This is a genomic window from Pseudomonas sp. S2_E01, from assembly GCF_054668365.1.
This window is the reverse complement of record NZ_CP162762.1, coordinates 4,057,694-4,510,023: the sequence shown is the minus strand read 5'-3', so window position 1 is coordinate 4,510,023 and position 452,330 is coordinate 4,057,694. Positions and strand designations below refer to the sequence as shown.

At 60.4% G+C, this 452,330-nt stretch carries 420 protein-coding genes, 4 tRNA genes, 6 pseudogenes and 1 riboswitch (2 of these 431 running past the window's edge); of the genes and pseudogenes, 245 read left to right on the top strand and 185 right to left on the bottom strand.

Annotated features, from left to right (window positions below):
- Window positions 1-302, top strand: partial view of a CS1 type fimbrial major subunit gene (locus tag AB4O36_RS20975; protein WP_460140163.1) — the 3' portion only. The gene continues 187 nt to the left of window position 1, outside the view; only the last 302 of its 489 coding nucleotides appear in the window; its start codon lies beyond the left edge, outside the window; it ends in the stop codon at window positions 300-302.
- A gap of 347 nt (window positions 303-649) precedes the next feature.
- Window positions 650-1,600 (top strand): hypothetical protein, encoded by a 951-nt coding sequence (locus tag AB4O36_RS20970; protein WP_460140162.1) that lies wholly within the window; start codon window positions 650-652, stop codon window positions 1,598-1,600.
- Window positions 1,601-1,603: 3 nt separating this feature from the next.
- Here the strand turns inward: AB4O36_RS20970 and AB4O36_RS20965 are convergent, their stop codons facing one another.
- Together AB4O36_RS20965 and AB4O36_RS20960 are read right to left on the bottom strand one after the other, a co-directional pair.
- On the bottom strand, window positions 1,604-4,720 hold the full coding sequence (locus AB4O36_RS20965; protein ID WP_460126811.1) for a transglycosylase domain-containing protein: 3,117 nt from the start codon (window positions 4,718-4,720) through the stop codon (window positions 1,604-1,606).
- A 154-nt stretch (window positions 4,721-4,874) separates the two neighbouring features.
- Window positions 4,875-6,500 (bottom strand): glucan biosynthesis protein D, encoded by a 1,626-nt coding sequence (locus tag AB4O36_RS20960; RefSeq protein WP_460117672.1) that lies wholly within the window; start codon window positions 6,498-6,500, stop codon window positions 4,875-4,877.
- 415 nt (window positions 6,501-6,915) lie between these two features.
- On the opposite strand from AB4O36_RS20960, the gene AB4O36_RS20955 reads away from it, so the two are divergent.
- Window positions 6,916-7,101, top strand: coding sequence for a hypothetical protein (locus AB4O36_RS20955; RefSeq protein WP_460140161.1), 186 nt, complete (start codon window positions 6,916-6,918; stop codon window positions 7,099-7,101).
- Between the two features lie 67 nt (window positions 7,102-7,168).
- Here the strand turns inward: AB4O36_RS20955 and AB4O36_RS20950 are convergent, their stop codons facing one another.
- From AB4O36_RS20950 to AB4O36_RS20915, 8 genes are all read right to left on the bottom strand, one after another.
- Window positions 7,169-8,650 carry an APC family permease gene (locus AB4O36_RS20950; RefSeq protein ID WP_460117668.1) on the bottom strand — a complete coding sequence of 494 codons (1,482 nt, stop codon included), beginning with the start codon at window positions 8,648-8,650 and terminating at the stop codon, window positions 7,169-7,171.
- Window positions 8,651-8,926: 276 nt separating this feature from the next.
- Window positions 8,927-10,351 carry a gamma-aminobutyraldehyde dehydrogenase gene (locus tag AB4O36_RS20945; protein ID WP_460140160.1) on the bottom strand — a complete coding sequence of 475 codons (1,425 nt, stop codon included), beginning with the start codon at window positions 10,349-10,351 and terminating at the stop codon, window positions 8,927-8,929.
- Window positions 10,352-10,434: 83 nt separating this feature from the next.
- Window positions 10,435-11,244 carry an ABC transporter permease gene (locus AB4O36_RS20940; protein ID WP_460140159.1) on the bottom strand — a complete coding sequence of 270 codons (810 nt, stop codon included), beginning with the start codon at window positions 11,242-11,244 and terminating at the stop codon, window positions 10,435-10,437.
- A complete protein-coding gene (locus AB4O36_RS20935; protein WP_460117663.1) occupies window positions 11,234-12,181 on the bottom strand; it encodes an ABC transporter permease in 948 nt (315 codons plus the stop codon). Before AB4O36_RS20935 ends, AB4O36_RS20940 begins: the two co-directional genes overlap by 11 nt.
- Before the next feature lies 1 nt (window position 12,182).
- Window positions 12,183-13,217 carry an ABC transporter ATP-binding protein gene (locus tag AB4O36_RS20930; RefSeq protein WP_460117661.1) on the bottom strand — a complete coding sequence of 345 codons (1,035 nt, stop codon included), beginning with the start codon at window positions 13,215-13,217 and terminating at the stop codon, window positions 12,183-12,185.
- A gap of 249 nt (window positions 13,218-13,466) precedes the next feature.
- Window positions 13,467-14,618, bottom strand: a complete 1,152-nt coding sequence (gene ydcS / locus AB4O36_RS20925) for a putative ABC transporter substrate-binding protein YdcS (RefSeq protein WP_460140158.1) — start codon at window positions 14,616-14,618, stop codon at window positions 13,467-13,469.
- Window positions 14,619-14,728: 110 nt separating this feature from the next.
- A complete protein-coding gene (locus AB4O36_RS20920; RefSeq protein WP_460140157.1) occupies window positions 14,729-16,216 on the bottom strand; it encodes a gamma-aminobutyraldehyde dehydrogenase in 1,488 nt (495 codons plus the stop codon).
- A gap of 100 nt (window positions 16,217-16,316) precedes the next feature.
- Complete coding sequence (locus tag AB4O36_RS20915) at window positions 16,317-17,231, bottom strand: LysR family transcriptional regulator (RefSeq protein ID WP_460117656.1); 915 nt, start codon at window positions 17,229-17,231, stop codon at window positions 16,317-16,319.
- Between the two features lie 236 nt (window positions 17,232-17,467).
- Between AB4O36_RS20915 and AB4O36_RS20910 the strand changes: the two genes are divergently transcribed.
- From AB4O36_RS20910 to AB4O36_RS20835, 16 genes are all read left to right on the top strand, one after another.
- Window positions 17,468-18,151: a tellurite resistance TerB family protein gene (locus AB4O36_RS20910; RefSeq protein ID WP_460140156.1), complete on the top strand. Its 684-nt coding sequence runs from the start codon at window positions 17,468-17,470 to the stop codon at window positions 18,149-18,151.
- 113 nt (window positions 18,152-18,264) lie between these two features.
- Window positions 18,265-19,887 (top strand): methyl-accepting chemotaxis protein, encoded by a 1,623-nt coding sequence (locus AB4O36_RS20905; RefSeq protein ID WP_460140155.1) that lies wholly within the window; start codon window positions 18,265-18,267, stop codon window positions 19,885-19,887.
- Window positions 19,887-20,417 (top strand): chemotaxis protein CheW, encoded by a 531-nt coding sequence (locus AB4O36_RS20900; RefSeq protein WP_460140154.1) that lies wholly within the window; start codon window positions 19,887-19,889, stop codon window positions 20,415-20,417. The genes AB4O36_RS20905 and AB4O36_RS20900 overlap by 1 nt, the downstream gene beginning before the upstream one ends.
- Window positions 20,414-21,673, top strand: coding sequence for a CheR family methyltransferase (locus AB4O36_RS20895; protein ID WP_460140153.1), 1,260 nt, complete (start codon window positions 20,414-20,416; stop codon window positions 21,671-21,673). The genes AB4O36_RS20900 and AB4O36_RS20895 overlap by 4 nt, the downstream gene beginning before the upstream one ends.
- Window positions 21,670-22,353, top strand: coding sequence for a chemotaxis protein CheW (locus tag AB4O36_RS20890; RefSeq protein ID WP_460117647.1), 684 nt, complete (start codon window positions 21,670-21,672; stop codon window positions 22,351-22,353). Before AB4O36_RS20895 ends, AB4O36_RS20890 begins: the two co-directional genes overlap by 4 nt.
- A complete protein-coding gene (locus tag AB4O36_RS20885; protein WP_460117645.1) occupies window positions 22,350-24,617 on the top strand; it encodes a response regulator in 2,268 nt (755 codons plus the stop codon). The genes AB4O36_RS20890 and AB4O36_RS20885 overlap by 4 nt, the downstream gene beginning before the upstream one ends.
- On the top strand, window positions 24,614-25,624 hold the full coding sequence (cheB, locus tag AB4O36_RS20880) for a chemotaxis-specific protein-glutamate methyltransferase CheB (RefSeq protein WP_460140152.1): 1,011 nt from the start codon (window positions 24,614-24,616) through the stop codon (window positions 25,622-25,624). The genes AB4O36_RS20885 and cheB overlap by 4 nt, the downstream gene beginning before the upstream one ends.
- Window positions 25,625-25,669: 45 nt before the next feature.
- Window positions 25,670-26,674, top strand: coding sequence for a diguanylate cyclase domain-containing protein (locus AB4O36_RS20875; RefSeq protein WP_460140151.1), 1,005 nt, complete (start codon window positions 25,670-25,672; stop codon window positions 26,672-26,674).
- A 131-nt stretch (window positions 26,675-26,805) separates the two neighbouring features.
- A protein-coding gene (prfB, locus tag AB4O36_RS20870; RefSeq protein WP_099093329.1) for a peptide chain release factor 2 occupies window positions 26,806-27,901 on the top strand; the annotation gives its coding sequence in 2 pieces (ribosomal slippage) (window positions 26,806-26,877 and window positions 26,879-27,901; 1,095 coding nt in all).
- Between the two features lie 112 nt (window positions 27,902-28,013).
- The gene (gene lysS / locus AB4O36_RS20865) at window positions 28,014-29,516 is read left to right on the top strand and encodes a lysine--tRNA ligase (protein WP_460140150.1); all 1,503 of its coding nucleotides are present in this window, start codon (window positions 28,014-28,016) and stop codon (window positions 29,514-29,516) included.
- A gap of 124 nt (window positions 29,517-29,640) precedes the next feature.
- Window positions 29,641-30,342 carry a TetR/AcrR family transcriptional regulator gene (locus tag AB4O36_RS20860; RefSeq protein ID WP_460117637.1) on the top strand — a complete coding sequence of 234 codons (702 nt, stop codon included), beginning with the start codon at window positions 29,641-29,643 and terminating at the stop codon, window positions 30,340-30,342.
- A 22-nt stretch (window positions 30,343-30,364) separates the two neighbouring features.
- Window positions 30,365-30,499 (top strand): hypothetical protein, encoded by a 135-nt coding sequence (locus tag AB4O36_RS20855; RefSeq protein ID WP_460140149.1) that lies wholly within the window; start codon window positions 30,365-30,367, stop codon window positions 30,497-30,499.
- Window positions 30,496-31,050 carry a hypothetical protein gene (locus AB4O36_RS20850; RefSeq protein WP_460140148.1) on the top strand — a complete coding sequence of 185 codons (555 nt, stop codon included), beginning with the start codon at window positions 30,496-30,498 and terminating at the stop codon, window positions 31,048-31,050. The genes AB4O36_RS20855 and AB4O36_RS20850 overlap by 4 nt, the downstream gene beginning before the upstream one ends.
- Window positions 31,051-31,083: 33 nt before the next feature.
- Window positions 31,084-32,361 carry a flavohemoglobin expression-modulating QEGLA motif protein gene (locus AB4O36_RS20845; protein WP_460117631.1) on the top strand — a complete coding sequence of 426 codons (1,278 nt, stop codon included), beginning with the start codon at window positions 31,084-31,086 and terminating at the stop codon, window positions 32,359-32,361.
- Between the two features lie 143 nt (window positions 32,362-32,504).
- Window positions 32,505-33,419 (top strand): alpha/beta hydrolase, encoded by a 915-nt coding sequence (locus AB4O36_RS20840; protein ID WP_460140147.1) that lies wholly within the window; start codon window positions 32,505-32,507, stop codon window positions 33,417-33,419.
- Window positions 33,416-33,745: a hypothetical protein gene (locus tag AB4O36_RS20835; protein ID WP_460117627.1), complete on the top strand. Its 330-nt coding sequence runs from the start codon at window positions 33,416-33,418 to the stop codon at window positions 33,743-33,745. Before AB4O36_RS20840 ends, AB4O36_RS20835 begins: the two co-directional genes overlap by 4 nt.
- A gap of 55 nt (window positions 33,746-33,800) precedes the next feature.
- On the opposite strand, the gene AB4O36_RS20830 is transcribed toward AB4O36_RS20835, so the two are convergent.
- The 4 genes from AB4O36_RS20830 to AB4O36_RS20815 all read right to left on the bottom strand — a co-directional run bounded on the left by AB4O36_RS20830 (window position 33,801) and on the right by AB4O36_RS20815 (window position 37,369).
- Window positions 33,801-35,222, bottom strand: a complete 1,422-nt coding sequence (locus AB4O36_RS20830; RefSeq protein ID WP_460140146.1) for a metallopeptidase domain-containing protein — start codon at window positions 35,220-35,222, stop codon at window positions 33,801-33,803.
- Between the two features lie 211 nt (window positions 35,223-35,433).
- On the bottom strand, window positions 35,434-36,228 hold the full coding sequence (locus AB4O36_RS20825; protein ID WP_460117624.1) for an OmpA family protein: 795 nt from the start codon (window positions 36,226-36,228) through the stop codon (window positions 35,434-35,436).
- Between the two features lie 45 nt (window positions 36,229-36,273).
- Window positions 36,274-36,684, bottom strand: a complete 411-nt coding sequence (locus AB4O36_RS20820) for a DUF4398 domain-containing protein (protein WP_460117622.1) — start codon at window positions 36,682-36,684, stop codon at window positions 36,274-36,276.
- Between the two features lie 340 nt (window positions 36,685-37,024).
- The gene (locus AB4O36_RS20815) at window positions 37,025-37,369 is read right to left on the bottom strand and encodes a pilin assembly protein (protein WP_460140145.1); all 345 of its coding nucleotides are present in this window, start codon (window positions 37,367-37,369) and stop codon (window positions 37,025-37,027) included.
- 214 nt (window positions 37,370-37,583) lie between these two features.
- Here AB4O36_RS20815 and ppc point away from each other — a divergent pair, with 214 nt between their 5' ends.
- From ppc to tsaB, 3 genes are all read left to right on the top strand, one after another.
- The gene (gene ppc / locus AB4O36_RS20810) at window positions 37,584-40,214 is read left to right on the top strand and encodes a phosphoenolpyruvate carboxylase (RefSeq protein WP_460140144.1); all 2,631 of its coding nucleotides are present in this window, start codon (window positions 37,584-37,586) and stop codon (window positions 40,212-40,214) included.
- Between the two features lie 288 nt (window positions 40,215-40,502).
- Window positions 40,503-41,150: an adenylate kinase gene (adk, locus tag AB4O36_RS20805; protein ID WP_460117616.1), complete on the top strand. Its 648-nt coding sequence runs from the start codon at window positions 40,503-40,505 to the stop codon at window positions 41,148-41,150.
- A gap of 93 nt (window positions 41,151-41,243) precedes the next feature.
- Complete coding sequence (gene tsaB, locus AB4O36_RS20800) at window positions 41,244-41,918, top strand: tRNA (adenosine(37)-N6)-threonylcarbamoyltransferase complex dimerization subunit type 1 TsaB (protein WP_460140143.1); 675 nt, start codon at window positions 41,244-41,246, stop codon at window positions 41,916-41,918.
- Window positions 41,919-41,990: 72 nt separating this feature from the next.
- Here tsaB and AB4O36_RS20795 read toward each other — a convergent pair whose 3' ends face one another.
- Both AB4O36_RS20795 and AB4O36_RS20790 read right to left on the bottom strand, forming a co-directional pair.
- Window positions 41,991-42,815, bottom strand: a complete 825-nt coding sequence (locus tag AB4O36_RS20795) for an IS3 family transposase (protein WP_411985623.1) — start codon at window positions 42,813-42,815, stop codon at window positions 41,991-41,993.
- An 8-nt stretch (window positions 42,816-42,823) separates the two neighbouring features.
- On the bottom strand, window positions 42,824-43,126 hold the full coding sequence (locus AB4O36_RS20790; protein WP_014717988.1) for a transposase: 303 nt from the start codon (window positions 43,124-43,126) through the stop codon (window positions 42,824-42,826).
- 297 nt (window positions 43,127-43,423) lie between these two features.
- Between AB4O36_RS20790 and AB4O36_RS20785 the strand changes: the two genes are divergently transcribed.
- Genes AB4O36_RS20785 through AB4O36_RS20770 form a run of 4 tightly spaced genes read left to right on the top strand, consistent with a single transcriptional unit; the run spans window position 43,424 to window position 46,142 of the window.
- The gene (locus tag AB4O36_RS20785) at window positions 43,424-43,729 is read left to right on the top strand and encodes a hypothetical protein (protein WP_460117612.1); all 306 of its coding nucleotides are present in this window, start codon (window positions 43,424-43,426) and stop codon (window positions 43,727-43,729) included.
- On the top strand, window positions 43,729-44,589 hold the full coding sequence (locus AB4O36_RS20780) for a DUF72 domain-containing protein (RefSeq protein ID WP_460140142.1): 861 nt from the start codon (window positions 43,729-43,731) through the stop codon (window positions 44,587-44,589). Before AB4O36_RS20785 ends, AB4O36_RS20780 begins: the two co-directional genes overlap by 1 nt.
- A gap of 33 nt (window positions 44,590-44,622) precedes the next feature.
- Window positions 44,623-45,444, top strand: coding sequence for an isocitrate lyase/PEP mutase family protein (locus tag AB4O36_RS20775; RefSeq protein WP_460140141.1), 822 nt, complete (start codon window positions 44,623-44,625; stop codon window positions 45,442-45,444).
- 2 nt (window positions 45,445-45,446) lie between these two features.
- Window positions 45,447-46,142: an extensin-like domain-containing protein gene (locus AB4O36_RS20770; RefSeq protein ID WP_460117606.1), complete on the top strand. Its 696-nt coding sequence runs from the start codon at window positions 45,447-45,449 to the stop codon at window positions 46,140-46,142.
- Between the two features lie 3 nt (window positions 46,143-46,145).
- Here AB4O36_RS20770 and AB4O36_RS20765 read toward each other — a convergent pair whose 3' ends face one another.
- Window positions 46,146-46,766 (bottom strand): energy transducer TonB, encoded by a 621-nt coding sequence (locus tag AB4O36_RS20765; RefSeq protein ID WP_460117605.1) that lies wholly within the window; start codon window positions 46,764-46,766, stop codon window positions 46,146-46,148.
- A 93-nt stretch (window positions 46,767-46,859) separates the two neighbouring features.
- Here AB4O36_RS20765 and AB4O36_RS20760 point away from each other — a divergent pair, with 93 nt between their 5' ends.
- Window positions 46,860-47,642, top strand: coding sequence for a class I SAM-dependent methyltransferase (locus tag AB4O36_RS20760; protein ID WP_460117603.1), 783 nt, complete (start codon window positions 46,860-46,862; stop codon window positions 47,640-47,642).
- Window positions 47,643-47,681: 39 nt separating this feature from the next.
- On the opposite strand, the gene AB4O36_RS20755 is transcribed toward AB4O36_RS20760, so the two are convergent.
- Window positions 47,682-48,335 carry a TetR/AcrR family transcriptional regulator gene (locus tag AB4O36_RS20755; protein ID WP_460117602.1) on the bottom strand — a complete coding sequence of 218 codons (654 nt, stop codon included), beginning with the start codon at window positions 48,333-48,335 and terminating at the stop codon, window positions 47,682-47,684.
- 94 nt (window positions 48,336-48,429) lie between these two features.
- Here AB4O36_RS20755 and AB4O36_RS20750 point away from each other — a divergent pair, with 94 nt between their 5' ends.
- From AB4O36_RS20750 to AB4O36_RS20740, 3 genes are all read left to right on the top strand, one after another.
- Entirely contained in the window at window positions 48,430-49,530 is a 1,101-nt protein-coding gene (locus AB4O36_RS20750; protein WP_460117600.1) for an efflux RND transporter periplasmic adaptor subunit, read from the top strand.
- Between the two features lie 6 nt (window positions 49,531-49,536).
- Window positions 49,537-52,602, top strand: a complete 3,066-nt coding sequence (locus AB4O36_RS20745) for an efflux RND transporter permease subunit (RefSeq protein ID WP_460140140.1) — start codon at window positions 49,537-49,539, stop codon at window positions 52,600-52,602.
- A gap of 102 nt (window positions 52,603-52,704) precedes the next feature.
- Complete coding sequence (locus tag AB4O36_RS20740) at window positions 52,705-54,051, top strand: Fic family protein (protein WP_460140139.1); 1,347 nt, start codon at window positions 52,705-52,707, stop codon at window positions 54,049-54,051.
- A gap of 45 nt (window positions 54,052-54,096) precedes the next feature.
- Here AB4O36_RS20740 and AB4O36_RS20735 read toward each other — a convergent pair whose 3' ends face one another.
- From AB4O36_RS20735 to plsB, 3 genes are read right to left on the bottom strand one after another with little or no spacing between them, the layout of a single operon-like run.
- Window positions 54,097-54,786, bottom strand: a complete 690-nt coding sequence (locus AB4O36_RS20735; RefSeq protein WP_460117594.1) for a DUF4197 domain-containing protein — start codon at window positions 54,784-54,786, stop codon at window positions 54,097-54,099.
- Window positions 54,787-54,812: 26 nt separating this feature from the next.
- Window positions 54,813-55,211: a YbaY family lipoprotein gene (locus tag AB4O36_RS20730; protein WP_460117592.1), complete on the bottom strand. Its 399-nt coding sequence runs from the start codon at window positions 55,209-55,211 to the stop codon at window positions 54,813-54,815.
- Between the two features lie 51 nt (window positions 55,212-55,262).
- Window positions 55,263-57,767 carry a glycerol-3-phosphate 1-O-acyltransferase PlsB gene (gene plsB / locus AB4O36_RS20725; protein WP_460140138.1) on the bottom strand — a complete coding sequence of 835 codons (2,505 nt, stop codon included), beginning with the start codon at window positions 57,765-57,767 and terminating at the stop codon, window positions 55,263-55,265.
- A gap of 234 nt (window positions 57,768-58,001) precedes the next feature.
- Here plsB and AB4O36_RS20720 point away from each other — a divergent pair, with 234 nt between their 5' ends.
- Complete coding sequence (locus AB4O36_RS20720) at window positions 58,002-58,211, top strand: cold shock domain-containing protein (protein ID WP_192302536.1); 210 nt, start codon at window positions 58,002-58,004, stop codon at window positions 58,209-58,211.
- A gap of 128 nt (window positions 58,212-58,339) precedes the next feature.
- Here AB4O36_RS20720 and AB4O36_RS20715 read toward each other — a convergent pair whose 3' ends face one another.
- From AB4O36_RS20715 to AB4O36_RS20700, 4 genes are all read right to left on the bottom strand, one after another.
- Entirely contained in the window at window positions 58,340-58,717 is a 378-nt protein-coding gene (locus AB4O36_RS20715; RefSeq protein ID WP_460140137.1) for a hypothetical protein, read from the bottom strand.
- A 75-nt stretch (window positions 58,718-58,792) separates the two neighbouring features.
- Window positions 58,793-59,602, bottom strand: a complete 810-nt coding sequence (locus tag AB4O36_RS20710) for a putative RNA methyltransferase (RefSeq protein WP_460117586.1) — start codon at window positions 59,600-59,602, stop codon at window positions 58,793-58,795.
- The gene (gene dapE, locus AB4O36_RS20705) at window positions 59,602-60,753 is read right to left on the bottom strand and encodes a succinyl-diaminopimelate desuccinylase (RefSeq protein ID WP_460117584.1); all 1,152 of its coding nucleotides are present in this window, start codon (window positions 60,751-60,753) and stop codon (window positions 59,602-59,604) included. The genes AB4O36_RS20710 and dapE overlap by 1 nt, the downstream gene beginning before the upstream one ends.
- A 211-nt stretch (window positions 60,754-60,964) precedes the next feature.
- Window positions 60,965-63,556, bottom strand: a complete 2,592-nt coding sequence (locus tag AB4O36_RS20700) for a glycosyltransferase (protein ID WP_460117582.1) — start codon at window positions 63,554-63,556, stop codon at window positions 60,965-60,967.
- 218 nt (window positions 63,557-63,774) lie between these two features.
- Between AB4O36_RS20700 and tcdA the strand changes: the two genes are divergently transcribed.
- Window positions 63,775-64,584, top strand: coding sequence for a tRNA cyclic N6-threonylcarbamoyladenosine(37) synthase TcdA (tcdA, locus tag AB4O36_RS20695; protein ID WP_460140136.1), 810 nt, complete (start codon window positions 63,775-63,777; stop codon window positions 64,582-64,584).
- A 124-nt stretch (window positions 64,585-64,708) separates the two neighbouring features.
- On the opposite strand, the gene AB4O36_RS20690 is transcribed toward tcdA, so the two are convergent.
- The 4 genes from AB4O36_RS20690 to AB4O36_RS20675 form a co-directional block, all read right to left on the bottom strand.
- Window positions 64,709-65,113, bottom strand: a complete 405-nt coding sequence (locus AB4O36_RS20690; protein ID WP_460117579.1) for a SufE family protein — start codon at window positions 65,111-65,113, stop codon at window positions 64,709-64,711.
- Window positions 65,110-66,315 (bottom strand): aminotransferase class V-fold PLP-dependent enzyme, encoded by a 1,206-nt coding sequence (locus tag AB4O36_RS20685; RefSeq protein ID WP_460140135.1) that lies wholly within the window; start codon window positions 66,313-66,315, stop codon window positions 65,110-65,112. Before AB4O36_RS20685 ends, AB4O36_RS20690 begins: the two co-directional genes overlap by 4 nt.
- Before the next feature lie 156 nt (window positions 66,316-66,471).
- The gene (dapD, locus tag AB4O36_RS20680) at window positions 66,472-67,506 is read right to left on the bottom strand and encodes a 2,3,4,5-tetrahydropyridine-2,6-dicarboxylate N-succinyltransferase (RefSeq protein WP_460140134.1); all 1,035 of its coding nucleotides are present in this window, start codon (window positions 67,504-67,506) and stop codon (window positions 66,472-66,474) included.
- Window positions 67,507-67,538: 32 nt separating this feature from the next.
- Entirely contained in the window at window positions 67,539-67,901 is a 363-nt protein-coding gene (locus AB4O36_RS20675) for an ArsC family reductase (protein ID WP_282316696.1), read from the bottom strand.
- A gap of 171 nt (window positions 67,902-68,072) precedes the next feature.
- Between AB4O36_RS20675 and AB4O36_RS20670 the strand changes: the two genes are divergently transcribed.
- A complete protein-coding gene (locus AB4O36_RS20670; protein ID WP_460140133.1) occupies window positions 68,073-69,704 on the top strand; it encodes a Na+/H+ antiporter in 1,632 nt (543 codons plus the stop codon).
- A gap of 112 nt (window positions 69,705-69,816) precedes the next feature.
- Here AB4O36_RS20670 and dapC read toward each other — a convergent pair whose 3' ends face one another.
- From dapC to map, 3 genes are all read right to left on the bottom strand, one after another.
- The gene (dapC, locus tag AB4O36_RS20665) at window positions 69,817-71,016 is read right to left on the bottom strand and encodes a succinyldiaminopimelate transaminase (protein WP_460140132.1); all 1,200 of its coding nucleotides are present in this window, start codon (window positions 71,014-71,016) and stop codon (window positions 69,817-69,819) included.
- Between the two features lie 144 nt (window positions 71,017-71,160).
- Window positions 71,161-73,863: a [protein-PII] uridylyltransferase gene (locus AB4O36_RS20660; protein WP_460117567.1), complete on the bottom strand. Its 2,703-nt coding sequence runs from the start codon at window positions 73,861-73,863 to the stop codon at window positions 71,161-71,163.
- A 61-nt stretch (window positions 73,864-73,924) separates the two neighbouring features.
- On the bottom strand, window positions 73,925-74,707 hold the full coding sequence (gene map / locus AB4O36_RS20655) for a type I methionyl aminopeptidase (RefSeq protein ID WP_460117566.1): 783 nt from the start codon (window positions 74,705-74,707) through the stop codon (window positions 73,925-73,927).
- A gap of 372 nt (window positions 74,708-75,079) precedes the next feature.
- Between map and rpsB the strand changes: the two genes are divergently transcribed.
- The 23 genes from rpsB (at window position 75,080) to ispD (ending at window position 101,187) form a co-directional block, all read left to right on the top strand.
- The gene (gene rpsB, locus AB4O36_RS20650) at window positions 75,080-75,817 is read left to right on the top strand and encodes a 30S ribosomal protein S2 (protein WP_460117564.1); all 738 of its coding nucleotides are present in this window, start codon (window positions 75,080-75,082) and stop codon (window positions 75,815-75,817) included.
- A 189-nt stretch (window positions 75,818-76,006) separates the two neighbouring features.
- Complete coding sequence (tsf, locus tag AB4O36_RS20645) at window positions 76,007-76,870, top strand: translation elongation factor Ts (protein WP_460117562.1); 864 nt, start codon at window positions 76,007-76,009, stop codon at window positions 76,868-76,870.
- Window positions 76,871-77,079: 209 nt separating this feature from the next.
- The gene (pyrH, locus tag AB4O36_RS20640) at window positions 77,080-77,823 is read left to right on the top strand and encodes a UMP kinase (protein ID WP_024779012.1); all 744 of its coding nucleotides are present in this window, start codon (window positions 77,080-77,082) and stop codon (window positions 77,821-77,823) included.
- Window positions 77,820-78,377 carry a ribosome recycling factor gene (gene frr / locus AB4O36_RS20635; protein ID WP_460117561.1) on the top strand — a complete coding sequence of 186 codons (558 nt, stop codon included), beginning with the start codon at window positions 77,820-77,822 and terminating at the stop codon, window positions 78,375-78,377. Before pyrH ends, frr begins: the two co-directional genes overlap by 4 nt.
- A 13-nt stretch (window positions 78,378-78,390) precedes the next feature.
- The gene (gene uppS / locus AB4O36_RS20630) at window positions 78,391-79,146 is read left to right on the top strand and encodes a polyprenyl diphosphate synthase (RefSeq protein ID WP_460117559.1); all 756 of its coding nucleotides are present in this window, start codon (window positions 78,391-78,393) and stop codon (window positions 79,144-79,146) included.
- Window positions 79,146-79,952 carry a phosphatidate cytidylyltransferase gene (locus tag AB4O36_RS20625; RefSeq protein ID WP_460140131.1) on the top strand — a complete coding sequence of 269 codons (807 nt, stop codon included), beginning with the start codon at window positions 79,146-79,148 and terminating at the stop codon, window positions 79,950-79,952. The genes uppS and AB4O36_RS20625 overlap by 1 nt, the downstream gene beginning before the upstream one ends.
- Window positions 79,949-81,139: a 1-deoxy-D-xylulose-5-phosphate reductoisomerase gene (gene ispC, locus AB4O36_RS20620; RefSeq protein WP_460117556.1), complete on the top strand. Its 1,191-nt coding sequence runs from the start codon at window positions 79,949-79,951 to the stop codon at window positions 81,137-81,139. Before AB4O36_RS20625 ends, ispC begins: the two co-directional genes overlap by 4 nt.
- Window positions 81,140-81,192: 53 nt before the next feature.
- Entirely contained in the window at window positions 81,193-82,545 is a 1,353-nt protein-coding gene (gene rseP / locus AB4O36_RS20615; protein ID WP_460117555.1) for a sigma E protease regulator RseP, read from the top strand.
- 74 nt (window positions 82,546-82,619) lie between these two features.
- On the top strand, window positions 82,620-84,995 hold the full coding sequence (bamA, locus tag AB4O36_RS20610; protein ID WP_460117553.1) for an outer membrane protein assembly factor BamA: 2,376 nt from the start codon (window positions 82,620-82,622) through the stop codon (window positions 84,993-84,995).
- A 44-nt stretch (window positions 84,996-85,039) separates the two neighbouring features.
- Window positions 85,040-85,543, top strand: coding sequence for an OmpH family outer membrane protein (locus AB4O36_RS20605; RefSeq protein WP_368557317.1), 504 nt, complete (start codon window positions 85,040-85,042; stop codon window positions 85,541-85,543).
- A gap of 2 nt (window positions 85,544-85,545) precedes the next feature.
- The gene (gene lpxD, locus AB4O36_RS20600) at window positions 85,546-86,601 is read left to right on the top strand and encodes a UDP-3-O-(3-hydroxymyristoyl)glucosamine N-acyltransferase (protein WP_460117551.1); all 1,056 of its coding nucleotides are present in this window, start codon (window positions 85,546-85,548) and stop codon (window positions 86,599-86,601) included.
- 108 nt (window positions 86,602-86,709) lie between these two features.
- A complete protein-coding gene (fabZ, locus tag AB4O36_RS20595) occupies window positions 86,710-87,150 on the top strand; it encodes a 3-hydroxyacyl-ACP dehydratase FabZ (protein ID WP_110966659.1) in 441 nt (146 codons plus the stop codon).
- Window positions 87,147-87,923: an acyl-ACP--UDP-N-acetylglucosamine O-acyltransferase gene (lpxA, locus tag AB4O36_RS20590; RefSeq protein ID WP_460140130.1), complete on the top strand. Its 777-nt coding sequence runs from the start codon at window positions 87,147-87,149 to the stop codon at window positions 87,921-87,923. The genes fabZ and lpxA overlap by 4 nt, the downstream gene beginning before the upstream one ends.
- A 2-nt stretch (window positions 87,924-87,925) precedes the next feature.
- The gene (lpxB, locus tag AB4O36_RS20585) at window positions 87,926-89,056 is read left to right on the top strand and encodes a lipid-A-disaccharide synthase (protein WP_460117547.1); all 1,131 of its coding nucleotides are present in this window, start codon (window positions 87,926-87,928) and stop codon (window positions 89,054-89,056) included.
- 11 nt (window positions 89,057-89,067) lie between these two features.
- The gene (gene rnhB, locus AB4O36_RS20580) at window positions 89,068-89,694 is read left to right on the top strand and encodes a ribonuclease HII (protein WP_460117546.1); all 627 of its coding nucleotides are present in this window, start codon (window positions 89,068-89,070) and stop codon (window positions 89,692-89,694) included.
- A 77-nt stretch (window positions 89,695-89,771) separates the two neighbouring features.
- A complete protein-coding gene (dnaE, locus tag AB4O36_RS20575) occupies window positions 89,772-93,293 on the top strand; it encodes a DNA polymerase III subunit alpha (RefSeq protein ID WP_460140129.1) in 3,522 nt (1,173 codons plus the stop codon).
- 137 nt (window positions 93,294-93,430) lie between these two features.
- The gene (locus AB4O36_RS20570; RefSeq protein WP_368557323.1) at window positions 93,431-94,378 is read left to right on the top strand and encodes an acetyl-CoA carboxylase carboxyltransferase subunit alpha; all 948 of its coding nucleotides are present in this window, start codon (window positions 93,431-93,433) and stop codon (window positions 94,376-94,378) included.
- Between the two features lie 134 nt (window positions 94,379-94,512).
- Window positions 94,513-95,841: a tRNA lysidine(34) synthetase TilS gene (gene tilS / locus AB4O36_RS20565; protein WP_460140128.1), complete on the top strand. Its 1,329-nt coding sequence runs from the start codon at window positions 94,513-94,515 to the stop codon at window positions 95,839-95,841.
- A 274-nt stretch (window positions 95,842-96,115) separates the two neighbouring features.
- The gene (locus AB4O36_RS20560; protein WP_460117540.1) at window positions 96,116-97,747 is read left to right on the top strand and encodes a CTP synthase; all 1,632 of its coding nucleotides are present in this window, start codon (window positions 96,116-96,118) and stop codon (window positions 97,745-97,747) included.
- Window positions 97,748-97,752: 5 nt separating this feature from the next.
- Window positions 97,753-98,598 carry a 3-deoxy-8-phosphooctulonate synthase gene (gene kdsA, locus AB4O36_RS20555; protein ID WP_460117538.1) on the top strand — a complete coding sequence of 282 codons (846 nt, stop codon included), beginning with the start codon at window positions 97,753-97,755 and terminating at the stop codon, window positions 98,596-98,598.
- A gap of 157 nt (window positions 98,599-98,755) precedes the next feature.
- A complete protein-coding gene (eno, locus tag AB4O36_RS20550; protein ID WP_460117536.1) occupies window positions 98,756-100,045 on the top strand; it encodes a phosphopyruvate hydratase in 1,290 nt (429 codons plus the stop codon).
- A 159-nt stretch (window positions 100,046-100,204) separates the two neighbouring features.
- A complete protein-coding gene (gene ftsB / locus AB4O36_RS20545) occupies window positions 100,205-100,483 on the top strand; it encodes a cell division protein FtsB (protein WP_008028992.1) in 279 nt (92 codons plus the stop codon).
- On the top strand, window positions 100,480-101,187 hold the full coding sequence (gene ispD / locus AB4O36_RS20540) for a 2-C-methyl-D-erythritol 4-phosphate cytidylyltransferase (protein WP_460117534.1): 708 nt from the start codon (window positions 100,480-100,482) through the stop codon (window positions 101,185-101,187). The genes ftsB and ispD overlap by 4 nt, the downstream gene beginning before the upstream one ends.
- Before the next feature lie 162 nt (window positions 101,188-101,349).
- Here the strand turns inward: ispD and AB4O36_RS20535 are convergent, their stop codons facing one another.
- Window positions 101,350-102,249, bottom strand: coding sequence for a LysR family transcriptional regulator (locus AB4O36_RS20535; RefSeq protein WP_460117532.1), 900 nt, complete (start codon window positions 102,247-102,249; stop codon window positions 101,350-101,352).
- Between the two features lie 107 nt (window positions 102,250-102,356).
- On the opposite strand from AB4O36_RS20535, the gene AB4O36_RS20530 reads away from it, so the two are divergent.
- From AB4O36_RS20530 to rpoS, 8 genes are all read left to right on the top strand, one after another.
- Window positions 102,357-103,469 carry an S-(hydroxymethyl)glutathione dehydrogenase/class III alcohol dehydrogenase gene (locus AB4O36_RS20530; RefSeq protein WP_460117530.1) on the top strand — a complete coding sequence of 371 codons (1,113 nt, stop codon included), beginning with the start codon at window positions 102,357-102,359 and terminating at the stop codon, window positions 103,467-103,469.
- Window positions 103,470-103,560: 91 nt separating this feature from the next.
- Entirely contained in the window at window positions 103,561-104,406 is an 846-nt protein-coding gene (gene fghA, locus AB4O36_RS20525; RefSeq protein WP_460117528.1) for an S-formylglutathione hydrolase, read from the top strand.
- A gap of 43 nt (window positions 104,407-104,449) precedes the next feature.
- Window positions 104,450-104,923 (top strand): 2-C-methyl-D-erythritol 2,4-cyclodiphosphate synthase, encoded by a 474-nt coding sequence (ispF, locus tag AB4O36_RS20520; protein ID WP_010462780.1) that lies wholly within the window; start codon window positions 104,450-104,452, stop codon window positions 104,921-104,923.
- Window positions 104,920-105,978 carry a tRNA pseudouridine(13) synthase TruD gene (truD, locus tag AB4O36_RS20515; protein ID WP_460117526.1) on the top strand — a complete coding sequence of 353 codons (1,059 nt, stop codon included), beginning with the start codon at window positions 104,920-104,922 and terminating at the stop codon, window positions 105,976-105,978. Before ispF ends, truD begins: the two co-directional genes overlap by 4 nt.
- Window positions 105,966-106,715: a 5'/3'-nucleotidase SurE gene (surE, locus tag AB4O36_RS20510; RefSeq protein WP_460117525.1), complete on the top strand. Its 750-nt coding sequence runs from the start codon at window positions 105,966-105,968 to the stop codon at window positions 106,713-106,715. Before truD ends, surE begins: the two co-directional genes overlap by 13 nt.
- A 38-nt stretch (window positions 106,716-106,753) precedes the next feature.
- Complete coding sequence (locus AB4O36_RS20505; protein ID WP_371049381.1) at window positions 106,754-107,389, top strand: protein-L-isoaspartate(D-aspartate) O-methyltransferase; 636 nt, start codon at window positions 106,754-106,756, stop codon at window positions 107,387-107,389.
- A gap of 211 nt (window positions 107,390-107,600) precedes the next feature.
- Entirely contained in the window at window positions 107,601-108,458 is an 858-nt protein-coding gene (locus AB4O36_RS20500; protein WP_460117523.1) for a peptidoglycan DD-metalloendopeptidase family protein, read from the top strand.
- Between the two features lie 105 nt (window positions 108,459-108,563).
- A complete protein-coding gene (gene rpoS / locus AB4O36_RS20495; RefSeq protein WP_460117521.1) occupies window positions 108,564-109,571 on the top strand; it encodes an RNA polymerase sigma factor RpoS in 1,008 nt (335 codons plus the stop codon).
- A 225-nt stretch (window positions 109,572-109,796) separates the two neighbouring features.
- Here the strand turns inward: rpoS and AB4O36_RS20490 are convergent, their stop codons facing one another.
- The 3 genes from AB4O36_RS20490 to mutS all read right to left on the bottom strand — a co-directional run bounded on the left by AB4O36_RS20490 (window position 109,797) and on the right by mutS (window position 113,378).
- The gene (locus AB4O36_RS20490) at window positions 109,797-109,934 is read right to left on the bottom strand and encodes a hypothetical protein (RefSeq protein ID WP_460117519.1); all 138 of its coding nucleotides are present in this window, start codon (window positions 109,932-109,934) and stop codon (window positions 109,797-109,799) included.
- Window positions 109,935-110,344: 410 nt separating this feature from the next.
- A complete protein-coding gene (gene fdxA, locus AB4O36_RS20485) occupies window positions 110,345-110,668 on the bottom strand; it encodes a ferredoxin FdxA (protein ID WP_123465120.1) in 324 nt (107 codons plus the stop codon).
- A 142-nt stretch (window positions 110,669-110,810) separates the two neighbouring features.
- A complete protein-coding gene (gene mutS, locus AB4O36_RS20480) occupies window positions 110,811-113,378 on the bottom strand; it encodes a DNA mismatch repair protein MutS (protein WP_460142166.1) in 2,568 nt (855 codons plus the stop codon).
- Window positions 113,379-113,588: 210 nt separating this feature from the next.
- Between mutS and AB4O36_RS20475 the strand changes: the two genes are divergently transcribed.
- The 22 genes and pseudogenes from AB4O36_RS20475 to recX all read left to right on the top strand — a co-directional run bounded on the left by AB4O36_RS20475 (window position 113,589) and on the right by recX (window position 130,350).
- Window positions 113,589-114,323, top strand: coding sequence for a LexA family transcriptional regulator (locus AB4O36_RS20475; protein WP_460142165.1), 735 nt, complete (start codon window positions 113,589-113,591; stop codon window positions 114,321-114,323).
- Between the two features lie 506 nt (window positions 114,324-114,829).
- The gene (locus tag AB4O36_RS20470) at window positions 114,830-115,177 is read left to right on the top strand and encodes a phage holin family protein (protein WP_460140127.1); all 348 of its coding nucleotides are present in this window, start codon (window positions 114,830-114,832) and stop codon (window positions 115,175-115,177) included.
- 20 nt (window positions 115,178-115,197) lie between these two features.
- Window positions 115,198-115,722 (top strand): hypothetical protein, encoded by a 525-nt coding sequence (locus AB4O36_RS20465; RefSeq protein ID WP_460140126.1) that lies wholly within the window; start codon window positions 115,198-115,200, stop codon window positions 115,720-115,722.
- Between the two features lie 3 nt (window positions 115,723-115,725).
- Entirely contained in the window at window positions 115,726-116,337 is a 612-nt protein-coding gene (locus tag AB4O36_RS20460; RefSeq protein ID WP_460140125.1) for a phage baseplate assembly protein V, read from the top strand.
- 10 nt (window positions 116,338-116,347) lie between these two features.
- The gene (locus AB4O36_RS20455; protein ID WP_460140124.1) at window positions 116,348-116,680 is read left to right on the top strand and encodes a phage baseplate protein; all 333 of its coding nucleotides are present in this window, start codon (window positions 116,348-116,350) and stop codon (window positions 116,678-116,680) included.
- Window positions 116,677-117,672, top strand: a complete 996-nt coding sequence (locus AB4O36_RS20450) for a baseplate J/gp47 family protein (protein WP_460140123.1) — start codon at window positions 116,677-116,679, stop codon at window positions 117,670-117,672. Before AB4O36_RS20455 ends, AB4O36_RS20450 begins: the two co-directional genes overlap by 4 nt.
- Window positions 117,669-118,304 carry a phage tail protein I gene (locus AB4O36_RS20445; RefSeq protein WP_460140122.1) on the top strand — a complete coding sequence of 212 codons (636 nt, stop codon included), beginning with the start codon at window positions 117,669-117,671 and terminating at the stop codon, window positions 118,302-118,304. Before AB4O36_RS20450 ends, AB4O36_RS20445 begins: the two co-directional genes overlap by 4 nt.
- A pseudogene (locus tag AB4O36_RS20440) lies at window positions 118,305-119,510 on the top strand (phage tail-collar fiber domain-containing protein); the annotation flags it as partial.
- Between the two features lie 284 nt (window positions 119,511-119,794).
- A complete protein-coding gene (locus AB4O36_RS20435; RefSeq protein WP_460140121.1) occupies window positions 119,795-120,496 on the top strand; it encodes a tail fiber assembly protein in 702 nt (233 codons plus the stop codon).
- Window positions 120,497-120,591: 95 nt separating this feature from the next.
- Window positions 120,592-120,801, top strand: a complete 210-nt coding sequence (locus tag AB4O36_RS20430; RefSeq protein ID WP_460140120.1) for a hypothetical protein — start codon at window positions 120,592-120,594, stop codon at window positions 120,799-120,801.
- 2 nt (window positions 120,802-120,803) lie between these two features.
- A complete protein-coding gene (locus tag AB4O36_RS20425; protein ID WP_460140119.1) occupies window positions 120,804-121,970 on the top strand; it encodes a phage tail sheath protein in 1,167 nt (388 codons plus the stop codon).
- Entirely contained in the window at window positions 121,970-122,476 is a 507-nt protein-coding gene (locus tag AB4O36_RS20420) for a phage major tail tube protein (RefSeq protein WP_460117499.1), read from the top strand. The genes AB4O36_RS20425 and AB4O36_RS20420 overlap by 1 nt, the downstream gene beginning before the upstream one ends.
- A 191-nt stretch (window positions 122,477-122,667) precedes the next feature.
- Window positions 122,668-123,237: a phage tail assembly protein gene (locus tag AB4O36_RS20415; RefSeq protein ID WP_460140118.1), complete on the top strand. Its 570-nt coding sequence runs from the start codon at window positions 122,668-122,670 to the stop codon at window positions 123,235-123,237.
- Between the two features lie 128 nt (window positions 123,238-123,365).
- Window positions 123,366-125,423, top strand: a complete 2,058-nt coding sequence (locus AB4O36_RS20410; RefSeq protein WP_460140117.1) for a phage tail tape measure protein — start codon at window positions 123,366-123,368, stop codon at window positions 125,421-125,423.
- On the top strand, window positions 125,423-125,806 hold the full coding sequence (locus AB4O36_RS20405) for a phage tail protein (protein WP_460117494.1): 384 nt from the start codon (window positions 125,423-125,425) through the stop codon (window positions 125,804-125,806). Before AB4O36_RS20410 ends, AB4O36_RS20405 begins: the two co-directional genes overlap by 1 nt.
- Window positions 125,799-126,011, top strand: coding sequence for a tail protein X (locus tag AB4O36_RS20400; protein WP_460117492.1), 213 nt, complete (start codon window positions 125,799-125,801; stop codon window positions 126,009-126,011). Before AB4O36_RS20405 ends, AB4O36_RS20400 begins: the two co-directional genes overlap by 8 nt.
- A 9-nt stretch (window positions 126,012-126,020) precedes the next feature.
- A complete protein-coding gene (locus AB4O36_RS20395) occupies window positions 126,021-127,073 on the top strand; it encodes a phage late control D family protein (protein ID WP_460140116.1) in 1,053 nt (350 codons plus the stop codon).
- Window positions 127,070-127,633, top strand: a complete 564-nt coding sequence (locus AB4O36_RS20390) for a glycoside hydrolase family 19 protein (protein WP_460140115.1) — start codon at window positions 127,070-127,072, stop codon at window positions 127,631-127,633. Before AB4O36_RS20395 ends, AB4O36_RS20390 begins: the two co-directional genes overlap by 4 nt.
- On the top strand, window positions 127,615-128,151 hold the full coding sequence (locus AB4O36_RS20385; protein ID WP_460140114.1) for a lysis protein: 537 nt from the start codon (window positions 127,615-127,617) through the stop codon (window positions 128,149-128,151). Before AB4O36_RS20390 ends, AB4O36_RS20385 begins: the two co-directional genes overlap by 19 nt.
- A gap of 80 nt (window positions 128,152-128,231) precedes the next feature.
- Complete coding sequence (locus AB4O36_RS20380; protein WP_460117484.1) at window positions 128,232-128,732, top strand: CinA family protein; 501 nt, start codon at window positions 128,232-128,234, stop codon at window positions 128,730-128,732.
- An 83-nt stretch (window positions 128,733-128,815) separates the two neighbouring features.
- Window positions 128,816-129,874, top strand: a complete 1,059-nt coding sequence (gene recA, locus AB4O36_RS20375; protein WP_460117482.1) for a recombinase RecA — start codon at window positions 128,816-128,818, stop codon at window positions 129,872-129,874.
- A gap of 8 nt (window positions 129,875-129,882) precedes the next feature.
- Entirely contained in the window at window positions 129,883-130,350 is a 468-nt protein-coding gene (gene recX / locus AB4O36_RS20370) for a recombination regulator RecX (protein ID WP_460117480.1), read from the top strand.
- Window positions 130,351-130,391: 41 nt separating this feature from the next.
- Here the strand turns inward: recX and AB4O36_RS20365 are convergent, their stop codons facing one another.
- Window positions 130,392-131,510: an LOG family protein gene (locus AB4O36_RS20365; protein ID WP_460117479.1), complete on the bottom strand. Its 1,119-nt coding sequence runs from the start codon at window positions 131,508-131,510 to the stop codon at window positions 130,392-130,394.
- A 336-nt stretch (window positions 131,511-131,846) separates the two neighbouring features.
- Here AB4O36_RS20365 and AB4O36_RS20360 point away from each other — a divergent pair, with 336 nt between their 5' ends.
- Window positions 131,847-132,041: a hypothetical protein gene (locus AB4O36_RS20360; protein ID WP_460117477.1), complete on the top strand. Its 195-nt coding sequence runs from the start codon at window positions 131,847-131,849 to the stop codon at window positions 132,039-132,041.
- A 1-nt stretch (window position 132,042) separates the two neighbouring features.
- On the opposite strand, the gene AB4O36_RS20355 is transcribed toward AB4O36_RS20360, so the two are convergent.
- Window positions 132,043-132,468, bottom strand: coding sequence for a PA3611 family quorum-sensing-regulated virulence factor (locus AB4O36_RS20355; RefSeq protein ID WP_460117475.1), 426 nt, complete (start codon window positions 132,466-132,468; stop codon window positions 132,043-132,045).
- A 186-nt stretch (window positions 132,469-132,654) separates the two neighbouring features.
- On the opposite strand from AB4O36_RS20355, the gene AB4O36_RS20350 reads away from it, so the two are divergent.
- The 3 genes from AB4O36_RS20350 to AB4O36_RS20340 all read left to right on the top strand — a co-directional run bounded on the left by AB4O36_RS20350 (window position 132,655) and on the right by AB4O36_RS20340 (window position 134,685).
- Complete coding sequence (locus AB4O36_RS20350; RefSeq protein ID WP_460117473.1) at window positions 132,655-133,398, top strand: tRNA-uridine aminocarboxypropyltransferase; 744 nt, start codon at window positions 132,655-132,657, stop codon at window positions 133,396-133,398.
- 197 nt (window positions 133,399-133,595) lie between these two features.
- On the top strand, window positions 133,596-134,246 hold the full coding sequence (erdR, locus tag AB4O36_RS20345; protein WP_460117471.1) for a response regulator transcription factor ErdR: 651 nt from the start codon (window positions 133,596-133,598) through the stop codon (window positions 134,244-134,246).
- A 76-nt stretch (window positions 134,247-134,322) separates the two neighbouring features.
- Complete coding sequence (locus AB4O36_RS20340; RefSeq protein WP_460117469.1) at window positions 134,323-134,685, top strand: diacylglycerol kinase; 363 nt, start codon at window positions 134,323-134,325, stop codon at window positions 134,683-134,685.
- On the opposite strand, the gene AB4O36_RS20335 is transcribed toward AB4O36_RS20340, so the two are convergent.
- Complete coding sequence (locus tag AB4O36_RS20335; RefSeq protein ID WP_460117468.1) at window positions 134,682-135,608, bottom strand: LysR family transcriptional regulator; 927 nt, start codon at window positions 135,606-135,608, stop codon at window positions 134,682-134,684. The genes AB4O36_RS20340 and AB4O36_RS20335 overlap by 4 nt on opposite strands.
- A 136-nt stretch (window positions 135,609-135,744) precedes the next feature.
- On the opposite strand from AB4O36_RS20335, the gene fpr reads away from it, so the two are divergent.
- On the top strand, window positions 135,745-136,524 hold the full coding sequence (gene fpr / locus AB4O36_RS20330; protein ID WP_003184787.1) for a ferredoxin-NADP reductase: 780 nt from the start codon (window positions 135,745-135,747) through the stop codon (window positions 136,522-136,524).
- Between the two features lie 176 nt (window positions 136,525-136,700).
- On the opposite strand, the gene tsaA is transcribed toward fpr, so the two are convergent.
- The 6 genes from tsaA to rimO form a co-directional block, all read right to left on the bottom strand.
- The gene (gene tsaA, locus AB4O36_RS20325; RefSeq protein WP_460117465.1) at window positions 136,701-137,396 is read right to left on the bottom strand and encodes a tRNA (N6-threonylcarbamoyladenosine(37)-N6)-methyltransferase TrmO; all 696 of its coding nucleotides are present in this window, start codon (window positions 137,394-137,396) and stop codon (window positions 136,701-136,703) included.
- Window positions 137,397-137,562: 166 nt separating this feature from the next.
- The gene (locus AB4O36_RS20320; protein ID WP_460117463.1) at window positions 137,563-138,333 is read right to left on the bottom strand and encodes an SDR family oxidoreductase; all 771 of its coding nucleotides are present in this window, start codon (window positions 138,331-138,333) and stop codon (window positions 137,563-137,565) included.
- A 179-nt stretch (window positions 138,334-138,512) separates the two neighbouring features.
- Window positions 138,513-138,980: a YehS family protein gene (locus AB4O36_RS20315; protein ID WP_460117462.1), complete on the bottom strand. Its 468-nt coding sequence runs from the start codon at window positions 138,978-138,980 to the stop codon at window positions 138,513-138,515.
- 73 nt (window positions 138,981-139,053) lie between these two features.
- Window positions 139,054-139,764 (bottom strand): rRNA pseudouridine synthase, encoded by a 711-nt coding sequence (locus tag AB4O36_RS20310; RefSeq protein WP_460117460.1) that lies wholly within the window; start codon window positions 139,762-139,764, stop codon window positions 139,054-139,056.
- Between the two features lie 148 nt (window positions 139,765-139,912).
- Window positions 139,913-140,386 carry a GNAT family N-acetyltransferase gene (locus AB4O36_RS20305; RefSeq protein ID WP_460117458.1) on the bottom strand — a complete coding sequence of 158 codons (474 nt, stop codon included), beginning with the start codon at window positions 140,384-140,386 and terminating at the stop codon, window positions 139,913-139,915.
- A 111-nt stretch (window positions 140,387-140,497) separates the two neighbouring features.
- Window positions 140,498-141,835, bottom strand: a complete 1,338-nt coding sequence (gene rimO / locus AB4O36_RS20300) for a 30S ribosomal protein S12 methylthiotransferase RimO (protein WP_460117456.1) — start codon at window positions 141,833-141,835, stop codon at window positions 140,498-140,500.
- 275 nt (window positions 141,836-142,110) lie between these two features.
- On the opposite strand from rimO, the gene AB4O36_RS20295 reads away from it, so the two are divergent.
- The 3 genes from AB4O36_RS20295 to AB4O36_RS20285 all read left to right on the top strand — a co-directional run bounded on the left by AB4O36_RS20295 (window position 142,111) and on the right by AB4O36_RS20285 (window position 145,025).
- The gene (locus tag AB4O36_RS20295; RefSeq protein WP_460117454.1) at window positions 142,111-144,012 is read left to right on the top strand and encodes a potassium transporter Kup; all 1,902 of its coding nucleotides are present in this window, start codon (window positions 142,111-142,113) and stop codon (window positions 144,010-144,012) included.
- A 423-nt stretch (window positions 144,013-144,435) separates the two neighbouring features.
- Complete coding sequence (locus AB4O36_RS20290; RefSeq protein ID WP_460140113.1) at window positions 144,436-144,726, top strand: type II toxin-antitoxin system Phd/YefM family antitoxin; 291 nt, start codon at window positions 144,436-144,438, stop codon at window positions 144,724-144,726.
- A gap of 11 nt (window positions 144,727-144,737) precedes the next feature.
- The gene (locus tag AB4O36_RS20285) at window positions 144,738-145,025 is read left to right on the top strand and encodes a type II toxin-antitoxin system RelE family toxin (RefSeq protein WP_460140112.1); all 288 of its coding nucleotides are present in this window, start codon (window positions 144,738-144,740) and stop codon (window positions 145,023-145,025) included.
- Between the two features lie 26 nt (window positions 145,026-145,051).
- Here AB4O36_RS20285 and AB4O36_RS20280 read toward each other — a convergent pair whose 3' ends face one another.
- The 5 genes from AB4O36_RS20280 to AB4O36_RS20260 form a co-directional block, all read right to left on the bottom strand.
- Window positions 145,052-146,341: a virulence factor family protein gene (locus AB4O36_RS20280; RefSeq protein WP_460117448.1), complete on the bottom strand. Its 1,290-nt coding sequence runs from the start codon at window positions 146,339-146,341 to the stop codon at window positions 145,052-145,054.
- Entirely contained in the window at window positions 146,341-148,983 is a 2,643-nt protein-coding gene (gene mprF / locus AB4O36_RS20275; RefSeq protein WP_460117446.1) for a bifunctional lysylphosphatidylglycerol flippase/synthetase MprF, read from the bottom strand. The genes AB4O36_RS20280 and mprF overlap by 1 nt, the downstream gene beginning before the upstream one ends.
- Complete coding sequence (locus tag AB4O36_RS20270) at window positions 148,964-149,224, bottom strand: hypothetical protein (protein ID WP_460117444.1); 261 nt, start codon at window positions 149,222-149,224, stop codon at window positions 148,964-148,966. The genes mprF and AB4O36_RS20270 overlap by 20 nt, the downstream gene beginning before the upstream one ends.
- A 35-nt stretch (window positions 149,225-149,259) precedes the next feature.
- Window positions 149,260-149,336 (bottom strand) — tRNA-Met (locus tag AB4O36_RS20265).
- A gap of 194 nt (window positions 149,337-149,530) precedes the next feature.
- Window positions 149,531-149,607 (bottom strand) — tRNA-Met (locus AB4O36_RS20260).
- Between the two features lie 301 nt (window positions 149,608-149,908).
- Here AB4O36_RS20260 and dinB point away from each other — a divergent pair.
- A complete protein-coding gene (gene dinB, locus AB4O36_RS20255) occupies window positions 149,909-150,970 on the top strand; it encodes a DNA polymerase IV (protein ID WP_460117442.1) in 1,062 nt (353 codons plus the stop codon).
- Window positions 150,971-151,070: 100 nt separating this feature from the next.
- On the opposite strand, the gene AB4O36_RS20250 is transcribed toward dinB, so the two are convergent.
- The 4 genes from AB4O36_RS20250 to AB4O36_RS20235 all read right to left on the bottom strand — a co-directional run bounded on the left by AB4O36_RS20250 (window position 151,071) and on the right by AB4O36_RS20235 (window position 155,856).
- A complete protein-coding gene (locus AB4O36_RS20250; RefSeq protein WP_460117440.1) occupies window positions 151,071-152,024 on the bottom strand; it encodes a hypothetical protein in 954 nt (317 codons plus the stop codon).
- 17 nt (window positions 152,025-152,041) lie between these two features.
- On the bottom strand, window positions 152,042-153,757 hold the full coding sequence (locus AB4O36_RS20245) for a proline--tRNA ligase (protein WP_460117438.1): 1,716 nt from the start codon (window positions 153,755-153,757) through the stop codon (window positions 152,042-152,044).
- A gap of 143 nt (window positions 153,758-153,900) precedes the next feature.
- The gene (locus AB4O36_RS20240; RefSeq protein WP_460117436.1) at window positions 153,901-155,460 is read right to left on the bottom strand and encodes an AmpG family muropeptide MFS transporter; all 1,560 of its coding nucleotides are present in this window, start codon (window positions 155,458-155,460) and stop codon (window positions 153,901-153,903) included.
- Window positions 155,461-155,502: 42 nt separating this feature from the next.
- Window positions 155,503-155,856: an MGMT family protein gene (locus AB4O36_RS20235; protein WP_460117434.1), complete on the bottom strand. Its 354-nt coding sequence runs from the start codon at window positions 155,854-155,856 to the stop codon at window positions 155,503-155,505.
- Between the two features lie 163 nt (window positions 155,857-156,019).
- Here AB4O36_RS20235 and AB4O36_RS20230 point away from each other — a divergent pair, with 163 nt between their 5' ends.
- Window positions 156,020-157,027, top strand: a complete 1,008-nt coding sequence (locus AB4O36_RS20230) for a DUF481 domain-containing protein (protein WP_460117432.1) — start codon at window positions 156,020-156,022, stop codon at window positions 157,025-157,027.
- A 120-nt stretch (window positions 157,028-157,147) separates the two neighbouring features.
- On the opposite strand, the gene AB4O36_RS20225 is transcribed toward AB4O36_RS20230, so the two are convergent.
- Complete coding sequence (locus tag AB4O36_RS20225; RefSeq protein WP_002554837.1) at window positions 157,148-157,357, bottom strand: cold-shock protein; 210 nt, start codon at window positions 157,355-157,357, stop codon at window positions 157,148-157,150.
- Between the two features lie 352 nt (window positions 157,358-157,709).
- Here AB4O36_RS20225 and dcd point away from each other — a divergent pair, with 352 nt between their 5' ends.
- Window positions 157,710-158,276 (top strand): dCTP deaminase, encoded by a 567-nt coding sequence (dcd, locus tag AB4O36_RS20220; RefSeq protein ID WP_192302454.1) that lies wholly within the window; start codon window positions 157,710-157,712, stop codon window positions 158,274-158,276.
- Window positions 158,277-158,379: 103 nt separating this feature from the next.
- Window positions 158,380-158,589, top strand: a complete 210-nt coding sequence (locus AB4O36_RS20215) for a hypothetical protein (protein WP_017336784.1) — start codon at window positions 158,380-158,382, stop codon at window positions 158,587-158,589.
- Between the two features lie 94 nt (window positions 158,590-158,683).
- On the opposite strand, the gene pdeM is transcribed toward AB4O36_RS20215, so the two are convergent.
- From pdeM to AB4O36_RS20165, 10 genes are all read right to left on the bottom strand, one after another.
- A complete protein-coding gene (gene pdeM / locus AB4O36_RS20210; RefSeq protein ID WP_460140111.1) occupies window positions 158,684-159,349 on the bottom strand; it encodes a ligase-associated DNA damage response endonuclease PdeM in 666 nt (221 codons plus the stop codon).
- On the bottom strand, window positions 159,349-161,835 hold the full coding sequence (locus AB4O36_RS20205) for a ligase-associated DNA damage response DEXH box helicase (RefSeq protein WP_460140110.1): 2,487 nt from the start codon (window positions 161,833-161,835) through the stop codon (window positions 159,349-159,351). The genes pdeM and AB4O36_RS20205 overlap by 1 nt, the downstream gene beginning before the upstream one ends.
- Window positions 161,836-162,040: 205 nt before the next feature.
- Window positions 162,041-162,805, bottom strand: coding sequence for an ABC transporter ATP-binding protein (locus AB4O36_RS20200; RefSeq protein ID WP_368557388.1), 765 nt, complete (start codon window positions 162,803-162,805; stop codon window positions 162,041-162,043).
- A gap of 13 nt (window positions 162,806-162,818) precedes the next feature.
- Window positions 162,819-163,937, bottom strand: coding sequence for a succinylglutamate desuccinylase/aspartoacylase family protein (locus AB4O36_RS20195; RefSeq protein WP_460140109.1), 1,119 nt, complete (start codon window positions 163,935-163,937; stop codon window positions 162,819-162,821).
- A gap of 9 nt (window positions 163,938-163,946) precedes the next feature.
- Window positions 163,947-164,657, bottom strand: a complete 711-nt coding sequence (locus tag AB4O36_RS20190) for an ABC transporter permease (protein WP_460117424.1) — start codon at window positions 164,655-164,657, stop codon at window positions 163,947-163,949.
- Window positions 164,654-165,382 (bottom strand): ABC transporter permease, encoded by a 729-nt coding sequence (locus AB4O36_RS20185; protein ID WP_460117422.1) that lies wholly within the window; start codon window positions 165,380-165,382, stop codon window positions 164,654-164,656. The genes AB4O36_RS20190 and AB4O36_RS20185 overlap by 4 nt, the downstream gene beginning before the upstream one ends.
- A 56-nt stretch (window positions 165,383-165,438) precedes the next feature.
- Complete coding sequence (locus tag AB4O36_RS20180) at window positions 165,439-166,221, bottom strand: transporter substrate-binding domain-containing protein (RefSeq protein WP_460117420.1); 783 nt, start codon at window positions 166,219-166,221, stop codon at window positions 165,439-165,441.
- Window positions 166,222-166,427: 206 nt separating this feature from the next.
- The gene (locus AB4O36_RS20175) at window positions 166,428-168,116 is read right to left on the bottom strand and encodes an ATP-dependent DNA ligase (protein WP_460140108.1); all 1,689 of its coding nucleotides are present in this window, start codon (window positions 168,114-168,116) and stop codon (window positions 166,428-166,430) included.
- Complete coding sequence (locus AB4O36_RS20170; RefSeq protein WP_460140107.1) at window positions 168,113-169,135, bottom strand: ligase-associated DNA damage response exonuclease; 1,023 nt, start codon at window positions 169,133-169,135, stop codon at window positions 168,113-168,115. Before AB4O36_RS20170 ends, AB4O36_RS20175 begins: the two co-directional genes overlap by 4 nt.
- Before the next feature lie 192 nt (window positions 169,136-169,327).
- Window positions 169,328-171,778, bottom strand: coding sequence for a penicillin acylase family protein (locus AB4O36_RS20165; protein WP_460117414.1), 2,451 nt, complete (start codon window positions 171,776-171,778; stop codon window positions 169,328-169,330).
- A 171-nt stretch (window positions 171,779-171,949) separates the two neighbouring features.
- Here AB4O36_RS20165 and AB4O36_RS20160 point away from each other — a divergent pair, with 171 nt between their 5' ends.
- Window positions 171,950-172,507 (top strand): cysteine hydrolase family protein, encoded by a 558-nt coding sequence (locus AB4O36_RS20160; RefSeq protein WP_460117413.1) that lies wholly within the window; start codon window positions 171,950-171,952, stop codon window positions 172,505-172,507.
- Between the two features lie 184 nt (window positions 172,508-172,691).
- Here the strand turns inward: AB4O36_RS20160 and AB4O36_RS20155 are convergent, their stop codons facing one another.
- The 4 genes from AB4O36_RS20155 to AB4O36_RS20140 are packed head-to-tail and all read right to left on the bottom strand — an operon-like array spanning window position 172,692 to window position 174,417.
- Window positions 172,692-172,901: an SEC-C metal-binding domain-containing protein gene (locus AB4O36_RS20155; RefSeq protein ID WP_460140106.1), complete on the bottom strand. Its 210-nt coding sequence runs from the start codon at window positions 172,899-172,901 to the stop codon at window positions 172,692-172,694.
- On the bottom strand, window positions 172,898-173,392 hold the full coding sequence (locus AB4O36_RS20150; RefSeq protein WP_460117411.1) for an LEA/WHy family protein: 495 nt from the start codon (window positions 173,390-173,392) through the stop codon (window positions 172,898-172,900). The genes AB4O36_RS20155 and AB4O36_RS20150 overlap by 4 nt, the downstream gene beginning before the upstream one ends.
- 46 nt (window positions 173,393-173,438) lie before the next feature.
- Window positions 173,439-173,915, bottom strand: coding sequence for a YchJ family protein (locus AB4O36_RS20145; protein ID WP_460117410.1), 477 nt, complete (start codon window positions 173,913-173,915; stop codon window positions 173,439-173,441).
- Between the two features lie 4 nt (window positions 173,916-173,919).
- The gene (locus tag AB4O36_RS20140) at window positions 173,920-174,417 is read right to left on the bottom strand and encodes a DUF6231 family protein (protein WP_460117409.1); all 498 of its coding nucleotides are present in this window, start codon (window positions 174,415-174,417) and stop codon (window positions 173,920-173,922) included.
- A 189-nt stretch (window positions 174,418-174,606) separates the two neighbouring features.
- Here AB4O36_RS20140 and AB4O36_RS20135 point away from each other — a divergent pair, with 189 nt between their 5' ends.
- From AB4O36_RS20135 to AB4O36_RS20120, 4 genes are all read left to right on the top strand, one after another.
- A complete protein-coding gene (locus AB4O36_RS20135) occupies window positions 174,607-175,302 on the top strand; it encodes an OmpA family protein (RefSeq protein WP_460140105.1) in 696 nt (231 codons plus the stop codon).
- Between the two features lie 89 nt (window positions 175,303-175,391).
- Entirely contained in the window at window positions 175,392-176,111 is a 720-nt protein-coding gene (locus AB4O36_RS20130) for an OmpA family protein (protein ID WP_460117407.1), read from the top strand.
- 147 nt (window positions 176,112-176,258) lie between these two features.
- Window positions 176,259-176,537 carry a DUF1145 domain-containing protein gene (locus AB4O36_RS20125; RefSeq protein WP_460117406.1) on the top strand — a complete coding sequence of 93 codons (279 nt, stop codon included), beginning with the start codon at window positions 176,259-176,261 and terminating at the stop codon, window positions 176,535-176,537.
- A complete protein-coding gene (locus tag AB4O36_RS20120) occupies window positions 176,530-177,288 on the top strand; it encodes a collagen-like protein (protein ID WP_460117405.1) in 759 nt (252 codons plus the stop codon). The genes AB4O36_RS20125 and AB4O36_RS20120 overlap by 8 nt, the downstream gene beginning before the upstream one ends.
- Window positions 177,289-177,679: 391 nt before the next feature.
- Here the strand turns inward: AB4O36_RS20120 and AB4O36_RS20115 are convergent, their stop codons facing one another.
- Window positions 177,680-178,144 (bottom strand): CopD family protein, encoded by a 465-nt coding sequence (locus tag AB4O36_RS20115; protein ID WP_460140104.1) that lies wholly within the window; start codon window positions 178,142-178,144, stop codon window positions 177,680-177,682.
- 365 nt (window positions 178,145-178,509) lie between these two features.
- On the opposite strand from AB4O36_RS20115, the gene dinG reads away from it, so the two are divergent.
- From dinG to pdxH, 5 genes are all read left to right on the top strand, one after another.
- On the top strand, window positions 178,510-180,654 hold the full coding sequence (gene dinG, locus AB4O36_RS20110) for an ATP-dependent DNA helicase DinG (RefSeq protein WP_460117403.1): 2,145 nt from the start codon (window positions 178,510-178,512) through the stop codon (window positions 180,652-180,654).
- 95 nt (window positions 180,655-180,749) lie between these two features.
- Window positions 180,750-183,230 carry a beta-agarase gene (locus AB4O36_RS20105; protein ID WP_460140103.1) on the top strand — a complete coding sequence of 827 codons (2,481 nt, stop codon included), beginning with the start codon at window positions 180,750-180,752 and terminating at the stop codon, window positions 183,228-183,230.
- A 152-nt stretch (window positions 183,231-183,382) separates the two neighbouring features.
- Complete coding sequence (locus AB4O36_RS20100) at window positions 183,383-184,528, top strand: serine hydrolase domain-containing protein (RefSeq protein WP_460140102.1); 1,146 nt, start codon at window positions 183,383-183,385, stop codon at window positions 184,526-184,528.
- 113 nt (window positions 184,529-184,641) lie between these two features.
- On the top strand, window positions 184,642-185,745 hold the full coding sequence (locus AB4O36_RS20095) for an OmpA family protein (RefSeq protein WP_460140101.1): 1,104 nt from the start codon (window positions 184,642-184,644) through the stop codon (window positions 185,743-185,745).
- 24 nt (window positions 185,746-185,769) lie between these two features.
- Window positions 185,770-186,417: a pyridoxamine 5'-phosphate oxidase gene (gene pdxH / locus AB4O36_RS20090; RefSeq protein WP_460140100.1), complete on the top strand. Its 648-nt coding sequence runs from the start codon at window positions 185,770-185,772 to the stop codon at window positions 186,415-186,417.
- A gap of 5 nt (window positions 186,418-186,422) precedes the next feature.
- Here the strand turns inward: pdxH and AB4O36_RS20085 are convergent, their stop codons facing one another.
- Entirely contained in the window at window positions 186,423-186,659 is a 237-nt protein-coding gene (locus AB4O36_RS20085) for a hypothetical protein (protein ID WP_460140099.1), read from the bottom strand.
- A 167-nt stretch (window positions 186,660-186,826) separates the two neighbouring features.
- Here AB4O36_RS20085 and AB4O36_RS20080 point away from each other — a divergent pair, with 167 nt between their 5' ends.
- Window positions 186,827-187,291, top strand: a complete 465-nt coding sequence (locus AB4O36_RS20080; protein WP_460117395.1) for an outer membrane lipoprotein — start codon at window positions 186,827-186,829, stop codon at window positions 187,289-187,291.
- A 150-nt stretch (window positions 187,292-187,441) separates the two neighbouring features.
- On the opposite strand, the gene nhaA is transcribed toward AB4O36_RS20080, so the two are convergent.
- On the bottom strand, window positions 187,442-188,632 hold the full coding sequence (nhaA, locus tag AB4O36_RS20075; RefSeq protein ID WP_460140098.1) for a Na+/H+ antiporter NhaA: 1,191 nt from the start codon (window positions 188,630-188,632) through the stop codon (window positions 187,442-187,444).
- 235 nt (window positions 188,633-188,867) lie between these two features.
- Between nhaA and AB4O36_RS20070 the strand changes: the two genes are divergently transcribed.
- Window positions 188,868-189,965: a PLP-dependent cysteine synthase family protein gene (locus AB4O36_RS20070; protein WP_460126804.1), complete on the top strand. Its 1,098-nt coding sequence runs from the start codon at window positions 188,868-188,870 to the stop codon at window positions 189,963-189,965.
- A gap of 116 nt (window positions 189,966-190,081) precedes the next feature.
- Here the strand turns inward: AB4O36_RS20070 and AB4O36_RS20065 are convergent, their stop codons facing one another.
- The 3 genes from AB4O36_RS20065 to AB4O36_RS20055 all read right to left on the bottom strand — a co-directional run bounded on the left by AB4O36_RS20065 (window position 190,082) and on the right by AB4O36_RS20055 (window position 193,115).
- Complete coding sequence (locus AB4O36_RS20065) at window positions 190,082-191,695, bottom strand: NAD(P)/FAD-dependent oxidoreductase (protein WP_460140097.1); 1,614 nt, start codon at window positions 191,693-191,695, stop codon at window positions 190,082-190,084.
- Window positions 191,696-191,790: 95 nt separating this feature from the next.
- Window positions 191,791-192,456, bottom strand: coding sequence for a COG3650 family protein (locus AB4O36_RS20060; protein WP_460117392.1), 666 nt, complete (start codon window positions 192,454-192,456; stop codon window positions 191,791-191,793).
- Between the two features lie 59 nt (window positions 192,457-192,515).
- Window positions 192,516-193,115: a short chain dehydrogenase gene (locus AB4O36_RS20055; protein WP_460117391.1), complete on the bottom strand. Its 600-nt coding sequence runs from the start codon at window positions 193,113-193,115 to the stop codon at window positions 192,516-192,518.
- Between the two features lie 105 nt (window positions 193,116-193,220).
- Here AB4O36_RS20055 and AB4O36_RS20050 point away from each other — a divergent pair, with 105 nt between their 5' ends.
- Window positions 193,221-194,129 (top strand): LysR family transcriptional regulator, encoded by a 909-nt coding sequence (locus AB4O36_RS20050; RefSeq protein WP_460117390.1) that lies wholly within the window; start codon window positions 193,221-193,223, stop codon window positions 194,127-194,129.
- 75 nt (window positions 194,130-194,204) lie between these two features.
- Here the strand turns inward: AB4O36_RS20050 and AB4O36_RS20045 are convergent, their stop codons facing one another.
- The 5 genes from AB4O36_RS20045 to AB4O36_RS20025 form a co-directional block, all read right to left on the bottom strand.
- Window positions 194,205-194,906, bottom strand: a complete 702-nt coding sequence (locus tag AB4O36_RS20045) for an ABC transporter ATP-binding protein (protein ID WP_460117389.1) — start codon at window positions 194,904-194,906, stop codon at window positions 194,205-194,207.
- Window positions 194,907-195,674, bottom strand: coding sequence for a high-affinity branched-chain amino acid ABC transporter ATP-binding protein LivG (gene livG / locus AB4O36_RS20040; protein ID WP_460140096.1), 768 nt, complete (start codon window positions 195,672-195,674; stop codon window positions 194,907-194,909).
- A complete protein-coding gene (locus AB4O36_RS20035; protein WP_460117387.1) occupies window positions 195,671-196,924 on the bottom strand; it encodes a high-affinity branched-chain amino acid ABC transporter permease LivM in 1,254 nt (417 codons plus the stop codon). Before AB4O36_RS20035 ends, livG begins: the two co-directional genes overlap by 4 nt.
- On the bottom strand, window positions 196,921-197,844 hold the full coding sequence (gene livH, locus AB4O36_RS20030; protein WP_060753800.1) for a high-affinity branched-chain amino acid ABC transporter permease LivH: 924 nt from the start codon (window positions 197,842-197,844) through the stop codon (window positions 196,921-196,923). Before livH ends, AB4O36_RS20035 begins: the two co-directional genes overlap by 4 nt.
- 228 nt (window positions 197,845-198,072) lie before the next feature.
- Complete coding sequence (locus AB4O36_RS20025) at window positions 198,073-199,200, bottom strand: branched-chain amino acid ABC transporter substrate-binding protein (protein ID WP_460117386.1); 1,128 nt, start codon at window positions 199,198-199,200, stop codon at window positions 198,073-198,075.
- A gap of 339 nt (window positions 199,201-199,539) precedes the next feature.
- Between AB4O36_RS20025 and AB4O36_RS20020 the strand changes: the two genes are divergently transcribed.
- On the top strand, window positions 199,540-199,845 hold the full coding sequence (locus AB4O36_RS20020) for a DUF2288 domain-containing protein (protein ID WP_460140095.1): 306 nt from the start codon (window positions 199,540-199,542) through the stop codon (window positions 199,843-199,845).
- Between the two features lie 275 nt (window positions 199,846-200,120).
- Here AB4O36_RS20020 and AB4O36_RS20015 read toward each other — a convergent pair whose 3' ends face one another.
- Complete coding sequence (locus AB4O36_RS20015; RefSeq protein ID WP_460117384.1) at window positions 200,121-202,319, bottom strand: hypothetical protein; 2,199 nt, start codon at window positions 202,317-202,319, stop codon at window positions 200,121-200,123.
- Window positions 202,320-202,516: 197 nt separating this feature from the next.
- On the opposite strand from AB4O36_RS20015, the gene AB4O36_RS20010 reads away from it, so the two are divergent.
- A complete protein-coding gene (locus tag AB4O36_RS20010; RefSeq protein WP_460117383.1) occupies window positions 202,517-203,413 on the top strand; it encodes an NAD(P)-dependent oxidoreductase in 897 nt (298 codons plus the stop codon).
- On the opposite strand, the gene AB4O36_RS20005 is transcribed toward AB4O36_RS20010, so the two are convergent.
- Together AB4O36_RS20005 and AB4O36_RS20000 are read right to left on the bottom strand one after the other, a co-directional pair.
- Window positions 203,304-205,580 (bottom strand): putative bifunctional diguanylate cyclase/phosphodiesterase, encoded by a 2,277-nt coding sequence (locus AB4O36_RS20005; RefSeq protein WP_460140094.1) that lies wholly within the window; start codon window positions 205,578-205,580, stop codon window positions 203,304-203,306. The two genes, AB4O36_RS20010 and AB4O36_RS20005, sit on opposite strands and share 110 nt — an antisense overlap.
- 144 nt (window positions 205,581-205,724) lie before the next feature.
- Window positions 205,725-206,090, bottom strand: a complete 366-nt coding sequence (locus AB4O36_RS20000; RefSeq protein WP_460117381.1) for a YkgJ family cysteine cluster protein — start codon at window positions 206,088-206,090, stop codon at window positions 205,725-205,727.
- A gap of 275 nt (window positions 206,091-206,365) precedes the next feature.
- Between AB4O36_RS20000 and AB4O36_RS19995 the strand changes: the two genes are divergently transcribed.
- Window positions 206,366-207,715 carry a spinster family MFS transporter gene (locus AB4O36_RS19995; protein ID WP_460140093.1) on the top strand — a complete coding sequence of 450 codons (1,350 nt, stop codon included), beginning with the start codon at window positions 206,366-206,368 and terminating at the stop codon, window positions 207,713-207,715.
- A 153-nt stretch (window positions 207,716-207,868) separates the two neighbouring features.
- Here the strand turns inward: AB4O36_RS19995 and rapA are convergent, their stop codons facing one another.
- Window positions 207,869-210,715: an RNA polymerase-associated protein RapA gene (gene rapA, locus AB4O36_RS19990; RefSeq protein ID WP_460117379.1), complete on the bottom strand. Its 2,847-nt coding sequence runs from the start codon at window positions 210,713-210,715 to the stop codon at window positions 207,869-207,871.
- A 220-nt stretch (window positions 210,716-210,935) separates the two neighbouring features.
- Between rapA and AB4O36_RS19985 the strand changes: the two genes are divergently transcribed.
- The 3 genes from AB4O36_RS19985 (at window position 210,936) to ccoM (ending at window position 211,819) form a co-directional block, all read left to right on the top strand.
- Window positions 210,936-211,277 (top strand): aspartate-semialdehyde dehydrogenase, encoded by a 342-nt coding sequence (locus tag AB4O36_RS19985; protein ID WP_460140092.1) that lies wholly within the window; start codon window positions 210,936-210,938, stop codon window positions 211,275-211,277.
- Window positions 211,278-211,395: 118 nt separating this feature from the next.
- Window positions 211,396-211,560, top strand: coding sequence for a hypothetical protein (locus tag AB4O36_RS19980; protein WP_460117377.1), 165 nt, complete (start codon window positions 211,396-211,398; stop codon window positions 211,558-211,560).
- Window positions 211,561-211,702: 142 nt separating this feature from the next.
- Window positions 211,703-211,819, top strand: a complete 117-nt coding sequence (gene ccoM, locus AB4O36_RS19975) for a cytochrome c oxidase subunit CcoM (protein ID WP_460117376.1) — start codon at window positions 211,703-211,705, stop codon at window positions 211,817-211,819.
- A 266-nt stretch (window positions 211,820-212,085) separates the two neighbouring features.
- Here the strand turns inward: ccoM and AB4O36_RS19970 are convergent, their stop codons facing one another.
- Entirely contained in the window at window positions 212,086-213,561 is a 1,476-nt protein-coding gene (locus AB4O36_RS19970; protein WP_460117375.1) for an inorganic phosphate transporter, read from the bottom strand.
- 375 nt (window positions 213,562-213,936) lie between these two features.
- A complete protein-coding gene (locus tag AB4O36_RS19965; protein WP_460117374.1) occupies window positions 213,937-214,137 on the bottom strand; it encodes a hypothetical protein in 201 nt (66 codons plus the stop codon).
- 669 nt (window positions 214,138-214,806) lie between these two features.
- Between AB4O36_RS19965 and pcaR the strand changes: the two genes are divergently transcribed.
- The 7 genes and pseudogenes from pcaR to pcaD all read left to right on the top strand — a co-directional run bounded on the left by pcaR (window position 214,807) and on the right by pcaD (window position 221,085).
- The gene (pcaR, locus tag AB4O36_RS19960) at window positions 214,807-215,649 is read left to right on the top strand and encodes a pca regulon transcriptional regulator PcaR (protein ID WP_460140091.1); all 843 of its coding nucleotides are present in this window, start codon (window positions 214,807-214,809) and stop codon (window positions 215,647-215,649) included.
- 218 nt (window positions 215,650-215,867) lie between these two features.
- Window positions 215,868-216,725: a CoA transferase subunit A gene (locus tag AB4O36_RS19955; RefSeq protein ID WP_460140090.1), complete on the top strand. Its 858-nt coding sequence runs from the start codon at window positions 215,868-215,870 to the stop codon at window positions 216,723-216,725.
- Window positions 216,722-217,504: a CoA-transferase subunit beta gene (locus AB4O36_RS19950; RefSeq protein WP_460142164.1), complete on the top strand. Its 783-nt coding sequence runs from the start codon at window positions 216,722-216,724 to the stop codon at window positions 217,502-217,504. The genes AB4O36_RS19955 and AB4O36_RS19950 overlap by 4 nt, the downstream gene beginning before the upstream one ends.
- Window positions 217,501-218,706: a 3-oxoadipyl-CoA thiolase gene (gene pcaF / locus AB4O36_RS19945; protein WP_460142163.1), complete on the top strand. Its 1,206-nt coding sequence runs from the start codon at window positions 217,501-217,503 to the stop codon at window positions 218,704-218,706. The genes AB4O36_RS19950 and pcaF overlap by 4 nt, the downstream gene beginning before the upstream one ends.
- A gap of 115 nt (window positions 218,707-218,821) precedes the next feature.
- Complete coding sequence (locus AB4O36_RS19940) at window positions 218,822-220,126, top strand: MFS family transporter (RefSeq protein ID WP_460117371.1); 1,305 nt, start codon at window positions 218,822-218,824, stop codon at window positions 220,124-220,126.
- Window positions 220,127-220,195: 69 nt separating this feature from the next.
- Window positions 220,196-220,282 (top strand): annotated as a pseudogene (locus tag AB4O36_RS19935) (hypothetical protein); the annotation flags it as partial.
- A gap of 11 nt (window positions 220,283-220,293) precedes the next feature.
- Window positions 220,294-221,085: a 3-oxoadipate enol-lactonase gene (gene pcaD / locus AB4O36_RS19930; protein WP_460140089.1), complete on the top strand. Its 792-nt coding sequence runs from the start codon at window positions 220,294-220,296 to the stop codon at window positions 221,083-221,085.
- Window positions 221,086-221,215: 130 nt separating this feature from the next.
- Here the strand turns inward: pcaD and emhC are convergent, their stop codons facing one another.
- The 3 genes from emhC to emhA are packed head-to-tail and all read right to left on the bottom strand — an operon-like array spanning window position 221,216 to window position 226,998.
- Window positions 221,216-222,676: an efflux RND transporter outer membrane subunit EmhC gene (emhC, locus tag AB4O36_RS19925; RefSeq protein WP_460140088.1), complete on the bottom strand. Its 1,461-nt coding sequence runs from the start codon at window positions 222,674-222,676 to the stop codon at window positions 221,216-221,218.
- The gene (emhB, locus tag AB4O36_RS19920; RefSeq protein ID WP_460117368.1) at window positions 222,673-225,837 is read right to left on the bottom strand and encodes an efflux RND transporter permease subunit EmhB; all 3,165 of its coding nucleotides are present in this window, start codon (window positions 225,835-225,837) and stop codon (window positions 222,673-222,675) included. The genes emhC and emhB overlap by 4 nt, the downstream gene beginning before the upstream one ends.
- Before the next feature lie 3 nt (window positions 225,838-225,840).
- Entirely contained in the window at window positions 225,841-226,998 is a 1,158-nt protein-coding gene (emhA, locus tag AB4O36_RS19915) for an efflux RND transporter periplasmic adaptor subunit EmhA (protein ID WP_460140087.1), read from the bottom strand.
- 265 nt (window positions 226,999-227,263) lie between these two features.
- Here emhA and emhR point away from each other — a divergent pair, with 265 nt between their 5' ends.
- The gene (gene emhR / locus AB4O36_RS19910; RefSeq protein ID WP_460117366.1) at window positions 227,264-227,896 is read left to right on the top strand and encodes an efflux system transcriptional repressor EmhR; all 633 of its coding nucleotides are present in this window, start codon (window positions 227,264-227,266) and stop codon (window positions 227,894-227,896) included.
- Between the two features lie 288 nt (window positions 227,897-228,184).
- Here the strand turns inward: emhR and AB4O36_RS19905 are convergent, their stop codons facing one another.
- Genes AB4O36_RS19905 through AB4O36_RS19895 form a run of 3 tightly spaced genes read right to left on the bottom strand, consistent with a single transcriptional unit; the run spans window position 228,185 to window position 230,746 of the window.
- Entirely contained in the window at window positions 228,185-229,234 is a 1,050-nt protein-coding gene (locus AB4O36_RS19905) for an alkene reductase (protein ID WP_460117365.1), read from the bottom strand.
- Window positions 229,235-229,255: 21 nt separating this feature from the next.
- Window positions 229,256-230,419, bottom strand: a complete 1,164-nt coding sequence (locus AB4O36_RS19900; protein ID WP_460140086.1) for an MFS transporter — start codon at window positions 230,417-230,419, stop codon at window positions 229,256-229,258.
- A gap of 24 nt (window positions 230,420-230,443) precedes the next feature.
- Window positions 230,444-230,746: an ArsR/SmtB family transcription factor gene (locus tag AB4O36_RS19895; protein WP_460117363.1), complete on the bottom strand. Its 303-nt coding sequence runs from the start codon at window positions 230,744-230,746 to the stop codon at window positions 230,444-230,446.
- A gap of 169 nt (window positions 230,747-230,915) precedes the next feature.
- Here AB4O36_RS19895 and AB4O36_RS19890 point away from each other — a divergent pair, with 169 nt between their 5' ends.
- Entirely contained in the window at window positions 230,916-231,494 is a 579-nt protein-coding gene (locus AB4O36_RS19890; RefSeq protein ID WP_460140085.1) for an acyl carrier protein phosphodiesterase, read from the top strand.
- Between the two features lie 117 nt (window positions 231,495-231,611).
- Here AB4O36_RS19890 and AB4O36_RS19885 read toward each other — a convergent pair whose 3' ends face one another.
- Together AB4O36_RS19885 and olsB are read right to left on the bottom strand one after the other, a co-directional pair.
- Entirely contained in the window at window positions 231,612-232,403 is a 792-nt protein-coding gene (locus AB4O36_RS19885; protein ID WP_460140084.1) for a lysophospholipid acyltransferase family protein, read from the bottom strand.
- Window positions 232,403-233,158: an L-ornithine N(alpha)-acyltransferase gene (gene olsB / locus AB4O36_RS19880; protein ID WP_460117360.1), complete on the bottom strand. Its 756-nt coding sequence runs from the start codon at window positions 233,156-233,158 to the stop codon at window positions 232,403-232,405. Before olsB ends, AB4O36_RS19885 begins: the two co-directional genes overlap by 1 nt.
- Window positions 233,159-233,313: 155 nt before the next feature.
- Here olsB and AB4O36_RS19875 point away from each other — a divergent pair, with 155 nt between their 5' ends.
- From AB4O36_RS19875 to AB4O36_RS19855, 5 genes are all read left to right on the top strand, one after another.
- A complete protein-coding gene (locus AB4O36_RS19875; protein WP_460140083.1) occupies window positions 233,314-234,201 on the top strand; it encodes an acyl-CoA dehydrogenase in 888 nt (295 codons plus the stop codon).
- 181 nt (window positions 234,202-234,382) lie between these two features.
- Complete coding sequence (locus AB4O36_RS19870; protein ID WP_460140082.1) at window positions 234,383-235,477, top strand: serine hydrolase domain-containing protein; 1,095 nt, start codon at window positions 234,383-234,385, stop codon at window positions 235,475-235,477.
- A complete protein-coding gene (locus AB4O36_RS19865; protein ID WP_460140081.1) occupies window positions 235,474-235,803 on the top strand; it encodes an amidase in 330 nt (109 codons plus the stop codon). Before AB4O36_RS19870 ends, AB4O36_RS19865 begins: the two co-directional genes overlap by 4 nt.
- 57 nt (window positions 235,804-235,860) lie before the next feature.
- On the top strand, window positions 235,861-236,460 hold the full coding sequence (locus AB4O36_RS19860; RefSeq protein ID WP_460140080.1) for a YceI family protein: 600 nt from the start codon (window positions 235,861-235,863) through the stop codon (window positions 236,458-236,460).
- A 1-nt stretch (window position 236,461) separates the two neighbouring features.
- The gene (locus tag AB4O36_RS19855; RefSeq protein ID WP_460117355.1) at window positions 236,462-237,619 is read left to right on the top strand and encodes a phospholipase D-like domain-containing protein; all 1,158 of its coding nucleotides are present in this window, start codon (window positions 236,462-236,464) and stop codon (window positions 237,617-237,619) included.
- Window positions 237,620-237,791: 172 nt separating this feature from the next.
- Here the strand turns inward: AB4O36_RS19855 and bglX are convergent, their stop codons facing one another.
- Complete coding sequence (bglX, locus tag AB4O36_RS19850; protein WP_460140079.1) at window positions 237,792-240,083, bottom strand: beta-glucosidase BglX; 2,292 nt, start codon at window positions 240,081-240,083, stop codon at window positions 237,792-237,794.
- Between the two features lie 249 nt (window positions 240,084-240,332).
- On the opposite strand from bglX, the gene AB4O36_RS19845 reads away from it, so the two are divergent.
- From AB4O36_RS19845 to AB4O36_RS19830, 4 genes are all read left to right on the top strand, one after another.
- Complete coding sequence (locus AB4O36_RS19845) at window positions 240,333-240,941, top strand: LemA family protein (protein WP_460140078.1); 609 nt, start codon at window positions 240,333-240,335, stop codon at window positions 240,939-240,941.
- 91 nt (window positions 240,942-241,032) lie between these two features.
- Window positions 241,033-241,782: a TPM domain-containing protein gene (locus AB4O36_RS19840; protein ID WP_460117352.1), complete on the top strand. Its 750-nt coding sequence runs from the start codon at window positions 241,033-241,035 to the stop codon at window positions 241,780-241,782.
- A 28-nt stretch (window positions 241,783-241,810) separates the two neighbouring features.
- Entirely contained in the window at window positions 241,811-242,428 is a 618-nt protein-coding gene (locus tag AB4O36_RS19835) for a TPM domain-containing protein (protein ID WP_460117351.1), read from the top strand.
- A 242-nt stretch (window positions 242,429-242,670) separates the two neighbouring features.
- Window positions 242,671-243,891 carry a class I SAM-dependent methyltransferase gene (locus AB4O36_RS19830; RefSeq protein ID WP_460140077.1) on the top strand — a complete coding sequence of 407 codons (1,221 nt, stop codon included), beginning with the start codon at window positions 242,671-242,673 and terminating at the stop codon, window positions 243,889-243,891.
- Window positions 243,892-244,021: 130 nt separating this feature from the next.
- On the opposite strand, the gene AB4O36_RS19825 is transcribed toward AB4O36_RS19830, so the two are convergent.
- Window positions 244,022-244,912 carry a DMT family transporter gene (locus AB4O36_RS19825; RefSeq protein WP_460142162.1) on the bottom strand — a complete coding sequence of 297 codons (891 nt, stop codon included), beginning with the start codon at window positions 244,910-244,912 and terminating at the stop codon, window positions 244,022-244,024.
- A gap of 280 nt (window positions 244,913-245,192) precedes the next feature.
- On the opposite strand from AB4O36_RS19825, the gene AB4O36_RS19820 reads away from it, so the two are divergent.
- The 4 genes from AB4O36_RS19820 (at window position 245,193) to AB4O36_RS19805 (ending at window position 247,332) form a co-directional block, all read left to right on the top strand.
- The gene (locus AB4O36_RS19820) at window positions 245,193-245,774 is read left to right on the top strand and encodes a DJ-1/PfpI family protein (RefSeq protein ID WP_460117349.1); all 582 of its coding nucleotides are present in this window, start codon (window positions 245,193-245,195) and stop codon (window positions 245,772-245,774) included.
- 13 nt (window positions 245,775-245,787) lie between these two features.
- Window positions 245,788-246,093, top strand: coding sequence for a ribbon-helix-helix domain-containing protein (locus AB4O36_RS19815; RefSeq protein ID WP_460140076.1), 306 nt, complete (start codon window positions 245,788-245,790; stop codon window positions 246,091-246,093).
- Window positions 246,094-246,196: 103 nt separating this feature from the next.
- Window positions 246,197-246,499: a transposase gene (locus AB4O36_RS19810; RefSeq protein ID WP_014717988.1), complete on the top strand. Its 303-nt coding sequence runs from the start codon at window positions 246,197-246,199 to the stop codon at window positions 246,497-246,499.
- Window positions 246,496-247,332 carry an IS3 family transposase gene (locus AB4O36_RS19805; RefSeq protein WP_460142121.1) on the top strand — a complete coding sequence of 279 codons (837 nt, stop codon included), beginning with the start codon at window positions 246,496-246,498 and terminating at the stop codon, window positions 247,330-247,332. The genes AB4O36_RS19810 and AB4O36_RS19805 overlap by 4 nt, the downstream gene beginning before the upstream one ends.
- A 190-nt stretch (window positions 247,333-247,522) precedes the next feature.
- Here AB4O36_RS19805 and AB4O36_RS19800 read toward each other — a convergent pair whose 3' ends face one another.
- Window positions 247,523-248,542, bottom strand: coding sequence for a DUF4917 family protein (locus tag AB4O36_RS19800; protein WP_460140075.1), 1,020 nt, complete (start codon window positions 248,540-248,542; stop codon window positions 247,523-247,525).
- Window positions 248,543-248,698: 156 nt separating this feature from the next.
- Here AB4O36_RS19800 and yiaY point away from each other — a divergent pair, with 156 nt between their 5' ends.
- The 9 genes from yiaY (at window position 248,699) to AB4O36_RS19755 (ending at window position 257,616) form a co-directional block, all read left to right on the top strand.
- Window positions 248,699-249,847 carry an L-threonine dehydrogenase gene (gene yiaY / locus AB4O36_RS19795; RefSeq protein WP_460117346.1) on the top strand — a complete coding sequence of 383 codons (1,149 nt, stop codon included), beginning with the start codon at window positions 248,699-248,701 and terminating at the stop codon, window positions 249,845-249,847.
- A gap of 70 nt (window positions 249,848-249,917) precedes the next feature.
- Window positions 249,918-250,826, top strand: a complete 909-nt coding sequence (locus tag AB4O36_RS19790) for a LysR family transcriptional regulator (RefSeq protein ID WP_460140074.1) — start codon at window positions 249,918-249,920, stop codon at window positions 250,824-250,826.
- A gap of 175 nt (window positions 250,827-251,001) precedes the next feature.
- Window positions 251,002-252,195: a CaiB/BaiF CoA transferase family protein gene (locus tag AB4O36_RS19785; RefSeq protein ID WP_460140073.1), complete on the top strand. Its 1,194-nt coding sequence runs from the start codon at window positions 251,002-251,004 to the stop codon at window positions 252,193-252,195.
- A complete protein-coding gene (locus AB4O36_RS19780; RefSeq protein ID WP_460140072.1) occupies window positions 252,192-253,118 on the top strand; it encodes a hydroxymethylglutaryl-CoA lyase in 927 nt (308 codons plus the stop codon). The genes AB4O36_RS19785 and AB4O36_RS19780 overlap by 4 nt, the downstream gene beginning before the upstream one ends.
- A gap of 78 nt (window positions 253,119-253,196) precedes the next feature.
- The gene (locus AB4O36_RS19775; protein WP_460117342.1) at window positions 253,197-254,528 is read left to right on the top strand and encodes an MFS transporter; all 1,332 of its coding nucleotides are present in this window, start codon (window positions 253,197-253,199) and stop codon (window positions 254,526-254,528) included.
- Window positions 254,529-254,770: 242 nt separating this feature from the next.
- Window positions 254,771-255,409: a LysE family translocator gene (locus tag AB4O36_RS19770; RefSeq protein ID WP_460140071.1), complete on the top strand. Its 639-nt coding sequence runs from the start codon at window positions 254,771-254,773 to the stop codon at window positions 255,407-255,409.
- A gap of 3 nt (window positions 255,410-255,412) precedes the next feature.
- Complete coding sequence (locus AB4O36_RS19765; RefSeq protein ID WP_460140070.1) at window positions 255,413-256,762, top strand: sensor domain-containing protein; 1,350 nt, start codon at window positions 255,413-255,415, stop codon at window positions 256,760-256,762.
- Between the two features lie 116 nt (window positions 256,763-256,878).
- Entirely contained in the window at window positions 256,879-257,037 is a 159-nt protein-coding gene (locus AB4O36_RS19760; RefSeq protein WP_460117338.1) for a KGG domain-containing protein, read from the top strand.
- 75 nt (window positions 257,038-257,112) lie between these two features.
- Complete coding sequence (locus AB4O36_RS19755) at window positions 257,113-257,616, top strand: DUF4142 domain-containing protein (protein ID WP_460117337.1); 504 nt, start codon at window positions 257,113-257,115, stop codon at window positions 257,614-257,616.
- A 60-nt stretch (window positions 257,617-257,676) separates the two neighbouring features.
- On the opposite strand, the gene AB4O36_RS19750 is transcribed toward AB4O36_RS19755, so the two are convergent.
- Complete coding sequence (locus AB4O36_RS19750; RefSeq protein ID WP_460117336.1) at window positions 257,677-258,087, bottom strand: low affinity iron permease family protein; 411 nt, start codon at window positions 258,085-258,087, stop codon at window positions 257,677-257,679.
- Window positions 258,088-258,311: 224 nt separating this feature from the next.
- Between AB4O36_RS19750 and AB4O36_RS19745 the strand changes: the two genes are divergently transcribed.
- The gene (locus AB4O36_RS19745; protein ID WP_460140069.1) at window positions 258,312-259,397 is read left to right on the top strand and encodes a type I restriction endonuclease; all 1,086 of its coding nucleotides are present in this window, start codon (window positions 258,312-258,314) and stop codon (window positions 259,395-259,397) included.
- A 113-nt stretch (window positions 259,398-259,510) separates the two neighbouring features.
- Window positions 259,511-260,281 (top strand): trans-aconitate 2-methyltransferase, encoded by a 771-nt coding sequence (gene tam, locus AB4O36_RS19740; RefSeq protein WP_460140068.1) that lies wholly within the window; start codon window positions 259,511-259,513, stop codon window positions 260,279-260,281.
- A gap of 596 nt (window positions 260,282-260,877) precedes the next feature.
- On the opposite strand, the gene AB4O36_RS19735 is transcribed toward tam, so the two are convergent.
- From AB4O36_RS19735 to AB4O36_RS19670, 14 genes are all read right to left on the bottom strand, one after another.
- Entirely contained in the window at window positions 260,878-261,198 is a 321-nt protein-coding gene (locus tag AB4O36_RS19735) for a DUF3077 domain-containing protein (RefSeq protein WP_460140067.1), read from the bottom strand.
- A 574-nt stretch (window positions 261,199-261,772) separates the two neighbouring features.
- On the bottom strand, window positions 261,773-262,780 hold the full coding sequence (locus AB4O36_RS19730; RefSeq protein WP_460140066.1) for a nucleotidyl transferase AbiEii/AbiGii toxin family protein: 1,008 nt from the start codon (window positions 262,778-262,780) through the stop codon (window positions 261,773-261,775).
- Window positions 262,773-263,363, bottom strand: a complete 591-nt coding sequence (locus AB4O36_RS19725) for a DUF6088 family protein (protein ID WP_460140065.1) — start codon at window positions 263,361-263,363, stop codon at window positions 262,773-262,775. The genes AB4O36_RS19730 and AB4O36_RS19725 overlap by 8 nt, the downstream gene beginning before the upstream one ends.
- A gap of 394 nt (window positions 263,364-263,757) precedes the next feature.
- A tRNA-Gly gene (locus AB4O36_RS19720) sits at window positions 263,758-263,831 on the bottom strand.
- A gap of 138 nt (window positions 263,832-263,969) precedes the next feature.
- On the bottom strand, window positions 263,970-264,854 hold the full coding sequence (locus AB4O36_RS19715; protein WP_460117333.1) for an alpha/beta fold hydrolase: 885 nt from the start codon (window positions 264,852-264,854) through the stop codon (window positions 263,970-263,972).
- Between the two features lie 314 nt (window positions 264,855-265,168).
- Entirely contained in the window at window positions 265,169-265,861 is a 693-nt protein-coding gene (locus AB4O36_RS19710; RefSeq protein WP_460140064.1) for a pseudouridine synthase, read from the bottom strand.
- Window positions 265,862-265,917: 56 nt separating this feature from the next.
- A complete protein-coding gene (locus tag AB4O36_RS19705; protein ID WP_460117331.1) occupies window positions 265,918-266,112 on the bottom strand; it encodes a cysteine-rich CWC family protein in 195 nt (64 codons plus the stop codon).
- Window positions 266,113-266,118: 6 nt separating this feature from the next.
- Window positions 266,119-267,606, bottom strand: coding sequence for a sensor domain-containing diguanylate cyclase (locus tag AB4O36_RS19700; RefSeq protein WP_460140063.1), 1,488 nt, complete (start codon window positions 267,604-267,606; stop codon window positions 266,119-266,121).
- 141 nt (window positions 267,607-267,747) lie between these two features.
- Window positions 267,748-271,428, bottom strand: coding sequence for an urea carboxylase (uca, locus tag AB4O36_RS19695; RefSeq protein ID WP_460140062.1), 3,681 nt, complete (start codon window positions 271,426-271,428; stop codon window positions 267,748-267,750).
- Window positions 271,429-271,746: 318 nt separating this feature from the next.
- On the bottom strand, window positions 271,747-272,388 hold the full coding sequence (locus AB4O36_RS19690) for an urea amidolyase associated protein UAAP2 (RefSeq protein ID WP_460117328.1): 642 nt from the start codon (window positions 272,386-272,388) through the stop codon (window positions 271,747-271,749).
- Between the two features lie 11 nt (window positions 272,389-272,399).
- Window positions 272,400-273,125, bottom strand: coding sequence for an urea amidolyase associated protein UAAP1 (locus AB4O36_RS19685; RefSeq protein WP_460117327.1), 726 nt, complete (start codon window positions 273,123-273,125; stop codon window positions 272,400-272,402).
- Between the two features lie 13 nt (window positions 273,126-273,138).
- Window positions 273,139-273,927: an ABC transporter ATP-binding protein gene (locus tag AB4O36_RS19680; RefSeq protein WP_460117326.1), complete on the bottom strand. Its 789-nt coding sequence runs from the start codon at window positions 273,925-273,927 to the stop codon at window positions 273,139-273,141.
- Window positions 273,924-274,739, bottom strand: coding sequence for an ABC transporter permease (locus AB4O36_RS19675; protein ID WP_460117325.1), 816 nt, complete (start codon window positions 274,737-274,739; stop codon window positions 273,924-273,926). Before AB4O36_RS19675 ends, AB4O36_RS19680 begins: the two co-directional genes overlap by 4 nt.
- A gap of 15 nt (window positions 274,740-274,754) precedes the next feature.
- Window positions 274,755-275,822, bottom strand: a complete 1,068-nt coding sequence (locus AB4O36_RS19670) for a putative urea ABC transporter substrate-binding protein (protein ID WP_460117324.1) — start codon at window positions 275,820-275,822, stop codon at window positions 274,755-274,757.
- Window positions 275,823-275,882: 60 nt separating this feature from the next.
- Window positions 275,883-275,983: riboswitch (guanidine-I (ykkC/yxkD leader) on the bottom strand.
- 338 nt (window positions 275,984-276,321) lie between these two features.
- On the opposite strand from AB4O36_RS19670, the gene AB4O36_RS19665 reads away from it, so the two are divergent.
- On the top strand, window positions 276,322-276,771 hold the full coding sequence (locus AB4O36_RS19665; protein WP_460117323.1) for a hypothetical protein: 450 nt from the start codon (window positions 276,322-276,324) through the stop codon (window positions 276,769-276,771).
- Between the two features lie 308 nt (window positions 276,772-277,079).
- Window positions 277,080-277,307, top strand: a complete 228-nt coding sequence (locus AB4O36_RS19660) for a hypothetical protein (protein WP_460140061.1) — start codon at window positions 277,080-277,082, stop codon at window positions 277,305-277,307.
- Between the two features lie 34 nt (window positions 277,308-277,341).
- Here AB4O36_RS19660 and AB4O36_RS19655 read toward each other — a convergent pair whose 3' ends face one another.
- Complete coding sequence (locus tag AB4O36_RS19655) at window positions 277,342-278,454, bottom strand: enoyl-CoA hydratase/isomerase family protein (RefSeq protein WP_460140060.1); 1,113 nt, start codon at window positions 278,452-278,454, stop codon at window positions 277,342-277,344.
- A 132-nt stretch (window positions 278,455-278,586) separates the two neighbouring features.
- Between AB4O36_RS19655 and ung the strand changes: the two genes are divergently transcribed.
- Complete coding sequence (gene ung / locus AB4O36_RS19650; RefSeq protein WP_460117320.1) at window positions 278,587-279,279, top strand: uracil-DNA glycosylase; 693 nt, start codon at window positions 278,587-278,589, stop codon at window positions 279,277-279,279.
- 151 nt (window positions 279,280-279,430) lie between these two features.
- Here ung and AB4O36_RS19645 read toward each other — a convergent pair whose 3' ends face one another.
- Genes AB4O36_RS19645 through AB4O36_RS19630 form a run of 4 tightly spaced genes read right to left on the bottom strand, consistent with a single transcriptional unit; the run spans window position 279,431 to window position 283,474 of the window.
- The gene (locus AB4O36_RS19645; RefSeq protein ID WP_460140059.1) at window positions 279,431-280,471 is read right to left on the bottom strand and encodes an AbrB family transcriptional regulator; all 1,041 of its coding nucleotides are present in this window, start codon (window positions 280,469-280,471) and stop codon (window positions 279,431-279,433) included.
- Window positions 280,464-281,978 carry a tripartite tricarboxylate transporter permease gene (locus tag AB4O36_RS19640; protein ID WP_460117318.1) on the bottom strand — a complete coding sequence of 505 codons (1,515 nt, stop codon included), beginning with the start codon at window positions 281,976-281,978 and terminating at the stop codon, window positions 280,464-280,466. The genes AB4O36_RS19645 and AB4O36_RS19640 overlap by 8 nt, the downstream gene beginning before the upstream one ends.
- 1 nt (window position 281,979) lies before the next feature.
- Complete coding sequence (locus AB4O36_RS19635; protein ID WP_460117317.1) at window positions 281,980-282,438, bottom strand: tripartite tricarboxylate transporter TctB family protein; 459 nt, start codon at window positions 282,436-282,438, stop codon at window positions 281,980-281,982.
- Window positions 282,439-282,496: 58 nt separating this feature from the next.
- Window positions 282,497-283,474, bottom strand: coding sequence for a Bug family tripartite tricarboxylate transporter substrate binding protein (locus AB4O36_RS19630; RefSeq protein ID WP_460117316.1), 978 nt, complete (start codon window positions 283,472-283,474; stop codon window positions 282,497-282,499).
- A gap of 405 nt (window positions 283,475-283,879) precedes the next feature.
- Here AB4O36_RS19630 and AB4O36_RS19625 point away from each other — a divergent pair, with 405 nt between their 5' ends.
- Entirely contained in the window at window positions 283,880-284,551 is a 672-nt protein-coding gene (locus tag AB4O36_RS19625; protein ID WP_460140058.1) for a response regulator, read from the top strand.
- Window positions 284,544-285,929, top strand: coding sequence for a sensor histidine kinase (locus AB4O36_RS19620; protein WP_460117314.1), 1,386 nt, complete (start codon window positions 284,544-284,546; stop codon window positions 285,927-285,929). Before AB4O36_RS19625 ends, AB4O36_RS19620 begins: the two co-directional genes overlap by 8 nt.
- A 12-nt stretch (window positions 285,930-285,941) precedes the next feature.
- Here AB4O36_RS19620 and AB4O36_RS19615 read toward each other — a convergent pair whose 3' ends face one another.
- Together AB4O36_RS19615 and ygfZ are read right to left on the bottom strand one after the other, a co-directional pair.
- Window positions 285,942-286,763 carry an HDOD domain-containing protein gene (locus tag AB4O36_RS19615; protein ID WP_460140057.1) on the bottom strand — a complete coding sequence of 274 codons (822 nt, stop codon included), beginning with the start codon at window positions 286,761-286,763 and terminating at the stop codon, window positions 285,942-285,944.
- A gap of 34 nt (window positions 286,764-286,797) precedes the next feature.
- Complete coding sequence (ygfZ, locus tag AB4O36_RS19610; protein WP_460140056.1) at window positions 286,798-287,739, bottom strand: CAF17-like 4Fe-4S cluster assembly/insertion protein YgfZ; 942 nt, start codon at window positions 287,737-287,739, stop codon at window positions 286,798-286,800.
- A gap of 149 nt (window positions 287,740-287,888) precedes the next feature.
- Here ygfZ and AB4O36_RS19605 point away from each other — a divergent pair, with 149 nt between their 5' ends.
- Entirely contained in the window at window positions 287,889-288,143 is a 255-nt protein-coding gene (locus tag AB4O36_RS19605; RefSeq protein WP_003184348.1) for an FAD assembly factor SdhE, read from the top strand.
- Complete coding sequence (locus AB4O36_RS19600) at window positions 288,127-288,579, top strand: protein YgfX (RefSeq protein ID WP_460140055.1); 453 nt, start codon at window positions 288,127-288,129, stop codon at window positions 288,577-288,579. The genes AB4O36_RS19605 and AB4O36_RS19600 overlap by 17 nt, the downstream gene beginning before the upstream one ends.
- Here the strand turns inward: AB4O36_RS19600 and nadB are convergent.
- Window positions 288,548-290,164: an L-aspartate oxidase gene (gene nadB / locus AB4O36_RS19595; RefSeq protein WP_460117310.1), complete on the bottom strand. Its 1,617-nt coding sequence runs from the start codon at window positions 290,162-290,164 to the stop codon at window positions 288,548-288,550. The two genes, AB4O36_RS19600 and nadB, sit on opposite strands and share 32 nt — an antisense overlap.
- Before the next feature lie 554 nt (window positions 290,165-290,718).
- Here nadB and rpoE point away from each other — a divergent pair.
- The 4 genes from rpoE to AB4O36_RS19575 all read left to right on the top strand — a co-directional run bounded on the left by rpoE (window position 290,719) and on the right by AB4O36_RS19575 (window position 294,484).
- On the top strand, window positions 290,719-291,300 hold the full coding sequence (rpoE, locus tag AB4O36_RS19590; protein ID WP_003172477.1) for an RNA polymerase sigma factor RpoE: 582 nt from the start codon (window positions 290,719-290,721) through the stop codon (window positions 291,298-291,300).
- A 31-nt stretch (window positions 291,301-291,331) separates the two neighbouring features.
- Window positions 291,332-291,919 (top strand): sigma-E factor negative regulatory protein, encoded by a 588-nt coding sequence (locus AB4O36_RS19585; RefSeq protein WP_460117309.1) that lies wholly within the window; start codon window positions 291,332-291,334, stop codon window positions 291,917-291,919.
- An 8-nt stretch (window positions 291,920-291,927) separates the two neighbouring features.
- Window positions 291,928-292,887: a MucB/RseB C-terminal domain-containing protein gene (locus AB4O36_RS19580; RefSeq protein ID WP_460140054.1), complete on the top strand. Its 960-nt coding sequence runs from the start codon at window positions 291,928-291,930 to the stop codon at window positions 292,885-292,887.
- A gap of 172 nt (window positions 292,888-293,059) precedes the next feature.
- Complete coding sequence (locus AB4O36_RS19575; protein WP_460117307.1) at window positions 293,060-294,484, top strand: DegQ family serine endoprotease; 1,425 nt, start codon at window positions 293,060-293,062, stop codon at window positions 294,482-294,484.
- A 164-nt stretch (window positions 294,485-294,648) separates the two neighbouring features.
- On the opposite strand, the gene AB4O36_RS19570 is transcribed toward AB4O36_RS19575, so the two are convergent.
- Entirely contained in the window at window positions 294,649-296,082 is a 1,434-nt protein-coding gene (locus tag AB4O36_RS19570) for a M48 family metalloprotease (RefSeq protein WP_460117306.1), read from the bottom strand.
- Between the two features lie 98 nt (window positions 296,083-296,180).
- Between AB4O36_RS19570 and AB4O36_RS19565 the strand changes: the two genes are divergently transcribed.
- Both AB4O36_RS19565 and AB4O36_RS19560 read left to right on the top strand, forming a co-directional pair.
- Entirely contained in the window at window positions 296,181-296,420 is a 240-nt protein-coding gene (locus AB4O36_RS19565; RefSeq protein ID WP_028621876.1) for a sulfurtransferase TusA family protein, read from the top strand.
- Between the two features lie 31 nt (window positions 296,421-296,451).
- On the top strand, window positions 296,452-297,522 hold the full coding sequence (locus AB4O36_RS19560) for an AI-2E family transporter (RefSeq protein WP_460117305.1): 1,071 nt from the start codon (window positions 296,452-296,454) through the stop codon (window positions 297,520-297,522).
- Between the two features lie 114 nt (window positions 297,523-297,636).
- Here the strand turns inward: AB4O36_RS19560 and AB4O36_RS19555 are convergent, their stop codons facing one another.
- A complete protein-coding gene (locus AB4O36_RS19555) occupies window positions 297,637-298,110 on the bottom strand; it encodes a peroxiredoxin (protein WP_460117304.1) in 474 nt (157 codons plus the stop codon).
- Between the two features lie 10 nt (window positions 298,111-298,120).
- A complete protein-coding gene (locus tag AB4O36_RS19550) occupies window positions 298,121-298,681 on the bottom strand; it encodes a glycine cleavage system transcriptional repressor (RefSeq protein ID WP_460117303.1) in 561 nt (186 codons plus the stop codon).
- Window positions 298,682-299,009: 328 nt separating this feature from the next.
- On the opposite strand from AB4O36_RS19550, the gene dapA reads away from it, so the two are divergent.
- The 5 genes from dapA to AB4O36_RS19525 all read left to right on the top strand — a co-directional run bounded on the left by dapA (window position 299,010) and on the right by AB4O36_RS19525 (window position 302,699).
- Complete coding sequence (gene dapA / locus AB4O36_RS19545) at window positions 299,010-299,888, top strand: 4-hydroxy-tetrahydrodipicolinate synthase (protein ID WP_460117302.1); 879 nt, start codon at window positions 299,010-299,012, stop codon at window positions 299,886-299,888.
- Between the two features lie 17 nt (window positions 299,889-299,905).
- Window positions 299,906-301,021 (top strand): outer membrane protein assembly factor BamC, encoded by a 1,116-nt coding sequence (gene bamC / locus AB4O36_RS19540; protein ID WP_460117301.1) that lies wholly within the window; start codon window positions 299,906-299,908, stop codon window positions 301,019-301,021.
- Between the two features lie 4 nt (window positions 301,022-301,025).
- Window positions 301,026-301,784 (top strand): MBL fold metallo-hydrolase, encoded by a 759-nt coding sequence (locus AB4O36_RS19535; RefSeq protein ID WP_460117300.1) that lies wholly within the window; start codon window positions 301,026-301,028, stop codon window positions 301,782-301,784.
- A 28-nt stretch (window positions 301,785-301,812) separates the two neighbouring features.
- Window positions 301,813-302,526, top strand: a complete 714-nt coding sequence (gene purC, locus AB4O36_RS19530; RefSeq protein WP_460140053.1) for a phosphoribosylaminoimidazolesuccinocarboxamide synthase — start codon at window positions 301,813-301,815, stop codon at window positions 302,524-302,526.
- A gap of 83 nt (window positions 302,527-302,609) precedes the next feature.
- Window positions 302,610-302,699: transfer RNA gene (locus AB4O36_RS19525), tRNA-Ser, on the top strand.
- Window positions 302,700-302,768: 69 nt separating this feature from the next.
- Here the strand turns inward: AB4O36_RS19525 and AB4O36_RS19520 are convergent.
- Window positions 302,769-303,068, bottom strand: coding sequence for a DUF3077 domain-containing protein (locus tag AB4O36_RS19520; RefSeq protein WP_460140052.1), 300 nt, complete (start codon window positions 303,066-303,068; stop codon window positions 302,769-302,771).
- 513 nt (window positions 303,069-303,581) lie between these two features.
- Between AB4O36_RS19520 and AB4O36_RS19515 the strand changes: the two genes are divergently transcribed.
- A complete protein-coding gene (locus AB4O36_RS19515; protein WP_460140051.1) occupies window positions 303,582-303,767 on the top strand; it encodes a hypothetical protein in 186 nt (61 codons plus the stop codon).
- Between the two features lie 103 nt (window positions 303,768-303,870).
- Window positions 303,871-304,578 (top strand): SOS response-associated peptidase family protein, encoded by a 708-nt coding sequence (locus AB4O36_RS19510; protein WP_460140050.1) that lies wholly within the window; start codon window positions 303,871-303,873, stop codon window positions 304,576-304,578.
- A gap of 19 nt (window positions 304,579-304,597) precedes the next feature.
- Here AB4O36_RS19510 and AB4O36_RS19505 read toward each other — a convergent pair.
- Window positions 304,598-304,780: pseudogene (locus AB4O36_RS19505) on the bottom strand (type II toxin-antitoxin system HicB family antitoxin); the annotation flags it as partial.
- A 419-nt stretch (window positions 304,781-305,199) separates the two neighbouring features.
- Here AB4O36_RS19505 and AB4O36_RS19500 point away from each other — a divergent pair.
- From AB4O36_RS19500 to AB4O36_RS19490, 3 genes are all read left to right on the top strand, one after another.
- Entirely contained in the window at window positions 305,200-305,391 is a 192-nt protein-coding gene (locus AB4O36_RS19500) for a YegP family protein (protein WP_368557531.1), read from the top strand.
- A gap of 125 nt (window positions 305,392-305,516) precedes the next feature.
- Window positions 305,517-306,443 carry a LysR substrate-binding domain-containing protein gene (locus AB4O36_RS19495; RefSeq protein WP_460117295.1) on the top strand — a complete coding sequence of 309 codons (927 nt, stop codon included), beginning with the start codon at window positions 305,517-305,519 and terminating at the stop codon, window positions 306,441-306,443.
- Window positions 306,444-306,500: 57 nt separating this feature from the next.
- Window positions 306,501-306,866, top strand: a complete 366-nt coding sequence (locus tag AB4O36_RS19490; protein WP_460117294.1) for a 5-carboxymethyl-2-hydroxymuconate Delta-isomerase — start codon at window positions 306,501-306,503, stop codon at window positions 306,864-306,866.
- Between the two features lie 2 nt (window positions 306,867-306,868).
- Here AB4O36_RS19490 and AB4O36_RS19485 read toward each other — a convergent pair whose 3' ends face one another.
- Window positions 306,869-307,804, bottom strand: coding sequence for a LysR family transcriptional regulator (locus AB4O36_RS19485; protein WP_460140049.1), 936 nt, complete (start codon window positions 307,802-307,804; stop codon window positions 306,869-306,871).
- A gap of 86 nt (window positions 307,805-307,890) precedes the next feature.
- Window positions 307,891-309,075, bottom strand: a complete 1,185-nt coding sequence (locus AB4O36_RS19480) for a cyanate transporter (RefSeq protein WP_460140048.1) — start codon at window positions 309,073-309,075, stop codon at window positions 307,891-307,893.
- A gap of 424 nt (window positions 309,076-309,499) precedes the next feature.
- On the opposite strand from AB4O36_RS19480, the gene AB4O36_RS19475 reads away from it, so the two are divergent.
- From AB4O36_RS19475 to AB4O36_RS19455, 5 genes are all read left to right on the top strand, one after another.
- Window positions 309,500-310,882 carry a glutamine synthetase family protein gene (locus tag AB4O36_RS19475; RefSeq protein ID WP_460140047.1) on the top strand — a complete coding sequence of 461 codons (1,383 nt, stop codon included), beginning with the start codon at window positions 309,500-309,502 and terminating at the stop codon, window positions 310,880-310,882.
- Between the two features lie 169 nt (window positions 310,883-311,051).
- Complete coding sequence (locus AB4O36_RS19470; RefSeq protein WP_460117289.1) at window positions 311,052-312,701, top strand: phosphoethanolamine transferase; 1,650 nt, start codon at window positions 311,052-311,054, stop codon at window positions 312,699-312,701.
- A 143-nt stretch (window positions 312,702-312,844) separates the two neighbouring features.
- Entirely contained in the window at window positions 312,845-313,978 is a 1,134-nt protein-coding gene (gene rnd, locus AB4O36_RS19465) for a ribonuclease D (RefSeq protein WP_460117288.1), read from the top strand.
- Entirely contained in the window at window positions 313,975-314,268 is a 294-nt protein-coding gene (locus tag AB4O36_RS19460) for a YcgL domain-containing protein (protein WP_460140046.1), read from the top strand. The genes rnd and AB4O36_RS19460 overlap by 4 nt, the downstream gene beginning before the upstream one ends.
- A gap of 119 nt (window positions 314,269-314,387) precedes the next feature.
- Complete coding sequence (locus tag AB4O36_RS19455) at window positions 314,388-315,320, top strand: D-2-hydroxyacid dehydrogenase (protein WP_460117286.1); 933 nt, start codon at window positions 314,388-314,390, stop codon at window positions 315,318-315,320.
- A gap of 144 nt (window positions 315,321-315,464) precedes the next feature.
- Here the strand turns inward: AB4O36_RS19455 and AB4O36_RS19450 are convergent, their stop codons facing one another.
- A complete protein-coding gene (locus AB4O36_RS19450; RefSeq protein WP_460140045.1) occupies window positions 315,465-316,058 on the bottom strand; it encodes a nitroreductase family protein in 594 nt (197 codons plus the stop codon).
- A gap of 155 nt (window positions 316,059-316,213) precedes the next feature.
- On the opposite strand from AB4O36_RS19450, the gene AB4O36_RS19445 reads away from it, so the two are divergent.
- Together AB4O36_RS19445 and AB4O36_RS19440 are read left to right on the top strand one after the other, a co-directional pair.
- On the top strand, window positions 316,214-316,663 hold the full coding sequence (locus AB4O36_RS19445; protein WP_460117284.1) for a YcgN family cysteine cluster protein: 450 nt from the start codon (window positions 316,214-316,216) through the stop codon (window positions 316,661-316,663).
- Window positions 316,664-316,681: 18 nt separating this feature from the next.
- Window positions 316,682-317,911: a hypothetical protein gene (locus tag AB4O36_RS19440; protein WP_460140044.1), complete on the top strand. Its 1,230-nt coding sequence runs from the start codon at window positions 316,682-316,684 to the stop codon at window positions 317,909-317,911.
- Between the two features lie 159 nt (window positions 317,912-318,070).
- Here AB4O36_RS19440 and AB4O36_RS19435 read toward each other — a convergent pair whose 3' ends face one another.
- From AB4O36_RS19435 to AB4O36_RS19420, 4 genes are all read right to left on the bottom strand, one after another.
- The gene (locus tag AB4O36_RS19435; RefSeq protein WP_460140043.1) at window positions 318,071-318,448 is read right to left on the bottom strand and encodes a YgaP family membrane protein; all 378 of its coding nucleotides are present in this window, start codon (window positions 318,446-318,448) and stop codon (window positions 318,071-318,073) included.
- An 86-nt stretch (window positions 318,449-318,534) separates the two neighbouring features.
- Window positions 318,535-319,005, bottom strand: coding sequence for an RNA methyltransferase (locus AB4O36_RS19430; RefSeq protein ID WP_095171660.1), 471 nt, complete (start codon window positions 319,003-319,005; stop codon window positions 318,535-318,537).
- A gap of 188 nt (window positions 319,006-319,193) precedes the next feature.
- Window positions 319,194-319,565, bottom strand: coding sequence for a YajD family HNH nuclease (locus AB4O36_RS19425; RefSeq protein WP_458961219.1), 372 nt, complete (start codon window positions 319,563-319,565; stop codon window positions 319,194-319,196).
- A 49-nt stretch (window positions 319,566-319,614) separates the two neighbouring features.
- A complete protein-coding gene (locus tag AB4O36_RS19420) occupies window positions 319,615-320,301 on the bottom strand; it encodes a spermidine synthase (protein WP_460117282.1) in 687 nt (228 codons plus the stop codon).
- Window positions 320,302-320,394: 93 nt separating this feature from the next.
- Between AB4O36_RS19420 and AB4O36_RS19415 the strand changes: the two genes are divergently transcribed.
- Entirely contained in the window at window positions 320,395-320,688 is a 294-nt protein-coding gene (locus AB4O36_RS19415; RefSeq protein ID WP_460117281.1) for a hypothetical protein, read from the top strand.
- On the opposite strand, the gene AB4O36_RS19410 is transcribed toward AB4O36_RS19415, so the two are convergent.
- Both AB4O36_RS19410 and AB4O36_RS19405 read right to left on the bottom strand, forming a co-directional pair.
- Complete coding sequence (locus AB4O36_RS19410) at window positions 320,685-321,158, bottom strand: Crp/Fnr family transcriptional regulator (RefSeq protein ID WP_460117280.1); 474 nt, start codon at window positions 321,156-321,158, stop codon at window positions 320,685-320,687. The two genes, AB4O36_RS19415 and AB4O36_RS19410, sit on opposite strands and share 4 nt — an antisense overlap.
- Window positions 321,159-321,350: 192 nt before the next feature.
- On the bottom strand, window positions 321,351-323,390 hold the full coding sequence (locus AB4O36_RS19405; RefSeq protein ID WP_460140042.1) for a S9 family peptidase: 2,040 nt from the start codon (window positions 323,388-323,390) through the stop codon (window positions 321,351-321,353).
- A gap of 125 nt (window positions 323,391-323,515) precedes the next feature.
- Between AB4O36_RS19405 and AB4O36_RS19400 the strand changes: the two genes are divergently transcribed.
- From AB4O36_RS19400 to AB4O36_RS19390, 3 genes are read left to right on the top strand one after another with little or no spacing between them, the layout of a single operon-like run.
- Window positions 323,516-324,013 carry an MFS transporter gene (locus AB4O36_RS19400; RefSeq protein WP_460117278.1) on the top strand — a complete coding sequence of 166 codons (498 nt, stop codon included), beginning with the start codon at window positions 323,516-323,518 and terminating at the stop codon, window positions 324,011-324,013.
- Window positions 324,014-324,043: 30 nt separating this feature from the next.
- The gene (locus AB4O36_RS19395) at window positions 324,044-324,820 is read left to right on the top strand and encodes a class II glutamine amidotransferase (protein WP_460140041.1); all 777 of its coding nucleotides are present in this window, start codon (window positions 324,044-324,046) and stop codon (window positions 324,818-324,820) included.
- A gap of 11 nt (window positions 324,821-324,831) precedes the next feature.
- Window positions 324,832-325,377, top strand: coding sequence for a DUF2937 family protein (locus AB4O36_RS19390; protein WP_460140040.1), 546 nt, complete (start codon window positions 324,832-324,834; stop codon window positions 325,375-325,377).
- A gap of 111 nt (window positions 325,378-325,488) precedes the next feature.
- Here the strand turns inward: AB4O36_RS19390 and AB4O36_RS19385 are convergent, their stop codons facing one another.
- On the bottom strand, window positions 325,489-326,403 hold the full coding sequence (locus AB4O36_RS19385; protein ID WP_460117275.1) for a LysR family transcriptional regulator: 915 nt from the start codon (window positions 326,401-326,403) through the stop codon (window positions 325,489-325,491).
- Window positions 326,404-326,602: 199 nt separating this feature from the next.
- On the opposite strand from AB4O36_RS19385, the pseudogene AB4O36_RS19380 reads away from it, so the two are divergent.
- The 3 genes and pseudogenes from AB4O36_RS19380 to AB4O36_RS19370 all read left to right on the top strand — a co-directional run.
- Window positions 326,603-327,340, top strand: a pseudogene (locus AB4O36_RS19380) (5-oxoprolinase subunit PxpA); the annotation flags it as partial.
- A 12-nt stretch (window positions 327,341-327,352) separates the two neighbouring features.
- Complete coding sequence (locus tag AB4O36_RS19375; RefSeq protein ID WP_460142161.1) at window positions 327,353-328,057, top strand: 5-oxoprolinase subunit B family protein; 705 nt, start codon at window positions 327,353-327,355, stop codon at window positions 328,055-328,057.
- Window positions 328,054-328,980 (top strand): 5-oxoprolinase subunit C family protein, encoded by a 927-nt coding sequence (locus tag AB4O36_RS19370; RefSeq protein ID WP_460140039.1) that lies wholly within the window; start codon window positions 328,054-328,056, stop codon window positions 328,978-328,980. The genes AB4O36_RS19375 and AB4O36_RS19370 overlap by 4 nt, the downstream gene beginning before the upstream one ends.
- Before the next feature lie 93 nt (window positions 328,981-329,073).
- Here AB4O36_RS19370 and AB4O36_RS19365 read toward each other — a convergent pair whose 3' ends face one another.
- Together AB4O36_RS19365 and AB4O36_RS19360 are read right to left on the bottom strand one after the other, a co-directional pair.
- Window positions 329,074-330,252, bottom strand: a complete 1,179-nt coding sequence (locus AB4O36_RS19365) for a vWA domain-containing protein (protein WP_460117271.1) — start codon at window positions 330,250-330,252, stop codon at window positions 329,074-329,076.
- Window positions 330,253-330,276: 24 nt separating this feature from the next.
- Window positions 330,277-331,122 (bottom strand): AAA family ATPase, encoded by an 846-nt coding sequence (locus AB4O36_RS19360; RefSeq protein WP_260522592.1) that lies wholly within the window; start codon window positions 331,120-331,122, stop codon window positions 330,277-330,279.
- A gap of 200 nt (window positions 331,123-331,322) precedes the next feature.
- Here AB4O36_RS19360 and AB4O36_RS19355 point away from each other — a divergent pair, with 200 nt between their 5' ends.
- Both AB4O36_RS19355 and AB4O36_RS19350 read left to right on the top strand, forming a co-directional pair.
- Window positions 331,323-331,553, top strand: coding sequence for a DUF4160 domain-containing protein (locus AB4O36_RS19355; RefSeq protein ID WP_460140038.1), 231 nt, complete (start codon window positions 331,323-331,325; stop codon window positions 331,551-331,553).
- Complete coding sequence (locus AB4O36_RS19350; RefSeq protein ID WP_460140037.1) at window positions 331,541-332,044, top strand: DUF2442 domain-containing protein; 504 nt, start codon at window positions 331,541-331,543, stop codon at window positions 332,042-332,044. The genes AB4O36_RS19355 and AB4O36_RS19350 overlap by 13 nt, the downstream gene beginning before the upstream one ends.
- On the opposite strand, the gene AB4O36_RS19345 is transcribed toward AB4O36_RS19350, so the two are convergent.
- On the bottom strand, window positions 332,041-333,117 hold the full coding sequence (locus AB4O36_RS19345) for an AsmA family protein (RefSeq protein WP_460140036.1): 1,077 nt from the start codon (window positions 333,115-333,117) through the stop codon (window positions 332,041-332,043). The two genes, AB4O36_RS19350 and AB4O36_RS19345, sit on opposite strands and share 4 nt — an antisense overlap.
- Before the next feature lie 126 nt (window positions 333,118-333,243).
- Here AB4O36_RS19345 and cysK point away from each other — a divergent pair, with 126 nt between their 5' ends.
- Both cysK and AB4O36_RS19335 read left to right on the top strand, forming a co-directional pair.
- Window positions 333,244-334,218, top strand: a complete 975-nt coding sequence (gene cysK / locus AB4O36_RS19340) for a cysteine synthase A (protein ID WP_460117268.1) — start codon at window positions 333,244-333,246, stop codon at window positions 334,216-334,218.
- A 205-nt stretch (window positions 334,219-334,423) separates the two neighbouring features.
- Entirely contained in the window at window positions 334,424-335,362 is a 939-nt protein-coding gene (locus tag AB4O36_RS19335; protein WP_460140035.1) for an aspartyl/asparaginyl beta-hydroxylase domain-containing protein, read from the top strand.
- A gap of 948 nt (window positions 335,363-336,310) precedes the next feature.
- Here the strand turns inward: AB4O36_RS19335 and AB4O36_RS19330 are convergent.
- The 4 genes from AB4O36_RS19330 to AB4O36_RS19315 form a co-directional block, all read right to left on the bottom strand.
- Window positions 336,311-337,252, bottom strand: coding sequence for a LysR family transcriptional regulator (locus tag AB4O36_RS19330; protein WP_460140034.1), 942 nt, complete (start codon window positions 337,250-337,252; stop codon window positions 336,311-336,313).
- 64 nt (window positions 337,253-337,316) lie between these two features.
- Window positions 337,317-338,843 (bottom strand): tripartite tricarboxylate transporter permease, encoded by a 1,527-nt coding sequence (locus AB4O36_RS19325; RefSeq protein WP_460117264.1) that lies wholly within the window; start codon window positions 338,841-338,843, stop codon window positions 337,317-337,319.
- Window positions 338,840-339,373 (bottom strand): tripartite tricarboxylate transporter TctB family protein, encoded by a 534-nt coding sequence (locus tag AB4O36_RS19320; RefSeq protein WP_460117263.1) that lies wholly within the window; start codon window positions 339,371-339,373, stop codon window positions 338,840-338,842. Before AB4O36_RS19320 ends, AB4O36_RS19325 begins: the two co-directional genes overlap by 4 nt.
- A 52-nt stretch (window positions 339,374-339,425) precedes the next feature.
- The gene (locus AB4O36_RS19315) at window positions 339,426-340,442 is read right to left on the bottom strand and encodes a Bug family tripartite tricarboxylate transporter substrate binding protein (protein ID WP_460140033.1); all 1,017 of its coding nucleotides are present in this window, start codon (window positions 340,440-340,442) and stop codon (window positions 339,426-339,428) included.
- A gap of 376 nt (window positions 340,443-340,818) precedes the next feature.
- Between AB4O36_RS19315 and AB4O36_RS19310 the strand changes: the two genes are divergently transcribed.
- The 6 genes from AB4O36_RS19310 to AB4O36_RS19285 all read left to right on the top strand — a co-directional run bounded on the left by AB4O36_RS19310 (window position 340,819) and on the right by AB4O36_RS19285 (window position 348,263).
- Window positions 340,819-342,159 carry an MFS transporter gene (locus AB4O36_RS19310; RefSeq protein ID WP_460140032.1) on the top strand — a complete coding sequence of 447 codons (1,341 nt, stop codon included), beginning with the start codon at window positions 340,819-340,821 and terminating at the stop codon, window positions 342,157-342,159.
- A complete protein-coding gene (locus AB4O36_RS19305; RefSeq protein WP_460117260.1) occupies window positions 342,152-343,108 on the top strand; it encodes an amidohydrolase family protein in 957 nt (318 codons plus the stop codon). Before AB4O36_RS19310 ends, AB4O36_RS19305 begins: the two co-directional genes overlap by 8 nt.
- Complete coding sequence (locus AB4O36_RS19300; protein ID WP_460117259.1) at window positions 343,105-344,109, top strand: 4-hydroxythreonine-4-phosphate dehydrogenase PdxA; 1,005 nt, start codon at window positions 343,105-343,107, stop codon at window positions 344,107-344,109. The genes AB4O36_RS19305 and AB4O36_RS19300 overlap by 4 nt, the downstream gene beginning before the upstream one ends.
- A gap of 326 nt (window positions 344,110-344,435) precedes the next feature.
- Window positions 344,436-345,611, top strand: a complete 1,176-nt coding sequence (locus tag AB4O36_RS19295; protein ID WP_431756532.1) for an L-rhamnonate dehydratase — start codon at window positions 344,436-344,438, stop codon at window positions 345,609-345,611.
- Between the two features lie 52 nt (window positions 345,612-345,663).
- Window positions 345,664-346,659, top strand: coding sequence for an AraD1 family protein (gene araD1, locus AB4O36_RS19290; RefSeq protein WP_460117258.1), 996 nt, complete (start codon window positions 345,664-345,666; stop codon window positions 346,657-346,659).
- Window positions 346,660-346,682: 23 nt separating this feature from the next.
- On the top strand, window positions 346,683-348,263 hold the full coding sequence (locus AB4O36_RS19285; RefSeq protein WP_460117257.1) for an aldehyde dehydrogenase (NADP(+)): 1,581 nt from the start codon (window positions 346,683-346,685) through the stop codon (window positions 348,261-348,263).
- A gap of 129 nt (window positions 348,264-348,392) precedes the next feature.
- Here AB4O36_RS19285 and AB4O36_RS19280 read toward each other — a convergent pair whose 3' ends face one another.
- Together AB4O36_RS19280 and AB4O36_RS19275 are read right to left on the bottom strand one after the other, a co-directional pair.
- Window positions 348,393-349,280 carry a DMT family transporter gene (locus AB4O36_RS19280; RefSeq protein ID WP_460117256.1) on the bottom strand — a complete coding sequence of 296 codons (888 nt, stop codon included), beginning with the start codon at window positions 349,278-349,280 and terminating at the stop codon, window positions 348,393-348,395.
- A 72-nt stretch (window positions 349,281-349,352) separates the two neighbouring features.
- Window positions 349,353-350,978 carry a methyl-accepting chemotaxis protein gene (locus AB4O36_RS19275; protein ID WP_460117255.1) on the bottom strand — a complete coding sequence of 542 codons (1,626 nt, stop codon included), beginning with the start codon at window positions 350,976-350,978 and terminating at the stop codon, window positions 349,353-349,355.
- 412 nt (window positions 350,979-351,390) lie between these two features.
- Between AB4O36_RS19275 and aceK the strand changes: the two genes are divergently transcribed.
- The 3 genes from aceK to AB4O36_RS19260 all read left to right on the top strand — a co-directional run bounded on the left by aceK (window position 351,391) and on the right by AB4O36_RS19260 (window position 358,544).
- On the top strand, window positions 351,391-353,109 hold the full coding sequence (aceK, locus tag AB4O36_RS19270) for a bifunctional isocitrate dehydrogenase kinase/phosphatase (RefSeq protein ID WP_460140031.1): 1,719 nt from the start codon (window positions 351,391-351,393) through the stop codon (window positions 353,107-353,109).
- Window positions 353,110-353,192: 83 nt separating this feature from the next.
- Window positions 353,193-357,089 carry an ATP-dependent RNA helicase HrpA gene (gene hrpA, locus AB4O36_RS19265; RefSeq protein ID WP_460140030.1) on the top strand — a complete coding sequence of 1,299 codons (3,897 nt, stop codon included), beginning with the start codon at window positions 353,193-353,195 and terminating at the stop codon, window positions 357,087-357,089.
- A 333-nt stretch (window positions 357,090-357,422) separates the two neighbouring features.
- Window positions 357,423-358,544 (top strand): beta-ketoacyl-ACP synthase III, encoded by a 1,122-nt coding sequence (locus AB4O36_RS19260; protein ID WP_460117252.1) that lies wholly within the window; start codon window positions 357,423-357,425, stop codon window positions 358,542-358,544.
- Window positions 358,545-358,666: 122 nt separating this feature from the next.
- On the opposite strand, the gene AB4O36_RS19255 is transcribed toward AB4O36_RS19260, so the two are convergent.
- Window positions 358,667-359,983 carry a putative porin gene (locus AB4O36_RS19255; protein WP_460140029.1) on the bottom strand — a complete coding sequence of 439 codons (1,317 nt, stop codon included), beginning with the start codon at window positions 359,981-359,983 and terminating at the stop codon, window positions 358,667-358,669.
- 283 nt (window positions 359,984-360,266) lie between these two features.
- Here AB4O36_RS19255 and AB4O36_RS19250 point away from each other — a divergent pair, with 283 nt between their 5' ends.
- On the top strand, window positions 360,267-361,391 hold the full coding sequence (locus AB4O36_RS19250) for a GNAT family N-acetyltransferase (protein WP_460140028.1): 1,125 nt from the start codon (window positions 360,267-360,269) through the stop codon (window positions 361,389-361,391).
- A 14-nt stretch (window positions 361,392-361,405) separates the two neighbouring features.
- Here the strand turns inward: AB4O36_RS19250 and aqpZ are convergent, their stop codons facing one another.
- The 5 genes and pseudogenes from aqpZ to AB4O36_RS19225 form a co-directional block, all read right to left on the bottom strand.
- Window positions 361,406-362,101 (bottom strand): aquaporin Z, encoded by a 696-nt coding sequence (aqpZ, locus tag AB4O36_RS19245; protein ID WP_460117249.1) that lies wholly within the window; start codon window positions 362,099-362,101, stop codon window positions 361,406-361,408.
- A 302-nt stretch (window positions 362,102-362,403) separates the two neighbouring features.
- Window positions 362,404-364,236 (bottom strand): ABC transporter ATP-binding protein, encoded by a 1,833-nt coding sequence (locus tag AB4O36_RS19240; protein WP_460140027.1) that lies wholly within the window; start codon window positions 364,234-364,236, stop codon window positions 362,404-362,406.
- Window positions 364,237-364,384: 148 nt separating this feature from the next.
- The gene (locus AB4O36_RS19235; protein ID WP_368557584.1) at window positions 364,385-364,942 is read right to left on the bottom strand and encodes a peptidylprolyl isomerase; all 558 of its coding nucleotides are present in this window, start codon (window positions 364,940-364,942) and stop codon (window positions 364,385-364,387) included.
- A 3-nt stretch (window positions 364,943-364,945) separates the two neighbouring features.
- Window positions 364,946-365,751: pseudogene (locus AB4O36_RS19230) on the bottom strand (alpha/beta fold hydrolase).
- Between the two features lie 14 nt (window positions 365,752-365,765).
- Window positions 365,766-366,689, bottom strand: coding sequence for a LysR family transcriptional regulator (locus AB4O36_RS19225; RefSeq protein WP_460117247.1), 924 nt, complete (start codon window positions 366,687-366,689; stop codon window positions 365,766-365,768).
- 50 nt (window positions 366,690-366,739) lie between these two features.
- On the opposite strand from AB4O36_RS19225, the gene AB4O36_RS19220 reads away from it, so the two are divergent.
- The 3 genes from AB4O36_RS19220 (at window position 366,740) to AB4O36_RS19210 (ending at window position 368,998) form a co-directional block, all read left to right on the top strand.
- On the top strand, window positions 366,740-367,054 hold the full coding sequence (locus AB4O36_RS19220; protein WP_460117246.1) for a 3-phosphoglycerate kinase: 315 nt from the start codon (window positions 366,740-366,742) through the stop codon (window positions 367,052-367,054).
- Window positions 367,055-367,216: 162 nt separating this feature from the next.
- Window positions 367,217-367,816, top strand: a complete 600-nt coding sequence (locus AB4O36_RS19215) for an FMN-dependent NADH-azoreductase (protein WP_460117245.1) — start codon at window positions 367,217-367,219, stop codon at window positions 367,814-367,816.
- A 315-nt stretch (window positions 367,817-368,131) separates the two neighbouring features.
- Complete coding sequence (locus AB4O36_RS19210) at window positions 368,132-368,998, top strand: carboxylate/amino acid/amine transporter (RefSeq protein ID WP_460140026.1); 867 nt, start codon at window positions 368,132-368,134, stop codon at window positions 368,996-368,998.
- Window positions 368,999-369,107: 109 nt separating this feature from the next.
- Here the strand turns inward: AB4O36_RS19210 and AB4O36_RS19205 are convergent, their stop codons facing one another.
- Window positions 369,108-370,406: a mechanosensitive ion channel family protein gene (locus tag AB4O36_RS19205; RefSeq protein WP_460117243.1), complete on the bottom strand. Its 1,299-nt coding sequence runs from the start codon at window positions 370,404-370,406 to the stop codon at window positions 369,108-369,110.
- Between the two features lie 192 nt (window positions 370,407-370,598).
- Between AB4O36_RS19205 and AB4O36_RS19200 the strand changes: the two genes are divergently transcribed.
- Entirely contained in the window at window positions 370,599-371,945 is a 1,347-nt protein-coding gene (locus AB4O36_RS19200; protein WP_460140025.1) for a DEAD/DEAH box helicase, read from the top strand.
- Window positions 371,946-371,996: 51 nt separating this feature from the next.
- Here AB4O36_RS19200 and AB4O36_RS19195 read toward each other — a convergent pair whose 3' ends face one another.
- Window positions 371,997-372,272 (bottom strand): hypothetical protein, encoded by a 276-nt coding sequence (locus AB4O36_RS19195; RefSeq protein ID WP_460140024.1) that lies wholly within the window; start codon window positions 372,270-372,272, stop codon window positions 371,997-371,999.
- A 120-nt stretch (window positions 372,273-372,392) separates the two neighbouring features.
- On the opposite strand from AB4O36_RS19195, the gene AB4O36_RS19190 reads away from it, so the two are divergent.
- Both AB4O36_RS19190 and AB4O36_RS19185 read left to right on the top strand, forming a co-directional pair.
- The gene (locus tag AB4O36_RS19190; RefSeq protein WP_460140023.1) at window positions 372,393-372,821 is read left to right on the top strand and encodes an Sbal_3080 family lipoprotein; all 429 of its coding nucleotides are present in this window, start codon (window positions 372,393-372,395) and stop codon (window positions 372,819-372,821) included.
- A complete protein-coding gene (locus tag AB4O36_RS19185; RefSeq protein WP_460117239.1) occupies window positions 372,818-373,234 on the top strand; it encodes a DUF2846 domain-containing protein in 417 nt (138 codons plus the stop codon). The genes AB4O36_RS19190 and AB4O36_RS19185 overlap by 4 nt, the downstream gene beginning before the upstream one ends.
- Before the next feature lie 64 nt (window positions 373,235-373,298).
- Here AB4O36_RS19185 and AB4O36_RS19180 read toward each other — a convergent pair whose 3' ends face one another.
- On the bottom strand, window positions 373,299-374,033 hold the full coding sequence (locus tag AB4O36_RS19180) for a DUF899 domain-containing protein (protein ID WP_460140022.1): 735 nt from the start codon (window positions 374,031-374,033) through the stop codon (window positions 373,299-373,301).
- Window positions 374,034-374,210: 177 nt separating this feature from the next.
- Here AB4O36_RS19180 and AB4O36_RS19175 point away from each other — a divergent pair, with 177 nt between their 5' ends.
- Window positions 374,211-374,600 carry a transcriptional regulator gene (locus AB4O36_RS19175; RefSeq protein WP_460140021.1) on the top strand — a complete coding sequence of 130 codons (390 nt, stop codon included), beginning with the start codon at window positions 374,211-374,213 and terminating at the stop codon, window positions 374,598-374,600.
- 113 nt (window positions 374,601-374,713) lie between these two features.
- Here AB4O36_RS19175 and AB4O36_RS19170 read toward each other — a convergent pair whose 3' ends face one another.
- From AB4O36_RS19170 to AB4O36_RS19160, 3 genes are all read right to left on the bottom strand, one after another.
- Complete coding sequence (locus AB4O36_RS19170) at window positions 374,714-375,583, bottom strand: DUF6279 family lipoprotein (protein ID WP_460117236.1); 870 nt, start codon at window positions 375,581-375,583, stop codon at window positions 374,714-374,716.
- Window positions 375,584-375,648: 65 nt separating this feature from the next.
- Window positions 375,649-376,365, bottom strand: coding sequence for a TorF family putative porin (locus AB4O36_RS19165; protein WP_460140020.1), 717 nt, complete (start codon window positions 376,363-376,365; stop codon window positions 375,649-375,651).
- 196 nt (window positions 376,366-376,561) lie between these two features.
- Complete coding sequence (locus AB4O36_RS19160) at window positions 376,562-376,741, bottom strand: hypothetical protein (RefSeq protein ID WP_460117234.1); 180 nt, start codon at window positions 376,739-376,741, stop codon at window positions 376,562-376,564.
- A 356-nt stretch (window positions 376,742-377,097) separates the two neighbouring features.
- Here AB4O36_RS19160 and AB4O36_RS19155 point away from each other — a divergent pair, with 356 nt between their 5' ends.
- Both AB4O36_RS19155 and AB4O36_RS19150 read left to right on the top strand, forming a co-directional pair.
- A complete protein-coding gene (locus tag AB4O36_RS19155; RefSeq protein ID WP_460117233.1) occupies window positions 377,098-377,934 on the top strand; it encodes a CvfB family protein in 837 nt (278 codons plus the stop codon).
- Window positions 377,935-377,978: 44 nt separating this feature from the next.
- Window positions 377,979-378,368 (top strand): DUF2177 family protein, encoded by a 390-nt coding sequence (locus tag AB4O36_RS19150; protein WP_460140019.1) that lies wholly within the window; start codon window positions 377,979-377,981, stop codon window positions 378,366-378,368.
- A 2-nt stretch (window positions 378,369-378,370) separates the two neighbouring features.
- On the opposite strand, the gene AB4O36_RS19145 is transcribed toward AB4O36_RS19150, so the two are convergent.
- Entirely contained in the window at window positions 378,371-379,552 is a 1,182-nt protein-coding gene (locus AB4O36_RS19145) for an MFS transporter (RefSeq protein ID WP_460140018.1), read from the bottom strand.
- Window positions 379,553-379,656: 104 nt separating this feature from the next.
- On the opposite strand from AB4O36_RS19145, the gene ptrR reads away from it, so the two are divergent.
- Window positions 379,657-380,550 (top strand): putrescine utilization regulator PtrR, encoded by an 894-nt coding sequence (gene ptrR / locus AB4O36_RS19140; RefSeq protein WP_460140017.1) that lies wholly within the window; start codon window positions 379,657-379,659, stop codon window positions 380,548-380,550.
- A gap of 139 nt (window positions 380,551-380,689) precedes the next feature.
- Window positions 380,690-380,818: a PA1414 family protein gene (locus AB4O36_RS19135; protein WP_257737111.1), complete on the top strand. Its 129-nt coding sequence runs from the start codon at window positions 380,690-380,692 to the stop codon at window positions 380,816-380,818.
- A 97-nt stretch (window positions 380,819-380,915) separates the two neighbouring features.
- Here AB4O36_RS19135 and AB4O36_RS19130 read toward each other — a convergent pair whose 3' ends face one another.
- The 6 genes and pseudogenes from AB4O36_RS19130 to speB form a co-directional block, all read right to left on the bottom strand.
- Window positions 380,916-381,167, bottom strand: coding sequence for an acyl carrier protein (locus tag AB4O36_RS19130; protein WP_460140016.1), 252 nt, complete (start codon window positions 381,165-381,167; stop codon window positions 380,916-380,918).
- A gap of 44 nt (window positions 381,168-381,211) precedes the next feature.
- Window positions 381,212-381,937, bottom strand: a complete 726-nt coding sequence (locus tag AB4O36_RS19125) for an MBL fold metallo-hydrolase (protein ID WP_460117228.1) — start codon at window positions 381,935-381,937, stop codon at window positions 381,212-381,214.
- Between the two features lie 85 nt (window positions 381,938-382,022).
- Window positions 382,023-383,402 carry a sodium:solute symporter family protein gene (locus tag AB4O36_RS19120; protein ID WP_460117227.1) on the bottom strand — a complete coding sequence of 460 codons (1,380 nt, stop codon included), beginning with the start codon at window positions 383,400-383,402 and terminating at the stop codon, window positions 382,023-382,025.
- A gap of 77 nt (window positions 383,403-383,479) precedes the next feature.
- The gene (locus AB4O36_RS19115) at window positions 383,480-384,985 is read right to left on the bottom strand and encodes a purine-cytosine permease family protein (RefSeq protein ID WP_460140015.1); all 1,506 of its coding nucleotides are present in this window, start codon (window positions 384,983-384,985) and stop codon (window positions 383,480-383,482) included.
- 54 nt (window positions 384,986-385,039) lie between these two features.
- Window positions 385,040-385,461 (bottom strand): annotated as a pseudogene (locus AB4O36_RS19110) (YybH family protein).
- Between the two features lie 9 nt (window positions 385,462-385,470).
- Complete coding sequence (gene speB / locus AB4O36_RS19105; protein WP_460140014.1) at window positions 385,471-386,421, bottom strand: agmatinase; 951 nt, start codon at window positions 386,419-386,421, stop codon at window positions 385,471-385,473.
- Between the two features lie 221 nt (window positions 386,422-386,642).
- Here speB and AB4O36_RS19100 point away from each other — a divergent pair, with 221 nt between their 5' ends.
- Together AB4O36_RS19100 and AB4O36_RS19095 are read left to right on the top strand one after the other, a co-directional pair.
- A complete protein-coding gene (locus tag AB4O36_RS19100) occupies window positions 386,643-387,539 on the top strand; it encodes a LysR family transcriptional regulator (protein ID WP_460117223.1) in 897 nt (298 codons plus the stop codon).
- A 12-nt stretch (window positions 387,540-387,551) separates the two neighbouring features.
- Window positions 387,552-388,148, top strand: coding sequence for a tRNA-uridine aminocarboxypropyltransferase (locus AB4O36_RS19095; RefSeq protein ID WP_460140013.1), 597 nt, complete (start codon window positions 387,552-387,554; stop codon window positions 388,146-388,148).
- A 47-nt stretch (window positions 388,149-388,195) separates the two neighbouring features.
- On the opposite strand, the gene AB4O36_RS19090 is transcribed toward AB4O36_RS19095, so the two are convergent.
- The 3 genes from AB4O36_RS19090 to AB4O36_RS19080 are packed head-to-tail and all read right to left on the bottom strand — an operon-like array spanning window position 388,196 to window position 393,097.
- The gene (locus AB4O36_RS19090; RefSeq protein WP_460117221.1) at window positions 388,196-389,551 is read right to left on the bottom strand and encodes an HlyD family type I secretion periplasmic adaptor subunit; all 1,356 of its coding nucleotides are present in this window, start codon (window positions 389,549-389,551) and stop codon (window positions 388,196-388,198) included.
- Window positions 389,552-389,560: 9 nt separating this feature from the next.
- A complete protein-coding gene (locus AB4O36_RS19085; RefSeq protein ID WP_460117220.1) occupies window positions 389,561-391,720 on the bottom strand; it encodes a type I secretion system permease/ATPase in 2,160 nt (719 codons plus the stop codon).
- 18 nt (window positions 391,721-391,738) lie between these two features.
- Window positions 391,739-393,097 carry a TolC family outer membrane protein gene (locus AB4O36_RS19080; protein WP_460117219.1) on the bottom strand — a complete coding sequence of 453 codons (1,359 nt, stop codon included), beginning with the start codon at window positions 393,095-393,097 and terminating at the stop codon, window positions 391,739-391,741.
- A gap of 591 nt (window positions 393,098-393,688) precedes the next feature.
- On the opposite strand from AB4O36_RS19080, the gene AB4O36_RS19075 reads away from it, so the two are divergent.
- Window positions 393,689-400,804 (top strand): retention module-containing protein, encoded by a 7,116-nt coding sequence (locus tag AB4O36_RS19075; protein ID WP_460140012.1) that lies wholly within the window; start codon window positions 393,689-393,691, stop codon window positions 400,802-400,804.
- A gap of 70 nt (window positions 400,805-400,874) precedes the next feature.
- On the opposite strand, the gene AB4O36_RS19070 is transcribed toward AB4O36_RS19075, so the two are convergent.
- On the bottom strand, window positions 400,875-401,234 hold the full coding sequence (locus tag AB4O36_RS19070) for a YbaN family protein (protein ID WP_460126794.1): 360 nt from the start codon (window positions 401,232-401,234) through the stop codon (window positions 400,875-400,877).
- A 40-nt stretch (window positions 401,235-401,274) separates the two neighbouring features.
- On the bottom strand, window positions 401,275-401,862 hold the full coding sequence (locus AB4O36_RS19065; RefSeq protein ID WP_192302196.1) for a UPF0149 family protein: 588 nt from the start codon (window positions 401,860-401,862) through the stop codon (window positions 401,275-401,277).
- A 406-nt stretch (window positions 401,863-402,268) separates the two neighbouring features.
- On the opposite strand from AB4O36_RS19065, the gene recQ reads away from it, so the two are divergent.
- From recQ to AB4O36_RS19045, 4 genes are all read left to right on the top strand, one after another.
- Window positions 402,269-404,395 carry a DNA helicase RecQ gene (recQ, locus tag AB4O36_RS19060; RefSeq protein WP_460140011.1) on the top strand — a complete coding sequence of 709 codons (2,127 nt, stop codon included), beginning with the start codon at window positions 402,269-402,271 and terminating at the stop codon, window positions 404,393-404,395.
- Window positions 404,396-404,524: 129 nt separating this feature from the next.
- A complete protein-coding gene (locus tag AB4O36_RS19055) occupies window positions 404,525-404,959 on the top strand; it encodes a MarR family transcriptional regulator (protein ID WP_460117215.1) in 435 nt (144 codons plus the stop codon).
- A gap of 127 nt (window positions 404,960-405,086) precedes the next feature.
- The gene (locus AB4O36_RS19050) at window positions 405,087-406,850 is read left to right on the top strand and encodes a FimV/HubP family polar landmark protein (protein WP_460117214.1); all 1,764 of its coding nucleotides are present in this window, start codon (window positions 405,087-405,089) and stop codon (window positions 406,848-406,850) included.
- 45 nt (window positions 406,851-406,895) lie between these two features.
- Window positions 406,896-407,183: an Rdx family protein gene (locus AB4O36_RS19045; protein ID WP_460117213.1), complete on the top strand. Its 288-nt coding sequence runs from the start codon at window positions 406,896-406,898 to the stop codon at window positions 407,181-407,183.
- Here the strand turns inward: AB4O36_RS19045 and AB4O36_RS19040 are convergent.
- Entirely contained in the window at window positions 407,177-408,070 is an 894-nt protein-coding gene (locus tag AB4O36_RS19040) for a DMT family transporter (RefSeq protein WP_460117212.1), read from the bottom strand. The two genes, AB4O36_RS19045 and AB4O36_RS19040, sit on opposite strands and share 7 nt — an antisense overlap.
- 90 nt (window positions 408,071-408,160) lie before the next feature.
- Window positions 408,161-408,925, bottom strand: coding sequence for a helix-turn-helix transcriptional regulator (locus tag AB4O36_RS19035; protein WP_460117211.1), 765 nt, complete (start codon window positions 408,923-408,925; stop codon window positions 408,161-408,163).
- Window positions 408,926-409,060: 135 nt separating this feature from the next.
- Here AB4O36_RS19035 and AB4O36_RS19030 point away from each other — a divergent pair, with 135 nt between their 5' ends.
- Window positions 409,061-409,876, top strand: a complete 816-nt coding sequence (locus AB4O36_RS19030) for a UDP-2,3-diacylglucosamine diphosphatase (RefSeq protein WP_460117210.1) — start codon at window positions 409,061-409,063, stop codon at window positions 409,874-409,876.
- A gap of 45 nt (window positions 409,877-409,921) precedes the next feature.
- On the opposite strand, the gene AB4O36_RS19025 is transcribed toward AB4O36_RS19030, so the two are convergent.
- The gene (locus AB4O36_RS19025; protein ID WP_460117209.1) at window positions 409,922-410,512 is read right to left on the bottom strand and encodes an HD domain-containing protein; all 591 of its coding nucleotides are present in this window, start codon (window positions 410,510-410,512) and stop codon (window positions 409,922-409,924) included.
- Between the two features lie 41 nt (window positions 410,513-410,553).
- Window positions 410,554-410,865, bottom strand: a complete 312-nt coding sequence (locus AB4O36_RS19020; RefSeq protein WP_460126792.1) for an Mpo1-like protein — start codon at window positions 410,863-410,865, stop codon at window positions 410,554-410,556.
- A gap of 160 nt (window positions 410,866-411,025) precedes the next feature.
- Here AB4O36_RS19020 and AB4O36_RS19015 point away from each other — a divergent pair, with 160 nt between their 5' ends.
- Window positions 411,026-412,087 carry an AraC family transcriptional regulator gene (locus AB4O36_RS19015; RefSeq protein WP_460117208.1) on the top strand — a complete coding sequence of 354 codons (1,062 nt, stop codon included), beginning with the start codon at window positions 411,026-411,028 and terminating at the stop codon, window positions 412,085-412,087.
- Here the strand turns inward: AB4O36_RS19015 and AB4O36_RS19010 are convergent.
- Window positions 412,044-413,498: a TrkH family potassium uptake protein gene (locus AB4O36_RS19010; protein WP_460117207.1), complete on the bottom strand. Its 1,455-nt coding sequence runs from the start codon at window positions 413,496-413,498 to the stop codon at window positions 412,044-412,046. The two genes, AB4O36_RS19015 and AB4O36_RS19010, sit on opposite strands and share 44 nt — an antisense overlap.
- Window positions 413,499-413,619: 121 nt before the next feature.
- Here AB4O36_RS19010 and AB4O36_RS19005 point away from each other — a divergent pair, with 121 nt between their 5' ends.
- The gene (locus tag AB4O36_RS19005; protein WP_460140010.1) at window positions 413,620-414,183 is read left to right on the top strand and encodes an NAD(P)H nitroreductase; all 564 of its coding nucleotides are present in this window, start codon (window positions 413,620-413,622) and stop codon (window positions 414,181-414,183) included.
- Between the two features lie 130 nt (window positions 414,184-414,313).
- Here AB4O36_RS19005 and AB4O36_RS19000 read toward each other — a convergent pair whose 3' ends face one another.
- From AB4O36_RS19000 to AB4O36_RS18975, 6 genes are all read right to left on the bottom strand, one after another.
- Entirely contained in the window at window positions 414,314-415,654 is a 1,341-nt protein-coding gene (locus AB4O36_RS19000; RefSeq protein ID WP_460117205.1) for a sensor histidine kinase, read from the bottom strand.
- 216 nt (window positions 415,655-415,870) lie between these two features.
- The gene (locus AB4O36_RS18995; protein ID WP_460117204.1) at window positions 415,871-416,320 is read right to left on the bottom strand and encodes a Spy/CpxP family protein refolding chaperone; all 450 of its coding nucleotides are present in this window, start codon (window positions 416,318-416,320) and stop codon (window positions 415,871-415,873) included.
- A 159-nt stretch (window positions 416,321-416,479) separates the two neighbouring features.
- Window positions 416,480-417,157 (bottom strand): response regulator transcription factor, encoded by a 678-nt coding sequence (locus AB4O36_RS18990; protein ID WP_460117203.1) that lies wholly within the window; start codon window positions 417,155-417,157, stop codon window positions 416,480-416,482.
- 7 nt (window positions 417,158-417,164) lie between these two features.
- Complete coding sequence (locus AB4O36_RS18985) at window positions 417,165-417,578, bottom strand: translation initiation factor 2 (RefSeq protein WP_460140009.1); 414 nt, start codon at window positions 417,576-417,578, stop codon at window positions 417,165-417,167.
- 110 nt (window positions 417,579-417,688) lie between these two features.
- The gene (locus tag AB4O36_RS18980; protein ID WP_008156126.1) at window positions 417,689-417,988 is read right to left on the bottom strand and encodes a YciI family protein; all 300 of its coding nucleotides are present in this window, start codon (window positions 417,986-417,988) and stop codon (window positions 417,689-417,691) included.
- A gap of 1 nt (window position 417,989) precedes the next feature.
- Window positions 417,990-418,586, bottom strand: coding sequence for a septation protein A (locus AB4O36_RS18975; RefSeq protein WP_460117201.1), 597 nt, complete (start codon window positions 418,584-418,586; stop codon window positions 417,990-417,992).
- 87 nt (window positions 418,587-418,673) lie between these two features.
- On the opposite strand from AB4O36_RS18975, the gene AB4O36_RS18970 reads away from it, so the two are divergent.
- The 7 genes from AB4O36_RS18970 (at window position 418,674) to arfB (ending at window position 425,696) form a co-directional block, all read left to right on the top strand.
- Window positions 418,674-419,537 (top strand): PHP domain-containing protein, encoded by an 864-nt coding sequence (locus AB4O36_RS18970; protein ID WP_460117200.1) that lies wholly within the window; start codon window positions 418,674-418,676, stop codon window positions 419,535-419,537.
- Window positions 419,538-419,550: 13 nt separating this feature from the next.
- Window positions 419,551-420,180 carry an L-threonylcarbamoyladenylate synthase gene (locus tag AB4O36_RS18965; protein WP_460117198.1) on the top strand — a complete coding sequence of 210 codons (630 nt, stop codon included), beginning with the start codon at window positions 419,551-419,553 and terminating at the stop codon, window positions 420,178-420,180.
- Window positions 420,181-421,002 carry a segregation and condensation protein A gene (locus AB4O36_RS18960; protein ID WP_460140008.1) on the top strand — a complete coding sequence of 274 codons (822 nt, stop codon included), beginning with the start codon at window positions 420,181-420,183 and terminating at the stop codon, window positions 421,000-421,002. It begins immediately after the preceding gene.
- A gap of 11 nt (window positions 421,003-421,013) precedes the next feature.
- Window positions 421,014-421,952 (top strand): SMC-Scp complex subunit ScpB, encoded by a 939-nt coding sequence (gene scpB, locus AB4O36_RS18955; RefSeq protein ID WP_460140007.1) that lies wholly within the window; start codon window positions 421,014-421,016, stop codon window positions 421,950-421,952.
- Window positions 421,953-422,237: 285 nt separating this feature from the next.
- Complete coding sequence (gene rluB / locus AB4O36_RS18950) at window positions 422,238-423,413, top strand: 23S rRNA pseudouridine(2605) synthase RluB (RefSeq protein ID WP_460117195.1); 1,176 nt, start codon at window positions 422,238-422,240, stop codon at window positions 423,411-423,413.
- Window positions 423,414-423,787: 374 nt separating this feature from the next.
- A complete protein-coding gene (locus AB4O36_RS18945; protein WP_460140006.1) occupies window positions 423,788-425,200 on the top strand; it encodes an amino acid permease in 1,413 nt (470 codons plus the stop codon).
- Between the two features lie 82 nt (window positions 425,201-425,282).
- Window positions 425,283-425,696: an alternative ribosome rescue aminoacyl-tRNA hydrolase ArfB gene (gene arfB / locus AB4O36_RS18940; protein WP_460117193.1), complete on the top strand. Its 414-nt coding sequence runs from the start codon at window positions 425,283-425,285 to the stop codon at window positions 425,694-425,696.
- Here the strand turns inward: arfB and AB4O36_RS18935 are convergent.
- From AB4O36_RS18935 to phhA, 6 genes are all read right to left on the bottom strand, one after another.
- Window positions 425,693-426,907 carry an MFS transporter gene (locus tag AB4O36_RS18935; RefSeq protein WP_460117192.1) on the bottom strand — a complete coding sequence of 405 codons (1,215 nt, stop codon included), beginning with the start codon at window positions 426,905-426,907 and terminating at the stop codon, window positions 425,693-425,695. The two genes, arfB and AB4O36_RS18935, sit on opposite strands and share 4 nt — an antisense overlap.
- 103 nt (window positions 426,908-427,010) lie before the next feature.
- Window positions 427,011-427,193: a hypothetical protein gene (locus AB4O36_RS18930; protein ID WP_460117191.1), complete on the bottom strand. Its 183-nt coding sequence runs from the start codon at window positions 427,191-427,193 to the stop codon at window positions 427,011-427,013.
- Window positions 427,194-427,268: 75 nt separating this feature from the next.
- Entirely contained in the window at window positions 427,269-427,400 is a 132-nt protein-coding gene (locus AB4O36_RS18925; protein ID WP_368557644.1) for a hypothetical protein, read from the bottom strand.
- A 208-nt stretch (window positions 427,401-427,608) separates the two neighbouring features.
- Complete coding sequence (locus AB4O36_RS18920) at window positions 427,609-428,802, bottom strand: amino acid aminotransferase (protein ID WP_460117190.1); 1,194 nt, start codon at window positions 428,800-428,802, stop codon at window positions 427,609-427,611.
- Window positions 428,802-429,158 carry a 4a-hydroxytetrahydrobiopterin dehydratase gene (locus AB4O36_RS18915; protein ID WP_460117189.1) on the bottom strand — a complete coding sequence of 119 codons (357 nt, stop codon included), beginning with the start codon at window positions 429,156-429,158 and terminating at the stop codon, window positions 428,802-428,804. The genes AB4O36_RS18920 and AB4O36_RS18915 overlap by 1 nt, the downstream gene beginning before the upstream one ends.
- Before the next feature lie 117 nt (window positions 429,159-429,275).
- Window positions 429,276-430,061 carry a phenylalanine 4-monooxygenase gene (gene phhA / locus AB4O36_RS18910; protein WP_460117188.1) on the bottom strand — a complete coding sequence of 262 codons (786 nt, stop codon included), beginning with the start codon at window positions 430,059-430,061 and terminating at the stop codon, window positions 429,276-429,278.
- A gap of 275 nt (window positions 430,062-430,336) precedes the next feature.
- On the opposite strand from phhA, the gene AB4O36_RS18905 reads away from it, so the two are divergent.
- From AB4O36_RS18905 to AB4O36_RS18830, 16 genes are all read left to right on the top strand, one after another.
- Window positions 430,337-431,908: a sigma-54-dependent transcriptional regulator gene (locus tag AB4O36_RS18905; RefSeq protein WP_460117186.1), complete on the top strand. Its 1,572-nt coding sequence runs from the start codon at window positions 430,337-430,339 to the stop codon at window positions 431,906-431,908.
- 136 nt (window positions 431,909-432,044) lie between these two features.
- Window positions 432,045-432,746, top strand: a complete 702-nt coding sequence (locus tag AB4O36_RS18900; protein WP_460140005.1) for a WbqC family protein — start codon at window positions 432,045-432,047, stop codon at window positions 432,744-432,746.
- Between the two features lie 49 nt (window positions 432,747-432,795).
- The gene (locus AB4O36_RS18895) at window positions 432,796-436,341 is read left to right on the top strand and encodes a glycosyltransferase (RefSeq protein WP_460140004.1); all 3,546 of its coding nucleotides are present in this window, start codon (window positions 432,796-432,798) and stop codon (window positions 436,339-436,341) included.
- Window positions 436,342-436,386: 45 nt separating this feature from the next.
- Window positions 436,387-437,115, top strand: a complete 729-nt coding sequence (locus AB4O36_RS18890) for a class I SAM-dependent methyltransferase (RefSeq protein ID WP_460140003.1) — start codon at window positions 436,387-436,389, stop codon at window positions 437,113-437,115.
- On the top strand, window positions 437,112-437,960 hold the full coding sequence (locus AB4O36_RS18885) for an NAD-dependent epimerase/dehydratase family protein (protein ID WP_460140002.1): 849 nt from the start codon (window positions 437,112-437,114) through the stop codon (window positions 437,958-437,960). The genes AB4O36_RS18890 and AB4O36_RS18885 overlap by 4 nt, the downstream gene beginning before the upstream one ends.
- A complete protein-coding gene (locus tag AB4O36_RS18880) occupies window positions 437,957-438,934 on the top strand; it encodes an ATP-grasp domain-containing protein (protein ID WP_460140001.1) in 978 nt (325 codons plus the stop codon). The genes AB4O36_RS18885 and AB4O36_RS18880 overlap by 4 nt, the downstream gene beginning before the upstream one ends.
- Window positions 438,915-439,592: a metallophosphoesterase family protein gene (locus AB4O36_RS18875; protein WP_460140000.1), complete on the top strand. Its 678-nt coding sequence runs from the start codon at window positions 438,915-438,917 to the stop codon at window positions 439,590-439,592. Before AB4O36_RS18880 ends, AB4O36_RS18875 begins: the two co-directional genes overlap by 20 nt.
- A 51-nt stretch (window positions 439,593-439,643) precedes the next feature.
- Window positions 439,644-440,789 carry a dTDP-4-amino-4,6-dideoxygalactose transaminase gene (gene rffA, locus AB4O36_RS18870; RefSeq protein ID WP_460139999.1) on the top strand — a complete coding sequence of 382 codons (1,146 nt, stop codon included), beginning with the start codon at window positions 439,644-439,646 and terminating at the stop codon, window positions 440,787-440,789.
- A 191-nt stretch (window positions 440,790-440,980) separates the two neighbouring features.
- On the top strand, window positions 440,981-441,721 hold the full coding sequence (locus AB4O36_RS18865) for a flagellar basal body rod protein FlgF (RefSeq protein WP_460117176.1): 741 nt from the start codon (window positions 440,981-440,983) through the stop codon (window positions 441,719-441,721).
- Window positions 441,722-441,766: 45 nt separating this feature from the next.
- Window positions 441,767-442,552 (top strand): flagellar basal-body rod protein FlgG, encoded by a 786-nt coding sequence (gene flgG, locus AB4O36_RS18860; protein ID WP_008030483.1) that lies wholly within the window; start codon window positions 441,767-441,769, stop codon window positions 442,550-442,552.
- A 52-nt stretch (window positions 442,553-442,604) separates the two neighbouring features.
- Entirely contained in the window at window positions 442,605-443,300 is a 696-nt protein-coding gene (gene flgH / locus AB4O36_RS18855) for a flagellar basal body L-ring protein FlgH (protein ID WP_460117175.1), read from the top strand.
- 260 nt (window positions 443,301-443,560) lie between these two features.
- Window positions 443,561-444,682, top strand: a complete 1,122-nt coding sequence (locus AB4O36_RS18850; protein WP_460117174.1) for a flagellar basal body P-ring protein FlgI — start codon at window positions 443,561-443,563, stop codon at window positions 444,680-444,682.
- Window positions 444,683-444,693: 11 nt separating this feature from the next.
- Window positions 444,694-445,992, top strand: coding sequence for a flagellar assembly peptidoglycan hydrolase FlgJ (flgJ, locus tag AB4O36_RS18845; RefSeq protein ID WP_460139998.1), 1,299 nt, complete (start codon window positions 444,694-444,696; stop codon window positions 445,990-445,992).
- A 24-nt stretch (window positions 445,993-446,016) separates the two neighbouring features.
- A complete protein-coding gene (flgK, locus tag AB4O36_RS18840) occupies window positions 446,017-448,095 on the top strand; it encodes a flagellar hook-associated protein FlgK (RefSeq protein WP_460117172.1) in 2,079 nt (692 codons plus the stop codon).
- Window positions 448,096-448,108: 13 nt separating this feature from the next.
- Window positions 448,109-449,656 carry a flagellar hook-associated protein 3 gene (locus tag AB4O36_RS18835; RefSeq protein ID WP_460117171.1) on the top strand — a complete coding sequence of 516 codons (1,548 nt, stop codon included), beginning with the start codon at window positions 448,109-448,111 and terminating at the stop codon, window positions 449,654-449,656.
- Between the two features lie 110 nt (window positions 449,657-449,766).
- Window positions 449,767-452,330 carry the 5' portion of a glycosyltransferase gene (locus AB4O36_RS18830; RefSeq protein WP_460142160.1) on the top strand. Its footprint extends 1,009 nt past the window's final position, so 2,564 of the gene's 3,573 nt are visible here — the first part of the coding sequence; it begins with the start codon at window positions 449,767-449,769; its stop codon lies beyond the right edge, outside the window.

Below are 452,330 nucleotides of genomic sequence, written 5' to 3'. Positions count from 1 at the left end.
CTTCCAGCTTCAGCGTCCTGCGCAAACAGTTTGATGTGAAGAACGAAAACGGTGCGATTTCCGCGCGGCTGTCTTTTGAGCCGTATTTGAGTAACGGCCGGGACCGTGACGACATCGCGCTGAATGTCACCTTCAACGACAAGCGACTCACCCTGGATGCGCAGGAGGTCATTACCGAGGCCGATGGTCGTGCCGGCAAACGGGCAGCCCTGGAAATCGCGGCTGCAAAACCCCCGGCGGGTTATCAGCCCGGCAATTACTACGGCAGCGTTCACCTGCTGTTTGAAGCCATCGTCCCTTGATCATTGGGAAAATCGGGTCGCATTGGCGGCTGAATGGAACCTGCATGAACCAGTTCAATAGATGTAAACCACGGATCCACCCCTTCATCAGCGCTTGGCTGCTGGTGTTTTCCGCCAGTGTCAGTGCAATGTCACAGGACATAACCGCCAGGTTCATCCCGGATCCGGCCAACCCCATGAGGAATGAATTTGTTAATACCACGCCCCAGAGTGGTGTATGTGAGTGGCATGGTCCTGCGATCCCTCGGTGCAAGGCCGAAGGTATTTTCTCTATTCGGGTCAATGATTTTTTCGCCGAGAGCAATGGAACGATTCGCGCAAATCATGCAAACCCTCGGGAAGGGGCGATGTGGAAAGTGCCCTCGGAGTGGCGCGACCTGCAGGTTACCCATCGCGAGACCGGCGAAGTCGAGACGGTTCAAGTCCGCATTGCCGGCATCGGCCATCGCTGGAACCTCAATCGCCCCCCTGGGGTAGGCGCCTGGCAGTTGCCAGATGTTCCCTGGTCTCATCAGTGGCAAGCTGCGCCGAGTCCTTGCAAGGGCATCAACTATCTGGCGGCGGCGACAAGCTTCGCCTTGTTCTTCTGGATCGTTCCCGAAAACGCGGGGGTCTGCCATCGGACACCCGGCCTGGACATTCCCAAGCTCTGGTACAGCTCCCTGGAATACGCCTACGCGATCAAGACGCCCAAACCGCTGACCATGTCTACGGGACAGTACACGGGGAGCATCACCTACAGCATGGGACCGATGGGGGACTTTGATTTTGGTGATGTGATGATTCCCAGGGACAAAGAGTTCATCTTCAACTTCATCCTCGATGTGCAGCACTCGCTCGACATCAAGATTCCACCTGGCGGTCATCGGGTGGAACTGGTCCCTCAAGGTGGCTGGCAAGGGTGGTTGAACCAGGGGCGCAAGCCGGTGCGACTGTTTCGTGACCAGACGTTCAATATTTCGTCTTCCAGCCGATTCAAGATGCACCTGGAATGTGGATACTCCACGGGCGGCAAAACCTGTGCCTTGTTGGAGCCCAACTCCGGCCACGCCGTGCCGCTGAATGTCAGTGTCTCCTTGCCTAACGGGCTGGTGGATGCCACGCAGCAGCCGGTCAATCGCCGGCCTCTATTGGTCGATGGCAGTGGCACGCCGCTCATCCAACCGACTTTTTACGTTGATCGAAAGCCGGGCACCTTGCACTTCGAAATCGTCAGGGAGCAAGTCGAGCAAATGCTCACCGGCGAAGAAAAAACCTACTCCGGCAACGTCACCGTCGTCTGGGATTCTGAAGTGTAAGGTTCATCGTTGTGAGACCTGCAACGGGAGGCATTGCGTATGGGCACCCGGCTGCAGGTAAGCGTTAAGGATCGGCGCCATGCCCTTGAGTACCTGGACCGGCAGCGCAGAAGTGAATTTGTAGGTTTCGGCGCTGCGCCCGGGTACGAAAGCCGTCAATGTGCCGAAATGGCTATCTCCAATGTAGAACACGAACGTTGCGGTGCGGTTGACCGACTTCGAACTGATGATCCGCCCCCCTGAACCAAATGATTCGATGCGGTTATCCCCGGTCCCGGTTTTTCCACCCATGGCCAGGGATTTGCCGTCTGGCGTCATGAAGGTGCCAGCCACCCTTTTCGCCGTGCCCGCATCCACCACCTGGGACAACGCCTCGCGCATCGCGGTGGCGACCTCCGATGGCATCACCCGCTTGCCGACGTCCGGGTCATTGATCAGTTTGGTTTCATAAGGGGTGTTCGCTGCAAAGTGCAGGCTATCGATGCGTAGCGTCGGCATGCGTACGCCGTCGTTGAGGATCGTACCGATCAGCTCGGCCAGCGCCGCCGGACGGTCGCCGGAACTGCCGATGGCGGTCGCCAGTGACGGCACCAGGTGATCGAACGGATAGCCGACTTTCTGCCAGCGCTGGTGAATGTCCAGGAACGCTTCGATTTCCAGCATGGTACGGATTCGATTGTCCCGGGCGCCCTTGTGCCGGCTCTTGAACAGCCAACTGTAGACTTCCTGACGTTCGAACTGGCTCGCCTTGACGATCTCGCTCCATTTCGCGTCCGGGTGGTTGAGCAGGTAACCCATCAGCCACAGGTCCAGCGGGTGCACCTTGGCGATGAAACCCTGGTCCGGCAGGTCGTAAATGCCGGGGCTGTAGTTTTCGTACAGACGTTGCAGACGATCGTCGGTGAGTTTTTCGGTGAGCTTGGTGCCGCTGAGGTGCGAGCGTACGAAGCTGTTGAAGCTTTCCTGGCTGGCTTGCGGCAACAGATAGCGATGCACCGCCGCCATGCGGATAGGGGTCGGGCGCATGCCATCAAGGAAGGTTTCCAGGCGTTCCTGGGTGTCCTTGTTCTTGTACTTTTTCCAGAACCGCAGCAGGAACGAGGTGCCTTCGCGGTCGGCGAAGGAGGCCAGGTATTCCTGGCGTCTTGGGTCGCGGTCATCCTTTAACAGCTCTGCGCTGCTGCTGGGTCCAGAGTAAGTGGTGTAACGCACCAGGTCGCGCATCAGGCGAATGAACGGCAGGTTGATCGATTCACGCAGGGCATCGCGCAGGGTCGGGTTGCGTCCGTTGTCCTCCTTGCGAAAGTTGTTGAACACGTGAAGCCCGCCACCGGTGAAAAAGGCTTCGCCGGGGCTGGCGGAGTATTTACGATCCAGTGCGGCACCGAGCATCGCCGGCAGGTTGCGGTCCTTGTTCTGGATCAGGTAGTCGACGGCCCAGCGGCTCAGGCGATCCTGTTCCGGAACTTCGAGTTTCTTCAGGTCCGCAACGCTCATCTGGGCGTATTTGTCATGCAGCTCGGCGATGATTTGCAGGTAGGTGGTGAGCACGCGCATTTTGGCGGTGGAGCCCAGCTCCAGCTTGCTGCCTTCGTTGATGTCGAAGGGCTGGTCTGTACTGTCGGTCTGGATCCGCACTCGCGAGCCATCCGGGGTCAGCTCGAACAGGGTAAAGCTGTAGCGCACTTGCGTGGTGCTGGTGGGGGTGAGGAGGCGTTCGCCCATCAGGCCGATCTGCGTCGCGAATTCAGGGTCCGACAGGTGCTTGAGGTACTCGGTGGTCTGCGCCTGCAAGTCGCCCTGCAAGGTACTGGTGGCCGAGAGGTCGAGACGATCGAGGTCGTACAGCGGGCGATTGAGCAGCCCGCCCAGGCGGCTGCGCGCGACGCTGATGCCTTTGTTGGTTTCGATGGGTTGAATGGTCGGCTGGGTCTGCCAATCGCGGTAAGTCACCTTGCTGGCCAATGCGGCCGCTGCGAACTGCGCATCGATCACGTTGTTCTGCGCCAGCAGGCGAATATGGCTGTCGGTCAGGCTGGCCAGTTCATCCCGGCCTTTGGTCAGGTAATGGGAAGGGCGACGCTGGGCGATCATCAAGGACAGCATTTCGCGCAGGGCCAGGCCTTTCTCCGCCATGGTCTTCGGATCCGTGTCAGCGCTGGCCAGCCGTGCGTTGGCCTCATTGAAGTCAGCGCCATACCAGACGCGCAACCCTTCGGCCATGCCGTGTACCTCGCCGTGGCCTGGTACGGCGGACAGCGGCACGCTATTGAGGTAATCGCGGACCACGTTTTTGCGCGCCTCAAGCGTGTTGGGCCCAGCCTGGTAAGCGCGAACACTGGCGGAAATCATCTGTCGGATTTTTTCCCCGCCCGACACCGTCAGCCCGTCGGGCGAATGACGGTATTTTTCCAGTTGAGTGGCCAGCGTGCTACCGCCGGCGGACTGCCCGGGCATATGCAGCATTTTCGCCACCTGCGACCAAGCGGCCATGCCGAATCGCGGCCAGTCGACGGCGGGGTTGGCCCTGGGCAGATCAGGGTCGAGCAGGAAGCGGTTTTCGATGAACAACAGGCTGTTAACCACCACGGGGGGAATGGCGTCGAAGCTTGCATAGAGTTGTTGTGGGTACTTGTACTGGAACAGGGGGGTTGCCCGGCAATCGGTGATCAACAACCCAGCCTGGATTTTCTCGGGGTAAGGCACGAAAAAGCCTTTGTCGCTGTAATCCATCAAGGCCTGGGAAAACCGGGTCTGGGCAGAAATGACGTAATCGCGCTTGATCAGTCGTGGCAGGAATTCACCCAGCGAGCTGTAGCCCAGGCGCAGGTCGAAAGGCCCGGCGCCTGGGTAGCGGATGGCGTCGGTGGGGCCCGGTTGCAGTTCATAAGTCAGGGTTGCGGCGAGTTTGCTGGCTTCACGGGATTGAAACTTCGACGTGCGCATTTCCCTGATGGCCGCCAGCCCTAGCGCAATCAGGATAATCAGCAGCAGTAAGAAAAACGCCTTCCATCCATGTCGGGTACGACTGCGACGGGGTTTTTCAGGCAAAGGCGCTTCATCCACACGTTCGGTCGGAACCACATTTTTACTCGAATCGGTTTGCCACAACGCGCCCATAGTCGATTGATCCATTCACGCAGATTGATCGGACTTGTCTGAAGCTTAGTCGGTGGTTGGCGATGGTGAAAAAATTGTGGGGACGGGAGATGTTGCTGAAGCTTGTGGGAGCGAAGGTTCTACGCCTCGCTCCCACAGGCTATTGCGGTAATTGTCAGGTGTACTTGCGCTTGTCCGGTGCCGGTGGGAAGTACTGATACAACCAGGTCTCGCTCAGCGTCCGCTCGTTGGTGCGGATGAACAGGCGCAGCTCAACCGGGTCGACGCTGTCGGTGGTCGGGTACCAGTCGAACAGAATCCGGTAACCCTTGATGTCGTCGAGCACCAGCACGCTGAAATCCTTGACCTCGCCGTTGGAGCAGGTGACGACCGGCTCGATCCCGGTGCCGTCCGGCAATCGTTCCAGCCCGCCACCGGTGAAGTCCACGGCAAACCGGCGTGCCCAGACCGGCGGGTAATGCTCGCCCGGTGCCCAGCCCTCGGTGAAACCGCCCATGCCTGAACGGGTCGCGTGCACCCGCGCCAACGGTGTGCCGACAGGCGGCAGCGCGCTCCAGTACAGTTTGTAGCCGTAATTGAGCGAATCACCGGCCGCCACCGGTTTTTTCGGGGTCCAGAAGGCGACGATGTTGTCCATGGTCTCGCCAGTGGTAGGGATCTCCAACAAGTCGATCGAGCCTTCGCCCCAGGCGGTTGTGGGTTCTACCCACAGGCTCGGGCGCCGGCTGTACCAGTCCACCGTGTCCTGATAGCTGGCGAACTCGTGATCGGTTTGTACCAGGCCGAAACCTTTCGGGTCTGTGTCGGAGAAGGCGTTGAACTGCAGGGTCGCCGGGTTGTTGAGCGGGCGGCAGATCCATTCGCCGTTGCCGCGCCACATCGCCAAGCGATCGGAGTCATGGATCTGCGGGTGAATGGTGTCGCACATGCGCCGCTCATGGGTTCCGCAGCTGAACATGCTGGTCATCGGCGCGATACCCAGTTGATCGATGGCGGTACGGGCGTTGATGTGGGCGTCAATTTCCATCACCACGCGCTCGGCCTGGCAGTCGATATCAAAACGATAGGCACCTGTCGCGCTGGGCGAGTCAAGCAGGGCATAGACCACGAACCGCGTGCTATTGGCGTCGGGGGTCTCGAACCAGAACTTGGTGAAGTCGGGAAACTCTTCGCGCTTTTTGGCGTAGGTATCGACCGCCAGCCCGCGCGCCGACAAGCCGTATTGGCCAGTGGCGTCTACCGCGCGGAAATAACTGGCGCCGAGGAACGACACGACATCATGCCGGTCCAGCTCCGGCGCCTTGAACAGCTTGAAGCCGGAAAACCCCAGGTCACCCTTGAGCTGCTGGGTGTCAACCGAAGTGTTTTCATAGTTGAACAGCGAAGGGCGGAAATGCACCTCTCGCGCCTGTCGCGACTTGGGGTCGACGCTGTACATGCGCACCGGCTGCTTGAACCCCATGCCCACGTGGAAAAACTGCACATCCAGCTGACCTTTGAGGTCTTTCCACAGGGAATGATTGGCGTCGTAGCGAATGGCGTTGAAGTTTTGCGGCGTCATGGTTGCCAGGGTCGGTGGCAGCACCTGCTTGGTGTCCTGATACCCCTTGCCAGCCAATTGCTTGGCCTGGGCTTTGAGCCAGTCGAAATCAAAGGTTTGAGCCTCGCCATCTGCCGTGGCATTACTCGCCCAGGCCCGGGCGGCGATTAGGCCAGAGGCAGACAGACCGGTGTAGGCAGCGATGGCCATGGACGCTTTGAGCAAATTCCTGCGGTGCATAAATACAACCTGTCGTGAGCAATCCCGTGCCGTTCCTGGCGCGTATTGGATCAAAAATGGGGTTCGGACATGCCTTCGGCCAAACGCAGCGGACTTAGAACAGATGCCAAATAGCTTAAACGGTTCGCTGGAAGAGCAAAATTGCTTGATGTCAGAGCGATGGCCCTGCAATGAAACAAGACATTTCCGGGTAACGTTTCCCACAGAGACTTCTGAATTACAGGGCATTTCTGCTTTTTTCGACTAATTACTCTAAAAACCACTTTTCAGCGCCCGGATAGTTTCTATTCTATGGACATGACCGGTTTCTGCCCTCAGGCCGGTGGGATTCAGTTGGCACAAGGAGGCGGCTGAAAAAGGGAAGGGCGATGCGGTAAGTGCAGTTTTCTTTGACGTTAAGAGAAGGACATCGTCCATGTCGAAAGTACAAGGCATCACCGAAATCTTGGGAATCTTCCCTTGCCTGGGTATCGGGCGGCGAAGGCGGCGTCTCAATTCCGAGGAATTGAAACTGGTGGAGCGCTATCGCGAGCTGTCGGAGACCGACCGGATTGCCATGCGGTATCTAGTGGACGCGATGAGGAGTATTTCGCGGTTTTGAGCAGGTGAAGCGACAACGGGGCTGACCGTGAGGTCGGCCCCTTTTTGTTTTGGGAATTTATCGATGCTTAGCGACCCACCTTCCACGCATCCCCCGCTGGCGCGGTCCCGTGGTCATATGGCTTGCCAATCCACATGTACAGCAAGCCCAGGCCGATCACGATGGCGGTACTCAGTACCATGGCGTAGTTGATGTACCACTCGGCGTCCGGGGTTCGCGGCCAGGCCATATTGACGATAGCGCCGATGCCATAGACCAGGGCGCCGATGTTGACGAGCCAGCCCCAGGCGCCGAGGGTGAATTTTCCGCTGGGTTTCCAGCCCTTCGCCCGTGCATAAAGGGCCGCAAGGACGATCATCTGGAACGCCAGGTAGATCCCGATGGCGGCGAAGCTGACGATGGTGGCGACAGCGTCCTGCAGGAAGAAACCGAGAATGATGATCAGTGCCGGCAGTACGCCGGAGACGAACAGCGCGGCCACGGGGACCTGGGTGTTGGGCGAGATTTTTTTCAGCACCCCGCTGCCGATGACCATTTCATCGCGGGCGTAGGAGTACAGCAGACGACTCGCCGCCGCTTGCAGGCTGATGACACAGGAGATGAAGGAAATCATCACCACGCCCATGACCATTTTCGAGCCGACCGGGCCGAAAGCGTTGCCAAGGATGGTGCCGACCGGGTCCTTGTCGGTGCCGTCGATCACCGCCCGCATGTCCGGCACGGCGAGGATCAGCGCCAGGCAGGCGAACATCGCGGCGATGCCGCCGATGTAGATGGTCATGCGCATGGCCACTGGGATCTTCTTGCTCGGGTTCGGGGTTTCCTCGGCGACATCACCGCAGGCCTCAAAGCCGTAGTACAGGAACATCCCCGCCAGGGACGCGGTGAGGAATGCTGGCAGGTACGAGCCGTTGATGCTGATGTCGAAGGTGTTGAAGAGCACGCTGATCGGCTGATGGCGCTCGAAGATCAGCAGGTACACACCCACGATCACCGCGCCGATCAGTTCGCAGAGAAAACCGAACATGGCGATGCGCGCCAGTGTCTTGGTGCCGCTGAGATTGACCAGGGTGGCAAACAGCGTCAGCACCAAGGCGATGACGATGTTGGTGTTGTTGCTCGGCTCGAAGCCCATCATCGCAGCGAGGTAAGGGCCGGCGCCGACCGCTACGGCAGCGATGGTCACACACAGAGCGATGGAGTAGATCCAGCCGACCATCCACGCCCAGCGTTTGCCCACCAGACGCCGGGCCCACGGATATACGCCGCCGGAAATCGGAAACTGCGAAACCACCTCACCAAAGATCAGGCACACCAGCAACTGGCCGCAACCGACCAGCAGGTAGGCCCAGAACATCGGTGGCCCGCCGGCCGCCAGGCACAGGCCGAACAGGGTATAAACCCCAACGACCGGAGAGAGGTAGGTAAAGCCCAGGGCGAAGTTTTCCCATAGGCTCATGCTTCGGTTGAAGTTGGAGGTGTAACCCAGTTGGCGAAGTTGCTCGGCATCGCTGTCAGCAGCGCTCGAGAATTCAGGTTGTGCACTCATGGTGTGTTAGCTCCGCAAAATCGGCAGATTTCGGATGGCCGAACCCATGGTGGGGCCCAGAGGGCGCCGCCAGGGTCAGTGGTTATTGTTTTTGTGGCTTTGGAGCCTGGTGGAGCCTAATGCCGGTTTCTGCCCTGAAACCGAGGTGAATTCATCGCTGTAGGAGCGAGCTTGCTCGCGATGAGCCGGAGGACACTGCAGGGTGTCAGGAGCCCCGCGTCATCGTTGACCGTTCATCGTCGGAACGCCGCCCGGAGCAAGCTCGCTCCTACAGGTTTAATGCTTGAACATCACATGCCGAACCACGGTGTAGTCCTCCAGCCCATACATTGACATGTCCTTCCCGTACCCGGACAGTTTCTGACCGCCATGGGGCATTTCGCTGACCAGCATGAAGTGGGTGTTCACCCAGGTGCAGCCGTATTGCAAGCGCGAGGACAGGCGATGGGCGCGGCCGACGTCGGCGGTCCACACCGAGGAAGCGAGGCCGTAATCGGAGTCGTTGGCCCAGGCCAGCACCTGCGCTTCATCGGTGAACTTGGTCACCGACACCACCGGCCCGAACACCTCGCGACGGACGATCTCGTCGTCCTGCTGCGCATCAGCCAATACCGTTGGCTCGAAAAAGAAACCATTGCCTTCCACCGCTTTACCACCAGTGATCAGGCGAATGTGCGACTGTGCTACGGCGCGCTCGACAAACCCGGTCACCCGGTCGCGATGTTGCGCGGTGATCAGCGGCCCGAGTTCGGTCGCGGGATCATCCTGCAAACCGTATTTGATGCTGCTGACCGCCGCCCCGAGCTTCTCGACGAATTTCTCGTAGATGCCAGCCTGCGCGTAGATACGGCACGCGGCAGTGCAGTCCTGGCCGGCGTTGTAGAAACCGAAGGTGCGGATGCCTTCCACGGCGGCGTCGATGTCGGCGTCATCGAAGATGATCACCGGCGCCTTGCCGCCCAATTCCATGTGCATGCGTTTGACACTGTCAGCGGTGCTGGAAATGATGTTCGAACCCGTGGCAATCGAGCCGGTCAGCGACACCATGCGCACTTTGGGGTGAGTGACCAATGGGCTGCCGACCGTTGGCCCACGACCAAACACCAGGTTAAGTACGCCAGCCGGGAAGATATCCGACGCCAGTTGCGCCAGGCGCAGGGCGGTCAGCGGGGTTTGTTCCGACGGCTTGAGCACCACCGTATTACCGGCGGCGAGGGCCGGGGCGATCTTCCACGCGACCATCATCAGTGGGTAGTTCCACGGTGCGATGGAGGCGATCACGCCCACCGGATCACGGCGGATCATTGAGGTGTGTCCAGGCAGGTATTCACCGCCAGCCGAACCGCTCATGCAGCGGCTGGCGCCAGCGAAAAAGCGGAACACATCGGCAATCGCCGGGATCTCATCGTTCAACGCGGCGCTGTAGGGCTTGCCGCAGTTGTCCGATTCCAGCTTGGCCAGCTCTTCGCCGTGAGCTTCGATCGCATCGGCGAGCTTGAGCAACAGCAGCGAACGGTCCTTCGGCGGCGTTTGCGACCAGCTGTCGAACGCCGCATCGGCGGCCCGCACGGCGGCATCGACCTGGGCTTCGCTGGCTTCATTGATCTCCACCAGCACGCGGCCCAGCGCCGGGTTGAACACCGGTTGAGCGGGGCCTTCGCCGTCGAGCAGTTGGCCGTTGATCAGGAGTTGGGTTTGCATGGCATTGTCCTCTTCACAATTTTTGTTTTTCCTGAAGAAACATGGCTCCCACAGTAGATCCAGTTCCTCCAGTTGGAATCGAGTTACTTCCCACCACTCCCCGCCACGCTCTCACCCCCACGAGTCAGGTAGTAGGCGCCGAGAATCGGCAGCATGGTCGCGATCATGACCAGCATCGCCACGACGTTGGTCACCGGCACATCCCGAGGGCGGCTGAGCTGGTTGAGCAGCCACAGCGGCAGGGTGCGTTCATGACCGGCGGTGAAGGTAGTGACGATGATTTCGTCGAAGGACAGTGCGAACGCCAACATGCCGCCCGCCAACAATGCCGAACCGAGATTGGGCAGGATGATGTAGCGGAAGGTCTGCCAGCCATCGGCACCGAGGTCCATCGACGCCTCGATCAGGCTGTGTGAAGTACGACGCAGCCGGGCGATGACGTTGTTGTAGACGATCACCACGCAGAAGGTCGCGTGGCCGACGATGATGGTGAACATGCCGGGCTCGATTCCCAGCGACTTGAAGGTCGCCAGCAACGCGATCCCGGTGATGATCCCTGGTAAGGCGATGGGCAGGATCAGCATCAGGGAGATGCCCTGTTTACCGAAGAAGTCCCGACGGTATAGCGCCGCCGATGCGAGTGTGCCGAGCACCATGGCAATCAAGGTAGCGATGGCGGCGATCTGCAGCGACAGCTTGATCGCTTCCAATACATCAGGACGCGAAAACGCGATGCTGAACCACTTCAGGGTGAAGCCCTTGGGCGGAAAGCTGAACGCGGCGTCCTCGGTGTTGAAGGCGTAGAGGAAGATGATCAGGATCGGGAAATGCAGGAACACCAGCCCTCCCCAGGCAGCTATTTTCAGGCCGATAGACGCTTTTTCAGAGTGCATCGAAGGCCCCCAGTCGTTTGACGATGGTCAGGTAGATGGCGATCAGCACAATCGGCACCAGGGTAAAGGCGGCGGCCATCGGCATGTTGCCGATCGCACCTTGCTGGGCGTACACCATGCTGCCGACGAAGTAGCCGGGCGGGCCCACCAGTTGCGGCACGATGAAATCGCCCAGGGTCAGGGAAAAGGTGAAGATCGAACCGGCTGCGATGCCCGGCACCGACAGCGGCAGGATCACCTGCATGAAGGTCTGGCGCGGCTTGGCGCCGAGGTCGGCGGAGGCTTGCAGCAGCGACGGCGGCAGGCGTTCCAGCGATGCCTGGATCGGCAGAATCATGAACGGCAGCCAGATGTAGACGAACACCATGAAGCGCCCCAGGTGCGAGGTGGACAAGGTGCTGCCGCCCACGCCGGGAATGCCCAGCACGAACTGCAACAGCGGCTCCAGGCCCAGGTGTTGCACGAACCATTGCGCCACGCCGCCCTTGGCCAGCAGCAAGGTCCAGGCATAAGCCTTGACGATGTAGCTGGCCCACATCGGCAACATCACTGCGATGTAGAAAAACGCCTTGGTCTTGCCAGTGGTGTAGCGCGCCATGTAATAGGCGATGGGGAACGCGACGATGGCGCTGGCGATCGACACGACGATGGCCATGCTCAGGGTGCGCAGGATGATGTCGAAATTCGACGGCTGGAACAGTGCTGCCAGATTCGCCAGGGTCAGGTCCGGGGTGACCGCCATGGTGAAGTCATCGAAGGTGTAGAAACCTTGCCACAACAACACCAGCAGCGAGCCCAGGTAGATCGCGCCGAACCACAACAGCGGCGGCACCAGCAGCAGCGACAGGTAGAAATTCGGCCGCCGATACAGCAGGTTGGAGAACCTGCGCAGCGGCGAGCCACTGCCCGGGGTTTGAGTGATTGCCACGCTGTTCATCTCACACCCCGCCCGCGGTGTCGTGCAACGGGATCATCGCTTCACGGGCCCAGCGTGCGCTGATGCGTTGCCCGGTCTGGTGCTGGGCGCTGACGTCCAGCCACTGATTGTTCGCTTGGCTGATGTTGAGGGTCTGGCCGTTTTCCAGCTTCAATTCGTAGCGGGTGGCGCTGCCCTGGTACTGGATGTCGTGGAGCAAACCGCTGACTTCGATTTCATGGCTGGCCAGTGGGCCTTCGGCAAACCGCACGTGCTCGGGACGGATCGAAAACGGCTGTGGATTGCCGCTGAGTTGTGTGGCCAGGTCACCGCGAATCACGTTTGAGGTGCCGACGAATTCTGCGACGAAGGTGGTCGCCGGTTTCATGTAGAGGTTGCGCGGCGTGTCGACCTGCTCGATGCGACCCTTGTTGAACACAGCCACGCGGTCGGACATCGACAGCGCCTCTGTTTGATCGTGGGTAACGAAAATGAAGGTGATACCGAGCTGGCGTTGCAGCTTTTTGAGCTCACTCTGCATTTGCTCGCGCAGCTTCAGGTCGAGGGCACCCAGGGGTTCGTCGAGCAGCAGTACCCGAGGGCGATTGACCAACGCGCGCGCCAGGGCGACACGCTGGCGTTGACCGCCAGAAAGCTGCACAGGTTTGCGCTGACCATAGCCACCCAAGGCAACCATCGCCAGGGCTTCTTCGGCGCGGCTGTTGCGTTCACTTTTGCCAACGCCTTTGACTTTCAAACCGTATGCCACGTTGTCCAGCACATTCATGTGCGGGAACAGTGCGTAGTCCTGAAAGACGGTATTGACGTCGCGTTCATAGGGGGGCAGTCCGGCGGCTTCCTCGCCGTGGATGCGGATGGAGCCGGCGCTGGGTTGTTCGAAACCGGCGATCAGGCGCAAACAGGTGGTTTTGCCCGAGCCGGAGGGGCCCAGCATGGAAAAGAACTCGCCGTCCTGGATGTCGATGGAAACCCGGTCTACGGCTTTCACTTCGCCGAACAGACGGGAAACGTTGGTGAATTGGACTGCAAGCGTCATGGTGCGGTGCTCCAAAAAAGCGGAGGCCGTTGCAACGGCCCTGCCTGGACTTCTGAAAAAACGGTCGTTCGACAATCAGCTTTTGCTTTTTGATAAGCGTCAATCACAGAAAGTCGTTTCGGGAGCGTAGCGAGCGGCGATCAGCCGTGTCCGGCCAGCGCGCAGCCCCCGGAGCGTACTTCAGTACGTGAGGAGGCGAGCACTGCCCGGGCGCGGCTGGTCGTCGCGCAGTAGCTACCGGAATGACTTTTAGCGGCCGCCCATGATTGCGATGTAGTCCTGGGTCCAGCGGCTGTACGGCACGAACTTGCCGCCTTCAGCCTGTGGGGTTTTCCAGAAGGCGATCTTGTCGAACTGGTCGAAGCCGTTGGTCTTGCAGCCCTCGGCGCCAAGCAGTTCGCTCTCCTTGCACGCCGCGGGCACCGCTGGCAGCGAGCCGAACCAGGCGGCTACGTCACCCTGCACTTTGGGTTGCAGCGACCAGTCCATCCACTTGTAGGCGCAGTTTGGATGCTTGGCATCGGTGTGCAGCATGGTGGTGTCGGCCCAACCGGTGGCGCCTTCTTTCGGGATGGTCGAGGCAATCGGCTGCTTCTCGTTGACCAGGCCATTGACCTGATACGGCCAGGCGCCGGAGGCGACCACGCCTTCGTTCTTGAAGTCGCTCATTTGCACGGTGGTGTCGTGCCAGTAGCGGTGGACCAGCGGCTGCTGGGCACGCAACAGGTCGAGCACGGCCTTGTACTGCGCTTCGGTCAGTTCGTAGGGGTTCTGGATGCCCAGTTCCGGCTTGGCTGTCTTGAGGTAGAGCGCCGCGTCGGCGATGTAGATCGGACCGTCGTAGGCCTGCACACGGCCCTTGTTCGGTTTGCCGTCCGGCAGGTTCTCGGCGTTGAACAACACACCCCAGGTGTCAGGCGGGGACTTGAACACATTGGTGTTGTACATCAGCACATTCGGGCCCCACTGGTAAGGGGTGCCGTAGGTCTGTTTGTTGACCACGTACCACGGTGCATCCTTGAGGCGTGGGTCGAGGTTCTTCCAGTTCGGGATCAGCGACGTGTTGATCGGCTGCACACGCTTGCCGACGATCAGGCGCAGCGAGGCATCGCCGGAGGCGGTCACCAGGTCGTAACCGCCCTTGGCCATCAGGCTGACCATTTCATCGGAGGTGGCGGCGGTTTTCACATTGACCTTGCAGCCGGTTTCCTTCTCGAAACCGGTTACCCAGTCGTAGGCCTTGTCGCTTTCGCCACGCTCGATGTAGCCCGGCCACGCCACGATGTCCAACTGGCCCTCGCCAGCACCAACGGCCTTCAATGGTTCGGCCGCCTGGACGCCGACACTGGCCAGCAACGCGGTAGTGATTGCACTCAGCAGTGCGGTCTTGTGCATGAACATGGAATACCCCTGGTTTTTTTAGATTGTTGTTAAGAGTAGCTGTCAGCTTCGAGCCGCAAGCTGCAAGACACAGCGGTCCGCTTTTCAACTTGACGCTTATAGCTTGTAGCTCAAAGCTCCCGTCCATGGCGGGCCATGATGTGCCGCACCACGCTGTAGTCCTGGAGCGAATCGCTGGACAGGTCTTTGCCGTAGCCCGAGCGTTTCAGGCCGCCATGGGGCATCTCGCTGACCAGCATGAAATGGCTGTTGATCCAGGTGCAGCCGTATTGCAACCGGGCCGCGACCTGCATCGCCTTGTCCAGGTTCTGGGTCCAGATCGATGACGCCAGGCCGTATTCGGAATCGTTGGCCCAGTCCACCGCTTGTTCCAGCCCTTCGAAACGGGTGACGGTCACCACCGGCCCGAACACCTCGCGCTGGACGATTTCATCGTTCTGTTTGCAACCGGCCAGCAAGGTCGGCTGATAGTAGAAGCCGGCGCCGGAATGCACGGCGGCACCGGTGACACGCTCGATGTGCGGCTGGCCCAGAGCGCGTTCAACGAAACTGGCCACGCGGTCACGTTGGCGCGTGCTGATCAGTGGACCGATCTCGTTGTCGGCGTCGCGTTTGCCGGCAAAGCGCAGGCTGCTGACCGCCGCGCCAAGTTCGGCCACCAGCCGGTCGTGAATACCGGCCTGCGCATAAATGCGGCACGCGGCTGTGCAGTCCTGGCCGGCATTGTAGTAACCGTAGCTGCGTACACCCTCGACCACCGCTTGAATGTCGGCATCGTTGCACACGATCACCGGCGCCTTGCCGCCAAGTTCCAGGTGCGTGCGCTTGAGGGTTTTCGCGGCGGCCTGGAGGATTTTCTGTCCGGTGACGATATCGCCGGTCAGCGACACCATGCGTATTTTTCCGTGACTCACCAGATGGCTGCCGACTCCGTCGCCGCCACCGCATATGATGTTGATCACGCCAGGCGGCAGAATCTCCGCCAGCGCAGGCGCCAGAGCCAGAATTGACAGTGGCGTATGCTCGGACGGCTTGAACACCAGCGTGTTACCGGCCGCCAGGGCCGGGGCGATTTTCCACGCGGCCATCATGATCGGGTAGTTCCACGGCGCAATGGATGCAACGACACCGATGGGATCGCGACGCACCATGCTGGTGTAGCCGGGCAGGTATTCACCGCTGAGCTGCCCGGTCTGGCAGCGCACGGCACCGGCGAAAAAGCGGAATACGTCGACGGTGGCGGTCAGGTCGTCCTGACGGGCCAGGTGCAATGGCTTGCCACAATTGAGCGATTCGAGACGGGCGAGCAGGTCAGCCTGTTTTTCCACGGCGTTGGCGATGTCCAGCAGCAGGTTGGCGCGTTGCTGCGGCGTGGTCCGTGACCAACTGGCAAAGGCACGATTCGCTGCCAGGATGGCGGCTTCGACTTGTTCGATACTGGCTTCGGCGATGTGGGTCAATACCTCGCCGGTGGCAGGGTTGAGGATGGGCTCGACAAAACCTTGCCCCGCGACCAATTCGCCATCGATCAACAACGCGGTGAACAACGGAGTCTGCGCGCCAGCCATCTTTCGGGTTCTCTTTTCTTGTGTGGCCATGGGACTCCCTGTGACTGGGGCCGGCCGTCTTTATAGATGAATCAAGACTAGTGCCCGGGCCCGAGGTCGACAAATACTAAATACTGAAGGTGGCGTTCGATTAAATAGATGGCTTGCGTCCGCCGTGAGGTTGTTCCCGGGCGACGGTCAGGAACGGGTCCACCAGCGCCGGTCTTGCAGTGCCTCGGCGCCAGGCCAGGCCGACGTCGAGGGTCTGACTGAGGTCGGCGATGGTCCGTGCCTCGATGATGTCCCCCTCCAGCGACCACGGCCTGTAAGTCATGTCCGGCTGAATCGAAACGCCCAGGCCCGCCGCCACCAGGCTTCGCACCGCTTCGGTTGATGCGGTTTTGAGGGTGATGCGCGGTTGCAGCGAGGCCGCCGACCACATGCGCTGGGCGTTGCGGTCCATCTCGTCGACGTTCAGTTGAATCAATGGCTCGCGCGCCACGTCGGCGAGGTTGATGCTGTCGTGCTCCAAAAGCGAATGCTGCGCCGGCAGCCACAGTCGATGGGGTGAGTGAGTCAGCACTTCCGTCTGTAAGGCATGACGGTCTTCGAGGTTGGACAGGATCAACACGCCGACATCGATTTCACCACTGACCAGCAAGTGCTCGATGTAGGGCCGCTCGTCCTCCATGACGCGAATTTCGACGTTGGGGTAGGCTCGCTGGAAGCGGGTGAGCAAGTCGGCGAGGTAGTAGCCGGCGACGAGGCTGGTCACGCCGACGATCAACTGGCCGGCTACCTGGTCGGTGCTTTGTTGCAGGCTGCGCTTGGCGTTATCGACCGTTGCCAGAATCAGGTGCGCCTGGCGCAGGAATTGGTGACCCTGGTGTGTGAGCGTCATGCCCTTGGCGTGACGATTGAACAGACCCACGCCGATTTCCTGCTCCAGTTGCTGGATGGCCAAGGTCAGCGTCGACTGGGAAATGAACGCTGTTTGCGCGGCCGCGGAGATCGAGCCGGTCTCTGCCACGGCAATGAAGTGACGAATTTGACGCAAGGTCATCATGAGGTGTGTACCCGGTGGGCGGTTTTTATCGATTTCCTCGAGTGTATATCGTTTTATTAGATGACATCCCGGTAGGAGCGAGCTTGCTCGCGATGGGGTCAGGCGAGGCACCGGACGCCAGGGGCCAGCAACGCGAGCGGCCCGAGCAACATCCCGAAGCACTCCCATCCACCGTGGGTTCGGTGTTTCGATCTAGTCTGGGAGCCTTCTTGCGTTACTCACTGGAGGCGACAAACATGAATACACGTGGATTGCTCGATCAATTGCTCCGGTCCGGCCAGGATCTGCTGCAGAAAAAGACCTTGGGCGCTCAGGGCAAGGGGTCCGCAGGTGCACTGGGCGGCATGCTGTCGGGCGCGGGCGGCAGTGCGTTGGCGGCGGGTGCCCTCGGGCTGTTGATGGGCAACAAGAAGGTGCGCAAGGTCGGTGGCAAGGTCGCCCTTTATGGAGGGCTTGGGGTGTTGGGGTTGATCGCCTACAAGGCGTTTGGCATCTGGCAGGCAAAGCAGGGCGTTGCTTCGGGTTATCAGCCGCAAACCGTGGACCGCTTGCCGGCGGCCCAGGTGGAACAGCACAGTCAGGCGATTCTCACGGCGCTGGTGGCTGCTGCCAAGGCGGATGGGCATGTCGATGAACGTGAGCGCGAGTTGATCGAAGGCGAATTCACCCGCCTCGACACTGATCGGGAGTTGCAGCACTGGCTGCATGCCGAGCTGCACAAACCCCTGGATCCCGCCGAGGTGGCACGCGCCGCCAGTACGCCGGAAATGGCGGCCGAAATGTACATTGCCAGCGTGATGATGGTGGATGAGGAGAGTTTCATGGAGAAGTCCTACCTGGAGGAGCTCGCTCGCCAGTTGCAACTGGCTCCCGGCCTCAAGGCCGAGCTGGAAAACCAGGTTCGTCAGGTCGCCCTGTAGCGCCCGCAGCCCCTTGGTTCGCCAGGATGAGACGTACTGCGCATCTGTCTTATAAATGACACACCGCCCTCGGCTATACTCCCCAGCATTTGAAGTGGCCCCGAGGACTGACTGTGAAGAACTGGACGTTGCGCCAACGTATCTTGGCGAGTTTTGCGGTAATTATCGCCATCATGTTGCTGATGGTCGTCGTCTCGTATTCGCGGTTGTTGAAGATCGAGGTCAGTGACGCCAGCGTTCGTGACGATGCGCTGCCGGGGGTGTACTACAGCTCGGTCATTCGGGGGGCTTGGGTCGACAGTTATCTGCAGATCCAGGAGATGTTGGGGCTCAAGGAGGCGCAGGGCTTCAGCGCTGAAGACACCGCCTTGTTCAAGGGTTTTGATGCCCGTGTGCAGGAGGCGATGGCCGACTATCGTGCCACCGTCACCACGGATGAGGACAAGCTCGAATTCGCTGTCTTCGAAAAGCTCCATGCCGATTACGGCAAAGCCCTGGAGAGCGTGATCGACTTGCGCAGGCGTAATCAGGAAGCCGACGCGATCAAGTTGTTCAACGAACAACTGACCCCGGCGTGGAAGGCCGGCCGCATGAAACTCAATGACATCCTGCGGCAAAACAAGGTCGTCGCCGATCAAGACATGGCCAACATCGACGACGCCGTGGCCACCGCGAAACTCATCATGGGCATCTCCCTGCTGGTCGCGGTGCTGGCTGCCGCCCTCTGTGGCCTGTTGCTGATGCGCGCGATCATGGCGCCGATGAATCGCATCGTCGAAATCCTCGAGATCATGCGTACCGGCGACCTCAGCGGACGCTTGAACCTGGAGCGCAAGGACGAATTCGGTGCAGTCGAAACCGGCTTCAACGACATGATGGCCGAACTCACGTCGCTGGTCTCCCAAGCCCAGCGCTCATCGGTACAGGTCACTACCTCGGTGACCGAAATTGCCGCCACGTCCAAGCAGCAGCAGGCGACTGCCACTGAAACAGCCGCCACGACGACGGAAATCGGTGCGACCTCGCGGGAAATCGCCGCCACCTCCCGTGACCTGGTGCGCACCATGACCGAAGTCTCCACCGCCGCCGATCAGGCCTCGGTGGCTGCCGGCTCCGGGCAACAAGGCCTGGCGCGGATGGAAGAGACCATGCACTCGGTGATGGGCGCCGCGGACCTGGTGAACGCCAAACTGGCGATCCTCAACGAGAAAGCTGGCAACATCAACCAAGTGGTGGTGACCATCGTCAAGGTCGCCGACCAGACCAACCTGTTGTCGTTGAACGCGGCCATCGAAGCGGAAAAGGCTGGGGAGTACGGCCGTGGTTTTGCCGTGGTTGCCACCGAGGTGCGTCGTCTGGCGGACCAGACCGCCGTGGCCACTTACGACATCGAGCAGATGGTGCGCGAGATCCAGTCGGCGGTCTCGGCCGGGGTCATGGGCATGGACAAATTCTCCGAAGAAGTGCGCCGTGGCATGTACGAGGTGCAGCAGGTTGGCGAGCAACTGTCACAGATCATTCATCAGGTGCAGGCGCTGGCGCCACGGGTGCTGATGGTCAACGAAGGCATGCAGGCCCAGGCCACCGGTGCCGAGCAGATCAACCATGCATTGGTACAACTGGGTGATGCCAGCAGCCAGACGGTCGAATCCCTGCGTCAGGCCAGTTCCGCCATCGATGAACTGAGCCAGGTAGCCGTCGGGCTGCGCAGCGGCGTTTCGCGATTCAAAGTCTGATGAGCGAACTCACGGCCAAACGCTCTGCCGTGAAACCGGCGACATTGTTCCTGGTCTTTCACATCGGCAGTGAACGCTATGCCCTTCAAGCGACCGAGGTCGTTGAAGTGCTGCCGCGCCTGCCGCTCAAGCCAATCGCGCAAGCGCCAGATTGGGTGGCCGGGATGTTTGGCTATCGTGGTGCGGTGGTGCCGGTGATCGATCTCAGCGCGTTGGCCTTCGGCGTGGCAGCCCAGGCGCGCACCAGCACCCGTCTGGTGCTGGTCAACTATTGCCCGCAGGAAAGCGCGCAATCGCACCGGCTCGGGCTGATTCTGGAGCAGGCCACCGATACCCTGCGCTGCAACCCGGCAGATTTTCAGCCCTATGGCTTCGACAACCGCCAGGCGCCCTACCTCGGACCAGTCAGGGAGGATGCCCAGGGATTGTTGCAATGGGTCCGGGTTGCCGACCTGCTGGATATACACGTTCGCGAGCTGCTGTTTCCGTCACCGCCACTGGACCTGGGCCTGCTTGAGGAGCACCCGTGAACAGCGACCAACGTTTTTTTGATTTTCTCAAGGAGCGCATCGGCCTTGATGTGACGTCGGTGGGACCTGCGATCATCGAGCGTGCGGTACGCCAACGCACCACGGCATCGCGCGCTGAGACGGCCGATGAGTATTGGCAGACCCTGCAAGGCTCGCGAGAAGAACAGCAGGCGCTGATCGAAGCGGTGATCGTGCCCGAGACCTGGTTCTTCCGTTACCCGGAGTCCTTTGCGACCCTGGCAAAACTGGCGGTCAAGCGTCTGGGGGAGATCAACAACCTTCGCGCTCTGCGGATTCTCAGCCTGCCTTGTTCCACCGGTGAGGAACCCTATTCCATTGCCATGGCCTTGCTCGATGCGGGGCTCAAGCCCCATCAATTCAAGGTTGAAGGCATGGACGTCAGCCCGCTGTCGGTGGAAAAGGGGCGGCGCGCGCTTTACGGCAAGAACTCCTTTCGCGGCCAGGACCTGGCCTTTCGCGAACGGTACTTCTGCCCAGAAGGCGAGGGTTACGGCCTTGATGAGCGGGTGCAGGAACAGGTGCATCTAAAGGTTGGCAATCTGCTGGATCCAGCATTGCTGGTCAACGAGGCGCCTTATGACTTCGTGTTCTGCCGAAACCTGCTGATCTATTTCGATCAACCGACCCAGCAGCAAGTGTTCGAGGTGCTCAAACGCCTCACTCACGTCGATGGCGTGCTGTTCATCGGCCCGGCGGAAGGCAGCCTGCTCGGGCGGTTCGGCATGCGATCAATCGGTGTTGCGCAGTCCTTTGCGTTCAGGCGTCAGGCTGCACCTGAACCCACTCCCACCTTTGCGCCAACACCACCATTGCCGGTGCGGCAACCGGTGCGCCCTGTGGCGCCGCCTGTTCGCAGCCGTCCTTTCGCGTCGGTGACGCCGCTGCCGGTGAGCAAGGCGGCCAACCCCGATGCTGCGGCGCTGTTGGCCAACATCGCGGCGCTGGCCAACGAAGGCAGGGGCGCCGAGGCCAAGGCTGCCTGCGAGCTGTATCTGCGCAGCCATGAACCGGTGGCTCAGGTGTTTTACTGGATGGGGCTGCTCAGCGATGTCGCCGGCAGTGGTCTGGAGGCTCAGGGTTTTTACCGCAAGGCCCTGTATCTCGACCCGCAGCACCCCGAGGCATTGATGCACCTGGCGGCCTTGCTGCAATCCCAAGGCGATACCGCCGGTGCCCGACGATTGCAGGACCGCGCCGCTCGCAGCGAGCGCGCAGACAGTGAGCGCAAACGATGAGTGCCACCGACGGCTTTAGCCTGACCCACGAAAACGCCCAGGCCATCGACGATTGCTGGAACCGGATTGGCATACACGGCGACAAGTCCTGCCCGTTGCTGGTCGAGCACATCCATTGCCGCAATTGTTCGGTCTATTCGGCGGCGGCCACGCGCCTGCTGGACCGCTATGCGTTGCAGCAGGAAGATCGCGGGCACATCAGCGCCGTGGTCGAGAGCGAGGTCAAGACCCGTTCGCTGCTGATGTTCCGTCTCGGCGAGGAATGGCTGGGACTGGCCACTCGCAGCCTGGTGGAAGTGGCGCCGCTGCAAACGATACATTCGCTGCCCCATCAGCGCTCGCGGGCCTTGCTCGGCGTAGCCAACGTGCGCGGTGCGCTGGTGGCCTGCCTGTCGTTGGTGGAGTTGCTGGGGCTCGACGCTGCGGGCAGTGTGGCGAACGGCGCGCGGGTGATGCCGCGCATGTTGATCGTCGCGGCTCACGGCGGGCCGGTGGTGGTGCCGGTGGATGAGGTGGACGGCATCCATGCCATTGACGAGCGCACGCTCGATGCGGCCTCCCGTTCCGGGGCTCATGCCAATGCCAGGTACACCCGTGGCGTGTTGCAATTCAAAGGTCGCAGCCTGCGCTGGCTGGATGAAGAACAGCTGCTGTCCGCCGTGACCCGGAGCCTGACATGACCCCCGAACAAATGCGCGACGCCTCTTTGCTGGAGCTGTTCGGCCTGGAAGCCGAGGCCCAGACCCAGGTGCTCAGCGCCGGTCTGCTGGCGCTCGAGCGCGATCCGACCCAGGCCGATCACCTCGAGTCGTGCATGCGCGCGGCTCACTCGCTCAAGGGCGCGGCGCGTATCGTGGGCATCGACGCCGGTGTGAGCGTCGCCCATGTGATGGAAGACTGCCTGGTGAGTGGGCAGGAAGGCCGTCTTTACTTGCGTCCCGAACACATCGATGCGCTGTTGCAAGGCACCGATTTGTTGATGCGCATCGCCACGCCCGGCCATGCCCCGACGCCTGTGGAAATCGAGAGCTACGTGGCGCTGATGGCGCGGTTGCTGGATCCGCTGGCCCCCGCCGCACCTATCACTGCGCCAGCTTCTGCGATTATCGCTGAACCCCTGCCGCCCGAGCCCGTCATCGCAATGCCCCCGGAGCCTGTCGCGACGCCACGTAAGACCAAGCGCACCACCGAAAACGGTGAGCGGGTCCTGCGCGTCACGGCCGAGCGCCTGAACAGCCTGCTCGACCTGTCGAGCAAATCCCTGGTGGAAACCCTGCGTCTCAAACCGCACCTGGCCACGATGCAGCGCATGAAACGCATCCAGAACAACGGTCTGCGCGCACTGGAAAACCTCAACGTTCATCTCAAAGACCACGACTTGAGCCTGGAGGCGAGAGAGGCGCTGGAAGATGCCCGCCGCCTGTTGGCGCAATCCCAGCAACTGCTGGTGGAAAAGAACGCCGAGCTGGACGAGTTCGCCTGGCAGGCGAGTCAGCGGGCACAAGTGCTGTACGACACTGCACTGGCCTGTCGTATGCGTCCGTTCGCCGATGTGCTCAGTGGTCAGGTCCGCATGGTCCGCGACTTGGGCCGCAGCCTGGGCAAGCAGGTACGGCTGGAAATCGAGGGCGAGAAAACCCAGGTTGACCGCGACGTGCTGGAGAAACTCGAGGCACCGTTGACGCACCTGTTACGCAATGCTGTCGATCACGGCATCGAGTCGCCAGAACAACGGCTGCTGGCGGGCAAGCCGCAAGAAGGCCTGATTCGGTTGCGAGCGTCCCATCAGGCCGGTTTGCTGGTGTTGGAGCTGAGCGACGATGGCAATGGAGTCGACCTGGAAAAGGTCCGCCGCAGTGTGGTCGAGCGACAATTGTCACCTGCGGAAACCGCTGCCCAGTTGAGCGAAGAAGAACTGCTGACATTCCTGTTTTTGCCGGGGTTCAGCCTGCGGGACAAGGTCACCGAAGTGTCCGGTCGCGGTGTCGGCCTGGATGCCGTCCAGCATATGGTTCGCCAGTTGCGTGGGGCGGTGGTGCTGGAACAGACGGCGGGCGAGGGCAGTCGCTTTCATCTTGAAGTGCCGCTGACACTGTCGGTGGTGCGCAGCCTGGTGGTGGAAGTCGGTGATGAGGCGTACGCGTTCCCGCTGGCACATATCGAGCGCATGTGCGACCTGGAACCCTCGGACATCGTGCAGGTCGAGGGCCGTCAGCACTTCTGGCATGAAGGCCGGCATGTCGGCCTGGTGGCCGCCAGCCAACTGCTCCAGCGCCCGGCCAGCCAGAACGATCAGCAGACCCTCAAGGTCGTGGTGATCCGCGAGCGCGATGCGGTCTACGGCGTGGCAGTCGAGCGGTTTATCGGCGAGCGCACGCTGGTGGTCCTGCCGCTGGACGAGCGGCTGGGCAAGGTGCAGGACATTTCTGCTGGCGCCTTGCTCGATGACGGTTCGGTGGTGCTGATCGTCGACGTCGAGGACATGCTGCGTTCGGTGGACAAGCTGCTCAACACCGGTCGCCTGGAACGGATCGCCCGGCAGGGCAACCAAGCGGTTGAAGTGGCCCGCAAGCGCATTCTTGTGGTCGATGATTCGCTGACGGTGCGCGAGTTGCAGCGCAAGCTGCTGATCAATCGCGGTTACGACGTGGCGGTGGCGGTCGACGGGATGGATGGCTGGAACGCCCTGCGTTCGGAGTCGTTCGATCTACTGATCACCGACATCGACATGCCGCGCATGGATGGCATTGAACTGGTGTCTTTGCTGCGCCGGGACAATCGACTGCAATCGCTGCCGGTCATGGTGGTGTCGTACAAGGACAGGGAAGAGGACCGACGTCGTGGACTGGACGCTGGAGCCGACTATTATCTAGCCAAAGCCAGTTTTCATGACGATGCCCTGCTTGATGCAGTGGTTGAGCTCATCGGAGGAGCGAGGGCATGAGGATCGCAATCGTCAACGATATGCCCCTGGCGGTAGAGGCGCTGCGTCGCGCACTGGCGTTCGACCCCGCCCATGAAGTGGTCTGGGTGGCCGCCAATGGCGCCGAAGCGGTGCAACATAGTGCGCGAAATACCCCGGACCTGATCCTGATGGACCTGATCATGCCGGTCATGGACGGCGTCGAGGCCACTCGGCGGATCATGGCTGAGTCACCGTGCGCCATCGTGATCGTCACCGTCGACCGCCAGCAGAACGTGCATCGGGTGTTCGAGGCCATGGGGCATGGGGCTCTGGATGTGGTAGATACCCCCGCGCTGGGTGCCGGTAACCCTCAGGAGGCTGCCGCACCTCTACTGCGCAAGATCATGAACATCGGCTGGCTGATTGGCGACCGCGTCAATCGCGAACGCCAGACGCCAACCCCATCGCGCGGCAGCCCCTCGCGTCAGCGCCTGATTGCCATCGGCTCCTCCGCGGGCGGGCCGGCGGCGCTGGAAGTGCTGCTCAAGGGCTTGCCGCGGGATTTTTCGGCGGCGATCGTACTGGTGCAACACGTCGACCAGGTGTTTGCTGCCGGTATGGCCGAATGGCTCAGCAGCGCCAGCGGCCTGAATGTGCGCCTGGCCCGCGAAGGTGAGCCGCCCCAGCCTGGTGCCGTACTGCTGGCAGGCACCAATCATCACATTCGCCTGCTGAAAAATGGCACGCTGGCCTATACCGCCGAACCGGTCAACGAAATCTATCGACCCTCGATCGATGTGTTTTTTGAAAGCGTGGCCAGTTACTGGAATGGTGACGCAGTAGGGGTTTTATTGACCGGAATGGGGCGCGATGGCGCCCAGGGGCTTAAACTCCTTCGTCAACAAGGTTACCTGACCATTGCTCAGGACCAACAAAGCAGTGCGGTGTATGGCATGCCGAAGGCGGCCGCGGCCATCGATGCCGCCGTAGAGATTCGCGCCCTGGACAAGATAGCGCCGCGTTTGCTGGAGATTTTCCCTAAATGACTACATTTCGCAGCACTTCTGGTCCAGATGATCAGGTGACCGCATATGAATGATCTACAACTCGACGACTTCAAGACGGGTGACGAAAAAGCAGCGATGGTCCTGCTGGTGGACGATCAGGCCATGATCGGCGAAGCCGTTCGCCGGGGGTTGTCGAGCGAGGAAAACATCGATTTCCACTTTTGTGCCGACCCGCACCAGGCGATTGCCCAGGCGGTCCGCATCAAGCCAACCGTGATCCTTCAGGATCTGGTCATGCCCGGTCTTGATGGCCTGAGCCTTGTGCGCGAGTACCGCAATCATCCGGCCACCAAGGACATTCCCATCATCGTCCTGTCGACCAAGGAAGACCCGCTGATCAAGAGCGCGGCGTTCGCGGCCGGGGCCAACGATTACCTGGTCAAGCTGCCGGACAACATCGAACTGGTCGCCCGTATCCGCTATCACTCGCGCTCCTACCTCACCCTGCTGCAACGGGACGCAGCCTACCGTGCGTTGCGAGTCAGCCAGCAGCAATTGCTCGACACCAATCTCGTGCTGCAACGCCTGATGAATTCTGATGGCCTGACCGGGTTGTCCAACCGCCGTCACTTCGACGAGTATCTGGAACTGGAATGGCGGCGTTCACTGCGTGACCAGAGTCAGTTGTCGCTGCTGATGATCGACGTGGACTACTTCAAGTCCTACAACGACAACTTCGGCCACCTCGAGGGCGACGAAGCCCTGCGCAAGGTCGCCAACGCAATTCGCGACGCCAGCGCCCGCCCGTCTGATCTGCCGGCCCGTTATGGCGGAGAGGAGTTCGCGCTGGTCCTGCCCAACACCTCACCGGGCGGCGCCCGACTCGTGGCGGAAAAACTGCGTCAGACCGTGGCCGGGCTGAAAATTCCGCACATTGCGCCGAGCGAAGGGGCCAGCCTGACCATCAGCATTGGCCTGTCGACCCTGACGCCGCAGCCCGGCGGCGATTGCCGGCAACTGATTTCGGCGGCGGACAAGGGGCTCTACCAAGCCAAGCACAATGGCCGTAACCAGGTCGGCATCGCCTGAACCTCACCTTTCTCCCCCCACACACTCTGAGGGGGAGAGGCGGGCGTTTTCAGCCAAGCGGACTGCCGCTGGCAGTCGTTTGGCGTTATACTCGCCGGCTTTCAAAAGTTCGCCTACGAGTGCTGCCCGCCATGGAAATCAACCCGATCCTGAACACTATCAAGGACTTGTCCGAGCGCTCCGAAACCATTCGGGGGTATCTTTGACTACGATCAAAAGCATGAGCGTCTGACCGAGGTCAATCGCGAGCTTGAAGATCCGAGTGTCTGGAACAAACCTGAATACGCCCAGGAGCTGGGCCGCGAGCGTTCAGCGCTGGCGCAGATCGTTGATACTCTCGACGAATTGAACGCGGGCCTGGCCGATTGCCGTGACCTGCTGGACATGGCTGTCGAGGAAAACGACGAAGGCGCGGTGGGCGATGTCGTCGCCGAGCTGGCCCGCCTTGAAGAAAGCCTCGCCAAGCTCGAATTCCGCCGTATGTTCAGCCACGAAATGGACCCGAACAACGCCTATCTGGACATCCAGGCCGGTTCCGGTGGCACCGAAGCCCAGGATTGGGCGAACATCTTGCTGCGCATGTACCTGCGCTGGGCCGACAAGCGCGGCTTCGACGCAACCATCATGGAACTGTCAGCGGGTGAAGTCGCCGGCATCAAGGGCGCGACCGTTCACATCAAGGGTGAATATGCCTTTGGCTGGCTGCGTACCGAGATCGGCGTGCACCGCCTGGTGCGCAAGAGCCCGTTCGATTCCGGCAACCGTCGCCATACGTCCTTTTCTGCGGTGTTCGTGTCTCCGGAAATCGACGACAAGGTGGAAATCGAGATCAACCCGGCGGACCTGCGCATCGATACCTATCGCTCGTCCGGTGCCGGCGGTCAGCACGTAAACACCACCGACTCGGCCGTACGAATCACCCACGTACCGACCAACACCGTGGTCAGCTGCCAGAACGAACGTTCCCAGCACGCCAACAAGGACACCGCCATGAAAATGCTGCGGGCCAAGTTGTACGAGCAGGAAATGCAGAAACGCAACGCCGCTTCCCAGGCGCTGGAAGACACCAAATCGGATATCGGCTGGGGCCACCAGATCCGTTCCTACGTACTCGATGCTTCGCGGATCAAGGATCTGCGCACTAACATCGAACGCAGTGACTGCGACAAGGTGCTCGACGGCGACATCGACGAATACCTGGAAGCCAGCCTGAAGTCCGGGCTGTAAAGATGAGTAACGCTGGCTGCTGATTCACCGCAGCCCATGTGGGAGCGGGCCTTGCCCGCGATCCCCGGCCGCAGGCTGGGGACAATGAACCTGTGATGGAATTTCTAAAGACATGAGCGACCTTCAACTCGACCCGCAAGCCCTGCAACAGGAAGAAAACTCCCTGATCGCCCTGCGCAAGGAAAAGCTGGCTGCCGAGCGCGCCAAGGGCAACGCCTTCCCGAACGACTTCCGCCGTGACAACTACTGCGAAGATTTGCAGAAACAGTACGCGGACAAGACCAAGGAAGAGCTGGCGGAGGCTGCAATCCCGGTCAAGGTTGCCGGTCGCATCATGCTCAACCGTGGCTCGTTCATGGTGATTCAGGACATGACCGGTCGCATTCAGGTCTACGTCAACCGCAAGACCCTGTCCGAAGAAACCCTGGCCGCGGTGAAAACCTGGGACCTGGGCGACATCATTGCCGCCGAAGGCACCCTGGCGCGTTCCGGCAAGGGTGATCTGTACGTTGAAATGACGAACGTACGTCTGCTGACCAAATCCCTGCGTCCGCTGCCGGACAAGCACCACGGCCTGTCCGACACCGAGCAACGCTACCGCCAGCGTTACGTTGACCTGATCGTCAACGAAGACGTGCGCCAGACGTTCCGCGTGCGTTCCCAGGTTATTGCGCACATCCGCAGCTTCCTGATGAAGCGTGACTTCCTGGAAGTCGAAACGCCGATGCTGCAAACGATTCCTGGCGGCGCGGCGGCCAAGCCGTTCGAAACCCACCACAACGCACTGGACATGGAAATGTTCTTGCGCATCGCGCCTGAGCTGTACCTCAAGCGCCTGGTGGTTGGCGGGTTCGAAAAAGTGTTCGAGATCAATCGCAACTTCCGTAACGAAGGCGTTTCGACTCGTCACAACCCGGAATTCACCATGTTGGAGTTCTATCAGGCGTACGCTGACTACGAAGACAACATGGACCTGACCGAAGAGCTGTTCCGTGAGCTTGCGCAATTGGTTCTGGGCACCACCGACGTGCCGTATGGCGACAAGGTTTTCCACTTCGGCGAGCCGTTCGCGCGTCTGTCGGTGTTCGACTCGATCCTCAAGTACAACCCCGAGCTGACCGCTGACGACCTCAACGACATCGACAAGGCTCGCGCCATCGCCAAGAAAGCCGGCGCCAAGGTGCTGGGCTTCGAAGGCCTGGGCAAGCTGCAGGTCATGATTTTCGAAGAGTTGGTCGAGCACAAGCTGGAGCAGCCGCACTTCATCACCCAGTACCCGTTCGAAGTGTCGCCGCTGGCGCGTCGCAACGACGAAAACCCGAACGTCACCGACCGTTTCGAGCTGTTCATCGGTGGTCGTGAAATCGCCAACGCCTATTCCGAGTTGAACGACGCGGAAGACCAGGCCGAGCGTTTCATGGCGCAGGTGGCCGACAAGGACGCCGGCGACGACGAAGCCATGCACTACGACGCCGACTTCGTTCGCGCGCTCGAGTACGGCATGCCGCCGACCGCGGGTGAAGGCATCGGTATCGACCGTCTGGTGATGCTGCTGACCAACTCCCCGTCGATCCGAGACGTGATCCTCTTCCCGCACATGCGGCCACAAGCGTAAATGGAAGCCGCCTCTGAACCAGGCGGCTTTTTTTTTGCTACGGACAGGCGGCAGCTGCAAGCTTCAAACGCAAAGCTGCAAGCCAGCTCCGTGCGTTTTGAACTTGTAGCTTGGAGCTTGAAACTTGTCGCCTCGTTCTTCCGATATCGCCACTGCGGTCGCCGAAAGTGTTCAGTACCAGGGGCGCAAGGCCAGCCGCCAGGGCAGTGAGCAGCGTCGTCAGGACATTCTGGATGCGGCCATGCGCATTGTTGTGCGCGACGGCGTGCGTGCCGTTCGCCATCGTGCGGTTGCGGCGGAGGCCGCTGTACCGCTCTCGGCCACCACTTACTATTTCAAGGATATCGACGACCTGCTCACCGATACCTTCGCTCAATATGTGGAGCGCAGCGCGGCGTTCATGGCCAAGTTGTGGGTGAACAACGAAGGTTTGCTGCGAGAGATGGTGATCAGCGGCGACGGCAGCCCCGAGTCGCGCTCGCAACTGGCGGACGATATTGCGCGGTTGATGGCCGACTATGTTCATCGTCAACTGATCAACCGACGTGAACATTTGATGGCTGAGCAGGCGTTCCGTCAGGAGGCGCTGTTGAACCCGCGCCTGGCCGAATTGGTGCGCTCCCATCAGCAGATTCTCCTGCAGGGTTCGTGTCAGCTGTTTGAGGTATTGGGTTCGCGGGAGCCACTGCAGGATGCCAAAGTGTTGACGGCGATTATCGGACGGATGGAATATCAGGGTCTGCTCAACGAAGCAGAGCCCGATGCCGAAACCGAAATGCTCGGCATACTCACGCGTTATATGCATTTGGTGCTCGCTTCGGTTTAATCCCTATCCTGTAGGAGCGAGCATGCTCGCGATGGACGTCAACGATTACGCGGGCAGCCTGACACCCAGCGGTGTCCAGTCGTCCATCGCGAGCATGCTCGCTCCTACAGATGGACGGGGGAGAGAGGCATACATTCCACAATGGAGTATCGAATGAAAGCCTGGCGCGTGGTTGTGATTGCCTTGTCGTTCCTGCTGCTCAATGGCTGCCTGGTGACCTTCAAGGAGCCACTGCCTGCGAACGATCCCGCGCCGAAGGGCATGCTTGGGAAATGGACCAGCACCAACGCCTGGGGCGAGCCGCTGAGTCTTGAGCTGACGCGTGTCGGCGATAATCGCTATCAGGCGGTCAGCTACTTCAAGGCGCGGCCCCGGGAACGCGAAGCCTATCCCTTCACCGTTTCGCGGCATGGCAGTCGCTGGTACCTGTCGGCGAAGGTGCCCGCGCAGTTCGGCGGCCACTTCACCATTGCCGGTTTCGAAATCACCGACAAAAATGAACTGGTGGTCTACAACCTCGACCTTGAGCAGATCAAACAGGCCCTGGGGCAGAAAGTCCTAAACGGCGAAGGGTTCCAGACCGACGATGGTGACGGTGTGCTGATCACCACCGGCATGGAGCAGGTCTTCGCCTACCTCGACGACCCGGCCAATTCCGATGTGTTCGTCGAGGCCGTGCGCTACCAGCGTCAAGCCAAAGCCAAATAACCCAGTACGCAACGGTTTCTACAGGAGTTTCGGGTGGACGATTACCAGCAGACGATCCGTGTTTTGTCCGATCGCATCGTTCTGGCGCAGACGCCGATCCGCGTCCTCGATGCGGTGAAGTGGGACGAGAACATCCGCAAGGGTTTCCTCAAGGCCAAGGGCAAGGAAATGCCGGCGGTGGACCGCGACTACTATCTCAATCGGCCGCTGTCCTTCGATTCGAGCAAAGTGAAACTGGAATTCCAGAACATTGAGCGCGACATTACTCGCCAGCTCGGCCAGTTCAACCCGGTCGGGCAGATCATGCGGCGTATGTGCAAGGAATACCGCATGGTGGTGCGCATGCTCGAGGCACGTGGCACCGAGGATTTCGGCCTGATTTCCCAGGAGCTGTACGGCGCGGCGTCCGATGCGTTTCATGCGGGTGACCCGACACTGTCCGACCTGGGCCTGATGCTCTCCGACTACCTCAACAACATCGATGGCCGGGGCGATTTGAAGGACGAACCGAAGGTCCTCACCGCCAAGGACGCCGTGAACCTGTTACAAACCCGTTTGAGCAGAGTGTTTGGCGAGGCCGAGGAAACCATCCGGGTGTTCGAGTCCGACGGCATTGTCGCGGACGCGGCGGCGGGCGCCGACTACATCAAGATCCGCACCGACGCCATGTTCAACGAGCGTGATGTGCGCGCCCTGGAAGTCCACGAAGGGCTGGTGCACGTCGGCACTACGCTCAACGGGCTGAACCAGCCGATCTGCACCTTCCTGTCCAAGGGCCCGCCCTCGTCGACGGTGACCCAGGAAGGCCTGGCGATCCTCATGGAAATCATCACGTTCGCCTCCTACCCGAGTCGCCTGCGCAAGCTGACCAACCGCACCAGGGCCATTCACATGGTGGAGGAGGGTGCGGATTTCCTGCAGGTTTTCGAGTTCTTCCGTGAGCAGGGCTTCGAGATGGCGGAAAGCTACGGCAACGCCAGTCGGGTTTTCCGTGGGTCGGTGCCCAATGGGCTGCCATTCACCAAAGACTTGTCCTACCTCAAGGGCTTCATCATGGTTTACAACTACATTCAGTTGGCCGTGCGTAAAGGTAAGCTGGAGCAAGTGCCGCTGCTGTTCTGCGGCAAAACCACCCTGGAGGATATGCGGACCTTGCGTCAGTTGGTCGACGAAGGTCTGGTGGTCCCGCCCAAGTACCTGCCCGAACAGTTCCGTGACATGAACGCGTTATCAGCGTGGATGTGTTTCTCCAACTTTCTCAACCACCTGAGCCTGGACCGGATCGAGGCGGATTATTCGAACATTTTGTGATTTCTTCACACCCTGTAGGAGCGGGCTTGCCCGCGATGACTGACTAACATTCAGCACGCCACTTGGCTGATACATTGCGATCGCGGGCAAGCTCGCTCCTACAGAGGGCGGTTCCAACCCATTTCATTGCGAGGTTCCAACGGATGAGAATCCTCGGCATCATCTGCCTGCTCCTGACCCTCGGCGGTTGCAGCTCGCTGCTGTTCTACCCCGAACCTGGCCAGTTGTTCACCCCGGAAAAAGCCAGTCTCGAATACCGTGACGTCACGCTGACTACCGCAGACGGCCTCAAGCTGCACGGCTGGTGGCTGCCGGCGAAAGAAGGCGTCGAAGTCAAGGGCACGGTGCTGCACCTTCACGGAAACGGCGGCAATTTGCCGATGCATTTGGGGGGCAGCTACTGGTTGCCGGAGGAGGGTTATCAGGTCCTGCTGGTCGACTATCGCGGTTACGGATTGTCTGAAGGCAAGCCAAGCCTGCCGGCGATTTACCAGGACATCGATGCCGCGTTCAAGTGGCTGGACGAAGCGCCACAGGTTCGAGGAAAACCACTGGTCCTGCTCGGTCAAAGCCTCGGTGGCTCGATGGCCGTGCACTACCTGGTTCAGCACCCCGAACGACAAAAGCAGCTCAAGGCGTTCGTCCTCGACGGCGTGCCCGCCAGTTACCGCAGCGTCGGCCAGTTTGCGCTGAGTCATTCCTGGCTGACCTGGGCCTTCCAGGTGCCGCTATCGTGGTTGGTGCCCGATGGCGACAGCGCGATCAACTCCATGGCGCAACTTGATGGTGTGCCCAAGCTGATCTATCACAGCATCGACGATCCGATCGTGCCTCTTTCCAACGGCATTCGACTGTATCAAGCTGCGCCGCCGCCGCGCGTGCTGCAACTGACCCGAGGCGGGCATGTACAGACTTTCGCCGACCCGGTTTGGCGCAAAGTGATGCTGCGTTATCTCGACGATCCGCAACATTTCAACGGCCTGCGTCGCTTGGGGGAGATCCCCAACTACCCAGCCCCCGAACATTCAAAAGATGAACCACCAGAGAGTCCGCAATGAGTGAAGAACGTAACGCCATCCCGCTGATCATCACCGGCATCTGCACCATCCTCGGCACTGTCGGGGCGCTGTGGTGGTACGGCTACTTGCACTTTGCCAAGCCGGAGGATGCGTTGCTGCTCAGCGACTTCACAATGCTCAAGACCGTGCCGGGTGAAGACTACAAGGTCTCCCTGCAACCGGCCGCGCAAGTGGCGCAGTGCATCGATGGCGTGCTGGTGATGTTCGACACCGAACAGAAAGGCCTGACTGGCGTACTGGTCAATAACAAGAAACAGGCCGTGCGCTGCATGGGCCAGGAAACGCCGCAGAAGCTGGAGCCGTAAGGGCTGCTCTGCCCCTCTTGGGGGACGAAAAGGGGCAGGCGCGGTGGGTCGTTGGTCAGGGCACGACTTCAAAATTGCGGAAAGTGGCGAGCGACGCGCTGCTACCCATTGTTTGCCATGCCTGCGCATTGTATTTCCCGGATATCAACTCGGGCAGTGTGGCGGCCCAGTTGCCGTGGGCATCGGCGCTCACCTTGATGTCTTTCCAGTTGCTGCTCCCTGCCACTCTGTAGGAAAGGTTGATGAGTGCGCCGGGTCGACTTGTGCCTGAAAAAACAACAGGGCTGGACACCGGTGCCGCGCCCGCCGCCGGTACTCGTATGGTGGGCGCACTGAGGGCAGAAGCGCATCGAGTCAGCGTACTGCCCACGGACACTGCAACGACTGCGCCGCTGTTGGTGGCCGAGCAGACTTCAATGGTCGTGCCCGTTTCGTCATCGCGAAAACGCTTGCCGCCGACAAACGTTGGATCTGCCGTCGAGCTTGTTTCCGGTGTGCCATCAACCTGGGTGTTATCCACGCTAGCGGCCATTGTGGTGTATCTGATCCATACGCCGTTGACCCGGTTATCGTCCACCGGGAAATGGTCAAACGGGGTCGGGGCACGGAATTCCATCGCCAGTTGCGCGGGTTTCAGTCCAGGTCGATTGATAAGGTAGAGCTGCGCCCCTGGCGCGCCAAGTTTTGTCAGGCGATAAAGCCCACTCTGCGTAATCACTGCCGTTTGCGCATTGTCCAGCCAAGCCGAATACCAGCGGTTATTGGCGGGGTATAACGTTCCTCCCCCGGAGACAGAGTCGCCCGTGTCACCGTAAGAAATGGGGGTACACCCCGTCGGCGACGTAACGGTGTCTCCTGCTCTCGGGCATTGGGTAAACGTAGTTCCGTGGGAATAACCCAGGCTGTGCCCGAATTCGTGCTTGTACACGTGAGGGCTTCCCGGCTGGCCGTATACGCCAATGAACCTGCCCGGCTTCCACGCAGATGCGTTGCCACCGCATTGGATGACACTGATGACAAAATCGAATGTGTCGGCATCCAATCCGTTCGCCCTGGCGGCCTTGTGGCTTTCCTCGGCGGCAAGATTGATGGGCATGGGCGATCCAGTCTTGCAAATCTCCGGCATGGGCCCCGAGGTGTGCTGGATCACCTGTCCAGTCAGTGTCATTTTGCCGCCCGATGCAGCGTTGACGTAGGACTGCAATGAATCGGGGTCCGGGGATAGGGTGTGTTTTTTAACCAGCTCATAGTTCAGCAGGCTGCCGTCCTGCCAATGCGTAACGGTGACCAGCATGGTTTTCGTGCCGACATTTGGGCGCTGATTGACCTCCGGTTTCGGTAGCGGAACGTCGCTGGGAATGAAGTCCCTTTCGTCGTACGTAAACTCGGTTTCGGGAAGAGGCGGTCTGTCGACGTGTATGCAGCCAGTCAGGATCAACGTCGTATACAGGGTTGATAAAACGATCCGCGCTCGCATGGCTGAGCTCCTGGTTGCATGTCACCGATGGGAGTGTCAGTGATACGTCCAATAACCGGGTTCGCCTACTGTCACAAATGACAGGTGACGACCAGCGGTAGGTTCCTACCTGAATGTCAGCTCACCTCTGCACATAGACTCGTCGAGTGATATCAAACAAAAAGCCCCGCCTGATCAAGTCAGGCGGGGCTTTTTGATTTGCGCCGGTACGTTACTGAGCGTTGGCACTCACTGCCGAGCGCGGCATCACCGGCTGATTGTCGTTGGAGATGGTGACTTCCACGCGACGATTCATTGCACGGCCTGAAACGGTGGAGTTCTCCGCTACCGGATATTCCTTGCCGTAGCCCTGGGCGACGATGCGCGCAGGATCAACGCCCATCTTCACCAGCGCAGTGCGCACGGAAGCCGCGCGACGCTCGGACAGCGACTGGTTGTGCGATGCGGTACCGGTGCTGTCGGTGTAGCCTTCGACAATCACCTTGCGATCAGGGTTTTCCTGAAGGTACTGCGCCAGTTTGTTGATGTTCACCAGACCGCTGGATTTCAGGTCGGCGCGGTCGGTGGCAAACAGCACATCACCAAAGGTCACGAGCGTACCGCGATCGGTCTGCTTGGCGTTGAGGCTGTCCTGCAACTGTTTGATCTGCTGATCGCGCGCATCCAGGCGGGCTTGGGCGCGTTGGGCCGCAGCGTTTTTCAGATTGGCTTCAGCCGTGCGCAGGGCAATGGTCTGCTTGGCAACTTCGACACGCTGGTTGGTCAGGTAGGCCAACTGGTCGACCTTGCTCTCGTCTTCGCGGTCCAGATAAGCCTTGTCGGCCTTGTCCAGGTAGTCGCTGGCTTCCTTGGTTTCAAGCGCCGCCACTTTGCTTGCCTGGGGGTTGGCTTGCAGGCCGCTGTAATTGGTACGGGCCTGTTCAAGGTTGGCGTTCGGCGGGGTGGAGCAAGCGGCCAGTGCAACGCTGGCGGCCAGGAGGGCGGGGATCATCAATTGATTACGCATGGTTTCGTCCTTTTAAGTCGAGAAAGAAGTACGTCGAAGCGGCGCTTACTGCACGGTGCGCTGGCTTTCCTGACGCAGTTCCTGAACCCCTTTCTGAGAGTCCTTCACCGCCTGCTCGGCCTTGACAGCCTGGGCTTTGCGCTCGGCTACACGAGCGTCCCACTCGGCCTGTTCGGCGAGCATGCGAGCCTGGTCGTACTTCTTGTCGTGCATGGCGATTTCAGCTTGCTTGAGCTTGTCCTGCGCGGCCTTCATTTCCACCGCGGCGAACTCGGTGCCGCCGGCGCTGACGGCATTGTTTACCGCCGATTCGGTCACGGCGTATTGCTCGGTTGGCGGGTTACCGGCACAACCGGCCAGGACCAGGCTGCTGCCGATGGCCAGTGCAGCCAGCTTGAAGCTGCGCAGAGGGTTGGATGAGGACTTGGCAGTGATTTTCATGGTCTTCAACTCCATTGGGATAACTCCTGAACAACTGAAAATCCATCCTGGGTGTGGAGCCGCAACCAACATTTCGAGGCGTTTTAAAACGGCCGTCCCAGGCGTGGTTACTGGTTACGACCGAAGGCATTTTTTAAAAGTTCAGAGAAGATGGCCCGTTGCCCAAAAAAAATTTGATCGAATGGACAAGGCTCTAAAACGGGAACTTTGGCGATATGGCGGGGTATTGGGACTCTGTAGGAGCGAGCATGCTCGCGATGGAGGATCAGGCGACGCGGGCAATCTGAGGCCCCGCGTCATCGTTGACGACCATCGCGAGCATGCTCGCTCCTACAGGGAAGGGAGGGGTTAAAAATCAATGCTTCTGCTTGTCCTCTCCCGACGCCAGGTCATGCAGATGGCGGCGTGAAAGGGCAAGAAAACGCGGCGTTGGCCCGACGTCTTCGTACAAAGGATCGCCTTCTTCATCGGTGGCGACCACGGTCGAGCCCTTGACGTACGGGAAGCTTTTTTCCAGCTCCTCAAGAGCGGCGCCGATCAGTTCGCCGAGCAATTCTTCGGGGTGCCGTTTGGGGTACATGTCTACGATTGCCGCCAGTCGCGCGGCGGCTTCCACATCGAGGTGAATCGAGTACCCGGTGTCAGTCAGATGTCCCTTGCCAGTTTCTTCCCAATGTTGGGCCAGCTCGCGGATTTTCATAAATACCTCTATTGCGCGCCTGCTCGCTGCAGGCCAGTAAGTGTCCGGTCGTGACCGGCGAAAGCCGTGATACGGCTTACTCTTCAGACTAGCTGTTGCGCTTAAGGTTTAAAGTCCCTTCGTCGTCTGCTTGTAAGTAGCGCTTTGCGGCGGCACTCTTGGAGCAGAAGGCAGCTCATTGCAAGACCCTGGATCTTTCGCTGGAGAACGGCTGATGACTGATATTGATGCACGCTTGCGCGAAGACGTTCACCTGCTGGGCGAACTGTTGGGCAACACCATTCGTGAACAGTACGGGGATGGTTTTCTCGACAAGATCGAGCAAATTCGTAAAGGCGCCAAGGCCGATCGTCGTGGTTCCATGGACGAGGAACTGAGCGCCAGCCTCAACCAGTTGAGCGAAAATGAGCTATTGCCGGTGGCGCGGGCGTTCAACCAGTTTCTCAACCTGGCGAACATCGCCGAGCAATATCAACTGATTCACCGTCGAGATGAGTCGCAACCGGCACCATTCGAGGCGCGGGTGTTGCCCGAGTTGCTCGCTCGCCTGCTTGACGAGGGCCATGGCGCCGAATCCCTGGCGCGGCAATTGGGACGACTGGAAATCGAGTTGGTGCTGACCGCCCACCCCACGGAAGTTGCGCGCCGCACACTGATCCAGAAGTACGATGCCATCGCTGCGCAACTCGCGGCCCAGGATCACCGCGACCTGACCAGCGCCGAACGTGAGCAGATTCAGTCAAGGCTGCAGCGACTGATCGCCGAAGCGTGGCACACCGAAGAAATTCGTCGCACCCGTCCGACGCCGGTGGACGAAGCCAAATGGGGCTTCGCAGTGATCGAGCATTCGCTGTGGCACGCGATCCCGAATTATCTGCGCAAGGCCGACAAAGCCCTGCAAGACGCGACCGGCCTGCGTCTACCGCTGGAGGCCGCGCCGATTCGCTTTGCTTCATGGATGGGCGGTGACCGCGACGGCAACCCCAATGTCACCGCCGCCGTGACGCGCGAAGTGTTGCTGTTGGCACGGTGGATGGCCGCTGACTTGTACGTGCGCGATATCGACCAGCTCGCCGCCGAGCTGTCGATGCAACAGGCCAACGATGCGCTCAAGGCCAAGGCCGGCGACAGCGCAGAACCTTATCGGGCCGTGCTCAAGCAATTGCGCGAGCGGCTGCGCGCCACTCGCAACTGGGCGCATGCCGCCCTGACCAGCGCGACACCGCCGCCGGCCGATGTGTTGCAAAACAACCGCGACCTGCTCGAACCGCTGGAGCTTTGCTTCCAGTCGCTGCACGAGTGCGGCATGGGCGTGATCGCCGATGGTCCGTTGCTCGATTGCCTGCGCCGGGCGGTGACCTTCGGCCTGTTCCTGGTGCGTCTGGATGTGCGCCAGGATTCGTCGCGCCACTCGGCGGCGATGACCGAAATCACGGATTATCTGGGCCTGGGTCGCTTCGAGGACTGGAGCGAGGACGAGCGCATCGCGTTCCTGATGCGTGAGCTGAACAATCGTCGACCGTTGCTGCCCGCACATTTCAAACCGTCGGCCGACACTGCCGAAGTGCTTGCCACTTGCCGGGAAGTGGCTGCCGCGCCGGGTGCATCGTTGGGCTCCTACGTGATCTCCATGGCCGGCGCCGCTTCCGATGTGCTGGCCGTGCAATTGCTCCTCAAAGAAGCCGGTGTGTTGCGGCCGATGCGCGTAGTGCCGTTGTTCGAAACCCTGGCTGACCTCGACAACGCCGGTCCGGTGATAGAAAAACTGTTGCTGTTGCCGGGTTATCGCGCGCGCCTGCAAGGACCGCAGGAAGTGATGATCGGTTACTCCGACTCGGCCAAGGACGCCGGCACCACGGCTGCCGCGTGGGCGCAGTACCGGGCACAGGAGCGTCTGGTGGACATCTGCCGTGAACAACAGGTCGAGTTGCTGTTGTTCCACGGTCGCGGCGGCACCGTCGGCCGTGGCGGCGGACCGGCGCACGCGGCGATTCTGTCGCAGCCGCCCGGTTCGGTGGCCGGGCGTTTCCGCACCACAGAGCAAGGGGAAATGATTCGTTTCAAATTCGGCCTGCCGGACATCGCCGAACAGAACCTTAACCTGTACCTCGCCGCAGTGCTCGAGGCGACCTTGCTGCCGCCCCCACCTCCGGAGCCCGCCTGGCGCCACTTGATGGATGAATTGGCGGCAGACGGTGTCAGCGCATACCGGGCCGTGGTGCGGGAAAATCCGCAGTTCGTCGAGTATTTCCGTCAGTCCACCCCGGAGCAGGAATTGGGGCGCCTGCCGCTCGGCAGTCGTCCGGCCAAGCGGCGAGCGGGCGGGATCGAAAGCTTGCGGGCGATTCCATGGATCTTCGGCTGGACCCAGACCCGTTTGATGCTGCCGGCCTGGCTCGGCTGGGAAGCGGCGTTGAGCAAGGCACTCGAGCGCGGTGAAGGCGAACTGCTGGGGCAGATGCGAGAGCAATGGCCGTTCTTCCGCACACGCATCGACATGCTCGAGATGGTGCTGGCCAAGGCCGACACCGACATTGCCCGCTCCTATGACGAGCGGCTGGTCGAGCCGGACCTGTTGCCATTGGGTGCGCAGTTACGCGACCTATTGTCGCAGGCGTGCTCGGTCGTCCTCGGGTTGACCGGTCAGTCGCAACTACTGGCACATAGCCCAGATACCTTGGAATTCATCCGCTTGCGTAACACCTACCTCGACCCGCTTCATCTATTACAAGCCGAATTGCTGGCGCGCTCGCGGCGCCAGGAAGTGGCGCTGGACAGCCCGGTGGAGCAGGCGCTGCTGGTGTCTGTGGCGGGGATTGCCGCCGGTTTGCGCAATACCGGCTAGAGTTTTTGCTGTGGGCACGGGTATCCGGCGCAGGCGTCGGATGCCCGTGTCTGGCTGCGCAAAAAATGCGGTCAGGCGACAGTTAATGATGGGGTTGCGACTTGGGGAACCGCGCCAAAAGGACGCAGCAGACAGCGGTTTCTCCGACTTTCGGCGGCTTGTGTGGGCGCAGCCTGCTGTGTATCTTGATCAGCCTTTGGCCGTTTGGGCGGTCACGACCCTATTTTTGAGATTGGCCCCACGAGGCGAATCTGACGTTATCTATATAAAAAATTGAGGAGCACATCGATGCGCGTCATTCTGCTGGGAGCTCCCGGGGCCGGTAAAGGTACTCAGGCTAAGTTCATCACCGAGAAATTCGGCATTCCGCAAATCTCCACTGGCGATATGCTGCGTGCGGCGGTCAAGGCCGGCACCGAGCTGGGCATCAAGGCCAAGAGCATCATGGATGCCGGCGGCCTCGTCTCCGACGACCTCATCATCGCACTGGTCAAGGACCGCATCGCCCAGTCCGACTGCGCCAACGGTTTCCTGTTCGACGGTTTCCCGCGCACCATTCCCCAGGCTGAAGCCCTGGTGACGGCTGGTGTGGAACTGGACGCGGTGGTCGAAATCGCCGTTGAGGACGAAGAAATCGTCCAGCGTATCGCCGGTCGCCGTGTACACGAGGCGAGTGGCCGCGTGTATCACATCGTCTACAACCCGCCGAAAGTGGCTGGCAAGGACGACATCACCGGTGACGAACTGGTGCAGCGCAAGGACGACACCGAAGAAACCGTGCGTCATCGCCTGTCGGTCTACCATTCGCAGACCAAACCGCTGGTGGCGTTCTACCAGAACCTGTCGGCGGCCAATGGCAAGCCGAAGTACAGCCATATCGAAGGTGTGGGTTCGGTCGAAGCGATCACTGCCAAGGTGCTTGCGGCCCTTAGCTGAAAAGTCTGATCAGCTGCATCATCCACGGCCCGCTTGCGGGCCGTTGTTGTTTATACTGGCGCACTTTTTCTGACTCTCTTTACGGATACATCGATGAGTACCTTGCTGGCCCTGGACACCGCGACCGAAGCTTGCTCCGTTGCCTTGCTGCACGACGGCAAAGTGACGAGCCATTACGAGGTGATCCCGCGCCTGCATGCGCAGAAACTGCTGCCGATGATCCAGCAATTGCTCGCCGACGCCGGGACCACGTTGCAAGCGGTGGACGCCATCGCGTTCGGTCGTGGGCCTGGCGCCTTCACCGGGGTGCGCATCGCCATTGGTGTGGTGCAGGGGCTGGCGTTTGCCCTGGACCGGCCGGTGTTGCCGGTCTCCAATCTTGCGGTGCTGGCGCAGCGCGCCTATCGCGAACATGGCGTCAGCCAGGTTGCCGCCGCCATCGATGCGCGCATGGATGAAGTGTATTGGGGTTGCTACCGCGAAACGGCGGGGGAGATGCGCCTGGTGGGCGCTGAAGCCGTGTTGCCGCCGCAAGTCGCGGCGTTGCCGGCCGATGCCAGCGGCGACTGGTTTGGTGCGGGCACCGGTTGGGGTTATGCCGAGCGCATTGCCGTGGACCTCATTGGTCAGGATGCGGGCATGTTGCCCCATGCCCAAGACTTGCTGGCCCTGGCCCGATTCGCCTGGGAACGTGGGGAAGCGATCGTGGCGGATGAGGCGCAGCCGGTTTATCTGCGGGACAAGGTGGCGACGCCCAAGGCGCGTTGATTCGCGGGTATCGAGGCGGCCTCTTCGCGAGCAAGCTGAACTGGTCAAGTAATCTTGGACACTGATTACGGTTCACGCCGCCAACCTTTCCTTCACGACCGGCGACCTGTAGTCGTTATAGCTGTGAGGCCTGCTGATGTTGTAGCGCGAGACATAGCGCTGCACATCTGCCCGGGCCTCATGCTCCAGTTGGTAGCCCGCTTCAGGCACCCACTCGGACTTCAAACTACCAAAGAAACGCTCCATCGGGGCATTGTCCCAGCACTCGCCTTTACGGCTCATACTTTGCCTAAACCGATGTTTCACAAGCGCATTTCGGAATTTATGGCTGGTGTACTGGCAACCTTGATCAGAATGAAACAACACATCCTGGGGATGGCCGCGCAGCTCAACCGCCATGCGTAGCGCTTCGCAGGTCAGGTTGGCATCAGAAATCATCGAGAACGACCACCCTACGATCCTGCGAGCGTACAGATCCAAAACGGCGGCGAAGTACATCCACCGCTTGCCGACCTTGATGTATGTCACGTCGCCACACCACACCTGATTAACCGCCGTCACATCAAATTTTCGCTTGAGCACGTGCGGCGCCACCAAGGCCTCCACACCCGGCGACTTGTACTTATGGCGCCGGCGCTGACGACTAGCGATGCCAGCTTCGCGCATCAAACTGCGAGCCATATAACGCCCGATACGATGCCCTTTGGCTTGTAGCTCCTTGGACAAAGTACGTGCGCCGGCCGACTCTCTGGACGCCTTGTGGTGCCTGACCAACGCGGCTTTGAGCTTGTCCCGTTCAGGATTTGCTCTGCCTTGGCGCTGGCGCCAGGCGTAAAAGCTACTGCGGTTGACCCCAAACGCCCGGCAACACTTTTTAACGCCGTACTGCTCGTCCAGCTCATCGATCAGCGTGAATGATCTTTGGCGTCCAAAAGCAGGAGAGCACTGGCCTTTTTTAGGATTTCGATATCCAGGTCTTTCTCTCTGAGCAGAGCTTTGAGTCTCTGGATTTCTCGTTGATCAGCGGTAATCGCCTTGGCCCCCACCGGAGTCGAGCCCAAGCGCTCTTTTTGCACTTGATCAACCCAACGGCGCAGTGCTGTGGGGCCGATATCCAGGCTGGCACAGACTTCGGTAACCGGCTGACCTTCATCCAACACCATACTGGCAGCCTTGAGCTTGAACTCACTCGAATAGGATTTACGCATATCCAAACACCTCAGATTTGGGCGCTATCATAGCGCCCGATTGAAGTGTCCAAAATCATTAGGCCAGTTCAAGCCCGCTCCCACAGGTTTTCAGTCGGGCACAGGATGTGTGTTCGCATCGATCCCTGTAGGAGCGGGCCTGCCCGCGATGGCTATCTAATGGCAAACGCGTCAATCGTCGTTTTATAACCTTGGTTTTAAACCTTTTGTCTTTTCTGTGTTCTAGTTATCACTCGGCTGTTTGCGAAGTGCACTAAGTGCCACTAGACTGCCATCATTGATACCGAGCATGACATTATGCGCATAGACGGCCTTTCCACTCCTTCGTATCCCATCAAGCGCAAGCCTCGCAAAGGGCGTGTGGTTGAGGACGAGTCCGTCGATATCGAAGGCGAGCTGGAAATCCCTTCCGAGGAGCAAATGGCTGCTCGCGCTGCCAAGGCTACCGCGCAACGTCTGAGCAACCTGCCGGCCCGTCAGCAAGACATGATCTACCACCGCGCCATGAGCAAAAGCGTGGCGATGGCCCTGGCCAGTTACCTCAGCACGGCGGGCTTCGTCGATTGGGATGCGGATGTGCTGGGGCTCGACCTGTACATCTGATGCCGCTGCCCTACTTCATCGGCTGCCCGTCCTGGAGTGAAAACGCCTGGCGCGATTACCTTTATCCCCAGGACGCCAAACCCGCCGATTTCCTCGGCCTCTACTCTCAAGTCTTCAATGCCGTGGAAGGCAACACGACGTTCTACGCGAGCCCGGCTGCCAGCACCGTGCAGCGCTGGGCCGAGACCATGCCGGAACACTTCCGCTTCACCGCCAAGTTCCCGGGCGACATCAGCCACGGCGGTGACCTGCGCGACCAATTGACCGCCACCGAGACCTTCCTGCAACTGCTCAGCCCCTTGGGTGACCGGGTCGCGCCGCTGTGGTTGCAGTTGTCGAAAAGCTTCACGCCGCAACGTTTGCATGAACTGGCGGCGTTTATCGATGCGGTGGATCGGCCGTTGGCCATCGAAGTGCGACATGACGCGTTCTTCGCCAAGGGCGATGCCGAGCGCAGCCTCAATCGCTTGTTGCTGGACCGTGGTGTCGAACGCATCTGCCTCGATCCGCGTGCCTTGTTCAGCTGCACCTCGACCGAGCCCGCGGTGATCCACGCGCAATCGAAGAAACCCAGGGTTCCTCCGCGCCCGGCGGCTTTCACACAATGGCCGCAAGTGCGTTTCATCGGCCATCCGCAACTGGAAGCCAACGACCCGTTCCTGGTGCCTTGGGTCGAGAAAATCGCCCTGTGGATCGAAGAGGGGCGCACGCCCTATATCTTCCTGCACACCTCGGACAACGTGTTCGCGGCGAAACTGGCACAGCGGTTCCACGCACGGCTGATGGAGCGTTTGCCTGGCCTCCCGCCGCTGCCTGAGCTATACAGAGAACCCGCCGCCGAACAACTTGGCTTGCTCTGAGGCGGATCCGTTCCCCTTTCCAGGAGCCTGCCAATGGATGCGCAAACCCGTCGAGCCCAGGCGTTCAAAGCACTGCACGAACGCAGCGAGGCTTTTGTCATACCCAACCCGTGGGACGCTGGCTCGGCAAAAATGCTCGCCAGCCTGGGTTTCGAGGCGCTGGCGACCACCAGTGCCGGTTATGCCTTTTCCCGTGCCCGTCCCGATGGTGGGCTGACGCTTGAGCAGACCCTGGAGAATGTCCGGGCGATCGTCGCCGCTACCGATCTGCCGGTGGCGGTGGATCTGGAAAACGGTTTCGCCGACGACCCGGTCGAATGTGCGCAGAGCATCTTGCAGGCAGCCGCCGCAGGCGCGGTGGGCGGCTCGATCGAAGATGCGACAGGTCGCCCGGATACCCCCATCTACTGTTTCGATCATGCGGTGGCCCGGATCGAAGCCGCTGTGGCGGCGGCCCGCAGCCTGCCGTTTACGTTCATGGTGACTGCCCGGGCCGAGAATTTCCTGCGCGGCAATCCCGATCTGGACGACACGATCCGCCGCTTGCAGGCCTTTTCCGAAGCGGGCGCGGATGTGCTGTACGCGCCGGCGTTGCGCAGCCCTGAAGACGTGTTGGCCGTGGTGCGCGCCGTGGCGCCGAAGCCGGTCAACGTGTTGATGTCCGGCGGGTTGAAGCTCACGGTCCAGCAACTGAGCGAAATGGGCGTCAGGCGAGTCAGCGTCGGTTCGGCGCTCGCCCTGGCGGCGTTGGGTGAATTTTATCGTGCGGCTGAAGAGATCAAGACCTCGGGCACATTCACGTTTACCTCGCGGTCCATGCCCTACGCACAGGCCAATCAATTGTTCGAAGGCTGACGATGCGGTTCTTGCAGGTGCTGTTGGTGCTGGTGTTGATGGGAAGCGCTGCGTCGTTGAGTGTGTGGCGTGGCTGGATCGCGCTGCCGCCGCAGTGGAATCCTTGGGCACCACTGGACGTGAAGGCCGAACCGAACCTGCTGACCCGCTATAAGCTGATGCGCCTGCGAGACGATCCACAGCTTTGCGCCCAGGCCCTGGACAGTTCCGGCCTGCGCGTCGCGCCCCAGGCCGACAGCCCGGACGCCAAGTGTCCTCTGACCGATGCCTTGCGGGTGCAGGGTGGTGATGTGGCGCTGAGCAGCAGTTTCCTGGCCAGTTGCCGACTGGCGGTGTCGTTTGCCCTGTTCGAGCACCACGCACTGCAACCGGCGGCTCGGGCGGTCTATGGGCAAGCCGTCAACCGCGTCGATCACCTCGGCAGTTTTGCCTGTCGCAATGTCTATGGGCGCGAGAATGGCCGACTCAGTCAGCATGCCACCGCCAACGCCCTGGATATCGCCGGTTTTCGCCTGGCCGATGGCCGCACGATCAATGTACTCAAGGATTGGCCGAAGGATAATCAAGACGCACGCTTTCTACGCCAGGTCCGTGATGCGGCGTGCGACGTGTTCAGTGTGGTGTTGAGCCCCGATTACAACGCCGCCCATCGCAATCACTTTCATCTGGATGTCGGGCCGTGGTGGGTGTGTCGCTGAAATTTACGCGGCGATGCGCAGGTTCTGCAGGACGATCGGGCGTGCCCAACCGATATCAAAATCGAAGTTTTTCTGCTGCTCCGCCAGTTCTTCAGGCGGGTACGGCGGGAACGGTTTGTCCAGCAGGTCCAGTTCGAACTCGGCGATTGGCAAATGCAGCGGACGCGGTTGAGCGGCGGCGCCAGGAACCGGCAGCGCTTGACCGTTGGCCAGTACGATAGGGCGAACCCAACCGCTTTCGAAGTCCTGCTGTTTCTGTTGCGCGACGATTTCATCCGCCGGGAACGGTGGGAATGGTTTGTCGGCCAGGTCCATTTCGAACTCGGCAATCGGCAGGAACAATGGCTCGGGTGGCTTGACCTCGGTTTCCGTGACGTTGCATTCACGCTGGGCAATGATGTGCGCCAACAGCTCGCTGCCAACCGTGGGCTCCTCCGAGCTCTCTAGGTCGACCGGCGGAAAGTCGAGAGAAGCCGGCACCACATCGCCCGACTGCTCGGCCAGCGCCTGGGCAAAAAAATCTTGCCACAGGTGACTGACGCCGCTCAGTGCCTGGGAATTTCGCAGGCCAAAATCGCCGTAGGGCGAGATGTAGCCAATCGATGTGGGTTGAATGTTGGACATTTTTTTCTGTAGAGGCTCGGCTCTGGCAAAATGCTCGTTAGTGTTGTTATCGGCCGATTCTGCCGATCATTAATTTTTTGAGCGTGTTTTCCCATGATTGAGCAACCGGCGGCGTGCCGCATCCATGTCGAAGCCCTCGATACGGCGTTCCAGCCACAGGCCGAGCAATGGGCCGAGCGCCTGGGCTTGCCCCTGAAAGTCACTGAAGGTGAATTCGCCTTGCAGGTTGGCGAGCAGGGGTTGCAGTTGCAACAACTCGGACCGGATGCGCCCGGTCCGGTGCGGGTGGATTTCGTCGAGGGAGGCGCGGCCCACCGTCGCCTGTTCGGCGGCGGCACCGGGCAAATGATCGCCAAGGCGGTTGGCATCGCCCAAGGCGTGCGTCCGCGGGTGCTGGATGCGACGGCAGGTCTTGGCAAGGACGCATTCGTGCTGGCAAGCCTGGGTTGTGAAATGAGCCTGATCGAGCGTCAGCCGTTGATAGGCGCGTTGCTGGAGGATGGCCTGGCGCGGGGCGCGGAGGATTTCGACGTGGCGCCGATCGTGGCGCGCATGCGCCTGCTCAAGGGCAACTCCATCGACGTCATGCGCAACTGGGAAGGCGAGCCGCCGCAGGTGATCTACCTGGACCCGATGTTCCCTCACCGGGAGAAAACCGCGCTGGTGAAAAAGGAAATGCGCCTGTTCCGCCCCCTGGTGGGTGATGACCCGGACGCACCGGCCTTGCTCGAAGCGGCACTGGCCCTGGCCAGCCACCGGGTAGTGGTCAAGCGCCCACGAAAGGCGCCGTGCATTGCCGGGCCGAAGCCGAGTCATGCTTTGGATGGGAAATCCAGTCGGTATGACATTTATCCCAAGAAAGCGCTCAAGCTATAAGCTGCAAGCTGCAAGCGGGCCTTAGCTTGCCGCTTGCAGCTAACCGCTCGCAGCTGCCTCCCTCCCATAAGCCCGCATGAACAACCCCACCACCTCCTGCACATGCGCCTCCGCTGCTTCCCCGGTCAGGGGTTCGCCACAGCCGTACAACAAGCGGAAATTCCCCGCGCCCTTGAGCAGGCAAAAGAAATGCTCGGCGGCATTGCGCGGTTTGTCGATGCGCAGGGCGCCGCTCTGATCCACTTTGGCCAGTAGGCGCTCCATGCCCAGCAGCATCCGCTCCGGGCCGGCTTCGAAGAAAATCTGCGAGAGTTTCGGGTCCTGGCTGCCCAGCGTCATCATCAAACGGTGCAGGTTCACTGACTCATCGCTGTTGATCAGGTGATGAAAGCCGCGGGCGATGTTCAACAGCACCGATTCCACGGCGATGCCGTCCGGTAATTCGAAAAACAGCGGCGGCAGCTGTTCTTCGCACTTGGCCACCACCGCAGCAGAGAACAGTGTCTCCTTGTCGTTGAAATGGCTGTAGACGGTGAGTTTTGACACGCCCGCTTCTCCCGCCACAGCATCCATGCTGGTGTTCGCATATCCATTGCTCAGAAACAGGGTTTTCGCCGCATCAAGGATCGCCTGACGTTTAGCCAGATCCTTGGGACGGCCCGGACCGATGGATGCTGAGGGATTGTTCGACATTATTCGCTTTTATTACTGGACTGGTGAGTTTGCTATTAATAACATACTGGCCAGTATAATTATTCCAAGCACCATTGGCGAAAGGTCACTCACCATGTACCGCTATGTCGCATACCTCGCATTGCCAGCCAGCCTGGCGTTTTTATTGTCCGCTTGCGGGCATGAGGAGGCGCCCCAGGTCACCGTCAGACCGGCCATGGTGGTTCAGCCAGAGCCTTCGGTGCAGGCGCTGGAGAGTTATCCCGGTGAAGTGCGGGCTCGCTATGAGCCAGAGTTGGCTTTCCGCATCGGCGGCAAAGTCAGCCGACGACTGGTCGAGGAAGGGCAGCGGGTCAAGGCCGATCAGCCGCTGGCGGAACTTGATCCCCAGGACGTTCGCCTCCAACTGGAAGCGACTCGCGCCCAGGTTGCTGCGGCCGAAGCCAACCTGAACATGGTGCGCGCCGAGCGTGACCGTTACAAAACCCTCATGGATCGCCAGTTGGTCAGCCGTTCGCAATATGACAATGCGGAAAACCTTTACCGATCCGGTGAAGCGCGCGTGAAGCAGATCAAGGCCGAATTCAACGTCTCGAACAATCAAGCCAGCTATGCGGTGCTGCGTGCGCCCCAGGATGGCGTGGTCGCCAAGCGTTCGGTGGAAGTGGGGCAGGTGGTCGCTGCCGGCCAGACCGTTTTCACGCTGGCCACCGATGGCGAGCGCGAAGTGCTGATCAGTTTGCCGGAACAGAATTTTGGTCGCTACAAGGTCGGACAACCCGTATCGGTGGAGCTGTGGACCCAGCCGGACCAACGCTTTAGCGGGCGAATTCGCGAGCTGTCACCAGCGGCCGATCCAAAATCCCGCACGTTTGCTGCGCGCATTGCTTTCACCGCTGGCAAAGTTCCCGCCGAGTTGGGCCAAAGCGCCAGGGTCTTTATCCAGACCGCCGATGTCGTGGCACTGTCGGTGCCGCTGTCGGCCCTGACCGCCGAAAACGGTGCCACCTACGTGTGGGTGCTCGGTGCCAATAACACTTTGAAGAAATCCCCGGTCCGGGTCGGTGCATTCGGCGAGAAAAGCGTGCCGGTGCTCGAAGGCTTGAATGCCAGTGATTGGGTGGTGGCCGCTGGTGTCCATGTGCTTCACGACGGGCAGCAGGTGCGTCCGGTGGATCGCTCCAACCGCGTGGTCAATCTGGCGGATAAGGAGTAATCCCCGATGGGCTTCAATCTTTCCGAATGGGCGCTGCGTAATCGCCAGATCGTACTGTTCCTGATGCTGCTGCTGGCGATAGTCGGCGCGCTTTCCTACACCAAGCTCGGTCAGAGCGAAGACCCGCCGTTCACCTTCAAGGCCATGGTTATTCGTACCATGTGGCCGGGCGCCACCGCCGAGGAAGTGTCTCGCCAGGTCAGTGAACGCATTGAAAAGAAACTGATGGAAACCGGTGAGTACGACCGCATCGTATCGTTTTCCCGGCCGGGCGAATCGACCGTGACGTTCGTGGCCCGGGACTCCATGCACTCGGTGGATATTCCCGAGCTCTGGTATCAGGCACGCAAGAAGATCAGCGACATTCGCCATACCTTGCCGCCGGGTATCCAGGGGCCGTTTTTCAACGACGAGTTCGGCACCACTTTTGGCAACATCTACGCGCTGACCGGTGAAGGATTCGATTACGCGGTGCTGAAGGACTACGCCGACCGCATCCAGATCCAGCTGCAACGGGTCAAGGATGTCGGCAAGGTCGAGCTGCTGGGGTTGCAGGACGAAAAAATCTGGATCGAACTCTCCAACGTCAAGCTCTCCACCCTGGGTCTGCCGTTGGCTGCGGTGCAGCAGGCGATCGAAGAGCAGAATGCGGTGTCCACGGCCGGTTTCTTCGAAACCAGCAGCGAACGACTTCAACTGCGGGTCTCGGGAAATTTTCAGACGGTTGATGAGATCAATAACTTCCCGATCCGGGTCGGTGATCGTACGTTCCGCGTATCGGATGTCGCCACGGTTCATCGCGGCTTCAATGATCCGCCAGCACCGCGCATGCGCTTCATGTCCCAGGACGCTATCGGTCTGGCTGTGGCCATGAAGGACGGGGGCGACATTCTGGTGCTGGGCAAGGCGCTGGAAATCGAGTTCGCCCGCATCCAGAAAAACCTCCCGGCCGGTATGCAATTGAGCAAGGTGTCCGACCAGCCCGCTGCCGTGGAAACCGGCGTCGGAGAGTTTGTCCGTGTACTGGTCGAAGCGCTGGCCATCGTCCTGCTGGTGAGTTTTTTCTCGCTCGGGGTGCGTACCGGCATGGTTGTCGCGCTGGCGATTCCGCTGGTGCTGGCAATGACATTCGCCTGCATGTATTACCTGGGCATCGGCCTGCACAAGATTTCTCTCGGCGCACTGGTGCTGGCGCTGGGCCTGTTGGTGGACGACGCGATCATCGCCGTGGAAATGATGGCGATCAAAATGGAACAGGGCTTCGACCGGGTCAAGGCGGCGAGTTACGCCTGGACCAGTACCGCGTTTCCGATGCTTACCGGGACGCTGATCACGGCCGCTGGGTTCCTGCCTATTGCCACCGCGCAATCGGGGACCGGCGAATACACCCGTTCGATCTTCCAGGTGGTCACCATCGCGTTGCTGGCGTCGTGGATCGCTGCCGTGGTGTTCGTGCCGTACCTGGGGGAAAAACTCCTGCCGGACCTGGCGAAAATTCACGCAGCCAAACATGGTGCCGGCCAGCCCGATCCTTACGCCACTCCTTTTTACCAACGCGTCCGGGGGTTGGTGGAGTGGTGCGTGCGCTGGCGAAAAACGGTAATAGTGGCCACGGTGGTGTTGTTCATTGCCTCCATTGTGTTGTTTCGTTTTGTGCCGCAACAGTTCTTCCCGGCTTCAGGGCGACTGGAGTTGATGGTCGACCTGAAACTGGCCGAGGGCGCATCGCTGAGCAACACCGCCGACGAAGTCAAACGCCTTGAAGGCTTGCTGAAAGATCACGCCGGCATCGACAACTACGTGGCCTACGTTGGCACCGGGTCGCCGCGTTTCTACCTGCCGCTGGATCAGCAGCTGCCGGCGGCGAGCTTCGCCCAGTTCGTGGTGCTGGCCAAGTCCATCGAAGAACGTGAGACCCTGCGCACCTGGCTGATTGAAACGCTCAACGAGCAGTTCCCGGCCCTGCGCTCGCGCGTGACACGCCTGGAAAACGGCCCGCCGGTGGGTTATCCAGTGCAGTTCCGGGTCACTGGCGAACACATCGAGGAAGTCCGTGCCCTGGCCAGGAAAGTCGCGGCCAAGGTCCGCGAAAACCCCCATGTGGCCAACGTCCACCTGGACTGGGAAGAGCCGAGCAAAGTGGTTTACCTGAACGTCGATCAGGACCGCGCACGCGCGCTGGGCGTGAGCACCGCCAACCTGTCGAAGTTTTTGCAAAGCTCGCTGACCGGTTCCAGCGTCAGCCAGTACCGCGAAGATAACGAGTTGATCGAGATCCTGCTGCGCGGCACGGTGCACGAGCGCACCGAGTTGTCGTTGCTGCCAAGTCTTTCCGTGCCGACCGACAACGGTCGAAGCGTGGCGCTGTCGCAGATCGCCACGCTGGAGTACGGCTTTGAAGAAGGCATCATCTGGCACCGCAACCGCCTGCCCAACGTCACCGTACGCGCCGACATCTACGGCAAGGAACAACCGGCGACCCTGGTGCAACAGATCATGCCGACGCTGGATCCGATCCGCGCCGAATTGCCCGACGGCTATCTGCTGGATGTCGGCGGCACCGTGGAAGATTCTGCCCGAGGACAGAACTCGGTCAAGGCCGGCGTGCCATTGTTCGTCGTTGTTGTGCTGACGTTGCTGATGCTGCAACTGCGCAGTTTCTCACGCACGGCGATGGTGTTTCTTACAGCACCCTTGGGCCTGATCGGCGTGACCCTGTTCCTGATGGTGTTCCGTCAGCCGTTCGGCTTTGTCGCCATGCTGGGGACCATCGCTTTGTCGGGGATGATCATGCGCAACTCGGTGATCCTGGTTGACCAGATCGAACAGGACATCGCCGCCGGGCTCAAGCCGTGGCAGGCAATCATCGAAGCCACCGTGCGCCGCTTCCGGCCGATCGTGCTGACCGCGCTCGCCGCCGTGCTGGCGATGATCCCGCTGTCACGCAGCGTGTTCTTCGGTCCGATGGCCGTGGCCATCATGGGCGGCCTGATCGTCGCCACGGCGCTCACGTTGCTGTTCCTGCCAGCCCTTTATGCCGCGTGGTTTCGAGTTAAAAAAGAACCGACGTGACGCTCGCTCCTACAAATGTTTCAGAAACCTCTGATATTGAGTCAAAGAGGTCCGAATGCTGTACTCAAGCCTCGGTTTCATGAGGTTTTGAGACAGCATTTGATGAAAAGACCACCGTTGTTGAAAGGACCCACCGATCCGGTGTTCGACCTGTTGGGCCGGTCGCCCCACAAGGAGCGCCTGACGGATTACCTGTCGCTGCTCATGCCCCTCGACGAGCAGGGACGCTATCGTCCGTTCGACGAGTTGCGCTACCGCTGGGCTCCGTGTCTGGATTCCCACCTCTGCTGGGCACTGGTCAAGAAGGCGCGGGCTGCGCAGTACTCCCGCCTGTTGCCCTTGGGCGAGCCGCTTCAATGGGGACACTACCTGCTCACGCCGTTGGCGCAGAAGGCGATCTCTGCGGTGGACCGGCAAGCGACAACAGCAGCGCTGGAATTCATGACCAGTCAGCTCGGCGAGCATGCGCATTTCAGCTACCTGCTCAATGATTTGATCGAAGACGAAGCCATCAGCAGCAGTCAGCTCGAAGGTGCAGCGACCACCACGCGGGTGGCCAAGGACATGCTCAAACGCAAACGCCAGCCGCGAACACCGGATGAGCGGATGGTGATCGGCAATTACAAAATGATGAACTACGCCTGGGAGAAGCGCGATGAGCCGCTGAGCATCGAGCTGATTTCAGCCATGCACCGGGTAGGCGTCGAGGGTATCGATGACGCCCAATACTCGCCCGGGACATTCAGGAACAACGATGAGGTGGTGGTGCAGGACGGTGAGGGCAACACCGTGCATGTCCCGCCACAGGCAGCGGGTCTGGTGTCTCGATTGCAAAGGTTGGCCAACTGGATCAACCATTGCCACGACGACCCGGAGCAGGCGGATTATCTTCATCCGCTGATCAAGGGAATCGCACTGCATTTTGCATTGGGCTACGAGCACCCTTTTCGCGACGGCAACGGCCGGGTCGCCCGTGCGCTGTTCTACTGGTTCATGTTCAAGAATGATTTTTCTGCCTTTCGCTATATTGCGATCAGCATCCTGCTGCGCAATGCGCCGGTGAAATACGGACGCTCATATCTGAACAGCGAGGCGGACAATCTCGACCTGACGTACTTCATCGACTTTCAATGCTCGGTCATTTTGCGGGCCGTACGGGGTTTCGCGCAGGCTTATCGCGAAAGCCTGGCGTACGCCGACCGCTTTGACGACTGGTTGCTGGCGTCCGGTTTTTTTCACCGGTTGACCGAAAAACAGCGAGCTGTTTTCCAGGTGGCGAAGAGTGGAATGGCCAAGGAGTTTACGGCCGTCAATGTGAAAGAGAACCTGGACTGCTCTTACAACACGGCAGCGGCAGCGCTGAATGGTTTGGTCGAGTTGAATGTGTTCGAGAAACGCAAGATCGGGCGCGAGTGGGTGTTCTTCCTGCGGCCCGGTGGGGGAGCCTGAGCTGGAGCGAGTGAACTCGCTCCAGCAGTTGGGTTTCGAGGGTGCTTAGAGGGTACCGAATACCTTCTTCGCCAGGCTGGTCGCGGCGGCTGCCGGGTTTTTGCGGATGGTTTCTTCCTGTTTGCCGATCATCTCGAACAAACCGTTGAGCGCCTGCTCGGTCACGTAGCTTTCGATGTTGGCGCTCTTGGCATCCACGACGCCCATGGTCGCCGCCTGGCCAGCGAACGAGTTGTATTGCTTGGCCAGGCCAACCTGATCGGTGGCCTGCTTGACGATCGGCAGGAACTTGGCGCGGATCTGCTCGCGGCTGGTCTTGTTCAGGTATTGGGTGGCCGAGTCGTTGCCGCCGCTCAAGATGCCCTTGGCGTCTTCGACGGTCATCTTTTTCACTGCATCGACCAGGATCGGCTGGGCCTGGACCACTGCCGTTTCCGCTGCCTTGTTCATGCTGGTTTCCAACTGTTCGACCTGCTCACCCATGCCGAACTGTTTCATCTTGCTGGCAACCTTGCCCAGCTTGCCCGGCAGTTCGATCTTCACATCAGGGTTGTTACTGAAACCACCCGGCGTGCCGAGTTGTTTGACGGCCAGTTGCGCGCCCTGGGTGAGGGCGTCCTTGAGGCCGCCGCTGGCGTCTTGCTGCGACAGGTCACTGAGCGACAACGCCATGGCGCTGGCGCTGATCATCAAACCTGCGCACAGGCCGGCGAAGCGAAGGGTAGGGCGGAGCATGGCAACTTCCTTTTGTAAAAAGACACTTAGCGGGCCGCGTCGACGCGAACCCTCACAGGTTGGGGATCGGAACCGTCCAGTCGCACGGCGTGATTCTCGGTGGTGATGAACAACAGTTTGCCATCAACTTCGATGCGAGCGTTGATCGAGTAACGATGATTGGGCTCGACCTTGAGTGGGTCGTAGTTCAGGCGAAAGGGCAGTGGCACTTGCCCTTTGACCGGGCCTCGCTGTTCGTCGAGGACCTTGGCCGGGGCATCGGCGAGCGAAATGTCCTGCAGGCTGACGCTCAGGACCGCCGTGGGAGGCAGGGCAATGCGTTGCAGGTAAAACACTTCGCCATCGAGTGACGCCTTTGGCGCCGGGGTCGGGTGTTGGCAGGCGCTCAACAATACGGCGGCTGCGATCAGGGGCAGTTTGTTCATCGGACGATCTCCGTATCAAGGGTGCCAGAGGCAACTGGCACCCTGTTCAATTTAGACGTTTTGTTCGGCCCCAGCGCTTTGATCGGCTGCATCTTCACTGCGATGCAACGCCACCTGGCGGATCGACAGGCGAATTTCCGCCGGTAGCACACGCTTGGCCGCACCTTCGGCCAGCTCGCCGAGCAGCTCGTGATAGCTCAGCTTGCCGGCCTCGTCGCGCCGCAGCACATCCAGGTCGAGCATCGTCTGGATGAAGTGGCGGAACAGGCTCTTGTCGAAAAATTCAGGCGCGTTCAGGCCATGCAGGATCGACAGGCGCTGGGCCATCACGGTGCACAGGTCTTCCAGTTCTTCGGCGCTGATGCTGTTCTGGCCGCTGTTGAGCAGCAGCGAAACGGTCATGTAGAAGCGTTGCAAGGTCTGGGCGATGCTTTTGGACAGCAGGGTCAGCAGCACGAAATGCCGCGAACTCGGTGCCGGGCGCAGGTAGACGTTATTCTCGAAGCGCAGCAGGCCTTGCTCTACAAACGCCTCGAGCCATTGATCGACCACTGCATCCAGCTCGTCCAGCGACCAGCGAATGAACAGCTCCGATTGCAGGTATGGATACAGCGCACGGGTGTAGCGCAGGATTTGCTCGCGGCTCATGCGCGACGTGCTCTGGAAGAAGCTCGCCAGCAATGACGGCAACGCGAAGATGTGCAGGACGTTGTTGCGGTAGTAGGTCATCAGGACGGCATTTTGCTCGTCCAGGTACAGAATCTTGCCCAGCGCGTCGCTCTGTTCGGACAACAGGTCCATGTCTTTCACGTGCTGGATCAGCGCACGACCATCGCCTTCGGGCAGGGTGGTATGCGGCGAATAAGGCACCTTGCGCAGCAGCGCCAGATACAGGTCCAGCACCCGCGCCATCGCACGGTCGTCCAGCGCCAGGCGGCTGGTGGACAGCAGGGCCAGTGCCACCAGGTTGACCGGATTGATCGCCGCCGCTTCGTTGAGGTGCTGCGCGACTTTTTCGCCGAGGCGGTTGGTGGTTTCGTTGAGCCAGGCCGGTTTGAACTGCGGGCCCAATTCCTGTTGGCGCCAGTCTGGCTGTTCGCTGTCGAGGAATTCGGCGAGTTTGATCGGTTCGCCGAAGTTCACCGCCACCTGGCCAAAGCGTTGCTTGAGTGCGCCGATGACTTTGAAGATGTCAAAGATCGATTCTTTTTTCTTGCTGGCGCCGCGCAACTCGCCAAGGTAGGTCCGGCCTTCCAGTACGCGCTCGTAGCCGATGTACACCGGCACGAACACGATGGGCATGCGCGAAGAGCGCAGGAAGCTGCGCAATGTAATCGCCAGCATCCCGGTTTTAGGTTGCAGCATGCGCCCGGTGCGCGAGCGGCCACCCTCGACGAAGTACTCCACCGGGAAACCCTTGGTGAACAGGGTGTGCAGGTATTCATTGAACACCGAGGTGTACAGGGGATTGCCCTTGAAAGTGCGGCGCATGAAAAACGCCCCGCCGCGCCGCAGCAGGCTGCCGATCACCGGCATGTTGAGGTTGATGCCGGCAGCGATGTGCGGCGGCGTCAAGCCGTTACGGAACAACAGGTAGGACAGCAGCAGGTAGTCGATATGGCTGCGATGGCACGGCACGTAGATCACTTCGTGCCCCGGCGCAACCTGTTGCACGCCTTCGATGTGGTTGACCTTGATGCCGTCGTAGATCTTGTTCCAGAACCAGCTCAGCACCACTTCCAGGAAACGGATCGCGGTGTAGGTGTAGTCCGAGGCAATCTCGTTGGCATAACGCAGGGCCTGGGCCTTGGCTTTCTCCTCCGATAGGTTTTCGCGCTCGGCCTCGTCAAGGATCGCCTGTTTGACCAACGGCTGATTGATCAGGCCTTTGACCAGATTACGACGGTGGGAAATGTCCGGGCCGATCACCGCCGCCTTGAGGTTGCGAAAGTGCACGCGCAGGACGCGTTGGGCCATGCGCACGGTGCGCTCGTGGCCCTTGTTGTGCTCGATCAGCTCGCGAAGGTGAATGGGGGCTGAGAATTGCACGCGGGTCTTGCGGCCCAGCACGATGATGCTGAGCAGCCGACGCAGTCGCCCGGTGACCGCCCAGCTGTCGGCGAACAACAGCTTCCACGGGCTCGACTCGCTGTCCGGCGACTGGCCCCAGAACACGCTGACCGGAATGATCTGCGCGTCTTCGGCAGCGTTCTGGCTGAGGGCGCTGACCAGGCGGGTCAGGGTGGGCGGCGCGCCGCGTTTATCCTGGCGGCCGAGCCAGTCCGGGTCCGGCGTCAGGTAAAAGAACGCGGCCGGCTCCAGCAGGTTGCCCACCGAGACCGGCAGTACCGGACGGGGCAAACCGGCCTTTCTGCACTCGGTGTCGACCACGGCGAGGTCGGTCAGCGAAGGGTTTTGCAGGACGTAGAACACCGGACGACTGCGGTCGAGATTGAGAGTGAACGACGACTGGTTGATGGTTTCGGAGCGAACCCAGAGATAAAGCAGTCGGCGCAGGGTGCCAAACACAAGACGGCGAAACGGGGAACGGGTCATACGGCTTCTGCGTGAGGAAATAAAAACGAGCATATGCTCGGATGGCCGATAGTGTGCCGTATTCGCCTAAAATCGGCAAAAAAGCGGTCAAGTAAACTTCTTTTGAGAGTTTCCATGTGTGTCATATACTCGAGGCTCCGTCGCGCTGCCTTCATTAGGCCATCATGTGCGACCGGTGTTCCCGAGGCTTTCCTGCGAAAAGCCCGTTCAATAATAAAAAAGGAGTATGAACAGATGGCAACACGTGAAACCGGCAGCGTGAAGTGGTTCAACGATGCCAAGGGGTATGGCTTCATCCAGCGCGAGAACGGCGTGGATGTGTTCGTGCATTACCGCGCGATCCGTGGCGAAGGCCACCGTTCGCTGACCGAGGGTCAACAGGTCGAGTACGCGGTGGTGGAAGGGCAGAAGGGATTGCAGGCTGAGGATGTGGTGGGGTTGTAAACCTGACACGCATCACTCTGTAGGAGCGAGCATGCTCGCGATGGTCGTCAACGATGACGCTGGCGTCCTGATACCCTGCGGTGTCAGATCTACCATCGCGAGCATGCTCGCTCCTACAGGGGGTTAGTTCACGCGGTCTTCCAGGTGATCTCTTCCTCACCATCGGCACTGATGCGAATCCAGCGATCGGCCGATTCCTCACCTTCTTCCTCGACCCAGCTACCCGGCGCGCAACGCACTTCGACGTTCAGCGCGGCAAACGCGGCGCGGGCGCAGGCGATGTCGTCGTCCCACGGGGTCTGGTCACTTTCCAGGTACAGGCTGTTCCATTTACCGACGGCTTTGGGTAGCCAGGTCACCGGCACGTTGCCGGCCTTGCACTTCCAGGTCTGGCCCTTCTGCACCCAGTCGCTGCACGGGCCCAGTGCTGCACCGAGCCAGGCTGCGACGGTCTTGTGGTCGACGTCGGCGTCTTTCAGGTAAATCTCGATATCGGGTTGGCGCATGGATGTCCTCACTGCGGGTCTGAAAAATCCATTCGCGGATTCAGTTGGCCTCAAGCCGTTGCTCAAGGCCCAATATTATTGAAGTACAAAGTAATCGTAACGCATCGACACCGTGACCTCGAACGGTTCAACCTGTTCGATCACCGCTGCTCGGCGTTCGGCGCTCGCGCGCCAGCCGTGGGGTGTCATGGCCAGCAGGTTCGCCCGGTCCTGGCCACTGGCAAGGGTCAGCTTGAATTCCAGGGTTTCGCTGTGGTCCAGCGCCATGCCCTCGGGCACCAGAGCCAGGTGCTTGTCGTCGGTGTACTCGCGCACTTCGTCATACAGGCGTTCGCGCAGCTCCATCAGGTGGCCGCTGGTAGGGCCGACCTTCATCAGGCCGCCACCACGACTGAGCAGGCGTTTGGCCTCTTCCCAATCCAGCGGGCTGAAGACACTGGCGAGAAACTGGCAGCTCCCCGAGGCCAGCGGCACCCGCGCCATGCTGGCGATCAACCAGGTCAGCTTGGGGTTACGTCTGCAAGCGCGTTTCACCGCTTCGCGCGAGATGTCCAGGGCGTAGCCGTCGGCATCGGGCAACGCATCGGCGATCTGCGCCGTGTAGTAACCCTCGCCACAACCGATGTCGAGCCAGCGCTGCGGCGCGTAGTGCCCCGCCAGTTCGGCCAGACGCTTGGCAACCGGCGCGTAATGGCCGGCGTTGAGAAAGTCGCGCCGGGCCTCGACCATTGCCTGGTTATCCCCAGGGTCGCGGCTGTTCTTGTGCTGCACCGGCAACAGGTTCAGGTAACCCTGTCGAGCACGGTCGAAACGATGCCCGGCGGGGCAGGCCACGCCGTTGTCCACCGCGTTCAGCGGTTCGTTGCAAATCGGGCAGGCGAGCATCAGGCGAGCAACTTGACGAGGGTCTGGTAGTAGATTTCGGTCAGTACATCGAGGTCGGCGGCCAGCACACGTTCGTTGACCTGGTGGATCGTCGCGTTGACAGGCCCCAGCTCGACCACTTGCGTGCCCATGGTGGCGATGAAGCGTCCGTCGGAAGTGCCGCCGCTGGTGGATGCCCTGGTTTCACGACCGGTAATGTCCTTGATGCTTGCCGATACGGCATCCAGCAGGGCACCCGGCTCGGTGAGGAATGGCAGGCCCGACAGCGCCCAGTCGATGTGCCAGTCCAGGCCATGCTTGTCGAGGATGTCGGCGACGCGTTTTTGCAGGCCTTCGACGGTGGACTCGGTGGAGAAGCGGAAGTTGAACACCGCCACCAGGTCGCCCGGGATCACGTTGGTCGCACCGGTGCCGGAATTGACATTGGAAATCTGGAAGCTGGTCGGCGGGAAGAAATCGTTGCCGTGGTCCCAGTGCTCGGCGGCCAGTTCAGCCAGGGCCGGAGCGGCGAGGTGAATCGGGTTCTTCGCCAGGTGCGGGTAGGCCACGTGACCTTGCACACCGTGCACGGTCAGCTTGGCGCCGAGGGAGCCGCGACGGCCGTTCTTGACCACGTCACCGACCAGAGTGGTGCTCGACGGTTCGCCGACGATGCACCAGTCCAGACGCTCCTTTCGCGCAGCCAGGCGTTCAACCACGGCCTTGGTGCCATGGTGCGCCGGACCTTCTTCGTCGCTGGTGATCAGGAAAGCGACCTTGCCCTTGTGATCCGGGTAGTCGGCGACGAATCGCTCGGCGGCTACCGTCATGGATGCCAGGCTGCCTTTCATGTCAGCCGCACCACGGCCGCAGAGCATGCCGTGCTCATCGATAACGGCGTTGAACGGGTCGATCTGCCAGGCGGCCACCGGGCCGGTCGGCACCACATCAGTGTGACCGGCAAAGCACAGCACCGGGCCATCGTGTTTGCCGTGGGTGGCCCAGAAGTTATCCACATCCTCGATGCGCATCGGTTCCAGCTGGAAACCGGCATCGCCCAGGCGCTGCATCATCTGCTTCTGGCAATCGGCGTCGACAGGGGTCACGGATGGACGGCGGATCAGGTCGATGGCCAGTTGAAGGGTCGGCGAAAGGTCGGCGTGGGCCGTCATGAAAAACTCCGGAAGCGGTATATGTGGGAGCGGGCTTGCTCGCGATGGCGATGCATCGGCCAACATAACGGTTGAATGTTGCACCGCCATCGCGAGCAAGCCCGCTCCCACAGGTATTGGGCCAGGCCGCAGGGTCAGGGCCCTGCAAAATGGCGGTTATCTTAAAGCAAAACGGCGGCCATTGGCCGCCGTTTAGTCCTTCGGCAAATATTTAGACTGCCGGCGCCACTTCGACTTCGGCGGCCGGTTTAGGCAGCGAGGACAGGAACGCCATGATCAGCGCCGCCACGTAGGGCAGTGACTGCACGAGCAACATGGCCACCCAGAAACGCATGTCATTGCTCGGCAGGCCATTCACCAGGAAGATCCCCAGCGCCGCGCCCCACAACAGCAGCATGATGAACACCTCTTCACGCGCTTCCGAGATTGCTACCCAGAAGCCATGATTGTCGGCATTTTTCGGCGTACGGAAGAACGGAATGCTGCTGGTGAAGAAGCCATACAGCACCGCTTTGGCGATGGTGTGCGACAACGCGAGTCCGGCCAGCGCGGCGCAGAATGCATCCTTGAGGTTCACCCCTACGGCGCGGCGGTACAGGAAGATGATCTTGCCCACCTTGAACACGAACAGCGCCAGCGGTGGGATTGCGAAAATCAGCAGCGGCGGGTCGACCCGCTGCGGCACGATGATCATCGCCGCCGACCACAGCAGGGCGCCCACGGTGAAGAAGATGTTCATGCCATCCGCCACCCACGGCAACCAGCCCGCCAGGAAGTGGTAGCGCTGGCCACGGGTCAGCTCGGTGTCCTTGCCGCGCAGCAAACTGGCGGTATGACGCTTGATGATCTGAATCGCCCCGTAGGCCCAGCGGAACCGCTGTTTCTTGAAGTCGATAAAGGTATCCGGCATCAAGCCTTTGCCGTAGCTGTCGTGGTAATACGCCGCCGACAGGCCTTTCTCGAACACCCGCAGGCCCAACTCGGCATCTTCGCAGATGCACCAGTCGGCCCAGCCCAGTTCCTCGAGCACTGAACGGCGAGTCATGGTCATGGTGCCGTGCTGGATGATCGCGTCGCGATCGTTGCGGGTGACCATGCCGATGTGGAAGAAGCCCTTGTATTCCGCGTAGCAAAGTTTCTTGAAGGTGCTTTCGTTCTGGTCGCGATAATCCTGGGGCGATTGCACCACGGCGATTTTCGGATCGGCGAAGTGCGGCACCATGTGCTTGAGCCAATTGGGGTCGACGCAGTAGTCCGAGTCGATCACCGCAATCACTTCGGCATCCTTGGCGGTGTGCGGAATCAGGTAATTCAGGGCGCCACCCTTGAAACCGGCCAGCGGCGCGACATGGAAGAACTTGAAACGCGGACCGAGGGTTTCGCAGTAGTCGCGCACCGGCTCCCAGACCGCCGGGTCCTTGGTGTTGTTGTCGATGATCAGGACTTCGAAATCCGGATAGTCGAGGTTGGCCAGAGCATTGAGGGTCTGTTTGACCATGTCCGGTGGCTCGTTGTAGCAGGGCACGTGAATCGATACTTTCGGGCGGTAGCTCGAATCACCGACCACCGGCAAAAACTCCCGCCGGCGTTTGTGAATCCACACCGCCTCTGCCAGTTCATGGGCCTCGGTGAGCAACACGATAAACACCCCTAGAGCGCCGAGTGCCAGCAAGAATCCGACCGTCAGGCTGAACCAGGTGCTGTATTGCTGGCTGTAGTCGTAACCGATCCACACCAGCACCGAACCGCACAGGAAGGCGATGAACGTCAGGAAGGTCCGGCCACGCTGGCGCAGGGCCGAGCCGTCGATCATCAGCAAGGTCAGTGAGAGCAGCGCCAGCACCACCGAACCGATGGCCAATACCCGCCATTGCGGGATCGCCACCACCGGGCCTTCGAAGTTGAATTTTTGCTGGCGTGCGGCGTTGAACACGCCCCAGTAAGCGCCCACCGAGCCTTCGTCACTGGCCTTCCACGGCTGGTCGAACGCTTCGATTACAAAATAGTTGAAGCCTTGGCGGTTGAGCTTGTTGACCAGAGTGCGCAGGTAGATCGCCTGGTCTGCTGGCGATGCATCGGCACCGCCGCGCATGCGGCCGTTGCTCGGCCAGCCGACCTCGGACAGCAACAGCGGTTTTTTCGGGAACATTTTTTTCAGGTCGCGGGCGCGATCAAGTACGAACTGCCCGGCCTTGTCCATCGGGATGAACTCCCAGTACGGCAGTACGTGGGCGGCAATCAGGTCGACGTGTTTGGCCAGTTCCGGGTTTTCTTCCCACACGTGCCACTGTTCGGAGGTCGTGACCGGCACCTTCACGGCGGCTCGCACGCGATCGAGCAGTACGCTGAGTTCTGCTGCGGTAATTTCCTTGCGGAAGATCGCCTCGTTGCCGACCACCACGCGTACGACGCTGCGCGAGGAATTAGCGATTTCGATCGCTCGGGTGATTTCCCGTTCGTTGCGTTCCTGGTCCGGGCTGATCCAGATGCCCAGGGTCACGCGCAGGCCGAATTCCTCAGCGAGCTTGGGAATGTCTTGCAAGGTGCCATCGACCGAGTAAGTGCGGATGTTGTCCGTCAGCTTGCTCATGATCTCCAGGTCACGGCGCATCTGGTCGTCGTTCGGGTACTGTTCTTTTTGTGGGAACTGGCCTTGTTGGAACGGCGAATAGGAGAAGCCGGAAATCTGTTCGGGCCAGTTGGGGGTGGTGACCGGGCGGTTGATCAGCGCCCAGAAGCCGGTGAACAAGGCCGCGATGGCGAGCACCACAACCAGGTTGAGTCCAAATTTACGCGATGACATAGCTATTTCAGGTTCCGGAGGCTGTGGAACGGAGGAACGGTCGGCAGTGCACCGAGGGGGCGCATCCTACACCGTGCTTCCCCAAGCCGTACAACAGGCGGGGAAAAGCCTGATATTGGGCAATCCTGTTTCGCATTAGTTCTGACACTTATCGCTTGCCGCTTAAAACTTGCTGCTGCGAAGCCCTATAATGCGCGCCGGTTTTTGAGGTAGCGGTCATGAGCACAGAAGATCCACGGTTTGCAGGCATTGCCCGGTTATACGGCATTGACGGTCTGGAGCGCCTGCGTGCGGCCCATGTGGCGATTGTCGGCGTCGGCGGCGTCGGTTCCTGGGCGGGGGAAGCCATGGCCCGTTGCGGTGTTGGCGAGATTTCGCTGTTCGACCTCGATGACGTCTGTGTCAGTAACGCCAACCGGCAACTGCACGCGCTGGACAGCACCGTGGGTAAACCCAAGGTTGAGGTCATGGCCGAACGCCTGCGCGGGATCAACCCCGATTGCACGGTGCATGCCGTGCCTGATTTCGTCACCCGCGAGACCATGGCCGAATACATCACGCCGAACATCGATTGCGTGATCGACTGCATCGACAGCGTCAACGCCAAGGCGGCACTGATCGCCTGGTGCAAGCGCCGCAAGATTCAGATCATCACCACGGGCGGGGCCGGTGGGCAGATCGACCCGACGCTCATTCAGGTCTGCGACCTCAACCGAACGTTCAACGACCCGCTGGCCTCGAAAGTGCGCTCGACCTTGCGCCGCGAGTACGGCTTCTCGCGCACCGTAACCCGTCATTACAGCGTGCCGTGCGTGTTTTCGACCGAACAACTGCGCTACCCGAAACCCGATGGCAGCATTTGCTTGCAGAAGAGTTTTGTCGGTGATGGCGTCAAGCTGGACTGCGCCGGTGGCTTTGGCGCGGTCATGATGGTGACGGCGACGTTCGGCATGGTCGCGGCGACCAAGGCGGTGGACAAGATCGTAGCCGGGGTGCGGCGGCCGGCGGATCGGGTTAAGCAGGTCTGAGCGCAAACGCCTCCTGTAGGAGCGAGCATGCTCGCGATGGACATCAACGATGACGCTGGGCTCCTGATACCCCGCGGTGCCCTGACCTCCATCGCGAGCATGCTCGCTCCTACAGAGATAACGGTCAGCCCGCCAACTCATTCATCCGCTGCAACACCGCATTCAAGCCATTACTGCGCGAAGGTGATAGCTGGCGGCTCAATCCCAGCTGATCGAACCAATCCGGCAAATCCACTTGCCGTAGCTCATCCGCCGATAACCCGTTGACCCGCGCCAGCAACAACGCCACCAGGCCACGGATCAGCCGGGCATCGCTGCTCGCGGTGAATTGCCAGTGGCCATCGTGCAGCGAGCCCACCAGCCACATCAAGCTTTCACAGCCGTGCACGCGGTTGGCGTCGATTTTGTCCTCATCGCTCATGGCTGGCAGGCGGTCGCCCCATTGCATCAACAGGCGCGCACGTTGTTCCCAGCCCGCCGCGCCCTGGAAGGTTTCCAGGGCGGTAGCAGCGTCCGGCGGGAGGCTCATCGCAGCAACTCCAAAGCCTGGTCCAGCGCGGTGAAGAACCGCTCAAGGTCCTCGGAATCGTTGTACATCGCCAGGGACACCCTGATGGCGCCGGCCAGCTCGAAGCTTTTGAGCAACGGCATGGCGCAGTGGTGACCGGCGCGCACGGCAATGCCTTGTTCCGTGAGCAAATGCGCGAGATCAGCGTTATGCACGCCCTCCACGACGAAGCTCGCCAGTGCCAGTTGCGGCTTGCCCAGCAGGCGCACGCCGTCGCGCGCTTCAAGACCTTTGAGCAGGTAGTCATGCAATGCGGCTTCATGGGCCGAGACGGCCTGCTGATCAAGGCCTGCGAGGTAATCCAGGGTGGCGCCCAGGCCGATCACGCTGGAAACCGGCGGCGTGCCGGCTTCGAATCCCAGCGGGGCAGGGCGAAAGCGTGCGTGCTGGTAATCCGCATCCAGTACCATTTCACCGCCGAACTGCCAGTGACGCAGTTTGCTGAGTGCATCTTCGCGCGCGAACAGCACCCCCAGGCCATCAGGACCGTAGAGTTTGTGGCTGGAAAACACATAGAAGTCGCAACCCAGCGCTTGCACGTCGTGGCGGCCATGGACCACGCCCTGCGCGCCATCGACCACGGTCAACGCATCGTGTGCCTTGGCCATCGCCAGCAAGGCGAGCAGCGGTTGCCAGGCGCCTAATACGTTGGACAGCTGACTGATGGCCAGTAAACGGGTTTGCGGACCGATCAACGAGGCAGCGGCGTCCAGGTCGATCAAACCGTCGGCATCCAGCGGCAGGATCACCAGTTTAGCGTCACGACGCTGGGCCAGTTGCTGCCAGGGCAGCAAGTTGGCGTGGTGCTCCAGGGCGCTGACGACAATTTCATCGCCCGGATTGAAAAGGTGCTCCAGGCCGTAGGCCAGGAGGTTCAGCGCAGAGGTCGCGCCATGGGTAAAGATGATCTGCCCGACACCGCCGGCATTGAGCCAATGGGAGACCTTGCGGCGGCTGTCCTCGAACGCCTGGGTCGCATGCGCACCTGGGAGATGCTGAGCACGGTGCACGTTGGCGGCGCCATTGGCGTAGTAATGCGCCAGGGCGTCCAAAAGGGCTTGAGGCTTCTGCGTGGTGGCGGCGTTGTCCAGATAGGTCTGGTCCTGCCGTTGCAGAGCGGCGATGGCCGGAAAATCGGCGCGCCAGGGGGAGAGAATCATCATGCTATGAAGCCCTGCCGGAAAATACGCCTCTCCCCTGTAGGAGCGAGCATGCTCGCGATGGTCGTCAACGATAACGCGGGGTATCAGGTAGCCAACGTTGTCTGGGCGTCCATCGCGAGCATGCTCGCTCCTACAGAAGAGGAACGAGCGTGACGCTTAGTTGTGAGCGTGCAGCGCTTCGTTCAGTTCGATCGCCGATTTGTGGGTCTTGCATTCCACGGCGCCGGTTTCCGAATTACGGCGGAACAGCAGGTCGGTCTGGCCGGCCAGCTCACGGGCTTTCACCACTTTGACCAGTTGGTTCTTCTCGTCCAGCAGCGCCACTTTGGTGCCAGCGGTAACGTACAGGCCCGACTCGACAGTATTGCGGTCGCCCAATGGGATACCGATACCGGCGTTGGCGCCGATCAGGCAGCCTTCGCCGACCTTGATCACGATGTTGCCGCCGCCCGACAGGGTGCCCATAGTCGAGCAACCGCCGCCCAGGTCCGAACCTTTGCCGACGAATACGCCCGCCGAGACGCGGCCTTCGATCATGCCCGGACCTTCGGTGCCAGCATTGAAGTTGATGAAACCTTCGTGCATCACGGTGGTGCCTTCACCCACGTAGGCGCCCAGGCGCAGACGCGCAGCATCAGCGATACGCACGCCGGCCGGTACCACGTAGTCGGTCATTTTCGGGAACTTGTCGACCGAGAACACTTCCAGCAATTCACCGCGCAGGCGGGCTTCGAGTTGGTGTTCGGCCAGTTCGGCGAGGTCGATCGCGCCTTGGCTGGTCCAGGCGACGTTCGGCAGCAGCGGGAACACGCCGGTCAGGTTCAGGCCGTGGGGCTTGACCAGGCGGTGGGACAACAGGTGCAGCTTGAGGTAAGCCTCAGGCGTGGAGGTCAGCGGTGCGTCTTCGGCCAGGATGGTGGCAACCAGCGGCTTGTGGCTTTCGGCCAGGCGGGTCAGCAGGGCCGCTTGTGCCGCGTCCACGCCTTTGATGGCTTCGGCCAGTTGCGAGGCTTGTGCATTGGTGAAGGCGATGGCCTGGTTGCCGTCGGTGTAGCCCAGAACCGGCGCGATGGCCGCGATCAGGTCCGCCGAAGGGTTGAGCAGTGGCTGGGCGTAAAACACTTCCAGCCAGGCGCCTTGACGGTTTTGAGTGCCGACGCCGAAGGCCAGGCTGAACGCAGTAGTGGACATGTAAATACCTCTAGAAAAATGGACGGGCAGGCTTACTTGAGCGCTGCCGCGTAGATATCTGGCTTGAAGCCAATCAGGGTTCGGTCACCGAGATCGAGCACAGGGCGCTTGATCATCGAGGGTTGAGCGAGCATCAGTTCGATGGCTTTCGACTGGTCGAGATCGGCTTTGCGTTCGTCGTCGAGCTTGCGAAAGGTCGTGCCTGCACGGTTCAACACCACTTGCCAGCCGTGCTCGTCGCACCACTGGGTCAGGTGTTCACGGTCGATTCCGGCCGTTTTGTAATCGTGGAAGTCATAGCTGACAGCGTGTTCATCGAGCCAGGTGCGCGCCTTTTTCATGGTGTCGCAGGCCTTGATGCCGAAAAGGTGCAACGTTTTACTTGAAACGGTCAAGGAATTGCCCCCTTTACAGGTGCTGGAGAAAAAAGGTGAAGGATTATGCCATGACCGGACGGTTCTGCGGCGCTTGAGGGATAACGTGCGACATTGGTGTAAAGGTCAGACGTTAGTCTAAGCGGCTAATATGGCACTTCTATGCTGTCGATTGTCCGGGAACCCCGCTTTATGCAAACCGCCTACACCGTCCTGATCCTGTTGATGCTGGTCAGCGTTTCGCGCCTGGTCGGACGGGTGATTCCACTGCCCCTGCCGCTGGTGCAGATCGCCGCCGGCGCCTTGCTTGCCTGGCCGACCCTCGGGCTGCATGTGGCACTGGATCCTGAGCTGTTCCTTTTCCTGTTCCTGCCGCCGCTGTTGTTCTCCGACGGCTGGCGCATGCCCAAGCGCGAGCTATGGCGGCTGCGCGGGCCGGTCCTGACTCTCGCCGTTGGTCTCGTGCTGTTCACCGTGGTGGGCGCCGGTTATTTCATTCACTGGTTGTTGCCGACCATCCCGCTGCCAGTGGCGTTTGCCCTGGCCGCGGTGTTGTCGCCGACGGACGCTGTCGCCGTGTCGGCCATTGCCCAGAATCGTTTACCAACACCGTTGATGCACATGTTGCAGGGCGAGGCGCTGATGAACGATGCCTCGGGCCTGGTGACGTTCAAGTTCGCCCTCGCGGCAGCGCTCACGGGTGTGTTTTCACTGGCCGATGCCAGCGTCACCTTCGTGTTGGTGGCCATCGGCGGTCTCGCCGTCGGGGTGGCGCTGAGCTGGCTGGTCGGGCGCTTGCGCTCGTGGATGATTGCGCGGGGCTGGGACGACCCGGCGACTCACGTGGTGTTCATGTTGCTCCTGCCGTTTGCCGCTTACGTACTGGCCGAGCGGCTCGGCGCTTCGGGCATCCTGTCGGCCGTGGCGGCGGGAATGATGCAGAGCTGGCTCGACTTGTTGCCGCGCCAGACCAGCACTCGATTGCTCAACCGCAGCGTCTGGTCGTTGCTGGAGTTCGCCTTCAACGGCCTGATCTTCCTGCTGCTCGGCCTTCAGTTGCCAGACATCATCAAAGCCGTGGTCAGCCATGAAACGTCCGTTTGGCCGACGCTGCTCTACCGTTGTTTTGACGTGGTAGCGATCTTCCTGGTCCTGCTGGTGTTGCGTTTCGTCTGGGTGCAGAGCATCTGGCGTCTGTCGGGATTGTTGCGGCGCTGGCGTGGCAAGGGCGAAATGGTCAATGTGCCGACGGCGCGCTCGTGCTGGTTACTGACGGTGGGTGGCGTGCGCGGTGCGGTGACGCTGGCGGGCGTGATGTCCGTGCCGATGTTGATGGCGGGGGTGGCGTTCCCGGAGCGCGACCTGCTGATTTTCATCGCCGCCGGGGTCATTCTGCTGTCGTTGATTGCGGCCTGTATCGCCCTGCCATTGCTGTTGCGCGGCATCGCCATAAGCCCGGACGATCAGCGTCGCAACGAAGTGCGCGATGCCTGGCGCAAGACTGCCGAAGCAGCGATCCATGCGCTTGAGGCCGAAGAGGCCAAACCCCAGGACGCGGCCGAGGCGGCGCTGGCCGCCGAAGTGAAGGCGCGGATCATGTCCGAGTATCGCCATCAACTGGAAGTGTTCAACGATTCGGCAGAAGCCCAGGCACTGGCATTCCAGATGGACTTGCTGGAGCGGCGGCTGCGATTGAATGCGCTCCGGGCACAACGGCTGGAGTTGTACAAGCTCAGGCGTCATCACCAGATCGGTGACGACGTATTGCGAGAGGTGCTGGGGGAGTTGGATTTGAGCGAGGCCAATCTCGGCCAGGTCAAATAGCGTGCCTTCCCTGTAGGAGCGAGCTTGCTCGCGATGCGGTGGACCAGTCGACCTGTGTATTGACTGATACGCCGCCATCGCGAGCAAGCTCGCTCCTACAGGGGGCGGTGGATTACTTGCGACGCTGGATGAAGTCGCGAATGCGCTCGGCTGCCTCGACGCATTCTGCCAGCGGCGCAACCAGCGCCATTCGGACACGGCCGGCGCCCGGATTGACGCCATCGACGTCGCGCGACAGATAAGAACCCGGCACCACGGTGACATGCTCCTGTTCGAACAGGTCACGGCAGAACGCGGCGTCATCACCGGCTACGTTTGGCCATAGGTAGAAGCTGCCATCCGGGCGCTGCACGTCCAGCACCGGGCTGAGGATTTCCAGGACAGCGTCGAATTTCTCACGATACAGCGCCCGGTTGGCGCGTACGTGCACTTCGTCGTTCCAGGCCGCGACGCTGGCCAGTTGCGTTTGAACCGGCATTGCGCAGCCGTGGTAGGTGCGGTACAGCAAAAAGCCCTTGAGGATGTCGGCGTCACCGGCAACGAAGCCCGACCGCAGGCCCGGCAGGTTGGAACGCTTGGACAGGCTGTGGAACACCACGCAGCGCTTGAAGTCGCTGCGACCCAGTTCCGCGCAGGCGCTGAGCAGCCCCGGCGGCGGGGTTTGTTCGTCGAAGTACAGCTCGCTGTAGCACTCGTCTGCGGCGATCACGAAGTCATGCTCGTCGGCCAGGGCGATCAGCTTCTTCAGGGTTTCAACCGGGATCAGCGCGCCGGTCGGGTTGCCTGGCGAGCACAGGAACAGGATCTGGCAACGTTTCCAGATGTCCGGGGATACCGCGTCGAAATCCGGATTGAAGCCGTTTTCGTCCAGGCACGGCAGGTAATGCGGCTTGGCGCCTGCGAGGAACGCGGCCCCTTCGTAGATCTGATAGAACGGGTTCGGGCTGACCACCAACGCGTCGTCACCCCGGTTGACCACCGTCTGAGTGAATGCGAACAACGCCTCGCGCGTGCCGTTGACTGGAAGCACGTGGCGCGCCGGGTCGAGCCAGCCCGCCGGAACGTTGAAGCGTCGCTCGCACCAGGCGGCGATGGCTTCACGCAGTTCCGGGATGCCGAGGGTGGTCGGGTACACGGCCATTTTTTCCAGGTTGCTGGCCAGGGCTTCGGCCACGAAGCTCGGTGAGCGGTGTTTGGGCTCACCGATGGACAGGGCGATCGGGCGCTTGTCCGGGTTTGGCGTGACGCTGCCGAGCAGGGCGCGGAGCTTCTCGAACGGGTAGGGCTGCAACTGGGACAAGGCGTTGTTCATCGGTCGATCTCGTTCTATGGCATTGCGCCTTCATGTAGGAGCGAGCTTGCTCGCGATGGCGGTGTATCAGTCAAAATACCGGTGACTGACCCACCGCCATCGCGAGCAAGCTCGCTCCTACAGGAGGCGTGGCGGTCTTTAAAGTCAGATACTGATACGCGAAAGCTTGATATCCGGTTCCTGGTTGACGCTCAGTTGCTCGACGATCGCATCCTGCAAACGGCTGCACAGCAGCGGGTCGGACAAAGGCTGGTTGTTGGCGTCGGTGATGAAGAACACGTCTTCCACCCGTTCGCCCAGGGTCGCAATCTTGGCGTTCTGCAGCGACAGGTCGAACTCGAGGAAAATCGTGCCGATGCGTGCCAGCAGGCCGGGGCGATCCGGGGCGCTAAGTTCCAGCACGGTCACTGGCCGCTGGGCGTCGTTGTGGATCGTCACCTGTGGCGCGAAGGCGAAGTGCTTGAGCTGACGCGGCACGCGGCGCTGGATGATCGTCGGGTAGTCGTCCGGATTTCGCAGGGCATCGGTCAGGCCGTCGCGGATCTGCTTGACCCGCGCCGGGTTGTCGCCGATCGAGTCGCCGTCAGTATCGAGCACGATGTAGGTGTCGAGGGTGAACTGGCTGGTCGAGGTGATGACGCGGGCATCGTGAATGTTCAAGTTCAACTGGTCCATCGCGGCCACGGTCACGGCAAAGAAATCGTGCTGGTCCGGGGCATAGATGAAGATCTGCGTACCGCCCTCGAATTCGCGCTGGGTGGTTTCCTTGATCAACACCAACGGGCCGCCGTCGGCCGGCTGTTGCAGGATTGCATCGGTGTGCCAGGCGACGTCGCCGGCGGTGTGGCGCAGGAAATAGTCATCGCCCAACTGCGCCCACAACTGTTCGACATCGTCCGGATCGGTGCCGCCGCGCACCAGGATGTCCAGGGCAGCGCTTTGTGTCTGGCGAATCTGCTCCTCGCGGTCGACCGGGTTTTCCAGGCCACGGCGCAAGGCACGCTTGGTTTCGGTGTAGAGCTGGCGCAACAGGCTGGCTCGCCAGGAATTCCAGAGCGTCGGGTTGGTGGCGTTGATGTCGGCGACCGTCAGCACATACAGGTAGTCGAGATGGGTCTCATCACCCACGATCTGCGCAAAATCGTGGATCACTTGCGGATCGGACAAGTCTTTGCGCTGGGCGGTGGTCGACATCACCAGGTGGTTCTGCACCAGCCAGACGATCAGGCGACTGTCCCACACCGGCAGTTGATGGCGTTGGCAAAATGCCTCGGCATCCACCGCACCGATTTCCGAATGGTCGCCGTGACGACCCTTGCCGATGTCGTGATACAGGCCAGCAAGGTAGATCAGCTCGGGCTTGGGCAGCTTGCCCATGAGCTTGCTGGCGAGCGGGAATTTTTCCGACACCTGGGTGTACTGCAACTTACGCAGGTGTTTGATCAGGTTCAGGGTGTGCGCATCGACCGTATAGATATGAAACAGGTCGTGCTGCATCTGTCCCACGATGAAGCCGAACTCCGGCAAGTAGCGTCCGAGAATGCCGTAACGGTTCATCCGCCGTAGATTGCGATGAATGCCGATCTTGCACTTGAACAGCTCGATGAACAGGCTGGTGTTGCGAATGTCGTTACGGAAATCATCGTCGATCAGGTGGCGATTTTCCCGCAACAGGCGAATCGTGTCGGCGCGCACGCCTTTGATTTCCGGCTGCTGGGCCATCAGCACGAAGATCTCCAGCATGGCAAATGGCGTGCGGCGGAACACGTTGTCGTTGCGTGCCTCGATATAGCCGTCGTGAAGCTGGAACCGTGCGTTGATCGGTTGCGGTGGCGCCTCATCTTCCGGGGCGAGGATCACTTCTTCGAAGTGCTGGATGATCAGGTCGCTGAGCTGCGCGATGCTCATGACCACCCGGTAATACTGCTGCATGAAGTTTTCGATGGCCTGCTTGGCGTCGTCGCCTTCAAACCCGAGCAGTTTGGCAATGGTGCGCTGGTGATCGAACAATAGGCGATCTTCGGCGCGTCCGGCGAGCATGTGCAGCGCATAGCGCACTTTCCACAGAAACTCCTGGGATGAGGCCAGCAGCGCGTTCTCGCTTTCCACCAGGAAGCCTTCGCCAGCCAGCGCTCGAAGGTTCAGGGTGCCGTATTGGCGACGCGCCACCCACAAAATGGTCTGGATATCGCGCAGGCCGCCGGGCGAGCCCTTGACGTTCGGTTCCAGATTGTATTCGGTGTCGAAGTACTTGTGATGGCGGGCCTTCTGTTCGGCATGCTTGGCCAGAAAGAAGTCCTTGCTCGGCCACATGTGCTCGGTGCTGGTGACATCCAGCATGCGTTGGCGCAAACGCTCGGGGCCAGCAATCGTGCGGCTTTCCATCAGGTTGGTGATAACCGTCAGGTCGGCGCGTGCCTCGATGGCGCATTCGTCGACGGAGCGAACGCTTTGACCGACTTCCAGGCCGATGTCCCACAATAGCGTGAGAAAACGCTCGATGGAGTCCCTGAAAACTTCGTGGTCGGCACTGTCCAGCAGGATCAGTAAATCGATATCGGAATAGGGGTGCAGCTCGCCTCGACCGTAGCCGCCAACCGCGACCAGCGCGATATCGGCGTCTTCACTCCAGTCGAACTGCTCCCAGGCCTTTTGCAGGATGTTATCGACGAACCAGGCACGATCCTCGATCAGCCGGCGAATCTCCCGACCTGCACGAAAACGCCCGTCGAGTACCTCGCGAGCCTGGCGGATCGCCTTCTTGAAAGCCGCGATCGGGCTGGACTTCAGGGCCAGTTCAGCCTGGAACTGGCCACGGTCGAAGAGTTCGGGGTCCACCTGCGGCATCGATTGGCTTTCCTTTCTATAAAGGCTGTCTATAAAGGCTGTCTATTGAGGCTGGGAGGGATCAGCCGGAAACGCGGGCGATGGTGTCATCGCTGCGCAGGGTGAAGATCTCGTAGCCGGTCTCGGTCACCAGCAGGGTGTGTTCCCACTGGGCGGAGAGCTTGCGGTCCTTGGTGATCGCAGTCCAGCCATCGCCCAGCACCTTGGTGTCGGCCTTGCCCTGGTTGATCATCGGCTCGATGGTGAAGGTCATGCCCGCTTGCAGTTCCATGCCGGTGCCCGCACGGCCGTAGTGCAGGATCTGCGGCTCTTCATGGAACACTTTGCCGATGCCGTGGCCACAGAACTCGCGAACCACCGAGAAACCGTTCTTTTCAGCGTGCTTCTGAATGACTTCACCGATGTCGCCCAGGCGGCAGCCGGGTTTCACGATCTCGATGGCCTTGTACATGCATTCCTGGGTCACTTGCGACAAGCGCTCCGCCCACACCGGTACGGTGCCGACGTGGAACATGCGGCTGGTGTCGCCGTGGTAGCCGTCCTTGATGACAGTGACGTCGATGTTCAGTGTGTCGCCATCCTTCAACGGCTTCTCGTTGGGGATGCCGTGGCAGACCACGTGGTTGATCGAAGTGCAGATCGACTTCGGGTAGCCCTTGTAGTTGAGCGGGGCGGGAATGGCCTGCTGCACATTGACGATGTAGTCGTGGCAGATGCGGTCCAGTTCCTCGGTGGTGATGCCCGGCTTGACGTGCTCGGCAATCATTTCCAGCACATCGGCGGCCAGTTTGCCGGCGACACGCATTTTTGCGATGTCCTCGGGGGTTTTGAGGGTGACGGTCATACAGGCTCTCTCTACGCTCGATGGCGCTTGCTAACACGGAATGGGCAATGTGCGATGAAGTCCGCTGCCCTGAAAAACCCGATTCTACCAGACGATCAGCGCAAACCTGCGTCTGAGTAAATCGCATCTCTTTATAGATAGGCGCATTCCTGAGCGATTCCAAGGGGCTGCGAGCGGGTGCGCGTCAGGAATCGAGAATCCGGGTTCCGTTTTTGCAAGGCTTGTGATATAAAATGCGCCGCTTTCCGGGGATACCCCGAAAGGCTTAAATCCACACACGTGTCGACACGATGACCTGGGTGCCTTCAGCTGATGCTGCTGGTTGGTCATTGGGATACGTGGAGGCCAAACCCGACTTATTAAGGAACTATCATGTCCCAAGTCAACATGCGCGATATGCTGAAGGCCGGTGTGCACTTCGGTCACCAGACCCGTTACTGGAACCCGAAAATGGGTAAATACATTTTCGGCGCGCGTAACAAGATCCACATCATCAACCTTGAAAAAACCCTGCCAATGTTCAACGAAGCTCTGACTTTCGTAGAGCGCCTGGCCCAGGGCAAAAACAAGATTCTGTTCGTCGGCACCAAGCGTTCCGCTGGCAAGATCGTTGCTGAAGAAGCAGCACGTTGCGGTTCGCCGTACGTCGATCACCGCTGGTTGGGCGGCATGCTGACCAACTTCAAAACCATCCGTGCTTCCATCAAGCGTCTGCGTGACCTTGAAGTGCAAGCCGAAGACGGTACTTTCGCCAAGCTGACCAAGAAAGAAGCGCTGATGCGCACTCGCGATCTTGAGAAGCTGGATCGTTCCCTGGGTGGTATCAAGGACATGGGCGGTCTGCCAGACGCTCTGTTCGTTATCGACGTTGATCACGAGCGCATCGCGATCACCGAAGCCAACAAGCTGGGCATCCCGGTTATCGGCGTAGTCGATACCAACAGCAGCCCGGAAGGCGTTGACTACATCATCCCAGGCAACGATGACGCCATCCGCGCCATCCAGCTGTACATGGGTTCGATGGCTGACGCTGTAATCCGTGGTCGCAACAACGTTGGCGGCGGTACCGAAGTTTTCGTTGAAGAAGCTCCGGCAGCTGCAGCTGAGTAATTGACGCCCTGGCGTTGACTCAGTAAGCAAAAAGGGGGCTTGGCCCCCTTTTTGCCACCTCGAAAACCATTTGTCGGCGCCCACTGCCTTATTTGTAACGTGCGGCAGCTAACAAGGGTGGTTCGGGAAGAATTGAACGCCCGTTCGATCGGGTGGAATGGTTGAAAACCTATCCAAGAGGAATTTGAAATGGCAGCAATTACTGCGGCGCTGGTCAAAGAACTGCGCGAGCGTACCGGCGAAGGCATGATGGATTGCAAGAAGGCCCTGGAAAAGGCCGACGGCGACATCGAAAAAGCCATTGATGACATGCGTGCTTCGGGCGCCATCAAGGCTGCTAAAAAGGCTGGCAACGTTGCCGCTGAAGGCGCAATCGCCATCAAGGCTGACGACAAGTCTGCCGTACTGCTGGAAGTGAACTCGCAGACCGACTTCCTGGCCCTGCAAGACGACTTCAAGAACTTCGTTGCAGCCAGCGTTGAAAAAGCTTTCGCTGACAAACTGACCGACGTAGCTCCGCTGATCGCCGCTCAAGAGTCGGCTCGTGAAGCCCTGGTGGCCAAAGTTGGCGAAAACGTCAACATCCGTCGCCTGATTCGCGTTGAAGGCGATGTGGTAGGTACCTACCTGCACGGTAACAAAATCGGTGTTGCGGTTGTCCTGAAGGGCGGTGACGTTCAGCTGGCCAAGGAAATCGCCATGCACGTTGCAGCAAGCAACCCTGAGTTCCTGCTGCCATCGCAGGTTTCGCCAGAAGCCATCGAGCGTGAAAAAGCTGTCTTCCTGCAACTGAACGAAGACAAGATGAAAGGCAAGCCAGCCGAAATCGTCGAAAAGATGATCGCTGGTCGTATCACCAAGTTCCTGGCTGAGGCCAGCCTGGTTGAGCAGGCGTTCGTCATGAACCCAGAGCTGACCGTTGGCGCCCTGGCCAAGAAAGCCGGTGCTGAAATCGTTTCCTTCACCTACTTCAAGGTTGGCGAAGGCATCGAGAAGCCAGTTGACAACTTCGCTGAAGAAGTTGCTGCACAACTGGCTGCTGCCAAGCAGTAAGACGGTTTTTTAACTGTCGCCCAGAAGAGGCTGCCCGCTCACGCGCGCAGCCTCTTTTCAGATGGGGGCCAGATTTTTATTGGTTTCCCTTTGGAACTGGCTTACAAAGCCATGTTCCGATGGCGCTGAAGCAGCGCCAATCAGAGTGAACAGCCAGCTGTAAACAGCTCGCAAAGAATTTTTTACATACGCCGCAGGAGAGATTCGCAATGGCTCAGCAGGGCAGTGGTTATCAGGCTCGCTATAAACGCATTCTACTCAAGCTCAGCGGCGAGGCCCTGATGGGCTCGGAAGAGTTCGGGATCGATCCGAAAGTCCTGGACCGCATGGCGCTGGAAGTCGGCCAACTGGTCGGTATCGGCGTTCAGGTCGGTCTGGTGATCGGTGGTGGCAACCTGTTTCGCGGCGCGGCATTGAGCGCGGCGGGCATGGATCGCGTCACGGGCGATCACATGGGCATGCTGGCCACTGTGATGAATGCCCTGGCCATGCGCGACGCGTTGGAGCGTGCCAATATCTCGGCCATCGTGATGTCAGCCATCTCGATGGTTGGCGTGACCGACCACTACGACCGTCGCAAGGCCATGCGTCACCTCAATGCCAAGGAAGTCGTCATTTTTGCGGCCGGCACGGGCAATCCGTTCTTTACTACGGATTCTGCCGCCTGCCTGCGCGCGATTGAAATCGATGCTGACGTCGTGTTGAAGGCGACCAAGGTCGATGGCGTCTACACTGCCGATCCATTCAAGGACCCGCATGCCGAGAAGTTCGATCATCTGACCTACGATGAAGTACTGGATCGCAAGCTGGGTGTGATGGATCTGACGGCTATTTGCCTGTGTCGCGACCACAAGATGCCGTTGCGCGTATTTAACATGAACAAGCCCGGCGCCCTGCTGAACATCGTGCATGGCGGCGCTGAAGGCACCCTGATCGAGGAAGTCCAACAATGATCAACGAAATCAAGAAAGACGCTCAAGAGCGCATGCAGAAGTCGGTCGAGTCCCTGTCCCACAACTTCGGTCGTATTCGTACCGGTCAGGCGCACCCGAGCATTCTGGAAGGCGTGATGGTGCCTTACTACGGCGCTGACACCCCGATCAAGCAAGTGGCGAACATCACCGTCAAGGACGCGCGTACCCTGCAGGTCGTTGCTTTCGAGCGCAACATGCTCGGTGCCGTCGACAAGGCCATCGGCAGTGCCGGCCTGAACCTCAACCCGACCAACCTGGGTGAGTTGCTGCTGATCTCCATGCCCGCCCTGACCGAAGAAACCCGCAAGGGCTTCACAAAGCAGGCCCGTGATGTCGCTGAAGATGCCCGTGTTGCCGTGCGCAACATCCGTCGCGACGCCAACAGCCAGCTCAAGGATCTGGTCAAGGAAAAGGAAATCAGCGAAGACGAAGAGCGTCGCGCGACTGGCGAGATCGATGATCTGACCAAAAAGTTCGTAGCTCAAATCGACGCTAACCTGGCGCTGAAAGAAAAAGACCTGATGGCCGTTTAAGGGTCGCTTTTTCATGGAAAAGAACAAGCAGGTTGCGCCGTCCGCAGTGCCGCGCCATGTCGCGATCATCATGGATGGCAATAATCGCTGGGCGAAAAAACGCTTTATGCCGGGTGTTGCCGGGCATAAAGCGGGAGTGGATGCAGTTCGCGCCGTTATTGAGGTCTGCGCCGAGGCCAAGGTCGAGGTGTTGACCCTGTTTGCCTTCTCCAGTGAGAACTGGCAGCGTCCGGCCGATGAAGTCAGTGCGCTGATGGACCTGTTTTTCAAGGCCCTGCGCCGTGAGGCCAAGCGCCTGAACGACAATAACATCAGTCTGCGCATCATTGGCGATCGCTCGCGCTTTCATCCGGAGCTGCAGGCGGCTATGCGTGAGGCTGAGGCCATGACGGCGGGCGCCAATCGCTTCGTCCTGCAGATCGCTGCCAATTACGGCGGTCAGTGGGACATCGCGCAAGCCGCACAGCGTCTGGCTCGTGAAGTTCAGGCTGGCCATCTGCGTCCGGACGACATCACACCCGAACTGTTGCAAACCTGCCTGGCGACCGGTGACCTTCCGTTGCCGGACCTGTGCATTCGCACCGGTGGCGAGCACCGCATCAGCAACTTCCTGCTGTGGCAGCTCGCCTATGCCGAGTTGTATTTCTCCGACCTGTTCTGGCCGGACTTCAAACACGACGCCATGCGCAATGCGCTGGCCGATTTCGCATCTCGCCAGCGCCGCTTCGGTAAAACGAGCGAGCAGGTCGAGGCTGGAGCCCGGGTTTAATGCTTAAACAACGAATCATTACCGCACTGATCCTGCTGCCGATTGCCTTGTGCGGATTTTTCCTGCTTCAGGGGGCAGGCTTTGCACTGTTCATTGGCCTGGTCGTGACTCTCGGTGCCTGGGAGTGGGCGCGCCTTGCTGGTTTTACCGCTCAATCGATGCGCGTCGCTTTCGCGGCGGTGGTCGCGTTGATGTTGTTCGTCATGTACATCCTGCCGGGGATGGCGCCCTGGGTGTTGGGCGCTTCGGTGCTGTGGTGGGGCGTGGCAACCTGGCTGGTGCTGACCTATCCACGTTCCAGCGAGCATTGGTCCAGTGCCGCCTGCAAGCTGGTGATCGGTTTGCTGATCCTGCTGCCGGCCTGGCAAGGCCTGATCCAGATCAAGCAGGAGACTTTGGGTAACTGGTTGATCATGGCGGTGATGGTGCTGGTCTGGGGGGCTGACATCGGTGCCTATTTTTCCGGTCGGGCATTTGGCAAGCGCAAGCTCGCGCCGCAGGTCAGTCCTGGCAAGAGCTGGGAGGGCGTGTATGGTGGCCTGGCATTGAGCCTGGTTATCACCTTCGTTGTCGGGCTGGTGCGTGACTGGAGCTTCGCCGAGATCATCATGGGCCTGCTCGGTGCCGCTGTGATTGTATTTGTCTCGGTGGTGGGCGACCTCACCGAAAGCATGTTCAAGCGCCAGTCCGGGATCAAGGACAGCAGTAACCTGCTGCCAGGACATGGTGGTGTGCTCGATCGCATCGACAGCCTGACGGCTGCAATCCCTGTCTTCGCCGTACTGTTGTGGATGGCCGCGCCATGAATCGTCCCCAGCAGATCACTGTACTGGGTGCGACGGGCTCGATCGGCCTGAGCACGCTCGATGTCATTGCCCGCCATCCGGACCGTTATCAGGTTTTCGCCCTGAGCGGCTTTGCTCGCCTGAGTGAGTTGCAAGCACTTTGCGTACTTCACGCGCCGCAGTTTGCCGTAGTGCCTGAGCCGGATGCGGCCCGAGTCCTGCAGGAAAACCTGCGTGCAGCCGGTTTGACTACGGTGGTGCTGGTGGGTGAGGAGGGCCTGTGTCAGGTTGCTTCCGATCCTCAAGTCGATACGGTCATGGCCGCGATTGTCGGTGCGGCGGGTTTGCGTCCTACGCTGGCTGCGGTGGAGGCGGGCAAGAAGATTCTCCTGGCCAACAAGGAAGCCTTGGTCATGTCCGGTGCGCTATTCATGCACGCGGTACGCAAGAGCGGCTCGGTACTGCTGCCGATCGACAGCGAGCACAACGCGATTTTTCAATGCATGCCACGGGATTTTTCCCGAGGTCTTGGAACCGTCGGGGTGCGCCGGATATTGCTGACGGCCTCCGGCGGTCCGTTCCGGCAGACGCCTTTGGCTCAATTGTCCGATGTTTCTCCCGATCAGGCCTGTGCCCATCCGACGTGGTCGATGGGGCGCAAGATTTCCGTGGATTCGGCGAGCATGATGAACAAGGGGCTGGAGCTGATCGAGGCCTGCTGGCTGTTCGATGCCAAGCCGTCCCAGGTTGAGGTCGTGATACACCCGCAAAGCGTGATTCATTCGCTGGTGGACTATGTGGACGGTTCTGTTTTGGCGCAGTTGGGTAACCCCGACATGCGCACGCCGATCGCCAACGCGCTGGCCTGGCCGGAGCGCATCGATTCCGGTGTGGCTCCGCTGGACCTTTTTGCGGTGGCGCGACTGGACTTCGAGGCGCCCGACGAGGATCGTTTCCCTTGCCTGAGACTGGCCCGCCAGGCAGCCGAGGCCGGCAATAGTGCGCCGGCGATGCTCAATGCGGCCAATGAAGTGGCTGTCGCGGCGTTTCTGGACGGGCGGGTTCGCTATCTGGAAATCGCGAGTATCATCGAAGAAGTGTTGAATCTCGAGCCTGTGGTTGCGGTGGATGATCTCGAGGCGGTGTTCACGGCTGACGCGAAAGCGCGAACCTTGGCACGTCTCTGGTTGAGTCGGCACGGGCGATGAGTGTCATCCGGCATCGAGTCGGATCGCGCTGGATAGGAATGCGGAGAAAGTAGATGAGCGCACTCTATATGATTGTCGGCACCCTGGTAGCGCTGGGTGTGCTGGTTACCTTTCACGAGTTCGGCCACTTTTGGGTCGCGCGTCGCTGTGGGGTCAAGGTGCTGCGCTTCTCCGTGGGCTTCGGTATGCCGCTGTTGCGCTGGCATGACAAGCAAGGCACTGAATTCGTGGTCGCTGCGATTCCTTTGGGTGGCTACGTCAAGATGCTCGACGAACGCGAAGGTGAAGTGCCGGTCGATCAGCTCGATCAGTCGTTCAATCGCAAATCCGTCCGTCAGCGCATCGCCATCGTTTCGGCCGGGCCGATCGCCAACTTTCTGTTGGCACTGGTTTTTTTCTGGGTGCTGGCGATGCTCGGCAGCGAGCAGGTGCGTCCGGTCATCGGCGCGGTCGAGCCTGCAAGTATTGCCGCCAAGGCAGGTTTGGCCCCGGGCCAGGAAATCGTCGCCATTGATGGCGAGCCGACATCGGGCTGGGGCGCGGTGAATCTGCAGCTGGTTCGTCGTCTTGGCGAGAGCGGTACGCTCAAGGTGCTGGTTCGCGAGCAGGGCTCCACCACTGATACGCCTCGTGACTTGGCGTTGGACAGTTGGCTCAAGGGCGCGGATGAGCCCGATCCAATCCGCTCCCTGGGTATTCGCCCATGGCGTCCGGCCTTGCCGCCGGTCCTGGCTGAAATCGATCCAAAAGGCCCGGCGCAGGGTGCAGGCCTGAAGACCGGTGACCGCTTGCTGGCCCTTGATGGCAAGGCCGTCGATGACTGGCAGCAGGTCGTCGACACCGTTCGTACGCGTCCGGATACCAAGATTTTGCTGCGCGTCGAGCGTGATGGTGCTCAAATCGACGTCCCTGTGACACTGGCCGCTCGCGGGGAGAGCAAGGCACCCAGTGGTTACCTGGGCGCCGGGGTGAAAGCGATCGACTGGCCGCCGGAAATGATCCGCGAGGTCAGTTATGGGCCTCTGGCCGCGATCGGCGAGGGTGCTCGTCGTACTTGGACCATGAGCATACTGACGCTCGATTCGCTTAAGAAAATGTTGTTCGGCGAGCTCTCGGTAAAAAACTTGAGTGGACCGATAACCATTGCTAAAGTGGCGGGCGCTTCTGCCCAGTCGGGCGTCGCTGATTTCCTGAATTTCCTTGCTTATCTGAGTATTAGCCTGGGGGTTCTGAATTTGTTGCCCATTCCTGTACTGGATGGGGGGCATTTGTTGTTCTATCTGATCGAGTGGGCGCGTGGTCGTCCCTTGTCGGATCGGGTACAGGGTTGGGGGATACAGATCGGCATCAGTTTGGTGGTCGGGGTGATGTTGCTTGCCTTGGTCAACGATTTGGGTCGTCTGTAACACTTCGCTGAATTGCGAATCTGCCGCATTTTGCGGCAGTTTGTTTATTGCCAGTTGGAATAAGAAAGGACTTCATGAAACGTCTGCTGCTAACTGCGGTTTTCTCCGTATTGATGATCGCCGAAGTTCACGCCGAGTCCTTCACCATCTCTGATATTCGCGTCAATGGCCTCCAGCGGGTCTCCGCGGGTAGCGTCTTTGGTGCATTGCCGTTGAACGTCGGTGAACAGGCTGATGATCGTCGCCTGGTGGAGTCCACTCGCGCGCTGTTCAAAACCGGGTTCTTTCAAGATATCCAGCTGGGCCGCGATGGCAACGTCCTGGTCATCACGGTAGTCGAGCGCCCGTCGGTCGCCAGTATCGAGATCGAAGGTAACAAGGCGATTTCCACTGAAGACCTGATGAAAGGCCTCAAGCAGTCCGGTCTGGCCGAAGGTGAAATCTTCCAGCGCGCGACCCTCGAAGGCGTGCGTAACGAGCTGCAGCGTCAATATGTCGCCCAGGGCCGCTACTCGGCTACCGTCGACACCGAAGTGGTACCGCAACCGCGTAACCGTGTCGGCCTCAAGGTCAACATCAACGAAGGCACCGTTGCTGCCATCCAGCACATCAACGTGGTGGGCAACACCGTTTTCCCCGATGAAGACCTGATCGATCTGTTCGAACTCAAGACTACCAACTGGCTGTCGTTCTTCAAGAACGATGACAAGTACGCTCGTGAAAAACTGTCCGGTGACCTGGAACGTCTGCGTTCCTACTACCTGGACCGTGGCTATATCAACATGGATATCGCTTCGACCCAGGTGTCCATCACCCCGGACAAGAAGCACGTCTACATCACCGTCAACGTCACCGAAGGCGAGAAGTACACCGTTCGTGACGTCAAGCTCAGTGGCGACCTGAAAGTGCCTGAAGACCAGGTCAAGTCGTTGCTGCTGGTGCAGAAAGGCCAGGTGTTCTCGCGCAAGCTGATGACCACCACCTCCGAACTGATCACCCGGCGCCTGGGTAACGAAGGTTATACCTTCGCCAACGTCAACGGCGTGCCTCAGCCTCACGATGACGACCACACCGTAGACATCACTTTTGCCGTCGATCCGGGCAAGCGTGCCTACGTCAACCGCATCAATTTCCGTGGCAACACCAAGTCCGAAGACGAAGTGCTGCGTCGTGAAATGCGTCAGATGGAAGGCGGCTGGGCTTCGACCTACCTGATCGATCAGTCCAAGACCCGACTTGAGCGTCTGGGCTTCTTCAAGGAAGTCAACGTCGAAACCCCGGCGGTTCCAGGCGTCGATGACCAGGTCGACGTGAACTACAGCGTTGAAGAGCAGGCTTCCGGTTCGATCACTGCCAGCGTCGGTTTCGCCCAGAGTGCCGGTTTGATCCTCGGTGGCTCCATCACTCAGAACAACTTCCTCGGTACGGGTAACAAGGTCAGCATCGGCTTGACCCGCAGCGAATACCAGAGCCGCTACAACTTCGGTTATGTCGACCCCTACTGGACTGCCGACGGCGTGAGTCTGGGTTACAACGCCTTCTATCGCACCACTGACTACAAAGACCTCGACGTCGACGTTGCCAGCTATGCCGTAGATAGCCTGGGTGCGGGCGTGAGCGTCGGTTATCCGATCAGCGAAACGTCGCGCCTGACCTTCGGCCTGACAGCGCAGCAGGACAAGATCAAGACGGGCCTGTACACCGTTGACGAGATCTTCGACTTCGTTAACAAGGAAGGCGAAAACTACCTGAACTTCAAGGCGTCGGCCGGCTGGTCCGAGTCGACCCTGAACAAAGGTGTACTGGCGACCCGTGGCCACTCCCAAAGCCTCGTACTGGAAACCACGACGCCTGGCAGCGACCTGTCGTTCTTCAAACTCGACTACCGTGGCCAGTTGTTCCAGCCGCTGAGCGACAACTACACCATGCGCCTGCACACCGAGCTGGGCTATGGCGATGGCTACGGTTCGACCGATGGCTTGCCGTTCTATGAAAACTACTATGCTGGTGGTTTCAACTCGGTTCGTGGCTTCAAGGACAGCACCCTGGGTCCTCGCAGTACGCCGAGCCGTGGTACCAATCCGGGCACCGCGTTCGACCCGGACCAGGATCCCCTGCCATTCGGTGGTAACGTGTTGATCCAGGGCGGTGTCGAGGTGCTGTTCCCTCTGCCGTTCGTCAAGGATCAGCGCTCCCTGCGTACCTCGGTATTCTGGGATGTGGGTAACGTGTTCGACTCGCAGTGCAAGGACACCACCAATGCAAACGGTTCGTCGTCCAACACCAAGTGTAATGACATCAGCTTGAGCAACATGGCCAGTTCTGTGGGTGTGGGCGTGACCTGGGTCACCGCACTGGGGCCTCTGAGCTTCGCGTTGGCCATGCCAATCAAGAAACCGGATGAAGCTGAAACTCAAGTGTTCCAATTCTCCCTCGGCCAGACGTTCTAAGCGTCTGACCCAAGATAACGACAACGGATTTGTAGGAGTGCATCGTGCGTAAGTTGACTCAATTGGTTCTGCTGGCTTCCGTACTGGTCGCAGGCCCGGCGTTTGCCGACATGAAAATCGCCGTCCTGAACTATCAAATGGCGCTGCTGGAGTCTGACGCGGCCAAGAAATACGCCGTTGATGCCGAGAAGAAGTTCGGTCCGCAACTGACCAAGCTCAAGACACTGGAAAGCAGTGCCAAAGGCATCCAGGACCGTCTGATGGCCGGTGGCGACAAGATGCAGCAAGGCGAGCGCGAGCGCCTGGAGCTTGAATTCAAGCAAAAGGCCCGTGACTTCCAGTTCCAATCCAAGGAGCTGAACGAAGCCAAGGCCGTTGCTGACCGTGACATGCTCAAGCAGCTCAAGCCGAAACTGGATAGCGCAGTCGAAGAGGTCATCAAGAAAGGTGCTTATGACCTGGTCTTCGAGCGTGGTGCAGTGATTGATGTCAAACCTCAGTACGACATCACTCGCCAGGTTATCGAGCGCATGAATCAGCTGAAGTAATCATGACAGCGACTATAAAGCTCGGCCAATTGGCCGAGTTCCTCGGCGCCACCTTGCGTGGCGACGCAGAGAAGCAAATTACTGGGCTAGCCACTTTGCAAGAGGCTGGCCCAGCTCAGTTGAGCTTTCTGGCAAATCCTCAATACCGTAAATACCTGACGGGCAGTCGGGCCGCAGCGCTGTTGCTGAAGGCTGCTGATGCCGAAGGTTTTGCGGGTGATGTGCTTATCGTGCCCGATCCTTATCTGGCGTACGCACGGATTTCCCATCTGTTCGACCCCAAGCCCAAGGCAACTGCCGGGGTTCACCCGACGGCGGTCGTCGCGCCGGATGCAGTGGTTGACCCCACCGCCAGCGTGGGTGCCTTCGCTGTTATCGAAAGTGCCGCGCGTATAGGTGCCGACGTGACCATCGGGGCGCATTGCTTTATCGGTGCGCGCAGCGAGGTTGGTGAGGGTGGCTGGCTGGCCCCGAAAGTCACGCTTTATCACGACGTGCGCATAGGCAAGCGTGTGGTGATTCAGTCGGGCGCAGTGCTGGGTGGCGAAGGCTTCGGCTTTGCCAACGAGAAAGGTGTCTGGCAGAAAATCGCCCAGATTGGTGGTGTTCTGGTAGGTGATGATGTGGAGATCGGCGTCAATACCGCTATCGACCGCGGAGCACTGGCCGATACCATCATTGGTAATGGCGTGAAGCTCGACAACCAGATCCAGATCGCCCACAACGTGCAGATCGGTGATCACACCGCCATGGCTGCCTGTGTGGGGATTTCCGGCAGCACCAAGATCGGCAAGCATTGCATGCTGGCGGGTGGCGTTGGGCTGGTGGGACACATCGAAATTTGCGACAAGGTTTTCATCACCGGGATGACCATGGTGACCCATTCGATTACCGAACCGGGTTCCTATTCTTCCGGTACGGCCATGCAGCCGGCTGCCGAATGGCGCAAAAGCGCGGCACGCATCCGCCAGCTTGATGACATCGCACGCCGGCTCAAGCAACTGGAAAAGCGAACAGGGGAAGTGACCCCTGGCAGTAATGCTTCATCAGATGCCTGATACCATTTCCACATCAAGTGCATACGGCCGCTAGACTGCCTCCTTGATTTGCTAGAGGAACGCGCGTCAGTCGCGCGTTCCCAATCTTTACATAGGCTTCCCCCCGACATGATGGACATCAACGAGATTCGCGAATACCTGCCTCACCGTTACCCGTTCCTGCTGGTGGATCGGGTCGTGGATCTGGATGTGGAAGAGAAGCGCATTCGCGCCTACAAGAATGTCAGCATCAACGAACCGTTCTTCAATGGCCACTTCCCCGCGCACCCAATCATGCCGGGCGTGCTGATCATCGAAGCGATGGCACAGGCTGCCGGTATCCTGGGTTTCAAAATGCTCGACGTGAAACCGGCCGACGGCACCCTGTATTACTTCGTGGGTTCCGACAAGCTGCGCTTCCGCCAGCCAGTGTTGCCGGGCGACCAGTTGATCCTGGAGGCCAAGTTCATCAGCTGCAAGCGCCAGATCTGGAAATTCGAATGCCAGGCCTCGGTTGACGGCAAGCCCGTCTGCTCGGCTGAAATCATCTGTGCGGAACGCAAGCTATGAGTTTGATTGACCCTCGTGCAATCATCGATCCGACGGCCGTACTGGCCGACGGCGTCGAGGTTGGCCCTTGGTCGATCATCGGCGCAGGTGTGGAAATCGGCGAGGGGACAGTCATTGGGCCACATGTGATCCTCAAGGGCCCTACCCGGATCGGCAAACACAACCGCATCTACCAGTTTTCCTCGGTGGGCGAAGATACGCCTGACCTGAAATACAAAGGCGAAGAAACTCGCCTGGTGATTGGTGACCACAATGTCATTCGTGAAGGCGTGACCATTCACCGTGGCACCATTCAGGACCGTTCGGAAACGACCCTGGGTGATCACAACCTGATCATGGCCTATGCCCACATCGGCCACGATAGCGTCATTGGCAATCACTGCATCCTGGTCAACAACACTGCATTGGCTGGGCACGTGCACGTGGAAGACTGGGCGATCCTGTCCGGTTTTACCCTGGTTCACCAGTACTGCCACATTGGCGCCCACAGTTTTTCCGGCATGGGCACGGCCATTGGCAAGGACGTTCCAGCCTACGTCACCGTGTTTGGCAACCCGGCTGAAGCGCGCAGCATGAACTTCGAGGGCATGCGCCGCCGTGGTTTCAGTGAAGAGGCGATCCACGCTCTGCGCCGTGCCTACAAGGTGGTGTATCGCCAGGGCCTGACGGTTGAGCAGGCGCTCGCCGAGTTGACCGAGCCTGCTGCCCTGTTCCCCGAAGTCGCAGTGTTCCGCGATTCGATCCAGTGCTCGACCCGCGGCATTACCCGCTGACCATGGCTACTCTGCGTATTGCGCTGGTGGCCGGTGAGGCTTCCGGTGACATTCTGGGTGCTGGTCTCATGCGTGCGCTCAAGGCTCAACATCCGCAAGTCGAGTTCATAGGCGTTGGCGGTCCGCTGATGCAGGCCGAAGGCCTGACTTCGTACTTCCCGATGGAGCGTCTCTCGGTCATGGGCCTGGTGGAAGTGCTCGGTCGACTGCGCGAGTTGCTCAAGCGCCGCAAGCAATTGATCGCCGACCTGATCGCCGCGAAGCCGGATGTGTTCATCGGCATTGATGCCCCGGACTTCAACCTCAATATCGAACTCAAGCTGCGCCAGGCCGGGATCAAGACCGTGCACTACGTCAGTCCGTCGGTGTGGGCATGGCGACAGAAGCGCGTGCTGAAGATCCGCGAAGGCTGCGACCTGATGCTGACGCTGTTCCCGTTCGAAGCAAAATTCTATGAAGAGAAGGGCGTCCCGGTGCGGTTTGTCGGGCATTCCCTGGCCGATGCGATTCCGTTGGAAGCCGATCGTGGCGCCGCACGTGCAGCACTGGGTTTGCCTGACGGCCCCCTGGTTGCGCTGATGCCTGGCAGTCGCGGTGGCGAAGTGGGGCGTTTGGGGGCATTGTTCCTCGACACCGCCCAGCGCCTGCGCGCCATGCGTCCGGGTGTACGGTTCGTGATGCCTTGCGCCAGCCCGGAGCGCCGCCAGCAACTGGAAGCGTTGCTGGTGGGCCGTGACCTGCCACTGACCCTGCTTGATGGCAAATCGCATCTGGCGTTGGCCGCCTGCGACGCGGTCTTGATCGCATCCGGCACCGCAACCCTTGAAGCGCTGTTGTACAAGCGGCCGATGGTTGTTGCCTATCGTCTGGCGCCGCTGACGTTCTGGATTCTCAAGCGCATGGTCAAGAGTCCCTACGTCTCGTTGCCGAATCTGTTGGCCCAGCGTCTGCTGGTGCCCGAGTTGTTACAGGACGATGCCACGGTCGAGGCGTTGGCCCAAACGCTCTCGCCGCTGATCGAAGGTGGCGAAGAGCAGACCCGCGGTTTCGATGAAATTCACCGGACCCTGCGTCTGGATGCCTCCAACCAGGCTGCGGACGCAGTGCTGAAACTGATCGGCCAAGGACAATGACCAGGAAAAACATGCAAATGGGTCTGGATTTTACCCTGGTCGCCGAAGTCGAAGACCTGGTGGCCGGCGTTGATGAAGTCGGCCGCGGCCCCCTGTGCGGTGCCGTGGTCACGGCGGCGGTGATTCTCGATCCGAACCGTCCCATCCTCGGGCTGAACGATTCGAAGAAGCTCACCGAAGCGCGCCGCGAAAAGCTCTACGACGAAATCTGCGAGAAGGCCCTGAGCTGGTGTATAGCGCGCGCCGAAGTCGAAGAAATCGACGAGTTGAACATTCTCCATGCCACCATGTTGGCGATGCAGCGTGCGGTCGAAGGCCTGCACATTCAACCAAAACTGGCGATGATTGACGGTAACCGTTGCCCGAAGTTGTCCATGCGTGCTGAAGCGGTGGTGCAAGGCGATGCCAAGGTGCCGGCCATTGCGGCAGCATCGATCCTGGCCAAGGTCAGCCGGGACCGTGAAATGGCAGCGTTCGAACTGATTTACCCGGGGTATGGCATCGGTGGCCACAAAGGCTATCCGACGCCCGTTCATCTGGAAGCGCTGTCGCGCCTGGGGCCGACCCCCATCCACCGTCGCTCGTTCGCCCCTGTGCGATCGGCGTACGAGGCACGCGAAAGCCTGATCGAGAGTTAGTCACGAGGCTGATTTTTTTTGCCAAGGCCCGGTACAATCCGGGCCTTGTTGTTTTTACGTTTCTGGACAGGATCACTATGCCGGCTTCATTCGTTCACCTGCGCCTGCACACTGAATTTTCCCTGGTCGACGGTCTTGTGCGGATCAAACCGCTGGTCAAGACCCTGGTTGCCATGGGCATGCCTGCCGTCGCGGTGACCGACCAGAACAACATGTGTTCCCTGGTCAAGTTCTATAAAAACGCCATGGGTGCGGGGATCAAGCCGATCTGCGGCGCCGACTTGTGGCTGGCGAACAAGGACCCGGATGCCCCGCTGAGCCGCATCAGCCTGTTGGTGATGAACCCGCTGGGTTATCGCAACCTGACCGAGTTGATCTCCCGAGGCTTTCTAGATGGCCAGCGTAACGGCATGGTCATCGTCGAGCGTGAGTGGGTAGCAGAGGCCAGTGAAGGCCTGATCATGCTGTCGGCGGCGAAAGAGGGCGAGATCGGACAGGCCCTGGTCAGCGGCAACCCTGAAGAAGCCGAAGCCCTGGCGCGCGAATGGATGGCGGTATTTACGGACCGCTTCTATCTGGAAATCCAGCGCACCAATCGTGTCAACGATGAAGAGCAATTGCACGGCGCGGTGGCATTGGCCGATAAACTCGGCGCGCCTCTGGTGGCGACCAACGATGTGCGCTTCATCAAACAGGGCGACTTCGAAGCTCACGAAACCCGGGTCTGCATCGGCGAGGGGCGTGCGCTCGACGACCCTCGGCGCTCAAAGAACTACAGCGACCAGCAGTACCTCAAAAGCGCCGAGGAAATGGCCGAGCTGTTCAGCGACATACCCGAAGCGCTGGAAAATACCGTCGAGATTGCAAAGCGCTGCAACATCGACGTGAAGCTGGGCAAGCACTTCCTGCCAGACTTTCCTACCCCCAATGGGATGGGGATTGACGATTACCTGCGCCACGTTTCCTACGAAGGCCTGGAAGAGCGTCTGGCGGTGTTGTGGCCCAAGGACACCACGCCCAACTACGAAGAGAAGCGCCAGGTCTACCTCGACCGCCTGAAATTCGAACTGGATATCATCATCCAGATGGGGTTCCCCGGTTACTTCCTCATCGTTATGGACTTCATCAAGTGGGCCAAGAACAACGGTGTACCGGTGGGCCCGGGCCGGGGATCGGGCGCTGGATCGCTGGTGGCCTATGTGCTGAAGATCACCGATCTCGATCCGCTGGCCTATGACTTGCTGTTCGAACGTTTCCTCAACCCGGAACGGGTTTCCATGCCCGACTTCGACGTCGACTTCTGCATGGACGGGCGCGACCGGGTGATCGAGTACGTGGCGGATGCCTACGGTCGAAACGCGGTGAGCCAGATCATCACCTTCGGCACCATGGCCGCCAAGGCGGTAGTGCGAGATGTGGCGCGGGTGCAGGGCAAGTCCTACGGCCTGGCGGATCGCCTGTCGAAGATGATTCCGTTCGAAGTCGGCATGACCCTGGAGAAAGCCTACGAGCAGGAAGAAATCCTCCGTGATTTCCTCAAGGTCGACGAAGACGCCAAGGAAATCTGGGACATGGCGCTCAAGCTCGAGGGCGTCTGCCGTGGTACCGGTAAACATGCCGGTGGTGTGGTGATCGCGCCGACCAAGCTCACCGATTTCTCACCGATTGCCTGTGATGAAGAAGGCGGCGGCCTGGTGACCCAGTTCGACAAGGACGACGTGGAGGCCGCCGGCCTGGTGAAGTTCGACTTCCTTGGCTTGCGGACTCTGACGATCATCAAGTGGGCGATGGAGACCATCAACCGCGAACAGGCCAAACAAGGCCTGGATGACCTGAACATCGATTTCATCCCGCTCGATGACAAGAAAACCTACGACCTGCTGCAAAAAGCCGAGACCACGGCGGTGTTCCAGCTTGAATCGCGGGGCATGAAGGAGCTGATCAAAAAGCTCAAGCCCGACTGCCTCGAAGACCTCATCGCACTGGTGGCGCTGTTCCGTCCGGGCCCTTTGCAATCGGGCATGGTGGACGACTTCATCAACCGCAAACACGGTCGCGCCGAGCTGGCCTACCCGCATTCGGACTACCAGTACGAAGGCCTGAAGCCGGTACTGGCACCGACCTACGGCATCATCCTGTATCAGGAACAGGTGATGCAGATCGCCCAGGTCATGGCCGGCTACACCCTCGGCGGCGCGGACATGCTGCGTCGAGCCATGGGTAAGAAAAAACCCGAGGAAATGGCCAAGCAGCGCGGCGGTTTCATCGAAGGTTGCGCCAACAATAATATCGATGCCGACCTGGCCGGTAACATTTTCGACCTGGTGGAAAAATTCGCCGGTTATGGCTTCAACAAATCCCACTCCGCCGCTTATGGTCTGGTGTCGTACCAGACTGCATGGCTGAAGACGCACCACCCGGCGCCTTTCATGGCCGCGGTGCTCTCGGCGGATATGCACAACACCGACAAGGTCGTGACCTTGATCGAAGAAGTGCGCAGCATGAAGTTGCGCCTCGATGCGCCGGATGTGAACGCGTCGGAGTTCAAATTCACCGTGAACGACGAGGGCCGGATCATTTATGGCCTGGGGGCGATCAAAGGGGTGGGTGAAGGCCCGGTCGAGGCAATCACCGAGGCTCGGCAGGATGGTCCGTTCAAGGACCTGTTCGACTTCTGCGCCCGTGTCGACCTCAAGCGCGTCAACAAACGGACCCTTGATGGTTTGATTCGTAGCGGTGCCCTGGATCGTCTGGGCCCCTACTTCCACGACGAGGTGAAAGCCTATCAGGCAAACATCGACCGTAATCGCGCGGTGTTGCTGACGGGCCTGGAAGAGGCCATCAAGGCCGCCGAACAAACCGCCAGGACCCACGACAGTGGGCACGCGGACCTGTTCGGCGGGTTGTTTGTCGAGGAAGACTCCGATGTCTACGCCAATCATCGCAACGCCAAGGAACTGACCCTCAAGGAACGGCTCAAAGGCGAGAAGGACACGCTGGGCCTGTACCTGACCGGGCATCCAATCGACGAATACGAAGGCGAGATCCGACGGTTTGCCCGTCAGCGCATCATCGACCTGAAGCCCGCGCGCGACACCCAGACCGTGGCGGGCATGATCATCGCCCTGCGGGTGATGAAAAACAAAAAGGGCGACAAGATGGGATTCATCACCCTGGACGATCGCTCGGGTCGCATTGAAGCCTCGCTGTTCGCCGATGCGTTCCATTCGGCGCAAGCGCTGTTGCAGACCGATGCAATGGTGGTGGTCGAAGGTGAAGTGAGCAACGACGACTTCTCCGGTGGCTTGCGGCTGCGGGTCAAGCGGGTGATGAGCATGGAAGATGCGCGCACCAACCTGGCCGAAAGCCTGCGCCTGAAAGTCCAGACCCAGGACCTCAAGGGTGATCAGCTACGCTGGTTGGGCGACCTGTTCAAGCGTCACCGAGGTGCGTGCCCGATCACCATGGAGTACACCAGCCCCGATGCGAAGGCTTTGTTGCAGTTTGGTGAAGGCTGGCGGATAGACCCGGCGGATGCGTTGATTCAAGCCTTGCGTGACCAGTTCGGGCGAGACAACGTCTTCCTCCAATACCGATGACGGGCAGTGCCATCACTTTGCCCTGATCCAAACCGATTTTTAATCTCGACCTGAACGCGCCTCTCCCTTAAGGTAGGGCGCGAATAGACAACCGGCCGGCCCAAGCTCTCTTGGTGGTCGACCCAAGACGGACGCCTATGAACCCGAATTTTCTAGATTTCGAACAGCCGATCGCCGACCTGCAAGCCAAGATCGAAGAGTTGCGCTTGGTCGGTAACGACAATTCGCTGAATATCGGCGATGAGATCTCCCGCCTGCAGGACAAAAGCAAGACCTTGACCGAGGACATCTTCGGCAAGCTGACCAGCTGGCAGATCGCGCGTCTGGCGCGTCACCCCAAGCGCCCGTACACCCTGGACTACATCGAGCACATCTTCACCGAGTTCGACGAGTTGCACGGCGACCGTCATTTCTCCGACGACGCTGCCATCGTTGGCGGTGTTGCCCGTCTGGATGACCAGCCGGTGATGATCATCGGTCACCAGAAAGGCCGTGAAGTGCGCGAGAAGGTTCGCCGCAACTTCGGCATGCCGCGTCCGGAAGGCTACCGCAAGGCCTGCCGCCTGATGGAAATGGCCGAACGCTTCAAAATGCCGATCCTGACCTTCATCGACACCCCGGGCGCCTACCCTGGGATCGACGCCGAAGAGCGCAACCAGAGCGAAGCGATCGCCTGGAACCTGCGCGTCATGGCTCGCCTGAAAACCCCAATCATCGCCACCGTGATCGGTGAGGGTGGTTCCGGTGGTGCACTGGCCATTGGTGTCTGCGATCAGTTGAACATGCTGCAGTACTCGACCTACGCCGTGATTTCCCCGGAAGGTTGCGCATCGATTCTGTGGAAAACCGCCGAAAAAGCACCGGATGCCGCCGAAGCCATGGGTATCACTGCCGAACGCCTCAAAGGCCTGGGTATCGTCGACAAGGTCATCGGTGAGCCATTGGGTGGCGCTCATCGCGACCCAGCCGCTGCCGCCGCCTCGATCCGTGCCGAACTGAGCTCGCAACTGGCGATGCTCAAGAAGTTCGATAACGAGGCACTGCTGGCCCGTCGTTATGAGCGTCTGATGAGCTACGGCCTGTAACAGGCTTCGCTTCATCCCTGTGGGAGCCGGCTTGCCCGCGATGGCGGTGTGTCATACAACATCTGTGTTGATTGATACACCGCCATCGCGGGCAAGCCCGCTCCCACTTTTGTTTGGTGTCTGCACAGATTGATATGAGCCAGCCCATGCCTGATTTAGCCACCCGGCTTCTGCGCACTCTCGCTCCGTGGCGCAATGCCGCAACCTGGCGCATCGCCTTCTCCGGTGGCCTCGATTCCACCGTTCTGCTGCACCTGCTGGCTTCGCTGGCTCAATCCCATTCTTTGCCGCCCCTTGCGGCCATCCACATTCATCACGGGCTTCAATCCGTCGCCGATGCCTGGCCGCAACACTGCCAGTGGGTGTGCGACGGCCTGAGTGTGCCTCTCCAAATCGTCCGTGTTCAGGTCCAGCCTGGCGCCAGTCTCGAGCAAACGGCCCGCGACGCTCGGTATGCCGCGTTTATTGAGGCCACCCTGGCTGATGAGCTGCTGCTGACCGGCCAGCACCGTGACGATCAGGCCGAAACCCTGTTGTTCCGCTTGTTGCGCGGGGCGGGGGTCAGGGGGTTGTCCGGGATGCCGCGCCAGCGTTCGTTGGGGCAGGGCAATCTGCTGCGCCCGCTGCTCGATGTCTCGCGAGCGGAACTGGAGGCTTACGCGCTCGAGCATCACCTGAGCTGGATCGAAGACCCCTCCAATCAGGATCGGCAATACTCGCGCAACTTTCTGCGCCACCAAGTGATTCCCCTGATGTCCGAACGCTGGCCGCAGGCAGTGGCGAACATGGTCCGCAGCGCGGCGCATCTGAGTGAAGCCCAGGCCTTGCTGGATGAACTGGCGCTTATCGACCTGGCGCAGGTGAGCACCGTCGGTGAATTCGATTGGCTCGGTGTGCCTTCGCTTGAGTTGTCGCCGCTGGCATCGCTGTCCGAGGCTCGCCAGCGCAATGCCCTGCGCCATTGGCTCGGTGCGCGGACACGCCTGCCGGACACTGACCATTGGTCGGGTTGGCAGGATTTGCGCGATGCCTCAGGTGATGCCCATCCGGTATGGCGACTGGCTGACGGTGAACTGCATCGGGCGGGAGGACGGATCTGGTGGCTGTCGGGAGGTTGGCTAAGTCCGCCATCGGCTGTCGGGGACTGGACTGATCCTTCGCAGCCCCTGCCGTTGCCGCATAACGGTACGCTGATGTTCGCGGGCCCGGCGCCTGAGGGTCCCCTGCAGATTCGCTATCGGGAAGGAGGGGAGGTGATGCGCCTGCCTGATCGCGGTCACCGGGATTTGAAGCGCTTGCTGAACGAGCGAAGTGTTCCTGGATTTGTCCGTGGCAGATTGCCGCTGCTGTATGGCGGCGAGCATTTGTTGGCGGTGGCCAGCCTGCCGGGGTTGAACGGCCATGCGCAGGCCGGTTGGCTTTTGCATTGGCAGCCACCTGGCGAAGATCAAGGTTTGAGCTGAAAGGGGCTTTCCGGTAGACTACGCTCCCTTCTTGATACAACTTCTGTGGATTCGCCTGAATTGCAGGAGTTGCCGATTACCAAGCAGTCTTTGCTGGGCGATTCCAAAAAATGTGTAGCGAACAACGAACCGGAGTTTCATCTCCCGGTCTGTCACAACGCGGCGGTTTTTTTGAAAGGTGCACTGTGATTAATGCAGGTGATCGGGGGCTTCGGCCTTCCTTCGCTTTCCCCGGCGGCTCGGACCGCTTTAACGCAGACTTCTAGGGTTTTTCATGACGCGCTACATATTCGTCACGGGCGGTGTTGTTTCTTCTTTGGGGAAAGGCATTGCATCGGCATCATTGGCGGCCATCCTGGAGGCGCGGGGGCTTAAGGTCACCATGCTGAAGCTGGACCCGTACATCAACGTCGACCCGGGCACCATGAGCCCGTTCCAGCACGGCGAAGTGTTCGTCACCCATGACGGCGCCGAGACCGACCTGGACCTGGGCCACTACGAGCGGTTCATCCGCACGACCATGACCCAGAACAACAACTTCACCACCGGCCGTGTCTATGAGCACGTGCTGCGCAAAGAGCGCCGTGGTGATTACCTGGGCGCGACCATCCAGGTCATTCCGCACATTACCGACGAAATCAAACGCCGGATCATCAAGGGCGCTGGCGATGCCGACGTGGCGATGGTCGAGATCGGTGGCACCGTGGGTGACATCGAATCCCAGCCGTTCCTCGAAGCCATCCGCCAGTTGCGTTTCGAAGTCGGCGCCAAGCGCGCGATGCTGATGCACCTGACCCTGGTGCCGTACATCGCCACCGCCGGTGAAACCAAAACCAAGCCAACCCAGCACTCGGTCAAGGAACTGCGTTCCATCGGCCTGCAACCTGACGTGCTGGTCTGCCGCTCCGATCACCCGATCGACGTTTCCTCGCGTCGCAAGATCGCGCAATTCACCAACGTTGAAGAACGTGCGGTGATCGCGTTGGAAGACGCCGACACCATCTACAAGATCCCGGGCATTCTGCACTCGCAAGGCCTGGATGATTTTGTCGTCGAGCGTTTCGGCCTGCAATGCGGTGGTGCCGATCTGTCCGAGTGGGACGCCGTGGTCGATGCCAAGCTCAACCCGGAGCACGAAGTCACCATCGCCATGGTCGGCAAGTACATGGAACTGCTGGATGCCTACAAATCGCTGATCGAAGCGATGAGCCATGCCGGTATCAGCAATCGCACCAAGGTGAACCTGCGCTACATCGACTCCGAAGACATCGAAAACCAGGGTACCGCGCTGCTCGAAGGTGTCGACGCGATCCTGGTTCCAGGCGGCTTCGGTCTGCGTGGCGTGGAAGGCAAGATCACCGCCGTTCAGTACGCTCGCGAGAACAAGGTCCCGTACCTGGGTATCTGTCTGGGCATGCAGGTGGCGGTGATTGAGTTCGCTCGTAACGTCATGGGCTGGAAAGACGCCAACTCCACCGAGTTCGATCGCACCAGCGGTCATCCGGTCGTGGGTCTGATCACCGAGTGGGAAGACGCCACCGGCGCCGTCGAAACCCGTACCGAAACCTCCGACCTGGGCGGCACCATGCGCCTGGGTGCCCAGGATTGCCTGCTCGAAGCCGGCTCGAAGGTTCACGACTGCTATGGCAAGGACGTGATCGTCGAGCGTCATCGTCACCGTTACGAAGTGAACAACAACCTGCTGCCGCAAATCATGGAAGCGGGCCTGAAAATCTCCGGCCGTTCCGGTGATGGTGCGCTGGTAGAAGTGGTCGAGGCTGCGGATCACCCATGGTTCGTCGCTTGCCAGTTCCACCCTGAGTTCACCTCGACGCCTCGCGACGGTCACCCGTTGTTCAGCGGTTTCGTCAAGGCTGCCTTGGCTCAACACCAGAAGAAGGCTTGAACCTTATGGCGCAGAAGATCATCCGTGTAGGCGATATCGAGATTGCCAACGACAAGCCAATGGTGCTGTTCGGTGGCATGAACGTGCTGGAAAGCCGCGACATGGCGATGCAGGTCTGCGAAGAGTACGTAAAGGTGACCGAGAAACTCGGCATCCCTTACGTATTCAAGGCCAGTTTCGACAAGGCCAACCGTTCCTCCGTGACCTCTTACCGGGGCCCCGGCCTGGAAGAGGGCATGCGGATTTTCCAGGACATCAAGCAAGCCTTTGGCGTGCCGATCATCACTGACGTGCATGAACCTGAGCAGGCCGCGCCCGTCGCTGAAGTCTGCGACATCATCCAGCTGCCGGCCTTCCTGTCGCGCCAGACTGACCTGGTGGTCGCGATGGCCAGGACTGGCGCGGTGATCAACATCAAGAAAGCCCAGTTCCTCGCCCCTCAGGAAATGAAACACATCCTGAACAAGTGCGTGGAAGCGGGTAACGATCAGTTGATCCTCTGCGAGCGCGGTTCGAGCTTCGGCTACAACAACCTGGTCGTCGACATGCTGGGTTTCGGCATCATGAAGCAGTTCGAATACCCGGTGTTCTTCGACGTGACCCACGCGCTGCAAATGCCCGGTGGTCGCTCCGACTCCGCTGGCGGTCGCCGTGCCCAGGTCACCGACCTGGCCAAGGCCGGCATGAGCCAGTCACTGGCTGGCCTGTTCCTCGAGGCCCATCCGGATCCGGATAACGCCAAATGCGACGGCCCTTGCGCCTTGCGCCTGGACAAACTGGAGCCATTCCTGGCCCAGCTCAAGGCTTTGGACGAACTGGTGAAGAGTTTTCCGACGGTAGAAACCGCGTAATCCTCAATTCTCCGGTATCGTATCGCACGATTTAACGCTCAGGCCCTCGGGCCTGGGCGTTATCGTCCGCAAGTCTGCCCCGCTGCACATCACTTGCCGACGGTAGAAGTTTTCCTCTAGCTGCGTCGTTTTCGTCAACTTTGGAGTGTTTACAACAATGGCTAAAATCGTCGACATCAAAGGTCGTGAAGTTCTCGACTCCCGTGGCAACCCCACCGTGGAAGCGGACGTGCTTCTCGATAACGGCATCATCGGTAGCGCCTGCGCGCCGTCCGGTGCTTCCACTGGCTCGCGTGAAGCGCTCGAGCTGCGTGATGGCGACAAGAGCCGTTACCTGGGCAAAGGCGTCCTGAAAGCCGTTGCCAACATCAACGGCCCGATCCGCGACCTGCTCAAGGGCACCGATCCAAGCGACCAGAAAGCGCTGGACCTGGCGATGATCAAGCTCGACGGCACCGACAACAAAGGTTCTCTGGGCGCCAACGCTATCCTCGCCGTTTCCCTGGCCGCAGCCAAGGCCGCCGCCCAGGACCAGGACCTGCCACTGTACGCACACATTGCCAACCTGAACGGCACCCCGGGAGTCTACTCGATGCCGGTTCCGATGATGAACATCATCAACGGCGGCGAGCACGCCGATAACAACGTCGACATCCAGGAGTTCATGGTTCAGCCGGTTGGCGCCAAGTCTTTCTCGGAAGGCTTGCGCATGGGCACCGAGATTTTCCATCACCTCAAAGCCGTGCTGAAGGCCCGTGGCCTGAGCACTGCCGTGGGTGACGAAGGTGGTTTCGCACCGAACCTGGCGTCCAACGAAGACGCGCTGAAAGTCATCTCCGAAGCCGTGGCCAACGCCGGTTACAAGCTGGGCACCGACGTGACCCTGGCACTGGACTGCGCCGCCAGCGAATTCTACGAAGACGGCAAGTACAACCTGTCCGGCGAAGGCCAGGTGTTCACCGCTGAAGGTTTCGCCGATTACCTCAAGGGGCTGACCGAGCGTTACCCGATCATCTCCATCGAAGACGGCCTGGACGAATCGGACTGGGCAGGCTGGAAGATCCTCACCGACAAGATCGGCGAGAAGACCCAACTGGTCGGGGACGACCTGTTCGTCACCAACACCAAGATCCTGAAAGAGGGCATCGATAAAAAGATCGCCAACTCGATCCTGATCAAGTTCAACCAGATCGGCACCCTGACCGAAACCCTGGAAGCCATCCAGATGGCCAAGGCTGCTGGTTACACCGCCGTCATCTCGCACCGTTCGGGCGAAACCGAAGATTCGACCATCGCCGACCTGGCGGTGGGCACTTCGGCTGGCCAGATCAAGACCGGTTCCCTGTGCCGTTCCGATCGCGTCTCCAAGTACAACCAACTGCTGCGTATCGAAGAGCAGTTGAACGGCAAAGCCAAGTACAACGGCCGCAGCGAATTCCGCGGCTGATGTAAAAAAACAACGGATTATGTCGAAAAACTCGCTACAACGAGGTTTTAGGCACTAATCTGATGCCTTGAAAGCACAAGCCTGGATCATCCAGGCTTCGTGCTATCAGACCTTTTGTTTTGTTATGGCTGTCTTTTTTCACTGGATACCCGGATTTCGATGCGCAGTCCCAATTGGTTGTTTCTCGTCTTGCTTCTGCTGCTGGCTGGCCTGCAATACCGCCTATGGGTGGGAAACGGCAGCCTGGCGCAAGTGGCCGAGCTGACTCAGCAGATCGCGGATCAGCACGCTGAAAACGAAGGGTTGCTGGAGCGCAATCGGGTGATGGACGCCGAAGTCAGTGAACTGAAAAAAGGCATGGAGACCGTTGAAGAGCGGGCTCGTCATGAGCTGGGCATGGTCAAGGACGGTGAAACCCTTTACCAGTTGGCTCAATGAGCATCCCACTACCGGCCTTCTGGGCCGTGATTCCTGCCGCGGGCGTTGGCGCCCGTATGGCCGCGGACCGTCCCAAGCAATATCTGCAATTGGGCGGGCGCACAATTCTCGAACACAGCCTTGGCTGTTTCCTTGATCACCCGGCCCTCAAGGGGTTGGTGGTCAGTCTTGCTGTCGACGATCCCTACTGGCCCAACCTCGCTTGCGCCGGTGATTTGCGCATTCAACGGGTTGACGGTGGCGCCGAACGTTCCGGCTCGGTGCTCAATGCCTTGTTGCACTTGCATGCACTGGGCGCAGGCGATGAAGATTGGGTGCTGGTACACGATGCCGCACGGCCCAATCTAAGTCGTGACGACCTGGACACGTTGTTGTCCGAGCTGGCTGACGATCCGGTCGGTGGCCTGCTGGCGGTTCCGGCTCGCGATACCCTCAAGCGTGTCGACAAGCACGGTCGGGTGGTTGAAACCGTGGATCGCAGCGTGATCTGGCAGGCGTACACGCCGCAGATGTTCCGCCTTGGCGCGCTGCATCGGGCCTTGGCCGACAGCCTGGTGGCGGATGCGGTGATTACCGATGAAGCATCGGCCATGGAGTGGGCGGGGCAGGCTCCGCGGCTGATCGAAGGCCGTTCAGATAACCTCAAGGTCACTCGACCCGAGGACCTGGAGTGGTTGCGGCAGCGGTGGGCTAACAGGTACTGATTGTGTGGCTGTGGTGTCAGGTCTGCCGCCATCGTCGGAACGCCGCCCGGAGCAAGCTCGCTCCTACAGGGCTCGCGTCGAACTCAACTCTGTAGGAGCGGGCTTGCTCCGGGCGGCGTTCCGACGATGGCGTCGGTCCTGCCAACCCAATATCCTGCTGACTCACTCCCCCCGATATTCAGGCCGCTGCGCCAACCCTTCCTTCAAGTAATCCACCAACTTGCGCACCTTCGGCGACAGATGCCTTTGCTGTGGATAGAGCGCCCAAACCGCCGTGTTCGGAGGCTGATGCGCTTCGAGCAATGAAATCAGCGCACCACTTTTCAGGTGCTCAAGCACGTAATAGTCCGGCAACTGACACAGCCCCACCCCCTGCAGCGTCGCATCCAGCACGGCTTGCCCGCTGTTGCAGCGCCAGTTTCCCTGTACACGCTGCGAAAACTCCCGCCCGTTCTGCTCCAGTTGCCAGAGGTCCGAGCTTCCGACCAGGCAGTTATGGCGGCTCAATTCCGAAAGGCTATGTGGGCGACCGTAACGTTCCAGGTAGGACGGCGAGGCGCACAGGTACATGCGTCGCGGCGCCAGTCGCGTGGCCACCAGGCGTGAGTCCTGCAAGCGGCCGAGGCGGATCGCCAAGTCCAGCCCTTCATGGACAAGGTCGAGCTGACGGTTGCTCAGTTCGATGTCGATGCGCAGTTGCGGATACAGGCCCATGAAGCGCGTGACCAGCGGCACGATGAAGCGCTCGCCGTAGGCCACGGCGCAGGTCATGCGCAGCATGCCCTTGGGTTCGCTGGTCAGATCGCCGACCGCACGCAGTGCTTCTTCGCGGCCATCCTGCAAACGCTGGCAATGTTGCAGGAAGGTTTGCCCGGCCTCGGTCAATGTGACACGGCGAGTGCTGCGGTAGAGCAGGCGAGTTTGCAAGCGCTCTTCGAGTCGTACGATCTGGCGACTGATGTGGGAAGAAGAAACTCCGAGCCGCTCGGCGGCCGCCGTGAACTGGCTGCACTCGGCAACGGCCACAAATTCGTCGATGCCTTCCCAGCGATTTTCAGACATCTGCGATTATCCCTATAGGGCAATAATGTTTTGCTTTTGTCTGGATTATTCACTGTAGTGCAGTGGATTACACTGACTGTCTCGTTTTTATTCACTGGAGCATTCACATGATCAAGTCCCGCGCCGCCGTAGCCTTCGAGGCCAAGAAGCCCCTCGAAATCGTCGAAGTCGATGTCGCCATGCCCAAGGCCGGTGAAGTGCTGCTGCGCGTAGTGGCCTCCGGTGTTTGCCACACCGACGCCTACACCCTGTCGGGCGCTGATCCGGAAGGTATCTTCCCGTCGATTCTGGGCCATGAAGGTGGCGCCGTGGTCGAAGCCATTGGTGAAGGCGTGACTTCCGTCGCCGTGGGCGATCATGTCATTCCGCTGTACACCCCGGAATGCCGCCAATGCAAATTCTGCCTGTCGGGCAAAACCAACCTGTGCCAGGCGATTCGTGCGACCCAGGGCAAGGGCCTGATGCCGGACGGTACTTCGCGTTTTTCCTACAAAGGTGAAACGATTTTCCACTACATGGGAACCTCGACTTTCTCCGAGTACACCGTGCTGCCGGAAATTTCCGTGGCCAAGATTGCCAAGGAAGCACCGCTGGAAAAAGTCTGCCTGCTGGGTTGTGGTGTGACGACGGGCATCGGCGCCGTGTTGAATACCGCCAAGGTGAAACCAGGTGATACCGTGGCGATTTTTGGTCTCGGCGGCATCGGTCTTTCCGCCGTGATCGGCGCGGTCAAAGCCAAGGCGGCACGGATCATTGCCATCGACATCAACCCGGCCAAGTTCGAAATCGCCAAACAATTGGGTGCAACCGATTGTGTAAACCCGAAAGACTTCGACCGTCCGATCCAGGAAGTCATCGTCGACATGACTGACGGCGGCGTCGACTTTTCCTTCGAGTGCATCGGCAATGTGCAACTCATGCGCGCGGCGCTCGAGTGCTGCCATAAGGGCTGGGGTGAGTCGGTGATCATTGGCGTGGCCGGTGCCGGCCAGGAGATCTCAACCCGTCCTTTCCAACTGGTGACCGGTCGCGTTTGGCGCGGTTCGGCATTCGGTGGGGTACGCGGCCGGACCGAGTTGCCAAGCTACGTGGAAATGTCCGAAACCGGCGAAATCCCGCTGGATACCTTCATCACCCACACCATGGGCCTGGAAGATATCAACAAGGCTTTCGACCTGATGCATGAAGGAAAAAGCATCCGCTCCGTCATTCATTTCTAAGAAGCAGCCGTGAGCGACAGGCTGCAAGCTGCAAGTGAGGGCGTCTCTGCTTGCAGCTTCCGGCGTGTGGCTTGCTGCTGGGAGAGCATTCATGAATCTAGAAAATATCTCCTGCCAGAAAAGCTTCGGCGGCTGGCACAAGCGTTATCGTCATCGCTCTGAAACGCTTGGATGCGACATGGTATTTGCCGTCTACCTGCCGCCGCAGGCGGAGCAAGGGGGCAAGTTGCCGGTGTTGTACTGGTTGTCCGGCCTGACCTGCACCGATGAAAACTTCATGCAGAAGGCCGGCGCCATGCGCATGGCGGCCGAACTGGGGCTGATCATCGTTGCGCCGGACACCAGCCCGCGCGGCGCCGATGTGCCGGGTGATCCGGACGGTGCCTGGGATTTCGGTCTCGGTGCCGGGTTCTACCTGAACGCCACGCAGGAACCCTGGTCGCGACACTATCGGATGCATGACTATGTCGTGCAGGAATTGCCTGCCTTGGTCGAAGCGCATTTCCCAGCGTCGGACAAACGCGGCATCAGCGGTCACTCCATGGGGGGGCATGGAGCGTTGGTCTGCGCGCTGCGCAACCCGGGGCGTTACCTCTCGGTGTCGGCGTTTTCACCGATCAACAATCCGATGGACTGCCCATGGGGACAGAAGGCCTTTTCCCGATATCTGGGAGAGGACCGTTCCAAGTGGCGGGAGTGGGATGCCTGTGCGTTGATCGCCGAGGCTGGTGAGAAGCTGCCGCTGTTGGTGGACCAGGGTGATCGCGATGATTTCCTGAGCAACCAGCTCAAGCCTGAGGCGTTGCAGCAGGCAGCGAAACAGGCGGGTCATCCCCTGACGTTGCGCCTGCAACCGGGCTATGACCATAGCTATTTCTTCATCGCCAGTTTCATCGACGACCACTTGCAGCATCACGGACGCGCCCTGAACGCCTAATGCAGGTAGAATCACGCCCTGACAAAAATCGGGGCGTTTTTTTATGCGTATTGGCCACGGCTATGATGTGCACCGTTTCGCTGAAGGCGATTTCATTACACTGGGCGGCGTGCGCATTGCACACGGCTTCGGTCTGCTCGCCCATTCCGACGGTGACGTCCTGCTGCACGCCTTGAGCGATGCCCTGCTTGGCGCGGCTGCGCTGGGCGATATCGGCAAGCATTTCCCCGATACAGACCCTACATTCAAGGGCGCCGACAGCCGCGTGCTGTTGCGTCACGTTGTCGCGTTGATCCACGCCAAAGGCTGGAAAGTCGGCAACGTCGACAACACCATCGTTGCCCAGGCACCGAAAATGGCCCCGCATATCGAATCGATGCGCGCGCTGATCGCCGCGGATCTCCAAGTTGAACTGGACCAAGTGAACGTGAAAGCCACCACCACTGAAAAGCTCGGTTTCGTCGGTCGTGAAGAGGGCATTGCCGTGCACTCCGTTGCCCTGTTGCTGCGCGCATGAACGAACTGCAATTGCTTGGCCCCCGGGCCTATGGTGACGCCCTCGGTACGGCGGTGTTGAAGGCTATCGCCGAAGATTTCCAGGTCGATGAAGTCCTCGATATTCCCTTGAGCGGCGACGGTGAACACCTATGGATCTGGGTGGAAAAACGCGGCTTGAACACTGAAGAAGCCGCGCGCCGTATCGCCAAGGCTGCCGGTGTGCCGTTGCGTACTGTCAGCTATGCCGGGCTCAAGGATCGTCAGGCCTTGACCCGCCAATGGTTCAGCGTGCAACTGCCTGGCAAGGCCGACCCTGATCTGTCGGCGGCCGAAAACGATACCCTGAAAATCCTCAAGACCAGCCGGCACAAGCGCAAGCTGCAACGGGGTGCGCACTCGGCCAACGGCTTCACCCTGCGCCTGACGCAGTTCGACGGGGACAAGGCCGCCATCGAAGAACGCCTGCAGCGGATCGTCAACCAGGGCATCCCCAATTATTTTGGTGCCCAGCGTTTTGGCTTTGACGGCGGCAATGTGGTCGATGCCCGTGGCTGGGCTGCACGCAGGGCATTGCCAGAGCAGCGCAATGTGCGTTCGCGCCTGCTCTCCGCCGCTCGCAGCTTTCTGTTCAACCAGGTACTGGCGGCGCGCGTGGCGGATGGCACCTGGCAGCGGGCGCAGGTGGGTGACTTGCTGGCGTTTACCGACAGCCGCAGTTTTTTCCCGGCAGGAGAGGCCGAGTGCAGTGACCCGCGACTGGCCATTCTGGACCTCCACCCGACCGGCCCTCAGTGGGGCGAAGGTGACTCGCCGGCGGCGGGCGCTGTCCATGAACTGGAACAGGCCATCGCCGCGCGCGAAGCGGACTTGCGCGATTGGTTGATTAACGCCGGTATGAGCCACGAACGTCGCATCCTGCGGCTGCCCATTAGTGGGTTGACGTGGCATTATCCCGAGCCTGACATTCTGCAACTGGAATTCGTCCTGCCGGCCGGATGCTTCGCCACCGTATTGGTGCGTGAACTCGTCGATCTGGTGCCAGCAGGGCAGACGGACAGCCCATGCGTATTCTGATTTCTAACGACGATGGGGTAACCGCACCCGGTCTCGCCGCGCTTTATGCTGCGCTGGCGGATTACACCGAATGCGTGGTTATCGCCCCGGACCAGGACAAGAGCGGTGCCAGCAGTTCGCTGACGCTGGACCGTCCGTTGCACCCCCAAACATTGGCGAACGGTTTTATCAGCCTCAATGGCACCCCCACCGATTGCGTGCACCTGGGTCTCAATGGCCTGCTGGAACGTGAACCGGACATGGTGGTTTCCGGCATCAACCTGGGCGCCAACCTGGGGGACGACGTGCTGTATTCCGGCACGGTGGCCGCGGCCCTTGAAGGTCGGTTCCTGGAGCGTCCTTCGTTTGCCTTTTCGCTGGTTTCCCGACAGGTCGAGAATCTTCCTACTGCCGCCTACTTTGCACGCAAACTGGTGCAGGCCCACGCAGAGCTCGAGCTTCCACCGCGTACGGTATTGAACGTGAACATTCCCAATTTGCCGCTGGATCATATCCGTGGCATCCAGTTGACCCGTCTCGGCCATCGCGCCCGTGCGGCGGCCCCTATGAAGGTCGTCGACCCGCGTGGCAAGTCCGGATACTGGATCGCTGCAGCCGGCGATGCCGAGGACGGTGGTGCCGGCACTGATTTCCATGCGGTGATGCAGGGCTACGTATCCATCACGCCATTGCAGCTGGATCGCACCTTCAATGATGCCTTCCGCAGCCTCGATGGCTGGCTGGAGGGACTGCACTGATGGCTCGTGAACAAGACCCGATGCACCGCGGCATCGGCATGACCTCGCAGCGCACGCGCGAGCGTCTGATACAGCGGTTGTACGAAGAAGGCATCAGCAACGCCAAGGTGCTGGAAGTGATACGTCGCACGCCGCGTCACCTGTTCGTCGACGAAGCGCTGGCGCACCGTGCCTATGAAGACACGGCGTTGCCGATTGGCAACAACCAGACGATCTCTCAGCCTTACATGGTGGCTCGCATGAGCGAGCTGTTGCTGGAGGCGGGGCCGCTGGACAAGGTCATGGAAATCGGCACCGGGTCGGGTTATCAGACCGCGATCCTGTCACAACTCGTCGAGCGGGTGTTCTCCGTCGAGCGCATCAAGGTGTTGCAGGATCGCGCCAAGGAGCGACTGCTCGATCTCAACCTGCGCAACGTAGTGTTCCGTTGGGGCGATGGCTGGGAAGGGTGGCCAGCGCTGGCGCCGTACAACGGCATCATTGTGACTGCGGTGGCTACGGATGTGCCGCAGGCATTGCTCGATCAGTTGGCGCCGGGAGGACGACTGGTCATTCCGGTTGGCTCAGGCGAGGTCCAGCAATTAATGCTGATCATCCGCGAGGAGCACGGGTTTTCCAGGCGAGTTCTGGGAGCGGTACGTTTTGTCCCGCTGCTCAACGGGCCACTGGCCTGAGCATTTGTTCAAGCGTGCTGAATTCTCTTCGATGGCCTCTGTCTTACAGCAGCATCGATCGGTTAAACGGGATTCAACGGCAGGCAGCAAACGTGTGCGCGAGGCCAACTCGATCCATTAAAGGTAAAGCCTGCACGGCCCGTTATACTTGCGACACTTCATGCCGCAACATGGCATTCCAACATTTCAGCCAGCACAAAGGGAGCGGCGGGTGAGTCTCACAGTCATAGCGCAGCGTATGGGTAAAACGAGCTTTCAGCGCCTGGTGACTGGCCTTGTCTTGAGCACCTTGCTGGTCGGTTGTTCCAGCAATAAATCCAGCGATGTGCGTGTCGTCGATCGCAACAATGCCGCCGCCCAGCGTCCGGCTGTGACCACGGGCCAGTATGTGGTTCGACCCAAAGACACCCTGTTCTCCATCGCATTTCGCTACGGTTGGGACTACAAGGCTCTGGCGGCGCGCAACAACATTCCTGCGCCATACACCATTCACCCAGGTCAGACGATTCGCTTCGACGGGCGCACCGGATCAACGCCGGCACCGGTCGCGGTCACGCCCGTTTCAGCACCGTCGTCGTCCAGTAAAACCACGGTCATTCGACGCCAGCCAAATGGCGCAACGACGACCACGACGGTGGTATCACCGTCTGTCGCAAACAAGCCTGCACCTGCTCCGATCCCCGCTCCAGGCCCGGCCCCGACCGGCTGGGGGTGGCCTTCTAATGGCATTTTAATTGGAAAATTCTCTTCAAACGGTAGTTTGAATAAAGGAATTGATATCGCCGGAGATTTGGGACAGCCTGTTTTAGCTGCGTCTGATGGGACGGTGGTGTACGCCGGGAGTGGCTTAAGGGGCTACGGCGAATTAGTCATCATCAAACACAGCGATACCTACGTCAGTGCCTACGGTCACAACCGCAGGCTGTTGGTTCGGGAGGGGCAGCAGGTCAAGGTCGGACAGACAATTGCCGAAATGGGGTCAACGGGTACGGACCGGGTGAAACTGCATTTTGAGATTCGCCGACAAGGTAAACCAGTAGATCCGCTGCAGTTCCTGCCACGTCGTTGATTTGTTTCCAGCCTGTTCCATCACGTAGAGGGAACAGGCTCCAGCGTTGCCAAGGATAAAGGCGCCGCTCGAGCTTGAGGTCGAACTCACCAAAGGACTATAACAATGGCTCTCAGTAAAGAAGTGCCGGAGTTTGACATCGACGATGAGGTTCTCCTGATGGAGACCGGCATCGGTATGGATTCGATGTCGAATGATGAAGGGGCGGCTCCACCTTCCGTTCGTGCCAAATCCAAACACTCCGCAACGTTGAAGCAACACAAATACATTGATTACACGCGTGCGCTCGATGCCACGCAGCTGTATCTCAATGAAATCGGCTTTTCCCCTCTGCTGTCCCCCGAAGAAGAAGTTCACTTTGCACGCTTGTCGCAAAGTGGTGATCCGGCTGGACGCAAACGCATGATTGAAAGCAACTTGCGGCTGGTGGTGAAAATCGCCCGTCGCTACGTCAATCGTGGCTTGTCGCTCCTGGACCTGATCGAAGAGGGCAACCTCGGACTGATCCGGGCGGTGGAGAAGTTCGACCCCGAACGTGGATTCCGCTTTTCGACCTACGCAACCTGGTGGATTCGTCAAACCATCGAGCGCGCAATCATGAATCAGACCCGGACCATCCGGTTGCCGATCCATGTGGTCAAGGAACTCAACGTGTACCTGCGGGCCGCACGGGAACTGACGCAAAAGCTCGATCACGAACCCTCACCCGAAGAAATCGCCAACCTGCTGGAAAAACCGGTAGGAGAGGTCAAGCGCATGCTCGGCTTGAATGAGCGGGTTTCTTCGGTCGACGTCTCGCTGGGTCCGGATTCTGATAAAACCCTGCTGGACACCCTTACCGATGAGCGCCCGACCGATCCGTGCGAACTGTTGCAGGATGACGACCTGTCACAGAGCATTGATCAGTGGCTCTCGGAGTTGACCGACAAGCAGCGCGAGGTGGTGATACGTCGCTTCGGCCTGCGCGGTCATGAGAGCAGCACGCTGGAAGATGTAGGCCTGGAAATAGGTTTGACCCGGGAACGGGTCCGGCAGATCCAGGTGGAAGGCTTGAAGCGCCTGCGTGAAATCCTGGAAAAGAATGGCCTGTCGAGTGAGTCGCTGTTTCAGTAAGCGAGTCGCTTGAGCTGTCAGCCAAAAAGCCCCGAATTGATCGGGGTTTTTTTATGCCTGCTGCCCAGATACGAGCAAGCTTGCTCGCGATGGATGTCCAGGCTCCGCTGGGTGTCAGGCCGCCCGCGTCATCGTTGACGACCATCGCGGGCAGGCCCCGACCCTGTAGGAGCGAGCTTGCTCGCGATGGATGTCCAGGCACCGCTGGGTGTCAGGCCGCCAGCGTCATCGTTGACGACCATCGCGGGCAGGCCCCGACCCTGTAGGAGCGAGCTTGCTCGCGATGATTGCAAGGGCACCGCGCAGTGCCAGGCCGCCAGCGTTATCGTTGACCACCATCGCGACGGTTCGACGCCTCGACATGCTAGCTCCTACCGGTCACCTTTTCAGCGTCGCCTTGTACGCTTTTGCTTACTCTGTCGTAAGTGTTCGTTATTTTTACACCTTGGCGGATGCCTATCGAGCTCGTGTTCGAACGCTATCTGATTGAATAGGCGGGACATTTAAAAGAAAGCGCTCGCCATCAGTCTCTCTGGCCGACTGCCCGGGCCGGTTTGCGTCCATCCGGGAACGCTCTAGTATCGGGGCTGTGTCGACGGACTGACACGCCCTTCACGGACGAGGGGAATGGACATTGCTGGATGCAATTCATCAGGATGATGAAAAGGAACACAGGGAATAGGGAAAAAATGTGGGCGGGTCAAACCGCCCCTTTTTTTGTCTGCAGAAAAGCAAAAAGGCCCGCAAGGGGCCTTTTCGGGAGCGCGGGGCGATCAGCGCTCGAGATCCTTGATCTTGCCTTTGACGCCATCCCACTCTTCGGCATCAGGCAGGGATTCTTTCTTCTCGGTGATGTTCGGCCAGACTTCGGCCAGCTCAACGTTCAGCTGAATGAATTCCTGCATGTCTTCCGGGACTTCATCTTCGGAGAAGATGGCCACGGCTGGGCATTCTGGCTCGCACAGGGCGCAGTCAATGCACTCATCCGGGTGAATCACCAGGAAGTTCGGGCCTTCGTAAAAGCAGTCCACCGGACAGACTTCTACGCAGTCGGTGTACTTGCACTTGATGCAGTTGTCGGTGACGACGAAGGTCATTTCTAATTTTCTCCTCAGGCGGCGGCAGCGGACCCCTTCACGTTGGGGTCGCCAGGTTCGGGAGCGATAGTCTGCAGACCAGGCTATTAGCCTGCAGCATCCCGAACCGCGCGAGATTCTAACAGCTTGAAGGCGAAGTGCGTTAGATCCGTGTCTTCAGTGTATAGAGCATTTCGAGCGCCCGACGCGGTGTCAGGTCATCGAGATCCAGTTTCGCCAGTTCATCCAGGACCGGGTGCGGCAGGCTGGCGAACAGATCGCTCTGCTGCGGCGCGACCGGTTTGCCCTTGACGGGCTTGGGGGCTTCATGTGGCAGCGCGGTGGCTTCCAGGCGTCCCAAATGCTCACGGGCGCGCACGATCACTTCGCTCGGAACCCCGGCCAGCTGGGCCACTGCCAGGCCATAGCTCTGACTGGCAGGGCCGGGCAGCACGTGGTGCAGGAACACGATACGCTCGTTGTGCTCGGTGGCATTGAGGTGCACGTTGGCCACCAGCGGTTGGGCTTCCGGCAGCACCGTCAGCTCAAAATAGTGGGTGGCGAACAGCGTGTAGGCACGCAGTTGGGCGAGACGTTCTGCCGCAGCCCAGGCCAGGGACAGGCCGTCAAAAGTACTGGTGCCGCGACCGACTTCGTCCATCAGCACCAGGCTACGATCGGTGGCGTTGTGCAGGATATTTGCGGTTTCGCTCATTTCGACCATGAAGGTCGAACGACCACCGGCCAGGTCGTCACTGGAACCGATCCGCGTGAAGATCCGATCCACCAGCGACAATTCGCAACTGGCCGCCGGTACGAAGCTGCCAATATGGGCCAGCAGCACGATCAGTGCGGTCTGGCGCATGTAGGTGGATTTACCACCCATGTTCGGGCCGGTGATCACCAGCATCCGCGTATTGTCATCAAGGCTCAGGTCGTTGGCCACGAACGGCGTGGTCAGTACCTGCTCGACCACCGGGTGACGACCCTGGCTGATGCGCATGCACGGCTCGTCAACGAAGCGCGGGCAGTTGAGGTCAAGGTTGAGCGCGCGTTCGGCGAGGTTGCTCAGCACGTCGAGCTCGGCCAGCGCCGCCGCAGTGTCTTGCAGTGGCGGCAATTGGGCGATCAGGTCTTCGAGCAGGGCTTCGTAGAGCATCTTCTCGCGGGCCAGCGCACGGCTCTTGGCCGACAGCGCCTTGTCTTCGAAGGCCTTGAGTTCCGGCGTAATGAAGCGCTCGGCGCCCTTGAGCGTCTGGCGCCGAATGTAGTCCGCCGGCGCCGACTCGGCCTGCTTGCTCGGCAGTTCGATGAAGTAGCCATGAATGCGGTTGTAGCCGACTTTCAGATGGGACAGGCCGGTGCGTGCCTTTTCCCGGGCTTCCAGGTCGATCAGGAATTGCCCTGCGTTCTCGCTCAGCGATTGCAGCTCGTCGAGTTCGCTGTCGTAACCGGTTTTCAGTACGCCGCCGTCCCGGATGACCGCCGGCGGGTTGTCGATGATGGCTTTTTCCAGCAAGGCCGCCAGTTCCGGGTAGGTGCTGGTGGTTTTTGCCAGTTGGATGATGTGCGGCGTGTCCAGTTCGGCCATCGCAACCTGCAACTCGGGCAGGGCACCCAGCGCATCGCGCAGGCGAGCGAGGTCGCGAGGACGGGCGTTGCGCAGGCCGATGCGCGCGAGAATCCGTTCGATGTCACCGATTTCCTTGAGCTGCGGTTGCAGCCTTTCGAACCGGTAGCCATCGAGCAGACAAGTGATCGAGGTCTGGCGCGCCAGCAGCACGGTCAGGTCGCGCAACGGACGGTTCAACCAGCGGGTGAGCAAGCGGCTGCCCATCGCGGTCTGGCAACGGTCGACCACCGATTGCAATGTGTTGTCTCGCCCGCCGGCCAGATTGACGTCCAGTTCCAGGTTGCGACGGCTCGCACCATCGAGCACCACGGTGTCGTCCAGGCGCTCATGGCGCAGGCTGCGCAAATGGGGCAGGGCGGTGCGCTGGGTTTCCTTGGCGTAGGCCAGCAGGCAACCGGCGGCGCCGATGGCCAGGGTCAGGTTCTCGCAACCAAAGCCCTTGAGGTCCTGGGTGGAAAACTGCTGGCAAAGGCTTTTCAGTGCCGAGTCGCGCTCGAAGTCCCACGGTGCACGGCGACGAACCCCACGACGTTTTTCCGCAGGCAAATCCTTCGGCCAATCATCCGGGATCAACAGCTCCACCGGGTTGATCCGTTCCAGTTCCGCCAGCAGGTTTTCCCAACCCTTGATTTCCAGCACCGAGAAGTTGCCGCTGGTGATGTCCAGCACCGACAGGCCAAACAGGCGCTCGTCGCCCAGTACCGCCGCAATCAGGTTGTCCCGGCGTTCATCGAGCAACGCTTCGTCACTGATGGTGCCCGGCGTGATGATGCGCACCACCTGTCGTTCGACCGGCCCCTTGCTGGTGGCCGGGTCGCCGACCTGCTCGCAGATCACCACCGATTCGCCCAGCTTGACCAGTTTCGCGAGGTAACCTTCCGCCGCGTGGTAAGGAATCCCACACATCGGAATCGCCTGGCCGGCCGACTGCCCGCGGGCGGTCAGGGTGATGTCCAGCAATTTGGCCGCCTTCTTCGCGTCTTCGTAGAAGATCTCGTAGAAATCGCCCATGCGATAGAACATGAGCTGGTCTGGATGCTGGTTCTTCAGGCGCCAGTATTGCTGCATCATCGGCGTGTGCGAGGACAGATCGGACAGTGCTTTATTCATCGGGTATCAGACAGATTCGTTCAAAGGTGTGGGGTAAGGGCGGGGCATCGGCCCGGCTTTTGCGCGATGGGCGCAAGGTTACCATGGGCAGTCCGCCCGACGCAGGCATGAAAGCCTCGGGAAACATATCCATCGTTATGCACTTATTATGCAAAACAGCATTTGTCTTCGCAAAAAAGATCAAGCACTATGCGCGATATGCAAAAACGCAATGTTTCTACCGTATTAAGAGCGCTGCTCGACCATCACGGGATCTCCCCCACGGAGCTTCACCGTCGGACCGGCGTGCCTCAATCCACACTGTCGCGAATTCTCAGCGGCAAGATCGTCGACCCTTCGGACAAGCACATCTCGAAGATCGCCGAGTACTTCGCCGTGAGCACCGACCAGCTTCGAGGGCGCGTGGATGTTGCTTCCTCCACGAGTGCCGGGCGCGATGAATTGCATTCGGAACTCAAGGACATAAGTCTGTGGGATGACGATACCCCCGTCGATGACGACGAGGTCTCGGTCCCCTTTCTTCGCGAGGTTGAATTGGCTGCGGGATCAGGAAGATTCGTCATCGAAGAAAGCGAGCGCTCAAGCCTGCGATTCGGCAAGCGCAGCCTGCGGCACAACGGCGTTCAGTTCGACCAGGCCAAGTGTGTCACCGTGCGTGGCAACAGCATGTTGCCGGTGCTGCGTGACGGCGCCACCGTGGGCGTCAATGCTGGCAAGAGCGGCATCGGCGACATCGTCGATGGCGATCTTTATGCCATCAACCACAACGGCCAATTGCGGGTAAAACAGCTGTATCGCCTGCCGACCGGCATTCGCCTGCGCAGCTTCAATCGTGATGAGCATCCGGATGAAGACTACAGCTTCCAGGAAATGCAGGAAGAGCAAATCGTCATCCTCGGTCACGTCTTCTGGTGGGGCATGTACGCCCGCTAACCCGACCCCTGTTAGATAAAACCCGCCATCTGGTGGGTTTTTTTTCGCCTGTCGGAAACCGTCAACGCCTTTGCCAGCAAGGCTTTCATGCATTCGCGCAAATCTAATGCATAAATAAATGCATTTGTGCATTGACTGTATATGCATCCATGCATATTCTTCGTCTGAAGCCGCTCGACAAAGCCGGCTCGAAACGAAGCTCTTTAGTTCCACCACAAGGCAGCGATGAACCGGCCTCAACGGTTCAGAGGGTTGGCAACTGACCCGGGTGTGCAGCGTAAAGCACCAAAAGCAGTTATCCGGCGGGCAGGGACCGCGGTCGGAAAAACAATTTGAATGGACCCGTACCGCGCCAGTCGCGCCGAAAGGTCAACAAGGAACAAAGGAACGCGAAGGACCGCATTACTGAAAATGCCTGGCGCGCAGCCAGGCACTTTTGGAATGCCAACCATACGCATCGCTACAAGAAGCCAAACCGCTCATCAATCACTCCAAGGAGGCCCGACATGACAAACGAGCAACAAGCGTTGCTGGACATACCGATCTGGCTGGTCATCGTGCTGGCGCTGTTGGGTGGGGTGTCCGGCGAGATGTGGCGTGCCGACAAGGAGGGCGCTCGCGGCTGGTCGTTGCTGCGGCGGCTGGCCCTGCGCTCCGGCGCCTGCATGATCTGCGGGGTGTCGGCGTTGATGCTGCTGTACGCCGCTGGCCTGTCGATCTGGGTGGCCGGGGCGTTCGGTTGCCTCACCGCGATGGCCGGCGCTGACGTCGCCATCGGCCTCTACGAGCGCTGGGCGGCTAGGCGCATCGGTGTCTGCGAAGTCCCCCCGCCGGAATCCCGTCCGGATCAGTAAACCGACACAGGAAGTCACTTATGTCCATCGACATCGACAAGCCGTCGCAGTTGCTGCTGGCCATCGCGCAAACCCTCGGGGCGGCTGCCTCGGGTTTGAAGGTCGCCAGCCGCCATGACTTCGACGCAACCTTCGACCAGGCCTGGGCCCTGATCGCCTGCGAGCGCAATGCCAGTGCCAGTCGCGCCCCTGATGGGCGCATTGCCCATGTCCTGACGATCTCGCTGCAGATCATCACCTCGCCGACGCTGGACGATCCCGGTTTGGCCGCCTGCGATGTCGCCAGCGTGCTCAAGGGGTTGATCACCGATAACCGCTGGGGTTTGGCGCGCAGCCAATGCGACCTGCCCGAAAACATCAACGCCTCGCCGTCGATCTTTCTCAACGATGCACTGGAATATTCCGCCTGGACCCTGTCGTTCAACCAGACGCTGTACCTCGGTGCGCTGCTGTTGGACGACCCGCTGGGCATCCCGAAATTCGCCAGGACCTGGGAAGTCTCGAACATCGACGACCCGGACCAATACACCGAGCTGGAGGACTGAGCCATGTTTGATGCGCTTTTACGCCAGCAGCTTGGCCCGATCATCGAGCGTCTGGCCGAGATGGAGACGGAGCTGGAGGACCTTTACCGGCGCACCGACAGCCTGTGCCGAATCGGCGTTTGCCAGGAAGTCGACGCCGCCAGCAACACCTGCAAGGTCAGCCACGGTGAGTTGCTGACCCCGGCGATTCGTTTTTTCAACCCCAGCGCCGGGGCACAAAGCGAGTCGCGGATTCCCACGGTCGGCGAGCAATGCTTGCTGCTCAACCATGGCGGCGGTGCGGGTGGCGCGCAATCGGTGGCGTTGTTCGGGCTCAACGGTAACCAGTTTCCTCCCGCCTCGACCCAGGCTTCGCTGACGCGTCGGCTTTATTCGGACGGGACGGAAAGTGGCTACGACGACGCCCGTCATGCCTTGCACTGGAAGAACGGCCCGGCGGCGTTCAGTGGCTCTCGTGAAGCGCTCGAGTTGAACCTCGGCCCCGCGAGCCTGCTGATCACTCCCCAGGTCATCGAGTTGCAACTGGGCGCGGTCGGCTTGCGACTCGACGCTTCCGGTGTGCACCTGAGCGGCCCGGTGGTGGATCACCAGGGCCGCGTCATCAGTACCGCATAAAGAGTTTCCCATGATCGGAATCGATAGAAACACCGGGGCGTCGGTCGACGATTGGCCGCAGTTTGTGCAGCGCGCCACCCGGGCACTGACCACGCTTTTGGGCACCCGGCAGAAGCGTCCGCTGTATGGCTCGCTGATCCCGGGCCTGCTGGGTCGCAACCTCGGCGACGACCTGTTGCTCCTCGCCCAGAGCCACGCGGCGCAGGCCTTCTACAACGAACACAACGGCATCGCTGATTTCCAGCCGCAGGCGATCGTCGCCAGCCGTCGCGGCGCGGGACTGGTGTTGCGTTTTGCAGGCACCTGGAACAACCGACAGCAAACCTTCGAGGTGGTGACATGAGCATGTTGATCCCTGGCCAGAACCAGTTGGCCGAGCCTTCGATCGTCACGGTGCAGGCGTTCGAAGACTTGCTCGCCGAGTTCAAGACGTTTGTCGTCGAGTACGTTGGCGCCCGCTCACCGCAAACGGCGGCGAAGCTCAAGGTCAGCCTGGAAAACGAAAGCGAGTTGCTGACTCTGGCGCTTGAAGCCTTTTGCGTGCGGCTGCAATTGCACGAGCGCAAATACAACGCCCGCATCAAGCAGATGCTCGCCTGGTGGGCAACCGGCAGCAACCTGGATGCCCGGCTCGCCGACATGGGGCTGGAGCGGCAGTTGCTTGACCCTGGCGATCCTCAGGCCTTTCCACCGGTATTGGCGCAGTACGAGAGCGACGATGACGCCCGGTTGCGTTACTACCTGGCGCCCCATGCACCGGCCGCCGGTTCGCGCATGCAGTATCGGCGCGAGGTGTTCACCCTCGGTGAGCGTCCGGTGGTGAGGGTCGATACCCAGGCACCGGGCGAGGTGACGGTGACGTACAGCTTCGAGCCGGACGGATTTGCGGCGCAGGTCAAGGATGGCAATGGACGCCGTACGGCGCCCGGCGAGGTGATGGTCACGGTACTGGCCCGGGAGGGCGATGGCTCGGCCTCCGACGCGTTGCTCGACGGTGTTCGCCAGCACTTCGCCCGTCCGGATGTGCGGCCGGAAACGGACCGCGTCACGGTGCAGGGTGCGCACATCCACAACTACAGGATCCGCGTGGTCGCGAGGATTAATCCCGGCCCCGATTCGGGGTTGACCAAGCTCGCTGCGCAAGCGCAACTGCGGGCGTATGCGCAAAGCTGTCATCGCCTGGAAGGGCGGGTCGATCCGAGCTGGATCGATTACACGCTGCACAGTGCCGGGGCAGTTCAAGTGGAGATACTCGAACCGCTGGAGCCGATCGTGACCACGGCGTTCGAAGCCCCTTACTGCACCGCTGTCGAGGTCGAGGTGCTGCCGTTATGAGTGACGAACAAACTCGCGCGAGCCTGTTGCCTTCCAACAGCTCAGCGCTGGAAAAAGCCCTGGATATCGGCTTTTGCGTACTGCTTGAGCGCATCGCACCGCCGTTTCCCGAGCTGATGAATCCGGCGCAAACGCCGTTTGCTTTTCTGCCGTACCTGGGCGCGGATCGGGGTGTCAGCGAATGGAGTTCCGAAGCGGCTGAGGCGGAAAAACGCCTGACCGTGGAGCTGGCCTGGCCCACGGCACGGGCGGCCGGGACGCGACAGGCGCTGGAAAACGCGGCCAAGGGCCTGCGTTTAAGGCCCGAGGTACAGGCCTGGTACGAACAGACGCCGATGGGGCAGCCGTACAGTTTTTCTGTGCGTGCATTCACCGAACAACCCTACAGCGCCGAAATCGATGCTCGCCTGGACCGTCGCCTGGCGGACGCCAAGAGCGAGCGCGACGTGTTGTCGGTGTCGGTCGGCCTGAACGCCTTCGGCAACCACGTCATCGGCGCCGCCACCGTGTGCGGCGAGCTGACGACGGTTTATCCCGTCGTTATCGAAGGGCTCGAAGTGTCGGGCGAAGCCTTCATGGCTGGCGCGCTTTACACCGTCGAAACCTCCACCATTTATCCACAGGGGTCCTGAATGGCCGACTATTACACCCTGCTCACCAACGCAGGAATTGCCTACGAAACCGCCTGCAAGGCGGCGGGCGTGCCGATCAAGTTGTCGCAGATTTCCGTCGGCGACGGCGGCGGCACCGTCTACAACCCGGCAGCCACTGCCACCGCGCTCAAACGGGAAGTCTGGCGCGGCCCCATCAACGCCTTGTTCCAGGACGAGAAGAACCCCAGTTGGTTGCTCGCCGAAGTGACCATCCCGCCAGAGGACGGCGGCTGGTATGTGCGCGAAGCCGGGATCTGGACCGACAGCGGCATCCTCTACGCCATCGTCAAATACCCGGAGTCGTTCAAACCGGTGCTGGCCACATCGGGCTCGGGCAAGGAGTTCTACATCCGCTCGATTTTCGAGACCAGCAATGCCGCCAACGTTACGCTGCTGATCGACGACACCGTGGTCAAGGCGACCCGGGCGTGGGTGATGAGCTACCTCGCCGAGGAACTGGCCAAGCTCGACGGCAAGCAATCGGTGCGTGTGGCAACCACCGACAACATCGTGCTCAGCGGTGCACAGCAAATCGACGGCGTCGCGGTGGTGTCCGGACAGCGGGTGCTGGTCAAGGCACAAACCACGGCGAAGGATAACGGTATTTATATCGTGGCCAATGGCGCGTGGTTGCGTGCGGCTGACGCCAACACCAACGCCAAAGTGACCCCCAGCCTGACGGTGATGGTCGAGGAGGGCGCTGTCCACGGCGACTCGTTGTGGCACCTGGTGACGAACGGACCGATTGAACTGGGCACGACGGCACTGGTGTTTGAAATGCTGGCGGGGCGGACCGGGATTCAAGCGGGGACGTACAAGAGCCTGACGGTGGATAAATACGGCCGGACCATTGCCGGTGACAACCCGACCACCGTGGCGGGTTACGGGCTGACCGATGTCTACACCAAGGCACAGGTCGAGGCCTTTGCGCTGGGCGTAGCGGGGGATCGGGTGGGTGAAGTCACGCACTTTGCCATGGCCGCGCCGCCTGCCGGTTTTCTGAAGCGCAATGGCGCGGCGGTCTCGCGAACGACCTATGCGGCGCTGTTCGCCCGGATCGGTACGTACTACGGGGCAGGTGATGGCGCCACGACGTTCAACTTGCCGGATTCCCGTGCACACTTCGATCGGGGTCTCGATGACGGTCGTAACGTCGACCCTGGCCGGGCGCTCGGCAGTGCACAGGCGAGTCAGAACGCTGCCCACGCACACACCGCCAGTGCGGCGGTGGCGGGCGCGCATACGCACGGTATCTGGATCAACCTGGATCGGGGGCCTGGGACCGAAGGCAATGCAGTCTGGGGTGACGAACCTTGGTATGGGTCGGCGGGAACGACCACCAGTTCCAACGGTGATCACACCCACGCCATCACCATCGCCAGTTCCGGCGGCACGGAAGCCCGGCCACTCAACACGGCTTTTCTTGCCTGTATCAAATACTGATCAGCATCCTAATGGAGTTTTTGACAATGTCAGACGTACGCACGGCCGATATAGGCGAAGTGTCGTGGTGGCTCGCGGAACAAGTGACACCACCGACCATCTGCAATGTGCACCCGGTGACTGCAGAGTTCCTGGGCACTGCACCTGCCGACCCCAGCCCGCTGGAGCCCCACGTTTGGTTGATTCCTGCCCACGCTTACCGATGCGATCCGCCCGCGCGTGAGCCGGGTCACGTTGCCCTGAAGGTGGCTGGAGATGGCTGGAAGCAGGTGGCCGATTACCGCGGCCAGACCGTCTATAACACGACTACCGCAGAAGCTTATACCTGGGAGCAGTTGGGCGACTTGCCCGATGATTTCACCCTCGAAGCTCCGGTCACCCGGTTTGATAAATGGCAGGTCGACCAATGGATCGTCGATGAGGCCGCAACCACGCGCGCGCTGAAGAACAGGGCCACACGCAAAAAAGCCCTGTTGACCCAGCTCGGCGCGAACATGATCGCCACGTTGCAGAACGCGCTCGACCTCGGCATCGCCAACGATACCGAGGTCGCCCATCTCAAGGCATGGAAAATCTACGGCGTAGAACTCAATCGTGTCGAAACCATTGAGCGGGTGCCTCAGGACAGTGAATGGCCGACCAGTCCGAACGATGCTCTGGCGACTCACTGGCTCGTTTCCCAGGGATTTGATGATCCCCCCCTGGAGAGCTTCATCGTTTCCGGATAACGCCCCGCACTGTCGGGGCGTTTTCTTTTCCCCTGCAACCCTCACACCCCTAAGCCCCCTTTCCAGGGGGCTTTTTCATTCATGGAGAAACACCCATGGCAGAACGCCAAACCTACACCGTACTGCGTCCATTCCCCACCGGGGGTGGTCATTGGTCGAGCATCGGCCAGCAACTGAGCCTTCTGGGCGTCGAGGCCAGCGCGTTGCTGGGCGCCGGTCGCCTGGAGCTTGCAAAAACCGAAGCCGCCGAATCGGCTTCTCCGTCCACTGCGGCGAAAAAAGCCGCTGCCAAGAAGGCTGAATAACCATGGCTGAGGTTTTGAACTTCGAACACAACGGCATTACCGTCAATGCCAGCGAATCTCCCGAGGCCATGGGTGGCCTGGGTGACAACGTCATCGGCCTGATCGGCACCGCGCCGAAGGCCGACCCGCTGATCCCGCGCAATGCGCCGTTTCGCATCAACAGCTTCACCACCCAGGCGCTGCTTGACCCGACGGGGGCCGAGGAAGGCACGCTGTATCACGCGGTGTTCCAGATCCTCAAAGTGGTCAAGGTGCCGGTCTACGTGGTCATCGTCGAAGAGGGCGCGACCCCGGCCGACACGCTGAATAATGTCATCGGCGGAATCGACCCGCTGACCGGACGCAAGCTCGGCCTCGCTGCGTTGGGTGGCGTAGCCGAAGACCTGACCATCATCGGCGCGCCGGGCTTCACCGCCAGCAAAGCCCTGGCCGGGGAATTCGCCTCGTTTGGCAAACGCATCAAGGCCCGTGTGGTGCTCGACGGCAAGGATGTCGCGGTGGCAGACCAAGTGGCTTACAGCCAGGAACTGGGCGGCGCGGAGCTGGGTTTCGATCGTTGCCTGCTGGTGCACAACATGCCGTCCGTGTACTCCAAGGCGGCGAAGAAAAACGTGTTCCTGTCTCCGTCGAGCCTGGCTATCGCCGCGCTGGCCAAGGTCAAGCAGTGGGAGAGCCCGGGCAACCAGGCGACCTTCGCCGAAGACGTGTCGCGCGTCGTCGAATACAACATCCTCGACACGTCCACCGAGGGCGACCTGCTCAACCGCTACGGCATCAGCTACTACGCCCGCACCATTCTCGGCGGCTTCTCGTTGCTGGGTAACCGCTCGGTCACCGGCAAGTTCATCAGCTACGTCGGCCTGGAAGACGCGATCAGCCGCAAGCTGGTCAAGGCCGGCCAGAAAGCCATGGCGAAAAACCTGACCAAGTCGTTCATGGACCAGGAGGTCAAGCGCATCAATGACTGGCTGCAAACCCTGGTCGCCGACGAAACCATCCCCGGCGGCAGCGTGTACCTGCACCCGGAGCTCAACAGCGTCGAGAAGTACAAAAACGGCACCTGGTACGTGGTGATCGACTACGGCCGCTACGCGCCGAACGAACACATGATCTATCAACTCAACGCCCGTGACGAAATCATCGAGCAGTTCCTGGAGGATGTTCTCTAATGTTTACCAACCGCGTAAGACAGGCCATCGCGGCCACCCTGCAAGGCCTGCCGTTGTCGGCGACGGTGGAAAGCTTCACCCCGCCGAAGATCGAGTTCGCAATGGAAACGATGACGGGCGGGCGATTCATCGGCGAGGAAATGGTCAAGAACGGCGCCGTGCTCAGCGCCACGCTGGCCCTGCAAGGCATGGGGCCGGAAGTCATGCTGGCCCTGGGGGTGAAACTCGGTGACGACATTCTGCTGAACGTGCGTGAAGCCGGTCAGGATCAGGATGGCAATACCTGGTTCACGTACCACACCGTCGGCGGCAAGCTGAAGTCCCTGGCCGAAGCCGTGATGAAGATGGGGGACAAGCCAGTCACGACCCTTGAACTCTCCTGCCGCACCTATAACCGCCTGGAAAACGGCATCCCGGTGATCGACATCGACGTACGCACCCAGAAGTTCGTGCTCAACGGCGTCGACATCCTTGGCGATGCTCGCCGGGCAGTGTTGTTGCCTTAACCCTCAGTACCCACACGGACAAAACTGTGGGAGCGGGCCTGCTCGCGATGTCGCCGTGTCAGGCGCCTTCAATGGTGGCTGATCGACCGCTATCGCGAGCAGGCTCGCTCCCACAAGGATCTTCCCACAAGGGCTCTTCCTACAAAGAATCCCCCATAAGGTCCGGTTCTTCTTCACCCAGGAATTCTCCCATGACATGGACACCTCCCCTCCACACCCTGCTATCGCCGATCACCGCCGACGACGGTACTGAGATCGAACAGATCACCCTCAAACCCCTGCTATACGCCGCACAAAAAGAAGCCCTGGCCCGCGCCGGCGATGATGAAGACGATCAGTTTTTCGAGCTGGCGCTGCTGGCCACCGGGTTGTCGGTCAAGGAGCTCGACCAGCTCAAGCGCCCGGACTACGTGAGCATCGCGCAATACGTGCACGATATGTCGACGCGGCCGACGTCGTACTTTCTCGAGCCCGTGGGCGACGCTGAGCTTGATGCAGTGACGCTGCTGCAACCGCTTGCTGTTGCGGGCCGCACGCTGGCTGAGCTGAATCTGGAAATGCCGGTCCTGCGTGCAACCAAGGCGATGAAAAAACTCAAGACACCCAAGGAGCGCGCGGAATTCATCACCGCCCACTGCACCGGCCTGATGATCCCTGACCTGGCCCTGCTCACCGTGCCGGACTGGACGCAATTACAGGGGCGCATCGACGATTTTTTAAACAAACCGGCGGCCTTCTTTCAGAGCGCGACATCGAAGTAATCCTCGATGTGGTGCCGCTCATTTACCCGGTAAGTGAGGCACAGATTCTGGAGTGGGACGTCGGCAAGGCGTTGCGCCGCTACGACATCGCGATCACTCGCCTTGGCGTCAAACAGGAGTAGAGCGGGATGGTAGACAGTAAATACCCGCTGTCGGGCGCTGCGATGAACAGCATTTTGCTTTCGCAAGCCGACGGCACGACCGGGTCGACAGGGCTGGACAGCTTCAAGGGTCCGTTGTCGCAGTTGAGCCTGGACTTGGCCATGGCCAGCCTGGACATCCGTTTGTTGATCACGGAGCAGGGAAAGCTGCGTGAAACCCTGGTGTCGTTGAATCTGGCCCTGTCGACGCAGCACTCGCTGCTCAAGGCCAGCGTGGCTTCACCTGCGCCAGGTGCGGAGCCAAAGTCGGCACTCAAGGCTGAGGTCGAACAGCGCTCGCCACCGGCCGATCTGCGCTCGGCGATGGCGATGCAGACGGTCATGGTCGATCTCAATCAAAAATTGCAGTTGGACCCGGATCAACTGCAAGCGATGTCTGAAGACAACCTGAAGCTGGCCGCCGATAAACAGACCGCGTCCAGCGGTGCGACCGGTGTGCAACTGGCGCAGGCGCAACTGGCAGCGGTCGATGCAGGGCTGGTCCGGGACGTCAGTCCACAGGACTTGCGCCAGGTGCTGGCGGATTTCGCGCGCGACAGTACCTTGATGGCGTCGGCCTACCGGATCGACATCAAGGAAGCTGGCGCGATCATGAGCGGTTGGCGCACCACGCTGGGCCTTGATCGCGAGAAAAGTATCGAGCTGGGAAACGCGGCCAATCGCCTGGGCACCAGCGTCAGGTTGAATGCGGCTGTGACGGACATCGGCGCCGTCGTACAGCGCGGCGGCGAGGCCGGCCTGGCGGCGGGCATGGCGCCGCAGCACCTGGCCGCTATCGCAGCCGCCTTGCTGGATGCTTCAGTGGGCAAGGACGAGGCGGCTGCTTCGTTGAAAACCCTGGGCACGACAATGGCCAAGGGTGGCAACGTGACGGCAGGGCAGCGAACCGCCTGGGCACAACTGGATATCGAACCGGGTGCTCTGGCCGCAAGAATGCGCACGGACGCGCCAGGCGCCATCAAGGATGTGGTGGCGGCGCTCAAGAACCAATCGATCGAACAACAGGGGGCGTTGATCAAGACGCTGTTTGACGGCGATGCGGGCATCAGCCAGTTGGTCAAGACGCCGCAGGTACTGGACACTGCCTTCAGCGTAGCGTCCGGCGAAGGTTCGATGGCCCTGACGGCTCAAGGCCGGGGGAATACGTCGCAAGCGCGCTGGAACGCCCTGGATGCGAGTTTGACCCGCCTCGATACGGCCATTGCCAGCGCCATGAGACCCTTCGACGACCTGGCAATGATCAGTGCCGACCTTGTCGTGAGCGGCTTCAGTTCGGTGGTGGAAACCCTGCCGAAAGTCGCGGCAACATTGACGTTGCTCGGCGCTGCGCTTGCGACCCCGCTGCGCACGACGATCGTGAAAAAGCTGGCGTCGGTGACTTACGCCACGACCACCCAACTGTCGAAACCGGATGTGGACATCCTGGCACCTTCGGGAGGGCCGCCAAACCCTCGTCCAACCCTGCGCAACCGGCTGACGATTTCCAGGGCCAGGGCCCGCACGTTCACCGGGAGGCTGGGGGCGCCGCTGGCGCTGGCGAGCGCCGGTTATGAGGGGCTCAAGGCCTTGCAGGCAGGTGATTACAAGGGGGCTGCCGGTGCCGCCGGGTCCGGTGTTGGCGGGCTGGCGGGTGGTTATGCCGGTGCTGCGACCGGCGCTTTGATCGGCAGTTTCATACCCGTACTGGGTACCGCCGTGGGCGGCATTATTGGTGGCTTGGTGGGCAGCTACTACGGCAGCAGCCTGGGAGAGGATGCCGGGAAATCCGTCTACACCGCTGCGGATCGACTCAACTCGCCGGACCAGGTCAGCAAGGAACTGACCAGCGCGGCGGCAGACAATCGCCCCGTCAACTATTCCCCGGTGATTCAGCTCAATGGCGCCGATCCGACAGACTCCGAGCGCTTGATCGAGAAAATCATGACCCATCTGCGCCAGCATTTTAACGGTGAGTTCATGCCGTTGATGATGAGTAACCCACTCGCCGTGCGCAGTGACGCGGCCTTGACCGATGGAGGTACGTGATGCGTCAGCAAATGGCGTTGGGCAGTTTTATTTTCGGCCTGTCGCGAAACTTCGTTTACAGCACGTTGGCACGCACTTCGGACGGCGGCTGGAAGACGATCGACATCCTCACCAGCAAACCCAAATCCAGCCAGATCGGCCAGGGGCAGCAGACTTTGACGATCACCGGCAGAGCGATGTACGCGACGGCGATGGACCGGCTCGATGAATTGCGGGAATTGCAGGCGTTGCGCATTCCGCTGCCCCTGGTTGATGGCATCGGTCGCAACTGGGGTTTGTGGCAGATCGCGAAGGTCACCGAAAACCAGGAGAGCGTCATTGATGACGGCACGGCCATGGTGATCGGTTGGGTGATTGAATTGACGGAGTTCGCCAATGCGTAGAGTTCGAAGTATTGCCGGTGACTCGGTAAACCTGTTGTTGTACCGCGAGCTGGAACGCTGTGACGATGCCGCCGAAGAAGCGCTGTGGCGCCTTAATCCGATGCTCGCTGAGCACCGGGCGGTATTGCCGGCGGGGGTGTGGATTGTGCTGCCGGAACCGGGCTCCAGACCCGCCATCGGTGCACCGGTATCGGCCTGGGATTAAGGAGGCGCTATGTCACTGGGTTTCACTCCCGCAGTGGAGATTTATGGGGCGAACGCCGCGTTGCTCAACGAGCGCCTGATTTCCTGGCAGCACGTCGATGCCGCCGGCATCGAGTCCGATCAACTGACCCTGAGCCTGGACCTGGAAGGGCTCGAAGGCTTGCCCAGTCTTGAGGGAAAAATCGGCCTCAGGGTCGGTTATCTGGAATCGGGCCTGATCGACAAAGGCCAGTTCGTCGTCACGCGGCGTACGCCCACGCTGTTTCCCCTGCGCCTGACGCTGGTGGCCACGGCGGCGCCCTTCAGTGCGGCGGACCAGACCGGGTTCAAGCAGCGACGCTCGGTCAGTCACGGGCCCACCACGCTGGGGGCGTTGTTTCGCCAGTTGACCTCACGCCACGGGTTTTCGCCTCGGGTGGCTCCGGATCTGGCGCTGATCAAAATTGAACACGTCGACCAGTCCAACGAAACCGACATGGGTTTCCTGACCCGGCTGGCGCATCTTCACGACGCCGTCGCCAAACCGTTCAACGAGCTGTATGTGCTGGCGCGCCGGGGGCAGGCGAAATCGCTGTCAGGCAAGGTGCTGCCCGACGTTCAATTGTCGGTGACTTCCAATAATCGGCCAGGTGACCATGCGTTCACGTCGGCGACACTCGATGAAACCAGTCGGGCCAAGTACCAGGGCTGCAAGACGCGTTGGTGGGATGCGGCAGCCGGCAAGATGCGAGTCGAAGAAAGCGGCCTCGCGCCGTTCAAGACCGTTCGCCAGCGTTATCACAACGCGGACGAGGCGCGGGGAGCCGGTGAAGGCGAGGTGCGCAGGATGATGCGAGAGGCATTGAAGGTGAAGATCGAATGCCCGGGTCACCCCGGGTTGGCCGCCGAAGGATTGGTTCTGCTCGACGACACCTGGCCGGACTTCATGCGCGGACGCTGGTCGATCGACAAAGTCATGGCCAGTGGCAGCCGGCAGCAAAGCTATCGCTGCAGCATCGAGGCAACCTGCCTGGATGCGCGCTCGGAGCCGGGGTTGGCGTCAATCGACGCGGTGACACGATGAACATTACGCAAACACAGCTCCAAGCGATCATGCCCGACGCCCGCGATCAAGCGGGCGTTTTTATTTCCGTGCTCAACGCCGCCATGAACCGTTACGACATCGCCAGCCCCAAACGCATGGCGGCGTTCCTGGCGCAGGTCGGTCACGAGTCCGGGCAATTGCATTACCTGCGCGAACTGGGCAATGAGCAGTATTTGAGCCGGTATGACACGGGCCCTCTGGCCATGCGGCTGGGCAACACCCCAGCAGCAGATGGCGACGGTCAAAAGTACTGTGGTCGGGGCCTGATCCAGATCACCGGTCGCCGCAACTACCTGCAATGCAGCCAAGGGTTGTTTGGCGATGAGCGTCTGCTGGCTCGGCCGGAACTGCTGGAGCAAGCGCAATGGGCTGCACAATCCGCTGCGTGGTACTGGGCGCAAAACGGACTCAATGAGCTGGCCGACCGTGACCTGTTCAACAGCATCACCCGGCGCATCAATGGTGGCCTGAACGGCCTGCAAAATCGCTTGCAACTGTGGGCGCGGGCGAGGGCGGTGCTATGCCAACCTTCGGTTTGATGCCGTTGTCGTGGCGAGTGGCAGGCATTGGGCTGGTGCTGGCGATTCTTGTTGGCGGACCGGTGGCGCTGGCCTGGCGTTACCAGGATGCGCGTTACGCCCGACAACTTGCGCAGCAGGCGGGTGTGTATGCCGAATCACTCAACCAACTGACCCAGGCCGCCGCCGCCCGACAACAGGCCGAACAGGAAAAACGCCAGGCGCTCGAGCAGCAACTGACGAGCAGCGAACACACCCACTTCCGAGCATTGAGCGATGCCCAACGTGATCAGGATCGCCTGCGCGATCGTCTTGCCACTGCTGATGTGCGCTTGTCAGTCCTCCTCGAGGCCGCCGACGCTGGCGCAGGCTGCGCGATGCCCACCACCTCCGGCACCGGCCGCGTGGATCATGGCCCCCCACGCGCCCGACTTGACCCGGCGCATGCTCAACGAATTATCGCCATCACCGACGCCGGCGACCGCGCGCTGATCGCGTTGCAGGCTTGTCAGGCGTATGTCCGCGCATTGATCCGCTAACATTTGGATCGACCCTGTCACTTGCAAGCGTGAGGCGCTCGTGTACGGTAGGTCTCATTGCGCCCCATCAGGAGAAGCCCGTGAAAGTAATCACCCAACTGGCCGCCGACCTTGGCAGGCAATTGCAGATCCTCAACGCCCATGTCTCCACCGCCGAGTCCTGTACCGGTGGCGGGATCGCTGAAGCGATCACTCGCATTCCCGGCAGCTCGGCATGGTTCGAGGCCGGGTACGTCACCTACTCCAACCTGCAGAAAAACCTGCAGTTGGATGTGCCGGTGGAGTTGTTCACCACTGTGGGGGCGGTCAGTCGTGAAGTGGTCGAGGCCATGGCCAGGGGCGCACAGGTAAAAAGCCGGGCGTTTTTTTCCGTGGCGGTCAGCGGTATTGCCGGGCCGGATGGCGGTTCGCCAAACAAACCGGTGGGCACCGTGTGGCTGGCCTGGGGCGTGGGCGAGCGAGTGTTCAGCGAGTTGCAACACTTCCCCGGTGATCGCGATGAAGTCCGCCGACAAACGGTGAAGGCCGCGCTAGAGGGGCTGCTACGGCATGTCTCGGCAGAAATCTCAAATCAGGGGTAGGCGAGCCTGAATCCCTGTGGAATAATACTGGCTACTTATACAGGTGTTGGCCGTCAGGCCTTATTGATTACGTGAGGACTTTAATGGACGACAACAAGAAGAAAGCCTTGGCTGCGGCCCTGGGTCAGATCGAACGTCAATTCGGCAAGGGTGCCGTAATGCGTATGGGCGATCAAGACCGTCAGGCGATCCCATCCATCTCCACTGGCTCTCTGGGTCTGGACATTGCACTCGGCATTGGCGGCCTGCCAAAAGGTCGTATCGTTGAAATCTACGGTCCTGAATCTTCCGGTAAAACCACACTGACCCTGTCGGTGATCGCCCAGGCTCAAAAAGCCGGCGCCACCTGCGCGTTCGTTGACGCCGAGCACGCCCTCGACCCTGAGTACGCCGGCAAGCTGGGCGTCAACGTCGACGACCTGCTGGTTTCCCAGCCGGACACCGGCGAGCAGGCCCTGGAAATCACCGACATGCTGGTGCGTTCCAACGCCGTTGACGTGATCATCGTCGACTCTGTGGCAGCATTGGTGCCAAAGGCTGAAATCGAAGGCGAAATGGGTGACATGCACGTGGGCCTGCAAGCCCGTCTGATGTCCCAGGCGCTGCGTAAAATCACCGGTAACATCAAGAACGCCAACTGCCTGGTGATTTTCATCAACCAGATCCGTATGAAAATCGGCGTGATGTTCGGCAGCCCGGAAACCACCACCGGTGGTAACGCGCTGAAGTTCTATGCATCGGTTCGTCTGGACATCCGTCGTACTGGCGCGGTGAAAGAAGGTGATGAAGTCGTCGGTAGCGAAACCCGCGTCAAGGTTGTGAAGAACAAGGTAGCTTCGCCGTTCCGCCAGGCTGAGTTCCAGATTCTTTACGGCAAGGGCATCTACCTCAACGGTGAGATGATCGACCTGGGTGTGCTGCACGGTTTCGTCGAGAAATCCGGTGCCTGGTATGCCTACAACGGCACCAAGATCGGCCAAGGTAAAGCCAACTCGGCCAAGTTCCTGGCGGATAACCCGGAAATTGCGGCGACCCTCGAGAAGCAACTGCGCGACAAACTGTTGTCTACCTCCGTGGTAGCGGATGCCAAGGCATCTGCGGTCAAAGAGACCGAAGACGATCTGGCCGACGCTGATATCTGATTGATCCGATGACCGCCGTACTCGATACACTCGTCGCGGTGCGGCGAACCGCAATGGACCTGCTCGCGCGACGCGAGCACGGTCGGGTTGAGCTGACGCGTAAACTGCGTCAGCGCGGCGCCCTCCCTGAAATGATCGAAACAGCGCTCGACCGGCTAACGGAAGAGGGCCTGTTGTCCGAATCCCGTTACCTCGAAAGCTTTGTCTCCTACCGTGCCCGATCCGGTTACGGCCCCTTGCGGATTCGCGAGGAGCTGAGTCAGCGTGGCCTGCAACGTAACGATATCGAACAGGCATTGCGCGAGAGCGGTATCGACTGGCAGGAACAACTTCAAGATACCTGGCGACGCAAATTTTCCGGGCATTTGCCGATAGACGTGAAGGAGCGTGCCAAACAAGGCCGCTTCCTGAGTTATCGGGGGTTTTCCATGGACATGATCAGCCGCTTGTTCAGCGGTCGAGGGATGGACGATTGAATGAAACGGCTCGCTAGTGATAGCGGGCCGTTTTTTTTGCCTCACGTCACCTTCAAGGGTTCGCGGGTGCGCTGTGGAGCCAGGGGTGTGGACTGGGCCCAGTTTTCCGAGAGGTTGATGTAGTCCACCAGCTCCCGTAGTCGACCATGATTGCGCGCATTGAAGGTGAACGTCAGGCGCGCCAGGTGGCTGAACTGCGCGTCGTCCTGTTCTTCACCGCTGTAGGCGTGCTGGTGGAAGTGATCGCTCAGGCACAAGTCGGCGAAGGCGTGTTGCATGTGCTCCATCGCTTCGTCGCTGAGGGCGTGGTTCATGCGGATCACGAACTGATGCTTGAGCCAGCGGGTGGAGTGGAAGTTGCTGTAGAACTGGTTGATATGCTCTACCGCCTCTTCGACGGTGTAGACCAGGCTCACCAGCTTCAGGTCGGTGGGCAGGATGTAGCGATTTTCCTCCAGTTGATGACGGATAAAGTCCAGCGCGCCGTTCCAGAACTGGCCGCCTGGCGCATCCAGCAGCACCACCGGAACCAGCGGGCTTTTACCGGTCTGGATCAGCGTCAGCACTTCCAGCGCTTCATCCAGGGTACCGAAACCGCCAGGGCACAGGACCAGCGCATCGGCTTCCTTGACGAAGAAGAGCTTGCGGGTAAAGAAAAAGTGGAAGGGCAGCAGGTTGGTGGTGCCATTCACGGTAGGGTTGGCATGTTGCTCGAAGGGCAGGGTGATGTTGAATCCAAGGCTGTGTTCCAGCCCCGCGCCTTCGTGCGCTGCCGCCATGATGCCGCCGCCTGCGCCGGTGATCACCATCAGGTCAGAGCGGGCCAGTGCGGCGCCGAGTTCCCGGGCCATGGCGTATAGCGGGTGTTCCACCGGAGTACGGGCTGAGCCGAAAACCGTGACTTTACGCCGCCCCCGGTACTGTTCGAGTACACGGAACGCCTGCTCGAGTTCACGCAGGGCCTGCAGAGTGATTTTGGCGTTCCAGCGGTTGTGGTCTTCCTGGGCCATGCGCAGCACAGTCAGGATCATGTCGCGGTAGATCGGGAGGTTCGGGCTGTTGGGTGAAACCAGGCTGAGTTGTTCTTCGACCTTGCTGACGAGGTCGTGGCCGCTTTCTGCGAAATGACGGTTCAGGAGGTCATTCGGTTGGTAAGGCATCAATGTCTCCTTCCATTCAGGCAGTGTTCCTTGGGTAAAGGCGCATCGCAAGGCGTCAATCGGGCAGCCCCCCTCGCCGCCCTTGATATGAATGTGGATAGAGTGAATCTAGACCCTCGCGATGGATTGCGCTGCTTGATCATTGCGCCGCAAAGTCTTTCCTGGCAACCGCTTATTGAATAATTGCAAGGTGCTATCACCGCTCGTCCGAACGTGCGCCGAGTGTTGAAGGGTCTGATTTACTAAATTACAGGTGTGACACGACAACTTTGCGTCAAAGGCAGGGCGCGCGATACGAGCGGGTGAGGATTTCAAAGTGCATGGAGGCGGTAGACCATGACCAGAATCATTCTGGAGATCGATACGCAACTGTATCGATTATTGGAGTCGTCGGCCGAGACCCATCATTTGAGTCTCGAGGAGGAGTGTTACCGACGTCTGGAGGGCGGGGAACGACGGTCTCAGTATTTGCAGGCCCTGGTCGCAGAATTGCGCGCCGAGGACGAGCAGCGGCGCGCCAATTCTCGATGAATCACTTTTTCTTCGCAGGCGCGGCTTTCGGGCAATCCGATTCCTGGAAGCTGGCCGAGCCGACCGGACGGTTGGTTTTCACCTCGGTGAAGTCGTAACGCATGACTGCGCCCTTGGCCATCAGCTTGCGGAACCCCGGGTTGTTGCAAACCGAGGAGCCAAGCTGGAAATACACAGTCTTGGGGTCGGACCGCATCTTCTGGGCGTGGCTGCTCTGCACGCTCAAATGGTTGATCAGCACGTTGCCTTCGGCGGTATAACCCTGATCGAGAATGTCTTCGTTGATCGCCCGAGGCGTGCCGACGCTGCTTTGTGCGGCGACGTTGCGCAGCTCTCGGTTGAGATTCTGCTCACTCAAGGACGCAGCCTGAGCGTTGAAGGACGCCGCCAGCACAATGGCTGCGGTGGGAACGATAAGGCGCAACATGAAACTCTCCTGTTCAGTGACTGGTGCTTCGACCCGTCACGTGACTGTGCGTTCAGTGGCCGCGAATTATAGGGGAGGTGGTTGTTCCCGGTACAGGCTTGCGCGGGCGGCTCTGATAAACTGCCAGCCTTTCCTGCCCCGAGTACCGTTCGTGACGATTTTCCCTGTTTGCCGGTCTTGCCCACGATGAATCACGCCCCCAACGCCGTAGCCCGCTTGCGCGACCAGCGCGAGGAGGAGGGCATCAAGCCACTTCAGGCCCGTGGCTGGCGTGCGCCACGTTGCCATGACTGCCGGGTGATCGTGAGTCATTGTCTGTGCGCCTGGCGACCGCAGGTCCAGACCCGTTCCGGCGTGTGCCTGATCATGACCAACAAGGAAGTGTTCAAACCGAGCAACACCGGGTGGCTGATCGCAGACGTGGTGCGCGACAACCATGCATTTATCTGGTCACGCACCGAGCCCGACCCGCAACTGCTGGCATTGCTCGCAGATCCGCAATGGCAACCGTATCTGGTGTTCCCGGGGGAGTATGTCGAGCCGCAACGGGTGACCAACACGGTCGAAGTCGATAGCACCCGGCGGCCGTTGTTCATCCTGCTGGACGCGACCTGGACCGAGGCACGGAAGATATTCCGCAAGAGCCCGTATTTCGACGCGCTGCCGATTCTCAGCCTGCTCCCTGAAAAGATGTCGCGTTATCGCCTGCGCCGCTCCACCCGCAGCGAGCATCTGTGCACGGCCGAAGTGGCGGCCTTGTGCCTGGAACTGGCAGGCGATGTCGATGCCGCATCGGCGCTGAGCGCCTATTTCGACGTGTTCAGCCAACATTACCTGGATGCCAAGCACCAGTTGGAAATGAATGTCGGCACACCGGCCCATGCGGAGCTGATGCCCTTCGTGCCGAACAGCGCCGCTGCCACTGGTTGATTGTCGCCCATACTGCAAAGAACTGTAGCGCCCAGGCACCTTGACCACCCCGGTTTCGCTGGGCATGCTTGGCGCCGATCAGGATGCGGCACGCCGCATTTTTACGTGAACGGTCACGTATTCGGCGCCGAACGCGCCCTGTGGGTGCAGCTCCGTGGTTGTGCCTTAGTTGTTAGAAGAACAGGATCATTTGAAAAATGGCCACATACGAAATCCTGATTGCCGATGACCACCCGCTTTTTCGTAGCGCCCTGCACCAGGCGTTGACCATGGGCCTTGGCCCGAATGTGCGCCTGGTGGAAGTGGCCAGTATTGCCGAACTGGAAACCCGCCTCGATGAAAAATCCGATTGGGATCTGGTGCTGCTGGACCTGAACATGCCGGGTGCCTACGGATTTTCCGGGTTGGTACTGCTGCGTGGCCAGTACCCGCAAATTCCGGTGGTGATGGTCTCGGCCCAGGAAGAGGCCTCGATCATGGTCAAATCCCGTGAGTTCGGCGCCAGTGGCTTCATTCCCAAGTCCAGTGACCTGAGCGTGATTCAGAAAGCCGTACGGGCGGTGCTCGATGGCGATGTATTCTGGCCGCCCCAGGCATTTGAAGCGGTCAGCGTTTCCGAAGAGGCGAAAGCCGCGAGTGAAGGCTTGGCCAGCTTGACGCCCCAGCAGTTCCGGGTGCTGACCATGGTTTGCGAAGGGTTGCTGAACAAGCAGATTGCCTACGAACTGAGCGTGTCCGAGGCGACGATCAAGGCTCACGTGACGGCGATTTTCCGTAAGCTGAATGTGCGGACCCGCACCCAGGCGGCGCTGCTTCTGCAACAACTTGAGTCAATTTCGAGCCCGTGAGGCGTGGCGTCTTCACGCTTTTTTGACTTGGGTTGAACTAGCTTCTCCACTCTTTTTTTGGTCAGTTGCCACGCTTATGTCCCCTTTTAAAGGCCAGACCGGCCTGAAACGCATCCTGAACGCCTCCGGTTACTCGCTGGACGGCCTGCGCGCCGCTTTCACCGGCGAAGCCGCTTTTCGCCAACTGGTGCTGCTCAATGTCATCCTGATCCCGCTTTCGTTCTTCCTGAACGTCAGCCGTGTCGAGCGAGCCGTGTTGATTGCAGTGTGTCTATTGGCCTTGATCGTCGAGTTGCTCAACTCGGCGGTGGAAGCGGCCATTGACCGCATCTCCCTTGAGCTGCACCCCTTGTCCAAAAATGCCAAGGACATGGGCAGTGCAGCCCAACTGGTGGCGCTGACCATGATCGCGCTGGTGTGGGGTGTGATCCTGCTCTAGGCGATGGGCGGCAAAACGATCTCGTCGCTGCGCTGAACACCTGCAGTGAAGGCGCGGCACAGGTCGAGGAATTCACGCATTGCCGAAGTCTGGTATTTCTGTTTGTGCCAGATGAAATAGAACTGCCGAGCCAGGTCCAGGTCCGGGGTCTCCACGGGCACCAGGCTGCCGCGGCGAAACGCGTCGCGCAGCGCCAGGCGTGAGATACAGCCAATTCCCAGTCCGGACTCCACTGCGCGCTTGATGGCCTCGGTATGCTCCAGCTCCAGGCGGATGTTCAGAGCGCTGCGGTGGTGGCGCATGGCCTGGTCGAAGGTCAGCCGCGTCCCGGAGCCCTGCTCGCGCAGAATCCAGGCCTCAACGCTGAGCTCTTCCATGGTCGCGGTGCCACGGATCGCCAGGGGATGCTGTGGGGCGCAGAACACCACCAGTTCATCTTCGACCCAGCTTTGCACTTCGATATCCGGGTGGTTGCAATCACCCTCGATTAGACCCAGATCAATTTCATAGTGCGCGACCTGTTGCACAATGTTGGCAGTGTTCTGCACGTGCAGCTTCACCTGGCTCTCCGGATGGCGCTGCATGAAGCTTCCGATGAGCAAGGTGGCGAGGTAGTTGCCGATGGTCAGTGTCGCGCCGACCGCGAGCGAGCCGAATCCCGACTTGCCGTTGAGCAAATCCTCGATCTCCTTTGATTGGTCGAGCAGTGCTACCGCTTGTGGCAGCAACTGTTTACCGAGTGCGTTAAGGCTCAGCCGTTTGCCGGCTCGGTCGAACAGCTGGCAGCTTGACTGACGCTCCAGCTCGGTGATTGAGGTGCTCGCCGCCGATTGCGAGAGATTGAGCAGGCCCGCAGCACGGGAAACGCTCTCCTGCTGGGCGACGGCAACGAAGACTTGAAGCTGACGGAGAGTAAATCGCATATCTATATAACCGATAACCCTTATCTTAATAATCCAGTTAACAGATATTGTCGTCGCGATTAGAATACGTTGCAATTGCGCACAGCACTTTCGCCAACGCTTCAGGCGCAGACCCATCTCCAGGAGTCCCACGTACATGAGCAACATGAACCACGAGCGTGTCCTCAGTGTTCACCACTGGAACGACACTCTGTTCAGCTTCAAGTGCACCCGCGATCCGGGCCTGCGCTTCGAGAACGGTCAGTTCGTGATGATCGGCCTGCAACAACCCAACGGCCGCCCGCTTATGCGTGCTTACTCGATCGCCAGCCCGAACTGGGAAGAGCATCTGGAGTTCTTCAGCATCAAGGTGCCTGATGGCCCGCTGACTTCCCAGTTGCAGCACCTGAAGGAAGGCGACGAGATCATCATCAGCAAGAAGCCTACCGGCACGCTGGTACTGGACGACTTGAAGCCTGGCAAACATTTGTACCTGCTCAGCACCGGTACTGGCCTGGCGCCGTTCATGAGCGTCATCCAGGACCCGGAAACCTACGAGCGTTTCGAAAAAGTGATCCTGTGCCACGGCGTCCGTTACGTCAACGAAGTCGCCTACCGCGAATTCATCACCGAGCACCTGCCACAGAACGAGTTCTTCGGCGAGGCGCTGCGTGACAAGTTGATCTACTACCCGACCGTGACCCGCGAGCCATTCGAAAACGAAGGCCGCCTGACCGACCTGATGCGCAGCGGCAAGCTGTTCCGCGACATCGGTCTGCCACCGATCAACCCGCAGGACGACCGCGCCATGCTGTGCGGCAGCCCGAGCATGCTCGACGAGACCAGCGAAGTGCTCAACAGCTTCGGTCTGACCGTTTCGCCGCGTATGCGCGAGCCGGGTGACTACCTGATCGAGCGTGCGTTCGTCGAGAAGTAACAGTCGCAGCATCCCGAAACCCGCGTTGCCTCACGGTAACGCGGGTTTTTTTATGCCCGTTCGGCCCTGTAGGAGCGAGTATGCTCCGGGCGGCGTTCCGACGATGGTGGACCAGGCACCGCAGGGTGTCAGGCAGCCAGCGTTATCGTTAACGACCATCGCGAGCATGCTCGCTCCTACAGGGCGGGAACGACTTCCAGCACTCGAATCATCTCCGGCGTCGGGTAATGCCAGCGCACATCCACGTCCCAGAATTGCGCGCCGTATTCGCGCTCGGGGGCGGGCGTCTGGTAGGCCGGCCGTGGGTCCTGCGCCAGGCATTGCTCGATCAGCTCGGTCAAAGGCTCTGCCAGCCGCTGCGCATGGCCGTGGGCCTGTTGCAGCGCGTTCTCTGTCCACTCTACGGCAATCAGTCGCGGTGCTTCGCTGGCGATGCGGTTGCTGGCACCGTCGATGATGTCCGCGTAAGGCACATACGGCTTGATGTCGAGGATCGGCGTGCCATCCAAGAGGTCGATACCCGATATCCACAGGCGGTCGGCCTCGACCTTGTCCAGCTTCACCACCGATTGGCCGATGCCATTGGGCCGATGCGTTGCGCGCGTCGCGAACACCCCCATGGACTTGTTACCGCCCAAGCGAGGAGGGCGGACTTTCAGCCGTGGCTTCTCTTCCAGGGCCTGATGGAACAGGAACAACAGCCACACATGGCTGACCTGCTCCAGCCCTTGCACCGCATCCCCCTGGTCGAAAGGTGCTGCCAGTTCCAGCACGCCACGGGCGGCCGGGGCCAGTTGTGGCTGGCGCGGGATAGCGAATTTCTCCTTGAAGCAGGAGCGCACGAAGCCGATGGGGGAAACGCTGTAGGTCATGGGGTTGTGGTTCGGGGGAAATTGAGTTGGGGATGATAACTCACATGACCTCATGATCGACGTTGGCTGGAAGGGCCTCTTCGCGGGCAAGCCCGCTCCCACAGTTTCTGTGCCCGCCAAATAACCCTGTGGGAGCGGGCTTGCCCGCGATGGGCGCCCCCGAAACTTAGAGACTGAACCCTCCATCCAACGGAATGATGTTCCCGGTCATGTAAGCCCCCGCCGTACTTGCCAGGCTGATCGCCAATGCCGCCATCTCTTCCTCTCGGCCCCAGCGCTTCATCGGAATCAGCGCCGTATCCTCGGCCAGCGCCTGCTCATCATTGCCGATGTGCTGGGTCATCTTGCTGGGGAAGCGCCCCGGTGCGATCACGTTGACGTTGATGTGCTGGCTCACCAGCTCCCGCGCCAGAATCCGCGACAACTGATGCAAGGCCGCTTTGCTCGGTCCGTAGGCGTAGGCCTCTTCACCAAAGGAAGAGATTCCGGCCACCGAGCCAATGTTGATGATCCGGGCGGGATTCTGCGTCGATCCGCCCTTGCGCAACAGCGGCAGCAATTGCTGGATGCAACTGAACACTGACGTCACGTTGAGCTGCATGACCTTCTCCCACCCCTTGACCGGGTAACTCTCCAGTGGCGCGCCCCAGGTCGTGCCGGCGTTGTTCACCAGAATGTCCAGATGGGTGATTTGCTCCTCCAGATGCGTTGCCAGTTGCTGTACGCCTTGCTCGGTGGCGAGGTTGGCGGCCACACCGTGGCACTTGCCAAAAGCGCCCAATTCGTCAGCGGTTTGCTGGCACGCCTCGGCATCCCGGGCGCAGACATACACGGTGGCGCCGGCCTCGACAAAAGCCTTGGCGATCATCTTGCCGATACCACGGGTGCCACCGGTCACGAGGGCGGTGCGGCCTTGCAGGGAAAAGTACGGGTGCATGGCGAATCCTGAGAGCTGAGGGTCAGTACACCCTAGTCGTCAGCCGCGTGCAGCGCAGGGACTATTTTTGCGCGGAATGGGGGGGCCATTCGGCCCAGCTGCAAGCTTTAAGCTTCAAGCCGCAAGAACACGCTTGCAGCTTGCAGCTTGCAGCTTGCAGCTTGCAGCTTAAGGCTGCCTTACGCTCTCACGCGCAGCGTGAGCCCCTTGAGAAAGTTGCGCAGCAACTGGTCGCCACACGGGCGGTAGTTGGTGTGGCCGAACTTGCGAAACAGCGCGCTCAGCTCCGGCTTGGACACCGGGAACTCGGCGGCCTTGAGGATGGCGTGCATGTCATCCTCCTTGAGCTCGAACGCCACGCGCAGCTTTTTCAGGATGATGTTGTTGGTGACCGGTACTTCGATCGGCTGCGGCGGACGGCTTTCGTCCTTGCCACGCTTGAAGATCACCAGACCGTCGAGAAAGTGCGCCATGACCTCGTCCGGGCAGCGAACGAAGCCTTCTTCGTCTTCTTCCTTCTTGTCCAGGTACGCCTTCAGGTCATCAAGCGCCACGTCCATGCCGCCAAGCTTGATGATCTCGATGACTTTCTTGTCGCTGATGTCGAGCATGTAGCGCACGCTGCGCAGTACGTCGTTGTGAATCATGGTGTGCAATCCTGATATCGGCAGTGGGCAGCGCGCTTGAGGCGGTGCCGGAATGTTGGGGGCTTGAGAAGTGTTAGAACTTCTCTTTGCCCGACAGGTAACGCCATTGGCCCAGCGGCACTTTGCCGATGGACACGCCGCCGATGCGAATACGGCGGATGGCGACAGCCTTCAGGCCAACGGCCTGACAGAACAGGGCGATCACGCCCGGTTGGGGGTTCTTCAGGGCAAAGCGCAGGCGGTTTTCGTTCTGCCAACTGGCCTTGACCGACGGCAGTTCCTTGCCTTTGTAAGTCAGGCCGTGCTGCAAGCGGTTCAGGCCGTGCTCGATCATGTCGCCTTCGACATCGACCACATATTCCTGTTCGATCTTCGCGGCGTCGGCAGTGAGCTTGCGCAGGATTTTCCAGTCCTGGGTAAACACCAGCAGGCCGCTGGCATTGGGTTGCAAGTCGGCGCTGGCGGTCAGGCGCAGAAAATGCCCGCGCAAGGGTCGTTTGCCGAAGCGATGTTCTGCGCTCAGGGTCTCGGCGCCCAGGGTCGCCATGGCGGTTTCCACGTCCATGCCCGGTTCGACGTTGAGCAAGAGGGTCACTGGTTCCGGCGCCGTGGCCTTGGCCTCGGGGTCGAGCACAACGGTCTGGGTGCCGACCTTGAACTGCGGCTCATCGATGACCTCGCCGTCCACGGTGACCCAGCCGCCCTCGATGAACAGCTCAGCCTCCCGACGGGAGCAACCGACCAGTTCAATGAGGCGTTTGGAGAGGCGAATCGGGTCAGTCATGACAGGGCCGTAACAAAAAAGGGGTGGGCATTGTACCTGCCTTTTGTGGGAGCGGGCTTGCTCGCGATGGCGGTAGTGCAGTCAATTGATTCGTTGAATGACACAGCGCTATCGCGAGCAAGCCCGCTCCCACAGGGGAAACCGTGTGTCAGGCCTTGCGCGTCAGTTGCTCGGGCTGGCGCAGTCGCATGTGCAGCAGCGGGTACGGCTGCCCCATGCCATCGACCTCGGAGCGGCCAATCACCTCGAAACCCTGCTTGACGTAGAACCCCAGCGCTTGCGGGTTCTGCTCGTTGACGTCCAGCTCATCGGCGTTCAGGTGATCCAAGGCGTAGCGCAGCAACTGCTTGCCCAGGCCCTGGCCACGGTGCGCCGGGTCGATGAACAGCATTTCGATCTTGCCTGCCGCAACCCCGGCGAACCCGGTGATGCGCTGGCGTGAATCCCGGGTGCAGATCAACATCACCGCGTCGAGGTAGCGGGTCAGCACCAAATCCTTCAACAGCTCGATGTAGCTGTCGGGCAAAAAATCATGGGTGGCGCGGACAGAGTCTTCCCAGACTCGGGTCAACTCCAGGTAATCACTTTGTTTCGGCGTGTGGATGACCGAATGTTGGCGCATGGCCAGAGGCCCCTTTGGCAGTGGAGAGTGCGTGTCCTTTCTCTCCATACGATAGCCGTAAAAAAGCCCCGCATCTCGTGCAGAGAGCGGGGCTTTTCGACTTTTTTGCGCTTAGATCTGTTCGGCCCAGAGGTCGTACTCGTCGGCGTCGGTGACTTTGCACCAGACCTTGTCGCCAGGCTTGAGGTTGCTGCCGTTGTCGATGAAGACGTTACCGTCGATTTCCGGGGCATCGAAGAAGCAACGGCCGACTGCGCCTTGCTCGTCGACTTCATCGACCAGCACTTCAATTTCACGGCCGATGCGCATTGCAAGGCGCGCCGAGCTGATGGCTTGCTGGTGTGCCATGAAGCGCTCCCAACGATCCTGCTTGACCTCGTCCGGAACGATTTCCAGGTCCAGGTCGTTGGCCGGGGCACCGTCCACCGGCGAATACTGGAAGCAGCCGACGCGGTCGAGCTGGGCTTCGGTCAGCCAGTTGAGCAGGTACTGGAAGTCCTCTTCGGTTTCGCCGGGGAAGCCGACGATGAAAGTCGAGCGGATGATCAGGTCCGGGCAGATTTCACGCCAGTTCTTGATACGCGCCAGGGTCTTGTCTTCGAAGGCTGGACGCTTCATCGACTTCAGTACTTTCGGACTGGCGTGCTGGAACGGGATGTCCAGGTACGGCAGGATCTTGCCGGCGGCCATCAGCGGGATCAGCTCGTCGACGTGCGGGTATGGATAAACATAGTGCAGACGTACCCAGACACCGAGGGTGCTGAGGGCTTCGCAGAGTTCGGTCATCCGGGTTTTCACCGGCGCGCCGTTCCAGAAACCAGTGCGGTATTTCACGTCGACGCCGTAGGCGCTGGTGTCTTGCGAAATGACCAGCAGCTCCTTGACCCCGGATTTGACCAGGCGCTGGGCCTCGTCGAGCACGTCACCCACCGGACGGCTGACCAGCTTGCCGCGCATCGACGGGATGATGCAGAAGCTGCAGCTATGGTTGCAGCCTTCGGAAATCTTCAGGTACGCGTAGTGGCGTGGGGTCAACTTGATGCCTTGTGGTGGCACGAGGTCGATCAGTGGATTGTGGTCCTGTTTGGGTGGCACGACTTCGTGCACCGCGTTGACCACTTGCTCGTACTGCTGCGGACCGGTCACTGCCAGCACACTTGGGTGCACGTTGCGGATGTTGCCTTCTTCCACGCCCATGCAGCCGGTGACGATCACCTTGCCGTTTTCCTTGATGGCTTCGCCGATCACTTCCAGCGATTCGGCCTTGGCCGAGTCGATGAAGCCGCAGGTGTTGACCACCACCACATCAGCATCCTGGTAAGTGGACACGACGTCATACCCTTCCATGCGCAGCTGGGTCAGGATGCGCTCGGAGTCGACCAGTGCTTTCGGGCAACCCAGGGATACGAAGCCAACTTTTGGATTCGCTGGCGCAGGAGTGGTGGACATGTCTAACCTCGGTATAGGTGCTGCCCGGCCTTCAGGGCGGGCGACAGACGGGCGCTTGGGCGCCTCTGATCAAAAAGTGCGCAATTCTAGCGATGGTACGCGCGCTTGACCAGCTTTATGCAGGGAAAAACGACGAGTGCTGCGCTATGCTTCGCGCCTTTACGCTTTAGCGATTTTTACAGTCAAGAAAACGTCTGTAACAACACGTAAAATATCCGATGCTGCATGCAGGGCATGGCGCTTCTTCGGTTCAGTCTGGGTTTTAGGGGTGGTGGATGGGGCAGGCAAGTACTCACGCGGCAGACGCCGGGCATTCGGCCGCAAAGCCGATCGGCATGTTGGTTGCGGCAGTCGGGGTGGTTTACGGCGATATCGGTACGAGCCCGTTGTACACCCTCAAGGAAGTGTTTTCCGGAGGCTATGGCGTACCCGTCACCCATGATGGCGTGTTGGGCATCCTCGCCCTGATTTTCTGGTCGCTGATCTGGGTCGTCTCGATCAAGTACATGATGTTCGTCCTGCGTGCGGACAACCAGGGCGAGGGCGGAATCATGGCCTTGACCGCCCTGGCTCGTCGGGCGGCGGCCGGGCACCCGAAGCTGCGCACCTTGCTGGTGGTCTGCGGCTTGATCGGTGCGGCGCTTTTTTACGGGGACAGCATGATCACCCCGGCGATTTCCGTGCTGTCGGCGATTGAAGGGCTGGGGCTGGCCTTCGATGGCATCGACCACTGGGTGGTGCCGCTCTCGCTGATCGTGCTGGTGGCGTTGTTCCTGATCCAGCGCCACGGTACGGCGCGCATCGGCATCCTTTTTGGGCCAATCATGGTCACCTGGTTTGTAGTGCTGGGGGCGCTGGGCGTCTACGGGATCCTGCAATACCCGCAGGTGTTGGAGGCAATGAACCCGATATGGGGCGTGCGGTTCTTCATTGTCCATCCAGGCATGGGTGTAGCGATCCTCGGGGCGGTGGTGCTGGCGCTGACCGGTGCCGAAGCGCTGTACGCCGACATGGGCCACTTCGGCCGCAAGCCGATTGCCCGTGCCTGGTTCATCCTGGTGCTGCCGGCGCTGGTGCTCAACTACTTCGGTCAGGGCGCATTGCTGCTCGGTGATCCGGAGGCGGCGCGCAACCCGTTTTATCTGTTGGCGCCGAGCTGGGCGCTGATCCCGCTTGTCGGCCTGTCGACCCTGGCCACGGTGATTGCCTCGCAGGCGGTGATTTCAGGCGCCTTTTCCCTGACCCGGCAAGCCATTCAGCTGGGGTACATCCCGCGCATGCACATCCAGCACACTTCAAGCGCCGAACAGGGCCAGATCTACATCGGTGCGGTGAACTGGTCGCTGATGGTGGGCGTCGTCCTGCTGGTGCTCGGCTTTGAATCGTCCGGTGCCCTGGCCTCGGCCTATGGCGTGGCGGTGACCGGGACCATGTTGATGACGACTATCCTGGTATCCGCCGTGATCCTCTTGCTGTGGAAATGGCCACCGCTGCTGGCGGTCCCGTTGCTGCTCGGTTTCCTGCTGGTGGACGGCCTGTACTTCGCCGCCAACGTGCCAAAAATTGTCCAGGGCGGCGCCTTCCCGGTGATTGCCGGTATCGCCCTGTTCATATTGATGACCACCTGGAAGCGCGGCAAGCAGCTGCTGGTGGAGCGTATGGACGAAGGCGGGCTGCCTTTGCCAATCTTCATTGCCAGCATCCGTGTGCAACCTCCGCACCGCGTCCAGGGCACCGCCGTGTTCCTCACGGCTCGCCCGGACGCCGTGCCCCACGCGCTGTTGCATAACCTGCTGCACAACCAGGTGCTGCACGAGCAGGTGGTGCTGCTGACCGTGGTCTACGAGGACATCCCACGAGTGCCGCCCACCCGGCGCTTCGAGGTCGAAGCCCACGGCGAAGGCTTCTTCCGGGTGATCCTGCACTTCGGCTTCGTAGACGAACCGGACGTGCCGCAGGCGCTGAAGTTGTGCCACCTCGAAGACCTGGATTTCAGCCCGATGCGCACCACCTACTTCCTGAGCCGCGAAACCGTCATCGCCTCCAAACTGGAAGGCATGGCCCGCTGGCGCGAGGGCTTGTTCGCCTTTATGTTGAAGAACGCCAATGGCAACCTGCGCTTCTTCAACCTGCCGCTGAACCGGGTGATCGAGCTGGGGACGCAGGTGGAGATGTAGCGCTTGCTCCCCAACAAAAAGCCCCCGTTGCCTCATCGGTAACGGGGGCTTTTTGTTGGGTGACGTACATTCCCTGTAGGAGCGAGCATGCTCGCGATGGTCTTCAACGATGACACGGGCAGCCTGATACCCCGCGGTGCCCCGGCCTCCATCGCGAGCATGCTCGCTCCTACAGGGAATGGGATCGAACCGAAACTATCCCGTCAAAAACAAGCGCAACAGACATCAAAGTGCCCCAAAAGCGAGATTCGGAGTTGGCCTACAAGGTCCTGGGGCGTCATCCGATATTTTGATGTCGGAAATAAACGCACCCTTCGTTGCGCCCATGCAAGCTCGGGCGTCTCGCTTGCGATGCGCGATATTCAGCGCGATACTCTATGCATAATTGTGCGTGGAAATTCGCGTAAGCAAAGAGAGGCAAACATGACGGCATTACTAGAGCGCGCGGACCAGGCCATATCGGTCACTGCGATGGTCAGGGGGTTCAGCGCAAGGCTCAAGGACATCTCCAGCCGCGCCACTGAGCGCCTGGTGATTTTCAAGGACAACCAACCAGCGGCGGTCATCATCAACGTCGATGCCTATCAGGAAATGCTCGACGAACTTGAAGACCTTCGGATTGAGGCCGCTGCGAGGGAACGGCTCAGCGGTTTTGACCCAGCCAAGGCAGTAAGCCATGACGCGATGCGGGCACGGTACGCCAAGAAGGACTAAAGGAGCTGTGGATGGTTTGGGGTGTTATCTATCACCCGGAAGTCCGGAAGGATCTGGATTCATTGGGGGCGGTCGCGGCGAATCGTATTCTTGATGTCATCGAAGAGCGAATTATCCACGGTGAGCCGGACAAGAGCGGCAAGCCGTTGAGGGCCAGTCTTGCAGGTTGCAGACGCATCAGGACGGGCGATACGCGGATCGTCTATCGCGTAGATGGCATGGCGATCCAGGTGCTGATCGTTGCGGTTGGGGCACGGCGGGATGAAGAGGTTTACGGCCTGGCGGTAAGGCGTCTGTAGGAGCGAGCATGCTCGCTCCTACAGGATTACTCTTCGGCCACCTTGGTCTGGCGCTTCTCGATCACGTCGACGAGGCGTTGGGCCAGTTTCGGGTAGTTTTCGTCGAAGTGGTGGCCTCCAGGCAGTTTGATCGCTTCGCCCACGGCGGTTTTGTCGGTGCAGCCGCTTTCGTCGGTTTCTTCTTCGCCGTAGATGCACACCACTTTTTCAGCCGGCAGCTTGGCCATTTCCGGGCCGGTGGCGGCTTCTTTACCAGCGTTGCCGAGCCAGCCTTCGACTTCGATTTCGAAGCTGCCGGTGCGGGCGAAGGCCAGCAGGATGATTGCATCGACGCGCTGCTGCTCCGACTCCGGCAGGCGGTTGTAGATGGCGGGCAGGACGTCGGCGCCGAAGGAGTAGCCAGTCAGGATGAAGCGCTTGGTGCCCCATTTCTGCCGGTAGTGCTGCATCAGTTCGGTCAAGTCCAGGGCGCTTTGCTCCGGGCTCTTGTGCTGCCAGTAGTAGCGCAGGGTGTCGATGCCGACCACCGGATAGCCGATCTTGGCCATTTCGCCGGCCACGTCGCGGTCCAGGTCGCGCCAGCCGCCGTCGCCGGAAAGGAACAGGGTGACGGTGTCTTTCGCCTGGCCGGCCGGTACTTCGACCACTGGGATCTGCAGGCCGCCGGCTTCCTTGTCGCCGCCAACGAGGATTTTGCGCAGTTCGTTGTTCAGCACTTGCGGCAGGTTGATGTCGTAGTCGCTGATGCTGGTTTCTGCGTTCGGTTGATCGCGCACGAAGCCCGCGCTCGCGTCGTCCGGGTTGTCGTTCCACGCCACCAGCCAGTGGCCGTGGGAGGCACTTTTCGGCAGCAGGTGCGTGCAGCCGGGTTTTTCCAGCGCCAGATCAACGGAAACGGCCTGGGCCTTGTCGTCTTTCTGTTCCGACAACCAGCGCCAGGCCAGCACGGCGCCGGGGCCAATGCCGCTGACCAGGGTCGCTGGGCCCTTGAGCTCGCGCAGGCCCGTTTGCAGGGCGCGGCTTTGCAGCAGGCATTCCTTGGGCAGGATCACCTGGACGATCTGCGCCGAGCCGCTGCGGCTGAGCGTGGTCAGTTGCTTGTCGTTGAGTTTCTGTTCTTCGGTCACCGCCACCAGCACTTGTGCGCGGGGCGTGTTGCCGGGGATGACGCGGGTCAGGACGGTCCCGTCGGCCGCAGTCAGTTGTTCGAGGGTCGGTTCTGGCGCCGGGCGTTTGAGGTACCAGTATCCGCCACCGAGGATCAGGGCCAGCACGATCAGCGTGCCCAAAACGTAGCGCAAGGAGCGTTGAATCATCAGCGTTTCACCAATCCAGTCAAGCCGCCCGCAATCAGGGCGGCAGTGTCGGCCAAGGCTACCAGCGGATCGAGTCCGGCGGGTACGGCCATATAACGGGGTTCCCAGTCAGGCTGGAACTTGTCTTTGAAGCGGCGCAAGCCTTGGAAATTGTAGAGCTGCTCACCACGGCGGAAGACCATCGAGCCCAGGCGCTGGGTCAGCGGTGCACCGCGACGGGGTTGCAGCCCCGACAGGGGAACCATGCCCAGGCTGAAACGCGCGTATCCGTGACTCTTATAATGTTGGATCAGGCCGACCATCATGAACTCCATGGTCAGCTTGGGGGCGTCGGGGTGGGCACGCATCAGGTCGAGGCTGGCCAAGTCATGGCCGTAGGTCTCGAGCAGGTTGGCGAATGCCACCGGGCGCCCTTCGAAGCGAATCACCGCGACGCGGAAATATTTGAGGTAGTCATCGCTGAAACGACCGAGGGAGAACCCTTTCTCGCGCACGTTCTTGCCGGTCAGCCAGGCATCGGAAATCACCTTGAGCTCATCCATCGGCGCCTGGCCCGGTTCGAAGATTTCCAACGACAGGCCGTCGCGTGTGCCTCGGTTCCAGGTGTAGCGCAGGTCCTTCATCTCCTTGCCCTTGGCTTCGAGATCGAAGCGCTGCAGATCGACCCGGGCTTCTTCACCGAGCTTAATCGCGGTCAGGCCGATGTCCATGTAGTACGGCAGGTTCTCCGCACGCACCTGATAGAACACTGGACGAGCGTGGTGCAGGTCGCACAGGTCGCGGAACTGCCAGATCATTTCCGCCCGTTGCTGGGTCGGGCCGATCGGGTCGTACAGGGCCACCAGGCTGCGCCCGCGACGGGCATACATCAGGAACGCCTCGTCGTTGGGGTGGAACAGCAACGCCTTGTCACCGGTCAGCGCCAGTCCGCCGTCCGGTTGGGCCGAGGCCATGAGGATTTTGTGTGCACGTTCCAGTTCTTCAGACGTCGGCAGGTGGATGATCGGGCGCGCGGTGCGCAGTAGCCAGGTCAGGGAAACGATCATCAACAGCACAGCGGCGCCAAGCAGCGATCGCAGGCCACGGGGGGCGTCGGCGTCGAGGGTGAACTGCCACCACAGTTGATGGCTGTAGGGCACGTCCTGGTAGGCGAACAGCAGCAGCCAGATCGAAGCGCCGAGCACGCACAGACTTGCCACCAGAAACAGCGGTGAAAACGGCAATTCGGTCAAGCGACTGGGGCGATAGAAGGAGCGGCGAAATACACCGAGCAGTGCGGCCGTCAGGGTCATCAGGCTGGCTTCTTCCCAGTCAAAGCCCTTGAGCAGCGACAGCACCGCACCCACCAGCAACAGAATGGTGGTCAGCATCCACGCGGCGGACAGACGCCGCCGCAGGCCTTGGGCGAGCAACAGGCATAGCACCCCAACCAGGCTGGCACCGAAGTGCGAAACATCGACCAGTCTGTGCGGGATCAGAAAACCGATGTGTTCCAGGCGCGTGTCGATTTCCGGGGTCACGCCGGAGAAGAGGAGCACCACGCCAGACAGAAATACCAGCACCGCGAGGATGGGGGCCGCCAGGCCGGACGCTGCGCGCAAGGACTGGCGGGTCTGGAACAGGCGCTGACCTTCGTTGATCAACAGCAGAAGGCTCGCCACCAGCAATGGCAACACCACGTAGATCAGGCGATAGAGCAGCAGGGCGGCGGCCAGCGGCGCGGCGCCGAGTTTGTCGGCGAACGCGGCCAGCAGGATAGCCTCAAACACGCCAACGCCGCCGGGGACGTGACTGAGTACCCCGGCAGCGAGTGCCAGCAGATACACCAGCAGGAACGCACCGAAAGGCGGCGCCTCCGGCAGTAACAGATAGAGCACCGTCGCGGCGGCGGCCACGTCGAGCGCGGTAATGACCAGTTGCAGGAAGGTCAGGCGACGGCCGGGCAAGCGCAACGTACGGCGGCCGATCTTGACCAGCAGGCTGTCCCTGAAAGGTTGCTCGGCAAGGCGACGGCGATAAACTCCAATGGCCAGTACGCAGAAGAGCAGCAGAACCGCGAGGGCAACCGAACCGAGCAGAGTCTGGGACAGACCCAGGGCCGTGGAAGCACCTGACAGGTTGCTCAATGTGGCCAACGCTGCCAGCGGTGGTAACGCGCAGCCGAGAGAAAGACTGGCAAACAGCGTCATGCGCGCGACATCTGCCGCGCCCAGGCCATGACGCGCGTACAACCGATAGCGGACCGAGCCGCCGGAGAGCATCGACAGGCCGATGGCGTTGCCGATGGCGAAGGCCGTGAAGCCGCCCAGCGCAAGGATGCGTGGTGCCAGCGTCACACCGGCATATCGGCTGGCCGACCATTCGTAACCCAGCAGAATCACGAAGCCCACCGCAGTCGCCGCGAATGCACCCAGTAAAGCAGGTTTGGGGATATCGAGAATCGAATCGTGCAGAGCGTACAGATCGAGTTCGCTCAGCAGGTGGCGACAGGCAATCAGCGCGATCGCGAACAACAGCAAGGTGATCGCCAGGCCGATCGGCTGACGATACTTGCTGACCAGATCAAGCAGGCGCAAACGCTCGGCCTTGATAGGTTGTGTCGCGGTGACGGGGTCTTGTGGATCAGACGAGTTGGCGCGCATCAATCACCTCTTGGATTGTGCGCGACAGGATGGGGGTATCCAGCCAAGTAACCAATCCCTGTAGAAAAAAATAATCACAAATTTTAACGCTTCTCACCGCTGTTCGGCGATGGCGTGTCATCTGGCTTACACGTTGGACCTGCACATCAGGATAGCCTGATCCCAGCAGGGCGTTATCGGTGAGCGCATCATAGAAGAATGACAGGTCATTGTTGCGAAAGGACTTTTTCAACAGACACAAAAAAGGCCACTCTTTCGAGTGGCCTTTCTTGATGTTGGTTGCGGGAGCCGGATTTGAACCGACGACCTTCGGGTTATGAGCCCGACGAGCTACCAGGCTGCTCCATCCCGCGTCTGTGAGGCGGCATTCTATAGAAGAACGACAGGGTGTCAACCGTTAATATGCCGCTGAGTCAAATAAGTGCTGAAAAGCGGCAAACGGTCGCAGGGCTGGCTTAAGTTTCGGAATCAGAACGATTTATCGTGTAGGGCAGAAAACAGGCGCGCACAAAAAAGGCCATTCTTTCGAATGACCTTTTTTGATGTTTGGTTGCGGGAGCCGGATTTGAACCGACGACCTTCGGGTTATGAGCCCGACGAGCTACCAGGCTGCTCCATCCCGCGTCTGTGAGGCGGCATTCTACAGAGGAACGCGGGTGTGTCAACCCTCAAGCAATAAAAAACCCGTTTTGGTTCAATTGGTTAGCTTGGCTGGTAAACGGTGTTAAGGGCGCAGGGGCCGCAGGAGCAAGGGTTTCAGCTCTATTGGTGGCGATCTTTTGATTGAAAAAATAAATTCATCTGCGAATTTTCCCACCGATCAGAAAGAACATTCAGACTACTGGTGCTATATACAGTTGTCGGTGAGATACTGCCAACCCGTGAGGCCTTGTCTTCTTTTCTCCGCCATGAACACTGCTTTTCCATGACTCAGCGAAAAATCATCCACGTCGATTGTGACTGCTTCTACGCCGCCATCGAGATGCGTGACGATCCGCGCCTGGCCGGCAAACCCCTGGCGGTGGGTGGCTCGGCGGATCGGCGCGGGGTGATTGCCACTTGCAACTATGAGGCCCGGGCCTATGGCGTGCGCTCGGCCATGTCGTCCGGACATGCGCTGAAGCTTTGTCCAGACCTGACGATCGTCAAGCCCCGTATGGACGCCTACCGGGAAGCGTCGAAGGAAATTCACACGATCTTTCGCGATTACACCGATCTGATCGAACCGCTTTCCCTGGATGAGGCTTATCTGGACGTGTCCGACAGCGCCCACTTCAATGGCAGTGCCACGCGTATCGCCCAGGACATTCGTCGACGGGTTTCCAACCAGTTGCACATCACGGTCTCGGCGGGCGTTGCGCCCAACAAGTTTTTGGCCAAGATTGCCAGCGACTGGAAGAAACCCAATGGCTTGTTCGTCATCACACCCGATCAGGTCGATGACTTTGTCAGTGGATTGCCCGTCAGCAAGTTGCACGGCGTCGGTAAAGTGACCGCCGAAAAACTGAGCCGCCTGGGTATTGTCGATTGTTCTCAACTGCGCGAATGGGACAAGTTGGCCCTGGTGCGCGAATTCGGCAGTTTTGGCGAGCGACTGTGGAGCCTTGCCCGAGGGATTGATGAGCGGTTGGTACACAACGACAGTCGGCGTCAGTCGATCAGCGTCGAAAACACCTACGACACGGACTTGCCGGATCTTAAGAGCTGCCTGGCCAAATTGCCCGAATTGATGGAAACACTGGCCGGACGCATGGCGCGGATCGACAGCAGCTATCGACCGGGCAAGCCGTTCGTCAAAGTGAAGTTTCATGACTTCACTCAGACCACCATGGAACAGGCCGGGGCAGGGCGGGACCTGGGCAGTTTTCAGCTGTTGCTGACCCAGGCATTCAATCGCGGTGGCAAGCCCGTGCGGTTGTTGGGGATTGGAGTGCGGCTGGAGGATTTGCGGGGCGGTTTTGAGCAGATGGAGTTGTTTGAACGGTAGACTTGCGGTGCTCTTCGGGGCCTGATCGCGGGCAAGCCCGCTCCTACAGGTTTCACCGATCTCCTGTAGGAGCGGGCTTGCCCGCGATGTTTTTTAGGGGTTAGTTAACCCCAGGATCCGCCACCAACCGCCCACCATCCCTGGCCAGTGACTTCATGAACTCGGTCTGCAATTCGGGATCGTTGCGCGTCAGTTCAATCAGGCTCTGCTCCAGCTCGCTGGCTTCTTCTTCCAGGCCCAGCTCCGACAGGCGCTTGACCCGGTGCACCCACTGGCTCACTTCACCGTCTTCGAGGTCGTCGTAAATCAGCCCGTGGGCTTCCAGCAGCTTGCCGCGCAGCGAACTGCTGACAGCCAGAGACGAGTCGGTGTGGACGTCGTCCTGGCTGTCTTCGACGCTGATCAGCAAGCGCGTCAGGTGATTGATGTCGCGCTCGGCGAACGGGCTGTCCAGCAGGTTCAGGCGCAATACGCCGTTCTTGTCGGTACTGAGCTCGAACGTTTCCTTGCCCGCCTTGACCTCAACGGGGCGCTCGCTCCACGGCAGGCTCGAGTACTCGGTGCGCTTGTCGCGCTGGACTTCGTCGATGCCGGCGAGGTTCTGCTGCGCCCGGCCATGGGACGGCGCATTCATGAACGGGTTGAGCCCGGCGATGCCGTAGCTGAACCAGTCCTTGGTAACACTATCAGGCAGGTTGCCGAGGGCGAACACGTTGACCACGTTCGCGCCGACGCCGGCCACCACAGCCACCGCGCCCAACGGAATCTCGTAGACTTCCCGCCAGGGCTGGTAAGGCGTGTAGCGATCGTAACGCCGCGTCACTTCGAACTCGGTGACTTCGAAGGTCTTCTGCTCGTGGATCTTCACCCGGCGTTGCGGCAGCTCAAGCACCTTGGGCTCACCGACATCGATCTGCAGGCGGTGGTCGAGCAGTTTGCGCTCGACACGTTCCTCGTGCTCGCTGCGTTGCGACATGTGGTTGGCACAGCCGCTGACCAGCAGGGCGCCGCACAGGGCGGCGCCACCGAGGCCTAAGGTGTTTCGCTTGAACATGACGTCTCTATCTGGTTTCAGCGGCGGATACGGGCCTGAAGGAACGACAGCACGTCAGCGACCGGCAGCGCTTGCGGCTCGGCCTCGGTACGGCTCTTGTATTCCAGGTTGCCTTCGGCGAGACCGCGGTCACTGACCACGATCCGGTGAGGAATGCCGATCAGCTCCATGTCCGCGAACTTGATGCCCGGGCTGGTTTTTTTGTCGCGGTCGTCCAGCAGCACTTCGAAGCCGGCGGCGGTCAGTTGCGCGTACAACGTGTCGGTGGCTTCGCGAACCTGCTCTGTTTCGTAGCGCAGCGGTACCAGGGCGATCTGGAACGGCGCCAGGGCGTCGCTCCAGATGATCCCTTTGTCATCGTTGTTCTGCTCGATGGCGGCGGCGACCACGCGGGATACGCCGATGCCGTAGCAGCCCATTTCCAGGGTCACCGGCTTGCCGTTCTCGCCCAGCACTTCGCACTTCATCGCCTGGCTGTACTTGTTGCCCAGCTGGAAGATATGTCCGACTTCGATGCCGCGTTTGATTTCCAGGGTGCCCTTGCCGTCCGGGCTTGGGTCACCGCTGACCACGTTGCGCAGGTCGGCCACGGTCGGAACCGGCAGGTCGCGCTCCCAGTTCACGCCGAAGTAGTGCTTGTCGTCGATGTTCGCGCCAATACCGAAATCGCTCATCAACTCGACGGAGCGGTCGATGATGATCGGCAGTGGCAGGTTCAACGGGCCGAGCGAGCCGGCGCCGGCGCCAATGGCGTCACGCAGTTCGGCATCGCTGGCCATGACCAGCGGGCTGGCCACGCCTGGTTGGTTGGCGGCCTTGATTTCGTTGAGTTCGTGATCGCCGCGGATGATCAGCGCGATCAGCTTGCCTTCTTCTTCGGCGTGCACGATCAAGGTCTTGATGGTCTTTTCAATCGGCAGATTGAATTTTTCCACCAGTGCGGCAATGGTCTTGGTGTCCGGGGTGTCCACCAGACGCAGCTCTTCGGCTGGCGCTGGGCGGGATGTTTCCCGTGGCACGGCCTCGGCTTTTTCGATGTTCGCCGCGTAGTCGGAACCGTTGCTGAACACGATGTCGTCTTCACCGGACTCGGCCAGCACGTGGAACTCGTGGGAGCCGGCGCCGCCGATGGAACCGTTGTCCGCTTCAACCGGACGGAATTTCAGGCCCAGGCGCGTGAACACGTTGCAGTAGGCCTGGTGCATGCGGTCATAGGTGACCTGCAGCGACGCCAGGTCTGCGTGGAACGAATAGGCATCCTTCATGATGAATTCGCGGCCGCGCATCAAACCGAAGCGTGGACGGATTTCGTCACGGAATTTGGTCTGGATCTGATACAGGTTGATCGGCAGCTGCTTGTAGCTGCTCAACTCGTTGCGCATCAGGTCGGTGATCACTTCTTCGTGGGTCGGGCCGGCGCAAAAGTCACGACCGTGGCGATCCTTGAAGCGCAGCAGTTCGGGGCCGTATTCTTCCCAACGACCGGATTCCTGCCACAGCTCAGCCGGTTGGGTGCTCGGCATCAACACTTCCAGCGAGCCAGCGGCGTTCATTTCTTCGCGCACGATGGCCTCGACCTTGCGCATCACTCGCAAGCCCATCGGCAGCCAGGTGTACAGGCCGGAGGCGAGTTTGCGGATCATGCCAGCGCGCAGCATCAGCTGATGGCTGATCACGACCGCATCGGAAGGCGTTTCTTTCTGTGTGGCAAGCAAAAATTGACTGGTGCGCATGGTTGGCCGCTATCGATTGCTGATGACGAGAAATGACGGGGCATTGTACGGGCGTGTTCCGCTGACGTACAGGCGTACGGTCGCTGGCATGGCGGGCGGCCGGGAATCTGCGCGCCCGTTGCAATGCTTGTTGCGTATAAGCCTCAGGATTCTTCTGCGACTTGCGTGGGGGCGGGCTCGGGCGTAGGTGTCGGACCTTCGCGGCGGCTCTCCTGGAACCAGTGCAGGGCAATCAAAACCAGCGTCGGAACACCGAGCAGCGCGGTGATCAGGAAGAAATTGTGATAACCGAACTTTTCCACCATGACCCCTGAGTAACCACCGATCAGGCGCGGCAACAGCAACATGATAGAGCTGAGCAAGGCGTATTGAGTGGCGGAGAACTTGAGGTTGGTCAAGCTCGACAGGTAGGCGACGAATGCCGACGTCGCCAGGCCCGAGCTGAAATTGTCCAGGGAAATGGTCACGATCAGCATGTTCAGGTTGGCGCCCATGTCGGCGAGCATCAGAAACAGCAGGTTGGTCGCCGCTGACGCAGCGCCGCCGATGAACAGGATCGGCAGGATGCCGAATCGCACGATCAGCAGGCCGCCCATGCCGGCGCCGACGAGGGTCATGATCAGGCCGAAGATCTTGCTGACGCTGGCGATCTGATCCTTGGTGAAACCCTGGTCGATGTAGAAAACGTTGGCCATCACGCCCATGACCGTGTCCGACATCCGATACGTGGCGATCAGCCCGAGCAGCAGCAGCGCTTGCCAGCGGTAGCGCAGGATGAAGTCGTTGACCGGCGTCAGTACCGGCGCGAGGCCACGGCGTCCCATGGATGACAGGCACAGGGCGGTGAGCGTGACGTAGAGGATGGCACGCAGGAACGCGCGATCTTCGAGCAGCAGGTCGAGCACGCTGACACCGCCGAACAGCACACTGGCGAAGTCTGTGTTGTACAGCTGCGTAAAGGTTGCCGGCACGGAAACCAGCAGCACGATCAACACGAAGACCGAGGCCAGTTGATGCACGAAGCTGTAGCGCCCGGCCTGAAGTTGTGTGCGTAACGGCACCGGCGGCTCGCGCATGAACAGCGAGGTCAAAAGCGCCGGCACCATCAGTGCGCCAAACAGCAGGTAAGTGCCGGCCCATGCCGAGTGCTTGTAATTGAAGCCCGTGGAGCCAAAACCCTCGGCAAAGTACAGCGCACCGGCCGTAGCCAGCAGTGCCGCCACTCGATAACCGGACATGTAGCTGGCAGCGAGCGCAGCCTGGCGGCTGTCATCGGCGATTTCCAGGCGATAGGCGTCGACTGCAATGTCCTGCGTCGCCGAGGCAAAGGCCACGACTACTGCGATGGCGATCAACCAGGAGAGGTGTTTTTGTGGGTCGCAGAATCCCATGCCGATCAGGCCCAGGATCACCAGCGCTTGCGAGAGCACCAGCCACGAGCGTCGACGGCCGAGTTTGCCGAGCAGCGGCAGGCGCCATTGGTCGAGGAGCGGCGACCAGACCCATTTGAAGGCGTAGGCCAGGCCAATCAGGCTTGCATAGCCGATGGTTTCGCGAGCCACACCGGCTTCACGCAACCAGACCGACAGCGTCGAAAACACCAGCATGTAAGGCAGGCCGGCGGCGAAACCAAGCAACAGCAGCACAAGTGTCGAAGGGCTGGCATAGGCAGCAAGCGCGGCGCGCCAGGTTTTACGGGGCATGGGCTGAAGTCTGCCTCAAAATTCGGAAACAAAGCGCGCACTCTAACCGCTGTGCTCTACCGGGCGCCAGCCATGACGCTGAATATCAACACGATTATTCAGGACACTGATGCCTTCGTCGCGTAATCGTGCCCGCTGTTCATCACCTGAAGGGCTGCCCGCAGGAAGGCTGATCCGGCCGCCCGCGCCCATCACCCGGTGCCAGGGTAGCTTGGTGTCAGCGGGCAGTTGGCTCAAGGTCCGGCCGACCCAGCGCGCCGCGCGTCCCAGCCCTGCCAGCTCAGCAAGCTGACCATAACTCACCACTTTGCCCTTCGGGACTTGAGCCAGAGTCAGATAGAGCGCCGTGCGTCGGATTTGCGCAGCGCTTTCGGTTTCGGCGGTGGGTTCGGCCACGTCGTGCTTCCTGAAAAAGATTCACATCACCGTTCGTAGGGTAATGCGCTGATCGGCAATTGAGAAATGAACTCAATAGAAAACGTCGGGTCAGTCGTTGCTAGGGTCTTATCCCTGCGGATAATGCCGACTTTTTTCGCAAACTTGAGCCTTTATTTTGCTTATGGTTTCCAGAACTCTGCTGTGCCTCGCTGTCCTCGGTGCTTCCACACCCCTGCTCGCCGATACCGTCTGGTTAAAGAATGGTGACAAGCTGAGCGGCAAGATCACCTTGTTCGATGGCGGCAAACTCTTGATCCAGACCGAGTACGCCGGAGCGGTGCCGATCGACTGGAAACAGGTGAAAACCCTGGAGAGCGATCAGCAATTGCTGGTCAAGCAGGACGCCTACACCGGCGAGAAAGCCAAGTCGCTGAAGTCGGCGGAAGACGGCAAGGTTACCCTCGCCAACGGCGATGGACCGAAGACCGTTGAATTGGCGAGTATCCAGCAAATCCTCAAGCCCAAGCCTGTTGTCGAGGACCTGGTGTGGAAGGGCAACATCGACGCGGCGCTGGATTACCAGCGTGCCGAAAAAGACACCGATGACTACGACATCGACTTCAAGACCACCGCACGTCATGGCCGTTGGCGTCATATCGCCGAAGGCGAATACAACCGCGAGTTCCAGGATGACGTGGTGACCACGGACAACTGGCGCGCCGAATACTCCCTGGATCGCTTCCTCACCGACAAATGGTTCTGGCAGGGCAGACTTGTCTACAAGCGTGACAAGGTGGAAGAGCTGTCGCGCCAGCGCACCGTCGGCACAGGTCCTGGTTACCAGTTCTGGGATGATGAACTGGGTGCGTTCTCGCTCGGTTCGCTGATCAACCGCACCGACTATCAATTTGATGATGGCAGCAAGGAGAACTTCTACTCCGTGGCCATGAAGTGGGACTACAACCGCTACCTGATTGGCAAGAAAGTCGAGTTCTTCACCAACGGCGAAGTGGGCAAGCCTCTGTCCGGCGTGGCCGAATACGCGCTGGATGCCGAAATGGGCCTGCGCTACAAGGTCACGGACTGGGCGTCGCTCAACCTCAAGGCCGAGCGTGACATCATCGACGGCACCAATGACGCCGATCTGGACAAGACACGTTACACGGCAGGGTTTGGCGTGACCTGGTAGGCCACTCAAACAAAAAAATCGCGACCCAATGGTCGCGATTTTTTTTTGCCCGACGAAAACACTCGAGCACAAAAAAGCCCCGCTTTTGAGGGCGGGGCTTTTTACTAAAGCAAGGACAAGTTAGATAACTTGTACTTCTTCAGCTTGCATGCCTTTCTGACCGCGGGTAGCGATGAAAGAAACCTGTTGGCCTTCTTTCAGGCTTTTGAAGCCGTCGGATTGGATAGCTTTGAAGTGAACGAACAGGTCGTCACCGGATTGTGGAGTGATGAAGCCGAAGCCTTTTTCATCGTTGAACCACTTAACGGTACCGGTTTGGCGATTAGACATGGTGTAACTCCTTGAACAAAGATAACTGCGACTCAGGAAGAACCCTGGTCGAGACTGAGTGCAAAGAGCAGGAAAAATTCTTGTAGATGGTTGGATCGAAATTCAACATATCGTGTAGAGATTCTCAGTGACACAAGCAGCACAGTGGCGCCACCTTAACCCTTTTTCTGGAACGTGCCAATGCTTCTTGCGAAGGTTTCTGGGTTTTCGTGACTGACGGTGCGCCGCAATGGCGTAATGCCCCCACTTTTGCACTGGATCGCCGAGAATTGCGCCCGGACTTTGAACCCGGGGCGCGGCCCCGGTAAGATGCCGGACAGATTTTTCACCCTCGCTATTTCAGGACATCGCCATGAGCATCAAATCGGACAAGTGGATTCGCCGCATGGCGCAGGAACACAACATGATCGAGCCTTTCGTCGAGCGCCAGGTGCGCGGCGAGAGCGACAGTCGGGTGATCTCCTTCGGCGTGTCCAGCTATGGCTACGATGTGCGCTGCACCAATAAATTCAAGGTGTTCACCAACATCAACTCGGCCATCGTCGACCCGAAGAACTTCGACGCCGGCAGCTTTGTCGACATCGAAAGCGATGTCTGCATCATCCCGCCGAACTCCTTCGCGCTGGCCAGCACCGTCGAATACTTTCGCATCCCGCGCAACGTATTGACCATCTGCCTGGGCAAGAGCACCTATGCCCGCTGCGGCATCATCGTCAACGTCACCCCGCTGGAACCGGAGTGGGAAGGTCACGTAACCCTCGAGTTCTCGAACACCACCAACCTGCCGGCGAAAATCTACGCCAACGAAGGTGTGGCGCAGATGTTGTTCCTTGAATCCGACGAAGAATGCGAAGTTTCGTACAAGGACCGTGGCGGCAAATATCAGGGCCAACGCGGTGTAACCCTGCCGCGCACCTGATCCTTTCGTCCAGTTCGCGGGAATTCCTGAGCGGGTAGACACTCTATTGGGTGTACTGCCCGGCGCTCCCACAGTGCGCCGGGCCTTTGCTCAGGAGTGCTCTATGAAGATCGATCCGCGAATAAGTGCCGAACTGGCAAGGCTTGAGCCCAATCAGGTTGGCGTTTTGGCCTGGTCCTTATTGGCACATCCTCCGATCAGCATGGCAGGGGGCATCCCCGGTCAGCCTGACCCCGACACACCCAACGAACAACCCACCGAACCCGGTGAGCCAACACTGCCGGATGAGCCGCCTCCTGCGCCTGTGGCGTAGCCGCGCCCCCTGTTGGAGCGAGCTTGTTCACGATAGCGGAGTGTCAGTCACCGTGGATACTTCTGACATATCGCTATCGCGAGCAAGCTCGCTCCTACAGAGAATCACCGACGGGCCATATCTCGTTATCGCCGATAACGAATATTCGACTCCGCTCATCCCGCTCCACCTGATACCCCCCGGTAAAGGCGCCAAACGCGGGCAGCAGGCTGACGCATTCGCCAAACCTGAAGCACGCCAGGCGCAAGCGCTGTCGGCCACGTCCCTGGAGTCGATACACCGGATGCACATGACCGGCCAGCACATGCCGTTGGGGATGGGGTGTGGGCTCATGTTGCAGGGCAAACGGTCCCAACAACATCGGCTCCGGCACCACGCGAATGTCCAGTGAAGCCGGTGGGTCGCCCGCCCGTTTGTCGTGGTTGCCGCGAATCAACGTCATCGGCAGGTCGCGCTGTCGTGCGCGCCACAGGGCCAGGGCGTTGAGTGTGGCGTCGGCATGGGAGCCGGGGCCGTGGAGGAAATCCCCGAGGAAAATCAACTGGCGACACGGCAGGGCGGCCAGGAGCGCATCGAGCACGGCGATGTTGCTTGAAGTGGTGCCCTGGGGCACCGGCTGGCCGAGGCTGCGATAGGCGGCGGCCTTGCCGAAGTGGACGTCGGCAATCAGCAACGCCTCCTGTGCCGGCCAGTACAGGGCTTTTTCCGGCAGCAGCCATAGTTCCTCGCCAGCCAGTCGTACGGGGTAGGGCGTGTTCATCAGGCTTTTCCGGTCTCGGCAGTTTTCTCAAGGTCGCTGACCATGCGTCTTATGCGGTCAGCGAGTTTTTCCGAGCTCATGCTCTCGCGCATGCGTTCCACCAGCAGAGGGAAGCCGAGGGGCGTGGGGCGTTTGACTGCATGCACATCGAGTCGCAAGCGACTGATGTGCGTCAGCGTCTGTTCCAGGCGGTCGATATCCAGTTCATTGCGCAGCACTTCTTCCCCGGCTTGCGCCAGCAACAGGTTGCCTGAGTCGTATTGCTTGAACACTTCATAGAACAAGCCGCTGGAAGCCTGGACCTGACGCGTGCTCTTGGGCGCACCGGGATAGCCGGCGAACACCAGCCCGGCTATCCGCGCGATCTCGCGAAATCGCCGCAGCGCCAGCTCACCGGCGTTCAGGCTGGCAAGCACGTCGTGCAGCAAATGGTCGGGACTGAGCAGGGACGAATCAAGGAAACGTGACCATTCCACATAGGTCGCGCTCAGCAGCTCCAGTCCGTAATCATTGACCGCAATGGAAAACGTCACGGGCTGCTGCTGGCTGACGCGCCACGCCAGAAGACTGGCCAGCCCCAGGTGTACCTGGCGTCCGGCAAAGGGGTAGAGAAACAGGTGCCAGCCTTCGCGTGATTTCAGGGTTTCGGCCAGCAGACTATTTGTAGTCGGCAATCCTGACCAGCGTTGTTGCACCTCCAGCAGTGGTCGCAATGCCTGCATTTCCGGGCCACTGAACTCGCCTTGCGCCGCAGCACTGAAGCGTGCGACCACCGCCTGCGCCAGTTCGTTGGAAAGCGGCATGCGCCCGCCGTTCCAGCGCGGCACCGCGGCTTTCTTCACCGTGCTGCGCTTGACGTAGGCGGTCATGTTTTCCACGCGGACCAGTTCCAGCAGGCGCCCGGCAAAGAGAAAGCCGTCACCGGGTTTGAGCCGGGCGATGAAACCTTCCTCCACGCTGCCCAGTTGCTTGCCGCCACCGCCCTTGCTCCAGAACTTCAGATGGATGCTTGCGTCGCTGACAATCGTGCCGATGCTCATGCGATGGCGCCGAGCCAGTCGCGCATCCGGTACACGCCAGACGCCCTGTTCATCCGGTTCGGCCCGGCGGTAATCCGGATAGGCTGTCAGGGAAAGCCCGCCGTGACGTACGAACGCAAGCGCCCAAGCCCAATCTTCGCGGGTGAGGTCGCGGTAAGCCCAGGCCGTTCGAACTTCTTCGTACAGCTCATCGGGCAGAAATCCACCGCCCAGCGCCATGCTGACCAGATGTTGCACCAGCACATCCAGTGGTTTATACGGCGATTCCCGAGGCTCGATGCGGCGCTGCGCGACGGCGTCCTTTGCCGCGGCGGCCTCTATCAGTTCCAGGCTGTGGGTGGGCACCAATGTCACCCGTGACACTCGCCCCGGTGCATGGCCAGAGCGGCCCGCCCGCTGCATGAGGCGCGCCACGCCTTTGGCGGAACCGATTTGCAGCACCCGTTCCACCGGTAAAAAATCTACACCCAGGTCCAGGCTGGAGGTACAAACCACGGCTTTGAGCTGACCGTTCTTGAGCGCCCCCTCCACCCAGTCGCGGGTCTCCCGTGACAACGAGCTGTGATGCAGGGCAATCAACCCGGCCCAATCCGGTCGTGCGTCCAGGAGCGCCTGGTACCAGATCTCTGATTGCGCGCGGGTGTTGGTGAACACCAGGCTGCTGGGGCTCGATTCAACCTCTACCACGACTTGGGGCAACATCTTCAAGCCAATGTGGCCGGCCCAAGGGAAGCGCTCGATGGCGGGCGGCAGCAGGGTGTCGACCTGCAACGTCTTGCTGCTCTGGCCCTGGACGCTGACCCCGCCACCCTGTGGGATCAAAACCTGTTCGGCGTGGGCCTGATTGCCGAGCGTCGCGGAAATGCCCCACACGATCAGTTGCGGGTTCCACCGCCGCAGACGGGCGAGAGCCAGTTGCAACTGAACGCCGCGCTTGTTGCCGAGCAATTCGTGCCACTCGTCAACCACGACCATGCGCAAGGTCGATAAGGCGGTGTGCGAGTCGGCGCGGGCCAGCATCAGCGTGAGGCTTTCCGGTGTGGTAATCAGCACAGTGGGCAGGCGCCGGCTCTGGCGTGCACGTTCACTGCTGCTGGTATCGCCTGTGCGCAGGCCGACGCTCCATGCAATCTGCAAATCCGCCAGCGGCGCTTCCAGTGCCCGGGCGGTGTCGGCGGCCAGAGCGCGCATGGGCGTGATCCACAGTACCGTCAGCGGTTCGGCCGGTGGTTTGCGTTTACGGGGTTTTTCCACGGCAGCGAGGGCAGAGGCGAATCGGTTGAGCGCGGCGAACCACACTGCGTAGGTTTTACCGGCGCCGGTGCTGGCGTGCAGCAATCCCGACTGGCCCTGTTTGACGGCGGCCCACACTTGTTTCTGAAAGGCGAAAGGCTTCCAGCCGCGAGTAGTGAACCAGTGCTTTGCGTAGTCGGGGGAGGTTCCCATGCCGGCGGCGTGTGCTCTGAAGGTGTTCTTTCAGAGACCGCGGGGGGTGGAGGGTGGTTCTACTAAAGTTGTGATGAGGCACAGGATCCTCTGTAGGAGCGAGCATGCTCGCGATGGAGTCATTGACACCGTTGGGTGTCAGGCAGCCAACGTCATCGTTGACGAACCTTCGCGAGCATGCTCGCTCCTACAGGGGGGAGTGTGTTTATTTTAGGTTACCGCTGAGAAATTGCTTCAACCGTTCACTCTTCGGATTGCCCAGCACTTCTTCCGGCGCGCCTTCTTCCTCGACCAGTCCCTGGTGCAGGAACAGCACCTGGTTCGACACCTTGCGGGCGAAGCTCATTTCGTGGGTCACCATGATCATGGTGCGGCCTTCTTCGGCCAGGCCCTGGATCACCCGCAGCACTTCACCGACCAGCTCCGGGTCGAGGGCCGAGGTCGGTTCGTCGAATAGCATCACTTCCGGCTCCATGGCCAGTGCGCGCGCGATGGCCACCCGTTGCTGCTGGCCACCAGACAGGAACGCTGGATACTGGTCCGCTACCCGTGCGGCCAGGCCAACCTTGTCGAGGTAGCGGCGGGCACGTTCCTCGGCTTCCTGCTTGCTGCAACCCAGCACCCGGCGCGGGGCCATGGTGATGTTTTCCAGCACGGTCATGTGGCTCCACAGGTTGAAGTGCTGGAACACCATGGCCAGGCGGGTACGAATCCGTTGCAGTTCATCGGCGTCCGCCACGTGCATGCCGTGGCTGTCCTTGACCATGCGGATGTTCTGGCCGTCCAGGGTCATGGCGCCGTCGTTGGGCTGTTCGAGAAAGTTGATGCAGCGCAGAAAGGTACTTTTGCCCGAACCGCTGGCGCCGATCAGGCTGATGACGTCGCCGGTGTTGGCCTTGAGCGACACACCCTTGAGCACCTCATGATCGCCATAGCTTTTGTGCAGGCCTTCAATGGTCAGTTTGTACATGGAGCAGGCATCCTCAAGGCGAAAGTAGGTAACCGCTGCGGTAGGCTTCGGTGCCCGCGACATGGGCGATCACCATGCCGGCAGTGGCCATGCGCCGCAGTGAACGGGCGTACATCAGCCCGGCGATGGTGCAGTGAACAGGGATAACGCGATCGGTGATCGGGTCGATGATCTCGGCGATCAGTTGCCCGGCTTCCAGGTATTCCCCCGGCATGGCCGTGAACACCAGTAAGCCGCCAGCCGGCGTTGCCACGGGTTCCACGGCCGCCAGTGGCGTGGCCGGGTACGGCAGCTCCGGCAGGGGCAGCGGTTCGCCGACAATGGCGCCGAAATGAATCAGGTAATCGAGCAGCGCCTGGCAGTCGAGACTGGCCAGCGGGTGATTGACGTCACCCTGGCCGCGCAGCTCGACGGTCACGCTGAAGCTGCCCATGGGTATCTCGAAGCGCTCGCCGAAGCGCTCTTGCAATTGCCACCACAGCAGGGTGAAGCACTCGTCGAACGACTGGCCGCCAGAGTCGGTGGCCAACAGGCTGGCTTCCGAGCCGATATAGCGCGCCAGGGGTTCGACCTTCGGCCAGGCCTGCGGCGTGGTGTAGAGATGCGCGACCGCCTCGAAGTCGCAATGCAGGTCGAGCACCATATCGGCGTCGCAGGCCAGGCGTTGCAGGACCAGTCGTTGCGATTGCAATTGGGTGCTGGCGCTTTGGCGGTCCAGGGCACTGCGCAGGCTGCCGCGGATCAGTTCGAGGTTGCGCTGGGGATCGTCGCTGAGCTGGTCCTCGATTTCATTGCCGACTTCCTCGCTCAAATCAACGAACCAGCGGTTGAAGTTCTGACCGCTCTCCAGCTCGTAGCGGCCTAACGGTACGTCCATCAGGATTTGTTCCAGGCCGACCGGGTTGGCCACTGGCACCAGCACGATTTCGCTGCGCAGGCGGCCGGCGGCTTCAAGCTCCGCCAAGCGCTGCTTGAGGTGCCAGGCGACCAGCATGCCGGGCATTTCATCGGCGTGCAGGGACGCCTGGATGTAGATTTTGCCGCTGGCCGCCTGTGGGCCGAAGTGAAAGCTGTGGATCTGGCGTGCGGTGCCCGGCAGCGGTGCCAGCAGGTCATGGGTCTGGTGGTGCATGTGCGTGTCCTAGTGGGTCGGCCCGAGAAAGGCCAGCCATCGGCGTTCGGCGAGGCGGAACAGGCCGACCAGCGTAAAGGTGATCGCCAGGTAAATCAGCGCGGCGATGCCGAACGACTGGAAGGTCAGGAAGGTCGCCGAGTTGGCGTCCCGCGCGACCTTGAGGATGTCCGGGATGGTTGCGGTGAACGCCACGGTGGTCGAGTGCAGCATCAGGATGACTTCGTTGCTGTAATACGGCAGCGAACGTCGCAGGGCCGACGGCATGATCACGTAGGCATACAGCTTCCAACCGGTCAGGCCGTACGCCTTGGCCGCTTCGACTTCGCCATGGTTCATGCTGCGGATTGCCCCGGCGAAAATCTCCGTGGTGTAGGCGCAGGTGTTCAGGGCAAAGGCGAGGATGGTGCAGTTCATCGCGTCGCGAAAGAAGCTGTCGAGCAAGGGCTGCTCGCGCACGGCGGCCAGGCTGTAGATGCCGGTGTAGCAGATCAGCAACTGGATATACAGCGGCGTGCCTCGGAACAGGTAAGTGTAGAACTGCACCGGCCAGCGGATGTAGAAGTGGCTGGATACACGGGCGATGGACAGCGGAATCGAGACGATGAAACCGATGAAAATCGAGGCGCTGAGCAGCCACAAGGTCATGGCGAGGCCGGTGATGTTCTGGCCGTCGCTATATAGGAAGGGTTTCCAGTATTCCTGCAGGAGTTCGATCATCGTACAGCCTCCCGAGTACCGGCGGCGTAGCGGCGTTCCAGCCAGCGCAGGACCATGTTCGAGGCACTGGTGATCACCAGGTAGATCAAGGCGGCGAGCACCAGGAAATAGAACAGTTGATAGGTGCTTTTACCGGCGTCCTGCGCGGCCTTGACCAGATCGGCCAGGCCGATGATCGAGACCAGTGCGGTGGCCTTGAGCATCACCATCCAGTTATTGCCGATACCTGGCAGGGCGTAGCGCATCATCTGCGGGAACACCACGATCCAGAACCGCTGGCCGCGCTTGAGTCCGTAGGCAACGGCGGCTTCGACCTGACCCCTTGGCACTGCGAGGATCGCGCCACGAAAGGTCTCGGTGAAATACGCGCCATAGATGAAACCCAGGGTCAGGACCCCGGCGCTGAACGGGTTGATCTCGATGTATTCCCATTCCATGTAATCGGTGAACGAGGTCAGCCAGGTTTGCAGGCTGTAGAAAATCAGCAGCATCAGGACCAGGTCCGGTACGCCGCGAATCAGGGTGGTGTAGCACTGGGCAGGCAAGCGCAGCAGTTTGACTTTTGACAGCTTGGCACTGGCGCCCAGCAGGCCGAGCAATACGGCCACCAGCAGCGACATCGCTGACAATTTGATGGTCATCCAGGTGCCTTCCATCAGCAATGGACCGAAGCCCTTGAGGCTGAAGGCTGAGAGCCCCAGATTTTGTAGGAGGTTTTCGAACATAAATCAGCAACCTGATCGGAAGAAAAAAGCGCCCATCGCGAGATGGGCGCCTGGCATTATTTGCCGCTGTACAGATTCAGATCGCCAAAGTGTTTCTTCTGGATGGTGGCGTAGGTGCCATCATCGTGTAACGCTTTGATACCTTTATCCAAAAGCGCTTTCAGCTCGGTGTTACCTTTCTTAATGCCGACAGCGGTTTTGGAAGGCAGAAGTTCGTTGTCGACTGCCTCGCTGACGTCATAGTCGGCACCCTGCGGCGACTTGAGGAAGCCCAGTTCGGCTTGCAGCATGTCCTGGATCCCGGCGTCGAGACGGCCGGAGGTCAGGTCGGCATACACCTGATCCTGGTTCTGGTAGGCCTGGGTTTTCACACCGGCCTTGTCCAGCACGGCTTTGGCGTAGGCTTCCTGGATGGTGCCTTGCTCGTAGCCGACGGTTTTGCCCTTGAGCGAGGCGACGTCTGCCGTGACGCCCGAACCTTTCTTGAACACGTAGGCGGTTGGGCCGGAGAACAGCTCGCTGGAGAAGTCGATGACCTTTTCGCGGGCAGGGGTAACGGTCATCGACGAGATCACACCGTCGAATTTATTGGCCTTGAGGCCCGGAATCATGCCGTCGAAATCGCTCTCGACCCACTTGCACTTGACCTTCAGCTCGGCGCAGATCGCGTTACCCAAGTCGATATCGAAACCTACCAGGCTGCCGTCAGCCGCTTTCGACTCGAATGGCGCGTAGGAAGGGTCAACACCGAAACGCAATTCCTTGTATTCCTTGGCCAGCGCGGAGCCAGCCGTTACGCACAACGCCAGTGCAGACAGAGTCAGCAATGCTTTTTTCATTATTCAATCCCTAAGAACCAATATGAGCGCTTGTGGCGCAGAATTATTGTTACTGGAAGCGTAAGACCTAATGAAAGTAGCAATTTCCGAACCAGAGTGGCGAACAAGCGTTTAAAAGGCTTTTCAGGAAATTGCCGGATGGGATTAGTGCACGAAAATGGGCGTCGTGAATAGGGTGCACCGTTTTGGGGTGGAGATGTCGGCGGTCAAGCCAACAAATCCTGCAACGTTCCCAGATTGTCGGCCTCATCGATGGTCTTGTCCTGACGCCAGCGCAGCATGCGGGGAAAGCGAACGGCGATGCCGCTCTTGTGGCGCTTGGACAGGGCGATGCCTTCGAAGCCCAACTCGAACACCAGGCTGGGTTTGACGCTGCTGACAGGGCCGAACTTCTCGATCGTGGTCTTGCGCACGATGCTGTCGACCTGGCGCATTTCTGCGTCGGTCAGCCCCGAGTAGGCCTTGGCAAAAGGCACCAGGGTGCGTTCGCTGGCGTCGGGCGGACCGTCCCACACGGCGAAGGTGTAGTCACTGTAGAGGCTGGCGCGGCGACCATGGCCGCGTTGTGCGTAGATGAGCACCGCATCGACGCTGAACGGGTCGACCTTCCATTTCCACCAGGTGCCCATGTCCTTGGTCCGGCCAACGCCATACAGCGCATCGCGGGCCTTGAGCATCATGCCCTCGACGCCGAGGCTGCGGGATGCTTCACGTTGACGAGCGAGGTCGAACCAGTCTTCGCCCGTCAGCACGGGGGAAGGCAAAAGCACCGGGTTACTGCACTGGACGATGACCTTTTCCAATTGCGCGCGGCGTTTGGCTTGAGGTTGGTTACGCCAATCCTCGCCCTGCCATTCCAGTAAGTCGTAGGCGAGAACCACCACCGGCACCTCGTCGAGGATCTTTTTGCCCAGGGTCTTGCGGCCGATGCGCTGCTGCAGCAGGGCGAACGGTTGCACGGCGGGCGCGGACGGCGCTGCCGGGTCGAAGGCGTCCCCGGTTTCGGGCCGGGTGGTTTTCCACGCCACAATCTCTCCGTCGATCACCGTGCCGTCGGGCAAGCCATGGACCAGGCTGTCGAATTCGGGAAAGCGTTCGGTGACCAACTCTTCGCCGCGCGACCAGACCCACAGCCGCCCCTCGCGCTTGACCACCTGGGCGCGGATGCCGTCCCACTTCCATTCCACCTGCCACTGACTGGCCGGGCCGAGCAGGGCTTCGAACTGTTCGACCGGCTGCGACAGCGCGTGTGCCAGGAAAAACGGGTAGGGCTGGCCGCCGCGCTGGGCATGTTCGTCGACGGATTCAGCGGCGATCAGCTTCAGGTAACTGGCGGCGCTAGGCCGGTTGGACAGGTCGGTGTAGCCCACCAGCCGCTGGGCCACGCGTTTGCTGTCCAACTGCGCCATCGCCGCCAGGGCGCGGGTGACCAGCAGCTTGGAGACACCCACGCGAAAGCTGCCGGTGATCAATTTGATGCACAGCATCAGGCTCGGGCGATCCAATTGTGCCCAGAGCGCGGGCAGGCGCTCGGCAAGTGTTTCAGGGGTTTCACCGCGCAGCGGCAGCAGTTTTTCCTCGATCCATAGCGCCAATCCATCGTTGGAGCTATGGGGTGCTTCGGGCAGGACCAGCGAGATGGTCTCCGCCAGATCGCCCACCGCTTGGTAACTCTCCTCGAACAGCCACGGCGACAGGCCGGAATAGGTGACCGCCAGCTCGCGCAGGACACGCACCGGCACCAGTTGCCGAGGTCGGCCACCCGACAGGAAGTACACCGCCCAGGCGGCGTCTTCAGGTGCGGCATGCGCAAAATAGCGCTGCATTGCCGCAAGCTTGGCGTTGCTCGACGTCGTGGCGTCGAGGTCGGCGTACAGCTCGGCAAACGCTTTCATGGCAGCGCCTCGGCGGTGGTTGACTGTTCTTCTTCATCGTCACCGTACTCGGTGTTGAAGCCCTGCGCGTCGAGCCCCTGCTCGCGCAGGTGGCGGACCAGCACGCCAATCGATCCGTGGGTCACCATGACCCGCTCGGCGCCCGTTTGCTCGATGGCCCAGAGCAGACCGGGCCAGTCGGCGTGGTCGGACAGCACAAAGCCGCGGTCCACGCCACGTCGGCGCCGTGTACCGCGAAGGCGCATCCAGCCACTGGCAAAACCATCGCTGTAGTCGCCGAAACGGCGCATCCAGGTGCTACCCCCCGCCGAAGGCGGCGCGAGGACCAACGCCTTGCGCATCATCGGATCGTTTTTCTGGACTTCGCCGGCGTAGATTGTCGGCGGGATGTGGATGCCGCCTGCGCGATACACACGGTTCAGTGGCTCGACGGCGCCATGCACCAGGATCGGGCCGAGGCTGGCATCGATGCCGTGGAGAATCCGCTGGGCTTTACCGAACGAGTAGCAGAACAGCACGCTGGCCTTGTCCTGGGCGGCATTGGCTTGCCACCACTGATTAATCTCGGCGAAAACTTCTGCCTGGGGTTGCCAGCGATAAATCGGCAAGCCGAAGGTCGATTCGGTAATGAAGGTATGGCAGCGTACCGGTTCGAACGGAGCACAGGTGCCGTCCGGTTCGATCTTGTAATCACCGGAGGCCACCCAGACTTCACCGCCGTATTCCAGGCGTACCTGTGCTGAGCCGAGCACATGGCCAGCGGGATGGAAGCTCAAGGTGACGCGGTGATGTTGCAACCGTTCGCCATAGGCCAGGGTTTGCAGGTCGATGTCCTGGCCCAGTCGCGCACGCAGGATGCCCTCGCCGGGCGCGGCGGCCAGGTAGTGCTGGTTGCCGCTGCGAGCGTGGTCGCCGTGGGCGTGGGTGATGACCGAGCGCTCGACCGGCCGCCACGGGTCGATGTAGAAATCCCCGGCCGGGCAGTACAAACCTTCGGGACGTGCGATGACAAGGTCCATGGAGTGACCACGATGGAGGACTTGTTAGCTAAGAGGCGGGGGTGGGGCGGGAAGTTCTATCGGGATTTTCAGGTAACTGTGCTGCACCTGTGGGAGCGGGCTTGCCCGCGATAGCGTTCGGTCAGTCAACATATTCGTCGCTGACACATCGCTATCGCGGGCAAGCCCGCTCCCACAGAGGGGGGGTACAGCTCACTTACCAGGCGTCAAGGTCAGCCGCTTCGTCCCGTACACCTTGTCGAAGTTCTGCGGTTGCATCGGCAGGCTCATGTATTGGCCCTTGAGCCACGGGTCCACGCTATCGAGGTAGTGCGGGCTGGCCGGGTTGCCGGATTGGCCGGTTCCGTTCTGGCCCATCAGCGGTTCGGCCTGGCCGAAGTCGACGATAAAGCGCATGGCCGGAGCCTGCGTGGTGTTGAAGTCTTCACCCCAGGCGAACGCCGCCATGTTCAGCGTGGTGTGGTCGCCGCCGGCGGCGACGGGGCCACGCACGGTCTGGCCGCTGGCGTTCTTCCATTCGTAGCGGTGCAACTTGCCCCACTGCCAGGCCCTGCGATCACCGCCCAGTTGGCTGTCGCCGGCGCTGATGGCCGCCGCCAGGCTGCGGGCGAGAATGGCCGGTTTGTCTTCTTTCTGTGGTGTGCGGGTGTCATCCCAGAAAGGGCTGTCTTCGCGGCCAAGCAGGTGGTCGGCCTGGGCGGCGTAAGACAACTTGCCATTGGCAATGAAGGCTTTCCACGCAGGGCTGGTTGGCGAGCCGAGCTCATCGAGGAATATCTGCTTGGCGCTTTCCTGCAGAAACAGCTCGTAAATCGCCGCATCGGCGGAGGTCGGTGTGAGCTTGCCGTCGAACGCCATCAACCGGCCCAAGGCTTCGCGAGCCTTGCCACGATCCGCTTCCGGCAAGGCCTCGATCGCCTGTTTCAGCGGCTGGGCCATGCCCGGTGCGCTGAACATCTGCTTGAGTTTCGCGGCGAAAGTGGTGGTCTGGTCATATTGCATGGCGATCACGCTGCGGCTGTCGTGTTTGCCCACGCCGGCCAGTTCCGCCAGGCGCTCACCACGCTCCGGAGCCGCCCAGGAGTTGGACAACTGCATGCCATAGCCGTGAGGAATCACGCGCTGGTTGGCTGTGCCGAGCCAGCCTTGGGCAGGGTCCTGATCGTAGGGGTGCAACATCGGATCGGCGTAACCGTCCCAATCGTAGCGTCCTTCCCATCCCGGCGAGGGCAGCAGGCCTTCGCCTTCGCGGCGATTGGGGTAGCGGCCGGTCACTTGCCAGCCGATGTTGCTGGCGTCGGCGAACACCAGGTTGAGCGTGATCGCCCGGATTTCCCGGCTGGCGTCCGACGCTCTCTCGACATTCTGCGCCCGGGACAGGTCGAAAAATGCATCCAGGGATTTGTCATCGGCAAAGCTCGGCGTCTGCAAGGCCAGGCCGAAACCGTTGCCCAACGCGGTGCCCTGGGCACTGTTGAGCAGCGGGCCGTGGCGTGTTTCATACACCGCTTCGCGGATTGGCCGCTGACCTTTGACGAAATAGGTTTCGTTGCGAACAATCACCGGTTGCCATTTGCCGCCGGCTTCGTAGGTCAAGCTGTTGCCCTGGCGTCGGATTTTTTCCAGGAACAGGTCCTGGTTGTCGCCCATGACCGACGCGGTGCTCCACGCCACCTTGCCGTTGAAACCACCCAGTACCATCGGCAAACCGGCAATCGTCACGCCGGAAGCCTGATACTTCGGTGAGCGAATCTGCACGTAACTGAACAACGATGGCACGCCCAACGGGCCGTGGCTGTCGCTGGCCAGCAGGCTCTTGCCACTGCGGCTGCGTTGCGGCGCGATTGCCCAGTTGTTGGACGAGGTGGCACCCAGCAGATTCAGGCTGGACAGTTGGCCGGTGGCTTTGTCGAGTTCGGCGAGTCCAGCAATTGCCCCGTTGAGCTTGAGGCCCTTGAGTTTTTCCGCTTCGGCGTCTGGCAGTTTTTCGTCAGGGGCGGACGGCGTGAGCCATGGCAGTTTGTCGGTAGTCAGCGATTGGGCGAGTACCAGTGAGGCGATTTCCTCGGGCAAATTCGCCGACTGGCTGAAGTTGAGCAGACAGAAGATCAGCGCCGAATCTTCAGGTTTCCAGTATTCGGGCTTGTAGCCGCTGGTCGCGAGGTCTGCCGGTAGATTGTCGCGGTAGCGGAACAGGTAGGCGTTGACCCCGCGGGCGTACACCTCGAAGAAGCGTTTGAGCCGCGGCGAAGAGGCCTTGTACAGCTCATCGGCACTTTTCTTCAGGTTAACGGCGCGCATGTAGCGGTCGGCGTCGAGCAGATCGGCACCGGACATTTGCGCCAAACGACCCTGGGCCAGCAGGCGCAGGGTGACCATTTGCGTGATGCGATCGCTGGCGTGCACGTAGCCGAGGGCGAACAGCGCATCGTGGAAGCTGTTGCTTTCGATCAGCGGCATGCCCATGGCATTGCGGCGCACCGAAACGTTCTGCGCCAGGCCCTTGAGCGGTTGCACGCCAACAGCGGGCACCAGGCTGTCCTGGGCGTTGAAAGTCTGACACCCGCTGAGGCTCAGGACACCGGCCACTGCTGCGGCAACGCCGAACCGGGGAAGAAAATGTGTAAGGGCTGGCGAGGCCATGGCAAGGCTCCTGCGGGGGTAGCGTCAGTAAAGGCGCTACGTTAGTGAGCAGGAGGTGACCGCGCAAGCGGGGCAGCGGGTTATTTCAGGATTTGTCGGACGAATGCTTGCCTGTGGCGGGGGTTGGTGCTCAAGTGCCGGACATTCAAGACCTTGCGTGGGGAAATCGGCATGGAACTCAAGGCTGACGCAGCACTGATCATCATCGATCAGCAGAAAGGCATTCTGGAACCACGGCTGGGGCGGCGAAACAATCCCCAGGCTGAAGAGCGCATGCTGGAACTGATCGGGGCTTGGCGGCGTACCGGGCGGCCGCTGTTTCATGTGCAGCATTTGTCGCGTTCGCCCGATTCGGTGTTCTGGCCGCAGCAGCCGGGGGTGGAGTTCCAGCCGCGCTTTGCGCCACTGGCGGGTGAGCAACTGATCCAGAAGCAGGTGCCGGATGCTTTTTGTGCTACCGGGCTGGAGGCTCGCTTACGCGAGGCGGGGATCGAGCAGTTGGTCATCGTCGGTGTGGCGACGAACAACTCGGTGGAGGCCACTGCGCGAACGGCCGGGAACCTGGGGTTTGACGCGTGGGTGGCGCACGATGCGTGCTTTACCTTCGACAAGGCGGATTACTTCGGCCAGCTACGCAGCGCTGAGGAAGTGCATGCGATGTCGTTGGGGAATTTGCACGGGGAGTATGCGACGGTGGTGGGAACTGCGCAGATTTTGGCTGCTGTCTGAATGTGGTGGTGGTTGTCAGGCCGCCTTCGCGAGCAAGTCGAATCGTCGCACCGCCGCTCCCACAGGGATTGATGGTGTACACAAAATCTTTGATTAACACCGAACCCTGTGGGAGCGGCGGTGCGACGATTCTACTTGCCCGCGATAGCGGTCTAACCGGCGAAGCAATCCTCGGCCCGAAGCATCAAGCCCCGTGGCACTTCTTGAATTTCTTGCCATTGCCGCAAGGGCAAGGGTCGTTGCGACCGACATCTTTCAGGGCGTTGCGTACAGGCTCCTGGGGAGCGTGGTTGCAGTGCGGGCCGTGGACGTGGCCATGGTCGTGATCATGGTGATGGTCGTGATCGTGATCGTGGTTGCAATCAGGGCCATGAACGTGGGGTTGCTGGGTCATCGGGTGTGCTCCGGAATTAAATCGGCGGGGATTATCACGCCATTGCGCGCCAGGTGCACGTAGTGCGCGATGAATAAACCGGTTTCCAGCTCACCTTCCAGTCGATAGGGGATGGCCTGGTCGGATTTTTCCAGCAGTTTCACCAGTTCGCGCACCTTGGGCCACAGGTTGGTGCGAATCGGCACCTTGAAAAATCCGCTGCGCTTTGGGCCCACGGTAAACCAGTGCTCGTGCTCGCCTTCCGCCAGCAAAATGTTGCCCAAGTGTATGCGGTATTCGAGACCCCGGACGGTCAGGTCATTGTCCGCGGGGTTGTCCACCCGAAAATACAGCTCGAAGCGTTGCTGCATCAGCCTGGCCTGGACGACTTCGACCTTGACCAGGTGCACCGCAGGGTCCGGCGCGTCGTCGCCGAACCACGACGCGCAGCCGCCAAGCCCAAGCAGCAGGGGCAAGGTGAACAACAACTGTGCGAACCGATGGCTGATCATGGTGGCATGTCTCCCTTGAGCCCCAGTCTAGTTCGTCATCGATCACTCAACTGGCAAAATACCCCGCGCAGCATTTCTTGAACTTCTGCCCGCTGGCGCAGGGACAGGTATCGTTGCGGCCCGCCTTGAGCGTCACGGTGGGATCGATGAAGTACCAGCGCCCGGCGTTTTGCACGAATGAAGAACGCTCGCGATGACTGTGTTCACCGCTGCCGTCATGCCAGCGTGCAGTGAACGTCACGAAAGCGTGTTCCGGTTGACCACCGAACACCTCGGAGCTTTCGACCTCAAGACCCAGCCAGGTGCTTTGCGCGCTCCAGTCACTGATCGATTGTCGGTCCAGTCCCGACTGTTGTGCGGCCAGAGTGGTCGCCACCAGGTAATCGACCAGGCCCAATACGTAGGCGCTGTAGCGCGAACGCATCAAGGCCTCGGCGCAGGGGGCCGGGTGGCCGGCGTGGAAGTGGCCGCAGCAGGCGTCGAGGAGTGTGCCGCTGCCACAAGGGCAAATGGATGTACTCATTGCGTTACCACCAGTATTTCCCGAAGTTTTCCGGATTGGCCCAGAAGCGAGAGTTGAGCCAGTCGGGGACTTGTTTGTAATCAAGCAGATCGTAGGTGAACAAGGTCAGCACCTGTTCGTCGCGCTGGAAGCGTTCGCTGGCTTGCAGGGCCAGGGAGAAAAAGTCGGTGTCCTGCCAGCCGCTGGCGGACACATCGGCGATCACCGCCAGGCGACTGGCATTGAGGTTGCGAATCCCCCCGAGCAGATTCAGACCGTCGCGCTTGGGTAAATGTTCGAGGCAATCGACCACCAGCGCGAGGTCGAAACGACGTGCTGCCAGTTCGGCCGGCAACGGTCCGGGCGCGGCGTGGGCAATGCAGGTATCCGGGTGCGCGAGCCGGAAGGCCTCAAGCGCCGGGAACTCGCTGGCGCCGATCACCAACAGGCGCAGCGGGGCATAACGATCAAGCAAAGCGGCCAGCGCCTGCTGCGGCGTGCGCGAAGAGATTGCTGCAGTCATCAAAGATCCTCAATCAGAATGCCAAGACTAGCGCGCCCAAAGGCCCAGATATAGAGCGGCCAGACGCCACATGGGGCGACCTGCCGTGAATACGGGACAAAACTGCAATGGCCTATTGCTGGCGGAGATTAAAACTCGGGTCTTTACTCCCTGAATCGGTTCTAAGCCGATCCTTCAGGAGAAAACTAGATGAGCATAGTTCGGACAGCACTACCCTTGGTTCTGCTAACCAGTGTGTTGACTGGTTGCGCAGGTTTGCAGAAAACCGACTGGCCGACCTGTGCGGCTGTCGGCGGTGTCGTGGGCGCGGGGCTGGGCGCGACGGAGAGCTCGGCCTGGGCCGGCTACGGTGCCCTGCTGGTTGGCGGTACGGCCGCAGCTTATTGCTGGGTACATGGTGATGGCGACGAGGACGGTGATGGCGTGCCGGACAGCCGTGACAAGTGCCCGGGTACGCCTCGAGGCGTGAAAGTCGATGCCGATGGCTGCCCACCACCTGTGCCTGCGCCAGTGGTTGAAGAAGTGGTTGTGGTCAAGGAAGAAACCATTGTCATCCGTGATGTTCACTTCCAGTTCGACAAAGCCACCCTCACGGGTGCTGACAAACAAGTCCTGGATAAGGTCGCCACTCGCCTGAAACAGGAAAACAGCAGCGCTCAATTGACCGTGACCGGTCACACCGACAGCGTCGGCGGCGATGCCTACAACCAGAAACTGTCGGATCGCCGCGCACATTCGGTGGTGGAGTACCTCGTCGAAAGTGGTGTGCCACGCAGCAGTTTCGTGTCTGTGACCGGTGCGGGTGAGAGCCAGCCGGTAGCCGACAACAAAACCGCTGACGGCCGTGCACAGAACCGTCGCACGGAAATCAAAATCAACCGCTGAACCCCTCGCATCCGCGGCTTGTGCAGTCGCGGATGCGGGTCTTTACTCCTGTGTAGCCGGCATCGGCCGGTAACACAGGAGCTTTCCATATGAGCGTACTCATTCGGACCGTCTTGCCGGTCATGCTGCTTGGCAGCCTGCTGACCGGTTGCGCCACTCACAGCGATGGCACTGCCCCCCTCAACCAACGCACCTGGCCGATCTGTAGCCTCATCGGCGGGCTGGTGGGTGGCGGCTTGGGCGCCATTGAAAGTGGTGGGTGGGCGGCGGGTGGTGCGGCGCTCGGCATCTTGAGCGGCGGCCTTATCTGCTACGCCCAGGACGGTGACGAAGACGGAGACGGCGTATTCGATCGGCGCGATCGTTGCCCTGACACACCGTCCAACACCCCAGTCGATCATCGCGGCTGCCCGTTGCCGCAATACCCTGCCAGCCAGAAACCGGCCGAGCCTGCTCCTGTGGAAGTCATCACCCTGAGCGATGCCGGTGCCGTGTTGTTCGCCTTCGACAAGGCCGACCTGACGCCGGCGGCCCAGGATCAACTCGATCAAGTGATGCCCAGGTTGCAAAGCCCTGACGTGAAGACCATCAAGATCATCGGGCACACCGACAGCAAGGGTTCTGACGCCTACAACCAGGCGCTGTCCGAACGCCGGGCCAGCAGCGTGGCGGCTTACCTTTTGGGCATGCACATTGCGCCGGAGAAAATCACCAGTGAAGGTCGCGGCGAGAGCGAACCGGTCGCCGATAACGAAACGGACGAGGGCCGGGCGAAAAATCGCCGGGTGGAATTGCACCTCAATCGCTGAGGCCCGCGCTAGAGCCGTCGGATCGTTCCTACAGGCGATTCGACGGCCATCGTGCAATCTTCATGAAGTATTTTCCATTGCCCTCTGGCTTATCCCGCGTGGAAGCCGTTACTGTGCGCAAAAGAATAATTCTCACCGGAGGAGCGTATGAAGGTGTTCTGGGGGCTGGGGAAGCTGTTGACCCTGCTGTTCTGGGCGGTGGTGCTGGTCAATGTGTTGACCCCCTTTGTCTATCCGTTGCACGTACTGGTCAATCTGGCCGGCGGCTTGCTGGCGGCCCTTCATCTTCTCGAGGCGGTATTCTGTTTTCGCAGCCTTCGCGGTCGTACCCACCCCTGGCGCGATCGACTGAAGATCCTCTTTTTTGGTGTTTTTCACCTGCAAACCATTCCGGCGCCCGCCGAAACTAAGGCTTCCCATGCGTAAACTCTGTCTGCTTGCCGCACTTATCAGCCCGTTCGCCTGTGCCCAGGTGGTCAGCGTCGAAACCAACTCCCTGATGCGCCTGCCCAACGCCACCAGCACGTTGAAGCTGGAGCGCCTGGAGGTGGCCGATTACGGTACTTTGCTGGTGCCTTCCAATGTCACCGAAGTCAGTGTGGATGAACTGCATCTGGGGCGTGAGGCGCGGATTGCCATTGTGCCCGGCGAAAACGCCCTTGAATTGAAGGTCAATCGCGCGCAGCTGTCCGAGGGCAGTCAGATCACCGCACGTGGCGCTCCGGGTACTTATCAGAAGGCGGCCCGGGCAGGGCGTAATCTGAATCTGCAGATCAAGACGCTGGACGCGCCGCTGCTGTCGGTTGATGCCCGTGGCGGTACCGGGGCTCCGGGGTTTGTCGGGCTCGATGGCGCCAATGGCCAGGCTCCGGGCTGCACCTGGGGGCAGGCGGGTCGCGGGTCCGATGGCAGCAACGGCAGTGACGGGCAACCGGGCGCGCCGGGTGCACTCGTTCGCCTGGCCCTGCCGCAGGATTACCCGGCCGAGCGGATCAAGGTTCAGGTCGACGGCGGTGCCGGCGGCTTGGCCGGGGCTGGCGGCAAGCCGGGGGCGGGTGGCAAGGCCAAGGGCTGCCTGATCTACAAGACCGATGGTGGCAAGAACGGTAAACCAGGGGTGGATGGACAGCCTGGCGTGGCGGGCGCTGCGGGTTCGGTGACGGTGCAGCGGTTGTAATCCGCGGGGTGTACCTGTCTGGGAAGGCTGGATCTGTGGGAGCGGGCTTGTCGAGGCGTCGAACCGTCGCGATGGTCATCAACGATGACGCTGGCCACCTGACACCCCGCGGTGCCCCGGCCACGATCGCGGACAAGTCCGCTCCTACAGAAATCAAAATCGGCGCGCTTGCTCGCGATGGTCGTCAACGATGACGCTGGCCACCTGACACCCCGCGGTGCCCCGGCCACCATCGCGGACAAGTCCGCTCCTACAGAAAATCAAAATCGACGCGATCCCCTGTAGGAGCGAGTTTACTCGCGATGGTCGTCAACGATGACGCTGGCCACCTTACACCCCGCGGTGCCCCGACCACCATCGCGAGCAAGCTCGCTCCTACAGGGGGGCGGTATTAGAAGGTCGGTCTGGCCGCGGCAATCGCCACCAGCACCAAACCGACAATCAGGTTGATCCCCACCAAGCGGCGAATCCTCCCCAGCACCGCCGCGCCTGCCGGCCAATCCTGTGCCGTCACTGCCGTACGCAGCTCTGGCAACATCAACGCGTGTATGCGGATGAACAACGCGGTCATCACCAGATACAGCCCCATCATGATCTGCACATAACGCGGCGCTGCCTCGAAACCGCTGTATTGCAGATGGATCATGCCCACGCCGCTGATCGGCAGCAGCACGACCGCGACCCAGACCCAGCGGAAAAAACCTTGAAACACTTCTACCCACAGCTTCAGTCGGGCAGGGCCTTCCAGGGCCTTCACGGCGGCGGGGCGCAGGACCATCCAGGCGAAAAACATACCGCCGACCCAGACCAGGGCGGACAGGACATGCAGGGTGTAGACAAGGCTAAAAGGTGTCATTCGGTACTCCGTTCTGCGCGGGATTGATTAGCGGGGTATGATAGCGACCGATTTGGGGGCGTTCTCCACTAATTTCCCCGTCGCGCCGGGTCTGCTGTTGTGCAGGGCAAGGCGCGAGAAGCGTGGTTTGGTCATTCCAAATAAGCTTCGAGCAACGCAGCCCTGCGCAACAGCAGACCCGGCCCTTCGGGTTGTGCCTTAAAAAGGGCCAGGCTGCGTTGCAGGCCTTGGAAAGGGAGCAACCATTCCCCGCGGCCTGCGCCTTGCCTGGCCCGTTTTAAGGCGACAACGCGGCGGGGAAATCAGTGGAGAACGCCCCCAAAACCACTGAAAATTTATCCAGCGTTTTTAGCGCCCGACTATTCATGATCAGCACTGAACTCAAAACCACGATCCAGGGCGCCTATTCGCGTTTTCTCGAAGCCAAGAGCCTCAAGCCGCGCTACGGCCAACGCCTGATGATCGCCGAAGTCGCCAAGGTGCTCGGTGATATCGACACCGACGACGAAGGCCGGCGCAGTGGCGAGCCCGCGGTTGTCGCGGTGGAAGCCGGCACCGGTACCGGTAAGACCGTGGCTTACAGCCTGGCCGCGATCCCGACCGCCAAGGCCGCCGGTAAACGCCTGGTGATCGCCACCGCGACCGTCGCCCTGCAGGAGCAGATCGTCTACAAGGACCTGCCGGACCTGATGCGCAACAGTGGGCTGAACTTCAGCTTTTCGCTGGCCAAGGGCCGTGGCCGCTACATGTGCCTGTCCAAGCTCGACATGTTGCTCCAGGAAGGCCATGCGCAAACCGCCACGGCGCAGCTGTTCGAGGAAGAAGGCTTCAAGATCGAGGTGGATGAGGCCAGTCAAAAGCTGTTTACCAGCATGATCGAGAAGCTCGCGGGCAATAAATGGGACGGCGATCGCGACAGTTGGCCCAACGCCCTGGAAGATGCCGATTGGGCGCGCCTGACCACCGATCACAGCCAGTGCACCAATCGCCATTGCCCGAATTTTGGCCAGTGTGCCTTCTACAAGGCCCGCGAAGGCATGGGCAAGGTCGACGTGATCGTCACCAACCACGACATGGTCCTGGCCGACCTGGCCCTGGGCGGCGGCGCGGTATTGCCCGATCCGCGCGACACCCTCTACGTGTTCGACGAAGGTCACCACCTGCCCGACAAGGCCATCGGCCACTTCGCCCACTACACGCGCCTGCGCTCCACGGCCGACTGGCTGGAGACCACCGCCAAGAACCTCACCAAGCTGCTGGCGCAACACCCGTTGCCCGGCGACTTGGGCAAGTTGATCGAACAGGTGCCGGAGCTGGCCCGGGAGATCAAGACCCAACAACAATTCATGTTTACCGCGTGCGAACAAGTTGCCGATTTCAAGCCCGGCGAAGACGTCGAGGGCCGAGAGCGACCGCGTCATCGCTTCACCGGTGGGGTGATCCCCGAGCACATGCGCGAGATGGGCATCGAACTGAAAAAGGGCTTTGCCCGTTTGACCGACCTGTTCACCCGGCTTACCGATCTGCTCAAGGAAGGCATGGACGGCGAGGTCAACATTGGCATCGCCAGTAATCAGGCCGAAGAGTGGTATCCGTTGTTCGGCAGCCTGTTGTCCCGTTCCTCGGGCAACTGGGAGTTGTGGACCGCGTTCACCGTCGAAGACCCGGAAGACAACCCGCCAATGGCGCGCTGGCTGACCCTGGCCGAAAGCGGTTCGCTGTTTGACATCGAGGTCAACGCCAGCCCGATCCTCGCGGCGGAGATGCTGCGGCGCAACCTGTGGAACGTGGCCTATGGCGCGCTGGTGACCTCGGCAACCCTGACGGCACTCGGCACCTTCGACCGCTTCCGCATGCGCGCTGGCCTGCCAAAGAAAGCCGTGACGGCAGTGGTCCCAAGCCCTTTCCACCATGCCGACGCCGGCGTGCTGCGAGTACCGAACCTCAACGCCGACCCCCGTGATGCGGCGGCGCACACCGCAGCGATCATTCGCGACCTGCCGGAGTTGGTGGAAGGTTCACGCGGTACGCTGGTGCTGTTTTCCTCGCGTAAACAGATGCAGGACGTGTTCGATGGCCTTGACCGTGACTGGCGCAAGCAAGTGTTCATTCAAGGCAACCTGTCCAAACAGGAAACCCTGAACAAGCACAAGGCGCGGGTCGATGGTGGCGATTCCAGTGTGCTGTTCGGTTTGGCGAGTTTCGCCGAAGGTGTCGACCTGCCTGGCGCCTACTGCGAGCACGTGATCATCGCCAAAATCCCGTTTTCGGTGCCCGATGACCCGGTCGAAGCGGCGTTGTCCGAATGGATCGAAGCGCGGGGCGGCAATCCGTTCATGGAAATATCCGTGCCCGACGCCTCGCTGAAGCTGGTCCAGGCCTGCGGCCGCCTGCTTCGCACGGAAGAAGACCGCGGCACTATTACCTTGCTCGACCGGCGCCTGGTCACCCAACGCTATGGCAAAGCCATCCTCAATGCATTGCCGCCTTTCCGTCGTGAAATTTCCTGAAGACCCGGTGGGCAAATCTGCCCGCCGTGTTGTCTATCTCTCTGTCATCGCTTTTCCACTGGCCTTCATGGGTCGTTAGGGAGAACTTCGTTCTTATGATCCGCCGTTCGTTGCCCGCTGTATTCGCCGTACTCCTTGCCACCCCCGTTTGGGCGGCATCAGCCGGCCAGCAGACGCTGTTCAACTTTGTCCGTCCCGCCGATGTGGTCCAGGTGGCGACTCAGGACGCCAGCCTGCCGCAATCGAATGCCGAGCAGACGCCGGAAGGCGAGGTGCTGCGGCGGGTTACATTCAATCCGGCGGCGCAACCGACGCTGCGCCTGACGCCGCAAACCGGGGCCTGGGATTGGTCGCAGTCGGGGATGATGAGCCTGCGGATCCAGAGCGCGATGAACTGGGCCGTGACCGTCTACGTGAAAATCCAGAGTAACAATGGCCAGACATTGGTCAGTCGCGTCGACCTGCCAGCCGGCCCGGCGCAGACGCTGCTGGTGCCGTTGCAACCGAGTACGCCGCTGAACCTGGGCATGAAGGCCGGTCCACCCATGCCGATGACCATTGACGGCCAGCGCGTGTTGCTCGCCAGCAGTACCGGTGAACTGGATCGCAGTCAGGTGGTGTCGGTAAGCCTGTCGATGGATCAACCCAAAGCTGCGCAGAGCATCCTGCTGGAACGTTTCGGGGTGCAGGATGGCGAGGCCGTGATTCAAGCTGCCTACGGCGCACTGGTGGATACCTACGGGCAATCGACCCGGGCCCGGTGGCCGGAAAAAATCAGCAGCGACGAGCAGCTCAAAAGCGCCCTCGCCAAGGATCAGCAACAGATCGGGACATGGCTGGCCGAGCGTCAGAAGGCTGCGCTCGATAAGTTCGGCGGTTGGACCAAGGGCCCGACGTTCCACGCCAGCGGTTTTTTCCGCAGTGAAAAACGCGAGGGTCGCTGGTATTTGGTGACGCCGGAAGGGCACCCGTTCTATTCGCTGGGCGTCAACACCGTAGCGCCGGATGTCAACCAGACCTACGTTGCCGGCCGCGAGTGGATGTTCGAATCGCTGCCCAAACCCGACGAGCCACTGGCCAGTCATTACGGGGAGGGCAACAACCAGGGCGGTAATGGCGCCGACCAGGGCCGTGGTTACAACGCAGGCCGCTGGTATGACTTCTACGGCGCCAACCTGCAGCGCCTGTATGGCAACCCTTGCGCGCCGGCCAGTGATACCAAGGCCGGGGTCGCCGAAGCGGCCAAGGCCGATGCGGTGCAAGCGTCCACCGAGAAAGCTGTCGAGCAGCCTGTGGTCCCGTCCGCCAGCGAATCCGGTGTGGCCGAAGCCGCCAGGACGGGCGCCGAGGACGCGAGCCGCACCAAATCGGTTGAGCCCTGCACCGCCGTGATTGATCAAAAGCGCTGGGCCAGCCACACCCTGGATCGCCTGCAAGCCTGGGGTTTCAACACCCTTGGCAATTGGAGCGCCCCGGTGCTGGGCAACGCCGATCGTGTGCCCTACACCTTGCCGCTGTCCATCGTCGGCGATTACGCCAGCATCAGCACGGGAGCGGACTGGTGGGGTGGGATGCCGGATCCGTTCGACCCGCGTTTCGCCATGGCCACCGAGCGTGCCGTGGCGATCGCCGCTCGCGATCATCGTGACGATCCATGGCTGATCGGTTACTTCGCCGACAACGAACTGGCCTGGGCGGGGCCCGGCGATGATCCCAAAGCCCGTTACGCGCTGGCTTATGGCACCCTGAAATTGACCACCGACGTCCCGGCCAAACGGGCATTCCTCAAGCAACTGCGCGATAAGTACCGCAACCAGGCTGGCCTGTCGAAAGCCTGGGGTATAGAACTGCCCGCCTGGGAGTTGATGGAAGACCCCGGTTTCGAACCGCCACTGCCGAGCGCTGAGCACCCGGAAATCGAAAACGACTTCAAGTATTTCCAGAAGGTCTTCGCCGAAACGTACTTCAAGACCATCTCCGACTCGCTGAAATGGCACGCCCCGAACCAGTTGTTGCTGGGCGGTCGCTTCGCCGTCAGTACCCCGGAAGCCGTGGCATCCTGCGCGAAGTATTGCGACGTGTTGAGTTTCAACATGTATACCCTGGAACCGCAGGACGGTTATGACTTCGCCAGCCTGCGCAGCCTCGACAAGCCGGTGCTGATCACCGAGTTCAATTTCGGCTCGGCCGATCGCGGTCCGTTCTGGGGCGGCGTCACGCAGTTGTCCAGGGAGGAAGATCGCGGGTCGGCTTACGCCCATTTCCTCAAGCAGGCGCTGAGCGAGCCGTCGATTGTCGGCGTGCACTGGTTCCAGTACCTCGACCAACCGGTGACCGGTCGCCTGCTGGATGGCGAGAACGGACACTTTGGCCTGGTAGGCATTACCGATATTCCGTTCCAGGGCTTTGTCGACAGCGTGCGCAAAGCCAACCTGGCGGCCGTCGATCAGTTGGGCAAGGAGGCAGAAAAGCTCAAATCCGAAGCGGACAAGGCCAGTCATGATGCCGAGGGGGGGCGCCAGGGCGAGGCCAAGGGGGCAGGGCATGCCGGTGGGCATTCGGGGAATGGGCATTAAGGCCTGAAACCGATCTGATCGTTCCCAGCGGAGCGTGGGAACGATCACAACCCCACCCCAAACCGACCGCCCAGCCCAACCCTGTTCCCAAAACCCTCAATGGCTGGAACAATGCCGGCCAGTTTGTTCAAGGTATGTCCGAGGAAGGCAGGGTGCAGATTCAGGGTCATTACGAACTCCGGTTCGAAGCGGTGCGTGAAGCGTTTGCCGCGTTGTTCGACGATCCCCAGGAGCGTGGTGCGGCGCTGTGTATCCAGGTTGGCGGCGAAACGGTCGTTGATCTCTGGTCCGGTACTGCCGACAAGGACGGTCTGGAGGCCTGGCATAGCGACACCATCGCCAACCTGTTTTCCTGCACCAAGACCTTTACGGCTGTCACCGCTCTGCAACTGGTCGCCGAAGGCAAGCTGCAACTCGACGCGCCGGTTGCCCGCTATTGGCCCGAGTTCGCGGCGGCCGGCAAGGAGTCGGTGACCCTGCGCCAGTTGCTCTGCCATCAGGCCGGCCTGCCAGCGTTGCGCGAGCTGCTGGCCCCGGAGGCGTTGTACGACTGGCAAACCATGGTCGATGCCCTGGCCGCCGAGACGCCCTGGTGGACACCGGGAACCGCGCACGGGTATGCCGCCATCACCTATGGCTGGCTGGTGGGCGAGTTGCTGCGTCGTGCCGACAATCGCGGACCCGGAGAGTCAATCGTGGCCCGCGTGGCCAAACCCCTGGGGCTGGATTTTCACGTCGGTCTGGCGGATGAGGAATTCCATCGTGTGACGCACATCGCCCGTGGCAAGGGCAATGTTGGCGACGCCGCAGCCCAGCGCCTGCTGCAAGTGACGATGCGCGAACCGACGGCCATGACCACGCGGGCTTTCACCAACCCGCCATCGGTCCTGACCAGCACCAACAAGCCCGAGTGGCGGCGTATGCAGCAACCGGCGGCCAACGGCCACGGCAACGCGCGTAGCCTGGCCGGTTTTTATGCGGGATTGCTCGATGGCAGCCTGCTGGAAAGCGAAATGCTCGAGGAGCTGACCCGCGAACACAGCATCGGTGAGGACAAGACTTTATTAACCCGGACCCGTTTTGGCCTGGGATGCATGCTTGATCAGCCTGACGTGCCTAACGCAACCTACGGGCTTGGTCCGCGGGCGTTTGGCCATCCGGGCGCCGGTGGCTCCATCGGTTTCGCTGACCCGGAACACGATGTCGCCTTCGGTTTTGTTACCAACACGCTGGGGCCATACGTTTTGATGGATCCGCGCGCGCAGAAACTCGCACGGGTACTGGCCACTTGTCTGTAAAACACGCTCACGGGTTCCAGGGCCGGAACCCGGAGGCCTTTATGTTCTCCAATCGTCTGTTTATCCGGGTCCTGCCGGCCTGTTTTTCATGATCACTTTTTTGTGGATATCCAATGTCATTCAATAAAACCACCCTCGCAATGGCCCTGTGCGTCGCAGTCACCGGTTGTGCACAGAACCCAAAAAATGATTCCGACGGCGGCAGTTGGTGGTCGTTCGGCTCCTCGGACAAAGTCGCGGCGAAAGAGCCGGCTCCTGCTCCTGCCCCGGTAAAACCGGTTGCCGCAGCCCCGGTGGCGAAGGCCGAAAGCTCCAACCCTTGGTACTGGCCGTTCGGTTCCGAAGAGGCCCTGGACAAGAAACCCGAGGTAAAACCTGAAGCCAAACCGGTGGAAGTGGCCAAGGCCAAGGCCGAGGCCGAGTCCAGTGGCAAGTGGTGGTGGCCTTTCGGTGGCAAAGAGCAGAGTACGGCCAAGGCTGTGCCGATGCCCGACCCGAAAGTAACCCAGGCCTGGCTCGACGATTACGAGCCGCGCTTGCGAACCGCGATCAAGGACAGCAAATTGGAATTGGAGCGCCGTGAGGATGTGCTGGTGATCACCGCGCCGGTCGAAGGCTCGTTCAACCCGGACCGTCCGGCGATGTTGTTGCCAGTGACCCTGGGCCCGTTCACTCGCGTGGCGAAAATTCTCGAAGTTGATCCGAAAACCGCGGTGTTGGTCCTCGGCCACAGCGACACGTCGGGTGTCGCTGCAGCCAATCAGAAACTCAGCCAGGAACGCGCGCAAGCGGTGGCGGCAATCTTCCGTCTAAGTGGCTTGCAGCGTGATCGCCTGATGCTGCGCGGCATGGGCAGCGACGCTCCGCGTGCGGCCAACGACAGCGTAGAGGGCCGTGCCCTTAACCGTCGTGTTGAAATGTTGGTGACGCCGCAAAACACCATGGTCGCGCTGCTGAGCAAGTACAACATGCCAGCCCCGGCACCGGTCAAAATGGTTGCGGCCCAGGACGTCAAGCCAGTGGCCAAGCCTGTCACTCCGGCACCAGCCACGAAGAAAGCCGACGTGCCAGCCACGAAAAAGGCGCCGGCCAAGAAAGCCGCTGCCAAGGCACCCGCCAAGAAAGCGCCGGCTAAAGCGCCCGCGAAAAAGACCACGCCGGCCAAGGCGGCCACCACTGACAAGAAAGTCGCCGCTGCTGATGCGGTAAAAAAGTGATTCGTTAATCAAAAGGAATGCGCCATGACCCAGGGCCTGGCTGATATGCGTCGCGATTACACCCGTGATGGCCTGACCGAGGCGCAAGCCCCGGCCGAGCCGTTTGCGCTGTTCCACCAGTGGTTTGCCGACGCGGTGAAAACCGAGCAGGCGCCGGTGGAAGCCAATGCCATGACCCTGGCCACCGTCGACACGGACGGCCGGCCGCATTGCCGCATTCTTCTGCTAAAGGGCCAGGACGAGCAGGGCTTCACGTTTTTCACCAACTACGAGAGCGCCAAAGGTCAGCACCTGGCCGCGAACCCGTTTGCGGCCATGACTTTCTTCTGGCCGGCCCTGGAGCGCCAGGTGCGCATTGAAGGGCGGGTGATGAAGGTTACGCCCGAGGAGTCGGATGCCTATTTCCAGGTCCGGCCACTGGGCAGCCGCCTCGGTGCCTGGGCTTCTCCGCAAAGTCGGGTGATCGCCGATCGTGGCGAACTCGAAGCGTTGCTCAGGAGCACCGAGCAACGCTTCAGCGATACGCAGCCTCATTGCCCCGAACACTGGGGTGGTTATCGCCTGCTGCCGGAACGCATCGAGTTCTGGCAGGGCCGTTCGAGCCGTCTGCACGATCGTATAAACTACCGTGCGCAGGGCGCCGACTGGATTCTTGAACGTCTGGCACCCTAGGCAGTCTACCGATCGGGATAGTCTGCCGCAGCGGCTTCCAGCCATTGGGGCAGGTCTCGACGCTTGATTTTCTGTGTCTGGGCGTTAGCCAGTTGCTGGAGCATGAAGAGTTTCTTATGCTCGTCGTCACCTGCCAGCGACAGCGCGAGATCACGGTCCATCCAGCGTTTGATCCTTACGTATATCCACCAGTGGAAATACAGACCGGCGACGGTGGTGACGACAATGATGAAGTAATCCATGGCATTCCCTGGTTGAGCGGCGCATATTCGGCCAAATGCCGCTACGGTATGCAAAGTGCGTGGTCACGCTGTACCTGGCCTGAATCAAACCCATTTTATCCGGGCCATGCCGTGACATGCGTCAAGCTGCGGAGTTTAATGAATACTTGTCCTTTGGAGTTGATGCTATGCGTAAGTCTGTTCTGCTAATTGCTTCCTTTTCCACGATGGCGATGTTGCTCACTGGCTGCCAATCGAGCTTGACCGGTGACTCCTACTCCCGTGACGAAGCGCGTCGCGTGCAGACGGTTCGCATGGGCACCATCGAAGCGCTGCGTCCGGTGAAAATCGAAGGCACCAAGACCCCTATCGGCGGCATCGCCGGTGCAGCGGTGGGTGGTGTCGGTGGCAGCGCCATTGGCGGCGGCAAGGGCAGCATCGTCGCTGCCGTCATCGGCGCAGTGGCCGGTGGCCTGGTGGGTTCTGCCGCCGAAGAAGGCCTGACCCGCACCCAGGGCGTGGAAATCACCGTGCGCGAAGACGACGGCAGCATGCGCGCCTACGTGCAACAGGTTCAGGAAAATGAAGTCTTCCGTGTGGGCGAGCGCGTACGCATCGCAACCGTGGACGGCACCAGCCGCGTGACGCACTAAGCGCACCCGGGTCACTAAAAACCCCGATCAGCGAGAGCTGGTCGGGGTTTTTTACTTCTGTTTTTTACTGCCGGTTGTTGCGACTGATCGTTCCCCGCTCTGCGTGGGAACGATCATCAAAAGGGGTTCATCCGATGAGGCGGCGCGCCATTACGAGGACGACACCACCGCGTTCCTGCGACTCGCGGCCGCCGTCATCGAATAACCGATCAAGGCTGCCAGGATCGAGCCGGTGAGAATCCCCATGCGGTCCATGCCGGCGTATTCGCTGGCACCGGGGACGAAGGCCAGGGACCCCACGAACAGGCTCATGGTGAAACCGATGCCGCAGAGAATCGCCACACCCAGTACCTGCCCCCAGTTGGCGCCCTGGGGCAGGGCGGCCATGCCGGATTTTACGGCGAGCCAGGTCAGGCCGAACACGCCGATGGTCTTGCCCAGCAGTAGCCCCAGTGCGATGCCCATGGGCACGTAATGGGTGAAACTTTCGACGGTCACGCCACTGAGCGACAGGCCGGCGTTGGCGAAAGCGAACAGCGGCAGGATGCCGTAGGCGACCCACGGATGCAGGGCGTGTTCCAGTGTCAGCAGCGGGGAGGGCTCGGCATTTTTTGTGCGCAGGGGGATGCAGAAGGCCAGGGTCACACCCGCCAGTGTGGCGTGAACACCGCTCTTGAGCACACACACCCACAGGATCAGGCCGATGATCATGTACGGTCCCAGCTTGACCACGCCAAGGCGGTTCATCGCGATCAATGCGACGATGCAGGCAGCCGCCAGCGCCAGGGAAAGGGTCGACAGGGCGCCGGAGTAGAAAATCGCAATGATGATGATTGCGCCCAGGTCATCAATGATTGCCAGGGTCATCAGGAACAGCTTCAGCGACACCGGTACCCGCTTGCCGAGCAGGGCCAGGACGCCGAGGGCGAAGGCAATGTCGGTGGCGGTCGGAATCGCCCAGCCACTGAGCGCAGCGGGATTGTCGCGATTGAGAAACCAATAGATCAGTGCCGGTACGACCATGCCGCCGATGGCCGCCGCCCCGGGCAGCACAATCTGCGAGGGTTTCGCCAGTTGGCCATCGAGCACTTCGCGCTTCACCTCCAGGCCGATCAGCAGGAAGAACAATGCCATCAGGCCGTCGTTGATCCACAGCAGCAGAGGTTTGGCGATCTTGAGTGCGCCGATCTGTACGACCACGGGGGTGTCCAGCAAACCGTTGTACAGCCAGGACAGGGGCGAGTTGTTGATGATCAGGGCCAAAACGGCGGCCGCAATCAACAGCAGGCCGCTGGCAGCTTCCAACTGAAAGAAACGGGTGAAGGTGCTACGCAGAGGCAAGGTCGCTCTCCATCGAATAATCAAAAAGGTGGCACACCCTAACCCGTACCGTTAGTTGTTAAAACAAAAGTTATATTCTTTTTTGTTATATGCGGGTGGGGCATGAACCGGCGACACGGACTTGAGCCTAGCAGTTGCCCGAGGTATTGAGGCTCAGCTGTATCTGTGCGCGATGTCGGATATTTCCTAAGCTTGCGGGCTGAGCCTTGCGACAAGGCCGCCTTGACGAGAAGCCATCATGAGCGACAACCGACAGTGGGTCCGGGAAGCGATTCGAATCATCGAAGCCGACTTCCAGCGCAGCGCCGACACGCATCTGATCCCATTGCCCCTGCCGGGTTATACGGGCATCGAGCTGTATTTCAAGGACGAATCCAGCCACCCCACCGGCAGCCTGAAGCATCGGCTGGCGCGCTCGTTGTTCCTGTATGCGTTGTGCAATGGCTGGCTGAAACCGGGTGCGCCTGTGATCGAAGCGTCCAGCGGTTCGACGGCGATTTCCGAGGCGTACTTCGCCCGCCTGCTTGGCTTGCCGTTCATTGCGGTGGTGCCGGCGAGCACTTCCAGGGAGAAGATCGCGCAGATCGCCTTCTACGGTGGCAAAACCCACCTGGTTAATGATCCGACCCAGATCTATGCCGAGTCCGAGCGCCTGGCCCGCGAGCACGACGGCCACTTCATCGACCAGTTCACCTACGCCGAGCGCGCTACCGACTGGCGGGCGAACAACAACATTGCGGAATCGATCTTCCATCAGATGCGCTTCGAGCGGCACCCCGAGCCGAGCTGGCTCATCTCCAGCCCCGGCACCGGGGGCACCACCGCCACGCTGGGCCGTTACGTGCGTTACCGCCAGCACAACACCCGCGTGCTGTGCGCCGATGCCGAGCGTTCAGTGTTTTTCGATTATTACCAGACGGGCGATGCCAGCCTGCGCCTGGACCATGGTTCGCGTATCGAAGGCATTGGTAGGCCGCGGGTCGAGGCGTCGTTCCTGCCCAAGGTCATCGATGCGATGGTCAAGGTGCCGGACGCCCTGTCCCTGGCGGCCATGCATTACCTGGCCGAGCGGCTGGGGCGACATGTCGGTGGATCGAGCGGCACCAATCTGATCGGCGCGTTGATGGCGGCGCAGCAGATGGCGACGGCGGGAGAGTCGGGGTCGATCGTGGCGATCCTGTGCGACAGCGGCGAGCGTTATGCCACGACTTACTACGATAAGAAATGGCTCACGGCCGAGGGCTATGAATTGACTGGGTTGATAGCGGCGGTGGCGGCGGCGGTCGAGCGCGGGGAAGCGCTGCCGGCGAGTGTGTTGCGAGCGAATATCTGATTGAAACCCCTGTAGGAGCGAGCTTGCTCGCGATGGCGGTGGGGCAGTCAGATTGATTTCGACTGATACACCGCCATCGCGAGCAAGCTCGCTCCTACAGGGGGATTTGTGTTGTGTCAGGAGGCCAGGCCCAGAATATCCCGCGCCACCGCCTCGGCGATGCGAATGCCGTCCACACCTGCCGACAAGATCCCGCCGGCATAACCTGCGCCTTCGCCCGCCGGGAACAGGCCCTTGACGTTCAGGCTCTGCATCGACTCGTTGCGGGTGATGCGCAGTGGCGACGAGGTGCGGGTTTCGATGCCGGTCAGTACCGCGTCATGCAGCGAATACCCGCGGATCTGTTTCTCGAACGCAGGCAGGGCTTCGCGGATCGCTTCGATGGCAAATTCCGGCAAGGCCAGCGCCAGATCGCCCAGCGCGACACCGGGTTTGTACGACGGTTCGACACTGCCCAGCGCCGTGGACGGTTTGCCGGCAATGAAGTCGCCGACCAGTTGCGCCGGGGCTTCGTAGTTGCTGCCGCCGAGCACATACGCGTGGGACTCCAGACGCTCCTGCAACTCGATACCCGCCAGTGGCCCGCCCGGGTAATCGACTTCCGGGGTGATGCCGACGACGATCCCGGAGTTGGCGTTACGCTCGTTGCGCGAGTACTGGCTCATGCCGTTGGTCACCACCCGATTGGGTTCTGACGTGGCAGCGACCACGGTGCCGCCCGGGCACATGCAGAAGCTGTAGACCGAACGACCGTTCTTGGCGTGGTGCACCAGTTTGTAGTCGGCGGCGCCAAGCTTCGGGTGACCGGCGTACTTGCCCAAACGCGCGCGGTCGATCAGCGATTGCGGGTGCTCGATGCGGAACCCCACCGAGAACGGCTTGGCTTCCATGAACACGCCGCGACCATGGAGCATGCGGAAGGTGTCGCGGGCGCTGTGACCCAGCGCCAGGATGACGTGTTTGGAGTGAATCTGCTCGCCGCCGTGCAGTTCGACGCCGACCAATTGGCCGTCGTCGATCAGCACGTCCGTTACCCGCTGCTGGAAGCGCACTTCGCCGCCCAGCGCGCGGATTTCCTCCCGCATGGTTTCCACCACGCCGGTCAGGCGGAACGTACCGATGTGCGGCTTGCTGACGTAGAGGATTTCTTCCGGTGCGCCGGCCTTGACGAACTCGTGCAGGACTTTGCGGCCGATGAATTTCGGGTCCTTGATCTGGCTGTAGAGCTTGCCGTCGGAGAAGGTCCCCGCGCCGCCTTCGCCAAATTGAACGTTGGACTCGGGGTTGAGCACACTTTTGCGCCACAGGCCCCAAGTGTCCTTGGTGCGCTGGCGCACATCGGGGCCACGCTCGAGGATGATCGGCTTGAAGCCCATCTGCGCCAGCAACAGGCCAGCGAAAATCCCGCAGGGGCCGAAGCCGACCACGACCGGGCGTTGCTCGAGATCGGCCGGCGCCTGGCCGACCATTTTGTAGCTGACATCCGGCGCCACATTGACGTTACGGTCATCGGCGAACTTGCGCAGCAGCGCGGCCTCATCCTTTACGGTGAGGTCGATGGTGTAGATGAAGCACAGTTCGGAGGACTTTTTGCGCGCATCGTAGCTGCGCTTGAACAAGGTGAAATCGAGCAGGTCATCGCTGGGGATACCCAGGCGCTGGACGATGGCCAGGCGCAGGTCTTCATCGGGATGGTCGATTGGCAGCTTGAGTTCGGTGATTCGTAACATGGCGGGATCCGGTTCGCGGGGCGCACAACTGCGCCAGGGCGTTTGAAGGCCGCGATTATAAGCCTCAAAGGCGCCATCCCGTGAGGCTTAAACGATCAGTCGTTGCGCGATCCGCCGAAATACCCGCAGCCCCGTTGGACCTGGCCGTCGATACGCAACTCGGCGCTCATGTGCTGAACGCTGCCGGTGCTGCTGTCGACGCAGCGTTGCGGCGCGACCCACAGTTCCATGTGCTGGCCGTTGGCTTCGGTGCTGAGGTTGAAGCGACCGTCGCCCAGTTGCTCTTCAACATAGGGAACTGCCAGGGGCGGTTGCCCTGCGCGATCGATGACCATGCCTTTGCCGCTGACCTTCACGTTCCATTCCGGGCCGTGACCGGCGGCACGCAGGATCAGCAGTTTGAAGTTCGGATCGTCGCAGGCAACGCCCGAACGCTCGACGCGGTACAACTGCACCAGGTCCAGCCGGCTCTCGCCACCGCTGGCGACGACCTGCCCACGCACATCGGCGAACAGCTTGCCTTGGGCATCGGCCAGGCTTGCGGCTTCCTGCAGGATGCTGGTGCCGCCGATGTCGTTGACCACCAGGATGCGTTGCTCATTGCACGGCTGGAACACCAGTTTGCCATCGAGCGCCGTCAGTTGGCCCTGCATTCGGGTCTGACCCACGTGAGAAGCACCTTCCTGTGGTCTTTCGAGTAACTGGCAGGCGGCGAACAATGGAAGCAGGGCAACGAGGACTAAGGAACGGGCGACACGCATCTTTGGCTCTCCAGACAAGTGCCGCCACGTTACTCAGCCTGACCGTTCATCACAAGGGCTCAGCCCACATGAAAGGTCTGACCCGTCTGAAGGCCTTCCACGCTTTTGGCGTAGGCAAGCGCCACCTCGGCTGCCGGAGCCGGCTTGTAGCCGCGGAAGTACGGCGCGTATTTGCCCATGGCTTCCAGCAGTACGGTGGGGCTGACCGAGTTCACCCGCAGGCCACGCGGCAGTTCAATGGCGGCGGCGCGCACAAAGCTGTCGAGGGCACCGTTGACCAGGGCGGCTGAAGCGCCGCTGCGGATCGGGTCGTGGCTGAGCACGCCAGTGGTGAAGGTGAAGGAGGCACCGTCGTTGGCAAACTCACGACCGATCAGCAGCAGGTTGACCTGGCCCATGAGTTTGTCCTTGAGGCCCAGGGCAAAGCTTTCTTCGCTCATTTCAGCGAGCGGGGCGAAGGTCACGTTGCCGGCCGCGCAGACCAGTGCGTCGAACTTGCCGGTCTTTTCGAACAGCTTGCGAATCGAGGCGCTGTCGCTGATATCCACCTGCAAGTCACCGCTGGTGCGGCCGATGCGGATGATTTCGTGACGCTCGGACAACTCTTTGTCGACAGCCGAACCGATGGTGCCGCCGGCGCCGATCAGAAGAATTTTCATGGTGGTGATCCTCGTGTGGGTTGAAAGTGGTTTCAGTTTAGAGTGGTTTTTTCTGCGGATAAGCGCGCTAATGGGCAACCTTTGGTTTTCTATTGGAAACAATCCATGAGCGAAATGGACGATCTGGCGGCGTTCGCGGTGTTGATCGAGGCGGGCAGCTTCACGCTGGCGGCGCAGCAACTGGGCTGCAGCAAGGGGCAGTTGTCCAAGCGCATCAGCTTGTTGGAGTCGCGCTTCTGCGTGGTGCTGCTGCAACGCACCACGCGCCGCCTGAGCCTCACGGCGGCGGGCGCGGCGCTATTACCGCAGGCGCAGGCACTGATGGTGCAGGTGGAACGGGCACGTCAGGCATTGGCGCGGCTGAAGGACGACATCGCCGGACCCGTGCGTATGACCGTCCCGGTTTCCCTGGGCGAAACTTTCTTCGATGGCTTGTTGCTGGAGTTTTCCCACCAGTACCCGCAGGTTCAGATAGAACTCGACCTCAGCAATGACTACCGGGACTTGTCCCGCGAGGGTTTTGACCTCGCGGTGCGTTCCGAGGTGGGCAATGACGAGCGCCTGGTGGCGCGCCCATTACTGGCCTGGCACGAACTGACCTGCGCCAGCCCGGCCTACCTCGAACAGCATGGCGAACCGCTGTTGCCGCAGGATCTGGCGCAACATCGCTGCCTGCTCAACAGCCACTACAGCGGCCGCGAAGAGTGGCTCTATCACCAGCAGCACGAGTTGCTGCGGGTGCGTGTCTCGGGACCGTTTGCCAGCAACCATTACAGCCTGCTCAAGAAAGCTGCTCTGGCGGGAGCGGGGATTGCACGGTTGCCTTCTTACCTGTTGCAGGAGGAATTGGCTGACGGGCGTTTGCGCTGGCTCTTGCGGGAGTTTCAGACACGGCGCATGCCGATGTATCTGGCGCACCCCTATCAAGGCGGGTTGCCGAAGAGGACCCAGGTATTGGCGGATTACCTGATTGGCTGGTTCAAGAGGAGTGGGGAGGCGTTGGATCGGTTGTAGCCATTTAATCGGTGAATCCCCCCTGTGGGAGCGAGCAAGCCCGCTCCCACAGGGGGCGTTGTTCAGCGCAGCCGCTTATCCCCCCAAGTACGCTTCGCGCACTTTCGGGTCGGTCAGCAGCGCTTCCCCGGTGCCTTGCATCACCACACGGCCGTTCTCCAGAACGTAGGCACGGTCAGCGATTTTCAGCGCCTGGTTGGCGTTTTGCTCGACCAGGAACACCGTCACGCCATCTTTGCGTAGCTGTTCGATGATGTCGAAGATCTGCTGGATGATGATCGGCGCCAGGCCCAGCGAGGGCTCGTCGAGCAGCAACAGCTTCGGCTTGCTCATCAGCGCGCGGCCGATCGCGAGCATTTGCTGTTCGCCACCGGACATGGTGCCGCCGCGTTGGCTGAAGCGCTCCTTGAGGCGCGGGAATAGCTCCAGGACCTTGTCCATCTGTTCCTGATAGTCGCCCTTGTCGGTGAAGAATCCGCCCATGGACAGGTTTTCTTCGACGGTCAGGCGAGCAAACACTCGACGACCTTCCGGCACCACCGCGATGCTCTTGCGCATGATCTGCGACGAACTCTGGCCGACGAGTTCTTCGCCCAGGTAGCGGATGCTGCCGCTGTGAGCCTGCGGCGAACCGCAGAGGGTCATCAGCAGGGTCGACTTGCCCGCGCCGTTGGCACCGATCAGGGTGACGATTTCACCCTGGCGGACTTCGACGTTGACGCTGTGCAGGGCCTGGATCTTGCCGTAGAAGGTGGAAACGTTTTCGAACTGCAGCATTTACGCTTCCCCCAGGTAGGCTTTGATCACTTCAGGATTGTCGCGGATCTGTTGTGGCGTGCCATCTGCCAGGGGCGTGCCCTGGTTGATCACGACGATATGGTCGGAAATGCTCATGACCAGTTTCATGTCGTGTTCGATCAGCAGCACGGTCACGTTGTGCTCTTCACGCAGCACACTGATCAGCGCCTTGAGGTCTTCGGTTTCCTTCGGGTTCAGGCCGGCAGCCGGCTCGTCGAGCATGAGGATCCGCGGACGGGTCATCATGCAGCGGGCGATTTCCAGGCGACGTTGCTGACCGTAGGCCAGGGTGCCGGCCGGACGGTTGGCAAACTCGGTCAGGTTGACCTTGTCCAGCCAGTACGCGGCGAATTCCATCGCCTCGCGCTCGCTCTTGCGGAACCCCGGAGTCTTGAACAGCCCCGACAGGAAGTTGGTATTCAGGTGGCGGTGCTGGGCGATCAACAGGTTCTCGACCGCCGTCATGTCCTTGAACAGGCGCACGTTCTGGAACGTACGCACCACGCCCTTGAGCGCAATCTTGTGGCCCGGCAGCGCCTGGATGGGCTCGCCGTCCAGCAGGATGGTGCCGCCGCTCGGTTTATAGAAACCGGTCAGGCAGTTGAACACTGTGGTCTTGCCGGCACCGTTGGGGCCGATCAGGGCAACCACTTGTTTCTCTTTCACGGTCAGGGCCACGCCATTGACCGCCAGCAAACCGCCGAAGCGCATGCTCAGGTTTTCAACTTTAAGGATCTCGCGGCTCATTTGCGCAGCTCCATGTGAGGACGTTGCATGGGCAGCAGACCTTGAGGTCGCCAGATCATCATCAGCACCATCAGGGCACCGAACATCAACATGCGGTACTCACTGAACTCGCGCATCATTTCCGGCAACAGGATCATCACCACGGCAGCCAGGATCACGCCCAGTTGCGAGCCCATGCCACCCAGCACGACGATGGCGAGGATGATCGCCGACTCGATGAAGGTGAAGGACTCCGGGGTCACCAGGCCCTGACGGGCGGCGAAGAAGCTGCCGGCGAAACCGGCAAACGCAGCGCCCAGGGTGAACGCGGAGAGTTTGATGATGGTCGGGTTCAGGCCCAGGGCTCGGCAGGCGATCTCGTCTTCGCGCAGGGCTTCCCACGCGCGACCGATCGGCATGCGCAACAGGCGGTTGATCACGAACAGCGCGGCCAGGGCGAGCAACAGCGCAACCAGATACAGGAACACCACCTTGCTCACCGGGTTGTAGGTCAACCCGAAGTACTCGTGGAAAGTCTGCATGCCTTCGGCGGCGGAGCGGTCGAAGCTCAGCCCGAAGAACGTTGGTTTTGGGATGTTGCTGATCCCGTTCGGGCCACCGGTGAGGTCGGTGAGGTTACGCAGGAACAGACGGATGATTTCACCGAAACCCAGCGTCACGATGGCCAGGTAGTCACCGCGCAGACGCAGCACCGGAAAGCCCAGCAGGAAGCCGAAAGTGGCCGCCATCAGGCCGGCGATCGGCAGGCAGATCCAGAAGCTCCAGCCGAAGTAGTGCGACAGCAGCGCGTAGCTGTAGGCACCCACTGCGTAGAACCCGACATAGCCCAGATCGAGCAAGCCAGCCAGGCCGACGACGATGTTCAGGCCCAGGCCCAGCAATACGTAGATCAGGATCAGGGTAGCGATGTCCACCGCGCCGCGAGAACCGAAGAATGGCCAGACCAGCGCCACCACGATCAGGCCGATGATGATCCAGCGCTGGGTGCGCGGCAGGGTCAGGAACTGGCTGACCTTGGGCGACACCAGCGGACCACGGTTGGAGCGAAACAGTGCACCGACCTGTTGAGTGAACAGGACCCGCAGGAACATCAGCACCGAGCACAGCGCGATGATGGTCAGCGTGACCGGACCGGTGCCATGCACTTCAAGGTTGATCCCGACGATGCTCAGCTTGAGACCGAGGACGGGGAATGCGACGGCCCAGACCAGCAAGGCACTGAACAGCGCTTGTTTAAAATACTTGTTCATACTTTTTCAACCTCCGGACGGCCCAGGATGCCGGTCGGCCGGAACAACAGAACCAGGACCAGGAGACCGAATGCCACGACGTCCTTGTATTGGTCGCCAAAGATGTCGGCACCGAACGCTTCGGCTACCCCCAGCACCAGCCCGCCGAGCATCGCGCCCGGGATACTGCCGATGCCACCCAATACCGCTGCGGTGAAGGCCTTGAGGCCCACCAGGAAACCGGCGTTGGGGTTGATCACGCCGTATTGCATGCTCAGCAGCACCGCAGCGACAGCCGCCAGCGCCGCACCGATCACGAAGGTCAGGGCGATGATGTTGTTGGTGTTGATGCCCAGCAGGTTGGCCATCTTGATGTCTTCGGCACAGGCGCGGCAGGCGCGACCCAGGCGGGAGCGAGAGATGAACAGCGTCAGGCCAAGCATGGCGACCAGCGTCACTACGAAGACCAGGATCTGCATGTAGGAAATCAGGACTTCTTCAGCGCCACCCGGGCCGAAGGAGAAGCTCCCCGGAATCAGGTTGGGGATGGATTTGTCCTTGGAGTCCTGGGACAGCAATACAGTGTTCTGCAGGAAAATCGACATGCCGATGGCGGAAATCAGCGGGATCAGACGGTTGCTGCCACGCAAGGGGCGATACGCAACACGTTCGATACTGTAGCCATAGGCACTGGTAACAACGATCGACGCGATGAACGCGGCGGTCATGAGCAGCGGCAGCGAGTGGATACCCATCATGGCCAGCCCGGCAAGGGCGATGAAGGCCACGTAGGAACCAATCATGTAGACCTCGCCATGGGCGAAGTTAATCATTCCAATGATGCCGTAAACCATTGTGTAGCCAATGGCTATCAACGCATACGTGCTGCCAATGGTCAGTCCATTAACCAGCTGTTGGAAAAAATGATAGATCTCAGGCATTACAGCGCTCCTAAAAACCCGATACGCATTTCACTGGTGGAGTCATGTTCCGGCCCATTGCTGTGTTCTTCGAGCACATTTGCACGGGGCGTTTGCCAGCGAACCGCTGGTGACGGTTTTAAGATTTTCAGGTGAACCAGCGCCCGGATCGCGGGTGTCTGGCCCATAAACCTCGTAAAACAAAGCCCACTGCTTGCACAGTGGGCTTCTCGATCGTTGGAGCAGGTCTTACTGAGGGGAAACTTCGGTTTTCGGCTTGCCGAAATGCCATTCGTAGACCACGAATTTGAAGTCTTTCAGGTCGCCCTTGGCATCAAACGACAGCTCGCCGGTAGGGGTCTTGAACGTGCCCGCGTGGATGGCTTCTGCCACTTTGGCGGTGTCTTCGCTCTTGGCGGACTTGATGCCTTCGGCAATCAGCTCGACAGCGGAGTAGGCCGGGAATACGAACGGACCGCTTGGATCCTTGCCGTCAGCCTTGATGGCGTCAACGATGGCCTTGTTCTCGGGATCAGCGTCGAACGACTTCGGCAGGGTGACCAGCAGGCCTTCGGAAGCGTTCTGGGCGATTTGCGAGATGGAATCGTTGCCGACGCCTTCCGGACCCATGAACTTGGCGTTCAGGCCTTTTTCCTTGGACTGACGCAGGATCAGGCCCAGCTCTGGGTGGTAGCCGCCGTAGTAGACGAAGTCGACGTTGGCTTGCTTGAGCTTCTGGATGATCGAGGAGAAATCTTTGTCACCGGCGTTCAAGCCTTCGAAGACGGCGACTTTCACGCCTTTGCCTTCCAGGGTTTTCTTGACTGCGGTGGCGATGCCTTCACCGTACTGTTGCTTGTCGTGCAGGACGGCAACGGTTTTCGGCTTGACGTGGTCGGCGATGTAGTTGCCTGCGGCCGGGCCCTGGGCGCTGTCCAGGCCGATGGTGCGGAAAATCAGCTTGTAGCCACGGGTGGTGATGTCCGGGCTGGTGGCAGCCGGGGTGATCATGATCACGCCTTCGTCTTCGTAGATGTCCGAAGCTGGCTGGGTGGAGCTGGAGCACAGGTGACCGACTACGTACTTGACGCCGTCGTTGACCACTTTGTTGGCCACGGCTACCGCTTGTTTAGGGTCGCACGCGTCGTCGTATTCCTTGGCTTCAAGCATCTTGCCGTCGACGCCGCCCTTGGCGTTGATGTCCTTGATGGCTTGTTTGGCGCCGACGAACTGCATGTCGCCGTACTGGGTCACAGGGCCGGTTTTAGGGCCGGCGATACCGATCTTGATGGTGTCAGCTGCGAACGAATGGCTGGCAACCCCGGCCAGAACCATAGCGGCAAACAGTTTGGAAATCTGCTTAGTAGCCTTTGTCATAGTGCTCCACTCTTACTGTTGTAATTTTTATAGTCCTGGCGCCGAAGCAGCAGAACCGGGTCGGATATTTACGCCATCCTCCGGAAAATGCCCTCGGCAACTGTACCGGTACAGTGTAGAGCGCCGATTGTCAGCCTGGGAAGCTGGCGTCGGGGGGCAAAATCAGAGGGTGTCGCGTTTATGAAAGAAAAAGACAGAAATGCGGCGGGGCTTACAGCTGTTTAAACAGCAATCCTTGGCGCTCCTGCAGTTTTCAATCGGCGATGCATTTGCTTCCGGGTTTTTCTGCCAGACCACCGACGTTATCATTCATGTCGATTTCTTTTCCGGACAGGACCCATGACTGAAGAACCTAGCACCCTCTATGCCAAGCTGCTTGGTGAAACCGCATCTATTTCGTGGAAAGAGCTGGAGCCCTTCTTCGCCAAGGGTGCCCTATTGTGGGTCGATCCTGAGCTGGATTTGATCGCGGCGGCCGAGGCCGTGGCCACGGATGATGGCGAGAAAGTGGCTACCTGGCTGGCTGCTGACCAGGTCACCAAGCTGTCTGAAACGCGGGCTCTGGATCTATTTGAGCGTGATCCAGCGTTGTGGGCGGTGGTGGTTTCGCCGTGGATTATGATCCAGGAAAGGGCGGGGAAGTAATACGTTGCACTTTGTTGGTGCGTTGCGTTTCGGGGAGAAAGTGTGTAGCCGAGTAGCGTGATGGCACGTTGCCGTGAAGAAAGGCCACAGCTTCACGGTGACGTAAACGTAACGGGCACAGTTGAGGGTGCTGATTGCGAGCTGCTTAATTGTTTCTGGATGTTGTTAATTCGTTGAATTCAAGGGCCTCATCGCGGGCACGCCCGCTCCCACAGGTTTTCTGTGAACGACACAAAACCCTGTGGGAGCGGGCTTGCCCGCGATAGGCGCGCCGGTTAGTGCGCAGTCTTGCCCGTGTGGTTATTCAGCGAAATGACCTTGGTCTTGCCAATACGGTGACGGTAAATCTCGCGCAGGTACTTGATCGCCTTCTTCACGCAATCACGCGACAGGCGAATGTCGTTGATCGAGACGAACTTCTCCTTGTCGTTGATCAGCTCACGGTACTTCTTCTCGTACATTGGCTTGATCGCGTACCAGTTGGTATCGAGGATCTTCGCCGGGTTCTCGAACTCGTTGAGCAGGTCGTCGATCATCCCTTCGTTGAATTCATCCTGGGTGATGAAATCGAGGATCGAGTTGTCCAGGGTTTCGTCGAAGCGGTACGGGTTCTTGGCGAAGCAGCGCTTGATGAACGCCACGATCAGCGTCAGGAAGTCGTCCGACAGGCACGGGCTCTTGGCAATCAATGTCGTCAGCGACAGGTTGGCCGAAGCGCCGATCACCAGCGCGTAGCGTTTGAGCGTGGTGTTCGGGAACAGGCTGTTGAGATGAGTCTTCAACCGGTTCAGGTCCATGTAGGACAGCTTGTAATCCTTGGGCAGGGAGACGATCGACACCACCGATGAGCAGTTCTTGAAGAAGTGCAGGTCGTGTAGCGCGGCCGCGTCGTAACCGGAATTCTTGTACTGCTCGAGCGAGGCACGGTAGCGCTTGGATTCGATCGGCAGCAGGCTGATACCTTCGATGGCCTGGGTCACTTTGTTGAAGTGCGGCAGGTCGATGGAGCGGAAGAACAGGTCGTCGATGTTCAGGCGCTGTGGCTCTTTTTCGAACACCTTGAATTTATCGCTGCTCGGCGGCGGGGTTTCCGGGACCACAGACTCGGCGTAGGCAATCGCCACGGGGCCGGCCAGACTCATGAACAGGTCGTTGGCGTCCAGGCGAATGGTTTCGCCGATGTCGATGCCGGCGCGACGGAAATAGTTCTGGTCGTAGTCGGTGGTGACCGCCTGCGCCGTCAGGATGTTGAAGATCTGCTGCGAGATGTACTGGTTCGCATGCTTCTCCATCGCGTTGACGTCGATGTTCTGGATGTTGCCGTCATCGTTTTCTTCGGCGTAACGCATGATGTCGTTGGAGATCAGCATCATTGCGTTCCATGGGCGGATGCGGCCCATGACACTGGCTTCACTGCTGTCTTCGTTAGCGAAGTTGTAAGAGAAGTCCCACTCTTCCGACAGGTATTTACACAGCAGGCGACCGGCGTTGATGTGCAGTGCCTCGGACATTTCGCTGCGGTGATCGGAAATGTTCGGCAGCACGCAGATGCCGCTGGTGAAAATGGGTTCGAATACAAACGAATGACCGCTCTTGCCGTCGTGTTCGTCCATCGGCTTGGTGTCGAACGTCTTGTTCATGTACGAATGCTGCTGGGCGAGGCCGAACTCCGAAGCCATGCCCGAACCGGTACCGCCACCGGCGCTGAAGATCGAGAAGTACAGGCGCGACTGGTTGGCCTTGATACCGCAGCTGTCGATCAGGTACGAGTGAATCATCTTCCAGTCTGGACTGGAGAAACGCTGGGTGTCCTTGTTCAGGATGATCTTGGCCAGGTACTGGCCGAGGATCGGCGCGTTACCCGCACCGCCGGCGTGAACCTCCGACAGGTCCATGATTTTCATTTTGCTGTAGTCGCGCAGGAAACCGCTTTTTTCGCCCTTGCGGGAGAAGCGGATGCGACCGGCGATGTCTTTGTCGAGGTCGCCGAGCATGACCAGCGGCTCGACGAGGAACACTGGCTTGGTGGCCTTGTTCGGAATCAGTCGCAGGCTGGAGCGGATCCATTGCGCCGGGCTGTAGCCTTTTTCGGCGTGGCGTTTGTCCGGCGACAGGCGATCTTCGTTGTTGAATTCATTGAGGTAGAACTTGCGGGCGTTGTACACCAGCTCCGCGACATCCAGCGCAATGTTCGAACCGCAGCGGCCGAGGCCGATCAGGCACACCGACGGAAATTCCTGGGTGCTGTACTGTTCGCTGTCGCCTTCCAGATGCGGCGGACGTGGGAACACCAGGTCGCGCAGGCCATCGAGGTTGTCGAGGATGCGGTCGGTATTGGTCTCGGTGAAGTAAAGGTACTGCTGGGTAGCCAGTGGGCGCGACGGCGTCAATGGCTTCGACGGTGCGGGGCTGTTGGCCGCTGGGCTGGGCGTCAGATCGGATATGGCGGGAGCCGGGTTATTTTTGGAAGTCATTGTGCGCCATGTACCTGGGCTGGTCGGTAGGGCGGCGGATTGCGCCGGACCGTCACGGTTGGGTTCTCGCGTCTTTATTCAGCGCGTCATTGGCCCAAGCATCAGGGGTTTGGCCTGAGCATCGCTCGGGGGAAATCCTTTCCTAGTCATGATGAATCGGCCAATATTCGGCGATCTTTAATCGAAAAGAAGGCTAAATGATGTCAACCCTACCATCGTTGGGCTTCGCCGGAATTGGCCTGATGGGGCTGCCAATGTGCCGGCGTTTGCTGGCGGCGGGGTATCCGCTGACCGTGTGGAACCGCAACCCGGCGAAGTGTACGCCGCTGGTCGAAGCCGGCGCGCGACACGTTGCCACACCGGCCGAGCTGTGCAAGCACGCCGATGTGTTGATGACGTGTCTGGCAGACACGGCGGTGGTGCGGCAGGTGGTGTTTGGTCCGGAGGGTATTGCCGAGGGTGGGAAACGTGGCCAGTTGCTGGTGGATTTTTCCAGCCTTGAGCCCACCGCGACGCGCGAAATGTCGGCGCAGTTGGCCGAACAGACGGGCATGGGTTGGCTCGATGCTCCGGTGTCTGGCGGAGTGGTCGGTGCCGAGGCGGGTAGCCTGGCGATCATGGTCGGCGGCACGGCGGCGGATCTTGAGCGGGTCAGGCCGGTGTTGCTCAGCCTTGGCCAGCGTGTCACCCATATGGGCGACGTTGGCGCTGGGCAGGTGACCAAGGCGTGCAATCAAATGATCGTGGCCTGTAATGCCCTGGTCATTGCCGAAGTCGTGGCGCTGGCAGAGCGCTCAGGTGTAGAGGCGGCCCTGATTGCCGAGGCGCTGGCGGGTGGCTTCGCCGATTCCAGACCTTTGCAGATCCTGGCGCCGCAGATGGCCGACAGCCGTTTTGAACCGGTGAAATGGCATGTGCGCACGCTGCTCAAGGACCTCGACACCGCAGTGAAATTTTCCCGCGAACAGGGCTCGGCCACGCCCATCAGCGGATTGGCCGCACAACTGATGCGCCTGCATGGGAGCCAGGGTTTTTTGGAAAAGGATCCGTCGACGTTAGTGCAGATGTACCGTGAGCCAGGGTCAGAGGACTGAAGGCGTGGCCGCGCTGGCGCTGGTCGATGTCGTTCAACACCTGGCGCAGCTCGGTGAGTGGCACCGGGCGGGCGAGCAGATATCCCTGCACCAGATCGCACCCGTTACGCTCGAGGAATGCATATTGTTCGGGAGTTTCCACGCCTTCGGTCACCACCTGTAAGTGCAGGGTGTGGGCCATGACGATGATCGCCTGGACGATTTCCATGTCCTGGCTGGCCTTGGGGATGTCTTGAATGAACGATCGATCGATCTTCAGCGTGTTCAGCGGCAGGCGCCGCAGGTAGGCCAGGGACGAGTAACCGGTGCCGAAGTCGTCGATCGACAGCGAAACACCGATTGCGCGAATCTGCCTCATCAACACCAGTGACTCGGTGATGTTGTCCATCAGCGCGTTCTCGGTCACCTCCAGTTCCAGCCGCTGTGGTGCGACCCCGGCCGAGCGTAGTGCGTGTTCGATTTCATCGGCCAGGTCTTCCCGGGCCAGGTTGAGCGGTGAGCAATTGACGGCAATGTGCAGGGCGTCGAATCCCTGGCTCGACAACTCGGCGAGGTCCTCGCAGGCTTTGTGCAGGACCCAGTTGTCCAGCTCGGCGATCAGGCCGTTGGCTTCGGCGATGGCGATGAAACGATCCGGTGTCAGCAACCCATTCGCGGGATGTTGCCAGCGGATCAGCGCTTCAAGCTTGGTGACCTGGCGGCTTTTCAGGTCATAAATCGGTTGGTAATGCAGCATGAGTCCGGTGTTTTCGCGCAGGGCATGACGCAGTTCTTCTTCGAGCTGCAAATCCAGTGATGCCCGGCTTTTCAAGTTGGGGTTGAAGAAATTCAGGCCGTTACGGCCGCCGCCCTTGGATTGGTAGAGCGCCAGGTCAGCGTGCTTCAGCAGTTCTTCGCAGGTCGTGCCATCCTCGGGAAACAGGCTGATGCCGATGCTGGTGGTCATGACCATGCGCCGTCCGGCCAGTTCGATTGGCTCCTTCATTTTCAACATGATGCGCTGCGCCATATGCCGCGCCTCCTCGCGATCGCGCAGGCTGATGAGCAGGCAGAACTCATCGCCGCCGAAGCGCGCCACCACATCCTCCTGGCCGCGCACCGAACCTTTGATGTGGCTGGCCATGACGGTGAGCAATTCATCGCCGGCAGCATGGCCCAGGCTGTCGTTGATACGCTTGAAGTGGTCCAAGTCGAGGAACATCACCGCAAGCATGCCGCCCTCCGTGGTCTTCTGAAGCAACTTCTCGGCGAAAATCTGGTTGAAGCCTCGGCGGTTGATCAGACCAGTCAGGGCGTCGTAGTTCGCCGCGTGTTGCAGCGACAGGCGTGCCTCATCCAACTGGCCCAGCAGTGTGTTGACCCGCAGCAGGTCGCGGTCCTTGTGCTGCAGTTTCTTGTCCGACAGTGCAGCACTGATACTGCTGCCGATGATCAGCAAGGCAATGACCGCCACTGTGATGCCCAACTGCTGGTGACTGTTGTCAGCGGCCAATTCCACGGGGCTGTCGGCGGGGAGTACCAGAGTGAAAGCGGTCATGCCTGTGAAATGCATGCTGATGATGCCCGCCCCCAGGACCAGGCTGGCGCTGAGTTTGATCAGTTGATGTTGCGAACCGTCACGCAGGCGACTGGATATCAACAGGGCGGCAAAACTCGCACCAATGGCGATCACGATGGAAAGACCGAACAGCAACGGTTGGTAGTACGCCACCGCGTTCGAACGCATGGCCGACATGCCCAGGTAATGCATGGTGGCGATGCCCAGGCCAATGCAGATCGAGGCCTGCACGTATTGCCTGATGCTCAGGCGCGGGTGGCTGAGGGTGTACATCGCCAGCCAGGAGGCGAACAGGGCGATCAGCAGCGAGGCCAGCGTGATCGGCAGTACATAACGAATCTCGATGGGCGCCTGGAACGCCAGCATACTGATAAAGTGCATGGCCCATATTCCGCCAGCCAGGCAACCGGAGCCGACCCAGCGCCAGATTCTTCGGGACGCAGGTTTGTCCGCGTGAGCGATGCGCTCGGCCATGTCCAACGTCGCGAAACTGCCGGCGCAGGCGACCAGAAATGCCAGCAGGACCAACAACGGATCATGGAAGCAATCGAGAATGACCTGCCCGCTCTCAGGCAGTGCAGAAGTGAAGTGCAGGCTCAGCCAATCCATTGCATGCCCCATGTATTCTCCCTGACCGGCGCAAGGACGCCGGTGAATTCAGGGAGTATAGAAGGCATGCGAAACCAGCAAGGCGTGATGGCACTTTGGTTTCTAAGATTTTGGAATAGAGCCAATAACCATTCGTGCTGAAGATCAGGCGCTCTGCGCCACGATCAGGTGAGCTGGAGCTTCAAGCGGCAGCAAGCCGAAAGCCGCGCGTGCCGCGTCGCAGTCGGTGTTGACCTGGCCATCGACCCAGGAGGCCTCGAATTCCCGGCAAGGGCTCGAGCGCTGTTCATAGATCGTACATTTCACTTCGCTGCCCACTTCTCCCTCCAGGCTGATGCAGCGTGGGCTTTTGCAGTTGGTGCCCAGCATCGCGACCCGGCTCGGGGTGATCTGCTCGACAAGTTCATCGGGCACTGTCCCCCCTGATGAAGCGCATTCACCCCAAAAAAAAGACACGCGAAAATGTGAACAGCAGGCACCGCAATTCAAGCACGGACTGGCTTCGGACATGGGTAGTCATCTAAGGAGGAGTGGGGAGGTCGCCGGGAGGGCCGACGAGAGCGCTATTCTAGGCTTCGCCAGCCACTTGAACAGGGGGTGGCAGAGGTATTTTTAAACGGCTGGACGTGCGGTCAATGCCGGCGCTTGCTCCCTGTGCACATTGTGCCTGGTTGCCATGAACGGGTATCAGCCTTACGAATAATTACAGACAGTTGTGGCAGGCCTGTCTAGATTGCAGTTTCCGGGGGAAGTGACGCCCCAATAACAATAAAAGAGACGGACCCATGCAGAACTCGACCCAAGCGGCGAATGCCTGGCGCATTCTGTTCCTGCTGTTCCTTGCGAATCTATTCAACTTCTTCGACCGCACCATCCCGGCCATCATTATCGAGCCGATCCGCATGGAGTGGAGCCTCAGCGACTTCCAGTTGGGGATCATCGGCACCGCATTCACCATCGTCTATGCCATCGCCGGCCTGCCCCTGGGGCGCATGGCCGACACCGGTTCGCGCGCCAAACTGATGGGCTGGGGCCTGGCCGCATGGAGCGGTCTGACCGCAGTGAACGGTATGGTGGGCAGCTTCTGGACTTTCCTGCTCGTGCGCATGGGCATCGGCATTGGTGAGGCCAGTTATGCGCCCGCCGCCAATTCACTGATCGGCGATCTGTTTCCCGCCCATCGCCGGGCGCGAGCCATGGGCATTTTCATGCTCGGTTTGCCATTGGGCCTTTTGCTGGCGTTCTTCACCATTGGCTGGATGGTCAAGGCGTTCGACAGCTGGCGCGCACCGTTCTTCATCGCGGCCGTGCCGGGGCTGCTCCTTGCGGTGTTCATGTTCTTCATCAAGGAGCCAAAACGCGGCGCTGCGGAAAGCGTACAGGTCTCGCAGGAGCCCGTGGACCGGCCAATCCGTCGGGTGCTGGCGGTGCCGACCTTTCTGTGGCTGGTCATGGCGGGGTTGTGTTTCAACTTTGCGACCTACGCGTGCAATTCCTTTCTGGTGCCAATGCTGCAGCGTTACTTCCTGATGCCGTTGCACGAAGCCGCCGTGGCAACCGGCGTCATTGTGGGCGTCACCGGGCTGATCGGCCTTACCCTGGGCGGTTGGGTCGCGGACAAGATTCACCAGCGGGTGGCGAGCGGACGCCTGCTGTTTGCCGGGTTCAGCCTGATCATCTCGACCCTGTGCACCGCTTGGGCGCTGCATGCCGGACGCATTGAAATCGGCGTGTTCGTGGCCGTGTTCAGCGTGGGCTGGCTGTTCGCCTACAACTTCTACACCTGCGTGTACACGGCCATCCAGGACGTGGTCGAACCGCGCTTGCGGGCGACGGCCATGGCGTTGTTCTTCGCTGGGTTGTACCTGCTGGGCGGTGGTTTGGGGCCAGTGGTCGTGGGCGGCCTGTCCGATCACTTTGCCCATTCGGCCATGCTGGCAGCGGGTGCCGAGCAGATGACCGAGGCGTTCAAGGCCGTCGGCTTGCATGATGCGATGTATTTGATTCCGGTGGCGTTGTTCCTGACGATGGTGTTCCTGTTCATGGCTTCGCGGTGTTTTGTGCGTGATGCCAAGCGGATGAAGGAGGGGTTGCAAGGGGTGGCCAATCCCGAGGTCGAAGGCGTCACGGCCTGACCCCCTGTAGGAGCGAGCTTGCTCGCGATGGCGGCTCAGACACCGCTGGGTGTCAGGCAGCCAGCGTCATCGTTGACGACCATCGCGGGCAAGCCCGCTCCTACAAACAAAAATGCCCGCATCGCTGCGGGCATTTTTGTGGGGGAGGGAGGGTTAGCCCGCTACCAGTACCCGGATCGCTTCCAGCCGAAGCGCCGCCTTGTCGAGCATCGCCAAGCCTTGCTCGCGTTGATTGCGCAAGGCAACCAGTTCGCTGTCCCGCACGGTCGGGTTGACGGCTTGCAGCGCAGTCAGGCGCGCCAGTTCTTCATCGGTATCGGCGGCCAGGCGACGTTTTGCCTCGGCGACACGCTCGGTGTGGCGCGGCAGGATTTTCTCTTCGCCGGCGTTGATCCGTGGCGTCAGTTGGTCGCGCTGGGCCTGGATGAACTTGTTGGCGCTGGCACGCGGTACGCTTTCCAACTGGTCGTTGAGGGTTTCAAACGATACCCGGGCTGAAAGGTCGTTGCCGTTGGTGTCCAGCAGGCAGCGCAGGGCGGCCGGTGGCAGGTAGCGGCCCAGTTGCAGTGAACGCGGGGCAACCACTTCGCTGACGTAGAGCAGTTCGAGCAACACGGTGCCCGGTTTGAGCGCCTTGTTCTTGATCAGTGCCACGGCGGTGTTGCCCATGGAACCCGACAACACCAGGTCCATGCCGCCTTGCACCATCGGATGTTCCCAGGTGATGAACTGCATGTCTTCGCGAGACAGCGCCTGGTTGCGGTCGTAGGTGATGGTCACGCCTTCGTCATCGCCCAGCGGGAAACTGGCGTCGAGCATTTTCTCGCTCGGCTTGAGGATCAGCGCGTTCTCTGAATGGTCTTCGCTGTCGATACCGAAGGCATCGAACAGGGTTTCCATGTAGATCGGCAGGGCGAACTGGTCGTCCTGTTCGAGAATCGCTTCCACCAGCGCTTCGCCTTCGCCAGCACCTCCGGAGTTGAGCTCCAGCAGGCGGTCACGGCCGGTGTGCAGCTCGGCTTCGAGGCGTTCGCGCTCGGCCCGGGCTTCGTCGATCAGCGTCTGCCACTCGCCGTCGTCGGCATTTTCCAGCAGAGGCAGCAGGCGCGGGCCGAACTGATGCTGCAAGGCGTTGCCGGTCGGGCAGGTATTGAGGAATGCGTTCAGGGCTTCGTGGTACCACTGGAACAGGCGCTCTTGAGGGCTGGTTTCCAGATAGGGCACGTGCAACTGGATGGTGTGTTTCTGGCCGATCCGGTCGAGACGGCCGATGCGCTGCTCCAGCAGGTCCGGGTGCGACGGCAGGTCGAACAGCACCAGGTGGTGCGAGAACTGGAAGTTGCGACCTTCACTGCCGATTTCCGAACAGATCAATACTTGCGCGCCGAATTCTTCGTCGGCGAAATAGGCGGCGGCGCGGTCGCGCTCGAGGATGTTCATGCCCTCGTGGAACACCGTGGCCGGGATGCCGGAGCGCACGCGCAGGGCGTCTTCAAGGTCCATCGCGGTTTCGGCGTGGGCGCAGATCACCAGCACTTTGGTGCGCTTGAGCATCTTGAGCGTGTCGATCAGCCACTCGACGCGTGGGTCGAATTTCCACCAGCGTTCTTCTTCGTTGGCGTCCGGTTGGGCCTGGAAACTGACCTCCGGGTACAGCTCGGCGTGATCGCCCAGTGGCAGCTCGAGGTATTCGTCCGGCGACGGCAGCGGGTACGGATGCAGTACGCGCTCCGGGAAACCCTGCACAGCGGCGCGGGTGTTGCGAAACAGCACGCGGCCAGTGCCGTGACGATCGAGCAGCTCGCGCACCAGGCGGGCGCTGGCTTCGGTGTCGCCATCGTTGACCGCGGTCAGCAGGGCCTCGCCCTCGTTGCCGAGGAAACCCTGGATGGTCTGGTGTGCTTGAGGCGACAGGCGACCCTTGTCCAGCAGTTCCTGAACCGCTTCGGCCACCGGGCGATAGTTATCGCTCTCGGCGCGGAAGGCGTGCAAGTCATGGAAACGGTTCGGGTCGAGCAGGCGCAGGCGGGCGAAGTGGCTGTCCTGCCCGAGTTGCTCTGGAGTGGCGGTGAGCAGCAGTACGCCGGGAATGACTTCGGCCAATTGTTCGACCAGCGAGTATTCGGGGCTGACCTGGTCTTCGTGCCAGACCAGGTGGTGAGCTTCGTCGACCACCAGCAAGTCCCAGCCGGCGGCGAACAGCGCGTCCTGGGCCTTTTCGTCGTCAACCAGCCACTCAAGCGCCACCAGCGCCAATTGGGTGTCTTCGAACGGGTTGGTGGCATCGCTTTCGATGAAACGCTCTTCGTCGAACAACGCGACCTGCAGGTTGAAACGGCGGCGCATTTCCACCAGCCACTGGTGCTGCAGGTTTTCCGGAACCAGGATCAGCACGCGGCTGGCACGACCCGAGAGCAGTTGGCGATGGATGACCAGGCCGGCTTCGATGGTCTTGCCCAGACCCACTTCATCGGCCAGCAGAACCCGTGGCGCGATACGGTCGGCGACTTCACGGGCGATGTGCAACTGGTGGGCGATCGGTTGTGCGCGCACGCCACCCAGGCCCCAGAGCGAGGACTGCAACTGACGGCTGGTGTGTTCCAGGGTGTTGTAGCGCAGGGCGAACCAGGCCAGCGGGTCGATCTGCCCGGCGAACAGGCGATCGCTGGCCAGGCGGAACTGGATGAAGTTCGACAGCTGGGTTTCCGGCAGGGTGACTGCTTCGTTTTGCGCGTTGAGGCCGTGGTAAACCAGCAGGCCGTCGACGTCGTCGACTTCCTGTACGGTCAGTTTCCAGCCTTCGAAGTGGGTGATGGAGTCACCGGGCGAAAACCGCACACGGGTCAGGGGCGCATTCCGAAGCGCGTACTGGCGAGTCTCGCCAGTGGCCGGATAGAGCACGGTCAACAAGCGGCCGTCCTGTGCCAGAACGGTGCCTAAACCCAACTCTGCTTCGCTGTCACTGATCCAGCGTTGCCCCGGTTGATACTGCTGCGCCATGCTGCCTGACTCCCACCTTGAAAAAGCGGGCTATCTTAACGGAATGAGGGCTGGAGGGCCAAAGGACTCTCGGAAAAACTCACTGTCTCACCTTAGTTCAATACTTGATACGCCCGTAGCTCGGGGCACTTGTGAGTGCCAATCGGGTCACAGTTTGCGACCGATGGCTCAAGTCGCCATCCCCGCAGCCGAAAACCCGATGACAGGAGACAATAAAATCATGCTGCCACCGATGCTTCCCTTGAGTGCCGTGCCGGTTACGTCACAGCACGACCCGATCCGCCAGCGACCGGATATCCCACCCGTGGTGCCGGTGCAGGAAAGCTCCAACGAAAGTACCATCGACCTGCAGCAACGAGACCCTGAGGAAGCGGCTTATCAGTTGCGCGAGGAACAGCGCCGCAAGCAGGAGCAACAGCGCCGTCGCCAGGAAGCCGATGAATTTCCTGAGGAACACCTGGCGATCCCCGGGGTCGACCTCAACGCTGACAACACCGTACCGGTCAAGCCGTTGATCGATGACGAGCCGCGTCAAGGCATGTGGGTCGATATCCAGGTCTAGCCGGTGGTAGCCGTCCAATTCGCATCCGGTATCGAGTTCGGGCAATAGACCACTGGCCATGGGCCTCGCCAGAACGCATTATTGGCGTAACGACACTTCACATGATGCGCTGAACGCCATGAGCCAAGACGACAAGTTGATCGACCTGAATGCCGAACGTGCCAAGCGCGTGCACGATCTCAACGAAAAACGCCTGAATGAAGTCCGCCAGGCATTCGAGCAGGCAATGCCGTTGGGAAAAACCGGCAAAAAGAAACCGAAGAACAAGCCGAAAAAGCGCTAATCCCCCCGTATTTATTGATGCAGGTCAGTTTCCTCCCTCCTTTGCGCCCAACCTCGGGCGATATTGATCCCGGTCAATTTCCTCCCCTGCCTGATTGGTTAACTTAGACCCATCGCAACAAGGCAAGCGCAGGAGGCCAGTCATGTTTTTCGACAACGTGGTGTTCGCCGGGGTGCTGACTGTCAGCCTCATGGTCTGTTTTTTTGCAGGGTTTGGATTTTTTATCTGGAAAGACGCACACAAGCGGAAAAAACCGTAGTTCTTTCTTGATGCAATGAGCACGCAAGGCATTTTGGGCAACTTCGGTTGCCCTTTTTTTTGCCCGCGAAAAAACTTCTTCACACAGATCTCCTGTAGGAGCGAGCATGCTCGCGATGGTGGCGCGGGCACCGCTGGGTGTCAGGCTGCCCGCGTCATCGTTAACGACCATCGCGAGCATGCTCGCTCCTACAGGGGAGTGTGTGGCGTAGTAAAACAAAAAAGGCGCGAACCTCTCGGAACGCGCCTTTTTCATGACCGTATCTATTAGCTAGCCAGCGCCTTCGACGCCAGCCAGAACAGACCGGCCGACAAGCCTACGGTCGCTGGCAGGGTCAGCACCCAGGCGAGCAGGATGGTCTTCACCGTGCCGCTTTGCAGGCCGGCCTTGTTGGCGACCATGGTGCCAGCCACGCCCGAGGACAGCACGTGAGTGGTAGAAACCGGCAGGCTGAAGATGTTGGCCATACCGATCAGGCTCGCGGTGGTGATCTGCGCCGACATGCCCTGGGAGTAGGTCATGCCTTGCTTGCCGATCTTCTCGCCGATGGTCAGTACCACGCGTTTCCAGCCAACCATGGTGCCCAGGCCCAGGGCCAGTGCTACCGCCAGGATCACCCAGAACGGTGCGTATTCGGTGGTGGCGGTCAGGTCCTTGCGCAGTTTGTCCAGGTCCGCTTTTTCACGCGGGGCCAGGCCTGGTAGCTTGCTGACTTTCTTGGCGGTGTCATCCAGGCACAGCAGGTAGCGACGTACCTCGATACGGCTTTCCGATGGCAACGAGTGGTAATCCGCTACACCCTTGAGAGTATCGAGCAGGGCGTTGATGGTCGGTTCGGTCTGTTGCGGATTGCAACGGAATTTCTCCGGCAGATCGCCTTCCACGCTTTTGCCCAGGGCCAGGAACTCACCCAGGGTATCGCCGTTGCGCTTGTAGAACTGGCTCAGGTGCAGGGTGGCGTCGCGAGTCCGTTCGATCTGGTAGGTGGTGCTGCCCAGGTCGAGTACGAATTGCGCCGGGACGATACCGATCAGCACCAGCATGATCAGGCCGATGCCTTTCTGGCCATCGTTGGAACCGTGTACGAAGCTCACGGCCATGGCCGAAATCACCAGGACCAGGCGGTTCCAGAACGGCGGATGCTTCTTGTCGTCGAGCTTGCGACGCTGTTCCGGCGTCTTGTGCATCTTGGACAGCGGGCGCCACCATTTCAGACCGATGAGGATCAGGGCCGCGACCAAAAAGCCGGCCATGGGCGAGAACACCAGGGACGCACCGATATCGATCGCTTTCTGCCAGTTAACGCCATCGGCCAGCGGGATGTCGTTGATCAGGGCGTTGGCCAGGCCGACACCGAGGATCGAACCGATCAGCGTATGGGAACTGGAGGCCGGGATACCGAAGTACCAGGTGCCCAGGTTCCAGGCGATCGCGGCAGCCAGCAACGAGAACACCATCGCCAGGCCGTGACCGGTATTGACGTTGATCAGCAGCTCCACCGGCAACAGGTGGACGATGGCGTAGGCCACGCCGACGCCGCCCAGCAGCACACCGAGGAAATTGAATACACCGGAAAAGAACACCGCCAGGTGTGGCGGCATGGCTTTGGTGTAGATAACGGTGGCAACCGCGTTAGCGGTGTCATGAAAGCCGTTGATGAACTCGAACGCGAGGACAAAGGTGAGGGCGAGCAAGAGGCTCACGAGCACCCAAGCATCCAGTCCGGTGAATAAATCGATCATGAAGGTTTTCTGACCCGGTCATAAGGGGGCGCGATTATGCCAGAAAAGACGGGTAATCGATGCACTAGCTGCTCATCGGTAACATTCTTCATTGATTTTTTTTGTCACATTGCCCCGGGGTTGGCGCGTCTGCAGGGTTGCTCAAGCTCTTGAATTTCCAGGATTACCGCGCAAAAACAGGGGTTTCACACACCGTTGCGGGCGGTGTAAAGGCTTGTATGAAATATCTGAGAAGGGGGCCAGACGTAAGCCAATTTCTCACCAGATAGATGAGATGACCGCTGCCCGCTCGTAGCGGGCGCGAATGGCAACATCGATGCACGCCGCTTTCAACGGTTGCAAATGCAGGCCCCGAAAGGACCCAGGCCGAAGGGCTTATGGCTCTTCGGGTCTGAGTTCCTTTTCCATCTTCTGCAGTTCCTGGTTAAAAGCTTGATCCTGAACGGTGGCGCGTTTACGCCATGGTTTGCGTTCTGGCTCGGGCTGAGCGGCGTAAGTGGTGATTTCTCCGCCGTAAACTTCCTTGTAACGTTGTTCCTGGCGCTCTAATTCGGCGCGCAGTTCTTCTTTCGTCACAGTGCTACCTGTATGGGTTGAGATGGATTCTGGTAAATCGCGCTGCATCCAATGTATCGACCGCGCTCGGTGAAAAATCAGTGCCGGGGTCGGCATTGTTTCAAGGCACGGCGATCAATACTTCCATGTTGCAGGCGGCCACGGCACCAGAGCAAAACAGCTGACGTAGCATCAATTTCCTGATTAGCGAGCGCGCTGGCGGGACATTCGCGAATGAGCGTCAGGCACTGCTTTGGGTAACGGCGATTGAACATCGAGTTACCGGTGGCGGAACCGGCCAATCAGAAAAGCCAGTCGCCACTGACCTGCATTATAGCGACCGATTTGAAGAACACTATCGCCAAAGAGTTAAAAATGGATCTTGATGTGTGATGGGCTTTATAACTTGAAACTCTTTGCGTCCAATGTCCGCGATGTCTTTCTGACGCCATTAAGCTGTTTAACTTCAGACATTATATGAGGGGCTTTAATTCCCTTATCAAGGGCGAGCAAGTGCATGTAAGAGAGCGGCGAAATCCGGCTGGACACCCCCGGTTCACACGTTGAGGTCGATTGCGATTATCGGGCGACGGTTCGATAATCGCCCAATCGTAATGGAGGATGGCTTGTGCGAGAGGCATCGAGCCGCTTGTAATAGCCGTCGCCGAGCCGCGTGGGAAAAAGACCGATATGAATGATCAACTGCGCAACTCCTTCGCTTCCGTAGCGCCGCCGATTGTTGCGTCGCCCGCCAAGCGGATTCAGGCCATGACCGGCGATCCCGACTTCATGACGTCCCTGGCCCGTGGCCTGGCCGTAGTGCAAGCGTTCCAGGAGCGTAAACGGCACCTGACCATTGCCCAGATCAGCCACCGTACGGAAATTCCCCGCGCTGCCGTGCGACGTTGCCTGCACACCCTGATCAAGCTCGGCTACGCCACCACCGACGGGCGCACGTATTCGCTGTTGCCCAAAGTGCTGACCCTGGGTCATGCCTATCTGTCCTCGACGCCCTTGGCGGTGTCGGCCCAGCCCTACCTGGACCGCATGAGCGAGCAACTCCACGAGGCCTGCAACATGGCCACGCTGGAAGGTGATGACATTTTATACATCGCCCGGTCGGCGACGACTCAGCGCCTGATTTCCGTTGATCTTTCCGTGGGCGGGCGCCTGCCGGCCTATTGCACATCCATGGGCCGCATCCTCCTGGCAGCGCTGGACGACACTTCCTTGCGTGAATACCTCGACCACGCTGACCTGCAAGCCAAGACCAGTCGAACCCTGCACACCCCCGAGGCATTGCTCGAATGCCTGCAAGGAGTCAGGCAACAAGGCTGGTGCATCGTCGACCAGGAACTGGAACAGGGCCTGCGCTCCATTGCCGTGCCGGTGTACGACGCTTCCGGGCAAGTGGTGGCGGCGCTCAACGTCAGCACGCATGCCGGACGAGTCAGTCGAAGCGAGCTGGAACAGCGTTTTCTGCCGGGGCTGCTCGCGGCCAGCCGCAACCTTAGCGCCCAGTTATTTGCGTAGGTCGGTTCAGCGCATCTGTCCTGTCGCCGGCGCCGAGCGGCGTTCCGAGGTGCTTTTAAAGGATCAGTAGCAAGGTAACAATCTGTTCGATAAACGAACACTTAGTCGATTATCGGATTGTTTGGCTTTTTAGGCAGGCTTAACCTTCAGTCATCCGGCGCGCGCATCGCGCCTTGTTCATCCACTGTCGGTTCAAACAAAAACGGGAGCCTGCCCCCATGGCTGAAATCCTTTCGCTGCACGACGCGGTGAAGCAATTCGTCAACGACGGCGATACCGTCGCGCTCGAAGGCTTCACTCACCTGATCCCTACGGCGGCCGGTCATGAAATCATTCGTCAAGGCAAGAAAGACCTGACGCTGGTTCGGATGACGCCTGACCTGATCTACGATCAACTGATCGGCGCCGGTTGCGCTCGCAAGCTGATTTTCTCCTGGGGCGGCAACCCGGGCGTTGGCTCCCTGCACCGTCTGCGTGATGCCGTCGAGAAGCAATGGCCACACGCTTTGGAAATCGAAGAACACAGCCACGCCGACCTGGCCAATGCCTACGTGGCTGGCGCTTCCGGTCTGCCGTTTGCGGTGCTGCGTGCCTATGCCGGCTCCGACCTGCCGAAGGTCAACCCGCTGATCAAGTCCGTGACGTGCCCGTTCACCGGTGAAGTGCTGGCGGCGGTGCCTTCGGTTCGGCCGGACGTCACCGTGATCCATGCGCAGAAAGCCGACCGCAAAGGCAACGTGCTGCTCTGGGGCATCCTCGGTGTGCAGAAGGAAGCAGCCTTGGCCGCCAAGCGCTGCATCGTCACCGTGGAAGAACTGGTCGATGACCTGAATGCGCCGATGAACGCCTGTGTCTTGCCGACCTGGGCCTTGAGTGCTGTCTGCCATGTGCCCGGCGGCGCTCATCCGTCTTATGCCCACGGCTACAACGAGCGCGACAACCGCTTCTATCAGGCCTGGGACCCGATTGCCCGCGATCGTGAAACGTTCATCGCGTGGATCAACGAGTACATCCTTGGCTGCGCTGACTTCAGCGAGTTCCAGGCCAAGCTGGCCGCTGCTTCGGAGGCGAAATAATGACTTACACCACCAATGAAATGATGACTGTCGCCGCTGCCCGTCGCCTGAAGAACGGTTCGGTGTGCTTTGTCGGCATCGGCCTGCCCTCCAAGGCGGCCAACCTGGCACGGCTGACGTCTTCGCCCGACGTGGTCCTGATCTACGAGTCGGGACCGATTGGCGCCAAACCAAGCGTATTGCCGCTGTCTATCGGTGACGGTGAGCTGGCGGAAACTGCCGACACCGTAGTCCCGACCGGTGAGATTTTTCGCTATTGGTTGCAGGGCGGGCGCATCGACGTCGGCTTCTTGGGCGCGGCGCAGGTCGACCGCTTCGGTAACATCAACACCACGGTGGTGGGCGACTATCATCAGCCGAAAGTACGCCTGCCGGGTGCCGGTGGCGCGCCGGAAATCGCCGGCTCCGCCAAGAGCGTGCTGATCATCCTCAAGCAGTCGGCGCGTTCCTTCGTCGACAAGCTGGACTTCATCACTTCCGTTGGCCATGGCGAGGGCGGTGATTCGCGTAAACGCCTTGGCCTGCCGGGCGCAGGTCCCGTGGGCATTATCACGGACCTGTGCATCATGGAACCGGAGGAGGGGACCCACGAATTCGTAGTCACCGCGTTGCACCCGGGCGTGACGCGCGAACAAGTGAGCGCCGCTACCGGCTGGCCGATCCGTTTCGCCGACACTGTCGAGGTCAACGTCGAACCTAGCGCGGTGGAACTGCAGGCGCTGCGTGATCTTGAGGCTCGCACCGCTGCCGCCCACGGCCAGGCACCCGGAGAAGCATAATGCGCGACGTTTATATCTGTGACGCGATTCGTACCCCCATTGGCCGTTTCGGCGGCGGCTTGGCGGCGGTTCGCGCCGATGACCTGGCTGCCGTGCCGATCAAGGCCCTGATGGAACGCAACCCGTCGGTAGACTGGACCGCCGTGGACGAGGTGTTCCTCGGCTGCGCCAACCAGGCCGGCGAAGACAACCGCAACGTGGCACGCATGGCACTGCTGCTGGCGGGCCTGCCGGACAGCATTCCGGGTGTGACCCTCAATCGCCTGTGCGCTTCGGGCATGGATGCGATCGGCACGGCTTTCCGCGCCATCGCCAGTGGCGAAATGGAGTTGACGATCGCCGGTGGCGTCGAATCGATGTCCCGCGCGCCGTTCGTGATGGGCAAGGCCGATGCGGCGTTTTCGCGCAATATGAAGCTGGAAGACACCACCATCGGCTGGCGCTTCATCAACCCCCTGATGAAAGCCAAGTACGGTGTCGATGCAATGCCGCAAACCGCTGACAATGTGGCAGACGATTATCAGGTGTCCCGCGCCGATCAGGACGCGTTCGCCTTGCGCAGCCAGCAACGCACCGCTGCCGCCCAGGCGGCAGGTTACTTCGCCGAAGAAATCGTCGAGGTACGAATTGCCCACAAGAAGGGTGAGACCGTGGTCAGCCAGGACGAACATCCGCGCGCCGACACCACCCTGGAGGCGCTGAACAAACTGAAACCGGTCAACGGCCCGGACAAGACCGTCACCGCCGGTAACGCTTCAGGCGTTAACGACGGCGCGGCGGCGTTGATCCTGGCCTCGGCCGAAGCCGTGAAGAAACACGGCCTGACACCCCGCGCCAAAGTGCTGGGCATGGCCAGCGCCGGTGTGGCGCCGCGTGTGATGGGCATCGGCCCGGTGCCGGCGGTGCGAAAACTCACCGAGCGCCTGGGCGTGGCGGTCAGCGATTTCGACGTGATCGAACTCAACGAAGCCTTTGCCAGCCAGGGGCTGGCGGTGCTGCGTGAGCTGGGGATTGCCGACGACGCTCCCCAGGTCAACCCGAACGGTGGCGCCATTGCCCTTGGCCACCCGCTGGGCATGAGCGGTGCGCGCCTGGTGCTGACGGCGCTGCACCAACTGGAAAAGAGCGGCGGCAAGAAGGGGCTGGCGACCATGTGTGTCGGTGTTGGCCAAGGTTTGGCATTAGCCATCGAACGCGTCTGACGCTCGGCATCGGGCACGCCAGCTCACACAGGGTTTTAATCGCCTGGCCAATTGAGGAACGGGGGTGTTGCAAAGTGTGTCTAGACTTTCAATGTCCCCAAAGAGTGAACAAACAATGACTATCCCCTCAGCGACTACTGAGCACTACACCGGCGAAGAGCGCAGCAAACGGATTTTTGCGATTGTCGGTGCTTCGTCGGGCAATCTCGTCGAATGGTTCGATTTCTACGTCTACGCCTTTTGCGCGATCTATTTTGCCCCGGCGTTCTTCCCCTCGGACAACCCGACCGTGCAGTTGGTGAACACCGCAGGCGTGTTCGCTGCCGGCTTCCTCATGCGCCCGATTGGCGGCTGGATTTTTGGCCGTGTCGCTGACAAGCACGGTCGCAAGAATTCGATGCTGATTTCGATTCTGATGATGTGCTTCGGCTCGCTGCTCATTGCCTGCCTGCCGACCTACAGCAGCATTGGCGTATGGGCACCGATCCTGCTGCTGTTCGCCCGTTTGCTCCAAGGGTTGTCGGTGGGGGGCGAGTACGGCACCACGGCCACCTACATGAGCGAAGTCGCGCTCAAGGGCCAGCGCGGTTTCTTTGCTTCGTTCCAGTATGTGACGCTGATTGGCGGGCAACTGCTGGCCGTGTTGGTGGTGGTGATCCTGCAGCAGTTCCTCAGCGAAGATGAACTGCGTGCCTACGGCTGGCGTATCCCGTTCGTGGTCGGTGCGTTGGCGGCCTTGATCTCGCTATTCCTGCGCCGCTCCTTGAAAGAAACCACCAGCAAGGAAATGCGCGAGAACAAGGATGCCGGCAGCATCGCGGCGCTGTTCCGCGATCACAAGGCGGCGTTCATTACCGTGCTTGGCTACACCGCCGGTGGCTCGCTGATTTTCTACACCTTCACCACCTACATGCAGAAGTACCTGGTCAACACCGCCGGCATGCATGCCAAGACCGCCAGTTACATCATGACCGGTGCGCTGTTCCTTTATATGTGCATGCAGCCGTTCTTCGGCATGCTCGCCGACAAGATCGGCCGACGTAACTCGATGCTCTGGTTCGGCGCACTGGGTACGCTGTGTACCGTGCCAATCCTGTTGACTCTGAAAAGCATCAGCAGCCCGTTCCTGGCCTTTGTGTTGATCACGTTGGCGCTGGCCATCGTCAGCTTCTACACCTCGATCAGCGGGCTGGTGAAAGCCGAGATGTTTCCGCCTGAGGTGCGTGCACTGGGCGTCGGCCTGGCGTACGCGGTGGCCAACGCGATCTTCGGCGGCTCGGCGGAATACGTGGCGCTGAGCTTGAAGGCCGGTGGCATGGAAAACTCCTTCTACTGGTACGTTACGGTGATGATGGCCGTGGCATTCCTGTTCAGCCTGCGTCTGCCGAAGCAGGCGAAATACCTGCATCACGACCTTTGATCCATCTGCGTGGGCCTTCAAGGCCCACGCTTTCAGTAACGGCCTATGAACCAGCGACCGGCCAATCAATTGCGATGCCTGCTGGACCCTGCCCATTACCTCGGCCACGCGCGCGCCTGGGCCGAGCTCGCGGTGGCCGAACATTCTGCTCCCTGAAGGAGATTGCTGTGGCTTTCGTACAACTCGCCGATGGCGAACTGCATTACCAACTCGATGGGCCAGTGGATGCACCGGTGCTGGTGCTGTCCAACTCGCTGGGCACCGACCTGCACATGTGGGACGCGCAGATCGCCGCGTTCACCGAGCACTTTCGTGTGTTGCGCTTCGACACCCGTGGCCACGGCCAGTCGCTGGTGACGCCGGGGCCGTACAGCATCGAACAGCTGGGGGCTGACGTGCTGGCCCTGCTGGATGCCTTGCACATCGAAAGAGTGCATTTCTGCGGGCTGTCGATGGGCGGCCTGATCGGTCAGTGGCTGGGCATCAATGCCGGCCATCGCTTGAACAAACTGGTGGTGTGCAATACGGCGGCGAAGATCGGCGATCCATCGATCTGGAACCCGCGAATCGAAACCGTACTGCGCGACGGTGCGGCCGCCATGGTCGCCTTGCGCGATGCATCGATTGCGCGCTGGTTCACCCCGGACTTTGCCGAGGCCCAGCCGGCGACGGCGAAAAAAATCACCGACATGCTTGCCGCCACGTCGCCGCCAGGTTATGCCGCCAATTGCGCAGCGGTGCGCGATGCCGATTTCCGTGAGCAACTGGCCTCGATCAAGTCGCCGCTGTTGGTCATCGCGGGCACCGAGGATGCGGTAACTCCGCCGTCCGGTGGGCATTTTATCGAGGAGCATGTCCCAGGTGCCGAATACGCCGAGTTCCACGCGGCGCACTTGTCCAACGTTCAGGCCGGTGACGCGTTCAGCGAGCGGGTCATGGCTTTTTTGACGGCCCGTTGAGGGGCGATTTGTAGGCTAAAAACAACGTGGGGTTGAATCGCGGGAGGAGGCCGGCGCTACCCCATAAAGACTTTCCCACGGACAACAAAAAGCCCACCAAACGGTGGGCTTCATGCCTCTCAGCGGTCTATCAGAACAACCGCATCTTCGGCGCTTCTTCCTTCAACGGCTCAACCTTCGCCGTCTGCTCGTTCCAGCCACCGCCCAGTGCCTTGTACAGGTTCACGGCACTGGTCAGTTGCGCCAGACGATCGGTGATCAACGCCTGTTCGGCGCTGAACAGCTGACGCTGGGCATCGAGGAAGGTCAGGTTGCTGTCGACGCCAATGCGATAACGACGCTCGGCCAGGCGGTAGTAATCCTGGTTGGCGGTGACGAAATCACGTTGTGCCTGCAACTGCTCGGTGTAGGTCTGGCGGGCGGCCAGGCCATCAGCGACTTCCTGGAAGGCCGTTTGAATGGACTTCTCGTAGTTCGCCACGCCGATGTCTTTCTGGATCTTCGAGTAATCCAGGCTGGCGCGCAGGCTGCCGGCGTTGAAGATCGGCAGGTTGATCTGCGGCTGGAACAGCCAGGTGCCCGAGCCGCCCTTGAACAGGCCCGACAGGTCCGGGCTCAGGGTCCCGGCATTGGCGGTCAGGCTGATGCTCGGGAAGAACGCTGCGCGTGCCGCGCCGATATTGGCGTTGGCCGCTTTCAGGTTGTACTCGGCTTGCAGGATGTCCGGACGACGTTGCAGCAGGTCCGACGGCAAACCAGGCGGTACGTCGCTCAGCAGATCGTCAGACAGCGGCTTGCCTTCTCGCAGATTGGCCGGAATGGAAGTGCCGAGCAGCAGCACCAGGCTGTTTTCATCCTGGGCGACCTGGCGAGTGTAACGGGCCAGTTGCGCACGGGCGTTTTCCACCGAGGTGCGCGACTGCGCCAGGTCCAGCGCCGAGGCGACGCCCACTTCGTTGCTGCGCGAGGTGAGCTTGTAGCTCTCCTCGAACGCACCCAGGGTGTCCTGAGTCAGCTTGCGCAGTTCTTTATCGGCCTGCCAGGTCAGGTAGGCATTCGCCACACTGGCCACCAGGCTGATTTGCGTGCTGCGACGGCCTTCTTCGGTAGCGAAGTACTGTTGCAAGGCTTGTTCGCTCAGGCTGCGAACCCGACCGAACAGGTCAAGTTCATAGGCGCTGATGCCGACGGTGGCGGAGTAGGAACTGGTGATCCCCGCCTGACCGGTCTGCGATGCATCCGCCGGAACCCGCTGACGGCTGCCGGTGGCGTTGGCCGAAACGGCCGGGTACAGGTCGGCACGCTGGATGCGGTACTGCGCGGCGAACGCATCGATGTTCAGTGCCGCGACGCGCAGGTCGCGGTTGTTTTCCAGGGCAACCTGAATCAACTGTTGCAGGGCCGGGTCATGGAAAAACTGCTTCCAGCCTTGCTCCGCAGCTGCCTGGGCAGGCGCCTGGGTCGGCGAGTACGCCGGACCTTGCGGGTACTGAGCCTCAACCGGCGCTTGTGGCTGCTGGTAGTCAGGGATCAGCGAGCAGCCGCTCAGCACGAAGACGGCGACTGCGATGGAGAGTAGCGACTTGCTCATTGGCCAGCCTCTTTGGAAGATTCGAATGCAGCGTCCTGGTCGGCGATCTTGCGCTGGCCAATGGACGATACGGCGACGAAGAACAACGGGACCCAGAAGATCGCGAGTACGGTGGCGGTGATCATACCGCCAATTACCACAGTACCGATTGCATGTTGGCTGCCGGAGCCCGCACCCGTGGAAATCGCCAGCGGTACAACGCCGAGGATAAACGCCAGCGAGGTCATGATGATCGGGCGCAGCCGCATGCGGCAGGCTTCGATCGCCGCATCGGCGAGGCTGCGGCCCTGCTCATGCAGTTCCTTGGCGAATTCGACAATCAGGATGGCGTTTTTCGCCGCCAGACCGATGGTCGTCAACAGGCCCACCAGGAAGTACACATCATTGGACAACCCGCGCAAGCTGGTGGCCAACAGGGCACCGATAATCCCCAGCGGTACCACGAGCACCACCGCAATCGGGATCGACCAGCTTTCGTACAACGCCGCCAGACACAGGAACACCATCAGCAACGACAGGGCGAACAGCGCCGGTGCCTGGGAACCTGCCAGGCGTTCTTCATACGACAGACCGGTCCAGGAAATGCCCACGCCCGCTGGCAGTTTCTTGGCAATGGCTTCGACTTCTGCCATGGCTTCACCGGTGGAATAACCCGGTGCCGGGGCGCCGAGGATTTCGACCGCTTCCACACCGTTGTAGCGCGACAGCTTCGGCGAACCGTAGATCCACTCACCCTTGGCGAACGCCGAGAACGGCACCATGGTTCCGGCGCTGTTGCGCACGTACCACTTCTGCAGGTCTTCAGGGCTCATGCGCGAGTCCGGCTGGCCTTGTACGTACACTTTCTTCACCCGACCGCGGTCGATGAAGTCGTTGACGTAGCTACTGCCCAGGGCAATCGACAGAGTGCTATTGATGTCGGCGATGGTAATGCCCAGGGCACTGGCCTTCTCGTCATCGATTTCCAACTGGTATTGCGGTTCGTCGTTCAAACCGTTCGGACGCACTTGCGTCAGCACCTTGCTCTGGGCCGCCATGCCCAGGAACTGATTGCGTGCTTCCATCAGTTTCTGGTGACCCAGACCGGCACGGTCCTGCAGGAACACGTCGAAACCGGTGGCGTTACCCAGCTCCAATACCGCAGGCGGTGCGAAGGCGAACACCATGGCGTCACGGAAGGTGAAGAAGTGCTGTTGGGCACGGGCTGCCACCTTGAACACGCTGTTGTCGGCGTTACGATCACCCCATGGCTTGAGCATGATAAATGCCATGCCGGAGCTCTGGCCACGGCCGGCGAAGTTGAAGCCGGTCACGGTAAACACCGAGTTCACGGCATCACCTTCACCACCATCCTTGCCTGGTCGCAGCAGGTACTCACGCATCTGGTCCACGACCACTTGTGTGCGCTGGGCAGTGGAACCTGCCGGTGTCTGCACCTGGGCAAACAGTACGCCCTGGTCTTCCTCGGGGAGGAACGAGGAAGGAATGCGCATGAACAGCCAGATCATACCGATGACGATGATTACGTAGGCCAGCAGGTAGGGCGCCTTGTGACGCAGGATGTTGCCGACGCCACGCTCGTAGCTGTTCACGCTGCGGTCGAAGTTGCGGTTGAACCAGCCGAAGAAGCCGCGCTTGGACGTGCCGTGATCACCTTTGGCAACCGGCTTGAGCATGGTCGCGCACAGGGCCGGGGTGAAGATCAGGGCAACCAGCACCGACAGGGCCATGGCCGAGACGATGGTGATGGAGAACTGCTTGTAGATCACACCGGTGGAACCACCGAAGAATGCCATCGGCAGCAGTACCGCCGAGAGCACCATGGCAATACCGACCAGGGCGCCCTGAATCTGACCCATGGATTTTTTCGTGGCTTCCTTGGGTGAAAGGCCTTCTTCGCTCATCACCCGCTCGACGTTTTCCACCACGACGATGGCGTCGTCCACCAGCAAGCCGATGGCCAGCACCATGCCGAACATGGTCAGGGTGTTGATGCTGAAACCGGCTGCGGCGAGGATGCCGAACGTACCCAGCAATACCACCGGCACGGTCATTGTGGTGATGACCGTGGCGCGGAAGTTCTGCAGGAACAGGAACATCACCAGGAACACCAGCACGACTGCTTCGACCAGGGTTTCAACCACGCTCTCGATCGAGGCGGTCACCACGGGCGTGGTGTCGTACGGGAACACCACTTCCATCCCTTGCGGGAAGAAGGGCTTGAGGTTATCGATGGTGGTACGCAGGGCTTTTGCCGTGTCGAGGGCGTTTGCACCGTTGGCCAGTTTTACCGCCAGACCGGAAGCCGGCGCGCCGTTGAACTGGGCGTTGATGCTGTAGTTCTCGCCACCCAGACCGACGTCCGCGACGTCCTTGAGGCGTACCTGCGAGCCGTCCTTGTTGACTTTGAGCAGGATCTTGTCGAACTGCTCGGCGGTCTGCAAGCGAGTCTTGCCGATGATCGTCGCGTTCAACTGGGTGCCGGGCAGGGCAGGCAAGCCGCCGAGTTGGCCGGAAGACACCTGGACGTTTTGCGCGGCGATGGCGGTCTTCACGTCGACCGGGGTCAGGTTGAATTTGTTCAACTTGGCCGGATCGAGCCAGATGCGCATGGCGTACTGCGAACCGAACACCTGGAAGTCACCGACACCGGCGGTCCGGGAGATCGGGTCCTGCATGTTGGACACGATGTAGTTGGACAGGTCGTCCTTGGTCATGCTGCCGTCGCGGGAGACCACGCCGATCACCAACAGGAAGTTCTTCACGGCCTTGGTGACGCGGATACCCTGCTGCTGCACTTCTTGCGGCAGCAACGGGGTGGCGAGGTTCAGCTTGTTCTGGACCTGGACCTGCGCGGTATCGGAGTTGGTGCCTTGCTCGAAGGTCGCGGTGATGGTCATGGTGCCGTCGGAGTTACTTTCCGAAGACACATAACGCAGGTTGTCGATACCGTTGAGCTGTTGCTCGATGACCTGCACCACAGTGTCCTGCACGGTTTGCGCGGAGGCACCCGGGTAGGTCACGGAAATGGCGATCGCCGGAGGCGCAATGCTCGGGTATTGGTTGATCGGCAACTTGAGGATCGATAGAGCCCCGACCAGCATGATCACCAGGGCAATGACCCAGGCGAAAATCGGACGGTCGATAAAAAATTTCGACATGGTTTACTCCCCTTTGCCGCTGGAAGCCTTGTCAGCTGCCTGAGCGGGGGCCGGGTTCTTCGCGCCGACGTTGGTCGCTTCGCTGGCTTTGACTTCAATGCCAGGTTTGACGTATTGCAGACCTTCGGTGATCAGACGATCGCCGGCTTTAAGACCGTCTTCGATCAGCCACTGGTTGCCGACGGTGCGGCTGGCCTTGAGCTGACGCAGTTCGACCTTGTTGTCGGCGCCGACGACCATCGCGGTCGGGCTGCCCTTGAGGTCACGGGTCACGCCTTGCTGCGGCGCCAGGATCGCCGCGCTGTTCACGCCGGCTTGCAGCTGCGCATGGACAAACATGCCTGGCAACAGCGTGTGATCCGGGTTCGGGAATACGGCGCGCAGGGTCACGGAACCGGTGGTCTGGTCAACCGAGACTTCGGAGAACTCGAGCTTGCCGTCCAGTTTGTACTGGCTGCCATCCTCGAGAGTGAGCTTGACCGCCGCTGCGTTGTCCCCGGATTTCTGCAGGCGACCGCTTTCCAGGTCGCTGCGCAGCTTCAGCAATTCCACCGAGGACTGGGTGACGTCGACGTAGATCGGGTCCAGTTGCTGGATCACCGCCATCGCATCGGTCTGACCGCTGGTGACCAATGCGCCTTCGGTCACGCTGGAGCGGCCGATACGGCCGGTGATAGGCGCATAGACCTTGGTGTAGCGCACATTGATCTGCGCGCTTTGCAAGGCGGCTTCCGATTGCAGGCGATTGGCCAGGGCGGTGTCGTATTCCTGGCGGCTGACGGCCTGTTCGTTGACCAGCTGCTTGTAGCGATCAGAGATCGATTTGGTCTGTTGCAGGTTGGCTTCGGCGCTTTTGAGCGTCGCCTCATACACAGCCGGGTCGATCTGATACAGCTGCTGGCCAACCTTGACGTCGCCGCCTTCCTTGAACAGGCGCTTGAGAATGATGCCGTTGACCTGTGGGCGAACTTCGGCGATGCGGTAGGCGCTCGTGCGTCCCGGCAAATCCGAGGTCAGGGTGAAGGCTTGAGGTTGCAGGGTGACGACGCCGACCTGAGGCGGTGGAGCGGCGGGCGCCGCCTCTTCCTTTTTACAACCGCTGAGCAGCGATGCAAGGGCGACGGCGGCGACCAGAGCGGTAACAGCTGGCTTGAATTGCATGAAAATCCTCGGGTCAGGCGCGCAAATTGCGCACAGGAAATGTGAAAGGTAAAAAAATCGGCGCTGAGTGGATAAGTAGCTTGCTAAGAAATATACTTACGTTCATGGTTGTTTGTAAATACCTTTGGTGCGTATCCTAGCCCTTACAAAAGCTGTTTCAAAGCTCGAATTTGTAGGTCGGGGACGACGCCCAAGAGCGCTCGCCCCTATTTATTCAGCGCCTGTTCAAGCACTGCTGAAGCACCCTGATTGAGGTTGTACTGCCATGGTCCGTCGTACCAAAGAGGAAGCTCAGGAAACCCGTAGCCAGATACTCGAAGCGGCCGAGAAAGCCTTTTACGAGCGGGGCGTTGCGCGCACCACACTGGCCGACATTGCGACCCTGGCCGGCGTGACGCGCGGCGCCATTTACTGGCATTTCAGTAACAAGGCGGACCTCGTGCAGGCCATGCTCGATACGCTGCATGAGCCGCTGGATGAAATGGCCAAAGCCAGCGAAAACGAAGATGAACCCGACCCTCTGGGCTGCATGCGCAAGCTGCTGATTCATTTGTTTCATCAAGTTGCGCTGGACCCGAAAACCCGGCGCATCAATGAGATTTTGTTTCATAAGTGCGAGTTCACCGATGAAATGTGCGACCTGCGCCAGCAGCGGGTGGACGCCTGCCTCGAATGCAATGTACGCATCGGCCTGGCGCTGCGAAATGCTGTGAATCGCGGGCAACTGCCGCAGGACCTCGACACCGTGCGTGCCGCGATCAGCCTGCATGCGTTCATTGATGGCATCCTGTATCAATGGTTATTGGCGCCCGACAGTTTTCAACTGCACACCGAGGCCGAGCGTTGGGTCGACACCGGGCTGGACATGCTGCGCCTGAGCCCCAGCCTGCGCAAATGAAACAAAATTCGTGATGGGGTGCTGTTATATACGGCCGATGGCCATGTTGACAGCCGGTAAGCGGCGTATTTTGTAGGAATTTTGTGTCGCTTTGCCGCGCCCCGCACCCCCTGTAGGAGCGAGCTTGCTCGCGATGGTCGTCAACGATGACGCTGGTATCATGATGCCCCGCGGTGTCCGAGCTACCATCGCGAGCATGCTCGCTCCTACAGGGGAGGGCACAGCTTCAAACAATTAAAAAAGCCCCGGCTCTTTCGAGTCGGGGCTTTTTGCGTTACGGGTTCTGCCTTACAACGTCGGGTAGTCGATGTAACCCACCGGCCCTTTGCCGTAGAACGACTCTGGGCGCGGCTCGTTGAGCGCCGCATCGGCCTTCAGGCGCGCCGGCAGGTCCGGGTTGGCGATGAATGGGATGCCAAAGGCCACCGCGTCGGCTTTGCCGCTCGCCAGCCAGGCGTTGGCGCTGTCCTTGGTGAAGCGTTCGTTGGCGATATAAGGACCGCCGAACGCTTCCTTGAGGGTCGGGCCAAGGCTGTCGGCACCTTCCTGCTCACGGGAGCAGATGAACGCGATGCCACGCTTGCCCAGCTCGCGAGCCACGTAAGTGAAGGTTTCCGCCAGGTTGTCGTCGCCCATGTCGTGAGAGTCGGCGCGTGGCGCCAGGTGCACACCGACACGGCCCGCGCCCCAGACGTCGATCGCGGCGTCCGTGACTTCGAGCAACAGGCGGGCACGGTTTTCCAGGGAACCACCGTATTGGTCGGTGCGCTGGTTGGTGCTGCTTTGCAGGAACTGGTCGAGCAGGTAGCCGTTGGCGCCGTGGATTTCCACGCCGTCGAAGCCGGCGGCCTTGGCGTTTTCTGCGCCAGTGCGATAGGCCTCGATGATCTCGGCGATTTCATCGGTTTCCAGGGCGCGAGGGGTTGGATAGTCGGCCATTGGACGCACCAGGCTGACGTGGCCCTTTGGCTGGATGGCGCTTGGCGCAACCGGCGCTTCACCGTTCAGGTATGACGGGTGGGATACCCGGCCGACGTGCCACAGTTGCAGGAAGATCTTGCCGCCTGCGCCGTGGATCGCCTTGGTGATGTTGGTCCAGCCACGCACCTGGTCGTTGGACCAGATACCCGGGGTGTCCGGGTAGCCGACGCCCATCGGGGTGACCGAGGTGGCTTCGCTGAGGATCAGGCCCGCCGAAGCACGTTGCACGTAGTACTCGGCCATCAGCGCGTTGGGCACGCGACCTTCGTCGGCGCGGCAGCGGGTCAGCGGCGCCATGATGATGCGGTTGGACAACTCGACGTCGCCGAGTTTGATTGGATCGAAAAGAGTCGTCATTTGAAAATCCTTCGTTAGGTATCAGTTAGTAGCAGCCAGCTCGGGATTACCGTTCTGGCGGAAAGTGATCAGGGTGGCCAAGAGGGCGAGTACTGCCAGAGCAGCGGCCGCGAGGGGCACGTTGGCCAGGCCAAAACCGTGGGCGATGACGCTGCCGCCGACCCAGGCACCCAAGGCGTTGCCGACGTTGAAAGCGCCGATGTTCAGGGTCGATACCAGGTTGGGTGCGGCCTTGCCGTAGGTCACCACGTTGACTTGCAGGGCGGGCACTGCGGCAAAGCACGCGGTGGCCCATAGGAACAGGGTGATCTCGGTGGGGATCAGCGCGACGCTGGTCCAGGTCAGCACTGTGGACACCACCGCCATGGTGATGAATACCCCGATCAACGTGGCGGCCAACCCCTTGTCTGCCAGCTTGCCGCCGATGATGTTGCCGACAGTCAGGCCCAGGCCGATGAGCACCAGGGTCCAGGTCACGCCGCGAGGCGAGACACCGGTCACTTCGCCCAGCAACGGCGCGACATAGGTAAACAGGGTGAACACCGACGCGGCGAAAAGCGCGGTCATGCTCAGCGACAGCCAGATGCCAGCGCCTTTGAGGGCGCGCAGTTCGGCGCGCATGTCGAGTTTTTCTTCGTCGCGCTTGGCCGGCAGGAATCGGATCAGGCCAATCAGCGCAATCACGCCGATCACGGTCACCGCCCAGAAGGTCGAGCGCCAGCCGGCTTGTTGTCCGAGCGCCGTGCCCAGCGGCACGCCGAGGACGTTGGCCAGGGTCAGGCCGGTGAACATCAGGGCCACGGCCGAGGCGCGTTTGTTGGCGGGCACCAGGTTGGCGGCCACCACCGAGCCAATACCAAAAAAAGCGCCGTGGCACAGGGCGGTAATCACACGGGCGAACATCAGCACGTTGTAATCAGTGGCCAGGGCGCATAACAGGTTGCCGATGATGAAAATGCCCATCAACACGACCAGTGCAGCCTTGCGTGGCAATTTGGCGGTGGCCAGTGCCATGAACGGCGCACCGATGGCCACGCCCAGGGCGTAGCCGGTCACCAGCCAGCCGGCGCCGGGGATCGACACACCGAGGTCGGCCGCCACTTCGGGCAGCAGGCCCATGATGACGAACTCGGTGGTGCCGATGGCGAAGGCGCTCAAGGCCAGAATGAGTAGCGAGAGGGGCATTGTTGATTCCTTGACCCTGAAGGTTCAGAGCTCTTTGCTGAAGGCGCTGAGGAAGGCCTGGATGGTTTCCTCGTTGCGTTTGAAGAAGTGCCACTGGCCGACTTTGCGGCTGCTGATCAGGCCGGCGCGTTGCAATGTCGCCAGGTGCGCGGACACCGTGGACTGCGATAAACCGCAACGTTGATCGATCTGCCCGGCGCAAACGCCATGTTCATTGCTGTGGCTTTGGTCAGGAAATTCGACGGAGGGATTTTTGAGCCAGTGCAGGATGTCTCGCCGTACCGGGTGAGCCAGGGCTTTTATTATTTCGTCGAGGTCAATCTTCATGGCTTGGGGCCTGTCATGTGTAAAACGTTATATCGCGATGAAGCGAAATTTAAATCGTTACATCGCGATACACAAATATGATTTTGTTCTGGCGAACGCATATTTCGCTATATCGGGTTATAACGATATGAGGTGTCAGGGCAACACCGGGCGGTGCTAAGCTGCGCCCATGAACTATCTCGCACATCTTCACCTCGGTGGCCAGCGTCCCGGTCAATTGCTCGGCAGTCTGTATGGCGATTTCGTCAAGGGACGGCTGCAAGGGCAATTTGCGCCGGAGGTCGAAGCGGCTATCCAATTGCATCGTCGCATTGACGTGTTCACCGACCGCCATCCGCTGGTGGATGTGGCGCTGTCGCGCTTTACACTGACCCGCAGGCGCTACGCGGGAATCGTGTTGGACGTGTTTTTCGATCACTGCCTCGCGCGGGACTGGGCTTCGTACGCCGACCGGCCGCTGGAGCTGTTCACCTCAGACGTGTACAGGGTGCTGTCCAGTGAGCGGCAATTGCCCGAGCGTCTGGCGCGGATTGCGCCGTACATGGTGGCGGATGACTGGCTGGGATCGTACCGCGAGTTCGAAGTGATGGAGCAGGTGCTGCGGGGGATTGCGCGGCGGCTGACACGGCCGGAGGAACTGGCGGGGGCGATGCACGAACTGCGCGAGTTGTATGAGCCGTTGAGCGAGGACTTTCGGCTGTTTTATCCGCAGTTGCAGGATTTTTCAAAGATCTCACAGACAGCCTAGGTACCTGTGGGAGCGGGCTTGCCCGCGATGGCGGTGTATCAGTCAAAGAGTTGTCGACTGGTCCACCGCTATCGCGGGCAAGCCCGCTCCCACAGGGTTCCAAGCGTATTCAAAAAATCAAGCCGCGATGGCGGGGCGCATCGGCGCTCGTTGAGTTTCCGGGATCGTCCCGAACAATGCCTTCTGCACCGCTTGCTGCGCTTCGAACGCCAACACGGCGCGTTCCCGGCCTTCGCAGGCGATCGGCTTGAGCAGGTGAATCTCCACGTCGCCGCGATCGTTGGCGAACAGGCGCATCAAGTGCGAGAGCAGATCGTCGTCACCAATGAAAGGGGCCAGCGAGCATGCCTGGCCTTCACGCAGATAACGGATGGCCACCGGTTGCAGCTTCACCTTGGAATCGATGGCTGCCGACAGCAAGCGGCCATGGAAGGTGCGAAGCGAACGGCCATCGGTGGTGGTGCCTTCCGGGAACATCAACAGTGGATGGGCCTGTTCGAGGTGGCGGGTCATCTGCTTGCGGATCAATTGACTGTCACCCGAGCCACGACGGATGAACAGGCTGCCGGCCTTCGCCGCCAGCCAGCCCGCCACCGGCCAGGTACGGACTTCGGCCTTGGACAGGAACGACAGCGGCGCGAGCATGCCCAGCAGCGGGATGTCGGTCCAGGACACGTGGTTGCTGACCCAGAGCATCGACTCCTTTGGCAACTCCCCGTGTACGGTCACGCGAAAGGGCAGGGCATTGCTCAGGCGCGCCATGAAAAAGCGCGACCAGCGCTGTCTGCGAACCATGGAATGCGCCATGCCCAGGCGTTCGAACATTCCGAAGACACTGGCCATGCCCAACCCCAACGTTACAACTCCCAGCACGCGCGCGATTCGCGCGTACATCCGTACGCGGCCCATCACACGGCCGCCTTGAAGTGCTTGGCATAACGCGGGCAGAGTTCGTCGCGCTTGAGCAGGATGAACACGTCGGCCACCTGGAAGTCCTCGTCCCAACACGGCTCGCCACAGATTTTCGCACCCAGGCGCATGTAGGCCTTGAGCAGTGGCGGCATTTCGGCAATCACGTTGGACGGGATGTCCAGGGATGGTAGCGGGTTCTTCGGTTCGGCGCGCAGGTGTTCGGTGCACAGGTAGCGTTCACGCAGGCGTTGCATGATCGCATGCGCCTGGACGCCGCCGTCCTGCATCGGGATGCTCGCGCACCCCATGAGATAGCTGTAGCCACCCTCGTTCAGCACTTCGGCCAGTTCTCCCCAGAGCACGGCGATGGTGCCGCCGTTGCGGTAAGCCGGGTCGACGCAAGTACGGCCGATCTCCAGGATCGGGCCCTTGAGGTGAATGAGGCCATGCAGGCTGAACTCTTCTTCGCTGTAAAACTTGCCCAGGCTGCTGGCTGCCGTGTGGTCAAGGAGGCGGGTGGTCGCCACCAGGCGCCCGGTGTTCAGGTCGCGTACGCCGATGTGGGCGCAGTGAACATCGTAATCATCCATGTCCAGACCCAGCTCCGCGCCTTTGAGCTTGGCGTCGAATTCGCCGCTGAACACGTTGAAGCGCAAGGCCTGGGCTTCCTGCAGGGCTTTTGCGCCGACCAGGCGTTCGGCTTGCAGGCGGCGTTCATTGCCGGTGCCGTTGATGCGGGCAATCTGAGTCATGGCGAATCTCCGTGCGGGCTGCTCACCCGTCTTTGGGTTACAGCGGATCGACTTTCTTTATCCAGCCTTGTTGTGCAAAGTCAGGCTATGTAGCCCCGGTGTCATCGCCGTTAAGCTTTGGTGATGCTTATATGACAGCCCACAAGGAGCCTCTTATGCCCTGGCAAACCCTGTTGCAACGCCGTGATCGCTGGCCCGCCAATCCGGACCTGGCGGAGGGTTTTGCGAACCTGTTGCTTGAGTTGAAAGCCGTCACACCCTTTGAACTGGCGGTGGCCGGTGGGCGCCTGATGGCGACACCCGGGCTGGCATTTCTGGTGGGCTACCAGGCGGCCCTGCGCATGCTCTGGCCGAGCGCACCGCAGAGCTTGGGCGCTTTGTGTGCCACCGAGCAGCGCAGCCTGCGCCCGGCCGATATGCAAACCCGTCTGAGCGAGCTGCGGCTGAGCGGACGCAAGGACTTCGTCACCGCCGGTGATGCCGCCGACTGGCTGCTGATTGCTGCTCGCAGCGAAGAGCCCGGCGACGATCCGCGCCTGAGCCTGGCGGTGGTTTATGCTGGCGAGGCCGGCGTGCAAGTGGAAAAACTGCCGCCGATCCCGCTGATGCCCGACATCAGCCATGGCCGCCTGCTGCTGGATAACGCCCTGTGCGAACTGCTTGCAGGGGATGGCTGGGACGCCTACGTCAAACCGTTTCGCACCCTTGAAGACATCTATGTGCTCAGTGCCATGACCGCTTGGTTGTATGGCGTAGGCCAGGACAGCGACTGGCCGCAGGCACTGCAACTGCGCTTGCTCGCGCTGCTGGCCGGCTGCAGTGAAGTCAGCCGCCAGGCGCCCGACAACCCCGCCGGGCATGTGTTGCTGGGCGGCTTGTTTGCACAGTTCGACGCGCTCAAGGCCGAAGTGAACCAGGCCCTGGCCGACGGACCGCCAGAGTGGGCCGCGATGTGGCAGCGCGATCAGGCGGTGATGGAGTTGGCGGCGGGCGCGCGGGGGAAGCGGTTGGCCAAGGCTTTGGCTGGATCTTCGCTGGATTGACCGGCCCCATCGCGGGCAAGCCCGCTCCTACAGGTTCAGTGGTGTTCATAAATTTTGTGAACATCCCAAAACCCTGTGGGAGCGGGCTTGCCCGCGATGGCGGCCTAAAGACTGACAAATATTCCAAAACTGTCATCAACCTCAGCTAGCCTCACCAGGCCCATTCCCCAGAGCCCCCGCCATGTTCAAAGGCGTGTCCCTGTTGTTCCTGTTGCTGGTGAGCCTTACCGCCCAGGCCGAAACCTGGCCCGGCGAGCAATGGTCCACCACACCAACTCCCGGCGGCCCGGCCCTTCAAGCGCTTGAAGCCTACGCTTTCCCACCTCGCGACGACGTCAGCAGAAAGGGCGTTCGCACCGACGCTTTGCTGGTGATCCGCGATGGGCGATTGATCTACGAACGCTATGCGAGCCCCACCACCGTCGACACCCCGCACCTGACCTGGTCGATCAGCAAGAGCCTGATGGCCACGGTGCTCGGCGTGGCCTACGCCGAGGGTCGGTTCAAACTCGAGGACCCGGCAGCGAAGCTCTACCCACCGCTGGCCGGGCACCCGAAGCTGACCCTGTCCGACCTGTTGCACTGGGCTTCTGGCCTGGACTGGCAGGAGGATTACGAATACGCGCCGCTGAAGTCCTCGGTGGTGGCAATGCTCTACACCCGTGGCCATCAGGACATGGCACGGTTCACCGCCCAGCATGACGCGTATGCGCCACCTGGCCAGGCCTTCCGTTACTCCAGCGGTGACAGCAACCTGCTGGCGGCGGCATTGAAAACCATCGTCGGCCCGGCCCGATATGCGGACTATCCCTGGACCGCGCTGTTCGAACCGCTGGGCATCCGCCATGCCGTGTGGGAAACCGACGCCACCGGCACCTTCGTCGCCTCGTCCTACGCCTACCTCACGGCCCGCGATCTTGCTCGCGTCGGTCTGTTGATGGCCCGCGACGGTCGTTGGGGTGACCGGCAATTGCTACCCGCGGACTGGGTGGCCTTCAATCGCCAGCCATTCGCACGTTACCAGGCCCACCAGGACGAAGCGGTGCCGGGCGGCCACTGGTGGCTCAACCGTGATGCGGACGGCGCGGCGCGTCCGTGGCCCGATGCGCCGCCAGACACCTTCGCCGCACTCGGCCATTGGGGCCAGGCGATGTACGTGATTCCCAGCGAGCGCCTGGTGATCGTGCGCTACGGCGATGATCGCGACAGCAGTTATCGCCACAACGAATTGCTCAAGCGAGTGCGCCAGGCTTTTGCCGGGACGGTGCAACCATGAAGCGTCGCCATTTTGTTCGCCGTCGACCGTTTACCGCATTGGGGGTGTTTCTGCTGATCGCCTTGCTCGGCTGGATCTGGCAGGAGCGTGTGGCGTTGTGGGCTTTCCCCGACATCATCAGTGCCTACACCGCCAAGGAATATTGCTCGTGCCGTTATGTGATGAACAACGACGCGCAGTATTGCCGGGGTTATGTGAAACAGTGGCTGCCCGTCAGCGGTTTCACCGATGATTCTGCCGCCAAACGTGTCTCGGTCGAGGGCCTTGGGCGCAGTAACAGCGCGCAGTGGCTGGGCGAGCGCCAGGGTTGTCGCTTGAATCCTTGAGCAACCGGCTCGTGGGCGGTTATGGTTCGTGCAGGTTTATCTGCCCCACGAGTCTTTATGTTCAAGCGGTCACTCTGCAAAGTCTGTAATACCCTCGCCGTCGTGCTGTTGGTGGGCGCCACGTTCTCGGCCCAGGCCAACTGGTATCTGGACGGCGAGTCGTCGCGGCTGTCGTTCGTCAGCACCAAGAACGCCAACATTTCCGAAGTCCAGCGGTTCCTGGTACTGCATGGCAAGGTCAGCCCCAAGGGCGTGGCCGAGGTCGAGGTCGAGCTGGATTCGATCAACAGCGGCATCCCGTTGCGCGATGAGCGCATGCGCAAGGATCTGTTCGAGATCGAGCGGTTCCCCGAAGCGCTGATCAGCGCGCAAATCGACTTGGGGCCGATCAACGATCTGGCCAACGGCGCCCAACTTGAACTGCGCCTGCCGGTCACCGTCAACGTTCATGGCAAGCAACATCAATACAACGCCGAGCTGCTGGCCACCCGTCTGGATGACCGGCGTTTTCAGGTGGTGACGCTAGAGCCGCTGGTGATCAACGCGGCGGATTTCGATCTGGCGCCGGGTCTGGAATCCTTGCGCAAGGTCGCCGGTTTGTCAGCCATCAGTCTGTCGGTGCCGGTGGGTGCGGTGCTGATCTTCACGGCGCGCTGACATGCAAGGCGCGATTTTCCCCTGGCGCGATGGCAATCGCTTCGAACTGCTGATCGACGGTCCGCAGTTTTTCCCCCGCATGCTGGTCGCCATTGCCCGCGCCGAGGAGCAAGTCGAGCTGGAGTTATATCTGGTAGAGGCGGGCGAGTGCGCCGAGGCGATGGTCCAGGCGTTGGTCCAGGCCGCCGAACGCGGTGTACGGGTTCGCTGCCTGTTCGATGATTACGGCAGCCTCGCCTTCACCCTGATTCTGCGTCAGCGATTGATGGCGGCAGGTGTGGAGTTGCGTTTCTACAACCGCCTGAGCTGGCGGCGCTGGGTGGGCAATTTCTATCGCGACCATCGCAAGTTATTGCTGGTCGATCAGTGCCTGGCGGTGGTGGGCGGGACCGGGGTCACTGATGAGTTCTGGCTGCCGAGTGAAAACACCAGCCAATGGCACGAGGTGATGGTGGAAATCACCGGTCCGCTGGTGATCGACTGGCAGTTGTTGTTCGATCGCCAGTGGATCGCCAACCGCCATCGGCGTGCCTGGCGACCGTCGGCGCATTTCGGTCTGCCGCGACTGCCCCGGGTGCCATCGACGGGCGAGGGCATGGGGCGCGTGGCCTACGCCGACGCCCGCCAGCACCGTGACATCCTGCAATCGCTGGTACGTGCCTTGAACAGCGGCCAGCGGCGCGTCTGGCTGGCGACGCCGTACTTTCTGCCCACCTGGAAAGTGCGCCGCTCATTGCGCCGCGCGGCCGGTCGCGGCGTCGATGTGCGCCTGTTGCTGACTGGCCCGCGCACCGATCACCCGTCCGTGCGTTACGCCGGGCATCGTTACTACCCGCGCCTGCTCAGGGCCGGGGTGAAAATCTTCGAATACCAGCCCTGTTTCCTGCACCTGAAAATGGTGCTGGTGGATGACTGGGTGAGCATCGGCTCGTGCAACTTCGACCACTGGAACCTGCGCTTCAACCTGGAAGCCAACCTCGAGGCGCTGGACCCCAGCCTGACCCGGGCGGTGGTGGCCAGTTTCGAGAGCGATTTTGCGAAGAGCGAGGAAGTCAGTCTGCAGGACTGGAAACGCCGGCCGTTGTGGCGGCGGGTCAAGCAGCGGGTTTGGGGATGGGTGGATCGGGTGGTGGTGAATCTGTTGGATCGGCGGGGGTAGGGCTAACGCCAGAAATCTTCAGTTGGAAAACCACTGTGGGAGCGGCGGTGCGACGATTCGACTTGCCCGCGATGGCGGCGGAGCAGTCAACACAGATGTTGAATGTGACGGCCTCATCGCGGGCAAGTCGAATCGTCGCACCGCCGCTCCCACAGGTTTGGTTTAGACCGAGTTAGAGCAACTCAAAACTCTGCTGCGTCACATCCTGCGAATCCAGGCCGATCTGCACATTGAACTTGCCCGGCTCGGCCGCGTACTTGAGCTGGCTGTTGTAGAACTTCAGGTCATCCTCGCTGATGCTGAAGTGCACGACTTTCTGTTCGCCGGCCTTGAGCATGATTTTCTGGAAGTTCTTCAGCTCCTTGATCGGGCGGATCATCGAGCCGGTCACGTCCTGGATGTACAGTTGCACCACGGTCTCGCCGTCACGCTTGCCGGTATTTTTCACCGTGACGCTGGCGTCGAGCTTGCCGGACTTGTTCAGGGTGGTCGCTGACAGCGCCATGTCGCTCAGGCTGAATTCGGTGTAGCTCAGACCGTAGCCGAATGGGAACAGGGGGCCAGTAGTGTCATCGAAATACTGCGAGGTGTAGTTGCCCGGTTTGCCCGGGGTGAATGGCCGGCCAATGCTCAGGTGGTTGTAGTAGGTCGGAATCTGCCCCACGGAACGCGGGAAAGTGATCGGCAGCTTGCCCGACGGGTTGTAGTCGCCGAACAGTACGTCGGCAATGGCGTTGCCGCCTTCGGTGCCGCTGAACCAGGTTTCCAGGATGGCGTCGGCCTGCTGGTTTTCTTCGAGCAGCGACAGCGGACGGCCGTTCATCAGCACCAGCACCAACGGTTTGCCGGTGGCTTTCAGCGCGCGGATCAGCTCACGCTGGTTTTCCGGGATGTTCAAATCGGTGCGGCTCGACGATTCGTGAGACATGCCACGCGATTCACCGACGGCAGCGACCACCACGTCAGCGTCCTTGGCGGCTTTTACCGCTTCGTCGATCAGCACGTTGGCCGGGCGCGGATCATCCACCACTTCCGGGGCATCGAAGTTGAGGAAGTTCAGGTAATCGAGAATCTTCTTGTCGCTGGTGATGTTGGCGCCACGGGCGTAAATCAGGTTGGCCTTGTCGCCAATCACGTTGCTCATGCCATCGAACAGGGTCACCGATTGCGCCGGACGACCGGCGGCAGCCCAACTGCCCATCATGTCGATGGGGGCCTTGGCCAGCGGGCCGACCAGAGCGATTTTCGCGGATTTGTTCAGCGGCAGGGTTTCGTTGGCATTTTTAAGCAGCACCTGGCTGCGGCGGGCCACATCACGGGCATCGGCGCGGTGCAGGCGGCTGTCGGCGTAGGTGTCGGCCGGATCATCCTCGGCCTTGCCGATGCGCAGGTACGGGTCCTTGAACAGGCCCATGTCGTACTTGGCGTCGAGCACCGCACGCACGGCGTTGTCGATGTCGCTCTGCTGGATTTCGCCGGACTTGAGCAGCCCCGGCAGTTCCTTGCCGTACAGGGTGTCGTTCATGCTCATGTGGATGCCGGCCTTGATCGCCAGCTTTGCCGCCTCGCGACCATCGCGTGCAACGCCGTGCTTGATCAGCTCGAAGATCGCGCCGTGGTCGCTGACCGCCAGGCCCTTGAAGCCCCATTCCTTGCGCAACAGGTCGTTCATCAGCCAGGTGTTGGCAGTGGCTGGTACGCCGTTGATCGAGTTCAGCGCGACCATCACCCCGCCAGCGCCGGCATCGATGGCGGCGCGGTAAGGTGGCAGGTAATCCTGGTACATCTTGACCGGGCTCATGTCGACCACGTTGTAGTCGCGACCGCCCTCCACTGCGCCATACAGGGCGAAGTGCTTGACGCTGGCCATGATGCTGTTGGCAGCGTTGGCACCGGTGCCCTGGAACGCCTTGACCATCACCCCGGCGATGCGCGACACCAGGTAGGTATCTTCTCCAAAGCCTTCGGAGGTCCGGCCCCAACGCGGGTCACGGGAAATGTCGACCATCGGCGCGAAGGTGATGTCGAGGCTGTCAGCCGCGGCTTCTTCGGCGGCAACGCGCCCGGAGCGGCCAATGGCGTCCATGTCCCAGCTTGACGCCAGCGCCAGCGGGATCGGGAAAATGGTGCGGTGGCCGTGGATCACGTCATAGGCGAAGAACATCGGGATCTTCAACCGGCTGCGCATGGCCGCGTCCTGCATCGGACGGTTTTCCGGGCGGGTGATCGAGTTGAACGTGCCGCCGATGTTGCCCGCGGCGATTTCCTTGCGGATCAGCTCCCGGGGCATTTCCGGACCGATGCTGATCAGGCGCAACTGGCCGATTTTTTCATCGAGGGTCATCTGCTTCATCAGGTTGCTGATGAAGGCGTCCTTGTTCTCCAGCGGCGGGGGAGTCGTAGCGGCCAATACGTTATGACTGGCCAGGCTGACGAGCAGTCCCAGCAAACACAGCTTCTTCATGAATAGTTTTCCAGGGCCTAAACGGCAGTGAATACGCACCGATCGGCCAAAATTTAGGGAGTGGCTATTGTTGTTCAGGTAATGTTGTTCAGATAAATGCAGCAAACTTCTGCAGTGTTTTTGTACTGGAGCATCTTTTAGCCCATTGGCTCGATGCATTCCAGTGTGGCGGGAGATTATGCCCGAAGAGTCGGTCAGAAGGTCGCTGGTTGATTTTTCAATGGACGATACAACGGAGCGTCAAATCAAATGAATGTTCAACGAACCACCCGAGCGAGCCTGCGCGTCGCCGCCCTGATCTGGCTGGCCAGCCTACTGGCCGGCTGCGGCATCAACAACATCCCCACCCTCGACGAACAGGCCAAGGCCGCCTGGGGCCAGGTGCAGAACCAGTATCAGCGCCGTGCCGACCTGATTCCAAATTTGGTGGAAACGGTCAAGGGCTATGCCAAGCACGAAGAGGAAACGCTGACGGCGGTGATCGAGGCCCGGGCCAAGGCCACCTCCATTCAGGTGGATGCCAGCACCCTGGACAATCCTGAACGCCTCAAGCAGTTCCAACAGGCTCAGGACCAGTTGACCGGCGCCCTGAGTCGTTTGATGGTGGTGTCCGAACGTTATCCTGATCTCAAGGCCAACCAGAATTTCCTGGCGCTGCAATCGCAACTTGAAGGCACCGAAAATCGGATTGCCGTGGCCCGCCGTGATTTCATCCTGGCAGTGCAGAAGTACAACACCGAAATCCGTACCTTCCCGGGGCGCCTGTGGCACACCGTGATGTACAGCGATTTGCCGATCCGTGAAACGTTCGAAGCCACTACTCCAGATGCGGACAAAGCGCCGCAGGTGAAATTCTAGGAAGTAGCCACACAAGCAGCGCTGACGACTCAGCCCGCTTTGACTTGTCGCTCGCAGCTTGAAGCTTGCCGCTGCTCTTATGAGGTTGCCAATGCGCGTGTTGAAAGTGGGCCTGGTGCTGTTGTTGTGGGTGTTGGCCCTGACGGCCCGGGCCGAGTTGAGTTTTCCGGCTTTGACCGGACGGGTGGTGGACAACGCCCAGATGATCGAGCCGTCGGTGCGCGAGCAGTTGACGCAACAGCTTGCGGCCCACGAAAGCGCCACGGGCGAGCAGTTGGTGGTGGTGACAATCCCCAGCCTGCAGGGCGCCGAGATCGCCGATTTCGGTTATCAGTTGGGGCGCCATTGGGGTATCGGCCAGAAGGACAAGAACAACGGTGCGCTTCTGATCGTTGCTCGGGATGACCGCAAGTTGCGCATCGAAGTGGGTTATGGCCTGGAAGATCGCCTGACCGATGCGCAGAGTTCGGTGATCATCAATCAGGTGATTACCCCGGCGTTCAAGGCCGGCAATTTCAGCAAGGGCATCAGCGACGGGGTCGCCGCCATGCTCGTGGTGCTGGGCGGCAGCCCGCTGGATGAGCCGTCGACGATCTACGAGTCGAACAGCGGGCAGGACGACTTCGTTGCCCGTCATCCAGGGATCTTCGTGTTTCTGGTGATGCTGTTCATCCTGACCCTCTTTGTCTTGCAGATGCTCGGCATCCTGCCGGCCGGCCGGGGTGGCTCGGGTGGCTCAGGGGGTGGTTTCGGCGGTGGTGGTTTTGGTGGCGGTGGAGGCGGGGGCTTCAGCGGCGGCGGAGGCAGTTTCGGAGGCGGCGGTTCGTCGGGCGGCTGGTGATAACAATAAATGATGAGCACTTCTAGACATGGCATTACTGACTGAACACGAACAACGCAAAGTCGCCGAGGCGATTGCCCGGGTCGAGCGCGACACCGACGCCGAACTGGTGACGGTGCTGGCAGCCCGCGCCGATGACTACGCGTACATCCCGTTGCTGTGGGCCAGCCTGTTGGCACTGGTGGTGCCGGGTGTCGTGCATTACCTGACCGGCTGGCTGACGATGCACAGTCTGCTGCTGGTGCAATGGGGCACCTTCATTGTGTTATGCCTGCTGTTGCGCCTGCCGAAGATCACCACCCACCTTGTGCCCCGCAAGGTCCGCCATTGGCGCGCCTCGAACCTGGCGCGCCGGCAGTTCCTGGCGCAGAACCTGCACCACACGGTGGGCAGCACCGGCATGCTCATTTTCGTCTGCGAGGCTGAGCGTTATGTGGAGATCCTGGTGGATGAAGGAATTTCCAGTCGGCTGGACAACCAGCATTGGGAATCCATCGTCGCAGCGTTCACCCAGCAGGTGAAACAGGGGCAGACTTTGCAGGGCTTCGTCACCTGCGTCGAGGCGTGCGGCGAGTTGCTCAAGGTGCATGTGCCGGTTACCCATGTGCGCAATGAGTTGCCGAATCGTTTGGTGGTGCTGGGCTGAACCGGATTTTATAAAGGATCCAATCCCTGTGGGAGCGGGCTTGCCCGCGATAGCGGTAGGACAGTCACCAACATTGTTGAAGGTCAGATTGCAATCGCGGGCAAGTCGAATCGTCGCACCGCCGCTCCCACAGGTGAAGCCAAATTCGACAGGCCATTCGTAAATAACTGCGTGTCCTGCGCCGCCATCCCCCCTAAAATGCCCTCCATTCCCGATTCTCCGCGACCGAGGCCGTTTTTTTCATGTCTGTTACCGCCACACCCGCCAGCCTCGCGCCGGACCATCACGCCCAGTTCATCGACCTGCTGCAAGGCAGCCTCGACGCCAACGCCTTTATTAAACTGGTGCTGGCCAAGCACGTCGGCAGCGAAACCGACCTGCAACGGGTGATCATCAAGCAACTGACGGTCAAGGATCAGCCCTGCCTGTCCTTCGTCTACCGCTACAAGACGCGAGATATCACCAAGAACCTGCCGTTGGCCGAAGGTGTGGCGAGCATTGCCGAGCTGTTGCCGGCTTCGTTCAAAAATGCACATTTATTGTCACTGACCGACGAAGCACAGCTCGAATACAGTAAAAAGGGCAAGTCTTCACTGTTCAAGAGCAAACCTCAGCAATTGCGTGAAGTGCCGTCTACCGGTCACAACCGTGAAAAAAATCGCTTTCTGGACCTGACCCGGCCGTTTCTCGCCGACCTGGGCGTGACGAACAGCAAGCACGAGCTGATCCCGGCGATGTCGCGCAAGTGGAAGCAGATCAACAAATTCATCGAAGTGTTCAGTCATGCGCTGACGTCGTCCCCGCTGGCGCTGGATCAGCCGGTGCGGGTGGCCGATTTCGGCTCGGGCAAGGGCTACCTGACGTTCGCGATCCACGACTACCTGCGCAACACCCTCAACGCCCAGGGCGAAGTGACCGGCGTCGAGCTGCGTGAAGACATGGTCACCCTGTGCAACGCCGCTGCCGCAAAGCTGGAGCATCCCGGTCTGGTGTTCAAGTGCGGTGACGTGCGCAGTGTGGCGCCGAGCGAGCTGGAGGTGATGATCGCCCTGCACGCCTGCGACATCGCCACCGATTATGCGATCCACACCGGCATTCGCTCCGGCGCGTCGATCATCATGTGCTCGCCGTGCTGCCACAAGCAGATCCGCCTGCAAATCCAGAGCCCGGTGCTGCTCAAGCCGATGCTGCAATTCGGCCTGCACCTGGGCCAGCAAGCCGAAATGGTCACCGACAGCCTGCGTGCGTTGTTCCTCGAAGCCTGCGGCTACGAGACCAAGGTGTTCGAATTCATCTCACTGGAGCACACCAACAAGAACAAGATGATCCTGGCGGTCAAACGCCCGGAGCCGGTCGACCCGGCGCAGTTGTTGGTGAAGATTCAGGAATTGAAGGATTTCTATCACATCAGCGAGCATTGCCTGGAGACGTTGTTGCGGGCGGATGGGTATTTGAAACCCTGATGACCTGTAGGAGCGAGCATGTCGAGGCGTCGAACCGTCGCGATGGTCGTCAACGATGACGTTGGCTGTCTGACACCCAGCGGTGTCTGTGCCACCATCGCGAGCATGCTCGCTCCTACAGGGGAGCGGGTCAGGTAGTGGCGACGGGGGTGGGCTTCACCGCCGTCCTGCGCCCCAGCATCACTGTGATGATCACCCCCACCGCAAACACCCAAGTGATCGGCTCGACGTGTTCGCCAAAAAACAGTGCCGAAAACGCGATGGTGAAGAAGATCTGCAGCAGTTGGATCTGACTGACCCGGGCAATGCCGCCCATCGCCAACCCGGCGTACCAGGCAAAAAAACCGATGAACTGCGAGAACAGCGAAACGTACCCGAACGCCCACCAGGTTTTCGCCGAGACTTCGCCCTGATGTTGCAGCGCCAGGTACAGCACGGGTCCGATCAGCAGGGGTGTCGACAGCACCAGCGCCCAGCAGATCACCTGCCAACCGCCCATCTCCCGGGCTAATCGGCCACCTTCGGCGTAACCCAGCCCACCCAGGCCAATGGCTCCGATCATCAGCAAATCACCGGCTTGAATGCTGCCTGCGCCACTGATCAACGCGTAACCCAGTACCAACGCACTGCCCAGCGCAGCGCAGGCCCAGAAGGCTTTCGATGGGCGTTCATGAGACAGCCATGCGGCGTACAGCGCCACGCACAGCGGTTGCAGGCCGTTCACCAGGGCCCCATGGGAGGCCGGCAGGGTTTGCATGGCCCAGGCCGAGAGTACCGGGAAACCCAGGATCACCCCGGCGATCACCAGACTCAGGCCTTTGACCTGTTGCCACGTCGGCCACTTCTCCCGGCGCCACAGCAACAGCACCGCCGCCGGCACCGCCGCGAACAATGCACGACCGAGGCCGTTCAGCAGTGGATGCAGTTCCTGCACCACGACCCGGGTGAAGGGCAGGGTGAGGCTGAAGATGATGACGCCGAGCAGGCCGAGGGCCATGCCGGTGTTTTCGCGCGAGGACATGATGAAGGACCAGGGTTCGGGGGTGGCAGGTAAGGTCTCCATCTAGCCATAAACCTGGGGGTTTACCCTGTTACAGCTAGGGACAGAGTTATCCGTACAGTTTGAGGACGCCATCGCGGGCAAGCCCGCTCCTACATTTTGGAATGCATTCTGCTGTGGGAGCGGGCTTGCTCGCGATGAACGATAACGCGGTCCAGGGTAGTAACAGGCTATTACCCACCCCGCTGGATAACGACTACCTTCAATACTCCCAAGCATTCCCCCCAGAGGAGTTCTCCCCATGGCTGCCAAGAAAATCCTGATGCTGGTCGGCGATTACGTCGAAGACTATGAAGTGATGGTGCCGTTCCAGGCGTTGTTGATGGTCGGCCACACGGTGCATGCCGTCTGCCCCGACAAAACCGCTGGCCAGACTGTGCGCACGGCGATCCATGACTTTGAGGGCGACCAGACCTACAGCGAAAAGCCTGGCCACCTGTTTGCACTGAACTTCGATTTCGCCAAGGTGGCCGAGGCTGACTACGATGCGCTGGTGATCCCAGGCGGTCGTGCGCCGGAATACCTGCGGTTGAACGAAAAGGTCCTGGAGCTGGTACGCGCCTTCGACAAGGCCGGCAAACCGATCGCGGCGGTGTGCCATGGCGCCCAGTTGCTCGCGGCGGCGGGGATTCTCGAAGGTCGCGAATGCAGTGCGTACCCGGCCTGCGCTCCAGAAGTGCGTTTGGCGGGCGGCACGTTCATCGACATCGCGGTGACGGATGGCCACGTTCAAGGCAATCTGGCCACGGCGCCTGCCTGGCCGGCGCATCCGAACTGGCTCGCCGGTTTCCTCCGGTTGCTGGGCACCAAAATCACGCTGTAACGAGGGCTTCTCCATGTGCGAGCTGTACGTCAAGGCTGACCCGATTCTCTACGAATCACGCTCGCGCTCGTTGCGCATCTGCGGCGTGGTGACCACGCTGCGCCTGGAGAATCAGTTCTGGGACATCCTCAGCGAAATCGCCGAGGTCGACGGCATGACCACCAACCAGTTGATCACCAAGCTGTATGAAGAGGTGATGGACTATCGCGGCGAAGTGGTGAATTTTGCATCGTTCCTGCGGGTCAGTTGCACGCGCTACCTGAGCCAGCGGCGAGTGCCGGTGCCTGAGTTGGCGGTGGTGCGGTCTGGGGGCAAATAGCCGAAATCGAGTCGACCCCATCGCGAGCAAGCTGAACTGGCCTAATGATTTTGGACACTTCAATCGGGCGCTATGATAGCGCCCAAATCTGAGGTGTTTGGATATGCGTAAATCCTATTCGAGTGAGTTCAAGCTCAAGGCTGCCAGCATGGTGTTGGATGAAGGTCAGCCGGTTACCGAAGTCTGTGCCAGCCTGGATATCGGCCCCACAGCCCTGCGCCGTTGGGTTGATCAAGTGCAAAAAGAGCGCTTGGGCTCGACTCCGGTGGGGGCCAAGGCGATTACCGCTGATCAACGAGAAATCCAGAGACTCAAAGCTCTGCTCAGAGAGAAAGACCTGGATATCGAAATCCTAAAAAAGGCCAGTGCTCTCCTGCTTTTGGACGCCAAAGATCATTCACGCTGATCGATGAGCTGGGCGAGCAGTACGGCGTTAAAAAGTGTTGCCGGGCGTTTGGGGGCAACCGCAGTAGCTTTTACGCCTGGCGCCAGCGCCAAGGCAGAGCAAATCCTGAACGGGACAAGCTCAAAGCCGCGTTGGTCAGGCACCACAAGGCGTCCAGAGAGTCGGCCGGCGCACGTACTTTGTCCAAGGAGCTACAAGCCAAAGGGCATCGTATCGGGCGTTATATGGCTCGCAGTTTGATGCGCGAAGCTGGCATCGCTAGTCGTCAGCGCCGGCGCCATAAGTACAAGTCGCCGGGTGTGGAGGCCTTGGTGGCGCCGCACGTGCTCAAGCGAAAATTTGATGTGACGGCGGTTAATCAGGTGTGGTGTGGCGACGTGACATACATCAAGGTCGGCAAGCGGTGGATGTACTTCGCCGCCGTTTTGGATCTGTACGCTCGCAGGATCGTAGGGTGGTCGTTTTCGATGATTTCTGATGCCAACCTGACCTGCGAAGCGCTACGCATGGCGGTTGAGCTGCGCGGCCATCCCCAGGATGTGTTGTTTCATTCTGATCAAGGTTGCCAGTACACCAGCCATAAATTCCGAAATGCGCTTGTGAAACATCGGTTCAGGCAAAGTATGAGCCGTAAAGGCGAGTGCTGGGACAATGCCCCGATGGAGCGTTTCTTTGGTAGTTTGAAGTCCGAGTGGGTGCCTGAAACGGGCTACAAACTGGAGCATGAGGCCCGGGCAGATGTGCAGCGCTATGTCTCGCGCTACAACATCAGCAGGCCTCACAGCTATAACGACTACAGGTCGCCGGTCGTGAAGGAAAGATTGGCGGCGTGAACCGTAATCAGTGTCCAAGATTACTTGACCAGTTCAAGCCCGCTCCCACAAGTGGTTGAGTGTTCGCATCTCTCTGTGGGAGCGGGCTTGCTCGCGAAAGCGGTGTATCAGTCAATGAAGATGCCAACTGACCGTTTGCCTTCTTTGAAACGCTGCCCGGAGACAAGCCCGGTTTCACAGTTGATCGAGATTAAACCTCCACCGGCACCGCCAGCTTCGGATGACCCAGCGCATGGGTCTTGGAATCGAAGAACCGCAGCGCTGACCCCGTTCCTTCGAACACCTTGGCGTAATGGCGCTTCTGGTGCTGGATGAACGCCTGGCTGCGGGGATAGATCGAAATCGCCACCAACGCCGGTTTCGCGTGGCGCAGCGCATCGATGAGATGCTGATCCTGCTCATTCAGCCCGTGCCCGAAAATGCACAGGCCTGCGTCTTGCTTCATCAGCTGGTCAAGGCAGAACGACAGGTAGTCCGAGCTGCGAATCGTCTTGAGCTTGTCCGCGCTCGTCCCTTCGTTGACGAAGAGCGGCACATCGTCCAGCGTCTTGATCGTATTGTTGATCGCGAAGCTGCCCAGTAGCGTGCCTTCGGTCGAGGTCATCCTGCGCGCGGTGCCGTCCTGGTTGCGCACCAGGTGGAGGCCACCGTGCAGGTACAGCACACGGGTTTTATCGGTGGCGGTGGCGCTCAGGTCGAAGCCCGGCTCCGTGCCCTGGAACAGATCGGTGAGGGTGTCCGGCTGATGCTGGATCGCCCAGTGGGTCAGCAGGTCGTAATTGGTGGTGAACACTGACGAGTAGCGGCTCAGCTCCTCGTTGATCGTCGCCAGCGTGGCCGGCTCCACCAGCCGCCATGGGATGTGCACCGCGTGGACGCTGTTGATCAGCGCTTCCTTGATCGCGTAATAGCGATTGCGCGGCGCGGCGGAGCTGACAGCCAGGGCTTTGTTCACCCGGCTGGTGGTTTTCAGCGCGCCCAGTACCTGCTCGAAGCTGCGGGTCTGCAGCGCGTCGAATACGCTCAGTTCGGAGGCGCTCAGAGGCTTTTCCTCGACAGTGCGAGCATTCTCGAACAGTGAGTCGTAGCCGAAGTCGTCCCATACCGCGCGGCTGGCGCCGTTGCCCAGCAGCAGGCCGCTGATGGAGGTGCTGGCGCGCAGGGCGTTCCAGTCTTCTAGTTGGGCATCGACATCCTGGAAATCGGTCATTGCGGTGCTCGTTTCAAAAGCCAAAGGTCAGATGGGTGGCGACTTTATCACGACCGGTCCTTGAGCCAGATCAAGTCAATCATTGGCCAATCGGCGGATTCTTCAGGTTACCGCCGAATCGAACAGGCGAAACGGCCCAGACCTGGAGACTCGTTCATGAGCAGCACCTTTTTCATCCCCGCCGTGAATATCATGGGTAACGGTTGCCTCGACGAAGCAATGGACGCCATCCGCAATTACGGCTACCGCAAGGCGCTGATTGTCACTGATGCCGGGCTGGCCAAAGCTGGGGTGGCAGCAATGATCGCCGAGAAGCTGGCGCTGCGCGATATCGACTCGGTTGTTTTCGATGGCGCCAAACCCAACCCAAGCATCGCCAACGTTGAAAGCGGCTTGGGTCTGCTCAAGGAAAGCCGTTGTGATTTCGTGGTGTCCCTGGGTGGCGGTTCGCCCCACGACTGCGCCAAAGGCATCGCCCTGTGCGCGACCAATGGTGGGCAGATCCGCGATTACGAAGGCGTGGATCAGTCGACCAAACCACAATTGCCGTTGATCGCCATCAACACCACCGCCGGCACCGCCAGCGAGATGACCCGTTTCTGCATCATCACCGACGAGTCCCGCCACGTGAAAATGGCCATCGTCGACCGCAACGTCACGCCGCTGCTGTCGGTCAATGACCCGGCGCTGATGATTGCCATGCCCAAGAGCCTGACGGCCGCCACCGGCATGGACGCGCTCACCCACGCCATCGAGGCCTACGTGTCCACGGCGGCGACGCCGATCACCGACGCCTGCGCGTTGAAGGCCATCACCCTGATCAGCAACAACCTGCGCCTGGCCGTGCGCGACGGCAGCGACATCGGCGCACGGGAGAACATGGCGTACGCCCAGTTCCTGGCGGGCATGGCGTTCAACAACGCGTCCTTGGGTTACGTGCACGCCATGGCTCACCAACTGGGCGGTTTCTACGACTTGCCCCATGGCGTGTGCAACGCCGTGCTGCTGCCCCATGTGCAAAGCTTCAATGCGATGGTCTGCGCCGACCGCCTGACCGATGTCGCCCACGCAATGAGCGCCGACATTCGTGGCGTCACCCCGGAAGAAGGTGCCCAGGCCGCCCTCGCAGCCATCCGCAGTCTGGCGAAGGACGTCGAGATTCCTGCCGGCCTGCGTGCCCTCGGTGCGCGTCTCAACGACATCCCGACCCTGGCCAGCAACGCCCTGAAAGACGCCTGCGGTCTGACCAACCCACGGGCGGCGGATCAACGGCAGATCGAGGAAATTTTCCTCAGCGCGTTTTGACCCGCGCACGGTTCGGGTGCAAAGGACGCTATGCTGCGTCCTCGCCCGAGCCGAAATCGCCGAGTCCCCGATGCTGCAAAAAAGCCTGATCCGCCGCCTCGACCTGATCACTCTCCAGTTGTTTGTCGCCGTCCACGAAGAAGGCACGCTCACCCGTGCTGCAGCTCGTGAAGCCATCGCGGTGTCGGCGGCGAGCAAGCGGCTGATGGAATTGGAGGAGGCGTTTGGCATCAGTCTGTTCGTGCGCCAGGCCAAAGGCATGACGCTCACCCCGGCCGGGGAGACGCTGTTGCATCATGCCCGGCAGATGTTGTTCAACGTCGAGAAAATGGGCCTGGAACTGGGTGAGCACAGCCACGGCGTTCGCGGTTATGTCCGGATGCTCGCCAACCTGTCGGCGATCATCCAGTTTTTACCGGAGGACCTGCGCGACTTTTCCGAACGTCATTCCCAGGTCAAGACTGACCTTGAAGAACGTCCCAGCAGCGGGGTGATCCAGGGCGTGCTGGATGGCGTGGCGGACCTGGGCATCTGTTCCAGCGACAGCGACGTCAAGGGCCTGCACAGTGTGTTGTATCGAGAGGACCAGTTGGTGGTGTTGATGCTGCCGAATCATCCGTTGGCCCATCGCACCCGCGTGGCATTCGCCGATACGCTGGACAGCGATTACGTCGGCCTGCACTCCGCCAGCTCCATCAACATGCGTACCCACGCCGCCGCGCGCCACGCCGGCAAAGTGCTGCGCCTGCGTATTCATGTGCCGGGTTTCGACGCGATGTGTCGCATGGTCCAGGCGAACATGGGCCTGGGGATCATGCCGCAGAAAGCCTACGAATTGTTCGGCCGGGCGCTTGGCCTGCATGCCGTGCCGTTGACTGATGATTGGTCGCACCGGGCGTTGATCCTGGTCGTGCGCGATGAGGCGAGGTTGTCGCCGGTGAGTCGATTGTTGTTTGAGCATTTGCGGGGGCAGGCCTGATTTTTGGGTTGGATTTCCCGGCCCCTTCGACTTGCTCGCGATGAGGCCCTGAGGCCGGAACAATCCTCCAGAGCGTTCGCATTTCACGAACGCCCCTTGCCAACTGAAGGTTGGATTCCCGGCGCCACCGTCCTCTAGCCTTGGAGCCAATTCCAAGAACAAGAGGTACCCCGCGATGACTGCCCCTTTAAGTGCAATCAAAGTGATCGAAATCGGCACCCTGATTGCCGCGCCGTTTGCCGCGCGCATGCTCGCCGAATTCGGCGCCGAGGTGATCAAGATCGAAGCCATGGGTCAAGGTGATCCGTTGCGTAAATGGCGCAAGCTGCACCAGGGCACTTCGTTGTGGTGGTACCTGCAATCGCGCAACAAGAAATCCCTGGCACTGAACCTCAAATCCAGTGAAGGCATCGACCTGGTCAAGCAACTGGCGAGCAGCGCCGACGTGCTGATCGAAAACCTGCGCCCGGGAGCCCTCGAAAAGCTCGGCCTGGGCTGGGACGTCCTGCATGCCCTCAACCCCAATCTGACCCTGGTGCGCATCTCCGGTTATGGCCAGACGGGCCCTTACCGTGACCGTCCGGGGTTTGGCGCCATCGGTGAGGCCATGGGCGGCATTCGCTACACCACCGGTACGCCGGGTTCGCCACCAGCACGAGTGGGCGTCAGCCTCGGCGATTCGCTGGCATCGTTGCACGCTGTGATCGGCGCCCTGATGTCGCTGTTGCGGGTCAAGACCGGGCAGGGCGGCGGGCAAGTGGTCGATGTATCGCTGGCCGAAAGCGTGTTCAATGTCATGGAAAGCCTGGTGCCGGAATACGACATGCTTGGCCATGTGCGCGAGCGCAGCGGTGGGGCCTTGCCGGGCATCGCGCCATCCAACACCTACCTGACCGCCGACGGCGCCTATGTGGTGATCGCCGGCAACAGCGATCCGATCTACAAGCGCCTGATGGAAGTGATCGGTCGTCGCGATCTTGCCGACGCGCCGGAGTTCGCCCATAACGACGGACGCGCCGCCCGCAGCAACATGCTGGACGCCGCCATTACCCATTGGACCAGCAGCCTGCCGATCGACGACGTGCTGGCGGCCCTGGAAGCGGCCGAGGTGCCGGCCGGGCGCATTTATTCGGTGGCCGACATCGTGGCCGACCCGCACTATCGGGCGCGGGACATGCTGCTCAACGCCGACCTGCCCGGTGGCCTGCAGGTGAAAATGCCGGGCATCGTGCCCAAACTCTCCGAAACCCCGGGTGGCGTTTACTGGTCCGGGCCGAGCCTGGGCCAGCACACCGACGGGATTCTGGCCGGCCTGGGCCTGTCCGAACTGGACATCGAACGCTTGAAAACCCAAGGGGTGGTGCAATGATCACTGACTTTTCGCAAACCCTGGTCGTCCAGGAAGTCTCGCCCCGCGACGGCTTGCAGATCGAACCGACCTGGGTGGAAACCGCCGACAAGATCGCGTTGATCGATCAGCTGTCGCTGGCCGGTTTCAGTCGCATCGAAGCGGGTTCATTCGTGTCGCCCAAGGCCATCCCGGCCTTGCGGGATGGCGAAGCGGTGTTCACCGGCATTGCCCGGCAACCGGGGGTGATCTACGTCGCCCTGATCCCTAACCTCAAGGGGGCACAACGGGCGCTGGCAGCAGGCGCCGATGAACTGAACCTGGTGATGTCCGCGAGCCAGACGCACAACCTGGCGAACATGCGCATGCGCTGCGAAGACTCGTTGGCAGCGTTCGGCGAAATCGTCCAGTTCGCAGGTAGCACCCCGGTGCGCCTCAACGGCAGCATCGCCACCACGTTCGGCTGCCCCTTCGAAGGCAAAATCGATGAGGACCGTGTGCTGCACATCGTCGACGCCTATCAGGAACTCGGCATCACCGGCATCACCCTGGCGGACACCACTGGCATGGCCAACCCGCGCCAGGTCGATCGCCTGGTGCGGCGGGTGCTGCAACGGGTGGCCGCCGCGGACTTGACCCTGCACTTCCACAACACCCGCGGCCTGGGCCTGTGCAACGTGCTGGCCGCTTACGAGGGCGGTGCCAGGCGCTTCGATGCCGCCCTCGGTGGACTGGGCGGCTGCCCGTTTGCGCCGGGCGCTTCGGGCAACATCTGCAGCGAAGACCTGGTGAACCTGTGCGACGAAGTCGGCATCCCCACCGGCATCGACCTGCCTCTGCTGCTCAAGTTGTCACGCGGTCTGCCAGCACTGTTGGGGCATGACGTGCCGGGTCAACTGGCCAAGGCCGGACGCAATTGCGACCTGCACCCGATACCGGCCTGATCGACGGCCCTTTCAAGCCTCACAACCAGACAACAAAAACAATCGGGCACCCACGGGAAGTCCGCCTGGAGAAACACTATGAGCCTCAATGTACTGGAGGCGGGCATGAGCCCGTCCGTCAATCACGACGCAGAAAAAGCCCTGGTCAGCAAAGTCGCGTGGCGACTGATGCCGTTGATCATGGTCTGCTACCTGTTCGCGTTCTTCGATCGTATCAACATCAGTTTCGCCAAATTCCAGTTGCAGGCCGACCTGAGCCTCAGTGATACCGCCTATGGCCTGGGCGCCGGACTGTTCGTGGTCGGCTACGTGATCTTCGAAGTGCCGAGCAACATGATGCTGTACAAGGTCGGCGCGCGGCGCTGGATCGCGCGAATCATGATGTCCTGGGGGCTGGCCACCGCACTGATGGTGTTCGTCACCAGCGAATGGCAGTTCTACGCGTTGCGCTTCCTGATCGGTGCGATGGAGGCCGGTTTCGCCCCTGGCGTGCTGTATTACCTCACGCTGTGGTTCCCGCAGCATTATCGTGGGCGCATTACTTCCATGTTGTTCCTTGCGTCTGCGTTCGCCGGGCTGGTCGGCGCGCCATTCTCCGGGCTGGTGTTGCAGCATCTGGATGGTGTGATGCAGATGCGCGGCTGGCACTGGCTGTTCCTGCTCGGCGGTGTGCCGTGTATCGGCCTGGGTGTACTGGTGCTGACCCTGCTCAAGGACCGCATCGAAGACGCCCACTGGTTGACGCCTTCGGAGAAAACCCTGCTGGCCAGTCGCATTGCCCACCATGAACCGCACAAGAGCGGCGGCTCTTTGCTCGCGGCGCTGCGCATTCCCGGCTTCCTGACCTTGGGTTTGATCTACTTCCTGATCCAGGTGGCGTCCTACGGCCTGAATTTCTGGGCGCCGCAACTGATCCGCAGCGCCGGCACCGAGAGCCCCGTGATGATCGGCCTGCTGACGGCGATTCCGTACATCTGCGGGGCGATCAGCATGGTGGTCATCGGACGCCTGTCCGACGCAACCGGCGAGCGCCGCAAGTTCGTCGCCGGCCTGGTCGCGGTGGGCGCTTTGGGCTTCTTCTGCGCCGGGATCTTCGCCAGCCACACGACTTTCCTGATTGTCGCACTGGGGCTGCTGGGGGCGGGGATCGTTGCGTCCATCCCGAGCTTCTGGACCTTGCCGCCCAAATTGCTGGCCGGGGCGGGTGCGGGGGCCGCTGGCGGGATCGCGGTGATCAACACCCTCGGCCAGTTCGGCGGCATCGTCAGCCCGGTCATGGTCGGGCGCATCAAGGACCTGACAGGCAGCACCACGCCGGCGCTGTACGTCATCGGTGTCTGCGCGCTGATCGCCGTAGCACTGCTGCTGTGGGGGTTGCCGCAGAAGCTGCGTACGCTCGATAAGATCTAAGGCACGCATAGAACCGCTGTAGGAGCGAGCATGTCGAGGCGTCGAACCGTCGCGATGGTCGTCAACGATGACGCTGACTGCCTGACACTCAGCGGTGTCTGTGTCTCCATCGCGAGCATGCTCGCTCCTACAGGTGAAATGCGTTAACCGCAGCGAAGTTCTTCGACGAGCAGTGAGTCGGTTTTCCGTGACCTGATATAGACTTGCCGCCACTCACTGATCAGTTCAAAAGGACTCCTCCGATGACCCCCTCGCTGCTGATGGCCGTTCTCGCCTCGGGTTTCATCTATGGCATTACGCCAGGTCCCGGTGTGCTTGCGGTGTTTGGCATTGGCGCGGCACGGGGGCGACGGGCGGGGGCGGGGTTCCTGTGCGGGCATTTGCTTGGCGATGTGATCTGGTGCAGCACGGCGTTGATCGCGATTGTCGGTGCGCGGGAAATCGGCAGTACCGCTTTTGACGTGTTGGGCGTGCTCAGCGGCCTGTACCTGTTCTGGCTGGGGATGCGCGCGGTGCGGGCCAAACGCAGCAGCGTCGAGGCGCCTCAGGGGCCTGCACGGCAGCCATTCTGGCACGGCGTGCTGTTCGGCCTGACCAACCCCAAGGCGTACCCAGTGGCGGTGGCGACGTTTACAGCGCTGCTGTCGAGTCGGGCCGAGCTGCTGAACTGGGCGATGTTGCCGTGGCTGATCGTCCTGAGCTTTGTCGGAGGTCTGATCGCCTACGCTATTCTCGTGGGCATCGTTGGTGCGCGGCAGGTGCGCAGTTTGTATCAACGTCATGAGTTGCTCATCACCCGCTTGTGCGGGGTGATGTTCATCGGTTTTGCCATCAACGCTCTCCTGCACGCGCTGCCGGGACTGATGCCGAACAAGGCTTGAAGCATGACAACCAGAAACCCGGCGCCGCAGGCGAGTTACTTCGATCTTTTGCTGGATGCCGTTTGTGCCGTCGACAAGCAAGGCCAGTTTGTTTTTGTCAGCGCGGCGTGTGAGCGCATTTTCGGATACACCCCCGACGAGCTGATCGGCCAGCCCATGATCGAATTGGTGCATCCCGCCGACCGCCAGCGCACCCTCGATGCCGCGCGGGAAATCATGGGCGGAGATCCCAAGCTCAATTTCGAGAACCGCTACGTGCGCAAGGATGGCCGCGTGGTGCATATCCTCTGGTCGGCGCGTTGGTCGCAGGTCGATCAACTGCGTATCGCCGTCGCCCGCGACATCACCGAACGCAAGCAGGCCGAGTCCCGGCAAGCGGCGTTGTACGCGATTTCCGAAGCAGCCCATGCGGCCGAGGACTTGCTGGCGCTGTTCAAACGCATCCACCTGATCATCGGTGAATGGCTGCCAGCGCTGAATTTCTCCGTTGCGCTCTATGACGAGCACTGTGCGCAGATCAACTTCCCCTATCACGTCGACGACCACGAACACCAACCCGAGCAGCCCGGGACGGTCACCGGGCAGTTGTGCGCCGAAGTGATCCGCACCGGCCAGCCGATCTTGCTGACACCGGGGCAGCAGGGTGCCCCGCAAGGCTTCGAACGACTAGTCGCAGGCCAGCAGTCGCCGTGCTGGCTGGGCGTACCGTTGAACTCGCAGAACGGCACCATCGGGGCGCTGATCGTCAAAAGCGTGGCCGGCGGCGAACGCTACACCGAGCAGGATAAGGAGATGTTGCAGTTCGTCTGCGCGCAAGTGGCGACGGCGATCGAGCGCAAGCAGTTGCACGCCCGGCTGCAACGCATGGCCCAATACGATCAGTTGACGCAATTGCCCAACCGCGAATTGCTGCGCGATCGCCTGAAAGCCTCCCTGACCCAGGCCCGTTTGGACGGTGGGCGCATGGCGTTGCTGTATGTGGATCTGGACCGCTTCAAGGAGGTCAACGACACCCACGGTCATGCGGTTGGTGACATGCTGCTGCAAGCCGTGGCCAATCGCCTCAAGGGCTGCGTGCGCGAGACGGACACCGTGGCGCGCATAGGCGGAGATGAGTTCGTGGTGTTGCTGCACAGTATCCAGGCGGCTAAAGACGCTGAGAGTGTCGCCGGCAAGATACGCCTGGTCCTGGCGCAGCCATTGCGCCTGGACGGCCACAGCCTCAACATCCAACCGAGCATCGGTGCTGCCATCTTCCCCGAGCACGGTATCGAGGAAAAGCAATTGTTCCGCCATGCCGACGAGGCCATGTACAACGCCAAACGACAACATCACCTCGATTACAAGATGTGATCGTTGCCCGCCGTTCGTCGCATCCCTCCTGTTTTTTCTAAACCTTTGTCGTGATGAAAATTCTCACATTAGGCGGGCTCCTGCTCGCCGCGATCATCACCAAGAGGTAGAGAATCATGCCTAACTCAAGAAACTCGAACTCAGGAAATTTCGCCAACGATCGAACGAAGGCGTCCGAAGCGGGTCGCAAAGGTGGGAAAACTACCACCACGACCGTCGATAAAGAACCGTCGAAACCCGAGACGGACCGCAAAGGCGGTCAGAAATCCAAGTAGTGATTGTGGGTAGTTTTGATTGAGAGACGGGAGCGAAAGCTCCCGTTTGAATGTTCACAATAGGAGGGCGCGACCATGAGCCGGATGGCCACCCGAGTACGCAACGCCGGTTTTGCCACATTAGTGGGCCTGTGTGCCAGCAGTGCCTTTGCCCAGTCACCTGCCGAATTCATCAACGACGCATCCGCCAAAGGCATGGCCGACATCGAAACCAGTCGCATGGCGCACCAGAAGTCCGAATCCCGAGAGGTCAAGGACTACACCATCGTCGTCATCAACGACCGCACCACGGCCAACCAGCACCTGGCGAAAATCGCCAAACAACTGGATTTGCCGGTGGCGCCACGGGAAGAAGTGGTCGACAAGGCCAAGGCGCTGATGCCCGAAGTGAAAGAGGGCGATACCTTCGACCAGGCCTACGCCGCCAGCCAGGTGCAGACCACCGAGGAAGCGATTGAGCAACTGCAGCAGCAGGCCCAGACCACCGACATCCCGGAAATCAAGGCCTACGCCGAAGAAACCCTGCCCAAGCTGCAAAACCACCTGCAGATGGCCAGGGCGTTGCAGGCGAGCCGTTAACCCTGTGGGAGCGAGCAGGCTCGCTCCCACAAGACCAGGGCGCACATGGCGCCTGCGCCCTCAGCAATCATTCAAATCAATCTTCTTCTTACTCGTCTCAGCCAACCCTGCCAACGCATGCACCTCGCCTTCGCCCATCTTGCGATAGTGCTTGCGCAGCGCCTCGAGTTGCTCCAGATCGAGCAGCTCCAAGCCCAACATGGCGTTCTGCGCTTCCTTGTTCACCCGCAGCAGTTCATCAATCTTCAGGTGCAGGATGTCCGTATCCCGGTTCTGCGTGTTCTGAATCAGGAACACCATCAGAAACGTGATGATCGTGGTCGAGGTGTTGATGATCAGTTGCCAAGTGTCGTTGTAATCGAAAATCGGCCCGCTCAACCCCCACAACCCAATCAATATCAAAGCGCCCATGAATGTCTTGGGACTGCCGGCCCACAGGGCGAGCTTTTGAGAGATTTTCGCGAATTTCATTGCCGTGTTCCTTATTGGGATGCGTCTGAAAGTGTGACAGCGCGGGGGCTATGAAAATTCTGCTTACAGTTTTGCCTACCAAAGGAATGAGGTTACGGAGGGTAAAGGTGGCTTTTCACAAATTTCTGATGGGATCTTTCTTTGTCTCGGTTTGTGTCTAGTATCAATGGCAGTCAATTTGCCAGCATGGAAAAACTCGGATCGAAACTCGGAGAGGATTGCACATGGAATTTTTCGAAAAATTAGTGAGTTTGGCGGCTAAGGTTCGTTTACAGAGTGCGGCGATTCAGACGGAGGAGGCGACGAAGAATGCGTTTGTCATGCCCTTTATCAGCACGGTGCTCGGCTACGATGTTTTCGATCCGACCGAAGTTACCCCCGAATTTGTCTGCGACGTTGGAACCAAGAAAGGAGAGAAGATCGACTACGCGATCATGAAGGGGGGCGAGGTTCAGATCTTGATTGAGTGCAAGAAAATCGGCGAGCCGCTGCACATCAATCATGCTTCGCAGCTGTTTCGGTACTTCCATGTCACCAGTGCTCGCATCTCCATCCTTACCAATGGCCAGGTTTACAAGTTTTTCACCGATTTGGACGCGCCAAACAAAATGGATGAGAAGCCATTTTTGGAGCTCGATCTCCTGGACATTGACGAGTATTCCGTCCCTGAATTGGTAAAGCTCACCAAATCTGCATTTGACGTGGATTCGATAATCAGCGCTGCAGGTGAGCTGAAATACGTCAGCCAAATAAAAAAGGTCATAGCTTCACAGGTCAGTAAACCTGACGATGATTTCGTAAAGGTCTTCGCATCGCGTGTTTACGATGGAGTGATCACTCAGAAAGTCCGTGAGCAGTTCCATGAGCTGACGAGAAAGGCCGTGGTGCAATTTCTCAACGACCAGATAAATGAACGTCTCAAGTCGGCCATGAGTGGTGCAATTCAACCGACCCTGACCTCGCTACCGGTTTCTTCCAATGATGCCGAGCCGACTGATCTTCGGGATGAATCTGAAGATAAGGTACTCACGACCTTGGAAGAGCTGGAGGGGTACCACATCGTTCGTGCCGTGGTCCGTTCAGTTGTAGACGCCAAGCGGATTGTGCAGAGAGATACCCAGAGCTATTTCGGTATCCTGCTGGACGACAACAATCGCAAACCAATCTGTCGTCTTCATTTCAATCGTTCACAGAAGTACATCGGTATTTTTGACGAGGAAAAGAACGAGACTCGGCATGCGATCAATTCAGTCGACGACATTTACGAGTACTCGGATCATTTGAAGAAAACGGTTGGGTTTTACAATTGATCCACCATGTATAAAAAAACCGGCCCTTAGGCTGGTTTTTGCATTTTTTAGCCTGAAAGAATCGAATCAGCGAGCCCTGATAAACTGCGACTTCGATCCAACAGGAGAACGCCATGACCTGGTCCGCCAAACAGTACGTCGCCTTCGAAGATGAACGCACCCGCCCGGCTCGCGACCTGCTCGCGGCAATCCCGACCGCGCAAGTGCGTACGGCCATCGACATCGGGTGCGGCCCCGGTAATTCTACCGAGCAGCTGGTCGAGCGTTTCGAGGGGGCCACGGTGCGCGGTGTCGACAGCTCTGGCGACATGATCGAGGCGGCGCGCAAGCGGCTGCCGCACATAGCGTTCGACACCGTCGACATCGCCAACTGGAACGACAACACCCAGTTCGACGTCATCTTTGCGAACGCGGTGCTGCAATGGCTGCCCAATCACGCAACGTTGCTGCCGTCGCTGGCCGGGCGCTTGACCCCGGGTGGCAGCCTGGCCATCCAGATGCCCGACACCCTCAACCAGCCGTCCCATCGCCTGATGCGTGAAATCGCCGCTGATGGCCCATGGTCCAGCAAACTGACCGGCGCCAGCGCGCAACGCACACAAGTGGCAACCGCAAGCGACTACTACGCCATGCTCAAGCCCCATTGCAGCCGCGTCGATGTCTGGCACACCACCTATCACCACCCCTTGGCGGGCGGTGCGTCGGGCATTGTCGAGTGGTTCAAGGGCAGTGGTTTACGGCCGTATCTGCAACCGTTGAGCGAGGCCGAGCAGGCGCAGTACCTCGAGCGCTACCTCGCCGCCATCGAGCAGGTCTATCCAACCCTGGACGATGGTTCGGTGCTGCTGCCGTTCCCACGCCTCTTTATCGTCGCGACCCGCTGAAAGCGCATCAGTCTTTCCTGCGGGTGCTCAGGAACTCAAAGAGAAACGAAGCAAAGCCGAACAGCCCGATGATTGAAACGATCATGAACCCCAACTCTGAGTTTTCCATGCTGATCTCGGTGTGGAAGGTGAGCGGGCAGGGTAGGGGAGTTTTGGGCGGGTTTGGCGTGGGGTTACGGGTTCTTTACTGGGAAGTGGGGATCTATACGCAAGCTTTATGAGGAGCAGTGAGAAAAAGCGTGTTTCGATTTTTTTGCGTCTTCTTCACGTGCTCAGACGCGGTGCAGTGTAGGTTTTCACGAATCAAAACGTTAACGCGTGATGAAATTTGATAATAAATCGGTGATTTCACTCGAAAACGTTAACGCTAACGCAGCTTTTTGAAACGACTATGGATTTGACATCAGCGACACCCTTGTTCAAAGATCACCGCAAGAGCGCGAAATCTGTTGCCTTGCAGGGCGATAGCAGACGTAGGTACCTCAGCGATGCTGCAACATCGGTATAAGGTGAGACCTCTTCATCCCATTTCCTGAGGATGCAAATATCAGGATTCAAATGTAAAAGGGCAGCCTCAAAGCTGCCCTTTTTCTTTGCTACCCAAAAGACCTAGGGGTGTCGCAGTTTCGCTGCTGACCGTCGGTCTTCATCGGCGGCCATCGGCTCAGCACTTTCTGCACATCATCGATAACCGCCTTGCTCATCGACGTTAAATGGTGCGCGGCCCAGGCGTGGCGGTCGCTGTCCCGCGAGTACGCAGCGTCGACGGTCAGCAGCCTGGCCAGGTGGAGCAGATCCGATACTTGCTCCAGGGCATCGACGATGGGCACACCGCGGTTCACTCGGAACAGCGGTTCGTTATTGCAGTAGTGGAAAGGGGTGAGGCCGATAGTCGTCAGTCTGGGGTCGTCGCTCATACGTCACCTCCTTTCGAAAAGCTGCTCAAGGTTTGAGCTGCGATTTGGGAGGGCGCGGTGGAATTGATTTCTTTGGAATGGGGTGTTGGCTTGGGCATAGATGGAACTCCGATGCTATTCGAAAGGGACCATCGCCATCTCGCTACCAAACGGAGGGTGGTGGCCATACGAAGGTTGGTAGACCGGGCATCGGAGCCGGCGCCCCGGAAGGAGCCCTGCGCATGGCCACCATAAGATGCGACCCAGAGAAGGGCCGAAACAGGTGACGCTATGCGTCGATGCGGAGGGTCTACCAAACCCCGATCACTGATTTTGTCAGTGACGGAAAAACGATAAATCCCACCCCAAAAACGCACAAGCCGGCGGATTCTCACGTACCCGTAGGCAACGACGCAAGGTGTTGTAGCTTTCACGAGGTGTCTGGAGGGTGTGCTTAAACAGAAGTGTTTGAGGCAAATTGCGGACACAAAAAAACCGGCCATTAGGGCCGGATTTCTTGACTTGAATCCCCTCGTCATAACGACGTTGGAACGTGGTCTGAGTGGCGCGGTTGAAGGAAAACTACGGAGGTATGTCAGGTAGCCGCTGCGTTCAGGTGAGTCTCGAGTTCTTCACATGCAACCATCAGGTCATCGAACTCCGGAGGGGGACTGTCGAACATTCCACCTTCGAGCATCTTGTCGTAGTCCTTCGCCAGGTTATCGCGAGCCTTTCCAACTGGCACCAGCCGAAGATTGCCGCCCACTGCATGCCGGTAGTCGATCGTTGTGCCATCTGCAGACTTTTCTACAAAGAAGCAGGACTTATGCTCTGCGACGCGTGCGGCAATGTCTCGCCGTGAAATAACCTGCTTGAACTCGTGATTTTGCACAATGGCGGTCAGGTCATGCCAATGCCGGGCAAATCGCTCGCTCTTCAAGCGCTCCTGGACGCAGTACACATGCGCCGCTGTCGCTTTCTCCCAGAACGTACGCGCTACATCCATTACAACGGGGTTTGCTTCAGGAAAGATGACGCCTTCCAAATTGGCGTGAACCATATCGCACACGACATGATTGCGGCGGTGCGGCTCCCCTGTAGATCGAGCACCAAACTCAAGCATGACCTTGGGCGTCACGTAATCATGGACCGGTGTTTTCGCAGGATAGTGCAAGTACAGTTTGTCCCCATCTTGAACAAATTCTGCCCCCGGCGCCTCCGCCGCCAGCGCATCGGCCAGAGCCGGAAAAACCGACTGTTCTATCCAGCCTGGGAGAAGATCGCGGGCCTTGCTGCTCCACTTTCTGGCTTGACTACCACTGGGGGGAATTTCGCTTTGCACCTCGGGCAAAAGCTGGCGAATGTCGTAGGTCAGATCAATGTCTTCCGAAAATCGATCAATCAGGCGGTACACCTTGGAAAGTGAGGTGCCACCCTTGAACGTCAGATGATCGCCCACGGGATCTGAGAAGATTTTCCCCAAGGTCCAAACCACCCACAAGTCTTTTTCCAACAGGTACGCAGGGCGACCAAGGTCGGAGGCTGCCTGGAGAATGACTTCCCTCTGGTCAGATGAGGACAGCGAGAAGAAATAATCAGGCAATAAGAGCCACCTTCCCAATCATCGCTCCCATCCAGGAGGGTAGAACGGCTCGAAGGCTCATCAACCGCGACCACTCATGGTCGCAAAGCCGCCGATGCAATGTCGGGATCAACTTGCTCGATTGTGACTCGCCGAGCCAGGCTAGGGCTCGAACGGCCTCACCAGCGGCTGATGGTGCAACCATCCACTTTGGCGCATGTTTGATCTGAATCTCTGCCTTGCCAATTCTCAATGTGCGGGCACGACCACTGGTGAGAAACACCTGGCGTACGGGCACCTGCTGCGTCAACCCGAGGTTGTTTGCAGCCTGCGCCCCGCTCGACGTCACCGTTTCGCTGGTTTTTTCAGCGAGAGCCTGAACAACTTTTTCCGGCTCTGGCGCACGAGTTCCGAACCGGCTCTTCACCGGCGCCACATACATGCCGCGGCAGACGCGCATCAACTTCCCCGATTTCGCCAGGCGCGAGAAAGCTTGGTCGACAGCGGCGCGACTCCCAAGGCTCAGGAATTCTCTCGGCGACAGGACTTCGCCTTCGGGCAAGGACTGGCTGCGCTGGTAAATAACTTCAGGAAGTTTCGACATGACGGCACCGCTGTGGGGGGGATGCAATGTCAGAAACTTATCATTGTTTCTGACATTTGTTCAAATTTTAGCCAATTTCAGCAGGGATGGTTCGGGACAGTAATGGCGCGCTTAAAAACGTCGCGATGAGTCGTGTGAGAGACGGCTACCGGACCCGATCATTGTTTTTTCAGCGGCCGACTAACGATAAAACTCACTTCAAACACACACAAGTCGGCGGGTTCTCATGTAACCGTAGGCAACGACGCAAGGTGTTGTAGCTTTCATGAAGTGTTTGAAGGGCGTGCTTAAACAACAGCGTGTGACGCAAATCGCAGGCACAAAAAAACCGGCCATCGGAGCCGGTTTTTTTGATTTGAACCCCCGTCATTACGACGTGGGAACCTGATCTGAGTGGAGCGGGTAGAGGGAATCGAACCCTCAACTAAAGCTTGGGAAGCTTTCGTTTTGCCACTAAACTATACCCGCTCAGAGCGGGTGACTTTGTACCAGATGTGCGCCCGGAAATGAAGTTTTTCTTTTGTCTTGTACGTCAGAAATCGAGTCGCGGCTATCGCGAGCGAGCTCGCTCCGACAGAGGGCAGAGCTGCTCGCGATGGCGCTGGGTCAGATGGCAAATGCAGAGTGCTCCTGTACGAAGTGGTAACGCGTTCGGCTGGTTTGTGCCTCAGGCTTGAGGAAACCCAGCAACGCGTTGCGACTGTCTCGGCAGGCCGCTTTGTGTTCCATGTCGAGGAAGTGGCCGGTCGCTTCTACCGTGCTGAACGTTGCGTGTCGCACGTGGTTGCCGAACAGGCGGGCGTCGCTGGCTGAGGTGTACTCGTCCCATTCGCCGTTGAGGAACAGCACCGGCACGTCGATTTTTTTCGCCGCATTCAAGTAGCACTGCCGATCATTGTGCAGCACGTCGTTGATGTGGAAGTGCATCTGCCCGTATTCGTGCTCGGCCAGGGAGCTGACGTGGCGGTAGTTGAAGCGCTTGAACAGCGACGGCAGGTGTTTGCCGATGGTGTCGTTCACCAGGTGTCCGACGCGGTCGCGGTCGCAGTTGCCCAGGTGTTCGACGCCGCGCTCCAGGTAGTCGAGCATGTGCGCGTTGATCACCGGGGAGAACGAGCTGATCACGGCTTTTTCGATGCGCCGTGGCCGCTGCGACAACGCAGTCAGGGTCGCGGCGCCTCCCCAGGAAAATGACAGCACGTGTTCGGCTGCGAAGTGGTCGATCAGTTCCAGGAGGATCTGCCCTTCGATCTCCTTGGTCAGCATTTTCTCATGCCGATTGTGGGCTTTTGACTTGCCCGCGTAGGGCTGGTCGTAGCACACCACGTTGAATTGTGGATGCAGGTTTTTCACGGTCTGTGCAAACGACGCAGTCGTGGCCATCGAGCCGTTGACCAGAATAATGGTCTTGTCTGCGGCGTCTGCGCGATAGAACTCCGTGTAAACCCGATACTGACCCTGTATATCCAGCACAGCGATTTCTGGCCTCATGTCATAAGACTCCTGGCAAGCGGGTATGCGCGCAAATGAGATTGCACGAGCTTTGTGACAGGTAGGCATATGCCTGGAATTTTGCGGGCCCATGTCGATCCATTGCAGTCCGGTCGACGGGTGTTGTTATTGGCGGGCAGTCTGCCGGTCTGAGGCGGAGCCTTGTGGCTCTCTAACCGACAAAAAGTTTCTTGGATGTACGCGGTGACTCATCGGTCACATTTCGGCCGACGTCCTGATTCAAGCAGGGGACCTGTGATCGCGCAAGTGCCGTTGGTAAATTGTTCGACAACATCTGCTGAGCGGTCGTCTGCTTAGATCAATTGAATCTCTTCGGTGCGCAGGGCGCGGTACTCGCCCGGTTTTAGCGCAGGATCGAGCACCAGCGGGCCCATGGATTCGCGGTGCAGGCGCAGCACTTTGTTGTCGAAGTGGCCGAACATGCGCTTCACCTGGTGATAACGACCCTCGACGATGCTCAGGCGCGCAGACTTCGGCCCTAGAAGCTCCAGTTGCGCCGGTTGGGTGGTGAGATCTTCGAACGCAAAGTACAAGCCCTCCGTGAATTTCAGCGCGTAATGCGGACCGATCACCTCTTCGGTCTCGACGTAGTAGACCTTGGGCAGTTTGGTCTGCGGCTGGGTCAGGCGCCGTGACCAACTGCCGTCGTTGGTGATGATCATCAGGCCGGTGGTGTTGAAGTCCAGGCGGCCGGCGATGTGCAGGTCGTTCGTGTCCTGCTCAAGGATCAGGTCAAGCACGGTGGGGTGCTGCGGGTCGCGGGTGGCGCTCACGTATCCGGCGGGTTTGTGCAGCATGAAGTAGCGCGCCGGCTTGCCGCTTTGCAGCACCTCATCATCGACCTCGACACGACTGAATTCCAGCACCTGGGCGTGCGGGTCGCTGACGGTGTGTCCGTCAATGCGCACGCGCTTTTCCACCAGCAACAGGCGAACCTGCTTACGGTTGAAACGCGGCAGGTTGCTGAGGAAACGGTCAACGCGCATGAGTGGGGATCGACAGGAAAGGGTCGCGCATCTTACGTGATTGGCCGCGCGACCGCTTAGAGCTGCGCGTCGACCTGCGCACAGCGCGGGCATAGGCAGGACTTGTCGCGCACCTCGGCCGGCAGCGCTTCGAGGACCGCAGGGTCGATGCTGACGCCATAGCACCAGCAAGGTCGATCGGCGGTGCGCGGGTCGGCCAGGGTGCAGTCGTTGGCGGCGCCGCAGGCTGGGCAGAATTCAGGTTTGTTCATGTCAGGTCATGCATAACTGGTGTGGGGCATTTCGGCGCAGGTGCGGTTTCTGCCCGATTGCTTGGCGCGGTACATCGCATGATCGGCCCTGGAGATCAAGGTATGCAAGGTTTCATTGGGTTGCAGGGTGCTGAGGCCGATGCTGACGGTCAGCTGCAAGGAGTGACCGTTGTAGGCATAACGCTGTTGTTCGACATGCTGGCGAATTTTCTCGGCGATCTTAAGACCTGTCTCACCGTTGGTGTCCTTGAGCAGCACGATGAATTCTTCGCCCCCCCAGCGGCAAACGATGTCGGCGTGGCGCAGGCAACTTTCCAGATCCCGGGCGAAACCGGACAGTACCTGATCACCGGCCAGGTGACCGTAGGTGTCGTTCAATGCCTTGAAGTGGTCCAGGTCCAGCAGCATTGCGGTGAGCGGTTGCGGTTCGCGGTGGGCTTCCTGCAGGGCTTGTGCCGCCAGCAGGTCGAAGCCACGACGGTTGGGCAACTCGGTCAGGCTGTCCAGTGTCGCCTGGGTCTGGATCCTGCCCTTATAGCGGCCAATGACCCGGTTGAGCAAGGCCAGCACGCTTAGCGTCACCACCAGGCAGATCAGCAGGTTGAGGTACAGCGATTTGCGGATATCACTCAGGGCACCGTCTTCGCGTTTGTCGACGAACAGGTACCAGTTCAGCTCCGGAATGAATCGCACGTTGAGGAAATGTCCCTGGCCCTGGCCGGAATATTCGTAGCTGCCGCTGTGCGGGTTGGGCAACTGGCTGACCAGGCCCTTCATGCTTTCGAGCTCGCTGAGTGTTTGGCCAATATGTGCGCCTTGCGGGCCTCCCTCGGCGCCAGTCAGTACCAGTCGCCCGAAGTTGTCGACGAAAAACACGCTGCGCTGGTAACGCTGCTGGTATTTGTCGATCAGCTTGATCACCGCATCCACCGTCAGCCCTACGCCTGCCGCGCCGATGAAACGGTTGTTGTAGTCGTAGACTTTGTAGTTGATGAAGAAGGTCAGGTTGTCGCGGTTGGCCAGGTCCGGGTCGACGTTGATTTCGTAAGGATCGGCCATGTCTCGCACGCGGAAATACCAGGCGTCGCGCGGCTCATCGACCCGGACCTGCTTGAGCACGCCTTGGGCGTGGTAGTAGGTCAATGTGGCATTGGAGACAAAAAACGCGGTATAGGCACCGTAGTGGGTCATGACCTCGTTGAGGTAGCGGGTCATTTGCTCGGGGTTCTGTTCGCCACCCACCACCCAGTCGCGCATGAAGGTGTCGCGGGACATCATCGACGAAATCAGGATCGGTCTGACAAGGTCTTTCTGGATTTCCGAGTACACGGTGTCCGAGGTCAGCGGCAGTTCGGTGTTGACGATGCTGTCGCGTATCGAGTCGCGCGAGGCGTAGTAGCTGAGCAAGGAGGTGGCGAGGAAGCCAGCACCCAGTAGCGCGATCAGCGTGAGAACCAGCGAACGTTGCATATACAGCGGCGAGTGAAGCGGCATGGCAAATCCGTTGGCAGTGACCCCGTGAAGAGCATTCTAGTGGCACTGCGGTGAAAAAACTGCGGGATTTGCAGGGTGAATCGGCACGGATCAGGTATGAACGATCCGTGCCGACGAGTGAGTGATGCGTCCGATCGGGTTTCAATCGAGTTGCAACACCACGACTCGCTGTCCGGCCCGCACCGCCGAGCCCGGTTGCACCCGGATCTCGCGCACCACACCCGCCATCGGCGCCAATAGCGGGATTTCCATTTTCATCGACTCCAGAATCACCAGCACCTCACCGGCCTCGACACGGCTGCCAACCTGCACTTGAACCTGCCAGAGGTTACCGGCGATGTGGCTGTCGACGCTCATTTCGCCGCTGGACAGCGTGGCCTCTTCGGTGGCGTCGGCCACCGCTTCCTCACTCTCGAAATGTGCCTGCCCACTGGCGATCCAGCGCTCGCGCTCGGCGTTGAAGGCGCCTTGTTGCTGCGCGCGAAACGCGGCGATGGTCTCGGCTTCCTTCGCCAGGAATGCCTGGTAATCGGCGAGGTTCAACTGGCTGTGTTCGATGTCCAGATCGAAACGTCCCAGGGGGAAATCTCGACGGATGCGCAGCAGTTCTTCGGCGCTCACCGGGTAGAAGCGGATCTGGTCGAAGAATCGCAGCAGCCACGGCTTGCCTTCGAAGGCTGCGACGTCGCGGTAGCGGTTCCACATCTGCAGGGTTCGACCGACGAACTGATAGCCACCGGGGCCTTCCATGCCATACACGCACATGTAGGCGCCGCCGATACCCACCGAGTTCTCTGCGGTCCAGGTCCGGGCCGGGTTGTACTTGGTGGTCACCAGGCGATGGCGTGGGTCGAGCGGGGTGGCTACCGGCGCACCGAGGTACACGTCGCCCAGCCCCATCACCAGGTAGCTGGCGTCGAACACCGTGCGCTGCACTTCATCGAGGTTCGGCAAGTCGTTGATGCGGCGGATGAACTCCAGGTTGCTCGGGCACCAGGGCGCGTCCTTGCGCACGGTGGTCATGTACTTCTCGATGGCCAACTGGCAGGCCGGGTCATCCCAGGACAGCGGCAGATGGACGATACGCGAGGGCACTTGCAGGTCCCTGGCGGCGCACACCGCGTCCCATTCACCGGCGACGATGCCCAGCAGGTCGGCCAACGGCAGTTGCTCGGGTTGGTAGTGCACTTGCAGCGAGCGGATACCCGGGGTCAGGTCGATCACGCCGTGCAGGTGTTTGCTTTCCAACGCCTGCATCAGGGCATGGGCGCGAAAGCGCAGGACGAGGTCGAGTTCGGGGGCTCCGATTTCCAGCAGCAGGTGAGTGTCGCCGGACAGCCGTGCGACGAGGCGAGTGTCGGCCTGGCCGATGTCCAGCACGATAGGCGATACCAGCTTCTCTTCTGAACCACGGCCCTGTAGGAGCGAGCTTGCTCGCGATAGCGGTGTAACAGGTAAAGAAGTGTTGGCTGACAAGCCGCCATCGCGACGGTTCGACGCCTCGACAAGCTCGCTCCTACAGGTGGTGTTCCAGTTCAGGGCGAGGGCTCGCGCGGTGGCGAGATCAACCGGCAAAAACTGCACCTTGTCCCCCGCCTTGAGTTGCCCCAGCTGCCAAAGGTCCGCCTCGATCACCGTCACCGGACACACGAACCCGCCGAGGCTCGGGCCATCGGGGCCGAGGATCACTGGCATGTCTCCAGTGAAATCCACCGCGCCAATCGCGTACGGGTTGTCGTGGATGTTCGAAGGATGCAGACCCGCTTCGCCGCCATCGGCGCGCACCCACTCCGGCTTCGGCCCGATCAGGCGCACACCGGTGCGGCTGGAGTTGAAATGCACCTCCCACTGGGTGTCGAAGAAGGTGCCGATGTAATGTTCGGTGAAATATTCCGGCGCGCCGTGGGGGCCGTAGATGACGCGGATCTGCCGGACGGCCGGCAATGGCGTGATCTGTTCTGCGGCCAGTTGTTGCCCGGTGCTGCGATCGCTCAGGGCCGGCACATGCAGCACGTCGCCGGCACGCAAGGCGCGACCGCCGTGGCCGCCAAACTGGCCGAGTGTGAAGGTGCTTTTGCTCCCCAGATAGTCGGGCACTTGCAGGCCGCCGCGCAGGCACAGGTAGCTGCGCGCGCCGGCTCCGGCCAGTGTGCCGAGGCTCAGGGTGGCGCCTGCCGGGATCAATAATGCCGTGTTCATCGGCACCGTTTCACCGTTCAACGTCAGCGGGATTTCGGCGCCGGTCACCGCGACCACGGCGTCGCAATTGAAGCGCAGCAACGGCCCGCTCATGGTGATTTCCAGTGCGGCAGCGCCTTCTTCATTGCCCAGCAGCCGGTTGCCCAGACGCAGCGCGCGGCTGTCCATCGGCCCTGACGGCGGAACGCCTACGGCCCAGTAACCGAGGCGACCGGGGTAGTCCTGGACGCTAGTCTGGGTGCCGGCGCTCAGCACTTCGAAGGTGTTGGCGTGGTAGTGCAGGTTTTCAAGGCAGCGGGTCCAGGGCTGGCCGCTGGCGAACGGTGCATCGAGCACAATCTGCCGAAGGTAATCGCGGTTGGTTTCCACGCCGTAGAGCACGCTGTCGCCCAGGGCCTGATGCAGGTCGGCACTGGCTTGCTCGCGGGTCGGCGCCCAGCAGATGACCTTGGCGATCATCGGGTCGAAATACGGCGGGATCTCGCAACCGGCCTCCACCCACCTGTCGATGCGCAGTCGTTTGCCGTCGGCCGTCGGGAAATTAACGGCCGTCAGCAGACCCGGGCTCGGCTGGAAATCGCGACCTGGATCTTCGGCATACAGGCGCGCCTGAATGGCATGGCCCTCGGCCTTGAGGCCCTGGTGCAATTCGTTCAATGGCGGCAAATCACCGGCCGCCAGTTCGACCATCCAGCGCACCAGGTCAACGCCCCAGACTTGTTCGGTGACACCGTGTTCCACCTGCAACCGGGTGTTCACTTCCAGGAAGTAAAAACGCTGGTCTTCGCTGTCGAAGACGAACTCCACGGTGCCGGCGCTGCGGTAGTTCACCGCTTTCGCCAGTTTGATCGCCGCCGCGCACAGCTCATCCGCCATGCCGTCTGGCAGGTTCGGCGCCGGGGTTTCTTCGAGGACTTTCTGGTTGCGCCGCTGCACCGAACAGTCGCGCACGCCGAGGGCGATCACCTCACCGCGACCGTCGCCGAACACCTGCACTTCGAGGTGGCGAGCGCGCTGGATGTATTTCTCGATGAACACACCGGCGTCGCTGAAATTGTTCTGGCCGAGGCGTTTGACCGCGTCGAAGGATTCGCTCAGTTCGGCGGCGTTGCGGCACACGCGCATGCCGATGCCACCACCGCCGGCAGTGCTCTTGAGCATCACCGGGTAGCCGACCTGTTCACCCGCGCTCAGCGCCGCGTCGAGGCTGTCGAGCAGTTCGGTGCCTTCGAGCATCGGTACGCCGTGCCGTTTGGCCAAGGCGCGGGCGGTGTGCTTGAGACCGAACACCCGCAGTTGTTCCGGCGTCGGTCCGATGAAGGCGACACCTGCCGCTTCGCAGGCCTCGGCGAATGCGGCGTTTTCCGAAAGAAAACCGTAGCCGGGGTGGATGGCCGTGGCGCCGCTGGCCTTGGCGATGGCGAGGATTTTTTCCACGGCCAGGTAGGTGCCGGCCGCCGCGCCTTCACCCAGGCTGTGGGCTTCATCGGCTTGCAGGATGTGCAGGCTCGCAGCGTCAGCTTCGGAGTACACCGCCACGCCACCGACGTGCAGTTCACGCAGGGTGCGCAGGATGCGGCAGGCAATCGCGCCACGGTTGGCAATCAGGACTTTTTCGAACATGGCATAACCCCCGGAGGCGATTGCACATCAGCCTCGACCTGGGATGCGGGCCGTCCCGCAGTTTTTCGATCAGCGCCGGGGTCGTCCCTGGCGGGGAAATCACAATCTCCAGAACACCATCAATCCCTGTGGGAGCGGGCTTGCCCGCGATCAGGGTGTGTCAGGCAGAAATGAGGTATCAGATGTACCGTCATCGCGGGCAAGTCGAGCCGTCGCACCGCCGCTCCCACAGTGGAGAGTGGCGCTTTCACTTTTTCAGGCACTGCCCCGACCGCGCCTGGCACAGCGCAAACAACCACCGCCGCAACCGCATCAGTTTCAGTTCCATACCAGCAGCTCCGCAGGCGTCGGGTTGTAGGCATTGCACGGGTTGTTCAATTGCGGGCAGTTGGAGATCAGCACGATCACGTCCATCTCGGCCCGCAGGTCGACGTACTTGCCCGGTGCAGAGATGCCGTCTTCAAAGGTCAGGCCGCCGTCGGCGGTGACCGGTACGTTCATGAAGAAGTTGATGTTGGGGCCGATGTCGCCTTTGCCCAGGCGGCCGTCGTGCACGCAGGCGCGCAGGTAGTTGTCGCGGCAGCTGTGCATGTAGCGTTTTTCCAGAGCGTAGCGCACGGTGTTGCTCTCTTGCGCGCAGGCGCCGCCGAGGGTGTCGTGGCGGCCGCAGGTGTCGGCGACGATGGTCAGCATCGGTTTGCCGAGGTTGGAATACAGCACGCTGCCGGTGCTCAGGTACACACTGTTCTGCCGGCGCAGGGTGCGTTGCACGTCGTAGCGTTCCCTGGGGTTGGCGACGCTGTAGAACAGGGTATCGACGGCCTGGTTGCCCTCAAGGTCGAGAATGCGCAGGGTCTGGCCGGCCTTGACCTCCATCAGCCAGGGTTCGCCGGCGGGGATGGTGGCGCGGTACACCGCTGTTTCCGGAAGCTTTTGGGCGGTAGCGATTGCGAGTGACATGGCAGCGATCCTCAGGCGAACAGGCGGTCGGTGTTGATGAAGCCGCGCTCGTTTTCCGGGCGCGAAGTGCGGCAGTGTTCGGCGACACTGGCGTCGGCGTTCATCCAGGTGAGCTTCAGCGGTTTGGGTGCGTACTGCGGCGACGGGTCCATGGGGTGCTGCAACGCGGTCAGCACCACCAGGGTGTCCATCGGCGCATACAGCTCGATGTAATCGCCGGCCTTCGAGTTGCCTTCGATGAAATGGAAACGCCCGGCGTCATCGACGTTGACGCGGCTGAACAGGTTGAGGGTCATCAGCAGGTCCGACAGCCCCAGGCCCCACTTGCCCAGTTCCACCAGCAGGTTGTCGGTGCCATTGCGGAAGAAGCCGTTGCGCAGTTCCTGGTAACGACCGGCGCCGTACTTGTGTGCCACTTCCTCAGCGCACAGCACGCCACCGAAGCTGTCGCTCCAGCCGCAGGTGTCGACGGTGATCGCTGCCAGCACCCGACCCATGTCCGAATACAGGCAGTGGCCACTTGTGAGCTTGGCGGTGTGCTGGCATTTGAGGCTGTCGGGCAGGTTCAGGCGCTCGGTTTTTTCGTTGGCGTTGAGCAGCGTCAGGCTGACGTTGGCGCCGCCGCGCAGGTCGGTCAGGCGCAACAGTTGGCCGCGTTTCAAAACAAAGGAGCGATGGCCGCCGCCGGGCAGGGTTTCTTCGGCGAACGGTGGGAACAGTTGAATCGAATCAGTCATGGCAAAATTCCTCTCAAGCGGTACGAAGCGCGCCTGCCAGTGATTGTGGCAAGGCGTCGACGGCGGCGCGTTGGGCGCGGCGGTCGCTGTTCAAAGGGATGTCGTAGGTGATGCGTGCGCCATAGGCGCTGGGGGCGTGCGGGTCGAGGCGAACCTTGTCGAACACCAGCAGGCGTGTGCCCAGGCTGAAACCTTCGGACAGGTCATGGGTGACCATGAACACCGTGAGTTGCGTCTCGCGCCACAGCTCCAGAAGCAGGGCATGCATGTCCTTGCGGATGCCGGGGTCGAGCGCGCCAAAAGGTTCGTCGAGCAGCAACACCCGGGGTTTCATGATCAGCGCCTGGGCGATGGCCAGCCGTTGTTGCATGCCGCCGGACAACTGCGCCGGGTACTTGTCCAGCGCGTGGCCGAGGCCGACTTTGTGCAGCAACACCGAAGCCTGTTCGCGAGCGTCTTTTTTCGCACTGCCAAACAGCCGTCCGAGCAAGGGCGAGCGCGGCAGTTCGAGGCCGAGCGTGACGTTGTCCAGCACGGATAAATGCGGGAACACCGAGTAGCGCTGGAACACCACGCCACGGCTCGCGTCCGGCTCGCTGGCCAGGGCCTGGCCATCGAGCAGGATCTCGCCACGACTGGCGCGTTCCTGGCCAAGCAGCAGGCGCAGGAAGGTCGACTTGCCGCAACCGGAGGCGCCGACCAAAGTGCAGAACTCACCCTCGCTGACGTTCAGGTTCAAGCCTTCGAGCACCACTTGGTCGGCGTATTGCTGCCAGACATTCTTGACGGTGATAAAGCTCATGCTCGCGCTCCTTCATACCAGGGAAACGCGCGCTGGGTCAGGCGCTTCAGGCCCCAGTCCATCAGCCAGGCTAGCAGGGTGATCCACACCACGTACGGCAGGATCACATCCATCGCCAGGTAACGACGCACCAGGAAGATCCGGTAGCCCAGGCCATCAGTCGAAGCGATAGCCTCGGCGGCGATCAGGAACAACCACGCCGAACCGAGCATCAGTCGCAGCGAAATCAATAGCCGTGGCAGCAATTGCGGCAGCACCACACGCAGCATCAGGGTCCAGGTCGAGGCGCCGAGGGTCTGGGCCTTGATCAATAACTCCACAGGGATTTCCCGCGCCCGTTGTTCCAGGTCCCGCGCGAGGGCCGGGGTGATGCCGATCACGATCAGCATCACCTTCGAGAGCTCGCCCAGCCCGAACACGATGAACAGAATCGGCAGGATCGCCAGCGGCGGCACCATCGACAGCACCGTCAGCAGAGGCGACAACGGCGCACCGAACAGCGGCAGGGTACCGGCGGCAATGCCCAGGCACAGTGCTGCCAGCGCGCTGATGCCCAGGCCAATGGCCAGGCGTTGCACACTCGAACCGGTGTCCTGCCACAACAGATATTCACCGGTGCGCGTGTCGGCGGTGAACGCCAGGCGCTTGACCGCATCGACCATTTGTACGGCGCTGGGCAGCAACTTGTCGTTGGGGTTTTCCGTCAGCCGTTCGGCCGAGCCCATGAAGTAGGCGAACAGCACCAGGGCGAACGGCAGGATCACCAGCAACAGGCGACTGGCGCGATCCGGGTGACGATTGATCAGGCGCATGGCCAGGTCCTCTTCTTACAGCTTGGCGTCGGCGGCCATTTGCACGTAGCTGGGGTCGAAGCGCAGCTTGAGATTGCCTTTGTCACCACTCGTCACGCCGTTGGCGAAGGCCATGCCGACCGCGCTGGTGTCTTTCGCGCCTTCACCCAGCAGGCCGTGCTGGAAGGAGAACTCGGCGACCCGGCGCATGGTTTCGGGCAGTTGTTTGCTGGTGGCGAAGGCAAGCGCTTCCTGCGGGGTGGCGAACAGCTTGGTGGTGTCCAGTTGCGCCTGGAACCCCGGGAGGTCGGTGCCCGAGGCCTTGGCCATGTGCTCGAGCGCAACCTTGCTGGCGGCGTTCTTCGCGTTCATCAACTCAACCACTTCGAACCAGGCGCCGGTCAGGGCCTTGCCCAGGGCGGGGTTGTCCTTGAGGGTGGCGCTGTTGACCACCATCATGTCCATGATTTCGCCGGGTATCTGGCTGGAATTGAACACTTCGGTCACACCAGGCTTGGCCTTGATGTCCGAGAGCATCGGGTTCCAGGTGGTCACGGCGTTGACCTGATCGGTGTTGAAGGCGGCGGAAATGTCGGCGTCGGACGTGTTGACCACTTTCAGGTCTTTCTCGGTGAGGTCCACCGAGTCCAGCGCACGGGCCAACAGGTAGTGCGACACCGACAGTTCAACCAGGTTGACGTCCATGCCCTTGAGGTCGCTGACCTTCTTGCCTTCGCCCTTGAGCACGACGCCGTCGTTGCCGTTGGAGAAATCGCTGACGATCAGGGCGGTGCTGTCGACGCCACCGGCGGCCGGAATGGTCAGGGCATCCATGTTAGTCATGGTGCAGCCGTCGAACTGGCCGGCGGTGTATTGGTTGATCGATTCGACGTAGTCGTTGAGCTGCACCACATCGATCTTGATGCCGTACTTCTTCGCCCACTTATCGACGATGCCCTGGCTGCCGGCGTATTCCCATGGCATCCAGCCGGCGTAGATGGTCCAGCACACGCTGAAATGGTCTTTTTGGGCGGCTTGCGCCTGGAAACTCACGACGGCGGCGAAGGCGGCGGCAAGCAGGGCGGGTAAACGAAGCTGGGGCATGGTGGTTCTCCAGTTGATCATGGGCGGACAGGACGGCAGCGGCACCGTGAACGGTGGCTTGTCTCCCGGGCTTTTGTCCCGCCGTGTAACCTCAACTGGAGGTCGCCAACTCTCGGACCAGCCACTCGTATCAACGAGCCGGAACCCTAGTCAGCCATTTGCAAATTGTGGTGCCGCGAACCTGTGATGACTTCCTGCACGGGTTTGCTAAAGCGAGAGGCGTGCCAAGTTGTGACGGGCCTTCTGGCACGCGGGATTGAGGCGGGCCGACACGGTGGGGGAATGATGCTTTGCGTCGTGATGGTGCGCGCACGCACCGGCATGCAGCACATGAGCCCGTGCCGAAGATGAAAAACCTTTCATCGGACAGATGTTTCAAGTTGTTGCCGGGCCGCACCAGATTTCGGAATCGATGTCTGATGTTTCGACAGCTCCCGAATAATGGGCTGTCGCTCGCCAGCGTCGCTGGTGTGGCTCACTCGCGGTCCAGGAGGCCGCCATGTATCGCCGACTACTTCTCATCGCTGTGCTTGGATTGTCTGTAGGTGCCTGCGTGCCTTATGCCGATGGCGGGGGGCGTTACTACAGTTCCGAGGTCTATTCATCCCCGGCGTACTATTCCGGCGGCGGGGCCTATTATTCCAACGGCGGCTACTACTCATCACCACGCCGCTACTATGCGCCGCCTGCGCGGTATTACCAGCCGACGCCGCGCTACTACACCCAACCTCGGGTCTACCAACCGGCCCCGCGTTATTACCAGCCTTCACCACGAAACGATTATCGCGCGCACCAGAGTTGGGACAACCATAGCCGCAGCGGCTGGGACAACCGCAACCGCGGTGGGTGGAGCAATGACTACCGGGGCGGTGGTCGCGATGGCCATCGGGGTGGGCGAGGTGGTCATGATGGGCGGGGCGATCATGACGGACGGGGTGGGCATCGGTAATTGCCTTTGACAAATGTTTGATAAAACGGCGCGACCAGCGCCGTTTTTTTGCCTACATGAAATTTGAGGCTCCTTATCTCCTTCTCCTCGGAGCTTCGACGAACCCTCCTACATTTTCCCCTCTGCAAGTTTGTTAGCGTTCAGGCAGTCGCGTGAATATTCAGGGAGGGGAGGCGTCATGATGCCTGGATTGCTGATGGGATGGCTTTTATTGGCACAGGCAATCAGCTTCTCGCCTGTTGCGGCGGATGAAGTGGTCATCGAGTGAGCAACTGCGATTGAGACAGGGCACTGCGTGGGTTGAGAGCGTGACTCGGCACAATCACGCTCTACCCCTCCAGCGGATGCAGTATTCAACGGTCGATCTCACCTGGGGGACTGCGCAAAAAGTCAGTATCGTACTGACCGATGCCACCGATCTGAACAGCTCTGGCATCGAGATCATTGAGTTCGTGGATGGTGCAAGCATTGGCCTTGATCAGATCATCGCTGCCAGCCAACTCAAGCCGTTGCGCAATCCTGCTCGTCCGCGATAGGCCTGATGACGGCGCTATCGCGAACAACACCCCATCAAAGCTCCGAAAGATCCGCCAACGGATGCCGCCCCTCCCAGACCTTGTGGAAATGCGCCTCTACCACCGCCTCCGGCACCGTATTGATATCCGACCAATGCCAATGCGGTTTCTGATCCTTGTCGATCAACCGTGCGCGCACCCCTTCGCTGAATTCCGGATGACGGCAGCAGTTGAGACTCAAGGTGTATTCCATCTGGAAAACCTGGGCCAGTGACAGGTGTCGGGCGCGGATGATCTGTTCCCACACCAGGTGCGCGGTCAGGGGCGAACCTTCGGTCATGGTCCGGGCGGCGCGGCTGAGCAGCAGGTCGCTGCTGTCGCGATGTTGACTGATGGCCTTCCAGGCACAGCGCACGTCGCTGACGTCCAGCAGTTCGTCGATCTGCTGGCGACGAGGCAACCATTGGGCCTCGGGCATTTGCGCCGTTGCTTCCTGCTGCAAGGCCTTGAGCAAACTGTTGAGCTGCATCGCGGTCTGTTCCTGCCAGTTCAGTTGCAGCAAACCGTCAATCAATGCCTGTTGCTGCTCATCGAGCAGGAAACGATCAGCCAGGCCGAGGTCAATCGCATCGCGGCCGTTCATGTGCGCGCCGGTCAAACCGAGGAACAACCCGAGCTTGCCAGGCAGGCGGGACAGGAACCAACTGGCACCGACTTCGGGGTACAAGCCGATGCTGATCTCGGGCATCGCCAGGCGACTGCTGGGTGTGACGATGCGAATGTTGGCGCCTTGCAGCAGGCCCATGCCGCCGCCAAGCACATAGCCATGGCCCCAGCAAATCAGGGGTTTGGGATAGGTGTGCAGGTTGAAGTCCAAGCGGTATTCTGCCGCAAAGAAGTGCGCGGCCAAGGGCGGCACTTCGCCGGGGTGTGCGCGACAGGCTTCGACCAGGCTGCGCACATCACCGCCTGCGCAGAAGGCCTTGGCGCCGTTGCCGCGCAGAAGGACGCAGACGATCTGCGGATCCCTGGCCCAGGCGTCCAGTTGGTCTTGCAGGGCGTTGATCATTGGCAGTGACAGGGCGTTCAGGGATTTCTCGGCGTCCAGGCTGGCGATGCCCAGGCGTGCGCCGTCGGTGCCGGTGAGTTCTTCGAAGTGCAGGTTCATCGTGACCTCGCTCGGGAATTTGAGGGTTAAGTATGATCGCTGTGTGGGAAAGTGCCGGATCTGCGTCAGATCAATTGACAAGCGCGATGGGCTTTCCTAGGGTTCGCCCCATTGTTTTTGCCGGGTGCATCCATGACTGCTGACGACCGTATCAAACTCGAACCGAGCTGGAAGGAGGCACTGCGTGCTGAGTTCGACCAGCCCTACATGGCAGAGTTGCGCAATTTCCTGCAACAGGAGCGCGCGGCCGGCAAGGAGATCTATCCACCGGGCCCGCTGATTTTCAACGCCCTCAATTCAACGCCACTGGACAAGGTCAAGGTTGTCATCCTCGGCCAGGACCCGTACCACGGCCCGGGCCAGGCCCATGGGCTGTGCTTCTCGGTGCAGCCGGGCGTGCCGGCGCCGCCGTCGCTGGTTAACATCTATAAAGAACTCAAGCGTGACCTGAACATCGACATCCCCGGCCACGGCTATCTTCAAAGCTGGGCCGATCAGGGCGTGCTGATGCTCAACACCACCATGACCGTCGAGCGCGCCAACGCCAATGCGCACAAGGACAAGGGCTGGCAGTTTTTTACCGATCGGATCATCGAAGTGGTCAGCGAGAAACAGCCGCATCTGGTGTTCATGCTGTGGGGCTCCCATGCCCAGAGCAAACAGAAGCTGATCGATGCCACCAAGCACCTGGTGCTGACCTCGGTGCACCCCTCGCCGCTGTCCGCCTACCGAGGCTTTCTCGGTTGCGGGCATTTCAGCCGGACCAACAAGTTTCTTGAGCAGAATGGCGAGACGCCGATCGAGTGGCGGTTACCGCCGCTTTAGGAGCGAGCATGCTCGCGAAGGAGGTTCAGACGCCACGGGGCATCAGATTTCCCGCGTTATCGTTGACGACCATCGCGGGCAAGCCCGCTCCCACAAGAGCACTGCTGACCCTGGAGGAGCGGGCTTGCTCGCGATGGATTCACCCAGGTTTTCAGTCCGAAGCGCTATCCCGATTCCAATACCGAAACAACGGCTCCGCCAGAAACAGCACAAACAGCAACCGCATCACCTGCATCGCCGTCACCAGCGGCACCGACAACTGCAAGGTCTCCGCGGTCAGGCTCATCTCCGCGATCCCGCCGGGCATCATGCCCAGGGTCAGTGAGCGCAGATCCAGATGGGTCAGTGCGCTCAACCCCAATGCCGCCGCCGTGGCGATCAGCATGGTCAGTACGGTGCCAATCAGCGTCCGCCCCATGAACGACGGAGCACGGCGGAAAAACTCCCGGTTGAAGTGACAGCCCAGACCGCTGCCGATCAACCACTGGCCGATCTGGCTGCCGCCGTTGGGCAGGCTGATGTGCAGATCCCAACCGATACTGACCGCCGCACTGACCAGCAGAGGGCCAAACAACCAGGGGTTGGGCTGTCGAAGACGTTCCCACAGCCAGGCCGCTAAAGCGCCGGCCGGGAAAAGAATGGCCAGCCACCACCAGTTGACGGCGGCAGGATGCAGCACCGGTGCGCCGTCACCCAGCAAATACTTGAAGGCAGCCGGTACGCACAACACGACCACCAGCACCCGTAGGCTCTGGCCGGCCGCGACACGGCTGAGCACCGCGCCGTTGCGTGCGCCGAGGTTGACCATCTCACCGGAACCGCCCGGCATGCTGGAAAAGAATGCGGTGGCGCGATCTTCACCGGTGCGCCGCATCAGCCAGACGCCGACCACGGCGGACAGGCTGGTGATCAACGCACCGAAGAAGATCAGACCGAAGTGGCTCATGACCTGCTCGATCACCACGGGGGTGAAGTGCAGGCCAATGCCAATCCCGACCACCCACTGGCCGCACTTGCGACCGCCGGGGATTTCCGCCAACTGCCATGGCGTGAGGCACCGCACCAGGATGATCGCGAGTAACGAGCCGACCATCCAGGGCAGCGGCCAGCCCACCAGGCTGGCCAGGTAACCGCCCAGCGCGCCGACGAGCGGCGTACCCCACCAGGCGTTGAAGGACGTTCGATCAGACATCGGCTACCGCGCGACGAGCGACCACACGCTTACGCCAGATACGCAGCAGTGGCAGCGACAGCATCAACACGGTCAGTACCCAGACACCCATGGTGATCGGACTTGACCAGAGGATTTCCAGCGCACCGTTGGAAATCGACAGGGCGCGGCGCAGGTTCTGCTCCATCAGGCCGCCCAGGATGAACCCCAGCAGGACTGGCGACAGCGGGAAGTCCAGCTTGCGCAGGATGTAGCCGAAGATACCGATACCGACCATCAGGAACAGGTCGAACGTGGTCGCATGGACGGCGTAGACGCCGATCCCGGTAATGATCGCGATCACCGGCACCAGGGCCCAGTTCGGCACGGCGAGAATGCGGGTGAAGATGCGGATCATCGGGATGTTGAGGATCACCAGCATGATGTTGGCGATGAACAACGAGGCGATCAGGCCCCAGACAATGTCCGGTTGCTGTTGGAACAGCAGCGGGCCGGGCGTGATGTTGTACAGCGACAGGGCGCCGATCATCACAGCAGTGGTGCCCGAACCCGGAACGCCAAGCGTCAGCATCGGTACCAGCGCACCGCAGGCCGAAGCCCCGATGGCGGTTTCAGGTGCGGCCAGGCCACGCATGTCGCCCTGGCCGAAGGTGCCCTTGGCGCCCGCGATGCGTTTTTCGGTCATGTAGGCCACGGCGCTGGCCAGCGTTGCGCCTGCGCCGGGCAGTACGCCCATGATGAAACCGAACAGGCCGCAACGCAGGTTCACGATGAACACCGCCGACGCTTCCTTGAAGTTGAACATCATTCGCCCGGTGGCTTTCACCGCCTCTTGGCCGCGATGGGTTTTTTCCAGCAGCAGGAGGATTTCGCTGATGGAGAACAGGCCCAATACCAGCACCACGAACTGAATGCCGTCGGTGAGGTGAATGTTGTCCCCGGTGAAGCGGTACACGCCGCTGTTGGCGTCGATGCCGACCGTCGACAGGAACAGGCCGATCAACGCCGCAATGAAGGTTTTCAGCGGTCGATCACCGGCCATGCCGCCGAGGCAGACAATGGCGAATACCATCAGTACGAAATATTCCGCCGGTCCGAAGGCAATCGCCCATTTCGCCAGCAGCGGCGCAAACAGCACCATGCCGCAGGTGGCAATGAACGCACCAATGAACGAACTCCACGCCGACAGCGACAGCGCCACACCGGCCAGGCCTTTGCGAGCCATCGGGTAGCCGTCGAGGGTGGTCATCACGGTAGACGCTTCGCCGGGAATGTTCAGCAGGATCGAGCTGATCCGCCCGCCGTATTCGCAACCCAGGTACACCGCCGCCAGCAGGATCAGTGCCGACTCCGGTGGCAGACCCAGTGCGAAGGCGATCGGGATCAGCAACGCCACGCCGTTGATCGGACCCAGGCCCGGCAACAGGCCGACGACCGTACCGATCAGGGTGCCGCACAGTGCGGTCACCAGGTTGTAAGGGCTCAGCGCGACGCCGAAACCCTGGCCCAAATAGCCAAAAGTATCCATATCAGTTCTCCAGGACGTCGAGCAGGCCAAGCGGCAGCGGCACGTCCATCAACTTGTCGAACAGCAGGTAGAGACCGATTGCCATCAGCGTGGTGACCACGACGCTAGGCAGCCAACGACCGCCATACAGGCGCGCCATCGGGATACCGATCAACATGCTGCTGAGAATGAAACCCAGCGGCTCGAACAGCCCGGCGAAGATCAGCAGCAGCACCACGCAGATGCCGATCTTGTTCAGGGTTTCACGGTCCAATTGCGGGTCGTCTTCACTGTGCACGATCGGTGTCGGCCGAATCACCATGTACACCAAGGCAAGGCTCATCAGGCCGAGCATCAGCAACGGGAAGGCACGGGGTCCTACGGGTTCATAGGAAAAAGCCGCTTGATACGGCCATGCCATCAGCGCCAGGCCAACACAGACCAATAGCAGCACCGAGGCAAAAATACGTTGAAAAAGCATGGCAAGCTCCTGGGCCGCGACCCCGTCGAACGGGGCCGCAACCGCTAGACAGAGGCGATCACTGAATCAGGCCGAACTCTTTGGCCAGCACTTTGTAGTCCGCGACCTGCTTCTTCACGTAGGCGTCCAGTTCCGGGCCAGTCATGGCAAACGGGAACAGTTCACGCTGATCGCGCAGCTTGGCGAACTCGTCGGACGCCAGCAGTTTGTCGAAGGAGTCTTTCCACCAGGCGTAGTCTTCATCGCTGACTTTTGGCCCCAGGTAGAAACCGCGAACCACTGGCCAGACGATGTCGTAGCCTTGCTCCTTGGCGGTTGGAATGTCTTTCATTTCCGGCTCGTCCAGGCGCTTGTCGGAGAACACGGCCAGCAGGCGCATGTCTCCGCTCTGGATGTGCGGCATGGAGTCGGAGATGTCAGTACTGCCTACCTGGATGTGACCACCGAGCAATGCGGTGGCGATCTCGCCGCCGCCTTCGAGGGCGACATAACGCAGGTCGCGCGGGTTGATCCCGGCAGCCTTGGCGATCAACGCGGTTTGCATCCAGTCCTGGCTGCCCACGGTGCCACCGGAACCGATGACAACGGAGCTAGGATCTTTCTTCAGTGCCTGAACCAGATCGTCCAGGGTCTTGTAGGGTGAATCGCTCTTCACCGCGATGGCACCGTAGCTGGTGCCGACCGCTGCCAGCCAGCGCACGGCATTTTCATCGAAGCGGCCGAACTTGCCTTGGGCCAGGTTCAGCAACGAGCCGCTGGACCACGCCACCAGTGTGCCGGCATCGGCCGGACGCTGGGCAACGACCGCGTTGTACGCCACGGCGCCAACGCCACCGGGCATGTACGTCACGCGCATCGGTTTGGTCAGCAGTTTTTCGTTGACCAGCGCGCTCTGCGCCAGTTTGCAGGTCAGGTCGAAGCCGCCGCCGGGCGAAGCCGGGGCAATGCATTCCGGGCGTTTGGGTTCGGCCATCAATTGGCCGGCAAACAGCATGCAACTGGCGGCGAGGGCGAAACGGCGCAGTGAGCGATTCATGGTTATCTCCACGGGAATTGTTGTTTTTGGGGATGTTTCAGGTGCGGCGATTTCGCGAGGCGCAGCCGAGATCGGTGCTGACACGCGCAAACAATAGGGTTCGGACAAAGGAGGGCGGCGTAGAAGCCTGAAGCTGTTTTGACAGCATGGCGCGATACCTCGGTTATTGTTCTTATTGGCGAAAACGCTTCGTGGCGTTTTTCGGGCGCTGCATTCAAAAGCGAGAAGCAATCGATGATAGGAATGGTCTGGCAGAAACATTCCGTAACTTGACTCTAACCAGCGAACCTTTCGCTAACCTTTCAATTGGCTTTCACCAGGCTTTCACTGTTTTTAGGGCTTCACAGCGACGGATGCGGCGGTAAACTCCGCGCGGTCGAACATCCCTGAATGAGGTAAAAATCCATGCGTGTTCTACTCGTCGAAGACCACTTGCAGCTTGCCGAAAGTGTCGCTCAGGCGCTCAAGAGCACGGGACTGACCGTGGACGTGCTGCATGATGGCGTGGCCGCAGACCTGGCGCTCGGCAGCGAGGACTACGCCATGGCGATTCTCGACGTCGGCTTGCCACGCATGGATGGTTTTGAAGTGCTGGCGCGTTTGCGCGCACGCGGCAAGAACCTGCCGGTGCTGATGCTGACGGCCCGCAGCGACGTCAAGGACCGGGTTCATGGCCTTAACCTCGGCGCCGACGATTATCTGGCCAAACCTTTCGAATTGACCGAGCTTGAGGCCCGGGTCAAGGCTCTGTTGCGCCGCAGCGTGCTCGGTGGCGAACGCCAGCAAACCTGCGGTGTGCTCGCTTATGACCTGGATACTCGCCGTTTCACCCTCGCCAATGAACTGCTGACGTTGACCTCCCGCGAGCAGGCAGTGCTCGAAGCGCTGATCGCCCGTCCGGGGCGAGTGATGAGCAAGGAACAGTTGGCCTCCCAGGTGTTCGGCCTGGATGAAGAAGCCAGCCCCGACGCCATCGAAATCTACGTTCACCGGTTGCGCAAGAAACTCGACGGCCAGCCGGTTGCCATCGTGACCTTCCGTGGGCTGGGCTACCTGCTGGAAAGCCGTGATGCATAAGCCCAGCAGTCTGCGCTGGCGGTTGCTGTGGAACCTCGCGCTGTTGCTGGTGGTGTTGATGCTGGCCAGTGGTTTGAGCGCCTATTGGAACGGGCGCGAAGCTGCTGATACTGCGTACGATCGGACCCTGCTCGCCTCGGCGCGAACCATCGCCGCCGGTGTGTCCTCGCGCGATGGCACCCTCAGTGCCGATGTCCCTTATGTGGCCCTCGATACCTTCGCCTACGACAGCGCCGGGCGGATTTTCTATCTGGTCAACGACATCAATCAGAAGCTGATTTCCGGCTATGAGAATCTGCCGCCACCGCCGCCGGGTACGCCTCGCACCGATGATTATCCAGCGCTGGCACGCTTCTACAACGCGACTTACCAGGGGCAGAACGTGCGGGTGGTCAGCCTGCTCAAACCGGTCAGCGAGCCGAACATGAACGGCATGGCAGAAATCCGCGTGGCTGAAACCGATGAAGCACGTGTCAGCATGGCTCGCAGTCTGGCGGCCGATACCCTGCTGCGTTTGGGTATGCTCGCGGTCGGTGCGCTGTTGATGGTGTGGTTTGCCGTGAGTGCTGCGTTGCGTCCACTGGAACGATTGCGCACGGCGGTAGAGGAGCGGCAACCCGACGACCTGCGGCCGTTACCGCTGGTGGAAGTGCAGCACGAATTGTGGCCGCTGGTGCGAGCGCTCAATCACTTCACCGAGCGCCTGCGCGGACAGTTTGAACGCCAGGCGCAGTTCATTGCCGACGCCGCCCATGAACTGCGCACGCCACTGGCGGCGCTCAAGGCGCGGTTGGAACTGGGGCTGCGTGCTCACGACCCCGAGACCTGGCGCACCACCCTGGAAACGGCGGCCCAGGGCACGGACCGCTTGACCCACTTGGCCAACCAGTTACTTTCGTTGGCGCGGGTCGAAAACGGTGCCCGAGCGATTGCCGAGGGTGGCGCGCAGTTGCTGGACCTGAGCCAACTGGCCCGCGAACTCGGCATGGCCATGGCGCCGCTGGCCCACGCCCGTGGCGTCGCGTTGGCGCTGGAGGCAGATGAACCGGTCTGGCTGCGTGGTGAGCCGACACTGTTGAACGAGCTGCTGAGCAATCTGGTGGACAACGCCCTGGCCCACACGCCACCGGGCGGCAATGTAATCCTGCGGGTTTCGGCACCTGCGGTGCTGGAAGTCGAGGACGATGGGCCAGGAATCCCTCTGGAAGAGCGCGACCGAGTGTTCGAGCGCTTTTACCGGCGCAACCAGCAAGTCGCCGGTTCGGGGTTGGGGTTGGCGATTGTCGGTGAAATTTGCCGGGCGCACCTGGCGCAGATCAGCCTGCATGATGGCGAGCAGGCGGGGCTGAAGGTGCGGGTGAGTTTTATTGCCGGTTAAAGGCGCGGCAGATCAATAGAACATCGACCTCGATTCTTCGAGATCGTCGCACATGGCCTTGTTTTGTGGGTCAATCCCCAGCTTTTTGAACGCCGGCACGCTGAACGCATCGATCCGAGCGATTGGGTGATCGGTGTCCTTGTAGCAATACAGGCTGGCGACCTGCACCAGGTCCACATAATCGACGTGGCCGGACTCGCGCTTGAAATCCAGGTACAACAACGGGACCTGTACCAGCATGTCTGGAAACTCCCAGACCCGCAGCAGCTTTTCGCCCAACACCGGGTGGATATGGTCAATGACGTGGTTCAGGCTGACCGGGTCGGACAGCAGCTCGTAGTGATCTTCGGCGTAGGTCAGGATGGGCAATACGCCAATCTGATGCACCAGCCCGCCGAGTGCGGCTTGATCGGGCTTGAGTTGCGTGTAACTGCGGCACAGCGCATAGCTGACGCCGGCGATCTCCAGGCTTTTGCGCCAGACGTCGCGCATTTTTTTCTCCACCACTTCAGAACTGGCGTGAAAAATCTGCTCCATGACCAGGCCAATCGCCAGGTTGCTGCTGTAGTTGACGCCCAGGCGAGTAATGGCCGTGTGCAGGTCAGTGACTTCTTGTGTGGCGCGCAGCAGCGGGCTGTTGACCACCTTGATCAGTCGCGCAGACAGCGCGGCGTCACGGCCGATCACCTTGCTCAGGTTACTGACACTGATTTCCGGATCTTCAGCGGCCTTGCGAATTTGCATGGCCACTTCCGGTAACGTTGGCAGAACCAGGTCATCGTTATCGATGGCCTCAACCAAATCCTGTTGGATCTTATCCGCCAGCTCACTCATTTCTGTTCTCTAGGTGTTGCGACAAGTGTTGCCGTTAACGCTGGATTTCGCGATCGCGATCCAAATCGTACGGCAGGTCGAGCAAGTGCAGGGCTGGCCCATCGAGTGCGCCCAGATGGATGTCACCGCTTTCTGCCGCTTCGGCTTGCAGCACGGCCAGAAGTTCAATGTTGTTCTCGGTATTCGCGGCAATCACGACTTCGCCAATGGAACTGCTGTGGGTCGCAGAATACAACGCGACGCCAGGTTCCGGTAACTGATCGGCTGCGAGGCTCAAGCGATACAAGCGGCGCTTGAGTTTGCCCAGGTACTGCATGCGCGCGACGATTTCCTGGCCGGTGTAGCAACCCTTTTTGAAACTGACACCACCGACCGCCTGAAGGTTGAGCATCTGCGGAATGAACAGTTCGCGTGTGCCGGCCATGACCTGGCCGATCCCTGCGCGGATCTGGCCCAGCAGCCATTGGTTGAGATCACCTTCGGCCAGCAGGGCGGTCAACTGACCCTTGATGGCGTCAGCCTGATCGGCGGTCACCCAGAGTTCGGCACGTTGCGGTGAAACGCGAATGGCGATCAATTGACCATTACGCGCCACGCTGTCGGTCTCGGCTGGCAGTTCCACGCCCAGGCCGATCAGGGCGGCATCGCCCTGGTCGAGGCCGAAGCGCACCCAGGCCGCGCTTTCATCGGTCAGCTTCGACTTGGAGAACACGGCATACTTTTTCAGGTCCGCCAGCTGTGGTTCCAGCAACTCACTGGCCATGGCCATGAGCACGCCGTCGCCTTGCAGCAGGATGCGGAAGCTCGATTGCATCCGACCCTTCTGCGTGCAACGGGCGCCGAGACTGGCCCGGGCGTCGCTCAGGTAATTGAGGTTGCAGGTCAACTGGCCTTGCAGGAACTTGGCGGCATCGGCGCCGCGGACCGCGAGAACGCCTTCGTGAGAGAGGGTGCAGAAAAAAGCAGAATCGGCCATGGGACATCGCAGGGTGAAAAGTCTGAGGGACATCATAAGGGCGCGCCCATGAAATGGATAGTTCACAAAAGGTCGAGGGAGACCGACCAAAGCCGACTGTTCGACGCAGGCCAGGCCTGTATACTTGCCGCCTATTTGAGGAGCGCTCCATGGTCGAAGATGTTGAACTCAATCGCCTCTACTGGCATAGCCGTCGCGGCATGCTTGAACTTGACGTGTTGCTGGTGCCATTCGTGAAGGAGGTCTATCCGCACCTCAACGAGGTGGATCGCGCCTGCTACGTCAGGTTGCTCGAATGCGAAGACCAGGACATGTTCGGCTGGTTCATGGAGCGCAGTGAATCCGAGGATCCGGAGCTTCAGCGCATGGTTCGCATGATCCTGGATCGTGTCCAGCCCAAGTAATACCTTCGAATGCCGCTGGCATGCCTCACGGCAGTTGCTGGCGGCGTATTTACTGGCCCAGCTGTTCGCGCTGGGTGCCTTGTCCCTTCTCGACATACCGCTCTGGGCCAGTTTGCCGGCTGCATTGTGCTGCCTGGTTCACGGAGTCTGGGTTTTGCCCAGGCAGATACTGCTGACACATGCTCGAGCCTTCTGCGGCTTGCGTCGCGACGCCGATGGCTGGCAGCTGTGGAACCAGGCGCAGGGCTGGCAGGCGGTGCAGCTGCGACCCGATAGCCTGGCGTTGCCATTGATCGTGGTGCTGCGTTTTCGTCTGCGTGGTGAGCGGCGGGTGCGGGCGACTTGCGTTCCCCGGGACTCGCTGGCGTCGGATCTGCACCGACGCCTGCGAGTGCGCCTTACCTTCAGTCGACGTAGGTGGGCGGCACCAGAATAGTGTCCAGCGCCACCGGCAGCATGTTCGGATAGTCGAGGGTGTAATGCAGACCGCGGCTTTCCTTGCGTTCCATGGCTGAAAGGATCATCAGCTCGGCTACCTGGGCCAGGTTACGCAGCTCGATCAAATCGCGGCTGACCTTGTAGTTACTGTAGAACTCGTCGATTTCGTCCAGCAACAGCTGCACGCGGTGCTGCGCCCTTTGCAGGCGCTTGTTGGTGCGCACGATGCCAACGTAGTCCCACATGAAGCGCCGAAGCTCATCCCAGTTGTGGGCGATGATCACGTCTTCATCCGAGTCGGTCACCTGGCTGGCGTCCCACACGGGCAGGGCGACGGGCATGGAGATCTGCGGCAATTGCTCGAGAATGTCCGACGCCGCTGATCGCGCATAGACGAAACACTCCAGGAGCGAATTACTGGCCATGCGGTTGGCGCCATGCAGGCCGGTGAAACTGGTTTCGCCAATCGCATACAAACCCGGCACGTCGGTGCGACCCTGTTGGTCGACCATCACGCCGCCGCAGGTGTAATGCGCGGCGGGCACCACGGGGATCGGCTGTTTGGTGATGTCGATGGAGAACTCGAGGCATCGCTCGTAGACGGTCGGGAAGTGGGCCTTGATGAACGATTCCGGCTTGTGGCTGATGTCCAGATAGACACAATCGATGCCGAGCCGCTTCATCTCATGGTCGATCGCCCGGGCGACGATATCCCGTGGGGCCAGTTCTGCGCGCGAGTCGAAACGCTGCATGAAACGCTCGCCATTGGGTAGCTTCAGGTGTGCGCCTTCGCCCCGCAGCGCTTCGGTGACCAGAAAGCTCTTGGCTTGCGGGTGATACAGGCAAGTGGGGTGAAACTGGTTGAACTCCAGGTTCGCCACCCGGCAACCGGAACGCCAGGCCATGGCGATGCCATCGCCGCAGGCGCCGTCCGGGTTACTGGTATAGAGATAGACCTTGGCGGCGCCGCCAGAGGCAAGGATCACGAAGCGCGCGCCGTACGTGTCGACTTCGCCGGTGCCGCGATTGAGCACATAGGCGCCGAGGCAACGATCGCCTTCCAGGCCCAGGCGCTTCTGCGTGATCAAATCGACAGCGACCCGCTGTTCCAGCAGCTCGATGTTGGGTCGTTGCCGGGCTTTGTCGAGCAGGGTCCGAAAGATTGCCGCACCCGTCGCGTCGGCCGCATGAATGATGCGCCGGTGGCTGTGGCCGCCTTCACGGGTCAGGTGAAACTCGAAACCGCCGTCCTCGTTGCCGGCATGATCATCACGGGTGAACGGTACGCCCTGGTCGATCAGCCATTGAATCGCTTCCTTGCTGTGCTCGACGGTAAAACGCACAGCGTCTTCATGACACAGTCCGCCGCCGGCATTGAGAGTGTCATCGACGTGGGATTCGACGGTATCTGTGTCGTCCAGAACCGCAGCGACGCCGCCCTGGGCCCAGAACGTCGAACCATTGGCAAGGTCGCCTTTGCTCAATACGGCAATGCGCAAATGACCGGGCAAGGTCAGCGCAAGGCTCAAACCGGCAGCGCCGCTGCCAATGACCAGAACATCGTGTTGAAACTGTTGGCTCATTTCAGGATTCCGCTCAAAGCGACCCGGGTCGGGTAGGCGCCAGACTTGCCTGGGCGAGTCGGGCAGCCACACAGCCCACTAGTATATAGAGGGGGGGAGCGGCACAATAGCCGGGCATACATGGCATTGTGAAACTACAGTGACAGGATCAGTCTGACGGTTCGTCGGACGATTTTGCGCTCCATTCGGCGGCCAGGCGACTGTATCGTGGATTTAACAGAATTTTTCCACCCAGGGTTGCACAATATCCGAGTTGCACTGTTACAAATAATTGGAACTTTTGCCAAAGGCTCAAGATCAATAGTCCGTTGCCTGAATCAAGGGACAGCGTCGGCGCCAGTGCGGGATTGCGGTTGGATCCACATTGTCGAATTCGATGACAAGATAATTCGCGCGGCCGGGGTACACCCGAGCTGCGCTTTTCGTGCGTGCCAGTTCAGAGCCCGCAGGAAACTTGCTTGGAGGGGAGAACTTTTGCGAAAAGCCCGAGTCTATGTTTGCAAGTCTGGCCGATTAGCCATGCAAGCTTCCTCCGAGCGTATCGAGGAGAGTTCATGCTAACCCAGGAAGAGGATCAGCAGCTGGTCGAACGCGTTCAGCGCGGCGACAAGCGGGCTTTCGATCTGCTAGTGCTGAAATACCAGCACAAAATTCTCGGGTTGATCGTGCGTTTTGTGCACGACACCCATGAAGCCCAGGACGTGGCGCAGGAAGCCTTCATCAAGGCATACCGTGCACTTGGAAATTTTCGCGGGGACAGCGCGTTTTATACGTGGCTTTACCGCATCGCCATTAACACGGCGAAAAACTATCTGGTTTCACGCGGCCGTCGGCCGCCGGATAGCGATGTCAGTTCCGAGGATGCAGAGTTCTACGATGGCGATCATGGCCTCAAGGATCTCGAGTCGCCAGAGCGGGCTTTGCTGCGGGATGAGATCGAAGGCACCGTCCATCGGACCATTCAGCAACTGCCAGAAGATTTGCGTACGGCGTTAACTTTACGTGAATTTGATGGTCTGAGTTACGAGGACATTGCGAGCGTCATGCAATGTCCGGTGGGTACCGTGCGCTCCCGGATTTTCCGCGCTCGGGAGGCCATCGACAAAGCCCTGCAGCCGTTGTTGCAGGAAAACTAGAGACAGCGGCGACAGCCAAGAGAGGAACGCCATGAGTCGTGAAGCCCTGCAGGAATCGCTGTCCGCAGTGATGGATAACGAAGCGGACGAATTGGAATTGCGTCGGGTATTGAATGCCATTGACGATGTTGAAACCCGTGAGACCTGGGCTCGTTATCAAATCGCTCGGGCAGCGATGCACAAGGATCTGCTGCTTCCACGTCTGGACATCGCTGCGGCAGTTTCCGCTGCGCTGGCTGATGAAGCCGTGCCGGCAAAAACTTCCCGTGGTCCATGGCGCAGCCTGGGTCGTCTGGCGGTTGCAGCATCGGTAACCGTTGCCGTTCTGGCCGGTGTCCGCCTGTACAACCAGGACGAAATTGCCGGGGTCGAGCTGGCCCAGCAGTCCACTCAGCCGGGGCTGGCCGTTCCTCAGGTCAAGGGTCCAGCTGTATTGGCAGGCTATACTGAAAGTTCGGAAGCACCTGGCCCTATGGCCAACGGCGTGTTGCAAGGTCAGCCGGGCTGGCACGACCAGCGGTTGCCTGGTTACTTGCGCCAACATGCTCAACAGGCTGCAATGAAAGGTACTGAGAGCGCGCTTCCATACGCTCGTGCCGCAAGCCTGGAAAACCGTTAAGGAGGATCATGCGCGCCATACCTCTACTTTCGCTTCTGCTCGGTGGCTGGTTCATTGTTCCAGCCCACGCCGATGATGCTCAGGACTGGTTGACCCGTCTTGGGAAGGCCGAGCAACAGCAAAGCTTTCACGGTACTTTTGTTTACGAGCGTAACGGTAGTTTTTCTACCCATGATATCTGGCATCGCGTCCAGGATGGCAAAGTCCGTGAGCGGATCCTCCAGCTCGACGGCTCTGCCCAGGAAGTCGTACGTGTTGATGGGCATACTCAATGCGTCAGCGGTCTGATGATGGCGGGGCTTGGGGACTCTCCCAATTCCGCCGCTCGTACACTCGATTCTCAAAAGCTTAAAAACTGGTATGACCTTGCCGTCATTGGCAAATCGCGCGTGGCCGGGCGACCGGCCGTGATCGTGTCCCTCAAACCGCGTGACCAGCATCGCTACGGATTTGAGCTGCATCTGGACAAAGAAACCGGCCTTCCCCTCAAATCGTTGCTGCTCAACGACAAGGGGCAGTTGCTGGAGCGGTTCCAGTTCACCGAACTGAACACCGCCGATGTGCCTTCCGACAACGACTTGCAAGCCGGCCCGGATTGCAAAGCCGTCGCTGCCGAGAGTGACAAGGCTTCTGCGGTCAAGACCGCGCAAAGCTGGCGTTCGGATTGGTTGCCCGCAGGCTTTGAACTCACCAGCAGCACATCGCGAAAAGACCCCGAGACCAAGACTCAGGTCAGCAGCCTGATGTATGACGATGGTCTGGCGCGTTTTTCGGTGTTTCTAGAGCCTTTGAATGGCGCTGCTGTGGTAGATACTCGTACCCAGCTCGGCCCGACTGTCGCCGTCTCACGACGCCTGACCACCCCTGATGGCGACATGATGATCACGGTGGTCGGTGAGATCCCCATCGGTACCGCAGAACGGATCGCGCTGTCCATGCGCACCAACGCCACCGCGACCCAGTACTGAGCCGGTAGCGAAATGTTTGGTGAGCATTTCCGTTTGCAAATCCCCCTGATTTTTTTTATAGGTCAGAGCCTCACGGCTCTGGCCTTGTTTGTTGTTCCCCGAACACCGGCGTATCGTTCCCGGTGTTCCTTGATCCATATCGCTTAACCATGCTCGTCTTACCGGGAGCCGTATGTCGATACCACGCTTGAAATCTTACCTCTCCATTTTCGCGACTGTGCTGGTGCTCGGTCAGGCGGTGGCAGCCCAAGCTGTCGAACTGCCTGACTTTACCCAACTGGTGGAGCAGGCCTCACCTGCCGTCGTGAACATCAGCACCACGCAGAAACTGCCTGATCGTCGAGTCAGCGAACAGATGCCGGACCTTGAAGGTCTGCCGCCGATGCTGCGCGAGTTCTTCGAACGCGGCATGCCACAGCAGCGCTCGCCGCGCGGTGGTCGTCAGCGTGAAGCCCAGTCGCTGGGTTCGGGCTTCATCATCTCGTCTGATGGTTACATCCTCACCAACAATCATGTGATCGCCGATGCTGACGAAATCCTCGTTCGTCTCGCCGACCGCAGTGAGATGAAAGCCAAGTTGATCGGCACCGATCCACGTTCCGACGTGGCCTTGCTGAAAATCGAAGGCAAGGATCTGCCAGTGCTGAAACTGGGCAAATCCCAGGACCTGAAGGCTGGTCAGTGGGTCGTCGCCATCGGTTCACCTTTCGGATTTGACCATACCGTGACCCAAGGTATCGTCAGTGCGGTTGGCCGCAGCCTGCCGAACGAAAACTACGTGCCTTTCATCCAGACAGACGTGCCGATCAACCCGGGTAACTCCGGTGGCCCGCTGTTCAACCTGTCGGGCGAAGTGGTGGGGATCAACTCGCAGATCTACACCCGTTCCGGTGGCTTCATGGGCGTATCGTTCGCCATCCCGATCGACGTGGCGATGGACGTTTCCAACCAGCTGAAAAGCGGTGGCAAGGTCAGCCGTGGCTGGTTGGGCGTGGTGATCCAGGAAGTGAACAAGGATCTGGCCGAGTCGTTCGGTCTCGATAAACCAGCCGGTGCGCTGGTTGCACAGATTCAGGACGACGGTCCGGCGGCCAAGGGTGGCTTGCAGGTCGGCGACGTGATTCTGAGCATGAACGGCCAGCCGATTGTCATGTCTGCCGACCTGCCGCATCTGGTCGGCGCGTTGAAGGCCGGTGCCAAGGCCAATCTGGAAGTCATCCGCGAAGGCAAGCGCAAGAATGTCGAGCTGACGGTGGGTGCTATCCCGGATGAAGACTCAGAGAAAGCCACTCTGGACAAATCGAAAGCCGAGCGCAGCAGCAATCGCCTGGGCGTGTCCGTGGCCGAACTGACCGACGAGCAGAAGAAATCCTACGACCTCAAAGGCGGTGTGATGATCAAGGAAGTCCAGGACGGCCCTGCTTCGCTGATCGGCCTGCAACCAGGCGACATCATCACTCACCTGAACAATCAGGCGATTGGTTCGGCCAAGGAGTTCACCGACATCGCCAAGGCGCTGCCGAAGAACCGTTCTGTGTCGATGCGCGTCCTGCGTCAGAATCGCGCCAGCTTCATCACCTTCAAACTGGCTGAATAAACCGGTTGTTGGCTGAACGAAAAACCGCCTCGAAAGAGGCGGTTTTTTTTTGTCCCTGTAGGAGCGAGCTTGCTCGCGATGGTCGTGAACGATAAAGGGGGGTATCTGATATCCCTCGGTGTCTGTGATTCCATCGCGAGCAAGCTCGCTCCTACAGGGGGCGTTTAGCCCATCATGTCCTTGATCATGCGCTCCTGCTCCATCAGCTCCCGTTGGCGTGCGTCGATGCGCGACGACAACGGGAAGTTGGTGCCGGCCTTGCGTTTGGCGAAGTCCAGTTGCTGGATGGCCTGGCGGTAGTCTCCGACCAGGGCAAAGTACTCGGCGCGAGCCTGATGCAGGCCAATGATGTTTCCAGACAGGCCACGGGTTTCCGCCACCATGTACCAAATGTCCGGATCGTCGGGGCGAGTCTTCAGCAGGCCTTCCAGCGCCTTCTCGGCGTCGGGTGCACGGTTCTGCTTGAGCAACAGATCGACACGCGTCTGATTCAGCGGGTAGTTGCCGGGATACTGGGTGAGCATCCGCTCAACCCGGCTCTGGGCGTCCGGCAGGCGATTGTTGGTGATGTCCAGGTCGATCTGGGCGAGGTTGTAGATGATCTCGTTCGGCGACTTGGCCAGCAGCAGCTTGAGATTTTCCCGTGCCTCATTGAGTTGGCCGCCCTTGATCTGCGCGATGGCCAAGCCGTAGCGTGCGACATCGTTTTTCGGGTTTTCGTCCAGCTGGGCGCGGAAGCGTTTTGCGCCCAGGCCAGGGGTTTCTTCGTAGATCAACTGGACCCGTGCCCGAATCAGCTGATAGCGCATGCTGTCTTCGATGCCGCCCGGCTTGGCTTGCTCGGCACGGTTACGGGTGTCGGCAATACGCGATTCGGTGACCGGGTGAGTCAGCAGGAATTCCGGAGGCTTGGCGTCGAAACGATACTGACGCGACAGACGCTCGAACATGGTCGGCATCGAGCGGGGGTCATAACCGGCCTTTTCCAGATTGAGGATGCCGATACGGTCGGCCTCCTGCTCATTCTGGCGCGAGAAGCGGCGTTGTTCCTGGATTGCAGCGGCCTGCGTACCGGCAATGGCGGCGATGCCGGCGTCGCCAGCCCCCGCCGCCGCAATCACGATGCCGGCCAGTAGCGCCGCCATCATTGGCACTTGCATGCGTTGCTGGGCTTCGACGCCCCGAGCGAAGTGGCGTTGTGACAAGTGCGCCAGTTCGTGGGCGAGTACCGAGGCGTATTCGCCTTCAGTCTGGGCATTGAGGAACAGACCGCCGTTGACGCCGACAATCCCGCCTGGCGCGGCGAAGGCGTTGAGTTGCGGACTGTTGATCAGGATGAACTCCAGGCGCCGGTCGTTGAGCTGGCTGGTTTCCGCCAGGCGGTAGACGCTGGTTTCGACGTAATCCTTGAGCTGCGGATCGTTGAGTTGGGCCACTTGACTGCGCAGCAGTGCGAGCCAGGCACGACCCAACTGGTGTTCCTGTTGTGGCGAGACAATGGCAGAGCTGGCGTCACCGAGTGACGGCAGGTCGTCGGCGAAGCCCGGTGAGGCGAGCAGGCAAGCGAGCGTCAGCAGGGTAGGGCGCAAAAAAGTCATGCACAAAGCCTTAGTCGACAAAGTCCTTACTGTAGCCGGACAGGCCGCTTCGGACCAGATATTCTAAGCCGCTCGACCACTGTCCCCGGAATAGCGCAATGACCGATGCTGTAGCCCATGATGCCGAACTGGATGCCAGCGGCCTTAATTGCCCGTTGCCGCTGCTCAAGGCCAAGCTGGAGCTCAACCGCATGGCCAGCGGTGCGGTGCTCAAGGTGATCGCCACTGACGCGGGGTCACAGCGTGACTTTCGCACCTTTGCCCGATTGGCCGGTCACACCCTGCTGCGTGAAGAAGATGAAGCGGGCGTTTACCGTTACTGGTTGAAAAAAGCCTGAAAACCGCTGCGTTCCTTGTTAAGGATTATTGATGTTCAAAGTGTTGCGCGACTGGATTCAGCGTTACTTCTCCGATGAAGAGGCGGTGGTGCTGGCGGTCCTGCTGTTTCTGGCGTTCACCGCCGTGCTTACCCTAGGCGGCATGCTGGCGCCGGTGCTCGCAGGGATGGTGCTGGCGTATCTGATGCAGGGGTTGGTGGTCGCGCTGGAGCGGCTGCGGGTGCCGGGTGGCGTGGCCGTGGGCTTGGTATTCGCCCTGTTCATGGGCGTACTGCTGGTGTTCATCGTGGTGGTGGTTCCGTTGCTTTGGCATCAGTTGATCACGCTGTTCAACGAGTTGCCGGGGATGCTCGCCAAATGGCAGTCGCTGCTGTTACTGCTGCCTGAGCGATATCCGCACCTGGTGTCTGACGAGCAAGTGTTGCAGGCCATCGAGGTGGCGCGGGGCGAGATCGGCAAGTTCGGTCAATGGGCGCTGACGTTCTCGCTGTCGAGCCTGCCGCTGCTGGTCAACATCATGATCTACCTGGTGCTGGTGCCGATCCTGGTGTTCTTCTTTCTCAAGGATCGGGAAATGATCGGGCACTGGGTCCGTGGCTATCTGCCCCGCGAGCGCACGTTGATCACCCGGGTCGCGCATGTCATGAATCGCCAGATTGCCAACTATATTCGCGGCAAGGTCATCGAGATCCTCATCTGCGGCGGCGTGACTTACATTGGTTTCGTCGTGTTGGGGCTCAACTACGCGGCGTTGTTGGCGCTGCTGGTGGGCATTTCGGTCGTGGTGCCTTACGTGGGCGCCGTAGTGGTGACCGTGCCGGTGCTGCTGATCGCCTTGTTCCAATGGGGGTGGAGCGATCAGTTCATCTATCTGATGGCGGTCTACGGGATCATTCAGACGCTGGACGGCAACGTGCTCGTGCCATTGCTGTTTTCCGAAGCGGTCAACCTGCACCCGGTGGCGATCATCTGCGCGGTGTTGTTGTTTGGCGGGCTTTGGGGGTTCTGGGGGGTGTTCTTTGCGATTCCCCTGGCGACCTTGTTCAAGGCTGTGCTGGATGCCTGGCCGAGGAAGGAGCCGGCGGTGGCGCCGTTGCTTTGATTCTGCGGTGAGGCTGCTGGCCTCATCGCGAGCAAGCTCGCTCCTACAGGGGAATGCGATCAACTGTAGGAGCGAGCTTGCTCGCGATAGCGGTGTCCGCAGGACGCCGCTAAATCAGGCTTTGTTCAAAGCCTGCGCCGCCGCCAAAACAGCATCCACATGCCCCGGCACCTTCACGCCACGCCATTCCTGGCGCAACACACCGTTCTTGTCGATCAAAAAGGTGCTGCGATCCACGCCCAGGTATTCCTTGCCATACAGCTTTTTCAGTTTGATCACATCAAACAGCTGGCACAGCGCCTCTTCCTTGTCACTGATCAGTTCGAAGGTGAAGCCCTGCTTGGCCTTGAAGTTCTCGTGGGATTTGAGGCTGTCGCGGGACACGCCGAACACTTCGGTGTTGGCGGCTTTAAAGGCCTCGAGCTGGTCGCGAAAGCCCTGGCCCTCGGTCGTGCAGCCTGGTGTGCTGTCCTTGGGGTAGAAATAGATCACCACCTGCTTGCCCTTGAGGCTGGCCAGGTTGATGGTCTGCCCGCCGGTGGCAGGTGCTTCGAAGTCGGCAACCGGTTGGTCGATGGCTACGGCCATAAAAGCTTCCTTACATTGGGTTCTGTGGGCGCCATGGTTCGATCAGGGCATCCAGGTTCAGCGCATCGGCGAAATCCAGGAACTGGTCGCGCAACCAGCTGATTTGCACGCCGGCCGGCAGCGTCACGGTAAAAGTGGCGTTGAGCATGGTACCGCCAGTCTGTGGCGCCTGGTACGTGTCGCAGGTCAGGTTTTCCAGCTCGACGTTGTGGTCCATGAAGAACTGGCACAGCTCGTTGATGATGTCCGGCCGATAGGCCGAGCTGACGTAGGCGACGTAAGGCAGGGCCTGGGGACGGTTTTCCAGGGCGGCACTGCGCACCACGTTGACGGTGAAGGCGTGCCGTTTGGACAGCACAGGAAGCAGGCCTTCCAGGCGTGCCAGGGCGTCCCAGCTACCGGAAACTTCAAGGACCAGCGCACTGCATTCGCCGTGGCGGGTGAGACGCGAGGTGACCACGGCGCAGCGGTTTTCATGGCTGGCGCGGCACAGGACGTTCGTCAGCTCCATGGGGTTGGCGCCGAGGGCACTGATGACAAGGAATTGTTCGCGAACTGTGGGGGTGGACATGCAGCGTTCCTAAAACGATGAGCGGTCGGGACTTCCAAAGGCTTTTTTGACCGGGGCGAGCCTGTATATGCAAACTCGGAAAAACCGAGCCCCAGGGTTGCAACGTGCTCCGGTATGGCGGGAGCGGGGGCTGGCAACGCTGGATCGGGGCTGGAAATGCCGAAAATGGAGGCTGGAACCCGGCGTGCGAGCTTGTCAGTAACGATCAAAGTCTGAAGGGTAGCGAAAAGCGGCGCCAAGGGGAATGGCGGCAGCGCAGTACTTCGCTTGTGCAAGCATCTTGGCGCCAGTACCATTACGGCTCTCTTTTTCCGGCAGGAGCGGTTGCATGATTGCGGGCAGTATGGTGGCACTGGTCACACCAATGGATGCACAGGGTCGTCTCGACTGGGACAGCCTGAGCAAACTGGTGGACTTTCACCTGCAAAACGGCACCCACGCCATCGTGGCGGTCGGCACCACAGGTGAATCGGCGACGCTCGACGTCAACGAACACATCGAAGTGATCCGCTACGTGGTCAAGCAGGTGGCAGGGCGCATTCCGGTCATTGCCGGCACTGGCGCCAACTCGACCCGCGAAGCCATCGAACTGACCACCAACGCCAAGACCGCTGGCGCCGATGCCTGCCTGCTCGTAACACCGTACTACAACAAGCCGACCCAGGAAGGCCTGTACCAGCACTTCAAGGCCATTGCCGAAGCCGTCGACATCCCGCAGATCCTCTATAACGTGCCTGGCCGTACCGCGTGCGACATGCAGGCCGAGACGGTCATCCGCCTGTCGACCGTGAAAAACATCATCGGTATCAAGGAAGCCACCGGCGACCTGGACCGCGCCAAAGCAATCATCGACGGCGTCAGCAAAGATTTCATCGTGCTGTCGGGTGACGATGCCACGGCGGTGGAACTGATCCTGCTGGGCGGCAAGGGCAACATCTCGGTCACCGCGAACGTCGCCCCACGCGACATGGCGGACCTGTGCAACGCGGCACTGAAAGGCGATGCCGTGACTGCCCGGGCGATCCATGAAAAGCTGATGCCGCTCAATAAAACCCTGTTTATCGAATCCAACCCTATCCCCGTGAAATGGGCGCTGCATGAGATGGGCCTGATGCCGGACGGTATCCGTCTGCCGCTCACCTGGCTCAGCGCGGCCTGTCACGAACCGCTGCGGCAGGCCATGCGCCAGTCCGGCGTCCTGGTTTAATTGAGGAAGCATTACGCATGAAGCGATTGGCCGGACTTTCCGCACTTGCCTTGATTATCTCCAGCACCAGTGGCTGTGGATGGATCTGGGGCCCGGAAGGTTATTTCCGCGACCGTGGTAGCGACTACCTGGAAGCGCAACAGACTGCACCTATGCAATTGCCACCGGACGTGACGACCGCCAAGCGCCTGGATCCGCTGTTGCCGATCCCGCGCAACGTGGCCGACGACACCGCCAAGGGCGAGTACATCGTCCCTCGTCCGCAGCCGCTGTCCGCCGCGGCTGATGCCAGTGCCTACTCGCTGCAGAAAACCGGCGACTCTCGCTGGATCGTGGCTCAGAACCCACCGGCCGAAGCCTGGCCAGTGGCTGTTCAGTTCTTTCAGGACAACGGTTTCCGCCTGGATGAACAGCGTCCGCAAACCGGTGAATTCACCACCACCTGGCAGCGTTCCGATGAGCTGTCCGCGGCTATCGGCAAACGCTTGAGCGCCGCCGGTGTCGCTGCTGACAGCGAAACCCGCGTGCGGGTGCGCATCGAGCCGGGCGTGCAGCGCAACACCAGCGAAATCTATGTGGTGAGCGCCGAACGTCCCGCCGGCAGCACCGCTGATGTGGAATTCACCAACCGTTCGGTCAACACCGGCCTGGACGCAGCCTTGGTCGACGACATGTTGGCGAGCATGAGCCGTATCTCCGAGAAGGGCGGTTCGGTGTCCATGCTGGCTTCCCGTGATTTTGACGCACCAAGCCGTGTCAGCCTGACCGAAGACGGTAGCGGCAACCCTGTCCTGAACGTCGGCAACGACCTGGATCGTGCCTGGTCGAGCGTGGGTCGTGCACTGGAGCAAGGCGAATGGCGCGTTGAAGACATCAACCGCAGCCTGGGCCTGTACTACATCAACTTGTCCGAAAAGGCCGAGAAGAAAGACGACAAGCCTGGTTTCTTCAGCAGTCTGTTTGGCAGTGGTCCAAGCAAGGAAGAGATCGAAGCCCGTGCCGAGCGTTATCAGGTTCGCCTGAGCAAGGTCGGCGAAAACGTCGAAGTCACCGTCGAGAAAAACATCAACACCGTGGCGCCGGCTGACGTGGCGCGCAAAGTGTTGAGCGTGATTCAGGACAACTTGGGCTGATCACATGCGTTTTGCCGTTCTCGGCAGCGGTAGCCAAGGGAACGGCACGCTGATAGCCAGCGCTGAAACCTATGTGCTGGTCGATTGTGGTTTCTCCCTGCGGGAAACCGAAAAACGCCTGTTGCGCCTGGGTGTAAATCCGGCGCAACTGAGCGCGATACTCGTGACCCACGAGCATGCCGACCACGTGCATGGCGTGGGTTTGCTGTCTCGGCGCTACAATCTGCCTGTCTACCTCAGTCGCGGGACCTTGCGCGGGATGCGCAAACCCATTGAGCCTGCGGGCTTGCTGGCAGGTGGCGAGCAACTGCAGATCGGTCACCTGAACGTCGATGTCATTGCCGTGGCTCACGATGCACAGGAACCGACGCAATATGTGTTCAGCGATGGTGAGCGCCGCTTCGGCCTGCTGACCGACCTGGGCTCCTACTGCAACAAGGTGCTGGACGGCTATAGCGACCTCGATGCGTTGATGATCGAGGCCAACCATTGCCGGGACATGCTGGCTCGCGGTCACTACCCCTACTTTCTCAAGCAGCGGGTGGGCGGCGAACTGGGACATTTGAACAACCACCAGGCGGCATTCCTGGTGGCCGAGTTGGGCTGGCAAGGCCTGCAACACCTGGTCCTGGCCCATCTGAGCAGCAAGAACAACCTGCCGCAGCTGGCCCGGCAATGTTTTGTCGACACCCTCGGGTGCGACCCCGACTGGCTGCAACTGGCCGATCAAGATTCAGGGCTCGACTGGCGACACATCGCCTAGCCCACCTACTTAGCAAGCGGAGCCCATCATGGAAAAACGTGAAGAACTCTACCGCGGCAAAGCCAAATCGGTTTACAAGACCGACGACGCTGACCGTCTGATCCTGCTGTTTCGCAACGACACCTCGGCGTTCGACGGCAAGCGCATCGAACAGCTCGACCGCAAGGGCATGGTGAACAACAAGTTCAACGCCTTCATCATGCAAAAGCTCGAAGCTGCCGGCGTGCCGACCCAGTTCGACAAGCTGCTGGGCGACAACGAGTGCCTGGTCAAGAAGCTGGACATGATCCCGGTCGAGTGCGTCGTGCGTAACTACGCCGCCGGCAGCCTGGTCAAGCGCCTGGGCGTCGAAGAGGGCATGAAGCTCAACCCTTACACCTTCGAGCTGTTTTTGAAGGACGACGCCAAGGGCGACCCGTTCATCAACGAATCCCATGTCGTGGCGTTCGGCTGGGGCACCGCCGAGCAACTGGCGCGCATGAAGGAACTGTCGCTCAAGGTCAACGAAATCCTGAGCAAACTGTTCGACGACGCCGGCCTGCTGCTGGTCGACTTCAAGCTTGAGTTCGGCGTGTTCAGCGAGGGTTCCATTGTCCTGGGCGACGAATTCAGCCCGGACGGCTGCCGCCTGTGGGACAAGGACACCAAGAAGAAGATGGACAAGGACCGCTTCCGCCAGGGCCTCGGTGACGTTATCGAAGCCTACGAAGAAGTCGCCAACCGTCTGGGCGTACCGCTTTAATCGACGCAAGCATCTGATAGCACGGAAAAATTTCGCTTGGGGGGTTCGCTTCCGACGAAAGTGTTGTTATGATGCGCGCCGTTGGAGAGATGCCAGAGTGGCCGAATGGGACGGATTCGAAATCCGTTGTACCTTCGCGGGTACCTAGGGTTCGAATCCCTATCTCTCCGCCATTACATAGAAAAAGCCCCGTAGCTGAAAAGTTACGGGGCTTTTTTGTTTTTGGCGGTTGGCCAGGGCTGTCACCCTTTAACGGCCTCACCGTCGGTCTTCATCGGTGGCCATCGGGTTAGCACCTTGTGCACATCATCGATAACGGCCTTGCCCATGGCCGTCAGGTAATGCGCAGCCCAGGTGTGGCGGTCGCTTTCTTTGGTGTAGGCCGCATCGATTGCCAGCAACTTGGCCAGGAAGAGCAGGTCCGAGGCTTGGGACAAAGCGTCACCCACCGGGACGCCGCGGTTCACTCGGAAGAGTGCTTCATTGTTGGTGTAGCAGAAGGGTGTGAGGCCGATGGTGGTCAGTTGGGATGGCTCGCTCATTGGGCACCTCCTTGGATTGGACATCCGTTGAGGTTGAGCATTGAGGTGTGTTCGGGGAAAAAGCTGGCCTTGCCGCAATTTATAGTTTTCATGTCTCGCTCCTTGACGTGAGGAACTGCCACATTCGTTCCAAGCGAAGGGGTGGCAGCTACGCGCAGGTTGGAAACCGGGAGTCAAGGAGTCCGGCACGCCACTAGGGCGTCCCACGCGCAACCGCCATAACACAGGTTCGCAGGCGTAAAACAACGCCAACGCTTGCGAAGGGGCGATGTTGCGTGACTCTCGGGTTTCCAAGCCCAGTCGCTGTATTTGCAGCGACGTCCGGAGCGTATCCCGTCAAAGAAAGAGACAACAAGGCGGCAAAGTGCCTAAAAACACAGTTTGCGTACCGCCTTACGCAACGCCCGGAGTTTGCCTACAAAATTAACTGGAGTCACCCGCTAGTCGGGGTGCCGTGAGGCGGGACATAGTGGCGGGACAGCGATAGAAGACTGAATTTGAGGAGGAGTGGGGATGTCCGAACGCGCAAGTCGTAGCCACGAGGTCGAGGACTTGCGCCAGGAAATCGCAGCACTTGCAGCAGAGTTGCGTAGCCCGCAGCCACGCCCCATTCGCGCAGCCATGATTCCATTCGCCCTCGGCGCGGCGTCAGCCCTGATCACCTTTGTAGCCATCTGGCTGTTGGCAAAGCTGATCTGATCCCGGCCACTGAACAGGCGCTGCCATCCAACGCAACAAATCACTCCCAACCGCGTCCAAACTCCAGCAGGCCCAGCAATCAGCCAGGCAGGAGAACCCTCCCATGTGCGGACGCCTTTCCCAGTATCACGGCATTCATGATTTTGTTGCTGCGCTGAGCATGCCCAACCCGCTGGTCAACAATGTGGGCGACCAACCGCTTGATCACTACAACGCGGCGCCAACCACGCAGTTGGCGCTTTTCCATCAGGAGAGCTGCTCCCTGCACGCGGATAGGGTGCGCTGGGGGTGGCGGCCGCATTGGGCCAAGGATCGAGCTGCGCCGATCAATGCCCGAGTGGAGAAGGTGGCTCACGGTCCTTTTTTCCGGGCGATATGGCCGCACCGCGCGATCATTGCGATCAATAGCTGGTTTGAATGGGTGGATGAGGGAGGGCCGAAGAAGCAGCCCTACCTGATTCGGCGTCGGAACCGGGGGGTCATCCTTTGTGCCGCCATTGCTCAGTACCCGAATGCCGAGCACGGGCCCAGCGAGGACGACGGTTTTGTGATCATCACCGCCGACAGTGAAGGCGGGATGGTGGATGTTCACGATCGGCGCCCGGTGTCGCTGTCTGCGCAACTGGCCAGGGAGTGGTTGGACCCCGCCACACCGATGGAGAGAGCGGAGCAGATGGCATTGCTGCAGGGCGAGCCGACTGAGGCTTTTGAGTGGTTTCAGGTGGATCGCGCAGTGGGGAATGTGCGCAATCAGGGCCCGCATTTGATAAGGCCGGTGGAGGAAGGCCCTATAAGCGGCAGTCTGTTTTAACTTGTATCAGAGGGTGTGCGAGCTTGGCGCAAGTTTGCAGATAGTCGGTGACGGCCTCTTCGAATGCAGCTCGCAGCTCGCTGACCGACTCTGCGTGAAAGCCTACAACGTCGCTGATTCCCTCAAGGTGGCCGACGAATAACCCGTCTTCGTCACTGTAGTCGATACGTGCTGCGTAGCCGTTGTAATTCATCACGTTCACGGGGCACTCCTGTCTGTTCAAGAAAAGTCCGGGCGCTGCACAGTTGGCTTTCGCGTTGTCGGAATCAGCACCTTTATTGGAGGCACTCAGAATATCGAGCGAGGCTATTGCGAGGGTGTAGGCAAAGTCTGGAAGCTACGTGAGGTACGTCTGTTGAGTTGGCCAGCGGAGGGATGCGGCAGGTGAGCAGGTAAAGAGCACCGGACAGCCACATTCCATTGTAAGAAAAGGAAGCTGATCACTTGGTATGGATTACGCAGTCAAGTAGCCGAAATGACTGACGCCCCGGTTCATTGGGCGCCACGCAAATCACTGCGCTTTCAGCGAAATATCCCCTGACACTCAATCCCTCCACCATCCACCCACCTCATCTACTCTGGTTTCGCATCACAGGTCTCAACCATCGCAAGGAGCGAACCATGTATTTCGAGATTTACCGGCAAACCCGTGGCATCCCCCAGACGGGCAGGGGCCAGTGGCGGTGGCGCTTGAGGGCGGCGAACCATGAGACGATTGCCAGTGGCGAGTCGTACGTGAACAAGGCCGATTGCGTGCATGCCATCAACCTGATCAAAGGGACGCACGATCAGACGCCGCTGAAGGAAATCTAGAGAACTGTCGACGAAGCTGTTCAACCGGAGCAGCTTCAATTCAACCTGCAAATTGCTTCAGTCGCATAGACGCCACTTGCACCCGCTACCTAAACTGTCGGCAGACGGGAGATCGGGGACAGTGGATGAATCGTAATGAGCTACGCAAGGCCGACATCAACCTCATGGTGGTGTTCGAAACCTTGATGCATGAGCGCAATGTCACTCGGGTGGCGGAGAAGCTGTTTCTGGGTCAGCCGACGATCAGTTCGGCGCTCAATCGCTTGCGCACGATGTTCAATGATCCGTTGTTCATCCGGGTAGGCCATCGCATGGAGCCCACGGCTCGAGCCGAGGAGCTCATCCAGTACCTGTCGCCGGCTCTGGATTCGCTGTCGGTAGCCTTGAGCCTGACCCATGATTTCGACCCTGCCAGCAGCACCATGACTTTCCGTATCGGCCTGTCCGACGATGTCGAGTTCGGCCTTTTGCCACCCTTGCTGCGCGCCCTGCGCCAGGAAGCGCCGAAGGTGGTGTTTGTGGTGCAGCATGTCGATTACTGGCGGATTCCCGATTTGCTGGCCTCCGGTGACATCACCGTTGGCATCAGCCAGACGCGTGGCCTGCCGGCCAATGCCAAGCGCAAGCTGCTGCGGCACATCCAGCCCAGCATCCTGCGCGCCGATGCGTCCGACACGCCGTTGACCCTCGACGAGTATTGCTCACGCCCACACGTGCTGGTTTCCCACACGGCCAACGTCAGTGGTTACGCTGACGAGTGGCTGGCAGAGATCGGTCGTACGCGCCAGGTGGTGCTCTCTGTGCCGCAATACAGCTCGTTGCCGGCCCTGCTCGCCGGGACGGACCTGATTGCCAGCCTGCCGGATTACACGGCGACAGCCATGGCTGCTTCCGGTCATTTGTTCGTCGAGCCGTTTCCCTTCAAGACACCCACCCTCGATCTTTCGATGGTCTGGCTGAGCCATGTCGATACCGACCCGGCCGAGCGTTGGTTGCGGTCCCGACTGGAGGCGTTCATGAGTGAGCGCTTTGAGTCAGCGATCCCTCAGTAAGCCAGACAACTCTGTGATATATGTACGACCTTTCTCAATAAGATCAGGAACCACGACATGCCTCACCTGCACATGGAATACACCGCCAACCTGCCCGAGCTGAATGCCGATGTGGCGCTGCTGCGGTTCAATAATGCGCTGGTGGCTTCCGGTCAGTTTGGCGCCGAGTCCGATATCAAGAGCCGTGCGGTGAAAGTCGAAACGTTCAAGGTCGGCACCGCGTTGAATGAGCGGGCGTTCGTGTATGTGAATCTTGCGCTGTTGAGCGGCCGCTCGCCGCAGATCAAGAAGCAGTTGTCGGAAGCCCTGCTGGCGGTGGCTCAGGACCTGGGGCCTTGGCCAGCGGGTGTGGAAGTCCAGTTGGCGGTGGAAATCGTCGATATGGATCGAGAGACCTACAGCAAAGTCCTCATCAGTCACTGAGTTCAGCCGAGGTCCAGTTCGGCGCAGGCCTGCAACACCTGTTCACGCAGCCACGTGTTGGCTGCGTTCTGCTCGACATGAAGGCTCCACTGCATGTCGAGGGTGAAACCCGGCAAATCTTCGGGGGCTTCGCAGTGAATGAACGTGTCGTCGTTGGCCAGCAATTGCTGGATGCGGCGGGGCATGGCCAGGATGTAGTCGGTGCCGACGATCAGTTTCAGTGCCGCCCCATAACTGTTGGCGCGTGCTACGACGTGCCGTGTGTGCGCCTGCTGGGCCAACCAGCCGTCGACCATGTTGGTGGTGGAGATCCAGGGTGTCGGAAACACATGCCGGTACCCGGCGAAAGCCTGCAGGCTCAAGCGCGGCGCCAGCGGCTTGATGCTGCTATCGAAGACACACACCAGTTCATCCTCCAGCAACGTTCGCACGTTCAGGTCGGTGTGATGCCGGTGAAAGTTCGGACCAAAGCCAATCACCAGGTCGAGACTGCCTTTGCGTAATGCATCGGCGGGGATGTCGCTTTCAAGCTTCTGCACGTTGATCACCACGGGGAGATCGGCAAAAGCAAAACGCTTCAACAGGCGCGGCAGAATCAACTGTTCGAAGTATTCCGGTGCGCAGATATTGAAGGTGACCGGTTGCCGCGCGGGATCGAAGGCTTCTGTACCGGTATGACATAAATTGATGCTTTCGAGGATTTTCAACACGTGGGCATACATGCTGCTGGCTTTGCCGGTGGGCTGCATGCCTGTGCGGGTGTTGATGAACAGCTCGTCCGCGAAGCCAGTGCGCAGCTTTTTCAGGCAGTAACTCACGGTGGACTGGCTGACGCAGAGCGTTTCGGATGCATCGGTGACGCTGTTTTGCTCATACAGGGCGACAAACACCATGAGGTCTTGCATGTCGAGCTTTCTGAGCTGGTTACTGTTAAGCATCCATTCGTCTCGCTGGGATCCATGCGCTGGATCCTAGCGGAACGAGGATGTCGAGAGAATGCCCTGTAGGTGTTTTCACCGCCGTATCAATGAATATGGCGGGCGTAGTGCCTTGGGTTGAATCGCACGGCCATGAGTATCATCAGCGACACGACGCCAGTGAGTGACCACCAGGCCCATTCGAAGCTACCCAGTTGATCGCGGATCACGCCCGCAATCAGCGGTGAGACACCGGCGATCAGATAACCGATGCCCTGGACGAAGGCCGTCAGTGCGCCGGCCTGTTGCGGGTTGTCCAGGTGATCCATCGACACGATCAGGCTCATGGGAAACAGCCCACCGATGCCCAGCCCCAGCAGGCAAGGCCACAACAGGCTCAGGTGCTGAGGACTGAGAATCAGGCCTATGAACCCTGCAATGATCAGCGCCAACAATGCCATCAGCACCCCGCGTCGGTCTCGGCTGCGATTGGCGATGACGGGCGCCAACAGGCCCGACACCACCTCCATGGCGGTCAGGAAGCCCAGCAGCAGCCCAGCGTTCTGCTCGCTCCAGCCTTTTTCTACGTAGTACGGTGCCAACCAGGCCAGTACACAGGTGTAGGACGCCGTCCCCAGGCCAAAAAAGATGGCGAGCAGCCACGCGCGGGAATTGGCGAAGCATGAACCGTTTTGTCGCGCGGGAGCGGGCAGCGCAGGCACTGTCGAGCGTTGACCCAACCAGAACACCAACGCCAATAGCGCCAACACGGCCCAAATCGCCAGTCCCATGCGCCAGCTATCGAAACGCATCATCACCAGCGGGGAAAAAGACGCCGCAATGGCTGCACCGCCCATGATTGACGTGACGTACAGGCCCATGCAGACGGCAACGTTGTCACTGAATCGCGACTTGATCAGTGCCGGCATCAACGCCTGGATCAACGCGATGCCGACGCCGGCCATTATGGCGCTGATGATGAGTTCGAGTGCGGAATCGAGAAAAAGGCGAGATGCCGTCGCCAGGCCAATGATCAGCAGCGACACCAATACGGTACGTTGCTCGCCAAAACGTTGGCTGATGCGCAGACCAAGAAACATCGCCAACCCCATGGCCATGACCGGCAGCATGGTCAGCAGCGAGGCGAGGCTGAAGCTCAGGGCGATGTCGCCGCGAATCGTCGAGAGCAGCGGGCCGACAGCGGCCATGGAGGGGCGCAAGTTAAGCGCGACGAGCATGATGGTGACCATCAGGAGGAGGGCGGGGCGAGAGGTGGCGCGGATGTTTTCCATGGTCGAACCTTGATGGGCGAGAACGGAATTACATGCGCCAGGGGCTTGGGCCGCAAATCAGAAAGTCCGGGGTGGTATTTAGAAATTAAATACCGTCCCTGTGGGAGTGGGCTTGCTCGCGCCATCTTCGGTGTATCTGGAATGTTTAGCCATCTGACAACCAAGGTTCTTCAAATCCCGATTTAACTGCTTATCCCGGCATGTGACGCTGCTGAGCATCTGTTTACTGCGGTCTTCCCTATGGACGGTTGTCCGGACGCACTCCCTTCCGAACTCGCCTTCTGGGCGTTGTGGCATTGTCGTCACGCGCGCCCGCCGGACTCCTGCCTTTCCCGTTAGAAAATCCTACAGGTCCCGTGTGATGCACCGGGATCAAATCGGCAGCGCGTGTGCGTCTGCCTGACGCGGAAACAAGAGAATGCCCATGAGTTGTGCCCGAACCTCCTTCGCCGCCCCGGAAGAAGCCCTGACTTTTCTGCGACAGAACCCGGATATCGAGATGTTCGAGTTGTTCATCCTCGACAACAACGGGGTGCCGCGGGGCAAGTTGCTGCATCGCGATGAATTACTGCCGATTTACGAAAGCGGACGTCCCTTGCCCAGCACGATCCTGGGACTGACCATCAACGGCGAAGACGTGGAAAACTCCGGGTTGGTCTGGGATGTCGGCGATATCGACTGCCGGGCCTACCCGATCAGTGGCAGCCTGACGCGCATGCCGTGGCGCTTGATGCCGACGGCGGCGGTGCAGGTCAGCATGCACCCGACCGAGGGCATGCCGGCGACTATCGCCGACCCCAGGCACTTGCTGGCGAAGGTGATTGAAGGCCTGCAAGCCGACGGCTATTACCCGGTGATGGCTGCGGAACTGGAGTTTTATCTGCTGGACCAACAGCGTGACAGCCACGGTCGGCCGCAACCGGCGCGAGATGTCGATGGCGGGCGGCCGCGAGGCACGCAAGTCTACGGGTTGCGTGAGTTGGAGCAGATCGAGCCGTTCCTGGCCGATTTGTACAGCGCCTGCAAACTCCAGGGCATCCCGGCACGCACCGCGATTTCCGAGTACGCGCCGGGGCAAGTTGAAATCACCCTTGAGCATCGAAGCGATGCGTTGCAGGCGATGGATGAAGCTGTGCGCTACAAGCGCCTGGTCAAGGGGGTGGCGCACAAGCACGGGATGACAGCATGCTTTATGGCCAAGCCCTTCGATGATCTGGCGGGCACCGGCATGCACATGCACGTCAGCCTGGCGGATCGCGAGGGCAGGAACCTGTTTGCCAGTGAAGCTGCAGACGGGACACCGCTGCTCAGGCATGCGGTGGGCGGCATGCTTGCGACTTTGCTGGACTCTTTATTGCTGTTCTGCCCTAACGCCAACTCCTACCGCCGCTTCCAGACCAACAGCTACGCGCCGCTCGCCGCCACTTGGGGCGTCGACAATCGCACGGTAAGCCTGCGGGTCCCGGGAGGCCCGGCGTTCTCGCGACACATCGAGCATCGCATTTGCGGCGCCGATGCCAATCCGTATCTGGCCGCTGCGGCGATCCTGGCAGGTATCCATCGCGGCCTCCGTGAACAGTTGGACCCGGGCGCGCCAGTGGAAGGCAATGGCTACGCCCAGGCGACGAAACTGCTGCCCACCGACTGGCTGACCACCCTTCGCGCGCTGGAAGGCTCGAGCTGGGCGCAGGGGGCGTTCGGCAGCGAATTTCTCGGCGTTTACCTGGCCGTGAAACGGGCCGAGTACCGACAGTTCATGGGAGAAGTTGGCGAACAGGATTGGCGTTGGTATCTGAACCAGGCCTGAATCATTCTCAAATACCACCAGAGTTCATTGCAAATTATTGAGGCCAACTAATCGTTGGCTTCTTTTTCACAAAAAATTGATGGATGGCTGCCCAGAATTGAAGTCGTCGCGATAAATGAAATTTTCACATTTATCGACGGCATCTCTTTCAAGGAAATAGTCGATCATCATGTTGAAGTTCAAAGCCGTGCGCCCTGAATGGGTGACACTGATTGCCAGCGCCTTTCTGTTATTGGGTTTCAACTCTGTACTCTGGCAGCACCTGTTTGAAATCACCGCGACCGACGCTCAGGGCCTGGCGATGCGGGCGGCGTTTGGCGTGATGATCCTGGCAGCCTTCAACATTGTGCTGACGTTGTTGGCGTTCCGGCCAGTTCTTAAACCGCTGTTGACGTTTCTGTTCATGGTCAGCGCGGGCGTGGCTTATTTTATGGCTCAATACGGGGTCATGATCGACACCGGCATGTTGCGCAACTTTGCTCAAACCAATGCAACGGAAGTGCGTGATTTACTCTCGTTAAAGATGGCTGTTTATATTGTTTTGCTGGGTATATTGCCGTCGTGGTTGCTCTGGAAGACACCGGTTAGTTATCGCCGCTGGCATCGGGAGTTGCTGAGCAAGGTCTTGGTCAGTGTGGCCTCGATAGCGGTGATTGGCGGCATTGCACTGGTCAACTATCAGGGGCTTTCTTCGCTGTTTCGCAATCACCACGAATTGCGCTTGATGGTGGTGCCCAGCAACTATGTGGGCGCTTCGATCAGCTATTTGCGCGAACAGGTCGCCTCGGCCCAGCAACCCTTCGTGAAGATCGGGGAGGATGCGCAGAAAAACCCGGTCTGGCAGACCCATGGCCGAAAGTCCCTGACTGTATTGGTTGTGGGCGAAAGTGCCCGTGCCGAGAATTTTGGCGTGCTGGGGTACAAACGTGATACCACGCCTCAACTGGACAAGCAGGCAGGCCTGATCGCGTTTACTGATGTGCATTCCTGCGGCACGGAGACAGCGGTATCGGTGCCGTGCATGTTTTCCAACATGGGTCGCAAGGATTACAACGCCAGCAAGGCAAAAAACGAAGAAGGCCTGTTGGATGTGCTCAAGCGCGCGGGTCTGGATGTGATCTGGCGTGACAATCAATCGGGCTGCAAAGGCACGTGTGATCGAGTCACGCTCGAGGATGTCAGCAATTTGAAAGACCCGGCACTGTGCGCCAACAGCGAATGCCGCGATGAAATTCTCTTGCAGGGTTTGCAGCACTTCATCGACACCCTGGATAAAGACACCGTGCTGGTGTTGCACCAGATGGGCAGTCACGGGCCGGAATATTTCAAGCGTTATCCAAAAGAGTACGAACGGTTTACCCCGGTTTGCGAAAGCAATGCCCTGAACAATTGCAGTCGCGAGAGCATCGTCAATGGCTATGACAATACGCTGGTGTACACCGATCATGTGCTCTCGACCCTGATCGACCTGTTGCGCAAGAATCAGGACAAAGTCGATACGGCCATGCTGTACCTGTCAGACCACGGCGAATCGTTGGGCGAATACAACTTGTTCCTCCACGGCACGCCCTACATGATGGCACCCGAACAACAGAAACACGTGGCCATGTTGGCCTGGTTTTCCGACAGCTATCAAAAATCGTTCTCGGTCGACACCCATTGCTTGCAACTGAGCCGTGACAAGCCGTTGAGCCAGGACAACCTGTTCCACTCAATGCTGGGCCTGCTGGAGGTCAGCAGCAAGGTCTACAACCACGACCTGGATATGTTCTCCGGCTGCCGTGGGGCTGTGATCGATGGCGTTCTGGCCAAAGAGTGACCTTCCTACAACGCAGGTGACGTCCCTCCATCAGGCAATTCTTGCCATTAGGTAGGCTTTTTCGCTAAAGCTCTTGTTCAGTGGATGCGCGGAAATCGCCGGGGGCGATATATACTGCGCGCCATTCTTCAAGGGAGAGCCGTGTGGCCATCGATATTCACTGGATTCGCGACAACGATAGCCTCGCCCGGTTTTGCGCCGAGTGGCAGCAGCTGCCCTACGTTGCACTCGACACCGAATTCATGCGGGTCGACACCTTTTATCCGATCGCCGGCCTGCTGCAGGTCGGCGATGGCGTACGCGCTTATCTGATCGATCCGTTGACCGTCGACAACTGGAAGCCCCTGGCCGCATTGCTGGAAAACCCGGCGGTGGTCAAGGTGTTGCACGCCTGCAGCGAAGATCTCGAAGTGCTGTTGCGCCTGACCCGCAGCCTGCCGGCCCCGCTGTTCGACACGCAGTTGGCCGCCGGTTACCTGAACCTCGGGTTTTCCATGGGATATTCGCGGCTGGTGCAGGAAGTGCTCGGTATCGAGTTGCCCAAAGGTGAAACCCGTTCCGACTGGTTGCAGCGTCCGCTGTCCGAGACCCAAATCAGCTATGCCGCTGAAGACGCCTTGCACTTGGCCGAGGTATTCGTACAACTACGTCCAAAACTGTCTGACGAGAAATTTGCCTGGGTTCTGGAGGATGGCGCCGAGCTGGTGGCCAATCTACGTCGGGAGATCGATCCGTACGAGGTCTATCGCGATGCCAAGCTGGCGTGGAAGCTTTCCCGCGCTCAGCTCGCCGTGCTGCGTGAGCTATGCGCCTGGCGCGAGCGTGAAGCCCGTGCCCGTGACCTGCCGCGCAACCGAATCATCCGTGAACACTCGCTGTGGCCCCTGGCGCGCACGCAACCGGACAACCTGGGTGCTCTGGCGAAAATCGAAGACATGCACCCGCGTACCGTACGCCAGGACGGTGAGTTTCTTCTTGATTTGATCAAGCGCGCTGGCAGTGTAGCGCCCGATCAGTGGCCGCCGGCCGTGCCGGAGCCCCTGCCGGTGGAGGCCGCCGCGCTGCTCAAACAGTTGAAGGCCATCGGCCAGGCCGAGGCTGAGCGTCTGGCTATCGTGCCAGAGTTGATGTTGCGCAAGAAAACCCTGGAAGCCTTGCTCAAGAGCGGCTTTCCCAACGGTCCTTATCAATTGCCTGATTCGCTGCGTGGCTGGCGCCGCGAATTGATGGGCCAGGCGCTGCTCGACAGCCTGGACAACGCCGGAGAACAGCCTTGAAACGTATTTGTTCCATCTACCGCAGTTCGAAAAGAAACGAAATGTACCTGTATGTGCTCAAGAGCGATGCCCTTGAGCGCGTACCGGAACCTTTGTTGGCCGCGTTCGGCAAGGCCATCCACGCGTTCGATCTGGTGCTGAGCCCCGAGCGCAAGCTGTCGCGCGAGGACATCGGCGTGGTCCTGGAAAACCTCGACAAGCAGGGCTATCACCTGCAAATGCCTCCGGCCGAAGACGAGTACATCGAGCATTTGCCCGAAGAATTGTTGCGACGCAACGACCCGGTGTGACCGGCAGACAGGCTCTGTTCAGAGTCGGCGTGAAATACTGGAATGATTTTGGCGATGGCCAGGCCAGGGGACGAGGCTTCCTTGGCGGCCGTCTGCACTGCTTTTGAAAGGTTTGAAACATGCGCGTTCTGATTGCCGAACACGACCACGCTATATATGCCCAATTGTTGCGCCAGGCCGCACCCGATCTCGAAGTGCTGACCAGCGGCGATTCGGCCGAGCTGGCGCGTCAGGCCGCCGAATGCCCGATCTGGCTGGGGCAGCCTGATCTGCTGGCCACCCTGTTACGCCAAGGGCACAAGCCGCAATGGCTGCAGTCGACCTGGGCTGGTATTACGCCACTGCTGGCCGACGGCCTTTCACGGCACTATCGCCTGACCCGCGCGGTAGGCATTTTCGGTCAGGTCATGGCCGAATATGTACTCACCTACATGCTCGGCCACGAACGTGAAGTGCTGCCGCGCCTGGTCAGTCAGGTCGAGCGTAAGTGGGACAGCCGCCAGGGCCAGAGCCTGGCGGGGCGCAAAGTGTTGATCGTTGGCACCGGCGACATCGGCCAAACGGTCGCAGAGTTTCTGCTGCCGTTTGGCGTCGAGTTGTATGGTATCGCCAGCGAAGCACGGGAGCAGGCACCCTTTATCGAAGTGGGCGCGCTGGGCGACTTGCCACGTCTTGTCGGTGAAGTGGACTACGTGATCAACCTGCTGCCTAACACGCCGAACACCCATGATCTGTACGATGCCGCTCTGTTCAAGCGATTCAAGTCGACCGGTTTGTTCATCAACGTCGGACGCGGCGTGGCGGTGGTCGACGCAGACCTGGTGGAAGCGTTGAAGGAAGGACATCTGGCGGGCGCGGTGATCGACGTCTGCCGTCAGGAGCCGCTGCCGCAGCGTCACCCGTTCTGGACGGCCTGGGGCTTGCTGCTGACCGGCCACAGCTCAGCGCCAACGTCACCGACGATGATGGTCAAGCTGTTCATCGAGAACCTGCGCGCGTATCACGCGGGCGAGGCGCTGCGCGGGGAAGTGGATTTCAATCGCGGATACTGACACCCCGCCCCCTGTAGGAGCGAGCTTGTCGTGGCGTCGAACCGTCGCGATGGTCGCAAGAACAGCGCCGGGTGTCAGATGCCCAGCGTTATCGTTGACATCCATCGCGAGCGTGCTCGCTCCTACAGGGGAGGGTGGTGTTTGTTAGAGGGTGAAATCGCCTTCAGCTACCGTTTCACTCAACGGCCGGCGCGGGCTGGGCACTTCACGCGCTTGCAGGTACTCCGCCAGCGTCGCCTTGTCGCCCAGCTTGCCCACGGCCACCGCCGCGTGCAGCGCGTAACCTTCAGGAATGTTCAGCTCCTTGCGGGTCAGCTCCTGATCGAAACCGGCCATGCCGTGGGTGTGCCAGCCGCTGATACTCGCTTGCAGTGCCAGGTGGCCCCAGGCGGAACCGGTGTCGAAGGTGTGCCACAGGGCCGGGGTTTCTTCGCTGGCGCCGGGTGCGACGAAGGTGGTCTTCGAGATCACGATCACCAGCGCTGAAGCGTGTTGTGCCCACGCTCGGTTGAATTCGTTGAGCAGGCTCAGGTAACGCTCCCAGTTCGGCGTATCGCGACGGGCGTAGAGAAAACGCCATGGCTGCGAGTTGTAGGCCGATGGCGCCCAGCGTGCGGCTTCGAAAAAGCTCAGCAGGGTTTCTTCCGGGATGGCTTCGCCGGTGAAGGCGCGAGGCGACCAGCGATCGGTGAATTGCGGGTGAATGGCATAATCGGCAACGCGTGGAGTGGCACTCATGCAGGGTTTCCTTGGGATCGAAGCGACAGGCAAAGCTACTTGCCGACGCACTCACTGACAAGTCCCGTTGTACCGGTAGTCGCCAATGCTTGGCCCGCACGGCGCCGGGCACTAGACTGGCGGCCTTTTCACCACCTGATGTTGATGCTTGAGCCATGGCCGCCAAAGTCGAACCGTTCTGGATACGTAAAACCCTCGATCAGCTCGATCAGCAGGAATGGGAATCGCTGTGCGACGGTTGTGGGCTGTGCTGCCTGCAAAAACTCGAAGATGAAGACGACAACAGCGTTTATTACACGCGTATCGCCTGCAAATTACTGGATCTGAAAACCTGCCAGTGCAGCGATTATCCCAATCGCCGCAAATCCGTCCCCGACTGCATTCAACTCACGCCGGGCAAGGCCGATGAATTCAAGTGGCTGCCGCCCACTTGCGGTTATCGCCTGGTCAGTGAAGGCAAGGATCTGCCGCTGTGGCACCACCTGGTGTGTGGCGATCGCGACGCCGTGCACCACGAACGCATTTCCCAGTCCGGGCGCATGCTCGCCGAAGGCAGCGTGGCTGAAGAGGATTGGGAAGATCATCTGATTTTCCGCGCAGGTTAGTGTGAACAAGGAGGGTGTATGGCTGTGGGATTGCGCCTGGCGCTGGCCGTCGGGCTGGTGGCCCTGAGTTCGTCGGTGTGGGCGGCGAAGAAGGTGGATCTGGATTACCACGTGCGCCTGCTCCCGCAAAGCGATCAAGCGGAAGTTCGCCTGACTCTGGCCCAGGGCTCGACGGTGCGCAGCCTGGATTTTGATCTCGGCGACGGCAGCCACTACAGCGACTTCAAGGCCGACGGCCAATGGCAGCTCACGCCTGGCCAGCAAGCGCGCGGTGTCTGGCGTCCGGCTGCCGACAAGGCCAGCCTGACCTACCGCGTACGCATCAGCCACAGCCGCAAGAATGGCAGTTTCGACACCCGCATGACGCCAACCTGGGCGCTGATGCGTGGCGATGATCTGGTGCCTGCCGCCCGGCTCGATCAGCAGGACGGCATCGAGTTGGTATCACGCCTCGAATTCGAATTGCCCAGCGGTTGGAAAAGCATCGAAACCGCGTGGCCGCGCATTGGCAAGAACAAATTCCGCATCGACAACGTCTCGCGCCTGTTCGACCGACCCACGGGCTGGATGCTCGCCGGCCACCTGGGCAGCCGTCGAGCTCGGCTGGGGGAGACCGAAGTCACCGTCGCTTCGCCCCAGGGCCAGGGTATGCGCCGAATGGACGTGCTGACGCTGCTCACCTTCGTTTGGCCGCAAGTGCAGGCGGTGTTCCCGCGCCACCCGAGCAAACTGCTGATAGTCGGCGCCAATGACCCCCTGTGGCGCGGCAGCCTGGCAGCCCGTGAATCGATCTACCTTAATACGCGTCTGCCGCTGGTCAGTGAAAGCGGGAGCAGCGCGCTCGTGCGCGAATTGGTCCAGGTGTTCGGACGGGTCAACGATACCCATCGCAGCGACTGGATCAGCGAGGGGCTGGCCGAGTATTACGCGATCGAGCTTGTGCGGCGAGCGGGCGGGATCAGTGATGAGCGCTACGAAACCCTGCATGCCCGGCTGGTCAAGGACAGCCAGAAAGTCACCACGTTGCGCGATGCCCAGGCCAGCCCGGCGCAAGTGGCGAAGGCGGTGTTGCTGCTGCAGGAGCTGGATCGCGAAATTCGCCTGAAAACGCGCAACAAGCGTTCGCTGGATGATGTGATGCGTGGGTCGATGCGCCTGGAGAGTGTGGACACCCAAGCGTTCGTGCAATTAGCCGAAAGCGTGATTGGCGAGTCGTCCAGGGTGCTCAATAACGAATTACTTCAATAACCCCGTCTCCCGGTCCCCCCGTCCCTGTAGGAGCGAGCTTGCTCGCGATGGTGGCTCAGGCACCGCTGGCATTCAGACAGCCAGCGTGATCGTTGACGACCATCGCGACGGTTCGACGCCTCGACAGACTCGCTCCTACAGGGGAGTGGGAACGCTGGGTCAGACCCCAGCCTTCGGCGACTTCAGCGAATCATTGCCCGTTACGGTCGCCGTGCTGGTCGCCGCCTCGGCATTGGCTTTCAGCCGGCCCAACTCTTCTCCGGCCCGCTCGATCTTCGCCCGCACGTTGTTCATGTCCTGACGACTTTTTTCCAACAGGCTCTTGGCAGAACTGTGCCCTGTGATGCCACGTGCCAACGCCACGCCGCCGATGGCCACCTGGATCAGGCCGAGAATACCGCCGCGACGCAGGCCCTTGCCGACCATCACCGCCCCACCCGCCAACGACCCAACACGTTCCCAACCGTGAACGTTTTTATCGGAGGGGCTCTGGAACGGGGTGGATTCGATGCGCTCGACGCGTTTGAGTTCGCTCATGATCTGTCTCCTGGCAGGTTTGACTGTTTCAGATAACTAAGCTGACTGCCTGGGCGGGCGGCTTGTTCCATCGGATATGCAGCGGTTCAGCGAAATTTCGGACCCGAGCGGGTATTCAGGCCTTTGGCCATGCGGTCGTAGAGCACGACGTTGACCGTGGCCGCAAGGTTCATGCAACCGGTGGTCGGGATGTAGACCACGTCTTCGCACCAGTCACGGATCTCTTTATCCAGTGAGCCGTCTTCCGGGCCAAAGATGTAGAGGGCACGATCCGGATGGGTGTATTCCGGCAACGAGCGAGCCCCTTCCACCAGTTCCACGGCAACCGGTACACAGCCCAGCGGCAGAATTTTTTTCAAATCGTCGATGCCGATCAACGGAATGTCGTAATGCACACGCTTGGTGTCGGTGACGAAGTCGGCGGCGCGCTCGTAACGCTTGCCGGTATAGAACACGGACGCCACGCCATAGCAGCCGGCGGCGCGCATGACCGAACCGACATTTTCCGGTGATTTGGGGTTATACAAACCAATGCAGCTGTACCGTTTGTCTGCCACGAGCGGGGTGCCTTCGGGAAAAAACGGCGATTATACGGGGATTGGGGGAGGGGTGTCGGTTTGAGATTTGCGGTGAGTTTGCCGGCCTCATCGCGAGCACGCTCGCTCCTACAGGGGGCTTGTCGTTCACAAATCCACTGCAGAAGCGGGCTTGCCCGCGATGAGGCCAGATCGGCCAGCGAAAACCTTCAGTCTTCCTTCTTCATCAACCCAGCCAACGCCGCAAACGGGTTGTGCGTCGCTTTGGCGATCTTCGGCGTGCTCAGCGAGCCTTCGCCGAAATACTGCTGGTCGGTGTAGCGCGAGTGCTCATTGTCGTGGCAGTACAGGCACAACAGCTCCCAGTTCGAGCCGTCCTGCGGGTTGTTGTCATGATTGTGGTCACGGTGGTGCACGGTCAGTTCGCTCAGGCGCTTGCCGGAAAACTCACGGGCGCAGCGGCCGCACACGTGCGGGTACATCTTCAGGGCCTTGTCGCGGTAACCCATTTCCTTGTCGCGCTGGTTGTCGGCGAGGATGCGGTCCAGTTTCGACGTGTTGGCAGGGGTGGACGAACTCATGGGTTCACCTTTGTAAAAAGACTAATGACGGTTATGGATGCAGTTTAGCTCAGCCCTTGAGCTTCTCGGCAACCCAGATGGTATGGCGGGTGCCCTTGTTACCGTGGGCGAAGACCTGCACTTCCTCGGCTTTGAAACCGGCTTTCCTGAGCTTGTCGGAAAACAGCCGGTCGGCGCTGGCCGACCACACCGCCAGCACGCCCTTGGGCCGCAGGGCCTTGGCGCAGGCACTCAGGCCACTGGCGGAGTAGAGCCAGCTGTTGGCACGCTGGGTCAGGCCTTCCGGGCCGTTGTCGACGTCGAGCATGATGGCGTCGAACCCTTGGGGCTCGGCTTGCAGCACCTTGGCAACGTCCTCCATGCGGATCACCGTGCGAGGATCTTGCAGGGGGTTGCCGGCCTTTTCGCCCAGCGGCCCGCGGTTCCACTCCACCACGCCAGGCACCAGTTCGGCGACCACCACTTCGGCATTTTTGCCCAGGTGCTTGAGCGCCGAAGCGAGGGTGAACCCCATGCCCAGGCCACCGATCAGCACTCGCGAATTCGGACGTCCGGCGACTTTGCGGCAGGGAATCTCGGCCAGCGCATCTTCGGAGCCGTGCATGCGCGTGTTCATCAGTTGCCCGCCATCCCCGCCCTGGATCTTGATGACAAAGTCCTCGCCGTATTCGAACAGGCAAAGGGCTCCGCCGTTGCCAGGAATAGGGGCGGTGTCGAGCAGGACGAAACGTTTCATGGGGTTCTCTTGAGAAGAATGGGCATTGGTGAAAGCAAACGAGCGCAGTTGGGAGTAGCCTGCAAGCAGACAACAAGGTTAACGGAGCCCTTGATGAAGCGCATCATTCTAACGATCATCGCACTGGCCGCGCTCTCGATAACTGCAGTGTCCGCTCAGGAACTGCAAGCCATTCCGACCACGCCTGCGCCACTGCCTGGGTCGCCCGGCACTGCGACGCCGACACCGTATCCGCAAATTACCCCCAACAGCATTCCCAAGTCGGGGCCAGGCAGCGGCGGGGCGCCATTGCTGCCGCCGATCCTCCCGCCGACTCCACCCGCCAGGGATCAGCCGGTGCCGGGGATCGAGCCAAACGTACCCAAGGTTAAATCGCCGGGGGGTTAGACCTGTTGCGAAAGTAGCTGACCGTCGGCCATGCGCAGGCGCTTGGACAGGGAAACGGCCAAGGCGCGGATGATCTTGGCGGCGATCTTCGGCGCGTCATTGAGCATTTTTTCCAGTGAATCCTTGCCAAGGTTGAGCAGTTGGCAGTTGCTCGCGGCCACGCAACTGGCGGAGCGGCGTTCGCCATCGAGCACGGCCATTTCGCCGAAGGCCCGACCGCTGCGCAGGGTGGCCATGGTCACTCGCTGCCCGTCGCTGTTGGTTTTCTGCACTGCCACCTGGCCGGTGTGGATGATGCACATGAAACTGCCGGCATCGCCTTCCTGGAAAATCACTTCGCCCTCGGCCACCGTGCTGATGCTGAAATAGCCGGATGCCGCCGCAAAGTCGGCGGGCAGCAATTGAGCGAACAAGCCACAGTCCATCAGCCAATCGCGGATTTCATTGTTCAACAAGGTCGGTTCTGACATGTGATCACGGTCTTTTTATTGTTGCTGATATCGATTCCACGCCCCCCTGTAGGAGCGAGCTTGCTCGCGATGACGGTATACCAGTCAATATTTATAGTGACTGACACACCGCTATCGCGAGCAAGCTCGCTCCTACAGGGATCTTCGTAGCCACGGGATTTCGTTTATGACCCGTCCTGGCGGCCAAGTTCCTCAAGCAATGCCCAAAACCGCGAAAACAAATGCGTATTCGAGTGCTACGTCACGCAATCCCTGGTATCGGCCGCTCATCCCGCCATGGCCCGCGCCCAGCTCAGTCTTGAGCAGCAATAGGTTGTCGTCGGTTTTGGTGGCGCGCAGTTTGGCCACCCACTTGGCGGCTTCCCAGTATTGAACGCGGCTGTCGTTGTAGCCGGCGATCACCAGCGTTGCCGGATACGCCTGTGCGGTGACGTTTTCGTACGGTGCGTAAGCCTTGATCCGATCATAGACTTGTAGCTCCTGAGGATTGCCCCACTCGTCGTATTCCGTGACGGTCAATGGCAAGTCCGGGTCGAGCATGGTGTTGAGCACGTCGACGAACGGCACTTCGGCAATCGCTGCGCCAAACAGGTCGGGGCGCATATTGAGCACCGCGCCGATCAGCAAACCGCCCGCGCTGCCGCCGCTGATTGCCAGTTGAGGCGAGGTGGTGTAGCCATTGGCAATCAAGTGCTCGGCACAGGCGATGAAGTCGTCAAAGGTGTTGTGCTTGTGTTCCTGCTTGCCGGCGCGATACCAGGCTTCACCCAATTCCCCACCGCCGCGCACGTGGGCAATGGCAAACGCTACGCCGCGATCGAGCAGGCTCAGGCGTGCGTGGGAGAACCACGGGTCGAGGCTCTGGCCGTAGGCACCGTAGGCGTAGAGGTACAGCGGCGTAGGTTTGCCCAAAGCGTCGCGTTTGACCACCAGGCTGATCGGCACTTGCGTGCCATCCGGCGCGGTCGCCCACAGTCGCTGGCTGACGTAGGCGTCGGCATCGAACGGACCGAGTACCGGGGTTTCTTTCAAAACGGTCTGGTCGCCGTTGACCAGGTCCAGTTGGCGAATCTGCGCCGGGCGATTCAGCGCCTCGTAGCGCAGGCGGATGCGCTCGCTTTCAAATTCCAGGCTGTTTTGCACGTGCAGGCTGTAGGCAGCATCCGGCAATTGAACCCGATAACTCGGCAAATCCTGTGGGTGCACTTCGATGATCGGCAGGCCACCTTCGCGCAGGCTCAGGGTCATGGCCCCGACATTGAGGCTCATGCCTTCGATCATGGTGCTGTCGCGATGCGCGATGCGCAGGCGCCAGTCGGCTTCGGTGGGTGCCACGCCGGTATCGACAGCGGTGTACAGGGCGTAGTTGATGCCGTCGCGGTTGCTACGAATGAACCATGTCCATTGACCGTCGAGCACACCATGATCGACGTCGTACTCATGGTCTTCAACCCGTGGTGCGATGCAGCTGAACGGCTGCTGCGGCTGACAGGCGTCGAGCACCCAGATTTCGCTGGTGGTCTTGCTGCCCAGGGCCAGGAACAATTGCTGTTCGGAGCTTGCGCGGTAGCAATGCAAGAAGAAGCGGCCGTCGGGCTCATGGAACACTTCTTCAGCCGCTGTGCCATCCAGTCGATAACGATACAGCTTGTGCGGTCGGTGCGTGTCGTCAAGTTCGCCAAAAAACAGCGTCAGGCTGTCGTTGGCCCAGGTCATGCTGCCGTCGCAGTCCTGGAACTCCAGTTCGCTGACACGACCGTCGGATAATTCCTTGACGAACAGGGTGTAAATCTCATCGCCTGTAGCATCGACGCTGTAGGCCAGGCGCTGGTGATCCGGGCTGATGCTGAAGGTGCCGAGGGAAAAGAACCCACCGTTGGCCAGCTCGTTCGGATCCAGCAGCAGTTGTTCGCGGCTTTCGTCCAGTTGCAGGCTATCGTCGTTCGGGCGCGGGCACCGATAATGGCGAGCGTACTCGTCGCCGGCGGTGGTGCGTGTGTAATACAGGTACGGGCCCCACGGTGACGGCAACGACAGGTCCGTTTCCAGGATCCGGCCCTTGATCTCTTCGAACAGGGTCTCGCGCAACCCGGCCTGATTGGCGGTTTGCGCTTCCTGATAGCTGTTTTCCGCTTTCAGGTAGTCGAGGACCGCGTCGGTGTCGCGTTCCTGCAGCCAGGCATACGGGTCAGAGCCTGGGGCTGTGTGGGCGATGGGGGCGGATTGAGACATGAATGGTTCTCGAAGAGTGCACGAAATAGGGTTTTGCAACCTGTGGGAGCGCGTATGGCCTGGTATTGGGACAAGCCGGACGTGCAAAAAGTCGTTACTATAAGCCCCTATTTGCTTGCCTTGCCATGGACACCATGACCGAGAACGACTATCTGATCGCTTGGGGCCTTTACGCCTTCGCCGCTTTGGGCTGCCTGTTGGTGTGGATGCGCATTACCCGTTGGATGTGGCGCTGGCTGCGCGAGCCGCTGCGGGTGTTGGGCGCAGTGCTGTTGTTCAGCCCGACGATCATCGACCCGGTGAAGGAAAAAGTTGCCCCGGCCATCGCCATCACCACTCTGGACCTCGCGTTCAAGGTCGGTAACAACGCTTGGCGCGCCATCTCCGACCTGCTCATGTACGGCATGATTGCCTTCGGTATCTATCTGGTCTTCGTTGCGATCCGCTTCCCCATCGAGCGTAACGCCCGCGCTCGCAAGGAGCGGGCGGAGGCCGCGAAGGCGGCAGCCCGCGTCGACGAGCCGGACGACGACCAACCGTTCGGCGGTGCCGGGGATGACCGTTATGGCCGTCCGCCAGTCCCGAGCAACCCGCAGCGTATGCGGGTCGAACCGCGTTTGTAACCTTGCCCCTGCCTTACAGAGAGTCCGAGCATGTGTGAGTTATTGGGCATGAGCGCCAATGTCCCGACCGATATCGTGTTCAGCTTCACCGGATTGATGCAGCGCGGCGGGCGTACCGGCCCTCATCGTGATGGCTGGGGCATCGCATTCTACGAGGGACGCGGCCTTCGCCTGTTCCAGGATCCAGCGGCAAGCAGCGAATCGGAAGTCGCCAATCTGGTGCAGCGTTATCCGATCAAGAGCGAAGTGGTGATCGGGCATATCCGCCAGGCCAACGTCGGCAAGGTCTGCCTGTCCAACACCCACCCGTTCGTGCGAGAGCTGTGGGGGCGAAATTGGTGTTTTGCGCACAACGGCCAGTTGGCGGATTTTCAACCGACCACCAGCTTCTACCGCCCTGTTGGCGATACCGACAGCGAAGCGGCGTTCTGCGATTTGCTCAACCGCGTACGCGCCGGGTTCCCCGAGCCGGTGGACGTCCAAGCGTTGCTGCCGGACCTGGTGGCCGCTTGCGCCGAATACCGCAGCAAAGGCGTGTTCAATTGCCTGCTCAGCGACGGCGATTGGCTGTTCTGCTACTGCTCCACGAAATTGGCGCAGATTACCCGTCGCGCACCGTTCGGCCCGGCGCGCCTGAAAGATGTCGATGTGATCGTCGACTTCCAGGCCGAGACGACGCCCAACGACGTGGTGACGGTGATCGCCACCGAACCTTTGACCGAAAACGAAACCTGGACCCGCTACGAGCCGGGCCAATGGAGCCTGTGGCGACGTGGTGAATGCGTCAGCCAAGGCAAGACCGAATAAAGGACGCTCTCATGTTGCTCAGTTATCTACGGCTGGTGTTGTTCGCGGCGGGCCTGTTGATTGGTGTCCAGGTGCCAGGCTTTATCAACGACTACACCAAGCGTATTGAAGCGCACCTGATTGAGGCGCAGACCAGCCTCAGCGGTTTTCAGAACACCGCCAACCAGTTCTTCAAGGGCGACATGCAGGCGCTGGTCGCCCATTACCGCGCCAGCGAAGACCCGATATTTCGCAGTGACGCCGACAGCCTGAGCCACCTGCTGACCCGCCAGGTGGTGCTGGATAAACAGTTCCAGGCCATGCAGGGGCCCTGGTATGTGCGTTTCCTGCAAGTGGTGCTCGCCGCCGACCCGGATATCCGCAAGGAAACCTGGAACGGCTACAGCTATCAGATCCTGCTGACGCCCGAAGCGATGATCTGGGGCATGAGCGGTGCTTTGCTGTTGTCGTTCGGCATCGAGTGCCTGTTCCGCCTGATCGATTGGGTGGTGCTGGGCGGCCGACGCCTGCGCCAGAGCCGGCCGATCGAAGACCGGGATGTGCGTGGGTTGCAGTGAAGTAGTCCCTGTAGGAGCGAGCTTGCTCGCGATAGCGGTCAACCAGCCACACCATGGGTGACTGACAAACCGCTATCGCGAGCAAGCTCGCTCCTACAGGGGAGGGTCACTTCAGCGTGCCAGCACGACGTAGTTATCCCCCACCCGACTCGCGTAGTCCGTCAGCACCCGCTGACACAACGCCACAATCTCCTCGACCCACTCCACCCCGGTGCGCCACGACACCACCACCTGCAAATCCGGCGGCCGTTGGTCGATGGCCAGCAGGGTCAACTCCCCGCTCGCCAGCTCTTCGGCTACCAGCACGGGTGGCAAAGCCGCGATGCCAAAACCGTCCCGCAGCAGCCGGGTGATCGCCGACACCGAGTTCACGCAGTTCAGCTTGGGCGTCATCACACCGTTGGCCTGCATCAGCGCGAGCACTTGTTGATGCGGGTGGGAGTTTTTCGAGTAGGTGATGATGCGTTCGTTGCCGAGGTCGGCGACACCTGAATACGCTCGGTTGTACAGGGAATTGCTGGCGGCGATCCAGCCCATCGGGTGGCTGGCCAATTCCAGGCTGCGCACGCTTTCCTGTCGCAACAGATCGGTTTGCAAGGCCACATCGAGAAAGCCTTTTTGCAACTGATCGCAGAGGTTCAGCGAGGTATCGGCCACCAGTTCGATTTCCACCAGCGGGTACAGCTCGGTCATCTGCGCGACCAGGGGGCTCAGCCAGGTGTGGATGACGGTGTCCATCACGCCGATGCGCACCCGGCCGACCTTGCTGGAGCGCGTCTCGATCGACTGTTTCAGCGCCTGCATGGTGTCCATCATCTGCTCGGCGTGCTCAAGTACCTTCAAGCCTTCAGGCGTCAGGCTCACGCCGCGCGAATCACGCAGGAACAGCTTCACGCCCAGCTCACTCTCGAGTACGGCAATGCGACTGGAAATCGAGGCCTGGGTGGTGAACAGCTTGTCTGCAGTCAGGCGAAAACTCTTGAGTCTGGCGACCCAGACGAAGGTCTCGAGAAACTTCAGGTTCATGGGGGTTGCTCGGGGGGGATAAATTTTTCTTATGTCTGGAACAGGATTTAATTAGTTGGACGCGACAGGGCAGTGCGCCCAAAAATCACCGCATCCGGTTCTCACGATAGGCGTCGTCGGGGCTCAGGACAATACCCGTAAAATCAGCGCGAAGATTTGCCCGCCGTTGAAAAGAACAAAGCCAACAGGAGTGTTCACCGTGAGCCGTCTGCTATTGAACTGCGATATTGGCGAGAGTTTCGGTAACTGGACCATGGGTCTGGACGCCGAGGTCATGCCCTTCATCGATTGCGCCAACATTGCCTGCGGGTTCCACGCGGGGGACCCGAGCATCATGCGCAAGACCGTCAGCCTGGCGCTGAGTAACGGCGTGCAGATTGGCGCGCATCCTGCCTATCAGGATTTGGTGGGGTTCGGCCGGCGTTCCATGGTGTACACCGCGCAAGAACTGCAAGACATCCTGCATTACCAGATCGGCGCTCTCGATGGTCTGTGCCGGGCGCAGGGTGGACGGGTGAGCTACGTCAAACCCCACGGCGCGATGTACAACGACATGATGGCCAACCCTGCGCAATTGCGTGCGGTGCTACAGGCTGTTGCAGCCTACGACTCGACATTGCCGTTGATGCTGATGGCCACCCGCGACAACAGCGCCGCGCAGCAATTGGGCGATGAATACGGTGTGACCCTTTGGTTTGAAGCCTTTGCCGACCGCGCCTACGACAGTGCCGGCCGGTTGGTTTCGCGGCAACTGCCGGGTGCCGTGCACCACGATCCGGAAACGATCATCACCCAGGCCTTGAAGATTGCCCGTGGCGAGCCGCTTACCGCCACCGACGGCAGCGCCCTGCACTTGAGGGCCAACACCCTGTGCGTCCACGGCGACAACGCCAGTTCGGTGGCGGCGGTGCAACGGATTCGTGAAGCCCTTGATCAGCTGGGGGGCATCATGAAGCTGCGCATCGAAGGCGTCGCACTGGATTGCCTGATGGTGCGCCTGTTCGACGAAATCGCCGAAAGCAACATGCCGTGGATGCTCGCTGCCAGCGACAACCTGCGTGCAGCATTTGCCGGACAGCTCATCGACCTGGTGCCGTCCTACACGACGCTGATGGTGCATTACGATCTCAATGCCTTGAGTCCTGCGCAGGCTCGAGAGCTGATCGCCGAGGCGTTGATCGATCTGTCACCCAATACCCGCAGCAGCGGCCAATGCCATGTGTTGCCGGTGTGGTACGACCTGAGCGTCGGTCCTGAGTTGAGCCTGTTGGCCAAGCGCAGCGGTTTGACAGTCGAGGAAGTGATCCGCCGTCATAGCGAGCGTGAGTACCAGGTGTTCGCGCTGGGTTTCGCACCAGGCTTCGCTTTCATGGGGCTGGTGGAGGAAGCGCTGGCCGCGCCGCGCCTGAATACCCCGCGCAAGAAAGTCGCGGCGGGGAGCGTCGGGATCGCCGAACGGCAGACTGCCGCTTATCCGGCTGTCTCTCCAGGTGGCTGGAACCTGATCGGTCGCACACCGGCCCGATTGTTCGACCGCGATCGCGAGGGGTACAGCCTGATGCAGCCAGGTGACACTGCGCGGTTCGCCCCCATCAGCCATGCCGAGTTCATCAACCTGGGCGGTGACGACACGCCGTTGGAGGTTCAAGCATGAGCCGGCTCTCAATCGAAGCGAGCACGCCATTGTGCCTGTTGCAGGACGCCGGTCGATTCGGTGTACGCCACCTGGGCGTGACCCAAGGCGGCGGGTTGGATTGGCGTTCGATGTCGTGGGCCAACTGGTTGTTGGGCAATGCTTTGGGTGCCGCCGTCATCGAAATCACCCTGGGCGGATTTACCGTGGGAGCCGAAGAAGATTGCCTGCTGGCTTTGGCGGGTGCGGATCTGGGCGCACAACTGGACGGTCAGGCGCTGATGCCTTGGCGCAGTTTCAAGATGCGCAAAGGCCAACGTTTGCTGTTCACCCAGCCGCTATTGGGCGCGCGGGCTTATCTCGCCGCGCCGGGCGGATTTGAGGCGCCGCGGGTGCTGGGCAGTTGTGCCACCGTAGTGCGTGAAGAGCTGGGCGGGCTGGATGGCAGAGGGCACGCGTTGGTCAAGGGCGCGTCGTTGAGCTATCACGCCGATGCGCCGTTGCTGGTACGAGAGGTGCCAACCGAACAGGTGCCGGATTTCAAACTCGATGCGCCACTGGATGTGATCGTGGGGGCGCAGATCGGTGTGTTCAGTGGCCAAAGTCTGTTCGATGCATTCAACAGCCCCTGGACACTCGACAGCCGTGCCGATCGCATGGGCATGCGCCTGCTGGGGCCGGCGTTGGCTTATCAGGGGAAACCGATGATTTCCGAAGGTATTCCGCTGGGCGCGGTGCAGGTGCCGCCAGACGGTCAGCCAATCGTGTTGCTCAACGATCGCCAGACCATCGGGGGTTATCCACGCCTTGGGGCGTTGACTCCATTGGCGTTGGCGCGGCTCGCGCAGAGACTGCCGGGAGAGCAGGTGCGGTTGCGGCCGGTGGTGCAGGAGGTTGCGCATCGGGAACAGGTTGAATACCTGCGACGTTTTTCCGATAGCTAAAAGCATCGCGGGCAAGCCCGCTCCTACAGAGGTTTGCTGAGCATCTGTAGGAGCGGGCTTGCCCGCGATGGCGCCACATCAGGCACCACAAAACTACTTGGAAAGAAACCGCATTCCTTCCTCCAGCCCCCGCAACGTCAGCGGGTACATCTGGTCCTCGATCAAGTCCCGCACGATATTGGTCGAGGACGTATAACCCCAGGTATCTTTTGGATACGGGTTGATCCAGATGAGTTTTTTGTACTTCTCCATGAACCGCTGCATCCACACGTAACCGGCTTCTTCGTTCCAGTGCTCGACGCTGCCGCCGGGCTGGGTAATTTCGTACGGCGCCATGGCAGCGTCACCGATGAAGATCACTTTGTAGTCGGCCCCGTACTTGTGCAGCAGGTCCATGGTCGAGGTGCGCTCGGAAGTGCGGCGCATGTTGTTCTTCCACACCGATTCATAAATGAAGTTGTGGAAGTAGAAATACTCCAGGTGCTTGAACTCGGTCTTGCAGGCCGAGAACAGCTCCTCGCACGTTTTCACGTGCGCATCCATCGACCCGCCAATGTCGAACAGCAGCAACAGCTTGACCGTGTTACGTCGCTCCGGACGCATCTGGATGTTCAACAGGCCCGCATCCTTGGCGGTGTGATCGATGGTGCCATCGATGTCGAGTTCTTCCGCTGCGCCCTGACGGGCGAATTTGCGCAGGCGGCGCAGGGCGACTTTGATGTTGCGGGTGCCCAGTTCCACCGAGTCGTCGAGGTTCTTGTACTCGCGCTGGTCCCAGACCTTGACCGCCTTGCCCTGGCGCTTGCCGGCATCGCCAACCCGGATACCTTCCGGGTTGAAGCCGCCTGAGCCGAACGGGCTGGTGCCACCGGTGCCGATCCATTTGTTGCCGCCGGCGTGGCGTTCCTTCTGTTCTTCCAGGCGTTTCTTGAATTCTTCGATGAGTTTGTCCAGGCCGCCCAGCGACTGGATCGCCGCCCGCTCCTCATCGGTCAGCGAGCGCTCGAATTCCTTGCGTAACCAGTCTTCCGGGATCAGCGCCTGGAGGTGGTCGTCGAGTTTCTCCAGGCCGTTGAAGTAGGCGCCGAAGGCGCGGTCGAACTTGTCGAAATGCCGTTCGTCCTTCACCAGGATCGCCCGGGCCAGGTAATAGAACTCGTCCATGTCGGCGAAGGTCACGCGCTGTTTAAGCGCGTTGATCAGGTCCAGCAGTTCGCGAACCGAGACCGGCACCTTGGCGGCGCGCATTTCATTGAACAGGTTGAGCAACATGGCGTCGGCCCCTTTTACACGTGCTTAGCGAGTGCCGCGACGGCTCATGAAGGCCAGACGCTCCAGCAATTGCACGTCCTGTTCGTTCTTCACCAGGGCTCCAGCCAGCGGCGGAATGGCTTTGGTTGGATCACGCTCGCGCAGTACCGCTTCGCCGATGTTGTCGGCCATCAGCAGCTTCAGCCAGTCCACCAGTTCGGAGGTCGACGGTTTTTTCTTCAGGCCCGGCACCTTGCGCACATCGAAGAAGACGTCCAGCGCTTCGCTGACCAGGTCTTTCTTGATGTCCGGGTAGTGCACGTCGACGATTTTTTGCAGGGTGGTGCGATCCGGGAACGCGATGTAGTGGAAGAAGCAGCGGCGCAGGAAAGCGTCCGGCAGCTCTTTTTCGTTGTTGGAGGTAATGATGATGATCGGCCGCTGCTTCGCCTTGATCGTCTCGTCGATCTCGTAAACGTAGAACTCCATCTTGTCGAGTTCTTGCAGCAGGTCGTTGGGGAACTCGATGTCGGCCTTGTCGATTTCATCAATCAGCAGGATCACCCGCTCCTCGGATTCGAACGCCTCCCAGAGCTTGCCTTTTTTCAGATAGTTACGAACATCGTGGACCTTTTCGTTACCTAACTGCGAATCACGCAAGCGGCTGACTGCATCGTATTCGTAGAGGCCCTGATGCGCCTTGGTGGTCGACTTGATGTGCCAGGTGATCAGCCTGGCGCCAAACGATTCTGCCAGTTGTTCGGCCAGCATGGTCTTGCCGGTGCCTGGTTCACCCTTGACCAGCAGCGGGCGCTCCAGGGTGATGGCGGCGTTCACCGCCAGCTTCAGGTCATCGGTGGCGACGTAGGCCTGGGTGCCTTCGAACTTCATCTGCTAATCCTCGAACGGTAGGGCCGGCCTGACGGGCAGGGGCGGGGCGCAATAATCAAGTCCCCGACTATAACGCGCAGGCCGGTCGACTGGGAACGCAGACGGCTTATTCAGTCTCTGAATGGAGCGTCACATCTTGACTCAGTCTCGGCGGCTTGCCAGTATTGAGCTATCGCCATTTTGGCGATAGCTTGCGCCTCATGTCTACTCAATATCGATTTCGAGATACATACCGTATTCAACTGCGCGAACGAGACCATCCGCCACCCCATGTCCACCTCGTCGGTGGCGGGCTGGATGTCGTGCTCAGCCTTGAACCCGTCAAAGTCACGATGGGCCTGGCACCGCCTCTGATTATCAAAGAAGCCCTGGATTGGGTCCGCGCCCATCAGGCGCAACTGCTGGAGGAGTGGAAACGATGTTACCCATGAAACGGCCAAGGTTGTCTGCCGTGAAGGCTTTGCCCGACAATCGCCTGGCGCTGACGTTTATCGATGGACAGCAACTGACTCTCGACCTGAACCGTGACCTGCTGGCCTTTCCAGGGTTGCAGCCGCTATTGGCGCCGGGGGCATTCGAAGGGGCTGCCCTTGGCGATGATGGCTGGAATGTGGAATGGCCCGAACAGGACATCCAGATCGGCGCAGACACGCTGTATCTGGATGCGCTGGCGCAGAACGCCACGGACGAAAATACCCGAATTTTCATCGACTGGCGTGCCCGCACGGGCCTGCCGCTCAATCAGGCGGCGCAGGCGCTGGGGGTAAGCGCCCGCAGCATCAGTCGCTACAGCAGCGGTCGTGAGTCGGTGCCTCGATCCTTGGCGCTGGCATGCCTGGGCTGGGATTTTCTACAACAGCAGGCAAACGCAGCGCGCGTGGCCGAGGACTCCGGTCGTTATACCGTGAGGCCCAAACCTTAACCCGCATCAGGCTTGGGGCGCTCATAGCGGGCATTGAAGGCCTGGATGAAACCATTGCGCAGAATCTGCAGAAACGCCTGGAATGCGCTGATGTCTTGCCGGTGCACGTTGCCACTCAATTCGACGCGCGTTGCAAACTGATTTTTGCCCTGATTTTTCAGTACCGTCTCCGAGCCGCCGACAATGGCTTCCCAAATGGAGCGGAATAAACCCTTGTCCTTGTTCTCCACGTCCTGCTGCCAGTTGAACACATCAACGTCCTTCAGAAGAGGTTTGATGTACCCGGTCAATTGGGCCTTTTTCGCTTGCGCCTCGATCACTACATCACCGTGGCCGGCGTTGAAATCGAACTTGCCGTAGGCTGATGCAAAATCGTTCATGCGTTTGAGTTCGATGTCCTTGGCGCGCAGACGGAATTCGAAGTCTTCAAAGTTGCTCAGGGGATCGAACGTGGCGGTGGCTTCCAGCGGTGCATGTCCCAACAGCAACGCTTTGCCTTCGAAAGTCGCGTCGCGCCTGCCTTCCTTGTCGACCACATTGGTCAGGTTGTAGAAACTCGCATTCACCTGTGTCGCGTTCATGTTGACGGGCGGCTTGGAATTGAAATTGCGGAAGCTGATCTTGCCGTCGTAGATGCGCACTTCATCCAGCGTGATGGGCAGAAGCTTGCCCAGTTGCTCACGCCAATCGGTGCCTTCACCTGTCTGGGAGTTCTGTTTGTTGGGCCCGCCATCGACGAAGTTGACTTGCGGGTTGAAGAACTGCACCTGCGCGACCACCGCATGCTCATAGATCAGCGAATGCCAGCTGACGGCAAGGTCAATCAATGGTGCATCGACGAAGGGCACCGGGACCTTGCCATCGACCTTGACGATTTTCAGGCCGTTGATCTTGTAGGCGCCGCGCCACCACGCGAGGTCCACATCAGTCACCTGGCCACGGTAATCGCCCATGTCGGCGAGTTTTCCATTGAGATAGTCGCGCACCATGTAGGGCAGCGCGATGTGCAAGGTAATCAGGCACACAATGAGGCTAACAAGTATCCACAAGGGCCAGCTGTAGCGACGTTTCATGATGGTAAATCCCTGGCGATGTAATGCATTGACTCCGATGGCCGGCGGACGTTCGACCTGACTGGACGAGCACCGGCAACAGGCATACCGTGATGGGCTAATCAACGCTGCATCAAGGACCCAGTCATGAGTCGTATTTTTGCTGACAACGCCCACTCCATCGGCAATACGCCGCTGGTGCAAATCAACCGCATCGCGCCGCGCGGCGTGACCATCCTGGCCAAGATCGAGGGGCGCAACCCGGGTTACTCGGTCAAGTGCCGGATCGGCGCGAACATGATCTGGGACGCTGAAGGCTCCGGCAAACTGAAACCGGGCATGACCATCGTCGAGCCGACTTCCGGCAACACTGGCATTGGTTTGGCGTTTGTCGCGGCAGCACGAGGCTACAAGCTGATCCTGACGATGCCATCCTCCATGAGCATCGAACGTCGCAAGGTGCTCAAGGCGCTGGGCGCCGAACTGGTGTTGACCGAGCCGGCCAAAGGTATGAAAGGCGCCATCGAAAAGGCGACTGAAATCGTCGCTGCCGACCCGTCCCGGCACTTTATGCCCGCGCAGTTTGAAAACCCTGCCAACCCGGCCATTCATGAGAAAACCACGGGTCCGGAAATCTGGAACGACACCGACGGCGCTGTCGATGTGCTCGTGGCCGGCGTCGGCACCGGTGGAACCATCACCGGGGTTTCGCGGTATATCAAGAACACTCAGGGTAAACCGATTCTGTCGGTGGCGGTCGAGCCAGTGGTATCGCCTGTGATCACCCAGGCATTGGCGGGCGATGAAATCAAGCCGAGCCCGCACAAAATCCAGGGGATCGGTGCAGGGTTTGTGCCGAAGAACCTCGACCTGTCGATCGTTGACCGGGTCGAGTTGGTCAGCGACGAAGAGTCCAAGGCCATGGCCCTGCGTTTGATGCAAGAGGAAGGGATTCTGTGTGGCATCTCCTGCGGTGCAGCGATGGCCGTGGCAGCGCGTTTGGCCGAAACCCCAGAAATGCAGGGCAAGACCATCGTGGTGATTTTCCCTGACTCCGGCGAGCGTTATCTGTCGAGCATGCTCTTCAGTGACCTGTTCACCGAGCAGGAAACCCAGGCCTAAGCGCTGCCGTCGCCTGTAGGGCAGGGGCTGATCACCGTCAGCCCCTGTTCAGGAGGTTTATGTTAACCAGGGTTTGTTACGCAATCCTCAACACTGAATGTTGAATCAGTCGGGTTTTTTCAAAGGTCTTTAGCGCTTATCATGGCTGGCTGCCACGTCGGGTACATGGCGTTGCGCAAAGTTGCTTATTTTCAAGGAGTTGTCGATGACCTTTTCCTTTGCCGTGAAAGCGTCGCTGTTATTGCTGTTTCTGGGCAGCACGCTATATGTGCACCTGCGCGGCAAGGCGCGCTTGCCGGTCTTGCGCCAATTCGTCAACCATTCGGCGCTGTTTGCGCCTTACAACGCCTTGATGTATCTGTTTTCCGCCGTGCCTTCGCGGCCTTATCTGGATCGCAGCAAATTCCCTGAACTGGACGTGCTCAAGGACAACTGGCAGGTGATCCGCGATGAAGCGATGCACCTGTTCGACGAGGGGTACATCCGTGCCGCCGAGAAGAACAACGACGCGGGCTTCGGTTCGTTCTTCAAGAAAGGCTGGAAGCGTTTTTACCTCAAGTGGTACGACAAACCCTTGCCGTCGGCCGAAACCCTCTGCCCGAAAACCGTGGCGCTGGTCAGTAGCATCCCCAACGTCAAGGGCGCCATGTTCGCGTTGCTGCCAGGCGGTAGTCATCTGAACCCGCACCGCGATCCATTTGCCGGCTCCCTTCGTTACCACCTGGGCCTGTCGACGCCAAACTCCGACGACTGTCGCATCTTTGTCGATGGCCAGGTGTACGCCTGGCGCGATGGCGATGACGTGATGTTCGACGAGACCTATGTGCATTGGGTGAAGAACGAAACCGAGCAGACCCGGGTCATCCTGTTCTGCGATATCGAACGCCCCTTGAGCAACCGCCTGATGACCAGCGTCAACCGACGGGTTAGCGCTTTCCTGGGACGCGCCACGGCCCCGCAGAATCTTGACGATGAGCGCGTGGGTGGCATCAACCAGGCGTATGCCTGGAGCAAGCGTTCCAGCGACAAGATCAGTGGTGTGGTCAAGCAGTTCAAGCGCCGCCACCCCAAAGCCTACCGTGTACTGCGGCCGGTGTTGGCCGTCGTGGTGTTGACGTTGCTGGGGTACTGGCTGTTCGGATGAATGCGCCCGTGCAATGAAAAAACCGTTCCCTGGGAGCGGTTTTTTTTGCCCATTTTCAGGGGTGGCCGGCGAGCAGATTGGGTTCTTCGCCTACGATGCCCGTGACGAGTAGTTGAAGAAGGCGGCGTTGGCTCGCCGTCAGTTCTCCCGCCATTGCTTTGCTTTGCGCAACATGAGCGCTTTTCCTTGTGGAAGATTTTTTGATTGTTCTGCGCATATTCCCTCCACCGCTGGTCATCAATTGAACAGTCTTCAAAATACAAGGTTCTCCAAAGTTTTGACAAGTCGGCCTTCTCGATCGTACTCAAAGCCAAGCTGCTGATAGATTGAAACCGCACCTGCTCGTGGCTCCTGAATTTCGAGCAAACGAGCACCCATGACCTGCGCGTATTGCTCAACGACTATCATGGCGAGAGTTGCAACACGTCCCTTCAAAGGGTGTGCGCTCCTCGGACTCCCTTCCAATCTCACGATACGGATTCGTTGCCGGCTGTTATTTGGGTTCGCGAAACAAAGCCCACACAGCTCGGCGTTCAACCAGATGGCAAGGTCCAGAGCCAGTGGCTCCCGTGCCTTCCACTCGATGACCTCATGCCATGAGAAATGTGGATCCTCCCACCGGTCAAAAGCACTTAATGCTTGCCTGCCAATTGGCTCAAAACGCACATTCGATAAGTCCACAGCCGCAGAGCCAGCTGTGACGTGGAGAAGTTGAACAACGCTCGAAACAGCCTGTTTTCTCGCCTGTGATTTGTACAGCTGATACCGAAGATAAGCCCGTTCCCTTGGCATGTGATCCTGTGCATTCCCTGTCCTCGCTGGACGCTGCCGTGAATCCCAAGCCTAGGTAACTGTGCGCGTTACGTCTTTACTGGCCATTTGTCCAAGTCATTGCAATTGTTGTCAGCCGCCGGATCGTCGGCTTGGCGCATGGCGCCAGTCCTTTTTTTATTTGCTCAGGGCATGCTCGGCCCGCACCGAATTCATGAACGCCTGCATGGCCGACGATTGAATGCGATGGCGCCGGGTGATCAAGCCATACGGCGGCAGTCGTGCTTCGAATTTGATCGGCAGCACGGCCAGCAGATCCCGGCCGGGGTAGTCCTCGACCACTGAAACCGGCGTGACGCCAAGCATGTCGGTCTGCTGGATCAATGACAGCAAGGTCATGATCGAGGTGGTTTCGACGATGCTGCTGGGTATGTCGACTCGCGCATTGTGAAACACTTGATTGATGATCGCGCGCATGGGGCTCGGTTGCTGTTGCAGCACCCAGGTCATGTTCTGCAGCTCCGCCCAGCTCAGGTGTTTTTCTTTGGCCAACGGGTTCTGCGCACTGGCAATCACGCACAGTGCCTCTTCGCCAAGGCTGTCGAACAACAACTCCTCGGCCCGCGCACCGGCGGGGATGCGCCCGAGGACGATGTCGAGCTGGTCCTGCAACAGGGCCTGGACCAGCACGTCGCTGGTGTCGACCTGAATGCTCATCGACAGTCGCGGATGGCTCTGTTTCAAGGTGGCGATGGTGCGGGTCAGCAAGCCCGAGGCCAGTGCCGGAATGGCCCCGACGGCCACTCGTCCCAGGTTGCCGGATTCGAGGGCGACCAGTTCTTCGCGCATGCCGCTCAGCTCCGCAAAAACCATGCGCGCGTAATAAATCACGGTCTCGCCGAACGGGGTGGACCGCATGCCCCGGGGCAGACGCTCGAACAGCTCGACGCCCAACAGGTCCTCGGCCTCGTGCAGCATTTTGGTCGCTGCCGGTTGAGTCATGCCGATGTGATCGGCGGCGCGGCGCAATGAGCCGAATTCCTGCAACGCCAGCATCAGCCGCAATTGGCGCAGTCGCAGTCGGCTGTGGATCACATTGGCTTCAGGAATTCTTGTCATGGACGACACTCGCAGAAAAGACTGCGGCAAGCCTGACAATAAATGTCAGGCATTGCCAGCATCACTACACCGATTTGGTCTTGCCGACAGGGGATTTACGCAGCCCGAGCACGCTGGCCAGTGCCTTGGAAATCAGTGGCCAGAACAGCATCAGCAGGGCGGCGGTGGTCAGGCTGCCCACCAGTGGGTTGGACCAGAAGATACCAATGTGACCGTCGGAGAACAGCATCGACTGGCGGAATGCATCTTCCGCCTTGTCGCCCAGCACGGCGGCCAGAATCAGGGGTGCAATCGGATAGCCCAGCTTTTTGAACAGATACCCGAGTGCGCCAAAGCCCAGCATCAGCACCACGTCGAAGAACGAGTTGTGCACCGTGTAGGCACCGATGGCGCAAACCATGATGATGATCGGTGCAATCACCGAGAACGGGATACGCAGGATCGAAGCGAACAGCGGCACCGTAGCCAGCACCACGATGAGGCTTACCACGTTGCCCAGGTACATGCTCGCGATCAGGCCCCAGACAAAATCATGCTGTTCGACGAACAGCGTCGGGCCAGGGTGCAGGCCCCAGATCATCAAGCCGCCGAGCATCACTGCCGCCGTGGCCGAGCCCGGAATGCCCAGGGTCAGCATCGGCAGCAGGGCGCTGGTGCCCGCCGCGTGGTCGGCGGTTTCCGGGGCGATCACCCCTTCGACTTCCCCTTTACCGAAGTTTTCGCGATTTTTCGAGAAGCGCCGCGCCATGCTGTAGCTCATGAACGAGGCTGCCGTCGGGCCGCCGGGGGTGATGCCCATCCAGCAACCCACCAGCGTGCTGCGCACAATCGTCCACCAGTAGCGCGGCAGTTTCGCCCAGGTCCGCAGGATGACCATGGGTGTAATCCGGGCACGTTCGCCACGGAACACCTGACCTTCTTCGACTGTGCAGAGGATTTCGCCGATGCCGAACAAGCCGATCACCGCCACTTCGAAACTGATGCCAGTCATCAGGATCGGCTGGTCGAAGGTCAGGCGCAGGTTGCCGGAGACGGTGTCCATGCCGACGGCCGCCATGGCGAAACCGATCATCATCGCCACCACGGTTTTCAGCGGCGGGTTCTTGCTCATGCCAATAAAGGTACAGAACGCCAGCAGGTACACCGCGAAGAACTCCGGTGAACTGAAGGTCATGGCAAACGCGGCGATCTTGGTCGACAGGAAGGTCAGCAGCAACACCCCGGCCAGTGCGCCGATCAGCGCCGAGCTGAACGCGGCGGTCAGGGCTTCGGCGGCACGACCTTCACGGGCCATGGGGTAGCCGTCGAACGTCGTCGCCACCGATGAGGGCTCGCCGGGTATGTTGAACAGGATCGAGGTGATCGAGCCGCCAAACAGCGCGCCCCAATACATGCACGACAGCAGGATGATCGCCGACACCGGCGACATGGTGAACGTCAGCGGCAGCAGCAACGCGACGCCGTTGGGGGCGCCGAGGCCGGGCAACACGCCGACCAGAATGCCCAACAGCACGCCGACCACCATCAGGCCGATGTGGCCCGGTGTGAGGATCAGGTTCATGCCTTGCAACAGGGAATCGAATTCGCTCATTTGAAGTGTCTCCAGGCCATGGCAATCCAGTCGCCCAGGGGACCTGCATCCAGCGGGACCTTGAACCACAACGCGAAAATCAGATAACTGGCCAATGCAGCGCCGAGGGACACGCAGGCAATCATCCACTTGCCGTAAGGCTTGGCGCGGACCTTGTCACGAGACATGAACCAGGCAATAAAGCAGGCCGAAGCCACATAGATGCCGGTAAACGGCATGGCGGCGACGAACAGGGCAATGGGGATGAACACCGACAGCACTTGCTTGAACGCGCTGCGGCTGACGAAGGCAATGTTCAGTGCTTGCCAGCGCACCAGGGTCAACACGCCGTTGGCCACGCTGGCGGCGCACAGCATCAGGCCGATGTAGAAAGGAAAATACCCCGGTTCAGGGCCGGCATCACCCCAGCCGATACCTTGTTCGACGCTGCCATACATCACCACCGCGCCGATCAGCGCAGTGAAGAGGGCCAGGCCGAGCTCGACCCAGCGGGTCCCGACCAGTGCCGGTGAATCCGAAGAATGGGACATGAAGACACCTCCAGAGGCGACGGCCGTGCCCGGGGGTACGGCCGTCACAGACTCAGTTTTTCAGCCAGCCGGCTTCCTTGAACACCGGGGTGACGCGGGCGGTGTCTTTTTCGATATAGGCGGTCAGTGGCTCGCCCTCCAGAAAGGTCGGCACCAAAGCGTTTTGCTTCACGTAAGCCTTGAACTCGGGCGTCTCGGTGACCTTACGCATCAGCTCGACATAGAACGCGCGCTGCTCGGCAGTCACTTCGCCGGGCATGAACACGGTGCGCGGGAAACGATACTGGTCGATGCCCAAGCCCTGTTCGTGACAAGTCGGAACGTCGGCCCACGACTTGTCGCCGGCGACCTTCTCGGTGTAGTTCATGCGTTCCCGGCTGAACACGCAGAGCGGCTCGACCTGATCGCCACGCCATTGGCTGATGCTTTCAGCGGGGTTGTTGACGTTAGCGGCGATGTGTTTGCCCGCCAACTGCGTCGCGGCTTCGCTGCCACTCTTGAACGGGATGTACACCAGCTTGCTGTTGTTGGTCTGGTTCAGGAGCAGGGTCAGGGTCTGGTCGACGTCCTTGGACTGGCTGCCCCCCATGCGCATCTTCGATGGATCGGCCTTGGCCGCTTCGTAGAAACCCTTGGCGTCCTTCCACGGCGCGCCCTTGTAGCTCCAGAGAATGAAGTCATCCTCGGCCACGGCGGCGACTGGGGTCAGCTCCTGCCATTGGTAGCCAAGCTTGGACACCAGTGGCAACAGGTAGATGTTGTTGGTGCCGATCACCAGTTTTTCCGCATCACCCTTGTTCATTTTCAGGTCGAGGAAAGCCTCGGCTCCGTTTCCACCGCCCTTGTTAAGGACGATGGTGTTCACATCGAGCAGCTTGTGAGTGGTGATGATCGACTGGATCAGACGGCCGAGTTGATCGGTGCCGCCACCGGGGCCGCCGGCCACGACGATCTCGACGTTCTTGTCCGGTTGCCAGGCGGCATGGGCGAGGGCGGGCAGGGCGCCTGCAGCCACCAGCGTACAGCCAAGGAACAGACGGGAGGTGCGACGGACGAATGCATTTCGCATTGGAAGGGCCTCGTTTTTGTAGTTGTTATGAGTGACTTGTCGGTGCTCGAGAGCTGCAAGCCTGGCCCGAGTGTGGGAAGGCGCCGCTCTCGCGTCTAGTCAAAACAATACATATACCGATAGCCTGGGGTTATCGCTCGCTTGGACACGAATTGTGACAGTTATCGAATGTGCCGTTCCAGAGCGGTTTAAGGGTATTTTGTCGGTAACGTGACCGGGCTGAAAGGTCGTTGAAAGCGGGATCTGCCATAACCCGAGGCTATCGCCGTATTTCCAGGTTTGATTAGACGGTTATCGCTGAGCCTTCGATAGTGCTCACCGAGCCGTCCTGAAGCGGCACGCTGTACCACAAAAATAATAAGTCGAGGTAAGCACCATGGCTCGTCCCAGTGCGTCCCTGCATCTGCCCGAAGCCGATGCCCAAACCGCCGTATCAGCCGCACCGCTGGCAGGTACCACCAAGGCCAGCAACGTACGCTGGAAGATCTTCGCGATCATCTTCGCGTTGACGATGGTCAACCTGATCGACCGGGTTTCGCTGTCGATTGCGATGCCGACCATCGCCGCCGAGTTTTCACTGTCACCGAGCACACAAGGGCTGATTCTCAGCAGCTTCTTCTGGGCCTACGCGCTGTTGCAGATTCCCGGCGGCTGGATGATCGATCGTTTCGGGCCGCACCGGGTGATCAGTTGGTCTACGGGCCTGTGGGGGACCTTCCAGGTGCTCGCGGCGTTTGCCACCGGCGGATTGTCCTTGCTGTTCGCCAGGGTTGCACTGGGTGCCGCCGAGGCGCCGTTGTTCCCGTCGGGCGGCAAGCTGATTTCGCTGTGGCTGGCACCGAGTGAGCGCAGTCGCGGTGCGGTGCTGATGGACAGCGGCAGTCCGTTGGGTGTTGCGCTTGGCGGGCTGATCATTGCCTACCTGATTGCCACTCTGGACTCCTGGCGCCTGGCCTTCCTGATCGCCGGTATCGCCACGCTGGTGCTGGGCTGGGTGGCGTGGCGCTATTTACGCGACAACCCGGCCACTCACCCGCAGGTGAATGCGCAGGAGCTGGAGAAGATCAATGCAGGGCGCGCGACACCGGCCGCCGAAGCTGCGCAGATGTCGGTCAAGGGGCTTGGGATCGCTGCACGTTCCCTCAGTGGTCTGCTGGTCGGTCGCGCCAGTTGGGCGATGGTGTATTTCGGTTTGCTGACCTGGGGGCCGAGCTACCTGGCTCAGGCTCGTGGTTTTGATATCAAGGGCATTGGCGCGGCGACGTTCGTCATTTTCATCTGCGGTGCGTTGGGCTCTTTGACGGGTGGTTTTCTCTGCGACGCGCTCATCCGCAAGGGCGTTCGTCGAGGCGTGGCGGTCAAGGGGCTGCTGGCATTTTCCGGTTTGATCGCGCTCGGCGCGTTCCTGTTGCTGCCGACCTTGAGCGATCCTTTTGCGGCGGTGGCGCTGTTGGCCATGACCGCATTTTTCCTGATGTGGGGCAGCCTCTACTGGAGCTTCCCGGCGCTGCTGGCAGCGCCAGCGCGTGTCGGCCTGATTGGCGGCGTAATGAACATGGCCGGCAGCGTTGGTGGTATCGCGGTGCCGATCCTGGTGGGTGTGATTCTGCAAATGGCCGGCGGTTTCGCGCCGGTGCTGGCTTTCTTCGCGGTATGTTCGGCGGTGTTTGTACTGGCAACGCTGTTCATCAGTCTCGACGAGGTGCGCCATGGTTAAGATGTACGACGGCCTGATCATCGATGCCCATCATCATTTCTGGGACCCGACGATCAACCCGCATCCGTGGCTCGCCCCCGAGGCCAACATTGCGTTTCGCTACGGGGACTACAGCGCGATCAAGCGGCGCTATTTTCCCGACGATTACTTCGCCGATGCCGGTGCACACAAGGTCGTGCAAACGGTGTACATCGAAACCGAGTGGGACCCGCAGGACCCGATTGGCGAGACCCGTTTCATCGAGCAACTGGCGGCCCGTTACGGCGTGCCGAATGCGGTGGTGGCGCAAGCCTGGCTCGATCACCCGGATGCCCTGGCCGTGCTCGCCGAGCAAGCGTCGTTCAAGTGTGTGCGCAGCGTGCGCCACAAGCCCGGTGGGCCGACATCCCCCGCGCAGGTCGGCCATGTGCGCAGCCTGATGAGTGATGAACATTGGCGCCGCAGCTACGCCGCCTTGCAAGGCCTGGGGTTGCACTTCGATTTGCAGACGCCCTGGTGGAACCTGCACGAAGCCGAGCGCCTGGCCCGGGACTTTCCCGGCACTACGCTGATCCTCAATCACGCCGGTTTGCCCAGCGACCGCAGCGCTGAAGGCCTGGCCGGCTGGCGTCGGGCGATGGCGCGGCTGGCCGAGTGGCCGAACGTGCAGGTGAAGGTCTCTGGCCTCGGCCTCAAGGGCCAGGCGTGGCGGGCGAAGGACAACGCGTGGATCGTGCGCGAAGTGATCGCCATGTTTGGCACTGGTCGCGTGATGTTCGCCAGCAACTTCCCGGTGGACAGCCTGTGTGGCTCGTTCGATGACATTTACAGCGGTTTCAAATCCATCGTTGCTGACCTGCCCTGGGCCGATCAGGAGCGACTGTTCTACAGCAACGCGCAGCGGGTGTATCGCTGCGAGCCGTGCGCCATCGACCGCACGCGACCTGAATCCTTGAGGAGTGAAGCATGAGAAAGACAACCATCGCCATGGTCCTGGGTGATCCTGCCGGCATCGGCCCGGAGCTGATCGCACGCCTGCTCGCAGAACCCCAGGTGCGCAGCCAGGCCAATGTGATCCTGATTGCCGACGAAGCGGAAATGCGTCGTGGCATGCGCCTCGCCGGCCAGGAATTTCCCTACCGTCGCGTGGAGTCGCTGGAGCAACTGGCGTTCACCGACGATACGCCACTGTTTTATGATTTTCGTGGTGACACCCTGGGCGAATTCCCGCGCAGCGAAGCCAGTGTCATCGGCGGTCGCTACAGCCTCGATACCCTGGAAAAGGCCCTGCGCCTGACCGAAGCCGGCACCACCGACGCGGTCTTGTTCGGGCCGCTGAACAAGACGTCATTGCACATGGCCGGGATGGCGCACAATGACGAACTGCACTGGTTCGCCGAGCTGCTGGATTTCCACGGGCCGTTCTGCGAGTTCAACGTGCTCGACAATCTGTGGACCTCGCGGGTGACCTCGCATGTGGCGTTGGCCGAAGTGCCGGGGATGCTCACGCAGCAGCGAGTGGTGGAGGCGATCCAGTTGATTGACACCGCGCTCAAGCGCAGTGGCCTGGAAAAACCGCGTATCGGCGTCTGCGGCCTCAACCCGCATAACGGCGACAACGGCTCGTTCGGCCGTGAAGAACTGGACATCATCGGCCCGGCCGTTCGTACCGCACAGGCCTCGGGTATTGCCGCCGAAGGGCCGTACCCGGGCGATACGATTTTTCTCAAGGTCCAGGGCGATGCCAGTGCCTTCGATGCCGTGGTGACCATGTATCACGACCAGGGCCAGATCGCGATCAAGCTAATGGGCTTCTCCCGTGGCGTGACCGTGCAGGGCGGCTTGCCGATCCCGATCACCACCCCGGCCCACGGCACCGCCTTCGATATCGCAGGCCAGGGCAAGGCCAACCCCGGCGCCATTCGGCAGGCCTTCGAGATTGCGTGTCGGATGGGCAGTAACCGCCACTGATGACGGTTTTCATCTCAAGTTAAATTCCTGTGGGAGCGAGCCTGCTCGCGATGATGGCTGTACAGGCACCTTTATGGTGACTGACAGTCCGCTATCGCGAGCAGGCTCGCTCCCATAGTTTTTTATCCTGGCACCTGATAACCCGATCCACGCAATAACCGCTGGTACCTATTTCCCCAGGTTATCGATGGATGCGCATAAGTGATTATCCGCGCTCCCCGGCGGCTGGCTAAAGTCGCTCCATCGAATGCCTGGAAGCCGCCACACGAGCGGTTTCGTGCACGCGACTCAACAATTACAAGAAGCGCCAGCAAGGAACTGAATTCATGAAAATCAAAGCGATCCGTACCCGCGTATTCGAGTGGAAAGGCAAAGTCGTTCCTCCTCAGGCGCACTTCTGCACCAATGCCAGCGACATCCTGTTCGAGCGTGGCGACGCCATGGGCTCGTTCCGGTTCCACGGTTGGCTGGTGGTGGAAGTCGAGACTGACACCGGTCTCGTCGGGATCGGCAACTGCGCCCTGGCGCCGCGTGTGGCCAAGGAAATCATCGACACCTATCTGGCTCCCATCGCTATCGGCGAAGACCCCTTCGACAATGAGTACATCTGGCAGAAAATGTACCGCCAGAGCCACGCCTGGGGGCGCAAGGGTATCGGAATGGCGGCGATCTCGGCGATCGACATCGCGATCTGGGACATCATGGGCAAGGCCGTCAACAAGCCGGTATTCAAGCTGCTGGGCGGACGTACCAAGGAAAAGATCTGGACTTACGCCTCCAAACTCTACGCCAACGACAACCTCGACCTGTTCCTCGAAGAGGCCCAGGGCTATCTGAACCAGGGTTTCACCGCGTTGAAAATGCGCTTCGGCTATGGCCCGAAAGACGGTCCGGCGGGCATGCGCAAGAACATCGAACAAGTGCGCGCCCTGCGTGAACTGGCAGGTCCCGATGTGGACATCATGCTTGAGTGCTACATGGGCTGGACCCTGGAGTACGCCCGCCGCATGCTGCCCAAACTCGCCGAATTCGAACCGCGCTGGTTGGAAGAACCGGTGATCGCCGATGACATCGAAGGTTATATCGAGCTGAAGAAGATGGGCATCATGCCGATCTCCGGCGGCGAGCACGAGTTCACCTCCTACGGCTTCAAGGACCTGCTGGAACGTCGCGCCGTCGACGTGATCCAGTACGACACCAACCGCGTCGGTGGCATTACCGCCGCGCGCAAGATCAACGCCATGGCCGAAGCATGGTCCGTGCCGGTGATCCCGCACGCCGGGCAGATGCACAACTACCACCTGACCATGTCCACCACCGCCTCGCCGATGGCCGAGTTCTTCCCGGTGTTCGACGTCGAGGTTGGCAACGAACTCTTCTACTACGTGTTCAAGGGCGAGCCGCAGCCGGTCAACGGCTACATCCAGCTCGACGACAACAAGCCGGGCCTGGGCCTGGAAATCTCCGATGAGTACCTGAGCGACTTCAACATCATCGAGTGACCTTCAGGCGTCGCTCACGGGCGGCGCCGTCCCTGACCCAGAGGAGAAAGACATGCGCCTGATTCAATTCGAAAACACCCAGGGAGCGCGCCAGGTCGGCGTGGTCGAAGGTTCCCGGGTGCTGGTGTTGAACGACACCCGCAGCACCCGTGAACTGGCACTCGCGGCCATCCGCGGCCAACGCAGCCTGCAGGAGGAAGTGGCCCAACGTGGTACCCAACCGGGCCCCGACTACGCCCAGTTGTTGCAGCAGGGCAAGGTCCTGCCGCCGCTGGACCACGAAGACCCGGCCCACTGCCTGATCAGTGGCACCGGCCTGACCCACCTGGGCAGCGCTTCAGCGCGGGACAAGATGCACCAGCATGACGGCGCGGTGGAAGCGGGTATGACCGACACGATGCGCATCTTCAAATGGGGCCTGGAGGGTGGCAAGCCGGCAGACGGGCAGATCGGTGCGCAACCCGAATGGTTCTACAAGGGTGACGGCAGCATCGTCGTGCGCCCCGGCGCGGACTTTCCGGTGCCGCCGTTTGCCGAGGACGCCGGTGAAGAGCCCGAGCTGACGGGTCTCTATGTGATTGGCGATGACGGCCTGCCATACCGCGTCGGTTTCGCGCTGGGCAACGAGTTCTCCGATCACGTCATGGAGCGCCGCAACTACCTGTATCTCGCACATTCGAAACTGCGCAGTTGCTCCTACGGTCCCGAGTTGCGCGTCGGCGAATTGCCTCGGCATCTGGCCGGCACCAGCCGCATTGTGCGCAATGGCGAAACCCTGTGGGAAAAGGAGTTTCTCAGTGGTGAAGACAACATGTGCCACAGCCTCGCCAACCTCGAATTCCATCACTTCAAGTACGCGCAGTTCCTGCGTCCCGGCGATGTTCACGTGCACTATTTCGGCACCGCCACGCTGTCGTTTGCCGACGGGGTCAAAACCCAGCCGGGTGACTATTTCCAGATCAGCCTCGACGAGTTTGGCGCGCCACTGGTCAACGGTATCGGTGAATCTGCCCAGCCTCTGCCGATCGGGCAGGTGCGCACGCTTTAAGTCGGCTGACCAAGGAAATCTTCATGACCTCAATACTCGGACACAACTACATCGGCGGGCGTCGCAGCGCCAACGGCAACGTGCAGTTGCAGAGCCTCGACGCCACCACCGGTGAGCCGCTGCCCGCCCGATTCTTCCAGGCCAGCGAGGCGGAGGTGGATGCCGCCGCCAAAGCGGCTGCGGCGGCCTATCCGACCTATCGCAACCTGAGTGCGCAAAAGCGCGCGACGTTCCTCGACGCTATCGCCGATGAAATCGATGCGCTGGGTGATGAGTTCGTCGCCACCGTGTGCCGCGAAACCGCGCTGCCCGCTGGGCGCATCCAGGGCGAGCGTGGCCGTACCAGCGGTCAGTTGCGCCTGTTCGCCAAGGTGCTGCGTCGCGGTGATTTTTATGGGGCGCGGATCGACCGTGCCTTGCCGGATCGCCAACCTTTACCGCGCCCAGACCTGCGTCAGTACCGCATCGCCCTGGGGCCAGTGGCGGTGTTTGGCGCGAGCAACTTTCCGCTGGCCTTTTCCACGGCTGGGGGTGACACCGCTTCAGCCTTGGCCGCCGGTTGCCCGGTGGTGTTCAAGGCCCACAGCGGGCATATGGCGACCGCAGAGTGGGTCGCCGACGCGATCACCCGCGCCGCCGAACGCACCCGTATGCCCGCCGGCGTGTTCAACATGATCTTCGGTGCGGGGGTCGGTGAGTGGCTGGTCAAACACCCGTCTATCCAGGCTGTGGGTTTTACCGGGTCGCTCAAGGGTGGCAATGCGCTGAGCCACATGGCCGCGACTCGGCCGCAGCCGATCCCGGTGTTCGCCGAGATGTCGAGTATCAACCCGGTGTTCCTGTTGCCCGAGGCGCTGAAGGTGCGCGGCGAACAGATCGCCGCACAACTGGCAGGTTCGGTGACGTTGGGCTGCGGTCAATTCTGTACCAATCCGGGGTTGGTCATTGGCCTGCGCTCGCCGCAGTTCAGCGATTTCCTCGCAGCGTTTTGCGCGCAGATGAATGAGCAACCGGCGCAGACCATGCTCAATGCCGGCGCGCTGGCCAGCTACAACCGTGGTGTGGGCGAACTGCACGAACATCCGGGGCTGACACACCTGGCAGGCCAACCGCAGCAGGGCAATCAGGCGCATCCACAGGTGTTCAAGGCCGATGTCAGCCTGTTGCTCAAGGGCGACGAGCTGCTTCAGGAAGAAGTGTTCGGGCCGACCACCATCGTCATCGAAGTCGAGGATCAGGCACAGCTCGCGGCGGCATTGCATGGCTTGCGCGGGCAACTGACGGCGACGCTGATTGGCGAGGCCGATGAGTTGCTGGAGCACCGCTGGCTGGCCGAAGTGTTGCAGGAAAAGGTCGGGCGGATCCTGTTCAATGGGTATCCGACCGGGGTCGAAGTCTGTGATGCGATGGTGCATGGCGGCCCGTATCCCGCGACCTCCGATGCCCGAGGGACATCGGTGGGGACACTGGCAATCGATCGTTTCCTGCGCCCGGTGTGCTTCCAGAATTACCCGGATGCGATGTTGCCCGAGGCGTTGCAGGACAGTAATCCGCTGGGGATACGGCGGTTGGTGGATGGGGAGATGACTGATCAGGCCTTGTAGCGTCTGAGCGGGCTTCATCGCGGGCAAGCCCGCTCCCACAGGGTTTGGTGTTGAACACAGATTTTCTGTACACACCGAACCTTGTGGGAGCGGGCTTGCCCGCGAAGGCGTCAGCAGCTTCAACAAAAATCACCTGGCGGGAGCAGGCTTCAACACCAACCACAACGCCGCCGCAATCAACACCCCGCCATACACATGCGCCATCGACAGCGGCTCATCGAGAAACATCGCCCCCCACAACACACCGAACGGCGGTATCGCGAAGGTCACGGTGGACGATTTCACCGGGCCGATCGAGCTGAGCAAGCGGAAGTAAATGATGTAGGCAAACGCCGTGCACACCAGTCCCAGTCCGAGCAGCGACAGCCAGACATTCCAACCGCCCCAGCTTGCGGGTGGCTGGCTGAGTGCGCTGTAGCCGAACAGTGGTAGCAGGAACAAGGTTGCCCCGAGCATGCTACCCAATGCAGACAGACGACTGTCGAGCCCACCGGCCTGATCGAGCCAGCGCCGCGCGAGGAACCCGGCGAAGCCGTAGCAGGTGGTCGCGAGCAGGCAGGCGATGGCGCCCATCAGCAGCGGCAAGTCGAACGCCACCGGGCCGGCGCGGGTCAGCACGCCCACACCGAACAGGCCGAGGAAGACCCCACCCAGTTTGGCGGCGCTGAGTCGCTCACTGAAAAACAGCCCGCCGATCAACACCCCCATCAATGGCGTGGTGGCGTTGAAAATCGCCGAGTAACCGGCGGGCAGCACCTGAGCAGCCACCGAATACAGCGTCGCCGGAATGCCGGAGTTGATCACCCCGAGCAGCATCACGGTTTTCAGCTTGCCCTTGAAGTCCCAGCGCACGCGCAACAGGCCGAGGATCACCAACAAGCCGACCGCGGCAATCGACACACGGAAAAAAGCCGTGGGGATCGTGCCGATCACCGGGGCGATGATGCGCATGAACAGAAAGCTTGCACCCCAGATGGCCGCCAGCAACAGCAGACGTACAAGATCGACAGGGCTCACGGTGCACTCCTTCCATTGATGGGGGCGAGAGTGTTGCCGAGAGCCCTGTCGATGGCAACCGAAAAACCGGCATCAAATTACAAAGCGCGTCACCAGGCCGTTGAGGTCGATGGCCAGGCGCGAGAGCTCCTGGCTGGCAGCCGAAGTCTGGGTGGCGCCGGCGGCGGTCTGGGTCGACAGGTCGCGGATGGTCACCAGGTTCTGGTCGACTTCCCGGGCCACCAGTGCCTGTTGTTCGGCGGCGCTGGCGATGACCAGATTGCGTTCGTTGATCTGCGAAATCGACGCGGTGATTTTCTCCAGTGCATTGCCCGCGCTGTTGGCCCTACGCAAGGTTTGGTTTGCATGCTCGGCGCTGCTTTGCAAGGCACCGACCGTGGCCCCGGTGCCTTGCTGGATGTTGGTGATCATCTGCTCGATTTCTTCCGTGGAGTTCTGCGTACGTTGCGCCAGGGAACGCACCTCGTCGGCGACCACGGCAAACCCACGTCCTGCTTCCCCTGCCCGTGCCGCTTCGATGGCCGCATTGAGGGCCAGCAGGTTGGTCTGTCCGGCAATGCCGCGAATCACTTCCAGCACCTTGCTGATGTCCTGCGCCTGTACCGCCAGCCCCTGTGCCTGTTCCGAGGCGCCCAGCACTTCGCTGACCAGTCCCTGGATGGCGGTGATGGTTTCGCTCACCTGTACGTGCCCGTGCTTGCTGTCCTCGTTCGACGCCTGGGACGCCTGGGCACTGGACACGGCGTTGGCGGCCACTTCGTCCACGGCGGTGCTCATTTCGGTAACGGCGGTGGCAGCCATTTCGATCTGGTCGTTCTGCTGTTGCAGGCCACGGGTGCTTTCCTCCATCACCGAGCTCATTTCCTCAGCGGCGGATGCCAGTTGCCTGGCCGAATCGCTGATGCCGCGAATGGTCAAGCGCAAGCTGTCCTGCATGTCGGACAGGGCCGAAAGCAGCAACGCGGCTTCGTCCTTGCCGTCGCTGACGATCTGGCCGCTGAGGTCGCCGTCCGCAATTCGGCGTGCGGCACTCAGTGCATGGTTGATCGGCGTGGTGATGCTGCGAGTCAGTGCCCAGGCCAGTAGCAGGGTGGCGAGCAGGGCGATGACGATGATCGAACCAACGATCCATTGGGCGCGCTCGTACAAGGATTGCGCGGCATCGGCGGCGGCATCGGCACCCTGCTGATTGAAACTGATTATCGACTCGAGCGTTTTATCCACCAGACTGCCTTGCGCGCTCAGCTCTGCATTCAGGTGTTCGAACGTCTGGCTCTCGTGGCCGGCGTCCAGTCTGGCGACGATTTGATCGACGAGCGACAGGTACTTGGCCACGCCTTGCTTCAGGTTGTCGAGCATGACGCGTTCCTGATCGCTTGAGAGCAGGGCGGCCTGTTCATCAAAGCGCTTGAGCAAGGCCTGGCGCTTGTCATTGATGATGCTTTTGCTTTTTAGCTTCACTTCATTGAAGGCGGTGGTCCTCATCCGCAATGACTCCAGGCGGATGGCGGAAATGTCGGCCGCGCTGTCGTGGACGCTTTCGCTGCTTGGCATCCAGGTTTCTTCAATCACCCTGGCGCTTTCGCGCAGGGTGGCCATCTGACCAATCCCGAACAGTCCGACCAATACCAGAAGGGTGGCCAGAACGGCAAAACTCAAACTCGCACGCAAACCGATGCGCAGGTTCCTTAACGACATAAGGTGCTCCTTGGGCTGATAAAAAGAGGATGTCCTCGTAGCCCGAGGATCTTGTTTTAGGCAGGTAACGGCGGCGTATATATCAAAGTGCCATCATTTTGGTAAGGCCAATCAGGGCAGGTGTCGAGACCTCCTACGCGGGTGAGCGAAACCTGCAAAGGTGTGCATCCATGAAGACGGGAGCGTTGGATTGGATCCGAAAGCCACGTCGCTCGCGGCTTGCAGATGAATCGATTCATCTTGTGGAAATGACGCGCGGGTCATTTTTCTGACCAAACGGTCGAGTTAAATAAATCCGAAAAACATCGGCAAGCGGATTGATGGCGTGGCAGTCATCGCAAAAATTACGCTTCTCCTGCACCGGGTTCACTGGCTAAGCTCAGGTCTTCCGAATTCCCGTAGAGGTCTCATCATGGTGCAGCAATGGCCCGCCGCCGATATCGCCCGAACCGTCCTCGATGGGTTCGACGATTACCGCGAGCATTTTCGCCAGATAACCGACGGCGCCAGGGCGCGGTTCGAGCAGGCGCAGTGGCAGGCGACCCAGGAGGCTTCGGCGGCGCGGATCAACCTTTACGAGGAAAAGGTCGCCGAGACGGTCAAGCGTTTGCGCACCGCCTTCGACAGCGAAACCCTGGATGTGAGCTGCTGGCCGCTGGTCAAGAACGCCTACATCAGCCTGATCGACCTGCGCTTCGACGATGAGCTTTCGGAGACCTGGTACAACTCGATCTTCTGCGGACTCTTCAGCCATGACCTGATCAGCGACGGTTGCATGTTCATCCACACCACCCGGCCGAGCCTGCGCCGGGCCCGCGCGGCGCAAACCCGAATCTACAAACCCCAGGGGAATCTGTCAGAAATGCTCGCGAGCATTTTTGCCGACTACCGTTTCAGCGAGAATTACGCCGACCTGCCGGGGGACCTGCGCCGTCTCGAAGCGCAATTGCGCGAAAACCTGCCGGATTGGGTGTGCAAGGACCCTGACCTGAGCGTCGAGCTGTTTTCCTCGGTGCTGTACCGCAACAAGGGCGCGTACCTGGTAGGGCGCATCTTCACCGCCGATGAGCAGTGGCCGCTGGCGATTCCGCTGCTGCACCTGGAAGGGCGTGGCATCCAGGTCGATGCGCTGATCACCGACGAAGCCGATGTGTCGATCATCTTCTCTTTCACCCGTTCGTATTTCATGGTCGACGTGCCGGTGCCGGCGGAGTTCATCGGTTTTCTCAAGCGTATCCTGCCGGGCAAGCACATTGCCGAGCTGTACACCTCGATCGGTTTCTACAAGCACGGCAAGTCGGAATTTTACCGGGCACTGATCAATCACCTGGCCAATACCGACGACCAGTTCATCATGGCCCCCGGCGTGCGTGGCATGGTGATGAGCGTGTTCACCCTGCCGGGTTTCAACACCGTGTTCAAAATCATCAAGGACCGGTTCTCTCCCTCGAAAAACGTCGACCGCGCCACGGTGATCGAGAAGTACCGTCTGGTGAAAAGCGTCGACCGCGTCGGGCGCATGGCCGACACCCAGGAGTTCGCCGACTTCCGTTTCCCGCTGAGCAAGTTCGAACCGGCGTGCCTGGAAGAATTGCTGGAAGTGGCGCCGTCGACGGTGTCGGTGGAAGGTGACACCGTGCTGATCCGCCACTGCTGGACCGAGCGGCGCATGACCCCGCTGAACCTGTACCTGGATAACGCCAACGAAGCACAGGTGCGCGAAGCGCTGGAAGACTACGGCCTGGCCATCAAGCAACTGGCGGCGGCCAACATCTTCCCCGGTGACATGCTGCTGAAGAACTTTGGCGTCACCCGCCATGGCCGCGTGGTGTTTTATGACTACGACGAGATCTGTTTCCTGACCGAAGCCAACTTCCGCCACATCCCGGCGCCGCGCACCCCCGAGGACGAGATGGCCTCGGAACCCTGGTATTCGATCGGGCCGCTGGATGTATTCCCGGAAGAGTTTCCACCGTTCCTGTTCGCCGATTCAGGGCAACGCAAGCTGTTCGATCAATTGCATGGCGAGTTGTACAACGCCGATTACTGGAAGGGCTTGCAGGAGGCGATTCGGGCGGGGAAGGTGATTGATGTGTTTCCGTATCGTAGACAAGCAGCGGCAAGCGATTAGCTGCAAGCTGCAAGCCGTTTGAAGCTTGCAGCTGCATCTCTGTTACCCTTGCAGCTTTTAGCTTATCGCTTGCGGCTGCATTAATGACCATCGACAAACTGCTGAAAAACCTCGATCACGCCATGCTCGCCGACCGTCACCGGCTGCGGCGGCAGTTGCTTGAGCTGCGCAAGAAACCCGATGAGGCCAAGCTGGCTCAGTGGGTGACACGCCTGCAGGCGTCCTGTGATCAGGTGCTGGCGCGCAAGGCCAGCCTGCCGGTGATTCGTTACGACGACAGCCTGCCGATTGCCGCCAAGCGCGATGAGATCAAGAAGGCCCTGGAACAACACCAGGTGCTGATCATCGCCGGCGAAACCGGCTCGGGCAAAACCACCCAGTTGCCGAAGATCTGCCTGGAAATCGGGCGCGGGCAACACGGGCTGATTGGCCACACCCAGCCGCGCCGGATCGCTGCGCGCAGCGTCGCCAGCCGGGTTGCCGAGGAACTGGGTACGCCGTTGGGCGCGCTGGTCGGTTATCAGGTGCGTTTCGAAGACCAGAGCGACGCCAATACGCTGATCAAGCTGATGACCGACGGCATCCTGCTGGCGGAAACCCAGAACGATCGCTATCTGGAACGCTACGACACGATCATCGTCGACGAAGCCCACGAACGCAGCCTCAACATCGATTTCCTGCTGGGCTACCTCAAGACCCTGCTGCCGCGTCGCCCGGACCTGAAAGTCATCATCACCTCGGCCACCATCGACCTGGAGCGCTTCTCCAAGCACTTCGACGATGCACCCATTGTCGAAGTCTCGGGCCGTACGTTTCCGGTGGACACCTGGTACCGCCCGCTGACCCTGGAACAGGACGAAGAGGGCAATCGCGTTGAGGACGACCTCACTGTGGATCAGGCGATCCTCGCCACCCTCGACGAAATTGCCGCGTATGAGCGCAGCGAGCGCCGCAGCCCTGGCGACGTGCTGGTGTTCCTGCCCGGCGAGCGGGAGATTCGCGACGCCGCCGACATGCTGCGCAAGGCCCAGCTCAAGCACACCGAAATCCTGCCGTTGTACGCACGGCTGTCGCCAGCGGAGCAGCAGCGGATATTCCAGTCGCACCCAGGTCGTCGCGTGGTGCTGGCAACCAACGTCGCGGAAACCTCCCTGACGGTGCCGGGCATTCGCTACGTGATCGACAGCGGCACCGCGCGCATCAGCCGCTACAGTTACCGCGCCAAGGTTCAGCGCCTGCCCATCGAGGCGATTTCCCAGGCCAGCGCCAACCAGCGTAAAGGGCGGTGCGGGCGGGTCGAGCCAGGGATCTGCGTGCGCCTCTACAGCGAAGAAGATTTTCTGGGTCGCCCGGAATTCACCGACCCGGAAATCCTGCGCACCAACCTCGCGGCGGTGATCCTGCAGATGCTGCATCTGCGCCTCGGTGAAATCACGGCATTCCCGTTTATCGAACCGCCGGATGGCAAGGCCATCAGTGACGGTTTCAACTTGCTGCAAGAACTCTCGGCAGTGGACCGCAACAGTCAGTTGACGCCGCTGGGTCGCCAGTTGGCGCGCCTGCCGGTGGACCCGCGCATGGGGCGCATGCTGCTGGAAGCGGCGAAGCTGGGAAGTTTGCAGGAAGTGCTGATCGTCGCCAGCGCCATGTCGATCCAGGACCCGCGCGAGCGTCCGCCAGAACGTCAACAAGCGGCGGACCAGGCTCACGCGCAATGGAAGGATCCCGATTCGGACTTCGCCGCGCTGGTCAATCTTTGGCGTGGATTCGAAGAGCAGCGCCAGGCATTGACGGCCAGCCCGCTGCGCAACTGGTGCCGCAAGAATTTTCTCAACTACTTGCGCCTGCGCGAGTGGCGCGACTCCCACCGTCAGTTGAGCCTCATTTGCCGCGACCTGCAATTGAGCCTTAACAAAGAACCGGCGGATTACCCGAAATTGCACAAGGCGGTATTGGTCGGCCTGCTCAGCCAGATCGGCCAGAAAACCGAGGACGGCGATTACCTCGGCGCCCGTCAGCGACGTTTCTGGATTCACCCCTCGTCGGGCATCGGCAAGAAGCGCCCGCAATGGCTGATGACCGCCGAACTGGTGGAGACCACCAAGCTCTACGCGCGCATGGTGGCCAAGATCGACGCCGACTGGATCGAGCCGCTCGCCGGGCACCTGATCAAGAAAAACCACTTCGAACCGCATTGGGAGAAGAAGCGCGGCCAGGTCGTAGCCTACGAGCAGATCACGCTGTTCGGGCTGATCGTGGTCGGTCGTCGGCCGGTGCATTTCGGCCCGGTCGACCCGGTGGTGTCCCGCGAGTTGTTCATCCGCGAAGGCCTGGTGCGCGGCGAAATCCAGTCCAAGGCCAAGTGCCTGGCGGCGAATGCGCGCCTGCTCGAACAGCTCGACGAACTGGAAGCCAAGGCCCGTCGGCGTGACATCCTCGCCGACGAGGAAACCCTGTACGCTTTCTACGATGCGCGGCTGCCGGCGGAGATCCACCAGACCGCGACCTTTGACAGTTGGTACCGGGTCAACAGCCAGAAAGACCCACAGCTGTTGATCATGCGCGAAGAGGATGTGCTGGCCCGCGAAGCCAGTGAAGTCACCGCGATGCAATACCCCGACACCCTGCACATCGGTGATCTGGAACTGGCGCTCAGTTACCACTTCGAACCCAATCACCCACGCGATGGCGTGACCTTGCGCGTGCCGGCGCCGCTGTTGCCGATGCTGCCGCCGGAACGCCTGGAATGGCTCGTGCCAGGGTTGATCGAAGCCAAGTGCATTGCCCTGGTGCGTAACCTGCCCAAGGCCTTGCGCAAGAACTTCGTACCGGTGCCGGACTTCGTCAAGGCGGCGTTGCAGCGCATGACCTTTGCCGAGGGCTCGCTGCCCCAGTCGCTGGGGCGCGAGCTGCTGCGCATGACCGGCGCACGGGTCAGCGATGAAGCCTGGGCGGAAGCGGCGCAGCAGGTCGAAAGTCATCTGCGCATGAACCTGGAAATTGTCGATGGCCAGGGCAAGTTCCTCGGCGAAGGACGGGATCTGGCGGAACTGACGGCGCGTTTTGCCGAAGCCAGCCAGGCCGCTCTGGCGGTGCCACAGACCGCGAAAAGCCAGCAGCCGGTGGAGGCGAAAGTGTTCGCTGCGGTGGCGGAAAAAACCCAGCAGAAGATCGCCGGACTGTCGATGACGGTCTATCCGGCGTTGGTGGAAGAGGGCGGTACGGTCAAGGAAGGGCGTTTCTCGACGCCGGCCGAAGCCGAGTTCCAACACCGCCGCGCCTTGCAGCGTTTGCTGATGCAGCAACTGGCGGAACCGGCGAAGTTCCTGCGCGGCAAGTTGCCGGGGCTGACCGAGCTGGGCCTGCTGTACCGCGACATGGGGCGTGTCGATGCACTGGTCGAAGACATCCTGCTGGCCAGCCTCGACAGTTGCATCCTCGACGGCGAAGACCCGTTGCCCCGGGACGGTGCGGGATTGGCGGCGCTGGCCGAACGCAAGCGTGGCGCCTGGACCGAGCATGCCGAGCGCGTGGCCAGGTTGACCCTGGACATTCTCAAGCTCTGGCACGGCCTGCAAAAGCGCTTCAAGGGCAAGATCGACCTGGCGCAAGCCGTGGCCCTGAACGACATCAAGCAGCAGCTCAGCCAACTGGTGTACCCGGGCTTTGTCCGCGAAACACCGATGCAGTGGCTCAAGGAGCTGCCGCGTTACCTCAAGGCCATCGAGCAGCGCTTCGAGAAGCTGGGCGCCCAGGTGCAGAAAGATCGAGTCTGGAGTGGTGAACTCTCGGCCCTGTGGAGCCAGTACCAGACCCGTGCCGCCAAACACGCCCAGGAAGGCAAGCGTGATCCGCAGCTTGAGTTGTATCGCTGGTGGCTGGAGGAATACCGGGTGTCGTTGTTCGCCCAGCAGTTGGGGACCAAGGTGCCGATCTCCGATAAGCGCCTGAACAAACAGTGGACGCAAGTCGAAGCGTAACCGCCGCCCTCTGTAGGAGCGAGCTTGCTCGCGATGGACGTCAACGATGACACGGGAAGCCTGACACCCCGCGGTGTTCTCACGCCCATCGCGAGCAAGCTCGCTCCTACAGGGCTGGTGTTTGGCGGGTTACCGGCAAAACACGCCAAAACCTGCCATTTATGGCAAACTTCGCGACCATAAACGCCGGTTTCGTGACCCAGTGCCTTCGCACGGGTCGGATGTCGGAATAAAGCGATGCCAGGTTTGCGTCCCCTGGAGGGGAATAGACCCTTTATGTATTGGTACGTCGGTGCCAATGCTTTCTGCCTGAATCAATTTCGAGAAACGACCATGCATAACGTCGTCATCAGCGGCACCGGCCTGTATACCCCGGCCAACAGCATTTCCAACGAAGAGCTGGTGCAGTCTTTCAATGCTTACGTCGCGCAATTCAACGCGGACAACGCAGACGCCATCGCCCGCGGCGAAATCCAGGCGTTGACCGAATCCAGCGCCGCCTTCATCGAAAAAGCCTCCGGGATCAAAAGCCGCTTTGTCATGGACAAGGAAGGCATCCTCGACCCGCAACGCATGACGCCCCGTCTGCCGGAACGCTCGAATGACGAGTGGTCGGTGCTGTGCCAGATGGCGATCGGTGCTGCCGAGCAAGCCTTGCAACGCGCCGGCAAGACTGCTGCCGACATTGACGGCGTGATCGTCGCCTGCTCCAACCTGCAACGGGCCTATCCGGCCATCGCCATCGAAGTTCAGGAAGCGCTGGGCATCGAAGGTTTCGGTTTCGACATGAACGTGGCCTGTTCCTCGGCCACTTTTGGTATCCAGGCCGCTGCCAACAGCATCCAGTTGGGCCAGGCCCGGGCGATCCTGATGGTCAACCCGGAAGTGTGCACCGGTCACCTGAACTTCCGTGACCGCGACAGCCACTTCATCTTCGGCGACGCCGCCACCGCAGTGATCATCGAACGGGCTGACCTGGCTACGTCCCCGTATCAGTTCGACATCGTCAGCACCAAGCTGCTGACCAAGTTCTCCAACAATATTCGCAACAACTTCGGCTTCCTTAACCGCGCCGCCGAAGAGGGCATCGGCACCCGGGACAAACTGTTCGTGCAGGAAGGTCGCAAGGTGTTCAAGGAAGTCTGCCCGATGGTGGCCGAGCTGATTGGCCAGCACCTTGCCGAGAACCAGCTCAATGTCGCGGATGTGAAGCGCTTCTGGCTGCACCAGGCCAACCTGAGCATGAACCACCTGATCGTCAAGAAGCTGCTGGGCCGCGACGCCACCGAACAGGAAGCTCCGGTGATCCTCGACACCTATGCCAACACCAGTTCCGCAGGTTCGGTGATTTCGTTCCACAAAAACCAGGACGACCTGGCCTCCGGCTCGCTGGCAGTGCTCAGCTCATTTGGTGCCGGTTATTCGATTGGTAGTGTGATTTTGCGCAAGCTGTGATCGTTTGGGCCAAACGCAAAAAACCTGGCGCTGCTGTATCGGACGGATGATGGGGACCGATACGGCAACGCCAGGTTGTAAGATGCGCCTCGGGCTTCCTTGCCCGAGTCGTGGAGCGGGTATCAGAACTTCGCTTCAGCATCCAGTTGCAGGGTGTTGATCTTCGAGTCCCGCAGCGTGGCGTTGGTGTAGTCCGAATCAGCCATGAAGTACGTCGCGCCCAGGGCAAAGTTCTTGTCCAGGTCGTAGCTCACTTTCAGCTTGCTGCCGCGCGAACCGGTGAAACCGTTGGCGAAGTCCGAGTCGGTGAAAGCACCCACCACGGCGTTACGCTGTACGTCGCGGTAGTTGTAGTCGATACCGAAGCCGTAGACCTTGGTCTTGGCGCCGACCAGCCAGCCCATGTCCTGATCGTTGCTGGCGTCTTTGTTGTTGACCACCTGGCCGTACAGCGACAGTGGCATTGGCAGACCGCCGATGTCCAGTTGGCCGAAGCCTTCGTACAACTTGAACTGTTCGTTCGCGGTGTTGCCGTTGATGGCCAGGCGGCAGCTGTTGGCAGTACAGGTGTTGCTGATGTCGTTGTCGTTGTCGTAGGCGTAGATACTGCCGCCCAGGGTCATTTTCAGGTTGTCGGTGATCGCAAAGCGTGCACCCAACTGGCCGGCGTACAGGCGCAGGTCGTGACGGAACTGTTTGCCGTCGCCGTCGACGTTGTCCTTTAGGGTGTAGTGACCGGCGCTGCCGAACAGCTCGGTGCTGCCGCCCAGCGGGTATTTGTAGGAAGCCGACAGGCCTTCCGGGCTGATGTCGCTATCCCAGATGATGTCGCCCATGCTCACCCATTGCTGCGGCATCTTGCCCGCTACGAGGTGCAGGTTCTTGATGGCGTCCGGGTGGTAGTCGACGTAACCCTGATCCAGCCAGATGTCTTTCTTGGTGAAGTTGTTGTCCAGGCTCTGGTTGGTCGAGCGTGGATCGTTGTCGCTACCGGTGGCGATACGGATACCGGTATCGACTTGCGGGTTGATCTCGGTGTAGGCACCCAGGCGTACACGGATACGCTGACGGTCCTGGTCACCGGAGTTGGAAACGCCGTCGTTCTTCACGGTTTCCTGACGGAAACGTACGTCACCCTTGAACTGGGTCTTGGCTGCCCACGCCAGTTTCTGGTCGAAGGAGCTCAGCTCGTTGGTTTTCTTTGCGGTCGCGGCGATCTGCTCGTTGGTCTCTTGCTGAGCCTGGCGAGCGATCTGCTGTTCTTTCTGATCACGGGCCAGTTCGGCTTGCAATTCGCTGTACTGGGCATTGGTAATCGAACCGTTAGCCTTGAGCATGTCCAGCAGTTTGGCGTCGACTGCGGCGCTGGCCGGTACACTCATGGCCAACAGCAGGCCGCCACACAGGGCTGCCGCAGTTTTCGTGGAAGCAAGACGCATATCAATCTCCGAAGGGTGAGAGAGGATGATCGGGTCATCCAGGGCACAACCGACCGTTGAAGGACGGAAAACAGTGACCGGGTTAGAACCCGGCGCTCTAAAAACTGGCGCCAGTATCGCGATGGTTTATGACAAAGCAGTGGCAATGTGATGGCGTCTCGATGACGTTTTGTGGGCTTTTTGAACTTTGCTTCAGCGCCTTTGTCGCTCGATCGCGAGGTGTGGAATGAGTGCCGATAAGCGATACTTGCGAGGCTCTGGCCCGCGAAGTGGAGAGGATTTGATGCCGTTGAAACGTCTGCAAAAACTGTCTGAAATAGCCCCGCCTACCTGGGACGCTCTGGTGCCGGAGAGTCAGCCGTTTCTGCGCCATGCCTTTCTCAGCTCACTGGAGGACAGTGGCAGTGTCGGTCCTCATTCGGGATGGCAGCCCGAGCATTTGCTGCACATGGACGGTGAGCGGCTGATTGCCGCATTGCCCAGTTATCGCAAGTGGCATTCCTACGGCGAGTACGTGTTCGATCACGCCTGGGCGGACGCTTGCGAGCGGGCCGGCATCGACTATTACCCGAAGTTGTTGACCGCTGTGCCCTTCAGCCCGGTCAGCGGTCCGCGCCTGCTGGCGGGGTCGGTCGAAGACGGTTTTGAGTTGCTCAAGAGCCTGCCCGGTTACCTGGAAATCGAAGGGCTTGGCAGTGCGCACATCAATTTCACCGACCCGTTCACCGACGCCGCACTGGCCGAGCAATCCGGGTGGTTGCAACGCATTGGCTGCCAGTACCACTGGCAGAATCGCGGTTATGGCGATTTCCAGGACTTCCTCGACGTGCTCAGTTCGCGTAAGCGCAAGCAGATGCGCAAGGAGCGCGAGCAAGTGGCAGGGCAGGGTTTCGACTTCGAGTGGCTGGAAGGTCGGGAGCTGGATGAGGCGCAGTGGGATTTCATCTATGCCTGCTACGCCAACACCTACGCGGTGCGTAGGCAAAGGCCTTATCTGACCCGGGAATTTTTCAGTCTGCTGGCCGAGCGCATGCCGGAGGCGATTCGCGTGGTGTTGGCCAAACAGGGCTCACGGCCGGTGGCCATGGCCTTCAGCCTGGTGGGGGGGGACAGTTTTTACGGACGTTATTGGGGCTGCCTGGCGGAGTTCGACCGCCTGCATTTCGAGACCTGCTTCTATCAAGGCATGGACTACGCGATCGCAAACGGCTTTCAACGTTTTGACGCTGGAGCCCAGGGTGAACACAAGTTGATCCGCGGCTTCGAGCCGGTGATCACCCATTCCTGGCATTACCTTCGTCATCCGGGCCTGAAAGCCGCGGTCAAGGATTTCCTGCAACAGGAGCGCCTTGGCGTATTGGCCTATGCCGAGGAGGCGAGGTCTGCCTTGCCCTATCGACAAGGCTGATCCTCGCCCGGGGTTCAGGAATCTTCTTTACCCAGCCATCGATACGTCACGCCACCCATGACCGCGCCGAGCAGCGGCGCCACCCAGAACATCCACAACTGCGCGATGGCCCAGCCGCCGACAATCAATGCCGGGCCGGTGCTGCGGGCCGGGTTGACGGAAGTGTTGGTGACGGGAATCGAGATCAGGTGGATCAGTGTCAGGGCCAGGCCAATGGCAATCGGTGCCAGCCCGGCCGGTGCGCGTTTGTCGGTGGCGCCGAGGATGATCAGCACGAACATCGCCGTCATCACCAACTCGCAGACAAACCCTGCGGCCATCGAGTACTTGCCGGGGGAATGTTCGCCGTACCCATTGGAAGCGAGGCCGGCAGAGAGGTCGAAACCTTCCTTGCCGCTGGCAATGTAGTAGATCAAGCCGGCAGCGATGATCGCACCGATGACTTGGGCAATGATGTAGGCCGGCAATTCCCGTGCGGGAAACCGGCCACCCACGGTGAGGCCCACCGACACGGCGGGGTTCAGGTGGCAGCCGGAAATGTGGCCGATCGCGAAGGCCATGGTCAGCACTGTGAGGCCAAACGCCAGGGCTACGCCCAGCACCCCGATGCCCAGCGGAGAAGACGCGGCCAACACCGCACTGCCGCAACCCCCCAACACCAGCCAGAACGTACCTAACAACTCAGTGACTGAACGTTTGAACAGAGACATGAGCGTGTCCTTGATAGCGTGCTATCGAGACTGTATCGAGTAATGCATCCTGCAGACTTACGACAGGTTCATCTCCAGAACCTGTGGTGAGTACAGCACGATTTATGCGGATTTCCAGCGGCCATAAAAAAACCGCCAGGCCCCGCGGTTGGCGGGCTGTGGCGGTTTATTTGGTCGGGCGAGGAGCCCTGTAGGAGCGGGCTTGCCCGCGATTACGGTGTATCAGTCAACGATTCTGTTCAATGACCCACCGCAATCGCGGGCAAGCCCGCTCCTACAGTGGATTGCGGTGTCCTACGAGATCAGTCAATCCCCACAAACCCACCCGTCTGGTGCTGCCACAACCGCGCATACAACCCGCCATGGGCCAGCAGTTCGGCATGGGTGCCGGTTTCGGCAATGCGGCCTTTCTCCAGTACCACCAGGCGGTCCATGCGGGCGATGGTCGAGAGGCGGTGGGCGATGGCGATCACGGTCTTGCCTTGCATCAGGGTTTCCAGGCTTTCCTGGATCGCGGCTTCGACCTCCGAATCCAGCGCCGATGTGGCTTCGTCCATGATCAGGATTGGCGCATCCTTGAGCAGCACCCGGGCGATGGCGATCCGTTGGCGCTGGCCTCCGGAAAGCTTGACCCCCCGTTCACCGACATGGGCATCGAAGCCTGTTCGGCCTTCGGCGTCTGAAAGCAACGGGATGAACTCGTCCGCGCGGGCCTTGTGCACCGCTTCCCACAACTGCGCATCGGTGGCATCGGGCTTGCCATAAAGCAGGTTGTCGCGGATCGAGCGGTGCAGCAGCGAGGTGTCCTGGGTGATCATGCCGATACGCGCGCGCAGGCTTTCCTGATCGACCTCGGCGATGTTCTGGCCATCGATCAGGATGCGCCCGCCCTCTACGTCGTAGAGACGCAGCAGCAGGTTGACCAGCGTGGACTTACCCGCACCGGACGGGCCGATCAGGCCGATTTTCTCACCGGCCTTGATCGTCAGGTTGAGGCCGCCAATGACCCCTTTCTGTTTACCGTAGTGGAAGTCCACCTGCTCGAAGCGCACTTCGCCGCGCGGCACGACCAGCGGCTTGGCGTCGTCGCGGTCGGTTACGGCGATCGGTTGCGAGATACTCTGCAAACCGTCCTGGACCATGCCGATGTTTTCGAAGATGCCGGTGACCACCCACATGATCCAGCCGGACATGTTGACGATGCGGATTACCAGGCCGGTAGCCAGGGCGATCGCGCCGACGGTGATCAGTGACTGCGTCCATAACCACAGGGCGAGGCCGGTGGTGGTAACGATCAGCAGGCCGTTGAGACTGGTGACGACCAGGTCCATGCTGGTGACCACACGCCCGGCGAGCTGTGCCTTGACCGTCTGTTCGTCAATGGCTTCCCGGGCGTATTGCTGTTCGTAGTTGGTGTGGGCGAACAGCTTCAGCGTGGTGATGTTGGTGTAGCCGTCGACGATGCGGCCCATGAGTTGGGAGCGTGCGTCCGAGGATACCACCGAGCGTTCCTTGACCCGTGGCACGAAGTAGTAGAGCGCGCCGATGTAGGCGGCGATCCAGCACAGCAGCGGGATCATCAGGCGCCAGTCGGCCTCGGCGAATAGCACCAGCGAACTGATCGCATAGATCAGCACGTGCCACAGGGCATCGACTGCCTGCACGGCGGAATCGCGCAGGGAGTTGCCCGTTTGCATGATGCGTTGGGCGATGCGTCCGGCGAAGTCGTTCTGGAAGAAATTCAGGCTCTGCTTGAGCACGTAGCTGTGGTTCTGCCAGCGGATCAGGCTGGTCATGCTCGGGCTCAGGGTCTGGTGCACGAGCAGGTCATGCAGGCCGACGAACACCGGGCGCAGGATCAGCGCCACGACCGCCATCCAGGCCAGTTCAAGGCCATGATCCTTGAAAAAATTGACGTTGGGCGTGCCCTGGGCCAGGTCGATGATGCGGCTCAGGTAGCTGAACAGCGCCACTTCAATCAAGGCGCCGAACAGGCCCACGGTCAACAGGACCGCGAAGCTTGGCCAGACTTGTTTGAGGTAGTGGACGTAGAAGGGGAAGACACGGTCCGGCGGAGTGGCCGTCGGGGCGTCACGGAAGACATCGATGAGCTTTTCAAAACGGCGATAAAGCATTGGTTCTCCGCCCGGTAAAGGGCTTTTCCCGGAACTTCTGTAGGAGCGAGCACCTCGCGATGGTGGTCAACGATTACGCTGGCTGTCTGGATGCCTGCGGTGTCTGGGCTACCATCGCGAGCATGCTCGCTCCTACAGTAAAGGGGGCTTAATCGATGCGCTTGGCCGACTTGATGTACACCGGGTCAGCCGGCACATCCTTCATGCCGCCGCGCACGGTGGTAGGGGAATTGACGATGATGTCGACCACATCCATGCCCTTCACAACCTTGCCAAACACGGCGTAGCCATCACCCTGGTCCAGGAAGTCGTTGTCCTTGACGTTGATGAAGAACTGGCTGGTGGCCGAATTCGGGTTCGAAGTACGTGCCATGGACAGCGTGCCACGCACGTTGTGCAGGCCGTTTTTCGATTCGTTCTGGATCGGTGCCTTGGTTTCTTTCTGCTGCATCTGTTGAGTGAAACCACCGCCCTGGACCATGAAGCCCGGAATCACACGGTGGAAAATCGTGTTGTTGTAGAAGCCGCTGTCGACGTACTCAAGGAAGTTTTTGGTACTGATCGGCGCCTTGACCGGGTCCAGTTCGATTTCGATCTGGCCGTTGGTGGTTTCCAGCAACACGTGTGGCGCCTTGGCCGGTGTGGCGGCCATCAGGTTGGCGGCAAACAGAACGGAGCCGGCTACGAGGGCGATTTTTTTCAGCATGGGTCAGTGATCCTGATTGGGGTGGTATCGACTGCGGTGAGAAACTCGAGCAGGGTTTGGTTAAAGCGTTCCGGTTGATCCAGCGGTGTGGCGTGGCGCGAATCGGCGATCACCACCAACCGCGCATCGGGCAGCAGTTTGACGTAATTCTCTTTCAGCGCGACCGGTGTGTAGTCACGGTCGGCGCTGACGATGAGGGTTGGACAGGACACCTTTGACAGTCGTTCCTGAACACCCCAGCCAACGATGGCATCGAAGCTGGCGAGATAAGCATGTTTGTCATTTTTTGCCCAGCGCTCGGCCATCATTTGCCGCAATTGGGCTTGTTCCGGTTTTGGGAACAGCTTGGCGCCAAGGGCCTTGCCGATGGTGCCCAGGCTCAGCATACGCATCAGGCTCCAGCGTTTGAACCACTGCCAGTAATCGTCGCGGCTGCGCAGCTTGACCTCGGGTGCGCTGTTGACGATGCACAGGCTCTTGAGCAATGACGGGTGGTCCACCGCCAGTTGAAAACCGATCATGCCGCCCATGGACAGACCCACGTAGTGCACGGGCCCGAGGTCCAGATGCTCGATCAAGGCGACCAGGTCGGCGCTGAATCCGGCGATGCTGTAGCGCTCGCGGGGTTTGTCCGAACGTCCGTGACCGCGTACGTCTGGCACGATCACCCGATAACGGGCCGAGAGTGCCGGGATCTGTTTTTCCCAGTCCAGGGTACTGGAGCCCAGGCCGTGGACCAGCAGCAGTGGAGCGCCGTGGCCATATTCCTCATAGTGCAGGTGGCAACCTTCATGTTCGAAATAGGCCATCGGTTCACTCCGTGTCAGGCTTGTTCGGGGGCGGCGAAGGGCGCGTCCAGCGGCGCGGTGTCGAAATTGCGCAGCAGGTCGATGAGGATTTGCGTCGCCGGACCCAGCGGTTTGTCCTTGTTCGAATACAGGTAGAAGCTCGGGTTACGGCTGCCGCCCTGATCCAACGGTAGCAGCTTGAGCGAACCTTCCTTGAGTTCCCGTTCGATCATGTGCCGTGGTAACCAGGCGAAACCCAGGCCGCTGCTGACAAACGTCGCGGCAGTGGCCAGGCTGCCGACGGTCCAGCGCTGTTCGGCACCCAGCCAGCCGACGTCTCGCGGCTGTTGGCGACCGGAGTCGCGGATCACCACTTGCATCTGGCTTTCCAGGTCCTGGAAGCTCAATTCACGGTTCAAGCGATGCAGGGCGTGCTCGGGGTGGGCGACGGCGATGAATTCGACGTCACTCAGTTCCGCCCCCAGGTAACCCGGAATACTGAAACTGGTAATCGCCAGGTCAGCCACGCCTTCGAGCAGCACCTCCTCTACGCCCGACAGTACCTCTTCGCGCAGACGCACTCGACAGCCACGGCTTTGCGGCATAAAGGCAGTCAGGGCACGGACGAGGCGTGCGCTCGGGTAGGCGGCGTCCACCACCAGCCGTACTTCCGCTTCCCAGCCCTGTTCCATGTGGTGCGCCAGGTCTTCGAGCTGGCTGGCCTGTTTCACCAGTTGCCGGGAGCGGCGCAGCAGCACCCCGCCGGCTTCGGTGAGCACGGCCTTGCGCCCATCGATACGCAGCAGCGGCACGCCGAGCTGATCCTGCATACGGGCGACGGTGTAGCTGACAGACGATTGCGAGCGGTGCAGCGCTTCGGCGGCCTGGGCGAAACCGCCGTGGTCGACCACGGCCTGCAACGTTCGCCATTGATCAAGGGTCACGCGGGGCGCTTTCATGTTGAGCTCCTCTTGTCCTAAGCTGGCGGTCCCTTATTGGAGACTGCCGAATGAGAAAATTCTGTTTCGTGCTGCTGGCGATCTTGCCGTTGACGGCGTTTGCCTACCCGATCGACGTACAAAAACAACTGAACGGCATGAGCATCGACTACAACGCCAATGACACGGATACCGACATTGCCTCCATCCAGGTCAACAATTACGGCGACGTCGACGCCTCCTGCAAGGTGGTCTTCAACAATGGTCCGGAGGCGCCGCGTACCCGCAGCATCGAAGTGGCCGCCGGCAAGCACAAGACCGCTACCGCCAAGTTCAACCGGTCCATCATCAAGATGCGCATCAAGCTCACCTGCACCCCGAAATAACATCAGGTTCCGCTGGGGACCGATGGTCCCCATAGGGCATGGACAGCTTATAAACGAATTTATTGATGGGTTGTAGCAGATATTTGCGCTTTTTCATCGATATGACTCTGTTTAACCTTCACTCCATCGACTTACAGCATTCTCAGATGGAGGCTACATCCCATGTCCCGCGTTCTGATCATCGAAAGCAGCGCCCGCCAGCAAGACTCGGTATCCCGTCAGCTGACCCAGACTTTCATCAGCCAGTGGAAAGCCGCGCACCCGCAGGATGAGATCACCGTCCGCGACCTGGCCATCAACCCGGTGCCGCACCTGGACATCAACCTGCTGGGTGGTTGGATGAAATCGGCCGAGCAGCGCAACGAGATCGAACAAGCTTCCCTGGAACGCTCCAACGAGCTGACCGATGAAGTGCTGGCCGCCGACGTACTGGTGCTGGCCGCGCCGATGTATAACTTCGCGATCCCGAGCACTCTCAAGGCCTGGCTCGACCATGTGCTGCGTGCCGGCGTGACCTTCAAATACACCGAGACTGGCCCGCAAGGCCTGCTCAGCGGCAAGCGTGCCTATGTGTTGACGGCTCGCGGCGGGATCTACGCCGGTGGCCCGGCCGATCATCAGGAACCGTACCTGCGTCAGGTGATGGGCTTCATCGGCATCCATGACGTGACCTTCATCCACGCCGAAGGCATGAATCTGGGGGGCGACTTCCAGGAGAAAGGCTTGAACCAGGCCAACGCCAAGCTGGCCCAGGTGGCCTGAGCCGTTAATCGCCAGATAATCACCGGATGGTCTAGTGACCTGGCGAATCCCCCTTCAAGGTTTCACGCGCATCGAACCTCCCTTTGCACTTTTTGCTCCTGAGTGCTACCGCCCGATTGAACGCTTAGCGAGATCGGGCTTTTTTTTGCCTGGGATTTTGTGAGCACCCCAACCCTCTGTAGGAGCGAGCTTGCTCGCGATGACGGCGTGTCAGGCAATTTTGATTTGCTGATACACCGCCATCGCGAGCAAGCTCGCTCCTACAACTTCAGGGCAAAACCCGCTATCGTCGCCGCCATTCCAAATGAGGCGAACATGGGCTATCTACTTTTTGTCACGCTGATCCAGGCGTTTTCCTTCAGCTTGATCGGCGAATATCTGGCCGGGCACGTCGACAGTTACTTTGCGGTGCTGATCCGGGTGCTGCTGGCAGGGCTGGTATTCATTCCCCTGACACGCTGGCGCTCGGTGGAGCCAGCCTTCATGCGCGGCATGCTGCTGATCGGGGCGTTGCAGTTCGGCGTGACCTACGTCTGCCTGTACCTGAGCTTCCGGGTGCTGACGGTTCCGGAAGTGCTGCTGTTCACTATCCTGACGCCGCTTCACGTGACCTTGATTGAAGACGCGCTCAATCGACGCTTCAATCCCTGGGCTCTGATTGCCGCATTGGTCGCGGTCGCGGGCGCTGCAGTGATTCGCTATGACCGCATCAACCCGGACTTCTTCATGGGGTTCCTGTTGCTGCAATTGGCCAACTTCACTTACGCGGCGGGCCAAGTGTTGTACAAACACCTGGTGGCACGCCACCCCAGCGACCTGCCGCACTACCGGCGTTTCGGTTATTTCTACCTCGGCGCCCTGGCGGTGGCATTGCCGGCGTTCTTGCTGTTCGGCAAACAGAACTTCCTGCCCGAAGCCCCCTTGCAATGGACCGTGCTTATTTTCCTCGGCCTGGTCTCCACCGCGCTGGGCCTGTATTGGTGGAACAAGGGCGCCTGCATGGTCAATGGCGGCACGCTGGCGGTGATGAACAACCTGCACGTGCCCGTAGGGCTGTTGATGAATCTGCTGATCTGGAATCAGCATGAGGAACTCGGGCGGCTGTTGTTGGGCGGGACGGTGATATTGGCTGCGGTGTGGATCAGTCGGTTGGGGATACGCAAAACTGCCACTGCACACTGAACCAACTGTGGGAGCGGGCTTGCCCGCGATTGCGACTTCAGATCCAACATTTGTGTTGGCTGATACATCGCTTTCGCGAGCAAGCCCGCTCCCACAAGGGGACTGAGTTTTACATCAAGTGTTTTTCAGGCTCAGGAAGATGACTCGCCCCCAACACCGCCGGCAACAACCCGGCCCTTAGATCCCCACCACTGGGCTGCTGATACAGGCTCAAGCCAAATTCCGGCAGCACCGCCAGCAGGTAGTCGAAAATATCCCCCTGAATCCGCTCGTAATCTGCCCACACCGTGGTGCGGGTGAAGCAATAGATTTCCAGCGGGATGCCCTGGGCCGTGGTCTGCAGTTGGCGCACCATGCAGGTCATGTTTGGCGCAACCTCCGGGTGGCTTTTCAAATACGCTAATGCGTACGCGCGGAATGTACCGATGTTGGTCATGCGCCGGCGGTTGGCCGACATGGCCGCGACGTTGCCCTGAGCCTCGTTCCAGGCCTTGAGTTCGGCTTGTTTTCGATTGATGTAGTCGGTCAGCAGGTGCACCTGGGAGAGTTTTTGTTCTTCGTCGTCGCGGATGAAACGTACGCCGCTGGCATCGATGAACAGGCTGCGCTTGATTCGGCGACCTCCGGATTGCTGCATGCCGCGCCAGTTGCGGAATGACTCGGACATCAGGCGCCAGGTGGGGATGGAGACGATGGTTTTGTCGAAGTTCTGCACCTTGACGGTGTGCAGGGTGATGTCCACCACATCACCATCGGCGCCGACCTGCGGCATCTCGATCCAGTCGCCGACGCGCAACATGTCGTTGCTGGTCAGTTGTACGCTGGCGACGAAGGACAGCAGCGTGTCCTTGTAGACCAACAGGATCACCGCCGACATGGCACCCAGGCCCGACAGCAGCAACAGCGGCGAGCGGTCGATGAGCGTGGCGACGATGATGATCGCGCCGAACACGTACAAGACCATTTTCGCCAGTTGCACGTAGCCCTTGATCGAGCGGGTGCGGGCGTGTTCGGTGCGGGCGTAGATGTCCAGCAGTGCGTTGAGCAGGGCACTGAGGGCCAGCATCATGAAGAGAATGGTGAATGCCAGCGCGACGTTGCCGAGGAAGGTCAGGCTGGTCTTGCCCAATTCCGGCACCAGGTGCAGGCCGAACTGGATCACCAGCGGCGGCGTCATCTGGGCCAGGCGATGAAACACCTTGTTCTGCAAAAAGTCGCTGACCCAGTGCAAGGCCGGTTGGCGCGCGAGCATTTTGGTTGCATGCAGAATCAGGTAGCGCGCCACTCGTCCGAGGACCAGTGCCACCACCAGCAACGTCAGCAGGCCGAGGCCCGAACGCAGGAGCGGGTGCTGGTCGAGCGCTCCCCAGAGGTCCTGAATGTTGATCCAGAGCTGTTGAATATCCATAGGTAAACCGGTTCTTCTGTAGGACGCGTCGGGGTAATTAGAGCATTTAAGGCGCTTTCAATGACAATTGGGGACAAACGGGGCAACACAATAGCCACTGTTTACTGTCGATTTCGTAAAGAAACTCGGCCTTGGCGCTCGAAACCGGTAACCTATGCCGCTGATTTTCTGCATTTCTTCGAGGTAGCACCCGTGTTTTCCGAATTCGCCCTGCACGAACGCCTGCTCAAAGCCGTGGCCGAGCTTAAATTTGTCGAGCCTACGCCTGTGCAAGCAGCGGCCATCCCGCTGGCGCTCCAGGGGCGTGACCTGCGGGTGACGGCGCAAACCGGCAGCGGCAAGACCGCCGCTTTCGTTCTGCCGATTCTCAACCGCCTGATCGGCCCGGCGAAAGTCCGGGTCAGCATCAAGACCCTGATCCTGCTGCCGACCCGTGAGCTGGCGCAGCAGACCTTGAAGGAAGTCGAACGCTTCTCGCAGTTCACCTTCATCAAGTCCGGTCTGATCACCGGCGGGGAAGACTTCAAGGTCCAGGCCGCGATGCTGCGCAAGGTGCCGGACATCCTGATCGGTACACCGGGACGGATGATCGAGCAACTGAACGCCGGCAACCTCGACCTGAAAGAGGTTGAAGTGCTGGTACTCGACGAAGCCGATCGCATGCTCGATATGGGCTTTGCCGACGACGTGCAACGTCTGGTGGACGAATGCCCGAATCGCCAGCAAACCATGTTGTTCTCCGCCACCACCGGTGGTTCGGGCCTGCGCGAGATGGTCGCCAAGGTCCTGAACAACCCTGAGCACTTGCAGCTCAACGCGGTCAGCCAACTGAACGAAACCACCCGTCAGCAGATCATTACCGCTGACCACAACCAGCACAAAGAGCAGATCGTCAATTGGTTGCTGGCCAACGAGACCTATCAGAAGGCCATTATCTTCACCAACACCCGGGCCATGGCCGACCGCATTTACGGTCGCCTGGTGGCGCAGGAATACAAGGCGTTTGTCCTGCACGGTGAAAAAGACCAGAAAGACCGCAAGCTGGCCATCGACCGTCTGAAGCAGGGCGGCGTGAAGATCCTCGTGGCCACCGACGTTGCTGCCCGTGGCCTGGATGTGGACGGCCTGGACCTGGTGATCAACTTCGACATGCCGCGCAGCGGCGACGAATACGTTCACCGCATCGGTCGTACCGGCCGCGCCGGCAACGACGGCCTGGCGATCTCGCTGATTTGCCACGGCGACTGGAACCTGATGTCGAGCATCGAGCGCTACCTCAAGCAGAGCTTTGAGCGTCGCACGATCAAGGAAGTCAAGGGCACCTACGGCGGACCGAAAAAGGTCAAGGCCTCGGGCAAGGCCGTCGGCGTGAAGAAGAAAAAGACCGACGCCAAGGGCGACAAGAAAAAAGCCGCCGCCAAGACCCCGACCAAACGCAAGAGCGTCAACCGACCGAAGGCCGAAGCGCCGTCGCTGGTCAGCAAGGACGGCATGGCGCCGCTCAAGCGCCGCAAGCCTGAGGCGCCCGCCGCCGAATAATCACCCCATAAAAAAACCGAACATATGTCCGGTTTTTTTATGCGCGGGCGATCAACCTCCGGCCTTCTTCTCTGCCGAACCTAGCTCCTTCAAACGCTGGTCGATCAACTGGCACTTATCCGGCAAATCCGCGCTGGCCGTGCCCAGATCCATCTTCTGCAACTCGTCGTTGATTTCCTTGGCCTTGGCCGGGTTCTGCTCGGTCAGCCTGGTGACTTCCCTGGCGAGCTGTTCGCGTTTGGCGGTGGCTTCCTCGGGGGTGCAGGCCCAGGCGGGCAGGGCGCAGGCAAGGGCGGCGGCGAGGGTGATCTTCAGCAGGGTTTTCATGGGGTGGCCTCGGTTCCGTTTGGGCAGTTATCCGATTGAGGGCCCCGGTAGTGGGAAAGTTCCGCACCATCCATTAGTATGCGGCATCACTTTGATATCACGCTGTTTCAGGGATTGGAAATGCTTCGCCGAGTTATTACGACGAGTCTTCTACTGGCCTTGGCCGGTTGCACCAACGTTCAGGTCGAGCCCATCGCACCTTCGTACAACATTTCCCAACTGTGCATCGAGGAAAACCCGAAAGTGGTGGTGGGTGACTTCGTCGACGGCGTGCAAACGCTGTTGCGCCAACACCACATCGACAGCCGCCTGTATGCCGCGCCGGCGCCTGCCAGTTGCGAATATCGCCTGACCTACACCGCCATTCGTTCGTGGGATTTCACCGCCTACCTGTCCGATGCCAGCCTGCGGCTGTACAAGGGTGACCAGCAGATCGGTTACGTCAAATACAACCTGACCAATAATGGTGGTCTTTCCCTGTCGAAATTCGGTTCGGTCGAGGAGAAGATGGCACCGCTCATCAACCAACTGCTGGGGCAAGCCAAATGAGCAAGGCAATCAAATATGGATCGGCCCTGTTGCTCCTGCTGTTGCTGACCGGTTGTGGTCACACACGCTCCAGCCAACCCTTCTTCGAACCGCCTGCGCTCCCTGAGGGCAAGGGACGGATCTACATGATGCGCACCCAGGTGATTCAGGGCAGCTTCTACGACAGCGTGTTCAGCATCAATGACAGCGCGGTGGTCGGGCTCAACGAGCAGACCTATTCCTGGGTGCTGGCAAGCCCCGGGATCCACAAGGTCTCCGCTGGACAAAAACCTGTCTACCTCAACCTGCTGGTCGAGCCGGGCAAGGAGTACTTCGTCGAGTACACCCAGGAGAACAGGGTTGAAATGGTCCGGCTGCGCGACAAGGATGGCAAGTCCATGGTCAAGCGCTATGGGTACATACCGGTGAAGTAACGGCGCAGGCCGATGCCACGGGCGACCCTCGGGTCGCCCGTTTTCGTTTGCGGTCCAGGGCGATCTACCCGCCGTGGCAGCAGCTCGAAGACGCCTTGTCGTCGTAGCGATCGTGATGCCTCACCCATTCCATGATTTCCTCCTCGTTGCGGCCCTTGGGCGTCAGGTCGAGGAAGTTGTAGGCGCCGACCAGCAGGTCGAGGCCGCGGGCATAGGTGGAGTAGGTGTGGAAGATTTCCCCGGCGTCGTTGCGATAAAACACGCTGAGGCCCGGAAGCTCTTCTTCGGCACCGTCGGATTTTTCGTAGTTGTAGGTGGCCTTGCCGGCGGCCACCTCTTCCGCTCGGGCCGAGACGCCAAAGTCGTAGTTGAAATCGCAACCGGTTGACGAAACCCAGTCGAACTTCCAGCCCATACGCCGCTTGAACGCCTGAAATTCGGCCAGCGGTGCATGGGAAACCGCCACGACCGCGATGTCGTGATGGGCCAGATGCTGATTGGCGCCGTCGATGTGGTCGGACAGGAACGAGCAACCAGGACAGCCTTCGTCCCAGCCTTCGGCGAACATGAAGTGGTAGATGATCAACTGGCTGCGACCGCCGAACAGGTCCGCCAGTTTCAGGTCGCCATCGGGGCCCTGGAAGCGATAGTCCTTGTCGATTTTCACCCAGGGCAGGGCACGCCGTTCGGCGCTGAGCTTGTCCCGTTCGCGGGTGAAGGCTTTTTCGCGGGCCAGGTGTTGTTTGCGGGCGGCGAGCCATTCTTCTCGCGACACCACGGGGTGGTTCTGAATGTCCATCGAGGTTTCTCCTGCGCAATGCTGGGAGGGGACTGACGTAGCTTAGTCGTTCAAGCCCCGCGTCAATCGACATACCGCCGGTCGGTAGTGACTCAGTACCAGGCTGAACGGCTGATCACGCTGCCGGTCACAACCAAAGAAGGCCATCACAATCACGGGCTTTGGAGGTTGAACAGGATGACGACTTATAACTGGGATCTGATCGAACGCCTGCTGCACGAAGTGCAGAACGGCGCACCGAGTTTTACGCCAAGGCCATATGCCGAACAATATGCGGCCGAGAAGGCCACGGAAGGCGAGCCGACGGAAAACCTCGATCACCTGAAGGCAGTGGCGGGCGAATACGAAAAGTTGCTGCTGGAGCGCGGGTACATTGAGCCTCGTCCCGAGGAAGAGGGCGGCAGCGGGTCGAACTATATTCTGACGATGCGTGGCTCAAGACTGTTGAGCCTGATCGACAGCAGCATCCCCGGTAACGATCACCCACGGCAAGTGCTGGATGACCAGGAAGATGCGCTGGATGAGGTGACGTTTGATGAGGTGGCGTCGAAGGGGCAGATTGCCTGACCCCCTGTGGGAGCTGGCTTGCCAGCGATGGGGCCGTCACATTCAACAGTTGTGTTGACTGATCGGACGCTATCGCTGGCAAGCTAGCTCCCACAAGTCCTGTGGCCGACTTGCTAACCTTGGCTAGCCGCCCTCAGGCACTTCAACTCGTTAAAGTCCTTGCGTACCCCTTCAATTTTCTTCTGCAAGCGCTGGCGCTGGGCCGGCGTGCTTTCGGCCATCAGGTCCACGATCAGGCTGCGGGCCTGGGCTTCGGTATCGGCGTAAGCCTTGCGGTAGTCGGCGGTCCACAAGCTTTCGCGATTGACCAGCAGGGTTTCGATGCGTTGTGGGAATTGTGGGCTCTGGCGCTGTGCCACTGCCGCACTGAATTGCTTTTGCCAGTGAGCACGGTTGGCGATCCATTGAGTGTTCTGATCGCCAAGGGCGTTTGACCAAGTGACCACGCGTTGCTGCTGTGTCGGGCTGATCGGCCCGAGCCAGTCATTCAGGCGTTTTTCCATGCGCTCGCTTCGCTCCTTGATCTGTTGATCGAGGGGCGGCTTCAAGTATTCCTGTTGGCGTTTGCGCAGGTCTTTGGCGAACGCTTCGTTCATTTCCGCCACTTGCTTGTCATCCAGTCCCCGCAACAGCTCGACGGCTGAAGGCGTGATTTCCCGCGCCGTCTGGGCGATCGCCTGTTTGGCTTCCTGGGTCCGGGTTTGCAGGGCGGCGTCGGTGACCTGGTTGGTGGCTACCATCCCTTGCAGGCGGTCCAGCCAGTCGAGGTAGCCGGGCAGTTGGGTGGTGCAGTGCCAGCTCAGATGCGCTTTCAGGCGTTCGTTGAACCAGCCTTTCTGCTCGCCGTTCATGTCCAGGTAATCGCTGAGCGTCCATGGAATGATCACATCGAGATTGCGATAGGCCAGGCCCACGCGGCTGCAGGCGCCGAGGGCGAGACTGAAGGTGATGATAACGGCGAAGCACTTCAACCAGCGTGACATGGGCGAGTCCTTGCGAAAGCCTGGGTTTTCATGTGAACGCAAGATGAGCCTGCCAGTTCAGCCGATCAATAGAACGTGCGTTCAGCCTTGAGGGTGACCAGGCCGTCGCATTGTCCGTTGCGCCCGGAATAGGCACTGCAATCGCTGCCGCTGAGGCTGGAGTCGCTGTAGATCAGGTCGAGGTCGATGCCCATGAACGGTCGGGAAAACTTCAGCGACCAATCGTTGAAACTACTGACATAACCGCCGTCCACCGAGACCGGGGTGTTGAGCTGGTGGGTAGTGTATTTGAGGCTTATCCCGATACCGAACGGCTGGTTGCCACTCAGGTCGGCGAAGAGTGTGCTGTTCTGTTTGTCCGGGTCGTTGCTGAATGCCGCGCCGAAACGGCTGCCCAGCAGGGTCAGGCCACCAAAGAACTCATGGGAGTCGAGGGTCTCTACTTTCGGGTAGCTGTAATGAATCATTCCGACTTCATAGCCCAGGGTCTGATCGAAGGGTTGTTTAAAACCCATGTAGGAATCGACTTCGAGGTTGTTGCCCTCGCTCAAGCCCATGCTGGGAGACCACTGGCCCGCGTAGAAACCGCTGTCGTGGCTCAGGTCAAGGCCGCCGTGGAACGAGCCGGTGGCCGAAGGCTTGACCAGCCCTTGCGCCATGCTGCGGCTCGGCGTGGTGCCCAGTTTGAGGTCGAAGTCTCCCAGTTCACGCTGGAAAACCTGCGCGTTGGCAAGCGAACACCAGAGCAGGTTGCCGAGCAGGAAAAAAGAGGGCTTGAGCATGCGTCACTCCATGACTGCGGAGATTCGAGACGAAAACCTGATCAAATGCTTGATCTAGACGCGTGCAAGCATAACGGCGAATGCTCGGCATCGATGGCCGTTCGTCGATTTTTGCGGTGATTGAAGGGTGTTGGGGGAGGGTGCAGTCCAAGCGCTTCGAAGCTCAAAGCGCTCAGGGACTCGATGTCGCGGGGAATTACTTCTTGCCCAGGGAGATCTGCTTGGACGGGGCGAAGGTCTGGCCGCTCACGCCTTTGGCGATTTGCTGAATCTCGCCACCGGATTTGAGGAAAGCGGCAATCTGGTCGTTGATCGATTCGCTGGTTTCAACGGCTGGAGCTGGCTTAACTTTGCTTTGGGATGCTTTTACGCGCATGGCGGCCAATCACCTGTAGGAATTTAATTTGGCCAGCCATCGTACACGAATGACCGGATAATTGCTTGCCAAATATCCATTCGATAACCATCAGCGTTCTGGTGAGGCACCTTAGTTGTGCATAAATATCCCCCTAAGCTGCTGTTTTAAATACGAACATGAGTAATGTTCTACCTGTGGTTGACCGGATCGGTCCGGCGAATGATTTCATGGCGTCCTGACGAGTGGCCCAACGGGTGCAATCCAGACCATGAAAATGAAGGCCTCAGCGAAATTTTCTCGGGTCGCTGGAGAGGGGATCAGGCGCCGTCTGCAAAAACGGGTAGAATGCCGCCCAAGCAATGAGGGTATTGGAAATGGCTTTAGTCGGGCGTTACAACAGTTTGCAAGTGGTTAAACACACTAACTTCGGTTTATATCTGGACGGCGGTGCGGACGGCGAAATACTTTTGCCTAATCGTTATATCCCAAAGGATATTCCGAGTGAAGATGAAGACTGGCTCAATGTTTTCGTTTATTTGGACAGCGATGACAAACTTATCGCAACTACCGAGAAGCCGAAAGTTCAAGTCGGTGAATTCGCCAGTTTGAAAGTTGTTGAAGTCAACAGCATCGGCATTTTCCTCGATTGGGGGCTGCCGAAGGACCTGTTGCTGCCATTTTCCGAAGAAAAGCGCCAGATGACCGCCGGCGATTACGTGGTGGTGCATGTCTACCTCGACAAGCACACCCGACGCATCACCGCGACCGCACGGCTGGACCGTTATCTGGACAAGACATCGGCAAACTACGCGCCAGGTCAGGAAGTTGATTTGCTGGTTGCCGAAGCCACCGACATGGGGTTCAAGGCGATCATCAACAACAAGCACTGGGGCTTGATCCACAAGAATGAGATATTCAAGTTCATGCGCTCCGGCATGAAGGAGAAGGGTTTTATCAAGGAAGTCCGGGCCGATGGCAAGATCAGCCTGAGCCTGCAGCCGGTCGGCCAGGAAGCGGCCACGAGTCTCAACGCGAAGATCCTCGCCAAGTTGCGCGAGAACAGCGGTAGCCTGGCGGTCAGTGACAAGAGCGATCCGGCGTTGATCAGCAGCTTGTTCGGCGTCAGCAAGGGCAACTTCAAGAAAGCCATTGGTGCGCTGTACAAGAATGGCCAGATTGTCATTCATGCCGACCGCATTGAACTAAGCTGACGTCGAACCGGCCCCATGTAGGTGGCTTACATGGGGACGTTGTGATGAAAAAGGCGCTGCTTGCGTACGTCACCAGCCTGCTGGTGTTGCTTGTGCTCGACGGGCTGTGGCTCGGCGTGCTGATGGCCTCGACCTACCGGGGGTTGTTGGGGCCGTTGATGCTCGAACAGCCGCTCCTGATTCCCGCGGCGATGTTCTATCTCCTGTATAACGTCGGTTGCGTGGTGCTTGTGATATTGCCGGCGACCCACTGGCGGCGTGCGGCGGGTCATGGCGCCTTGTTGGGGCTGGTCGCCTATGGCACCTACGACCTGAGCAATTGGGCGACGCTGCAGGGCTGGTCGATGCCTTTGGTGTTGATGGACATGGCGTGGGGGACGGTAGCGACCACGGTGGTCTGTACCCTGGGTTATTGCGCCGCGCGCAAGGCCTGATCTCAACGCTGAGCCGTGGATGCGCCGTTGTTTGTGCAGAGTCCCCGCCCAGTACTGACCGAACCGAACGCCAAGCCTCCGGCCACGAGCAAGCCGCTACCCGCGATGATCAGCGCCGGTTGCAGACCCCCACTGAAATAGCTGCTCGAGGCGGCGAGCAATGGCCCGGCGAGCTGGCCGACGGCGAAGCACGCGGTCAACAGCCCGGCATTACGCTGGGTGGCGTGGGGAGCCAGTTCCCGCGAGCGTTGCATCACCAACTGCATGCAAGCCAGGAACGGCGAGCCGCACAACAGCACCCCCACCGCCAGGCCCAGACCGCTTCCCAGCAGGCAGGCAAACACGCCTGCCGCCTGCAACCACAATGTGGCCATCAACCAATGGCGTGTGGTGTCGGGGTTGTGTCGACGCAGGCTCACCAGCACCACGCCCAGGGCCGATGCCAGGCCAAAGCACGGCCAGAACAGATCCGCCTGCCACTTACCGTGGAACTGCGCACTGGCCATTTGCGAGAGGAACGTCGCCGGGATGATGTAGCCCAGGCCGTACAAGGCGTAGATCATCCCCAGGCGACCGATGCCTTGATTGCCCAATTGGCCTGCGTTCGGTGCAGCGGTGACGCTGGCGGCCGGGCGCGGCAGAAACGGCAGGATCACCAGCAGCATCACCAGGCCGACCGCCGCATACACCAGCCACAGGGTGGCAGAGGTCTGCCCCAGAAGGTTCGAACCCAAGGCCAGCAGTCCTGTCAGGAAAATCCCCAAGCCCGGTCCGGCAAAAACCAGCGCACCCAGTCGTGGACGGCCGGCTGCGGCGGCGATTGGCTGGCTCAGTGCGGTAATCATTACCAACACCCAGGCGCTAGCCACGCCAGTGCCGAAACGCAGCAGCAGGTGAGACCAGAAACCGTTGGCCCAGAACGATGCAAGGGTCAGCACTACACACAGCCATAAGCCGCCGAGCAAGCGTTGGCGGACTTGCGCGGGGCGACGGCAGAACATCGCGTCCACGGCACCGACGAAATAGCCCAGGTAGTTGGCGGCGGCGATCAGTCCGGCCGCCGTCAGGTCGATCTGCCCTTCACTGAGCAGGTGCGGCATTTGCGGGGTAAGGGCGAAGCGCCCGATGCCCATGGCCATCATGAGCGCGATAAAGCTGGCGAGTAAGCGAATCAGGGGCGACATGGTCTGGGATTCCTGTAGAGGATCATTGACCGTCAGGCTAGGACTGATTGACTTTCTTTAAAAATGAATAATAGTGAGTAACTTGTTCTGATTTGGAGAATGGCGTGGAATTTAGCCAGTTGAGGATTTTTCAGGCGGTGGCCGAGGAAGGCTCGGTCACCCGCGCCGCCGAGCGTTTGCACCGAGTACCTTCGAACCTTTCGACCCGGCTAAAACAGCTTGAAGAACAGCTCGGGGTAGAACTCTTCCTGCGCGAGCGTCAGCGCTTGCAGCTATCACCTGCAGGAAAAGTCTTGCTGGATTACACCGCCAGACTGTTCAGCCTGCATGACGAGGCTCAGGCGGCAGTGCAGGGCGGGCAGCCGGCGGGAGACTTCGTGCTCGGGACGATGTACAGCACCGCCGCGATCCACCTGCCAGGACTGCTCGCCCGCTATCACCGCACGTACCCGGCAGTGAACCTGCAAGTGCAGGCGGCGCCCAGCGGAGAACTGCTCGAAGGTTTGCTCAGCGGTCGCCTCGACGCGGCGCTGGTGGACGGCCCGCTGGAGCTGGCCGGGCTCGACGGCATACCGTTGTGCCACGAACGGCTGGTGCTGATCAGCGAAGCCGATCACCCGCCGGTACACAGTGCGCTGGATGTGCAGGGGCGGGCGGTGTTCACCTTTCGCCAAGGCTGTTCGTACCGCATGCGTCTGGAAGCCTGGTTTGCGCATTATCACGCGACCATGGGCCGGGCGATGGAGATCGAGTCTTATCAGGGCATGCTCGCCTGCGTGATCGCCGGTTCCGGAGTGGCGTTGATGGCGGAGTCGATGCTCGCCAGCCTGCCGGGGCGCGAGAGCGTCGCCGTGCACCCGTTGACCGAGCCGTTCGCCAGTGCGACCACCTGGCTGATGTGGCGCAAGGGCATGGTCGGAGCCAACCTGAATGCGTGGATTGAGCAACAGCAGATGGACTTTCCAGAGGCTGCCATTCCCGTGAAGGTTACGGCTTGAACGATCGGTCAGATATTTGGATCAATTCAGTAACAGATCATTGCGGATTTTGCTGCACATTGCGTAGGACTTCGGACTATTATCAGTGCGAAGGGGCTGCGAAATTTCAGCCACCCGGTATTACCCTGAAGGGGGCACCATGAAAGAGAAAATCCAGAACTGGCTCCATGACCTCGGTGTAGCACTCGGTTTGATCGAACCACCGATGCAACCTGTGCCGATCCGTACGGACGACGAGCAGCGTCGACGCCAGCAGCGCCGCCGGTAATTGCGACCGATAGGCAGTTGCTGTAGCCACTAGCGAGCACCGCGAGGCCAGTGCCGCTTCGGGCGCCGGGCAGCAGGGCGCTGTCGAAAGTGCCCGGTCAATGCCGTCCGATGGCAATCAAAAACCGGCTCAAATCATTCGCCGTCCTGGCGGTCTTGAGTATCCGGTCTTCTTCTGCGGTTAACGCCGTCAGGCCCAATTCATCTTCCAGATGAAAGATCAGGTCTTCGATATCGGCTTTATCCAAACCCAACTCCGCCAGACTGGTGTGATCGTCGAAGTCCTCCTGGTCTTCAAGCAATCGGCTGATGAAGCGATGCACGGCGGCACGCACGGCAGCTTTTTTCATAACGGTTCTTCAACACGTTGTTGGTGCATTGAGTACAGCAGCCTTCACTCGTGCGAGCGCTGCCACTCGTCAATCATGTGCCGTAAATGTTCCCCGGAAAAACTGCCGAAATGGCCACCGTGTACCGTGCGGATGGGCAACGTGCGCAGCCGTTGCAAACTGCGGGCGTAGTCGTCGAGGTTGGAGTGGTAGGCGTCTTCGATCAGTGGTCCGTCGTAGATGATGTCACCGCTGAAGAGGGTTTCGCTGGTGGCTTCATACAGGCTGATACCGCCTGGTGAATGGCCGGGCGTGTGCAGCACCTGCAGGACGCGATTGCCCAGGTCCAGTACGTCGCCTTCTTCGATTGTGCCGGTGGCTGGCGCAGCCTTGACCCGATATTCGGCGTAACACAATGGGCAGTCGGGGTGCGCTTCGAACATGTCGTCGCCGACGAAGGCGCGGCTCAAATCGTTTTCGCCGTCAGGCGTCGCGAGGATGTCGGCTTCGGCGGGATGCACCAGGCGTTCGGAAAATTCATGGTGGCCGGCGATGTGATCGAAATGGCAATGACTGGCCACCGCCACCAGTGGCCGCTCGGTTATCCACGGCAATTGTTCGCGCAGGCTGACCAGGCCGGAACCGCTGTCGAGCAGCAAGTCCTTCTCGCGGCCCTGGATGTGCCAAAGGTTGCAGCGGTAAAAGGGGCGTATCCACGGCTCATGAATCAGGCGGATGCCGTCGCTGAGCTGTTTGACTTCGAACCATTGATTGCGGGGAACGATTTTCATCTAGGGTTTTCTCCGGACGAAAAAAAACGAGTGTGGCAACCGACGCCACACTCGTCGAAGAAAGCATCGTAACTTTATGTTCAGCCTAGATGGCGCTGGCCACCACTGCCGGGCGGCGGGACATCAGGCTCACCACCACAAAACTCACCAGGCCTACGGCCAGGCTGTAGTAGATGGGGGTGTTGGCGTCCAGACCGTCCTTGAACATGAACAGCAACGCGGTGGCAAAACCCATGCCCATGCTGGCGATGGCGCCGCCAGTGGTTGCACGCTTCCAGAAGATGGCCCCCATCAACGGGATCAACATGCCGCCCACCAGCAGGTTGTAAGCCAGGGTCAGGGCGCTGATCACATCGTTCACTACCAAGGCGATACCCAGCACGACCACACCGGTCAACAGGGTCACCAGACGGTTGAGGCTCAGGCTCGATTGCTTGCCGCCGCGCAGTTTGGGCAGCAGGTCTTCACTCAGGGTGGTGGCGGCCGCGAGCAGGCCCGCGCTGGCAGTGGACATCATCGCGGCGAGTGCGGCGGCGATCACCAGGCCACGGATGCCGTCCGGCAGGGACAGTTTGACGATGGCGGCGAACGCATTGTTGACGTTGTCCAGGTCCGGGATCAGCACGTGCGCAGCCATGCCGATCAGGGCGCAGGCCAGCCCGTAGAGGATGCAGTAGAGACCCGCAGCGGTGCCGGCGTATTGCGCGACCTTGGCGGTCTTGACGGTGAATACCCGTTGCCAGATGTCCTGACCGATCAGGATGCCGAAGAAGTAGATCATGAAGTAGGTGATGATCGTGTCCCAACCGATGGTGGTGAAGCTGAAGCTCGCCGCCGGCAGTTTGGTCACCAGTTCATCCCAGCCGCCGACGCGGTACAGGCAGATCGGCAAAAGGATGAACATCAGGCCGACAGTCTTGATGATGAACTGGACGATGTCGGTCAGGGTCAGTGACCACATGCCGCCGATGGCCGAATAGACCACCACCACGCCACCCCCGAGCAGTACCGAGATCCAGAAGGGCAGGCCGAACAGCACTTGCAGCACGGTGCCGATGGCCAGGATCGAGGTCACGCCGATCATCAGTGCGTACGCCAGCATGATCACCGCGCTCGCTGAGCGGGCCATCGGGTTGTAGCGCTTTTCCAGCACCTGCGTCACGGTGTAGATCTTGAGTTTCAACAGCGGTTTGGCGAGGAACAGGTTCAGCGCCACGATCCCGCAACCCAGTGCGGCGCACAGCCAGAAGCCGGAGATGCCATGCACGTAACCCAGGCGCACGGTGCCGACCGTGGAAGCGCCGCCCAGTACCGTGGCCGCCATGGTGCCCATGTACAGGGTTGGGCCGAGGTTGCGTCCGGCGACCAGAAACTCTTCGTTGGTCTTGGCCTTGCGCATGCCGAAGTAGCCGAGAACCAGCATCGCAGCGGCGTAAATGAGTACGACGAATAAATCCAATGCCATGATGGCGTGTCTCCGATTGTCTTTTTTATGGTGAAACAAAGTTCTTTTGGCGAGCACCGCTCCTACAAGGGAAGGTTTCAGGCCACCTGACGCAACGCAGTATCCGCAGCCGCACCCTTGCTACGAACATCCCCCGGCCCGTACACCGCTGCCGGTTCCGGGAACAGACTCAGCAGCACCAGATACACAATCGACGCCAGGCCCAGGGTGACCGGCAGACTGATGTCGATACCGTCTGCCAGGTTGCCGAGCACGCCGACGAATTGCCCGGGCAGGTTGACGAAGCACAGGCCCACCAGTGCGCTCGGGATCCAGGCACCCAGCCCGCGCCAGTTCCAGCCGTGGGCGAACCAGTAACGGCCACCTTTTTCGCCTCGGGTGAACACTTGCAGGTCATCCGGGCAATAGAAGCCCCGACGCACCAGAAGGCCGATGATCATGATCACCATCCATGGCGTCGTGCAGGTGATGATCAGCACGGCGAAGGTCGACACGCTCTGCACCAGGTTCGCGGCAAAGCGCCCGATGAAGATGAAGGCAATCGACAGCACCCCGATCAGCAGCGTCGCCTTGACCCGTGACAGCACGCGCGGGAACACACTGGACATGTCCAACCCGGTGCCATACAGCGAGGTGGTGCCGGTGGACATGCCGCCAATCACTGCGATCAGGCACACCGGCAGGAAGAACCAGCTCGGCGAAACGGCCAGCAGGCCACCGACGTAGTTGTTGGCGGCAATGTAGTCCGGCGCCTTGATCGCGACGATAGTGGCGGTGGCGAGGCCAAACAGGAACGGGATGAACGTGGCGACTTGCGCGAACACCACGGCCAGCATGATCCGGGCCTTGGGGGTGTGGCGCGGGATGTAGCGTGACCAGTCGCCGAGGAACGCACCGAAGGAAATCGGGTTGCTCATTGCCACCAGTGCCGCGCCGATGAACGCTGCCCAAAAGCCCGGTTGACCCAGGTTCACGGTGCCGGCGTAGTTCACATCGAAAGGACCGGCGAAGGCGAGGACGCCCAGCAGGAACAGCAGGCTGGCGCTCCACACCGCGACCTTGTTGACCCACAGCAAAAAACGGAAGCCGTAGATGCACACCGTCAGTACCAGAATCGCGAACAGACCGTAGGCCAGGCCCAGGGTCAGATCGGTTTCCGGCAGACCGATCAGGCGTTTTGCCCCACCGATCAACGCATCACCCGAGCTCCACACCGACAGCGAGAAAAAGGCGATGGCGGTCAGCAACGACAGGAACGAACCGACGATCCGTCCGTGTACGCCAAAGTGCGCACCGGACGACACGGCGTTGTTGGTGCCGTTAAGCGGGCCGAACAGGCCCATGGGCGCAAGAATCAGCGAACCGAGCAGCACACCGGCCACAATCGCCGCGACGCCCGCCTGGAAAGACAGGCCAAACAGCACCGGAAAGCTGCCAAGCACGGCGGTGGCAAAGGTGTTGGCGCCACCGAAGATCATCCGGAACAGGTCCGTTGGGCCGGCGGTGCGCTCGTTGTCCGGGATCTGTTCGACCCCGTGGGTTTCAATCTGCGTAAGGCTTTGGTCGTTGTTGTTGTTATTCATGATCTGCTCCGATCATAAAGGCGCGCTCATCGTGTGTGAGCGTCACCTGTTTGGCTAAGGTGTGGGCAGCCCTTCCGGCATCGCGGATAAATGTTCGTGACAGGCCAGCCACAAGCCTTGTTGTTCTTGGCCAGACGCTTGTTTTTGAAAACAATCGTCTCGCGTTCCTGGCTGAAGTGTTGCTCCCCTTGCATGCGCAGCTCGGTGGCCACGTCATGGATGAAAATCGCCACATCACCCTGCAGGCTGACGAAGGCGTTGCTCGAAGTGCACGACACCACCTCGAAGCCATCCTCGGCGCGCCAGCTGTCCCACATCGCCTGGTAGGCATCGCGCGACAGCAGGGGCTGTTCGAGGGTGTAGAACACGAAGCTGGCATCAACGCTGAAGGCGCCGAAATAAGCTTCGCGATCATTGCGGGCAAAGGCGGCTACCAGGTCGGCGGCCGCTTTCAAAACCTGATCATGTTCAGTCATGGCCGGTCCTCAGCGATGGACGACGCCGGGCAGTACGCAGAGCATTTCGTACAGCAGGTTGGCGGCCAGCAGCGAGGTGTTGCCGGTGGTGTCGTAGGCGGGCGAGACTTCTACCAGATCGCACCCGATGAGGTCGAGGCCCTGGCAGCCACGGACGATTTCAATCGCCTGAATGGTAGTCAGGCCACCGATTTCCGGGGTGCCGGTGCCCGGCGCCCAGGCGGGGTCGATGCCGTCGATGTCGAAACTCAGGTACACCGGCCCGCCACCGACTTTCTCGCGAACCTCGGCCATCAGCGGCGCGAGGGATTTGTGCCAGCACTCTTCGGCCTGGACCACACGGAAACCCTGGTTACGGCTCCAGTTGAAGTCGTCGGCGGTGTAACCCTGGGCGCGCAGGCCGATTTGCACGACGCGGTCGGGGTCGATCAGGCCTTCCTCGACGGCGCGACGGAAAGTGGTGCCGTGGGCGATTTTCTCGCCGAACATGTGATCGTTGACATCGGCATGGGCGTCGATGTGGACCAGGCCTACCTTGCCGTGCTTTTTATGGATAGCACGCAGGATCGGCAGGGTGATGGTGTGGTCGCCGCCCAGGGTGAGCGGGATCACGTCGTGTTCAAGGATGTTGTCGTAGGCTTCTTCGATGATGCGTACGGCATCCAGCAGGTTGAAAGTGTTGATCGCCACGTCGCCGATGTCGGCCACCGACAGGGAGTCGAACGGGGCAGCACCGGTGGCCATGTTGTACGGGCGTATCATCACCGATTCGGTGCGGATGTCGCGCGGTCCGAAGCGGGTGCCGGGGCGCAGCGAAGTACCGATGTCCAGCGGCACGCCTACGAAGGCAGCGTCCAGGCCGGCAGCGGTCGCTACATGGGGGAGTCGGAGCATGGTGGCGATGCCGCCGAAGCGCGGCATTTCGTTGCCGCCCAGTGGTTGGTGGAGAATCTTGTCCACGGGTAAGGCCTCATCGTCGTTGTTTTAGTTATGGCGGTGGCACAGGCGGGGAAGGCTCGGGCACCGTTGTGGGCCGATTCTGCGAAATGGTGCGGGGCGGAAGAATCGCTACGGGCAAATACTTAGTTCAGATTTTTCTAAACTAATGACGGGTGGGGCGATAGACTTCCCGCCAACGCAATCTGCGCTCCCACAGGTTCCGCGCTCGGACAGGAGCTCCCATGGCCAATGCTTTACCCGACCTGAAATTGTTGCGCATCTTCGTCAGCGTGGTCCGTCACCAGGGGTTCGCCAACGCCCAGCAGGAGTTGAACCTCTCGACTTCGGCGATCAGCACCTACATGAGCCAGCTCGAAGCCGCCCTGGGCCTGGTGCTGTGTCATCGGGGGCGTGGCGGTTTCAGTCTGACCAGCAAGGGCGAACTGTTTCATCAGGAAACCTTGCGCCTGCTTGGCGAACTCGAGGGCTTCGAACAATACGCGGCGGCCTTGAAAGGCGAATTGCGCGGCACCTTGAACCTGGGGGTGATCGATTCCACCGTTAGCGACAAGGCCTTGCCTTTCGCCGAAGCCATCGGCGCCTACAGTCAGGAACACCCGGCAGTGCATTTGCACCTCTCGGTCATGAGCCCGTATGAGCTGCAACTGGGGGTGCAGGACAACCGCCTGGACCTCGCCATCGGTGCGTTTTCCACGCGCATGAGCGGGCTGGTCTACATGCCGCTGTATCGCGAGCAGCACTGGTTGTATTGCAGCAACCGTCATCCGTTGTTCAACGAGCGGCGCATTCCGGAGCAGGTCATTACACAGCAACGCATGGTCGGGCGTGGGTATTGGAGCCAGGCTGAACTGGCGCGTCACGGTTTCAAGCACAGCGCCGCCACGGTGGAAAGCATGGAGGCACAGTTGATTCTGGTGTTGTCCGGCGCTTACATCGGTTACCTGCCAGAGCACTATGCCCAGGCCTGGGCGGACAAGGGTGATCTACGCGTTCTGCTGCCGGCGACTTTCGGTTACCAGGCACCGTTCTCGATGATCATTCGCCGGGGGCGTAGTCGCGAACCATTGATCCAGACATTCCGCGACCTGCTCAAGGCGCAACTGAACCAGGCCGCTTGAGGAGCAGAAACGATGTCCAGACTCCAATGCCCGCGCTGCCTGCGCCCGCAAACCCACTGCCTGTGTGCGTTGATCCCGAGCCTGGACAGCCGCACCCGGGTCTTGCTGCTGCAACACCCCAGCGAAGTGAATCACGCGTTGAACACCGCACGGCTGGCGGCGTTGGGATTGACCAATGCCGAGTTGATCGTCGGTGAGGTGTTCGAGGATTTGCCGCGGTTGTTGAACCCGCCGGGTTATCAGGCGCGATTGCTGTTTCCGGGTGACGGTGCACAGCCGATACGGGCCTACCGCGCGGGTGATCAGCCAATGCTGCTGGTGGTCCCGGACGGCACCTGGCGCAAGGCGCGCAAGATGCTGCACCTCAATCCGCCGCTGGCAGCGTTGCCCCGGGTGACGCTTGCCGAAGGCGGGGTGTCACGCTACCGGCTGCGCAAGGCGCCGGGGCCGGGGGCCTTGTCGACGGTGGAGGCGATTGTGCAGGCGTTGCAGGTGCTGGACGCGCCGGGCGATTTTGCGCCGTTGCTCAAGCCGTTCGAAGCGTTGATCGAGGGGCAGATTGCGGCGATGGGGGAGGAGGTTTTTCAGCGTAATCATGGGCCGAAATAGTTGTTGTCAGTGCCGGACCCATCGCGGGCAAGTACTGACAACACACATCAACGCTCGCGCATCGCCTCGGTCCGCGCCTTCAACACCGGTTTCAACAGGTAATCGAGCACGCTCTTCTCGCCGGTAATGATGTCCACGGTCGCCACCATCCCCGGAATGATCAGCAGTGGTTTGACATCCCCGCCCAGGTGATTCTTGTCGGTACGTACCTGGATCAGATAGAAGCTGTTCCCCTTGTCATCGGTGATCGTATCCGCGCCGATCAACTCCAGCTTGGCGCTCAAGCCGCCGTAGATCGTGTAGTCATAGGCGGTGAACTTGACCATGGCTTTCTGTCCCGGGTGCAGGAAAGCCACATCCTGTGGACGCACCTTCGCTTCGATCAGCAGGTTGTCTTCGATCGGTACGATTTCCACCATGTCGCTGCCCGGCTGCACGACGCCGCCGATGGTATTGACCTTCAACAACTTGATGATCCCGTGCACGGGTGACACCACGGTGGTTCGGCTCACCCGGTCATCGATGGCGATGCTGGAGGCTGTTATTTTTGACAGGTCGGTGCGTTTCTCGTTGAGTTCCTTCGCCGCTTCGGAGCGGAAGGTTTGCTCCGACTCATCGATCTTGCTTTTAATTTCGGCAATGGCGGCTTCAGCCCGGGGAATCGCCAGTGTCGTGGCATTGAGGGAACCGCGAATTTCCACGGCGCTGCGTTTGAGTCGCAGGATTTCCACCGGTGATACCGCGCCGGTGCCGACCAGGGGCGCGGACATGTTCATTTCCTGTTGCAGCAAGGCCAGGCTGGAGCTGTATTGACCCTGCTTGGAACGAAATTCCGCCAGTTCCTGGGTTTTCTGCCGCAGTTGTTCGGTCAGCGTGCGCTGCTCGCTGGCCAGTCTGCGTTGCCGTTGTTCGTACAGCGAACGTTCGTCCTCGGCCACTTGTGGCGCCTTGTCGATCACTTCCTGGGACACCTTGAACGGCCGTCCTTCAGCCTCGGCGGACAGGCGTTCGACCTGCGCAGTCAGCGCGTAGCGGTCGGCCTCGCTTTCCCCCTTATTTGACAGAAAACGCGTATCGTCCAGGCGCAGCAAGGTGTCGCCCTTGTTCACCATCTGCCCTTCGCGTACGAAGATCTCGGTGACGATGCCGCCCTCGAGGTTTTGGATCACCTGAATCTTGCTCGAAGGAATCGCCTTGCCTTCGCCCATGGTGACTTCGTCCAGCACCGCGAACTTGGCCCAGACCACTGCACTGATGATCAACGCCGCCGCCAGCCACACGGTGATCCGCGACCAGCGTGGTGAATCCTGTAACGAAGCGCCGGCGGTTTCCGGCATGTACTCGCTTTCGGCGCTTTTGCTGAAGCTGTCGAAGTAACCGCGTGAACTTTGTGAAGATGCCATGGCGGCCTCCTAGACGGCCGCAGAGCCGACACGGCCCTTGCGCAGTGCGTCGATGACCGCTTCTTTCGGACCGTCGGCGACGATCCTCCCGTTGTCCAGCACCACCAGCCGATCCACCAGGCTGAGCATCGACGTGCGGTGCGTCACCAGCAGCAGGGTCTTGCCCTGGACCAGGCTCTGCATTTTTTGCCGCAGTACGTCTTCGCTGCTGTTGTCCATGGCGCTGGTCGGCTCGTCGAGAAGCATGATCGGCGGGTCGAGCAGCAGCGCTCGCGCCAGCAACACCGCCTGGCGCTGACCGCCGGACAGCAGCTGCCCACGCTCGCCCACGGGCCGGTCGAACCCTTGAGGATGCTGGCGTGCCAGCTCGGTCACACCGGTCAGTTCGGCCACTTCGAGCATGCGCGAATCGCTGATGTAGCGTGCGCCCAGCGTCAGGTTGTCGCGCAGGCTGCCAGCCAGGAGCGGCAGGTCATGCGCCACATAGCCGATTTGCTGGCGCAAGTCGGCGACATCCAGTTGCCGCAGGTCCAGGCCATCAAGCAGCAGTTGGCCTTCATTGGGTTCAAAAAAACCCATCACCAATCGACCCAGGGTACTTTTGCCCGAGCCGCTGCGGCCGATGATGCCCACTCGCTCACCGGGTTTGAGGCTGAAACTGATGTTGTTCAACGCCGGCGCGTTCTGGCCATTGTAGTGAAAGGTCACGCCGCTGACGTCCAGTGCGCCTTGCAGTTGCGTGCGCTCCAGTGGACGCTGCTTGACGTCACGCTCCTGGGGCAGGCCCATCAGCGCATCGGTGCTTTTCATGGTCAGTTGCGCCTGCTGATAGCGTGTGATCAACCCCGCGATCTGGCCCAGTGGTGCCAGCACGCGGCTGCCGAGCATGTACGAAGCCACCAGCGCACCGACGCTCATGTTGCCGGCGATGATGCTGTAGACGCCCGCAACGATGGTCGCCATCCCGGAGAATTGCTGGATGAACAACGTGCCGTTGGTGGCCAGCGCCGAGAGGTTGCGCGCATGGCTGTCGAGGCGGGTGAGGGCGCCGTGGGTGCTTTCCCACTTGTGCTGGCGTTCGCTTTCGGCGCTGCAGGCCTTGAGGGTTTCCAGGCCGCCGAGGGTTTCGATCAACAGGGCCTGGCGTTCGGCCCCCAGGGCCAGGCTTTTTTGCACGGTGTCTCGCAAGCGCGCCTGAATCACCATGGCAAACACAATGGTGATGGGGAAGGCGAACAAGGGGATCACCACCAGCCAGCCGCCGAGCAGGCCGATCACCGCGAGCATCAGCACCACGAAAGGCAGGTCGATCAGGCTGGTCAGGGTGACGGCGGTGAGGAATTCACGCAGGCCCTGGAAGTCATGGATGCTCTGGGCAAACCCACCGATGGTGGCCGGGCGCGCTTTCATGGACATGCCGGTGATGCGCTCGAACAGGGTCGCGGACAGGATCACGTCGGTTTTCTTGCCGGCGGTGTCCAGCAGGTGCGCGCGCACCACCCGCAACGCCAGCTCGAAACCGGTGCCGATCAGCAAGCCAATGGACAGCACCCACAGCGTTGAGGTGGCTTGGTTCGGCACCACTCGATCGTAGGTCTGCATGACGAACAGCGGCACCATCAAGCCCAGCAGGTTGATCAGGAAACTGGCGAGGATCGCGTCGCTGTACAGCCATTTCGACAGTTTGAGCGTGTCACGAAACCACGCCTCGACCCGCGGCACCAAGGGCGAGCGCAAGTCTTCGAGTTCGTGCCGTGGCCGGGCGAACAACGCCTGGCCGCTGTAGTCCTCCGTGAGTTCTTCGCGGCTGACCCATTGCTCGCCGCCGTCGGCTTCGCTGGGCAGGATCAGCAGGCGGCCATCCTCGCCAAAGCGGCGCAGGATGGCGGTGCGCCCGTTGTTGAGGATCAGCATCACCGGCAGGTTGAGCGGGGAAATATCTTCCAGGTCGCGGTTCAGCAGGCGCGCCTGCAAACTGGCCCGGGCCGCTGCACGAGGCAGCAGGTCCGGGCTCAGGCGTTGGTGTGCCATTGGCAGCCCGGCACTGAGGCTGGCGCGGCTGACGGTCGCGCCATGGAGTTTGCAGAGAATCAGCAGACCGTCCAGAAGGGGGTCATCGAAGCTCAGTCGCGGATCGACACCGGAGTTGCCCGGCTCCATGCTGGTCACAGGGATCGTTCCATTGCGTTATCTCAACTCAGGCAGACGGGCTTCACTCTTCACTTCGCTGCTGGCAATCGCATCGGCGGGCAGCACCACGCGTTGTTTGCTCAGCAACTCGCCCATGTTTGCCAGGACACGGTACATCGAGAACTCCTCGGTGTAGCGAACCTCGGTGTAGCGGCGGTTGGCATTGTAGAGCTCGTTTTCACTGTCGAGCACGTCGAGCAGGGTACGTTGGCCCAGGCCGAACTGATCCTGATAGGCCGCCCGCACGCGGGTGGTGGTCTCGGCATACTCACGAGCGGTCGGGGTCTGTTTGCGCGCGTTGAGCATGGCGTTCCAGGCCAGGCGAATGTTCTCGTTGAGCTGGCGCAGAGCGTTGTTGCGGATGTCCAGCGCCTGATTGATTTTGTGCGCGTCGGAGGCCAGTCGCGCCTTGTCGCTGCCGCCGCGGAACAGGTTGTAGTTCATCACGATGCCCACGCGCCACTCGTTGTCGTGGCCTTCTTCACCGGCGATGTTGTTGTTGGCACCCACCGCAGCCTCGGCGTCGAAGCGCGGGTAGAACGGCGACTTGGCGACTTCGTACTGGCTCTCGGCCGATTGCACGTCGGCCTGGGCCGATTTCAGGTACGGGTTGTTCTCCACCATGCTCTGCTGGGCGTCAGGAAGAGAGGGAGGCAGCTCTCCGCGGATCGACGGCGGCGCTTCCAGTTCGTCGGGCATGCGGCCGACGACGGCGTAGAAGTTCGCTTCCGCGTCGGCCAAATCGACTTCGGCGGTGTCGAGGTTGTTCTCGGCCAGTGCACGACGGGCGACGGATTGGTCGGCGTCGGCGTTGCTGCCGATGCCGCGCTGGGTGCGCAGGCCGATCTGGTCGTTGACCCGCAAGTGCGCCTGCAGGTTGTTCTTGGCCAGGGTCACCAGCTCGCGGCGCTTGAGTACTTCGAGGTAGACCTCGATGGTGCGCAGCGCCAGGTCCTGGGCCGTGCCTTGGGCGTAATAGGCCCGGGAGTTGACCACGCCCTTGGTGCGCTGGACTTCGTTCGACGTGTTGAAACCGTCGAACAACATCTGCCGCAGACGCAGCTCAGACTGGGTGTAGTTGAGAATTTCGGTGTGGTGATTGCCGAAGGCTCGGGTATTGGTGTTGTCGCTGTACCCGCGCCCGTACGAGGCATTCAGATCGACCGATGGGTAAAAACCGCCTTTGGCGACTTTCACGTCTTCATCCGCCGACAGACGGCTGTCGACCCGCGACGCCAGTTCCGGGTGAGTGGCGATGGTGCTCTGGATCGCCTCGGTGATCGTGATGGCTTGAGCCTGAGAGATGCAGGCCATGGCCAAAAGAATCGAACTGCAGAGCGGGGTCAACTGGCGCATGGGTACATCTCCCTGAATCCTAATGGTGCTTTATCAGTCGCCAAATATTTGACGGCATTTATGGGTAAAACCGTTTCATACTTGTAACATCAGAGCTAAGAACATTATTCAAAGAAGCTTAGAAGTTTTTTTCATAATTGTTATTCTAAAAAAAACTTATGCACTCCGAAAAATCCAGCACATTGTTCTCAGCGAAAACCCTTGATTTATGTGCGTTACGGAGCTTATCTACGGTTCAGATAAAGTTCCAACAACATTTCGACATAGGGCGAAGAAGTGCTGGAGGGGAGGGAGGCGGGACGATTTTTGAGCGACGGTTTTTTGTCGTTCGGTGCTTCAAAATCGTTACGCATCGCTCGCAGGAGGGATGGATTCGCAATAGCACCCCAATGTGATTGATTGCATTGGGTTTTAGGCTGAGGCGCACATCCCGGACGCGAGCGAATCGCCTGGCGAGTTTGTCGCCGGGGCGGCGGCTTGCTGGATCAGGCCGCGGCCCGGCAGACGTTCCGCCGATGACATGCCCAAGCCACAAGCCGTTCTTCGCAAACAACAGGATGCCAACAGCCGTTGGCAGCGGAGGAAATGCATATGGCTACGCTCATCGGTATCGTCAGTAAGGTCATTGGTCAGGTGTTCGCCGAGTCCGGCGACGGCACTCGCCGCGCGCTGATCGAGGGGGATCGACTGTTTGCCGGCGATCAACTGGTGACCGGGGCCGATGGCGCCGTGGCCGTGCATTTGCAAAATGGCCAGGAACTCACGCTTGGGCGTGGCAGCAGCCTGCAGATGAACACGCAGTTGCTGGCGGACCGCGTGCCGCATGTCGACACCAATGACGCGGGAACGCCGACCCAGGCGCAACTGACCGACGTCGAGCAAATCCAGAAAGCCATTGCGGCCGGCGATGACCCGACGCAAAGCGCAGAGGCCACGGCAGCAGGCCCTGGTGCTCCTGGCAACCCCGGGGGGGGCGCCCTGGGCGGCGGCCATAGTTTTGTGATGCTGGAGGAAGTCGCCGGGCGGGTCGATCCGACCGTCGGTTTCCCTACGGCGGGCTTCAACGGCATTCCCGAGTTTCCCCGCGGACTACTGGCGGGTGATCCGGACAACGGCGGCCCGGATGCACCGATTGCCCCGATCGTGCCTGATGCTCCGGACAATCCCGTCACCCTTACGGGCTTGACCGTGGAGGGCGGCGAGCTGACGCTCAATGAAGCCAACCTGGAGAGCGGCACCCTCAACAATCCGGCAGCGTTGACCCAGAATGGCACGTTCTCGGTGTCCGCACCGGACGGGTTGAACAACCTCAGTGTCGGCGGGATCAACGTGGTCAGCAACGGCGTGATCGCCGGTTTTCCTCAGGTGATTACCACGCCGTTGGGCAACACCCTGACCGTGACCGGTTACAACCCGGCTACCGGCGTCGTGAGCTACAGCTACACCCTCAACGGCAACGAAACCCATTCGGCGGGTGACGGCCCGAATAACCTGAGCGAGCACTTTACCGTGGTCGCCAGCGACAGCGATGGTGATACCGCCACTGGCTCGCTCGACGTCAACATCACTGACGACGTGCCCAAGGCAATCGACGACAGTAACGCCGGTACGGCCACGTCGAATCACCTGACCCTGGAAGGCAATGTGCTGACCAACGACGTGCAGGGCGCGGACCGAGTACCGACCGGCCCGACAACTGGGCCGATCACCGCGGGTACGTTCGTCGGCACTTATGGCACCCTGGTCCTGAATGCCAACGGCACCTACACCTACACGCTCAACACCAGCGATCCGCAATTCCAGGCACTGCACGAAGGCGGCAGCGGCACGGAAACCTTTACCTATGTGCTCACCGATGCCGACGGAGACAGCAGCACGGCCAACCTGGTGCTGAACATTCAGAACCACGGCGTCAGCCTGGGTGGCCTGGACGTCACAGGCGGCGAGATCACCGTCTACGAGAAAAACCTCACCGAAGGCACCGACCCTGATGCGACGGCGCTGACCCAGACCGGCACCTTCACCGTCAATGCAGCCGATGGCCTGCAGAGCCTCACCGTGGGCGGCATCGCGGTGATCAGCGGCGGTGTTGCCGCAGGATTTCCGCAGACCATCGTGACCGACAGCGGTGCGCAATTCATTATCACCGGCTACGACCCGGCAACCGGGGTGGTGAGTTACAGCTACACCCTGAAGGACAACAGTGCTCACCCGAATGCCGATGGCACCAACAGCATTTCTGCGAGCTTCGACGTCGTTGCGACGGATACCGATGGCAGCACGGCCACCGGCCAGATCAACGTTAACATCGTCGACGACGTGCCCACCGCCCATGCGGACAAGGCGTCGGTCGGCGAGGGCGGGATCATTTCCGGCAACGTGCTGGACAACGATGTGCGCGGCGCCGATGGTCTGGCGGCGGGCGGTGGCGTGGTCGGCGTGCGGGCGGGTTCGGACACCTCGACGCCGGCTCACGGAGGTCTGGGCACCCAGATCAACGGCACCTACGGTTACCTGATCCTGGATGCCCAGGGCAATGCCGAGTACCACAGTTATCCAAACGCGGTGAACGGCTCCGGTGAGAGCGATACGTTCACCTACACCATTCGCGATGCCGATGGTGACGAGAGCACGACCACGATCACCGTCGACGTGATCAACAGTTGCCTGACCGTGGTGGGCACGGCTGAAACAACGGTCTTCGAGAAAGCCCTCGACCTCACCAAGGACGGCCAGGACCTGGCTCCAGGCACTGTCGAAGGCAGTCAGCCGGGGCACACGGGCGAAACCGCGACCGGGACCCTGGTTGGTACGGTGACCGGTGGCGCCGGTCATACCTTCGCATTGGTGGGCAGTGCAACGGGCACTTACGGTGAGATTCTGATCAACCCCGACGGCACTTACACCTACACCCTGACCTCGCCGGCCAGCACTTCGCCGCAGGCGAACGACGGTGCCAACACCGTCTCTGAAACCTTCACCTATCAGGTCACCGACTCCCAGGGGAATACGGTCACCAGCACCCTCACCGTCAACATCGTCGATGATGTACCGACCGCCCACGCGGACCAGGCCTGGGTCGGCGAAGGCGGGATCATTTCCGGCAACGTGCTGGACAACGATGTCAGCGGCGCCGATGGCTACGTCGCGGGTGGTGGCGTGGTCGGTGTACGGGCGGGCTCGGACACCTCGACCCCGGTCCACGGCGGCCTTGGCACCCAAATCAATGGTACCTACGGTTACCTGATCCTCGATGCCCAGGGCAATGCCGAGTACCACAGCTATCCAAACGCGGTGAACGGCTCCGGTGAGAGCGATACCTTCACTTACACCATTCGTGATGCCGATGGGGACGAGAGCACGACCACGGTTACCGTCGACGTGATCAACAGTTGCCTCACCGTGGTAGGCACTGGCACCGCGACCGTCTACGAAAATGCACTGGACCTCACCAAGGACGGCCAGGACCTGGCACCGGGCACCGTCGAAGGCAGCCAGCCGGGGCACACGGGCGAAACTGCGACCGGCACCCTGGTCGGCACAGTCATCGGCGGCGCCGGTCACACTTATACGCTGGTGGGCAGCGCGACTGGCACCTATGGCCAGATCCTGATCAATCCGGACGGGACCTACACTTACACCCTGACCTCGCCGGCCGACACTGCGCCACACGCGAACGATGGCGCCAACACGGTCTCCGAAACCTTCACCTACCAAGTCACCGATTCCCAGGGGAATACGGTCACCAGCACCCTCACCGTCAACATCGTCGATGACGTGCCGACCGCTCATGCCGACAAGGCGTGGGTCGGTGAGGGCGGGATCATTTCCGGCAACGTGCTGGACAACGATGTCAGCGGCGCCGATGGCTACGCCGCCGGTGGTGGCGTGGTCGGCGTACGGGCTGGCTCGGACACCTCGACTCCGGTCAGTGGCGGGCTTGGCACCCAGATCAACGGCGCTTATGGGTATCTGATTCTTGATGCCCAAGGCAACGCGGAATACCACAGCTATCCGAACTCGGTGAATGGCTCCGGTGAGAGCGATACGTTCACTTACACCATTCGCGATGCCGATGGTGACGAGAGCACCACGACCATTACCGTCGATGTGATCAACAGCTGCCTCACCGTGGTGAAAGGCAGCGAAGTGACCGTTTATGAAAATGCGCTCGACCTGACCAAAGATGGCCAGGACCTGGCACCGGGTACCGTCGAAGGCAGCCAACCGGGGCACACGGGCGAGACCGCGACGGGCACCCTCGTCGGAACCGTCACCGGTGGCGCCGGCCACACCTATGCATTGGTGGGCAGTGCAACGGGCACCTACGGTGAGATTCTGATCAACCCGAACGGGACCTACACTTACACCCTGACCTCGCCGGCCAGTACCACGCCGCACGCGGACAACGGTGCCAACACAGTGACTGAAACCTTCACTTATCAGGTCACGGATTCCCAAGGAAACACGGTCACCAGCACCATCACCGTCAACATTGTCGACGACGTTCCCACCGCCCATGAGGACAAGGCATCAGTGGGCGAAGGTGGGATCATCTCCGGCAACGTGCTGGACAACGACGTCAGTGGCGCCGATGGCTACGCGGCGGGTGGTGGCGTGGTGGGCGTGCGTTTCGGTTCGGACACCTCGACTCCGGCCCACAGCGGTGTCGGTACCCAGATCAATGGCACCTACGGCTACCTGATCCTCGACGCAATGGGCAATGCCGAATACCACAGCAACCCGAACGCGGTGAACGGCTCCGGTGCAAGTGACACCTTCACCTACACCATCCGTGATGCCGATGGTGACGAGAGCACCACGACCGTCACCGTCGATGTGATCAACAGTTGCCTCACGGCTTCGGTCGATAACGAAATCACCGTCTACGAGAAGGCGCTGGACCTGAGCAAGGACGGCCAGGACCTGGCCGCCGGCACGGTGACCGGCAGCGACCCGGGCCACACCGGCGAAACCGCTTCCGGCACCCTGGTCGGTTCTGTCACCGGCGGCTCGGGGTCGATCACCTACACCCTGGTGGGCAATGACCACGGCACTTATGGCCAGATTCAGCTCAACCCCAACGGCACCTACACCTACACCCTGACGTCGCCAGCCAGCACCAACCCTTCGTCCAACAACGGCGCGAATACGTTGAGTGAAAGCTTCACCTACAAGGCGACTGATAACCTGGGCAACACCAGTATCAGCACGATCAAGGTCAACATCGTTGACGATGTGCCCAAGGCTGTCCCTGCCGAGCGCTCCGTGTCGGCGGCGGAGGTCGACACCAACCTGCTGCTGGTGATCGACGTGTCGGGCAGTATGAAGGACGCGTCCGGCGTGGGTAACCTGTCTCGCCTGGACCTGGCCAAGCAGGCGCTCAATGCCCTGCTCGACAAGTACGATGATCTGGGGGACGTGAAGGTGCAGATTGTCACGTTCAACAGTGACGCTTCGGACAAGACGCCGGTGTGGGTCGATGTGGCCGGCGCCAAGGCGATCATCGCCGGCTTGAAGGCGGGCGGTGATACCAACTACGACGCCGCCGTGGCGGTGGCGAAAGATGCCTTCGATACTGGCGGCAAAATCGACGGGGCGCAAAATGTCAGCTACTTCGTCTCTGACGGAAAACCCAATCTGGGTGCCATCGACTCGAGCGACGAAGCGAGCTGGAAAGGCTTCCTCGAAGGCAACCACATCAACAGCTACGCGATTGGCCTGGGCAACGGCGTGAGCAATTCGCACCTTGATCCACTGGCCTACAACGGCAGCGCCGGCGTCGGTCAGGGCAGCAACACCAATGCGACCGTCGTGACCGACCTCAACCAGCTCAACTCGGTGCTTTCGGGCACAGTGACCGGCGCGCCCGTCACCGGTTCGCTGCTGGGCGAGGGTGGTTCATTCGGCGCCGACGGTGGTTTCGTCAAGTCGATCACCGTTGATGGCACCACCTACACGTTCGACCCCAAAGGCAACAGCAACCAGGGTTCGCTGAATGTCAGTGGCGGTGCCAACCACGGCACCTTCAACACCACCAACAATACCCTGAGCATTGCCACCGGCGGCAAGGGCACCCTGGTGGTCAACCTCGACACCGGCGAATACACCTACACTTCGCAGACGGCCACGACCAAGGTCATCACAGAGAACATCAGCTACACCCTCAGCGACAACGACGGCGACCTGGCCAGTTCCACCCTGGTGGTCAAGGTGGTGCCGAACGCGCCACCAGTGGCGATGGCCGATCACGTCATCACCAACGTGCTGTCGGGCAATATCACATTGCCGGGTGACGCGCTGCTGGCCAACGACACCGATCCAAACGGCAATGCGCTGAGCGCCTCGCCGACCACGTTCAACACCGGTTGGGTCGCCAAGGGGGCGGACTTCACCGGCAGCAATCCGAACGTCAGCTTCACGAATGGCAATGTGCAATCCATTGCGCTTGCCCGCAGTGCCTTCGTCGCCAATGCCACCGCCATGACAGCGATGCTGGTGGTCAGCGGTGCACTGGGTGCCGTAAGCAATAACAACAGCAATGACGTTGACCGCATCACCGTCAACCTGAAACAGGGAGAGACGCTCAGCCTGGATCACAATCTGGCTGCCGGTCACGTGACGCTGGAATATTCGCTCAACGGAGTCGACTACCAGTTCATCGGCAATGGCCAGTCGATTACCGCCCAGGCTGATAGCACTTACCAGATCCGTGTCACCAACATCGACGACGGTGGCAAGTACGGCAAAGGTGCAGAAAACTACAAGCTGACCATGACGGTCGATTACTCAGGGGCCCATGACGTCACCCCGGACTACCACGGCACCTACACCGCCAACGACGGCCACGGCGGCAGTGATAGCGCCGCTGTGAGCATCTCCTACCAGGACGGTCACACGCTCACTGGCACCACCGGCGATGACGTGTTGGTGGCGGGTGCTGGCAGCAACGTGATCAACGCCGGCGACGGCAACGATGTGCTCACCGCAGGGGCCGGCAACAACGAACTGCACGGCGAGGCCGGCAACGACCTGCTGTACAGCGGCGCTGGAAACGACCTGCTCGACGGCGGCACCGGCATCGATACCGCGAGCTACGCCCACGCCACCGCCGGGGTCAAGGTCGATCTCAGCCTGCTGACCCCACAAAACACCGTGGGCGCCGGCATCGACAAGCTGACTGGCATCGAAAACCTGATCGGCTCCGATTACAACGACACACTGATTGGCGACCACGGCAACAACGTACTCGTTGGCGGCCTCGGTCACGACGTGCTTAACGGTGGCGGGGGCGATGACCTGCTGATCGGCGGCATGGGCAACAACACCCTGACCGGTGGTGCCGGTGCCGACACCTTCCAGTGGCTGCAGGGCAACAGCGGCCACGACGTGGTCACCGACTTCAACCCGGGCATCGACAAGCTCGACCTGTCGCAGTTGTTGCAAGGGGAAAACGGCACTGCGGCGTCGCTGGATGATTACCTGCACTTCAAGGTCACCGGCAGCGGCGATTCACTGGTCACCTCCATCGACGTCAGTGCCATGGCCGGCGCCGCGCCGAACCAGACCATCGACCTGGCCGGTGTGGACCTGGCCAGCCATTACGGCGTGACACCTGGTGCCGGTGGGGTGATCAACGGTGCGGACACGGCAACCATCATCAACGGCATGCTCAATGACCATTCGTTGAAGGTCGATACGGTGTGACCTGAGGCCGAGACGACAAAACCCGCCATCCCCGATATGAGGATGGCGGGTTTTTTGTGCCTGCAAAGGATCAGGTCAGCGTTTTCTGCCTGAGAATGTAGATCGTCACCAGCACTGCGCTGGTCAGCATGAAGCCGCGTGCCCAGGGCAGCGGCACCAGATAACAGGAGAGCAGAATGCTGAACCACATCAGGCCGATGGCGTAGACCTTGCCCTTGAGTGGAATGCCGTTGCCCTCCAGGTAATCACGAATCCACGGACCCAAGCGTGGATGCTCCACCAACCAGTGGTAAAAGCGGGGTGAACTGCGAGCGAAGCAGGCAGCGGCCAGCAACAGGAAGGGTGTGGTGGGCAACACCGGCAGGAAAATACCGATCACTCCCAGCGCCACGCTGAGCCAGCCGATGGCCAGCAGCACGTAGCGCAACATCAAGGGCCGGTTGCCTATGGGGTTGTCCACAGGCACAACCTTAGTGGTGGCGTGGCTTGAGGATCGCCGGTTTTTCGTCTGGCGCGTTGCACAGCAGGTACAGCGCCGTCAGGGCTTCCGGAATTTGAACGATCATGTCGTCCATCAGGTTGGCGTCCGCCGCGATGTCAGAGAACTCGGGCTGCTCGTCGAACAGGCCGGAGCCGACCATGATCGGCAGGAGCATTTCGCTGACTTCTTCTTCGGCGGTTTCGAACCAGGCCGCTTCGCGCAGGAACACGCCCTCCATGAAGCCGATGCACCAGCCGCGCAGGTCGGAGTCGTCCGGGTCGTCGCCCAGGTCCAGCTCGCAAGGCAGCTCGAACTCTTCGTCCGACGCCAGTTGGCGGGCAATGTGCGCCTTGAGGGCGAGCAGGGTGGATTCGATCGCTTCACGCTCGGTATCGTCCGCGTAGTGCGGCTCTTCGGCGAAGAGGGCATCGATCCACTCGCGGTCCGGAACCTGCTCGGAACAGATCGACAGCGCGGTGAGGTAGCCATGGGCGGCCACGTAGTCCAGCGCCTCGTCATGCAGTTCATCGGCGTCGAGGAAGACTTGCAGGCGGGTCAGTTGCTCAGCGAAGGACATTAAAGGGCTACCTTGGGAATTAAACAGATGCGGGAATTCTAGGCCTTCTTGAGCACACAGGCCAGCCGCGCGGTGTAATCGATCCGCAGAACACCGCCATCCCCCCTGTGGGAGCGGGCTTGCTCGCGAAGAGGGCGTGTCAGGCGACATCAACGTCGTCTGACCCACCGCATGCGCGAGCAAGCCCACTCCCACAGGGGATCTCAGTGTATTTGAGTTCCAGTGTCTTCTCAGCGGCACCCTGCGCACTGAAGGCCTCGGGTATACTTGCGCGTTTTGTGATGCCCTGCCGGCGTTGCGGCTCAAATGTACAGCGTCATGCAATGCGCACTTACCATTTGCCAGTGCAGCGTTGTCGCTAGTGAACCAGCCTTGCAGGGATGTTTCGGTGATTTTTGGAGTTTTTATGCTCGAACAGGCTCAACGCGTCCTCAAGGACATCTTCGGCTACGACAGTTTCCGTGGCCGCCAGGGTGCAATCATTGAGCGCGTGGCCAGCGGCGGCGATGCCCTGGTACTGATGCCTACCGGGGGCGGCAAGTCCTTGTGCTTCCAGGTGCCGGCGCTGTTGCGCGAAGGCCTGGCGGTGGTGGTTTCTCCGCTGATCGCGCTGATGGACGACCAGGTCGCGACCCTTGAAGAACTGGGCGTTGCGGCGGCCTCGTTGAACTCCACGCTGAGCGCCGAGCAGCAACGCGACCTTGCCGAGCGGATCCGCCGTGGCGAAGTGAAAATGCTCTATCTGGCACCCGAACGCTTGGTCCAGCCGCGCATGCTGGCATTTCTGCAAAATCTCGATATCGCCCTGTTTGCCATCGATGAAGCCCACTGCGTTTCGCAATGGGGCCACGATTTCCGTCGCGAATACCTGCAACTGGGACAACTGGCGGAATTGTTTCCCCATGTTCCGCGCATCGCCCTCACCGCGACCGCCGACAAGCGAACCCGTGAAGAGATCGTCGAGCGCCTGCACCTGCAGAATGCCGAGCGTTTTCTCTCCAGTTTTGACCGCCCGAATATCTTTTACCGCATCGTGCCCAAGGAACAGCCGCGCAAGCAGTTGCTGGCGTTCCTCGCCGAACGGCGCAGCGATGCCGGCATCGTTTACTGCCTGTCGCGCAAGAAAGTCGACGAAGTGGCCGTGTTCCTCAGTGAACAGGGCTTTCCTGCGCTGCCGTATCACGCGGGGCTGGCCAACGAAATCCGTGCCGAGCACCAGCGGCGATTCCTCAATGAAGAAGGCCTGATCATGGTGGCCACGGTGGCGTTCGGCATGGGCATCGACAAGCCGAACGTGCGTTTCGTCGCGCACCTGGATTTGCCCAAATCCCTTGAGTCCTACTACCAGGAAACCGGTCGCGGCGGCCGTGACGGTCTGCCGGCAGACGCGTGGATGGCCTACGGCCTGCAAGATGTGGTGATGCTCAAGCAAATGCTGCAAAACTCCGAAGGCGACGAACGCCACAAACGCCTGGAGCAGCACAAGCTCGATGCGATGCTGGCGCTCTGCGAGGAAACCCGCTGCCGTCGACAGACGTTGCTGGCCTACTTCGACGAAGACATGCCCGAGCCGTGCGGCCACTGCGACAATTGCGTCGATGGTGTACAGACCTGGGATGCCACCGAACCGGCTCGCCAGGCGCTCTCGGCGATCTATCGCACCGGCCAGCGCTACGGCGTCGGCCATCTGGTGGATGTGTTGCTGGGCAAGGACAACGAAAAGGTCCGCAGTTTTGGTCACCAGCATTTGTCGGTCTACGGTGTGGGCAAGGCGATGGGCGAGAGCGAATGGCGCTCGCTGTTCCGGCAACTGGTGGCGCGGGGTTTGGCCGACATCGACCTGGAGGGCTACGGTGGACTGCGCCTGAGTGATACCTGCCGACCGCTGCTCAAGGGCGAAGTCACCCTGGAACTGCGTCGTGACCTCAAACCACAGACCACGGCGAAAAGCAGCAAGAGCCAGGCGAGCCAGTTGGTGCGCGGGGAGGAGCGCGAGCAATGGGAAGCCTTGCGCGCCCTGCGTCGCAAGCTTGCCGAAGAGCACGGCGTGCCGCCTTACGTCATCTTCCCCGATTCGACCCTGCTGGAAATGCTGCGCAGTCAGCCGACTTCGCTGGCGGAAATGGCCCGGGTCAGTGGCGTCGGTGCTCGCAAACTGGAGCGTTACGGCGAGGCGTTCCTCGAAGTGCTTGGCGGTCAGGTCGAGGCACCGAAGGCGGTGGCCGACGTTCGCCACGAATTGATCACGCTGGCACGCGCCGGCATGACCCCGTTGCAGATTGCCGGCCAACTGCAATGCTCGGAAAAGAATGTCTACACCATGCTCGCCGACGCCATCGGCCAGCAGCAGTTGTCGCTGGAGCAGGCGCTGGATTTGCCGGAAGAACTGATGGGTGAAGTGCAGGATGCATTCCTCGACGGTGAAGGCGAACTGCCGTCGGTTGCGCAGGTCGCTGAACTGTTTGCCGGGCGGGTGCCTGAAGGGGTGTTGTACTGCGTCCGGGCTGCGCTGCAATCGGAATTCGAGATCTGACGCGCAAAACTTGATCTCGGTCTATTGATGTAACGATTCAGTGCAGAGCAAACCTTGCCTCGAGTCGAAGGCCATGCTTAGCTGACTAATAATTAGTTTTATCGATTTCAGTCTAACCATGAGTGTTTTATGCCGTTAACCGAACAACACCGCTTTGGCATGCAATTGGCCCAGATGTCTCGCGGCTGGCGTGCCGAACTGGATCGCCGGCTGGCCGGCCTGGGTTTGTCGCAGGCGCGCTGGCTGGTGCTGCTGCACCTGGCGCGTTTCGAAGCAGCACCTACCCAAAGGGAGCTGGCGCAAAGTGTCGGCGTCGAAGGGCCAACCCTGGCACGCCTGCTCGATAGCCTGGAAGGTCAGGGCCTGGTGCAGCGCCAATCGGTGGTGGAAGACCGCCGGGCAAAGAAAATCGTACTGTGTGCGCCGGCTCGCCCTTTGATCGAACAAATCGAAACCATTGCCACCCAACTTCGCCACGAAGTTTTTCAAGGTGTCGATGAGGCGGATCTGAAGGTGTGCATGCGGGTTCACGGGCACATCCTGGCGAATCTGGAAAAATTATGAGGCACAAACGAATCTCGGCTTTTTGAGAACCCCCGCTGAGCAGACTATAAAGAACTAGTAGGCAATATCGTGTTCGTACCGGATATGCGAACACGCGTGGTTGTGTTCTGTTATCTAAGGGATGCTCATGCTTGAGAGTCGGCACGTAGTACTGCGAGGGTTCGCCAGGTGTTTGCTGGCCGTTGGATTAGTGGCTTACTCGGCATGGGCGTCCGCGCTGGGGCTGGGGGAAATCACCGTGCATTCGGCGCTTGATCAGCCGTTTCGCGCCGATATCGCCCTGGAAGATGCAGCAGGACTGGAGGAGAGCGACCTGTCGGTCAGTCTGGCGACAGCGGATGAATTCAGTCGTGCCGGCGTCGAGCGCGTGTTCTTCCTCAATGACCTCAAATTCACCCCAATCCTGCGCGGCAATCGCCACCTGATCCGCGTGAGTTCCAGCAAGGCCGTCACTGAACCCTTTCTCGATTTCCTCGTCCAGGTCAATCAGCCCAATGGACGTGTGCTGCGCGAATACACGGTGCTGATCGATCCACCGGGCACGCCGGGCATCGTACCGGTTGCCGATGAGCCGGACACCCGCACGGCGAATTCTCCGTTTCCAAGTGTCACGCCGGCTGCCGCTGCGCCCCCTGCGGCGAAGAAACCTGCCACAGCCACGCAGCCTGCTTCGCCTGCCGCTGCGGTTGCCGATGAATCCGCCGAGCAGTTGGCCGCCAGCGTGCTGAGCAACCAGCAGCTGCAAAAAAACGTCGACGAACTGAACGCCAGGCTGCAAGCCCAGGACGAACAGATTGCGGCACAGAAAAAACAGATCACCGAACTGCAAACCCGTCTGGCGGAAGTCCAGACGGCACCAGCGGCCGCTCCGCAACAGGCAATACCGGCGCCGGTCGCGGTTGAAGAGCCCGAAGGCATCAACTGGCTGCTGGTTGTCGGTTTGCTGGCATTGATCGCCTCGTTGCTGCTGGTGGCGTTCGTTCGGCGTCAACGCCAGCAAGCTCGGGCGGTGCCCGAAGACTCACCCGCATCGGCGTCGCGCCATGAACCGGTGCTTGAGCCGGTCTTTGAACCGGTGCAACAGTCTTCTCTGTCGAAACCTGAACAAGACCATCACGACGAATCGCCCACCGGCGATGTGTTGGAAGGTGTGGGCCTTTATCTGACTTACGGTCGTTTTGCCGAAGCGGCCGCCCTGTTGCGCGATGCGCTGGCCAAGGAACCCCAGCGCACGGATCTGGCCATGCAATTGCTGGACGTTCTCGGTAAGCAGGGTGACGAACCCGCCTACAACGCCCAGGAAAAAAGCCTACGCGAGGCGGGGTTCGATCCACTGCAACTCCGGGACATGCGAACCCGTTTTCCTAAACTGAGCAAGCCCGCGCCGGTTACAGCGATACCCGTCGTCGCGGCCGCCGCCCCCGTCGTGACTCCCACGATCGAAAACAACGCTGGCGATGAGTTTCAGTTGAACCTCGATGAGCTGTCGATGGATTCAAACTGGGATCTGGTCAGCCCCTTCGAAGGCAGTGAAATGGCGGAAAAACCAACGGATCCGGCATTTGCATCGAACCTGCATGTGTTGCCATTCGAGATGCCGGGAGAACCGACGCGGGATGAGCCCGAGCTGGAGTGGATTGCCGAACCGGATGCCCAGACGCTGGACGATGACTTTCTCAATGAGTTCGCTGATCCCGGTCAGTCGCTTGAGCTTGAAGCGCTGGAGCTGGAACCGTCGGGGACGAGCAACGCGGACAAACTGGAACAGGCGCAGACCTGCATCGATGAGGGTGATCTGGACAGCGCCATTGACCTGCTTAACCAGTTGCTTGAAGACGCTGATGAACCACTCAAGCAAACCGCACGTACGTTGTTGGCCGGTATCCGCTGAGCCTCTATCATGACGGCGCCCTTTGGCTCAGGAATCTGCCCCGTCATGAATACGCAAAAACCCGAAATTGTCATCACCTACTGCACGCAATGCCAATGGCTGTTGCGTGCCGCCTGGTTGGCGCAGGAACTGCTCAGCACCTTTGGCGACGATCTGGGCAAGGTGTCGCTGGTGCCAGGCACCGGCGGAGTGTTCCACGTTTTCTGCAATGGCGTGCAGATTTGGGAGCGCAAGGCGGACGGTGGTTTCCCCGAGGCCAAGGTGCTCAAGCAGCGGGTCCGTGATCAGATCGATCCGGACCGCGACCTCGGGCACAACGATCGCGCTCAGTGAGAGGCGGCTTCGGCAACCATCACTTTTTTGCCGGGTCCGCCTGACAATCTGGCAGACACCACAATGGCGACGATGATCAAGGCGCCACCAATCAGCATGCGCAGCGTCGGATTTTCGTTGAACAATAGCCAGGCCACGGTAATGCCGTAAACCGGCTCCATGGCGAACACTACTGCGGCGGTCCTGGCCTTGATGACGGCGAGGCTGGCGACGAACAGGCTGTGGGCCAGGCCCGTGCAGAACACCCCGAGCAGGGCAATCCACAGCCAGTCGAGCGCGCGGACTTCGATCAGTTGAGGCGCGGCCACCGGCAACAGGCATACCGCAACCACCACGTTCTGGCACAGCGCTGCCTGTACCGGGGCTATTTTTGTGGAGCTGGCACGGTTGGTCAGCGACAGCAGTGAAAACAGCAAGCCGGACCCCACCGACCAGAGCAGCCCGATGGTGGCGCCACTGGCGAGGTCGAAGTCCGGTGTCACCAGCACCAGTCCGACACTCACCAGCACCACCAGGATGATTTCATTGGCACGAATGCGCTCGCGGAAAATCAGCCCTTCGAGGATGACGGTGAACGCCGGGAAACTGGCAAAACCCAGGGTGGCAATGGCGACACCGGCGACTTTCACGGAAATGAAAAAACTCACCCAATGGCCGGCCAGCAGCAGGCCACCGAGCAGCAGGCGGCACCAATCCGAAGCGTTGAGCTTGTGCCAGCGCCTTTGGCTGGCCAGGCGTGAGAATACGCCGAGGGCGAGCACGGCGAAGGCTGCACGGCCAAAAACGATGATGGCGGGGGAGGCGGCGGCGAGTTTACCGAGCACGCCGGTCAGGCCAAACATCAGGGCACCGATATGCAGGGCGCCAAGGGCGGTACGGGGAGTCATTGCAATCCTTGGAGAACGTTGAGCCACGCTGACGGGCATCGTCAGTGGCTCCATTAAAGCGCATCGCCTCCCGCGCGGTCTGTCGCCAGGCTAGCGAGTTTTGTCGCTGGCCTCTCGTCGCAGTTTTCCTGGTGAGGTGCCAAATTCGCGAAGCACGGCTGCGCAAAATGCACTTTGTGAACTGTAGCCTGCCCGGACGGCAATCTCGCCAATGGGCAATGCCGAGGTGCGTAACAGCCGCACCGCCATATGCAGGCGTCGACTGCGGATGTAGTCCATCGGCGTCTGGCCGCATTCGGCAACGAACCGCGCGTGCAGCCGTGCAGTGGACAGGCCGCAGATACGCGCCAGATCAGCCACTTGCAGTGGGTAGGCTGCACACTGGTCAATGTGGGCATTGAATTCGGCGTAGGGCAGTCGGCGTCCGCCGCCTGTCTCGGGTACGACCCCGTTGAGACTGGCCAGCAGCAATACGGCGCCCTGTTGCGCAATGACCGGGTCGTTGACCGGGCTGTTCGCCAGCCAGTTGACCAGGTTGTCTTGTGCAGTATTCAGTGGCAGGCGCCCGGGATGGTCGAGCAGGTGCCGGCTGGCGTCGGCATGATCGCCAAGGTTTTGTGTCACCCACCCGTCACTCGGCACATCCAGCACCAGGCAGCGGCTACCGTTGGGGCTGCCACAGGCATGGTGGAAGCCGGAAGGAACCACCACGAAACTCTGCTGGACCACTTGGCTGCCACGCCCGTCGACTTCGAAATCCAGTGCGCCCGACAATCCGAACACCAGTTGCGCGTGGTCGTGGCTGTGGACGATCTGGTCATGGGTGTATTGGCGCAGTGTGAGCAGCGGTCTCATCGCGGGTCTCCCAAATAAGGCTGACAGTTTACACCGCGCTCGCCCTGGCGCGTTGTCACAGGACTGACTCGCGCCTGTCATGGGCGATTAACCCGCTCGGCGCAAGCTTGCAAAAACAATCGCAGAGGGTTGCCCATGACCAGCGCCGAGCTCGCCAAACCCAGTCGTAAGCAACGTGTGCGAACCTTGTGGATTTCCGATGTGCACCTGGGCACCCGGGATTGCCAGGCCGAACACTTGTCGCAGTTTCTCAAGGGCTACCACGCCGACAGAATCTACCTGGTCGGCGACATCATCGATGGCTGGAAGCTGCGCGGCGGCATGTACTGGCCCCAGGCGCACACCAATGTGATCCGCCGCCTGTTGACCATGAGCAAGCGCGGTACCGAAGTGATCTACGTCACCGGCAACCACGATGAATTCCTGCGGCGCTATTCCAAGCTGATTCTTGGCAACATCCAGTTGGTGGACGAAGCGATACACGTGACTGCAGACGGTCGCCACCTGCTGGTGATCCACGGCGATCAGTTCGACGTAATCACCCGTTATCACCGCTGGCTGGCCTTCCTCGGTGACTCGGCCTACGAGTTCACCCTGACCCTCAACCGGTGGCTCAACCACTGGCGCGCTCGTTATGGCTACGGTTACTGGTCGTTGTCGGCGTACCTCAAGCACAAGGTCAAAACGGCGGTCAGCTTTATCAGCGACTTCGAAGAAGCCATCGCCCACGAATGTGTCAAACGGGAGTTGCACGGGGTGGTGTGCGGCCACATTCACCACGCCGAGATACGCAAGGTTGGCGAGGTGGATTACCTCAACTGCGGTGACTGGGTGGAATCCTGCACAGCACTGATCGAGCACTGGGACGGCTCGATCGAGCTTTATCGGCTGGCGGATGCCCAGGCGCGAGAGGCGGAATTGAAGGCCCTGAAAATCCCGGAACCTGCCTGACCTCCTGTAGGAGCGGGCTTGCCCGCGATGAATTCCCTCGGTCCATCAGGCCGGCGCATGCTCGGCCATCGCCGCCTTGTAGATCGACTGCTTGGGCTGCGTAAACAGCCGTTGCATCATCGGTTCGAAGAAACTCAATGGCAGCGTGTCGTAAGCCGGGTCAAATGCCGCCGCATCGTATTTGGCACAAAACTCGATGGTCGCCTGGTACTGCGGATGGTCGCTGAATTGCTCGCGTAGATGCCGGTCCATGCCCAGGTGATGAAAGAAGTAGTAGCCCTGGAAGATTCCGTGCTTCTCCACCATCCACAGGTTTTCGGCACTGACGAAAGGCTTGAGAATCGCTGCTGCGATGTCCGGGTGATTATAGGAGCCCAAGGTGTCGCCGATGTCGTGGAGCAGGGCGCACACCACATATTCCTCATCGCGACCGTCGCGCCACGCACGGCTGGCGGTTTGCAGGGAATGGGTCAGGCGATCGACCGGAAAACCGCCAAAATCACCCTCGAGCAGTTTCAGGTGCGCCATGATCCGTGTCGGCAATTGTCTGGCGTAGGCACTGAAATCTGCGGCGATGATCGCCCAGTCCTCTTGCGTGCCATCCTGCATGTGGGTGAAGCGGGCATTGGCATTCATCGCTCATCCTCTTGTTCTGTACGAGGGGGGCAGCCTCGGGCCTAGAACGGCACGCGGCCCAGGACCATGTCGCGGTACATGACGAAATCGCCGAGCAGGCTGTAAAAAGGGTGCTGAAAGGTCGCTGGCCGGTTCTTCTCGAAAAAGAAATGCCCGACCCAGGCGAAACTGTAGCCTGCCAGCGGGAGCGCCAGCAGCCACAGCCACGCGCCTTTGCCAATGCTCAGGGCCACGATCAGGATGACCAGCGTCGTGCCGATAAAATGCAGTCGTCGGCAAGTGCTGTTGCTGTGCTCACTCAGGTAATACGGGTAAAACTCAGCAAAGCTGTTGAAACGCCTGATATTTTCCACGACCGCGATCTCTGTGTTTATTGTTATGACTGCAAGTTGTTCTGCGGGGAGCTTATTTGAGTCTAGAGTGATCATTGGCGTCAGCCAGTGACAATGGGCGCCACTTTAGTATCCTTCGGAAATTGGCCGTAAGATGCGGCTCTTCATGTAAGTAAACGCCATGAGCGAAAGAACGACTTCTGCAAGCTGGGCGATGGGGATTGTCAAGGCACTGGAAATGGACGGTCTGGATTGCCGGGCGTTGTTCAAGCAGCTGGGGCTCGACTACGCGTTACTGGAAGATCCGGACGCGCGCTTCCCGCAGGATTCCATGACACGGTTGTGGCAGCGCGCCGTCGAGCTGTCCGGCAATCCGGCCATTGGCCTCAACATGGGCAAGGTGGTGAGACCGGCCTCCTTCCATGTAGCCGGTTATGCCTTGATGTCCAGCCAGACCCTGGCCGATGGCTTCAAGCGGCTGGTGCGCTATCAGCGCATCATTGCCGAAAGTGCCGACCTGAGTTTTCGTCTTCTGGATGAAGGTTATGCGCTGATCCTGACCGTGCACGGCGATCATCTGCCACCGACCCGACAAAGCGCCGAGGCTTCGCTGGCTTGTGCGCTGGCCTTGTGCGGCTGGTTGAGCGGACGCACGCTGCATCCGCACAAAGTGCTGATCCAGGGTGAGGAACCCGTCGATCTCGAACCCTATAAACAAGCCTTCCATGCCCCGTTGGTGTTCAACGCGCCGTATGACGCGCTGATTTTCGAGCGCGCTGACATGGAAGCGCCGCTGCCAACCGCCAACGAGGCGATGGCGCTGCTGCATGATCGCTTTGCCGGGGAATATCTGGCGCGGTTCTCCGAGAGTCGGGTGACCCATAAGGCTCGCCAGGTGTTATGTCGCCTGCTGCCCCAGGGCGAACCCAAGCGCGATGCAGTGGCGCAGACCCTGCACCTGTCGCAACGCACCTTGCAGCGACGATTGCAGGAAGAAGGCACCAGTTTCCAGACCCTGCTCGATGACACCCGTCGCGAACTGGCCGAGCAGTACCTGGCGCAACCGACCATGACCCTGCTGGAAATCGCCTACCTGCTGGGGTTCGCCGACCCGAGCAATTTTTTTCGCGCTTTCCGTCGCTGGTTCGATGCCACCCCCGGCGAGTACCGGGTGCGGCTGTTGGAAGCGCCTAACCGGGTCAGTGACGCCAGAACGCCGGAATACACAATACGAACACCGTAATGATCTCCAGTCGGCCCAGTAGCATGCCGAACGAGAGGATCCACTTGGCGGCATCCGGCAGGCTGGCGAAGTTGCCCGCCGGGCCGATGGTTTCACCCAGCCCCGGGCCGACGCCGGACACGGTGCTTGCCGCCCCCGTCAAGGCGGTCATCCAGTCGACTCCCAGCAACGACAGTAGCAGTGCAATAACGCAGATGGTGATGGCGAAGAAGAAGGAAAACGTCAGGATCGAGCGCACGATTTCTTCGTCGAGTCGGTGACCGTTGTACTTCTGCTTGATCACTGCGCGCGGGTGTATCAGCTGGTTAAGGTTGGCCTTGAGCAGGATGTAGGCGACCTGGAAGCGGAAGATCTTGATCCCGCCCGCCGTCGAGCCGGAACAGCCGCCGACAAAACCCAGATAGAAGAACAGCATCAGGGAGAAATTGCCCCAGAGGCTGTAGTCCCCCAGCGCAAAACCGGTGGTGGTCACCACCGAGGTCACGTTCAGCGCCACATGGCGCAACGCATCCAGCCAGTGCAATTGGGTGGTCCACCAGTACCAGGTGCCGAGCACCAACCAGGTCACCAGCAACATGCCGAGCAGGCCCTGTACTTGCTGGTCCTTGAGCAGAGCCTTGCGGTTACCGCGCAGGGTCGCCACGTACAGGGTGAATGGCAGGCTGCCCAGAATCATGATGACGATGGCCACCCAGTGCACCGCCGGTTGTGTCCACTTGGCCAAGGACAGGTCGGAGGTGGAGAAGCCCCCGGTTGAAATCGCCGACATCGCATGGTTGATCGCGTCGAACGGACTCATGCCGGCCCACCAGAAGGCCAGGCTGCCGAGAATGGTGATACCGACGTACGCCGCCACGATCAGGCGCGCGACCATGTGCGAGCGGGGCATGACCTTTTCCGAGCGGTCCGACGATTCGGTCTGGAACAGGCGCATGCCACCAATGCGCAGCAATGGCAGGATCGCAACCGCCATGCCGATAAAACCGATGCCGCCTATCCAGTGCAGCAGCGAGCGCCACATCAGGATGCCCGGAGACATGCTGTCCAGGTGGTTGAGCACCGTGGAGCCGGTCGCCGTGATCCCGGACATGCTTTCGAAGAACGAGTCGGTGTAGCTGATGTGCTGGGTCAGCAGGAACGGCAGTGCGGCGAAAATGCACACCACCAGCCAACTGCTGACCGTCAGCAGGTACATGTCCCGCGGACGCAGGTGCACATGCTCGGGGCGACCGGGGATCACCAGCGCCAGGCCGGCCAGGAAGGTGATCATGCTGGACCAGAGGAACGAGGGCATGTCGCTGGTGCGGTCGAAAATGATCAAGGTGGCCATGGGCACCACCATGGCGATTGCCAACGTGATCAGGAAGAGGCCGATGATGAAACCAATGGTTCGTAAGGTCGGCAACGCCATGAAGTCCGCTCGGGCTGAAAGGGGGAAGGGCGCCATTCTACCCATGGGGCAGGGCATGTAAACCGGCACTGCCGGACGCTTACCGCTAGAATAGCCGGACAATTTTTTCAGGAGGTGGCCGATGCAGGCTCTCGACGCTTTGCTCAACCGTGTTTCTGTTCCGCGTTTGCTCGATCCGGCTCCGACCGCAGCGCAGCGTGAAGTGCTGTTCAACGCGGCGATGCGCGCTCCGGACCACGGTCACTTGCAGCCTTGGCGCTTCCTCACCGTCGAAGGCGCAGCACGGGAGCAGATGGGCGAATTGCTGGCCGAAGCGGCGAAACTGCAGGACAGCGAAGTGTCGGAGGCGGCGTTGGACAAGGCCCGTAACGGGCCGTTGCGCGCGCCACTGGTGGTCGTGGTGATCGCGCGGTTGCAGGATCACGTGAAATACCCGAAGTCCGAACAACGGCTGGCGGCAGGTTGCGCAGCCCACGGGATTTTGCTGGCGGCCTATGCGCAGGGGATTGGCGCCGTGTGGCGCACCGGTGAACTGGCCTACTCGCCGCACGTGGCCAAGGGCCTGGGTCTGACTGAAGGCGAGGAGGTGATTGCCTTCCTGTACCTCGGCACGCCGCAGAAAGACCCGCGTGTAGCGGAGAAAGAAGACCTGACGAAGTTTGTCAGCGCGTGGTCGGGTCAGTAATTGACAGAACTACCCACCCTGTGGGAGCGGGCTTGCCCGCGATAGCGGTCTTTCAGTTTAAAAATTTGGTGACTGACACGCAGCTATCGCGGGCAAGCCCGCTCCCACAAGTGGGGCAAGTACGACCAAGTTACGGCTGCGCCACCACCCCCGGCACCAGCGGCAACTCCAGCGTGGCCACAAACCCGCCCTGCGGATGATTGGCCAGCGCCAGGCTGCCGCCATGCCGTTCCGCCGCACGCCGGGCGATCGCCAACCCCAGGCCATGGCCCGCTGCGGTCTGCCCGGGCGCCCGGTAAAACGGTTCGCCCAGCTGACTCAAATGCTCGTTGTCCACACCAGGACCATGGTCGCGCACCTGAACCACGATTCGTTCGCCTTGACGCCGAGCCTGCACTTCGATCGGTTGACCGACCGGGTTGAAGCGTTGGGCGTTGCGCAACAGGTTATCCACCGCGCGTTCGATCATGGTCGGCCAGCCCCTGAGGCTGAGGTTTTCCTCGGCGTCCAGGTCGACGGTCTGCTCCGGCGAGCCCAGTTGCGCGTCCTTCTGCAGGGTGCTCAACAGCGCATTGAGATCGACCTCTTCAGCGCTGGCGTTGTCGGCATCGACCCGCGCCAGTACCAGGATCTCGCTGATCAGTGCTTCCAATCGATCACACTCGCGGGTCAGGCGCGGTGACAGTTTTTCGCGCTCCTGCGGGCTGGCTCGCTCGGCCAGCGCCAGCGCAATGCGCAATCGTGCCAGCGGTGAGCGCAGTTCATGGGACACGTCACGCAGGAGCTGTCGCTGACTGCCAATCAGGCTTTGCAAGCGTGCGCCCATGCGATTGAAATCGTTGGCCAGTACGCCGAACTCATCGCGACGATTGGCCAGTTTCACCAGGCTGTTCTGTTGGTAAGTGGTTTGTCCCAGGTCATGCACCGCGCCACGCAGGCGACTCAGCGGGCGAGTGATGGACAAGGTCACGAGCAGGCTGAACAGCGTCAGCACCACCAGTGCGATGCCCAGGGCGCTCAGTGGCCAGAGCAGGCTTTCGCGGTGCCAGGCGTCCAGTTCCGGGTGGGGAATTCGGTAGATCAGCAGATAGGTGTCGCCGGTCTTGGTGCTGGTGTACTCATCGGTCACGCGGCGCCAAGGCAGGCGTTTGTCATCGTTGTTCTGGCGCGCTTCGAAGGCGGCGGCACGGCGCGGGAAGGTGCCCCGCACCACCGGATCACCGCTTTCGTTGAACACCTGGACATCGATGTGATACTGGCGTTTGCGCTGTTCGAGGATGTCCTGGGCTGCGTCTTCACCCTGCGCCTCGTAGGTCTGCGTCCATTCCTCGGCCAGGGTGTTGAGGCCCGGATGACGGCTGAGGATCCAGGCGTCCTGGTTAAGCATGTGCCCGAGCAGGATCGACAGCCCGGCAACCAGGGCGATGGCCAGCCAGAAGCTGGCCAGGATACGCCAGAACAATGAACGCACGGAAATCTCCAGGCAGACGACGATGGATGTGGCCCCGCCATTCACTGTAGGAGCGAGCTTGCTCGCGATAGCGTACTGTCAGTTGACCTATTTGCAGACTGACACACCGCCATCGCGAGCAAGCTCGTTCCTACAGGTTTCCGGCGTTGCCATAAACACCCGGGAGCAGCAAAAACAAACCCGGCGGTATCAACCGCCGGGTTCGGGGTTAACGCATTATTGCGCTTTTTGCGGTTGTTGCGCTTTCCAGGCCTTGAACTCGGCCCATTCAGCTTGGCGCTCCGCTCGCTTTTTCTGGATTTCGTCGAATTTCTTCTGTTGATCCGGTTTCAGCAGCGCCCGTACATCGGACTCGGCTTTCTTGTGGTTGGCCGCCATCTCGTCTTTCATGGCTTTCTGGTCCGCTGGCGAGAGTTTCTCCAGGTACTTGTCGACCACTTGCTTACGCTCGTGCATCTGCTCGCCCATGATCTTGCGGATCTGCTCGCGCTGTTCGCGGCTCAGGTCCAGTTGGCTGTAAGGGCCTTTACCGCGCATCTCGTGCATCTGGCCGCCGTGGCGAGGGCCGTCCAGCGGGCCACCCATGGGGCCAGCACCTTCAGGCATGGCCATGGCAACGGTGGGCAGGGCAGCTGCGAACATCAGGGCGATAAGAGTCTTGCGCATGGTGAATCTCCTTGTCTCGTTCCCGGTACGTTCCGGATGAGTTCAGATTACGGAGTTCAAGGTCAGCGGCGGTCAGCGCAACGTAAAGCTTGGGTAAAGACGATTTCGTCGCGTGCTGACACATCAGCAGCCGTGCGTGAGCCCGGCTGCCGCAAAAGGTCAGAGACTGTAGTAATAACCGCGGCTGCGCAGGGCGACGATGCGGGGGCGGCCGTCAGGGTGGGGGCCGATTTTCTTGCGCAGGTTGCTCACGTGCATGTCCAGGCTGCGGTCGTACAGGGTCAGTTTGCGGCCGAGGGCGATTTGCGCCAGTTCCTGCTTGTCCAGCGGTTCACCGGGCTGCTTGAGCAAGGCTTCCAGCAAGCGACTTTCGGAGACGGTCAGGCTGAACTCCTGTTCATCGATGCTGACCACGCCACGCACCGGGCTGAAACACAGGTCGCCCAGTTCAAGCTGGCTGGATACCGCTGCCGGATGACTGCGACGCAGCACGGCGCGCAGGCGGGCGGTCAGTTCCCGGGGGTCGCAGGGTTTGGCCAGGTAGTCGTCGGCGCCCAGTTCCAGGCCGAGGATGCGGTCCAGCGGTTCGCCTCGGGCCGACAGCATCAACACCGGCAGATCCGGGTGGTCGCCGCGCAGTTGCTTGAGCAACTCAAGACCGCTGCCGTCCGGGAGCATCACATCCAGCACCACGGCCGCCGGGGAGGTTTCGGCCAGTGCCCGGCGGGCGCTCTGGCCATCGTGGCAGGCACGCACCTGGAACCCTTCCTGGCTCAGCCAACTGACCAGCAGCTCACACAGCTCCTGGTCATCATCAATCAGTAACAGCTCGCTCATGACTCACTCAATTTAGCCATTGTCGACGTTTTCGACTTGCACCACTGGCGAAGATACCGCAGAGCAGAGCCAAAAGCGCAACTCCCGCACCGATCACGAACCATTGCTGCTGATCTGTGAGGAAACGTTGCAACGGACTGCTGGCCTGGGCCTCCTTGAGTTGCAGCTTCAATCGCTGGTTCTCCTGGCGCAACCGCGCCAGTTGCGCGCTTTCACGTTCGGCATCGACATTTTGCAGTTGTTTGCTCAGTTCTTCCCGCTGCGCCTCGCTAGCCTTCAAGCGTTGCTGCAACTCGGTGATCTGGGCGCCGGCGCTCAAGGACAGCGGCGTCGAATGGCTGCCCTCGGTGGTTTCCTCACCGTGGGCGGGCGCGACAATCGACAACGTGACCAACAGCAGACACAACGGACCTTTGCGCATGGCAACTCCTGAATTCCAATCGAGTATTGGGCAGGTTGTCGGCAGGCAAACGAGAATAATGAGCGATTGAGAGCGCGATGAACCGCGAAGGTTCATCGCGAGCCAGGACTTTAAGGCAGGACTTGCTTGAATGGCTTGACCGAAACGTTGGCGTAGACGCCGGCAGCGATGTACGGGTCGGCATCGGCCCAGGCCTGGGCGGCGCTCAGGGAATCGAACTCGGCGACGATCAGGCTGCCGGTGAAACCCGCTGCGCCCGGATCATTGCTGTCGACCGCAGGGTGCGGGCCGGCCAATACGATACGGCCTTCGCCCTTGAGCACTTGCAGACGCTCGAGGTGCGCGGGGCGCGCGGCCAGGCGGGCTTCCAGGGAGTTGGCGACGTCTGTGGCAATGATTGCGTAAAGCATGTCAGTCCTCGGTTTTTGGCGTGGTGGTATCGGTGTCGTGCAGGTGGCGCGACAGGTAGATGCCCTGGGCAACCAGGAACAGCACCGTCATGCCCAGGCTGCCGAAGACCTTGAAGTCGACCCAGTAGTCCTGGAAGGTGAACGCGACAAACAGGTTGGCGGCGCCGCAGAACAGGAAGAAGGCGATCCAGGCAATGTTCAGGCGTGTCCAGACAAGGTCCGGCAACGTCAGCGCGTGACCCATGATGCGCTTGATCAGCAACTGATTGCCGATGAAGTGACTGCCAATGAACGCCAGGGCAAACAGCCAGTTCACCACCGGGGCTTTCCATTTCAGGAAGGTCTCGCTATGGAAGGCCAGGGTCAGGCTGCCGAAGACCAGGCAGGCGATGAGCGTCAGCCATTGGCTTTTTTCCAGCTTGCGCTGTTTGATGAACAGGGCGCCATAGACCACAAGGGAGCTGATGATGAGCATCGCGGTGGCGCTGTAGATACCGCCTACAGTGACCTGGTGACCGGCGATGTCGACAACCCGAGGGTCTATTTTGAATACGATGAAAAACAGCAGGAGCGGGATGAAATCGATGAATTGTTTCACAGTGGCAGCCAGAAGCAGGATGTGGCGGCATAATAACAAACATATGGGCGCGCGATAGCGCCAGCTGATTTGAGGTCATGTATCCCCGTGAATGTCGATTTGCACTGCCACAGCACCGCCTCCGATGGTGCGCTCGCGCCCGCCGCCCTGGTGGCGCGTGCGCATGAGAAGGGCGTGCAGGTCCTGGCCTTGACCGATCATGACACCGTCGAAGGCCTTGAAGAGGCGCGCAGCGCGGCGACGGCACTGGGGATGCAACTGATCAATGGTGTGGAGTTGTCCTGCACCTGGGGCGGCGCGACCATCCACGTATTGGGTTACGCATTTGACCCAGACGCGCCGCCGTTGGTCGAGGCAATAGCCCGATTGCACGATGGGCGTTGGCTACGGTCTGAAGAAATAAGCCGCAAGCTGGCGCTCAAGGGCATGCCGGGGGCGCTGGACGGCGCCCGTGCCATCCAGCAGGAACTGGGCGACAGCGGCAATGCGCCGGCCCGTCCGCATTTTGCCGACTGGATGGTGCGAGAAGGGTTCGTCAAGGATCGCGCCGAAGCGTTTCGCAAATGGCTGGGCGCGGGCAAGCTGGGGGACGTCAAGCAACACTGGCCGGCCCTGGAGGAAACCGTGGAAACCCTGCGTGCATCCAATGCCTGGGTCAGCCTGGCACATCCCTGGCACTATGATTTCACGCGTAGCAAGCGTCGTCGGCTGATTTCTGACTATATTCAAGCGGGAGGCCAGGCGCTCGAAGTCGTCAATGGTCATCAGCCCGCCGAGCAAGTGGGCAGCCTTGCCATCCTGGCTCGGGAGTTTGGTCTGCTGGTCAGTGCCGGCAGTGATTTTCATGGCCCTGGAGGCTGGTCCGAGATCGGCGAATACCGCCCGCTCCCGGAGGATCTGCCACCACTGTGGTGTCGATTCAAACATGACCCAATTATTACCGTCGTCTGAACAGGTAGAGAATGTGAGTCAATTTTTCCAGATTCATCCGGAAAACCCGCAAGCGCGTCTGATCAAACAGGCTGTCGAGATCATCCGCAAGGGCGGGGTGGTGATTTATCCCACCGACTCGTCCTACGCCATTGGTTGCCAGATCGGTGACAAGGTGGCCGTAGAACGCGTACGCCGCCTGCGTGGGCTGGACGACAAGCACAACTTCGCGTTGATCTGCAGCGACCTGTCGCAGCTGGGGCTGTTCGCCAAGATCGACACCGGGACCTTCCGTATCCTCAAGGCGCATCTGCCGGGGCCCTACACGTTTATCCTCAACGCCACCCGCGAAGTCCCACGGCTATTGCTGCATCCGAAAAAACGCACCATCGGTCTGCGGGTGCCCAGTCATCCCATTGCCCTGGCGCTGCTGGCCGAGCTCGGCGAGCCGCTGATGAGCGTCACGCTGATCATGCCCGGCGACACCGATCCGCTGAGCGATCCGTACGAGATGCGCCAGTTGCTGGAGCATCAGGTAGACCTGATCATCGACGGCGGTTTTGGCGGGATCAAGGCGTCCACCGTGATCAACCTCGCCGATGGCGAGCCGGAAGTGATCCGCGTCGGTTGCGGCGACCCTTCGCCGTTCATGGCCGAGGCCTAGATGTCGGCCGTGGAACCCGTTGTCGACAGTCAGGCCGGCGCCCAGCAGGAACTGCCCTTTGCCATGGTCTATGGGCAGGCGGTGCTGGAAATGCCCCTGGACCTGTACATCCCGCCCGATGCGCTCGAAGTGTTTCTCGAAGCCTTCGAAGGCCCGCTCGATTTGCTGCTGTACCTGATCCGCAAGCAGAACATCAACATCCTTGACATCCCGGTGGCGGAAATCACCCGCCAGTACATGGGTTACGTCGAGTTGATGCAGTCGGTCCGCCTGGAACTGGCCGCCGAGTATCTGGTGATGGCCGCGATGCTGGCCGAGATCAAGTCGCGGATGTTGCTGCCTCGGGCGGAGACTGTCGAAGACGAAGAAGACGATCCGCGCGCCGAGTTGATCCGCCGCTTGCAGGAATACGAGCGCTTCAAGAACGCGGCCGAAGGCATCGACGGCCTCAGCCGTGTCGGTCGAGACGTGGTGGTGCCAAAACTGGATGCCCCGGAGGCCCGGGCCCGTAAGTTGTTGCCGGATGTCAGCCTGGAAGAGCTGTTGATGTCCATGGCCGAGGTGCTGCGCCGCGGCGACATGTTCGAAAGCCATCAGGTCAGCCGCGAGGCCCTGTCTACTCGCGAGCGCATGAGCGATGTGCTGGAGCGGCTCAAGGGCGGCGGTTTCGTGCCGTTTATCGAGCTGTTCACTGCCGAGGAAGGACGCCTGGGAGTGGTGGTGACTTTCATGGCGATCCTCGAACTGGTCAAGGAATCCTTGGTCGAGCTGGTGCAGAATGAGCCGTTCGCGGCGATTCACGTGCGAGCCCGAGCCGAATAACGAGTTGAATCATGAACCTGACTGAACCCCGCGAGCTGGCGCCACTGCTTGAAGCCTTTCTGTTGGCCTCGGGAAAACCGCAATCGCTTGAACGCCTCTACGAACTGTTTGAGGAAGGCGAACGGCCGGAGCCCCCGGTGTTCAAGAAAGCGCTGACATTGCTGGCCAAGTCCTGCGACGGTCGTGCTTTTGAACTGAAGGAAGTCGCTTCCGGTTATCGGCTGCAGATACGCGAAAAATTCTCGCCGTGGGTGGGGCGCTTGTGGGAAGAGCGGCCGCAACGCTATTCCCGCGCCATGCTGGAGACCATGGCGCTGATTGCCTATCGTCAGCCCATTACCCGTGGCGAAATCGAAGACGTGCGGGGCGTGGCGGTCAATAGTCATATCGTCAAGACGCTGCTGGAGCGCGAGTGGATCCGCATCGTCGGCTACCGCGATGTGCCGGGAAAACCGGCGATGTTCGCCACGACCAAGGCGTTTCTCGACCATTTCAACCTGAAGAACCTCGACGATTTACCGCCGCTCGCGGACTTGCGTGAGCTGGAGCCGGACCCGGTCCTGGACTTTGATGACGCACCGGTGCCTGCCGGATTGCAGGAACTGGCCGATGCCAGTGCCGAGCCGGAAGAACCCAAGGAAGAAACCAGTTTCCACACGCTGTTGCTGGAGTTGGACAGCATGGAAGAGGGGCTCAAGACCGATTTCGACGATATGTTGCGTGATGGCGATTCGGGAGAGATGCCGGAGGTTGAGGCCGAACCCGAACCCGAGCCCGAGCAAGAAGACGATGTGCTTGGCGTGGCCGAGGCACGGGAAAAACTCCTGGCCGCCGTCGCCGCCCTCGAACAGACACCGCCCGAACCGGAGCCCGAACTGAGCGAAGAAGAAGCCGAGGCCCGCGCCCTGGCCGAAGCGATCGAAGCCGAACGCCGCGAATTCGAGGATTGACGCGGTTGAACTGACTATGGAAATCCCTGTGGGAGCGGGCTTGCCCGCGAAGACGGCGTGTCAGGCGACATTACCTGAACTGATACACCGCTTTCGCGGGCAAGCCCGCTCCCACAATGGAATTACAGTGATAGTGAGATTTATACGCTCCACCACCGGTCGCCCCACGACCGGCAAATTCTCTCCATCAACTAGTCTTTGATGCGCAAACGCCCTCATGCGCGTATGATTCGCGACCCTCAGGCGATCCCTTCGCCGATTCAGACCACACCGGGAGGTGCCCAGATGAGTATCAACGATCAGCAAGACGACCAGCCAATCGGCCCAGCAGGCGAAAAACTGCAGAAAGTCCTCGCCCGTATCGGCGTCGGCTCGCGCCGTGACGTGGAAGCGTGGATCAGCCACGGCCGGATCAAGGTCAACGGCAAAGACGCCACCCTTGGCCAGCGTGTCGATATGCACGACGCCATCAGCATCGATGGCAAGGTGATCAAGCGTGAAGAGGCCGCCGAGTCGGTCCGCCGCGTGATCATGTACAACAAACCCGATGGCGAAATCTGCACACGCGTCGACCCGGAAGGTCGCCCTACGGTGTTCGACAAACTGCCAAAGCCCAAAGAAGGGCGCTGGATCAACATCGGCCGCCTGGACATCAACACCACTGGTCTCTTGATGTTCACCACCGACGGTGAGTTGGCCAACCGCCTGATGCATCCATCCTTCGAGATGGACCGTGAATACGCTGTGCGTGTGCGTGGTGAAGTCGACGACGAGATGATCGAGCGACTGAAAGCGGGCGTCATTCTCGAAGACGGTCCGGCCAAATTTACCGACATCAAGCAAGCACCCGGTGGGGAAGGTTTCAACCACTGGTACCACTGCGTGGTGATGGAAGGCCGCAACCGCGAAGTCCGTCGCCTGTGGGAATCCCAGGGCCTTGTGGTCAGCCGTCTGAAGCGCGTGCGTTTCGGCCCGGTGTTCCTCAATTCCGATCTGCCGATGGGGCGCTGGCGCGAAATGAGCCAGTACGAAGTCGACATCCTCAGCTCTGAAGTGGGCCTGACGCCGGTAGCGATGCCGCAGATGAACGCCAAGAGCAAGGACAAGCTGGAGCGGATGCAGCGCAAATCGTCGCGGCCAATGGCGCGCACGGATCGTGTGCGCACCCTGCGCCCGGCGGCAGACGCACCGGCTTCCCCACGCGTGGCTCGCGAGCCGCAGATTGAGGGCGAGCGCAGGCCGGCCGCCCGCCAGGACGGTGAGCGCGCGCCACGCCCGCCACGTCCGGCCAAGGGCCGTACCGAGCGCGGCGAAGGTCGCGGTACGCCGGTGGCTGATCGTCCGGTCGAAACCAAGCGTCCGGCCAAACCGGCCGCCAAGCGTCCGGGCATCAAGCTGGTCGACGGTGATGCGCCTGCGGGCAAGCGTCGCGGCGCGCCGACGGGTGTGAAGAAGCGGTAAGCGATAAGCGGTAAGCTGCAAGTTAAAAACGCTATCCTTTGGGGTGGCGTTTTTTTTGGTTTGCCTTTCAGGGTGTGTTGGCTGGACTGGCCTCATCGCTCCCACATGTTTACCGCAGCCCCCTGTGGGAGCGGGCTTGCCCGCGATGGGGCCATTGGCAACACCACACATCCCTGCCCAGACATCCCCGGCAACAAGCCGCCGACCCCTCGGCGTCTGGCACGGCGCGGTCAGCGGTGTACAATGCGCCCCGTTTTACCTGTGACCTCCTGCGCAGCAGCGCAATCCTCAAGGCTACCCGCTTTGTTCACTCCGCCACGTCACGAGCGTGTCGGGTTCGATTTCGTCACAGATAAAAACAAAACAGGTGACGCATGACCGCTGTAGATAATCTGAATTCAGGCGAGCTGAAACGCGGCCTGAAGAATCGTCATATTCAACTGATCGCCCTCGGTGGCGCGATTGGTACCGGCCTGTTCCTCGGCTCGGCCGGTGTCCTCAAGTCCGCTGGCCCGTCGATGATTCTCGGCTACGCCATCTGTGGCTTCATTGCCTTCATGATCATGCGCCAGCTCGGCGAGATGATCGTCGAAGAGCCCGTGGCCGGCTCCTTCAGCCACTTCGCCCACAAATACTGGGGCGGATTCGCCGGCTTTCTGTCGGGCTGGAACTGCTGGATCCTGTACATCCTGGTGGGTATGTCTGAGTTGACCGCGGTCGGCAAATACATTCATTACTGGGCGCCGCACATCCCGACCTGGGTGACGGCCGCCGGCTTCTTTGTGCTGATCAACCTGATCAACCTGGCCAACGTCAAAGTGTTCGGTGAAGCCGAGTTCTGGTTTGCGATCATCAAGGTCGTGGCGATCATCGGCATGATTGCCCTGGGCAGCTACTTGCTGGTCAGCGGTCATGGCGGCCCGCAGGCCTCCGTGACCAACCTGTGGTCCCATGGCGGTTTTTTCCCCAATGGCGTCGGAGGCCTGGTGATGGCCATGGCGATCATCATGTTCTCCTTCGGCGGCCTGGAAATGCTCGGTTTTACTGCCGCCGAAGCTGACAAACCGAAAACGGTGATCCCCAAAGCCATCAACCAGGTGATCTACCGGATTCTGATTTTCTATATCGGGGCCTTGGTCATCCTGCTGTCGCTGACACCTTGGGACAGTCTGCTGGCGACGCTGAACGCTTCGGGCGACTCCTACAGCGGTAGCCCGTTCGTGCAGGTGTTCTCGATGCTGGGCAGCAACACTGCTGCGCATATCCTCAACTTCGTCGTGCTGACCGCTGCGCTGTCGGTGTACAACAGCGGCACTTACTGCAACAGCCGCATGCTTCTGGGCATGGCGGAGCAGGGCGATGCGCCCAAGGCATTGGCGAAGATCGACAAGCGTGGCGTGCCGGTGCGCTCGATCCTGGCGTCGGCCGCAGTGACCTTGATCGCGGTCTTGCTCAACTACCTGATTCCGCAAAACGCGTTGGAATTGTTGATGTCGCTGGTGGTCGCTACGCTGGTCATCAACTGGGCGATGATCAGCTACTCGCACTTCAAGTTCCGCCAGCACATGAACAGGACCGGCCAGACGCCGCTGTTCAAGGCGCTGTGGTATCCCTACGGCAACTTCATCTGCCTGGCGTTCGTGGTGTTCATCCTGGGTGTGATGCTGCTGATCCCGGGCATCCAGATTTCCGTATACGCGATCCCGGTGTGGGTGGTGTTCATGGGAGTCTGCTTCTGGATCAAGAACAAGCGCAGTGCGGGGCGGGAGTTGGCTGGGGCGAGGTAAACTTCCCAGGAACTCACGGTCCCCTGTAGGAGCAAGCTCGCTCCTACAGGGGGGCATCGCTTCTGAATAGGGACGCCATTGCATGCTGGTGATTTCCAACACCGTACAACTGCCGGATCATGAGATCGAGTTGACCGCCATCCGCGCCCAAGGCGCCGGTGGGCAGAACGTCAACAAGGTCTCCAGCGCCGTGCACCTGCGCTTCGACATCCCGGCTTCGTCTTTGCCCGAGTTCTACAAGGAACGCTTGCTGGCGTTGCGTGACAGTCGCATCACCAGCGACGGCGTTTTGATCATCAAGGCCCAGCAGTACCGCACGCAGGAAGCCAATCGTGCCGATGCACTGGAACGGCTGGTCGAGTTGATCCAGAGCGCCACCAAGGTTGAAAAAAAACGCCGCCCAACCAAGCCCACATTGGGCTCGAAAACCCGACGGCTCGAATCCAAGAGCAAGCGCGGCAGTATCAAGGCCGGTCGCGGCAAGGTCGACTTCTAGCGCGTCGAACGTTCTTCGCGGTGTTTTTCATCCAGTTGCTTCGGCATTTGCCGGTACAGGTAAACACTGAGGACCAAGCCCGTCAGGGCGGCGAGTGCGGCGAACAGGAAGATCGAGGCGAAGCCAAAACCGGCAGCAATCGCGCCCGCCAGCGGTCCGGTGATGCCCAGCGACAGGTCGATGAACAGTGAGTAGGCGCCCACCGCTGCGCCACGACTGGAAGCCGGCACCAGGTTGACAGCTTCCACGCCAAGGGCCGGGAACACCAGCGAAAAACCGAAACCACTCAATGCCGCCCCGGCCAGCGCCCAATGGGCATCCGGCGCGAGCCAGAGCAGCAACAGGCCCAGAGTTTCCACCGAAAGGCAGGCAATCGCCACGCGAAAGCCCCCGAGCCGGTTGATCAGGTTGCCGAACAGCAACCGCGCTCCGATGAAGCTGGCACCGAAAAGGCTCAGGCACAGCACCGCGTTATCCCAATGCTGGGTGGCGTAATACAACGTGATGAAGGTGGCGATGGTGCCGAAGCCGATCGAGCCCAGCGCGAGGCCGCAGCCGTGCGGCAGTACTCGACCCAACACGTGCATGAACGGCAAGCGTTCTCCGGCGACGATCGGTGCAGCCGTTTTCGGCCAGGCCAGCGCCAGCCCCAGCACCGCCAGCAGCACGATGCTCACGCCCATGCTCCACAAGCCCAGGCCATTGACCAGAAATACCCCCAACGGTGCGCCGACTGCCAGCGCGCCATAACTGGCGATACCGTTCCAGGAGATCACTTTGGCCGTATTTGCCGCGCCAACCCGGCCAATGCCCCAGCCGATCGACCCCGAGCCCACCAGGCTTTCCGCGCTGCCGAGCACCAGACGGCCGATCAACAGGCTGATCAGGCTGAGCATCGGCAGGCTCTGGGTCCAGGCCGAAATCAACATGAACACGCCGCTCAAGCCGCAACCCGCCAGGCCATACATCACCGCGAGTTTGCTGCCCTTGATGTCGATGATTTTGCCGGCGTACGGACGGCTGAGCAGGGTGGCCAGGTATTGCACGCTGATCACCAGCCCTGCGATCACCGCGCTGAAGCCCAGATCGTTGTGGACGTAGCCGGGCAATACGGCCAGGGGAATGCCGATATTGAGATAGCCGATGAACGTAAAGAGGACGATGGAAACGACTTGCAGCGTGACCGCCAGGGGGCGCTGGTTTTCAGACATGGGGCAAAGGTCCACGGGAAAGCAGAATAGATAGGCTGCTTATGATAGCGGTGCAAGCGCCTATCAGGCGTGGAAAAGTAAAACTATTTGCCGGACGGAAGCGTCAGGGTTGGGTGGGAGCGACCAGTTGGGTCGTGACCAGTGCGGCCAGCGCATTTTCTTCGCTGCCGAAACGGGCGAGCAGGGCGGCCTGTTTTTCCGGGGAGAGGCGGTTCCAGATCTCGATCATCTTTTCAGCGGTGCCAATCAGTACGCTGGCTTGCTCTTCGGAAAATTCATCGGTCATGGGGGAGGGCTCAAGGTTCAGGCAGTGTGGAAAGCGCATGTTAGCGCTTTCCACACGGTCTGTACGGCGGGTGTTTCAGTCTTCGCTGTCGGCCTTGCGGCTGTCAGTGGCTTCTTTCGGCTCGGGCTGTTGGGCGCCGGCTTGTTGCGGGGTCGTCTGCTCAGGTTCGTGCAGGCTTGGGAAGGGGAGATTGGGAATCTCGTGCATGGTTGCGCTCCTCGCTAAGTCTGTTGGTAGATCTGGTAGATCCGCGCTTTCAAAAAAGCTTGGGCAGGATACAGCAGGAGAAATGACAAATAGACTTTTATATCTGTTTGTTTCGACGGGTGGGGTTGTCTAGACAGGTCGGTGGGAGGTACTGATCCCCTGCAGGAGCGAGCATGCTCGCTCCTGCAGGGGTTGCGGCGTTTGTGGGTTACTTACACACGTCCGCAATCGCTTCCGCCAGCAGATCCAGGCGCGTCGCGTCGATGCCGGCCACGTTTGCCCGACCGGTGCCGACCATGTACACGCTGTGGCGGTCACGCAGTTGCTTGACCTGCTCGGGTAACAACCCGGTGTATGAAAACATGCCGCGCTGCACGCCAATGTGCGCAAAACGCTCGCGCAAGCCATGGGGCTCGAGCGCCTCGACCAGGCCGCTGCGCAATTGTGCGATGCGCAAACGCATGCCTTCGACTTCATCGGTCCACAGGCTTTTGAGCTCGGGATCGCCCAGGATCGTTGCCACCACGGCCGCGCCATGATCCGGGGGTGTCGACCACAGGTTGCGGGCGATGTTGGCGAGTTGGCTGCGGATATCCAGCAGTTTGTCGGTGCTCTTGGCGCAGACGATCAACGCGCCGGTGCGGTCGCGGTACAGACCGAAATTCTTCGAGCAGGAACTGGTGATGAGCACTTCCGGCAGTTCGGCGGCAAACAAGCGGGTCGACCAGGCGTCCTGTTCCAGGCCATCGCCAAAGCCCTGGTAAGCGAAGTCGATCAGCGGCACCAGATCGCGACGACGCACCACTTCCAGCACACGACGCCATTGCTCGTGACTCAGGTCGAAACCGGTGGGGTTGTGGCAGCAGGCGTGCAGCAACACCACGTCGCCGATTGGCGCCTGGTTCAGCGCAGCCAGCATCGCCTCCACGTCGAGGCGGTTATCACTGCCCACGTAGGGGTAGTGGTTCACCTTGACCCCGGCCGTGGTGAAAATGGTTTCGTGGATCGGCCAGGTTGGGTTGCTCAGCCAAACGCCGCGACCCGGCAGGCATTGGGCGATGAAGTCCGCGCTCAGGCGCAATGCGCCGGTGCCGCCGGGGGTCTGGGTAGCGCCAACCCTTTGTTCGGCGATCAGCGCAGAGTCGGCGCCGAGCACGAGCGCATTGATCGCCTTGCCGAACGCCGGCTCGCCATGCCCGCCGATGTAGGTCTTGGTGGTCTGGCGATCCACCAGGCGTTGCTCGGCGAGTTTCACGGACGCGAGGATCGGCGTCAGGCCCTGGGCATCCTTGTATACGCCAACGCCCAGGTCGAATTTGCGCGGGTTCGGGTCCTGCGCGTAAGCCTCCATCAGGCCCAGGATCGGGTCGCCGGGTACTCGACCGATGGCGTCGAAATGCATTATTTACGGCCCTCGGCATCCTTGGCCACGTCGTCGGTGCGCGCGGCCATGATGAAGTCGTTGCGGTGCAGGCCCTTGATGGAGTGGCTCCACCAGGTCACGGTGACTTTGCCCCATTCGGTCAGCAGGCCCGGGTGGTGGCCCTCGGCCTCGGAGATTTCACCGACGGCATTGGTGAAGGCCAGCGCGTGCTTGAAGTTCTTGAACAGGTAGACCTTTTCCAGCTGCATGATGCCGTCGCGAACTTCGATGTTCCAGTCAGGGATCTGCTTGATTAGTACCGGCAGTTCTTCGTCGCTGACCTGTGGTGCGTCGGCGCGGCACGCTTCGCAATGGGCTTGGTTCAAAGTGGACATGATGTGTTCCTGAAATCGAATGTTTGGGAAGTCGGGGTCATCGTTACCAGGGGATGGCTTTACGCTAAAGCAAAGCGTCGCTCGGTAACAGACACACTTGTTGCGAAAAGTCGCGGGTCACGCAGCTTTCGGCGGAAATTTCGGGGCGTGCAGGCCCAGTTGCATACCTTGCTTGACCATACCCATGATGTCTTCGTGGGCGAGGTCGAACAGGCGCTTGAGATCGGGCAGGACAAAGTACAAGGGTTGCAGGATGTCGATGCGATACGGCGTGCGCATGCATTCCAGCGGATCGAATGCCTGGTGCTCGGGTTCGTCCGAGAGGCAGTAAACGGTTTCCTTCGGCGAGGAGAGAATGCCGCCGCCGTAGATGCGCAGTCCTTGGGGCGTATCCATCAGGCCGAACTCGATGGTCATCCAGTACAGGCGCGCCAGGTACACGCGTTCTTCCTTCGAAGCTTGCAGGCCAAGTTTGCCGTAGGTGTGGGTGAATTCAGCGAACCATGGGTTGGTCAACAGCGGGCAGTGGCCAAAAATCTCGTGGAAAATGTCAGGCTCTTGCAGGTAGTCCAGCTCTTCGCGCGTACGGATGAACGTCGCCACCGGAAACTGCTTGTTGGCCAGCAATTCGAAAAAGGTCTGGAACGGAATCAGCGCCGGCACGCGTGCCACTTGCCAGCCGGTGGTTTCACCCAGGACCTTGTTGATTTCACTCAGCTGCGGGATACGGTCGTGGGGCAGGCCGAGTTGTTCGATGCCGTCCAGGTACTCCTGGCACGCACGGCCCTCGATCACTTTCAGTTGGCGGGTGATCAGCGTGTTCCACACCGCGTGCTCTTCGCTGGTGTAGTGGATAAAACCTTGCGCATCGGGCTCACGGGCCACGTATTGCGTCTGCTTCATGCTGTTCTCCAGGGGAATACGTTCTTGTTATGGCGGCTATGGATTCAGAAATAGCGCATGCATTGCGCCATTGCAGTACGGGGAGGCCATTGCTTGCGAAGTGTTGAGCGGGTTTTTGTAAAGTTTTCGTTACGATGTCGCTGTCATTGAGCTCCGCTTCGATTTTGGTGGGTTGAATAGCGGATCGAGTGTCACGTAATCTTTACGACTAAATGACCCCCTGCGCAGAAAATTCCTCTCACGGGGCGTCGGTCACTCGAGATCCGAGGCTCCCCATGCGTATCAAAGTCCACTGTCAGAACCGCATCGGCATCCTGCGCGACATCCTCAACCTGCTGGTGGAGTACGGCATCAACGTGGCTCGCGGTGAGGTGGGTGGCGAGCATGGCAACGCGATCTATCTGCATTGCCCCAATCTGATCAATCTCCAGTTCCAGGCATTGCGTCCGAAGTTCGAGTCGATTGCCGGGGTCTTTGGCGTCAAGCGTGTAGGGCTGATGCCCAGCGAGCGTCGGCACATGGAACTCAATGCCTTGTTGGGTGCGCTGGAGTTTCCGGTGTTATCGATTGATATGGGCGGATCTATCGTCGCGGCTAACCGCGCGGCGGCGCAGTTGCTTGGAGTGCGGGTGGACGAGGTGCCGGGCATTCCGTTGTCGCGTTATGCCGAGGACTTCGACTTGCCGGAACTGGTGCGCGCCAACAAATCGCGGATCAACGGGCTGCGCGTCAAGGTCAAGGGCGATGTGTTCCTGGCTGACATCGCGCCTTTGCAATCGGAACACGACGACAGCGAAGCCATGGCGGGGGCCGTGTTGACGTTGCACCGTGCCGACCGGGTGGGCGAGCGCATCTATAACGTGCGCAAGCAGGAACTGCGCGGCTTCGACAGCATCTTCCAAAGCTCGAAGGTCATGGCTGCCGTGGTGCGCGAAGCCCGGCGCATGGCGCCGTTGGATGCGCCGCTATTGATAGAGGGCGAAACCGGCACCGGCAAGGAGTTGCTGGCACGCGCCTGTCACCTCGCCAGTCCGCGCGGGCAGTCGCCATTGATGGCGCTCAATTGCGCGGGGCTGCCAGAATCCATGGCCGAAACCGAGTTGTTTGGCTACGGCCCCGGCGCGTTCGAAGGCGCGCGCGCCGAGGGCAAGCTTGGCCTGCTGGAATTGACGGCCGGCGGAACCCTGTTTCTCGATGGGGTGGCAGAAATGAGCCCGCGCCTGCAGGTGAAATTGCTGCGCTTCCTGCAAGAGGGATGCTTCCGACGTGTCGGCAGTGATGAGGAGGTGTACCTGGATGTGCGGGTGATCTGTGCGACCCAGGTCGACCTCTCGGAATTGTGTGCCCGTGGCGAGTTCCGCCAGGATCTGTATCACCGCTTGAATGTGCTGTCGCTGCACATTCCGCCCCTGCGCGAATGCCTAGACGGTTTGCCGCCGCTGGTGGAGCATTTCCTCGACCAAGCCAGCCGGCAGATCGGCTGCCCTTTACCGAAACTGGCATCGTCTGCCATGGAAAGACTCACTCACTATCATTGGCCGGGTAACGTTCGCCAGCTGGAAAACGTGTTGTTCCAGGCGGTCTCGCTGTGCGAGGGCGGGACGGTCAAGGCCGAACATATTCGCCTGCCGGATTATGGCGCGCGTCAGCCGCTTGGCGATTTTTCGTTGGAGGGCGGTTTGGATGCGATTGTCGGTCGGTTCGAAAAGGCGGTGCTGGAGTGTCTTTACGCCGAATACCCCAGCAGCCGCCAACTCGGCAAACGGTTGGGGGTTTCGCACACCACCATCGCCAATAAGTTGCGCGCGTACGACGTACAAGTAGACCAAATCCTCCCAGAGCCTTGAGCCCGGCGGTCAGCACCTCAACCGAGGGGGTGGTATGGGATTTGCTAGTTCGGGGTTCCTGTCAGCTTTTTCATGTCTGGCGGCGACTTTTTGACTAGGCAACGCTGCGGTTTGCGCTTTGTACGTGAGGTTCAGGATGCAAAAGAAAATTGCTGTGGTGCAGTCGAACTATATCCCCTGGAAGGGCTATTTCGATCTGATCCGCAGTGTCGATGCATTCGTCCTCTATGACGACGTCCAGTACACCCGCAGTGACTGGCGTAACCGCAACCAGATCAAGACCGCTCAGGGCGAGCATTGGTTGAGCATCCCGGTCAAAAAGAAAGGGCTTCTCGGTCAGTTGATCAATGAAGTGCAGATCAGTGATCCGGGATGGGCCGCAGCGCACTGGAAGACCATCGAGCAGAGCTATCGGCGTGCAGCATGCTTCTCTCGAATGGAGTCGCCAATCCGCGCCCTCTACGAGCAGGCGGCTGACCTGACCCACCTGAGCGCCATCAACCACCTGTTCATCGCAGGCTTGTGCCCTCTGCTGGGCATTCACACACCGCTCTACCGCTCCGAGGACCTGGGCGGCGTAGAAGGCAGGAACGAACGCCTGATCCATTTATGCGGGGCCCTCGGTGCCAACGAATACCTCTCGGGACCTGCGGCCAGTCATTACCTCGACGAAGCGGCGTTCGCCGCCCATGGAATCACCGTGGCGTACATGAGTTATGCAGGCTATCCCGAATATCCGCAGGTGTACGGCGACTTTCAGCATGCGCTCAGTGTGATCGACCTGCTGTTCAATACCGGCGCGGATGCATCGGCTTATCTGAAGAAAGGGGTGGCCTGAGCAATCGTTGCCAGTCCCCCTGTTTGATTTGATCTGGAGATTGCACCCGATGTCGAACCTAGCGCAGCTAGACGCTCCCTCGCTCGAACAGGCACTGGCGCGTCTGCGGCTGATGTATGCCAAACCCGAACATCCATACTATTTCCTGGCGCCTGCCTACCGGGAGACGTCGTCGGGTGTCGTCACGTTGCATTATCTCTGCCATATGCTCAACCTCAGCGGGCGCGAGGCTTACATCTGCGGCAACGATGTGGTCAATCCGGACCTGAAGACGCCCGTGCTGACCTCGGCGATTGCCCAGCGCCATGTGGCGATGGGCAAGGTGCCGATTGCGGTGTATCCCGAGGTGTTCCCGGGTAACCCGCTCAACTGTTCGGTCGTGGCCCGATTTCTGCTGAACTTTGAGGGCTTTCTCACCGCAAAGGGCATGGATGCCGCCCCCAGCGACTTGATTTTCTATTACGCCGCTCGCCTCGCCGAGCACCGGGGGGACCCGGACGGCGACCTGTTGTGCGTGCCGGCCATCGACGTCGAAATGTTTTCGCCAACCGCCCCTGACACCGTGCGCAAGGGCGCGTACCTGTACCAGAACCGTCACCCGCTCGAGAAAATCGACTACTCGCAACTGCCCGCGGATATCGAGCTTCTGAGCATGGCCAATCCCCGGACCCTGCCTGAGCTGGCCAAGCTGCTGCGTCAGGCCGAAGTGATGTACAGCTATGAGTGGTCGATGACGTGCGTGATGGCGGCGATGTGTGGGTGTCCGGTGATCTTCATGCCAGGGCATGGCATCGACCAGCAGGTGCTCGATACCAGTTTCTTCGGCAGTACCGGCTTTGCCATGTTCGATCAACCGCAGCCATTGGCCATCGCCCGGTCAACCCTGGGTGATGCCTTGCATCGTTACGTCGAGCGCACGGCGTCTTTCTGGCAGCAACTCGATGTGTTTATTGCCAAGACCCAGGCCAGCGCCGCCCGCCAGGCGGAGGGTAACCGCCTGGGGATGCTCGACTGGTTGCGCCAGCGCTACCCGCTCGCGCCGCAATTGCGCCTGATCAATGAGCGGTTGGCGAGCCCGACAGCGCCGAGCTTCACCGTACTGGTTCGCGATGATGGCGATCAGTTGGCCTTGGCTCGTAGCCTGGACAGCCTGGATGAACAGTTGTATCCGGCGGTGCAGGTCTGCGTGATGGGCAGTGCGGATCCGGGGCGTGCCCATGTTCAGTGGCTGGCCTGTGAGCCGAAGCAGCCGGCCGCCGCGATCAATGGCTGGCTCGAAAACAATCAGAGCGACTGGTTGCTGCTGATCGACGCCGGGGAGGAGATCATCGCCCCCGGGTTGCTGGTAATGGCCCTGAATCTGCTCGAAGCGCCCCACACTTGCCTGGCGGTGTACGCCGACGAGGCATTGCGTGTCGGCGGCGGGGTGGTCGACATCGCGTTGCGCCCGGATCTGAACCTGGACATGCTGTTGGCGTTTCCGGCCAGCTTGTCCCGTCATTGGCTTTATCGTCGCGAGGCGCTGGTGCGCCTGCACGGGTTTGACAACTTCAGTGGTGGCGCCTTTGAACTGGCCTACCAACTGCGCCTGATCGGCGAGCAGGGTGTGGCCAGCATCGGCCATGTCAGCGAGCCGCTGCTGACCGCCAACGAGGTGCGCAAATCCGCTTGTGCCGACGAGCGCGCGGTCATCGAGGCGCATCTTCACGGGCGTGGGTATGGGCAGGCGCGTGCCATCGCGCTGGAAAACGAGCCGGGCCGCTATCGTATCGACTACGGTCAGGCACGACAGGCCTCGGTCAGTATCCTGATTTACCTGCAGGGGCAGTTGGCGAACTTCCAGCGTTGCCTGGAAAGTCTGTTTGCGCACACCCACTCCGTGGACTACGAAATCCTGCTGATCGAGCCGGGCAGCGAGGAACCCGCTTTATTGGAGTGGCTCGGGCTGATCGAGCAGATGGGGGGAAATCGCATCCAGGTGTTGCGATTCATGCCGGGCCAGCCTCGTGCAGCGATGTGCAATGCGGCGGCGCAGGAGGCGCGTGGCGAGTATCTGGTCTGGCTCGATGCACACAGCGCTGTGCTCGATGCCGAGTGGCTGCCAGCTTTGCTCAATCACGCCCAGCGTCCGGAAGTCGGTGCCGTGGGCGGCAGGTTGCAGGACAGCCGCGATCGCATCGTTCAGGCCGGCCTTGTGCTGGGTTTGGGCGGGACGCTCGGGAAAGCATTTGAAGGCTTGTCGTCCGAGGCGCCGGGTTACATGGGGCGTCTTCGCCTTGAGCAGAACTGCTCGGCAGTTGGCGGCGAATGCCTGATGGTGCGTCGGGCGCTGTTCCTGGAGGCAGGCGGTTTCGATATCGATTCGTCTCAGGCCCCCTGGACAGCGGTCGACCTGTGCCTGAGGTTGCAGCAGGCTGGCTACCTGAACGTCTGGACGCCCTATGCGCGACTGTTGCTGGACCCGGTACCCGTCGCCTCAGCCAGTAGCGACCAAGAGGACGCATTGTTCGCGCGATGGTTGCCGCAGTTGGCCCATGACCCGTCCTACAATGCCAATTTTTCGCTTCGCTCAGGCGAGGCCTTCGTGCTGGAAACCAATGACCTGATCTGGCAAATGCCGAAAGGCAGCGTGCCGAGGGTGCTGGCCTGTGTCACCGACCAGCAGGCGCCGGGGCACTCGCGACTGGCTCAGCCGCTCAAGGCCTTGCTGGAGGCAGGGGAAGTCGACGGGGCGGCCGTTTCGAGTCTGTTGTCAGCCGTGGAAATCGAGCGCCTGGCGCCGACCAGTGTGGTGTTGCAACGGCCTCTGGATGATGCCGGGCTGGCCACTTTGCGGCGCTTGAGGGCGTTTTCCAAGGCGTTCATCGTCTACGATCTGGACGGCTACTTGCCGCACATGGAGTTGAACGGCGATTACTCCTCCGATGAACTGCTCGAACGGATGCGTTTAGGACTGATGCAGGCCGATCGGGTACTGGTCGGCACGCCTGCGCTGGCCGAACTGCTGCAGGGTGAGCACGACGATATCCGCGTGGTGGAGAGCCTGCTGCCCGCTCCGTGGGGACGGATACAAAGCCAGCGGGGCGTGGCGTCCAAGCCGCGCCTGGGCTGGCTGGGTGGGAAGGACTCGCAACTGCTCGCCAATGTGCTGCCTGCGCTGGCGGGCGAAGTCGAGTGGGTGGTGCTCGGCGACTGTCCGGAGTCCATGCGACCGTTTTTGAAGGAGCTGCACCCGGCCGTCGAACAGCGCCAGTTGGCGGTGGCCATGGCCGCACTGAATCTGGACCTGGCGCTGGTGCCCATGGAAGAAACCCTGAACAACGCATGTTCCGGTGATCTGCGAGTGCTGCAACATGCCGCCTGTGGGCATCCGATCATTTGCAGTCGAGTGCAGGGTTTTGTCGGGGGTGAGGTCCTACCGCTTTCACGGGTGAGCAACCAGGCGCAGGACTGGATTCGGGCGATCCGTCTGCACCTTGAAGACCGTGCCGCCTCGGCCACGCTGGGCGACGCCTTGCAGTCGACCGTGCGTGCACAGTGGTTGCTCGAGGGCGAGCGGCTGGAGGCCTGGCGACGTGCCTGGCTGGCCGATTGATGCGTACTGATTACTATCTTGGCCGCTCAGTGGGGTGCCCGTGACATGAGCAACGAATTGGATACTTTCATCGCCGCCTACAGCGACGGCTTTGGTTATGCGTATGACAACAACATCATTTTGAACTGGTACCCCCGGCGCATCATGGCGCTCTGCAGCAAAGAGCAAAGGCTGCTGGAACTCGGTATTGGCCATGGGTTCAGCACCCATCGTTTCTCGCAGTTTTTTGGTGAGCACACGGTGATCGATGGTTCCGCCTCGGTGATTGATCAGTTCAAGGCACAGTACCCGGACAATACGGCCGAGATCGTCGAAAGTTACTTCGAGACATTCGACACCGACAAGCGATTCGACCTGATCGTCATGGGGTTTGTGCTTGAGCATGTCGACGATCCGCAGGCTGTCCTGAAAAAGTTCAAGCACTACCTGGCCCCGGGCGGGCGTTGCTTCGTGCTCGTGCCCAATGGTGAGTCCCTGCATCGGCGGTTCGGTCATGCCGCCGGGCTGCTCGGCGACATGATGGCGCTGGGGCAGGGTGATCTGGAGTTGGGTCATGTGCGCAGCTATTCGCTTCAGAGCCTGACCTCTGAACTGGAATCCGCCGGATACCAAGTGGTGCGCAAGGAGGGGGTATTTCTCAAGCCATTCACTACCGGGCAATTGAAGGCATTGGACTTGAGTGCCGACGTGGTGGCAGCCATGTGCACCGTGGGCATCGACTATCCGGAGCTCAGTTGTGCGTTGATGCTTGAAGCGACCGTTGCCCCGTCATGAAAAGCCTGGTCATCGGAAGCACGTCAGTCATCGGCAGGGCGGTCGCCCGCGAGTTGTCACGTCTTGGGCAGGTCAAGTTGGCGGGGCGTCGAGATGCCGATGTCACGTTTGACTTGAGCAGTCAGGAACCTTGCGATTGCGACGAGCGCTTTGACCTGGTTGTACTCGCTGCTGCCGATTTCGGCGGCGGCCAACCGGACGATCTGGTCCGTGCCGAACTGGTCAACAGCGTGGGAGCATTGGCTGCCTGCCGCCTTGCCGAACAATGCGGAGCGCGGCATTTCATCCTGTTGTCATCGCATTCGGCCTGCTATCAGCCAACGGATCCCTACTTTGGCATCTATTCACTGTCCAAGCGCCATGCCGAAGAAGTGGCGAGCCTTTATTGCCAGGCGCGGGGCATGGCGTTGACCGTGCTGCGCATCAGTCAAGTCTATGACAGCGAGGGGCTGTGCCAGCCTCATCAGCCTTTGCTCTACGCCATTGCCGACAAGGCCCGGGAGGGCCAAACCGTCGAGTTGTATGGCAGCAATGATGCAAGGCGTAACTACCTGCATTTGAATGATCTGGCCGAGATCTGCGCCCGGTTGGCGGAGCAAGGTATCCCTGGTTTTTACAACTGCGGACACCCTGAAAGCCTTCATCTTTCCGAGATTGTCCAGGCTGCATTCGATGCGGTTGGCAAGCCATTGGATCTCCGCTTCCTGGTGGAAAAAAATGATATTCCCGATCTGCCTCTCTTTGATGGTGCGGGTGAGTTGTACGAGCGCATTGGATTCACTCCGCGAATCGGTGTTCGCCAGGGCTTCGAGCTGATGAGAGCACACCGGGAGAATCTGTCATGAAGACCGTCATGGTGACGGGCGTAGGCGCCATCATGGGCTACGGCCTGCTTAAGTCGCTGCGTGCGGCGGACCCCTCCGTTCGCCTGGTCGGCACCGATATCTACGAAGACGCTGTGGGGCGCGGCTGGAGCGACGTGTTCGAGCAGGCGCCGTTGACCTCTGCGCCGGAGTACGGCCAATGGTTGGGCAATGCGCTGGCCCGGCACCAGGTTGACCTGCTGATTCCGGGGATTGAACAGGACATTCACTGGCTGTCGGACAACCGGGCATTGTTGGCGACCTTCGACTGCCGGATCGTGCTCAATAACCAGAACCTGATTGAGCTTTCCAGGGATAAATGGGCGATGGACCAGGCGCTGGTGGCGTTGGGAGACCCTAGCCGTATTCCAACGCTGCTGACCGGGGATTTTCACTCGCTCAAGGCCGCCTTGGGCTTGCCGTTCCTCCTCAAACCACGCAGAAGCTACGCCTCCAAGGGGTTGGTCTGGGTTCGCGAAGAGCGCGACTTTACGCCCCATGCGGCACTGCTCGGTGAGCACCTCATGGCGCAGCCGATCATTGGCAGCGCCGCCGATGAGTTCACCGTGGCTGCGTTTGGCGATGGAGAGGGGGATGCTGGCCCGATCATCACCTTCCGCCGCCGTCTGGCCTCGGACGGTTCCACCGCCAAGGCCTGGGTGGAGCAGCATGACTCGCTGGATCAGGCCGTCATCAGGCTGTGCCAGGCGTTCAAGCCGGCGGGGCCGACCAATCTGCAGTTCCGCCGTGGCAGGGACGGCACTTGGCGTCTGCTCGAAATCAATCCCCGCATATCCTCGACCAGCTCGATCCGTCGCGCATTTGGCTACAACGAGGCCGCCATGTGCCTGGACCATTACCTCGATGGCAAGACGCTGGCCCAGCCAGTGATCCGCAGTGGTTTTGCTGTTCGTTTTATAGAGGACTTCATTGTCTATGATCGGGATCATTTCTGATGTACACGGCAACTACAGCGCCCTTCGGACCGTGCTTGCGAAGCTCGATGAGCTGGGCGTGTCGCGGATTATCTGTCTGGGCGATACGGCCGGTTATTACAGTCAGGTCAACGAGTGTTGTGAGGCCTTGCGCGAGCGCAACATCTTTTCCGTGATGGGCAATCATGACTGGTATCTGGCCAGGCATGAGCAATGTCCTCGCTCCAACAGCGCCAATGCCTGCCTGGACTATCAGCGCAGCGTCATCACGGCGCAGAACCTGGCGTGGCTGGACTCCCTTGAGGAGCGCTCGATCCAGGGTGAATTGAGCGTCGTCCATGGCGGTTGGAACGATCCGCTGGATGAATACCTGCGGCCATCGAGCGAATATTTCATGCCCTTGCCTGGTCGATTTTTCGCATCGGGCCACACCCATGTGCAGTGCTTGTGGCGTGGTGCGGACAAGGCCTATTGCAACCCCGGTTCGGTGGGTCAACCCCGGGACGGCGATGCACGAGCAGGCTTCGCGACCTGGGACGGCGAAGCATTCGAGCTGTACCGGGTTGAGTACGATATCGGTGAAACCCAACAGGCGATGAAGAAGGCCGGCTTCACCCCGTACTTCTACGAAAACCTAGAAAAAGGCACTCAGATCGGTGGGCGGATCAGCACACTTTGAACGATTGTGCTGTGCGCCACTAATTACCACGCCCACCCAGGGAAGTTCGCAATGAGCAAAGACACAATATTCTTCAACCGGCCGCACATGACTGGCAGGGAGCTCGATTACATCGCCCAGGCCAAGTTCGGCAACATGCTTGCCGGTGACGGTCCATTCACCAAGCGCTGCCACGGTTGGCTGGAGTCCCGAACGGGCTGCAACAAGGCCCTGCTCACCCACTCGTGCACCGCCGCGCTGGAAATGGCCGCGCTGCTGCTGGACATTCAGCCGGGCGACGAAGTCATCCTGCCTTCCTTTACCTTCGTTTCCACGGCCAATGCTTTTGTGTTGCGTGGCGCGGTGCCGGTTTTCGTCGACATTCGTCCCGATACCCTGAACCTGGACGAGCGCCTGATCGAGGCGGCCATCACGCCACGGACCAAAGTGATCGTACCGGTGCACTACGCAGGCGTAGCCTGCGAGATGGATGCAATTCTCGCAATTGCGCGCAAGCATGGGCTGGCGGTGGTCGAAGACGCCGCGCAAGGCGTGATGTCGACCTACAAGGGTCGTGCCCTGGGCAGCATCGGCGACCTTGGCGCGTTCAGTTTTCATGAAACCAAGAACGTCATTTCGGGAGAGGGTGGGGCATTGCTCGTCAACGATCCCGAGCTGGCATTGCGAGCCGAGATCATCCGCGAGAAAGGCACCGATCGCAGCCGGTTCTTTCGCGGCGAGGTCGACAAATACACCTGGCAAGAGGTCGGCTCCTCGTTTCTGCCCGGCGAACTGATAGCCGCTTTCCTCTGGGCGCAGTTGGAAGAAGCTCAAGCCATTACCAATAGCCGCCTGGCGATCTGGGAGCACTATCATGCGGCCCTGGCGGAATTCGAACGCGATGGCTTGCTGCGTCGCCCGATAGTGCCTGAAGGTTGTCAGCACAACGCGCACATGTACTACGTATTGCTCGCCCCGGGTATTGATCGTCAACGAGTGCTCGACGAGTTGAAGAAACAGGCCATCTATGCCGTGTTTCATTACGTGCCGCTGCATTCTTCGCCTGCCGGGAAGCGTTATGGCCGTGTGCATGGCTCCATGGAAGTGACCGATGGATATTCCGAGCGCTTGCTGCGATTGCCTCTATGGCTTGGTTTGTCCGGGGAGCAACAGAACCAGGTCGTGGGTGTTCTGCGCAGTGCGCTGGCAAGGGTCTGACGGTCCTTGCCTCTTACCGGCATGACACCGCCGGTTTTTCGTCTTCGATAGATTCCCCTGTCTCCCCCTGATCCCTTCAACCCCTTTGTTTAGCGGCTCCAACGCCGCTGAAACAAAGTTGGTCTGCAAATTGCTTGAGGCTCAGTAATACAGCAGTGGGCGGCAAACGCCCGGCATGCAGAGGAAAGAGTGTGGACAAGTACCTTTATGTGGCAATGACCGGCGCCAGCCAGAATGCACTGGCGCAGAAGGCTCACGCGAACAACCTGGCGAACATCTCCACCAATGGTTTCCAGCGGGACCTGGAGCAGGCCCGTTCGATGCCGGTGTTCGGTGACGTCTTTCCGGCGCGTGCGTTTGCCATGTCAGAGCGTCCCGCCACCGACTTCTCCGCCGGTTCGTTGGTGCAGACTGGTCGCGATCTCGACGTCGCGGTGCAGGGCAATGGCTGGCTCGCCGTTCAGACCCCCGATGGCGGTGAAAGCTACGTGCGCACCGGCAGCCTGAACATTGACGCCCTGGGCGTATTGCGCGCCGGCAACGGCATGCCGGTCCTGGGCAATGGCGGACCGATCTCCGTGCCGCCCGAGCAGCAGGTTGAAATCGGCGAGGACGGGACCGTCAGCATTCGAGCGATGGGCGAAGGTCCACGCGTGATGGCCGAGGTCGACCGCATCAAGCTGGTCAACCCGGACTTCAAGAACATGACCAAGGGCCTGGACGGTTCCATCCACACCAAGGATGGTCAGCCGGCGCAAGCCGATGCCAACGTCAAACTGGTGTCCGGATTCCTTGAGTCGAGCAACGTCAACGCCGTGGAGGAAATGACTTCGGTGCTGGCGCTGGCCAAGCAATTCGAGCTGCACGTCAAAATGATGAACACCGCCAAAGAAGACGACCAGGCCATGGCTCGGGTCTTGCAGATCAGCTAATTATCAGAACGTTGCGCCGTAAAACAGGCGCACGAGGAGAATCGAATGCTTCCGGCTCTATGGGTTGCCAAAACAGGTCTGTCCGCCCAGGACACCAACCTGACCACCATTTCCAACAACCTGGCGAACGTGTCGACCACGGGCTTCAAACGTGACCGTGCCGAGTTCCAGGACCTGCTGTATCAGATCAAGCGCCAGCCAGGTGCCCAATCGACCCAGGACAGCGAATTGCCGTCCGGTCTGCAACTGGGTACCGGTGTGCGGATCGTCGGCACCCAGAAGAACTTCAACGCCGGTAGCTTGCAAACCACCGAGCAGCCTCTGGACATGGCCATCGACGGCCGCGGCTTCTTCCAGATCCTGCAACCGGATGGCACCACGTCCTATACCCGTGACGGTACCTTCCACCTCGATTCCAATGGCCAGATCGTCAACGCCAGCGGTTTCGCCCTGGAACCGGCCATCGTCATCCCGAACGATGCCCAGACCTTCACTGTCGGCCGCGACGGTACCGTCTCCATCACGGTCGCCGGCAACCCGGCCTCCCAGGTAATCGGTAACCTGCAGACCGCCGACTTCATCAACCCGGCCGGCCTGCAAGCCGTGGGTAACAACCTGTTCCTGGAAACCGCTGCCAGCGGCGCGCCGCAAGTCGGCACTCCTGGCCTGGCGGGTTTCGGTACCACGCTGCAGAACACCCTGGAAACGTCCAACGTCAGCACCGTTGAAGAAATGGTCAACATGATCACCACTCAGCGCGCCTACGAGATGAACTCCAAGGTGATCTCCACCGCCGACCAGATGCTCTCGTTCGTAACGCAGAATCTGTAATCAAGTCTATGAGGCGGCCCTGAGGTCGCCTGCTACACCGTGAGGTAGGGTCATGAATCGCTTTGTATCTGTCCTGGCACTGAGTGGGGTCGCCGCATTGGCGGGGTGCGTCGGCCCGACGCCCAAGCCCAATGACCCTTACTACGCTCCGGTGTTGCCGCGTACGCCATTGCCGGCTGCCGCGAATAACGGCTCGATCTACCAGGCGGGGTTCGAGCAGAACCTGTACAGCGACCGCAAGGCGTTCCGGGTCGGTGACATCATCACCATCACCCTGAACGAGAAGACCCAGGCCAGCAAGAACGCCAACTCACAGGTCGGCAAGACCAGCAAGGCCGGTATCGGTTTGACCTCGTTGTTCGGGACAGTGCCGAACACCAACAACCCGCTGGGCAGTGGTGACCTGACCCTGGAGGCCGGCTACAGCGGTGATCGTGCCACCAAGGGCGACAGCAAGGCCGGGCAGGGTAACAGCCTGACGGGTTCGATCACCGTGACCGTCGCCGACGTGTTGCCCAACGGCATTATCGCCGTGCGTGGCGAGAAGTGGATGACCCTCAACACCGGTGACGAACTGGTGCGCATTGCCGGTCTGGTTCGCGCGGATGACATCGCCACCGACAACACCGTTTCGTCGACCCGCATCGCCGACGCACGCATCACTTACTCGGGTACCGGTTCGTTTGCCGATGCGAGTCAGCCAGGCTGGTTCGACCGTTTCTTCCTCAGCCCGCTGTTCCCTTTCTAGGTGGGGGGCGTGTCATCTCTTATTTCCTGGGTTGCGCCGGGCCTGCTTTTACGCAGGGCAAGGCGCGAGGAGTGCAGTTTGGTTGTTCCAAATAAACGACGAGTAACGCCGCCCTGCGTAAAAGCAGGCCCGGCCCTTCGGGTTGTGCCTGAGCGCGCGCCATGCTGCGTTGCAGGCCTTGCCAAGGGAACGACCATTGGCGGCGGCCTGCGCCTTGCCTGGCACGCGCTCAGGCCTCAACGCAGCCCAGGAAATAAGAGATGACGCGCCCCGTGTTGAATTTCAGAAGTCTCATCGTTGCTGCCGTTTTGTTGTCGACGGCCTTCAGCGCTCAAGCCGAGCGCTTGAAGGACATCGCCAGCATTTCCGGCGTACGTTCCAACCAATTGATCGGCTACGGCCTGGTGGTCGGGCTTAACGGTACGGGTGACCAGACCACCCAGACCCCGTTCACCCTGCAGACCTTCAACAACATGCTCTCGCAGTTCGGCATCAAGGTGCCGGCAGGTTCCGGTAATGTGCAATTGAAGAACGTTGCGGCCGTGTCGATCAGCGCCGATTTGCCGGCCTTTGCCAAGCCCGGTCAACAGGTGGATATCACCGTCTCGTCCATCGGTAACTCCAAGAGCCTGCGTGGCGGCACCCTGTTGCTGACCCCGCTCAAGGGTATCGATGGCAACGTCTATGCGGTCGCCCAGGGCAACCTGGTGGTCGGCGGTTTCGATGCCGAAGGTCGCGACGGTTCGAAGATCACCGTCAACGTTCCGTCGGCGGGTCGTATTCCTGGCGGCGCCTCCGTCGAACGAGCCGTGCCGAGCGGTTTCAACCAGGGCAACAGCCTGACCCTGAACCTCAATCGTTCGGACTTCACCACCGCCAAGCGCATCGTCGACAAGATCAACGACATGCTCGGCCCAGGGGTGGCCCAGGCCATCGACGGTGGTTCGATTCGCGTCAGCGCACCGCTGGACCCGAGCCAGCGCGTCGACTACCTGTCGATCCTGGAAAACCTCGAAATCGATCCGGGTCAGGCCGTGGCGAAAGTCATCATCAACTCGCGTACCGGCACCATCGTCATCGGCCAGAACGTCAAGGTTTCACCGGCCGCCGTGACCCACGGCAGCCTGACCGTGACCATCACCGAAGACCCGATCGTCAGCCAGCCAGGCCCTCTGTCCAATGGCCAGACGGCGGTTGTGCCGCGTTCGCGGGTCAACGCCCAGCAGGAAGCCAAGCCGATGTTCAAGTTCGGCCCGGGCACCACACTCGACGAAATCGTGCGTGCGGTGAACCAGGTTGGCGCGGCGCCGGGTGACTTGATGGCCATCCTCGAAGCACTGAAGCAGGCCGGCGCGTTGCAAGCCGACCTGATCGTGATCTGAGGACGGCGACCATGGATATGTACAAGAGTGGTCTGGTCAGCAGCAGCGATTCGGGCTCCTACTCGGACCTCAATCGCCTGAACCAGCTCAAGGTCGGCGACAAGAACAGCGATGCGAACCTGCGCAAGGTGGCGCAGGAGTTCGAGTCGCTGTTCCTCGGCGAAATGCTCAAGTCCATGCGCAAGGCGACTGACACGCTGGGCGAGGGCAACCCGCTCAACACCCCGGCGGCCAAGCAATATCAGGAAATGTACGACCAGCAACTGGCCGTTTCCATGTCTCGCGAAGGCGGCGGTATCGGCCTGGCGGATGTGCTGATGCGTCAGATGTCGAAGAACAAACCCATGGCGCCGGGCGAAGCGGCCGCAGCGTCGGCGGCCAAGCAGGCAGCAGCAAAAGCCGCTGTGGAAACGCCGGTGGCCGCCGGCACGGTCGCGATCAATGGGCCGTTGTCGCGGATCAATGGCGAGCGTCCATTGTGGGCTTCGCGCTCGGTACGCGCACCGCAGGCGGCGGGTGAGGGCGAGCATCGCAATGATATGGCGCTGCTCAATCAGCGCCGCCTGGCGTTGCCGCCGAAACTGGCTGATCGCTTGCTCGCGGGCCTGGTGCCTTCGGCGACGACGGCCAGCGCGACCACGGTCGCAGCAGCCAGCAAGACTCAGCTTCCGGAGCGCTCTACGATCACCGGTTCTGGCCCGCTGTTCAACGGCGACTGGTTGGCGAACGCACAATCCGCCGCCAACGGTGGCCTGCAGATTCATGGTCGGGCCATGGCGCAGATTCCACTGGCGCCGGCGAAGAAAGCCTTCGGTTCTGCCGACGAATTCGTCAATACCATGCTGCCGATGGCCGAGGAAGCCGCCGCACGCATCGGCGTCGATCCGCGTTACCTGGTGGCCCAGGCGGCGCTGGAAACCGGCTGGGGTAAATCGGTCATGCGCGCCCAGGATGGCAGCAGCAGTCATAACCTGTTTGGCATCAAGGCCAGCAGCAACTGGACGGGCAATTCGGCACGGGCAATCACCAGCGAATTCAGGAATGGTGCAATGGTCAAGGAGACGGCCGAGTTCCGTTCCTACGACTCTTACAAGGACAGTTTCCATGACCTTGTGACTTTGCTGCAGAGCAACAATCGCTATCAAGATGTCGTGAAGTCTGCCGATAACCCAGAACAGTTTGTACGCGAGTTGCAGAAGGCCGGTTACGCAACCGACCCGAACTACGCGAGCAAGATTTCGCAGATAGCCAAGCAGATGACGAGTTACCAGAACTACGCTGCGGCGGGCGTTTCCACCACGCCTTTATAAGGCACCAGGATTAAGGTCTGAACCATGAGTTTGCTCAACATCGGGATGTCGGGTTTGGCCGCTGGCCAATCCTCATTGATGACAACCGGCAATAACATTGCCAACGTCGACACCGCCGGGTACTCACGCCAGCAAACAGTGCAGGGCACCAAGGCCTCGCAGCAGTTCGGCAATGTGTGGATCGGTACCGGTACGACGCTGGCCGATGTACGCCGGGTCTACAACAGCTACCTCGACGCCCAGTTGCAGACCACCACGTCGCTCAACAGCGACTCGGCTGCCTACCTGGGGCAGGTCACTCCGCTGGACAAACTCCTGTCGGACAGCGGCACCGGCCTTAACGGTGCCCTGACCAAGTTCTTTGCCTCGGTGCAGAACGTCAATGCCAAGCCTGGCGACGATGCCTCGCGCCAGTTGCTGCTCAGCGATGCCCAGGCCTTGAGCAACCGCTTCAATTCGATTTCCACGCAGTTGAACGAGCAGAACACCTCGATCAACGGCAACCTCACGAGCATGGCCGATCAGGTCAATAAACTGGCTGCTACGGTGGCTCAGTTGAACCAGCGCATCTCGGAAGTTTCCAGCGCTGGCGGTATGCCGAACGAGTTGCTCGACGCCCGTAACGAAACCATCCGCCAACTGTCGACCTTCACCGGTGCACAAGTGGTCGAGCGTGAAGGCAGTCTCGATATTTACCTGGGCAGCGGTCAACCGCTGGTCATGGGCAACACCGTGAACAAACTGGAAGTGGTGCCGAGCAAGGACGATCCGAATCGTCTGGCGCTGCAAATGAACCGCGGTTCGAGCAGCATCGATATCACTTCGATCATGACCGGCGGCGAAATCGGTGGTCTGCTGCGCTACCGCAGTACCGTGCTGGATCCGGCCATGAACGAACTGGGCCGCGTGGCCCTGGTTGTCGCCGATCAGATGAACAGCCTGCAGGCCCAGGGCATCGACAAGAACGGTGACTTCGGCTCGACCCTGTTCAACAGCATCAACAGCGCCGCCCAAGTGGCTCAGCGCAGCATCGCCACCATCGGCAACAACGCTGGCACTGGCAATTTCGATGTGACCATCGAAGATTCCGGCAAGCTGACCACCAGCGATTACAAGGTCACGTTCACCAGCGCCACCGACTACACCGTTCAGCGTCTGCCGGGCAACACCCCGGTGGGCACCTACAGCACCACGACGACCCCGCCACCGGTGATCGACGGTTTCTCGCTGAACCTCAAGGGCGGCACGCCTGCGCCGGGCAATACCGCCACCGCCGGTGACACATTCAAGATTACCCCGACCCGCAACGCGGCGGCGAACATCAAGACCGAGATGACCGACTCCAAGCGTCTGGCCATCGCGGCACCGTTGGGCGCAGCCATTGCTGCAGGCTCCAGCGGCACCCTGACAATTCCGGCCAGCGGTCAACCGACCCTGACCACCAAGTTCGATATCTACGACACCGCCACCGCGACGGCGATGCAGAACGGCCTGAAGTACTCCACGCCAACCAAGGTTGTATTCGGTGACGTGTCCGCCGATGGCACCAGCCAGGCCTACCAGTTCCTGGATGCCAATGGCGGTGTGATCAGCAGCGGCACGATCAAGCCGAACGAGAACAACACGCTCAACTTGAGCATCCCGCTCAAGGACGCCACTGGCGCGCCGATTCCGCCGCCACCTGCGACCCAGTACACGGCCACCTTTGAAATGACCGTTGCCGGTTCTCCGGCCAAGGGCGCCGCGATCAACGTTTCGTTGAGTCAACCGGGTACTCTGGACAACCGCAACGGCACCGCACTGGCCAATCTGCAGACCGCCCAGACCGTGGACACCGGTTCGGGCAGCAAGGGCATTTCCCTGACCGATGCCTACGGCAAGCTGGTTGAAGGTGTAGGCTCCAAGGCGGCCCAGGGCAAGCTCGACAGCGCTGCCACCGACGCCATCCTGGCCAACGCCAAGGGCGCGCGCGACTCGCTGTCGGGTGTCGACCTCGATGAAGAGACCGGAAACCTGGTCAAGTATCAGCAGTACTACACCGCGTCTTCGCAGATCATCAAGGCTGCGCAGGAAATCTTCAGCACACTGATCAACAGCCTTTAAGGAGTCGTAGTCCATGCGCATTTCTACCGCCCAGTTTTACGAGTCCACGGCCGCCAACTATCAAAAGAATTTCGCCAACGTGGTCAAGAGCAGCGAAGAGGCCAGCAGCCTCGTGCGCGTCAACACCGCCGCCGATGATCCGGTCGGTGCTTCGCGCCTGCTGCAATTGGGTCAGCAAGCGTCGATGCTCGATCAGTACGCGGCCAATACCAACACCATCAAGGCAACCCTGGGTCAGGCTGAGTCGGTGTTGACCAGCATCAACAACGTGCTACAGCGTGCCAAGGAATTGGCCATCGGCGCCAATAACTCTGGTTACACCGATTCCGACCGCCAGGCTAACGCCTCGGAACTGGGCCAGATCGAAGAACAGTTGTTGAGCCTGATGAACACTCAGGATGAAAACGGCAAGTACATCTTTGGCGGTTCAAAGGGCGACACGGTTCCGTTCACCCGTAACTCCGATGGCACCTACACCTACAATGGCGACCAGTCGACGTTGAACCTGCCCGTGGGCGACAGCATGTCGATGGCCACCAACAGCACCGGCTGGGAGCTGTTCCAGCAAGCGGTCAACACCGCCCGTACCCAAGTGACCGGTTCGATGAATGACGGTCTGGTGACCCTGTCCAATGGTCAAGTGAACTCGAGCGTGACGTACAACAACAAGTTCCGCGGTGGCGAGCCGTACACGATCGACTTTGTCAGCGCGACCCAGTTGAGAATCACTGACGGTACCGGCCAGGACGTGACCAACGAAGCCTCGCAGAATGGCGTGATCACCACGGGTACCAATCAGAGCTTCAGCTTCCGTGGCATCGACCTGAGCCTTAACTTCAACGACCCTAACGCTCCGTTGGCCGGTCGTACGTTCTCGCTGGAATCCAAACCCGACACCTTCAACGTTTCCCGAGCGCCTGGAAACCCGGGGCCTGTGCAAGCAACCGGTACCCGGATTACCGATCCCGCTGCGTACAAGGCCAGCTTTCCAAATGGCTCTGCGGTGCTGAAGTTCACCAGCGCCACAACATTTGATTTGTACGCTGCACCTATCACTGCCGACAGCCGTCCGGTCTCGAGCGGCACCATGGTGGGTAATACCGCGACGGCCTCCGGTGTGGAGTTCACGTTGAACAACACTGCGGCCGATCCACTTCAAAACGGTGACCAGTTCAATATTGCGGTCAACACCCACGAGACCCAGAACATCCTGGACACCGTGAGCCAGTTGAAGACTGCCTTGAACACGCCGACCACCGGTAACGCCGTGGCTGCCCAACAACAACAGGCAGCGATGACGGCAGGCTTGGGCAACCTCGCCAGCGGCATCGACCAGGTGTCAGCCGGATTGAGTTCGATCGGTGGTCGTGGTTCGGCGCTCGATACTCAGAGCGACACCAACCAGGCACTGGTACTGGCAAACGCCCAGACCCAGTCGACGATCCGGGACTCGGACCCAGCTGAAGTGATGACCCGCCTGACCTTGCAACAAACCATGTTGCAGGCCTCGCAACTGGCGTTCAGCAAGATTGCGCAATTGGGCCTGTTCAACAAAGTCTGATCCGGAGCAGGGATCGCATGAGGGCATGCGATCCCTGATCCTTTATTTTTTACGGTTCAGGACGTTGCGCTTCCGCAGCAGATGACGCCCGCCGGTCGAGAATCATGCGCGTGAATCCTACTCCTCTTGTCAGCATCGCCATCCCCGCCTACAACCCCCGTTTTTTCCGTGCGGCACTGCAAAGCGCACTCGACCAGACCTACGAAAACCTTGAAATCGTCATTTGTGATGATTGCCCTACGGATGAAATCGAGCAGATCGTCGACTCGATGAGCGTACCGGCGCACGTGCGCGTGAATTACCAGCGCAACGCCGTCCGCCTGGGTTTCCAGCAGAACCTGCTGCATTGCTTCGAAAAGAGCCGGGGCGAGTTCATCAAGTTTCTCTGTGATGACGATCAACTGATGGTGAACGATGTCAGGCAGCAGGCCGCCGTTTTGAGCGAGCATGCCGAAGTGATCCTGGTGGTCAGCAAGCATCATGTGGTCGACGCCAACAACTACATCTTGCCGATCCGCATGGAAAACGTCGGGCTGACGTCGTTCGATGCGTTGTTCAAAGGCGATGATCTGCTGGCCGCCTTCGAAAGAAGCCCGCGCAATATTCTTGGTGGTTTCACATGTGCGCTCATGCGTCGAGATGACATTGCCACATTGTTGCCAACGCTGATTGAGGCCGGGTTCACGGCCGTCCTCGATTTTGCCTTGTATCTTTGCCTGTTGCGTCGTGGCAACCTGGTCCAGCTTAGCAACGTCGGCAGCATCGAGCGTCTTTACCCGGAGCGGTTGAGCAAGCGCCCGGAAATGGTTTCTGCTGCGGTCACCGAATGGGAATGGGTGGCTCAGATGATCTCCCAGCGCGGTGGCGAGGCTGCGCCGGCCACCGATTGGGTGCGCTACGTGATGATGGAGGAGCTCACGGATGTGCAACCACGCGAGTGGGATGAGCTCAATCTTTATTCGGTCATGTCCACCCGTCAGGGGATCATGTTGGTTCAGGTCGGCACGGACTCGGAGAGTTATGCCGAGCTCTACTCGCAATGGATCAACTGCCGCCGCTTGACGCCATCGCGCAAGCAAGTGTTGTCTCGGCAGATAGCGCGCTGGGCGCATCGTCCCGCCATTGTGCCGGTGGTCATCGATCTAGACGAAGATGCTTACGAACTTGGCGTGACCCTCAAGAGCCTCGCGGCTCAAACCTACGCCTGTGAAACGATTGTGCTGTTGTCCAATGGAACCGGTGAGCTGGATGCAGGGATTGTGCGCCTGCCGATGCAATCGGACTGGCCGCAGCAACTGAACCAGTTGATGCCCCAACTTGATCAGGCTGACTGGTTCTACCTGTTGCGTGCTGGCGACCGGCTCACCGAGTCCGCGCTGCTGGTGCTGGCCGACCGGATTGTGGGCGCGCCGGGCGCCTCGTGCATCTACAGCGACGAAGGTGCGCTGGTGGACGGCAAGTCCGAACAGCCGATTTTCAAGCCTGATTTCAATCTCGACCTCATGCGCGGTTATCCGTACGTCGGTCGCACCCTGGCCTTCGAGCGCCAGCGCTTCCTCGCCCTGGGCGGTTTCGATGAGGCGGCGGGTGAGCTGGCCCCCCATGACCTCATATGGCGTCTGGTGGAAAAGGACGGCCCGCACGTCATCGGTCATATTCCCGAAGTGCAGGTCGAATCGACGTTCGCCTTCGCACAGTGGTTATCCCTGCAGCAAGTGATCGAACAAAACGCGCGTGTGATCACGGCTCACTTGCAACGCATCGGCGTCAGGCACGAGCTGCATCCGGGGCCGGTGCTGAAATTGGTCCCGCGGATCGAATATCACCATGCCGAGCGCCCGCTGGTGTCGATCATTATCAATGTGTGTGACGAATTGGCTGCGCTTGAACGCTGTGTCAACAGCCTGATCAGCACCACTGCTTACAGCCACTATGAAATCATTATCGTCGACAATGCCAGTCAAAGCGCCGAGATGCGCCATTGGCTCAAGGCAATGGCTGAACTGGGCAGTGACACGTTGCACATTCATTGCTGTTCGGAAAAGGCCGGCGATGCACAGGTCAGGAACTTCGCGGCCCAGCAGGCGCGAGGAGATTATCTGCTGTTGCTCAGTCCTTACTGTGTGGCACATGAAGAGCGCTGGCTGGATGAACTGCTCAATCATGGTCAGCGTCCGGAAGTGGGGATCGTCGGGCCGCGCACGGTCAACCTGCAAGGCAATGTGATTGATGGTGGCCTGGTTTTGGGTCTCAACGGCCTGGCGGGCAGGGCATTTGTCAATGAGCCTGCAACGTCTGGTGGCTACATGCAGCGCCTGAATGTGGTGCAGAACTGGAGTGCGGTCAGCGGTCATTGCCTGTTGGTGCGAAAGCAGGTGTTCGACAGTGTTGGTGGTTTCGAGGAGACCATCAGTACCCAGGGTATCAACGTTCTCGAACTGTGCCTGCGCATTGGTCGAGAGGGTTACTTGCTCCTCACTACGCCATACTCCAATGTCGTGCTGCTGCCTTCACCACAGAACCGTAACGAGGAGCGCAGCCAGCAACTGGAACTTGAACAGGAAACGTTCTACCGACGCTGGCTGCCGCAGATCGCCAACGATCCTGCCTACAACCGCAACCTGAATCTGAGTGGTGACAGCTTCAGCCTGAATCCTGGTTCACGTACCGGCTG

What these genes read in the sequence shown, in the direction of transcription:
- AB4O36_RS20970 (WP_460140162.1), top strand. Translation starts at nt 650, where the DNA reads ATGTGGAAAGTGCCCTCGGAGTGGCGCGACCTGCAGGTTACCCATCGC.
- AB4O36_RS20965 (WP_460126811.1), bottom strand. Translation starts at nt 4,720, where the DNA reads ATGGGCGCGTTGTGGCAAACCGATTCGAGTAAAAATGTGGTTCCGACC.
- AB4O36_RS20960 (WP_460117672.1), bottom strand. Translation starts at nt 6,500, where the DNA reads ATGCACCGCAGGAATTTGCTCAAAGCGTCCATGGCCATCGCTGCCTAC.
- AB4O36_RS20955 (WP_460140161.1), top strand. Translation starts at nt 6,916, where the DNA reads ATGTCGAAAGTACAAGGCATCACCGAAATCTTGGGAATCTTCCCTTGC.
- AB4O36_RS20950 (WP_460117668.1), bottom strand. Translation starts at nt 8,650, where the DNA reads ATGAGTGCACAACCTGAATTCTCGAGCGCTGCTGACAGCGATGCCGAG.
- AB4O36_RS20945 (WP_460140160.1), bottom strand. Translation starts at nt 10,351, where the DNA reads ATGCAAACCCAACTCCTGATCAACGGCCAACTGCTCGACGGCGAAGGC.
- AB4O36_RS20940 (WP_460140159.1), bottom strand. Translation starts at nt 11,244, where the DNA reads ATGCACTCTGAAAAAGCGTCTATCGGCCTGAAAATAGCTGCCTGGGGA.
- AB4O36_RS20935 (WP_460117663.1), bottom strand. Translation starts at nt 12,181, where the DNA reads ATGAACAGCGTGGCAATCACTCAAACCCCGGGCAGTGGCTCGCCGCTG.
- AB4O36_RS20930 (WP_460117661.1), bottom strand. Translation starts at nt 13,217, where the DNA reads ATGACGCTTGCAGTCCAATTCACCAACGTTTCCCGTCTGTTCGGCGAA.
- ydcS (WP_460140158.1), bottom strand. Translation starts at nt 14,618, where the DNA reads ATGTTCATGCACAAGACCGCACTGCTGAGTGCAATCACTACCGCGTTG.
- AB4O36_RS20920 (WP_460140157.1), bottom strand. Translation starts at nt 16,216, where the DNA reads ATGGCCACACAAGAAAAGAGAACCCGAAAGATGGCTGGCGCGCAGACT.
- AB4O36_RS20915 (WP_460117656.1), bottom strand. Translation starts at nt 17,231, where the DNA reads ATGATGACCTTGCGTCAAATTCGTCACTTCATTGCCGTGGCAGAGACC.
- AB4O36_RS20910 (WP_460140156.1), top strand. Translation starts at nt 17,468, where the DNA reads ATGAATACACGTGGATTGCTCGATCAATTGCTCCGGTCCGGCCAGGAT.
- AB4O36_RS20900 (WP_460140154.1), top strand. Translation starts at nt 19,887, where the DNA reads ATGAGCGAACTCACGGCCAAACGCTCTGCCGTGAAACCGGCGACATTG.
- AB4O36_RS20890 (WP_460117647.1), top strand. Translation starts at nt 21,670, where the DNA reads ATGAGTGCCACCGACGGCTTTAGCCTGACCCACGAAAACGCCCAGGCC.
- AB4O36_RS20885 (WP_460117645.1), top strand. Translation starts at nt 22,350, where the DNA reads ATGACCCCCGAACAAATGCGCGACGCCTCTTTGCTGGAGCTGTTCGGC.
- cheB (WP_460140152.1), top strand. Translation starts at nt 24,614, where the DNA reads ATGAGGATCGCAATCGTCAACGATATGCCCCTGGCGGTAGAGGCGCTG.
- AB4O36_RS20875 (WP_460140151.1), top strand. Translation starts at nt 25,670, where the DNA reads ATGAATGATCTACAACTCGACGACTTCAAGACGGGTGACGAAAAAGCA.
- lysS (WP_460140150.1), top strand. Translation starts at nt 28,014, where the DNA reads ATGAGCGACCTTCAACTCGACCCGCAAGCCCTGCAACAGGAAGAAAAC.
- AB4O36_RS20855 (WP_460140149.1), top strand. Translation starts at nt 30,365, where the DNA reads ATGCTCGCGATGGACGTCAACGATTACGCGGGCAGCCTGACACCCAGC.
- AB4O36_RS20850 (WP_460140148.1), top strand. Translation starts at nt 30,496, where the DNA reads ATGAAAGCCTGGCGCGTGGTTGTGATTGCCTTGTCGTTCCTGCTGCTC.
- AB4O36_RS20840 (WP_460140147.1), top strand. Translation starts at nt 32,505, where the DNA reads ATGAGAATCCTCGGCATCATCTGCCTGCTCCTGACCCTCGGCGGTTGC.
- AB4O36_RS20835 (WP_460117627.1), top strand. Translation starts at nt 33,416, where the DNA reads ATGAGTGAAGAACGTAACGCCATCCCGCTGATCATCACCGGCATCTGC.
- AB4O36_RS20830 (WP_460140146.1), bottom strand. Translation starts at nt 35,222, where the DNA reads ATGCGAGCGCGGATCGTTTTATCAACCCTGTATACGACGTTGATCCTG.
- AB4O36_RS20825 (WP_460117624.1), bottom strand. Translation starts at nt 36,228, where the DNA reads ATGCGTAATCAATTGATGATCCCCGCCCTCCTGGCCGCCAGCGTTGCA.
- AB4O36_RS20820 (WP_460117622.1), bottom strand. Translation starts at nt 36,684, where the DNA reads ATGGAGTTGAAGACCATGAAAATCACTGCCAAGTCCTCATCCAACCCT.
- AB4O36_RS20815 (WP_460140145.1), bottom strand. Translation starts at nt 37,369, where the DNA reads ATGAAAATCCGCGAGCTGGCCCAACATTGGGAAGAAACTGGCAAGGGA.
- ppc (WP_460140144.1), top strand. Translation starts at nt 37,584, where the DNA reads ATGACTGATATTGATGCACGCTTGCGCGAAGACGTTCACCTGCTGGGC.
- adk (WP_460117616.1), top strand. Translation starts at nt 40,503, where the DNA reads ATGCGCGTCATTCTGCTGGGAGCTCCCGGGGCCGGTAAAGGTACTCAG.
- tsaB (WP_460140143.1), top strand. Translation starts at nt 41,244, where the DNA reads ATGAGTACCTTGCTGGCCCTGGACACCGCGACCGAAGCTTGCTCCGTT.
- AB4O36_RS20790 (WP_014717988.1), bottom strand. Translation starts at nt 43,126, where the DNA reads ATGCGTAAATCCTATTCGAGTGAGTTCAAGCTCAAGGCTGCCAGTATG.
- AB4O36_RS20785 (WP_460117612.1), top strand. Translation starts at nt 43,424, where the DNA reads ATGCGCATAGACGGCCTTTCCACTCCTTCGTATCCCATCAAGCGCAAG.
- AB4O36_RS20780 (WP_460140142.1), top strand. Translation starts at nt 43,729, where the DNA reads ATGCCGCTGCCCTACTTCATCGGCTGCCCGTCCTGGAGTGAAAACGCC.
- AB4O36_RS20775 (WP_460140141.1), top strand. Translation starts at nt 44,623, where the DNA reads ATGGATGCGCAAACCCGTCGAGCCCAGGCGTTCAAAGCACTGCACGAA.
- AB4O36_RS20770 (WP_460117606.1), top strand. Translation starts at nt 45,447, where the DNA reads ATGCGGTTCTTGCAGGTGCTGTTGGTGCTGGTGTTGATGGGAAGCGCT.
- AB4O36_RS20765 (WP_460117605.1), bottom strand. Translation starts at nt 46,766, where the DNA reads ATGTCCAACATTCAACCCACATCGATTGGCTACATCTCGCCCTACGGC.
- AB4O36_RS20760 (WP_460117603.1), top strand. Translation starts at nt 46,860, where the DNA reads ATGATTGAGCAACCGGCGGCGTGCCGCATCCATGTCGAAGCCCTCGAT.
- AB4O36_RS20755 (WP_460117602.1), bottom strand. Translation starts at nt 48,335, where the DNA reads ATGTCGAACAATCCCTCAGCATCCATCGGTCCGGGCCGTCCCAAGGAT.
- AB4O36_RS20750 (WP_460117600.1), top strand. Translation starts at nt 48,430, where the DNA reads ATGTACCGCTATGTCGCATACCTCGCATTGCCAGCCAGCCTGGCGTTT.
- AB4O36_RS20745 (WP_460140140.1), top strand. Translation starts at nt 49,537, where the DNA reads ATGGGCTTCAATCTTTCCGAATGGGCGCTGCGTAATCGCCAGATCGTA.
- AB4O36_RS20740 (WP_460140139.1), top strand. Translation starts at nt 52,705, where the DNA reads ATGAAAAGACCACCGTTGTTGAAAGGACCCACCGATCCGGTGTTCGAC.
- AB4O36_RS20735 (WP_460117594.1), bottom strand. Translation starts at nt 54,786, where the DNA reads ATGCTCCGCCCTACCCTTCGCTTCGCCGGCCTGTGCGCAGGTTTGATG.
- AB4O36_RS20730 (WP_460117592.1), bottom strand. Translation starts at nt 55,211, where the DNA reads ATGAACAAACTGCCCCTGATCGCAGCCGCCGTATTGTTGAGCGCCTGC.
- plsB (WP_460140138.1), bottom strand. Translation starts at nt 57,767, where the DNA reads ATGACCCGTTCCCCGTTTCGCCGTCTTGTGTTTGGCACCCTGCGCCGA.
- AB4O36_RS20720 (WP_192302536.1), top strand. Translation starts at nt 58,002, where the DNA reads ATGGCAACACGTGAAACCGGCAGCGTGAAGTGGTTCAACGATGCCAAG.
- AB4O36_RS20715 (WP_460140137.1), bottom strand. Translation starts at nt 58,717, where the DNA reads ATGCGCCAACCCGATATCGAGATTTACCTGAAAGACGCCGACGTCGAC.
- AB4O36_RS20710 (WP_460117586.1), bottom strand. Translation starts at nt 59,602, where the DNA reads ATGCTCGCCTGCCCGATTTGCAACGAACCGCTGAACGCGGTGGACAAC.
- dapE (WP_460117584.1), bottom strand. Translation starts at nt 60,753, where the DNA reads ATGACGGCCCACGCCGACCTTTCGCCGACCCTTCAACTGGCCATCGAC.
- AB4O36_RS20700 (WP_460117582.1), bottom strand. Translation starts at nt 63,556, where the DNA reads ATGTCATCGCGTAAATTTGGACTCAACCTGGTTGTGGTGCTCGCCATC.
- tcdA (WP_460140136.1), top strand. Translation starts at nt 63,775, where the DNA reads ATGAGCACAGAAGATCCACGGTTTGCAGGCATTGCCCGGTTATACGGC.
- AB4O36_RS20690 (WP_460117579.1), bottom strand. Translation starts at nt 65,113, where the DNA reads ATGAGCCTCCCGCCGGACGCTGCTACCGCCCTGGAAACCTTCCAGGGC.
- AB4O36_RS20685 (WP_460140135.1), bottom strand. Translation starts at nt 66,315, where the DNA reads ATGATGATTCTCTCCCCCTGGCGCGCCGATTTTCCGGCCATCGCCGCT.
- dapD (WP_460140134.1), bottom strand. Translation starts at nt 67,506, where the DNA reads ATGTCCACTACTGCGTTCAGCCTGGCCTTCGGCGTCGGCACTCAAAAC.
- AB4O36_RS20670 (WP_460140133.1), top strand. Translation starts at nt 68,073, where the DNA reads ATGCAAACCGCCTACACCGTCCTGATCCTGTTGATGCTGGTCAGCGTT.
- dapC (WP_460140132.1), bottom strand. Translation starts at nt 71,016, where the DNA reads ATGAACAACGCCTTGTCCCAGTTGCAGCCCTACCCGTTCGAGAAGCTC.
- AB4O36_RS20660 (WP_460117567.1), bottom strand. Translation starts at nt 73,863, where the DNA reads ATGCCGCAGGTGGACCCCGAACTCTTCGACCGTGGCCAGTTCCAGGCT.
- map (WP_460117566.1), bottom strand. Translation starts at nt 74,707, where the DNA reads ATGACCGTCACCCTCAAAACCCCCGAGGACATCGCAAAAATGCGTGTC.
- rpsB (WP_460117564.1), top strand. Translation starts at nt 75,080, where the DNA reads ATGTCCCAAGTCAACATGCGCGATATGCTGAAGGCCGGTGTGCACTTC.
- tsf (WP_460117562.1), top strand. Translation starts at nt 76,007, where the DNA reads ATGGCAGCAATTACTGCGGCGCTGGTCAAAGAACTGCGCGAGCGTACC.
- pyrH (WP_024779012.1), top strand. Translation starts at nt 77,080, where the DNA reads ATGGCTCAGCAGGGCAGTGGTTATCAGGCTCGCTATAAACGCATTCTA.
- frr (WP_460117561.1), top strand. Translation starts at nt 77,820, where the DNA reads ATGATCAACGAAATCAAGAAAGACGCTCAAGAGCGCATGCAGAAGTCG.
- uppS (WP_460117559.1), top strand. Translation starts at nt 78,391, where the DNA reads ATGGAAAAGAACAAGCAGGTTGCGCCGTCCGCAGTGCCGCGCCATGTC.
- AB4O36_RS20625 (WP_460140131.1), top strand. Translation starts at nt 79,146, where the DNA reads ATGCTTAAACAACGAATCATTACCGCACTGATCCTGCTGCCGATTGCC.
- ispC (WP_460117556.1), top strand. Translation starts at nt 79,949, where the DNA reads ATGAATCGTCCCCAGCAGATCACTGTACTGGGTGCGACGGGCTCGATC.
- rseP (WP_460117555.1), top strand. Translation starts at nt 81,193, where the DNA reads ATGAGCGCACTCTATATGATTGTCGGCACCCTGGTAGCGCTGGGTGTG.
- bamA (WP_460117553.1), top strand. Translation starts at nt 82,620, where the DNA reads ATGAAACGTCTGCTGCTAACTGCGGTTTTCTCCGTATTGATGATCGCC.
- lpxD (WP_460117551.1), top strand. Translation starts at nt 85,546, where the DNA reads ATGACAGCGACTATAAAGCTCGGCCAATTGGCCGAGTTCCTCGGCGCC.
- fabZ (WP_110966659.1), top strand. Translation starts at nt 86,710, where the DNA reads ATGATGGACATCAACGAGATTCGCGAATACCTGCCTCACCGTTACCCG.
- lpxA (WP_460140130.1), top strand. Translation starts at nt 87,147, where the DNA reads ATGAGTTTGATTGACCCTCGTGCAATCATCGATCCGACGGCCGTACTG.
- lpxB (WP_460117547.1), top strand. Translation starts at nt 87,926, where the DNA reads ATGGCTACTCTGCGTATTGCGCTGGTGGCCGGTGAGGCTTCCGGTGAC.
- rnhB (WP_460117546.1), top strand. Translation starts at nt 89,068, where the DNA reads ATGCAAATGGGTCTGGATTTTACCCTGGTCGCCGAAGTCGAAGACCTG.
- dnaE (WP_460140129.1), top strand. Translation starts at nt 89,772, where the DNA reads ATGCCGGCTTCATTCGTTCACCTGCGCCTGCACACTGAATTTTCCCTG.
- AB4O36_RS20570 (WP_368557323.1), top strand. Translation starts at nt 93,431, where the DNA reads ATGAACCCGAATTTTCTAGATTTCGAACAGCCGATCGCCGACCTGCAA.
- tilS (WP_460140128.1), top strand. Translation starts at nt 94,513, where the DNA reads ATGAGCCAGCCCATGCCTGATTTAGCCACCCGGCTTCTGCGCACTCTC.
- AB4O36_RS20560 (WP_460117540.1), top strand. Translation starts at nt 96,116, where the DNA reads ATGACGCGCTACATATTCGTCACGGGCGGTGTTGTTTCTTCTTTGGGG.
- kdsA (WP_460117538.1), top strand. Translation starts at nt 97,753, where the DNA reads ATGGCGCAGAAGATCATCCGTGTAGGCGATATCGAGATTGCCAACGAC.
- eno (WP_460117536.1), top strand. Translation starts at nt 98,756, where the DNA reads ATGGCTAAAATCGTCGACATCAAAGGTCGTGAAGTTCTCGACTCCCGT.
- ftsB (WP_008028992.1), top strand. Translation starts at nt 100,205, where the DNA reads ATGCGCAGTCCCAATTGGTTGTTTCTCGTCTTGCTTCTGCTGCTGGCT.
- ispD (WP_460117534.1), top strand. Translation starts at nt 100,480, where the DNA reads ATGAGCATCCCACTACCGGCCTTCTGGGCCGTGATTCCTGCCGCGGGC.
- AB4O36_RS20535 (WP_460117532.1), bottom strand. Translation starts at nt 102,249, where the DNA reads ATGTCTGAAAATCGCTGGGAAGGCATCGACGAATTTGTGGCCGTTGCC.
- AB4O36_RS20530 (WP_460117530.1), top strand. Translation starts at nt 102,357, where the DNA reads ATGATCAAGTCCCGCGCCGCCGTAGCCTTCGAGGCCAAGAAGCCCCTC.
- fghA (WP_460117528.1), top strand. Translation starts at nt 103,561, where the DNA reads ATGAATCTAGAAAATATCTCCTGCCAGAAAAGCTTCGGCGGCTGGCAC.
- ispF (WP_010462780.1), top strand. Translation starts at nt 104,450, where the DNA reads ATGCGTATTGGCCACGGCTATGATGTGCACCGTTTCGCTGAAGGCGAT.
- truD (WP_460117526.1), top strand. Translation starts at nt 104,920, where the DNA reads ATGAACGAACTGCAATTGCTTGGCCCCCGGGCCTATGGTGACGCCCTC.
- surE (WP_460117525.1), top strand. Translation starts at nt 105,966, where the DNA reads ATGCGTATTCTGATTTCTAACGACGATGGGGTAACCGCACCCGGTCTC.
- AB4O36_RS20505 (WP_371049381.1), top strand. Translation starts at nt 106,754, where the DNA reads ATGACCTCGCAGCGCACGCGCGAGCGTCTGATACAGCGGTTGTACGAA.
- rpoS (WP_460117521.1), top strand. Translation starts at nt 108,564, where the DNA reads ATGGCTCTCAGTAAAGAAGTGCCGGAGTTTGACATCGACGATGAGGTT.
- AB4O36_RS20490 (WP_460117519.1), bottom strand. Translation starts at nt 109,934, where the DNA reads ATGTCGAGGCGTCGAACCGTCGCGATGGTGGTCAACGATAACGCTGGC.
- fdxA (WP_123465120.1), bottom strand. Translation starts at nt 110,668, where the DNA reads ATGACCTTCGTCGTCACCGACAACTGCATCAAGTGCAAGTACACCGAC.
- AB4O36_RS20475 (WP_460142165.1), top strand. Translation starts at nt 113,589, where the DNA reads ATGCAAAAACGCAATGTTTCTACCGTATTAAGAGCGCTGCTCGACCAT.
- AB4O36_RS20470 (WP_460140127.1), top strand. Translation starts at nt 114,830, where the DNA reads ATGACAAACGAGCAACAAGCGTTGCTGGACATACCGATCTGGCTGGTC.
- AB4O36_RS20465 (WP_460140126.1), top strand. Translation starts at nt 115,198, where the DNA reads ATGTCCATCGACATCGACAAGCCGTCGCAGTTGCTGCTGGCCATCGCG.
- AB4O36_RS20460 (WP_460140125.1), top strand. Translation starts at nt 115,726, where the DNA reads ATGTTTGATGCGCTTTTACGCCAGCAGCTTGGCCCGATCATCGAGCGT.
- AB4O36_RS20455 (WP_460140124.1), top strand. Translation starts at nt 116,348, where the DNA reads ATGATCGGAATCGATAGAAACACCGGGGCGTCGGTCGACGATTGGCCG.
- AB4O36_RS20450 (WP_460140123.1), top strand. Translation starts at nt 116,677, where the DNA reads ATGAGCATGTTGATCCCTGGCCAGAACCAGTTGGCCGAGCCTTCGATC.
- AB4O36_RS20445 (WP_460140122.1), top strand. Translation starts at nt 117,669, where the DNA reads ATGAGTGACGAACAAACTCGCGCGAGCCTGTTGCCTTCCAACAGCTCA.
- AB4O36_RS20435 (WP_460140121.1), top strand. Translation starts at nt 119,795, where the DNA reads ATGTCAGACGTACGCACGGCCGATATAGGCGAAGTGTCGTGGTGGCTC.
- AB4O36_RS20430 (WP_460140120.1), top strand. Translation starts at nt 120,592, where the DNA reads ATGGCAGAACGCCAAACCTACACCGTACTGCGTCCATTCCCCACCGGG.
- AB4O36_RS20425 (WP_460140119.1), top strand. Translation starts at nt 120,804, where the DNA reads ATGGCTGAGGTTTTGAACTTCGAACACAACGGCATTACCGTCAATGCC.
- AB4O36_RS20420 (WP_460117499.1), top strand. Translation starts at nt 121,970, where the DNA reads ATGTTTACCAACCGCGTAAGACAGGCCATCGCGGCCACCCTGCAAGGC.
- AB4O36_RS20415 (WP_460140118.1), top strand. Translation starts at nt 122,668, where the DNA reads ATGACATGGACACCTCCCCTCCACACCCTGCTATCGCCGATCACCGCC.
- AB4O36_RS20410 (WP_460140117.1), top strand. Translation starts at nt 123,366, where the DNA reads ATGGTAGACAGTAAATACCCGCTGTCGGGCGCTGCGATGAACAGCATT.
- AB4O36_RS20405 (WP_460117494.1), top strand. Translation starts at nt 125,423, where the DNA reads ATGCGTCAGCAAATGGCGTTGGGCAGTTTTATTTTCGGCCTGTCGCGA.
- AB4O36_RS20400 (WP_460117492.1), top strand. Translation starts at nt 125,799, where the DNA reads ATGCGTAGAGTTCGAAGTATTGCCGGTGACTCGGTAAACCTGTTGTTG.
- AB4O36_RS20395 (WP_460140116.1), top strand. Translation starts at nt 126,021, where the DNA reads ATGTCACTGGGTTTCACTCCCGCAGTGGAGATTTATGGGGCGAACGCC.
- AB4O36_RS20390 (WP_460140115.1), top strand. Translation starts at nt 127,070, where the DNA reads ATGAACATTACGCAAACACAGCTCCAAGCGATCATGCCCGACGCCCGC.
- AB4O36_RS20385 (WP_460140114.1), top strand. Translation starts at nt 127,615, where the DNA reads ATGCCAACCTTCGGTTTGATGCCGTTGTCGTGGCGAGTGGCAGGCATT.
- recA (WP_460117482.1), top strand. Translation starts at nt 128,816, where the DNA reads ATGGACGACAACAAGAAGAAAGCCTTGGCTGCGGCCCTGGGTCAGATC.
- recX (WP_460117480.1), top strand. Translation starts at nt 129,883, where the DNA reads ATGACCGCCGTACTCGATACACTCGTCGCGGTGCGGCGAACCGCAATG.
- AB4O36_RS20365 (WP_460117479.1), bottom strand. Translation starts at nt 131,510, where the DNA reads ATGCCTTACCAACCGAATGACCTCCTGAACCGTCATTTCGCAGAAAGC.
- AB4O36_RS20360 (WP_460117477.1), top strand. Translation starts at nt 131,847, where the DNA reads ATGACCAGAATCATTCTGGAGATCGATACGCAACTGTATCGATTATTG.
- AB4O36_RS20355 (WP_460117475.1), bottom strand. Translation starts at nt 132,468, where the DNA reads ATGTTGCGCCTTATCGTTCCCACCGCAGCCATTGTGCTGGCGGCGTCC.
- AB4O36_RS20350 (WP_460117473.1), top strand. Translation starts at nt 132,655, where the DNA reads ATGAATCACGCCCCCAACGCCGTAGCCCGCTTGCGCGACCAGCGCGAG.
- erdR (WP_460117471.1), top strand. Translation starts at nt 133,596, where the DNA reads ATGGCCACATACGAAATCCTGATTGCCGATGACCACCCGCTTTTTCGT.
- AB4O36_RS20340 (WP_460117469.1), top strand. Translation starts at nt 134,323, where the DNA reads ATGTCCCCTTTTAAAGGCCAGACCGGCCTGAAACGCATCCTGAACGCC.
- AB4O36_RS20335 (WP_460117468.1), bottom strand. Translation starts at nt 135,608, where the DNA reads ATGCGATTTACTCTCCGTCAGCTTCAAGTCTTCGTTGCCGTCGCCCAG.
- fpr (WP_003184787.1), top strand. Translation starts at nt 135,745, where the DNA reads ATGAGCAACATGAACCACGAGCGTGTCCTCAGTGTTCACCACTGGAAC.
- tsaA (WP_460117465.1), bottom strand. Translation starts at nt 137,396, where the DNA reads ATGACCTACAGCGTTTCCCCCATCGGCTTCGTGCGCTCCTGCTTCAAG.
- AB4O36_RS20320 (WP_460117463.1), bottom strand. Translation starts at nt 138,333, where the DNA reads ATGCACCCGTACTTTTCCCTGCAAGGCCGCACCGCCCTCGTGACCGGT.
- AB4O36_RS20315 (WP_460117462.1), bottom strand. Translation starts at nt 138,980, where the DNA reads ATGATTCACAACGACGTACTGCGCAGCGTGCGCTACATGCTCGACATC.
- AB4O36_RS20310 (WP_460117460.1), bottom strand. Translation starts at nt 139,764, where the DNA reads ATGACTGACCCGATTCGCCTCTCCAAACGCCTCATTGAACTGGTCGGT.
- AB4O36_RS20305 (WP_460117458.1), bottom strand. Translation starts at nt 140,386, where the DNA reads ATGCGCCAACATTCGGTCATCCACACGCCGAAACAAAGTGATTACCTG.
- rimO (WP_460117456.1), bottom strand. Translation starts at nt 141,835, where the DNA reads ATGTCCACCACTCCTGCGCCAGCGAATCCAAAAGTTGGCTTCGTATCC.
- AB4O36_RS20295 (WP_460117454.1), top strand. Translation starts at nt 142,111, where the DNA reads ATGGGGCAGGCAAGTACTCACGCGGCAGACGCCGGGCATTCGGCCGCA.
- AB4O36_RS20290 (WP_460140113.1), top strand. Translation starts at nt 144,436, where the DNA reads ATGACGGCATTACTAGAGCGCGCGGACCAGGCCATATCGGTCACTGCG.
- AB4O36_RS20285 (WP_460140112.1), top strand. Translation starts at nt 144,738, where the DNA reads ATGGTTTGGGGTGTTATCTATCACCCGGAAGTCCGGAAGGATCTGGAT.
- AB4O36_RS20280 (WP_460117448.1), bottom strand. Translation starts at nt 146,341, where the DNA reads ATGATTCAACGCTCCTTGCGCTACGTTTTGGGCACGCTGATCGTGCTG.
- mprF (WP_460117446.1), bottom strand. Translation starts at nt 148,983, where the DNA reads ATGCGCGCCAACTCGTCTGATCCACAAGACCCCGTCACCGCGACACAA.
- dinB (WP_460117442.1), top strand. Translation starts at nt 149,909, where the DNA reads ATGACTCAGCGAAAAATCATCCACGTCGATTGTGACTGCTTCTACGCC.
- AB4O36_RS20250 (WP_460117440.1), bottom strand. Translation starts at nt 152,024, where the DNA reads ATGTTCAAGCGAAACACCTTAGGCCTCGGTGGCGCCGCCCTGTGCGGC.
- AB4O36_RS20245 (WP_460117438.1), bottom strand. Translation starts at nt 153,757, where the DNA reads ATGCGCACCAGTCAATTTTTGCTTGCCACACAGAAAGAAACGCCTTCC.
- AB4O36_RS20240 (WP_460117436.1), bottom strand. Translation starts at nt 155,460, where the DNA reads ATGCCCCGTAAAACCTGGCGCGCCGCGCTTGCTGCCTATGCCAGCCCT.
- AB4O36_RS20230 (WP_460117432.1), top strand. Translation starts at nt 156,020, where the DNA reads ATGGTTTCCAGAACTCTGCTGTGCCTCGCTGTCCTCGGTGCTTCCACA.
- AB4O36_RS20225 (WP_002554837.1), bottom strand. Translation starts at nt 157,357, where the DNA reads ATGTCTAATCGCCAAACCGGTACCGTTAAGTGGTTCAACGATGAAAAA.
- dcd (WP_192302454.1), top strand. Translation starts at nt 157,710, where the DNA reads ATGAGCATCAAATCGGACAAGTGGATTCGCCGCATGGCGCAGGAACAC.
- AB4O36_RS20215 (WP_017336784.1), top strand. Translation starts at nt 158,380, where the DNA reads ATGAAGATCGATCCGCGAATAAGTGCCGAACTGGCAAGGCTTGAGCCC.
- pdeM (WP_460140111.1), bottom strand. Translation starts at nt 159,349, where the DNA reads ATGAACACGCCCTACCCCGTACGACTGGCTGGCGAGGAACTATGGCTG.
- AB4O36_RS20205 (WP_460140110.1), bottom strand. Translation starts at nt 161,835, where the DNA reads ATGGGAACCTCCCCCGACTACGCAAAGCACTGGTTCACTACTCGCGGC.
- AB4O36_RS20200 (WP_368557388.1), bottom strand. Translation starts at nt 162,805, where the DNA reads ATGTACAAACTGACCATTGAAGGCCTGCACAAAAGCTATGGCGATCAT.
- AB4O36_RS20195 (WP_460140109.1), bottom strand. Translation starts at nt 163,937, where the DNA reads ATGCACCACCAGACCCATGACCTGCTGGCACCGCTGCCGGGCACCGCA.
- AB4O36_RS20190 (WP_460117424.1), bottom strand. Translation starts at nt 164,657, where the DNA reads ATGATCGAACTCCTGCAGGAATACTGGAAACCCTTCCTATATAGCGAC.
- AB4O36_RS20185 (WP_460117422.1), bottom strand. Translation starts at nt 165,382, where the DNA reads ATGTTCGAAAACCTCCTACAAAATCTGGGGCTCTCAGCCTTCAGCCTC.
- AB4O36_RS20180 (WP_460117420.1), bottom strand. Translation starts at nt 166,221, where the DNA reads ATGAAAAAAGCATTGCTGACTCTGTCTGCACTGGCGTTGTGCGTAACG.
- AB4O36_RS20175 (WP_460140108.1), bottom strand. Translation starts at nt 168,116, where the DNA reads ATGAAAGCGTTTGCCGAGCTGTACGCCGACCTCGACGCCACGACGTCG.
- AB4O36_RS20170 (WP_460140107.1), bottom strand. Translation starts at nt 169,135, where the DNA reads ATGGACCTTGTCATCGCACGTCCCGAAGGTTTGTACTGCCCGGCCGGG.
- AB4O36_RS20165 (WP_460117414.1), bottom strand. Translation starts at nt 171,778, where the DNA reads ATGGCCTCGCCAGCCCTTACACATTTTCTTCCCCGGTTCGGCGTTGCC.
- AB4O36_RS20160 (WP_460117413.1), top strand. Translation starts at nt 171,950, where the DNA reads ATGGAACTCAAGGCTGACGCAGCACTGATCATCATCGATCAGCAGAAA.
- AB4O36_RS20155 (WP_460140106.1), bottom strand. Translation starts at nt 172,901, where the DNA reads ATGACCCAGCAACCCCACGTTCATGGCCCTGATTGCAACCACGATCAC.
- AB4O36_RS20150 (WP_460117411.1), bottom strand. Translation starts at nt 173,392, where the DNA reads ATGATCAGCCATCGGTTCGCACAGTTGTTGTTCACCTTGCCCCTGCTG.
- AB4O36_RS20145 (WP_460117410.1), bottom strand. Translation starts at nt 173,915, where the DNA reads ATGAGTACATCCATTTGCCCTTGTGGCAGCGGCACACTCCTCGACGCC.
- AB4O36_RS20140 (WP_460117409.1), bottom strand. Translation starts at nt 174,417, where the DNA reads ATGACTGCAGCAATCTCTTCGCGCACGCCGCAGCAGGCGCTGGCCGCT.
- AB4O36_RS20135 (WP_460140105.1), top strand. Translation starts at nt 174,607, where the DNA reads ATGAGCATAGTTCGGACAGCACTACCCTTGGTTCTGCTAACCAGTGTG.
- AB4O36_RS20130 (WP_460117407.1), top strand. Translation starts at nt 175,392, where the DNA reads ATGAGCGTACTCATTCGGACCGTCTTGCCGGTCATGCTGCTTGGCAGC.
- AB4O36_RS20125 (WP_460117406.1), top strand. Translation starts at nt 176,259, where the DNA reads ATGAAGGTGTTCTGGGGGCTGGGGAAGCTGTTGACCCTGCTGTTCTGG.
- AB4O36_RS20120 (WP_460117405.1), top strand. Translation starts at nt 176,530, where the DNA reads ATGCGTAAACTCTGTCTGCTTGCCGCACTTATCAGCCCGTTCGCCTGT.
- AB4O36_RS20115 (WP_460140104.1), bottom strand. Translation starts at nt 178,144, where the DNA reads ATGACACCTTTTAGCCTTGTCTACACCCTGCATGTCCTGTCCGCCCTG.
- dinG (WP_460117403.1), top strand. Translation starts at nt 178,510, where the DNA reads ATGATCAGCACTGAACTCAAAACCACGATCCAGGGCGCCTATTCGCGT.
- AB4O36_RS20105 (WP_460140103.1), top strand. Translation starts at nt 180,750, where the DNA reads ATGATCCGCCGTTCGTTGCCCGCTGTATTCGCCGTACTCCTTGCCACC.
- AB4O36_RS20095 (WP_460140101.1), top strand. Translation starts at nt 184,642, where the DNA reads ATGTCATTCAATAAAACCACCCTCGCAATGGCCCTGTGCGTCGCAGTC.
- pdxH (WP_460140100.1), top strand. Translation starts at nt 185,770, where the DNA reads ATGACCCAGGGCCTGGCTGATATGCGTCGCGATTACACCCGTGATGGC.
- AB4O36_RS20085 (WP_460140099.1), bottom strand. Translation starts at nt 186,659, where the DNA reads ATGGATTACTTCATCATTGTCGTCACCACCGTCGCCGGTCTGTATTTC.
- AB4O36_RS20080 (WP_460117395.1), top strand. Translation starts at nt 186,827, where the DNA reads ATGCGTAAGTCTGTTCTGCTAATTGCTTCCTTTTCCACGATGGCGATG.
- AB4O36_RS20065 (WP_460140097.1), bottom strand. Translation starts at nt 191,695, where the DNA reads ATGTTACGAATCACCGAACTCAAGCTGCCAATCGACCATCCCGATGAA.
- AB4O36_RS20060 (WP_460117392.1), bottom strand. Translation starts at nt 192,456, where the DNA reads ATGCGTGTCGCCCGTTCCTTAGTCCTCGTTGCCCTGCTTCCATTGTTC.
- AB4O36_RS20055 (WP_460117391.1), bottom strand. Translation starts at nt 193,115, where the DNA reads ATGAAAATTCTTCTGATCGGCGCCGGCGGCACCATCGGTTCGGCTGTC.
- AB4O36_RS20050 (WP_460117390.1), top strand. Translation starts at nt 193,221, where the DNA reads ATGAGCGAAATGGACGATCTGGCGGCGTTCGCGGTGTTGATCGAGGCG.
- AB4O36_RS20045 (WP_460117389.1), bottom strand. Translation starts at nt 194,906, where the DNA reads ATGCTGCAGTTCGAAAACGTTTCCACCTTCTACGGCAAGATCCAGGCC.
- livG (WP_460140096.1), bottom strand. Translation starts at nt 195,674, where the DNA reads ATGAGCCGCGAGATCCTTAAAGTTGAAAACCTGAGCATGCGCTTCGGC.
- AB4O36_RS20035 (WP_460117387.1), bottom strand. Translation starts at nt 196,924, where the DNA reads ATGAACAAGTATTTTAAACAAGCGCTGTTCAGTGCCTTGCTGGTCTGG.
- livH (WP_060753800.1), bottom strand. Translation starts at nt 197,844, where the DNA reads ATGCCTGAGATCTATCATTTTTTCCAACAGCTGGTTAATGGACTGACC.
- AB4O36_RS20025 (WP_460117386.1), bottom strand. Translation starts at nt 199,200, where the DNA reads ATGACAAAGGCTACTAAGCAGATTTCCAAACTGTTTGCCGCTATGGTT.
- AB4O36_RS20020 (WP_460140095.1), top strand. Translation starts at nt 199,540, where the DNA reads ATGACTGAAGAACCTAGCACCCTCTATGCCAAGCTGCTTGGTGAAACC.
- AB4O36_RS20015 (WP_460117384.1), bottom strand. Translation starts at nt 202,319, where the DNA reads ATGACTTCCAAAAATAACCCGGCTCCCGCCATATCCGATCTGACGCCC.
- AB4O36_RS20010 (WP_460117383.1), top strand. Translation starts at nt 202,517, where the DNA reads ATGATGTCAACCCTACCATCGTTGGGCTTCGCCGGAATTGGCCTGATG.
- AB4O36_RS20005 (WP_460140094.1), bottom strand. Translation starts at nt 205,580, where the DNA reads ATGGATTGGCTGAGCCTGCACTTCACTTCTGCACTGCCTGAGAGCGGG.
- AB4O36_RS20000 (WP_460117381.1), bottom strand. Translation starts at nt 206,090, where the DNA reads ATGTCCGAAGCCAGTCCGTGCTTGAATTGCGGTGCCTGCTGTTCACAT.
- AB4O36_RS19995 (WP_460140093.1), top strand. Translation starts at nt 206,366, where the DNA reads ATGCAGAACTCGACCCAAGCGGCGAATGCCTGGCGCATTCTGTTCCTG.
- rapA (WP_460117379.1), bottom strand. Translation starts at nt 210,715, where the DNA reads ATGGCGCAGCAGTATCAACCGGGGCAACGCTGGATCAGTGACAGCGAA.
- AB4O36_RS19985 (WP_460140092.1), top strand. Translation starts at nt 210,936, where the DNA reads ATGCTGCCACCGATGCTTCCCTTGAGTGCCGTGCCGGTTACGTCACAG.
- AB4O36_RS19980 (WP_460117377.1), top strand. Translation starts at nt 211,396, where the DNA reads ATGAGCCAAGACGACAAGTTGATCGACCTGAATGCCGAACGTGCCAAG.
- ccoM (WP_460117376.1), top strand. Translation starts at nt 211,703, where the DNA reads ATGTTTTTCGACAACGTGGTGTTCGCCGGGGTGCTGACTGTCAGCCTC.
- AB4O36_RS19970 (WP_460117375.1), bottom strand. Translation starts at nt 213,561, where the DNA reads ATGATCGATTTATTCACCGGACTGGATGCTTGGGTGCTCGTGAGCCTC.
- pcaR (WP_460140091.1), top strand. Translation starts at nt 214,807, where the DNA reads ATGAATGATCAACTGCGCAACTCCTTCGCTTCCGTAGCGCCGCCGATT.
- AB4O36_RS19955 (WP_460140090.1), top strand. Translation starts at nt 215,868, where the DNA reads ATGGCTGAAATCCTTTCGCTGCACGACGCGGTGAAGCAATTCGTCAAC.
- AB4O36_RS19940 (WP_460117371.1), top strand. Translation starts at nt 218,822, where the DNA reads ATGACTATCCCCTCAGCGACTACTGAGCACTACACCGGCGAAGAGCGC.
- emhC (WP_460140088.1), bottom strand. Translation starts at nt 222,676, where the DNA reads ATGAGCAAGTCGCTACTCTCCATCGCAGTCGCCGTCTTCGTGCTGAGC.
- emhB (WP_460117368.1), bottom strand. Translation starts at nt 225,837, where the DNA reads ATGTCGAAATTTTTTATCGACCGTCCGATTTTCGCCTGGGTCATTGCC.
- emhA (WP_460140087.1), bottom strand. Translation starts at nt 226,998, where the DNA reads ATGCAATTCAAGCCAGCTGTTACCGCTCTGGTCGCCGCCGTCGCCCTT.
- emhR (WP_460117366.1), top strand. Translation starts at nt 227,264, where the DNA reads ATGGTCCGTCGTACCAAAGAGGAAGCTCAGGAAACCCGTAGCCAGATA.
- AB4O36_RS19905 (WP_460117365.1), bottom strand. Translation starts at nt 229,234, where the DNA reads ATGACGACTCTTTTCGATCCAATCAAACTCGGCGACGTCGAGTTGTCC.
- AB4O36_RS19900 (WP_460140086.1), bottom strand. Translation starts at nt 230,419, where the DNA reads ATGCCCCTCTCGCTACTCATTCTGGCCTTGAGCGCCTTCGCCATCGGC.
- AB4O36_RS19895 (WP_460117363.1), bottom strand. Translation starts at nt 230,746, where the DNA reads ATGAAGATTGACCTCGACGAAATAATAAAAGCCCTGGCTCACCCGGTA.
- AB4O36_RS19890 (WP_460140085.1), top strand. Translation starts at nt 230,916, where the DNA reads ATGAACTATCTCGCACATCTTCACCTCGGTGGCCAGCGTCCCGGTCAA.
- AB4O36_RS19885 (WP_460140084.1), bottom strand. Translation starts at nt 232,403, where the DNA reads ATGGGCCGCGTACGGATGTACGCGCGAATCGCGCGCGTGCTGGGAGTT.
- olsB (WP_460117360.1), bottom strand. Translation starts at nt 233,158, where the DNA reads ATGACTCAGATTGCCCGCATCAACGGCACCGGCAATGAACGCCGCCTG.
- AB4O36_RS19875 (WP_460140083.1), top strand. Translation starts at nt 233,314, where the DNA reads ATGCCCTGGCAAACCCTGTTGCAACGCCGTGATCGCTGGCCCGCCAAT.
- AB4O36_RS19870 (WP_460140082.1), top strand. Translation starts at nt 234,383, where the DNA reads ATGTTCAAAGGCGTGTCCCTGTTGTTCCTGTTGCTGGTGAGCCTTACC.
- AB4O36_RS19865 (WP_460140081.1), top strand. Translation starts at nt 235,474, where the DNA reads ATGAAGCGTCGCCATTTTGTTCGCCGTCGACCGTTTACCGCATTGGGG.
- AB4O36_RS19860 (WP_460140080.1), top strand. Translation starts at nt 235,861, where the DNA reads ATGTTCAAGCGGTCACTCTGCAAAGTCTGTAATACCCTCGCCGTCGTG.
- AB4O36_RS19855 (WP_460117355.1), top strand. Translation starts at nt 236,462, where the DNA reads ATGCAAGGCGCGATTTTCCCCTGGCGCGATGGCAATCGCTTCGAACTG.
- bglX (WP_460140079.1), bottom strand. Translation starts at nt 240,083, where the DNA reads ATGAAGAAGCTGTGTTTGCTGGGACTGCTCGTCAGCCTGGCCAGTCAT.
- AB4O36_RS19845 (WP_460140078.1), top strand. Translation starts at nt 240,333, where the DNA reads ATGAATGTTCAACGAACCACCCGAGCGAGCCTGCGCGTCGCCGCCCTG.
- AB4O36_RS19840 (WP_460117352.1), top strand. Translation starts at nt 241,033, where the DNA reads ATGCGCGTGTTGAAAGTGGGCCTGGTGCTGTTGTTGTGGGTGTTGGCC.
- AB4O36_RS19835 (WP_460117351.1), top strand. Translation starts at nt 241,811, where the DNA reads ATGGCATTACTGACTGAACACGAACAACGCAAAGTCGCCGAGGCGATT.
- AB4O36_RS19830 (WP_460140077.1), top strand. Translation starts at nt 242,671, where the DNA reads ATGTCTGTTACCGCCACACCCGCCAGCCTCGCGCCGGACCATCACGCC.
- AB4O36_RS19825 (WP_460142162.1), bottom strand. Translation starts at nt 244,912, where the DNA reads ATGTCCTCGCGCGAAAACACCGGCATGGCCCTCGGCCTGCTCGGCGTC.
- AB4O36_RS19820 (WP_460117349.1), top strand. Translation starts at nt 245,193, where the DNA reads ATGGCTGCCAAGAAAATCCTGATGCTGGTCGGCGATTACGTCGAAGAC.
- AB4O36_RS19815 (WP_460140076.1), top strand. Translation starts at nt 245,788, where the DNA reads ATGTGCGAGCTGTACGTCAAGGCTGACCCGATTCTCTACGAATCACGC.
- AB4O36_RS19810 (WP_014717988.1), top strand. Translation starts at nt 246,197, where the DNA reads ATGCGTAAATCCTATTCGAGTGAGTTCAAGCTCAAGGCTGCCAGCATG.
- AB4O36_RS19800 (WP_460140075.1), bottom strand. Translation starts at nt 248,542, where the DNA reads ATGACCGATTTCCAGGATGTCGATGCCCAACTAGAAGACTGGAACGCC.
- yiaY (WP_460117346.1), top strand. Translation starts at nt 248,699, where the DNA reads ATGAGCAGCACCTTTTTCATCCCCGCCGTGAATATCATGGGTAACGGT.
- AB4O36_RS19790 (WP_460140074.1), top strand. Translation starts at nt 249,918, where the DNA reads ATGCTGCAAAAAAGCCTGATCCGCCGCCTCGACCTGATCACTCTCCAG.
- AB4O36_RS19785 (WP_460140073.1), top strand. Translation starts at nt 251,002, where the DNA reads ATGACTGCCCCTTTAAGTGCAATCAAAGTGATCGAAATCGGCACCCTG.
- AB4O36_RS19780 (WP_460140072.1), top strand. Translation starts at nt 252,192, where the DNA reads ATGATCACTGACTTTTCGCAAACCCTGGTCGTCCAGGAAGTCTCGCCC.
- AB4O36_RS19775 (WP_460117342.1), top strand. Translation starts at nt 253,197, where the DNA reads ATGAGCCTCAATGTACTGGAGGCGGGCATGAGCCCGTCCGTCAATCAC.
- AB4O36_RS19770 (WP_460140071.1), top strand. Translation starts at nt 254,771, where the DNA reads ATGACCCCCTCGCTGCTGATGGCCGTTCTCGCCTCGGGTTTCATCTAT.
- AB4O36_RS19765 (WP_460140070.1), top strand. Translation starts at nt 255,413, where the DNA reads ATGACAACCAGAAACCCGGCGCCGCAGGCGAGTTACTTCGATCTTTTG.
- AB4O36_RS19760 (WP_460117338.1), top strand. Translation starts at nt 256,879, where the DNA reads ATGCCTAACTCAAGAAACTCGAACTCAGGAAATTTCGCCAACGATCGA.
- AB4O36_RS19755 (WP_460117337.1), top strand. Translation starts at nt 257,113, where the DNA reads ATGAGCCGGATGGCCACCCGAGTACGCAACGCCGGTTTTGCCACATTA.
- AB4O36_RS19750 (WP_460117336.1), bottom strand. Translation starts at nt 258,087, where the DNA reads ATGAAATTCGCGAAAATCTCTCAAAAGCTCGCCCTGTGGGCCGGCAGT.
- AB4O36_RS19745 (WP_460140069.1), top strand. Translation starts at nt 258,312, where the DNA reads ATGGAATTTTTCGAAAAATTAGTGAGTTTGGCGGCTAAGGTTCGTTTA.
- tam (WP_460140068.1), top strand. Translation starts at nt 259,511, where the DNA reads ATGACCTGGTCCGCCAAACAGTACGTCGCCTTCGAAGATGAACGCACC.
- AB4O36_RS19735 (WP_460140067.1), bottom strand. Translation starts at nt 261,198, where the DNA reads ATGAGCGACGACCCCAGACTGACGACTATCGGCCTCACCCCTTTCCAC.
- AB4O36_RS19725 (WP_460140065.1), bottom strand. Translation starts at nt 263,363, where the DNA reads ATGTCGAAACTTCCTGAAGTTATTTACCAGCGCAGCCAGTCCTTGCCC.
- AB4O36_RS19715 (WP_460117333.1), bottom strand. Translation starts at nt 264,854, where the DNA reads ATGAGGCCAGAAATCGCTGTGCTGGATATACAGGGTCAGTATCGGGTT.
- AB4O36_RS19710 (WP_460140064.1), bottom strand. Translation starts at nt 265,861, where the DNA reads ATGCGCGTTGACCGTTTCCTCAGCAACCTGCCGCGTTTCAACCGTAAG.
- AB4O36_RS19705 (WP_460117331.1), bottom strand. Translation starts at nt 266,112, where the DNA reads ATGAACAAACCTGAATTCTGCCCAGCCTGCGGCGCCGCCAACGACTGC.
- AB4O36_RS19700 (WP_460140063.1), bottom strand. Translation starts at nt 267,606, where the DNA reads ATGCCGCTTCACTCGCCGCTGTATATGCAACGTTCGCTGGTTCTCACG.
- uca (WP_460140062.1), bottom strand. Translation starts at nt 271,428, where the DNA reads ATGTTCGAAAAAGTCCTGATTGCCAACCGTGGCGCGATTGCCTGCCGC.
- AB4O36_RS19690 (WP_460117328.1), bottom strand. Translation starts at nt 272,388, where the DNA reads ATGTCACTCGCAATCGCTACCGCCCAAAAGCTTCCGGAAACAGCGGTG.
- AB4O36_RS19685 (WP_460117327.1), bottom strand. Translation starts at nt 273,125, where the DNA reads ATGACTGATTCGATTCAACTGTTCCCACCGTTCGCCGAAGAAACCCTG.
- AB4O36_RS19680 (WP_460117326.1), bottom strand. Translation starts at nt 273,927, where the DNA reads ATGAGCTTTATCACCGTCAAGAATGTCTGGCAGCAATACGCCGACCAA.
- AB4O36_RS19675 (WP_460117325.1), bottom strand. Translation starts at nt 274,739, where the DNA reads ATGCGCCTGATCAATCGTCACCCGGATCGCGCCAGTCGCCTGTTGCTG.
- AB4O36_RS19670 (WP_460117324.1), bottom strand. Translation starts at nt 275,822, where the DNA reads ATGCCCCAGCTTCGTTTACCCGCCCTGCTTGCCGCCGCCTTCGCCGCC.
- AB4O36_RS19665 (WP_460117323.1), top strand. Translation starts at nt 276,322, where the DNA reads ATGTATCGCCGACTACTTCTCATCGCTGTGCTTGGATTGTCTGTAGGT.
- AB4O36_RS19655 (WP_460140060.1), bottom strand. Translation starts at nt 278,454, where the DNA reads ATGAACCTGCACTTCGAAGAACTCACCGGCACCGACGGCGCACGCCTG.
- ung (WP_460117320.1), top strand. Translation starts at nt 278,587, where the DNA reads ATGACTGCTGACGACCGTATCAAACTCGAACCGAGCTGGAAGGAGGCA.
- AB4O36_RS19645 (WP_460140059.1), bottom strand. Translation starts at nt 280,471, where the DNA reads ATGTCTGATCGAACGTCCTTCAACGCCTGGTGGGGTACGCCGCTCGTC.
- AB4O36_RS19640 (WP_460117318.1), bottom strand. Translation starts at nt 281,978, where the DNA reads ATGGATACTTTTGGCTATTTGGGCCAGGGTTTCGGCGTCGCGCTGAGC.
- AB4O36_RS19635 (WP_460117317.1), bottom strand. Translation starts at nt 282,438, where the DNA reads ATGCTTTTTCAACGTATTTTTGCCTCGGTGCTGCTATTGGTCTGTGTT.
- AB4O36_RS19630 (WP_460117316.1), bottom strand. Translation starts at nt 283,474, where the DNA reads ATGAATCGCTCACTGCGCCGTTTCGCCCTCGCCGCCAGTTGCATGCTG.
- AB4O36_RS19625 (WP_460140058.1), top strand. Translation starts at nt 283,880, where the DNA reads ATGCGTGTTCTACTCGTCGAAGACCACTTGCAGCTTGCCGAAAGTGTC.
- AB4O36_RS19620 (WP_460117314.1), top strand. Translation starts at nt 284,544, where the DNA reads ATGCATAAGCCCAGCAGTCTGCGCTGGCGGTTGCTGTGGAACCTCGCG.
- AB4O36_RS19615 (WP_460140057.1), bottom strand. Translation starts at nt 286,763, where the DNA reads ATGAGTGAGCTGGCGGATAAGATCCAACAGGATTTGGTTGAGGCCATC.
- ygfZ (WP_460140056.1), bottom strand. Translation starts at nt 287,739, where the DNA reads ATGGCCGATTCTGCTTTTTTCTGCACCCTCTCTCACGAAGGCGTTCTC.
- AB4O36_RS19605 (WP_003184348.1), top strand. Translation starts at nt 287,889, where the DNA reads ATGGTCGAAGATGTTGAACTCAATCGCCTCTACTGGCATAGCCGTCGC.
- nadB (WP_460117310.1), bottom strand. Translation starts at nt 290,164, where the DNA reads ATGAGCCAACAGTTTCAACACGATGTTCTGGTCATTGGCAGCGGCGCT.
- rpoE (WP_003172477.1), top strand. Translation starts at nt 290,719, where the DNA reads ATGCTAACCCAGGAAGAGGATCAGCAGCTGGTCGAACGCGTTCAGCGC.
- AB4O36_RS19585 (WP_460117309.1), top strand. Translation starts at nt 291,332, where the DNA reads ATGAGTCGTGAAGCCCTGCAGGAATCGCTGTCCGCAGTGATGGATAAC.
- AB4O36_RS19580 (WP_460140054.1), top strand. Translation starts at nt 291,928, where the DNA reads ATGCGCGCCATACCTCTACTTTCGCTTCTGCTCGGTGGCTGGTTCATT.
- AB4O36_RS19575 (WP_460117307.1), top strand. Translation starts at nt 293,060, where the DNA reads ATGTCGATACCACGCTTGAAATCTTACCTCTCCATTTTCGCGACTGTG.
- AB4O36_RS19570 (WP_460117306.1), bottom strand. Translation starts at nt 296,082, where the DNA reads ATGACTTTTTTGCGCCCTACCCTGCTGACGCTCGCTTGCCTGCTCGCC.
- AB4O36_RS19565 (WP_028621876.1), top strand. Translation starts at nt 296,181, where the DNA reads ATGACCGATGCTGTAGCCCATGATGCCGAACTGGATGCCAGCGGCCTT.
- AB4O36_RS19560 (WP_460117305.1), top strand. Translation starts at nt 296,452, where the DNA reads ATGTTCAAAGTGTTGCGCGACTGGATTCAGCGTTACTTCTCCGATGAA.
- AB4O36_RS19555 (WP_460117304.1), bottom strand. Translation starts at nt 298,110, where the DNA reads ATGGCCGTAGCCATCGACCAACCGGTTGCCGACTTCGAAGCACCTGCC.
- AB4O36_RS19550 (WP_460117303.1), bottom strand. Translation starts at nt 298,681, where the DNA reads ATGTCCACCCCCACAGTTCGCGAACAATTCCTTGTCATCAGTGCCCTC.
- dapA (WP_460117302.1), top strand. Translation starts at nt 299,010, where the DNA reads ATGATTGCGGGCAGTATGGTGGCACTGGTCACACCAATGGATGCACAG.
- bamC (WP_460117301.1), top strand. Translation starts at nt 299,906, where the DNA reads ATGAAGCGATTGGCCGGACTTTCCGCACTTGCCTTGATTATCTCCAGC.
- AB4O36_RS19535 (WP_460117300.1), top strand. Translation starts at nt 301,026, where the DNA reads ATGCGTTTTGCCGTTCTCGGCAGCGGTAGCCAAGGGAACGGCACGCTG.
- purC (WP_460140053.1), top strand. Translation starts at nt 301,813, where the DNA reads ATGGAAAAACGTGAAGAACTCTACCGCGGCAAAGCCAAATCGGTTTAC.
- AB4O36_RS19520 (WP_460140052.1), bottom strand. Translation starts at nt 303,068, where the DNA reads ATGAGCGAGCCATCCCAACTGACCACCATCGGCCTCACACCCTTCTGC.
- AB4O36_RS19515 (WP_460140051.1), top strand. Translation starts at nt 303,582, where the DNA reads ATGTCCGAACGCGCAAGTCGTAGCCACGAGGTCGAGGACTTGCGCCAG.
- AB4O36_RS19510 (WP_460140050.1), top strand. Translation starts at nt 303,871, where the DNA reads ATGTGCGGACGCCTTTCCCAGTATCACGGCATTCATGATTTTGTTGCT.
- AB4O36_RS19500 (WP_368557531.1), top strand. Translation starts at nt 305,200, where the DNA reads ATGTATTTCGAGATTTACCGGCAAACCCGTGGCATCCCCCAGACGGGC.
- AB4O36_RS19495 (WP_460117295.1), top strand. Translation starts at nt 305,517, where the DNA reads ATGAATCGTAATGAGCTACGCAAGGCCGACATCAACCTCATGGTGGTG.
- AB4O36_RS19490 (WP_460117294.1), top strand. Translation starts at nt 306,501, where the DNA reads ATGCCTCACCTGCACATGGAATACACCGCCAACCTGCCCGAGCTGAAT.
- AB4O36_RS19485 (WP_460140049.1), bottom strand. Translation starts at nt 307,804, where the DNA reads ATGCTTAACAGTAACCAGCTCAGAAAGCTCGACATGCAAGACCTCATG.
- AB4O36_RS19480 (WP_460140048.1), bottom strand. Translation starts at nt 309,075, where the DNA reads ATGGAAAACATCCGCGCCACCTCTCGCCCCGCCCTCCTCCTGATGGTC.
- AB4O36_RS19475 (WP_460140047.1), top strand. Translation starts at nt 309,500, where the DNA reads ATGAGTTGTGCCCGAACCTCCTTCGCCGCCCCGGAAGAAGCCCTGACT.
- AB4O36_RS19470 (WP_460117289.1), top strand. Translation starts at nt 311,052, where the DNA reads ATGTTGAAGTTCAAAGCCGTGCGCCCTGAATGGGTGACACTGATTGCC.
- AB4O36_RS19455 (WP_460117286.1), top strand. Translation starts at nt 314,388, where the DNA reads ATGCGCGTTCTGATTGCCGAACACGACCACGCTATATATGCCCAATTG.
- AB4O36_RS19450 (WP_460140045.1), bottom strand. Translation starts at nt 316,058, where the DNA reads ATGAGTGCCACTCCACGCGTTGCCGATTATGCCATTCACCCGCAATTC.
- AB4O36_RS19445 (WP_460117284.1), top strand. Translation starts at nt 316,214, where the DNA reads ATGGCCGCCAAAGTCGAACCGTTCTGGATACGTAAAACCCTCGATCAG.
- AB4O36_RS19440 (WP_460140044.1), top strand. Translation starts at nt 316,682, where the DNA reads ATGGCTGTGGGATTGCGCCTGGCGCTGGCCGTCGGGCTGGTGGCCCTG.
- AB4O36_RS19435 (WP_460140043.1), bottom strand. Translation starts at nt 318,448, where the DNA reads ATGAGCGAACTCAAACGCGTCGAGCGCATCGAATCCACCCCGTTCCAG.
- AB4O36_RS19425 (WP_458961219.1), bottom strand. Translation starts at nt 319,565, where the DNA reads ATGAGTTCGTCCACCCCTGCCAACACGTCGAAACTGGACCGCATCCTC.
- AB4O36_RS19420 (WP_460117282.1), bottom strand. Translation starts at nt 320,301, where the DNA reads ATGAAACGTTTCGTCCTGCTCGACACCGCCCCTATTCCTGGCAACGGC.
- AB4O36_RS19415 (WP_460117281.1), top strand. Translation starts at nt 320,395, where the DNA reads ATGAAGCGCATCATTCTAACGATCATCGCACTGGCCGCGCTCTCGATA.
- AB4O36_RS19410 (WP_460117280.1), bottom strand. Translation starts at nt 321,158, where the DNA reads ATGTCAGAACCGACCTTGTTGAACAATGAAATCCGCGATTGGCTGATG.
- AB4O36_RS19405 (WP_460140042.1), bottom strand. Translation starts at nt 323,390, where the DNA reads ATGTCTCAATCCGCCCCCATCGCCCACACAGCCCCAGGCTCTGACCCG.
- AB4O36_RS19400 (WP_460117278.1), top strand. Translation starts at nt 323,516, where the DNA reads ATGGACACCATGACCGAGAACGACTATCTGATCGCTTGGGGCCTTTAC.
- AB4O36_RS19395 (WP_460140041.1), top strand. Translation starts at nt 324,044, where the DNA reads ATGTGTGAGTTATTGGGCATGAGCGCCAATGTCCCGACCGATATCGTG.
- AB4O36_RS19390 (WP_460140040.1), top strand. Translation starts at nt 324,832, where the DNA reads ATGTTGCTCAGTTATCTACGGCTGGTGTTGTTCGCGGCGGGCCTGTTG.
- AB4O36_RS19385 (WP_460117275.1), bottom strand. Translation starts at nt 326,403, where the DNA reads ATGAACCTGAAGTTTCTCGAGACCTTCGTCTGGGTCGCCAGACTCAAG.
- AB4O36_RS19375 (WP_460142161.1), top strand. Translation starts at nt 327,353, where the DNA reads ATGAAGCTGCGCATCGAAGGCGTCGCACTGGATTGCCTGATGGTGCGC.
- AB4O36_RS19370 (WP_460140039.1), top strand. Translation starts at nt 328,054, where the DNA reads ATGAGCCGGCTCTCAATCGAAGCGAGCACGCCATTGTGCCTGTTGCAG.
- AB4O36_RS19365 (WP_460117271.1), bottom strand. Translation starts at nt 330,252, where the DNA reads ATGTTGCTCAACCTGTTCAATGAAATGCGCGCCGCCAAGGTGCCGGTC.
- AB4O36_RS19360 (WP_260522592.1), bottom strand. Translation starts at nt 331,122, where the DNA reads ATGAAGTTCGAAGGCACCCAGGCCTACGTCGCCACCGATGACCTGAAG.
- AB4O36_RS19355 (WP_460140038.1), top strand. Translation starts at nt 331,323, where the DNA reads ATGTCTACTCAATATCGATTTCGAGATACATACCGTATTCAACTGCGC.
- AB4O36_RS19350 (WP_460140037.1), top strand. Translation starts at nt 331,541, where the DNA reads ATGTTACCCATGAAACGGCCAAGGTTGTCTGCCGTGAAGGCTTTGCCC.
- AB4O36_RS19345 (WP_460140036.1), bottom strand. Translation starts at nt 333,117, where the DNA reads ATGAAACGTCGCTACAGCTGGCCCTTGTGGATACTTGTTAGCCTCATT.
- cysK (WP_460117268.1), top strand. Translation starts at nt 333,244, where the DNA reads ATGAGTCGTATTTTTGCTGACAACGCCCACTCCATCGGCAATACGCCG.
- AB4O36_RS19335 (WP_460140035.1), top strand. Translation starts at nt 334,424, where the DNA reads ATGACCTTTTCCTTTGCCGTGAAAGCGTCGCTGTTATTGCTGTTTCTG.
- AB4O36_RS19330 (WP_460140034.1), bottom strand. Translation starts at nt 337,252, where the DNA reads ATGACAAGAATTCCTGAAGCCAATGTGATCCACAGCCGACTGCGACTG.
- AB4O36_RS19325 (WP_460117264.1), bottom strand. Translation starts at nt 338,843, where the DNA reads ATGAGCGAATTCGATTCCCTGTTGCAAGGCATGAACCTGATCCTCACA.
- AB4O36_RS19320 (WP_460117263.1), bottom strand. Translation starts at nt 339,373, where the DNA reads ATGTCCCATTCTTCGGATTCACCGGCACTGGTCGGGACCCGCTGGGTC.
- AB4O36_RS19315 (WP_460140033.1), bottom strand. Translation starts at nt 340,442, where the DNA reads ATGCGAAATGCATTCGTCCGTCGCACCTCCCGTCTGTTCCTTGGCTGT.
- AB4O36_RS19310 (WP_460140032.1), top strand. Translation starts at nt 340,819, where the DNA reads ATGGCTCGTCCCAGTGCGTCCCTGCATCTGCCCGAAGCCGATGCCCAA.
- AB4O36_RS19305 (WP_460117260.1), top strand. Translation starts at nt 342,152, where the DNA reads ATGGTTAAGATGTACGACGGCCTGATCATCGATGCCCATCATCATTTC.
- AB4O36_RS19300 (WP_460117259.1), top strand. Translation starts at nt 343,105, where the DNA reads ATGAGAAAGACAACCATCGCCATGGTCCTGGGTGATCCTGCCGGCATC.
- AB4O36_RS19295 (WP_431756532.1), top strand. Translation starts at nt 344,436, where the DNA reads ATGAAAATCAAAGCGATCCGTACCCGCGTATTCGAGTGGAAAGGCAAA.
- araD1 (WP_460117258.1), top strand. Translation starts at nt 345,664, where the DNA reads ATGCGCCTGATTCAATTCGAAAACACCCAGGGAGCGCGCCAGGTCGGC.
- AB4O36_RS19285 (WP_460117257.1), top strand. Translation starts at nt 346,683, where the DNA reads ATGACCTCAATACTCGGACACAACTACATCGGCGGGCGTCGCAGCGCC.
- AB4O36_RS19275 (WP_460117255.1), bottom strand. Translation starts at nt 350,978, where the DNA reads ATGTCGTTAAGGAACCTGCGCATCGGTTTGCGTGCGAGTTTGAGTTTT.
- aceK (WP_460140031.1), top strand. Translation starts at nt 351,391, where the DNA reads ATGGTGCAGCAATGGCCCGCCGCCGATATCGCCCGAACCGTCCTCGAT.
- hrpA (WP_460140030.1), top strand. Translation starts at nt 353,193, where the DNA reads ATGACCATCGACAAACTGCTGAAAAACCTCGATCACGCCATGCTCGCC.
- AB4O36_RS19260 (WP_460117252.1), top strand. Translation starts at nt 357,423, where the DNA reads ATGCATAACGTCGTCATCAGCGGCACCGGCCTGTATACCCCGGCCAAC.
- AB4O36_RS19255 (WP_460140029.1), bottom strand. Translation starts at nt 359,983, where the DNA reads ATGCGTCTTGCTTCCACGAAAACTGCGGCAGCCCTGTGTGGCGGCCTG.
- AB4O36_RS19250 (WP_460140028.1), top strand. Translation starts at nt 360,267, where the DNA reads ATGCCGTTGAAACGTCTGCAAAAACTGTCTGAAATAGCCCCGCCTACC.
- aqpZ (WP_460117249.1), bottom strand. Translation starts at nt 362,101, where the DNA reads ATGTCTCTGTTCAAACGTTCAGTCACTGAGTTGTTAGGTACGTTCTGG.
- AB4O36_RS19240 (WP_460140027.1), bottom strand. Translation starts at nt 364,236, where the DNA reads ATGCTTTATCGCCGTTTTGAAAAGCTCATCGATGTCTTCCGTGACGCC.
- AB4O36_RS19235 (WP_368557584.1), bottom strand. Translation starts at nt 364,942, where the DNA reads ATGCTGAAAAAAATCGCCCTCGTAGCCGGCTCCGTTCTGTTTGCCGCC.
- AB4O36_RS19225 (WP_460117247.1), bottom strand. Translation starts at nt 366,689, where the DNA reads ATGAAAGCGCCCCGCGTGACCCTTGATCAATGGCGAACGTTGCAGGCC.
- AB4O36_RS19220 (WP_460117246.1), top strand. Translation starts at nt 366,740, where the DNA reads ATGAGAAAATTCTGTTTCGTGCTGCTGGCGATCTTGCCGTTGACGGCG.
- AB4O36_RS19215 (WP_460117245.1), top strand. Translation starts at nt 367,217, where the DNA reads ATGTCCCGCGTTCTGATCATCGAAAGCAGCGCCCGCCAGCAAGACTCG.
- AB4O36_RS19210 (WP_460140026.1), top strand. Translation starts at nt 368,132, where the DNA reads ATGGGCTATCTACTTTTTGTCACGCTGATCCAGGCGTTTTCCTTCAGC.
- AB4O36_RS19205 (WP_460117243.1), bottom strand. Translation starts at nt 370,406, where the DNA reads ATGGATATTCAACAGCTCTGGATCAACATTCAGGACCTCTGGGGAGCG.
- AB4O36_RS19195 (WP_460140024.1), bottom strand. Translation starts at nt 372,272, where the DNA reads ATGAAAACCCTGCTGAAGATCACCCTCGCCGCCGCCCTTGCCTGCGCC.
- AB4O36_RS19190 (WP_460140023.1), top strand. Translation starts at nt 372,393, where the DNA reads ATGCTTCGCCGAGTTATTACGACGAGTCTTCTACTGGCCTTGGCCGGT.
- AB4O36_RS19185 (WP_460117239.1), top strand. Translation starts at nt 372,818, where the DNA reads ATGAGCAAGGCAATCAAATATGGATCGGCCCTGTTGCTCCTGCTGTTG.
- AB4O36_RS19180 (WP_460140022.1), bottom strand. Translation starts at nt 374,033, where the DNA reads ATGGACATTCAGAACCACCCCGTGGTGTCGCGAGAAGAATGGCTCGCC.
- AB4O36_RS19175 (WP_460140021.1), top strand. Translation starts at nt 374,211, where the DNA reads ATGACGACTTATAACTGGGATCTGATCGAACGCCTGCTGCACGAAGTG.
- AB4O36_RS19170 (WP_460117236.1), bottom strand. Translation starts at nt 375,583, where the DNA reads ATGTCACGCTGGTTGAAGTGCTTCGCCGTTATCATCACCTTCAGTCTC.
- AB4O36_RS19165 (WP_460140020.1), bottom strand. Translation starts at nt 376,365, where the DNA reads ATGCTCAAGCCCTCTTTTTTCCTGCTCGGCAACCTGCTCTGGTGTTCG.
- AB4O36_RS19160 (WP_460117234.1), bottom strand. Translation starts at nt 376,741, where the DNA reads ATGCGCGTAAAAGCATCCCAAAGCAAAGTTAAGCCAGCTCCAGCCGTT.
- AB4O36_RS19155 (WP_460117233.1), top strand. Translation starts at nt 377,098, where the DNA reads ATGGCTTTAGTCGGGCGTTACAACAGTTTGCAAGTGGTTAAACACACT.
- AB4O36_RS19150 (WP_460140019.1), top strand. Translation starts at nt 377,979, where the DNA reads ATGAAAAAGGCGCTGCTTGCGTACGTCACCAGCCTGCTGGTGTTGCTT.
- AB4O36_RS19145 (WP_460140018.1), bottom strand. Translation starts at nt 379,552, where the DNA reads ATGTCGCCCCTGATTCGCTTACTCGCCAGCTTTATCGCGCTCATGATG.
- AB4O36_RS19135 (WP_257737111.1), top strand. Translation starts at nt 380,690, where the DNA reads ATGAAAGAGAAAATCCAGAACTGGCTCCATGACCTCGGTGTAGCACTC.
- AB4O36_RS19130 (WP_460140016.1), bottom strand. Translation starts at nt 381,167, where the DNA reads ATGAAAAAAGCTGCCGTGCGTGCCGCCGTGCATCGCTTCATCAGCCGA.
- AB4O36_RS19125 (WP_460117228.1), bottom strand. Translation starts at nt 381,937, where the DNA reads ATGAAAATCGTTCCCCGCAATCAATGGTTCGAAGTCAAACAGCTCAGC.
- AB4O36_RS19120 (WP_460117227.1), bottom strand. Translation starts at nt 383,402, where the DNA reads ATGGCATTGGATTTATTCGTCGTACTCATTTACGCCGCTGCGATGCTG.
- AB4O36_RS19115 (WP_460140015.1), bottom strand. Translation starts at nt 384,985, where the DNA reads ATGAATAACAACAACAACGACCAAAGCCTTACGCAGATTGAAACCCAC.
- AB4O36_RS19100 (WP_460117223.1), top strand. Translation starts at nt 386,643, where the DNA reads ATGGCCAATGCTTTACCCGACCTGAAATTGTTGCGCATCTTCGTCAGC.
- AB4O36_RS19095 (WP_460140013.1), top strand. Translation starts at nt 387,552, where the DNA reads ATGTCCAGACTCCAATGCCCGCGCTGCCTGCGCCCGCAAACCCACTGC.
- AB4O36_RS19090 (WP_460117221.1), bottom strand. Translation starts at nt 389,551, where the DNA reads ATGGCATCTTCACAAAGTTCACGCGGTTACTTCGACAGCTTCAGCAAA.
- AB4O36_RS19080 (WP_460117219.1), bottom strand. Translation starts at nt 393,097, where the DNA reads ATGCGCCAGTTGACCCCGCTCTGCAGTTCGATTCTTTTGGCCATGGCC.
- AB4O36_RS19075 (WP_460140012.1), top strand. Translation starts at nt 393,689, where the DNA reads ATGGCTACGCTCATCGGTATCGTCAGTAAGGTCATTGGTCAGGTGTTC.
- AB4O36_RS19070 (WP_460126794.1), bottom strand. Translation starts at nt 401,234, where the DNA reads ATGTTGCGCTACGTGCTGCTGGCCATCGGCTGGCTCAGCGTGGCGCTG.
- AB4O36_RS19065 (WP_192302196.1), bottom strand. Translation starts at nt 401,862, where the DNA reads ATGTCCTTCGCTGAGCAACTGACCCGCCTGCAAGTCTTCCTCGACGCC.
- recQ (WP_460140011.1), top strand. Translation starts at nt 402,269, where the DNA reads ATGCTCGAACAGGCTCAACGCGTCCTCAAGGACATCTTCGGCTACGAC.
- AB4O36_RS19055 (WP_460117215.1), top strand. Translation starts at nt 404,525, where the DNA reads ATGCCGTTAACCGAACAACACCGCTTTGGCATGCAATTGGCCCAGATG.
- AB4O36_RS19050 (WP_460117214.1), top strand. Translation starts at nt 405,087, where the DNA reads ATGCTTGAGAGTCGGCACGTAGTACTGCGAGGGTTCGCCAGGTGTTTG.
- AB4O36_RS19045 (WP_460117213.1), top strand. Translation starts at nt 406,896, where the DNA reads ATGAATACGCAAAAACCCGAAATTGTCATCACCTACTGCACGCAATGC.
- AB4O36_RS19040 (WP_460117212.1), bottom strand. Translation starts at nt 408,070, where the DNA reads ATGACTCCCCGTACCGCCCTTGGCGCCCTGCATATCGGTGCCCTGATG.
- AB4O36_RS19035 (WP_460117211.1), bottom strand. Translation starts at nt 408,925, where the DNA reads ATGAGACCGCTGCTCACACTGCGCCAATACACCCATGACCAGATCGTC.
- AB4O36_RS19030 (WP_460117210.1), top strand. Translation starts at nt 409,061, where the DNA reads ATGACCAGCGCCGAGCTCGCCAAACCCAGTCGTAAGCAACGTGTGCGA.
- AB4O36_RS19025 (WP_460117209.1), bottom strand. Translation starts at nt 410,512, where the DNA reads ATGAATGCCAATGCCCGCTTCACCCACATGCAGGATGGCACGCAAGAG.
- AB4O36_RS19015 (WP_460117208.1), top strand. Translation starts at nt 411,026, where the DNA reads ATGAGCGAAAGAACGACTTCTGCAAGCTGGGCGATGGGGATTGTCAAG.
- AB4O36_RS19010 (WP_460117207.1), bottom strand. Translation starts at nt 413,498, where the DNA reads ATGGCGTTGCCGACCTTACGAACCATTGGTTTCATCATCGGCCTCTTC.
- AB4O36_RS19005 (WP_460140010.1), top strand. Translation starts at nt 413,620, where the DNA reads ATGCAGGCTCTCGACGCTTTGCTCAACCGTGTTTCTGTTCCGCGTTTG.
- AB4O36_RS18995 (WP_460117204.1), bottom strand. Translation starts at nt 416,320, where the DNA reads ATGCGCAAGACTCTTATCGCCCTGATGTTCGCAGCTGCCCTGCCCACC.
- AB4O36_RS18990 (WP_460117203.1), bottom strand. Translation starts at nt 417,157, where the DNA reads ATGAGCGAGCTGTTACTGATTGATGATGACCAGGAGCTGTGTGAGCTG.
- AB4O36_RS18985 (WP_460140009.1), bottom strand. Translation starts at nt 417,578, where the DNA reads ATGCGCAAAGGTCCGTTGTGTCTGCTGTTGGTCACGTTGTCGATTGTC.
- AB4O36_RS18980 (WP_008156126.1), bottom strand. Translation starts at nt 417,988, where the DNA reads ATGCTTTACGCAATCATTGCCACAGACGTCGCCAACTCCCTGGAAGCC.
- AB4O36_RS18960 (WP_460140008.1), top strand. Translation starts at nt 420,181, where the DNA reads ATGTCGGCCGTGGAACCCGTTGTCGACAGTCAGGCCGGCGCCCAGCAG.
- scpB (WP_460140007.1), top strand. Translation starts at nt 421,014, where the DNA reads ATGAACCTGACTGAACCCCGCGAGCTGGCGCCACTGCTTGAAGCCTTT.
- rluB (WP_460117195.1), top strand. Translation starts at nt 422,238, where the DNA reads ATGAGTATCAACGATCAGCAAGACGACCAGCCAATCGGCCCAGCAGGC.
- AB4O36_RS18945 (WP_460140006.1), top strand. Translation starts at nt 423,788, where the DNA reads ATGACCGCTGTAGATAATCTGAATTCAGGCGAGCTGAAACGCGGCCTG.
- arfB (WP_460117193.1), top strand. Translation starts at nt 425,283, where the DNA reads ATGCTGGTGATTTCCAACACCGTACAACTGCCGGATCATGAGATCGAG.
- AB4O36_RS18935 (WP_460117192.1), bottom strand. Translation starts at nt 426,907, where the DNA reads ATGTCTGAAAACCAGCGCCCCCTGGCGGTCACGCTGCAAGTCGTTTCC.
- AB4O36_RS18930 (WP_460117191.1), bottom strand. Translation starts at nt 427,193, where the DNA reads ATGACCGATGAATTTTCCGAAGAGCAAGCCAGCGTACTGATTGGCACC.
- AB4O36_RS18925 (WP_368557644.1), bottom strand. Translation starts at nt 427,400, where the DNA reads ATGCACGAGATTCCCAATCTCCCCTTCCCAAGCCTGCACGAACCTGAG.
- AB4O36_RS18920 (WP_460117190.1), bottom strand. Translation starts at nt 428,802, where the DNA reads ATGCATTTCGACGCCATCGGTCGAGTACCCGGCGACCCGATCCTGGGC.
- AB4O36_RS18915 (WP_460117189.1), bottom strand. Translation starts at nt 429,158, where the DNA reads ATGTCCACTTTGAACCAAGCCCATTGCGAAGCGTGCCGCGCCGACGCA.
- phhA (WP_460117188.1), bottom strand. Translation starts at nt 430,061, where the DNA reads ATGAAGCAGACGCAATACGTGGCCCGTGAGCCCGATGCGCAAGGTTTT.
- AB4O36_RS18905 (WP_460117186.1), top strand. Translation starts at nt 430,337, where the DNA reads ATGCGTATCAAAGTCCACTGTCAGAACCGCATCGGCATCCTGCGCGAC.
- AB4O36_RS18900 (WP_460140005.1), top strand. Translation starts at nt 432,045, where the DNA reads ATGCAAAAGAAAATTGCTGTGGTGCAGTCGAACTATATCCCCTGGAAG.
- AB4O36_RS18895 (WP_460140004.1), top strand. Translation starts at nt 432,796, where the DNA reads ATGTCGAACCTAGCGCAGCTAGACGCTCCCTCGCTCGAACAGGCACTG.
- AB4O36_RS18890 (WP_460140003.1), top strand. Translation starts at nt 436,387, where the DNA reads ATGAGCAACGAATTGGATACTTTCATCGCCGCCTACAGCGACGGCTTT.
- AB4O36_RS18885 (WP_460140002.1), top strand. Translation starts at nt 437,112, where the DNA reads ATGAAAAGCCTGGTCATCGGAAGCACGTCAGTCATCGGCAGGGCGGTC.
- AB4O36_RS18880 (WP_460140001.1), top strand. Translation starts at nt 437,957, where the DNA reads ATGAAGACCGTCATGGTGACGGGCGTAGGCGCCATCATGGGCTACGGC.
- AB4O36_RS18875 (WP_460140000.1), top strand. Translation starts at nt 438,915, where the DNA reads ATGATCGGGATCATTTCTGATGTACACGGCAACTACAGCGCCCTTCGG.
- rffA (WP_460139999.1), top strand. Translation starts at nt 439,644, where the DNA reads ATGAGCAAAGACACAATATTCTTCAACCGGCCGCACATGACTGGCAGG.
- flgG (WP_008030483.1), top strand. Translation starts at nt 441,767, where the DNA reads ATGCTTCCGGCTCTATGGGTTGCCAAAACAGGTCTGTCCGCCCAGGAC.
- flgH (WP_460117175.1), top strand. Translation starts at nt 442,605, where the DNA reads ATGAATCGCTTTGTATCTGTCCTGGCACTGAGTGGGGTCGCCGCATTG.
- AB4O36_RS18850 (WP_460117174.1), top strand. Translation starts at nt 443,561, where the DNA reads ATGACGCGCCCCGTGTTGAATTTCAGAAGTCTCATCGTTGCTGCCGTT.
- flgJ (WP_460139998.1), top strand. Translation starts at nt 444,694, where the DNA reads ATGGATATGTACAAGAGTGGTCTGGTCAGCAGCAGCGATTCGGGCTCC.
- flgK (WP_460117172.1), top strand. Translation starts at nt 446,017, where the DNA reads ATGAGTTTGCTCAACATCGGGATGTCGGGTTTGGCCGCTGGCCAATCC.
- AB4O36_RS18835 (WP_460117171.1), top strand. Translation starts at nt 448,109, where the DNA reads ATGCGCATTTCTACCGCCCAGTTTTACGAGTCCACGGCCGCCAACTAT.